Source organism: Brevundimonas sp., from assembly GCF_041919755.1.
Taxonomy (GTDB): domain Bacteria; phylum Pseudomonadota; class Alphaproteobacteria; order Caulobacterales; family Caulobacteraceae; genus Brevundimonas.
In genome coordinates, this window is the sequence record NZ_JAYRTD010000001.1 from 109,127 (window position 1) to 519,016 (window position 409,890).

Below are 409,890 nucleotides of genomic sequence, written 5' to 3' on the forward strand. Positions count from 1 at the left end.
TCGCCAATCTGGTTCAGCCGGGCCGCGGCCTGAACATCGATCCCGCCTCGCTAGATGCCGCCGCCGTCGCAGACTATGCGGCCAAGGCGCATGAATCGACCATCGTGGGTTTCCTGCTGTCGATCATTCCCGACACCGTTGTGTCTGCCTTCTCCGAGGGCAACATCCTCCAGGTGCTGTTCATTTCGGTGTTGTTCGGCATCGCTCTGGTCATGGTTGGAGAGGCAGGCAGGCCGGTGCTGCGTCTGCTGGAGGCCCTGTCCACCGCCTTCTTCAAACTGGTGGCCATATTGATGAAGGCGGCACCGATCGGGGCATTCGGAGCCTTCGCCTTCACCATCGGCAAATACGGGATTGGCTCCATCGCCAATCTCGCCGCCCTGGTTGCCACCTTCTACGTCACCGCCGCCGTTTTCGTTTTCGGTATTCTGGGTCTGGTCGCCTGGGCCAACGGCTTTTCGATCTTCAAGCTGGTCCGCTACCTGAAGGAAGAGCTGCTGCTGGTGCTCGGCACATCCTCGTCAGAGGCCGCCCTGCCCAGCCTTCTGCAAAAGATGGAGCGCGCTGGAGCGTCCAAGTCGGTCGTCGGCCTGGTCGTGCCCACGGGCTATTCCTTCAATCTGGACGGCACCAACATCTACATGACCATGGCGGCCCTGTTCATCGCCCAGGCGCTGAACATCGAGTTGACCCTGACGCAACAGATCACCCTGCTGCTTGTCGCCATGCTCAGCTCCAAGGGCGCGGCCGGCATCACGGGCGCGGGCTTCATCACCCTGGCCGCGACCCTGTCGGTGGTACCGGACGTGCCGGTGGCGGGCATGGCCCTCATCTTGGGCATCGACCGGTTCATGAGCGAGTGCCGGGCCCTGACCAACTTCATCGGCAATGCCGTGGCCACCCTGGTGGTCGCCCGCTGGGAGGGGGAACTGGACCGCGACGCGCTGGCCACGGCCCTGTCGAAACAGCCGACCGCGCTCGCTGCCCCGGCCGATCCGACCGCCGGGCCGGGAGACAAGTCAGTGCTGGCCGACGATTGAGGGGCCATCCGCGAACCCTTTGCCCTCAGGCCGCATTTAGAGGGCTCACGGGAGAGACGACATGGCCGCGCGACCGACCTGGCAGGGACATCTGAAGCTGTCGCTGGTCACCTGTCCGGTGGCGCTGTTCACGGCGACGACCAGCACGAACGACGTGCGGTTTCACCTCATCAATCCGGACACCAACAATCGCATCCGCATGGTGCCGACCGACCCGGACGCCGGGCCGGTCGAGCGCAGCGATCTGGTGCGCGGCTATGAGGTGTCCAAGGACGAATACGTCCTGTTCGAAGACGCCGACTTCGACAAGGTCAAGCTGGAGAGCACCAAGACCATTTCCATCGACAAGTTCGTCGACGAGGCCGACATCGACCGCCTGTTCTGGGATTCGCCCTTCTTCGTCGTTCCGGAGAAGGGCGCAGGCGTCGAAGCCTTCGCCGTCATCCGTGACGCGATGAAGAAACAGGGGAAGGTCGCCCTGGGCTGTCTGGTCCTGCGCGGCAAGGAGCGCCAGCTGGCGCTGGAGGTCCGGGGCAAGGGGCTGATCGCCTACACCCTGCGCGCCCATGACGAGGTGCGCGATTCCGACGAATATTTCGACGACATTCCGACGGTGAAGGCCGATCCCGACATGGTCGAGATCGCTGCGCGCATAATCGGTCAGAAGGAGGCGGACTTCGATCCGACCGACTTCAAGGACCGCTATGACGACGCCCTGCGCGCGATGATCAAGGCCAAGTCCAAGGGCGGCAAGGGCGTGGTCGATGTCGCCGAACCCGATGACACCAATGTCATCGACCTGATGGCCGCATTGCGGAACAGCCTGAAAGGATCGGCGACGGGGACGAAGACGCCTGCCGCCAAGAAGACCCCGGCAAAAAAGCCGGCGCCCAAGAAGGCGGCGCCCAGGAAGGCTGCGGCAAAGAAGAAGACAGCGGCCTAGACGCCCATCTTTTTCAGCGCCGATTTCAAACTGACCGCCGAAGCGCGGAAATCGGCCCAGGGGTCGGGCTTCTTCAGCAAGGCCGCATAGGTCCAAAGGTTGAATGCGGCGGGATCCAGCCCGGCCTTCACCTGCCCCCACGACAGCGGAAAAGCGATCCCCGCTCCCGGCCGGGCGCGCGGCGACCAGGGCGCGACCGCCGTCGCCATCCGCCCGTTGCGCAGATAGTCGATGAAGATCTTTCCGCCCCGCGCCTTCTTGGCCAGGGTGGTGGTGAAGCGGTCGGGGGCGTCGGCTCGAACCGCCTCGGACATCGCCTTAGCGAAGGCCTTGTTCTGATCCCAGGTGACACGGCTCCGAGCATCCGTCTTGATCGGCACCACCACGTGCAGCCCCTTGCCACCCGTGGTCTTGACGAACGGCTTGAGCCCCAGCGCCTCCAGCTTCGCCTTCACGACCTTCGACGCGGCGATCACGTCGCCGAAGGCCAGCCCCTCGTCGGGATCCAGATCGAAGGTGATCTGGTCCGGCACTTCGGGAAGGCCCGGCGCACAGCCCCACGGATGCAGTTCCAGTCCGCCCGACTGACCGATGGCCACCAGCCCCCCGACATCGACGGCGGCGACGTAAGGTGTGCGCGCCTTGACGTCGATCAGCTTAAGCCGGGGGTTGGACCCGGCGATGGCGTGACGCTGAAAGAAGGTCTCGCCGGTGATGCCGTCTGGCGCGCGGATGATCGAGGTCGGCCGGTCGCCGACGTGGGGCAGGATGCGCTCGGCGGCGGCTTCGTAGTATCGCGCTAGGTCCGCCTTGGTGATCGCCGGACGGTCGCCGACCGCGGGCCACAGCACCTTGTCCGGGCTGGAGATCGTCACGCCCGCCACGATGACCTTGCCCTTGCCTGCCTTGGGCGCGGCCTTGACCGTAGTGGTCGCCTTCTCCGTCTTCGGTGCCGACGTCTTGGCCAATGTGCTAGCCGGAGCCTGCGGGGCCTCCGTCACCTCGGCGGCGGTCTTGTCCTCACGCAGCCCCTTGAACGCCGCCTGGCGCAGCGAGCCGCTTTCGGTGTAGCCGCCGTGCTCGACCTCGGCGACCAGCACCGGCTTGACCCAGTGAATGTCCCTGGCCGCCTTGGGCGCGCCTGCGCCGGTGAAGGGGCTCTTGTCCGCCGACACCGCCTTCAAGGCGGGCACCAGCGCCTTCGTCACCGCATCGCCATAGCCCGTGCCGACCCGCCCCAGATAACGCAGCCCGCCCTTGTCCCTCACCCCGACCAGCAGCGAGCGGAACCGCGTCCCGCCTTCCGACGACCAGCCGCCGATGACAACCTCGTCACGGCCCCTGCATTTGGATTTCACCCAGCTGCTCGACGGTCCGGCATGATAGGGGGCGTCCAGCTTCTTGGAGATCACCCCCTCCAGATCCATCCGGCAGGCGCTTTCCAGCACCGCCTGACCGGTCGAGGCGAAATGCTCGACATAGCGTAGCCGCGTCCCGGCCTTCTGGCCCACCCGATCCACATAGGCCTGCAGCCGCGCCTTGCGATGCGACAGCGGCAGCTTGCGAAGGTCCTCCGCCCCCTCGAACAGCAGGTCAAAGGCGAAATAGACCAGGTCGCCCGTCTTCTGGTCCGAAATGGCCGCCTGCAAGGCCGAGAAGTCCGGCATGTGGTCATCGTCCAGGGCGCAGAGCTCCCCATCGATCACTGCATCGGGCCAGGCCGCCGCATCGGCCGCCAGGTCCGGAAACCGGTCGCTCCAGTCCAGCCCCTTGCGGGTCCGCAGCACCGCCTTGCCGCCGCCGATGCCGACCTGCAGCCGATAGCCGTCAAACTTGATCTCATGCGCCCACCCCGCCGCGCCGGGTGGGTGGTCCACGACCTTGCATAGCTGGATTGGCACAAAAGCAGGCGGCTTGGTCGCGCGGCTCGTCGCGGCCTTCGAGGGCTTGGGTTTCGCAGGGCCCTTGCGCCCCGTCGGCTTGGACGAGGTCCACTGCGCCTTGCCCTCGGCGATCTCCGCCAGCGACCGCCCGGTCGTCACCGAGGCGTCGATCTCGGCCAGGGCATCGCCCTCGCCCGCCACCGCATGCTCGTCCTTTTCCTTCAGCAGCAGCCAGTTGTTCCGTTTGGACGGCTTGCCCCGATCGCTCTTCAGTCGGATCAGCGCCCATTTCCCCTTCAGCCGCTCGCCGTGCAGGACCATCTTGATCTGGCCCTTGGCCCAGGCGGCCTCCAGATCCGGCTCCTGCGGTTCCCAGGTGCCGGTGTCCCACATCTGCACTGTACCGGCCCCATAGTTGCCGTCGGGGATCGTGCCCTCAAACCCGCCATAATCCAGCGGATGATCCTCCACCTCGACCGCCAGCCGCTTGACCGAGGTGTCCCGCGAAGGGGCCTTGGTCACAGCCCAGGACTTCAGCACCCCGTCCGCCTCGATGCGGAAATCATAGTGCAGCCGCGTCGCCGCATGCCGCTGGATCAGATAGGTTCCCCCCGCCTTGGCGCGCGCGGCCTTCTTGCCCTTCGGCTCCGGCGTCTCGCCGAACTTCCGCTTGGCCTGATAGGTCTTCAGTTCACCGCGCATCCTGCCGCCTCCGTCCGGTCCCAACCGTCTCAACGCGGTGGAGTAGCGAAGGCGCCACCGATCCAGAGAGGCAGTCTATGATACCGCCTGTGCCTGTTGATCGGCATCGATCAGCCGCTGCCTGACCGCGTCAGGTGCCGCCTCGGCCCAGTTCAACAGCTTATCCAGCACAGGACACAGGGTCTGTCCCCACTCGGTCAGGTGATACTCGACCTTGGGCGGCACCTGGGGGTGGACGATACGCGCGACGACGCCGTCCAGCTCCAGTTGTCGAAGTTGCTGGATCAGCATCTTCTGCGACACACCGGGAATGGCGCGTTCCAGTTCCGAGAAGCGCCGGACGTTCGCCCCGAACAGCTGGAACAGGATGACCAGCTTCCACCGTCCCTCCAGAATCCGGATCACATTCTGGGCACTCGAGGCGGCCGTCTGCGGGGTGTAGTCCACCCGCTTACCGTCGGGTGCGTACCTTACCTTTTCGTCTGTACTTGCCATCTCAACAGCTTATTTCCAGTTTGGTCGGGACACAACAGCCATGCCGGAGCGCCCGATGATCCCCGACCTGCCCAGACCCATCGCCGACTATGTCGCGGCCAATGCCCGCCTCGACCTCGAAGGCATGGTCCAGCCCTTCGCCCCTGATGCCGTCGTGGAAGACGACCGGCATCGTCATGTCGGCCATGCCGAGATCCGGTCGTGGATCCAGCAGGAAACTGTCGCCAGCAGGGCCATCTTCACCCCTGACACCCTGCATCACGAGGGCGACCACGTTGTGGTCGAGGGACCTACCGTGGGTGACTTCAAAGGCAGCCCGCTGCGGTTCACCTTTCGCTTCACCCTGGATGGCGATGTCATCCGCGCGCTGAGGATCACGCTGTGACCGCGCGTCCTGATCCCAGTGAGTTCGAGGGACAGAGAGTGCTCGTCACGGCTGGCACCAAGGGCGCAGGCCGGGCAACTGTGGAGCGCTTCCTGGCCGGCGGGGCCCGCGTCATCACCGCCGCGCGGGAGCCTTCCCCGACGTCGAACGCGGCCGAATTCGTCAAGGCCGACCTCCTGACGCTGGACGGGTGCGAGGCCCTGGCCGAGGCGGCGATGACTCGTCTGGGCGGGATCGACATCATGGCCCATGTCGTCGGCGGCTCGTCGTCGCCCGCAGGCGGTTTCGCGGCCCTGAGCGAGGATCATTGGCGCACGGAGCTGGATCTGAACCTGATGCCCGCCGTCCGTCTGGATCGGCTGCTGGCATCCCAGATGATCGCGCGAGGACAGGGGGCCATCGTCCATGTCGCCTCCATCCAGCGCGCCCTCCCGCTGCCGGAGTCCACGATCGCCTATGCGGCGGCGAAGTCGGCCCTGACCACCTACAGCAAGGCTTTGTCCAAGGAGCTTGGGCCGAAGGGCGTTCGGGTCAATGTCGTATCGCCCGGTTGGATCGCGACCGAGGCGGCCGATGCCTTGCTCCAACGCATCGCGGCCGAGACCGGAGGATCGGTGGAAGAGGCCCGGCAAACCGTCCTCGACGGGCTGGGCGGCATACCGCTGGGTCGCGCCGCCAGGCCTGACGAGGTCGCCGAACTGATCGTCTTCCTCGCCTCGACACGGGCCTCCGCCATTCACGGTGCGGAGTATGTGATCGACGGAGGCACCATCCCGACCATCTGAACCGGGCGGCAGGAGGGGTCGGTTCATGGTGCCTTCCCGACCCCAATCCTCGCGCCCCTCCCGACCCCGCAGTGGAGACTCTCGTCCCTCAGCGACCGCGAATTTCCAGCTTTAGCCCCCTTGCAACCGCCCCGCACCCTCCCCTTGTCAGTCCACGCGATATCGGCGGCGATACAGGCCGTGCAGGGGTCTTTCACATCGTCATCATCATCGGAACTGGGCCTCAATGGGGCCTTGGCCCCGCCTCACAGCCGGCCGACACTCCGCGTTTCAAAACTGAAAAAGGGCACCCCTTCTTTGGGGGGAGGCACCAACCCCTTCTGGACCCTGTCTCAGCCGGATCATCGTGGCGGGTGCCGCCTTCCGGGAACCGGTTGGTCCCAGCCCTGTTGGCTCTGGACCACTCATTCAGGGATCAGGACCATGGCCGATAAACAGACTCAGGGACGCCAAGACAACGCCGCCTCGCCGGGCGGCAAGCCGGATCCCGCCACCTCGGATGAGGCGGTGCGCCGGACCGGACTGAAGTCGCGTAAGGCCGCTGGCCCAGACGGGCCGGATGCCACGGTCGTCGGCGACACCTTCAAGACCGCGCCGGGCCAGTCCGCCGACAAGGCCGACTGACCGTCGAAGGCCTCACTCGGCAGGATCAGCGCTCCGGCCCGTCCCCATCACCTCGCCGATATGGGCCACGCCCCTCGCCTCGGCGATCTGCATCTGGCGCTTGCGTTCCGCATAGCGGGCCTTCTGAGTCTCGGTGCGCTCGTCGTGGCAGCGGGGGCAGCAGACGCCCTCGACATAGTGGGTCGAGGCGCGGTCGGCCTCGCTGACCGGCATGCGGCAACCTCGGCACAGGCTGTGGGTACCGGGGGTCAGGCCATGACCCACCGCGACCCGCTCGTCGAACACGAAGCATTCGCCCGACCACAGGCTCTGCTCCTCGGGCACCGCCTCCAGATAGCGCAGGATGCCGCCTTCCAGATGGTGAACGTCCTGCACGCCCTGGGCCTTCAGATAGGCCGTCGACTTCTCGCAGCGGATGCCGCCGGTGCAGTACATGGCCACGCGCGGCGGGGTCGGTCGATCCAGCAAGGCGCGGCCCTCGCGCTCGAACCAGTCGGCGAACTCTCGAAAGCTGCGGGTATTGGGCTGCACGGCCCCGGCAAAAGCCCCGATGGCGCCCTCATAGTCATTGCGGGTGTCGATCACGACCGTGTCCGGATCGGCGATCAGGGCGTTCCAGTCCTCAGGCGACACATAGGTCCCGGCCTGGCGCACGGGGTCCAGACCGACCTGGCCCATGGTCACGATCTCGGCCTTGATCTTCACCTTCAGCCGCAGAAACGGCGGCGTGGCGGCGGTCGAGTATTTCACGTCCAGTTCGCTGAATCCCGGCATCGCTTTGATGCCGTCGATCACCATTTGAACCGCTGCGTCCGGCCCTGCGATCGTCCCGTTGATCCCTTCAGTCGCCACCAGCAGGATGCCGCGCACCTCGCTCCCGCACAGCGCCTTCAGCCGGTCGCGCACGGCGGCACAGTCCCCAATCGGCGCAAAGCGATACAGGGCGGCGACCTGCCACGGCGTGCCGGTCTGGAGCGTCATCGAGTTGCTCAGACCAGCCGGCTCTGCACCACCGCCGCTTCGATAAAGCCGGCGAACAGCGGGTGCGGCGCGAAGGGGCGGCTCTTCAGTTCAGGATGATACTGCACGCCGACGAACCACGGATGGTCCTCGCGCTCTACCGTCTCTGGCAGAACGCCATCCGGCGACAGGCCGGCAAAGATCAGCCCCGCCTTGGCCTCGATGGCCTCGCGGTAGTTGATGTTGACCTCATAGCGGTGGCGGTGCCGCTCGCTGATTGTGGTGGTGCCATACATCTGCGCGATCTTGGAGCCGGGCTTGAGCGTCGAGTCATAGGCTCCCAGCCGCATGGTGCCGCCCAGGTCGCCGCCCTGCTGACGCAGAACCCGCTGATTGCCCTGCGTCCATTCGGTCATCAGGCCGACCACCGGCTCGGTCGTCGGGCCAAACTCTGTGGAAGACGCCTTCGGATAGCCCGCCAGATTCCGCGCCGCCTCGATGACCGCCATCTGCATGCCGAAACAGATGCCGAAATAGGGGATGTTGCGCTCGCGGGCGAACCGCGCGGCCTCGATCTTGCCCTCCGACCCCCGCTCGCCGAAGCCGCCGGGCACCAACACTGCGTGGGCTCCCTGCAAGCGCGCCTCGCAGGCGTCGCGGTCGCCCTCGAAGGTGTCGGCCTCGACCCAGTCGATGTTGACCTTGACGTTGTTGGCCACGCCGCCGTGGTGCAGGGCCTCGATCAGCGATTTATAGGCGTCCTTCAGGACCGTGTATTTGCCGACGACCGCTACGGTGACCTCACCGTCCGGGTGCAGGCGGCGTTGGGCGATGGTTTCCCAGCGCGACAGGTCCGGCGCGGGCGCATCGGTCATGCCGAAATGCGCCAGAACCTCGGCGTCCAGCCCCTCGCGGTGATAGTCGAGGGGCACGGCGTAAATGTCCGCGCTGTCCATGGCCTGGATCACGCCAGACGGCCGGACGTTGCAGAACAGGCCGATCTTGCGTTTCTCGTCCTCGGGGATCGGGAACTCGCAGCGGCACAGCAGGATGTCCGGCTGGATGCCGATGGAGCGCAGTTCCTTGACCGAATGCTGCGTCGGCTTGGTCTTCATCTCCCCGGCGGTCTTGATGTAGGGCAGCAGTGTCAGGTGGACAAAGCAGCTCTGACCGCGCGGCAGGTCCTGGCCGAGCTGGCGAATGGCCTCGAAGAACGGCAGCCCTTCGATGTCGCCGACAGTGCCGCCGATCTCGACCAGGACGAAATCGACCTCCTCACCCTCATCGGTCAGGGCGGGCGTCAGGCAGAAGGATTTGATCTGGTCGGTGACGTGCGGAATCACCTGCACGGTCGCGCCGAGGTAATCCCCGCGCCGCTCCTTCTCCAGGATGGTCGAATAGATCCGGCCCGTTGTGATGTTGTCGGACTTGGCCGCCGACACGCCCGTGAACCGCTCGTAGTGGCCGAGGTCCAAGTCGGTCTCGGCTCCATCGTCGGTCACGAAGACCTCGCCGTGCTGATAGGGGCTCATCGTGCCCGGATCGACGTTCAGATAAGGGTCGAGCTTACGCAGGCGAACTTTGAAGCCGCGCGCCTGCAGAAGCGCGCCGAGAGCGGCTGAGGCGAGGCCTTTTCCCAATGAGGAAACCACGCCGCCGGTGATGAACACGTAACGGGCCATGGGAGATCACCTTACCGCTGATTCGGCGGCGTTGCTGGACAGACTGTTCGGGCGAGAGCGGAAGGCGGGGATAACCTCCCCGCCCATCCTTATTGAGCCGGAGTGGGCTGGGCCGGAGCCGCGGCCGCTGGAGCCGAAGGCTGCGACAGGCTGTTTTCCAGGTCCTGCAAAGACGGCGCGGCCGGCGCGGCGGGGGTCGGGGCCGCAGGCTGATCGGCAGGTGTCGTCTGGCCGGAAGGTGGCGTGGCCAGTTCACCGATCGCGTCAGGATCGACGATCGACTGACCGGCACGCTCGACGTTGCCCAGGATGGTCAGCGCGATGGCCAGCAGAAAGAACAGGCTGGACAGAACCCAGGTCGTCTTGGTCAGCAGATTGCCCGCACCGCGCGCCGTCATCATGCCCGACGGGCCGCCGCCCATGCCGAGCGCGCCCCCTTCGGAGCGCTGAATCAGGATCACGCCGGCAAGCGCGATCGAGACGAGGATCATGGCGACGAGGAGAATGGTCTGGAGCATGGCAGCCGATATGTGTGGCGCGCCTGCGCCGATCAAGCGGCGGCGTCTATCATCGATGATGCGAGGGAGCAAACGGACTCGGGCGATCAGGCGGCCCGGATGATGCCCAGAAAATCCGCCGCCTTCAGAGATGCCCCCCCGACCAGCGCGCCACCGACTTCGGGCACGGCCAGGATGTCGGCGGCATTATCCGGCTTGACCGAGCCGCCGTACAGGATCGGCACAGACGCGACACCCAGACCCAACCGCTCGATCATGGCGCTGCGCACCGCGCGATGTACTTCCTCGATCTGCTGTAGCGTGGGCGTCAGCCCGGTACCGATCGCCCAGACAGGTTCGTAGGCGACGGCAAACGGCTGACCCGCCAAGGCCGCAGGCAGTGATTGCATTACCTGGCGACGTACAACCTCGACCGCCCGGCCTGCCTCTCGCTGCTCGAGGGTTTCGCCCACGCAGATGATGGGGGCCAGGCCGGCTTCGAAGGCCGCTTGTGCCTTGGCTGCGATCACCAGATCGCTCTCTCCATGACCCTGACGCCGCTCGGAATGGCCGACGATGACCAGGGTCGCCCCGGCATCGGCCAGCATGGCCGCGGAGATGTCGCCGGTGAAGGCCCCTTTGGCTTCGGGACTGCAGTCCTGACCCCCGATGTCGACGAGCGTGTCTCTCGCGCGGTCCGCCATGCGCTGAACCAGCGTGGCGGGCGGACACAAGGCGACCCTGCAGGCTGCGGCCTCCTTCGCCAGTTCTGAGACCAAGGCATCAACCTCGGCCAGATCGGCGGCAAGGCCGTTCATCTTCCAGTTTCCGGCGATCAACTTCACGGATTGTTTCATGCGCGACTGTCTAGGTCGCGACGGGGGGCCAAGGCAAGATGCGAGACCCGCACCTGGCTTTGGCCATCATCCCGTGACGTCGTCTTGCCGTCGGGGGGTTCGAAGCCCTATAGCCCGAGCCATACCCATGAGACGCGCCCCCAGGACCGATACATGCTGACCCTGTTCCGCAACTTCGCCAAATCCAAATGGGCCGTCGGGCTATTGGTCGTGCTGGGCCTGGCCCTGGTCGTCACGGGCGGGACCCAGATGGACGTGCTGGGCAACCTGGGACCCAAGCACATCATCAAGGCCGGCGACCGCAGCGTCGATGCACTGGAATTTCGATCTCAAATGGACATCGCTTTGCGACAGCAAAGAGAGCAGACTGGCAGCGAAGTTTCCTTCGAGGATTTGTCACCCCCTGGCATTCTCGCCCAGATTCTGGGGCAACGCTCGCAAAGCCTGGGGTTTCTAGCGTGGGCCTACAAAGCGGGTGTGCGACCCAGTCCGGAACTGATCACCAAATTTATCCGGCAACAGCCGCTGTTCTTCGACCCACTTACAAGCCAGTTCAGCGAAGAACGTTTCGTCTCCGAACTGCAGCAGAGGGGTCTGACACCGGAGATGTTTAACGAAGGTCAGCGCGACGGCATCATGGAGCGCCACATCGGCGCTGCGATCGGCGGCGGTGCGCGTCTGCCTCGCGTCTACTCCGCCGTCCTGGCCAATCAGTCGCTGGCGACCCGCGATGCGCGCTGGTTCACGGTAACCCAGGCCATGGCCGGAACCGCCGGCACGCCCACGGATGCCCAACTGACGGCCTTCATGGCCGAGAACGCTGACCAGATCCGCAATCCCGAGTTCCGCAGCGCCACCGTCATCCTGTTCGACAATGCGGCCGACGTCTCGACCGCCGTGACGGAAGAGCGCGTCGCCGAGCGTTTCCGCCTGCGTCAGGACAGCTTGGCCCAGCCCGAACGTCGCACCTTTGCTACCTTGACTGCACCGGATCGCGCCACGGCCGACCGCATCGCCGCAGCGCTGAAGGCGGGTCAGACGCCCCAGGCCGTGGGCCAGGCCAACAATCTGCAACCCGCCACCTATACGGACACGCCTCGCACCGCAGTGGCGGATCCGGCCATCGCCGCCGCCGTGTTCGGCCTGACCGCCAATCAGGTCTCCGATCCGATCCAGGCCCGCGTCGGATTCGTCGTGGCACAGGTGACGGGCATCACCGCCGGTCGGCCTGTCACCCTGGCTGATGTCCGTCCTCAGATCGTCGAGGAACTGCAGGCCGAGGCCGTGCGCGCCGGTGTTTACCGCCGGGTCCAGGCCTATGAGGCGGCCCGCGGCGAAGGCAAGTCCGTCGATGACGCCGTCGCCCAGGTCGGAGCCCGTGCCCTGCCCGTGCAGCCGGTAACCCGAGAAGGCCGCTTCCAGAACGGGTCACAGTTCAATGGCCCGCCGCGCATCCTCGAGTCCATGTGGACGCTCAATAAGGGTGCCGCCAGCGAGGTCATCGACGCCGGCAACAGCCAGTACTTTGTTGTTCGGCTGGACAATATTGTGCCCGCGGCCCTGCCGCCTCTGGCCGAAATCCGAGGCCCGCTGGCCCAGCAATGGGTGCTGCGTGAGAATGCGCGACTGCTGACCGACAAGTCCAATGCCCTGGCGGCACGCGTCCGGGGAGGTGAAGACATCGCCGCCGTTGCCGCCTCGGTCGGGGCTCAGGTCCAGACGCGCACGGCCATGTCCCGCGAAAGCCAGGCCGAGGTCGGACCGGGCGTGTTCCGTGGGGCCTTCACGACGGCCAAAGGCGAGGTCTTTTCGGCCCAGCAGAGCAACGACAGCTTCGTCATCGGGCGCACCGAGGCGATCACCGCGCCCGCCCCTGCTCTGGCAGCTCCGCTGGCACAGCAGATCAACCCGCAGCTCAGCCAGGAGAACATGAACGGCGTACTGCAGACCGTGCTGAAGGCGGCGGCTGCCCGTATCGAGGTCGGCTATGACGAACCGGCGGCGCGCGTGGCCTTGGGCCTGCCCGAGACGGCACAGGAGACGCCTGCAGGTGCGGCGACCGCGCCCCGCACACCTGCCCCGGCGCAATGACGGCAGTCTTCGCCGAGGCACGGTTCGTCGACTTCGCGCAGGCCTGGGCCGAAGGACGGCCGCAGGTCGTTACGCGTCGGCTGGTGGACGACCTCGAGACGCCCGTCTCTGCCTTTCTGAAGGTCGGGCACGGTCGTCCCCATGCCTTCCTGCTGGAATCCGTCGAGGGCGGGGCCGTCAACGGCCGCTACTCGATTATCACGCGCGAGCCGGATGTCGTGTGGCGGTGCCGCGATGGACAGGCCGAGGTCGCCCGCGGCGCGGCCATCGCTGCCGAAACCTTCGCACCCGATGCGGTCGACGCCCTGACCTCGCTGCGCGGTCTGATGGCGGCGTCGCGTTTCATCCTGCCCGAAGGCCTGCCGCCTATGGCCGCCGGTCTGTTCGGGGTCTTCGGCTATGACATGGTCCGGCTGCTGGAGCCGCTGGGCAAGGCTAATCCCGATCCGCTGAACCTGCCCGACGCTGTCCTGACCCGGCCGACCTTGGTCGCGGTCTTCGATTCGGTCAGTCACGAGATCGTCCTGGTCGCCGCCGCCTATCCCGATGGCGGAGACGATGCCGAAACGGCCTGGCGACGCGCCGTCGAGCGGCTGGATGCCTTCGAGCGGGACCTGCGTACGCCACTGCCCGCCATTCCCGCCGCCGTCCCGAGCGACATCGCCCCCTTCGCCTCGCCTGTCGATGGGGTCGGCTTCGGCGAACTGGTCGCCAAGGCCAAGGACTACATCGCCGCCGGTGACATCTTTCAGGTGGTGCTCAGCCACCGCTTCTCGGCCCCGTGGGACGGCGATCCGTTTGCCTTCTATCGCTCCCTGCGTCGGCGGAACCCGTCGCCCTATCTGTTCTATCTGAACTTCGTTGACTTCCAGCTGGCCGGGTCCAGCCCGGAAATCCTCGTCCGGCTTAAGGATGGCCGCGTCACCATCCGCCCCTTGGCCGGTACCCGCCCGCGCGGCGAAACTCCAGAGATCGACCGCGCGTTGGAAGCCGAACTGCTGGCTGATCCCAAGGAGCGGGCAGAGCACCTGATGCTGTTGGACCTGGGCCGCAATGACGTGGGCCGCGTCTCGGCTCCAGGTACGGTCGAGGTCATCGAGAGCTTCCGCATCGAACGCTACAGCTCGGTCATGCACATCGTGTCGGAGGTTCAAGGGGCCGCCGATCCGTCCCTAGACGCGGTCGACACCCTGCTGGCCGCCCTGCCCGCCGGCACACTGTCTGGCGCGCCAAAGGTCCGCGCCATGGAAATCATCGACGAGTTGGAGACGACCAAGCGTGGCGTCGGCTATGGCGGGGGCGTCGGCTACATCTCGGCGGGCGGCGAGGCGGACATCTGCATCGTCCTGCGCACCGCCTTGTTTACCGATGGTCAGATTTTCGTGCAGGCCGGGGCGGGCGTCGTCGCCGACAGCGATCCAGCCGCCGAATATGCCGAGACGCGCGCCAAGGCCAATGCCCCGATGCGGGCCGCCGAGGACGCTTGGCGCTATCCGTTCGGCAATCGCTAGCGCGGCTGGCTGAGCTCGCCGGGGTCGGGAAAGCTGACACCGGCGCCCAGCACCATTACCCCGGCCATGGCGACGGCAGACAGGGCGGCAAGCGCGGCCGCGGCCAGGGCGGCATAGGCACTGCCTGCCGGCGCAGGCTTGACCGTCAGCAACAGACGCACCTTGTCGAAATCGATCGTTGTCACGGGCCCCTCCGTCTCGCTGTCCCGAAATCGGACGGAAACGGTTAACGGGCGCTTACTGTCGCGGCACCTTGGCGGAAGCGCCCTCACCCCCTAGAACCGCCCGCATGATCCTGGTCGTCGATAACTACGACAGCTTTACCTACAACCTCGTCCACTACCTCGCGGAGCTGGGCGCGGAGACGCGCGTCGTGCGCAACGACGATCTGACGGCGGCCGAGGCCTGGGCGCTGAAGCCCGAAGCCGTCCTGCTTTCGCCTGGTCCCTGCACGCCTAATGAGGCCGGCGTCTGCCTGGCCCTGCTGGACACCGCTCCTCTGGACATGCCGATCTTTGGCGTCTGCCTGGGCCATCAGGCCATGGGCCAGGCGTTCGGCGGCGACGTGATCCGCGCCAAGGCCCTGATGCACGGCAAGACTTCGCCCATCCTGCATGAGGGCAAGAGCGTGTTCGCAGGCCTGCCCTCTCCGTTCACCGCAACGCGTTATCACTCGCTGGCGGTGAAGCGCGAGACCCTGCCGGACGTGCTGGAGGTGACCGCTTGGACCGCCGACGGCGAGATCATGGGCCTGGCCCACCGGACGCGCCCGATCCACGGCGTTCAGTTCCACCCCGAATCCATCGCGACGGAACACGGCCACGACCTGCTGGCCAATTTCCTGGACCTGGCCAACGTCAAACGCCGGGCGACAGTCTGAGCATGGCCGACGATGTGAAGGGCTTGCTGGCGCGGCTGGTCGAAGGCCGCGTGCTGTCCGGTGAGGAGGCCCATGCCTTCTTCGCTGCCTGTCTGCGCGGCGAGCCGACCCCGGCCCAGGTCGCCGCCGCCGTCACAGCCCTGCGCATCCGTGGCGAGACGGTGGACGAGATCGCCGCTTTTGCCGGTGCCATGCGCGAAGCGGCCCTGACGCTGGATCATCCCTATGACGTGATCGATACGTGCGGCACGGGCGGTGACGGCCAGCACACCTTCAACATCTCGACCGCCGCGGCCCTGGTGCTGGCGGGCGCGGGCCTGAAGGTCGCCAAGCACGGCAACCGGGCGCTCAGCTCGAAGTCCGGTTCGTCGGATGTGCTGTCGATGCTGGGCGTCAACCTGGCCGCGACACCCACCCAGCAGCTGCGCGCGCTGGAGACGGCCGGGATCGCCTTCCTGTTCGCCCCGACCTATCACGGGGCCATGCGCCACGTCGGGCCGGTGCGGGCCGAGATCGGGTTTCGCACGGTCTTCAACCTGCTGGGACCACTGTCCAATCCAGCGGGGGCCAAGCGCCAGGTCATGGGCGTTTATGATCCGCGCCTGCTGGAGCCTTTGGCCGAGGTTCTCGGCCGACTGGGGGCCACCCGCGCGTGGACTGTCCACGGCCAGGGTCTCGACGAATTGACCACCACGGGCCCCACCGAGGTGGCCGAATGGAAAGATGGTACCGTGCGCCGCTTCACGGTCACGCCTGAGGATGCAGGCCTACCACTGGCGTCCATTGACGACATTCGCGGCGGCGATGCCGAGGTCAATGCCGCCGCATTGACTGCTTTGCTGGAAGGAGAGCGAGGGGCCTATCGCGATATTGTCCTGCTGAACGCCGCCGCTGCCCTGATGGTGGGCGAACGCGCCACCGACCTTGTCAACGGCGTGGAACAGGCCGCCCGCGTCATCGACGACGGCCATGCGGCACAGGCTCTCGCGGCGCTGGTCGCCGCCACAAACACCCCGATTGAGGACGACCCGGCATGACCGACATTCTCAGCCAGATCGCCGCCTACAAGCGCGAGGAGGTTGCCGCCCGCAAGGCCCGCACGTCCCAGTCCGCCATCGAAGCGCAAGCCGCGACGGCCTCGGCCCCGCGTGGCTTTCGCGCTGCGCTGGAGCGGCATGTCGAGGACACGGGTCGCCCCGCCCTGATCGCCGAAATCAAGAAAGCCAGCCCGTCCAAGGGACTGATTCGCGCCGATTTCGACCCGCCCGCCGTGGCGCGCGCCTATGAGCGCGGCGGGGCCAGCTGCCTGTCAGTCCTGACCGACGGCCCCAGTTTTCAGGGCGACGACGCCTTCCTAGTCCAGGCGCGCGACGCCACCGCCCTGCCCTGTTTGCGCAAGGACTTCCTGGTCGACCCGTGGCAGGTAGCCGAGAGCCGGGCCCTGGGGGCCGACTGCATCCTGATCATCCTGGCCATGATCGATGACGCCCTGGCCGCCGAGTTGCTGGCAGAGGCCGAGCAGTTCGGCATGGACGCCCTTATCGAAACCCACGACGAGGCCGAAATGGCCCGCGCTTGCACGCTGGGCGGCGATCTGGTCGGCATCAACAACCGGTCACTTCGTACCTTTGAGGTCGATCTGCAGACGACCGCCCGCCTGGCCATGCTCAGCCCGGTCCGCGCCCTGCTGGTGGCCGAAAGCGGCATCTTCACCCCCGACGACATGACGACGATTTCAGAGGCGCATGCACAGGCCGCGCTGGTGGGCGAGAGCCTGATGCGTCAGGCGGATGTCGAGGCGGCGACGCGAGCGTTGCTTGCTGCCTAAAACTCGCCCTCTGCCGTTAAGTTGACATTAGGCAGGAACACTTACAGAACATCGGCAACGGTTCACGCCTTGTTCTGGACGATTCGACGCCATGCTCACGCGCAAACAGCACGAACTTCTGATGTTCATCCATGAGCGGATTCAGGAGACCGGCGTCTCGCCCTCCTTCGACGAGATGAAGGAGGCGCTGGATCTGGCGTCAAAGTCAGGCATCCATCGCCTGATCACGGCGCTGGAGGAGCGGGGCTTCATCCGCCGCCTGGCCCACCGGGCGCGGGCTTTGGAAGTGACCAAGCTGCCGGATCAGGCGGCAACGGGGGGGCGGACCGCCCGCGCGCCTTTCCGCCCTGGCGTGATCGAGGGTGGCCGCACCTCCGCCGCAGAACCGGCCAACGACACCCGCGAACTGTCCCTGATGGGCAAGATTGCGGCCGGTACGCCCATCGCCGCCATCGAGCACGAAACCGCCCGCTATCCGGTGCCAGAGTCCATGCTGGGGGCCGGCGAACACTACATTCTGGAGATCGAGGGCGATTCCATGATCGAGGCCGGAATCCTGAACGGCGACATGGTCATCATCAAGAAGTCCGACAGCGCCAACTCCGGCGAGATCGTCGTCGCCCTAGTCGAGGGCGAGGAAGCCACGCTGAAACGGCTGCGCAAGAAGGGAGCCTCCATCGCCCTGGAGCCCGCCAACCGCAACTATGAAACCCGCATCTTCGGCCCGGATCAGGTCGAGGTTCAGGGCAAGCTTGTCGGTCTGCTGCGCCAGTACCACTAGCCCGCGTCTGCGGTATCAGCATCTCCGAACCGGCTCCACGGCCGGTCGCCCCTGACGTCGGCAGTCCAGACTCCACGCCAGTTGCTGGCTGAGAGCGGATCACGCCACAGCTCGACGGCCCCGCCCCGCGCATAGTCGGTGCCGTCCAGAACGAGGCGGTTGGCGCACCCTTGAGGTAAGGCCGACACGGACGCCCGGATCGATACAACCTCGGCTGTGGCACACAAGCTCGACAACTGCTCGGCTGTCGGCGCTTTCTTGCCCCACCACACGGCGACCAGCCCGGCTTCGGGTTTTTCCGGCGCACAGGAAAAACGGGTGCAGGTCCAGCTCTGCGCAGGCCGATCTATTGGCTTGACTCCGCGCCTGCGGCTCCAGACATCCACTGCGAACTGGCGCACACCGGGGCGGGTGACGACAGCCTTGCCGCCCTGCACGAAGGCCGCCTGGGTGCCGCCATCTCCGATCCAGAGGTCCGGCGTCGGCGCTCTTGGCCAGACCATGACGGCCATGGCCAGCGGCAGGCCCAGCCATCGAAGAGGTCCGCGCCAGAGACAACAGAACAGTACACCGAGGAACGCGATAGGCAGGACATAGTCGGGCGCACTAGCCACTGTCCGCACCGCGCCCGGCAGATCCGCCGTCCATTGCCCGATCGCCAGCATCAGCCCGATCCCCTGCCCGGCCAGCCAAAGGAAGGGTGCGCCCAGACCCACTGGCTCCAGCAAGGCTCCCAGCGCCAAGGCTGGCATGATCAGGAAGTCCGACAGCGGGGCCGTCGCCAGATTGGCCACCAGCCCGTACATAGCCGTGCGGTTGAAATGCTGCATGGCGAATGGGCCTGTCGCCGCCCCGGCTACAAGACTGGCCATGACCGCCGCCGCCAGCCAGACACCGGCCTGTTGAACGATCCGGATGGGCCAGGGCACGGAGATTTCCCGTGGCCGCCGTGGCCAGGCCTCGACCAGAGCGACCAGAGCCGCCGTGGCCGCTAACGACATCTGGAACCCCGGCGTGACGATGGCTTCGGGCTGCAGCAGCAACACCACGAACGCCGCCACCGCCAGCGCATGCATGGTGATCGCCTGTCGATCCAGCAGAATGGCGATGAACGCTATCGAGGCTGTGATCGCGGCACGCTCGGCCGGCGGCGGATGACCCGAAATGACCAGGTAGGTCCCGACTGCGATCAGCCCACCCCAGGCCGCGACCTTCTTGCCGGAAACTCTCAGCGCCAGCCATGGCCAGCAGGCCACCAGAAACCGCATCAGAAAGAAAGCGAACCCGCCGACCACGGCCATATGGAGGCCCGAGATCGACAGGATATGTGCCAAGCCCGAATCCCGCATGATCTCGACCTCGGCGGGATCCAGCCACGCCTCCTGCCCTGTCGTCATGGCCGCGGCCACACCACCGGTGCGCGGACCGAGCCGCTCCACGATCCGCCGGGCCAGATCGAACCGCATGGCGTTTACTGCCATAGCAGCGCGCAGGCTCCAGGGCGGTGGGGCCAGATCAATCGCCCTCGGCTCGCCTAGGCCGAACGCCACGCCTCCCAGGCTCTGAAAATAGGCGTTGCGGCCGAAGTCGTAGGCTCCCGGACTGGCCGGGGCCGGTGGGGGATTGATGATGGCGAACAGGCGGATCGCCGTGCCCGGCTCCGGGATCGGCCCTCGCACCGTCGCGCGCAGCCGCTCGGGCGTCGCCTCCGGTGCCAGCCCGCGCACCCGCACAGGGGCGATGACGACGCGAGGCCCGGCCGATCCCGGACTGTCGACATCCATGACCCAGCCCTCGACCACCGTCGGCTCGGCCATGGCGGGGGCGATGGGGGCCGCCACCGCGTCGGTCCGCAGCTTGGACACCGCCATCCCCAAGGCGAAGCAGGCCACCAGCATCAGCGGCAGGGTCCATAGCCGCGCCGCGCCTTTCCATCGCGCCGCCAGCCAGAAGGCCATAGCCACCGCCGCGATCAGGAGAAGTGGCCAAAGCGGGGGCTCGACCTTCAGGCCGAAATAGACCGCGCATCCGCCGCCGAAGCCGACCGGAGCCCACATGCGCCAGCGCAGCGTCTGGGCCGCGACCTGCGCCGACAGGAAGGCAAGAATCCGCGACGCAGCCGTGGGCTTTGCCGCAGCGGGCGTTATAACACCCCCCATGACTCCTGCGCCCGCCCCCGTCACATCCGACGTCGTCACCCGTTTCGCCCCCTCGCCGACCGGATACCTGCACATAGGAGGGGCAAGGACCGCGCTTTTCAACTACCTTTACGCGAAGGGCCGCGGGGGCAAGTTTCTGGTCCGGGTCGAGGACACCGATCGCGAGCGATCGACCGACGATGCGGTCAAGGCCATCTTCGACGGCCTGAGCTGGCTGGAACTGTTTGCTGACGAGGAGCCCGTCTTCCAATTCAGCCGTGCCGATCGCCACCGCGAGGTCGCCAACCAGTTGCTGGAGAGCGGCCATGCCTACCGCGACTTCCTGACAGCCGAGGAGACGGGGGCCCTGCGCGATCAGGCCAAGGCCGAGGGGCGCGCGTTCGAATCGCCGTGGCGCGACCGCACGCCGACCGTCGACGACCTGATGCAGCCGCACACCGTCCGTTTTCGCCGTCCTGCCGACACCGCCGTCGTGGTCGAAGATGCGGTGCAGGGCATTGTGCGGTGGGACTCGGCCTCGCTGGATGATCTGGTCATCCTGCGGTCGGACGGCGCGCCGACCTATAATCTGGCCGTGGTGGTGGACGACCACGACATGGGCGTGACCCACGTCATTCGAGGTGACGATCACCTGAACAATGCCGCGCGTCAGAGCCTGATCTATGACGCCTTGGGCTGGGCCCGCCCGACCTTTGCTCACATCCCCCTGATCCACGGCCCGGATGGGGCCAAGCTCTCAAAACGCCACGGGGCCCAGGCGGTGCATGAGTACGCCGAGATGGGCTATCTGCCCGAGGCCATGCGCAACTATCTGGCGCGGCTGGGCTGGGCCCACGGCGACGACGAACTGTTCAGCGACGAACAGGCTCAGGCGTGGTTCGACCTGGATGCCATCGGCAAGGCACCGGCCCGCCTGGACTTCTACAAGCTGGCCCATGTCAATGCGCACTGGATCCGGCTGGCCGATGACGACCGCCTGGCCAAGCTGACGCTGGATACGCATCTGGCGCGGGGCCACAGCCTGTCTCCTGACGACGAGGCGCGACTGGTTCGGGCCATGCCGTTTTTGAAGGATCGCGCCAAGACGACACTGGAGCTCGCGGACCAGTCAGCCTTCGTCCTGCGTCAGCGGCCGCTGAAGATCTTCGAAAAGGCCCTGCCTTTGCTGAGTGGCGAGTCCGGCCAGCGCATCGCCCGGCTGCGCGATCGTCTGAAGCTTTTCGCCAGTTGGGATGTCTTCGCACTTGAGGCCGAGCTGAAGGCCTTTACCGAGGAAGAAGCCGTAGGTTTCGGCAAAATCGGTCCGGCCGTGCGCGCCGCCCTGACCGGCGACGGCGTTTCGCCCGATATCGCCAAGACACTGGCCGCCCTGGGGCGAGAAGAAAGCCTCGGGCGCTTGGATGATGCGTTGCAACAGACTATCTAACTTTCAGACAGAAACGCGACGGCGCCTCCCCGCGTCTATCGCAAGGGTGCAAGGGGCCTAGATGACCGAAACTGCCAAATCCGCGACGCTGACCTATGGCGACAAGTCCATCGAACTGCCGGTCCTGACCGGTTCGACCGGCCCGGATGTGATTGATATCCGCAAGCTGTATGGCGCGACCGACGCCTTCACCTTCGACCCCGGTTTCACCTCGACCGCCGCGTGCGAAAGCGCCATTACTTATATCGACGGTGACGCGGGCATCCTGCTGCATCGCGGCTATCCGATCGGCCAGCTGGCGTCCAAGTCCAACTTCGTCGAGGTCTGCCACCTGCTGCTGCACGGCGAGCTTCCGACGGCCGCGGAATACGAGAAGTTCGAAAACAGCATCACCATGCACACGATGCTGCATTCGCAGTTCGATCGCTTCTTTGAAGGTTTCCGTCGCGACGCCCACCCGATGTCGATCATGGTCGGCACGGTCGGGGCTCTGTCGGCCTTCTATCACGACAGTCTCGACATCCACGACGCCCGCCAGCGCGAGATTTCGGCCATCCGCCTGATCGCCAAGATGCCGACCATCGCCGCCCGGGCTTATAAATATCACATCGGCCAACCGTTCGTGTCGCCACGCAACGACCTGACCTATGCCGAGAATTTCCTTCGCATGTGCTTCGCCGTCCCGGCCGAGGACTATGAGGTCAATCCGGTTCTGGCCCGAGCCATGGACCGCATCTTCACCCTGCACGCCGATCACGAGCAGAACGCCTCGACCTCGACCGTGCGTCTGGCTGGGTCGTCGGGTGCCAACCCCTTCGCCTGTATCGCTGCCGGCATCGCCTGCCTGTGGGGCCCGTCGCACGGCGGTGCCAACGAAGAGGCACTGAACATGCTGAAGGAGATCGGCACCCCGGACAAGATTCCCGCCTTCATCGAGGGCGTGAAGGCCAAGAAATACAAGCTGATGGGCTTTGGCCACCGGGTGTACAAGAACTACGACCCTCGCGCGACGGTGATGAAGGAAAGCGCCGACGAGGTGCTGGCCGCCGTCGGCGACCCCAACGACCCGCTGTTCCAGGTCGCCAAGGAACTGGAGCGGATCGCGCTGAACGACGAATATTTCATCGAGCGCAAGCTGTTCCCGAACGTCGACTTCTATTCGGGCATCACCCTGTCGGCGATGGGCTTCCCGACCTCGATGTTCACCGTCTTGTTCGCCCTGGCCCGCACCGTGGGCTGGATCGCCCAGTGGCAGGAGATGATCGCCGACTCCTCGCAGAAGATCGGTCGCCCGCGCCAGCTCTACACCGGCCCAACCGAGCGCGATTACGTGCCGATCCAGCAGCGGGGCTGATCGCTCAGCCGAAACATGAAGATCAAGCGCCGGGGTTCAGGCCCCGGCGTTTTTTGTGGCGATGACCATCAGCACCGCCTCTGCGGCCAGTGTGGAAGGATCGGCGGCGTCGCGGCCCATCAGGTCCAAGGCAGCGGTCTGTCGACGCACCTGTTCGGCTTGAGCAACCGGATCGGCCAGCAGCCGCCCTACCTCCGCCGCGACCTTCTCTGGCGTCGCGTTGTTCTGGATCAGCTCGCGTGCAATCTCGGCATCGGCCGCGTGGTTGAACAGGGTCGCATACTTGCCTGTAAAGAAAGGCTTCATTAGCGCGTAGCTGAGCGGCTGGAATCGATAGGCGATAATCATGGGCACGCCCGCCAGGGCCAGCTCGGTCGAGACCGTTCCGCTGGTGGCCAGGGCGACGGTCGCGGCGCGCATCGCGTCGTATTTCTCCGCCTCAGCCACCAGATGCGCCCGGAACGGCCATGTGGCGACGCGGGCAGCGACGTCGTCTGCGACAGTGCTTGCCGCGGCTACGGCGACCTCCAGGGAAGGATCGGCCGCCTTCAACCGCGCGACCGCAGCCTCGTAGATCGGCGTCATCAGGCGGATCTCAGACGGGCGACTGCCCGGCAACACCAGCAGCAGCTTGGCGTCAGCCCCTATCCCCCGTGACTGGCGGAAACCGGCGGGATCAACCCCGGACATATCCACATGCAGGGCCTGCGACCCGACGACCGTGGTCGCCAGCCCCTCACGCTCGAACCAGGGCGCGTCGAAGGCATAGAGTGCCAGCAGATGATCGACGGCCCCCGCCAGTGTCTTTGCCCGGCCCGGCCGTGAAGCCCAGACCTGGGGCCCGACGTACTTTATCAGGGGCACGCCGGGCAGTTGCACGCGCAAAGCCTTGGCGACACGGATCGTGAATCCCCAACTGTCGATCAGGACCACGGCATCTGGGCGTTCCGCCACGGCGAGGGCCACGGTCTCCGCCACGCGCTGCTTGACCAGTCCGTAGGCCTTCAAGCCTTCGATCCAGCCGAGGATCGATAGAGAGGCGATGTCGAACGGACTTTCGACGCCCTGTTCCGCCATGCGCGGGCCACCCACGCCGACAAAGCTCACATCGGGTCTTCGCGCCTTCAATGCCTTGGCGAGGCCCGCGCCGAGCGCGTCGCCGGACGCTTCGGCCGCGACCAGCATGATCTTGAGCGGCGGGGTCATGGCCGGGCTTCGCCCGTCTCGCCCCAGACGAAAAGCCCAAGACGGTCCGCCGTCGCGATAATGGCGGGCCGGTCGATCAGGATCAGCTTGCCGCTGATGCCGCCGACGCCGGCCAACCCGGCAGCGGCCGCCATGTTCAGCGTACGCGTCCCGATCACCGGCATGTCCACGCGCAGGTCCTGGATCGGCTTTGGAGCCTTGCCCAGGGCCCCCTTGCGGGCCTCGGGCGAGCCGCGCAGATCGGCGGGCAGGCTGGCGACGCGGGCCAGCATGGCGTCAGTGCCTTCCTGCGCCTCGACCGCCAGCACCAGCCCGTCACAGACGACGGCACCCTGCCCTATATCCAGTTCACCGGCCTTTGCCGCGACATGCAGTGCCTTTTTCAGGTCAGACAGCTGCTCCGGTGTCGGCTGAATGGCCCCCAGCGCACCCGCAGGCAGCGTCTCGCCGCCCAGGATATCGTCGGCCCCTTCGATCACGTAGCCCTCACCCTCGAAGATCGACAGAATCTTCCTCAGCAAGGCATCGTCCCCCTTGCTGGCCGCAGCGACGATACCGGGCAACAGGGTCGCGCCCTTGAAGTCGGGTTTCAGGGTCTTAAAATCCGGGCGGCTGACCGTTCCCGCGAAACAGACAGCCTCGCATCCGGCCTTCTTGAGCGCCGACAGGGTTCGTCCGATCTCGGCCATGCCCGCCTCGATACCCGGATATCGTGCCAGATGGGGATCGGCGAACCCGGCCATGCGCACGACGAAGACGGAGCGGCCCTCGGCTTCGCAGCGCGCGGCCACGGACACTGGCAGCGCCCCTCCCCCCGCGATCAGGCCCAGCTTGCCGGTCACGCCGATGCCCTCACCGGTCAGGCAGGGCGACGGGGCGCCGTGTGTCTTCGCGGATGAAGGCGATGATCTCCTGAATTTCTGGCAGATCTGAATAGGTCACCGCCGCCGCATCCAGCCGCTCGGAAAACAGGCCTTCACCTTCAAACATGTCGCGATAGGCGGCCAGCAGCCGCCGCACGGCATCCTTGCCATAGCCCTTACGCTTCAGGCCGATCAGGTTCAGCCCGTGCAGCCGCACATGATTGCCCCAGGCCGAGCCGTAGGGGATCACGTCGCGCGTGACCGCCGACAGCCCACCGACGATGGCACCGGTGCCCACGCGTCCAAACTGGTGCACGGCAGCCAGGCCACCCAGAAACACCCGGTCCCCGACCCGCGCGTGGCCGCCTAGGGTGGCATTGTTGGCGAAGGTGACATTGTCGCCCACCACGCAGTCGTGGCCGACATGGGCTCCGGTCATATACAAGCCATTCGACCCGATGGTCGTCAGCTTGCGGTCGCCCGGTGTGCCCCGGTTAAACGTCGAATGCTCTCGGATGGTGTTGTTCCGGCCGATTTCCAGCGCCACAGGCTCGCCCTTGTAGCCCCCGTGCTGGGGATCCCCGCCCATGACGCAGAAGGGATGGATGGTCGTGCCCGCGCCCACAGTCGTGTCCTGCTGGATGACGACATGACTGGCGATGCGGACGCCCTCGGCCAGGACGACGTTGGGCCCAACGATGGTCCAGGCACCAATCTCGACACCATCCGCCAGCCGCGCACTGGCATCGACCTGGGCTGTCGGATGGATCGCCATCAGGTGGCCGGCTGATCGACGGTGACGACCATGGCCATGAACTCGGCCTCGGCCGCGAGCTTGCCGTCGATGAAGGTCTCGCCCCGGAACTTGTAGGCATCGCCGCGCGCGCGGGTCACCTTGACCTCCATGCGCAGCTGGTCGCCGGGCCGCGCGGGCTTCCTGAAGCGGACGCCGTCGATCGACATGAACATGATCACCTTGTCCGCCACCGCCACGTCCATGGTCTTGGACATCAGCAGCGCGCCCGTCTGGGCCATGGCCTCCACGATCAGGACGCCCGGCATGACTGGGTCGATGGGAAAATGGCCGGGAAAGAAGGGTTCGTTGTGGGTGACGTTCTTGATGCCGGTGATCGAGGTCGCCGGCATGAAATCCTCAGCCTTATCGACGAGCAGGAAGGGATAGCGATGCGGCAGGCGGCGCATCACCTCGGCATAGTCGATACTGGTGCTGGTGGTCGTGTCGGTCATTCCAGGGCTTTCTGAACGTCGGCGCCTAGGAACGCGCCTTTCCCGCTGCCTGTTTGGCGAGCCAGATCGCTTCGCGCAAGGATTGACGCAAGGGTTTGGCCGGATATCCGGACCAGGTCTCGCCCGGCGGAATGTCGGCCAGCACCCCCGCCCCGGCCGCGACACGAGCGCCGGTTCCGATGGAGATATGGTCGCCGACGCCCGCACGTCCGCCGAACATGACGTTGTCGCCGACCGTGACCGAGCCGGAAATCCCCGTATGGGCCGCCATCAGGACGTTCCGCCCGATCACGCAGTTGTGGCCGATCATGACCAGATTATCGATCTTGGTGTTCTCACCGATGACCGTGTCGTCATAGGCCCCGCGGTCGATGCAGCTATTGGCCCCCACGGTGACGCCGTCCTGGATGATGACGCGACCCAGCTGGGGTATGTCGACAGGACCGGTGCTGGAGCCCGCAGCGCCAAATCCCGCCTCGCCGATGCGCGCCCCGCCGTAGAGCCGCACCCGGTCGCCGATCAGGGCGAAACCGATGCTGACGTTCGAGGCTATTTGGCAGTCGCGCCCGATCTGAACGCCGGGGCCGATGACCGTGTTCGCGCCGATCCGGGTGCCGCGGCCGATGCGGACCCCCTTCCCCAAGACAACGCCAGGCTCCAGCACCACGGTGTCATCTTCGGTAGCCAATGCAGGGTCGGCGGCCCCATCCAACGTCATCGGGCGATGGAAAAGTCCGGCGGCGTGAGCCCAAGCCGCCTGCGCCTCTCGCGAGACAATGAGCGCGGTCTCAGCCGGTGCTCGCTCGATAGAAAACTCAGGCAAGATGACACACCCGGCCCTAGTCTCGGCCAGCGACACAAGAAAGCGCTTGTCCCCCAGAAAGGCAACATCCGCAGCCCCTGCTACCGCCAAAGGCGCTACCGCGGAGACATACCTGTCTCCGCCGCGCAAGACCTCTCCACCGATCCGCGCCGCCAGATCATCGACGCTCAGAGCATCGACGGCCTGCTGGAAGAAGCGCGGATCGGGCACCTTGAACCGCTTACTGCTGCGGTTGGGCCGGAGGCGTCAGTCGGTTGAACGACAGCGACGGCAAGGCGGCATTCAGGCGCTCGATCGCGGTCGGCGTGATGTCCATGGCCGGATTTGCGCTGTAGATGGCGCTGCGGTTCAGCAGGATGCTGCAGCCGCGCTCCTGATACAGGGCGATGACGATGGGTTCGACGGCCGTGCCGATGGCCTGAAGCTGCACACCCTGAGTGTATTGCAACTCGTTGCTGCGGGTTTGCTGCAACTGCTGCGCTTCCTGGGCGCGAGCTTGCAGGGCCTGGCGACGGGTACCGCCAGGGTCGGCAGCCTCACCACCCTGCTGCAGGGCGGTCACCTCGGCCTGGATCGTAGAGCTGTAGGGTGCCAGTTCGCCCTGAACCTCGGTCAGCAGGCGCTGCATGCCGGCTTGCACCGATTGGCCAGCCGTCGAGCGTGCGAGGACTTCCTCGTTGTCATAGATGCAGACGCCCGTGATCGGAGCACCGTGATTGATAGGGGTTGCATTCTGAGCCGAGGCCGTGCCGGCGGCCAGAGAGGCGAGCGCGAAAGCGCCAAGAGCGATCAGTTTCATGGTCTACCTTTAAGCGACGGTGTTCAGCCGCGGTTTAGAACTGCGTTGATGTGGAGAAGCGGAAGGTTTCGGTGCGGTCATAGTCTTCCGCGCCTATGATTTGGCTGAGGTCAAAGCGGATCGGACCCATAGGCGAACGCCAATGAATGCTGACACCCGCAGACGCTCGCAGATTAAGCTCGTCAACGATGTTGGGGTCGGGCAAGCCTTGGTCAGTGACAGTGTAACGGTCGTCGAGAGCTCCCAAGGTTCCGACATCGACGAACAGTTCCGTCCGAATGCCATATTGCTCCGGCAGGAAGTTGGGCACAGTCAACTGAACCGTGCCGATTGCGTAGAAATTACCACCCAACGCATCTTGGGTTGTTAGGTCGCGAGGCCCCAATCCAGCGGTCTCAAACCCACGGAAACTATTACCGCCCTTGAAAAAGCGATCATTGATGCGAATCGGATCGCCGCCCCACCCGCTGATATATCCGGCAGATGCAGTAGTGGTGACTATCCAGGAAGGCGCGATGCCCCAATAGGCGGACACGTCAGCCTCAGTCTTCAGATAGTTGACGTCACCTCCGATACCAGCGAGGTCCTGCCGCAGGGTTCCTGTCCAGCCTCGTGTCGGACGGATCGGATCGTTCCGGCGATCAACCAACAACGTGTAGCCTGCGGACGAGTTGAGAAATGAGCCGATCTGGTCGCATAGGGCATTAGAGCCTGCACCGTTGGTTCCACAGAAACCGTTGGGGACTATAACTTCGTCACTCTTGAGGAAGTATCGAGCACTCAGCAGAGTGTAGCCATTTAGAGGATACGAAAGCCTCACCCCACCTCCAGTGGAGCGGTAGTCATACGAAGAAAACTCGCTGAGGTCATAACGCGAGTGGAAGGCATCAAACCCAGCCCGCAGATCTCGGCCGAGAAACTTAGGTTCTGTAAACCGGAAGTCGATTTGTTGACGCAACGCACCCCACTCAACGCGCGCAACGACATTCTGACCTCGACCGCGGAAATTGCGTTCTGTGATACCCAGATTTACGACGAAACTGTCAACTGAGCTAAACCCAGCCCCTACAGACAACTCGCCGGTCGGCTGCTCTTCGACCGTGACATTGACGACTGAACGATCGGGTGCCGACCCTCTGGCTTCTTCAACCTTAACGTCCTTGAAGAAACCGAGTGCGCGCAGGTTATTGCGCGATCGCTCCAGAAGCGTTCGATTAAAGGCATCGCCCTCGCTCAATGTAAGTTCACGGCGAATGACGTTGTCTAATGTTCGTGTATTACCTACGATGTTAATGCGATCAATGTAGACTCGCTGACCTTCTTTGACGTTGAAGGTGACATCCACCGTGTCGGTGTCGGGGTTGGCCCGGAAGGTTGGTTCGATCTCTACGAATGCGTACCCCGCCGATCCTGCTGCAAATGTCAGAGCATCGACAGCGGTTTCGATCTTGTCGCTTTCATATAGCTGACCGGACTGGATAGGCAGCAGCAACTTCAGGAAATCAGGGTTCAACCGATCGTTCTCAGTGACGATATCGATCTCGCCAAAGTTATAACGATCACCTTCATTCACAGTGATTGTGATGCCAAAGGCGCTGTCGTCAGGAGCCAGTTCGCTGATCGCGGACAACACGCGGAAATCATAATAGCCGCGGTTGGTGTAGAACTTCCGCAGCTGTTCGCGATCATAATCCAGACGGTTGGGATCGTAGTTGTCGTTGGACGTGAACAGCTTGTACCAGGCCGATTGCTCGGTCACCATGGTTTCGCGCAGCTCGTTGTCAGAAAAGGCGCTGTTGCCCAGGAAGGTGATGGACCGGACACCCGTCTCCGGGCCTTCGTTAATCTCGAAAACTACATCGACGCGGTTCTGATCCAGCTGAACCAGCTTGGGCGTGACGGTGGCCGAGATACGCCCTGACAGGCGATACAGTTCGACGATCTTGCCGACGTCTTCCTGGACACGTGCCCGAGTATAGATGCCGCGTGGCTTGATCGTGACCTCTTCCGTCAGCTTGGTCGTGCCGATCGCGCTGTTACCTTCGAACGTCACCTGATTGATGATAGGGTTCTCGACGATCTCGACGATCAGATCGCCGTTCTGGATGCCCAGCTGCACATCGGCAAACAGCTGTGTCCGGGTCAGCGTCCGGACGGCGACGTCCAGAACCGCAGCATCAACCGTGTCGCCGGGCTGAATTGGCAGATAAGATAGGATCGTCGTCTGATCGATCCGCTGTGCGCCGCGCACCAGAATGCGGTTGATGACCAGGCGCTGATCTTGCGGCTGCGGCGCGGCCTGCACGGCCGGCGCATTCTCGACCGTGATTGGGCCGGTCGTGGGCGGGCTTTGCGCCAAGGCCGGGCTGGCGAGACCGGCCGCCATGGCCAGCGCCATCAGGCTGGGGCTCAGGCGGCGAGCGAAACGGAGGGCGGACGCATCTTGTCGGATCATACGGGAAACCATCGGGGGCTGGCGTCGGCTCATGCGAGCCCGCCGAGGAATTTGAACAGGCTCAGCTTCTGCAGGTCGTTCCAAGTGGCGAACAACATCAATCCCGCCAGCAAAGCAAGACCGACCCGGTAGCCGACCTCCTGAACGCGCGCGGGGACTGGCCTGCGTGCCACAGCTTCATAGCCGTAAAACAACAGATGACCCCCGTCGAGAACCGGAATCGGCATCAGGTTTAGAAAGCCCATTCCGATCGAAACTATGGCGCCGAAATAAATCAGCGTCAGGACGACCGACTTCACCTGGGTGCCCAGATCGTCCGAGACCGAGGCCGCCTGCTGAGTGATGCCGCCCGCCGCCTTGGCGATACCGACCGGGCCGTTCAGCAGATCGCCCGATTCCTTGCCCGCGAAGATGCGGCCCAGATAGGTGACGGTGCTGTTCAGGGTCGAGCCGAACATGTCCGCGCCCTTGGCGGCGGCTTCGATCGGGTTGAGGCGACGCAAGGTGACGTCCTGGACAGACATGGGGCGGAGATCAAGACCGATACGTGCAACACGAATGCGGCCAGCCACGGCATTGTTTTCCATTTGACGGAGCGGCGTGGCGACAAGCGTGACGATCTGCCCCGCGCGTTCGACCGTAAAGGTCAGAGGATCGTTGGCGCTCAGGATCACAGCCTGAGTTACCTCATCCCCCTCGCGCACAGCGCGGCCATTCACGGTCAGAATGAGATCGCGAGGCTGAAAACCTCCAGCAGCAGCAGGTGAGTTGGGCTGAACCGCATAGACCCTGGGTGCGGCGATTTGTTCACCGACCACACTGAACAGCAGAGTCAGCAGCACCATGGCCAGTACGAAGTTCGCGGCAGGTCCGGCCGCCGTGATCAAGGCGCGCTGCAAGACCGGCTTGAAATGGAAATAATCGCGCTCGGCTCCCGCCCCTCCTTCTGCCACCAAACGCTGGCGCAGTACGGCCAGGCCGGCGGCATCAGGTACGCTGGCCGCATCCAAATCGCCGGAGAATTTGACGTAGCCACCGAGCGGCAGCCAGGCGAGGCGCCATTCAGTGCCGTGCTTGTCCGTGCGGCTGAAGATGCCCTTGCCAAAACCGATTGAGAAACGATCGATCTTCACGCCGAACGCTCGCGCCACCCAGAAGTGGCCGAGCTCGTGGATCGTGACGATCGTGGTCAGCACGACCAGAAAGGCCGCGATCGAGATCAGTACCTGGCCGATGAAGGCGATCATCCAGTCGTCATCTCCCCGTCTCGGCTCACGCCGTCTTGCTCAGCCTGAGAACGACCGCTTCAGCCACCCGCCGGGCCATCGTGTCGATGGCCAGCGCAGAATCGCAGGCATCCCCTTCGTTCGGGAGCGTAACCGATCCCGTCATCTGTTCCACGGTGTCGGCGACGACTGCGGCAATATTGAGAAAGGTCAGCCGTCGGTCGAGAAACGCCAGGGCCGCGACCTCATTGGCCGCGTTGAACACGATGGGCGCGATCCCGCCCGCCTCCAGAGCCTGACGAGCCAGAGCCAGGGCCGGAAAACGGTCCTCGTCCGGCGCCTCGAACGTCATCTTGCCCAAGGCAGCGAGATCAAGCCTGGGCGCAGGCCAAGTCAGACGGTCGGGCCAGGCCAAGGCACAGGCGATCGGCGTCTTCATATCCGGCGGCCCCATCTGGGCCAACGTCGAGCCGTCGACATACTCGACCAGGCTGTGGATGATCGATTCGGGATGTACGACGACATCGATGCGGTCGGCGGGCATGTCGAACAGATAGGCCGCCTCGATCATTTCCAAACCCTTGTTGGCCATGGTGGCGCTGTCGACCGATATCTTGGCCCCCATGCTCCAGTTGGGATGGGCCACAGCCTGTTCGGGCGTGATGGCGGTCAGGGCGTCGCGTGGCGTGGTGCGAAACGGTCCGCCCGATGCGGTCAGGATCAAGCATTCGACCTGCTCCGGTGCCTCGTGCGGGAAGACCTGGAAGATGGCGGAGTGCTCGGAATCGACGGGGATCAGGCGTCCACCGCTGGCTTTAACTCGCTGAATCAAGGCTGGACCGCAGCACACCAGGCTTTCCTTGTTGGCCAGGGCCAGCGTTGCCCCGGTCGAAGCAGCCGCCCAAGCCGAGCGCAGACCCGCAGCCCCGACGATGGAGGCCATGATCCAGTCTGCGGGGCGGGTGGCGGCCTCCACAACGGCCTGATCGCCTGCGGCAGTCTCGATGCCGGTATCTGACAGAGCGGCGCGCAGGTCGTTCAACCGCGCCGGGTCGGCCGTCACGGCGATGCGTGGCTTCCAGCGCCTCGCCTGCTCCGCCAGCCGCGCGATATTGGCTCCGCCCGTCAGGGCCTCGACCTCGAAGAAGCCCGTTCCGGCCCGCTCAGCCTGATCCATCAGCTCAAGCGTCGAACAGCCCACCGAACCGGTGGAGCCCAGCACCGTGACACGACGCCGAATCATGCACCGCCTCCCCAATGAATGGCGAAAAGGCGACCACAGGCGACCACGACGACAGCGAACATCAGCCCGTCGACCCGGTCCAGCAGACCGCCATGCCCCGGGATCAGAGTGCCAGCATCCTTGACGCCGAACCGGCGCTTCAGGGCCGATTCCCACAGATCGCCGGCCATGGTCGCCACAGCCGCCGCGAAACCCAGCATGGCTCCCCAAAGGACGTTCAGACCCATGTCAGGCCAAAAGGAGAACCACGCGGGAAATACGCCTGCCATAATCGCCCCGGTCGCGGTCCCGGCGACCAAGCCCCCGATGAAGCCTGACCAGGTCTTGTTGGGCGAAAAGCGCGGCCACAGCTTGGGCCCGCCGACCAAACTACCGACAAGATAGGCCATAACGTCCGACGACCAGGCCACGGCGAAGGCAAAGACCGTCCAGGACAGGCCGATGGCTGTGTCGCCATCTCTCAGCCAGATCAGCAGGACGGCAGGCCAGCCGAGATAGAGCACCCCATAGGCGGCATCCAGAGCTTCCTGCCCGCGGCTGCGGGCATAGATCCCGGCGGCAGCGGCCCCGAACACCAGCAAGACCAGCGCCAGCGACAGCTGATTGGCATAGGCGGCGATGACGCCTGCGATCAGGCCGAATCCGACGGCCCCGGCCATGACTCGCCAGGCCCGCGCGGCACTCATCGTCGACCATTCGACCGCCAGCAATCCGCAGGCGAGCAGCATCAGCGCCAGAAACCACAGACCACCCAGCCAGATTGCCAGCACAGCGGCCGGAGCCAGCACGATCGCGGAGGCGGCTCTCAGCCCGATGTCGCCGGCGCGGACCGCCATCAGCCGCTGACGAGCGCCGGTGCGGTGGTCGGTGTTACCCCGCCGAACCGCCGATCGCGGTTCAGATACTGCTGCACGACATCGGCCAGGGCCGTCGCCCCGTAATCCGGCCACAACACATTCTGATAGACCAGTTCGGCATACGCGGCCTCCCACAGGAGAAAGTTCGACAGCCTCTGCTCACCCGAAGTCCGGACGATCACATCCACCGGCGGAGCGCCCGCCGTTGACAGGCCGAGACCCAGCGCTTCCTCATCCAGCGGGCCAGTCGCCAGGCCCGCCATCACCCGTTCCACATGTTTCTGTGCCGCATCTACGATGTCGGCCCGACCGCCGTAGTTGAAGGCGACCTGCAGCAGGAATTTGTCGTTGTGGGCCGTCGTCGCCTCGGCTCGCTCCACGATGGCGGCGATGTCGGCCGGAAGACCCGTGCGACGCCCGAGGACCCGCACCCGCACGCCCTCCTTCTCCAACCGCTTCAGGTCGCTGGCCACATAGGATCGCACCAGCCCCATCAGGTCGATCACCTCTTCCGCCGGGCGCCGCCAGTTCTCGGTCGAGAACCCGAACACCGTCAGGCAGCGAATGCCCAGATCGGGCGCGGCCTGCACCGTCCGCTTCAGTGCCTGCACGCCCTCACGGTGGCCCATTGCGCGTGGCAGCCCACGCGCCTCGGCCCAGCGCCCGTTGCCGTCCATGATCAGGGCGACGTGGTGGGGGCCGGGTTTGCCGGACGGGACGGAATAGGCGGGGCTGTCCATGGGCACAGACAGGTCGAACGGGGTCGTCAGACCTGCATGATCTCCTGTTCCTTGATCTTCAGGGCCTCATCGACGCGCTTGATGGCAGCGTCGGTGTCCTTCTGAACCTCGGCCTCCATCTTCTTCTGCTCGTCCTGGCTGATCTCGCCGGCCTTTTCGGCCTTCTTCAGGTCATCGTTGGCGTCGCGGCGCACATTGCGGACCGAAATCTTCTGCTGTTCCGCATACCGCCCGGCCAGCTTGGCCAGCTCCTTGCGACGCTCCTCGGTCAGGGGCGGCACGGGGATACGCAGGGTCTGACCGTCGACGATGGGGTTCAGGCCCAGGCCTGCCGCGCGGATGGCCTTCTCCACAGGGCCAACCATACTCTTGTCCCAGACGCTGACCGAGATCATGCGCGGTTCCGGCACGCTGATGGCCGCCACGGCGTTCAGGGGCGAGTTGGAGCCGTAAGCCTGAACCTGCACCGGATCCAGCAGACCGGCGTTGGCGCGGCCGGTGCGCAGACCGTTGAACTCTTCCTTCAGGGCGGCGACGGCCTTGTCCATGCGGTCGCGGTAGGTCTTCAGATCGGGCTTGGCCATGGTCGTTTCTCTCGTCGTTTCTTGTCGTGCGCCAGATTCTTGTCGTGCGTAGGCGGCCGATCAGGCGGCCTTGTCGGAGGACGATATCACGGTGAACGTGCCTTCGCCCGTCAGAGTGCGACGGAGCGAATTATCTTCCCGGATCGAGAAGACCACGATCGGGATGCCGCTGTCACGCATCAGGGCGATGGCCGAGGCGTCCATGACCCTGAGGTCGCGCGCCAAGACATCATGATAGGTCAGGGTCTCATACCGGGTCGCGGACTTGTCCTTCTTGGGATCGGCCGTATAGACGCCGTCCACGCTGGTGCCCTTCAGCAGGGCATCGCACCCCATTTCGGCGGCACGCAGGGCGGCCCCGGAATCGGTCGTGAAGAACGGTGCGCCGACGCCGGCGGCAAAGATCACAACGCGACCCTTCTCGAGGTGGCGGAGAGCGCGGCGGCGGACGTAGGGCTCGGCCACGGCATTCATGGTCAGGGCGCTCTGGACGCGGGTCTGGACACCGATCTTCTCCAGCGCCGCCTGCATGGCGAGCGCGTTCATGACCGTGGCCAGCATGCCCATATAGTCGGCGGTGGCCCGCTCCATGTCTCCGGCAGCCTTGGACAGTCCACGGAAGATGTTGCCGCCGCCGATGACCAGGCAGATCTCGATGCCGTCCCGCGCCACATCGGCCACGGCCTGGGCCACGGTCGCCACCGTCTTCTGGTCGATGCCATAGGCCTGATCGCCCATCAGTACCTCGCCCGAGACCTTCAGCAGGACGCGTTTGTATCGGAACTCTGAGGGGGCGTCGGGCATGCTGGGAACCTTGGGGCGGCGGGATTCGGCTCCTTATAGGTAGGCCCGCGCCGGGATTCAAAGCCTACCAGCAGTCGGCACCGATTCCCGGTGCCCGGACCGCCAGCAGGATGCGGCTGCGCTGTTCGGCCGTCATCGCCCCCGACCGTTCCAGAATGCAGCCGACGACGGTGTTCGAGTTCGGCGCCAGTAGACCGTAACGTAGGCCACTGGCATCCAGCTGGCCCCTCGCCCGCGCCAGATCGGCAGGCGCGGCGGCGACCTCGGCCGGATCTCGGGTGATCAGGGTCATCTCGTGCAGCGCCTGCCCCGAACTGGGAAAGTCATAAGCGTCAGGATCATAGAGCGCGATACGCGCCCCCAGACGGTCCCCGTCGGGCAGGTCGGGATCGAACTTGGCATTCTGGCTGGCGGAGAAGGCGATCGCCGGGCCCTCCTCCGGTACCACCAGAATATAGGCGTGACGGGGGAACATCAGATAATGCGCCGGCCACTTGGTGATGCGCACCCATGGGTCGCCGTCCGGCCCCAAGGCATGCGCCCCGACATAGACGCCCGACGGCAGGGTCCGGCTGTCGATCCGCCCGAACCGCTTCAGGATACGATCGGCCATGACGTGGTCCAGCAGGAACACGCCCTGCTCGGCTTCACGTTCGAAATAGGCGCGAATGGCACCCGCCGAAGGATCGGGTCCAAGCTCCTCGCCATGCACCGCGACAAAGGCCTCAGCCGAGATGGCACGTCCATCCGCCGGGCTGAACCAAAGGCCCCTCACCTCGTCGACCATGCGATCGGCGGGATTACTCCCGCGGAATGTCGTCAGGCTGAGCGTCAGGTTCACGACGGCGAATAGAACGACCAGACCCACGAGAGCCTGAAACAGGATCAGCGCCCATTTGCGCCAGCCATGCAGCGGGTGGCGGGCCTGCCGGACGCGCTCAAGCGCCTTAAGTCCGCCTGCCCTGATCCGTTCGCGCCCGCCCATCGCCTTGGCCTCTAGAGCCGCAGGATCACCGTCTCCACGATGGGGCGACGATCCCAGATCTGCTGACTGGCCTTCTTCAGCGCGCGCGACACCGCCTGCTCGATGACCAGTTCGTCCTCCAGCGCCTCGCCCTTCAGCTTGCCGACCGCGACCTCGACCCGTTCGGCAAGATCGTCCAGGGCGTCGCCCAGCGGACGCTCGGCGTCTCCCGGCAGGCCGATGGACCGCACGTCGATGTCGCTGACGATCTTGCCGCGCTTGTCCATCGCGAAGCTGACGATCAGCACGCCGTTGTTTGAGGCGTGACGACGCTCGTGCATGGCCTCGCCCTGTTCGGTAACCAGACGACCGCCATCGACATACAGACGACCGCTAGGCACCTCGTCGATGATGGCGGCCGGTCCGGGAGCCAGGCGCACCATGTCCCCGTTGCGAGGCTGCACCGTCTCGGCCACGCCCAGATCCTTGGCCAGGTTGGCATGTTCGGCCAGGTGGCGGCGCATACCGTGGGTCGGGACGGCGATCTTCGGCCGCGCCCAGGCGTACATCTGCTTCATTTCGTCCCGGCACGGATGGCCGGACACGTGGACATGCGGATGATCCTTTTCGGTATAGAGCCGTACCCCGCGATCTGCGAGCCGGTCCTGCAAGGCCGCAATGGCCAGTTCGTTGCCCGGAATGACCCGCGACGAGAAGATGCAGTGGTCGCCCAGACCCAGTTTGATGACCGGGTGCGTGCCGTGCGAGGCGCGGGACAGTGCGGCGCGATCCTCGCCCTGGCTGCCCGTGCAGAGGTACAGGATTTCATCGGCGGGCCAGACGCGAGCCTCTTCCTCCGATAGGATGCGCTGGCTCTCGTCGAACAGACCGACGTGTTTCGCCGCCGCCGTGATCTTGTGCATCGACCGGCCGGCCAGAGCCACGCGACGTCCGGCCAGTTGCGCGGCCTTCATCACGCTGACCATGCGTGCGACGTTGGAGGCAAAGCAGCCGACCGCGATCCGTCCCTTCTTCAGACTGCCGATCAGTTCGATCAGACCGGCCTGGGCATCCAGTTCCGACCCCGCCTGCCCCTCAACGAAGACATTGGTGGAATCGCAGACCATGGCCAGCAGGCCTTCGTCGCCCAGTTTGGTGATGGCCGCGATGTCGGTCGGCTGACCGATGACCGGCGTGGGGTCCAGCTTCCAGTCGCCGGTGTGCAGCACCGTGCCCAGCGGAGTCTTGATGGCCAGGGCATTCGGCTCGGCGATCGAATGGGTCATGGTGATCATCGTCACCTGGAACGGCCCCAGTTCGACCGTGCCCGACAGCGGCACCTCGACGATCTTGACCTGATCCAGCACCCCCGCCTCGCGCAGCTTTTCGCGGATCAGAAAGGCGGTGAAGGGCGTGGCATAGATCGGAGCCTTCATGCGCGTCCACAGCCAGCCCAGCGCGCCGATGTGATCCTCATGCGCATGGGTCAGGACGATGCCGCGGATCGTCTCGCCATCCAGAAACTCCGGATCGGGGACGATCACATCGACGCCGGGCGTCGACAGGTCACCGAAGGTCACGCCGACATCGACGATCAGATATTCGCGGTTCGCCTCCGGCCCATAGCCGTAGACATTCAGGTTCATGCCGATTTCGCCCGAACCGCCCAGCGGCACGAAGACGAGTTCGTCTTTTGTGTTGTTTTTCATGTGTCCTTGAGGTGGGTGTTCCGCCGCCAGATTTCCAGCAGGCCGCGGATGGTCAGGTCCGGATCGAACCGGTCGATTGAATTGGTTGCGCCTTCGAACAGGCTTGCCACGCCGCCGGTCCCGATGACGGTCATGGGCGCGCCCCATTCGGCCTTCATGCGCGCCACCAGGCCTTCGATCAGGGCGATATAGCCCCAGAAGACGCCGGACTGCATGTTGGAGACGGTGTCCTTGCCGATCACCTTGGCGGGCTTTTGAATGGCGATGCGGGGCAACATGGCGGCGGCCTCGTGCAGCGCCTGTAGCGACAGGTTGACGCCGGGCGCGATGATGCCGCCCTCGAACGCCCCGTCGGCGGCCACGACATCGAAGGTGGTGGCCGTGCCGCTGTCGATCACGATCAGGTCGCCGGGATAGACCAGATGCGCCCCGATGGCGTTGACCAGCCGGTCGGCCCCCGCCTCGCTGGGCTTGTCGATCCGTGCGGCGATGCCCAGATCGACGTTCTCGCCGATCACCATCGGCTCGACGCCCAGATAGCGCCGCGCCAGGTTGCGCAGGTTGAAGATCGACTGCGGCACCACGCTGGAGATGATACAGCCATCCAGCTGGCTGATCGACAGGTCCCGCATGGTCAGCAACTGATGCAGCCAGACCGCATATTCATCCGCCGTGCGGTTGGCATAGGTGGAGGTCCGCCACTGGGCGATCCAGTCGGACCCGTCGTGGATCGCGAACAGGGTGTTGGTATTGCCTTGCTCGATCGCCAGCAGCATCAGGCAGCCTCTCCGAAGAAGACATCGCCGGCGGAGATCAACCGCAGCGATCCGTCGGCCAGTCGCAGCTTCAGGGCCCCGTCTGCGGCGACACCTTCGGCCCGGCCCTCGACCGTCTCATGGCCCAATCGTGCAGTGGCAGGACCTTCCAGCCCCGGCGTGCGGGTGGCCCAGGCGTCGAGGATCGGCTGGAAGCCTAGCATCTCCCAGCGGTGAAGCCAGACGGCAAAGGCCTTGGCGAGCTGACGCACGGCCACCTCCACCGTCGGCGGCGCGGAAGCACCGGCAGCCAGATGATCGATCAGGGCCGTCGCGGGCCTTTCAGTGCCTTGCGGCGCATGGGCCAGGTTGACGCCGATCCCGATTGCCAGCCACAGGCCACCGGACGAATGCGCCCCGGACTCGACCAGAATGCCGGAAGCCTTCACGCCTGCCAGCATCACATCATTGGGCCATTTGATCGTGACCAGAGACGGCGGCGCATAGCGGTCCAGCAGGTCTGCGACGGCCAGGGCCGCGATGAAGGTGATCTGCGCCGCCTCGGCGGGCGACCTGTGCACGACATGCAGAAGTGTGGCGAACAGATTGCCGTCCTGGCTGGCCCATTCGCGGCCTCGACGCCCCCGGCCCTGTGTCTGACGACGGGCGGTGATCCACAGCGGCCCCGCCTCCCCTGCCTCGGCCCGACGCCGCGCCTCGGCATTGGTCGAGTCGAGCTGGTCGAACAGCAGGACGGGGGCCGCGTCCACCCTAGCCGGCGTTGAAGCTGGTCGCGGCGACGCGGCTCAGCGGCTCGATCCATGTCAGACCGACGATGACCAGCGGAAAGGCGAAGGCGGCACCGGCGACGGCGATGGTCCTGGCCTCGACGGGGGCGGCGTCGAAAGGTACCTCGTCAACCGGCGGGTCGAACCACATCAGCTTGATGATCCGCAGATAGTAGAAGGCGGCCACGACCGAGGCGACCAGACCGGCCGTCGCCACCATCCAGTAGCCCGCATCCACGGCGGCACCGAAGACATAGTACTTGCCCCAGAAACCCGAGAAGGGCGGCATGCCCAGCACCGACAGCGACAGCACCGTCAGGGCGATGGCGGTCACCGGTCGCGTCCGCTTCAGACCCGCCAGATCGGCGATGGTCCGCACCGGCTTGCCGCCCTTGGACAACGACAGCAGGATGGCGAAGAAGCCCAGCTGATCCACCACATACAAGGTCATGAACATCAGCATGGCCTGCAGCCCCGCCTCCGTCCCCGCCGTGATACCCAGCAGGGCGTAGCCGATATTGGCGATCGAGGAGTAGGCCAGCAGGCGCTGGATGTTCTTCTGCGCAAGGCCACCGAAGGCCCCGACCGCGAACGAGATCAGCGAGATCAAGACCAGAACCTGGGCCCACTGGTCGTGCGAGCCGGCAAAGCCGTCAATCAGCACCCGCGCGACCAGAACCATGGCCGCCATCTTGGGAGCAGTGGCAAACAGGGCCACGACCGGGGTCGGGGCACCCTCATAGACGTCGGGCGTCCACATGTGGAACGGCGCGGCCGAGATTTTGAACGCCAGACCGCAGATCACAAAGACTAGGCCGAAGACCAGGCCCACCGACGGGTTCTGCGCCGCATAGGCCGCGATCTCCTGAAAGTTCATCGAGCCTGTGAAGCCGTAGACCAGGCTGGCCCCGTACAGCAGAAGTCCGGACGACAGGGCGCCCAGCACGAAATACTTCAGGCCCGCCTCCGACGCCTTCAGGTCGTCACGGTGGAAGGCGGCCAGCACGTACAGCGCCAGCGAATGCAGCTCGATCCCGACATACATGGAGATCAGGTCGCCCGAGGACGCCATCATGCCCATGCCCGCCGAAGCCAGGACGATCAGGATGGGATATTCGAAGCGCGCGATCTTCGCCCGCTGCATCCATCCGCCACCCAATACGATGCAGACCGCGCTGGACAGGAAGATGATCGCTTTGCCGTAAACGGCGAGCGGATCGGCCACATAGGCCCCGTTGAACGCCTGACCCAACGGGCCGGTCACGGTCACGGCGGTGGCGGCAACCAGCAGGGCCACCGACAGGATGGAGACCAGTCGGGCGCTCTTCTCGCCCATGAAGGCCCCGAGCATCAGCAGCACCAGCCCGCCGACGGCGAGCGTGCCTTCGGGCGCGGACAGATGAAGGGCGGGAATCAGATCTTGCATGATGGTCTCACCCGCCGATCACAGCGCGATAGGTGGCGGTCAGCGCCTCGACCGAGGCGGCGGTATAATTCAGCACCAGACCCGGCTGGACGCCCAGCCAGATGGTACCGACGATCAGCGGCACGAACAGCGCCAGCTCGCGCTTGTCGATATCCGCGATGGTCTTCAGCGCCGGATTGACGATCTCGCCGAACATGACGTTGCGATACAGCGTCAGGGCATAGATGGCCGACAGGATGACGCCCGAGGCCGCCACAAAGGCCGCCCAGGTCGAGACCTGATAGACGCCGGTCATCGTCAGGATTTCCCCGATGAAGCCGGATGTGCCCGGCAGGCCGACGTTGGCCATGGTGAACATCAGGAAGATGGCCGCGAACCAGGGCATGCGATTGGTCAGGCCGCCGTAGAAGGCGATTTCTCGCGTGTGCATCCGGTCATAGACGACGCCGACGCACAGGAAGAGCGCGCCCGAGATCAGGCCGTGGCTCAGCATCTGGAACACTGCACCCTGCACACCCGTGTCGTTCCCCGCGAAGATGCCCATCGTTACGAAGCCCATGTGGGCCACCGACGAATAGGCGATCAGCTTCTTGATGTCGGTCTGACGGAAGGCGACCAGCGAAGTGTAGACGATGGCGATCACCGACAGAGCGAACACCAGCGGCGCGAACATCTGGGACGCCAGCGGGAACATCGGGATGTTGAACAGGATAAAGCCATAGCCGCCCAGCTTCAGCAGGATACCGGCCAGGATGACCGAGCCCGCCGTCGGAGCCTGAACGTGAGCATCGGGCAGCCAGGTGTGCACCGGCCACATCGGCATCTTGACCGCAAACGAAGCGAAGAAGGCCAGCCACAGCAGCGGCTGATAGCGGGCGTCAAAGACGTGTTCCTTCAGCGCCGGAATGCTGGTCGTGCCCGCATCCTGGGCCATCCACAGCATGGCCAGCAGCATCAGCACCGAGCCCAGCAGGGTGTAGAGGAAGAATTTGTACGAGGCATAGATGCGGTTCGCCCCGCCCCAGATGCCGATGATCAGGAACATCGGCACCAGAGTGCCCTCGAAGAAGATGTAGAACAGGAACAGGTCCAGCGAGGTGAACACCCCGATGACCAGCGTCTCCAGCACCAGGAAGGCGATCATGTATTCGACCACGCGGTCGGTGATGGTCTTCCAACTGGCCAGAATGCAGATCGGCATCAGGAAGGCCGTCAGCAGCACGAACAGGATCGAAATCCCGTCCACGCCCATGTGATACTGCGCACCCGCGAACCAGACGTAGCGTTCCACGAACTGATAGGCCGCGCTGGATTGATCGAACGCACCGACCAGCACGACCGACAGCGCCAGGGTGACCAGGGTCGTGCCCATGGCGATCCAGCGCGCGGCATTGTCGGCACCGGCCCTGTTGAACAGGCGCGACAGCAGGATCAAGCCCGCGCCGATCAGGGGCAGGAAGGTGATGATGCTGAGGATGAAGGGGATCTGGGGCAAGATCAGGCTCCCCACGAAGTGATGGCATAGGCCAGGAAACCGACCAGGCCGATCAGCATGACAAAGGCGTAGAAATACACCTGACCGGACTGGAAGCGGGCCAGACCGCCGGCGAACCGGCGCGACAGCCAGGCGACGCCATTGGGCCCGCCGCCGTCGATGACCTTCACGTCGCCGACCTTCCAGAACAGGTCACCCAGCCCCTTGGCCCCGCGCACGAAGACGAAGGCGTACAGCTCGTCGAAATACCACTTGTTGTACAGGAAGCCGTGGATGACCCCACCCCGATCGGCCATCCGCTTGGCCATGCCTTCCTTCAGGACATAGATCCAGAAGGCGAAAGCTGTGCCGATCAGCGTCAGGATCAGCGGCGACCACTTCACCCAGGTCGGCACATAGTGGCTTTCATGCAGGACATGGTTGGCCTCGGACACGAAGATCGCGCCCCGCCAGAAATGATGCTCGTGATCGCCGATGAAGCTGGGCGCGAAGACCAGACCGGCGGCCACGGCTCCGACCGACAGCACGATCAGCGGCACCAGCATGACCCACGGGCTCTCGTGCGGGCTCAGCGGGCCGTGATGGGCGTGGTCGTCATGCGCGTGATCGTCATGGGCATGGCCGTCGTCGGCCAGGGGCTCCGAATGGGTTTCCAGCTGGGCATCGTTGGCATGATCGTCGTGATGATGCGCGCCGTCGTCCTTCCAGACCGGCTTGTTGTGGAAGGTCATGAAGACCAGACGCCAGGAATAGTAGGCCGTCAGACCCGCCGCCACGATGCCGATGAAGAAGGCGAACAGGCCGAACGGGCTGTGCCCCGTCATCGCCGCCGCATAGGCGCTCTCGATGATCGAATCCTTGGAATAGAAGCCCGCGAAACCGCCGACGCCAGGAATGCCCAGGCCGGTGATGGCGATGGTGCCAATTGTCATGACCGCATAGGTGACGGGCAGCAGCTTCCACAGCCCACCCATCTTCCGCATGTCCTGCTCGTGGTGCATGCCGTGGATCACCGAGCCTGCGCCCAGGAACAGCAGGGCCTTGAAGAAGGCGTGGGTGAACAGGTGGAACATGGCGGCCTGATAGGCCCCGACGCCCGCCGCGAAGAACATGTAGCCCAGCTGCGAACAGGTCGAATAGGCGATGACCCGCTTGATGTCGTTCTGCATCAGGCCGACGGTCGCGGCGAACATGGCCGTTATGGCCCCGATGACGGCGATAATGCCGGCTGCGACGGGCGCATATTCGTAGATGGGGCTCAGCAGGCAGACCATATAGACGCCGGCCGTGACCATGGTCGCGGCATGGATCAGGGCCGACACCGGCGTCGGGCCTTCCATGGCGTCAGGCAGCCAGGTGTGCAGGAAGAACTGCGCCGACTTGCCCATCGCCCCGATGAACAGCAGGAAGCCCGCCAGATCCAGCGCCGACCAGCGATGGCCCAGGAAGTCCCAGCCGGTCCCGACCTTGGAGGCGATCATCGGGAACAGTTCGGCGAACTGGATCGTGCCGAACATCCAGAAGACGGTGATGATGCCCAGGGCAAAGCCGAAGTCGCCGACGCGGTTGACCACGAAGGCCTTGATGGCCGCGGCGCTGGCCGTCGGCTTCTTGAACCAGAAGCCGATCAGCAGATAGGACGCCAGCCCTACCCCTTCCCAGCCGAAGAACAGTTGCATGAAGTCGGCGGCGGTGACCAACGCCAGCATGGCGAAGGTGAACAGCGACAGATAGGCGAAGAACCGCGGCTTGTCCGGGTCCTCGGCCATGTAGCCCCAGCTGTACAGGTGGACGAGCGAGGACACGGTGGTGACCACCACCAGCATGGTCGCCGAAAGGGCGTCGATGCGGATGGCCCAGTCCGACTGGAAGTCGCCGACGTTGATGAAGGGAGCCAGGGTGACCGTGAACGGCTCCAGCTCGCCCCAGGTCCAGTTGCCGAAGACGATCCAGGCGACGACGCAGGACACGAACAACAGGCCGGTCGTGACGGCCTGCGACGCCGTATTGCCGATGCGGCGGCCGAAGAAGCCGGCGATGGCGGCACCGATCAGGGGGGCGAAGACGCCCAGGATGACGAGGGTCTGATAGTCCACGATCAGCCCTTCATCACGCTGGCATCGTCAACCGCGATGTCGCCGCGGTTGCGGAAGAAGGTCACCAGAATGGCCAGGCCGACGGCGGCCTCGGCCGCGGCGACGGTCAGGACGAACATGGCCATGATCTGCCCCTGGACGTCGTTCAGATAGGCGGAGAAGGCGACGAAATTGATGTTCACGGCCAGCAGGATCAGCTCGATCGACATCAGGATGATGATGACGTTCTTGCGGTTCACGAAGATGCCGAAGACACCGATGGTGAACAGGATGGCGGCAACCGCCAGATAATGTGCGAGCGAGACGACCATCAGATCAGATCCTCCGGGGTGACGCCGGCCCCGGTGGTCACGGACTTGACCTCCATGGCGGTCTTGGCATCGCGGCCGACCTGGCGGGCGATGTTCTGGCGCTTGATGTTGGGCTTGTGGCGCAGGGTCAGGACGATGGCCCCGATCATGGCGATCAGCAGCACGATCCCCGCCGCCTGGAAGAAGTAGACGTAGTCGGTATAGAGCACCCGCCCGATCGCCTCGATATTGCTCTGGTCCGCCGTGGCCGCGACCGGGCCGACCGCATCGGCCGCCGCGCCGCCGCTGGCGACCGTCAGCGAGATCACGATCATCTCGGCCAGCAGCACCGCCGCTATGATCGCCGCCAGCGGCAGGTAGCGCGCATAGCCTTCGCGCAGCTTCACGAAGTCGACGTCCAGCATCATGACGACGAACAGGAACAGCACCGCCACTGCGCCGACGTAGACGACGACCAGCAGCATGGCCAGGAACTCCGCGCCCAGCAGGACGAACAGTCCGGCAGACGAGAAGAAGGCCAGGATCAGCCACAGAACGCTGTGCACGGGGTTCTTCGCGGTGACGACCAGAAGGGCGCTCACCACGGCCACCGCCGCCAGCAGATAGAAGGCAATGCCTTGCAACATCGGAGGCCTGCGCCCCTTTCGACTATGGCGACGACACCTTCGCAGGAATCGCGGCCCGTTTCAGCGATTGCGCCTTAGCGGTAAGGCGCGTCGAGTTCCAGATTCTTGGCGATCAAACGCTCCCAACGGTCGCCGTTGGCCAGCAGTCGATCCTTGTCATACAGCAGTTCTTCGCGAGTCTCGGTCGTGAACTCCGAGTTCGGACCCTCCACGATCGCATCCACCGGGCAGGCCTCCTGGCACAGGCCGCAGTAGATGCATTTGACCATATCGATGTCATAACGGGTCGTGCGGCGGCTGCCGTCCGCGCGCGGCTCGGCCTCGATGGTGATGGCCTGGGCCGGACAGATCGCCTCGCACAGCTTGCAGGCGATGCAGCGTTCCTCGCCATTGGCATAGCGGCGCAGCGCGTGTTCTCCGCGGAAGCGCGGAGACTGCGGATTGCGCTCGAACGGATAGTTCACCGTCATCTTGGGACGGGCCATGTATTTCAGCGACAGGCCGACGGCACCGATCACATCGATCAGCAGCGCACCCTTCGCGGCCTGGACGATACGGTTCAACATCAGCGATCTCTCCTGACGCCGCGGCAAAGCTCTTCCTTGCGCGGATCGTCATCCTTGGTGATCTGGCACAGGCGGGCCTTCTCGGCCTGCTGGCGCTCTATAGCGTCCTGCCGCCGCTCCCACTGGGTGGCCGAGACCGGATCGGGTTCATAGGTCGGGATGGTGCAGGCCGTCAGCCCCAGCGCCATCGTCAGGATCAGAATGCGGGTCATATCAGACCCGCTTCGACAGCGACCCGCCAACCCGACACCACCACCACGGCCACCAGAGACGTCGGCAGGAAGATCTTCCAGCCCAGACGCATCAACTGATCGTAGCGGTAGCGCGGGACGAAGGCCTTCACGAGTGCGATCATGAAGAAGGCGACCACGATCTTGAACAGGAAGGTGACCAGATAGATGCCCTGCTCCAGCCAGCCCGGCAGGCTGTCCAGCCAGGCCTGCGGCACGCCGGGGTTCCAGCCACCGAAGAACAGCAGACTGATCATGGCGCACATGAAGACGATGTTGGCGTACTCGCCGATCATGAACAGCAGATACGGCGTCGAGGAATATTCGACCTGATAGCCGGCCACCAGTTCGGACTCGGCCTCGGGCAGGTCGAACGGCGGACGGTTGGTCTCGGCCAGGGCCGACACGAAGAAAACGACCGCCATAGGCAGAAGGACGATGATCGTTGGCCAGGTCCCGGCCCCGCCGCCGAAGACGAACCAGTTCCAGAACATGCCTTCCTGACGGGTCACGATCTCCGTCAGGTTCATCGTCCCGGCCAGCAGGATGACGTTGATGATCACCAGTCCGATAGAGACTTCATACGACACCATCTGGGCCGCGGACCGCAGCGAGCCCAAGAACGGATACTTCGAGTTCGAAGCCCAGCCGCCCATGATGATGCCGTAGACGCCCAGCGAGCTGATGGCGAAGATGTACAGGATGCCGACGTTCAGGTCCGAGATGACCCAGCCCGGCGCGAACGGAATGGCCGCCCAGGCGATGAAGGCCAGGATGAAGGTCAGCAACGGGGCCAAGAGGAAAACCACCTTGTCCGCGCCCGCCGGCACGACGATTTCCTTCAGCACGAATTTGAAGAAGTCGGCAAACGATTGAAGCAGGCCGAACGGCCCCACGACATTGGGCCCTTTGCGCATCTGCACGGCCGCCCAGATCTTGCGGTCGGCCAGCAGCAGGAAGGCCAGCGAGATCAGGATGCCGACGACAACGAGCAGGATGCCGCCTGCCGTCGCCAGCGTCCAGCCGAGAGGAGAAGTCCAGAAATCCATCGGGCCTTACTCCGCCGCCATCGCGACCGGGGCGATCCGCAGGGCGGACAGCTCGGCCATGGTCACGCTGGCGCGCGTGATCGGGTTGTTGAGGTAGGGGTCGCGGACCGACGAGACGAAGGCCGCGTCGCCCAGATCGCCTTTCGCACCCAGCCCGGCCACGTCGAACGACGCGGGTGCCGGCAGGTAATCGATCCGGCCGAACGTCGGATGGTCCGCCATCAGCTTGCTGCGCAAAGCCTCCAGCGTGTCGTACGGCAGGGTGTGGCCCACTGCCGCCGACAGGGCGCGCAGGATAGCCCAGTCTTCCTTGGCCTGCCCCTTGGGGAAGACGACCCGTTCGGCCATCTGCACCCGGCCCTCGATATTCACATACAGGCCCGACTTTTCGGTATAGGCCGCGCCGGGCAGGATGACGTCCGCCCCATGCGCTCCGCGGTCGCCGTGGCTGCCCAGATAGACGCGGAAGGCGTCCGAACCCGTCGGGTCGACCTCGTCGGCGCCCAGCAGGAACAGCACGTCCAGCGCACCCGGCTTGACCATATCGGCCACGCTCAGCCCGCCTTCACCCGGCACGAAGCCCATGTCCAGGCCTCCGACGCGCGCGGCGGCGGTGTGCAGGACGTTGAAGCCGTTCCAGCCTTCGGTGACCACCCCAACCTTCGTCGCCAGTGCGCCCAGGGCGTTCAGCACGGCCGAGCCCTTGTCGCCCGACAAGGCCCCTGCCCCCACGATGATGGCGGGACGCTCGGCCTTGGTCAGCATGTCCATCGCCGCCTTGGGCAGCTTGGCCAGGGTCTTCGATCCCGCGCCCAGATAGGCATAGTCGAATGTCAGATTGGCCTGCTCGCCGATCAGGGCGATCTCGGTCTTGCCACCCAGCCAGGCCTTGCGCAGGCGGGCGTTCAGCAGCGGGGCCTCTGTGCGCGGATTGGCTCCGACGATCAGGACGGCGTCCGCATTCTCGATACCGGCCAGGCCGCTGTTGAACAGCCAGCTCTCACGCGGGCCATAGCCCAAAGCCGAACCCTCCTGACGGCAGTCGGTGTTGGCCGATCCCAGGGCACGGAAGAGGTCCAGCGCCGCCTTCATCGATTCCGCGTCCTGCAGGTCGCCGGCCACGACGCCGATCCGGTTGGCCGGAGCGGCCTTCAGCCTGTCAGCCACCACGGCCAGCGCCTCGTCCCACGAGGCGGCGCGCAGGCGGCCGTTCTCACGCACATAGGGCTTGTCCAAGCGCTGACGTTGCAGGCCGTCGACGGCATAGCGGCTGATATCCGACAGCCACTCCTCGTTGATGCCCTCGTTGACGCGCGGCAGGATCCGCATGACCTCCGCCCCCTTGGCGTCGGCGCGGATATTGGAGCCCAGAGCGTCCATCACATCGATGGTCTCGGTCTTCTTCAGTTCCCACGGACGATAGTGGAACTGCCACGGACGGTGGGTCAGGGCCCCGACGGGGCACAGGTCGTTGACGTTGCCCGACAGCTCGCTGTCGACCGACTTTTCCAGATAGGTGGTGATCTCGGCGTCTTCACCACGCGAGATCATGCCGATGTCCGGCACGCCCGCCACTTCGGTGACGAAGCGGACGCAACGCGTGCACTGGATGCAGCGGGTCATGTAGGTCTTGATCGTCGGACCCATATTCTTTTCTTCGACCGCGCGCTTGTTCTCGGCATAGCGGGAACCGTCGCGGCCGTAGCCCATGGCCTGGTCCTGCAGGTCGCACTCGCCGCCCTGGTCGCAGATCGGGCAGTCCAACGGGTGGTTGATGAGCAGGAACTCCATCACCCCTTCGCGCGCCTTCTTGACCATCGGCGTGTCGGTGAAGATCTCCTGCCCTTCGGCAGCCGGCAGGGCGCACGACGCCTGCGGCTTGGGCGGTCCGGGCTTCACCTCGACGAGGCACATGCGGCAGTTGCCGGCGATCGACAGCCGCTCGTGATAGCAGAAACGCGGAATCTCGTGGCCGGCCTTCTCGGCGACCTGAAGCACGGTCATCCCGGGCTCGAACTCGGTTTCAACGCCGTTGACCTTGGCGATCGGCATCAGCGGGCCTCTTCTTGAGCAGCCGGAGCCGCTGGTACTATGGATGCGTCGACGGACATCTGTCCGACGTCGGTAGCAAGCTCGACACCGTTCGCGCCGACGGTGCAGGTCATGGTCTGGCGGCCGCCGTCGACGGGCGCCCGCCAGGACATGGTGGCGGTGTTCGACCCCGTGGCGCGAAATTGGACGGTGTCGCCCTCCTGTCCGGCCAGACGGCGCACCGCCTCGCGGCAGGCGGCCTGCAGATCGGCGGGGGTCGAAACGGTTGGCGCAGCGGTCACGGTCGGGGCCGCAGGCACCACGGGTGCCTCAGCTTTCGGCGCAGCCTTGTCATCGCCCTCACCGCAGGCGGCAAGGGCGATGACAGCCAGTGCGGATGCCACGACCATCCGCATCGGTCTATTCCGCCGCGATCGCATGGCCGGCGAAGTTCGCGCGGCGACTGCGGTATGAAGAGATGCGGTCCTCGATCTCGTGACGGAAATGGCGGATCAAACCCTGGACCGGCCAGGCGGCGGCGTCGCCCAAGGCGCAGATGGTATGGCCTTCGATCTGGGTCGAGACCTCAAGCAGCATGTCGATTTCCGACGGGTCGGCCTCGCCGATCGCCATCCGCTCCAGCACGCGCCACATCCAGCCGGTGCCCTCGCGGCAAGGCGTGCACTGGCCACAACTCTCGTGCTTGTAGAAATAGCTGATGCGGGCGATGGCCTTCACCAGATCGGTCGATTGATCCATCACGATCACCGCCGCCGTGCCCAGGCCGGATTTCATCTCACGCAGGCTGTCGAAGTCCATCAGAGCGACCTCGGACATCTCGCGCGTGATCAGCGGCACGGACGAGCCGCCCGGAATAATGGCCTTCAGATTGTCCCAGCCGCCGCGCACGCCACCACAGTGATCCTCAAGCAGCTGCCGCAGAGGGATCGACATCACCTCCTCGACATTGCACGGGCGGTTCACGTGGCCCGAGATACTCATGATCTTGGTGCCGGTGTTGTTCGGACGGCCGAAACCCGCGAACCACTCGGCCCCGCGACGCAGGATCGTGCCCACCACCGCGATCGATTCGACGTTGTTCACCGAGGTCGGGCAACCGTACAGACCCGCGCCGGCCGGGAACGGCGGCTTCAGGCGAGGTTGGCCCTTCTTGCCTTCAAGGCTTTCCAGCAACGCCGTCTCTTCACCGCAGATATAGGCCCCTGCCCCGTGGTGGATGTAGACGTCGAAGTCCCAGCCATGGACATTGTCCTTACCGATCAGCTTCGCCTCATAGGCCTGCTTGACCGCCGCTTCCATGCGCTCGCGTTCCAGCACATATTCGCCGCGCAGATAGATGTAGCAGGCGTGGGCCTGCATGGCGAAGCTGGCGATCAGGCAGCCTTCGATCAGCAGCTGCGGATCATGGCGCATGATCTCCCGGTCCTTGCAGGTCCCGGGCTCGGATTCGTCGGCGTTGACGACCAGATAGTGCGGTCGGTCCTTGACCTCCTTGGGCATGAAGGACCACTTCAGCCCGGTCGAGAAACCCGCCCCGCCGCGTCCGCGCAGGCCCGAGTTCTTGACGTTGGTGATGATCCAGTCACGCCCAAGGTCGAGCATGTCCTTGGTCGCATTCCATGCGCCGCGTTTCTTCGCCCCCTCCAGCGTCCAGTCCTGGAAGCCGTAAAGGTTGGTGAAGATGCGATCCTTGTCTTCGAGGATTCCGACCATGGTTCAGTTCATCTCGCGCATGCGGCGGCGGTGATAGCGGGTGCGAAGAAAAATGGCAGCGATCATCAGCGCCCAGCCGGCCGCCAGGGCCGCATAGCCACCCATCTGAACGGCCTGGCCCATGTCGCCTGCACGGCTGGAGGCGAAGACGGCGATGGCCCCGACAATGACCAGGCCAAAGCCGGCCAGACGCTGGCTGCGCCCCACGGCTCGCAGCTCTGCGCGGTAGCGGGCGACGGCTTCGTCGGTGGACAGATCGGGTCCGCTCATGCGGACACCGGCTTACTGTTGGGCAGCGACTTGATCGGCTTGGCGGCCGAACCGTCGTAGAGTTTCGGATCCAGCAGGGTCTGGGCTCCGCCCTCGGGCTCGGAACTGTGACGGCCGACGCGCGAGCCGGGCTTGGGTTTCTTGCCGGCGGCAAAGTCGTCGATGACCTGGGCCATGGTCTCGGCGGTCAGGTCTTCGAAATAATAGTCGTTGATCTGGGCCATCGGCGCATTGGCGCAGGCTCCCAGGCATTCCACTTCCTGCCAGGTGAAGCGACCGTCGGCGCTCAGCGTATCCTTGGGGCCGATCTTCGACTTGCAGACGGCCATCAGCTCGCCCGCCCCGCGCAGCATGCAAGGCGTGGTGCCGCAGACCTGGATCAGGGCTGCCGAACCCACCGGCTCCAGCATGAACATCGTGTAGAAGGTCGCGACCTCCAGCACCCGGATGTACGGCATGCCCAGCAGCTCGCCGATGGCGCGGATGGCGGGCTCCGACACCCAGCCCTCCTGCTTCTGGACCAGCCACAGGATCGGGATCACCGCCGACTGACGACGGTCGGCCGGATATTTGGCGATCCACCAGTCGCACTTGGCCTTCGTCGCCTGTGAGAAGGCGAAGCTGTCAGGCTGAACTTTGGCGAGACGGCGAACGCTCATCGGTCCACTTCTCCGAAAACGATGTCGAGCGAGCCCAGGATGGCGCTGACGTCGGCCAGCATGTGGCCGCGATTCATCCAGTCCATGGCCTGAAGCGAGCGGAAACCCGGGGCCGAGATCTTGACGCGGTAGGGCTTGTTGGTGCCGTCGGACACCAGATAGATGCCGAACTCGCCCTTGGGCGCTTCGACCGAGGCATAGACCTCGCCCTCGGGCGCCTTGAAGCCTTCGGTGTACAGTTTGAAATGGTGGATCAGGGCTTCCATCGACCGCTTCATCTCACCGCGACGCGGCGGCACGACCTTGTTGTCCTCGGTCATGACGGGTTCGCCGGGGCAGTTGCGCAGACGGTGGATGCACTGCTCCATGATGTGGACCGACTGCTTCATCTCCTCGATGCGGCACAGGTAGCGGTCCCAACAGTCGCCGTTCTTGCCGACGGCGATGTCGAACTCCAGGTCGGCATAGCATTCGTAGGGCTGCGACTTGCGCAGGTCCCACGGAATGTCCGAGCCACGCAGCATCACCCCGGTAAAGCCCCAGTCCAGGGCCTCCTGCTTGGACACCACGCCGATGTCGACGTTGCGTTGCTTGAAGATGCGGTTCTCGGTGACGAGCGACTCAATGTCCTTCAGCGCTGCCGGGAACTCCTGGCACCAGCGCCCGATGTCGTCAATCAGCGCAGGCGGCAGGTCCTGGTGGACGCCGCCGGGCCGGAAATAGTTGGCGTGCAGGCGCGCCCCACAGGCCCGCTCGTAGAAGACCATCAGCTTCTCGCGCTCCTCGAAGCCCCAGAGCGGCGGCGTCAGGGCACCCACGTCCATGGCCTGGGTCGTCACGTTCAGCAGGTGCGAGAGGATGCGCCCGATTTCGGAATACAACACCCGGATCAGCTGGGCCCGATACGGCACGTCGATGCCCATCAGCTTTTCGATGGCCAGGCAGAAGGCGTGCTCCTGGTTCATCGGCGACACATAGTCGAGACGGTCCAGGTACGGGATGTTCTGAAGGTAGGTCCGGGCCTCCATCAGCTTTTCGGTGCCACGATGCAGCAGGCCGATATGTGGATCGACACGGGTGACCAGCTCGCCGTCCAGCTCCAGCACCAGACGCAGCACGCCGTGCGCGGCCGGATGCTGCGGGCCGAAGTTGATCGTGAACTTGCGGTCGTCCAGGGCGCGCGCGTGATCAGTACGCCCGTCATGGGTGTCGTCAAAGATGTCGGTCGCGCCGATCGGCGGGGTCAGGGCGGTGTCGGTCATGCCTTGCTTCCGGACGGAGCCTCGCCCGCAACCGCCGCGGCCTGTGCCGCCTTCTCGTCGCCGGGCACGACGTCGGTCGGGTATTCCGCTCCCTCCCACGGCGACAGGAAGTCGAAGTTGCGGAACTCCTGGGTCAGCTTGACGGGCTCATAGACCACCCGCTTCTGCTCCTCGTCGTAGCGGACCTCGACATAGCCGGTCATGGGGAAGTCCTTGCGCAGCGGATGCCCCTGAAAGCCATAGTCGGTCAGCAGGCGACGCAGGTCGGGGTGGCCCGAGAACAGCATGCCGTACATGTCGAACGCCTCGCGCTCGAACCAGTCGGCGCAAGGGAAGACGGAGATGACGCTGGGCACCGGCTGAACCTCGTCGGTCGTCACCTTGACCCGCACCCGCGCATTCCGCGTCATCGACAGCAGGTGATAGACGACCTCGAACCGCTCCGCGCGATCCGGAAAATCCACGCCGCAGATATCAAGCAGCTGGTGAAAGCCGAACCGGTCCTTCAGCACGGTCAGCACATTCACGATCGCATCCCGCTCGGCGATCAGCGTCAGCTCACCGAACGCCACCTGGGCCTGAACGCCCAGCTCGCCGACCATCTCCGCACCCAGCGGCGTCAGGGCGGTCTCGATCTCCTGCAGTTTCGCCAGCGCGCTCATCGCTCGATCGTCCCCGTTCGCCGGATCTTCTTCTGCAGTTGCAGCAGGCCGTACAGCAGCGCCTCTGCCGTCGGCGGGCACCCGGGCACATAGACGTCGACCGGCACAACCCGGTCGCAACCGCGAACGACGCTGTAGCTGTAGTGATAATATCCGCCACCGTTGGCGCAGCTGCCCATCGACAGGACATAGCGCGGGTCCGGCATCTGGTCGTAGACCTTGCGCAGGGCCGGAGCCATTTTGTTGGTCAGGGTGCCAGCCACTATCATCAGGTCCGACTGGCGCGGGCTGGCGCGTGGAGCCATGCCAAATCGCTCCATGTCGAAACGCGGCATCGAAGCCTGCATCATCTCGACGGCGCAGCAGGCGAGGCCAAACGTCATCCACATCAACGAGCCGGTGCGGGCCCAGTTGATCACGTCATCCAGCGAGGTCGTCAGAAACCCCTGCTCGCCCAGTTCGGTGTTCACGGCCTCGAAGAATTTGTCGTGGATGGCCGGGTCATAGCCCTCGACCGAAGAGCGTGCGCCGGTGCCGTACAGATTGGTCGGCAACAGGCTGGTGGGGCCAGACGGCGGAGCGATCACTCCCATTCGAGAGCTCCCTTCTTCCATTCGTAGATGAAGCCCACGGTCAGCACGCCCAGGAAGACCATCATCGACCAGAAGGCAAAGATCATCTCGCCGCGCGCCAGATCGAACATCGACACGGCCCACGGGAACAGGAAGGCGACTTCCAGGTCGAAGATGATGAACAGGATCGACACCAGATAGAAGCGCACGTCGAACTTCATTCGCGCATCGTCGAAAGCGTTGAAGCCGCACTCATAGGCCGACAGCTTTTCGGAGTCGGGGTTCTTGGGGGCCAGCACCCAGGCCGCGACCATGAAACCGAGACCGAGCACCGCCGCGATCCCGAGAAAGACCACGATCGGCAGATATTCGAGAAGATATGCATTCATCCGGAAGGGACCTCGTCCGCCACAGTGGGAGGGGCGGATTCGGCGCTTTCTAGACCCGGATGCGCCGAGGTTCAAACCCATGCGGCAAAAGGATTTTCTTGCGAATGGTTCGCAGGCCGGTTGGCGCATTTGTCAAGCTGATGATGCTTGCCATTCGCAGCGCCGTGCTCCCCTATGGCGGATCGATCAGGACACCCCATCGGAGCAGTTGATGGCCATTGGCACCCGAATTCTGAACGGCGTCGAGCGGATCGGCAACAAGCTGCCTGATCCCGTCTTTCTCTTCCTCTGGCTGATCTTGGGCTTGATCGCGCTCAGCCTGGTGGGCGCAGGCCTTGGCTGGTCGGCGGTCAATCCGGTGACGGGCGATACGCTTGAGGCCCAGAGCCTGCTGTCGCCGGAGAACCTGGAGCGGCTGTTCATCGGCATGCCGTCGACCTTGGCGGACTTTCCGCCGCTGGGGATCGTGATCACCATCATCTATGGCGCATCGGTCGCCGAGCGGACCGGCCTGTTCGGCACGGCCATCCGTGGGGCCCTGCTGAATGCGCCCAAATCCATCCTGACGCCGGTCGTGGTGATCACCGGCATGGTGTCCCACCACGCGTCCGATGCCTCCTATGTTGTGGTCATCCCTCTGGCCGCCGTCATCTTCGCCGCCGCCGGGCGCCATCCCCTGGCCGGCCTGGCCGCCGGGTTTGCCGCGGTCTCTGGCGGCTATGCCGGAAATCTGTTCCCGGGAGCCTCCGACGCCCTGATCCTCGGCATCACCGAGCCCGCAGCCCGCCTCATCGACCCGTCCTATTCGGTAAACATCGCGGGCAACTGGTTCTTTATCGTCGGCGTCGTGGTCGTCTTTACGCCCATCATCTGGTTCTTGACCGACCGCATCATCGAACCGCGCCTCGGTGCGTGGACGCCGTCGAAGACCGCGCCGGTATCCGACGCCGAGGAGCGGAAGGGTCTGACGCGCGAAGAGAAGCGCGGCCTGGCCTGGGCCGGCCTGGCCATCCTGGGCATGATCGCCCTGTGGACGCTGGTGACCTTCCTGCCCGGCTCGCCCTTCGTCGATCCCGAGGCCGAGCCGGCCCAGCGGTTCAATCCGCTCTACAAGTCCCTGGTCGCCTTCTTCGCCACGACCTTCTTCGTCGCGGGCGGTGCCTATGGCGCGGGCTCCGGCACGGTGAAAAGCCATCGCGACATGGTACGGATGATGGTCGAGGGCATCGCCCAACTGGCCCCCTATATCGTGTTGGCCTTCTTCGCCGCCCATTTCGTGGCCATGTTCAACTGGTCAGGTCTGGGCCCCATCCTCGCGGTCAATGCAGCAGCAGGGCTGAAGGCCATCGACCTGCCTGCGCCCATCCTGCTGATCGCCGTCCTGCTGGTGTCGTGCTTCTTCGACCTGTTCATCGGCTCGGCCTCGGCCAAGTGGTCGGCGCTGGCACCCATCGTGGTGCCGATGTTCATGCTTTTGGGCATCAGCCCTGAAATGACGACCGCCGCCTATCGCATGGGCGATTCGGTAACCAACATCGCCACGCCCCTGATGAGCTATTTCCCGCTCATCCTGACCTTCGCCCAGCGCTGGGACCCCAAGTTCGGCCTGGGCTCGCTGATGTCGACCATGCTGCCCTATGCGGGCTCATTCCTGATCGCGGGCCTGCTGATGATCGCGGCCTGGGTCACATTTGACCTGCCGTTGGGGCCGGGCGTTGGCGTCCACTACGATGTGCCGCCGCCCGCAGCGGCCCTGCAGCCTCCGGCCGACGGTGGTATTTCCGGCCCGGTCGCTCCTCCCGAGGCAGCCGCCGTGGCGGGTCCGGGGGTGGCGTCACGCTGATCGTTCGATTTCGTCGGAAGTGGCGCTTGACAGTGCGCCGCCCCCCCGCCTAAACGACGCCCCTCGCCGCGACGCAGACCAGCGCCGCGGCCGGGATACGCGGGTGTAGCTCAGTTGGTTAGAGTGCCGGCCTGTCACGCCGGAGGTCGCGGGTTCGAGCCCCGTCACTCGCGCCATTCCCTCTGAAGTCTCTCAGGGAATGGCGCGTCTCCCCCTTATCGAAAGGCTGGATTTACTGGTCGCGTCCTGCGACCAGAACGTTCTGTACGCGTCGGCCCAGCGGGTCGCGCGACTGCCAGGTGTGACCAACATCGGCATTGACCATGGTCGTACAGAAGCGCGGGATCAGCATGTTTGGCCGGATATTTGTCAGACAGACCCGTTCGCCATTCACGGACCATCGCGCTGAAATCCTGCGCCCGTCCGAGAACTGCGCGGAATAGGTACCGTCCCGATTGAACCAGTGCTTGACCCAGCCGCCGTCCGGATAGCGCGACACCACTGTATTACTGAACACCGCATCCATGTCGGCCTGTGCCGGCATCGCGATCAGACAGGCAGCGGCTGCCGCCACTCCAGCAAGTACGCGCTGCATGTTATCCCCTCGTTGTATGCCTTCCCTCTAGCGAACATTACCGATCATTAATCGATTGCCAAGCGTGACCGCAGCGCAGCAGGAATAGTTGACTATTCCGCATGGACTTCTATATGCGGCGCACGTTCGGGACAGGACTGGCGAATCCGCGCCGCCCGCTCGCCCAGAGACAGGGCGGTTCCGAGACATCGCACGACGACCCCGATGCGCGGGGCGTCCTTCTCTCAGTCCCAAGGACCTATGACCGAATTTTCCCAACTGGGCCTATCGCCCATGACCCTGCAAGCGGTCGCCGATACCGGCTACACGACCGCTACCCCGATTCAGTCGCAAGCCATCCCTGTGGCTCTGGCCGGTCGTGACGTACTCGGTATCGCCCAGACCGGCACTGGCAAGACCGCCGCCTTCACCCTGCCCCTCGTCGAACGTCTATCCAGTGGCCGGGCTCGCGCCCGCATGCCGCGCGCCCTGGTCTTGGCCCCGACCCGCGAACTGGCCGACCAGGTTGCCGAGAGCTTTGCGAAGTATGCCAAGGGCACGAAGCTGACCTGGGTCCTGCTGATCGGCGGTGTGTCGATGGGCGATCAGGTCGCGGCCCTGAACAAGGGCGTCGATGTGCTGATCGCCACGCCGGGCCGTCTGATCGACCTGTTCGAGCGCGGTAAGATGATGCTGAACGGCGTCGAGCTCATGGTCGTCGACGAGGCCGACCGCATGCTGGATATGGGCTTCATCCCCGACATCGAAAAGATCTTCAAACTGACGCCGCCCAAGCGCCAGACCCTGTTCTTTTCGGCCACCATGCCGCCCGAGATCACGCGGCTTACCACCCAGTTTCTGAAAGACCCCACCCGCATCGAGGCCTCGCGCCCCGCTGCGACCGCCGACACCATCACCCAGTATCTGGTCCGCCTGCCCTCCAGCGATCCGAAGATGAAGCGCGCCGCCCTGCGGGCCTTGGTCGGGCGCGAGGATGTTCGCAACGGCATCGTCTTCTGCAATCGCAAGTCAGAGGTCGACGTCGTCGCCAAGTCGTTGAAGTCTCACGGCTTCGATGCGGCTCCCATCCACGGCGACCTCGACCAGACCCTGCGAATGAAGACGCTGGCAGACTTCCGTTCCGGTGCGCTGAAGCTGCTGGTGGCGTCCGACGTCGCCGCACGCGGGCTGGACATTCCCGACGTAAGTCACGTCTTCAACTATGATGTCAGCCACCATGCCGACGACTATGTGCACCGCATCGGTCGTACGGGTCGCGCCGGCAAGCTGGGCCAGGCCTACATGATCGTAACCCCGGCCGACGACAAGTCGCTGGATAAGGTGCTGAAGCTGATCAAGAAGGATCCGCAGGAACTGGTGCTGGACCCCGCCGATCTGGGTGTTCCGGCGCGATCATCCACGCGCGCGGAGAAGTCTGCGCCTGCGACCGAGACTGAAGCACCCAAGGCCGGGCGCAGCCGCCGCAAGACGACCGCAAGGGCAACCGCTGCCGAAGGCGCAATGGAAGTCGTGTCTACCGATGACGCAGCTGTCCCGACAGAAGCCCAGACCGTCACGTCGCCTGCCGACGGCACCGAGAAGCCCGCCGATCGGTCGCGCAGCCGCCGCGGTCGCCGTGGCTCCAAACCGACCGAAGCCGCGCCGGTCGAGGATGTCGTCGAGTCCGCCCCTGTCGAGATCGTCGCTCCCGCCGTCTCGGAGCGCCCGGCCCAGAAGGCCCATCTGCGCCAGTCCGATCGTCGCGGACAGCAGGACGACAGCGAACCCCGCGCCTCGAACGGCCGCCCGTTCGGCGACAGCGAAATCCCCGCCTTCCTGCGTCGCCCCGTACTGTTGAAGGGCTGAATGTCTTCGCATTCCCGTAACGCCGTTTAACTCGGCGTTACGGAAAAGCCCGTAGCGTCTTCGACCAGATCGCAAAAGGCGACGTGTCGGGGACTGTTGAATGACGGCCAAGGTCGAAACCGCCCTCAGGGGTCCGCAAGCCTATGATCTGGCGCGGCGGGTGATCGATGGCATGGAGGCCGCTTCCGTCTGGCCCAGCCCTCTCAATTTCGAGATCTGGACCCATTATCTGGCCGAACCCGACGGCCCCTTGGGCACGGAAATCGCGCGGCTACTGGCTGCTGGTGAGCGTTTCACCGAGGCCACCGCCGACATGCTGGCCGCTGAATATCTGCCGCGCGGTCGCCTGACCGAGGAAATCCGCGATGCGGGACGGGTGCTGGACCGCGAACTCTCCAGCGTCGCCGCCGCTATTTCCCAAGCCCACCAGACCCAGTCCGCCTATGGCAAGACGCTGGAGGGTGCCGCGACCAGCATGGAGGGGGCCGACGGCACGCCTGCCCTGCAGACCATCGTCAGCAGCCTGACCACCGCTACGCGCCGCGTTCAGCGTGAGAACGTGACCCTCGAGAAGAAGCTCGAAACCTCGACAAAGGAAGTCGCCAAGCTGCGCGAGCATCTGGAACAGGTGCGGCGCGACGCCATGACGGACGCCTTGACCAATCTGGCCAACCGCAAGGCCTTCGACGACCATCTGGAGGCAGCGTGCCGCCAGTCCGAGGACATGGGCACGGCCCTGACACTAGCGGTGCTCGACATCGACCACTTCAAGGCCTTCAACGACACCTGGGGCCACCAGACCGGCGATCAGGTCCTTCGCTACGTCGCCAGCGTCCTGGGCCGGGTGGCAAGGACGCCCCGCGTCGCGGCGCGCTATGGCGGCGAGGAGTTCGCCATGATCTTCCCGATGGAAAGCATGCCCCAGGTCGAAAGAGCGTTGGAGAGCATCCGCAAGGAGATCGGCTCTCGCGCCCTGCGCCGCCGCTCTACGAATGACGAGTTGGGCACCGTCACGCTCTCCGCCGGCTTTGCGCACCGCCACATGGGTGAAACCGCCGTCGGTTTGCTGGAGCGTGCCGATGCCGCTCTCTATGTTTCCAAGCGCGAAGGCCGCGACCGCGTTACCTCCGCAGAACGTCTCGAAACAGCGGCCTAGCCGACGCGCCGGGTTTCGGCTCTAGTCTCCCCATGCGCAGCTTCGCCTTTGCCCTCGCTTACTGGACCCTGTCGATCGGCTACGGCCTGACGGCCGCCTTTGCAGCGCTCGCACCCGGACGTGGCGCGACCAGCTGGATCATCCGCCGCTATGTGAAGCGTATGGTGCAGGCCATGCGGCTGCTAGCGGGGATCAAACTGCAGGTGCGCGGGCGCGAGCGCCTGCCCGACGGGGCCTTCATCATCGCGTCCAAGCATCAGAGCTGGGGCGATGGCTTTGCCGTCTATGACCAGTTCGACGATCTGGCCTTCGTGACCGGCGATCATCTGGAGAAGTTTCCCCTGCTCGGCACCGTCCTGCGCAAGCTGGGAGCCATCGTGGTCAACAACTGCGGGGGGCGCGAAGCGCGTGACGTCCTGAAACACCGCAGCGCCGACGCCCATGCGGCGGGCCGCAAGATCCTGATCTATCCCGAGGGCAATCTGGCCAAGGTGGGCGAGAAGTTTCGCTACCGCTCCGGCGTCTGGCATATGTACCGCGACTTCGACATGCCGGTCGTACCGCTGGCCTCCAACCTCGGCCTGTTCTGGTCGCAGGAGGACTTCACGAAGACACCAGGCTTGGCCACGATCGAATTTCTGGACCCGATCCCGACGGGCCTCGGCAAGGAAGCGTTCCTGGCGCGACTGGAAGCGGCCGTCGAGGACCGCACAGCAGAGCTCATCGCCGAGGCGACCGGTCGTCCGGTCACGCCTGCGGTGCGGGTGCAGGCCCCCGATGAAGTCCGCGAGGCGAAGGCGGCGGCGGAAGTCGCGGCTTAGGCGGCCGGGATTACCGCGCCGTCATACTTGCTGGTGATGTAGTCCTTCACCGCCTGGCTACGCAGCATGGCCGCTAAGGCCGCGATGCGCGGGTCGTTCCGGTTGTCGGACCGCGTCACCAGATAGTTGATGTAGGGGCTGTCCCCGCCCTCCAGCGACAGGGCATCCGTGCGGGGCTTCAAGCCCGCGTCCAGCGCATAGTTGGTGTTGATCACCGCCAGATCGGCCTGGTCCAGAATACGCGGGATGGTGGCGGCCTCGACCTCGCGGAACGTGAACCGGCGCGGGTTGCCGGAGATGTCGCGCACCGTCTGCAACGGATTGGCGGGGTCGCGCAGCGTGATCAGACCGGCGCTCTGCAGCAGCAGCAACGAGCGGCCCGTGTTCGAAGCGTCGTTGGGCAGGATGATCAGCGCACCGGCTGGCACAGCCGCCAGGTCGCGATGCTTGCGCGAATAGACGCCCAGTGGCTCCACATGCACGCCCGCCACCGTCACCAGATCGGAGCCGCGCGCGGCGTTGAACTCGTCCAGATAGGGTTTGGTCTGGAAATAGTTGGCGTCCAGGCGGCGCTCGGCCAGCTGGGTGTTGGGCTGGACGTAGTCGTTGAAGACCTTGATCTCGATGTTCGTCCCTTGGGCGGCCAGCAGCGGCTTGATGTGCTCCAGGATCTCCGCATGCGGCACGGCGGTAGCCCCGACAACCAGCGGCGCATCAGGCCCCACAGCCTTGTCCGCCCCCTGCCCGCAGGCGCTGAGCGTCACGGCGGCGAGGGCGAGAGTCAGGAGGGAGCGACGCAGCATGGGTTCGGCCTTCTAAGCGGGATCAGCGGTGGGAAACGGCGGCGACCAGTCGGTCGCCCAGCATCTGCAAGCCCTGCACGAGGACAAGTAGCAGCAGGACGGTGACGACCATGACATCGGTCTGGAAGCGTTGGTAGCCGAAACGGATGGCCAGGTCGCCCAGTCCCCCGGCGCCGACCACACCGGCCATGGCGGTGTAGCTGACCAAGGCGATGGCGGTGACGGTCGCACCGGCGATCACGCCGGGCATGGCCTCGGGCAACAGGGCGCGGGTAACAATCTGCCATGTGGAGCCGCCCATAGCCTGGGTCGCCTCGACCACGCCCTTGTCGACCTCGCGCAGAGCCGTCTCGACCAGCCGCGCATAGAAGGGCGCGGCACCCACCACCAGTGGCGGAATGGCACCCGCTACGCCCAAGGACGTCCCGACCAGCAGAACCGTCACCGGCAACATGACGATCAGCAGGATGATGAAGGGCACCGACCGCAGCACATTGACCACGAAGGACAACAGGCCATTCAGCACCGGATTGGCCGCCAGTCGCCCCTTGCCGGACAGATACAGCAAAACCCCCAGCGGGATGCCGAACACCACGGTCAGGGCCATCGCCCCGCCGAGCATCAACAGAGTGTCGACCGCAGCGCGTGCAATCTCGGACCAGTCGATGTTGACGAAGAAGCTGTCCATCAGGCTACCTCCCCCATCTGCTCGACCGTCACGCCGCGCGCCGTCAGCTGAGCCACCGCCGCCTCCGCATCGCCGCCGGTGAAGGCCACGACCAGCTGGCCGTAGGGCTCGCCGCGGATACGGCTGATCCGCCCCGACAGGATGGAGTAATCCACGCCGACCGACCGTGCGACGCGGCTCAGCTCCGGCTCATAGGTCGAGCCACCCCGGAAGGTCAGCTTGGCCAGACGCCCACCCGGCGGTACGGTCGTGGCGTCGAATGCCTCCTCGCCCTCGGCCAGCATGGCGCGGGTCGCAGCGTGGCGCGGATGCAGGAAGACGTCGGCGGTTGCCCCCTCCTCGACCACACGACCGTCCTTAAGCACAGCCACACGGTCGCAGACCCGGCGCACCACTTCCATCTGGTGGGTGATCAAAACGATGGTCAGGTTCAGGTCGCGGTTCAGCTGATCCAGCAGGGTCAGGATTTCGTCCGTCGTCTCGGGGTCCAGCGCACTGGTCGCCTCGTCGCACAGCAGGACGCCGGGTTCGCAGGCCAGTGCACGGGCGATGCCGACGCGCTGCTTCTGGCCGCCGGAGAGTTGCGCGGGATGCTTCTTGGCGTGTTCGGCGAGACCGAGCTGATCCAGCAGGCTTGCGACCCGACGATCCACGTCTGCAGACGGCCGCCCCTCCAGCCGCAGCGGAAAGGCCACATTCTCGGCGATCGTCTTGGCGTTCAGCAGGTTGAAATGCTGGAAGATCATGCCGATCCGGCGGCGCGCGGCCCTTAGGTCGGCGGGCGACAGCGCCGTCATGTCCTGGCCGTCAACGACGACGCGTCCGGCATCCGGGCGTTCCAGCAGATTGATCGTGCGGATCAGGGTCGACTTGCCCGCGCCCGACCGTCCGACCACGCCGAACACCTGACCGGCCTCGACCGTCACGTCGACGGCATCCAGCGCCACACGCTCGCCAGCCGCGCTCTGGAAGCGCCGCGTTACCCCCTCGAGCTGGATCATCAGTCGGCTTGCTCTTCGGCTTCGAGGGCCTTGACCGGAACGATGGTAACGCTCTCGCCGCAGCCGCAGGCATCGGTCTGGTTCGGGTTCCGGAACACGAACTTAGACGCCAGTTTGGTGGTCTCGTAGTCAATCTCCGACCCGATCAGGAAAAGGATCGCCTTGGTGTCGACCACAACAGTGGCACCCTTGTCGGTCACAACCTCATCCAGCGGCCCGATCTCGTCCGCGAAGGCGAAGGTATATTCCTGCCCCGCGCAACCCGCATTCTTCAGCCCGACGCGCAACGCCTTGTGTCCGCCGGCCTCGGTCAAGACGCGCACCCGCTCGGCCGCGGCCTCGGTCAGGGTGAGGACGGCGGGACGCGGACGGCGCGGACGGGGCGTGGTCTGAAGTTCGGTCATCGGTGGTCTCAGAACATGTTCAAGGCCATCTTGGCCTCGTCGCTCATCTTCGACGCATCCCATGGCGGGTCGAAAGTCAGGTCGGCGGTGGCGGACTTGATGCCCTCGACCTTCATCACCGCCTGCTCGACCCAGAGAGGCATTTCTCCAGCGACCGGACAGCCGGGCGCGGTCAGGGTCATCTCGATCCGCGCGTCGAACTCGTCGGACAGATCGACCTTGTAGATCAGGCCCAGCTCATAGATGTCGACCGGGATTTCCGGGTCGAACACCGTCTTCAGCGCCGCGATGATGTCGTCGGTCAGCCGGTCCAGTTCGGCAGGCGTGATGGCTCCGCTGGCCACGGCCGCGCCGCGTCCACCGTCGTCATCCTTGCCCAGCAGGGTCGTGTCGTCACTCATGCAAAGAACTCGCGGGCCTTGATCAGGGCGTCGGCGAAGGCGTCGGCGTCCTCGGTGGTATTATATAGGGCGAAGCTGGCGCGCGCGCTCGAGGTCAGGCCAAATCGGCGCGACAAGGGTTCGGCACAGTGCAGTCCGGCGCGGACCGCCACGCCATAGCGGTCCATGATCTGGGCAATGTCGTGGGCATGCGCCCCCTCGACCGTGAAGGTGAAGATCGCGCCCTTCCCTTCCGCCGTGCCGATCTCCGTCAGCCAGTCGCGGCCCTCCAGACGAGTACGGACATGGGCCAGCAAGGCCTGCTCGTGCGCCGCGATCGCTGCCGCATCAAAGCCGGACAGCCACTCCAGCGCCGCGCCCAGGCCGATGGCCTCCAGGATCGGCGGCGTGCCCGCCTCGAACCGGTGCGGAATGCCGGCATAGGTCACCGCATCCTCGGTGACGGTCGCGATCATCTCGCCGCCCCCCTGATAGGGCGGCAGGGCCTCAAGCGCCGCGGGCTTGCCATACAGGCCGCCGATCCCGGTCGGCCCGAACAGCTTGTGGCCAGTGAAAACGTAAAAATCGGCGTTCAGGGCCTGAACGTCGGGGCTGCAATGCACCGCCCCCTGGCACCCGTCCACCAGCACCAGCGCACCCGCCGCATGCGCCAGATCGGCGATGGTCCGCACATCGTTCACCGTGCCCAGCACGTTCGACATGTGCGTGACGGCCACCAGCTTCGTTCGCGGCCCGATCAGCTCGGCCAGCGCCGCCATGTCCAGCGACCCGTCGTCCAGCACCGGGGCCCATTTCAGGACCACGCCTCTTGCCGCGCGCAGCATGTGCCAGGGCACGATATTGGCGTGATGCTCCATCTGCGTGACGACGATCTCGTCACCGGCCTGCAGGGATTGCCCCAGCCCCGCCGCGACCAGATTGATCGCCTCGGTGCCGCCCTTGGTCCAGACGATCTGTTCGGCGCTCTCGGCGTTCAGGAAGCGCGCGACCGTCTCGCGCGCCGCCTCGAAAGCCTCGGTCGTCTCATTGGCCAGGGTGTGCAGGCCGCGGTGGACGTTGGCATATGAGCCCTCCATCGCGGCCGTCATGGTATCGATCACCGCCTTCGGCTTCTGCGCCGAGGCAGCGGAGTCCAGATAGACCAGCGGCCTGCCGTTCACCGTCCGCGCCAGGATCGGGAACTGGGAGCGGGCGGCGTTGGGGTCAAAGCGGGCTATAGTCGTGCCGTCAGCCATGACCGGACCACCTCCCTCGCCGCCTCATGATCGATGCGATCCACGACCTCGAACAGGAAGGCCTGGGTCAGCAAGGCGCGCGCCTCGTTCGCCGGGATCCCGCGCTGCTGCATGTAGAACAGCGCCGCCTCGTCCAGATTGCCGACCGTATTGCCGTGCGCGCACTGCACGTCGTCGGCATAGATTTCCAGCTCGGGCTTGGCGTCCACCTCAGCGCGCTCGCCCAGGATCAGGGCGTGATGGCCCATCCGCGCGTCCGTGCCGTCCGCGCCGCGCTCGACGACGATCTTGCCCTGGAACACACCCCGCGCGGTGTCGCGCACGACGCCCTTGGTCAGTTGCGAGGTGACGCCGTTCAGCCCTTTGTGGCTAACCACGCTGGTCAGGTCGGCATGGCGCTCGCCGGACAGGGCATAAAGGCCATCAAGCAGGACATCGGCCCCCTCGCCGCCGTGGATTAGCTGTGTCTCCTGACGCTGCAGCCGTGCCCCACTCGTGATCGTCGTCTGGCGATAGCGGCCACCCGGGGCCACGCGGACATCGACGTCGGTCAGGGAGATGGCGTCGTGCGGCTCATCGACCAGAACGATCCGGGTCACCTCGGCACCGCTGGCCACATCGATGTCCAGCCGATTGTGGGCCACATAGGCCGAGCCGGTGCCCTCATGCGTTTCCAGCAGCAGCAGTTTGGCCCCCGGCCGCGCCACGACGCGGGCCGAAGCGGTATGTCCGGTCTCGGTGGCATTGGAAATGAAGCGCAGCCGCAGCGTCTGTTCGCCCGAAGCCAGGAAGTCCGTCACCCCGATCGCGCGCCCGTTGCCGAACACGATCGCATCCCCGCCCAGCTCATGGAAGGGTCCGGGCGGTCCGACCGTGGTGGTCGGCGACGGCGGCGGTGTCTCGCGCAGCACGCGGGCCAGGTCGGTGTATTTCCACGCCTCGACCCGCCGCGACGGGAAGGTCGACGGGTCTCTCAAATCGACGGCGGTGCTCACGCCGCCTGCGGCAGATACTTGTCGTACCCTTCCGCCTCCAGCTGGTGCGCCAGCTCCGGTCCGCCCGAGGCCACGATTCGCCCCCCGGCCAGCACATGCACCCGGTCGGGTTTGATGTAGTCCAGCAGCCGCTGATAATGGGTGATCACCAGCATGGCGCGGTCGGGACTGCGCAGGGCATTCACCCCCTCCGACACGATCCGCAGGGCGTCGATATCCAGGCCGGAGTCCGTCTCATCCAAGATGAGCAAAGACGGCTCCAGCAGGGCCATCTGCAGAATCTCCATCCGCTTCTTCTCGCCGCCGGAGAAGCCGACATTCAGCGGCCGCTTCAGCATGTCGAAGTCCATCTTCAGCGCCGCCGACGCCGCCTTGACCTGCTTCAGGAAGGCCGGTGCCGACACCTCGTCCTCGCCCCGCGCCCGCTTCTGCGCATTCAGCGCCGTGCGCACGAAGGTCAGGGCCGGCACGCCCGGGATCTCGATCGGATACTGGAACGACAGGAAGACGCCCTTGGCCGCCCGCTCGGCCGGGTCCAGCGCCAGCAGGTCCTCTCCCGACCATTCGACATATCCTTCGGTCGCCTCATAGCCCGGCCGTCCCGACAGGGCGTAGCCCAGCGTCGACTTGCCCGCCCCATTCGGCCCCATGATGGCGTGCACCTCGCCAGCCGGAACGTCGAGCGTCAGCCCCTTGAGAATTGGCTTTTCGCCGACAGAGACGTGGAGGTTTTGGATGGAGAGCATCACTGCAACTGTGACCAGATATAAAAGCCGCCAAGCGCGGCAAAGATGAGAACGGGAACGATCACCTGCTTCAGCAGGTCTTTCGTCCTAGCGTGCGGGTCCGGCGTAAACGGCGGATAATGCTGGGCGACATAGGAATCGACATCGGCCGCCAGCTTCGCCGGTGTTCCCCGCCGATCGACATGGATATCGTCCAGCGATGCACCGGGACCCCAGTCGTCCTCGGGAGACAGTAGTTCATCCTCGATTAGCAACCAGGCGCGATAACGACGCCCCATGACGGCATGGATCAGGGTCACCGTCTCGGCAGACAATGAGCCCTGCGCCCCAAAGGCCAGGAGGGTGTCCCCAGCCTCGGCAGCACCGTCCGGCAGTTCGGCAGGGTCGATCCCGGCCAGCGACTGGACGCCATAGTTGAAGCCGCTCGCCTCGCCATCGACGGTCACCGGCACCCAGCCCCCGACGTTCTGGTCCAGTTCGAAGTCCGCCGGAAAGACAACGGTCACCCCGGTTTCCGTCATATCGGCAACCAGCTGCGCCGTCTTGGGAAGGGCGGTCCTCTCAACGATCAGGGCACTGTCGATGCTCACCCCACGCTCCCTTCCAGACTGATCGCCACCAGCTTCTGCGCCTCGACTGCGAACTCCATCGGGAGTTTCTGCATCACGTCGCGAACGAAGCCGTTGACCAGCAAAGCCACCGCCTCCTCCTGCGAGAGCCCCCGCTGCTGGGCGTAGAACAGCTGGTCGTCCGACAGGCGCGTCGTCGTCGCCTCGTGCTCCAGCTGGGCCGAACCGTTGCGGGCCTCGATATAGGGCACGGTGTGCGAGCCGCAGTCGCCGCCGATAAGCAGGCTGTCGCACTGGGTGAAATTGCGCACCCCGGTCGCCCTCGGATGCACCGACACCAGACCGCGATAAGTCGAGTCCGACTTCCCCGCCGAGACTGCCTTGGCGATGATCCGCGACTTCGAATTCTTGCCCAAGTGGATCATCTTGGTGCCGGTGTCGGCCTGCTGATGCCCGTTGGTGATGGCGATGGAATAGAATTCGCCCGAGCTCTCTTCGCCCTTCAGGATGCAGGACGGGTATTTCCAGGTCACCGCCGACCCCGTCTCCACCTGCGTCCACGACACCTTTGACCGGTCGCCCCGGCAGTCGGCGCGCTTGGTGACGAAGTTGTAGATGCCGCCCTTGCCCTCGGCGTCGCCCGGGTACCAGTTCTGCACCGTCGAATATTTGATCTCGGCGTCGTCCAGCGCGACCAGCTCGACTACCGCCGCATGCAACTGGTTCTCGTCGCGCATCGGGGCGGTGCAGCCCTCCAGATAGGAACAGTAGCTGCCCTTGTCGGCGATGATCAGGGTGCGTTCGAACTGGCCTGTCTGGCTGGCATTGATGCGGAAATAGGTCGACAGCTCCATCGGACAGCGCACGCCCGGCGGGATGTAGACGAAAGATCCATCCGAAAAGACCGCACTGTTCAGGGCCGCGAAATAGTTGTCCGAGACCGGCACCACCGACCCCAGATATTGGCGCACCAGTTCAGGATGTTCGCGCAAGGCCTCGGAAATCGGCATGAAAATCACACCGACCTTGGCCAGTTCTTCCTTGAAGGTGGTGACCACGCTGACGCTGTCAAACACCGCGTCCACGGCATAACGCGGCGCGCCTTCGACGCCCGCCAGCACCTCCTGCTCCTTCAGCGGGATGCCCAGCTTGGCATAGATGGCCAGCAGTTCCGGATCGACCTCGTCCAGAGACTTGGGCCCGTCCTTCTTCTTGGGCGCGGCGTAGTAGAACAGGTCCTGATAATCGACCGGGGTGTATTTCACCGACGACCAGGTCGGCTCCTCCATCGCCAGCCAGCGCTCATAGGCGGCCAGACGCCATTCCAGCATCCACTCCGGCTCGCCCTTCTTTTCGGAGATGAACCGGATGATGTCGGCATTCAGCCCACGCGGGGCATATTCCGTGTCGATGTCCGATGTGAATCCGTGCTCGTACTTCTCCAGTGCGGCGACGGCGTCGATGGTTTCCTGAACGGCGGCCATGATCTTACGCGACTTCCTTCACGCGCTGGCTCAGGCGGTCGGCCTGACGGGCGCTGTGCTTTTCATATGCGGTCACCCAGGCGTCGGCGAAGCGTGACCAATCGTCCTGCGTCGTACCCCAGCCGCCGGAGACGCGGACGCCGCCGGTCGCCAGCGCATGCAGCCCCATGGCCGATATCGCCTTGGAAGGCTTGACCTTGCCCGACGAACAGGCGCTGCCCGCCGAGACCATGATGCCCGCCAGATCCAGGGTGATCAGCTGCTGCGGGCTGTCCCAGCCTTCGACCGCCATGAACAGGGTGTTGGGCAGGCGCTCGACCGCGCCGCCGATGATGGTGGCCCCCGCCGCCACGACCCGCGCCTCGGCCGCATCGCGCCAGACGACATGCGCCATGGCCTGATCCAGATCCCGCGCAGCACAGTCAGCCGCCACGCCGAAGCCTGCGATGCCTGGGACATTCTCGGTGCCCGCCCGCAAACCGCGCTCCTGCCCTGCCCCATGCAGCATGCGCACGGCGGCAATCCCGTCCTTGAGCACCAGCGCGCCTACGCCCTGCGGCCCGCCCAGCTTGTGCGCCGACAGGGTCAGGGTGTCGGCATCCAGCGCCCGCATGTCGACCGGCACCTTGCCCGCCGACTGGATCGCATCGACGTGCAGCCAGCCGCCCGCCGCCCGCACCAGCGCGGCCGCCTCGGCGATCGGCTGGATGACGCCGCTCTCGTTGTTGGCATGGTGGATGGCCACGACGGCTCGGCCCGGCCTCGCCAGCGCATCGGCCAGCCAGGCCAGATCGACCACACCATTCGCATCGACCGGCAGCACCTCGACCGGCGCACCGGACACGGCGGCTGCCTCGGCCACGCATGGATGTTCCGTCGCCCCGACGATCAGCCGCTCGCAGCCCGCGGCCAAGGCGCTCAGGATCGCCTGTGCGTTCGATTCGGTCCCGCCGGAGGAGAAAACCACCGCCGTCGGATCGGCCCCAACCAGCTCGGCCACCTCGGCCCGGGCCGTCTCGACCCGCGCCCGCGCACGGCGTCCTGCCGCATGCACGGCTGACGGATTACCGTTGTCGGCCAGTGCCTTGGCCATGACCTCCTGAACTTCAGGACGAACCAGGCCGGAGGCGTTGTAGTCCAGATAGACGGGGTTCATGCGGCCACCCCGATCTCGTCGGCCGTTGCCCGCCGGCGCGCCCCGGTGCGGTTCATCACCACGTCTTCCAGCGACACCCCGGCCAGATAGCGATGGATCTCGTCGCCCAGATCCTCCCACAGATTGTGGGTAATGCAGCGCTCGCCCGCCATCATGCAGCCCTTGGGCGAGGAATGGCCGACGCAACGTGTGGCACGGATGGGCTCGTCGACCGCCAGCACAATTTCGGCCACCACCGTCTCGTGCGGACCCTTGGCCAGGCGATAGCCGCCCCCCGGGCCGCGCACGCTGCGCACCAGCCCGCCTTTTCTCAGACGCGCGAACAGCTGTTCCAGATAACTCAATGAAATCTCTTGGCGCATGGCGATTTCGGCCAGGGATACGGCCCGGTCGCGGCCGTCGGCAGTCCGGCCATTTTTGGCCAGATCCGCCATCGCCATGACGGCATATCGTCCCTTGGTCGACAGTCGCATTGGACACCCGCTAAAAATCGCACGCATTCTTGGGGTCCTGTGCTAGAACCCGCGCCTTCACGAAAGCGGCTGCGTGCCATGGGGACTTAGAAAGTCCTACCGCATCGGTCAAGTATTACGCATCTGCGAAACGACAGTTGAATACGGGAATCCGCTCCGCCCATGCCTGAAGTCATCCTGCCCGGCGCCTCTGGCCGCATCGAAGGCCGCTATTCCCCGGGCAAACGCCCCAATGCCCCGATCGCCCTGATCCTGCATCCCCACCCCAAGGCGGGCGGGCATATGAACAACCCCGTGGCGGTGACGCTGTACCAGCTGTTCGTGAAGCGCGGATTCGCCACCCTGCGCTACAACTCTCGCGGCGTCGGCAAGTCGCAGGGTGAGTTCGACAGCGGCATCGGCGAACTGGCCGATGCGGCCACGGCGCTGGACTGGCTCCAGGCCAACAATCCCGCCGCCACCCAGACCTGGGTCGCCGGCTATCAGTTCGGGGCCTATATCGGCATGCAACTCTTGATGCGCCGGCCCGAGACGGACGGCTTCATCTCGGTGTCGCCGCCCTCGAACATGTACGATTTCAGCTTCCTGGCCCCCTGCCCGGCTTCGGGCCTGTTCCTGCACGGCACCAATGACACCGTCGTCCCGCCGATCGAGGTGGAGCGCGTCGTCAACAAGCTGCGCACCCAGAAGGGCATCGTCATCGACTATGAGCTGGAAGAAGGCGCCAGCCACTTCTGGCAGGACCATGTCGACGCCGTCGATCGCCGCGTCGGGGCCTATCTGGACAAGCGGCTGGAAGAGAAGCCTGCCTGACGCCTAGCGGTCGCCGTCCACGATGACCTCGGTCGTCTGGCGGTGCGCCCGCAGGCACCAGACGACGCTGATGACCATCATCGTCATGGCCACGATCTCGACGACGGTCGGCCCGCGGCCTTCCCACAGGTATCCGTACAGGAAGGCGAACAGCGTCTCGAACACGATCAACTGGCCCAGCAGCGACAGCGGCAGCAGGCGGCTGGCCTGGTTCCAGAAGGCGTTTCCGACGATGGAGGCTAGGATGGCGACGCCTACGCTGACCCCGGCCAGTCGCGCCCACTGATCCGGTGGCGCACCGGCCGATCCTATCAAGGCCGGGACCGCCAGCAGCAGGGCAACGCCGCCGGTGACCACCCCCGTCAGCAAAGACCAGTCGTGCGCTCCCACTTGCGGCAGACGCGCCATCCAGCGGCTATTCCCGATCGCATAGGCCGACCAGCTGATCAAAGCCGCGAAGCCGCAGGCCAGGCCAATCAAAACCGAGGCCGTATCGCGCTGGCCCGCCTCGCGCGACACGCTCTCCCAGCCGATCAGGCCCACGGCCAGTGCCGCTAGCAGGATGGGCGGCACCACACGCCGTAACGGCGGCGCATCCGCATCACGCAGCCCCCAGACCGCCACCGCAACCGGCACCATGCCGACCAGCAGGGCCGAGGCCGCGATCCCGGCGAATTGGACGCTGACCACGAGAAACAGATAGTAGATGATGTTGCCGGCCAGGCTCAGCCAGGCGAGCGCAAGCCAGGCCTTCCGATCCAGCAGCGCCGTCACCCGCGACCAGCGCGGAGCCAGCAAGGCCACGGCGATCACTCCATAGGCCAGATACCGCCCCGCACTCATCAGCAAGGGCGAGGCGTCGGGGGCGATCTTGGGTGCCAGAAACACAAGACCCCAAAGGGCCCCCGCCCCCATGCCGCTGAGCACGCCGATCAGGCGGTCGCGTTGCATCGTCAGTACAGCAGATGCGGGCGGCGTATCTCCTGCCAGGCCTGCTCGTCCGGCCGGGCCGCCGCATCCAGATCGTCCGGCACCGACGCTGGATCGTCGACCCATTCGCGCAGACCAGGCCCGCCGTTGATCACATCGATCGGCAGCTTGCCGAACGCATACTCATACGGAAAATCCCGCCAAAGGTCATAGTCCGGATACAGCCGCCGAATGGCCTTGAAGCCCAGGGCCTGAAGCCGCCACGGCCTAAAGGCCTCATGATCATAAGCAGGATCGTCGACGTGGATCTGAACCCCTGAGCACAGCTTTCCGACGTGCTTATGGAAGGTCGGCTCGAACCACATGTCTCTTAGCACGCAGCCCTGCAGCCATTGCGGCGCAAAGACCCGCATCTCGGCGATGACGGCACGGGCGTCGATGTCCGGCGCGCCGAACAGCTCCAGCGGACGGGTCGTGCCGCGCCCCTCCGACAGGGTTGTCCCCTCGAGCATGACGGTCCCAGCATAGGCGCGGGCCATCGAAACATTGGGCGCATTGGGGCTGGGGTTGATCCAGCTTCGCTGATGCAGAGGCCACCCATAGCCAGGGGCCTCGTCGGGTTTCCAGCCCTGCATCTCGATGACGCGATAGGCCACATCCAGCTTGAAATGGTCGATGAACCAGTGGCCCATTTCGCCCAGGGTCATCCCATGCCGCATCGGCATGGGCCCGGCCCCGACGAAGCTCTCCCAACCGGGCTGCAACAGCGTGCCCTCGACGGGTCGCCCCGCCGGGTTGGGCCGGTCTAGCACCCAGACCTCCTTGCCGTGCTGGGCCGCCGCCTCCAGCATATAGAGCAGGGTCGTCACAAAGGTGTAGATGCGGCAGCCCACGTCCTGCAGGTCAATCAGGACGACATCGAAGGTGCTCATCATCTGGCCCGTCGGCCGACGCACCTCGCCATACAGGCTGAAGACGGGGATGCCGTGCACCGGATCGGTCTCGTCCGGCGTCTCCATCATATTGTCCTGCAGGTCGCCCTTCATCCCGTGCTGGGGGCCGAAGGCCGCGGTCAGATCGATGTCTGGACAGGCCATCATGGCATCCACCGAATGGATCAAGTCTGCCGTCACGGAAGCCGGATGCGCTACCAGCGCCACGCGGCGGCCCTTCAGCGCGGCCAGCAACTCCGGCTCGGACAGCAGGCGATCGATGCCGAACTTCATGCGGGCTCCGTCAGGTCGAGAATAAATGACGCGGGATGGTGGAAGTCGGGCGTTTCGCCCGGGTGGGTCAAGGCCCAGTACGACTTCGACCCGTCATGCGCCACGATCACGGTCGATAACGCCAGTTTGCCGGCGTTCGGTGGAAGGTCGATATGGGCTTCCATTGCGAACATGTCGGACGCCAGATCGGGGGCCAGGTCTCTCACGCCCTCCGGCGCGTCAGTCATGCCCATACGATAGCCGTTGAAACGATAGCTCGCCCACTGGTGGGATGGCGAAAGGTTGAACTCTCGGTAGCCGTCGGACGTCGTGACGAAGACCTCGAAACAGGTGTGTTCCCACAGACGGTCTTCACGCCCGCCTGGCTTCGGCGCAGGCCATCGGATGGCATCGACATCGCCCTCGACCACGAACCGAACCCACAGCCGATCTCCCTGCCGTTCGTGATGCACGCAAACGACGACGTCTGGCCCCTCAGAGACAGGGTGTCGAATAAGGGTGGCTGGCATTTGGGGGCTCGGTTTGGACTGTCCAAACCTGCTAGCCCGTCACAACTCGCCGTACCAGTCCGGGCCGTTGGCGAAAGAAGCGGCCGAGGCATAGATCAAGGCGATTAGGCCGACGAGCACCGCCAGCCCTGCCCCCACCACGATAGGCCATGCCAGACCGTAACGACCTCGCCGCCAGAGCTGCATCGCCGCCCAGCCGGTGATCGCGCTGAACACTACCAGAATCAGCATCGGCTGGCTGAAGACCTGAACGCCGCCGACGCCGACACCCAATACCAGGGCCAGACCGAAAAACAGGCTACCGGTCGCCAGCAGCTGCCAGCCGATGGCCTTATGGCGAGGTTTTGGGGTCATTCGCATTCGCTCCATTCGAACCCCATGCTAGAGCCAGAGCCCCTGCCAACATAACTGACCCTTTCTGATGACCGACACCGCCTTCCAGTCCGACTTCCTCAAGACCATGCAGGCGCGGGGCTATATTCATCAGATCACTCATCCGGCGGAGCTGGATGTGGCGGCAAAGGCGGGCGTGATCACCGGCTACATCGGGTTCGACGCCACGGCCCCATCGCTGCACGTCGGCCACCTTATCCAGATCATGCTGCTGCGCCGTCTTCAGCAGGCCGGCCACAAGCCGATCGTCCTGATGGGCGGCGGCACGACCAAGGTCGGTGATCCCTCCTTCAAGGACACCCAGCGCCCCCTGCTGACGCAGGAGCGGATTGCCGAGAACATTGCCGGCATCAAGGGCGTGTTTGAGAAATTCCTGACCTTCGGCGACGGCCCCACCGACGCCGTCATGCTCGACAACGACGAGTGGTTGTCCAAGCTGGGCTACCTCGAATTCCTGCGCGACTACGGCACCCATTTCACCGTCAACCGTATGCTCAGCTTCGACTCGGTCAAGCTGCGGCTGGAACGCGAACAGCCCCTGACCTTCCTCGAGTTCAACTACATGCTGATGCAGGCCACGGACTTTCTGGAGCTGAACCGCCGCTATGGCTGCACGCTTCAGATGGGCGGATCGGACCAGTGGGGCAATATCATCAACGGCGTCGAACTGACCCGAAAAGTCGATCAGAAAGCCGCCTTCGGCCTGACCACGCCGCTACTCGCCACCGCCTCGGGCCAAAAGATGGGCAAGACCGTCGGCGGGGCCGTCTGGCTGAATGCCGACGCCCTTTCGCCGTATGATTACTGGCAATACTGGCGCAACACCGAAGACGGCGACGTGGGCCGCTTCATGCGCCTGTTCACCGACCTGTCGGACGCCGAGATCGCGGCCTACGAGGCGCTGGAAGGCGCGGCGATTAACGATGCCAAGAAAGCTCTGGCCGATGCGACGACGACCATGCTCCACGGAGCCGACGAAGCCGCCAAGGCCCGCGCAGCCGCAGAGGGTGCGTTCGAGCGCGGCACCCTGTCCGCCGACCTGCCCACCGTCGAGATTCCCTCAGCCGAGGTCGTCGGCGCCATGATCGCTGCCGTCGCCACCCGCGCCGGCCTGACCGCTTCCAATGGCGAGGCGCGGCGCCTGGCCCAAGGGGGCGGACTGCGACTGAATGACGAGGCGATTTCCGACGGTGCCCGGCTTATCGAGTCGTCGGACATCAACACTGATGGCGTCCTGAAACTGGCCGCCGGCAAGAAGAAGATCGTCCTCGTCCGTCCCGTCTGAAGTGAGAAATCCATGACCGAGATCACCGAAGGCACTCCGGCCCCCGCATTCGACCTGCCCACCGACGGCGACGCCAATATTTCTCTGGGCGGGCTGAAGGGGCGAACGGCCGTGCTGTATTTCTACCCCAAGGCCGATACGCCCGGCTGCACCAACGAGGGCAAGGACTTCACCGCCCTGGCGGCGGATTTCGCCAGCGCCGGGGCCGTCGTGACCGGTGTGTCGAAGGACCCGGTGAAGAAGCTTCAAAAGTTCAAGGCCAAACACGATCTGGACGTCGTGCTGGCCTCCGACGAGACGGCGGGTGTCACCGAAGCCTACGGGGTTTGGGTCGAGAAGAGCATGTACGGCAAGACCTATATGGGCATCGAACGCGCGACCTTTCTGATCGATGGCCAGGGCATCGTGCGCCGCATCTGGCGCAGGGTGTCGGTTAAGGGTCATGCCGAAGAGGTTCTGGCTGCCGTTCGCGCGCTGTAAGGTTCGACGAGCGCTGATCGGAACCAGCGCTTGCCACCCGGCAAGGCCTGGGCCTAACTGCCGCCGGGGCTTTTACACGACAGGCGGAGACAGCCATGTTCAACAAGAGCAAGTCGGACGACAGTTTGAACATCCCGTCGATGACGGAACGACCCCCCGAGCCCGCGCGCGCGCCGGACACCCCGCGCCCAAGCACGACCGCCGTGACGACGTCGGCCTCGGCTCCGCGCTCGACCAATCTGTCGACCCTGTCCGCCGGTGTCCGCTATGAGGGCAATATCTCCGGCGGCGGCGATGTGCAGGTCGACGGCGCACTGAAGGGTGATGTGCGTCTGGCCCGCGTGCTGATCGGCGAGAGCGGCTCGGTCGAGGGCGCAATCACCGCCGACATGATCGAGGTGCGCGGCAAGGTGAACGGCTCGATCACGGCCAAGTCCGTGCGCCTTTTGGCCACCGCCCGCGTCGAGGGCGACATCACCCAGGAACAGCTGGCGATCGAGCCCGGCGCCTGGTTCCAGGGCCGCTCCATCCAGGCCAAGCGCGAACTGCCCACCGCTGCCGCCATCGCCGAGGCCGAAGCGGCCAAGCCCGAACGCTATCAGCCGGAAACGCCGGTCGCCCCGGCCATGCCGAATGTGACGGTCGCCTCCAGCAAGGCATCAGTCGCGCAGGCGAAGTCGGCCTAAAACATGATTTCTCCCTCCCCCTCGGGGGAGGGTGGTCGCGCAGCGACCGTGTGGGGAGGGCTAAGGCAGGGCAGCCCGGTGTCTGTGTTGCCAAGCCTCTCCCACCCTGTCGTCGCCTAGCGCCGACATCCCTCCATCAAGCGGGAGGGAGCCACCGCCTCAATCGACCGTCGAACCCCTGGTCTCGCCCACACGCGCGGCCAGAGCGGCCCCCATGAAGGCATCCAGATCGCCGTCCAGCACCCCTTGGGTGTCCGAAGTCTCGACGTTCGTGCGCAAATCCTTGACCATCTGATACGGCTGCAGGACATAGGACCGGATCTGGTGACCCCAGCCGATATCGGTCTTGGCATCCGCCATGGCCTGGGCCGCCGCTTCCCGTTTTTGCAGTTCCAGCTCATACAGCCGGGCCCGCAGCATCTTCCACGCCATCTCCCGGTTCTGGTGCTGTGAACGTCCGGCCTGACAGGCGACCACGGTGTTGGTCGGCGTGTGGGTCAGGCGCACGGCCGAGTCGGTCTTGTTGATGTGCTGACCGCCCGAGCCCGAGGCGCGATAGGTGTCGGTGCGAACATCCGCGGGATTGATGTCGATCTCGATCGTGTCGTCGACCACGGGCGAGACGCCGACGGAGGCGAAGCTGGTGTGGCGCTTGGCGGCGGCGTCATAGGGGCTGATGCGCACCAGGCGATGCACGCCCGATTCCGACTTCAGCCAGCCATAGGCATTGGGTCCGCTGATCAGGATCGTGGACGACTTGATGCCGGCCTGCTCGCCCTCTTCCTGAGCCTCGATCTGGACCTCATAGCCATGCGCCTTGGCCCAGCGGCTGTACATGCGCAGCAGCATACCGGCCCAGTCATTTGACTCGGTCCCGCCCGCGCCGGAGTTCACTTCCAGATAGGCGTCATTGCCGTCGGCCTCGCCGGACAGCAGGGCCTCCAGCTCAGCCCGCGTCGCGCGATCCTTGATCGCCTTCAGGCTGGCGCGCGCCTCTTCCAGCGTCGCCTCGTCGCCTTCCTCATCGGCCATTTCGGACAGCATGACGCCGTCTTCCAGACCCTGTTCCATCTCGCGGACGGCGTCGATCTGCGCGGCAAGGCGGGCACGGTCACGCGACACGGCCTGGGCCTGTTCGGCGTCATTCCACAGCGTCGGGTCCTCGACCCGCGCGTTCAGCTCATCCAGTTTTCGAAGCGCGACATCCCAGTCAAAGACGCCTCCTGAGCAGAGCGAGGCTCTGCTCGATGTCGGCCTTCATGGCCTCGACATCCGGTCTCATCGCAATCTCCAAGCGACAGGTAAGGGACGCGGGACATAGAGGGTGTCGCCGCGAGTGGCTAGGGCCGACGGATCAGTAAAGCCCGCTCAGGTCTTCCGCCGGCGGCTTCACCGGCGGTGGTGCTGTAGGTGGCGGCACAGCGGGGCCGGCACTCGGCCTTTCCGCCTCTTCCTGTTCGCGGCGGATCACGTCGTTATAGTTTTGCGGCCCGGTCGGGACGGTCGGACCCGTCGGCGCGCGCTCCTCGATCCGGCGGGTCGTTCCCGGGCGGAACGCTTCCTCGATGCCATTCACGCTGCGGAAAATCGCATTCTTCGGCCGCACGAAGGGTCGCGCCGGACGCTCGCGCAGGGCGGTCTGCATGAAGTCGGCGAACACCGGCACCGCGGCCGTCGTGCCCGTCTCGCCATAGCCCAGCGGGCGGTTGTCGTCGAAGCCGATGAAGACGCCGACCACGATGTCTGAAGAAAAGCCGACGAACCAGGCCGAGCGGTATTCATTGGTCGTGCCGGTCTTGCCGCCGACCCAGCGACCCAGGCCGCGCGCACTGGCGGCCGTACCGCGCTGAACCACGCCCTCCAGCATGGAGCTGATCTGATAGGCCGTGATCGGATCGATCACCTGCTGGCCGCGTGGGTCCAGCCGTGGCGATTCCTGGCCCGTGAACGGTCGCCCGCAGTCGCGGCAGCGGCGATCGTCGGCGCGATACAGGGTCTCGCCATCTCGGTCCTGGACCATTTCGATCAGATAGGGATCGACCTTGCGTCCCCCGTTGACGAAGGCGGCATAGGCGGCGGTCAGGCGATAGGGTGTCGTCTCCCCTGCCCCCAGCGATACCGACAGGTTCGGTGTCAGATTATCGGCCACCCCCATCTTCTCGGACAGGGCCACGATATTGTTCATGCCCACTGACTGGGCCAGCCGCACCGTCATGACGTTGCGCGACAGTTCCAGCCCGCGCCGCAGGGTCTGCGGCCCATAATACTGACGGCTGTAGTTCTCTGGCGTCCAGCGCCCGCCATTGGCCCCACCCGCAAAGCTGATCGGTGCATCGAGTACGATGGAGGCTGGCGTGAAGTCGCCTTCCAATGCCGCCGCATAGACGAAGGGCTTGTAGGCCGAGCCCGGCTGGCGCTCAGCTTGGGTCGCTCGGTTAAAGCTGGACAGGGCATAGGAATAGCCGCCGACCATCGCCAGCACACGACCCGACTGCGGCTCGATGGCGACCAGGGCCCCATTGACGCGTGGCACCTGCTTGAGAGCGAACTGCCCCCCGGTCGGCTCCACGAAGATCAGATCGCCACGCTTCAGCGGGCGGTTGGCATTGGCCCAGGCGGCATCGGCAGCCAGCAGGCTGCCGGTGTCACCGTCGCGAGCAGTGACGATGCGGACGTTGTTGCCGGACACGCTCTCGACCGCCGCTGCCTGCCAGGCCCGGCGTTCGGGTGGCCGCGTCTCTGCCAGAGCGACCTGTTGCCAGCCGTCGGCAAAGTCGGTGGTGCCCCACGCCCCGCGCCAGCCGTGGCGACGATCGTAGTTTTCCAGCCCGCGCATCAGGGCGTCGCGCGCCGCCGACTGCAGGGACGGGTCCAGCGTCGTGCGCATATAATAGCCGCCTCGGTTGACCTCCTCGCGGCCGAAGCGGGCGATGGCCTGCCGCCGGGCTTCCTCCACGAAGAAGTCGGCGTCGGCATACTGCGCCCGGCGCGGGGCGTCCTGGGTGACCAGCGGCTTGGCGCGCGCCTCGATCAGCTGCGCATCCGTCAGCCAGCCGTTCTGGTTCATCTCGCCCAGCACCCAGTCACGGCGGCCGGTGGCGCGACCCGGAAAGCGTTTGGGATGATAATTGGCCGGTCCCTTGGGCAGGGCCGCCAGGAACGCCGCCTCGTCCGGCGTCAGCTCGCTCAGCGACTTGCCGAAATAGTTGTAGGCCGCGGCCGCCACGCCGAACGAGCGATAACCCAGGTAGATTTCGTTCAGATACAGCTCGAGAATCTGGTCCTTGGTCAGGGTTGCCTCGAGGCGGTTGGACAGGATCGCTTCCTTGACCTTGCGGTTGATGCCGGTCTGGCCCTCCAGCAGCACGTTCTTGGCGACCTGCTGGGTGATGGTCGAGCCGCCTTCCAGACGCCGCCCCGAGGCGGCGTTGAAGACGTTCTTGAACATGGCCCGGCCCAGGCCCGACACGTCGATACCGCCGTGGTTGAAGAAGTCGTTGTCTTCGGCCGACAGAAAGGCCTGCACCACCGTGTCCGGGATTTGCGAATAGGGCACATAGATCCGGCGCTCGTCCGAGAACTCGCCGATCAGGGTCCCGTCACCGGCATAGACCCGCGTGGCCGTCGCTGGGCGATAGTCCGCCAGATCCGAGGCGTCCGGTAGGTCGTGAAACAGCCAGGCCGCATAGATGGCCACGGCCAGCCCCGCCAGCGCGATGCCACCCAGCAGGACGATCCCCGCCCTTACGAACCAGCGTTCGGCAATTCTCACCTGAAACTCCGGGGCGCGTGCATCGGCATGGGTTTAGCTTGCGTCGCCGGGGTTCGCTAGGGTGACGATGACATGCGTCCGAATGTTGGGGCTCAGGGTCGTCCCGTTCCGCCGGTCGCGGCCATCTGCACGTCACCGTCGGCCTGCCGGAAATAGGCGTCGATGCCTGCCGCGACGGCGCGAATGAGGCGACGCCGGGCGCGGCTGTCGGTCAGCAGCCGCTCGTCCTCGGGATTGGTCATATAGCCCATCTCCAGCAACACGGCGGGGACGTCGGGAGCCAGCAGGACGGCCAGGCCCGCATCGCGGTGGCTACGGCGCAGCAGCGGATGATCCGCCTGTTCGATCTCGCCCAGCAGGGTCCGCGCCAGGCGGGCCGAGCGGTTCTGGGTCGCGCGCTGGGTCATGTCCAGCAGGATGCGATCGACCGAGGCGTCGCGGCCCGGCAGGTTCAGGTTCTGCTGCCAGTTTTCGTCGCGCGTAAACTCGCGCACCGCCCGCCCGGCCCCCTGTTCGGACAGGGTATAGACGCTGGCCCCGCGCGTGGCCGGATCGGCGATGGCGTCGGCGTGCAGGGATATGAACAGGTCGGCCCCGGCCCGGCGCGCGATCTCGACGCGGCGGTTCAGACCGACATAGACATCCGTGTCGCGGGTTAACTGGACCCGATACCGGCCCGTGCGCTCCAGTTCCTGCTTAAGCAACTGGGCGGCCGCCAAGGTGACCGCGCTTTCACTGGTCGTGGTTCCGGATGCGCCCGGATCGCGCCCGCCATGCCCCGGGTCGATAACCACCAGCGGGCGCTCGGTCCGGCGCGTCGGCAAACGCACGCCGCGTTCCGGACGTGGCGTCGGTGCACGACCTGTCGCCTTCAGATCAATGACATAACGATAGTGATCGATGCCGTCGCCGGGCGGCAGCAGAAAGCGGCGCTCGATCTCGGCTGTGCTGCTCAGGTCCAGTTCGACCCGCGAAGCCCCGCCCGCCCCGGCGATCCGCCAGTTGCGCACCAGACCACTGCCCTGTCCTGTTCGGGTCTGCCCCGGCGCAATACCCGCGAGCGCGACCACCACGTGACCGTCGTCTCCGGATTGGACAACCTCGCCGCGCGAGGTGCGATCCAGATCGACCACGACGCGCGTCCGCTCCGCATCGCCGCCAAACCGGACGCGCAGGACCTCGCCCATGGCGCCGGTCGCCAGACCACGCCCTGCGGCGAAGACTGCCACCCCGAACGCCAGCATCACGACAGCCGCCATCGCCCACTGGCGCGGGGTCCAACGCGTCGGATTGCTACGCCACAGCCCTCTCATTCTGACGGAGGCCTCGTTCATCACTCTGCAACCATGATGACGGGCGGGCGTCGCCAAGGGGTTAAGACAGCTGTGCCTTTTAATTCATGATTTTCATGACTATGATCTGTCTGCCTGCGAACCGATCGCGTTCCCTGACCTGTTCAGGAGCGGACGCGCCCTCCTCGTCAGGTTGGACTTCCACTGATCCTAGGATCGACAGGGCGACAAGGCCCGACGATTCGAAGACCGGGTCCGCACCGCCCCTGACCGGGCGCGACCGCGACCAGGACCGACTGAACTCATGGGCTTTATCGCCAGCGCTTCCCTCCGGTCTGAGTTGACCGACTTCGCCTGCATCGACGGCACCATGCCGCGCTGTGGCCGAGGAACGACGCCTGCGCCCGCCCGCCTCACCCCCATTCGGCGAGCCGCCACACTGACCGGTCATGTACCGGCGGTCCTGGCCCGAGCGCGCCAGAGAGAGACCCTCCATGTCAAAGACCATGCTTATCGATGCGGCACATGCGGAAGAAACCCGCGTCGCGATCGTCGAAGGGCGTCAAATCGAGGAATTCGACTTTGAATCCCGTACGAAGCGCCAGCTTCGTGGAAACATCTACCTCGCCAAGGTCACCCGCGTAGAGCCCAGCCTGCAGGCCGCCTTCATCGAATACGGCGGCAATCGCCACGGCTTTCTGGCCTTCAACGAAATCCACCCCGACTACTATCAGATCCCGGTCGCCGACCGCGAAGCCATCATGGCCGAGGCACATTCGGACGACGACGATCACGATGATTTGGGCCGCGAAAGCGATGACGGCGAAGCGGAAGGCGGTCTGGCCGAGGAAGAGCGGTTGAAACGTCGCCTGATGCGCCGCTACAAGATCCAGGACGTCATCAAGCGTCGTCAGGTCATGCTGGTCCAGGTCGTCAAGGACGAGCGTGGCGGCAAGGGCGCGGCCCTGACCACTTGGCTGTCGCTGGCCGGCCGATACTGCGTGCTGATGCCCAACACCGGCAAGGGCGGCGGCATTTCGCGCAAGATCACCCAGGCCACAGACCGCAAGCGCCTGAAGGCCGCAGCCGCCGCTCTCGACGTGCCGCGCGGCATGGGGCTGATCATCCGTACGGCGGGGGCCAAGCGCACCAAGGCCGAGATCAGGCGCGACTATGAATATCTGCTGCGGTTGTGGGAGACGATCCGCGAGACGACGCTGAAGTCCAACGCCCCCTCGATCATCTACGAGGAGGAAAACCTGGTCCGCCGCGCCGTGCGCGACATGTTCGACAAGGATTTCGACGGCATCCAGGTCGAGGGCATAGAAGGCTTCAAGGAGGCGCGCGACTTCATGCGGGTGCTGATGCCCTCGCAAGCCAAGAAGGTGCATCTGTATCAGGGCGCGCGGCCCCTGTTCGCAACCAATGGCATCGAGGAGATGCTGACCCAGATTCATCAGCCGGTCGTGCCCCTGCCTTCCGGCGGCTATCTGGTGATCAACCAGACCGAGGCCCTGGTCGCCATCGACGTGAACTCCGGTCGCTCGACCAAGGAGCGCAATGTCGAGGCCACGGCCACCAAGACCAATATCGAGGCCGCCATCGAGGCCGCGCGCCAGTTGCGCCTGCGCGACCTGGCCGGCCTGATCGTCATCGACTTCATCGACATGGATGAAGGCAAGAACAACCGCACCGTCGAAAAGGTGTTGAAGGATGCCCTGGCCAAGGACCGCGCCCGCATCCAGATGGGTCGGATTTCAAGCTTCGGCCTGATGGAAATCAGTCGCCAGCGTCGGCGCCTGGGCGTGATCGAGGGAGCCACCGAGGTCTGTCCACACTGCCAGGGCGCGGGTCGCATCCGCTCGGCGGAAAGCGCCGCCCTGATGACTCTGCGAGCCGTCGATATCGAGGCGGGCAAGAACGGCGCGGGCGTTGTCAATCTGCGCCTCTCGACCGCTGTGGCCCTGTATATCCTGAACCACAAGCGCGAATATCTGAACAGCCTGCTGGTCAAGCGGGGCCTGAACGTCGTGATCCTGATTGACGACAGCCTGGGTCAGGGCGAACACGCCATTGAGCGCATCGAGACCAACGAGGACTTCGTGCCCGAACAGGCACCGGCCTTCATCGACCTGGACGACGACTTCGACGACAGCGCCTATGACGACGAAGATGAAGCCGACGACGATGACATCATCGCCGACGATGACGACGCCGACGACGGCGAGGATCGCGAAGACACCGACGATGACGAGCCGCGCGAACGGGCTGAGCGCCGCGACCGCGAACACGGCGGACGCGGGCGTCGTCGCCGTCGTGGCGGCCGTCGTGACGAAGGCGACGGCGCTCCGCGTGATGACGACGCCGCCCCTGCCCTGACCGCAGGTGAAGACGACGACGACAGCGACGCCGGTCGCCGCCGCCGCCGCGGTCGCCGCGGGGGTCGTCGCACGCGCGAGGAAGGCTCCGAGCGCGATGCCTTCTTCTGGGTGCGCGGTCGCACGCCGTCCCTTGACGACCCTTACGTCTGGTTCGACCCGATCAATCCGGAACGTCCGCAACCTCAGGACAGCCGCCAGACCACAGCATCGACGCCGATCGAAGGCGAGTCCGAGGAGCGGATCGGCGAGCGTCCCGAGGGCGAGCGTGAAGGCCGCGAGGGCGGTCGCTCGCGCCGGCGTCGCGGACGGGGCCGCGGTCGTGACCGTGGCGGCGAACTGACTCACGAGGTCAAGGTCGAGGCCCGCGCCACCAACGAAGGCATGCCGGCCGACGGCTCGCCCGACACGCCGATGGCCGTTCAGATCGAGGCTGAAGCCGACACACCGCCGGTGGCCGTGATCGAAGAGCCGAAACGCCGCCGCGTTCGTCGTAAGATGTCCGCCAGCGCGACCGAGGCCTCCGAGCCAGAAGCGGTCACTGAACCGTCTGAGCCCAACGAGGCCGAGCCTGTCCCGGCCGAGCTCGCCGAGCTCGACGTCACGCCGGCCGAGGCTGTCGAGGAACGGGCCGAATCCGTGACGGAGCCGATGGCGGCGACCGTCGTCGAACATGTGGCTCCTCAGCCCGAGGTCGACGTCGCGGCCCTGATCGCGGAAGACCCGAACCAGATCGTCGCACCGCCCGAAAAGCCCAAACGCGGGTGGTGGCGCCGTTGAAAGGACGCGATTAGTCTGTGAGATCGTACCGAACGGGGGCGTTCGAGGCTTGAGGAGTTTGCCATGACCTGGCTGTCTCGACCTGTCCGCCGCCTGTTCGGGGCCGCGACCGCTGCCGGCATGCTGCTGGCGGCTGCCTCGCCAGCCTCGGCCCAGAGCGCCATCCGCGACACCGAGATCGAGGAGATCATTCACGAATGGTCTTCGCCGGTTTTCGTCGCCATGGGGCTGGAGCCCGAGGAAGTCGAAATCCTGCTGGTCAATGACGACAGCCTGAACGCCTTCGCCACGCGCGGCCGGATCATGGGGCTGAACACCGGTTTGATCATGCGCACCCGCAACGCCAACGAACTGCTGGGCGTGGTCGCTCACGAGGCCGGCCACATCAAGAACCGACACACGCTGCGTGACGGTGCGCAGAATGCGGGCATGCAGCCCCTGCTGATGACCATGGCGCTGGGCGCTCTGGCCATCGCGGCCGGTGCGCCAGATGCCGGGGCAGTCCTGATCGGCAACAGCCAGTATTTCGGCACGCTGAGCGCCCTGCGCTATATCAGCCACCAAGAAGGCGAGGCCGACAACACCGCTGCGCGTGCGCTGGATCGCGCGGGTGAGTCGGGTCGCGGACTGGTGACCTTCTTCGAGCGTAACTTTCGCACCGAGGAAGTCTTCTCCGACGCCCGCCGCTATCCCTATTTCCGTAGTCACCCGCTGTCGTCCGAGCGGATAGAGAACCTGCGTCGCATCGTGGCCGAAGGCACTCACAACGATGCCGTCGATACGCCCGAGCGCGCCGCCCAGCACGCCTTGGTCCTGGCCAAGATGCATGCCTTCATGGATCATCCGACCGATACGCTGCGCGCCTATCCTGAAACCGACGTCAGCCTGCCCGGACGCTATGCCCGCGCGATCGCCTGGTATCGTCAGGGCGAGATCGACAAGGCGATCGCCGCCATTGATGTGCTGCTGGCCGAGCAGCCCGAGAATCCGTATTTCTGGGAACTGCGCGGTCAGGTGCTGATGGAAGAGGGTCGCCCCGCCGATGCCCTCGCCTCGCACCAGCGGTCGGTCGAGCTGAAGCCGGACGCGCCGCTGCTGAGGGTTAATCTGGGCCATGCCCTGATCGCCTCGCAAGACCCGGCCAAGCTGGACCCCGCCATTCTGGAACTGAAACGCGCCGTGGCGTTGGAGCCGGAGAACACCCTGGCCTGGCGTCTGCTGTCGCAGGCCTATTCCAGCCAGGGCAAGGAGGGCTTGGCCCGACTGGCGACGGCGGAGATGTATTTCGCCATGGGCTCGGAGCGGGAATCGACCCAGTTCGCCCTGCGGGCCCGCGACATGCTGGATCGCGGCACGCCGGAGTGGACGCGCGCCATGGACATCGTCTTCGCCTCGGGCGCGACCCAGGCGGATGTCGATGACGTCGACCGCCGCAATGCCCGCCGCCAGCCGGTCATCGTGCCCGCCGGCGGCTGATCAATACTAGGATACGCATGACCGACACGCCCGAACCCAAGCCCGATGCCGCGCCGACGCCTGCCAAAGGGCCATGGTTGTCCGATGCCAGGGTGGGTCTGGCCGGACTGGTCGTAGGCGTGGTCGCTTTGGCCATCGCAGTCGTGCCCTATGCGACCGGCGGCGGCTTCGATGCGCGGGTTCGCAGCTACCTGCTAGCCAATCCTGAAGTGCTTCAGGAAGTCAGCGACGCCCTGAACGCCAAGGCCGATGTCGCGCGTCAGGCAGCGGACCGCGAGCTCGCCGGGCAGATCACGGCCCGCGCCGCCGCCAATCCGGCCCTGCTGGCCCCCGATCCGCGCGATCCGTCCTTCGGTCCCGCCGATGCCAAGGTGACGGTGGTGGAATTCTTCGACTTCCGCTGTCCCGGCTGCAAGGCGACGGCTCCGGAAGTTCTGGCTCTGATGCAGGCGCATCCGGACGTGCGGTTCGTGTTCAAGGACTGGCCGATCCTGGATCGCGGCAGCGACGGCGTTTCGCACCTGTCGGCCCGGGCGGCCCAGGCCGCGCATCGTCAGGGCAAGTACCTGCCCGTTTTCCGCGATCTGATGGCCGAGCCAGACCTGACGCCCGACAGCATCGCCCGCATCCTGAACGACAATGGCGTGTCCCTGCCCCAAGCCGAGGCGGCCATGGCCGGTGGCGAAATCGCCTCGCACCTGGCAGACGTTCAGACGACGGCGACGACGCTGGGTCTGCAAGGTACGCCGACCTTCCTGATCAACGGCAAGGCCAGCGCGACCATCCAGCCGTCCGATATCGACGCCGCCATCCGGGCCGCCAAGGCGGGCTGATCAGGGGATCGCCCCGACGCAGCCTTCGTCGCCACCGACCGGCAGCGCGGCATCGGTGAGGGATAGGGTCCAGCCGTGGTGGGTATCGAGTCCGCGACGGCGGATACCGCCACCGTCCCCGGCATCGCCGCCCGCGTCCACCACGACGCGACGACCCGTGGGCAGAGCCGCTGGGTCGATCCGGCCAACGGCCAGGGCGCTGGGTGTTTCACCGCCGAAGCCGTCGAAGACGCTGAGCCCTGCCCATTCGCGGCGCAGACCGGTCCACCAGGGGTCGCCCCCATTGACGGCCAGGACGGCGACGCCGTGGCCTTCCGACGCCCATTTCAGCGCCGCCTGCGGATCGCGCACGGCCCGCATGTCGGCGGCGGCCCCGAAGCGCAGGCGGGCCCCGTCGAAGGCGCGGGTCGGCTCGATCGGCGACCAGACCTGGACCTTCATCCGACCCTGACGCGCGAGACCCCAGCCGACGATCTGACGCCAGAGGGATTCGACGGCCTCGTGATTGTGTGGTTCCGCCTGGGCCAGGACGCGATCCAGCACGCGCTGTTCGCGGTCGGGACGCAGTTTGACATGGGGCCCGGCAGGCGCGTCCTTGGCCTGGCCGACGCGGGCGGCGATGGCGAGGCGGCGCTGGAACAGGGCCAGCAGTTCGTCGTCCAGCAGGTCGATCTCGTGGCGCAAGGCCGCGAGCGCCATGTGTTCGGGACTGATGTCGGTCAATGCAGATGTGTCGGGGGCGGGCCAGACTTGCTGGAGTGCGGTTCTAGTGTGGGGCACGATATTGGGCTTTCGGTATTCGACAGGGCTGCGATGAGGTCTTTTGCGAGCCGCCGCTCCGTCGCGGAGCGGTCGCCGGCGAGGCCGTCAGGAGCGAGTGCCCGACGCCTCAGCCGGCGTATCGAAAGCCGTAGGCATAGAGGCCCGACACCGCGAAAACGCGGGCGGTAAAGGTCGCAGCGATTGCTTGCGGACGGGCCATGCGCCTCAGTGAACGCAAGGAACGTGCGGCGTCAAGCCGGTTTGGCGCTCAGCAGGACGAAACGCGTCCGATTATCGGCTTCGTCCTGAATATCGTTGCGCAAAATCGACAGATCATACACCTCGGCTGCACGCGCGGGCGCGACGGCGGCGCGGCTCTTGTCGTTGGCCTCGGCGACGGCGCGTGCGGCCCCCGCGGTATCGAAGACGATCACCGGCTCGATGTTCAGACCCGTCAGGGTGCCAGTGCATTGGCGCAGGGCGATGGGGTGACTTTCAGCCGTTTTGATGTCCGACAGGCGCGCGCCGTGCGGAGCCATCAGGGCCAGGCGGATGGGTCGCCAGACCTCGGAGACGATATGGAGGCCGCTGTTCTCCACCAGGGTCGCGGCGGGCTCGACACGGCCGATGGTCGAGTTTTCGACCGGAATCAGGGCACAGCCGATGTCACCAACGGCAAGCGCCTCCAGCACGTGCTCAAAGGTCTCATAGGCCACGGCTTCGTCCCAAGGGCGCAGATCCGTACACGCCTCGTGGCTGAACGCCCCGGCCGCACCCTGATAGCCACAGCGTCCGGCGACGTCGTCCCCCTCGGGCCTGCCGACGCCCTCCAACATGCTCATGCCGCCTTGGATCGCGACTGACGCCCGGTCTTCAGGCGCTCGGCGACCAGGAAGGCCAGCTCCAGCGCCTGATCGGCGTTCAGACGGGGGTCGCAGTGGGTGTGGTAGCGGCTGGACAGATCGTCCTCGGTCACGGCCTGAGCCCCGCCCAGACATTCGGTGACATTCTGACCGGTCATTTCCAGATGGACACCGCCGGGGTGGACACCCTCGGCCTCGGCCACGTCGATGAAGGTCTTCACCTCACCCAGGATCCGGTCGAAGGGCCGGGTCTTGTAGCCGTTCGACGCCTTCAGCGTATTGCCGTGCATCGGGTCGATGGACCAGATTACGCGTTTACCCTCGGCCTTCACCTCCTTCATCAGGCGCGGCAGGCGATCACCGACCTTGTCGTGACCGAAGCGGCCGATCAGCGTCAGGCGGCCCGGCGTATTGTCCGGGTTCAGGGCGTCGATCAGCGGCAGGATATCGTCCGGCTCCATCGTCGGCCCACACTTGACCCCGATGGGGTTTCGGATGCCGCGCATGAACTCGACATGGGCCCCGTCCAGCTGGCGCGTACGCTCGCCGATCCACAGCATGTGGGCCGAGGTATCGAACCATTCGCCGGACCCGCCGTCCAGCCGCGTCAGGGCGCTCTCGACGTTCAGCAGCAGGGCTTCATGGCTGGTGAAGACCTCGACGCGGCTCAGGTCCGGATGGGTCTCGGGCGTGACGCCGACCGCCTCCATGAAGGCCAGGGCCTCAGTGATCTTCTCGGCCAGTTCGCGATACTGGGCCCCGACGGCATGGTCGGCGAAGCCCAGCGTCCAGCGATGGATATTGTAAAGGTCCGCATAGCCGCCGCCCGCAAAGGCCCGCAGCAGGTTCAGGGTCGAGGCCGACTGGTTATAGGCCCGCAGCAGACGCTGGGGATCGGGGATCCGCTCTTCCGGCGTGAAGCTCATGCCGTTGATGATGTCGCCGCGATAGGACGGCAGCTCGACATCGCCGATCTGTTCCACGCCCGACGACCGCGGCTTGGCGAACTGTCCGGCGATACGGCCGACCTTCACCACCGGCTTGCGGCCCGCGAAGGTCAGGACGACCGCCATCTGCAGGATCAGACGGAAGGTGTCGCGGATGTTGTCAGTGGAAAATTCCTTGAAGCTCTCCGCACAGTCGCCGCCCTGCAGCAGGAAGGCCTCGCCCGCCTCGACCTGGGCCAGTTTGGAGGTCAGGAGTCGCGCCTCGCCCGCGAAGACCAGTGGCGGCATGGCGCGCAGTTCATCCTCGACCCGCGCCAGTTCGGCCATGTCCGGATAGTCCGTCGGCATCTGCACGACGGGTTTCTGTCTCCAGCTTTCAGGGGTCCAGCGCGTTGTCATGAGTACAGAATAGGCTTTCGACGGGGCCGCGACAACGGACGGCGTTGCAGTGCGGCAAAAGGAGTGTGCGAAGGCAGGATCAGAGGAACGGCCCCACCTTCTTCAGCAACGCCACCAACTGAGGCTGCATGAAGGTGCAGTCGTCGGGGATGTCGAGGCAGATGACGCGGGCGCGCTTCCGGTGGGCCTTGAAGCGGCGCTGGAGTTTGGCGCGGTGGGCGCGCTCCATGACGAAGATGATGTCGGCCCATTCCACCAATTCGGCAGAGCATTCCTCCTCCGCATCGGGGGCCAGGCCGGCGGAGGCGGTCTCGACGCCGGGCCATGTGGCGAACACCTGCTCGGCCGTGGGGGAGCGGAGGCGGTTGCGGGAACAGAGGAAGAGGAGGTTGGTCAGATGGTTTTCTTCATCGGGCGGCTGCGCGCGTGGCCAATGCCTCGCGCAGGCTCACTAGGAAGGGATCATTTGGACCGCTAATCGGAATGAGGGACTGCATCCTCAGCGACAAACGTTCTCGTCGCCCATTTTCCAAAAGGAACTGCGTGTCGATTTCGAGGGGGAAGGCTCCGTCCATTGGATAGAGCCTGCCAAGCGAATCCCGCAGGGCGACCAAAGTTTGCCCCACCTCCAGAAAGTAGGGCGCATTACACTCGCCGCCACCCAATCCACTACTCGCTGACGCACCGTGGAAAGCGTAGCCTCCATTGCCAGGCCGCTCTAGCAGCCAGTCGGGCAGGCCGTTGGGGTGACTGATCTGTCTCTCGCTAGGCGAACTTGTTCCGAAAACACCGGGGTCATACCCGGCGATGCGGAGCTCGTTCTCGTAAACAAAATTAGATGGATCCCCGCCCATCTTTAGCGTCTCGACCGGCTCAAGTTCGAAGGCGAACACGTCGGTGAAATCAGGGTGGCCTTCCGGGACCTCCGTGCTTCCTTCCGAGAGATACCATTCACCTTGAGTGAAGGTTCTATGGACCAAATATCTCGCTTTCACAGATACGATCTGAATCGTGTTGGACTTACTTGCGATTTGAGTAGCAAGGCCACCGCCGATATATCGACCGTTGTCACTGAAGCTTGCTAACGAGCAGGCTTCGGCGTTGCTGCTTACGGCGATCGCTCCAGCCATACAGCTAGCGGCGAAAAAGCTGCTGCAGGCCTTCTTCAGAAGTAGCATGGCTGTCTCCGTCGCCTTAGTCAGGACTCCCTCAGCGCAGCCCAGGGTGTACGTTCGGTAATGGTAGCTAAAGCGGAATATTATCGTGCTTCTTCCACGGGTTCTCCTGCACCTTGCCCTTCAGCGTGCGTAGCGCCTTGATCAGCCGCCGCCGCGTCCCGTGCGGCATGATCACGTCGTCGATATAGCCCAGGCCCGCCGCCACGAAGGGGTTGGCGAAGCGTTCCTTGTATTCGGCCTCGCGGGCGGCGAGGGCTTCGGGGTCGCCGGCTTCTTTTCGGAAGATGATCTCGACCGCGCCCTTGGCACCCATGACGGCGATTTCTGCGCTGGGCCAGGCGTAGTTGACGTCGCCGCGCAGGTGTTTGGAGCTCATCACGTCATAGGCGCCGCCATAGGCCTTGCGCGTGATCAGGGTCAGTTTGGGGACGGTGGCCTCGGCATAGGCGAACAGCAGCTTGGCTCCGTGCTTGATCAGGCCGCCGTATTCCTGGCGCGTGCCGGGCATGAAGCCGGGCACGTCGACGAAGGTCACCAGCGGCAGGCCGAAGGCGTCGCAGAAGCGGACGAAGCGGGCGGCCTTGCGTGATGAATCGATGTCCAGCACGCCGGCCAGCACCTGGGGCTGGTTGGCGACGATGCCGACGGGCTGGCCGTCCAGACGGCCGAAGCCGCAGACGATGTTCTTGGCGAAGTCGGCGCCGATCTCGAAGAAGTCGGCCTCATCCACCGTCTTGAGGATCAGCTCCTTGATGTCATAGGGCTGGTTCGGATTGGCGGGGACCAGGGTGTCGAGGCTGGCCTCGTCCCGCTCCGGGTCGTCATAGCTGTCGCGCACCGGGGGCTTTTCGCGGTTCGACAGGGGCAGAAAGCCGATCAGGCGGCGGACCTCGCTGAGGGCCTCCAGATCGTTCTCGAAGGCGCCGTCAGCGACGCCGGACTTGCCCGCATGGACGCGGGCGCCGCCCAGGTCTTCGTGGGTCACGACCTCGTTGGTGACGGTCTTCACCACGTCGGGGCCCGTGACGTACATGTAGGAGGTGTCCTTCACCATAAAGATGAAGTCGGTGATGGCGGGCGAATAGACGTCGCCGCCCGCGCAGGGGCCCATGATCACACTGATCTGGGGGATGACGCCACAGGCCAGGGTATTCTGCAGGAAAATGTCGGCATAGCCGGCGAGGGATTCGACGCCTTCCTGGATGCGCGCGCCGCCGGCGTCGAACAGGCCGATGATGGGGGCGCCATTGGTGAGGGCCATCTTCTGGATCTTGACGATCTTGGCCGCATGCGCGCCGCTGAGAGAGCCGCCGAAGACGGTGAAATCCTTGGAGAAGACATAGACCAGACGCCCGCCGATGGTACCGCGGCCCGTGACCACGCCGTCGCCGGGGATGCGCTGTTTGTCCATGCCGAACTCGTGGGAGCGATGCTCCACGAACATGTCGGTTTCCTCGAACGAGCCCTCGTCCAGCAGGACCTCGATCCGCTCGCGCGCGGTCAGCTTGCCCTTCTTGTGCTGGGCCGCGATCCGGGCCTCACCTCCCCCCAGTTTGGCGGCGGCGCGGCGGGCTTCGAGCTGGTCGAGGATGTCTTGCATGAGGCGTCTCCTTGAGGGGCGAGGCTTAAGGAGACGCAGGGCCGGTGGCAAGGTGTGGCCAGTCCGATCAACCCGTCAGGGCGGCCAGTCGGGTCAGTTCGGCGACGTGGGCGGAGAAGGCCTTGCGCCCCTTGCCAGTCAGGCTGGCCCAGGTGCGCTGGCGTCCGTCCTGGGTCATCTTGCTGAGCGCGATATAGCCGGCCTCCTCCAGCAGCTTCAGATGCTTGGACAGGACCGAGTCCGACACCTTGATGGCGTCGCGCAGCATGGCGAACTCGGCATCGGAGACGGACGACAGGATGGCGCAGATCTGCAACCGGCCCGGCGCATGGATCAGGGTGTCGAGGGCGGGGGCGGTGCTCATCCCTGCCCCGCCAGCAGATCGCGGCGATAGGCCCGCATCCACAGCCGCCCGCCGATGATGCCGGTGACACCGGCCAGGGCTCCGGCCACGATGGGGGCCCAGAACGGTCCGTCGAACAGGCGGGTCCAGAAGGACAGACCCATCAGCCCCATCATAACGGCGACCATGAGCCAAGCCACCCAGCGGGCGCGGGGCGGGGCATAGCCGCTGACCCACCAGCCCGTCCGTTTGCGCCACCACTGCACCATGAAGACCAGGGCGACGATGGAGAGCACCAGCGTCAGGGTGCTCCATGGCTGGGGTAGCCCTGCCCCGCCGACCATCAGGGCCAGCATGCCGCCATAGGCCAGATCCCAGCCGAAGGGATAGTCCAGCGTCTCTCCCACCCTGGCGCGGGCAGCCTGGATGGAGGCCAGTGCTTCCTGGGGGGTGGGGTCTTGGGTCATGGACATTCCTCACTTTCCGATATGGAAAGCGTATCATGACTTTCCATAACGGCAAGCGATGATTTTTCAAATTGGAAAGTCAGCTTTCGAGCGCCTTGAACCACCGCTCCAGCAGCACGGCCTCAGCGCGGCGCAGGGCCGTGCGTTCGGCGTTGTCGGCGTCGATGCCCCACTGTTCTTCCTGGAAGACCTCCTCCAGCCGGGACAGGTCGAAGGCGGCCCCTCCGGACAGGGCTCCGCGCTGAAGGGCTAGCCCAAGGATCGCGCTGCCCAGCAGGGGCACGGCAGTGGCGAGACCCGTCAGGGCGAAGTCGTCCAGCGACAGGGCCAGATCGCGCACACGGGCGATGGCGGCCGGGTCCTGGGCCCTGTGGACGATGCCCTCGGCGGGTTCCAGCGCGACGCCCAGTTCGTTCGCCGCCCAGTCGCGCCAGGGGGCCCACTCCCGCGCCTGTCGCGTGACAAGCGGGGTCGGGTGTTCGGCCAGGTAGCAGAGGGCGTCAGAGCCGGCATAGGCGGCGATCTCGTCGGCGACGGGCTCCCGCGTCTGGCTGACGCGGTCGATGGCGGTGGACGCCAGGCGGGTGGCGGGCATGGTGCCGGGTTCGATGAACTCGCCCTGCGCGGACCATTCCTCGGCGACCAGACGGGCGGAGCCTTCCGTCGGCAGCGTCAGTTTCGCATGGGCGGGGGTTTTGGGTGTGCGACCGTCCAGGGTGACGGACCAGCCGTCGTCACCGAGGGCGACATCGACGGCGGTCCAGAACCGCTTCAGCCGCTCTTCGGATTCGCGAAAGCCCTTGCGGGCGGCGACCATGGGATCGAGGGGCGGGATATGGCTCATGGCGAGGTCTCAGGCAGCGAGGCGGTCGGAGGCGAAACGCGCCAGCGCCGCCTCCAGATCGGGAAAGTCGGTGGCGACGTGGTGGGCGCCGGCGGCGAACTGCTCCTCGGGCGTATGAAAGCCCCAGGCGACGCCCAGCGGATGGGCCCCGGCGGCCAGGGCCATGCCGATGTCGTGGGCCGTGTCGCCGATCATGGTGGTGGTGGCGGCGTCGGCTCCGCAGGCAGTCATGGCGGCATGCAGCATGGCCGGATCGGGCTTGCCGGGGCCGTCCTCCGCACAGTGGCTGGAGATGAACAGATCGGCCCAGCCCTCGCGCGCCAGATTGCGGGCCACCCCGCGCCGGTTCTGCCCCGTCGCCAGGGCCAGACGCCAGCCGTCGCGATGCAGGCGGCGCAGGGTTTCCATGGTGCCGGGATAGAGCGGCTCTTCGTGACCGGCGTCGTACATGCGGCCGAAGCTGGCGCGGAATTCGGCGGTGAAGCGCTCCAGCTCCGGCGGCGTCAGCCCCGGCTCCAGCACGGCCAGGGCATGAGGCAGGGACAGGCCGACAATCTGGCGGACACGATCGTAGTCGGGATCGGGCAGGCCGAGGGCACGCGCGGCCTCTGTGGCGGCCTGATGGATCGAGGCGCGGCTGTCGACCAGCGTGCCGTCGATGTCGAAGACGGCCAAAGGACGCGCAGAGCTCGGTCGGGTCATGCGGGCACCACATCGAAGGCGATGGTCAGGCGGGTCTGATCGCCCTCGAACGGCGCGGTGCCGTGCCACATGTAGGACGGGAACAGCACCAGCTTGCCGGGCTCGGGCTTTTTGAAATGCTGATGCGGCAGATCGGGCGTGAAGGGCGCGCCCCCAAAGCCGATCCAGCCCTGCCGCCCTTCGGCCTGAACCGCATCGGGCAGATCGATGTAGCAGGCCGAGGACAGCCAGCCCTCGGGGTGGATGTGGGCGGCATGATAGCCGCCGGGCTTCAGCTGAACGGACCAGGCTCCGGACAGGCGGTAGGCTCCGGTGCTGCGGCGGCGCAAAGGGTCGGCACCGGTGCCGAGCCCGGCGATATGTCGGCGGATTGGGCCGTCGATGGCGGTGAAAAAGGCGCGGATGGCCGGGTCGGTGCTGGTCAGCAGGCTGGCGGTCGTCTGGGTGCCGTGACGCAGGCTCTGGCCCAGCGGATGGGTGGTCAGGCCGTGCAGGCGGCGCAGGGCGGCGGCCAGGTCGGCCAGATAGGCCGGCAGGCTGGTCCAGGGCGCGGGCGTATCGATGGTCCAGGCCCCGACCATGGTGTCGTAGTCATAGAGTTCGGTAGCCCGCGGATCGCCCGCCAGACGCCAGGCGACGGCCTGCAGGCTGAGTGCGTTCTGGTCCTCGGGCAGGGCCCTGAGCACCGCCTCGATCAATGGCATCGCCGCGTCGGGTTCTGTGCGCGCCAGATGGACCTCGGCCAGTTTCAGCGCCGTGCGTATGTGGGGGCGCAGGGCATGGGCGGCGCGGGCATGGGCCAGGGCGCGGTCGTGATCCACGCCCAGCGCGGCGTGAGTGGCGGCCAGCTCAATTTCGGGATGGGTGCCGTCCGCGTTCAGGGCCGCCAGCACGGCATCGGGCGTCGCGCCTGCGTATTCCATCATGGTGGCTCGGGCGATGCGAAGATCGATGGCGTTTGGGGCTGCCGTCAGCGCCGCCTCGAACGGGTGCAGTGCGGCCTGGGCGTCGCCGCTGCGCATCCAGATCAGCTGGGCCAGATCGCGCACGGCCTCGGCATAGACGGGGCGGCGCGTCAGGGCCTGGCGATAGGCGGCGTCGGCCTCGTCGAACCGGTCCTGAGCCAGCAAGGCACGGGCCAGGACCAGCCAGGTTTCGGGGGCATCCCCGCCCTTGGCGAAGGCGCGGCGGACGGCGGCCTCGGCCTCTGCGGCCTGGCCCATGTCGCCCAGCAGCGCTGCCAGATTGTGTTCAGCCACAGCACTGGTCGAGCGCTGCGCGACCTCGGCCCGGCGCAGGTCCAGCGCCACATCCAGCCGCCCGATCCGCTTCAGCAAAGCCACAGCCTCGGGCAGACGGCCGGCCCCGGCCAGCGCCTGAGCCTGTAGCAGAACGGCGGCCGTCGTCGTCAACGCTGACGCCTCACGCCCTCGAACGGATCGCTCTCGTCGCCCTCGTGAGGATCGAAGCCGAAGTGGGCGAAGCCGGCCTTCATTTCGGGCGACAAAGGCGCGGTGACCTTGAGCACGCCACCGCGCGGGTGGTCCAGTTCGATGCTGCGGGCATGAAGCTGGAGCTTCAGCGGGCCTGACAGCTCCCTCGATTTGTCGTCGCCGTATTTGGGATCGCCGAGGATGGGATGGCCGATGCCGGACATGTGGGCCCGCAGCTGATGCGTCCGCCCGGTGAATGGGCGGAGCGCCATCCAGGATGCGCGGTGGGCGGCTCTGGAAATGGTGGCGAAGGCGGTCTCGGCGGGTTCGGCGCGCGGGTCCTTGCGGTCGGCCGGGCGCATCATCTCGAAATCGTTGATGCCGGTCTTCTTCAGCGGCATGTCGATCTGGCCGGCGGCGGGCTTGGGGTTGCCGATGACGATGGCCCAATAGGTCTTCTTGGCCTGACGCCGCGCGAAGGCCCCCGCCAGTCGCTTGGCCGCCTCGGGTCCCTTGCCCAGCAGCAGGACGCCGGAGGTGTCGCGATCAAGCCGGTGGACGAGGCGCGGGCGGTCCATCCCCTCGCCCCAGGCCCCCAGCAGGCGGTCCACGTGGCGGCTGGTCTTGGTGCCGCCCTGCACGGCCAGGCCGTGCGGCTTGTTGATGGCGATGACCATGTCGTCCTCGTACAGGACCAGCGACTTGGCGAAGGCGATGTCCTTCTCGGACAGGGTGTGGGCGTCGCCCGCCTGGCGCGAGGTATCGTCAGGGATCGGCGGCACGCGCACGGCAGCCCCGGCGGTCAGGCGACCCTCAGGCTTGATCCGAGCGCCGTCGACGCGGATCTGGCCACTGCGGGCCATCTTCTGCACCTGGATGTTGGACAGGTGCGGCCAGCGGCGACGGAACCAGCGATCCAGGCGGATGCCGTCCTCGTCCTCGGCGACGTAGATCGTCAGGACTTCGCGCTTGGGCGGCGCTTCGGCCTCGCGGATGGGTTCATCAGTCAAAGGGCGGCTCCGAAGGCGCGGCGGGCGACCGTCAGGCCGATAAAGAGGGCGATGATCGACAGCACCACCGAGGCGGCGACATAGCCCCCGGCCAGGGCCAGCTGGCGTTTCTCGATCATCAGGGCCGTCTCCAACGAGAAGGCCGAAAAGGTGGTGAAGCCGCCCAGGACGCCGACGGCGGCGAACAGGCGGATGCTTTCTGCATGCAGACCGCCGCGAAAGGCCAGCCAGCCGGTCAGAGCGCCCATCAGCAGGCCGCCGACGACATTGACCGTCAGCGTGGCCCAGGGCCAGGCCATGCCGCCAAACATCCGTCCGACCACCACGCCGGTGCCATAGCGGGCCACGGCCCCCAGGGCTCCGCCTGCTGCAACGATCAGAAAACGTGTCATGATGCGGGCTTATACGCCGGATTGCGGCAATGCGAAGGGAGGCGTGCATGCTTGGTCTGACCCTGGCGGTCCTGCACCACATTCTGGTGTTCGGGCTGGTGGCCATGCTGGCCATCGAACGGACGCTGCTGAAGGCCCCGGTGATTGAGGCGCGGCGTCTGGCGGGGCTGGACGGCGGCTATGGCGTGACGGCGGTGCTGGTGCTGGCAGTCGGGGTTGCGCGCGTGATCTGGGGCGGCAAGGGCTGGGCTTTCTACGAGGCCAACCCCTTCTTCTGGGCCAAGCTGGCGATCTTCACCGTGATCGGCCTGATCTCCGTCCTTCCGACCATCGCTTTCGTCAAATGGGCGCGGGCCAGCAAGACCGATGCGGGATGGCAGCCGGATACCGCGGCCGTCGCCAGCGCGCGCCGTTGGGTCGGGATCGAGTTGCTGCTGATCTTTCCGCTGGTGGCGTGCGCCGCCGCCATGGCGCGCTGGCCGTTCTAGCGGCCGAGGCTGTCGCGCACCTCGCGGGCGTCATAGGCCGTCGGCCGCTCCGGCTTGCGGCCCTCGCCCATGATGATTTCCAGCACGGTCGAGGTCGGCTGAGGCCCGCTGAAGTTCAGGCCGACACCGACGCCTACGCCCGACGCGCGCCAGCCGCCATAGCTGCTGGACCCCGCGCCGATGGAGACGCTGGGGCGGACGCCGCCGGCGCTGTCGGGACGACCGTCGATCCAGCGCTGGGTGACCTCGAACCAGTCGTTGCCGGTCTCGATCGTCAGGTCCGCCGCGCGCAGCAGAGCAAAGTCGGCCACGGGACGGGGATCGCCGACGCCGCGGTAGGTGATCTGATATCGGTTGGACTCGATCCGCTGCTCCGAATAGCCCTGCCCGCCCGGCGACGACTGCGGGCCATAGGGCGACAGGCTGGCACAGGCTGTGAGCGACAGCGCAGTCAGGGCAACGGCGGCAAGTGAAAAGCGGTTCATGACGGAACTCCGGATATATGGTCTTTAGCGTATCACGACCCGCGTTCGTTCCCACTGCCTAGCCGGCTGTCGCCAGCCCTGCGGCGACCTTCAGCGCCTCGAAGTCGGCAGGCACCGGGGCCTCAAGCGTGCGATAGCCACCCTCCGGGTGCGGAAACACCAGCTTCGACGCATGCAGCATCAGCCGAGACGCCGGTTTGCCTGCGAAGGTCAGCGCCCCGCCGTAACGGGCATCGCCTGCGAGGGGCCGACCGATGGAGGCCATGTGCACCCGCAACTGATGCATGCGGCCCGTCGCGGGGTCCAGCTCGACCAGGGCACCATCCTCGGAGGCGGCCAGGGTGCGGTAGCGGCTGAGCGCGGCCTGGGCCCCGGCCGTCTCGGGGGCGACGACGCGCATATAGCTTTCACGCCCGATCTCCTGGCGCAACAGGGGCGCATCGATGGTGCCGGATGCGGGCTCGGGCGCGGCGGACAGCAGGGCCAGATAGGTCTTTTTGAACCGGCGCGCCTGCATGGCCTTGCCCAGGAATCCCGCCGCCGGCTTGGTCTTCGCCGCCAGGATGACGCCCGAGGTGTCGCGGTCCAGCCGATGCACCAGCTCCGGCCGCTTGCCGTTCGAGCGCGCAAAGGCCCACAGCAGGTCGTCCAGCGTATGCGCCTGAATGCGCCCGCCCTGGCTGGACAGGCCACTGGGCTTGTTGAAGGCGATGACGTGCGCATCCTCGTGGATCACCCACGACCGGACGGCGGCCATGTCTTCAGGCGAAAGGTCGGCGGGGGTGCGGGTCACGGCGCGTGCATACGCGACCCGAGCCTTCCCGTCAGCCCGTCAGCGCAGCACGCCCTTCTTGCGCATGTTGAAGGCATAGACGAACAGCAGCACCGTGATGACCATGATGACGTAGGGCATCCACTTCATCATCGCCATGTCGGGTGCCAGCGGTGGCGGGTCAATGAACTGGCCGTAGATCAGGCTGACCACCGCACCGATCAGCGAAAGGGCAAAGGCCCAGACCGCGAAACGATTGCGCAGCAGCAGCAGGATCGAGCCGATCACCGCGCCCCAGACGCCCAGGGTCCAAGGCACATACATCCAGTCCGGCATCGCGAGGAAATAGTCGATCATCGCCTGATCGAACTTCATCTCACGCAGATAGGCCTCGCCGCGCGTGACGGTGCTGACGAAGTCGAAGGCTCCGAAGGCATTCCACATCAGCGACACCACCCCGACCACCCACAGGTGCCACGGCGTCCGTACAGTCATCTGGTTCATCCACCCCTCCCAAGGTTTAAGAGAAGACGCTACGCCCTGCGAGCCAAGCTTGGCAATGAACGGTGATCAGTCAGCGGCATCCCTCTCCGCCCGCATGGCCGCCCAGCGCTCCAGCCGGGCCTTGACCTTCTCCTCGTGCCCCTCCCCTTTCGGCGCATAGAAGACGTGGCGATCCATGCCGTCGGGGAAGAAGTTGGCGCCGGAAAAGCCCTCGGGCGTCGAGGGGTCGTACTGGTAGCCTTTACCGTAGCCCAGCGACTTCATCAGCTTGGTCGGGGCGTTGCGGATGTGGGCGGGCGGCATCAGCGAGCCGGTTTCGTGCGCGGCGCGTTTGGCGGCCTTGAAGGCCTCATAGACCGCGACCGACTTGGGCGCGGTGGCCAGGTGCACCACGGCCTGTGCCAGGGCCAGTTCGCCCTCCGGGCTGCCGAGAAAGTCGTAGGTGTCCTTGGCCGCAATGGCGACCAGCAGCGACAGGGGGTCGGCCTCACCTATATCCTCGACCGCCATGCGCACGATGCGCCGCGCCAGATACAGCGGGTCCTCGCCCCCGTTCAGCATCCGCGCCAGCCAGTAGAGGGCGGCATCCGGGTCCGAGCCGCGCACGGATTTGTGCAGGGCGGAAATCAGATTGTAGTGCTCCTCGCGGCTCTTGTCGTAGGCGGGCGCGCGTTTCTGCAGGATGCCGGCCAGGGCCTGGACGTCCAGCGGTTCGGCGTCCTGAAGATCGAACAGAACCTCCGACATGGTCAGCAGATAGCGGCCGTCCCCATCGGCCAGGGCCAGCAGGGCCTGACGCGCCTCGGGTGTCAGGGGCAGGGTCTTCGCTTCTTGCGCCTCCGCCCGCACCAGCAGCTGATCCAGGGCCACATCGTCCAGTCGCTTCAGGACATAGACCTGACTGCGGGACAGCAGCGCGCCGTTCAGTTCGAACGACGGGTTTTCGGTCGTGGCCCCGACCAGTGTGACGATCCCCTCCTCCACGAACGGCAGGAAGCCATCCTGCTGGGCGCGGTTGAAGCGGTGGATCTCGTCGACGAACAGGAGCGTCGACTGCCCCGCCGCCCGGCGCATCCGGGCCGTCTCGAAGGCCTTCTTCAGGTCCGCGACGCCGGAGAAGACGGCGCTGATCTGCTGGAACTGATACCCCGCCGCCTGGGCCAGCAGGCGGGCGATGGTAGTCTTGCCGGTGCCCGGCGGGCCCCACAGGATCATGGAGCCCAGCCGCCCGGCCTCGATCATCCGCCGGATCGGCCCGCCCTCGCCCAGCAGATGGTCCTGACCCACCACCTCCTCCAGCGTGCGCGGCCGCAGCCGGTCGGCGAGCGGCGCGTCGGGGGGATGGATGCCGGAGGCTTCGAAGAGGTCGGTCATGCGAACTCATACTGCTCCCTTCCCCCTCGATGGGGGAAGGGCCGGGGTTGGGGGTGACGGTGTTTCCGATTGGCCCGTGTCGGCAGGTTCGGCAGATTTCTGGAACGCAGCAAACCTCCGAACAGCTTCACCCCCATCCCAACCCTTCCCCCATCAAGGGGGAAGGGCTTTAATGCAGGCAAGGAGCTCTTCATGACCGAGGCGACCCAGCAAGGCCCGACCAACGGCGTCACGCCCCATTTGACCATTCCGTCGCGCGGGGGACAGGCCGCGCTGGAGTTCTATGCCCGCGCTTTTGGAGCCCAGGTGCTGGACCAGAAATTGGCCGAGGACGGCGAGCGGCTGATTCACGCCCATCTGCTGATCAACGGGACCAGCGTCATGCTGCATGACGAGTTCCCCGAATATGGCCACGAGCCCGACATGGTGCCGCGTGGCGTAACCCTTCATCTCCAGGTCGACGACGCCGACGAATGGTGGACGCGCGCCTTGCTGAACGCCGCCATTCCGGTCCTGCCCATCGCCGATCAGTTCTGGGGCGACCGCTACGGACAATTGCGCGATCCGTTCGGCCATAGCTGGTCGATCGGGTTGCCGATAAAGGCTTAGAAGGCAGGATCTAACCTGCCGACATATTCCCCGGCTGCTGCTTCTCCTTAAGCGTGACCAGTTCCTCGGCCATGGTGGGGTGGACGGCGCAGGTGGCGTCCCACTGGGCCTTGGTCAGGCCGGCCTTTACGGCAATGGCGGCCAGCTGGATCATTTCGGGAGCTTCGGGGCCGACGATGTGGACTCCGACAACCTTCTGGCTCTGGGCATCCACGACCAGCTTCATCAGCACCCGCTCGTCCGAGCCGGTGAAGGCATATTTCATGGGCCGGAAGCGGGTCAGATAGACGTCGACCTCGCCAGGGCACGAATGGCGCGCCTCGCTTTCGGTCAGGCCCACCGTGCCGACCGGCGGCTGGCTGAAGACGGCGGTGGCGACGGCCTCGTAGTCGAAATGCCGGGGGTTGTCCTTGTAGACCGTCTCATGAAAGGCCACGGCCTCGCGGATGGCGACGGGGGTCAGGTTCATCCGGTCGGTGACGTCGCCGATGGCCCAGATGTTGTCGGCCGTGGTCTTCGAATACTCATCGACGCAGATCGCCCCGTTGTCGTCGATCTTCACCCCGGCCTTGTCGAGGCCCAGGCCCTTGACGTGCGGCACCCGCCCGGTGGCGAACATGACGACGTCGGTTTCGATCGTCATGCCGTTTTCGAGGTGGTTGACGATGCCGGTGTCGGTCTTTTCCAGCGACTTGTGCTGACAGCCCAGAATGACCTTGATGCCGCGCTTCTCGATCTCACCCGCCAGATGGGCGCGCACGTCGTCGTCGAAGCCGCGCAGGATATTGGGGCCGCGATAGATGAGGGTCGTTTCGACCCCAAGTCCGGCGAAGATGCCCGCGAACTCCACTGCGATATAGCCCCCACCCGCAATCAGGATGCGTTTGGGCAGTTCCGGCAGATGGAAGGCCTCTTCCGAGGTGATGGCGTGCTCGATGCCCTCCAGCTCTTCGGGCATCCACGGGCGACCGCCGGTTGCGATCAGGACGCGCTCGGCAGTGATGGAGCGGTCGGTGGTGCCGTCCTTCTTCAGGATCTGGACCGTGTGGGCGTCGGTCAGGACCGCGCGGCCATGGACCAGATCGACGCCCGCCTTGCCCAGGTTGGCGGCATAGATGCCGGATAAACGCGCGATCTCGACATCCTTGGCCTGAAGGAAGGTCGGCCAGTCGAACTTCGCATTGTCGAAGGACCAGCCGTAGCCCTCGGCGATCTTCAGCGCGTGGCTGACCTCGGAGGCCATGACCATGAACTTCTTGGGCACGCAGCCGCGAATGACGCAGGTGCCGCCGACGCGGAACTCCTCGGCGATGGCCACGCGCTTGCCGCCGAGCGCGGTCAGGCGGGCGGCGCGCACCCCGCCAGAGCCGGCGCCGATGACGAAGAGGTCATAGTCGTAAGCGGTCATGAGGACCTGATCCGTTGCTGTGGACGCGTATGTGGCAACCGTGGGTCGCGACGTCCAGACCAAGGCCATTGTGTTTTCGCAAACCTGAGTTACGGTATCAACCTTAGCGTTTGCCCGGTGGAGATCGACTATGTTTGAGGCTCTTGTCGCGACAGCAGTTCTACTGGGCTCAACACCAAATCCTACACCCACACTGGAGGCCCCACCCGCCGAAACACGGCAGGTACAGGATCCGGAAGCCGTTGAGCTGGAAGACGTTACGGTTGTGGGCCGTTCGCTTACGGATCTCATCCGCGGCTTTACAACTGAAGTGGCCGAACCAAACCGCTTTCGCGGGCTCGCGCGCTGGGACAGCCGCATTTGTGTCAGCGCCGTCAATCTGCGGGTCGATACAGCCCAATATATCGTAGATCGAGTCTCCACTATTGCCGAAGACGTGGGTTTGGAAGCCGGTGAACCGGGGTGCACGCCTAATTTGGTGATCGTTGCGACGGATGACGGCGGTGCTCTTGCCAGGCAACTTGTTTCCGAGCGCCGCAGAGCCTTTCGCATGGGCGGCAGTGGTATGGATCGGGGCAAGGTTGCACTCGAAGATTTTCAAGCCACGGATCGCCCTGTGCGATGGTGGCAGATGAGCCTGCCGATCGATTCCCAGACCGGCCAACGAGCGTTCCGTATCCCGGGTGAATGTCGTAATGCATGCAGCACGGTCAACGATTACGCGCCTGTGATCGCCATAGCCGGCGCGTCCAGACTACGCACTCAGATTGTAGATAACATCATAAGATCGATCGTTATCGTCGATATCAACGACGTCGCAGGCCTATCGACACAGCAACTGGCCGACTATATCGCGTTGGTCTCCTTGGCGCAGATCGACCCCGATGCCGACACGCGGGCCTATTCCTCCATTCTCAACGTCTTCCAGGACAGAGAAGCGGTGAGTGAACTGACAAGTTGGGATCGGGCCTATCTCAGTGGGCTGTATGAAGCCGAAAGAAATCGGTTGAATGGTCGTTCAAACCTGACGGAGGTTGTAGGCTCGATCCAGCGTGAGCACGCGCGTTTGCGAGCAGTCGATGATGACGAAGCGACTGACTGAACTTGAATGCCAGTTAAGACTTGATGCCGAGTAGCTTTGACGGACATCTGCGAGCGACCGGCTGCTTGCATGTTCGTCGCCAAAGAGGGGTAAAGCTATGATCTCTGCGCTTGTTCTCGCAGCTATGCTGGCGGCTGCTCCCCCGCAGCCCGCACTTCCCGCCCCGCAAGATCCGCCGCCGGCTAATGCGGCAGCGATCGCAGATACGCCGACGGATTTGGATGACGTCCAGGTTGTCGGGCGTCCTCTGGACACCATGATCCGGTCTTTCGTGTCCGAAGTTGCAGCCCCGAATCGTTATCGGGGGATTGCGCGTTGGGAGTCGAACATCTGTATAGGTGTCGCCAATCTCAGGGCCGAACCCGCACAATATCTCGTAGATCGCATCTCGACAGTAGCCGAGAATGTGGGCCTCAATCCGGGCGCGCCCGGATGCAGCCCGAATGTAATCATTGTGGCGAGCGATAAGCCTGACGAAATCACCCAGGCAATGGTGGAAGAGCGTCATCGGGCTTTCCGCATGGGTGGCACCGGCATGGATCGTGGCGGTGACGCCTTCGAGGATTTCATCCAATCCGACCGGCCCGTGCGCTGGTGGCAGGTCAGCATGCCGGTGGACAGCGAAACCGGCAAACGCGCAGCCCGCATCGACGGAGATTGTCAGGCGCCGTGCAATCTGCCGATCGATTATGCGCCGATCATAAACGTGGCCGCCGCATCGCGCCTGAACCAGCAGGTGGTCGATACCATCATCCGAACCGTGATCGTTCTGGACATGAATAAGATCGAGGGCCTCAGTACGCTTCAACTGGCCGACTACATCGCAATGATCACTCTGGCCCAGATCAATCCGGATGCGGAAACAAACCGCTACGCTTCAATTTTGAACGTATTCGACGATCCCGAAACTGTTGATACCCTAACGAACTGGGACCTTGCTTATCTGGATGGACTGTATAGCGCTGAGCGCAATCGGATCGATCTGAGAGCGAACCGAAGCGAGATCGTTTCATCAATTCAGGACGCTCACACTCGCCTGCAATCCCAAGACCCCGGTTGAACGGCCGGAGTCTACGGAAGATATGATCGCACGCCTGCATCCGTGCCGATCAGCGCCTCGTCGGCCAGGTCCAGGAACAGGCCGTGCTCGACCACGCCGGTGATCAGCTTCAGGTCATCGGCCAGGCGTACGGGGTCGTGGATGACGCCGCACTTCGCGTCATAGATCAGATTGCCCCCGTCAGTCCGGACCAGACCCCGGTCGGCCATGCGGACGCGGGCGGGCATGGCGATGTCATGATCGGCCAGGACATCGGCGATGCGGTTGGCGGTCGTCTTGTGCCCGAAGGCGACGACCTCGATCGGCAGGGCAAAGGCCCCCATGGTCTTCACCACCTTGGCGCTGTCGGCGATGCAGAGACAGCGGGCCGAAGCCTCCCACACCAGCTTTTCGCGCAGCAAGGCCGCGCCGCCGCCTTTGATGAGGGCGAGGCCCGGCCCGATCTCGTCCGCGCCATCGACGGTCAGGTCGATGCGGGGTGTGTCCTCCAGAGTGGAGAGCGTCAGGCCCAGGTCGCGGGCCAGCTCGGCGGTGGCTTCGGACGTGGGGACGCAGCGCAGGCCGGTCAGGCTGCGGGCGGCCAAAGCCTTGACGAACCATGCGGCGGTCGAGCCGGTGCCCAGGCCCACGACCATGCCCGGCTCGACGCGCAGGGCGGCGGCTTCGCCGGCGTGGCGTTTTTGCAGATCGCTCATTTCAGCTTCGCCTTCTTGGCCCGCATCGTGTCCATGAAGCGTGCAGCCCAGCCGGGCTTGGCCAGCTGATCGCCTCGGCCCAGGGCCAGGTCACCCGGCCCGACGTCGCGGGTGATGACCGAGCCCGAGCCGACCATGGCTCCGTCGCCGATGGTCACCGGCGCGACCAGGGCGCTGTTGGAGCCGATGAAGGCCCCCTCGCCTATCGTCGTCCGGTGTTTGAAGAAGCCGTCATAGTTGCAGAAGATGGTGCCCGCGCCGATGTTGGCCTTTGCCCCCACCGTCCCGTCGCCCAGATAGGCCAGATGGTTGGCCTTGGACCCGACGTCCATGCGGACGTTCTTGACCTCGACGAAATTGCCGACCTTGACCCCCTCGCCCAGGTCTGCGCCGGGGCGCAGGCGGGCATAGGGTCCGACCTCGGCTCCCGTGGCGACGGTGGCCCCTTCGACATGGCTGAAACTGCGGATGCGCGCGCCGGGGGCGACCTTTGCACCGGGGCCGAAGACGACGAAGGGCTCGATGACGGTGCCTGCGCCTACCTCGGTGTCGAAAGAGAAATGGACCGTCTCGGGCGCGGCCATGGTCACCCCGGCAGCCAGGAAGGTTTCGCGCTGGACCTTCTGGAACAGGGCCTCGGCGACGGCCAGTTCGGACTGGGCGTTGACGCCCATGACGGCGTCTTCACCGGCCATGACAGCGCGGGTCGGTAACCCTTGCGCGCGGGCCAGGGCCACCACGTCGGTCAGATAGTATTCGCCCTTGGCATTGTCGTTGGTGACGCGCGCAAGCAGACCGAACAGCAGGGCCGACGGCGCGGCCATGACGCCGGAGTTGCAAGTCGTCAGGGCCAGAACCTCGGCCGACGCCTCCTTGGCCTCGGTGATGGCGGCCAGGGTGTCGCCCTCCATGACCAGTCGGCCATAAGCGCCCGGGTCGCGCGCCTCGAAGCCGATGACGGTGACGCCGTCTGCACTGCCAAAGACCGGTTCGATGTCATGGGCCTTCAGCAGTGGCACGTCGCCATAGGTGATGACCACCTGGCCCTCGAACCCCGCCAGCGCAGCCTCGGCGGCGCGAACGGCGTGGCCGGTACCAATGGGCGGATCCTGGACCGCGATGGCCCCCTCCCCCAGACGCTTGACCACATGGGCGCGGACTTCCGGCGAATGATTGCCGACCACGACCACGATCCGCTCGCAGCCAAGGGCCTGGGCCGCGTCGATGGCGTGGTCCAGCATGGCCCGGCCGCCGACGGGGTGCAGCACCTTGGGCAGCGGCGACTTCATGCGAGTGCCCTGGCCGGCGGCGAGGATGATGGCAGCGCGTCTGGTCATGAATCGGTCCGGCGGTTAGTCACGGCGGGTGGTCTAGCCTATCGCGGCGACCCTTGGGAGATGCCGCCGTGACGGAACGCGACCTGGAAGGCTGGACCATCGCCTTCGACCTGGACGGGACGCTGGTGGAAACGCACCGCGATCTGGTCGGCACGCTGAACCGCATGCTGGTCCGCGAGGGCCTGCCGACTGTGCCGATGGAGGGCGCGGCGGACCTGATCGGCGGCGGGGCGCGGGCCTTGCTGGAGCATGGGTTCGCGGCGGCGGGGGCCAGCGCCGAGGATGCGCGGCGGCCCGAACTGTTCGAGGCCTTCATCGCCGACTACATAGCGCACATCGCCGACCACTCGCGGCCCTATGACGGCGTGGTCGAGACGCTGAAGCGGCTGGCGGCGCGGGGGGCCATCCTGTGCGTGGCGACCAACAAGCGCAGCGACCTGTCGGAACGGCTGCTGGCCGCGCTGGACATGACCCGGCATTTCGCCGCCATCGTGGGGCCGGACCGGGTCAGTGCCCGCAAGCCGGACGGCGCGCATCTGAAAGAGGCCGTGCGACTGGCCGGCGGCGATCCGGCGAGAGCCGTCATGGTCGGCGACGCGGCCCCAGACACGGGCGCGGCGCGGGACGCGGGCATGCCGTGCATCGTCTGCACCTACGGCTATACGCCCATACCGGCAACGGAACTGGGCGGCGACGCGATGGTGGACAGGTTTGCGGACATCGAAACCGCCATCGACGGCTTTCTGTCGGCGCGACGGTTGCGGATTGCTGCGACTGCGAACACATAATGCGGCCGACAGCCCAAGAGGCCCTGCCATGCTCCGTCGCTTCTTCGCCATCCCCCTGTGGCAGCGCACAGCCGCCGGTTTCGTGCTGGGGATCGTCGCTGGCCTGGTCCTGCGCGAGAATGCCGAAACCTGGTTACAACCGATCGGCGACGTCTATCTGAACCTGATCCGCATGGTGGTGGCCCCTTTGGTGCTGTTCACCATCGCCAGCTCTATCGCCAAGCTGGGCGAAGGCGTGGGCGCGGTCCGGCTGGGTGTGCGGACCATCGTCTGGTTCGCGGTCACCTCGCTCCTGGCCGTTCTGGTAGGGTTTGCGTTCGGCCACATCATCAATCCCGGAATGGGGCTGTCCAACCTGCCGCTGGGCGAGGTGCGGGCACGGGAGATACCTACGCCCCTGGAAGTCCTGATCGGCATCGTCCCGACAAACCCCTTCGCGGCACTGAGCGAAGGCAAGGTGCTGCAGATCATCTTCTTCTCGGCCCTGGTCGGGATGGCGCTGGTGGCGCTGGGTGACCGGGCGCAGGGCGTGCGGCGGCTGGTGGACGAAGGGGCCTCCATTATATTCCGCATCACACGCTGGGTGATCCAGCTGACGCCGTTCGGGGTGTTCGGCCTGATCGGCTCGGTGGTCGGCGGCTATGGCTGGGAGGCGCTGCTGCCCTTGGGCAAGTTCATCTTCGCCATCTACGCGGCCTGCCTGTTCCACATCCTGATCGTCTATTCCGGCCTGCTAAAGGCGCACGGGCTGAAGGTGCGCAGCTTCTTCCGCGGAGCCTTCGCAGCACAACAGACGGCGTTCGCCACCTCGTCTTCGCTGGGCACCCTGCCGATTACCCTGCGCCAGACGGTCGAGCGTCTGGGCGTGCCCCAGGCCTATGCCGCCTTTGCCGTGCCGCTGGGGGCCAATGTGAAGATGGACGGCTGCGGAGCCATCTACCCGGCCATCGCGGCCATCTTTATCGCCCAGTACTTCAAGATCGATCTGACGATGACGCAGTATGTCCTGATCGGGCTGACGGCGGTGCTGGGATCGCTGGGCACGGCGGGCGTACCGGGAACCAGTATCGTCATGCTGACCCTGACCCTGTCGACCGCAGGCCTGCCGCTGGAGGGCATCGGCTATATCGTGGCCATCGACCGGATCATCGACATGATGCGCACCGCGACCAATGTGACCGGCCAGATGCTGGTCCCCGTACTGGTGGCAAGGGAAGAAGGCATACTGGATCAGGGCATCTATGACGGCCATGTGGCCTGGCTGCCCGGCGACCCGGAGGCAGAGACGTCGGACACCGTACGCGCCGCCGGGATCTGAGCCTGCGTTTGCCTGTTGCAAGGCCCCGCCGTGCGGGCTATGTCCCCGCCCTCCCCGATCCTTAGCGATCGGCGGGCCGACATGACCGGCCAGATGGATGCGTAGCTCAGCGGGAGAGCACCTCGTTCACACCGAGGGGGTCACAGGTTCAATCCCTGTCGCATCCACCATCTTCCAACATTCAACGACCGGTCAATAAAGCGTCCGTTCAGACGACAGGGTTAAGGCGGATTAAGATTACCCGATGTAAACCGTGGTTGTTGGCACGTCTCTAACCCTGCTTGTTACCGTCAAGTTCAAGCCTGTCCTCTTATATCGCAGTGTCGATTGCGACGTGATGAGGACAAAATGTCTACTACACAAAAAGCGACACTGTCGGTTGGTATGCTTGCTGCGGTGGCCGCGATTGCTCTGGCTCCGACGTCCGCATCTGCCCAGCAGAAGTCTGGCACCTATCGCCTGACGGCCCGTGTCCCTGTCGCCTGCTGGGTTCGTCCGGAACAGGCGATGAGTTCGGAAACCGTGACCGGCCGCGTGGTCGAAGCGTGCAACAGCCCCGGCGGGTTCGTGGTCAATGCAAGCTACCGTCAGCTTCAGGCCGGCGAGTCGGCGCGTCTGCGTTACGCCGATACCCTGCTGGACCTGCCGAAAACCGGGAATTTGACATTGCGCCGGTCGCGGATCGCGCAGATCCGCACCGTCAACTACGCGTTTGAGGAAGCCCGGCTGGACACGCCTGTCGTGCTGGTCCTGTCGATCCAGCCGATCTAACGTCAGAACGGGGCGAGCGTCAGTGTCAGCAGGTCGGAATAGCGCCCTGCCCTCGCCCCTTCGACATTGCCGACCTGCAATACCAGCGGATAGTTGTCGTCTCGCAGCCCACCACCGGGCGAAGAACGCAGAGCCGACGGATCACCCAGATCGATCCGCTCTCCGCCCAGACTGAGCGAATAGGGCACGGACCAGCCGCGCGAGCCGCTGACCAAGCGACCTTGGTTTTCGGAACTGACATCGACGCGGTAGCCGCGCGTGCTGCGAACCCACAGCGAGACCGGCAGGCTGACGGCCCCTTCGGACAGCTCACCCAGATCGATGCGGGCAACCCCGCCACGACGATTGAACGTCCCCGCCAGACCCATGACCGCAGACGGACGAACGTCCAACGCCAGGTTCACCTGACGCTCGGCCTCGACCATCATATTGGGACGCACGACGGCGAATGACACTGTCTGCTGGAACAGACCGTCGGCTCCCAGATTTCGGTCGTCGACAGAGAGGCTGTAGCGTTTGATGACCCGCTGCCCGGCCTCGACGACCAATTGCTGACGCGGCGTCTGGCCTAGGGCGACACCGCCATAGGGGGTCAGATCGCGCCCGTCGAACTCATCGACCAGGACATAGGGCAGCCGACTGGCCGACGACACCGTCGTACTTTCCAGTCCATAGGGTTCACCATTCAGCCGCACGCTGACATCGCCGCGGCAGGTGCGGTCGCCGTCGTTGACATAGGTGATCTGGAACGACCCGGTGGCGCGCTCTCCACTGAAGGGGTCGTAGGCTGCGATGACCCACTGGGTCGACTGAGGGTCGATGCGCAGCTGACAATCGCGTGCGGGTGCAGCCGTCTGAGCACTAGCGGCGCCGCCTATGCCAACCAAGGCCAGGGCGAGAGCGAACATGGTCTTCATTGCGACCTCCCTTGATTGACTGGCACGGCGACCTGAACCCTTTGCAGGTTCAGCAGGCCGTCGCTGTCCGCAGGCACTTCGAACTCGAAGGTCTGACGTGGATCCGTGAGCAGTTCGACGCGGTAACGCACGCCGGGACGAAGCCCCTGCATGGCGAACCGGCCGACCGTATTGGTGAAGAACGGCACCGGTGTTGCATCCGGCTCGTTTGCGGGCCGCAGGCGGCCGGAAACCAGGGCCAGCGGCACCTCGCCATCGCCGACCAGCGTCCCAAGCGCGCTGACATAGGCGTCAGTGCCGATCTCATAGGCATAGCCGGACTTGTAGGTCGGACGCAGGCGCAGGATGCCTTCGCCGATGTCATAGCCCGCGGGCGCATCGACGACGTCGTATCGCAGCGACTGGTTCACATAAGACCCCAGCGCATTGTCCAGCGCCGGCCCCAGCACGCCGCTGGAAGCGTTATAGCGGCCGCCGTCCAGATCGTCCCCGGTGATGACACGGCGATTGCCGAGGGTTTCATGCGGATACAGAATGGCGAAGCTGTCCCCGATCCGGCGACCCAGGGCGACCTTGCCGCCCGCATAGGCGACGCTGCTGGTCAGGGCCAGCGACGTGACCTGCTGATCCGTCAGGGAGTTGAAGCTGCGTCCAAACGCGGCGTGCGCCAGATTGGCGTCGAACCGGTTGCCGACATAGCCGACCGAGCCGCTCAGGCTACCCGCGCCGCGATCATAGGATGCCAGGGCGCTGGCATTGGTCGATCCGACGCGGCCGTCTCCTGTCTGGAAGAAGGACGCTGAACCGGAATCCCCAGCGCTTTCGTAACGTGCGTCCAGACGAGTGTCGTAGCGGGGCGTCCAGACGAGACCGATGTTGATGCCGACGTTATCACGCGCGATCGTGGATTGTTCGAACTCGGTGTAGCTGATCCCGCCTTGTAGGGTGAACTGATCAGTTACGCGGTAAGACAGGTCCGCCGACGCCTGGTAGGAATCGCCAAAGCCGTCGCGGCCCTTTTGATAGGAGCCGTTGATCGAACCGAACAGGCGGTCGTTGAAGACCCGCGAATAGACCGCAGTAAAGGTAAACTCGATCGGATTCTGTCCCCCGAGATTGCCGAGGGTGGCGAACTTGCGTGAGACGTGATCGAGTTGCAGCGAAACGCGATCAACCTGTTCTCCGCGATCTACAAACATGTCGTAGATGACGGCGGCAGCATAGCCGCCGCCCAGATTGTCGGCATTGCTCAGCGCCGCATTGAATTGAAGTCGGCTGCCACCCGGCAGGATGAACTGGGTTTGGCCGTCCACCATCTGGACCGCCTCGCTGACTTGCAAGCCGACACCGATGGCGGGCCGGTTCTCGAAAGCCTTGCGGAAGTAACCGGTAAAGGCCGGATCGCCGTCGCTATAGTCGGGCGAACCAATAGCCAGCGGCGCAACGACGCCGAGGTAGGCCCCGTATTCATAGTCACCCGGATCGAGGTCAATGGCGTCCAGATAGGCGCGATAGGACACCACCGAAGATTGCCCGCTATCGTCGACGATCTGGAGCTGGACGTCGTTGCTGCCGACCTCCAGCGGAAGATTGGAGAAGTCGTACTGACCCGCATCCAGTCGAAACTCTCGCACCAGAACGCCATTTCGCAAGACGCGAACGGTCGAGTCCGATTGAAGCAGAACCTGCCTTTCGCCCGACAGCAGTCCGGGACGGAAACTGTTGAAGCGGCGTGTCTGACGCACGACCCCCACACCGCCCATGTTGACGAAACCCTGCCGCCCACGCGTTTCGGTGTCCAGATCGCCTAGCGAGAAGCGCCGGTAATATTCAGGCTGGTCGTACACCAGACGGGCGTATCGACGAATGAACTCGTACTCTTCGGTGAACTGATCCTCGCGGCCCTGAAAATCGAATTCGAAGACGGTTGTGTTGTAGCGGACGGCCCCGTTCAGAAAGACGCTGGGTGTGGGCGTCGCGGATTGGCTCGGCCCCGTGTTGGATCGATAGAAGGCGACGGCGGTGGAGTTCAGATAGGCCGTGAATTTCTCTGGCGGCAGGCCTGGCTCCTCGGCTTCGCCGGCGTCGAACAGGGATTCGAGGGTGCGTTTGGAAGGCTCGATTCGCAAAACCAGAATGGACAAGGCATTGGGATCGTAATCCAGAACGATGCCTGTTGATGACAGATCGCCAGCTTCAAATGAATCCCTCCCCGAAAGTGCCGTCGTCAGTTCCGTGACGCCCTGCTCGTTCAGAAGCGGGCGCAACAACTCGATGAAGGGCTGAGATTGGACCACGAACCGGTCGTCGCGGGTCAGCAGGACCGGGATTTCACCCAGAGTGCGCCGGTTGAATGTGAGGGGGACGGTCAGTTCGATGTCCCGATCGAACGGGTTGATATCGCGAACCTGCGCGACCTGTCCCGTGGCGACCGGCACCGGCGTCGCCGGATCCTGGGCGAGCTGAGCGGCGGTCTCCGGCACTGGCTCGACCGGCAGCGCTGGCGGCGAGGTCACCACAGGCGCGCGGTCTTGCGGCACGTCCTGGAGTACGGGCGGAGCCGTGCGCACGAACTCGGCGGTCTCCGGGGCGTCAGCGTGCACGGCGGCGACGTCGATCGCCAACATGGAAACACCGCCCAGCAGGGCAACTGCCAGCCGCGCCGAAGCCAGACAGGATCGCTGCATTACAATTTTTGCGGCACCGTTGCGACGCATCTTCCCCCCGGATGATGTCACTGGCTAAAGCTCAGCTTGATCGGCTGGCCTTCAGCGAACGCTTGACCCGTGGGCACCCGGAAGACGCGGCGGCCACCGGCAGGAGCCAGATAGCCCACGCCAACGGCTTCGTTGATCTGATTGGCCGTCAGCCGGACACGGACATCCTGGCCTTGCGGATCCTTGCCCTCAAAGGTCCAGTCTGCACCGCTCATCAGCGCATAGCGCGTGCCGGTGTTGCGCAGCTCGACCTCGACGCCGGGAACTTCGCCAGCCGCGGCGGCGGGTGCCGCGGCAGCCTCGGAGGTGGCGGACGTCAGCTCCAACGGCCCAGCGGCGGTCGTCACCATGGCGGGCACAGCGGACAGCACACGCACATCAGGCTCGGCACCGGGAGGCGCGACCGTCAGCAAAGATTTCATATGATAGACAAGCTGGACCTGGGCACCGACGGCCGCGTCGGAGGCCGTTCCCTCCACGTCGACCGGCAGCTGGTGAATGCCCACATAGTAGGCGCGCGACACGGCCAGTTCGGGGTCGCCGACCCACTGGACGCGCACGACCTGGCGACCATTGACGGGAATCACCCCTTGCGGCGGGAAGACCAGAAATTCATCGTCCGACGGCGTCTCGATCATCTGACCGTTTTCGTCAAACTCGATGCGGGTGATCCGCGTTTCGAAGGCCAGAGAGGTCGAACCGACGTTCTGAACCTCGATCCGGGCCGATGAACCGGCACCGCGTGTAGTGATTTCAGAGACCATCGGCGAGACCCGCATGGCCTCGGCGTCGGTGATCAGGACCAGTCCCAAAGCGAGAACCGCCGCGAGGGAATGCACGATGGCTTTCCGCATGCGTTTCATGGTTTGGATCAGCATGGGTCAACTCCGGATAACAGCGATCAGCTTGTGCGCCGCATCGGTAAACAACTTGCAAACTATATGCCGGAGTCAGGGAGGCGATTGTCGTCGCCTCCCTGATCCCTGCCGACCCGTTTGGGTCGGACTTTCAGGCCCTTAGATCACGTCCAGCGTGACGGTGATCGTGTCAGAGTAGTTGCCGGCCAGCAGCGAGCGGGTCGGAACCGGCACGTTGATGTTCATGTTAAACACCGACTTCCAGGCACCTTGCTGCTTGTTGTTGTTCAGCGTGTTCAAACCAACGTTCAGAGTCTCTGCAACCGGAGCCGCTGCGCCACCCGACGGAGCCGAACCCTGCCAGCTGGCATTGACGATGTAGTCAAGTTCGTTGGTGAACTGCGTCTGGTCGAAGCCAGCGGTGTTGTCAGACACCATGCCGGTAGCGCGACCCTTGGCAATGGTGACGCGGTTGCGGGTGTTGCAGCCAGCGACGTTGGTCTGGACCGAGGCCGTGGCCGGAGCGGTCATGTCGAAGGCCGAGGCCGGGCCGACGTTGTCGTTGGCTTCGATGCCGATGACGCCGAAGTTGATCGAGCGATCGACGTTGCCGACGAAGAACGAGCAGTCAGGCGTCACGTTGCCGCTGATCGTGAAGCTGTTGCTGACCGTCGTCACAGCTTGACCGTTGTTGGCCGCCGACGAACCTTCGATGACGATCAGCGAGACGTTTGCGTTCATGCCTAGCCCGAAAATGACGCTGTCAGCAGCGATCAGATATTCACGTCCGATCGCACCAAGGCTGGTTTCGTTGAATTGGGTCGGAGCTTGGTCGTTGGCGTAGACGTTGCCGAAAGAGGGCGTAGACACGGTCGGACCCGCATACCCTGGGCGGACATCAATCGATGCATGATATACATCGCCAGCATGAGCGGCAGTAGAAACCAGTGCGATGGCGGCGACGCCAGCAAGAAGGCGGAAGGCTTTCATAGGTAGTTCCAGTCGAAGAAGAGAAATTGTGATTTAGCTGAATCAGGGGGGCAACAGATGTCGCCCCGCTGATCCTTGCCGACCCGTTTGGGTAGGACTTTCAGGCCCTTAGATCACGTCCAGCGTGACGGTGATCGTGTCAGAGTAGTTGCCGGCCAGCAGCGAGCGGGTCGGAACCGGCACGTTGATGTTCATGTTAAACACCGACTTCCAGGCACCTTGCTGCTTGTTGTTGTTCAGCGTGTTCAAACCAACGTTCAGAGTCTCTGCAACCGGAGCCGCTGCGCCACCCGACGGAGCCGAACCCTGCCAGCTGGCATTGACGATGTAGTCAAGTTCGTTGGTGAACTGCGTCTGGTCGAAGCCAGCGGTGTTGTCAGACACCATGCCGGTAGCGCGACCCTTGGCAATGGTGACGCGGTTGCGGGTGTTGCAGCCAGCGACGTTGGTCTGGACCGAGGCCGTGGCCGGAGCGGTCATGTCGAAGGCCGAGGCCGGGCCGACGTTGTCGTTGGCTTCGATGCCGATGACGCCGAAGTTGATCGAGCGATCGACGTTGCCGACGAAGAACGAGCAGTCAGGCGTCACGTTGCCGCTGATCGTGAAGCTGTTGCTGACCGTCGTCACAGCTTGACCGTTGTTGGCCGCCGACGAACCAATGATCTCAATCATCGAAACGTTGGCGCTGGTGTTCATCACCTGAGCCGATGCGCCTTGCAGGTAACCCTTCGCAGCTGGGTTGTTAAAGCCCTCGTTGAAGGTGAAGTTGGTCGGATAGCCCGGAGGCGTTGCAGTGTAGGTGCCAAAGCCCGGAACGTTGACCGAAGGGCCTGTTTGACCAACCGGAACCGACATCGAGGCGTGATAGACGTCACCGGCCTGAGCGGCGGTGGAGATCAGGGCGAGGGCGGCGACGCCCGCAAGCAAACGGAAGGCTTTCATGTCATTCTCTCCGACTTAAATGCCTTCGACCATTGGGATCAGAAGGCGCATTGGGCACGATTGCCCAAAGGGTTGAGCGCCGGGCGATCACCGCCCGCCGCGAAAGGGTTCAGGTCCTGGGGGCCAGGACCACGGTGATGGTCTCCGAATATCGCCCGGCCAGAAGCCCAGCGCCGGTGGGAGGGGCGACATCGAAGCGCAGTCGGGCCGCGCCATTCGAGATGCCGTCCTGGCTGGATACCGTCGCGCCCGAGCGCATCTGGTCCGATGTGAAGTTGGCCTCGATGACGCGAGCCTCAGGCGAGCGGACCGGCAGATCGACGCGCATCTGATAGGTCAGGCGACCGGCATAGGGCCCCTGCCCGTTCGGCATTTCGTCATGGGCGATACCGCCGTTCGAGGACTGGAACGACAGGGTGAAGGGCACATTGCAGTCCAGCGCCATATTGGCCCGGATGCGAAAGCCGGTGTTGCCCATCACGCCCAGGTTGGCATCAGGGATGTCACCCATGCTACAGCGCTGGGAAATGCGGCCTGAAAATTCGATCTGAAGCCGCTTTGCACCATCGGCGACGTCGCGGTCACCTTCGGCAGCAAGTGACGGTCCTGCGATGGCGGCTGCCGAGACGGACAGCGCCACCGCGAGCGGTGCGAGTATGCGTTTCATCTATTCCACCCAACCCCAGCGAACCCCGTTATCCCCGGGTTCGTTCGCGGCGGAATATGTTCGTTAGCATTTTGTTAATCGTCCCCAAGATTGGGGACATATCAATGTTTTATCAACCTTATGCCTGAGCTTAGTCCGTGTTTACCAACATGTTTCCCGTCGCCGCTGGCTTTTCGCGTCTAGGGGGAATCGACCATTGGTATGCAAAAAAAAATCGCGGACCCGAGACGTTAATGGTTAAGCTATGCGAAACCCCGCCATCCGGCGGAACATTTCCTCTTTGCTGGACACGTCCATTTTCAAATACAGGCGCTTGACGTGGGTTCTGACGGTAGCCGCGCCCAGTCCCAGAAGTGACGCCGTCCGCTCGACACTGTTGCCATCGAGTAGCAGCAAGGCCACCCGATATTCTGCCGGCGTCAGAGAGAATGCAGGGGCGAAGTTGGCCCACTGCGGCTGGAAGCCGATGCTCGTATCCTGGATACGCAACCCAACGAGCTCTGAGCCAGCGCTGATCCTGCGTGCCACGAAGAGCAGTTGCTCCTGACTTCCCGTCCGCGAAAGATACCAGGTGCTGAACGTGTCATCTGCCCTGTCGACCAGATCTGTCAGTTCAGACTGCAGGGCATGATCGGTCAGCCGTATCGCCGACCCGGCGCGATGCAGGATCGTGGCGTCGTCCAGAAAGCGCTGCGCGCTTTCGCTGGCCCAGACCACGCAAAGGTCCTTGGTCACGATCAGCCGCCGCGCGGGATCGGCACCGGCCCATTCCGCGACGGCCTCGCTCGCATCCTTAACGGCGCTGCGATGGGTTGATGTAAGCAGAGCGTCCAAGTCTGACATGTTTCACAGTTCGATGAACGGCAGCCGTTAATGGTGAACGCCATGGTTATCAATAAGAAAGACGCCTTTGCACGCGCTGGGCGAACCGCTATCGATATCGGCGGTTGGCGTGCTAACCGCCGATCAATCATGGATTGGACAACGTGGCTGGAGGAGTGTGCGCCGTGAAGATCCTGCTGCTTTCGATGACTGCGTCGCTCGTGTTTGCCGGCGGGGCAGCACACTCTCAGGACGCGGCGAATTCACCGCAAGCGCCAACGGCTGCTGAGGTGCTCACCGGCGTCAGCCCCCAGACCCGTGAAGAACAGATCGGCGAAACTCGCAGCTATGTCAGTGAAACCGTGCAAAGCGGTCCGGGTGGCGTTGCTTCGCAGAACCGCCAGACATTTGCGCTGGAAACCATGGCGCTCACCCGCACAAAGATTCTGATGCGCTACAGACTCAAATCCGCTGAGGCACAGGATGCGGCGCGCCCCTATCTCGCTGGCCTTCTGCAGTCATACGTTGATGTGCCGATCGAGTTCGAGGCCAATCTGAACGGGATGCCACAGCGGATCATCAACTGGACCCGCGTGAGCCAGGCCCTGGAAGCCAACATGGCCCGGGCATTGCCTGACGAAGAAGCTCTGCGAAACGGCACTCTGGCCGGCCTGAATGCCATGCCGGAGAATGTCCGGGCTCTCGCCATCCTGTCGGATGTCGCCACCTTGGCCCAGATGCAGCCTCGCGGCCCGGTACGGCTGGGTCGCGTGACCGCACCTGAAACGCGTACACCAGTCGCTGACAATCGCTTTGTCGTATCGACCCGATTTGCCGAACTGGACATGATCGAGCCGGCCCGCTGCACGGCCCGGTTCCAGAGCGGATCGTCGGCCCAGGTCGAGGGTGCACAAGACCGGACGACCACGACACTGGTGGGCGAACTGTCGACGCTGGATGGGTGGGCCAACACCCTGGAGCGCCGAACAGAGGCCGTGTCTGCGCAAGGCACAGCCGTTCAAACATTGACGATCCGACGCGAGGCGACGCCGGGTTGCGGCTAATATTGATTCTTTAAGGGTCAGCTGGCGGTCTCGACCACCATTCGGCCTTGATCGTGGCGCATGTGCGCGCCCCTTTCGCCAACCGTGACGGCTGGCGTGCACCGCCCTGGTGCCCTACGGAACGATCATGCCTTTTCCTGCCAGCCATCCCGCGCTCGACCGCGCTCTTTCCGACCGTGGTTATGCCGAGCCGACGCCCGTCCAGGCTGCCGTTCTGGAGGCGTCGCTGAATGACGATGGGTCCGGTCGGGATCTGCTGGTCAGTGCCCAGACCGGGTCCGGCAAGACCGTCGCCTTCGGCTTGGCGCTGGCCCCTACCCTGCTGGGCGAGGCGGAGAAGTTTGCAGAGTTCGGTGCTCCCGTCGCCCTGGTCATCGCCCCGACCCGCGAGCTGGCCCTGCAGGTCTCCAACGAGCTGCAATGGCTGTATACCCAGACCGGCGCGCGCATCGTCTCCTGCGTCGGCGGCATGGACCCTCGGACGGAACGCCGAGCGCTGGAACGCGGCTGTCACATCGTGGTCGGCACGCCCGGCCGACTGCGTGACCATGTCGAGCGGGGCGCGCTGGATCTGTCGACGCTTCAGGCCGTGGTGCTGGATGAAGCCGACGAGATGCTGGACATGGGCTTCTCCGAAGACCTGACCTTCATTCTGGACGCCGCACCCGCCGAGCGTCGGACCCTGTTGTTCTCGGCCACCCTGGCGCGTGACATCGTGCAGCTTGCCAAGACCTATCAGAAGGATGCCCTGCGCATCGATACGGTCGCCGGTGCCGGATCGCACGCCGACATCGAGTACAAGGCCATCCGCGTGGCGCCGAACGAGGTCGAACTGGCCGTCGTCAATGTGCTGCGTTATTTCGAGGCCCCCGGGGCCCTCGTGTTCGCCAATACGCGCGAGCGGGTGAAGCATCTGACCGCCAGCCTTCGCGAGCGCGGCTTCTCCGTCGTCGGCCTGTCCGGCGAACTGACCCAGAGCCAGCGATCCGAGGCCCTGCAGGCGCTGCGCGACGGCCATGCGCGGGTGTGCGTCGCCACCGACGTCGCCGCGCGCGGTCTGGACCTGCCCGATCTGGGGCTGGTCATCCATGCGGAGATTCCGGTCAACAAGGCCGGGCTGCTGCACCGTTCGGGCCGGACCGGTCGCGCGGGCAAGAAGGGCGTGTCTGTCCTGCTGGTCAGCTATACGCGCCGCCGCAAGGTCGAGATCATGCTGTCCTCGGCGGGGATCACCGCCGAATGGTCGGGCCCGCCCAGCGCCGACGAAATCCGCGCCAAGGACCAGCAGCGCATGCTGGCCGATCCCGTCCTGACGACCGTCATCGAGGACGAGGACACCCTGGCCATGGGTCGCCAGCTGCTGGAGAAATCCAGCGCGGAACAGATCGCCGCGGCCCTCATCCAGCTGTATCGCCATAAGCTTCCGCCGCCCGAAGACGTCTATGACGACGAGCGGATGAAGCGCCAGCAGGCCAGCGGCAAGAACGACAAGGGTCAGCCTGATGTTCCGTACACGGACTTTGCCCGTGGCGGCGACATGGCCTGGTACCGGATCAACATCGGCCGCGACAAGAACGCCGATCCCAAATGGCTGATGCCGACCCTGTGCAGGCTGGGCCATGTGACCAAGCGCGATATCGGCTCCATCAAGATCTTCGACCGCGAGACCAAGTTCGAGATCACGATGGAGATGAAGGCCAAGTTTGAGGCCGCCATCGCGCAGGGGCTGGAAGACGGCGTCAAGATCGAGCCTGCGGTCAAGCCCGGCCCGTCGGAGAAGCCCGTCGGTCGCTGGGACAAGAAGCCATCCGGCGACCGTCCGCAGTCCAACCGTCCTGACAAGAAGCCCTGGGCCAGGCGTGAAGAGGGTGCCGACAAGCCCGCCTGGAAACCGCGCGAGGACCGTGCTGAGGGTCCGAAGAAGCCCTGGGTCAAGCGCGACGACAGCACGGCATCTTCTGAAAGGAAGCCGTGGAAGGCCCGCGAGGACGCCCCGCCTGCCCCCGCCGTCGAAGGCAAGAAGTGGGTGAAGCGCACGCCCGACACCCCGACACCCGAAGGCAAGAAGCCCTGGATCAAGAAGCCGCCAGTCGAGGGCAAGACGCCCTGGGCCCCGCGCTCGGACGCCACGCCCGGCGCGGCCGGCCACAAGCCGTGGAAGGGCAAGCCCAGGAGCAAACCGCAGGGCGGCGACCGCCCATGGGCCGCCAAGGACGCCCGCGGCAAGCCCGCGACCAGCAAACCCTACAAGGGTAAGACCCCGCGCGGCTGAGTACTCCTCCCCCATCGGGGGAGGGAAACCGCGCGTAGCGTGGTGGAGGGGGCCAGCCCCAGACACCGGCGTTTGCGTCTTTCCCCCTCCACCATCCTTCGGATGGTCCCCCTCCCCCGATGGGGGAGGAATGGATTGCGCCACCTCTGTAACCGTTTACGGTAGCCCGCAAATCAAGAGACTGCGGGTCGAGGAAACATGGCGGACGTCCGGCTGGCCGGTGTGAAGAAGCGCTTCGGCACGACCGAAGTCCTGAAGGGCATCGATCTGGAGATCGCCGACGGCGAGTTCGTGGTCTTCGTCGGCCCCTCCGGTTGCGGCAAGTCCACCCTGCTGCGCACCATCGCCGGACTGGAAGAGGCCGACGCGGGCCAGATCGCCATCGGTGGCCGCATCGTCAACGACCTGTCGCCGTCCGACCGGGGCATCGCCATGGTGTTCCAGTCCTATGCGCTTTACCCGCACATGAGCGTGTACGAGAACATGGCGTTCGGCCTGAAGCTGGCCAAGGCCGACAAGGCCGAGATCGACCGGCGCGTACGCGGCGCGGCCGAGACGCTGAACATCACCGAATACCTGGACCGCAAGCCCAAGGCCCTGTCGGGTGGCCAGCGCCAGCGTGTCGCCATCGGCCGCGCCATCGTGCGCGAGCCGCAGGTCTTCCTGTTCGACGAGCCGCTGTCCAACCTGGACGCCAGTCTGCGCGTCCGCATGCGCTACGAGTTCGCGGCCCTGCACCAACGGCTGAAGACGACCATGATCTATGTCACCCACGATCAGGTCGAAGCGATGACCCTGGCCGACCGGATCGTGGTCCTGAACGGCGGCGTGATCGAACAGGTCGGCCGGCCGATGGATCTGTACGAAAACCCCCGCAACCTCTTCGTCGCCGAGTTTATCGGCAGCCCGAAGATGAACCTGCTGCCCGGCGAACTGGTCACGGCGACAGCGAGCGGTGCGACGGTGCGACTGGTGGGTGGCGAAACCCTGTCGGTCGCGGTCGATGCCTCGGCAGCCAAGGCGGGCGACAAGGTCACCGTCGGCATCCGGCCCGAGCACATCGGCGGGGCGACCGAGGGTGACACCCTCCCGGCCACTCTGACCTTCGTCGAAACGCTCGGCCACGCCACCTATGCCTATCTGACCTATGGCGAGATCGCCCTGACCGCCCTGCTCCCCGGCGAGGCGCGGCCGACAGCGGGTGAGGTCATGACGTTGAAGGTTCCAGCCTCGCAAGCGCACCTGTTTGATGCGCACGGGATGGCGTTTCAGAGACTCTGACCCTTCTCCCCTTGCGGGAGAAGGTGGGCCGGAGGGCCGGATGAGGGGGCTGTCAGCCTCTCGCTCATCGTCAGACGGCGTTCGAACTTGTAGAGCACCCTCATCCGAGCGGCTCCGCCGCCCACCTTCTCCCGCGAGGGGAGAAGGAGACTCTGTTGCATCGCACAACGTCTGGCTTCTACAGTCCCGCATGCCCTCCCCGACCCGCCTGACCGTCGACCTGAACGCCCTGGCCGCCAACTTCCATGCGCTGGAAGCGGCCACCGGCGTACCGGTCCATCCGGTGGTCAAGGCCGACAGCTATGGGTTGGGGGCCGTCGCCTGTGCCACCCGTCTGATGGCAGAGGGGGCCCGGACCTTCTTCGTGGCGCGGGCATCGGAAGGCGTCGCCTTGCGGGAGGCGCTAGGGCCCGCGCCGACGATCTACGTCCTAGACGGCTGCGTCGGCGATGCGGCTTCCGTTCTAAAGGCCGCCAATCTGCGTCCGGTGCTGAACCATGGAGCCCAGCTTGCCGCCTGGCGCGCTGCCGGGGCCGGGCCCTGCGCCATCCAGATCGACACCGGCATGAACCGTCTGGGATTTCGCCAGGAGGAGGCTCCTGCACCGTTCGAGGGCCTGACGATGGTTCTGAGCCATCTGGCCTGCGCCGACGATTCCTCGGCCGAGATGAACGCCCGCCAGCGTGACGTGTTCGCCGCCGTCGCCGCCCGCTATCCCGGCGCGATCCGGTCCTTCGCCAACTCCGGCGGCGATTTCCTGGGCCGGGATTATGCCTTCGACGCCGCGCGCCCCGGCATCTGCCTGTATGGCGGCGGTCCCGAGGGGCGGCCCGACCCGCGCATCCGCCCTGTCGCTACCTTTTCCGCCGACATACTTCAGGTCCGTGACGTGCCTGCAGGCGAGAGCGTCGGCTATTCGCGCGGCTTCGTCGCGGACACACCGCGCCGGGTCGCGACGGTCGCGGCGGGATACGCCGACGGTGTCCTGAGGTCGTACAGCCCGAAAGGCCAGGTCTGGATCGGCGGGACGCTGCGGCCGCTGGTCGGAAGGATTTCCATGGACGTCTGCGCCGCCGATGCGACCGATCTTGACGTAGCCGTGGGCGATAGCGTCGAACTGTTCGGTGCGCACAGGCCGATCGACGATGCGGCACAGGCCGCCGGGACCATCGCCTATGAACTGCTCACCTCGATCACTTCACGCGTGCCAAGGCACTATATCGGGTGACCCTCTAGCGCAGGCCACATGTTCCCCCTATGTTCCCGCCGGGTTCGAGGGGCAGACGATGACAATCCGATCAGCATGTCGTCTGCCTGACATGAAGCCCACAGCGAAGTTGCACTTTTTGCACCCCGTTTTTTTCGAGTGCATTTTCTGATGGCCCGCGACAGTGCGATCTATGTCTGCCAGTCCTGCGGAGCCGTCCACGGCAAATGGTCCGGCCAGTGCGGGGCCTGTGGCCAGTGGAACTCCATCGTCGAGGAGAGCCGCTCTGCTCCGCCCGGTGCCCTGAAGCCGGTCAGTGCGGCCAGGACCCGCGGTCTGCAGTTCGAGACGCTGCAGTCGGACACGCCTGAGCCGCCTCGTCTCGTCACCGGTGTGACCGAGTTCGACCGCGTCTGCGGCGGTGGCGTGGTGCCGGGCTCGGCCATCCTGCTGAGCGGCGATCCGGGCGTGGGCAAGTCTACCTTGCTGCTGGACGTCGCTGGCCGTGCGGCGATGGCGGGACGCCGCGTGGCCTATATCTCGGGCGAGGAGGCGGTCGAGCAGATCCGCTCTCGCGCCAAGCGGATGGGGCTGGAGAAGGCTCCGGTCGAACTTGCCAGTGCCACGGCGCTCCGCGACATCCTGGGCACGCTGAAGCGCGAAAAGTTCGACATCGTCATCGTCGATTCGATCCAGACCCTATGGTCCGACGCCCATGAGGCGGGGCCCGGTTCGGTGACGCAGGTTCGCGCCTGTGCCGGGGAGATGGTGCGGCTGGCCAAGTCGCAGGGCGTGGCCGTGGTTCTGGTCGGCCATGTCACCAAGGACGGCCAGGTGGCCGGGCCGCGCGTGGTCGAACACATGGTCGATGCGGTGCTGAGCTTCGAGGGCGAGCGCGGCTATCCCTTCCGCATCCTGCGTGCGGGCAAGAACCGCTTCGGCGCGACCGACGAGATCGGCGTGTTCGAGATGGGCGATGCGGGCCTGCGCGAAGTCTCAAACCCATCCGCCCTGTTTCTGGGCGAGGGCAAGGATCGTGCACCGGGAGCCGCCGTCTTCGCCGGGATCGAGGGTTCCCGCCCCGTGCTGGTCGAGATGCAGGCCCTGGTGTCCAAGTCCGCCTATGGCACGCCCCGCCGCGCCGTCGTCGGCTGGGATACCGGTCGGCTGAACATGGTGCTGGCCGTACTGGAGGCACGCTGCGGCTTCGGCTTCGGAGACCAGGATGTCTATCTGAACGTGGCGGGTGGCCTGCGCATCAACGAACCGGCGGCGGATCTGGCGGCGGCGGCGGCCCTGATCAGTTCGGCCACCGACATGCCCCTGCCCCAGGGCTGCGTCGTTTTTGGCGAGATCAGCCTGTCGGGCGAGGTCCGCAGTGTGGGCCGGGCCGAGGCGCGGCTGCGGGAAGCCAACAAGCTGGGCTTCGACAATGCCCTGACCCCCCCGCTCACGGTCAAGGACAAGGGCGTGAAACTGACCTCGGTCACCCGCCTGACCGAAGTGGTCGAACGAATCTCGCAGAACCGCTATTGAGGTGGGGTGACCGGTTTCGACATCTTCGCCCTCATTGTCATCCTGATCTCCGCCGGGGCGGGGTGGGTGCGCGGGGCGTTACGCGAGGTCATCACCCTGTTCAGCTTTGTGCTGGCGGCCTTCGTGGCCATGCTGGCCTTGCCGGTAACCGCGCCGATCGGGCGCGGCCTGATCGATCCGGACTGGCTGGGGTCGATCATGGCCGTGATCGTGTCCTTTGTCCTGATCTATTTCCTGATCCGTCTGGGAGGGTCCGCCCTATCCAAGGGAGCCAAGGATCATCCGCAGCTGGGCGGGATCGACCGGTTCCTGGGTGTTTTCATCGGGGCGGTGCGGGCGCTGGTCCTGCTGGGAGCCATCCATCTGGTCGTGGTCGCCGCCATGCCGGGCGAGCGGACTCCGCGCTGGCTGACGGATGCGGCCGTCCGGCCGTTGTCGGCAGGGTCTGCGCGAGTGATCCAGATTATCCTGCCGGGCCTGGGGCGTGGGGCCGACGCCCTGACGCCGCTGGTGTCTTCGTCTGTCAGCAGAGGGTTTTCGGATGAAGAAGCCTTGCCCCCGACGCAAAGCCCGCCTAACTCCCCGGCCACAGCCCCCTGATATAGTTTCAGCAGGTCATCGGAGCCCCACGATGCGCCACCTGATCGCCGATCCGGTCATCCACCGCGAACATTGGCGCGACGCCGATGACGACACCCTGCGTCTGGAATGCGGGGTCTGCGGCGTCTGGGGGGCCGACGAAGACGCCGCCTCCGCCATCGTGGCCCTGGGTCTGCACGCACTCCAGCATCGCGGACAGGAAGCCTGCGGCATCGCCAGCGTCAAGGACAGCCGCTTTCATACCGAACGCCACATGGGTCTGGTCGGCGAAGCGTTCGGCGGTGCCGATCTGGCCACCCGCATGCCCGGTCGCGCCGCCGTGGGCCACACCCGCTATTCGACCGCAGGCGGCAGTTTCCTGCGCAACATCCAGCCCATGTTCGCCGATCTGGATTCGGGCGGCATCGCCGTGGCGCACAACGGCAATCTCACCAACTTCCACTATCTGCGCAAACAACTGGTCGGCGAGGGCTCGATCTTCCAGTCGACCTCGGACAGCGAGGTCATCCTCCACCTGATCGCCCGCAGCCGTAAGGCCAAGATCGTCGACCGCTTCATCGACGCCATCGGCCGGATCGAGGGCGGCTATGCCCTGGTCTGCCAGACGCGGTTCAAGATGATCGGCGCTCGCGACCCGCTGGGCATCCGCCCGCTGGTGCTGGGCAAGATCGGCGAGGCCTGGGTGCTGGCGTCCGAAACCTGTGCGCTGGACACCATCGGGGCCACGTTTGTGCGCGATGTCGAGCATGGCGAGGTCGTGATCATCGACGAAAAGGGTTTGCGCTCGCTCAAGCCCTTCCCGAGCCGCGCGGCACGGCCCTGCCTGTTCGAATACGTCTACTTCTCGCGCCCCGACAGCGTGGTGAACGGGCGCTCGGTCTATGGCGTGCGCAAGCGCATGGGCCAGGGCCTGGCCCGCGAGCATGGCGTCGAGGCCGACGTTGTGGTGCCGGTGCCAGACTCCGGTGTGCCCGCCGCCCTCGGCTATGCCCAGGAAAGCGGCATTCCCTATGAGATGGGGATCATCCGCAGCCACTATCTGGGCCGCACCTTCATCCAGCCCAGCCAGGCCACCCGCCAGAAGGGCGTGCGCATGAAGCACAGCCCCAACCGCTCGGTGCTGGAGGGCAAGCGCGTCGTCCTGATCGACGATTCGATCGTGCGCGGCACGACTTCAGTCAAGCTGGTGCGAGCCGTGCGCGCGGCAGGGGCCAAAGAGGTTCACCTGCGCTCGGCCAGCCCGCCGATCCTGTATCCCGACTTCTACGGCATCGACATGCCCGAGCGGGACCAGCTGATCGCCGCCAACAAGTCGCTGGACGAGATGCGCGAATATCTAGAGGTCGATTCGCTGGGCTTCCTGTCCATCGATGGCCTGTATGCCGCCATGGAGGCCGGGCCCCGCGATCCCAAGACGCCGCAGTTCACCGACCACTACTTCACTGGCGAATACCCCACCCGCCTGCTGGATCGCGAGATCGAGGAAGGTGGCCGCGAGGAGCCCCAGCGTCAGCTGTCCCTGCTGGTGAGTGCCTGATCCCTCTATGACTGACCTGCCTCTTCAAGACCGTATCGCCCTCGTAGTGGGGGCCTCGCGTGGTATCGGCTACGAGACTGCCCTGGCGCTAGCGAAGGCCGGGGCCCGTGTCGTGGCGACGGCGCGGACCCAGGGCGGGCTGGAAGAGCTGGACGACGCCATCTTCGCCGCCACCGGCAAGCACGCGACGCTGATCCCGTTCGATCTGGTAGACGGCGGCGCGATCGACCGGCTGGGCGGGGCGCTGTTCGATCGGTTCGGCAAGCTGGACATCTGGGTGCAGTCGGCGGCCATCATGGGGGCCGAGGGGCTGACCCCCGTCGCCCACGCCGACGTGCGCGGCTTCGCCAAGATCGAGAAGACCAACTTTACCGCCGTCTATCGCCTGATCCGCTCGCTGGAGCCGCTGCTGCGGGCTTCGGACGCCGGACGCGCCATCTATCTGACTTCGAGCGTCGCCTCCGCCCCTAAGGCCTTCTGGGGGGCCTATGCCGCGACCAAGGCGGGGGCCGAGGCCCTGATGAAATGCTGGGCCGACGAGATCGAAAGCACCAACATTCGCGCCAGCATCGTGGATCCGGGCCGCATGCGCACCCAGCTGCGCGCCCAGGCCTATCCGGGCGAGGAGCCGGAGACCGTGATCCACCCCTCTGCCATCGGCCCGCTGATGGTCGAGCTGGCGCGCGGCGACCGTGAACCGGCGCTGGAGGTGAAGTTCAGGGACTGGAGCGCCGGCTAGGAGACTGAGACGGTGGTCCGGGACCGACTCAACCGTTGATCAGAGTCGAAGGCAGAACGACATCTCGTTCGCATTCGGCATAGGCAACAGCTTCCCGCGTGTAAGTCTGCAGCTTCTGAATGTAGCTGTTTACCTGAGCCACATAGGCCGTGAATGAAGCCTGGTACTCGCGATTGGCGGTCTCATACGCATTCAGTACGCGGTTGTTGCAGTTATGGGTGCCGCGCGCCTCGTTGACGCAAGATGGCAGCGCCGGGCGCTCTGGCTTGGTCGGTCGTTCAACAACGGGAATTGCTGGAACGGGGCAGGCTGAAGCGACCGAGCCGGCGTCCTGCGCCATCGCCGATCCAGCGAGCAGCATGCCGGTCGCCAGAGCCAAAAATAGTTTCATCACTGAACTCCCCCTTAATCCGGCGCAATGTGCCAGTCCAGGGTCCCCCGTCAACCGGAAGTCACTTCTTCGGCGCGTGCTTCTGACCGGTACGGATGCGGCCCGAGCGTGAGACCTGACGGGCCCCGCCGCGCGCACCCTTCTGGACGGCGATGAAGGAGCCGGCCTTCTTTGAGGCGCTGGCTTTCAGGCCGGACAAGGGCTTGGGCTTGGCACCGGACTTCTTCTGCTCCAGCGCCTTGCCTGGCAGGTTGGACAGGGCGGCCTCGCGCTCGGCCTTCTTGATGACCCGGCGCGGCGCGATCTTGGCGTCGCCCTTGTAGCGTTCGGGACCCGACTTGGCCCCGCCCGGCGCATAGGGGTTGTCGCTGCCGGACTTGACGATCAGGCGGATCGGCGTGCCGGGCAGGTCGAAGCTCTCACGCAGATTGTTGACCAGATAGCGCTTGTACTGTTCCGGCATGGCCTCGGCACGGCTGGCCATTAGCACAAAGGTCGGCGGCCGGGCCTTGGTCTGGGCCATGTATTTGGGCTTGATGCGCTTTCCATCCACGGCGGGGGGCGGGTGGCGTTGGGTCGCCATCGACAGCCAGGTGTTCAGGTCCTTAGTCTTGACCTTGACCGACCATGTCGCATGCGCCTGCAGGATGGCGGGCATCAGCCGCTCGACGCCGCGCCCGTTGTGCGCCGACAGGGCGATGAAGGGCGAGCCCTTCAGCTGGGGCAGCTTGTCCTCAGCCAGGCGCGACAGCTCGGCCAGCTTGGACTGGGGGTTCTCTTCCAGGTCCCATTTCGACGCGACATAGACCAGCGCCCGGCCCTCGCGCTCGACCAGATCGGCCAGCTGCAGGTCCTGGGTGTCGAAGGCGTTGTCCTTGTCCATGACCAGGACAACCACCTCGGCGAAGGTGATGGCGCGGATGGTGTCGGCGACCGACAGCTTTTCCAGCTTCTCCTGCACCCGCGCCTTGCGACGCATGCCGGCGGTGTCGACCAGGCGGATGTTCTGGCCTTCGTATTCCCAGTCGACCGAGATGCTGTCGCGTGTGATCCCGGCCTCGGGACCGGTCAGCATGCGATCTTCGCCGATCAGGTGGTTGATCAGGGTGGACTTGCCGGCATTGGGCCGACCGACGATGGCGATGCGGATCGGCTTGTCCGGCTCATCGATCTCCTCGACGAAGATGTCCGCACTGGCGGTGACGACGGCGGCATAGAGGTCCGCCATGCCCTCGCCGTGTTCGGCACTGATGGCGACGGGTTCGCCGAAGCCCAGGGCATAGGCCTCGCCGATGCCGCCGCCGCTTTCACGACTTTCGGACTTGTTGGCCAAGAGGATGACCGGCTTGTGCACCTTGCGCAGGCGGTCGGCGAAGATGCGGTCCAGAGAGGTCACGCCCTCGCGGGCGTCCATCATGAACAGGATCAGGTCGCCGTCTTCCAGCGCGGCCTCGGTCTGCTCGCGCATGCGGCTTTCGAGGCTGTCATCGCTGACGTCTTCGTACCCAGCCGTATCGATCAGCGTCAGGTCCATGTCGCCGATGTGACCGTCGGCATAGCGGCGGTCGCGGGTCACACCGGGGCGATCGTCGACGAGCGCGAGGCGCTTGCCGACGAGGCGGTTGAACAGTGTCGACTTGCCCACATTCGGGCGGCCGACGATGGCGACTTTGAGAGCCATGTCGGCCTTCTAACGCAGTTTGGGCTGAGGCGTGAGCGTGATCAGCGAATGCTGACCAGGTCACCCTTGTCGGTCAGGACATAGAGCGCCCCGTTGTAGGCGGCGGGGGCCAGATAGGCCGGACCACCCAGTTTCAGGCTGGCGGTCTGGGCCCCCGTCTTGGGATCGAAGGCGACCAGTTCACCGTCGGAGTTGGTCAGGACAAGACGGTTGGAGGCCAGCAGCGGGCCGGACCAGACCGGGCGCACGGTGCGATCCCAGAAGCCCAGGAAGCCCCCCTCCTGACGCACGCGGCCTTCGTTCAGGTCGCGGGTCCAGTAGACCTGGCCCGTATCGCGGTTGATGACGGTCAGCTCGCCTTCCTTGGACACGACGTAGACCACGTCGCCGACCGGCAAGGGCGCATTGACGCCGCCGATAGGCAGTTCGGCCCACTTCGGCTCGCCCGAGCGGATGTCCAGCGCCGAAAGAACGCCTGAGTGGCTGATCGCATAGACGGTGCCGCGGCTGATGACCGGACGACCGGCGATGTCGCGGATCTCGGACAGGGCGCTGGTGCGGCTGGTGCGCGACAGGACGTGCTGCCATACGGCCTGGCCGGTCGAGGCGCGGAAGGCGGTCAGTTCGCCGGACGAGAACGGCGCGACGACGGTGTCGCCCGTGACGGCCGGGCTGGAGGCGCGCATCAGACGCGCGGGCTCAGGGATACCGCGGAAGCTCCAGGATTGCTGGCCCGTGGCGGCGTCGAAGGTCAGAAGCTGGTTCTCGACATCGACGACGAAGACGCGGCCGCCGGAGAAGGTCGGTGCGCCATGGATCGGCACATCGACCGGGGTCGTCCAGACGACGGCACCCGTAGCCTGGTCCAGCGCTGTGACGGCGCGATAGCCCGAGGCCACGAAGACGCGCCCGGCCCCTGCGGCGATCCCGCCGCCGAAGCCACCGCCGTCGGAGCGTCCGCCCATGCCGAACCAGCCGGTGCGGCGAGTGTCCTCGGCCGGCTTGATGTTGGTCTTCCAGGCGATCTCGCCCGTGCCGGCGTCAACGGCGGCGACCGAAGCTTCGCCGTCCAGGACGAAGATGCGATTCCCGTCGGCGATGACGGGTGCCATGACCTGGCGCGTGCGGCTGGAGCCGACGCCGATACTGCGACGCCAGGCGACCGTGAAGTCAGGGGCGGCGATGGCGTGTTCGACCAGGTTCTCAGCCGTGCCCCCGGGCTGGGTCCAGGCCGTTGCGGCTTGGGGTCCGGGCAGGAAGAAGTCGCGACCCGACAGGGCGGCTGACGGGGCCAGTTGCTGTTCGAACTCCAGGATGGAAATCCGCGCACCCTCGCTGGCGACGGCCTCGGGCTGCTCCGCACCGCCAAGCCCGAACGGCAGGGCACGGCGCACGGTGCCGCAGGAGGCGACGGTGACGGCCAGACCGCATAGCAGGGCGACTTTAATCACGCGATTCATGGGCGACGTCCTGGAAACGGGGATCACTGACTGGCCGGGGCGGCTTGAGGAGCCTGGGCAGGGGCTGGCGCGGGTGCGGGTGCGGCAGCCGGGGCCGAACCTGGAGCGCCGGCGGGCGGCGTCGCGACGGGCGCGGGCAGGTTGCGCATGGTTTGCAACAGCGCCGAAAGATTGGCGGCGACGCCCCCGTCGATCGCCTCGACGACCGCACCGGCGCGCTGGATGACCGGCTGCGGCGCATCCAGGTCATTCTTCAGAAGGACGAGGGCCTGACGCGCCTCCGCGGTCTGACCGGCCTGAAGTCGGGCCATGGCCAAGGCTTCGCGCGCGTCATAGCGGTAGGGACGCTTGTCGCCGGTCAGCGGCTCGAGGCGACCTTCGACGTCGGCCAGGGAGGCGTTGGTGTCCATCACCAGCCAGGCGGCCTTCAGGGCCGCGATGTCAGACAGGATCGGATCGCGCGTGGCCTTGGCCGCGTCGTCCAGATGCCGGATGGCGTCAGGGATGCGGTTGGCGTCGACGGCAATCTGCGCGCGCATCTGCAGCGCCAGGGCCTTGTAGGCTCCGTTGCCTTCCTTGGCGGCCTGAACGAAGGCGGCGTCGGCTCCGATGGGGTTGCCGGCCTCTAGGGAATCCAGCCCGCGGTCGTAGGCGACGGAAGCCTTATCCGCCTTGGACGTCTGCCAGCTGTCCCAGCCCCACCAGCTCAGCGCCGCGATCAGGGCGATCAGCAGCACGCCGCCGACGACGGGCAGCCAGGTGCGGGCCAGCCGCTTGTATCGATCGGAGCGAAGCTCCTCCTCGACCTGTTCGAAGACATCAACCACGAAAAACCGCCCCAAAACCGCTGAAATTCAATCCGGCGCGACCCTAGTGCGTCGCATCATCCACCGCAACGCGGCGGTTCAGGTGGAAACCGGCTTTTTGGAGAAGTAGGTCTCGACTTCGGCAGGAAAACGGCGGGCACGGACATCATCGGCATAGGTCGCCACCGCCTGATCGATCACCCCGCGCAGATCGGCATATTTGCGCACGAATTTCGGCGTCCAGTCGAAAACGCCCAGCATGTCGGACGAGACCAGCACCTGACCGTCGCAGGCGACCGAGGCCCCGATGCCGATCGTCGGCTTGTCGATCGCCTCGGTGATCTCTCGCGCCAGCCCTTCGGCGACGCCCTCGATGACGACGGCGAAGGCTCCGGCATCGGCGGTGTCGCGGGCCGATTGCAGGATGCGGGCGCGCTCGCCCTCCTCCCTGCCCTTGGCCTTGAAACTGCCGTCGATGTTGATCGACTGGGGCAACAGGCCGACATGACCCATAACCGGCACCCCGCGTTTGACCAGATAGTCGATGGTGGCCGGGGCGGTCGGACCGCTCTCGACCTTGATCGCCTGGGCGCCGGTTTCCTTCAGGACGCGCACGGCATTGGCATAGGCCGTCTCGAGGCCGGCTTCATAGCTGCCGAACGGCATGTCGATGACGACCAGGGCCCGTTTCGCGCCGCGCATCACGGCCTGGCCGTGCAAGATCATCATCTCGAGCGTCACGCCGACCGTGGACGTCAGGCCATGGACCGCCATCCCCACGCTGTCCCCGACCAGCAGGATGTCGCAATGCGCGTCCATCAGGGCCGCCGTCGGCGCATCATAGGCGGTCAGGACGACAATCGGCTCGCCGCCCTTTCTGGCCCGGATGTCGGGCACGGTGATCCGCTTGATCGGGCTCTGGATCTGGCTGGACATGAAGTATCCCTGACTGTTCGCGGCCTAGATAGGCCGTGCATCCCGTCAGGTCGAGCGAATGAGCCGGTTCAGACTTCCTGCGACAGGCGCACGGCGCTGATCGTGGCCAGGGCGATGATGCCTGCGGCGGCCAGCCAGAAGACCTGCATGCCACCGACCGAGCCCAGCTCCAGCTGGTTCAGGCCCAGACCGGACAGGGCCGAATCGATCGCGGTCTGAATGCCTATGGAGGCGGACTGCACCCCCTGGTTTAAGGCCTGGCCGGCGACGACGCCCTCGGGCTGACCTTCCAGATTGACGTTGACCGTGATGGTCTCGCGCACCGCGACCACCCCGCCAACCAGGCCAGCAAGGACGATGGCCAGGTTGCGGAAGCGCGAGCCCTTCTGCAACCGCGCCTCGACGCCGGCGGTGAACAGGGCGGCATCGGCCATGGGCGGAGTGCGCGAGAACAGCCGCTCGACGAAGGGATCGAACTCGTCAGCCGACATGTTGTGCTCTCCCCAGGGTTTGAGCGGATTGGGCTTGAGCGGGTTCCGGCTGGAGCCGCGCGCGGAGTTTATCCAGACCACGTTTGACATGAGACTTCACCGTGCCGAGTGGCAAATTCAGGGCGGAGGCGATCTCCGGATGGGCCATGCCTGCGCCGTGACACAGGGAGACGCACAGCCGCTCCGGCTCGCTGAGGGTTTTCAGGGCCTCGTCGAGGTCCATTCGATCGCCGGGATGGGGCTGGTGGACCACCTCATCATCCGAGACTTCATCGACATAGCGGGCCTCCTTGACGCAACGCTTGATATAAAGCCGGGCCGCGATCCGTTTGATCCATGCGGCGAAGGTGCCGTCGCCCCGAAACTCGGAACACCGCTGGAAGGCCTGAATGAAGGCGTCCTGGGCGATATCGTCGGCGACGGAGGGTTGCGCCCCCATGCGCCGCAGTAGCGCCCGCACAGGCGTACCGTGGCGGCGGACCAGTTCACCGAACTCGCGCCGTCCGCCCGCCGCCGCGAGGGCGGCGAGCTCGACGTCGTGCCGGTCGATCAGGGGCTTGTCGCGCGCCTGCATCATGATGGCATTCCCCGGAGGCCTGGGCTTAGTCCTTGTTCTTGTTGAAGAAGCTCAGGATAACGAAAGCCAGACCAATGGCACCGGGGATGGCGGCAAAACCGGCGACATAGCCCGCTTCTTTTTCCACGCCCTGGCCCAGCAACAGGAAGGCAGCCGCGACACCGCCCGATAGAGCCAGCAGAATGACGCCCATCCGCAGATCACGCGAGGCCGAGGGCAGCTTGCGAACCTGTTCCTTGGTCAGGGCATCGATCAGTTCAGGCGGCAGGGGCTGGCCGCGTTCGACGGCGGCCCTGAGGGTATTCTGCATCTCGCGCCGCTCGCGGCTTTTCAGCCACGCCGGGCCGACGACGATGGCGATGATCATGAAGATGCCCGCCAGAGGGATCAGGATTTCGACACCCATGGAATAGTCTCTCTTTCAATGACGGAGGCAGCGTGGCGCCGCGTCCTTCTGTCAACAAGAGGCCGGCAGTCGGAGAAACGGATGCAGACGATTGCAGATTCTTTTTGACCCTGCCTCCGCGCGGGAGAAAAGGTCCGCTGAAAGGGAGTCTGCCATGATCGATCGCCGCCTTCTGCTCACCGGACTGGCCACGACGCCGCTGATGGCGTGTGCGCCACTGCCCGGTCCGACCGTGTCATCGGCCGCTGGGCTCGGCAGTAGCCAGTTCAAACTGATCACCTTCAACATCTGGCACAATCAGGGCGACTGGGCCGCCCGACTGCCCTTGCTGATCGCGGCGTTGAGGGCAGAGGACGCCGACGTCATCGCCCTGCAGGAGGTACTGGAGGACGCCGCTGTGGGCCTGCCGAATCAAGCGCAGACCCTGGCCGACGCCCTGGGCGGCTATCAGATGCATTTCGTCTCCACCGATGCCGAGGGCGCACCCCGCCGTTATGGCAATGCCATCCTGTCGCGCTTGCCGCTTCTTCAGCACGAATGGAAAAAACTGGAGCCATTGGACGACTATCGTACCGCTGTCCGGGTGAGGGTCGCGGTCGACGGGCGATCCGTGGATGTCGTCAACACTCACCTGGCTTGGCAGCAGGACGCTGCGGCCGTGCGGGCCCGTCAGATCGCCGACCTGATGGGCTGGCTGCCGCAGGACGAAACGCCACTGATCGTCACAGGCGACTTCAATGCCCAGCAGACCGATCCGGGCCTGGCGACCCTGACGGGGCCGCGCTTTACCACCGCCCTGCCCCACGGCGCGGTGGTGACCACGCTGAATCCGGCGAAGAACCATCCCGAACGCCAGATCGACCACATCTTCGCCGAGCGAGACCGGCTGAAGATCGGTCAGGCCAGCCTGATCGGCGATCAGCCGACAAACGGCGAATATCCGTCGGACCATTTCGGGGTCGTCGCGACGATCGGCCTGCGTTGACTCACGCCGGGGCTGTTTCGGCGGCGTCCGGTCCTGTATCCAGTCCGTCACACAGCCCTTCCGAACCGGAGCCTGCCATGAGCCACGTCACCTATCGCATCGTCGAACACGACGGCGGCTGGGCCTATACGTCCAACGGCACGTTTTCCGAAACCTTTGCCAGCCACGACGCCGCCCGCGCGGCCGCCGTTGCGGTCGCCCGCGAACAGCGCGTGCCGGATCAGACGGCCTTCATCGAGTATGAGAATACTTCCGGCGAATGGGTGACCGAACGCGCCGACGGCCATGATCGGCCGGACACCGACGTCCAGGGTTGACCGCAATCGCTTGTGATCGACGCCTGCGCCCCGTGGGGGTAGTCGAGCACCCGTCCTGCCGCTAGTTGTGCGATCTGTCATTGTGAAACCGGTTACATTATGCGTCCATTGTCTCAATCCGTATCGACGCGGAGATCCCTCCTGGCCGGTGGAGCCATAATGGCTGGATTGATGATGGCACCGCGCATGTCGCTGGCGAAACAGGCCGAGGCGAAGGATCGCATCGATGACCTGATGGCGCGCATGACCATCGAGGAGAAGGCCGGCCAGCTGAACCTGATGAATGACCCGTTCCGCTGGCGACCCGAGGGGGTCAACCCCGGCGACCGGCTGGACAGCGATCAGGCCCAGACGGCAGAGGACATCAAGGCCGGGCGCATCGGGGCCCTGTTCAACGGCGTGGGTGCCGCAACGACACGGCTGGTTCAGGACATGGCGGTGCGCGAAAGCCGCTTGGGCATTCCCCTGCTGTTCGCGGCGGACATCGTGCACGGCCTGCGCACCACCTTCCCTGTCCCGCTGGGCGAGAGTGCCAGCTGGGACCTGGACCTGGCCGAGCGGACCGCTCGCGCCGCTGCCGTCGAGGGTGGCGCATCGGGTGTGCACCAGACCTATGCCCCCATGGTCGATGTGGCGCGGGACCAGCGCTGGGGCCGTGTCGTCGAGGGGGCCGGCGAGGACGTGCTGCTGAACAATCTGTTCGCGGCGGCCCGCACCAAGGGCTTCCAGGGCGACGACCTGGCCCACTGGTCCAGCTTGCTGGCCTGTCCCAAGCATTTCGCTGCCTATGGCGCAGCGGAATCGGGCATGGACTACAACTCCACCGACATGAGCGAGGTCATGCTTCGCTCGGTCTATCTGCCGCCGTTCAAGGCCGCGCTGGACGCTGGGGCCCTGTCAGTCATGAGCGCCTTCAATGACCTGAACGGCGTGCCGACCAGCGGCAACAAGTGGCTGCTGACCGACATCCTGCACGGCGAATGGGGCTTCGCGGGCTTCGTGGTGTCCGATTATACGTCCGAGGCCGAGCTGGTCGCCCACGGCTTTGCGGCCGACGGACGTGATGCGGCGCGGATCGCCCTGATGGCCGGCGTCGACATGTCGATGAAGAGTGGCCTGTACCTGCGTCACATCCCCAGCCTGATCCAGACCGGAGAGGTGCCGATCGCGCGCGTCGATCAGGCGGTGCGGCGGGTCCTGATGACCAAGGCGGCGCTGGGCCTGTTCGACAACCCCTATCGCGGCTCGGATGTGGCCGTGGAGCGCCGCGTCGTCGGCAGCCGCGATCACCTGGCCCTGGCCCGCGAGGCCGGGCGCAAATCGATCGTCATGCTGAAGAACGAGGGCGGCCTGCTGCCCCTGCCCAAGTCGGGCCAGCGGTTGGCGCTGATCGGGCCGTTCGGGGCGGACGCCGCCGATGTGTTCGGCCCGTGGTCGATCTTCAAGGACACCGATCTGGCGGTCTCGCTGGAACAAGGCCTGCGTCAGGCGCTTCGAGATCCGAACGCCCTGACCGTGGTCAGGGGCTCCGACGTGGAGGCCCCCCTGTCGGGCGGTATCGAGGCGGCGGTGGCGGCGGCCAATGAGGCGGATGTCGTCCTGCTGGCCATCGGCGAATCGTCGGTCATGTCGGCGGAGTCCAAGTCCCGCGTCAGCATCGACATCCCTGCCCCCCAGCTGGCCCTGGCGGAGGCCGTGGCGGCGACGGGCAAGCCGGTCGTCGTCCTGCTGCGCAACGGGCGCGGCATGGAGCTGTCGGGCGCGGTCGCCGGGGCGAACAGCATTCTGGTCACGTGGTTCCTGGGATCGGAGACGGGACATGCCGTCGCCGATGTCCTGTTCGGCGATCACGAGCCGACGGGCCGGCTGCCGGTCAGCTTCCCGTTCCGCTCGGGCCAGTCGCCCTTCTACTACGCGCACAAGGCGACGGGACGTCCGTCGAAGCCGACGGATCAGGAGTTCACGGCCAAGTTCCGCGAGGTGCCGCATGCGGCGCTCTATCCATTCGGCCACGGCCTGACCTATGCGCCCATCGACTGGTCCGAGACGCGGCTGTCGTCGCAGACCATGGCCTGGAACGGCCAGATCGAGGCCAGCGTCACCCTGACCAACGGCGGCGACCGTGACGTGACCGAGGTGGTTCAGCTCTATATCCGCGACCGCGTCGCCTCCCTGACCCAGCCCGTGCGGCTGTTGAAGGCGTTCCGGCGCGTGAACGTGCCTGCCGGCCAGTCGGTCGAGGTAACCATGCCCCTGACGTTCGCCGATGTGCAGTTCATGGGCCCAGATCACACGATGATCGCAGAGCCCGGCCTGTTCGACGTCTGGCTGAGCGCCAGCGCCCAGACGGGTCAGGCGGCGCAGTTCACCCTGGTTCGCTAGGAATCAGCCCAGCGCCGCCGAATAAAGCTCCGGCTTGAAGCCGACCAGCGTCCGGTCGCCCAAGTCCAGCACCGGGCGTTTGATCATCGATGGCTGAGCCAGCATCAGGGCGGTGGCCTTGTCCGCATCCAGCCCCGCCTTGTCCGCATCCGGCAGGGCCCGGAACGTCGTCCCGGCTCGGTTTAAAACCGTCTCCCACCCATGCTCGGCCACCCAGGCCTCCAGACGGGGCCGGTCGATGCCGGCCTTCTTGTAGTCATGGAAGGTGAAGGCGGTGCCGTTCTGGTCCAGCCAGACGCGGGCCTTCTTGACGGTGTCGCAGTTTGGGATGCCGTAAAGTGTCGGGGTCATGCGACTTCTGTCGCCCACTTTGGCTCTTCCACCCTCACAACATGATTGCGCCAGTCACTGCCCGCCCAGCTCGCAGATTTTTCGATAAGAAGGCCGACGTCCACGGGCTTCTCAATCCAGTCGTTCATGCCAGCTGTCTTGTAGGTTTCCAGTTGGGCGACCAGCGTATTGGCGGTGACGGCGATGATGGGCACGCTGCGCCTGAAGTTGCCAAGTGCGCGAATGGCGCGACTCGCCTCAACGCCGTCCATAACGGGCATCTGAATATCCATGAGGATCACGTCCCAATCACCGCTGATTACGGCCTCCAGACCCCGCTTTCCATCGTCGGCGGTCTCACATTCGAAGCCTTGGCTCCGGAGGACTGTCACGACCAGTCTCCGGTTTGGCTCACTGTCGTCAACGTAGAGAACACGTGGCGCGCGATCCGACGGGGCCGAGGTGACAACGGCAGGCAGCGGCAGAGTTGCCGGAGCAGAGACCGCACCTTCGGAGACCCGGATCATCTCGTTGACGACGCTTAGGAGACTCTCACCGCCCTGACGTATGCGCTCGGCCTGCTGCAGCTGTTCGGGGTCGAGGCTCGATTTGGACAACAGTTCGGAGAACCCGAGCACGGCATTGAGGGGCGTCCTGAGCTCATGCGACATTCTTGTGAGAAACGCTTGGCGAGCCTCAGCTTCTGCAGCCTTGTGTTCGGCTGCAGCACGGGCGGCCTGTGCTTCCACGGTGTCCGTGACGTCTCGCTCATTCAGCAGCACGGTCGTCTTGCCCGTGACCGGATCCAGACCGGGACGAGCATCCAGATGGTGCCATCGCCGCCCCCTCACAGTGTCCACTTCACTGAGAAGGGCGTTCGCTTCGCCATCCAGAGCGCATGCAAGCAAGGCCTTACCGTGATCGACGGCAGCGAACCGCGACACAAAGGGCAGATCTGACCGACCGTAGGTGGCAAAAGCCGCTGGATTGGCGAAAAGAGGCAGTCCGTCATCGCCAAAGAGGCTGATCAGGGATGAAGTATGACGTAGAGCCTCGAGCGCACGCCGCTCTTCCGGCTCAGCGTCAAGGGACGAAGCCTCAAACAACAGGACCGGCGTACCATCGCCCAGATGGACAGTCGAGATCGTCGCCTGAACCGTGATCGGCTGCCCATTCGGATAAAACGTCCAGCGTTCACTGACTTCCCCGCCACTGGCCGTAGACATAGCCAGATTGTCGGTGCGTGCCCTCACGCTCTCAGAAATCGAAGAAAAGTCGCGGGACAGCAACTCTTCGAGAGACGTCGCCCCCCAGAGCGCCAGTGCCGCCGGGTTGGCGTAAACACCCTTCAGGGCTACTGCGTCGAACATCCAGATGGGGCGACGCAACCTGTCCCATGCTGTAAAGTTCTGGCGTGAGAAGCTGGCTGAGTGATCCACCCACGCAAGCTACGCCGACGACGCTTAAAGACGCTCTAATCGATATCGACATCGTCCAACTTTGACGCCTTGCGAACAGCAGTGCGCCCTGGAACGGCGCATTGGCAGTTTTGGCGACCTCGATGACGCGTCAGTTCGTTGGGCACCGTCAGGCGATACAACCGACATGCAGGCCATCGTCATGATCAAGCGGCCTTGACGTGCCAGTACGTTATTTCATAACAGACGCGCTTATTCCCCGAGAGAGTTCCGTCATGCGTCATCACCCCTCCACCCGTACCCTCCTGCTGGCCGCAACGGGCTGGGCCGCATTGGCGGGTACCGCAGCCGCGCAGTCGGTGCCGGCAGAGACCGAGCCGACGCAACTGGATGATGTCATCGTCACCGGTCAGCCCTTCGGGATCAGCCAGAATGCCACCACCATCGCCACAAGCGTGGTGGATGAAGAGGCCCTCGCCATCGCGCCTGCTTCGTCGCTGGGCGATCTGCTGAACGGCCTGCCGGGCGTACGCTCCACGGCGTTTGCGCCAGGATCGAGCCGTCCGGTGATCCGAGGTCTAACCGGGCCGCGTGTGCAGGTGCTGACCAACGGCGTGGGCCTGATCGACGCCTCGTCCGTTTCGCCCGACCACCAGGTGGCGACCGATCCGGCGGAATCGAACCGGATCGAGATCATTCGGGGACCAGCCACCCTGGCCTATGGCGGCTCGGCCATCGGCGGTGTGGTGAACATCCTGGACGGTCGCATTCCGGAAGAACTGCCCGAGGGCGGTATCGACGGCTCCCTCTCGGCCCAGACCTCGACCGTCGACGACGGCACTGCCTTCAACGGTCGCGCCACCGTCGCGCTCGGCCAGTTCGCTCTGACGGTCGATGCGGTGACCAAGGACGCCAACAGCTACGACATCCCCTCCTCGCCCATTTCCGCCCGTCGCGCCGCCGCCGACGGGATCGAGCGGCCAGATACGGGCGGCGTCCTGCCCAACAGCTTTTCGCAACTGGACGCCTGGGGCGTCGGCGGCTCCTACATCGGCGACAAGGGCTTCTTCGGCGTCTCCTACAAGGAAACCGACAGCACCTATGGCGTGGTGGCCGAAGAGGGTGTCTTCATCGACCTGCAGCAGCAGCGGTTCGACGCGCGCGGCGAATACCGCTTTGACGCCGGCCCCTTCCGCTCGATCCGCGGCACATACGGTCAGGCCGACTACACCCACACCGAGTTCGAGGGGCCCGGCGAGCCCGGCACAATCTTCAACTCTGATGGTCAGGAAGCCCGGCTGGACCTGGTGCAGCGCGAGCGTGACGGCTGGAACGGCGCGATCGGCATCCAGGCTCTGGAACGCACCTTCGAGGCCATCGGCGAAGAGGCCTTCGTGCCCACAACCGACATCGAGGAACAGGGGATCTATACGGTCCAGCGGCTGGACCGCGACGGCTATGGCTTCGAGGGCGGCCTTCGTTACGACCGCCGCAGCCTGACGGCCACGCCACTGTCGGGCGGAGCCGAGATAGAGCGGGAGTTCGACAACTGGTCGGCCTCGGCCGCCGCCTTCCTGCGCCCTGCTTCCGGTCTGTTCCTCGGTCTAAGCCTGTCACGCACCGAGCGCGCGCCGTCGGAGGTCGAACTGTTCTCGGACGGCGTCCACATCGCCACTGCCGCCTATGAGCTGGGCGACGTGACGCTGGATACGGAGAAGGTCACCACGCTGGAGGGGACGGTCCACTACGATCGCGGAGCCTTCCGTAGCGATCTGCACGTCTACGCCTCCAAATATGACGGCTTCATCGACCAGCGCGACACCGGCCTGGTGTTCGAGTTCGACGAGGACGGCGAGATCGAGGAGTTCCCCATCTTCGCCTATCTGCAGACCGACGCCGAGTTCAAAGGCTTCGAAGCCCAGGCGGCGTACGATGTCTGGACGTCGGGCAGCCAGGTCGTGACGCTGGAGGCCGCCGCCGACTATGTCGATGCCGACACTGATCTGGGCCCCGCAGCGCGCATCCCGCCCTATTCACTAACCGGCCGCGTGAAGTACGCCTCCACGCCATTCGACGTGGCACTGGAGATCCGGCACGTGGGCGAGCAGGACGAGGTGGCCGAGTTCGAACTTCCGACCGACAGCTACACGCTGGTCAACCTGTCCGGTGCCTGGCGTCCGTTCGCCGACAAGAACGTCACCGTCTTCGCCGAGGCCCGCAATCTGACCGACGAAGAGGCGCGAGAACATGTGTCCTTCCTGAAGGACATCGCACCCCAGCCGGGCCGGAACCTGCGGGTCGGCATCAACTACCGCTTCTAGAACCAGAAACGCCCCTGACAGCAGATGTCAGGGGCGTTTTTCTATTGGGCCTATTCCCACTCGATTGCTCTAAGCTGGGTAAAATCATGAATCAGTTGGTTTTTTCGCGGCCCACCTACTTTAACACCGGCTCGTCGCCCGACCGTTCGGCTTGGTTCTGAAAACATTAGATAAATAGACCGATGTAAAAACCGCGTGATCGCGCAATCTTTCGAGACGTATTGACAATCTCAAACTCGAATTAACAATCGATTCTTGCGCGTTCACTTGCCTCCGCTAGACTAGCATGAACAGAACCTACATCGCCATCGCTGACGCCGGCAGAGCGTAGTGCATAACCAGCATCCAGATCGCCATGGCGATCATCATCAGGTTCTCGGTCAGGGATAGGAAGCCAAGCGGCACATTGCTGTCTCCACCGACGCAGGCGCATTTCAGTTCGCGCTTGTCGATGTAGACAGCCTTGAAGACCGAGGCCGCGCCAATGCCGCCGATGAACAGGGCCACCGGGACCGACAACCAGGTCAGGACGCCCGCGACCATCAACGCGCCTGCCCCGAACTCGGCGAACGGATAGACCTTGCCGTATGGCACCCACCGCTTGGCCAGCAGGTCGTAGTTCAGGAACATGGATGAGAAGCTCTCGATGTTCTGGAGCTTCAGCATGGCGAGGGCCATCATAGACAGGGCGATAAACCACTCCCCTGCCCGCACGGTGAACGGCGTGCCAAAAATCGTCAGGCTGAGCATCGTCGCCATCACGGCGGTGGTCAGGAAGACGACGAGGACCGGCGTGTAGGTGGTCGCCTTGGGATCGCGGACCTTGAGACCGAGATAGCGGCGCAGATCGTCGTGGCCGCCGACGCGCTGGCCGTCGATGAAGACCTGAGGCGTCGTCTTGACGCCGTGCTCGGCCTTGAAGGCGTCGGTCTGCTCGCGGGTCGTGAGCCAGTGGTCCTCGACCTTGTAGCCCCGGCTCTTGAGAAGATGCCGGGCCTTGAGCCCCCACGGACAGGTGTGGTCGGGCATCACCATCCGATAGATGACAGCGGTCTTGGTCATTGCAGGCTCCTTGATCTTCAAATCCGAGCTACAGCTCTTAGGTTCCGTACCTAGATACGGAGTCAAGCATGAACGTTCGGACGATCGCGGGGTTGGCGCGAGACGGCGGCGTCGGGGTGGAGACTGTCCGCTTCTATCAGCGTCGCGGATTGCTTTCGACGCCTGACAAATGGTCGCGTGATGGCGCTGGCGCGGGCGTTCGACGCTATGGCGAGGAGGACGTGCGCCGGCTGAGGTTCATTCGCTCCGCACAGACGGCGGGCTTCACCCTCGAGCAGATCAAAGAGCTGTTGTCGCTCGACGCTGGCGAGGATCGCACGCGCGCCCGTGCGTTGGCCGCGGAGAGGCTGGAGGCGCTGGATCGAACCATCTCCGATCTTGAGGGTGCGAGAGCGGCGTTGCGCCGACTGGCGAGCGCTTGCGCGGCGAACGACAGCGGACCGTGTCCGATCATTTCGGCCTTTCAGGGTGAAAAGGTTTGAAATCGTGCCCTGTCTTGGCGAACGGGGTGCGAGGGCCGGCAGCCGTCCCGCCTGGGAAAAACCCGACTGCGTGGCCACGCAATCGCGAGGACCGGAACGTCCCGCAGTCAGAACTGTTCGTTGATCATCACTTTCGGAGAACGAAGATGTCGATCAAACTGAACGTCGGTCTGGCGGCCGCCGCCCTGTCCGTGCTCCTCACGGCGTGCAATCCAGCGGAACAGGCCGATAAAACCGCGACGGCCGACGCGGGATCGGCGGCCGAACACAGCGCTCCGGCGGTTCAGCCGATGGCGGGGCCCGAGACGCCCTATTCCGCCTCCGAACAGCAGATGCATCAGGCCATGATGCAGGCGCACGGCGCGGACCCGCAGGAGACCTACGCCCTGAAGATGATCGAGCACCACCGGGGTGCCATCGCCATGTCGGAGGTCCTGATGCGCGAAAACCCTGACGCCGCGCTCCGCGAGATGGCCGAAAAGACGATTACGATGCAGCGCCAGGAGATCACGGCGCTGGAGCAGTGGGTCGCGCAACATCGGTCCGCCGCGGCAACCCCCGCTTCGGGTTCGGTCCAGCCCGGAGCCTGACGCGGGAAGAATACGCGCGGGGACTGGTCTGCCCGTGCGTATTTGCTTTTGAACGGCGTCGATCGTCGGCGTCTGTCCGCCGGCGGGAGGCCACTCATGCACGAAAAGAGCTATCGCAACCTCGCGATTGAACTCATCGTCCACTTCATCATCATGTATTTGGTGATGTTCACGATGATCGCGACGCTCGATCACTTCAACTTCAATCTGAACAATCTCTATATGACGCTGATGATGGTCGCGCCAATGGCTGTCCTCATGCTGGTTCTGATGCGCGAGATGTATCCGAACAATCGGCTCAACCTGGCCATTGGGCTGGCCTCGGTGATCATCTTCGCGGGCAGCTTCTACGCCATGCGCACCCAGGCGGCGATCGGCGACAAGGAACTCATTCGAGGAATGATCCCCCACCACTCCGGCGCGATCCTGATGTGCGGCAAGGCCAAGCTGAGCGACCCGGAACTGGTCGCGCTGTGCGCAGAGATCGTCGAGGCCCAGAAGCGCGAGATCCGACAGATGCAGGCGATTCAGGATCGGCTTTGACGGCTCTCCCGGCGGGACACGTCCGCCGGTCCCGCCAACTCGCCATTCCCGTTCGAGGTGGCCTCGCTCGCCGCCCCGAGTGTTGTCGTCGTTTTCACGGCGTGAGGTCGGCCAGCGTCGGCCGCCGTTGGCGAGGGGAAAGTCGATGCGACGCGTAGACTAGTCGAAGGCCGGACCGGCCAATCGCCAGGAGACACAGTATGCGTGCATTCAACCCCGTTCCCTATGTCGCCCTGGCGACTGCGGTCGTCCTCGCCGCTGGACCTGCGGCAGCTCACGCTCGTCTTGTCAGCGCCACGCCCGCGCCGAACGCCACAGTCGGTGCGACCCGCACGCTGACCTTGACCTTCAGCGAGCGCTCTGTGCCTGCGTTCTCCGGCTTCGACGTGGTCAACTCGGCCGGCGAGAAGCTCGCGGTCCGCACTTCGGTCGCTGAAGACGGCAAGACCCTGACCGGGACTCTGAGGCGACCGCTGACTGCTGGCGACTATCGCGTCGACTGGCGCATCGCCTCGAGCGACGGTCACCGCATGACCGGCTCGTACACCTTCACGGTGCGCTGACGCCGTGCTCGAGATCGCGGTCGTCGCGCTCCGGTGGCTCCAGTACGCCGGAGCCGTCGTCCTTCTCGGGACGCCGTTGTTCCTGTTGTACACCTTCAGGCGCGGCGACGGCGTGGAGCTCACCTGGTCGCGCGCGATCCTGATAGGGTCAGGTTTGGTCGTCGTCGCGAGCGCGCTCCTGGCGCTACTCGGACAGACAGCGGTCATGGCGGGCTCGCTGGCGGAAGCCATCAAGCCTGTGTCTCTGTCTTTCATGATCACCGGCACGGCCTTGGGGAAAGCCATGGTCGCGCGGGCCGCCCTCGCCCTCGCAGCCGTCGTCGCGGTCCTGGCCTTGAGACCGGGCAAGACGGCCTGGAGCATCTCGCTAGGCCTCGGGCTCTTCGTGGTCGCGAGCTTCGCTTGGACTGGACACGGCGCGGCGACAGAAGGCCCCGAGGGCCTGGTCCACCTCGCCTCCGACATCGTCCATTCCGTCGGGGCGGCCCTTTGGCTTGGTGCGCTTGTAGCGCTGACGATCCTGCTGCTTCGCCGCCCCGGGGTCGACGATGGGGCCCTCTACCGCGCCTTGCATGGGTTCTCGGGCCTGGGCACGCTCGCCGTAGCCCTTCTTGTGGCCACGGGTCTCGCGAACAGCTGGTTCCTCGTCGGATCGGAGCGTTTCGTGAACCTTGGCGAAAGCCTCTATGGACAGCTTCTGATCGCCAAGCTGGCGCTCTTCGTGCTGATGCTGGGCCTGGCGGCGGACAACCGTTTCCGCCTGACACCCGCCCTGCGTCTGGAACTGGAGCACACAGGACAGTCAATCTCGGCGGTTCGACGGCTGCGGCGCAGTATCGTCACGGAGACGGCCCTCGGGCTCGTCGTCCTCGCCGTCGTCGCGCTTATGGGCACCCTCCCTCCGCCGGTCGCGACGTGATCCGACGATCTAGTGGCCCGCGGCGTGGAGCGCCGCTGCGGTCGTGGCGCCATTCTCCGAGGTCGAGATGTTGTCACGTCCTCCCATCGGGCTTCCCGGATCCCGGCTTAAGCGGACAAATACGGTCTGAACGCCGCGCGCTTTCGCACTGAGGCGTTCAAACCGGAGAGGCGGATTACCGCGGAGCGCGCGACGACCAGTGAATGTGATGGATGCGCCAGCCGTCGGCGTGGCGCTTTAGCACCATGGTTTCCGTTGTCAGACGGTCCACGGCGCGTGCGTTGAACTGACCGGTGGTGCGGCCTTCGCTCGTGATCCACGCCACATCGCCGTCCGCCCAGCCCGATCTGCGGCTTACGACATTGTCCGACGCGGCCGCGAAGGCGGCGTCCGACGCAAGATGGTGAGAGGCGTATTCGTCGCGCGAGCGCTCCGCTCCGCCCTCTTCAAAGATCATGACGTCGGGGGCCAGAAGCAACAGGGCGGCAGATGTGTCACCGGCCTTGAGCGCGGCATGGAAGGCATCGACGGTCGTGGCCGCCTCCGTCGCTTCCGCGCTGATCGACCCCGCGGTCTGGGCATGGCCGTGAGAATGGTCCTGCGCGACAGCGGGCGTCACCGACAGGACGGCGAGAGAGAGGGCGAGAACGAGAGGTTTGGGGGACATGATGGGCTCCGGCTTATGAATCAGGTGAGACAAGGTCAGGTCAGGTGGGCGGGTTGTGACGGGCGAACACCTGCGTCGCGCCGGAGCGAAGCACCAGCAGCGTGTCGTAAGGGTCCTTGTGTCCCTGCGGCGTCTCCATGCCGGGCGAACCGAGGGGCATGGCCGGAACCGCGAGACCGAGCGCTGCCGGCCGCTCGGCAAGCAACCGTATGACGTCCCGTGCCGGAACATGGCCCTCTACGACATAGCCATCAATCAACCCGGTGTGGCAGGAGGCCAGGCTGTCCGGAAGCCCCCGGCTGCTGCGGACGGATTGGAGGCTCGGCAGAACGGTGATAGTCGTGTTGAAGCCAGCCTCCCGCATATGCGAGATCCAGGCGTCGCAGCACGCACAGGTTGGCGTCTTGAAGACCGTGAGGGTTCTCGACGCCTGGGTCTGGGCGCATGCTGTTCCGGTCAGGGCGACGCTGACGGCGGCGCCTAAGAAAAGCCTTCGGTGGAGGTAGGCGGTCGTCAAAAGGGCTCTCCCTGATCGCTGTGAACGGTGCGTCTGGCGTCGGCATCCGGCATCCGACCGAAGGTGCGCCGCCTCAGCCACTGGCGGCTCGGTCGCTCGACCAGACCATAGATGGCGGCCGCCGCGGCGAGGGTCACCGCCAGCATCGCCGCCAGTTCCAGAAGCCCCATTCGATAGTCGCCCGGCCAGCCCCCGATGGCCTGGGCGGCATTGCGCCAGACCATCAGGATCGGAATATGGACGAGGTAGAGGGCGAACGAGGCCTCACCGGCGAAGATTGCGACCGGGTGCGACAGGAAGGTTCTGACACCCGCCTTGGCGAGCAGCGCCAAGGCGAGAACGAAGGGTCCCGACGCGGCGACGATAAGGCGATCATCGGCCCCGATCTGCATAGCGAGCAAGAGGAGCGCGGTGGCTCCGACGGCGCCGACGATCGCGACGCGCGGGGACGGCGCCCAGCGCGCTCCGAGATAGTAGAGGCCAATCCCGAGCAGGAACTCCGGAATGATGCGCAAGACGCCCATATTGTCTTCCGCCCGGGGCAGAACCGAGCCGAACCAATGCCGGTAGATCGCATCCAGCAGGATGAACAGGCTCGTCGCCGCGGCTACGAGCATCCATGGCCTGTGTCGAAACCGCAGGGCGACCGCAGCATAGGCTGGAAAAGCGAGATAGACGAACCATTCGGCTGACAGCGACCAGGCGGGCCCGTTCCACAGGACCATCCCGTCTCGCGGCAACCAGGCCTGAACCAAAAAGAGGGTGGCCAGAAAATCCGCAGGATTGAACCGCCCGGGCTCCAGGCCGATGCCCAACACCGGCGCGGCGAGCACCAGCAACAGCATCGCCAACAGGATGAACAAATGCGCCGGGTATATGCGCGCGAACCGCGCCGCGATGAACCGCCTGTAGTTCACTGGCTGATCACCCTGCAGGTAAACGTGGGTGAGGATGAACCCAGACAGGATGAAGAAGATATCGACCCCGAGACGGGCCCGGTTTAACAGTCCGGCCGCACCTTCGGGCAGCGTCCATTGCAGCTGGTAGTGAAACAGCACCACGCCGAGCGCGAGGAAGAACCTCACCCCCGTCAGCGGATCGAGCCGATCCGGAAACGGACCCGCGGCCGGATCTGTCCTCTCGCTCACATCGCCTCCCCCGACACGAGCGGGTCCTCCCGGTCGTTCTCTGGTATCTACGCGGCGGACATCTCGTCCCCTCGTAAGGGGCCGGACGGTTTGGCGCGTATGGCAAAGGGGGCGTGATGCAGGTGCGCAATGACTGATGAGATCGAACGACTGATTGCGGCGGAAGGGCCAGACGATGCGGGGCGGCTGGACGGCCTGGAAGACGCTGTCTGGACACGGATCGCCGTGCGCCGGGAGGCGGCGTCAATGGGCCAGGTTCGGGTCGCCGCCGTAGGGCTGGCGCTCGTGCTCGGCGTGGCCAACGGTGGATTGCTCCTCGTGGCGTCGCCGCGGCCTGAGCCCTCTGAGTTGCGCATCTTCACCGTCTCGGCGGGCCTGTCGCCGCTCGGTCCACTGGATGCCCGGGGATGAGAGCGCGCTGGAAATCGATCGTCCTGACAGCCGTGCTGGCGGCGCTCGCCAGCGGCGCGGCGACCTGGGCGAGCGCAACCTGGGTCATGCGCGAGCGTCAGCCGCCGAGCCTGCATAGCGTCGTCCATGAGCAGTTGAACCTGAGCGCTGAACAGGATGGTCGTCTAGACGCGATCGAAGCGCGCTTCGCCGCGCGCCGCCCCGGGCTGGAGGCAGAAGTGCGAGCCGCCAACCGCGAGCTCGCCGCCGCCATCGCTGCAAGCGATGGGAACACGCCCCAGGTGCAGGCGGCGGTGGATCACTTCCACGTGGCCATGGGCGATCTGCAGAAGGCGACCATCGCCCACGTCTTCGAGATGCGGTCGGTGCTCACCCCGGCGCAGGCCGAGGTCTTCGACGCCGCCGTGGTGGACGCCCTGCGTGCCGACGCCGGCTAGGCGCGGCGCGTGAAGGACGGCGACAGCATTGAAGCCCGCGCGGCTGGCGGCGACGCCGGCGCGTTCGGCGCCTTGATGGCGGCGACCAAGGGCGATCTCTACAGGTTCGTGCGCCGCTATGTCGGCGACGAAGCGGAAGCGCACGACCTGCTCCAGGAAACCTACACCGCCGCATGGCTCGCCCTGCGAAGGTACGATCCGGCTCGCCCCTTCGAGGTCTGGCTCCGCTCGATCGCCCTGAACAAATGCAGGGACTGGAGCCGTCGGCGTGCGGTGCGTCGGGTGGTGCGCGGCGTCATGGGCCTCGACGCCCCCGAAGCGTCGGCGGTTCGGATCGAGACGCCGTCTCCAGAAACCCAACTGGACGATCGCCGCCGGGCCGAGGCGCTTCATCGCGCACTGACCCGCCTGCCTGACGGCCTCAAGGCCCCTCTTCTGCTGGCCACGCTCGAAGGTCGCTCGCACGGCGAGATCGCGGCGATCATGGGCGTCACGACCAAGGCCGTTGAGACGCGGATCGCCCGCGCCCGCAAGCGGCTTGCCGAGAACATGGCCGTTCCCGGGGGCGCTTGACCTCATCGTGTCGCCGGACGGCGAAGGGCGGTTTATTTCGAGGTGTGGCGACCTGCCGCAAGGGCGTTGTCGCCGACGTGCGTATGTCTACCAGAAGCCGACACGCGTCCGAGGAACCCCCCGCCTATGCCCATGCCAAGTCTCGATCGCCGAATGCTTCTCAGGGGCGCCGCCGTAAGCGGCGGGCTGTTTGGCCTGCAGGGCCTTCTGCCGGCCTGGGCGCAGACCGGATCGGCGGGGCTGAGAGCGGACCTGCCGACGCTGAGCGGGCCCAACATCGACCTGATGGTCGGCCACTCGCCTTTCACGGTCGGAGGCCGGACTGGCCATGCCGTGACGATCAACGGGGTGCTTCCGGCGCCCTTGCTGCGCCTGCGCGAGGGACAGAACGTGCGACTGTCCGTGACCAACGGCCTGGATGAGGACACCTCGATCCACTGGCACGGCCTGTTGCTGCCATTCCAGATGGACGGCGTCCCGGGCATCAGCTTCCCGGGCATCAAGCCGCGGGAAACCTTCGTCTATGAGTTCCCGATCAAGCAGTCAGGCACCTTCTGGTACCACAGCCACTCCAATCTCCAGGAGGCGATGGGCCACTACGGTCCGATCGTCATCGATCCGGCGGGCGCCGATCCGGTCGGCTACGACCGCGAGCATGTGCTGGTCCTGTCGGACTGGAGCTTCATGCACCCGCACGAGATCCTGGAGAAGCTGAAGAAGAGCCCCGGCTATTTCAACCAGCAGCGCACCACCCTGGCCGGCCTCATGGACGGCAGCGACCGCATGAGCCTGGAGGAGCGGCGCATGTGGGGTGAGATGCGGATGGACCCGCGCGACATCCTGGACGTCAACGGCTCGACCTACACCTATCTGATCAACGGCCACGGCCCGCAGGAGAATTGGACCGGCCTGTTCCGACCCGGCGAGCGGGTGCGGCTGCGCATCATCAACGCCTCCGCCATGTCGATCTTCAACGTCCGCATCCCTGGCTTGCCGATGACCGTGGTGCAGGCCGACGGCGAGAACGTCCGCCCGGTCGAGACCGACGAGTTCCAGATTTCGGTCGCCGAAACCTACGACGTTATCGTCCGGCCGACCGAAGACCGGGCCTACACCATCGTGTCCGAAGCGATCGACCGGTCAGGCATGGGCCGGGCGACCCTGGCCCCGCGCCTTGGAATGACGGCCGAAGTCCCGCCGCTGCGGGAGGTGCCGAACCTTACCATGCGCGACATGGGCATGGGCGGAATGGACCATGGCGCCATGGGCGGCATGGACCACGGTAGCATGGCCGGGATGGATCATGGTGCGATGGCAGGCATGGACCATGGCGCCCCGGCGCAAGGCGCGACACCGGCGCATGACATGGGCGAAATGTCCATGTCGGGCATGAACATGCGCGATCCCGAGAACGCGCCTCCGGACATGGCGGTCGGCGTCGGCGTCGATGCGATCGCCATGGATCCGGCCAATCGCCTGGGCGAGCGGCCGATCGGTCTCAACAACGTCGACCACCGCGTTCTAGTCTACACCGACCTGGTGTCGCTGCAGCCGAACAAGGACCAGCGCCCGCCGTCGCGGACAATGGAAATACACCTGACCGGCAATATGGAGCGGTTCATGTGGGGCTTCGACGGTCGCAAGTTCAGCGAGCTGGTCGAGCCGATCCGCTTCGAGCGCGACGAGCGGGTGCGCGTGACCTTGGTCAACGACACCATGATGGCCCACCCCATTCACCTGCACGGCCACTTCTTCGAGCTGGTCACCGGTGGCCCCGCCGGACATCAACCCCTGAAGCACACGGTGAACGTCGCGCCCGGCGGCAAGGTGACGTTCGACCTGACCGCCGACGCGCCCGGCGACTGGGCCTTCCACTGCCATATGCTGATGCACATGCACGCTGGCATGTTCAACGTCGTCACGGTCCGCCCCCTGGACGGAGTCGCGTCATGAACCGTTTCGCCGTCGCCCTCGCGCCGCTGATCCTCGCCGCCAGCGCCTTTAGCGCCCAGGCGCAGGACCCACACGCGGGCCATGTCATGCCGGCGACCCCGGCGCCGCGACCCGCGCCTGAACCGGTCGTCCGGCCTCAGACGCCCCCTCCCTCGCCCGCTCAGGACCCGCATGCCGGTCATGTCATGCAGCCCGCGCCAACGCCGCCGGCGCCGGACCCTCATGCCGGTCATCCGATGCCGGCTGATCCCCAGAGCGTCGATCCGCACGCGGGTCACGACATGTCGACCATGGCGCCAACGACGCAGCCCGATCCGCACGCGGGCCACGACATGTCCGCCATGCCCTCCGCTCAAGCCGATCCCCATGCCGGTCACGACATGTCGACCATGAGCAAGGGGCCGCCGGACGTGCCGACCAGCGCCGACAATCCCGGCCGGCCTCCGGAGGATCCGCTCCCCGCCGCCGCCCTCAGCGGTCCCGCGCACGCCGCCGATCTGGTTTTCGGCGCCGAGGCGATGGCCGCCGCCCGTGAGACCTTGGTTCGCGAAAACGGGGACGTCCGCACCACGGCCGTCATCATCGACCGTCTGGAAGCCGGCTTCGGCGATGACGGCGAGTCGTATCTCTGGGACGTCCAGGGCTGGAGCGGCGGAGACATCAATCGCTTCTGGTGGAAGTCCGAAGGCGAAGGCGACTTTGGCGGCGAGCTGGGGCAGGCCGAGGTCCAGGCGCTGTACAGCCGCGCGATCTCGCCGTTCTGGGATATGCAGGCCGGCGTGCGCCAGGATTTCCGGCCCGACGGCGAGGATACGACGCACCTTGTTCTCGGCCTGCAGGGCCTCGCGCCCTACTGGTGGGAGATCGACGCGGCCGCCTTCCTCTCCACCGAAGGCGACCTGACCGCCCGCGTCGAGGCCGAATACGACCAGCGCATCACCCAGCGCCTGATCCTCCAGCCGCGCCTCGAAATCGACGCTTCGGCGAGCGACATTCCGGAGCTGGAGATCGGCTCCGGCTTGTCGTCGATCGAGGCGGGCCTGCGTCTGCGCTACGAGTTCCGCAAGGAGTTCGCCCCCTATGTCGGCGTTGAGTGGAGCCGAGCGCTCGGCGACACCGCCGACTACATCGAAGCCCGAGGCGGCGAGGCTGACGACACCCGTCTCGTCGTCGGCCTCAAGGCCTGGTTCTGACCGAAGGAGACCCCCCATGATCCGCACTCTCGTCCTCACGGCCGCCCTGGCCTTCGCCGGCGCCGCCGCCGCTCAGGATCCTCACGCCGGGCACACGATGCCGGCGCAGGCCGCTGCGCCGCAATCGGGCGTCACCACGGTTCCGGCGAACGGGGCGATGACCCATGGGTCGCCCGAACGCTTCAGCGTCACCTTCCCGCACGCGATGGTCCTGAAGACAGTGACCCTGACCGCCGAGGGACAGGCCCCGGTGGTCGTGAACGCCCCCGCCGCGCCGGCCGCCGCGACCGTCAGCGTGGCTCTTCCCCGGCTCGCCGCGGGAACCTACACGGCCGCCTGGACCGCTGAAGGTCCGGACGGCCACAAGATGTCCGGCTCTGTCAGCTTCATGGTTCACTAGGAGAACGACGATGCGAGTTTCCAACCTGCTGGCCGCCGCCGGCGCGATCCTGGCCCTGAGCGCTGGAGCGGCCCTGGCCGCCGAAGGCTGCGACTGTTGCGAGGACATGGCCGCTGACGCCGCCATGAGCTGCTGCGACAAGATGAAGTCTGACGCTTCGCCGCCCGCCGAACCCGCGCCGCCCGCGCCGGCGCCCTCGGATGCTCCGGCTCCCCAAGGTCACGCCGACCATAACTGACCGGCCGATCTGAACCGCTCCGGCAGGCGCTCCGACTGATCGGAGGTCTGCCCGGAGCGGACAGGCGTCAACTCTCGGTCTTCGCCGCGCTGAGCCGCGCCTCGCTCCCTGGGGCGCCGCCTGCCGCAATCCGGATGAAACGGACGGTCTCGGCCCGCGTCCGCGGTTCAGCGACGAAACCCGCCTCGGCGAAGGCGAGATGCTGGGGCATCGGCGCCCTCGCCGTATCCACGCGCCACCAAACCTCCAGCGACGCCGCCTTGGGCAAAATGCCCCCGGCGATCCGCTCGATGTCCCGAAAGGACAGGTCCACCTCGGCGCTCTTCTGACGTCGGAGAAAGGCTGCGAGCGGCGCGTATTTAGCCATCTGGGTGTCTTGCTCCACTGCTGCCGGGGGTCAAGCCCGGCTGGCGCGCTTGGGCTGGCCGATCTAGACTCGCCGGCGGCGGGTTCCGGGAACGATAGGCGCCGATCAAGAGCCAGGGGACGTGCAAACGTCGGCGGCGATCGGCGGCGAAACGCCGGGCTTCATCACAGAAGTTCCTGGCCCGCCCCCTCCCCTCATCCCGGGTCGATCAGACCTTGCCGGACCGCCGAGGCGACCGCTTCGATCCGGGTCCGGACCCGGAGTTTGGAGCAGGCCTTCTCAAGATAGCTGTCCACGGTGCGGGGCGACAGCGACAGAATGATTCCGATGTCGGAAGAGCTTTTCCCGCGACAGACCCATTGCAGACATTCCTGTTCGCGCGGGCTCAGGGTGACCGCGTGCGATCCACGGCCCGGATCTTCGGATACAGCTTCCATATTACACCACCGGTTGTCCGACTCCCTCCGTACACGGCGGGTTCGCGCCCGGGCAACGTCGATGAATTGCGGGTCGCCCGCAGGTTTCTTGCGGGACGGAAGCCTCCCCACCGGTTGAACCGCAGACAGGTCGCGACTACAGCGGGGCCGTCGGGCGCCGCGAGATAGGCGCACAGCCGGAGCCGGGGTTCGTCGCTGACGGAGGCGGCGCTGCGCGCTGAAGTAACGGGCCTCGTTCGCAGAGGATTCCAACGCCCGACCCCTCCCGCTTGCGTCGGGATTCCGTTTGATTCATGCTCGCCAGGCCGACCTACGCGTCGGCAGGGGCTTGGAATCCCCTGTGCGATATCTTCTTCGACGACCCACGCGCGGCGTGGCTGTCGCTGACCGGATCACCGTGTCAGGCGTGTGAGCGCCTGCGCCCGGCTGTCCGTTCGCGCCCCGGATTCCAGCCGTCTGAATTGCGGTCGGAGAGGCAGGGTGAGCGAAGCGAAGCCATTGCAAGCGGAGGTCGGCGGCGGCCTGGACGGCCTGTACCGCCGCTACGCTGCGTGGTTGAACCGTCGCCTCCGGGCTCGGATCGGTCCGGACGATGCGGCCGACGTCGTGCAGGAAACCTATATCCGCATCGCGCCCTTCGCCGACGGCGGGATCGCCCATCCCCGCGCCTTCCTGCTCCGGGTCGCCCTCAATCTGGTGCGCGATGACGCCAAACATAGGCGCCGTCGGCCAAGCGACGCCGACCTCCAATCCCCCGAATCCGAAGGCGCGCCCCAGTTCGATCAGGTTCTGCTCGCCCAGATCATACGATCCATGCCGCAACTCTACCGCGACGTCTTCGTCTTGAGCCGCTTTGACGGTATGACGTATCCCGAGATCGCCAAGGAGCTCGAGATCAGCGTCAAGACGGTGGAGTGGCGGATGTCCAAGGCGCTCGACTACTGCGCGCTGCGGCTGGACCTTTAGGCGAAGACTGATGACGACCGAGGCTGACGCCGACATCAGACGCAAGGAGACCGCCGACTGGTTCGCGCGGCTCAACCAGCGCAAGGTCACCACGGCGGACGTGAAGGCGTTCAGCGCCTGGCGACGGGACTCCAGGAACGCCGAGAGCTTCGACCGCATGCAGGCGATGTGGGACGCGAGTCGCACCCTGGCCGACCAACCCGAGATGGCCGCGCTTTCGGCGGACGCCCGGACCCGCGCCGCCTCCCGCCGCAGGGCCCGCCCCCGCCTGCTCGGTGTTCTCGCCCCCGTCGGCGCCGTCGGCGCCGCGATCGCGGCCCTGTCCGTGGGCTGGTGGTTGTGGTCAGCGCAGCAGCCGACCCCCTATCTCACCCAGGTCGGCGAACGCCGCGTCGTTCAACTGGCCGACGGCTCGACGATCACGCTCGACACGGACTCCAGGATCGACGTTCGCCTGACCGGGGGCCGCCGGCTGGTCACCCTCGTCACGGGCCAGGCCCGGTTCGACGTTGAGGGCGACCCGGACCGGCCGTTCGTCGTCAAGGCCGGCGACACCGAGGTTACGGCCTTGGGCACGAGCTTCGACGTCCGGCGCTTCGGGACGGGCGCACGCGTGGTGCTTGTCGAGGGCCGGGTCGATGTGCGCGAGGGCGAACAGGCGGACCGGCGCTGGTCGATGCAGCCGGGACAGCAGCTGGTGACGTCCGTCCCCCGACCCCGGGTGGTCACGACCGATCTACCCGCGGCGACCAGCTGGGCGGCGGGCCGACTGACCTTCCACGAAACGCCGATCGGCGTCGCCGTGGCTGAGGTCAACCGCTACACCCGTCATCCGATCGAACTGCGCGCCGGGGACATTTCCTCCATCCGGGTGAGCGGGGTGTTCGACGCCGGCGACGTCGAGGGTTTCGTGGCGGCGCTGCGCGACCTCTATCCGCTCACCGCCGAACGGGCCGAGGACGGTCATGTGGTGCTTTCGGGCGCATCGAAAAATAATCTGACCCCGGACTTAGGGTAAGGCCCGCGACCGGTCGTCTCCTCCCGGTCCCGCATCAATGCGGATAAGAAACCGGGGGAGACACATGAGACAGGGCTTCACTTCAACGGCGCTCGCGGCGCTTCTGATGGCGTCGGCGACGCCGGTCTGCGCCCAGCAGGCCGAGTCCGCGCGTCGCTTCGACATCCCGGCAGGGCCGCTGGCGCGCACCCTCCCCGCCTTCGCTCGCCAGAGCGGTCAGCAGATCCTCTATCCGAGCGCCCTGGTGGCGGACCGGGCCTCGGCGTCACTTTCGGGCGACTATTCCGTCGAGACGGCGCTGGCGCTGCTCCTGCGCGACACCGGCCTGACCTATCGACGGAGCCGGCCCAATGTGTTCGTCCTCATCGACCCGTCGCAACGCGCCGAGGCCGAACAGCTGGAAGCCGTCCAGCTGGACGAGGTCGTCGTCACGGGCAGCCTGCTGCGCGGGGTGCTCGACGGCCCCTCGCCGGTGGTGGTCGTCAGCCGCGACCAGATTGATCGCGACGGCCACGCGACCGTCGCTCAAGCCTTGGCGGCGCTGCCGCAGAATTTCGCAGGCACCGCCAATGACGCCACCCTCAGCAACGGCGGCGACCGCAGCGGCACCAACGCCAACTACTCCAATGGGGTGAACCTGCGCGGCCTCGGCAGCGACGCGACCCTGGTGTTGGTCAACGGCCGGCGGATCGCCGGGACCGGCTCCAAGGGCGATTTCGCCGACGTCTCGTCGATTCCGACGGCCGCCGTTGAGCGGATCGACGTCCTGCTCGACGGAGCCTCGGCTCTCTACGGCGCCGACGCCGTGGGCGGGGTCATCAATGTGGTCCTGCGTGACGACTACGACGGCGCCGAGACCAGAGCGCGCTACGGCACGGCCGCCGACGGCGCCTTCTCCGATGTCCTGTTCGCCCAGACGATCGGGCGGCGATGGGGCAGCGGCAGTCTTATGGGCGTCTACGAATACCAGGACCGCGAAGCCCTGCCCGCGGCCGAACGCGATCGCGCGGGTGACGCCGATCTGCGCCGCTTCGGCGGATCGGATCGCCGACTGAACTACAGCAACCCCGGCAACATCATGGTGATCGACCCGGCGTCGGGCGCCTATGTCTCCGCCTTCGCCATCCCGGGCGGTCAGGACGGGACCAACCTGGCTCCGGGCGATTTCCTCCCGGGGCAGGAGAACCGCACCAATCAGCGGTTCGGCATGAACGTCTTTCCGCGGCAGACCCGCCATATCGCCTATCTGGCGGGACGGCAGGATCTCGGCGGCCGGCTGACCCTGTCCGGCGACGCGCGCTGGGCCCGGCGCGACTATGAGACCCGATCGTCGCCGATCGCCACGCTGCTGACCGTCAACCGCAATAACCCCTTCTTCGAATCCCCGACGGGCGCGAATTCGCACCTGATCGCCTATTCCTTCGCCGGTCAGACGCCCAACCCGGTGCAATCCGGGGAGGTCGAGACCCTGTCCGCGACGATCGGCGCCGATCTCGACCTGGGCGGCTCGTGGCGGTTGTCGAGCTATCTCGCCTACGGCGCGGAAGAAGCCGGCTTCGGGTCGTCGGGCACGCTGCAATCGACCTATCTGCGCGAGGCGCTGGGCGCCTTGGCGGACAATCCGGCCACGGGCTACAGCGCCGCCAGGGACGGCTTTCTCAATCCGTTCGGGGCGGGGAACGTCAATCCGCAGGCCGCGCTGGACTTCATCACGGGCGGCTGGACCCATCTGTGGAGCGAGAGCCGCATCACCACGGCGAACGTGATGCTGGACGGCGACCTGTTGGAGCTGCCCGGCGGCCCGTTGAAACTCGCGGTCGGGGCGGCGCTCCGGCGCGAGAATTTCGACCGCAAGGTGGACAGTTTCACCTCCGGCATCGCGCCCGTCCTGGGCGCGCTGAACGCCAGCGAGCGCGACGTGGCGGCGGTCTATGCGGAGGCGCGGATTCCCCTGTTCGGGGCCGGCAACAGCCGTCCGGGACTGGAACGGCTCGAACTGTCGCTGGCGGCCCGGTTCGAGGACTATAGCGATGTCGGTCAGACGACGAGCCCCAAGGTCGGTCTGGTCTGGGAACCCATGGCGGGCGCGCGCCTGCGGGCCAACTACGGCCGGTCCTTCCGGGCGCCGGCCCTGCGCGAGGTGAATGACGCGGCGACGGCCAGTCCCTCGATCCTGCCCCGCGGACCCAACCAGATCCTGACCATGATCCTGTATGGCGGCAATCCGGATCTGGAGCCCGAAACCGCCGACACCTGGACGGTTGGGGGCGATTTCGAGCCCGCCTCGGTTCAGGGTCTCCGGATCAGCGTCAACGCCTTCCGCACGGATTTCGAGAACCGGATCGGCCAACCGGCTCTGGAGAACATCCTCACCGCGCTGAGCGACACCACCCTGAGCCCGTTCGTTCGGATCATCGATCCGGCCAACAACGCCCAGGATCGCGCCGACATGCAGGCGATCCTCGATTTGCCGACCACCAACCTGCGTGACCTGTTCCCGGCCACCGATTACGGCGCCATCGTCGACGCCCGCTACGTCAACACCGCCAGCGTCCAGGTCCAGGGCGCCGACCTCACGGTCGCCTACGCCTTCGCGGTCGGCCCTGACGCCTTCGATCTGACCAGCAGCCTGACCTGGCTGGAGCGCTTCGACGCCCGGGCCACGCCCACCTCCCCCGTGGTCTCCCAGCTGGATCGACCGAACTATCCCGTGGGCCTGCGGGGTCGCACCCATCTCAGCTGGACGAGGGGCCCGCTCACCCTCGGCGGAGCGGTGGATCATGTCTCCGACTACGCCGACACCTCCGGGCGTCGCATCGGCTCCTGGACCACGGCCGATCTTCAGGTGCGCTCTCCTCAGCGCGAGTCCGCGGCACCGGGTCTTCGGGCGCATTGGCCAGATCGGGAAGCAGGCGACGGATGTCCCAGGTCAGATCGATGTCTTCCGAGAACCGCTGGATGACATCGTAGGCCTTGGACAGGGACGTCCCGCCCTTGAAGACCAGCCCCTCGCCCAAGGGCGCCTCGAACAGCGCGCTCAGGGCCCAGACGACCCAGACATCCTTCTCGAGCAGATGGGAGGGCCGGCCGGACGCCGACGCCGCCGCCGCGAGGGCTTCGGCCCGGTCCTCGGCCGAAAGCTGCAGGAAGGTCTCAGACATGCGCCGCCTGGCTGACCGACCGCGCCAGCCAGGTGGGCAGACGCGGTCCGACGGACACCAGTTCGCCGAAGGCGGCGGGTCCCAGCTTTCGCTTCAGGGTCTCCAGCGCCGTCGGGGCCTTCTCCGGCCCCAGCCAGGCCAGGGCGCGAACCGCTTCGCCGGCCGGACGATCAGCCAGGAGCAGCTGCCATGCCGGCGCATGTTTGAACTCCACCGTCTGCTTGCCAACGTTGAGGAGCCGGCTCTTGCCGTTGGTCAGATAGACCATGCGGATCGGCACCTGGGTGGTCAGGCCCAGGGCGTTGGCCGCCGCCGCCCCGTTGGAGGCGACGACCTCGCCGCGCTGCTCGCTCACCGCGCGCACGACCGTTTCCACCGAAGGCGTCCGCGATCCGAAGCGGCTTTCCAGCGGACGCATGTAGACGCCGCGCCCGGCGCGCACGAGCCGCCCCCGTCGCACGAGGCGCGACAGGGCCTGATCCACCGCCGCGCGGCTGCCCAGATGGAGCAGCCCCTTGGCGGCGACCGGCGCGCCCTCCGGCAGGGCCCGGACGCGCTCCATGATCTGTTCAGCAAGGACTTGCATGATCGTCTCCGTGTCAGAAATATAGTTCTGTTTCTGACACTCCGCAACCGGGCCCGTGGAGTCGCGCCGCTTCATCGGCTTCGCTCTCGCCCGGTCGAGCGATCGACGCCTGCGTCCCTCAAGGCCTGGTCGCGCGTCTTCGGCCCGGGCCGGTCCCGCACGAACCGCTCCACCACCAGGGCCAGGGTGCGATCCGCCAGCCGATCGGACCGACCCAGTCGAACCGCTTCCGCGACCAGAGCGCGCCGCATCGCCAGTTCACGCGCCTGAATTGCCTCCAGCCACGGTCCCTCCCCGCCGTCGCCCCGGAGCGCGTCGCGGTAGGCGGCGGCGAGCGTCTCGGGCAGATCGCCCTTCCCCGCCACGAACCGCTCCCGCATCTTGCGGATCGGCGTCCGCTCCGCCTTTCGGGTCACGCCGCGCGTCCGCCGCGGGGTGGCCTCCGCCTCGATGGACCGGTCGCGCAGCGCCCGGGCGAAGCCCTCGCGCCAGATCTGCAGGTCGGCCTTGCGCGGATTCAGCCGCTCGCCCTCGCGTCCCAGCCGGCGCACCGTCAGATGCACGTGCGGGTGCCGTCCCTCGTCGTGCAGGGCGAAGACATAGGGGAAGCGCTCGCCGAAGGTCTCGGCCGCGAACGCCCGGGCGGCGTCATGCAGACGCGCCGCGTCGGTGCCGGCCGGCATGCTGAGCACGATCGACAGGGAGATCGAGGCGTCGCGCCTGCGTCCCGGCTCCATCGCGAATTCCTCGGCCCAGGCGCGGGCGAGCGCATGCACCTCGGCGCGCCCGTCCAGCCGCTCCCCGTCCGGCCCGTCCAGAGCCAGGGCGCCGTTGCGGCTGATGTAGTCGAGATGCGCTTTCAGATGGCCGCCGTCCCGGGTTCGGCCCGTCACCTTGACCATCACCTCCGGCGCCCGGCGCGCGACGCGGACGAAACGCGCGGCTGGATCCTGATCCCTGTTCCGAGGCGACTGAAGCACCGCCGGCGTGATCCGCGCGCGGCGCGGATCGACCGGCGGCCGCAAGGCTTCCTCGAACCCGCGCGGCGAGCGGAAGTCGCTCACGGCCGCCCGGCCCAATAGGACAGGTTGCCGTCAAAGGCCTCGCCGAGCGCTTCCACCCAGGCCGCGATCTCAGCCTGAAAGGCGCCGAGCTGGGCCATCTCCAGATCGAGCACCTGCCCCTCCATCACCGCCGTGTTCAGGGCGCGGGCGATCTGGTTGATGTTCACGCCGATGCGCCGCAGCTCGCGCCGCACCTCGATCAGCGCCAAGGCCTCGGGACGGCTGAACTGCGGACGATCCCGCAACCGCCGCCGGATGAGCGCGACACTCCATTGGGTTCGCGACAGCCCGACGGCGGCGGCCTCGGCCTCCAGGAGACGCAGGTCGGTCTCGCCGAGGCGCAGGGTCAGCTTGCCCGACCTGGGCGCGCTGACCGCCTCCGGCGGCGCCGGAAAGGACGCCTGCGCAGCCCCCTCCATGAGCCGGCGAAGCAAGCGCGAGCGCCCGCCCTGCCCCGCCGCCGCGGCGTCGAACCGGCGGATCAGATCGGGCGAGACGCGAAGGGTGAGGCGGTCCATCGGGAGGTGGGTCTGTCAGACGTTGCCGGCGCAAAGCCTATCCTGCCCTTGACCGTCACCCCCCTCGCCCCGTAGGCCTCCGGTGCTGCACGTCCTCCCCTCGGCGACCGCTGCACGGCCGCTCGCCCGCCGTCCTGTCGGACGCCCCAGCCGGACGGATCATGAGGAGGGAAGCGGCCTAGGAGGCAGACGCCCGCGCTTTCGCGCGGGCGTCCTCCGTCAGCGGATCAGCAGCAGGGTCCGCCGTTACAGCAGGCCGCGAGAAGCTCGCAGCAGGAGGCGGCGGCCTTGACCACCGAGTCGGGCGCGGCCGCGAAGGCAGCCGAGGCCGAGGTCAGCAGCACGAGGGCCGCGAGCGAAAAAGCACGTTTCATTGTTGATCTCCATGGATCGGTTTTCTGAGAAAAGGATCGTCGGTGGAGATCAGGTTCGAGGGGGCGGGTCCTCCGCTTCCGGCTCCACCCCCGCGAGGGCGTCGGCCGGTAAACGATCGTGCACATCGGCGGAGGCCGCTACCGGGACGGCCGCGGCGGGCGTCGGAACCAGGCCATGGCAGAGCACGGCGCACAGCCGAGCGCAGCTCATCTTCACGGGATCGCAGGGGGCATCCGGACTGGAGCCGTCGGCGGGCGCCATCGGCATCGACATGGCCGCGGCCGGAGTCTCCCAGGCCGTGACCGGGCTCGACGCGAACAGCAGGGCGAACACGGCCAGAATGGCCGGCGCCCAGGCCGCAGTTGTTCGACGTCCGATCATCAAGCTCAATACGTCCAGCAAGACCCCAAGGTTACAGCGCAGGTGACGCGCGCGCCAGCCATGACCGGCGCGCGCCCCTGCATCTTTTACGTCCCCGGCGTCAGCCGCCCTCGCCGGCCGCATGAAGAAAGTCCACGGCGCGCTGGGCGTGGGCGGCGGCTGAGAAGATGAATCGCTTGTCGTCGCGCAGCACCTCGAGCCATGAGGCGACATAGGCGGCGTGATCCTCGCGCGGCTCGAGAGCCAGCCCCAGGTCGGCGCAGAGGAAGGCGGCGCCGATTTCGGCCACCAGTTCTTCCCGGGCGTAGCCGGCGTCTCCATGCCGGCGGCGTCCGAAGTCGCGGTCGAGCCGAGCGGGGTGCCTGGTCCAGTGCGTCAGCTCGTGGCCCAGCGTCGCGTAGTAGGCTTCCGGCTCGCGGAAGCTTTCGAACACCGGCATCTGCACGAAGTCCGGTCCCGGCGCATAGAAGGCGCAGCCGCCGCCATGACGGACGTCGGCGCCCGTCGCGGCGAAGAACGTCTCGGCCCGGGCGATCCGTTGACCGAGGTTCAGGACCGGCGCGGGCGCCGGGGCGGACGAGGCCGGGAGACCCTCGATCTGTTCGACGTTGAAGACCGTGTAGGCCTTCAGGAACGGAATGCGTCGGGTCGTCTCCTCCCCGGCGTCGTCATCGTCGATGCGGACCAGCTGGTCGGCGTAGACGACGGTGGAACCCTTTTCGCCCTTGCGGACATGAGCGCCCAGGGCCAGCGCCTGCCGGAAGGTCATCCAGGTGGAGGACTGAAAGCCTCGGGCGGCGGCCTCGCCCCACAGCAGGACGACGTTGACGCCGCGGTAAGGCGTGCCGTCGTGCCGGAGGGGTCGGCTGACGCTTTCGGATGCGGCCCAGGGCTGGCTCCAGGGCCGGACGCCGGCTTCGAGCTGGGCGACGATCTGGTGGGTGATGCGGGTGTAGAGGTCGGGACGTGAGGGTTCGTTGGGGCGCGACATGGCGGCCTCCTCAAGACGGGATTTGAAGAAGGGGCGGCGGCGCTGTCGTCAGCGCCGCCGCGGCTCGCTCAGCGGGACCAGATCAGGCTGTGTCCGCCATCGATCTCGACCAGCGAGGCGTAGATCGGGGCCGGGAAGCTGGGATCGTCGAGCTTGACCGACAGGTAGTCGCGGTTCTGCTGGCTCGTTTTCTTCCAGGCCGCGCCGAACTCGGTCTGGCCGGAGAAGATGCGGAAATCAGGAGCCTTGTCGTCGGTCTTGTCATTGGCCCGGAGTCGGGCCGCCTTGACGTTGAGGGTCAGGGTCTTGATCGAACCGCTGTAGCTGCCGTCCGCTTGCTGGGTGAAGGAACCGATGGTGGCCATGGAAGTCTCTCCTTGCTGATCTCGGGCCACGCCTGCCGCGGCCTCGATGGCGATCGGCGGACCGGAGGCCGGGCGGCCCGCAGGCGAGCACAGGGAGCCCCGCAGCGCAGCGGAGGACCGGGAGCGCGACTTTCTTGCCTCGCGAGGAAGGCCGTCCGGCCGGGGAAGAAAGTCGCGCGAACGGTTGCGGAAGCCGGACGGGCTTCGGTCAGATCAGGCCATTGAGAGGCCGCGCAAGGCTTGGCGCGTCGCAGGAGAGACGGCTGGTCACCGCCGCTTAAACCATGCGGCCAATCGCGGCGCTCGTAGGGATCGTGCCGCCAATGCCGGTGCATCCGCTCCGCCACCAAAGACGTGCCCAGGATTCACCGCTTCCGCGTCGTCGCAGCTGACGCGCGGCATGGCGACGGGCGCGGCACGCCTGGCATGAATCTGAGGTGTCTCCTGCTATGAAGGGAACCTGAAGCAACTCCAGCTTCGTTCCCCTTCCGAGCGTTCCGTTCGAGGGACAGTCGCGGTGTCGTAAGCCAGCCGGATGAGGCGGCCGGAGCGTGCTCATCGGGAGTCAGAACAATGCGCAACTCCATCAAAATCGCTGGCTGCGGAGACAGCCCTCGGCGTCATCGCCGGTCTCGTGGCCACGAGGGTAACCGAGAGGGCGCAGACGGCGCTCTACCAGATCAAGCCGCCGAAAGTACGGGAAGAGGAAGTGCTGGAGCGACCATGCTCTTGATGATCGACGAAGGTCTGACGCCTGTGTTCGGCTACAGTGCTCCCAATCGAGACAACCCCCTGCTCACCCAGGCTAGAGGGGTCGCCGGGCACCTTCTCTTTGGCGCCGTCAACGCGGTGGTGACCGAGGCACTGTACCGCCTCGTCCGTCCCAAGGTAGCCGCTACAGAGCGAGCGCGGAGCATACATCGATGACCAAACATTATGATCTTGTGGTGATCGGGACCGGGACCGCCGCCATGGTCGGAGCCATGCGGGTTCGCGCTGCTGGTCGCAGCGTCGCGGTTGTCGATTTTCGTCCCTTTGGAGGCACGTGCGCGCTCCGGGGCTGCGATCCAAAAAAAATGCTGATCAGCGGGGCCAACGCCGTCGATCATACATGGCGGATGCGAGGCAGGGGTGTCGCCGGCGACGCCCGAATTGCTTGGGCCGACCTCATGGCCTTCAAGCGGGGTTTCACCGATCCCGTTCCCCAAAAGCACCAAGAGCGGTACTCTGAAAGAGGCATCGACACTTTTCATGGACGGGCGCGCCTCACCGGCCGCAACAGCCTTGAGGTGGGCGAGGAAACGCTGGAGTTTTCGAACCTGCTCATCGCCGCCGGAGCCGAACCCAGGAAACTCGGCATCCCGGGGGAAGAGCATCTGGTCACCAACGAGGGCTTCCTCGAGCTGGGTGACATGCCAAAGCGCATTGTGCTGGTCGGCGGAGGCTATATCGCGGCCGAGTTCTCCCACATCGCCGCGCGGGCTGGCGCCGAAGTCGTAATCCTCCAGCGTGGCGAGCGATTGCTTCCCCAGTTCGACCCGGACGTGGTCGGTTGGCTCATGGAAAGCTTTCGCCAACTCGGCGTTGACGTGCGCCTCGAAACGACAGTCCAGGCGGTCGAGCAGACGCGCGCAGGCTTTCGGGTTCACGCCCAGACGAAGGGGAAAGCCGTCGATGTCCATGCTGATCTGGTCATTCACGCCGCCGGACGAGGACCTGCGATCGACGATCTCGGCCTTGACGCCGCCGGGGTCGAGCATGAAGGAGGCCGCCTGAAGCTCAACGAATTTCTGCAGAGCGTTTCCAATCCAGCCGTCTATGCCGCGGGCGACGCAGCCCAGGTCGGTCCGCCGCTGACCCCCGTGTCCAGCCACGACGCCAAGGTCGTGGCGGCCAACATTTTGAACGGTAACTCCGAAAGGCCGAACTATCGCGGCGTCCCGAGCGTGGCCTTCACAATCCCGCCTATCGCGGCGGTCGGGCTGACGGAGAGGGAGGCTAAGGATCAGGGTCTGCTCTACCGAGTCAAAAATCAGAAGGCCTCCGACTGGTTCACAGCACGCGCAGCGGCCGAACCCACCTTCGGCCTCAAGGTCTTGGTCGAGGAAGGGACGGAACGGGTGTTGGGCGCCCACCTCGTGGGCCCGAACGTGGACGAGGTCATCAATATTTTCGCTTTGGCGATCCGCCATGGACTGACTGCGGATGACCTCAAGACCACGATGTTCGCCTATCCGACGGGCGCATCGGATGTGGGCTACATGCTATGACGCTCAAGCGGTGTCGCGGTCGGTTCATGGCGCCATCCGCATCGCGGATTGGAGCGAAGGAGGGATCCCTTGGAGAGGCAGTCCGACACCATCCAGTTCACGGTGATCCGGGGCGACAGCGACTGGCGGGTGCTTCGCGATGGCCGACCCTCAGGGCATTTCGACTTCAGCGTCGACGCCATAGAGTCCGCGCTCGTGAAGGCGACGACGCTGATCGACAAGGGCGAGCAAGTGGAAGTCTTTGTCCAGGACGCGGCCGGCCAGTTGCGTCAGGTCGATCCGGTCGGCGGGGAAGTGCTCCACTAAGAGGACGGCGATTCCGACCTCGTCGCCTTTTAACCCGTCCACTCGAGTGCGAAATCCGGAGTGAGCGCGATCAAGCCTGTTTCGATCTGGTTCCAGGTCAGGCGGAGCGCCTTCAGATCTTCGGGCGTGAACAGGTGCGCATGGTGCGACGCCGCGCGCAGCTTCCCGGCCTGCTTCAGAAGATCGAACACCGCCTCTGGGTCGTCGAAACCAGCCTCGAAGATCGCCTGGAAATGCTCCGGATGGCTCATGATCCGCGCGTAGTGGGTGTAGTCGGCATGGTCGAAAACCTCGCCTCCCCGCTTCTTCCACTTCCCCAGCAAATCCTTGCAGTCGCACAGCGGCAGGCGCTCGTCCGCCCAGTCCTCACCGTAGGTCTCGGCCATCACGGCATCTAGAATTTCCCTCAAGGTCAGTTCGTAGCGGTGAACCAGAGTCTTGGCGCGCTTCACATGCGGCGGGGCCGAGTTGGCCTGAAGGCGGGCCTTCAGGCGACGGCGCTTCTCCGCCATCGTCAGGAGACGCCGTCTCGGCCAGTGCGCAAGCCGCAGTCCCGCCGCGTCGAGGAAACTGCGATAACCGGCCAGATTGGCGAACTGCGGCATCTCCGTGATGGAGAAGGCGCCGACCGCCTCTCGCACTCCCCGCGTCAGCCGGTCGCTCTCGGCGAACATGTCGGCCATCGCCGAGGCCCGCGCGAAGGCCTCGATCTGGGCGGGTCGCCCGATCGCCAGGGCGCTCGCGCCAAGACCACTGTCCGACAGTCGGAGGATGCGATCGACGAAACTGTCCGTCGGCGTCCTGAAGCGCTCGAGACCATCCGGCAAGGCGAAGCCGGCGGACAGTTGCGCGATCCGCTCGGCCTGCTCGATCAGGCCATTCGGAAACGCGGCGCGATAGACGCGGTCCGCGTCGGTCTGAGCCCTCATCAGGGCGCCGACGCCCTGCATCCGGTCCATGAACGGGTTACGACCCATCGCGGCCAAGGCCAGCGGGGTCTCCAGCTTCATGCGCTCGGCGATGCCGAGCACGCCGCTGGCCCGCAGCATATCGTGCTGTCGGCGGACGTCCTCAAAGGGATCGGCCATCCGTCTTGCGGCGTCCAGCGTCGCGCGCATGCTGGGCGGGATCAAATCACGCGGAAGGGTCATCGCTCGCCGCTTCGCGCAGATGGGCCAGCCGTTCCTCGCACACAGTCGTCGCCAGCGCGCGCAGCACCTCAACCCGCTGGGTCAACCAGGTCAGTTCCTCGACGCTGATCTTGTAGTGCTTGGAGTAACGAGCCTTCACATAGGCCTCGCGCAGCAGCTCGAAGCAGCGGCGCTCGAACTTGGTCTCGCGCGGCCAGGCCTCGGCCAGGCGGGCGTCGATCGCCTCGCACTTCTTGCGCAGGAAGGCGAGGTTGTGCGCCTTGCCGCTGTAGAGCGTCACAACCAGCAAAACGCAGTGGTAGAGGTGTTCAGCCGATTGATGAAGGTTGAACGCGGCGAGCTTAGGATCAGCGCCCTCGCCCATATAGAATTTCGCGCCACGAGCAAAGCTGGCCGAACTCTGCGTCCAATCTCCGAAGAACTCCTCCGCTTCCTTAAGGGCAACCTGAGCTTTCAGGTCAGCCGGCTTGCGCAGCTTGGCGCCGGGCGTGTCGAAGAGAACGATGCCCTCACGCACGATGTCGGCCCAGAAGTATCGCCCGCGGTCCAACTGCTCGTTCACGTCTTCCAGACTGTGCACGATAAGGCTCACCGGCGTGCGGATCAGGGTCTCGCCCGGCATCAGCTTGTTCTCGGCGTCATGCCAGAACTCGCCGTCGGTCAGATCCTCATGATCGACAACGATCAACAGATCGAAATCCGAGAAGTAGCGTCCGACCGGATCATGGACCCAATCGCCGCGCGCATACGATCCGTAGAGGATGATCTTGAGGATCTTGCCGTTCTTCAGCCGCTCGGCCCGACGGGTCGAGACGGTTTCGGCGAACGACTCGCGGATCACCTCGACCACCCGGCGCAGTTCCACCTGCTTGCGCGGCGGCAGATGATCGATCGAAGTCTTCATGACGCGAGTCTCGCGCAACGCGTGCATCGGGGCAAGGCGCGAAGCCTCAGTTCTGGATCAGGCGGATCAGGGTTCCGTCCGGGTCGATGAGCGCGCCGATCCGCATGCCCGACTCCTCGATCTTGGGCGCGTGCAATCGGGGTTGGCCCCAGCACGTCTCCGGCAGTCCGGTGCCAAGGCACACGGCGTAGAACGCGTCGAGATCGTCAAGCCGCAGGCAACAGCTGAGGTTGCTGGTCAGCGGATCAAGTTCCGGGTGCGGGAAGAACTCAAGCGTCAGCCCGCCCCGTTTCAGGATCATCCACCCTTCGTCGCGCCAGCCCTGCTGGAAGCCCAGTCGAGTGTAGAACTGGGACGTAGCTTCGAAATCCCGCGACGGCAGGTTGGGCGTGGCGTGATCGGTCACGGCGAACTCCGGAATGCAGCAGTGCCGCCTAAGCCTAGCCGCAACAGCCCTTTCCATCCACCTGGATCGGCGGACACGGCACGTCGGCATAGGAGCAGAACACGCAGCAATCGCCGGGTTGAGGCTTCAGCTTCACGCCGCAACCGAGGCAATCGTAAAACCAGATGCAGGCGTCGGTGGGCATGGTCTCGGTCGCGACGTGACCGCAGTGCGGGCAGGTCAGCGTCGATTCCAGAACGATGGCGGGGCTCATCGCATGGCCGCCAGTCGCGGCATGGCCCATGGTTCGATGTAGGGCTGCCAGGCCAGGGACAGGACGATCAGCAGGCTGGCGATCACCAGCAGCCAGAACGCCAGACGCGAGGGCCGGCGGCAGGATGCGTCCTTCCGACACATCCGCAGGCGACGCCAATGCAGCAGCCAGCCGGCGGCCAAGATGACGGCGGCCAGAAGCGTCAGCCAGGTTCGCGCGCCCGCGATGACCGCGGCGCCGGCGAAGGACACGCCCGCCACCGAGAGAGCCAGAGGCAGTACACAGCACGCGGCCCAGGCGAACACCGAGGCCACACCGCCGATGGCGGCCGAGGCGCTGACGGCGACCTCAGGAATGTTGGGCCGGTCTTGATCGATGGCCATGGGGCCTCCCGTTCGATTTCTGCTACAGGCTACAACCCGTAGCCGCTACGGGATCAAGAGCCATGTCCGCACGAAGTTTGACGATCGGGCGCCTCGCAGAGAGCGCCGGGGTGAACTTGGAAACGGTGCGCTACTACGAGCGGATCGGCCTGATGCCCGCCCCGGCCCGCACCGAGGGCGGACACAGGAGCTATGAGCCGGAACACGCCCAACGCCTGCGCTTCATCCGCCGGTCCCGCGAACTGGGATTCGGCATCGACGCCATTCGGCGGCTGATCGCGTTGAGTGAGCCGGGCGTCCAGGCCTGCTGCGAAGTCCGCGACATGGCCCAGGACCACATCGCCAGCGTGGACGCCAAAATCGCGGATCTGGAGCGGCTCCGGACGGTGCTTAAGCAGGCCGTCGCGGACTGCAGCGAAGGCGGGCGGGTTCGGTGTCCGGTGATCGCAGAACTCGGATCGATCGCATAGGTGATGACCTGCGCACCCTGTCGAGCCGGTAGGGTCCTGGCAATCACGCGCCGATGACGCCGAGGTGCTCAAGCAGGATCATCAGACCGAGCGCGACAAGCGCGAGCCCTCCCAGAAGCTCGGCGATCTTGCCAAAACGCTGGCCGACGGCCCGGCCAATCAGCATGGCGATCGTGGTCAGCAGGAAGGTCGTGACGCCGATTGAGGCCGCGATAACCCAGATATTGGCTCCGATGAAGGCCAGGCCGACGCCAACAGCCGCCGCGTCGATGCTGGTCCCGACCGCCATGGCGATCAGCGCCCAAGGTCCGGACCGGCGTGGGGCATCCTCAGCCAGGGGACGGGTCGCTTCCCAGATCATCTTGCCGCCAACAGCGGCGAGGAGGCCGAAGGCGATCCAATGATCCACGCGTTCGACGAGGCCTGCAGCGACCATGCCGAGCCCCCAGCCAATCACCGGGGTGATGGCCTCGATACACCCGAATACCAGGCCTGCCTTCACGGCGCCGGCCAGGTTCGGTCGATGCAAAGCACCACGCCCAACGGCGGCGGCGAAGGCGTCGGTAGACATGCTGAGAGACAGAACGGCGATGGCGACAGGAGTCATGACGAGCATCCACCCGGCAACGAACAGCGCTTCCCTCCCCGGCCGGTGCGGCGGTGGGACGCGCTGGTCTCGCTAGGCGGCGGTTCCGCTGGTCGGACCGCGCGCCGAAACGCGAGTGTGTTGATCCGACCCCGGCGATCAGACGCCGGAAGCTACTCCCCAACAGGAAGCGGCCTCATAGGAGGTGTCGCGCGCCGGTGCAAGATACTATAGGGGAGTATCCATGGCGCATACCTCCACGAACAAGAAGAAGCTCGTCGCGCGGGTCCGGAGGATCTCGGGTCAGCTCAGCGCAATAGAGCGCGCCATCGAGTCTGAAGCCGGGTGTTCGCAAATCCTGCAGCAGGTCGCGGCCGCGCGGGGCGCCATGGGCGGGCTTCTGGAAGAGTTGATTGAAGACCATCTGCGCCACCACGTCGCTCATCCCGATCTGAGCGAGGACGCCCGGCAGGGCGGCGCCGACGAGTTGATCGCCATCATTCGCCGCTATTCAAAGTAAGGCCCGCGCCATGTCCGCGTCCGAGACCGACTATCTGACCCACGACCACTATTTCCTCAGCCGTTCGCACGACGACAGCGCGCGGCGAACGCTGTGGGTGGTCGGCCTGACGGCCGTCATGATGGTCGGGGAGATCATCGCCGGCCTGGTCTACGGCTCGATGGCCCTGCTGGCCGACGGCTTTCACATGGCGACCCACGCCGGCGCCCTGGCCGTTGCGGCCGGCGCCTACGCCTACGCCAAGCGGCATGCCGCCAACCGGCGCTTCAGCTTCGGGACCGGCAAGGTCGGGGACCTGGCGGGGTTCGCCTCGGCGCTGGTTCTGGGCATCGTGGCGCTCGGGATCGCGGGAGAGTCCATCGGCCGCCTGATCGATCCGCGCTCGGTCGCCTTCGGCCAGGCGACGCTGGTCGCCATCCTGGGTCTCGTGGTCAATCTGGTCAGCGCCGTCCTTCTGTCCGGCGGGGGGCACCACCACGGTCGTCATGGCCACGGGCATGGCCATCACCACGACCACGATCATCACGACGACCATGATCACCAGCACGGTCATGGCGGCCATCGCGACAACAACCTGCGCGCCGCCTACATCCATGTGCTGGCCGACGCCCTGACCTCGGTGCTGGCGATCATCGCCCTGCTTGCGGGCCGCTATATGGGATGGGTCTGGCTAGACCCGCTGATGGGCATCGTCGGCGCGATCGTCATCGCCCGGTGGTCGTGGTCCCTGATGCGCGACACCGCCGCGGTGCTGCTCGACACAACGGACACCGCCATCGAGGCCGAGGTCCGCGAATTCGTCGAGGGGCCGGGCGACGCCCGGATCACCGATCTGCACGTCTGGCGCATCGGGCCGGACGCGCACTCGGCTATCGTCAGCGTGACCGGGGCTGTGGATGTCGCGACCGTTCGCGACCGGCTGAGGCCGGTCCACGAGCTCGGGCATCTGACGGTCGAGTGCCGTTGACGGCGATCGGCCTCAATGGCGTGACGGTGTGATCGAGGAGGCAGCCTCGCGGCAAGCGTTTTCGCAGCGGCGGCATTCCTCGGCGCAGATGCGGCAATGCTCGTGCATCTCGGCGTGTTTCTCACATTCGACAGCGCAATCCGCGCAGGCCTCGGCGCAAGTCTCGAGCATGCGCTGGATCAGTGTCTCGTGGCTGCCGGCGCGACGCGCGGCGAGGCCGGCCGTGGCCAGGCAGACGTCGGCGCAATCAAGATTGAGGCGGATGCACTGGGTGAGATCCTTCACCATATCCTCGGCCAGGCAGGCATCGGCGCAGATGTGGCACACCGCGGCGCAGCCGTAAGCCGCTTCGATCGCGCGAACGAGACTGTCGTTGACGCTTCCGCGCACGTCGGGATGGGTGCTGATCATTGGTTGGATTTGCATCGGAGGGCTCCTTGGTTGATCGGAGTCCAACCCAAGCGCCGCGACGGGGTTCCGAATGGCGACGCCTCCGGATATCCCGCGGATGACCATCGCCTCCTCCCTGGGGCTACGGACAGATAAGACTGCGGTGAAGCGCCAAAGAGCGGACATCAGTCCGCCGCCGAGAACTAGATGTTTCGACAAAATCGAAGTTGTCCGCACGCGGCGGCGGACCAACATACATCGTATGGCTGGCTGTCCGATCGCGAACCCGTAGTGGCGGGAATATCCGACAACCGTAGCCGTTGACTCGGAGGACCGCCGAGCGCAACCCAAGCGTTAGCAAGGGGCGATTCAGACCCGTGGAGGGAAACATGGCACGTCGGGTGTTCTTCAGTTTTCACTATCAACGCGACATCTGGCGTGTGAATCAGATTCGCAACATCGGCGAGATCGTGGGCACCGCGGCGGTCGGGTTCCATGACGCCTCGCTCTGGGAAGAAGCCAAAAAGAAGGGCGATACGGCGATCAAGAAGATGATCGACGACGCGCTGCTCAACACGTCGGTTACGGTTGTTTGCATCGGCGCGGCCTCAGCGGGCCGCAAGTACATCGACTACGAAATCAGCCAATCGATCGCGCGGGGCAACGGGATAGTGGGCATCCAGATTCACGAGCTCAAGGATAGGCTCGGAAATACGGATCTTGCCGGCGCTACCCCGGCTCTTCTTACGAGGGCCGGGGTGCCCGTCTACAAGTATGCCGATCACGCCCGGTTGGCGGCTCGGATTGAAGAGGCGGCCAAGCGGGCCGGACGGTAGGATGCCTACGTCAAGCCGAAATCGCTTTCTCAAGGATTTTCCAGCTGCCCTCCACGAAGGCGTTGGCGCAGTGTTCGTCGGCGCCGGTGTTTCGAAGGCCGCGGGATATCCGACTTGGGCGGAGCTTCTTAAGGACATCGGCGAGGAACTCGGTGTCCGCTCCAGCGACATCCAGGACCTCGCCGCACTGGCCCAGTGGCACATCAGCGAGAGCGGTGCCGCGACCGGCGTCCGCAACGTGATCCGGCAAGAGATCGGCAAAGATCGACCGGTTCCGCCGACCTTGGAGGTGCTGGCGCGCCTCCCCGTTCGGCAGATCTGGACGACGAACTACGACCGTCTGGTTGAGCGCGCCTTCGCCGTGATCAATCGGCCTGTCGATGTTGTCTCCGGGGCGGCCGACCTTTCGCTCCGCGCCCGGCCCGGCGCGGCACGGCTCTACAAGATGCATGGGTCCGTCGACCGAATGGACGACATCGTCATCTCGACCGACGACTACGAACTCTATCGGTCCAAGCGTGGGGCCTTCCTCCCCCTGCTGCAGGCGCATCTCAGCAGCATGTCCGTTCTTTTCATCGGGCTCAGCCTGACCGATCCCAATGTCCGGCACGTGCTATCCCTCATTCGTGAGAGCTTCACTGAAGCGCCGCCGGAGCACTTCGCAATCGTGAAGCCGCCCAGCCTGGCGGACTGTTCTTCCGAGGACGAGTTCAGGGCCCGCACGGCGCAGCATAAGCACTGGGCCAAGGACCTTCGCCGCTACGGACTGAGGACAATCGAGGTAGAGCATTACGACGAAATTCCCGAACTGATGCGCCAGGTAGAGCGCCGCGTCGCCGCGATGCGGGTATTCGGCCGCGAACGCATAGGCGTCGTCGTTCGGCGCGGTGCGGGTTTCGTCGTCAGCACCCTCGCCTGCCTCCTGCGCCTCCGCAGGCACACCAGCCTGCGTCCGCAACACCGACGGCAGCCAGCCCCGACCCTCCACTAGCCGTTCCGCCGCCTCGGCCATGTCGCCCTTTCTGAACCCGGCGATCCGGCCCGCTTCCTCCGGATTGACGGCCTCGGTCACCGCCTCCAGCACCCGCGCCTTGGCCACCCGCGAGAAGTAACTGGCCGCCGTCGCCGTCCACGTCCCGGCCATGTCGAGCCCTACAGCCGTCGCCAGCGTCTCGGCCTGCGCCAAGGCGCCGGGCCGCCGGTCGTGCGGATCGCGCACCGCGTAGAGACCGACCCCGGCGCAGCAGGCCATCAGGTCCAACTGTTCCGAAGGCGGCAGCGCGGCCACCACGCCCCAGAGGTCTTCCGGGCGCTCGGGCAGGCGCGCGCCCCACGCCTCGCACCGGTCGCTGACCCGGCGTCCGGCGGGGCCGTCCTCCACCCCCGGCGCCAGCCGCTCCAGCCCGGTCGTCGTCAACCGAAGCTGCAACGGCGTCCAGACGCCGTAGCCCGGATAGAAGACCTGCAGGGCGAACGCGTGAACCACCGTCGCCAGCGCCGCATTCACATCGGCCTGCACCGCGTCGCGCAGACCCATGGTCTTGTGGGCGGTCAGGTCGATCAGCAGACGATCCGACAAGGCCGAGGGCGCCTCGTCCTCGGCGGCCTCCGCCTCCGAGCCCGGCGAATTGTCCGCACTCTCGTCCGCCGCCTCTTCCTCCTGCCACGGCGACGGCGGATCGGCGGGCACGTCCTCGGCGCGGACCAGTCCGCGCTCGAAGCGGGCGAGGCCGTCGTGACCCAGCGTCACCACGACCCCGGCCCGCGCCCTGGCCTCGTCGGCATAGGCGAAGTCCGGGCCGAAGGCCTGCAAGGCCTTGTCGATCTCCTCCAGCCGGGCGTCCACCTCGGGGGGGAACATTTCCGCCGCGTCGGTTTCAGAGACGAGGCGGTCGTATTCCTCGGACAGGGCCGCGATTTCGGCGACGTCCGCGTCCGACCGTTCGACCGCCACCGGATAGACCCGCCCGAACGCCGAAACGTCGGGGTAGTCCAGACAGGCCTCGGCCCATTTCCAGCCCTCGCGCTCGCGGGCCTCGTCGGCCAGTCCGGTCAGCTTGTCGCCGACCAGCCGGTCCAGCAGGACCACATCCTCCAGCCAGCCGCCGCCGTCCTCGGTGAACAGGTCGCGCAGCACCCCGCCCCCCTCGGCCTCGTAGGCCTCCACGCCGACGAAGCGGACGCGCCGGTCATCGACGCGGACCTTGGCCTCGGTCATGGCGCGGCGGATGGCGTAGGCCGGGGTGTGCGGCCCGATCTGCTCCAGCACCTGCCGTTGCCGCTCGCGGTCCTCGCTGACGCAGAAGGCGGTCAGTTGGTCGAGCGCCAGCGTCCCCTCCCGATAGGCCGTCATCAACTCCGGCGCCGCCGACCCGAGCCGCAGCCGCTGGCGCACCACATGGGCCGACACTCCGAACCGGGCACCGATCTCTTCGGGTCCGTAGCCCTTCTCGGCGGCGAGCCGCTGGAAGGCCTCGAACTGGTCGGCGGGGTGCATGGCCTCACGGGTCATGTTTTCGTCGAGGCTGATCTCGTGGGCGTCGTTCTCGGCGTCCACGATGACCCGCACCGGATGGGTCCGCTTGATGGCCTTGCGCTTGGCCAGCAGCCGCAGCCCCTGACGGCGCCCTTCGCCGATGGTGACGAGGTAGTTTCCGGTGGGCGCGCCCTCCCCGTCCCGCTCGATCTCGACCACGGGCGGCTGCAACACCCCCTTGGCCTTGATGGAGGCCGCGAAGGCCTCGATGGTCGCCGGGCTGTGCGGGGTCTTCCTCGCATTCTTCGGCGAGGCCTTGAGCCGGTTGAGCGGCACGGTGATCTCCGAGCCGTGCTGCGGCGCGGTCGCTTCGGTCGCGGCGGTTTCGATGGATTGAGCAGTCATGTCTGCCTCCTTGGGCAAGGGTTGCAGGCACGCGAACTGCGCGCCTGAAACCCTGCCCGTCGGCGAGACCGGGGTAGCAAGGGCCAGGGCGGACCGGCCGGAGGGGGATCGCCCGACCTGCACAAGCCTGCCCGTTATTCCGAGGATCGCGCCTTCGCCGGCGCGGAAGGTCGGGGAGACCGGCCGGTCCGGCGGCGTAGCCGCTTCACCCTGGCCCGCGCGGGGGCGGAGCCCCTAGCGCTTCCGACCGATGACGATCCGATCGCCCTTGCGCGGAATCACGCAGTGAACATACTGGGAACACGGAGAGGACATGGTCGCAACGGTCAGGAAGCCGCAAAGGACGTTGGAACGGGTCACCGACCTGTCGACCGGCGCGACCATCACCAGCGACCAGCTTCTCGCCATTGATCCCGACCGCTACCAGAAGATCCGCCGCAACGCTGCGGCCGCCCGCCGCGAAGGGGCGGCCGCCTATGTCTGCGAGCAATGCGGCCACGGCGTCTATGCGCCAAAGGAAGCGCGCACCCGCCTGCCCTACTGGCGTCACCACAAGGGTGCGCCGACGACCTGCCCCTGGTGGACAGGGGACCCCGCCACGGTCGATCAGCGCAGCGCCGCGCAGTTTCAGGGCGCGCAGGAGAGCCCTCTCCACAGCTGGCTCAAACATCAGGTCGGGGAGATTCTCGCCATCGATCCGGCGACGGAGGCCGGCTCAATCCATATCGACGAGTATCTGAGAGGCGAGACCGGCCACCGACGGCCCGACGTACGGGCGATCAACAACGGCCGAAGCCTGGCGCTGGAGATCCAGCTCTCAAGCACGCAACTGCCGATCATCGACAGTCGAGAGCATTTCTACGGGCGAGAGGGTTACCACTTGGTCTGGCTGACGTGGAAGTTCCAGCCCGTTCCTCGCCGGCTGCTTTTGACGGCGTTCCTCGACATTTTCTATTCGCACAACAAGAACCTGTTCTCACTCGATGAACAGGTCCTGGCCCAATCGCGCGAGGAAGGCCGCTTCCTCGTGCGCTGCCATTGGGAGGACGGGCGCGACTGGCGGTCCGCGATCTTCGCCCTGTCTGATCTGCAATGGCCCGCCTCAGGCTTGCCCTACGCCGTCGCGCCCTGGAACGTCGACCATCTGCGTCGATGGCGAGAGGCCGTCGTGGAAGGGCACCTTCCGTGGCAGGCCCGGCAGGACCTGCTGCAGGAGCTGGTGGAACGCGTCGCCCTCACGGGGGTGGAGCCCCGCGACCTCGACACCCTGCAGATCCCGGTGCTCGTCAGCCTGATCCTGTCGCTGGAGCTGCGGCAGCCTGTGGCGACCAAGCAGAGCAACCTGGTCGAGATGCTCAACACCTTCTTCAGCAACAGCGAGGAGCGCCACAAGTTCGCGGGGCTGATCCGGCGTGTGGCCGGAGCGACCGATCAGTTGGCGGCTCTGCAGAAGCCGAGCGTCGCGCGCAAGCTCCGGGCCTCCCTCACCTCTCCCCAGATCACCCAAGGCTCCGTGGAGGGCCGCATCGTCCACGCACTGTTCCCTGATATTCTCATGCGCTCGGCGGCCTGACGACCGGTTCCGGCGCGCGCGGCGGCGCCAACCGCGCTCTTGCGCTACGGGGCGGCCGGGCGAAGGAAGTCCTCAAGGCGCGGGGCAGGCTGGTCCAGGTCCGTGATATGGGTCTCCGACCAGAGGATGGAGGTCTCGTAGAAGGACGTGCACACCCGCTCGCCGTCCTGTTCGAACCAGTGGGTCGCTTCGGGCAGAAGGGCGTGCGGGACTGGGTGTCGGGCGTAGGGATTGTGGAACACCTCCATCTCCGCCGACCAAGGTTCATAGCCCTGGGGCCAGAGCCCGCGGTACTCCGGACTCGCGACGTCAAGACAGAAGGGCTCGCCCTCCAGAGCCCCCGGCCGCCGATCGAAGAAGCGCCCGATGCGGCTGTAACGCAGCCCCTTGGCCTCGGCTCCAGCGGACACCATCACCCGGTTGAGCTTCGAGATGGCGCAGGCGTTGGAGAAGATGACGGCGGACAGCTCGGCGTGGTCGGCGTTGGCGAACAGTCCGGCGGGAAAGGCCGACGGCCCCTGCAGGTGCGCCGCCCTGGTGGTCCGCGCCACCTTGCGCCCGCCGTCGTCGGCAACCTCCGCCCCTTCGCCGTAGAGGTAGCCGATCAGGCCTTCGCGGCTCCAGAGCATCGACGCGGGCGCATGGAAGTCCGCGACCGCCAGCATGAACGGCTTGCCGGTGACGTGCGGCATCCGATCGTAGCCGCGCTGCAGCTTGCTGCCGAGGGTCTTGGCGAACCGAACAGCCGCCGGTCCGAAGAACAGCGCGTCTCGCTCAGTTGGCGGCGCGCTTCTCGGCGCGTTGACGTGCTCGAACGGCACCTCGGGGTTGGCGGTCACCGCTTCGACCCAGGCCTCTCCGCCCAATGGGTTCTGGATATGGAAGTCCGGGGAGTCCACAGGCTGACTGACGAGAAGCCCCTGCTCGCGGAAGGCTGCGAGCAGCTGAGCCTCCCACATCCGCGTGTGGAAGTTCCGGGTCTGGCAGTCGCCCGCCCAGTTCCGGTCCGGATTGGGCAAGGCGAGATAGAGCTGGTTCAGGACCCATGCGGCGAGATGGTGCGTGGGTCGCAGGAGAACCGAGAACTGATCGCCGGGCGTCCGACCCTTGAGATCGTGTAGCGGAGGCCGTGGCGCGGTGTTGGGCGGGAGAGGCTCTGGGGGCGCGCCGATGCGCAAAAGGAGCTCGAGGCGGGCCTTGGCGTCCTCAAGGCTTGCAAAGCCGAGCTCCTCCCCGGTCACCGTCCAGACGTGATCGACGCGGCGTCGCATGGCATGATCCCGAGCGAACCGTCCTCCGTCTTCTGGGTGACGATGCCGCACACCATCCCCGCTGCGTCGCCCCACGCGCCAATGGGCGGGCGGTCGCCAAAACCGTGGCCCCGCGGCAGGGCGAGCGCGAAGACGTCGAACATCGTCTGTGGGATCAACTTCATGACCCTATATGGACGCGGTGATCCGGAGAGCGAACCCATGAGCTTTGATGACCTGATGCAACGCCCCTTCCGATGGCCGAAGGCGGACGACAGACTTTTTCAGGTCTCGGCCCGGTGGGACGGGAACGCCGTGTTGGCTGAGCATCCGCATAGCCGAATGGTGCTGATGCTGACCGGCTACAAGCGGGCGGCGGACAGTCTGGTCAAGCAGGCCGTCGAGGATACGGCCGATCGTGACACCCTCGTCTTCCCGATCATCTTCAACTACCGCCAATTCCTCGAACTCTCCCTGAAGTATCTGATCTCGACCTACGGCCGGACCGTCGGAGTTGATCCCATCTGGAAGTCTCACGACCTCACCAAACTGTGGACGCAGTTCGAGGCGGTGCTCCAGGCGTTCGGGAGCGACGACGAGGACGGCGCGACCGCTGCGGTCGGCAGGCTCGTCGCGGAGTTCGCGACCGTCGATCCCGGCTCTTTCTCGTTCCGATATCCGGTCGACACCCAGGGGCGGCCGATCGAGCTGGCCCACGGCTATATGGACCTCTCCGTCCTTGCCGATGTCATCGAGGGCGTAGACGGCTATTTCACCGGCTGCGACGGCTATCTGGACGCCTTGGCGAGCGCGGGACCCTGACCCTAGGCCACCGGCCGATCCGCGCTGACCCCCGGCGCAGGCGTCGCAGGCCTCGGCGGGTTCAACCAGGCCTGAACCGGCCGGTCGAACCCATACCGGAACGCCGCCGCCCCCATGAACGCCGCCGCCAGACCGGCGGCCCAGACGCCCCAGCGCATCCCGATGGACCAGTCCGACTGTCCGACGGCGTCGAAGACGCCGAACCAGACGATGCGGGCGACTTCATTGGTGAGAAACATCGCGAACGACATCAAGCCGAGGTGTTCGATCAGGCGCGACGAGCGCACCACGGGCAAGGCTCCAGCCGCCCAGATGATGATCGTCATCAGCAGCAGGGAGGCCAGGCCGAAGGGGCCAACGGCCTGACCGAGCGCGAGCGCACCGAAAGCGCCGAGTCCCAAGGCGCCCGCCACGGACGGACGCACGTAGACGCGCGCACCGACCACGGCGGCGGCCACGCCCAGCAGGAAGAGCGGAAGGGCGCGGAGGAATCCGAACCGCAGGGGGAGGCGATAGACCGGATCGCCCAGCCAGACGCGGCTGGCGACGTCGGCGGCGAGAAGCAGGGTGATCGCGATCGCGGCCGTGGCCCGGGGTCGGCTCCAGAGCGCCCGGCAGATCCAGGGCAGGAGCAGATAGCAGCCGATCAGAGCCGACAGCGTCCAGGTCGGCGCGTTCCAGCCGACGCCGCCCGGCACGCCATAGGCCTGCACGAGCAAGACCTGGGCGGGCAGCTGGCTCCAGTCGAACCATTGGGGATTGCTCGGTCGGACCCCGGCCAGAGCGGCGGCCGCGACCAAGGCCGCGAGACCGGCGATCACGGCCAGATGGGCCGGGAACACGCGCAGCAGCCGCTGGCGCGCGTAGGCCCCGACGTCGATCCCGCCCGAGGCCAGGCACTCGCCGTAGATCCGGGCCAGCACATAGCCGGAGTCGATGATGAAGAAATTGGTCAGCAGGAACCCCCGGTCGAACACCGGATGGATCTGTCCGAGCGGCAGCGGGGCCGCTTCCCGGAAGTGGTAGAGGATGATCAGCGATCCCGCGGCGAACCGCAGCACGTCCAGCCACCCTCCGCGGGCGATGCGCGCGGGGCGGCGGGCCTGACCTTCCCCGTCGGAGCTTCTCGTCATTCGCGCTTCCCTGTGGCGGCGGGGCGTTCGTTGGCGTGAGGATGGTAGTGCACGTCCGCCCGCACCCCGTACAGGATGAGCGTTCCGGCGACGCAAAGCACGCCGAGCCCGCCGGCGATCATCAATCCGGCCCGGTCGCGGGGACCGAACACCAGACAGCCGCCCGTCACCAGGCTCATCATCACGCCGTAGCCGATGTAGAGCGGCGTTCCGTAGGCGCCGAGCAGGGAGAAGGCCATGCACAGGACGACGAAGGCCGCGATCAGGCTGGCGCCGACGGCGATTACGACATCAAGTACTGGCCGGGGCTTCGGCGGCCGGCGCGGGCTCGAGCCGCGGCGGCCCTTGTAGCGCCCTTGGCGCCAGCGGATGCTGCGGCTGCGGACCGTGAAGCGCTTGCCGGCCATGGGGTCAGGGCCGTTCTGAGACTGCCGGCGCGTCCTCGTGCCGCGCCAGCATGATCCGCATCCGCAAAATTTCGGCTTCCTGGGCGCGGATGATCTCCTGCGCCAGGCCGCGCACGTCATCCGCCTCGCCCTCCTCCACGGCGATCCTGGCCATGGCGATCGCGCCTTCGTGGTGGGCGATCATGCCGCGCAGGAAGTCGATGTCGGCGTCGCCGGAGTAGTCGATGTTCATTGCCTGGTGCATGCGGTCGGCGGCCTCCCGATAGGCGCGGGTCGACGGCGTATCCGAGGGCGCGCCCTCGTGGCCGGCGTGCCCATCAATCGCTCGCGCCTCGACCGGCGGCGGGGCGGAGGCGTCGGGGGCGCCTCGACGGGACAGAATGCCGAAGGCGAAGGCGGCGACGGCGAGGAAGACCGCGATCACCGAGATCCAACCGGTGCGCTTCATGGCGTTTTCCTTTGAGTTTGAAAAAGGGTTTGGATCTCGTCGCCCCTCATGGCGGCGGACCGGGCTGGGTCGTCGCTTCGGGTCATACGTGCAGACCTCCGGCGTCACCGCAGGGCTCGAGCTCGGTCTGGACGGTCGTGTGATGCAGGTCGAAGCGCTCTTCGAGCATGTCGCCGACGGCCTGTCGGACAGCATCGGCGTCGGCGCCCTCCGACAGCACGACGTGAACCGTGCAGCTCGCCTGATCCGCGCCCGAAACCCAGACGTGGAGGTCGTGAAGGCTGGCGACCCCGGGGGTGGCGAGGATGGCGACCCGCACGTCCGACAGGGCCACGCCGCGCGGGGCGCCCTCCAGCAGAATGTGGGTGGTGTCGCGCAGCAGGATCCAGGTGCGGGGCAGGACCCACAGGCCGATGGCGATCGCGACGATCGGATCGACCCAGCGCCAGTCCGTCACGGTGATGACGACGGCGGCGACGAGGACGCCGAGCGAGCCGAGCATGTCCGCCCAGACCTCGAGATAGGCGCCCTTGACGTTGAGGCTGCGATCCTTGCCGCTCGACAGGATGCGCATGGAGATCAGATTGATCACCAGGCCGGCGGCGGCGACGATCAGCATGCCGATCGAGCCGACGGGCTCGGGATCCAGAATGCGCTTGATCCCCTCGTAGAGGACGTAACCGGCGACGACGAAGAGCAGCACGGCGTTGAACGCCGCCGCCAGGATCTCGAACCGCCTGTAGCCGAAGGTGCGTTTCTCATCCGCCGGCCGCTGGCCGATCTTGATCGCCAACAGCGCGATGGCGAGGGCCGCCGCGTCGGTGAACATATGCGCGGCGTCCGACAGCAGGGCGAGGCTGTTGAACACCAGGCCGCCGATGACCTCAACTATCAGGAAGGTCCCGGTCAGCGCCAGGGCGATGGTGAGCTGCCGGGCGTTGGCCCCGGCGGTGTGGTCGTGAGCGTGCCCGTTGGAATGGTCGTGGATGGTCATGAAGCGCGTTCCTGTGGGTGGTCGGAGGCGGCGTTGGCGTCGCGGAGAATCTCGACGCCGCCCTTGATCGCGATCGCCGCGACGAGAACGCCGACGACGAGGTCGGGCCAGGCCTGGTCGAGCCAGAGGACCAGACCGCCGGCGACGAGGATGCCGCCGTTGGACGCGAAGTCGTTGAAGCTGAAGGTCTCGGCCGCCTTCATGTTGACGTCGCCGCTGTGCTGGCGGCGGATGAGCTGCAGGCAGATCAGGTTGACGACGGCGGCGACCAGGGCGAGCGCCATCATGGTCGGACCGATCGGCTCGGTTCCGGTGATCACCCGGCGCACGGCGTCGACGAGGACGCCGACGGCGAAGACCAGCAACATGATCCCCGACGCCCTTGCGGCGCCCCGTTTCCAGGTCCCTGCCCGACCGATGGCCAAAAAGCTGATCAGATAGACCGCCGCGTCCGAGGCGTTATCCAGCGCATTGGCCAGCAAGGCGCTGGAATCGGCGGACACGCCGCCGATCCCGAGCGCCGCCGCCAGGCCGGCGTTGAGGCCGAGAACCGTCAGCAGCGTCCGGCGCTGCTGACGGTCATCCTGGGGCCGGGCCATCAGTCTTCGATCCCCTCGTCCTTGCGATGACGCACCGCCTTGGCCGCGAAGGTCGGGAGGACCAGCAGGGTCAGGGCGGTGGCGGTGATCAGGCCGCCGATGACGACGGTCGCCAGCGGCTTCTGAACCTCGGCCCCCGCGCCGTGAGCGATGGCCATCGGAATGAAGCCGACGATCGCCACCATGGCGGTAGTGAGCACCGCCCGCAGGCGGCTGGACGCACCCTCGATGGCCGCGTCACGGGGCGGCAATCCCGCCTGAAGCCGCTCGCGGATCGCCTGCATGAGCACCAGGCCGTTGAGCGTCGCCACGCCGGAGACGGCGATGAAACCGACAGCCGCCGAGACGGAGAACGGCATGCCGCGCAGGAGCAGCGCCAGCGCCCCGCCCACCAGGGCGAGCGGCACGCAGGCGAACACCAGACCCGCCTCGGCGAAGGAGCCCAGCGCCATGAACAGCAATACGCCGATCAGGACGAAGACGATCGGAATGACCAGGCCCAGCCGCTGCTCGGCGCGCTTGAGGTTCTCGAACTGGCCGCCCCAGTCCAGGCGAACGCCCGGGGGGAGCTGAACCTGATCCACCGACTTCTGGGCGTCGGTGACGAAGCCGCCCAGATCGCGACCGCGCACATTGGCCTGGACGACCATGCGGCGGCTGCCGTCGTTGCGGCTGATCTGGTTCGGTCCCTCGGCGCTCTGGATGCGCGCGACCGAGGACAGGGGCACGGTCACGCCGGTCGATGAAACGATCGGCAAGGCCGCCAGCGCCGCCGGATCGTTGCGCGCGTCGTCAGGGAGACGGACCACGACGTCGAAACGCCGGTCGCCCTCGAAGATGCGGCCGGCCTCGGCGCCGCCGATCGCGGCCGAAACCGCTTCGGAGACGTCGGCCGCCGACAGGCCGTAGTTGGCCGCGGCGAACCGGTCCACGCTGATCGTCAGGGTAGGCAGGCCGGACGCCTGCTCCACCCTCACGTCGGCCGCCCCGTTCGTCTGGCGCAGGGCGTTGGCCACCTGGTCGGCGACCCGCTGCATGGTGGCGAAGTCGTCGCCATAGACCATGACCGCCAGATCGGTCCGCACCCCCGAGATCAGCTCGTTGAAGCGGAGCTCGATCGGCTGGCTGAATTCGAAGTTGTTGCCGATCTGCCGCGACGCGACTTCCTCGAAGCGGGCGATCAGCTCCTCCTTCTCCAGACCCGGGTTGGGCCAGTCCTTGCGGTCCTTCAGAACGATGACGCTGTCGGAGATGTTGGGCGGCATGGGGTCCACAGCCGCTTCGGCGGTGCCGGTCCGCGAGAACATGGTCTCCACTTCCGGCTGGGCCTTGATCGCCCGCTCGATCGCCATCTGCATGGCGAGCGACTGCTCGAGCGAGGCTGACGGAACCCGCAGCGCCTGCATGGCGATGTCGCCTTCGTCCAGGGTCGGGATGAACTCCCGGCCGAGGGTGGTGAAGGTGACGCCGCCGATGACCAGGGCGCCGAGCGCGGAGAGCAGGACGATCTTCGGACGATCGACGGCCGTGCGAATGGCCGGAGCGATCCAGCGGCGCGCGTGGCGCAGCAGGAAGGTCTCGTGCTCGTGGGCATGGCCGTGTTCGTCGACCTCGACCTTCTTGGGATCCCGCACCAAGAGCGCCGTCATCGCCGGCACGAAGGTGAAGGAGAAGATGAAGGCGCCGACCAAGGCCAGCATAACCGTCGCGCCCATCGGGATGAAGGTCTTGCCTTCGACCCCTTCCAGCATCAGCAGGGGGGTGAAGACGAGCAGGATGATCAGCTGACCGAAGGCGGCCGGCTTGACCATCTGGCGCGCCGCCGCGGCGGCGACGCCGAGACGCTCGCGCCGCGTCAGCATGCGCCCGGCCTCCGCGCGCTTCTGACTGAGCATCAGCAGGGTGTTCTCGACAACGACCACGGCGCCGTCGACAAGCAGGCCGAAGTCCAGCGCGCCGAGGCTCATCAGATTGCCGCTGATGCCGAACCGGTTCATGCCGATGACGGCGAACAGGAAGCTGATCGGGATCATCAACGCCGTGATGCTCGCCGCCCGGATGTTGCCGAGCAGCAGGAAGAGCACGACGATGACCAGGAGCGCGCCTTCGGTCAGATTGCGCGCCACCGTGGCGATGGTCGAGTTCACCAGGGCGCTTCGGTCCAGCACCGTCACGGCCTCGATGCCGGGCGGCAGGGTCTTCTGCACCTCCTCGAGCCGATCGCCGGCGGCCTGGGCCACGGTGCGGCTGTTGCCGCCCGCGATCATCAGGGCGGTGCCGAGGACCGCTTCGTGTCCGTCGCGGCTGGCGCCGCCCAGACGCGGGGCCTGGCCGACCTCGACGGTGGCGACGTCGGCGACGCGGACCACAAGGCCGCTTCGATTGACGACAGGCGCCTGGGCGAGGTCCTCGACGGTCGAGGCCAGCGCGTCCGTGCGAACGGTCAGGGCCTCGCCCGCACGCTGCACATAGCCGGCCCCGGCCTGGGTGTTGGCCCGGTCGAGCGCCTGGATGAGGTCGCCCATGCCGAGCCCGTAGGCCGACAGACGCGCCGTATCCGGACGAACCGCGTATTCCTTCACATAACCGCCGACCGTATCCACGCCGGCCAGGCCGGGCGCCGTCCGCATCTGCGGAGCGATGATCCAGTCCTGCACGGTGCGCAGATAGGTGGCGCGCTGTTGCGGGGTGGTGAGGAGATCGCCTTCAGGCGTCAGATAGGCGCCGCCGGCCTGCCAGCCGGTCTGGCCCGGCCTGGCCAGGTTGGCGCTGTTGAACGGCTTGTAGTCCACCGTCCACATCAGCACCTCGCCCAGGCCGGTGGTGATGGGCGCCAGCGCCGGTTCGACACCTTCGGGCATCGTCTCGCGCGCCTGCGCCAGTCGTTCGGCGACCTGCTGACGGGCGAAATAGATGTCCGTCTGGTCGGTGAAGATGACGGTCACCTGGCTGAAGCCGTTGCGGCTCAGCGACCGGGTCGAGGTCAGGCCGGGGATGCCGGCCATGGCGGTCTCGATCGGATAGGTGACCTGACGTTCGATCTGTTCGGGGGCCAGGGCCGGGGCGACGGTGGTCACCTGCACCTGGCGGTTGGTGATGTCCGGCACTGCGTCGATCGGCAACCGTGTCAGTTCGAGGAGGCCGTAGGCCGCGACGAGCGCCGTGGCCAGGACGATGAACCATCGGAATTTGACCGACAGCTCGATGATGAATTTGAACATTCGCGCGCCCCCTTAGTGGCCGTGCTCGGCCTCGCCCTTGGCGAGTTCGGCTTTGAGGAGGAAGGCGTTGGTTCCGGCGACCCGCTCGGACCCGTCGAGGCCGCGCAGGATCTCCGTGCGTCCCCCGGCCTGGCGACCGACGAGCACGGGACGGAGCTGGAAGCCGTTCGGGACCTGTATGAAGACGACGCTGGCGCCGTCGACGGTCTGGATGGCTTCCGTCGGCACGGTCAGGCCGCCGGCGGCTTCACCCGTCACGATCGCGCCGGTGACGGCGGAGCCGGCCGGCGGCAGGGTCGCTCCCGTCGGGCGCGCCCGGATCACGGTGGCGCCGCTTTCCGCGCCCGCCCCGGCGGCGACGCCGGTGACGACGGCGTCGAAATCGCCCGCGGGGCTGGAGACCCGCAAGTTCGATCCCGCGCGGACGAGCGCCGCAAGGTGCGGCGGCGCATTGAACACGAGTTCGACGCGGGCGGGGTTGGTCACCTCGGCGATCACGCCGCCCTGCGGGACGAAGCCGCCCGGGCCGACCTGAACGCTGGTGACCACGCCGGCGATCGGGCTGTTCACGCTCAGCCGTCCGGCGGCGTTGGGCGATCCGGCCGCGCTCGACCGCGCGCGGGCCGCTCGGGCCGCCGCCTCGGCGCTGAGCAGCTGCGCCCGGGACGCCTCGACCTCTTGCCGGGCGACGACGCCCTGGTCGGCGAGGTTGCTGTTGCGCTGATAGGCCTGGCGCGCGACTTCGGACTGGGCCGCGGCCGCGTCCGCGTCGGCGCGGAAGGTGGCCGCGTCGCCGCTCACGAGGCTGGCCAGGGGCTGGCCGATCCGAACGGACTGGCCGGGCGCCACCAGCACCCGTTCCACCCGTCCGCCGACAGACGCGGCGACGGCGGCGCGGGCGTCGATCATGGGTTCGACGCGACCGGAGAGCCGGGTCTCGGCGCCCCCGCCCCGACCGACGCCGACGACGACCAGATTGGCGGCTTGGGCCTGGGCGGCGCTGAGAGCGACGAAGCCCTCGGGCGCTTCGGCCTCGCCTTCGGCGTGACCGCCCTCCTCTTCGGCGTGACTGGCTTCGCCTTCAGCCGCCGCGCCTTCGGCGGCGGGCGGATCCGACCGTCCCATGGCGAGGTAAAGACCCCCGGCCCCGAGGATGACGAGGGCGGCGACCCCGCCGATCAGCAAGGTCTTATTGGAAGTGCGCTTGCGCATCATTGGGCTCCTTGGAAGGGGGCGCGGCCGTCCTGGCGCGCGAGATCGATTTCCGCGCGGACCCGGGCGAGGCGGGCGTCCACGGCGGCGGTTCTGGCGTTGACCAGGGCGGTACGGGTCGCGCGAAGCTCAAGCTGCGAGATCCGGCCCGCCTCGAAGCCGATCCGCGAGAGGCGGTAGGCTTCTTCGGCGGAGGTCACCCCGGCGTCGGCGGCGTTGACGCGGCTCACCGAGGCGCGGAGGCGCGCCTGTGCTGCGGCCCGGTCCGCCTGGGCTTCCTGACGGGCGGTCATCAGCCGGGCGTCGGCCGCCCTGAAGTCCGCCTGGGCGGCTTCGATGTTGCCGCGGTTCCGATCGAACAGCGGCAGGGGCAGGCTGAGGCCGAAGGTCAGCGCCGTCGCGTCTTCCGCCTCGTAGCGGCGAAGTCCGACGCTGGCGCTGACGTCCGGTCGCGACCGCGTGCGTTCGACCGCGATGCGGCTTTCTGCGGCCGAGCGCTCAGCCTCGGCCACGCGCACGGTCGGCGTCTGGCCCGTCGGCGAAAGGGCGGTCGCCGGCGCGAGGTCCAGCAAGCTGACGTCGATGGTCGTCACCGGCTCGGCGAGCATGGCCACCGCCGTGAGCCGGGCGAAGGCCGCGTCCCGTTCGGCGATGGCTTCGTCGAGACCGGCGCGCGCGGCGGCGGCTTCGCTCTCGCCCTGGATGCCGCGCAGAAGCGGCTCGCGCCCCTCCTCCACCAGCACCAAGGCCGCGCGGGCGTCGGCGAGGGTGAGGCTCAGGTTCTCCTCGGCCAAGGTCGCGCGCCGCTCGGCCGCCTCGGCGTCGGCGTAGACCAGCGCCAACCGTCCGGCGGCGTCGACCACGGCCAGATCTCGTCGGAGCGAGGCGGTCCCGGCATCGGCGCGGGCCGCGTTGATGCGAGCCGTGCGTCGACCCCAGAGCTCAAGATCCTGAGTGATCGAGAGCGTGGTCTCGGCATTGCCGTAGCCAGAGAAGGGCCCGCTCCCGAACGCGTTCTCGGCATCGAGCGCGAGGGTCGGGTTGGGGCGGACACGCGCCTGGCGCGCCCGGGCTTCAGCGGCGTCCAGAAGCGCGCCGGCTTCCAGGGTGGCCGGGGTCTGGTCTAGCCGGGCGAGGAGCTCGGCGAACGAAGGCGCAGGGTCAGCCCACGCGGGGCTGGCCAGCACAGCCGCGAGAGCGGCGAGCGCGCAGCCGACCGCGAAACGCGGCGGCCGGCGATATGAGGCAGGCATGATTCATCTTCCAGAGGGAGTGACACGAGAGAGGCCGCGCCGAAGCGCGGTCGTCGTGTCAGGCTCTGGGAGGGCGTTTCAGTCCGTCGGGCGCGATGGAGCCGAAGAGATCGCTCAGGGGCAAGGCGTGGAGCGGCCGGTCGGAGACTTGCAGAGGCAGGTCCTCGCCGACCGTCGTGCGAGCGGCGGCGTTGTGATGGCAATGGCCGTGAGAGCAGATGCCGTGGTCCTTGCCGCCGGTGTGGTCGCCTTCGGCCGGATCGTGATCGACCAGGGCGTGGGCGGCGGGCGGTTCGGGCTGGCAGGTCGCTGCGTCAGCGATGGGCGCGACGAAGAAGGCGGCGGCGACGAAGGTCACCGCCAGAATCAACTTCGCCCATGTCACCATCGACCAGGTCATCGGCGGCTGCATACTTTCGTTCGCCCGTATCGGCAATCTGTTACACAGTACGCTGCTCCGGCGGCCCCGGCCTTGCGCGACGGGCAGGCGCTCCGACCCGCCCTGCTGCGACGACCGGTCACGCCGGATCGGGCCCGGCGGATCAAGCGCCCGCTCCAGGCAGGGCGGCGGACGAGCGAGCGTTCACGCGGGTCTCGACGAGCGCCTGACGGGTGATCGACCATGCGGATTGAAGGAAGATGAAGGCCAGCAGGGCGCCGGCGGCGAGATCCGGCCAGCGCGATCCCGTCAGCCAGACCAGACCGCCCGCCGCGGCGACGCCGAGGTTGTGGGCCAGGTCGTTGCGCGTACAGAGCCAGACCGATCGAACATTGGCGTCTCCGTCCCTGAAGCGCAGCAGCAGGGTGGCGGCGACCAGGTTTGCGGCGAAGCCGAACAGACCCAGGCCCGTGATCACGAAGCCCTCCGGCGCGGCCCCGGTCATGGCCCGCCAGACCGCGAAGCCGAGGACCGACAGCCCCAGCACGACCAGGCTGGCGCTCTTGGCGAGGGCTGCGCCGGCGCGGAGGCGCACCGAGCGGCCGATAACCCAAAGGCTCACGGCGTAGGTCACGCTGTCGGCGAGGAAGTCGAGGGCGTTGGCGGCGAGCGCGGCCGACCCCTGCGCGAGACTGCCGGCCAAGACCGCGACGAAGCCGACGAGGTTGATGACGATCACGGCCACCAGCACGCGGCGATAGGCCGGCGTGGAGCCGTCAAACTTCACATCGTGTCCGCAGCAGCCGGCGGCCGGGCGGCAGGCGGTCTCGCTCGTGTCCATGAAGACTGGTCTACATCCTCTAGTCACTAGAGGATCAAGCGCCTATTTTCAGCCGATGACGCTCACTCCCGCTCCGCATCTGACCATCGGCAAGCTCTCCGCCGCGACCGGCGTGAAGGTGCCGACCATCCGCTTCTATGAGCAGGCCGGGCTCCTGCCCGAGCCGCCGCGCACCGCCAGCGACCGTCGGCTCTACGACGAACCCGCACTACGCCGGCTCGGCTTTATCCGGCACGCCCGCCAGTTGGGCTTCGACCTCGACGCTATCCGCTCGCTCCTCGACCTTGCCGATCACCCCGACCGCACCTGCAGTGACGCGAACGCCATCGCGGAACGGCATCTGGCCGATGTCACGGAGAAGATTCGGCAGTTACAGGCGCTCCAGACTGAACTTTCACGGATGACGGCCGACTGCGCCGGCGGCCGGGTTTCAGCCTGCAAGGTCATCGAAGTCCTTCAGGACCGAGACTGCCGACATTAAGCAGACCGACATTCAGGCGTTTGGTCGGGATTGGGGCGCAACCGCTATCGACGAGAGATCGGTCGCTGCGTCGATCGGAATTCCGACCGCCTTGCGCTCGGAATAGCGATCGACCAGCTGCGCGGCGTGAGGCCGGGACAGGATGGTGAAACGGACCAGCTCCTCCATCACATCGACGATGCGCTCATAGTAGGCGGACGGCTTCATTCGCCCGGCGTCGTCGAATTCCTGGAAGGCCTTGGCCACGCTCGACTGGTTGGGAATGGTGATCATCCGCATCCAGCGGCCGAGCAGCCGCAGGGTGTTGACGGCGTTGAAGCTCTGCGACCCGCCGGAGACCTGCATGACGGCCAGGGTCCGCCCTTGGGTCGGGCGCACGCCGCCCATGCTCAGGGGCAGATGATCGATCTGCAGCTTCATCAGGCCCGAGACCTGACCGTGCCGCTCCGGGCTGCACCAGACCATGCCTTCGGACCACAGGGCATGGTCGCGCAGTTCGCGCACCGCCGGGTGGTCATCGTCGCCCGGCGCCCCCGGAAGAGGCAGGTCCGACGGGTCGAAGATGCGGGTCTCGCATCCCATCCATTGCAGCAGGCGAGCCGCCTCCTCGACGCAGAACCTCGAGTAGGACCGTTCGCGCAGCGATCCGTAGAGGAGCAGGATCCGGGGTGGTTGGTCGTGCGGCCCCAGACCGCGGGCCGGATCGGCCGAGAGATAGGCCTTGTCCAAGGCCGGCAGGTGATCCGGATCGGGAAGCGGGCGCAGGCGGGCGAAGGCCATCAGAGGTCCTTGGTCAGATAGGCTGCCGACGCCGGGCAGAGTCCAGCGAACTCGCGGGTCCGTCGGATCGCCTCCGGCGCCGTCTGGCGGTTCGCCGCCCGGTAGCCGTGTCGGGCGAAGAAGGGCTCGGCCGCCGTGGTGAGCAGATGCAGGCGTGCGCCGCCCATGTCGCCGGCGATGATCTCGGCGGCGGCCAGCACCCGGGCTCCCAGGCCCCGCGCTTTCCGGTCGGCGAGGACGACCAGCGAGCGGACCAGCAGGTCGCGCCCCTCCCCTTCCAGTCCGACATAGCCGACGACGGCGCCGTGGTGATCGGCGCTGAAGTAGCGGCCGGCGTCGGGCGCGGGCAGGCCTTCGGCCCGCAGCGCGGCGATCAGGCCGGCGTCGGTCGGTTCGATCAGATAGAGGACCACCATCACCCGGCGTCCGCCGGCGGGACCGTTTCCGGGAACCACCGCCGGCCCATCCAGAGGGCGACCGACACCAGCAGGATCAGCACCGGCACCTCCACCAGCGGGCCGATGACAGCGGCGAAGGCGACCGGCGAGGCCAGGCCGAACGCCGCGATGGCGACCGCGATGGCCAGCTCGAAATTGTTGGAGGCCGCCGTGAAGGCCAGCGCCGTGGTGCGCGGGTAGTCGGCCTCGATCAGCTTGCCCATCAGGAAGCTGACGACGAACATGACGAGGAAGTAGATCGTCAGCGGAATGGCGATGCGCAGGGCATCCAGCGGCAGGGCCACGACCTCTCCACCCTTCAGGCTGAACATGGCCACGATGGTGAAGAGCAGCGCGATCAACGTAATCGGTCCGATGCGCGGCAGGAAACGACGCTCGTACCAACCGGCGCCCTTGCGGGCGATCAGGCAGCGGCGCGTCAAAAAGCCCGCCACGAACGGAACGCCGAGATAGACGAGCACGGCTCCGGCGATGGTCCAGACGCTGACGTCCACCACACTGCCCCGCAGGCCGAACAGCGGCGGCAGAACGGTGAGGAAGAGCCAAGCATAGAGGCTGAAGAACAGGATCTGGAAGATCGAGTTGAAGGCCACGAGACCGGCCACATACTGGTTGTCGCCTCGGGCCAACTGGTTCCAGACCAGCACCATGGCGATACAGCGCGCCAAGCCGATCAGGATCACGCCGGTCATATATTCCGGCTGATCGCGCAGGAAGATCGCCGCTAGAGCGAACATCAGCACCGGACCCAGAATCCAGTTCTGGACCAGCGACAGCGCGAGGACCCGCTTGTCGGCGAACACGCGCGGCAAGGCCTCATAGCGGACCTTGGCCAGCGGCGGGTACATCATCAGGATCAGGCCGATGGCGATCGGGATGTTGGTGGTACCGACCGAGAGGCTGTCGACCCAGGCGGGCAGGCCCGGCACCATGGTTCCGAGCAGAACGCCGACGGCCATGGCGGCGAAAATCCACACCGTCAGCCAGCGATCAAGGAACGACAGGCGGCGTGGCGACCTGGCGGGCGCTTCGGTCATCGTCCCACCCGCCGGCCGTCGGCGTCGATGACGACCTCTCCGTCTTCCTTGGTGAAGGGCTTCAGGTTCTCGACCGGCAGCAGGTCCAGCACGGCCTCCGACGGGCGGCAGAGACGAACCCCCAGGGGACCGACGACGATCGGACGGTTGAGCAGGATCGGATGGGCCTCGATCGCATCGAGCAGTTGCTCATCCGTCCGGTCGGGGTTCTCGAGACCCAGCTCGGCGAAGGGCGTGCCCTTCTCCCGCAGCAGGTCACGCAGCGGCGCGCCGGTCCGCCCGGCCAGCCAAGCGACCATGGCGCGCGACGGCGGCGTCTTCAGATACTCGATTACGTGAGGCTCGATCCCGACGTGCCGGATCAGCTCCAAGGCGTTGCGAGACGTCCCGCACGCGGGGTTGTGATAGATTACGATGTCCATGGCGTCCTCACGAGCAACAGGGCGCGAGGTCTGCCAACAGCGGCTCGCACAGGTCCGCCCTGCCCCCACAGCAGTCCTTGAGCAGGAACAGGACCAGGTCGCGAAGCCGGTCCAGGTCGGCCCGATAGATGATCGACCGGCTGCGACGTTCCGACTGGATCAGCCCCGCCCGGCTTAGGACGGCCAGATGGGACGAAAGCGTGTTGGCCGGGATGGCGAGGTGATTGGAGATGTCACCGGCCGGCAGGCCCTCCGGTTCGTGACGGACCAGGAGACGAAACGCCTCCAACCGGGTCGACTGCGCCAGGGCAGCGAGAGCGAGAATCGAGGCTTCGGCTTCCATAGTTCCGCATTAGTCGAAATATGGAAGTATTCAAGCCGCTGACGCCAGGGGATGCGCAAGCCTACGGTGGAGAGGATACGGCTAGGCCTGTCGCAATCTTTCGGGTTCGATTCTCCCAGCAAAGCGGAGATTTCGATGGCCCAGGCCAGCCCACCCCTACGCCGCACGATCAAGAAACCTGAACTGCACCAGATGGTGCCGCTCGCCGACAGCACCATCTGGGAGATGGAGCGCCGGGGCGAGTTTCCGAAGCGGTTCCTTCTGACGCCCCGCTGCGTGGTCTGGGACCTGGCCGAGGTCGAGGCGTGGCTCGAGCGGCGCCGCAACCAGCCGATCCGCCGCGCCCCGCCGCCCGATGTCCGCCGACGCGTCAGCCGACCCGTCAGAACTTTGGATCGAAGCGAGGTCCCTCTCCCTCCGGCACACTGAGCACCGGCGTGAACGTCCGCCCGGCCTCCCAGGCCTCGACCGCGTCCGACCACTGCTGCGCCATATGCCGTCGCTGCATCTCGAACTCCGCCTTGTTGTAGACCCCGCGCGACGACCGCTCCTCGTGAGCCAAGCCCTTTTCGATCCAGTCCGAGTTGAACCCCATCTCGTGCAACAGGGTCGAAGCCGTCCGTCGCAGGTCGTGCACGGTGAACGGCTCCAAAGGCAGTCCCCGCTTCTTCGCCAGCGCGGCGATGGCGGAGGTCACGCGATTGAAGGTCGCCCGCGACATCGGCGCGTCCGCGTCGTAGCGCGACGGCAGGATGTATTTGGAGTTCCCCGCGCAGGTCTTCAGGGCGATCAGGATGTCGAGCATCTGGGTCGACAGATAGACGTTGTGGGGCCGGGAGCGCTTCATCCGCGCCGCCGGGATCGACCAGACGGCGTTCTCGAAATCCACTTCTGGCCAGACGCCATCCTGCAGTTCGCTCTTTCGCACCATGCTGAGCAGGATGAACTTCAGCCCGAGCCGGATGGTCGGCAGGGTCGCCACCTCTCCGAGAAGCCCCAGCATGATGCGGATCTCGCTCGGCGACAGGCTGCGGTCTCGCGGCCGGAAGGTCGCGATCGACGCCGGCCCGACGCCGTCGGCCGGATTGTCGATCTTCTCGCCGTGCAGAATCGCCCAGGCGTAGATCTGTTTGACGATGTCGCGCACATGGATCGCCGTCGCCGGCGCGCCGCGGTCCACGATGGTCTTGCAGTGCGCCCGGATGTCGTCGGGAGTGATCTCGCTAAGCAGGCGGTTTCGCCACTGCGGCAGCACCTCGCGATTGAAGATCGACCGGCGCATGTTCCGTGTGCTGTCCGCCATCGGTGCGGTGTCCATCCAACGCTGGGCGACATGCTCGAAGCTGCGCGCCTCTTTCAGACGACGCTTGGCGCGCTGCTTCTCCAGGGCGGGCGACACGCCGTCCGCGATGGTCCGCTTGATCTCGAACAGACGTTCCCGCGCCTGCGAGAGGCTCAGACCGCCCCGTCCGTAGCGCCCCAGGGTGAGCGTCTCTCGCCGACCGTTGAAGCGATAGTCGTAGCGGAACGAGATCGCTCCCCCGGGCGAGATGTAGGCGTACAAGCCGTCCCTGTCGGTACTCTTGTAAGGCTTTGATTTAGGCTTCAAATTCTTCAGAGCGGCATCGGTAAGCACGGTAAAACCTCCTCGCACCGGACAGGCCCGGAAATCGGCGGTTCGAGGTCGATATTTTCTCGCCTTTTCAGCGTCTTGCTTGAAAAGAATACCGTCAACGGCTCGCCGTGGCCCAGACGGTATGAGCCGGAATCCATGGGAGCAACGGAGCGCGATACCGTCAGACAGGTCGGCATCACGAAAAAAAGACCCTCCGAAAGGCTCCGAACGGTCTCGACAGAATTCACTTTCGCGTCAGCAACTTACAGCCCATTTCGGAAGCGTTCTCGAAAGCTCCCGAAAGGCCCGAATTATTCCCACTCGATCGTGCCGGGTGGTTTTGAGGTGACGTCGTAGACGACGCGGTTCACGCCCCTGACTTCATTGACGATGCGCGTCGCGGTGCGACCCAGAACGTCCCAGGGAAATTCAAAGAAGTCCGCCGTCATGCCGTCGGTGGAAGTGACGGCTCGCAGCGCCAGAACTTTTTCATAGGTCCGGGCGTCGCCCATGACGCCAACCGTCTTGACAGGCAGCAAGACGGCAAAGGCCTGCCAGATCTTGTCGTAGAGGCCGGCCTTGCGGATTTCGTCCAGATAGATGGCGTCGGCCTGTTGCAGGGTTTCGACGGCATCGGGCGTGATCTCGCCGGGGATGCGGATGGCCAGGCCTGGCCCGGGGAATGGATGGCGGCCCACGAAGGCATCGGTCAAGCCCAGCTCGCGGCCCAGCGCCCGGACTTCGTCCTTGAAGAGCTCGCGCAGCGGCTCCACGAGCTTCAGCTTCATATAGTCGGGCAGGCCGCCGACGTTGTGGTGACTCTTGATGACGTGGGCCTTGCCGCTGGACGAGGACACGCTTTCGATCACGTCGGGATAGAGGGTGCCCTGGGCCAGGAATTCGGCGCCGTCGATCTTGGACGCCTCGCGGTCGAACACCTCGATGAAGACCCGGCCGATGGTCTTGCGCTTGGTCTCGGGGTCCGACTGCCCGGCCAGCGCGCCGAGAAATTCTTTCGACGCATCAACGTGTATGAGCGGGATGTTGTAGTGCTCGCGGAACAGGGTCGTGACCTGTTTGGCCTCGTCCTTGCGCAGCAGGCCGGTGTCCACAAACACGCAGGTCAGTTGGTCGCCGATCGCTTCGTGGATCAGCACGGCCGCGACGGATGAATCGACGCCGCCCGACAGGCCGCAGATCACCTTGGCGTCGCCGACCTGTTCGCGGATCTGGGCGATCTTCTCGTCGCGGTAGGCGGCCATGGTCCAGTCGCCCTTCAGCCCGGCGATGCCGTGGGTGAAGTTCTTCAACATCTGGTGGCCGCGCGGGGTGTGCATGACCTCGGGGTGGAATTGCACGCCGTAGAAACGGCGCGCCTCGTCGGCGATCACGGCATAGGGCGAGCCTTCAGACGTGGCGACCACGTCAAAGCCCTGAGGGATGGCGACGATCTTGTCGCCGTGGCTCATCCAGACCGTCTCCTCCTCACCAACGGGAGCCAGGTCGGCCAGCAGAAGCGATGATTTCTGGACGGTGATCTCGGCGCGACCGAACTCACGGGTGTGGCCGCCCTCGACCTTGCCGCCCAGTTGCTCGCACATGGTCATCTCGCCGTAGCAGATGCCCAAGACCGGCACGCCGGCTTCAAAGACGCCTTGCGGTGCGCGGGGGCTGCCCTCTTCGTGCACGCTCTCGGGACCGCCCGAGAGAATGATGGCCGCGGGCTTCATGGCAGCCAGCGCGGCTTCGGCCTTCTGGAAGGGATGGATTTCGCAATAGACACTGGCCTCTCGCAGGCGGCGCGCGATCAGCTGGGTCACCTGGCTGCCGAAATCGACGATCAGGACTTTCTGGTGGTCGGTCATCAGGTCCTCTCGTAGAGCGCGATGAAGAAGCCGTCGGTGCCGGTGGAGGCGGGCGACAGGCGCAGGGTGTGGCCATTCGCAGCCTTTGCCAGCGTGGCGCGGGCGGCATCGGTCAGGGTGTGGGTGGCGACCAGATCGGCGACGGCCACCGGCCGGAAGCCGGGGTTTGCGGCCTCGAAAGCCTCCGCCGTCGCCTCATTCTCGGCGCGCAGGACCGAACAGGTGACATAGGCCAGGCGGCCGCGCGGCTTCACCAGCTGTGCTGCCTGAGTCAGGATGCGCCGTTGCAGGGCATGCAGCCGCTCGACCTCGTCCGCCTTGAGCCGCCATGCGTCCTCCGGGTGGCGACGCCACGCGCCCGAGCCGGTGCAGGGCGCATCGACGAAGACCATATCCGCCTTGCCGTTGAACTCCTCCACCCCGCCGCCATTCTGGCCGATCAGGCGCAGGTCGGCAGCGACGCCGGCTCGGGCCAGGCGTGGCTGGATGTTGTCGAGCCGCTTCTGCACGACGTCGCAGGCGATCAGACGGACCCCGGATACTGGCGGCTTGGGTGCGGTGGCCGGATCAGCATCGCCTACGGGCGACCAGCCTGCGGCCCGGGGTGGCGCGGTCGGACCGGACGAGGCGACGGGCAGCGCCAGCATGGCCAGGGCCAAAGTCTTGCCCCCACCGCCCGCGCAATAGTCGATCACGACACTATCTGGCGTCAGGGAGAGGCCCGCTCCGGCCAGCCAGGTTACCAGCTGGCTGCCCTCGTCCTGAATCTCGACGCGGCCGCCGTTGAAGGCGTCCAGAGCCTGGACATTCGGGGCTGGCTCGGACGGCAGGCGCAGGCCCACAGCCGACCACGGCATGGGTTCCGGCGTCAGACCGGCCGCCATCAGCTCTGCTTTCGCCGCCTGCGGCGTCGTGCGGGCGGTGTTGACGCGCAGATCGACGGGGGCTCGCGCCATCAACCCTTGCGCCTGCGTGGCCCAGTCGTCGCCGAACGTCGCCTTGAAGTCCTCGATCACGAAGGTAGGCAGACCGGCGACGGCACCGTCGGCGTCATCGCCCTCCCCGGCCTCGATGCGGGCACGTTCCTGTTTGGACAGCGGGCGTGGGCCATAGCCGTCGCCACTGTGCAGGGTCTCGATCTCTTCGAGCGACAGCCTGTCCAAAAACGCCAGCGAACCGATCACCAGGGCCCGCCCATCCTCGCGTCCACCCATGGCGCGGACCAGACGACCGCGCGAACGCAGCACCAGATAGACCCGCTCGGCGATGGCGCGACGGTCCTTGGACCCGGCATAGCGGTTGGCCGTGCCCCAGGCCTTGATGACGACATCGGCGGCCGCGCGGCCTTGGGCGATGCTGTCCAGAATGGAGGCGGCGGCGACGAGGCGGGCGGCTGGGGTCAAGACGTTCCGATCAGGGTCAACAGGGGAGCCGCGATCACCATCAACAGCCCGACCAGCGAGACCAGGAAGACGACCGTGCGAAGATAGGGCACGCCGAAGGCGTAGAGGGGCACATAGACGACGCGGGCCCAGAAATAGAGGGCTGCGCCCCACAGGGTCAGACCGTCCTGAACCCCCATGACATGGGCGATCAGGACCGCACCGATAAACAGCGGCAGGGTCTCGTAGAGATTGGTCTGGGCGCGTTCGAGGCGGGCCGTGACAGGCTTAACCGGCGGCATGTCGCCGTCGCGGGCACCGGCATTCCATTTGGCCCCATACTGGGCCGTGCGACCGGCGGCGGGCAGGAAGATCTGCACCACCGCCAGGATCAGGGTCGCCGACAGATAGATCAGTTCGGTCGTCATGAACCCGTCCCTCAGCCCTGCCGGTAGTTCGGCGCTTCGCGGGTGATCATCACGTCGTGGACGTGGCTCTCACGCAGGCCAGCCCCGGTGATGCGTACGAAGCGGGCGCGTTCCTGAAGCTCAGGGATCGTCCCGGCACCGACGTAACCCATGGCGGCGCGCAGGCCGCCGACCATCTGATGCAGCACGGGTGCGATCGGGCCCTTGTAGGGCGTCTGACCCTCGATGCCTTCGGGCACCAGCTTCTGGGTGTCCTCGACTTCTTTCTGGAAATAGCGGTCGGCCGAGCCGGCCCCCATAGCCCCGACCGAGCCCATGCCGCGGTACGACTTGTAGGAGCGTCCCTGGTACAGGAAGACCTCGCCGGGGCTCTCGTCGGTGCCGGCGAACATCGAGCCCATCATGGCCACGCTGGCCCCGGCCGCGATGGCCTTGGCCAGGTCGCCGGAATATTTGATGCCGCCGTCGGCGATGACCGGCGCGCCCGAGCCCTTGGCGGCGCGAACCGCCTCCATGATCGCCGTCAGTTGCGGAACGCCCACGCCCGCGACGATGCGGGTTGTGCAGATGCTGCCCGGGCCGATGCCGACCTTCACGGCGTCGGCACCCGCGTCGATCAGGGCGCGCGCGGCGTCATAGGTGGCGACGTTGCCGGCGATCAGCTGGATGCGGTTCGACTCGCGCTTGATGCGTTCGACCACGCGGCTGACCTGGGCAGAGTGTCCATGGGCGGTGTCGATAACCACCACATCCGCGCCCGCCTCGGCCAGGGCCATGGCCCGCTCATAGCCTGCGTCGCCGACGGTCGAGGCCGCCCCGACCAGCAGGCGACCCTGATCGTCCTTGGCGGCATGGGGATGGGCCTGGGCCTTTTCGATGTCCTTCATCGTGATCAGGCCGGTGGCACGATAGTCCTCGTCGACCACGATGACCCGCTCGATCTTGCGATCCCGCAGCAGGGCTCGCGCCTCGTCGCGCCCGGCCCCCTCGCGCACGGTGACGAGGTCGCCCGTGGTCATCAGCTCGATGGCCTTGCGGTTCGGGTCGGTGTCGAACCGCATGTCGCGATTGGTCAGGATGCCGACCAGACGACCGGTCTCGGGATCGACGACTGGAAAGCCGCTGATCTTCTTTCGGGCCACGATCTCGCGGATTTCACCCAGGGTCGTGCCGGGGTTGATGGTCACCGGATTGATGACCATGCCGCTCTCGAACCGCTTCACCTCGCGGACCTGATCGGCCTGCTCCTGGACGGTCATGTTGCGGTGAATCACACCCAGACCACCAGCCTGGGCCATGGCGATGGCCAGCCGACTTTCGGTGACCGTGTCCATGGCGGACGAGGTCAGCGGGATATTCAGACTGATGTCGCGGGTCAGCTTCGTAGAGACGTCCGCATCTGCGGGCATGATCTCTGAGGCGCCGGGTTCCAGCAAAACATCGTCGAAGGTGAGCCCTTCGCGTATCTCCATGAGGAGTCTCCGTTTTGCGGGCCGCGTATAACGCCCGTCGGGCCGGAACCGCAAGGGCCACGGCGCCCTATAGTGACGATAAAGACTTTTGGCTTGCGCCGCGTGGCCCCGCCCCCACATCTAGAGCACCCATGGTCCGCGCCATCCTGTCCACTGCCCGTCGCCTTGCGCTGAAGATCGCCAGCTATGGTGTGATGCACCTGCTGGTGGCCATTCTGGTGGCCTTCGCCATCACGCGCGACTGGCGACTGGCCCTGGCCGTCGGGTTCGTGGAGCCCTTCTTCCAGACCATCGCCTATTCGATCCACGACCGTGTCTGGCACCGGGTCGAGCGTCGCGGCATGCTGACCGGCGTCGAGGAGGCGTCCGAGGCCTTCACCGCCCGCCTGGGCATGATGACGCCGGAGGAACAGACCCGCGCCCACGGGCATGGTCTCGGCTTCGGCTCCCATGCTGGCCACAGCCACGCCCTGCCCCGCTCGTTCAAGCAGATCGCGGCCAAGACGGTGACCTACGGCATCATGCATTTTGCCGTGGCTGTGCTGGTCTCCTTTGCCCTGACCCGCGACTGGCGGGTGGCCTTGGCCATCGGGACGATCGAGCCGCTGGTCCAGACCTTGTTCTTTACCGTGCATGACCGCGTCTGGACCCGGATCGAAGCGAGAAAGGCCCGGCGCGCTGCAGAGCTGGCCGAGGTCTGAGGCCTACTTCCGGTTCATGGCCACCAGAAAGACTTCGGCGCTGTCTTTCCGACTCGACGAAGGCTTGACGTATTTCACAGTCTCGAACTCAGCCCGCAGTCGCGCCAACACGCCGCCCGCATCCCCGCCCTGGAAATTCTTGGAAACGAAATGCCCGCCGGGCTTCAGGGTTCGGATGGCGAAGTCGGCGGCGATTTCGATCAGAGCGATGATCTTCAGGTGGTCGGTCTGGCGGTGGCCGACGGTGTTGTGCGCCATGTCGGACAGGACGACATCGGGCGGCCCGCCCAGCAGGTCCATCATCTGCTGATCCACGCCCGGATGGGTGAAATCGGCCTGGACCAGTTCGGCCCCCGGGATCGGCTCGATCATCAGGAGGTCGACTCCGACCACCGACCTGGCCCCCTTCTTCAAGGCGACCTGCACCCAGCCGCCCGGCGCGGCCCCCAGGTCAATGACCCGGCTGCCCGGCTTGATCAGGCGGAAGCGGTCGTCGATTTCCAGCAGTTTGAAGGCCGCGCGGCTGCGCCAGCCCTCGGCCCGCGCGCGCTCGGACCATTTGTCGGACAGCTGGCGCTTGATCCACTGCTGGCTGGACATCGACTTGGTGTCCGCCGTCTTCATCTTGGTGCCCATGCCGCGTCCGGCGGCCGTGCCGCCCGACGGAGGGCGGACCATGCGGCGGCGCTCTGGGGCGGGAGGGGTCTTTTCGTCGTCACTCATCCTTCCCACATAGCCGGGACGGCCTTCACGGGCTATGACCCCCGCCAGATTCAACACATGGAGCGCGCCGATGGCCGACGAAACCCTGACTTTCAAACTCGACACCGGCGACGGCGAAGACCGCAATGTCGTGATCAAGCTGCGTCCCGACCTGGCGCCGAACCACGTCGCCCGCATCACCGAGCTGGCGCGTGAAGGCTTCTATGACGGCGTGGTCTTCCACCGCGTCATCGCCGGCTTCATGGCCCAGGGTGGCGATCCGACCGGCACCGGCACATCGGGCTCCAAGAAGCCGAACCTGAAGCAGGAGTTCTCGCGCGAGCGTCACGCCCGCGGCGTCTGCTCCATGGCCCGCACCAGCGATCCGAACAGCGCCAACAGCCAGTTCTTCATCTGCCTGGACGACGCGTCTTTCCTGGACGGTCAGTACACCGTCTGGGGCGAAGTGACCGAGGGCATGGAACACGTCGACGCCCTGCCCAAGGGCGAACCGCCCCGCAACCCGGGCAAGATCGTCACCGCCACGGTGGCCTGATATCGAAAGGGCCGCTCGAACGAGCGGCCCTTTTTTCTATTCTATCTCCACGACTTCGACCCTCGGCCCATTGAGGACCAGCGCGATCTCGCCCCGTTTAAGCTTCAGCGCATCCTCGCCGAACAGCTGACGACGCCAGCCCTTGAGCGCATCCACGTCCGCCTGATCGTCGAGCGCGATCTTCTCCAGATCAGCGACATTGGCCAACAGCTTGGTCGCGACCCCGGCATTGTCGCTCTTGGCTTTGAGCAGCACCTTCAAGAGCTCGACAACAGAGGGCGGCGCGGGCTGGTTGTGGCCAGGGCGTTCCAGCTTGGGCGCATGGGCCTCCGGATCGGCCAGCACCCGCTTCAGCTCGGCACAGAGTTCCAGACCGAGGCGCGACGCACCGAAACCCTTGGGCACGGAGCGCAGGCGGTTGAAGGCTTCGGGGTCTGTAGGGCCCTGCGCCGCGATCTCGTCGATGGCTTCGTCCTTCAGGATGCGGCCGCGCGGTTGGTCTCGCTCCTGCGCCGCCCGCTCGCGCCAGACGGCGGTGGCGACGAAGGCGGCCAGGTATTTGGCGGAGAACTTCTTGGGCTTGAGCCGCTTCCAGGCCTTTTCCGGCGTGGTGTCATAGAGGTCCGGATCGGTCAGATCCTCCATCTCGGCCATGACCCAGTCCAGCCGACCCTCCTTGACCAGCCGGTCACGCAGCTTGGGATACAGCGCCGCGAGGTGGGTCACGTCGCCCAGGGCATAGGTCAGCTGGGCGTCCGATAGCGGGCGCCGGGCCCAGTCGGTGAAGCGGCTGCCCTTGTCCACGTCCTGACGCAGCATCTGACGGACAAGCGCCTCATAGGAAACCTGATCGCCGAAGCCTGCGGCCATACCGGCCACCTGAGTGTCGAACATCGGCTTGGGCATGGCCCCCAGTTTAACGAAGATTTCAGTGTCCTGACGGGCGGCGTGGAAGACCTTCAGGATGTTCGGATCACGCAGCAGATCGAGGAACGGCTCCAGATCGATGCCCTCAGCCAGGGGATCGATAATGCCGGCGTCGGTGCTGGAAGCGGCCTGGATCAGGCACAGCTTGGGCCAATAGGTCGTCTCCCGCATGAACTCGGTATCGACCGTGATGAAGGGGGCTGTGGCCAGCTTCGCACAGAAGTCGCGCAAAGCCTCGGTGGTGGTGATTGGCGTCATTCCGATGCTATAGCCCCGCGCGATACGGTTGTGGCAAGAGCCGCGACACATTTCCGCCTCTCTGATTCAGGCCCGTGACCCATGAGCGACACCCCCGACCCGCTGAAGAACGGCCTGACCTATGCCGATGCCGGCGTGGACATCGATGCGGGCGAGCGGCTGGTGGACGCCATCAAGCCCCTGGCCAAATCGACCCGTCGGCCCGGCGCGGAGGCCTCGCTGGGCGGTTTCGGGGCGCTGTTCGATCTGAAGGCGGCGGGGTTCGAGGACCCGCTGATCGTCGCCACCACCGACGGTGTCGGCACCAAACTGAAGATCGCCATCGAGACCGGACGTCATGACGGCGTCGGCATCGACCTGGTCGCCATGTGCGTCAACGACCTGCTGGCGCAGGGGGCCGAGCCCCTTCTGTTCCTCGACTATTATGCGACGGGCCAGCTCGACATCGACGCCGCCCGCCGCGTGGTGACCGGGATCGCCGAAGGCTGTCGTCAGGCCGGATGCGCCCTCGTCGGCGGCGAGACGGCCGAAATGCCGGGCATGTACTCGGGCGGCGACTATGACCTGGCCGGTTTCTCGCTCGGCGCCGTCGAGCGCGGGCATGCCCTGCCTTATCTGGATCGCCAGGCTGCCGGCGACATCATCATCGGCCTGGCTTCCTCGGGTCCGCACTCCAATGGCTATTCCCTGATCCGCAAGGTGGTCGAAAAGTCCGGCCTGTCGTGGGGTGACGACGCCCCCTTCGCCAAGGACCGCACCCTGGCCCAGGCGCTGATGGAGCCGACCCGCATCTATGTGAAGCCGGTCCTGCCGCTGATGAAGGCCGGTCTGATCAAGGGCGCGGCGCACATCACCGGCGGGGGCCTGATCGAAAACCCGCCCCGGTGCATCGCCGAGGGTCTGGAGGCCTCATTCGACTGGGACGCCTGGCCCATGCCTCAGGTCTTCCAGTGGATGGGCGAGGTCGGCGGCATCTCCGATCACGAACTGCGCCGGACCTTTAACTGCGGCGTCGGCTTCATGCTGGTCGTCGCGCCCGAGAATGCCGAGCCGGTCCTGGAGGCCCTGCTGAACGCCGGCGAAGTCGCTTTCGTCTGCGGTCAGCTCCAGGCTGCCTGACCGGCCGTGACCAACGTCGCTCGCAAGGTCCGCGTCGCCATCCTGATTTCAGGCACCGGCTCCAACATGGCCGCGCTGATCGACGAGGGGCAGAAACCGGGCGCGTCTTTCGAGGTGGTCCTAGTCGTCGCCAATCGCCCCCATGCCGGCGGCCTAGCGATCGCCGAGGCCAAGGGTGTGAAGGGCGTCGCCATCGACCACCAGCCATTCGGAGCGGATCGTGCCGCGCATGAGGCCGAAATCCAGCGCCTGCTGATCCAGCACGATGTACAGCTTGTCGCCCTGGCCGGTTATATGCGCGTCCTGACACCCGGCTTCGTCCAGGGCTGGCGGGGGCGGATGATCAACATCCACCCCAGCCTGCTGCCGCTCTATCCCGGCCTGGACACCCACGCCCGCGCCATCGCAGCGGGAGACACCCAGGGCGGTTGCACCGTGCATCAGGTGACCGAAGGCGTCGATGAAGGCGAAATTCTGGGCCAGTCCGCCGTGCCGATCCTGCCCGACGACACCCCCGACAGCCTGGCCCAACGCGTGCTTGAGGCCGAGCATCGGCTGTACCCACAGGTGCTGTCCGAGCTGTGCCGGACGCTGGATTAGATTTTCGTAATCTGGTGCTTTTGCGGGCGACAACCGTCCGCAGCAGGCGCAGTTTCCGGCCCGATCTGTCAAACGGAACGCTGCCCATGCTGAAACTTCGTCTTCTGGCCTGCACCGCCGGTGCCGCCATCCTGCTGTCCGCCGGCCTGGCCTCGGCCCAGACCCGCCCGGTGGTCGAGATTCCATCGACCGACGCCCCGGCCATCGGCACCTTCGGCTTCGATGTCGAAGGCATGGATACCTCGGTCCGCCCCGGAGACGATTTCAACCGCTTCGCCAACGGCACCTATCTGCGCAACACGCCGATTCCGGCGGACAAGTCGTCCTATGGGGCCTTCCACAAGCTGGACGATCAGGCCCAGCTGGACCTGCGTGCGCTGGTGGACGAGAGCGCGGCCAATCCGGGGTCCAGCCCCGACGCCGCCCGCATCGGCACCTTTTACGGCAGCTTCATGGACGAGGCCGCGATCGAACGGCTGGGGGCCTCCCCGCTTCAGGCCGATCTGGCCGAGGTGCGCGCCGCCGACACCCGCGAGAAGATGGCCGAGCTGATGGGCCGCACCCAAGGCGGCTTTGGCGTCAATCTGTTCGGCGTCAGCGTCTTTGAAGACCTTCGCGAGCCCAACAAGAACAGCGCCTACGTCAGCCAGGGTGGTCTGGGCCTGCCGGATCGCGACTACTATCTGGAGGCCTCCTTTGCCGAGCAGAAGGCGGCCTATCAGGCCTATGTCGCCGAGGCGCTGGAACTGGCCGGCTGGGCGAACCCCGAACAGGAGGCCGCAGACGTGGTCGCGTTCGAGACCCGCCTCGCCGAACAGCACTGGACCCAGGTCCAGTCGCGCCAGCTGGACAAGATCTACAACCCCACCACTCTGACCGACCTGGCCGCCTCGGCCCCCGGCTTCGACTGGGCCGGCTGGGCACGCGGCGCGGGCATTTCCAATGTCCCGACTCTGATCGCGACGACCAATACCGCCCTGCCCGGCATGGCCCGTGTCTATTCCGAAACGCCCGTCGAGACGCTGCAATCCTGGCAGGCTTTCCACGTCATCAACCAGGCCGCACCCTATCTGTCCAAGGCCTTCGTCGACGCCAACTTCGACTTCTTCGGCAAAACGCTGAGCGGCAGTCAGGAGAACCAGCCCCGCTGGAAGCGCGGTGTGTCCCTGGTCGATGGAGCCTTGGGCGAGGTGCTCGGCAAGGAATATGTCGCCCGCCACTTCCCCGCCGAGTCCAAGGCACAGATGGAGGAGCTGGTCGCCAACCTGCGGCTCGCCATGACGGCCCGCCTGCAACGTCTGGACTGGATGAGCGAGGAAACCCGCCAGCAGGCGCTCTACAAGATGAGCAAGTTCAATGTGAAGATCGGCTATCCCGAGCAATGGCGCGTCTATGATGGGCTGGAGCTGGTGCCCGGCGATCTTTACGGCAATGTCGAGCGGTCCAGCGCATTTGAATGGGCCTACAACCTGGGCAAGCTGAACAAGCCGGTCGATCCGCTGGAATGGGGCATGACGCCCCAGACTGTGAATGCCTATTACAACCCGCCACGCAACGAGATCGTGTTTCCTGCGGCCATCCTCCAAGCCCCGTTCTTCGATCCCAATGCCGATCCAGCGGTCAACTATGGCGGCATCGGTGCCGTGATCGGCCACGAGATCACCCACGGATTCGACGATCAGGGCCGCAAGGTCGACGGCGACGGCGTCCTGCGCGACTGGTGGACGGCCGAAGACGGGGCCAAGTTCGAACAGCGTGCGGCGGTGCTGGGAGCCCAGTATTCAGCCCTGTCTCCGATCGAGGGCGCGACCGTCAACGGCGACTTGACGATGGGCGAGAACATCGCCGACCTGGGTGGTCTGCTGATGGCGCTGGATGCATATCACCTGTCGCTGAACGGCCAGCCCGCGCCGATTATCAATGGCCTGACGGGCGATCAGCGGGTCTTCCTGGGCTGGGCCCGGGTGTGGCGCAACAACTCGCGCGATGAATATCTGCGCAATCAGGTGACCACCGACCCGCACGCCCCGGCTCAGTACCGGGCGGCGGTGCCGCCGCGCAACATCGACGCCTGGTACGCTGCTTTCAGTGTTGAGCCCGGCGACGAGCAGTATCTGGCCCCGGAAGCCCGCGCGCGCATCTGGTGAGCAGGTTGCAACCGAACGAAAAAGGCCCCGGCGATCGCTCGCCGGGGCCTTTGTCAGTGCTGGCTGCACGCCTTAGCCGACAATCTGGTCGTCCGTGAAGAACTGGGCGATCTCGATCTTGGCGTTTTCGGCCGAGTCCGAACCGTGGACCGAGTTCTCGCCGATCGACAGAGCGAACTGCTTGCGGATGGTGCCTTCGGCGGCCTGCTCCGGGTTGGTCGCGCCCATAACTTCGCGATATTTGGCGATGGCGTTGTCAGCTTCCAGCACCTGGACCACGACCGGCTCGGCCGTCATCTGCTCGACCAATTCGCCGTAGAACGGGCGCTCGGCGTGGACTTCGTAGAATTTCTTGGCCTGGGCTTCGGTCAGGTGCACGCGGCGCTGGGCGACGATGCGCAGGCCGGCGTCCTCGATCACGGCGTTGATCTTGCCGGTCAGGTTGCGGCGCGTGGCGTCGGGCTTGATGATCGAGAAGGTGCGTTCGGTCATGAGAAGTGACTTCTTGTTTGGGAGATTGAAGGTGGGGGCTTATAGACGCGCCCTCAGTCATTTCCAAGGCATCCCTAACGCTCTCGGCCCCCTCCCGGATTGGGCCGCTCGCTGCACGAGGGACGGACCCAATTCAAGCGCTCCCCATCCATGCTCCAGATCACCAACCTGACCTTCAATGCCTGGGGCCGCCAGTTTCTGGATGACGCCTCGGTCAGCCTGCCGCCGGGATCTAAGGTCGGCCTGGTGGGTCGCAACGGCATCGGCAAGTCGACCCTGTTCAAGATCATTCTGGGCGAGCTGGCCGGCAACGGCGACGAGGTCAGCCTGCCCAAGACCGCCCGTATCGGCTCGGTGGATCAGGAACACCCCGCCACCCCTGTCAGCGTGGTCGACACCATTCTGGAGGCGGACACAGAGCGCCACGACCTGATGACCCGGCTGGAGACGGCCGAACCCGAGGAGATGGGCGAGATCTGGTCGCGACTGATCGAGATCGACGCCGACAGCGCGCCGGCCCGCGCGGCCGAAATCCTGGTCGGTCTGGGCTTCAGCCAGGCCGATCAGCAGCGACCTATGTCCGAATTCTCCGGCGGCTGGCGCATGCGCGTGGCCCTGGCGGCAGCCCTGTTCGCCGAGCCGGACATGCTGCTGCTGGATGAGCCGACCAACTACCTCGATCTCGAAGGGGCGCTCTGGCTCGAGGCGCGCCTCAAGAAATATCCGCACACGGCCCTGATCATCTCCCACGACCGCGAGATGCTGAACGAGGTCTGCACCCACATCCTGCATCTGTCGAACCGCAAGCTGACGCTCTACACCGGCAACTACGACCAGTTCGAAAAGGCCCGCGCCGAGAAGCTGCGCCTGATGGCGGCGACCCAGGCCAAGCAGGAGGCCGAACGCGCGCACCTTCAGAAATTCATCGACCGCTTCAAGGCCAAGGCATCCAAGGCCACCCAGGCCCAGTCGCGCGTCAAGAAGCTGGAGAAGATGGAGCGGATCGAACTGCCGCCCGACGAGCGGGTCGCGCCCTTCACCCTGCCCTCTCCGCCCCGCCCGCTCGCCCCGCCGCTGATCCGGCTGGAGAAGGCCAACGTCGGCTATGAGCCCTCCAAACCGATCCTACGGAACCTGAACCTGCGCATGGATCTGGACGACCGCATCGGTCTTCTGGGCGTCAACGGAGCGGGCAAATCGACCTTCGCCAAGATGATCGCCGGCGCGCTCGACATCGAAACGGGCGAACTGCACCGCGACAGGAAAATGCGCGTCGGCTGGTTCCACCAGCATCAGATCGAGGCGATGGACCCCACCGACACGCCGCTGGAAATCATCCGTCGCGCCATGCCGGATGCCTCCGAATCCAGCCGCCGTAGTCGCCTGGCCCAGTTCGGCCTGGCCTTCGAGAAGCAGGAGACCAAGGTCGAGGCCCTGTCCGGCGGCGAGCGCGCGCGCCTGCTGCTCAACATGGTAGCGATGGACGCACCCCACGTCCTGATCCTGGACGAACCGACCAACCACCTGGATATCGACAGCCGCCGCGCCCTGCTGGACGCGCTGAACGAATACTCCGGGGCCGTCATCCTGATCACCCACGACCGCTCGCTGATGGAACTGGTGGCCGACCGGCTGTGGCTGGCGGCCGACGGCATGGTGAAGCCCTTCGACGGCGACATGGACGACTATGCCAAATTCGTCCTCGACCGCGCCAAGGCCGCGATCTCCAAGCCCAGCCAGGTCAAGGAGGAGACCGCTGCCGCAGCCGCGCCTGCGTCGGCCAACAAGGGCAGGAAGAACGACAAAAAATCAGGCCCGTCGCCGTCAACTTTGCGTCATGGCGTCAAGAAGGCCGAGGAGCGGATGGCGCAACTGACCGCCGAGATCGCCCGGATCGACGACGACATGGCCAATGCTTCGGTCAGCAATCCCAAGGCGCTGGAAGGCCTCAGCCGCGCGCGCGCCACGACCCAGGCCGACCTCGACGCCGCCGAACAGGCCTGGATCGCCGCAGAAGAAGCCCTGGCCGAGGTGTCCTGAGATGAAGCCCATCGCCTTCAGCCGTGAGGAAACCGCCGCCATCACCGCCAAGCTGCGGGCCTATTTCCGCGATGAGCTGGAGTTCGATCTGGCCGCCCTGCCCGCCGAGATGCTGGTGGACTTCCTGGGCCGGGAAATCGGGCCGTTCTTCTACAATCGTGGCCTCTATGACGCCCAGGCCGTCGTCGCCGCCAAGGCCGAAGACATCGGAGAGGCCATCGCCGGCCTGGAGCGCAGCTAGGGCGGAGCGGTAACGCCCCGCCCGCTTAGTCAGCCGTTGGTCGAGGCCTGCATATAGGTTTCCTCATAAGGCTGGACCACGACCCAGCCCTCGCCGGCGAACTTCATCTGGATACTCTCGCCCGAGCCCCGACCCATCAGGGTCTTGAACGAGATGTCCGTGGCGATTTCGGGCGTCAGATTGCCCGACCAGGCGACCGTCGCATTCGGGTCGGTGAAGATCGGCCCGGTCGCCGCGCTGACCTTCAGGATCAGCGGCTCATAGTGGGAGGTGATGGCCACGATCCCATGGCCGCTCAGACGCACATTGAACAGGCCGCCCGACAGCATGCCGGCCACCCGCTTCATCATGGTGATCTGGTTGTCGATGCCCGCTTCCAGGGCCAGCACATCGTTGCCGTTGACGAAGATCGTGTCCCCAGCCAACCGCAGCAGGGTGATCTTCTTGCCCTCGTCGGCCAGATAGACCCGCCCCTGGCCCTCCATCTTCATCAGAACCATGCCCTCGCCGCTAACGGCCTTCTTTAGTAGATTGCCAAGGCCCTGCTCCAGAATGCCCTGGCGGGTGAACTTCACCTGACCGGTACGCGCGACCATGGCCCCGGCCTTGGCCCAGACCAGACCGTTGACCCGCACCTCCAGCAGGTGGTCGTTCTCCAGCTCGAAGGCCTCGGCGCTGACGTCCTTCTCCTTGTAGGCGTCGATGAATTCGGAGACGGTCTTGACGGGCATTAGGGCTCCAGACGTGGATTGTGGATGCTCCCGAGCCTGATCGGATATCCGGCATTTCACAAGAGCAGCGGTAGTGTTCCTGTAACAGGAATCACTGGACAGCTTCACCTCGCCAAGGAGCCTTTCATGATCCGCCTCGCTGTTATCGCCGCCGCCCTTTCGATCGCCATGCCTGCCCTCGCTCAGGAACCGGGTGCCCAGCGCTACCTGCTGGAATTGTCGGTCGTTCAGGACGGCGTCCAGATCGTCTCCGCTCGCACCCAGATTCTGGAGGATGCGCCGGCCAGCGCCTCTGCCAGCGTCGGAGGCCAGACCTATGAATTCGAGGCCGAGCTGTTCACGGTCCAGGGCGACGGCGACGATGCCCAGCTGCAGCTGGAGGCCAATCTGTCTCGCGGCGAGCAGCACATCGCCTCACCCCGCCTGACCTTCCTGCGCGGCGACAAGGCGGCCGTTCAGGTGGGCGATCAGAGCGGCGACCTGCTGACCATGACGATCACGCCGATCGAATAGGGGTTTCAATCGGCGAACTGGGGCATACTTCCCGACTCAATGCCCATCCGTCGCCTCCCCCCCGAAACCGTCAACCGCATCGCCGCCGGCGAGGTGGTCGAACGCCCGGCCAGCGCCATCAAGGAGCTGGTCGAGAATGCCCTCGACGCGGGCGCGACGCGGGTGGAGATTCAGGCCGACGGCGGGGGCTTGAGCCGCATCCTGATCGCCGACGACGGCCACGGCATGGCCCCGGACCAGCTGGCCCTGGCCATCGAACGGCACGCGACCTCCAAGCTGGAGCCCGACGATGCGGGCGACGTCGACCTGCTGCGCATCTCGACCCTGGGCTTTCGCGGCGAGGCCCTGCCCTCCATCGGCTCGGTCGCGCGCCTGACGATCACAAGCCGCCCGAAAGCAGGCGGCGACGCCCACAGCATCACCGTCGACGGCGGCGATCAGAAACCCGTCAGCCCCGCCGCCTTCCCTGGCCCGCACGGAGCACGGGTCGAGGTCCGCGACCTGTTCTATGCCACTCCCGCCCGGCTGAAGTTCATGAAGTCCGAGCGGTCGGAGGCCATGGCCATTTCGGAAGAGATCAAGCGCCAGGCCATGGCCCATGAAGCCGTCGCCTTCACGCTCGATCTGGACGGTCGCACCACCCTGCGCCTGCCCGCCGAACACCCGGGCGATCAAGGGCGGCTGAAACGCCTCGCCGCCCTGCTGGGCCGCGACTTCGAGGCCAATGCCCTGCTGATCGATCAGGAGCGGGACGGCGTGCGCCTGTCCGGCTATGCGGGCCTGCCGACCTATTCGCGGGGCAATGCGGCGCATCAGTATCTGTTCGTCAATGGCCGCCCCGTGCGCGACCGCCTTCTCCAAGGCGCTTTGCGAGGGGCCTATGCCGACTTCCTGGCGCGGGACAGACACCCGGCCGCCGTCCTGTTTCTCGACATCGACCCGCTGTATGTCGATGTGAACGTCCACCCGGCCAAGGCCGAGGTCCGGTTCCGCGACCCGGCCCTGGTGCGCGGCCTTATCGTCGGCGGCCTGCGCCACGCCCTCGCCGCCGCCGGCCACCGCGCCTCCACCACCGTCGCCGACAATGTGCTGGCGGGGTTTCAGGCCCATGCGGGAGCTCCTCAGGGACTAGGGACTAGGGGTCAGGGACTAGGGTCGTCCGCGGGCGCGTCCGGCTACAGCGGATGGCAGGGCTGGGCCGCCCCGGCCACGCAAACGGCCCAGCTGATCCCCGGCCTGAACGAACGCAGCGCCCGTGTCGAGCCGGGCACCGACACTCCCTACTCCCTAACCCCTAATCCCTATTCCCTCGACCGCGAGGTCGATCACCCCCTCGGCGCCGCCCGCGCCCAGTTGCACGGCACCTATATCGTGGCCCAGACCCGCGACGGCCTGGTCGTGGTGGACCAGCACGCGGCGCACGAGCGGCTGGTCTATGAGCGGATGAAGGTCCAGATGGCCAGGGGCTCCGTCACCCGCCAGGCCCTGCTGACGCCCGAGGTGGTCGAACTGGACCCGTCAGAGGCCATGCGCGTGGTCGCCCGCGCCGAGGAACTGGCCGAGCTGGGCCTGATCGTGGAGGCGTTCGGCGGCGGGGCCGTTTTGGTGCGTGAAACCCCCGCCCTGCTGGGCGACACGGACGTCCAGGGCCTGATCCGCGACATCGCCGACGACCTCAGCGAACACGGCGCCGCCCTCGCTTTGACCGAGCGCCTGGGCGAGGTCTGCGGCACCATGGCCTGCCACGGCTCCGTCCGCGCCGGCCGCGTACTGAGTGCCCCCGAAATGAACGCCCTCCTCCGCGAAATGGAAGCCACTCCGCATAGTGGGCAGTGCAACCATGGGCGGCCGACCTATGTGGAGCTCAAGCTGGCGGATCTGGAGCGGCTGTTTGGGCGGAGATGAAGCGCATGCCCTCCATACTCTTCGTCTGCCTCGGCAACATCTGTCGCTCGCCCCTCGCGGAGGCGGCGCTGCGCGAGGAGGCGCGGCGGCGCGGGGTGGATCTGGTCGTCGATTCCGCAGGCACGGGCGACTGGCATGCGGGCGAGCCGCCGGATGAGCGGGCCATAGCGGTAGCGGCGCGGCACGGGGTGGACATCGGGGCCCTGCGGGCGCGGCAGGTGACGCGGGCCGACTTCACCCGCTTCGACCGCATCGTCGCTCTGGACCACGAGAACCTGAAGAACCTGCGCAAGCTTGCGCCCGCGAACGCCACGGCCCGGCTCAGCCTTCTGCTGGACCACGTGCCCGGCCGGGAGGGTCAGGGCGTGACCGACCCCTGGTTCGGCGACGCCTCCGGCTTCGACACCACCTGGGCCGAGGTCACCGCGGCGGCGCGGGGGCTGGTGGAGCGGCTGCGATCACAAGATTGATCTCATCTCAGTAGAACGCCGTCAGGCTGAGGCTTTCCACCGTCCCCACGGCCCCACCGCCTGACACGACGGCCCCACCCGCGATGGCATAGACGGTGCCGTCGATGGCCGCGGCCGCCAGGCCGTGGCGGGGCGTCAGCATGTCGGGCCCGGGCGTCCAGACGTCGCCGTCCGCGCTGTAAATCCAGGTCTCTGCAAACACACCGCCACCGCCACCCGCAGCACGTGGTGCAAACCACTCGCCTCCGAACGCGACCAGTCGTCCGGCGATGGCGACCATCGCCAGGCCACCCCCGACCTGACTGTTCGACGCAAAGGATCGCGGGATCGGGGCCAGGGTGTCCCAGCGGTCGGCGACGGGGTCATAGCGGTCCAGTCGCCCGGTCCCCCCGCCCGACACCGTCCGCCCGCCGGCGACCCAGATGGCCCCGTCCAGCTCCGCCGCGGCCGCGCTGTTGCGGGCCGCCGGGGCGGGTCGCGCCGTCTCCCACCGTCCGTCGATCCGGACCAGATGGCGGTCGGTGTCGGCCTGATCGTTCCACTGGCCATTGGCTCCATCCGCCGGGCTGCGCCCCGTGACCAGATGCAGCCGGCCGTCGATGCCGACGCCCACGGCCTCTGCCTGCGGCGACGGCAGCGGGGAAGTCGGGGCCCAGCGGTCGTCCTCCAGCACCCAGGCCGTGGTCGTATTGGTCCATTCGCCCGCATCGCTGCGGCCATAGCCGCCGACGACGTTCAGCCGCCCGTCGGCCACCATTACCATCGGATGGTGCCGGGGTTCAGGCAGGCGGGGCAGCTCGCTCCAGCGATTGCCGCGGGGATCATACAGGCCGACGCGATGCTCGATCTGCGTCTCCTGTCCGCGCCGCCTCAGGCCGCCCGCTGTCACGATCCGCCCGTCCCAGACCGCCGCGTAGATCTCCTGCACCGCCCAGGGCAGCGGACTCAGCGTCGTCCATTGGGGACCCGTCGCCGCCTGGGCGCGAGCGACGTTAGGGGCCAGGCTCAGGGCCGTGACGGAGGCGATGAGGGCGCGGCGGTCGATCTGGGTCATGCGCGACGCCAACTCTACTCCGCCCGCAGGAACAACACCCGCGCCGCGCCGTAGTCCCGCGTGTCCAGCCGCCGGTAGCCGGGCGTGTCGATCTCCGGCTCGTCAGACCCGCGCTCATAGACCACCAGCGCCCCCGGCTTCAGCCAGCCGTCGGCCACCAGCCGGGCCAGCGCCTGCTCGCCCAGCCCCTTCCCGTACGGCGGATCCAGGAAGGCCAGATCGAAGGCATCGCCCACCGACCCCGGCCGCGGCCCCAGATCGATGGCGCTGCGTCGATGCACGCGGGTGGAGCCGAACAGGCCGAAGGCTTCCGCATTCTCGCGGATCGCGCCGCGCGCGCCCTCGTCCGTCTCCACAAACAGACAGAAGCCCGCGCCCCGGCTCATGGCCTCGAACCCCAGTGCGCCCGAACCGGCGAACAGGTCGATGACCCGCATCCCCTCCAGCGGCTCGGCCCAGGCGGCGTGTTCCAGCACATTGAACAGGGCCTGACGCGCCCGGTCCGACGTCGGCCGCGTGGCCTGCCCCTGGGGCGCGACCAGGCTGCGCCCGCGAAACTGTCCCGATACGATTCTCATGGCCTCAGCCTCTGGACCGGAAAGCGGGCGCGATGCAACGGTGCGCGATGTCGTCACCTAGATTCGCCCTGCCCAACCTGCGCCACAGCTGGGCCGCGGCGCAGCACAGCCCGTATCTGACGCGGGGCGCCACAGACCATCCGTGGCTGCGGCTGGCGGCGCTGATCGCCCTGTCGATCGTCTTCATGATCGTGGGCGTGCTGGGCCTGGGGGCCGTGCTATCGTTCAGCGGCTATCAGGTGCCAGATCTGAGCGGTGCCCTGCCCGACAGCCCGTTTCGCCTGAACGGCGAGATCACCTTCATGGCCTTTCTGGCCGCCTCCCTGATGCTGTTGGCCGTGGCCATCCTGTTCGCGGCCATGATCGTCTATCACCGTGCGGGGCCGGAGTTTCTGTGGCCGGGGCGGAGCTTCTCGCCGCGCCTGCTGCTGGCGGGCTTCGGCATCATGGCGGCGGTGTCGGTCGTGCTGCTGGGGGTGTCGCTGCTGTTCGAGCCGGCGACCGCACCCGCGCCGATCCTGAACCCGGCCTATTTGCTGGAGACCCGCCTCGCCTATGCGGGCTGGGCGATCCTTCTGCTGCTCATTGCAGCCCTCGCCGAAGAGATCTTGTTCCGGGCCGTGCTGCTGAAGGTCACCGCCGGGCTGACGCGCAGGCTCTGGCTGATCTGCGTGCTGAATGCTGTGCTGTTCTCCGCCATCCACTTGGACCCGGACCCGACCGCCTTTGTGGCCCGGGCCCTTTCCGGCTTCGTCTGGACCTGGGCTGCGCTGCGCCTGGGCGGCATCGAGTTCGCGGTCGGGGCCCACCTGGCCAACAATCTGCTGATCGCCTGGCTGATCGAGCCGATGTCGTCGGCGGCCCTGCCCGGTCAGGCCATTCCGCCGATCTATCTGGTCTTCGAGGTGGTGACGGCCGTGGTCATGCTGGCGGCGGTGGAGGGGATGGCGCGGCGGCGCAGGCCGGAAGCGATCTAGGTTTCGGCCTCGAACATCGCCTCGACCTCGGCGCCCGTCAGGCGCGGATGATTGCCCGCCAGATCATAGTTGCCCGGCTTGCAGTCGATGTAGATCTCGTCGGCCATGTCGAAGACCGAGGGGTCCTCAAACGCCTGAACCGACACCGTCGTCATGCCCCCGGCCTTCAGCCGCCAGAACAGGTTCGACCCACACGACGAACAGAACTGCCGTACCGCCCAGTCGGAGGAGTCATAGGTCGATACGGGACCCTGCACCTCCAGACTGTCGCCGCAGTGGACGCTCAAGGACACGCCGCCCGACTGACGGCGGCAGGAGGGGCAATGGCAAGCGTGCATGCCGCCCTGGGGTATGGCGCTGAAGGTCACGGCACCACACAGGCACTGGCCCTTCAAACGCTCACTCGCCGCATCGGCCATGTCAGCCTCCTGTCAAGGATCAGCCGCCCGAGCGCGGCCCTCTGGGTCCACCCTTGCCGCCGCCGGGGCCGCTTCTGGAGCCACCGCCCGAGAAACCGCCCGGACGTGATCCGCCGGGCTTGCCGAAGCCACTACCTGCCGGGCGGCCGCCTGGCCGATCCCCGCCCTTGCCCGCATAGCCGCCCTTGGCCGGTGCAGAACGCGCGCCTGCACGGGCATCGCCACGGGGGCGGTCGATGAACTGGTCCTCGCGCGGCTTGAAGACGCGCTTGGGTCGCTCTCCGTCCGCCGAAGCGGCGTCAGGGCGCGCACGCGGGGTGAAGCTCTTCTTCGGATGTTCGAACTTCGGCGCGGCCTTGGCCCAGCCGGCCTTCTTCTGCGGGCGGGAGGCTCGGTCGGTGCCCTCCTCGGCGGCGGCCCCGGCGGCACGGACGCGGCTGGGCTTGCGCGAGGGGTCCGACAGGGCCGAGCCGGAGCTGCCCTTGACGATCGGGGCCGAGGTTCGGCGACCCGGAATGGGCGCGGGCGTCGAGACGCTGTTGCCGGTCGGCAGGTTCTCGGGCCGGATATGCTGGGCCAGCAGTTCGCGGATCACGCGCGGCCCTACTTCCTCGACCGAGCCGATGGGCAGGGTGCCCAGCTGAAACGGACCATAGGCCAGGCGGATCAGACGGTTCACCGTCAGACCCAGATGCTCCAGCACCTTGCGGACCTCGCGGTTCTTGCCCTCGGTGATGGAAACGCTGAGCCACAGATTCGCGGATTGCTTCTCCGCGTCGCCGCCCGTTGCCTTATCCAGCGTCGCCTCGATCGGCCCATAGCGGATGCCGTCGACGGTGATGCCATCCTTCAGCGTGTCGAGTTGAGCCTGAGAAACGCGACCTCGTGCCCGGGCTCTGTACTGACGGACCAGTTCGGTCTGGGGCAGTTCCAGTGCGCGGCTCAGCTCACCATCATTGGTCAGCAGCAGCAGGCCCTCGGTATTCAGGTCCAGTCGCCCGACGGAGATCACCCGCGGCAGGCCGCTGGGCAAGGCGTCGAACACGGTGGGGCGACCGCCGGGGTCATTGTGCGACGTCACCAGGCCGGCGGGCTTGTGATAGCGCCAGACGCGGGTCTTCTCGGCCGAGCCGATAGGCTTGCCGTCCACGGTGATGACGTCGTCGCGGGTCACCAGGGTGGCGGGCGTATCCAGGATCTTGCCGTTGACCGCCACCTTGCCCAGACCGATCAGCCGCTCGACCTCGCGGCGCGAGGCGATACCGGCGCGAGCCATGGCCTTGGCGATCCGCTCGCTGCGCTTGGGCGCGTCGGGCTCGGCACCGGGCTTGCCGCCCTTGGCGAAAGGCTTTCCAGATTTGCCGGAGCCGCCGGACTTCGGCGGACCGCCGAAACCGGGTTTTCCGCCCGGCTTGGCGAAGGATTTGCGGGGGCCGTCGCGGTCGGCGTCTTGACGCGGGCGCGGCTTCTTGTCGTTGTCTTTGGAATGGCTGACCATGATGAGCGGTTCATGCACATGGCCTTGGCCTTGGCGCAAGCGGCGGCAGACGTCGGAGAGACGCCTGTCGGCTGCGTGATCGTCGATGAGGCAACCGGCGAAGTCGTCGGGCAGGGCCGAAACGGCCCCATCGTCGCGCACGATCCGACCGCCCATGCGGAGATCGTGGCTCTGCGGCACGCGGCACAAAAGATGCAGAATTACAGGCTCACCGGCCTGACACTTTATGTGACGCTCGAACCCTGCGCCATGTGCGCGGGGGCCATCAGCCACGCCCGGATCGGTCGCGTGGTCTGGGGCGCGGACGATCCCAAGGGCGGCGCGGTGGCCCACGGCCCGCGGTTTTTCGATCAGCCCACCTGTCACTGGAAACCGATTGTGACCGGCGGCGTCCTGGCCGATCAGGGCGGCGAAATGCTTCGCGCCTTCTTCCGCGCACGGCGCAAAGGAACGAGGACCGACCCGGCACGTTAGGGCACAACGCCACGGTGGCGCTTGGGGAAGTCGTGCATGAAACTTCTGGTCGTCAGCGCCGCCCTCGCCTGCGCCACCATTCTGGCCGCCTGCGGAGCCCAGCCGTCGGAAGCGCCGAATGACGGCGACGCGGTCCGCGAAAGGGCACAGACCGCCCAGACGGCCCGGCGGCGAACCGGTGCCGAAATCCAGGAACGCGCCGCCACACGCGTGATCCGCACTGTCTACCTTTGTCAGGACAGCGAACGCCTGACCGTCGATTTCGACAATCCGCGCCAGATGGCGACCGTCCGCACCTCGGGCGGCATGGCCTATGACCTGTTCCGCGAACAGGCGGATGACGGCCTGTGGTACAAGGCCTCGGGCTACGAACTGCGCGGCAAGGGCATCACGGCCACCTGGACCGCCAGCGACAAGCCCACCACCGAATGCCGCGCGGTCGACTGAGCAAATAATTTTCGCGCGACCCGTTCGACCTGCGGCCAAAATGGTCTAAGCGTCCCGGGCGTATGGACGGGCGGCTAGCTCAGCTGGTCAGAGCATCTCGTTTACACCGAGAGGGTCGGCGGTTCGAACCCGTCGCCGCCTACCATTCGCCGTCAGACGCCGTTCACCCCTGCTCTGTCAGGACGGTCTATCGGAGATCGACCATGCGAACGCCCGCCACTCGCACCGCCATCGTCATCGCCGCCCTGGGCAGCGCTGCGATGCTGCAGGGCTGTGTCGTCGGGGCCGTCGTGGGCGCAGGCGCAGCCGTCGTCGGCGGAACGGCCAAGGCGACCGGCGCGGTCGTCGGTGCCGGCTTCGACGCCGTCACCACCTCGGACGAAGAAACCCGCGCCAAGCGCGAGCGGGAACAGCGCGACTACGAGCGCGAGCAGCGCCGCTGCCAACAGCGCCAGCAGCGCGGTCAGGACTGCTGATCTAGAGCGTCAGCACGCACCGCTCATGGATGGTCGGGCGCGAAACCGCGATCCGGCTCAGCCGCGGCCATTCGGGCTTCAGACGCTGCGCGAACCATAGGCACAGGTTTTCCAGCGTCGGTAGCTCCAGCCCCTCGTGGTCGTTCAGCAGGCCGTGATCCAGCTCCTCGGCCGCCGCCTTCAGCGCGCGGTCCAGGGCCCCCAGGTCCGCGACCCAGCCATGCGCATCCAGAGCCTCGCCTCGGACGGTCGCCTCGACAGCGAAGGAATGGCCGTGCATGCGGCGATAGGGGCTACCGTCCGGCTCATTGGGGAAATGGTGGGCCGCATCGAAGGTGGCCGCCTTGGTGATTTCGAAAACGCTCATCTTACGCCGATGTATTTATGGGTCTGGACGCTGAGCCGCCATTTGGGATGGCTCAGGCAATAGTCGAGGGCGGCGGCGGTATTGGCCGCCTGATCCGGGCCGTCCATGGGCTGCAGCCAGAACCGCTCGAAATCCAGATGCTCGAACCGGTCCGGCATGGCGGCGGCCTGGGGGAAGACCAGCTTCAGCTCATGGCCGCTCGTCTGCACCACGGGCGCATCGGCCTTGGGACTGACGCAGATCCAGTCGATGCCCGCAGGGGCCCGGAGCGTGCCGTTGGTCTCGACCGCAATGTCGAAGCCGCGCGCATGCAGGGCCTCGATCAGGGGCGCATCCAGCTGCAACAGCGGCTCGCCCCCTGTGCAGACCACCAGTTTCGGATCACCCGCCCTGCCCCGCCACATCGCGGCGACATGGTCGGCCAGCAGGTCGGCCGTCGCGAACTTGCCCCCGCCATCACCGTCAGTGCCCACGAAATCGGTGTCGCAGAAGGTGCAGACGGCGCTGGTCCGGTCCCGCTCCAGCCCATTCCAGAGATTGCAGCCCGCGAAGCGCAGGAAAACGGCGGGCCGTCCCGCCTGGCCACCCTCGCCCTGCACGGTCAGGAACACTTCCTTGGCCGAATAGGTCACGCGGCCACCCACTGCCGATAGCCCGCCGCTCGCAGTTCGCAGGCCGGGCAAAGGCCACAACCATAACCCCAAGCGTGGCGGTGCGATCGGTCGCCGACGTAGCAGGTGTGCGAGGCCTCGACGATCAGTTCGACCAAGGCAGAGCCCCCAATCCGGTCGGCCAACGCCCATGTCTGGGCCTTCGTCAGGGTCATCAGCGGCGTCTCGATCGGCACCGGCTTGTCCAGGCCCAGGCCGAGCGCAGACTGCATCGCGTCAATCGTGACGCGCCGACAGTCAGGATAGCCGGAGAAGTCCGTCTCGCACATGCCGCCGACCAACACCTCCAGTCCCCGCCGATCCGCCAGCGCTGCGGCCACCGTCAGAAAGACCAGATTGCGCCCCGGCACAAAGGTCGATGGCAGGCCGCGCGCCCCGACCTCGATGGCCCGGTCGGTCGTCATGGCCGTCTCGCCGATCGCACCGAAACCGGTCAGGTCGATGACATGGTCCGGCCCCAGCCGCGTCGCCCACTGCGGCAGGATCTGCGCCATACCGTCCCGCACGGCCAGCCGGGCCTGCATCTCCACCGCATGACGCTGGCCATAGTCAAAGCCGACCGTCTCCACCCGCCCATATCGCTCCAGCCCCCAGGCCAGGCAGGTGGCGCTGTCCTGCCCGCCCGAAAACAGGACCAGAGCGGAGGTTGCGGCGGTGTCGATCTGGATGGCGCTCATGACAAACCTGCGGTCGGCCGAAAATGGCCGCGCGCATGCAAAAGGGGTTCAAGGTGGGACGTCTGACTTGCCGCCGCCTTACACCACCGCCCGCTCTCGAGCAAAAAAGGCGAGAAAGTGGCGCATACTGTCAGGCTTAACCGTTCCGCAACCGGTTCCGGCTACCTGTCCACAGGCTTTCTGTGGAGTACCGGCCAGTATGCCGACGATCGAAGCCCTGACCGAGCGCATCGCGCCGGTATCGCCCGACACCCTGGGCCGCGAAATCTTCGCGCGCTTCGAGAGCGAACCTGAAACCTTCGCCATACCTGTCGTCGACGGCGATCATCCTGTCGGCCTGATCGAGCGCGACGGTTTTCTGGTCAAGTTTGGGGCCCCCTTCGGCCATGCCGGTTACGCCCATCGCACCGCCGCCCATGTCATGGATGCCGAGCCTGCGGTGATCGAGGCCGGCGTCGCGTTCGACACCTTCAGCGACGTCTTTCTGTCAAGTCGCACGCGCGATCTGATGCGCGGTTTCATCGTCACACGTGAGGGGCGCTACCACGGCGTCGGCACGGCCCTGTCCCTTCTCCAGGCCGTCAACGAACGCCAGCGCCGCCAGAACACAGACCTGAAAATCCAGCTTGAGACCGCTACGAGCGACCGCGCCATGGTTCAGGCGGCGGGCCGAACCCGCACGCGCCTGCTCAACGTGCTCAGCCGCCAGATGAGCGTGCCGCTGAGCGGGCTCAAAGCCATTGGCGATCTGCTACAGCGCCAGCCGCTGAACGCCCAAGTCCGCGCGCACGTCGCCACCATGGTCGAAGCCTCTGACGAGGTGACACGGGCGCTGGACAAGGCGCTCGATTTTTCGCGGGCCCACGCGGGCGAGCTTGTGCTCGCTCCCGTGGCCACTCCGCTCCGCACCCTGATGGACGATGTTCAGAACCGCTGGTCGCACCGCGCCTCTGACAGCGCTGTTACCCTGATGGTCAGCTACGAGGGCGACACGGATCTGGCCGCCGATCTTGATGCCCTGCGTCTTGGGGCGGTGTTCGATACCCTGATCGGCAATGCACTTCCCTATGCCCGCGACGGGCTGGTGGAGGCCCGCCTGAAGGCGACCGCTCGCAATGGCCAGGTCGGCCTGGAAGCCTGGGTCCGCGACGACGGACCCGGCATCGCACCCGAGCGACTGGACACCCTGTTCGACCCGCTGATGCAACAGGACGACACCGGCGGCTTCGACCTGGCTCTGGCGCGGCTGGTCGTGACCCAGATGGGTGGAACCCTGACAGCGGCGAACAACCCCGGGCGGGGTGCCGTCTTCACCATCATGCTGACCGCCCGGCAGAGCGAGATCGAAATACCCGCCGAACCGGTTCAGCCCGCCGAAACGACCGGTCAGACCGCACCCCACATCTTGATCGTCGATGACAATGCAACCAACCGCGTAGTGGCCCAGGCCCTGTGCGAAATGTTCGGCTGCACCTCCGAAACGGTCGAGGATGGCATCGAGGCGGTGGCTGCGGTGCAGGAGCGCCCCTTCGACCTGATCCTGATGGACATCAAGATGCCGCGCATGGACGGCGTCCAGGCAACCCAGGCCATCCGGGCTCTGGATGGTCCGGCCAGCGCCATTCCGATCGTCGCCCTGACCGCCAATGCCGATCCCGAAGACGCCAAACGCTATGTCGCCAGCGGCATGGCCTGCGTAGTCGAGAAACCCATCAAGCCCGAACGCCTGCGCTTTGCTATCAATACGGCGCTGGAACAGAAGACCGCGTCGGTCACGGACCTCAGCCCGGCGCGCTCGGCGGCGTGACCGCGTCGTCGGACGCAGGCACCGTCGGGTCCTGCTCAAAATCGTCCTCATCATAGCCGACCAGCCGCAGCGCGCGCGCCTTCTGGTCGTTCAGGGCGGCCCAGCGCAGCAGACCCTCCTCGCGCCCGTGGGTGATCCAGACTTCCTCCGGCTTCAGCTCCGTGAAGGTGGCGATCAACTCCGGCCAATCAGCGTGGTCGGACAGCACCAGTGGCAGCTCGACACCGCGTTGACGCGCCCGCGCCCTCACCCCCATCCAGCCGGATGCAAAGGCCAGCACCGGATCGGCGAAGCGACGGGCCCAGCGATCCTGCGTCGCCGACGGCGGGGCGACGACCACCTCCCCGCCCAGCGCATTCCCCTTAAGGCCGGTCGCGGGCAGAATCGGCCCCAGTGCGACCCCCTCGGATTCATACAGACGGTTCAACCGCTCCAACGCCCCGTGCACATAGATGGGCCGCTCCCACCCCGCCTCGCGCAGCAGGCGGATCACGCGCTGCGCCTTGCCCAGGGCATAGGCCCCGACCAGATGCGCCCGCTCGGGAAACTGCTCCAGGCTGTGGACCAGACGCCCGATCTCCTCAGCATCCGGCGGATGCACGAAGACAGGCAGGCCGAACGTCGCCTCGGAGATGAACACATCGCACGGCACGGGTTCGAAGGCGGCGCAGGTCGGGTCGCGGCGGCGCTTGTAGTCTCCCGACACCACCATCCGCAGACCCTTCCATTCAATCAGGGCTTGGGCCGAACCCAACACGTGACCTGCCGGATAAAGGGTGATCGACACGCCGCGATGGCTGACGGTTTCACCATAGACCAGCGATTGCCGCTGTCCGGTGAAGTCCACACCGTATCGCTCGCCCATGATGGCCAGGGTTTGGGGCGTGGCCAGAACAGTGCCATGGCCTGAGCGCGCATGGTCGGCATGGCCGTGGGTGACGACGGCGCGATCCACCGGCACGACCGGGTCGATATAGAAGTCCCCCGGCGGGCAATACAGCCCTGACGGCGTGGGATGCAGCAGGTCCTCGAAACGGATCATGAGCGGACTATGGCAGTGGTCATGGCGGACACAACGCGCCAAGCCGCCATGCGTCGCCTCTTGCCTCGTCCGGCGGGTCGCGCCACACCCAACCCATGGCGTTGATCGACATCCTTCCCCAACTGGCCAGCGGATCGGCCCATACCCATGCCCTCGGCTTTCGGCTGGAGGGGCTTGAGGGCGACACCGTCAGACTTCGCGTACCGTGGCGCGACGACCTGATCGGCGATCCGCAGACGGGCGTCATCGCCGGCGGTTTGGTGACGACCCTGCTGGACCATGTCGGAGGACTGGCCGTCTGGGTGAAGTCGGGTCAATTTGTGCCTATCGCGACCCTGGATCTGCGCGTGGATTATATGCGCCCTGCCGCCACCGGGCGCGATGTGATCGCCGAGGCGGTCTGCTATCGCCTGACCCACTCCATCGCCTTCGTGCGGGCCTGGGCGTTCGAGGACGATCCTGCCGATCCCATCGCCGCCGCCCAGAGCGCCTACGTCGTCGATTCCCGGGCGGGTCGGGGCATAGGGGCCAATCTGGGTCCTTCGCGTGGAGAGGGCGCATGAGCGATATCTTGGCTACCCTGCCCTATGCGCGCTTCCTCGGCCTGACCTCGGCCATGCAGGACGACGAACTGATCGTGACCATGCCGTTCGCGGACCGGTTGGTCGGCGACCCCATCCTGCCGGCCTTGCACGGCGGTTCGACGGCTGCCATGCTGGAGTTCACAGCCATCGCCGAGATCGCGCGGCTGCATCCGGCGCTCCGCCTGCCGCGCCCGATCAATGTGTCGATCGCCTATCTGAGGTCAGGCAAGCCGCTGGCTGTATCGGCCACGGCGCGTGTCGTTCGCGCGGGCCGCCGCGTCGCGCATGTGCACGCCAAGGCCTGGCAGGCAGAACGCGACCAGCCGATCGCAACCCTGACGGCGCATTTTCTGATGAACGCCGACAATCAGTAGCGTCGTCGATCGCCTGCTGCTTTTGCTCGGCGTGTGTGACGCGCCGGCCCCTACCTGAACCACGCGATGAACAAACACCCTATCGGGGTGTGGGTCGCGATCCCACCGATCGTGACGGGGCGGACATCCAGCCTGTCAGCCATTTTGCCCACGGCTCGCTAAAAAGTCAGGTTACGGTCACCGCGTGGCCGGAGCCATTCGACAGCGTGGCCGGCCTGAACAGCGACCGGCGCCCCCCGTCAGATTAAGCTTCAGGCTCGCGTCTTCCTAGACTGGAGCGCGTTACCGCTGAGCTTCCACCCCAGAGACGGCTCAGCCCAGACGCTCATCGCCCCGACGCTGGACCACCTAGCCAGCGCAACGTCCATAGAAGGTTAAAATTCGACTTATAGACGTGGTGAAGAAATCCCTACCCGGCGAACGCAGTTCATGTTAAAGCTTCGCTTACCATAGTTGGTTTTGGAGGGTTGAAGATGGATAAGGCTGCTGTTGTCGCCGGTATCGCCGGTGAACTGAATGAAACCGAGCGGGCTGTCGATGCCGCCCTCGTCCACGCCACAGGTATGGTCCAGGCGATGATCGCCGGTCGCACGGCCCTCGGCATCTCGCCCATCGCGGCGGCCGATTCACAAGCCAAGGTCATGGCCGCCATCGCCGCCCTGTCGACCGCACGCGACGCCGTGGTTGCCTGCCATGAGGAAATGGCCAAGGACCACCGCCGCATGGGTTGGGGCACCTATGCTCTGGGTACCCTCGACAAGCCTGCCGAGTCCGAGAGCCGCCCGCCGGTTCGCAACGTGCTTCGCGCGGTTTAATTCGGCGTAATGTCGGCTCCGGGTCATTCCGGAACCGCTACGATATGTGCAATATCACCCCTGTGCCCTCGGGCATGGGGGTTTTTGCATGTTTGAAACGCTTCCATCCCAGATCGGGGCCGCTGTCGCGGTCTGCGTCACGGCGTTTGCTTTTCTGAAAGGCGATGAGCCTGAACGGATAGGCGCGGGTGCCTACATCCTGGCATTCCTGGCTTCATTACTGGTTCAGGATACAGGCCAGCTTGACGGCACCAACTGGCGCTTGCTCTGTATCGATTCCGTCATGCTGGGTGTTTATGCCGCCCTTGTCTGGAAGACCGATCGTGCTTGGCCGATCTGGGTCTGCGCATTGCAGTCCGTCATCGTGCTCAGCCATGTCCTGACAATTGTGGACGTCAGGCCACCCCTGTCCGCCTTTTATGCGGTGATCAATCTGGCAAGCTATGGCGTGTTGGTCGCTATCGCTGTGGGGACTTTCTGGGCATGGCAGGATCGGGTGGCGCAGGGCCTGGAGTAGGCTTTGGCCTAGGTTGATATTCCTATAGTGTGTTAAGGCGAATCACTCGCCGGCCCATCCCGATGCCCCTGTCCCATAGTCAGCTCTGGAGCGCGATCGACGGCCTGGCCCGGCGCGAGGGCCTGACGGCGTCCGGCCTGGCCAGACGGGCGGGTCTGGACGCCACCAGTTTCAATCCGTCGAAGCGATTCGGTCCCGGCGACCCGCCGCGCCCCCGCTGGCCCTCGACGGAGAGCCTGACCCGCATCCTGCAGGCGACCGGGGTGTCCCTGAGCGACTTCGCCACCCTGGCCCGCGACGCGACCGAGCGGCCCATGACCGTCCCGCTGCTGGGCATGGCCCAAGCGGGGTCCGACGGCTTCTTCGATGATGCAGGCCTGCCCACAGGCGAAGGTTGGGACGAGACGGAACTGCCACGCCCGACCGACACCATGCTCAGCCTTAGAATCACGGGCGACTCCATGGCCCCGCTGTATCGCGAAGGCGATCGAATCGTCGTCGATCGGGCCGCCACCGATGTGCGCAGGGGCGACCGCGTCGTGGTGCGAACCACAGGCGGAGAGACGATGGCCAAGGAAATCGCCGCCTTGACGACGCGCAACGTGACGCTGGCCTCGATCAACCCTACCTATCCGCCCCGCACCCTGCCCCGCCGCGAGATCTTATGGATGGGTCGCATCCTGTGGGTCAGCCAGTAGCCAGCGAAAAGGCCGCCCCCTTTCGGAGACGGCCCTTCATTTGCCAAGACGCTGAGGCTCAGTTCGGCACGACGTAGCGGGCGTTCACCCAACCACCACCAGCGATCTGGACCCATTCACCTTCCGAGCCGATCACGCTGAACGGCTGACCGGCTTGCAGCATGCCGGCCTGGCGATAGCCGGTGCCGGGGCCCGAGCGAATGCGCAGGTTAGCGGTGGTGCGATAGGCCCCGCCCGTCTGCACCGAGGCGGCACGGGCGCGCTGCTGGTTGCAGCCGATATAGGAACCGGCGGCGGCACCCGCACCGGCACCGACAACGGCCCCGAGGGTGCGTTCATTATCCGACACCTGGCTGCCGACCAGACCGCCAGCAATGGCCCCGATGAGGGCACCGGCACGCTGACGGCCACCGGGAGCGTCACAGTTGGTGATGCCGTTCGCCTGCTGGGCCATTGAGACCGAAGGGGCGGCGGTGACCAGCGCGGCCAGGGCGGCGGCGGTGGCCAGGGTAGTGTTCATGATCTTCGACATGGCTCTCTCCATTCATCGAGGTTGGTCGATGGGTGCAGAATGCGCCCGGCCACATGAAGGCTCCCGGAGCTTCGCCGTTATTTTCGGTTCATGTTTGTTAGGGCGCTAACGCTCGCCGCGCGGCGGCTCGCTGCTTGAGCGCCATTTTTGCTAAGGTAAGCGCTAACGTTCGCGACGCGGTCGCTCTCTGCTTGAGCGCCATTTTTGCCAAGGGAAGCGCTAACGTTCGCGACGCGGTCGCTCACTGCTTGAGCGCAGGCGCATGTTATTTGGCCAGCTCACCGTTGGCGCCGGCCTCGATCAGCTTGATCGTTTGCGGCAGGCCATAAATGGCCGCGAACGAGCCAAAGCGCGGCCCCTGCGTTGCCCCCAGCAGAACCTCGTACAGCGCCCCGAACCAGGCCCGAAGCGGCTCGAAGGCATGCGCCTTGCCGACGGCATAGACCTCGCCCTGGATCAGTTCTCCGTCGGTCGTGTCGGCGGACAGAGCCTTGAGCCGTTCGGCCAGATCCAGCAGCGCCGCCTTCTCCTTGTCGTCAGGCAGGCGATAGGCCTTCGTCGGCTTCACGAAGTCCTCGTAATAGTTCAGCGCCCGCTCCATCAGCTGATCCAGCAGTGGCTGGTTTTCCGGCGTCGCCTCGGGCAGGTATCTGGCGAAATAGGCCCACAGCTGGCCCTTGTCCGAAGCATTGGCCACGCCAACCAGGTTCAGAAGCAGGCTGAACGATACGGGCGACGTATGCGTCGGCGGATCGCCCGCATGGATCGACCAGACGGCATTGTCGATCCGCTTGGCCGGTTCCTGGGTCTTGTAGGCCTCGATCGCCGCCAGATAGTCGTCGATGGCGCGCGGGATGACGTTGAAATGCAGGCTCTTGGCCGACTTGGGCGACTGGAACATATACCAGCTCAGGCTCTCGGGCGTGCCGTAGCGCAGCCACTGCTCCATCGTCAGGCCGTTGCCCTTGGACTTGGAGATCTTCTTGCCCTCGACGTCCAGGAAAAGCTCGTAGTTGAACCCTTCCGGCGGCGTCCCGCCCAGGGCGCGGCAGACCTTGGAGCTTTCGCGCACGCTCTCGATCAGGTCCTTGCCCGACATCTCGTAATCGACGTCCAGCGCCGTCCAGCGCATGGCCCAGTCGGGCTTCCATTGAAGCTTCACATGACCGCCCGTGACAGGCACCGTGGTCCGGCCTGCCGCGGGGTCGTCGAAGGTGATGGTGCCGGCCTCGACATCCCGCTCCAGCGTCGGCACCTGCAGCACGTGTCCCGTGACGGGGCTGATCGGCAGGAACGGCGAATAGGTCGCGCGCCGCTCCTCGCCCAGGGTCGGCAGCATGATGGCCTGAACCGCGTCGAACCGTTCCAGAAGCGTCAGCAACGTCGCGTCGAACCGGCCCGACTTGTAGGTCTCGGTCGAGGACATGAACTCGTAGTCGAAGCCGAAACTGTCGAGGAAGGCCCGCAGGCGGGCGTTGTTATGGGCCCCGAAACTATCATGCGTCCCGAACGGATCGCGCACACGGGTCAGCGACAGATGCAGATCCTCGCGCAGCATCTCCGGGTTCGGCACGCCCTCCGGCACCTTGCGCAGCCCGTCCATGTCATCACTGAACGCGATGAGCCGCGTGGGCCAGTGGTCGCCGGTCAGTGCCCGGAACGCATTGCGCACCATGGTCGTGCGCGCCACCTCGCCGAAGGTGCCCATGTGCGGCAGGCCGGAAGGGCCATAGCCGGTTTCCAGAATGACCGGCCGCTGCAGCGCCTCGAAACGGGCCAGAGCCTCGTCCGCCTTGCCCGCATCGATCAGGGCCCTGGCCTCAGCGAGATCTGCTTCATGCAGCCGCTTTTTCAGCACATGCGCCAACAGATTGCGGGCCTGTTCGAAGGGCCAGGACTTGGCTTCGGCAGCGAGGGTTTCGAGATTCTGGAGCATGGCAGGCGGTTTCGCCTGCCAAGGCCACCGGGTCAACGCATCCGGAGGCGATCAACCTTCAGATTGCGCCTCGGCATTTGGCCCACGAACAGCAATACAGCGCTGCCGCGTCCCGCCAGCTGCCGTCGCCTCGACGCGCGGCGCGATGGAGCTGACGGTCGTCCCGTCGTCGCCGTACGTCGCCAGAAACTGACAGCCTGTCTGCAGATCGGTCAGCAGATAGATGCCGGGCTGATCGGTCGGCGTCTTCGCCAAATTGGCCGAAACCAGACCCCGCAGGGCTCCCGCCGGGTCTTCGACGGCCTGCTGAATCTGGTTTGTGCGCGCATCGATTTCGGTCGCCGTAGCGCGCGCCTGAGCCGCGGTATCCTCGATTTCCTGGAGGGTTGACGTCGCCTCCTCGCAGCCAGCGAGCGCGAGAGCGAGAGCTGATGCGGTGATTACGGTCATAGTTTTCATGCCGCTGTTATCGCGTGTCGCCCCGCACGTGTCAGCGTGACGACTTGACCCCCTTTCCCGCGCATGGCCTTTGCGCCTGCTCATGAAGACTGCCGATTTCGATTTCGATCTGCCCGAGGACCGCATCGCCCTGCGTCCCGCCGACCCGCGCGACTCTGCCCGGCTGCTGGTGGTGCAGGATAGGGTACTCGCCGACCGGATCATCCGCGACCTGCCCGATTTCCTGCGCCCAGGCGATGCCCTGGTTTTCAACGACACGCGAGTGATCCCGGCGCGGCTGTCAGGCATGCGCCAACGCATCGGGGCGGAGGGCGAGACTCTGACCGTCCCGGTCGAGGCCACCCTGCACCACCGCGACGCGCCCGACGTCTGGTCCGCCTTCATGAAGCCGGGCAAGCGGATCAAGGCGGGAGATCGGATCCATTTTCAGACCCTGTCCGCCACCGTCGCCGACAAATCCGACGACGGCCTGATCACCCTGAAATTCGACCTTTCCGGCCCGACGCTGGACGACGCCATCCGCGACGTCGGGGTCATGCCCCTGCCGCCCTATATCGCGGCCAAACGGCCCGAGGACGACCGCGACCGGTCGGACTATCAGACCGTCTTTGCCGAGCATGACGGCTCCGTCGCTGCGCCGACCGCGGGACTGCACTTCACGCCTGCTTTACTTGAGACCATCCGCGCAAAGGGTGTCTCGACGCACGCCGTGACCCTGCACGTGGGTGCAGGCACCTTTCTGCCGGTCAAGGCCGACGACCTGGCCGATCACAGGATGCACAGCGAGTGGGGCGAGGTTTCCGCCGAAACCGCCGCCGCCCTGAACGCCGTTCATGCCAACGGTGGCCGCATCGTCTGCATCGGCACGACGTCCCTGCGCCTTCTGGAATCCGCCACGACCGAGGAAGGCGTGGTCCAGCCCTTCCACGGCGACACCGCCATTTTCATCACCCCCGGCTACCGGTTCCGCGCGGTCGATGTGCTGGTGACCAACTTCCACCTGCCGAAGTCGACGCTGTTCATGCTGGTCAGCGCCTTTGCCGGGACCAACACCATGAAGGCGGCCTATGCCCATGCCGTCGCTACGGGCTATCGGTTCTACTCCTACGGCGACGGATCGCTGCTGTTCCGCAGCCGGACGTGACGCGGCGACCCAAACGCGCTAACGCCTCCGGTCCATGCTGGACCTGCCCACGCCCCTGACCACTTCGCTGGAGACCGTCGCCTCCGCCGCCCCTGCCCTGCGCGATCCCTGGTGGGTGTTCGGCGGCACGGCCATGGCCCTGGCCGGACTGGAGGGGCTGCATGTGCCCGACATCGACATACTGACCAGTCCGCGCGACGCCCGCATTCTGCTGGAGACGCTGGGCGGCGAGGCCGTGCCCGATCTGGGCGAAGGCGTGTTCCGCTCGCGCGTGTTTGGCCGCATCCTGACCACGCCCGTGCCGCTGGAGATCATGGCGGATATGGACATCCGCGACGGGGGCGACTGGGTGCCGGTGCAGTTCCACACCCGCCTGCCCGTCACTGTCGGCGAGGCGACCGTCTACATCCCGACCGTCGAAGAACAGATCGCCATGGCCCGTCTGTTCGGCCGTCCCAAAGACCTGCAGCGCGCCGAGGCGCTGGAAAGACTGATCCGCTAGATGCCCTTCCCCTTCGAGATCGCCGCCACCGAGGGCCGCGCCCGTACCGGCGTGCTCAAGACCGCGCGCGGAGACATCCGCACCCCCGCCTTCATGCCCGTCGGCACCGCCGCTACGGTCAAGGCCATGACCGTAGATCAGGTCAGACAGACCGGGGCCGACATCCTGCTGGGGAACACCTATCACCTGATGCTGCGTCCCGGGCCGGAGCGGATGGAGCGCCTCGGCGGGCTTCACAAATTCATGGGCTGGAACAAGCCAATCCTGACCGACAGCGGTGGCTTTCAAGTCATGTCCCTGGCTGGCATCTCCAAGGTCAAGGAGGAGGCCGTGACCTTCTCCAGCCACATCGACGGCTCCAAACACGTCCTGACGCCCGAGCGGTCGATCGAAATCCAGGCCGACCGGATCGGTGCCGACATCTCGATGCAGTTGGACCAGTGCGTCGCCTATCCGGCCGAGAAGGACGCGGCCCGCAAGGCCATGGAGTTGTCGATCCGCTGGGGCGCGCGGTCCAAGGCCCGCTTTGGAACGCGCGAAACCCAAGGCTTGTTCGGCATCCAGCAGGGCTCCACCTTCGAGGACCTGCGTCGCCAGTCATCCGAACAGCTGCAGGAGATCGGCTTCGACGGCTATGCGATCGGCGGCCTGGCCGTGGGCGAGGGCCATCAGGCCATGTGCGAGGTGCTGGACTATGCGCCCGAAATGCTGCCCGCCGACCGCCCCCGCTATCTGATGGGCGTGGGCAAGCCCATCGATCTGGTCGAGGCCGTGTATCGCGGGGTGGACATGTTCGACTGCGTCCTGCCGACCCGCGCCGGTCGTCACGGCCAGGCCTGGACCTGGGATGGCCCGCTGAACCTCAAGAACGCGCGCTTTGCCGAAGATCAGGATCCGCTGGATGCCGACATCCCCTGCCCGGCGTCCAGCCAATACTCAAAGGCCTATCTGCACCATCTGATCCGGGCGGACGAGATTCTCGGCAAGGTCCTGCTGAGCTGGCACAACATCGCCTTCTATCAGGCCCTGACGGCGGCGATGCGCGAGGCCATCCTGCACGGCCGGTTCGAGGCCTTCCGCCGCGACTTCCACGCGCGCCACGTCAGCAACTGACGCGGTCTTCAGCGATCGTGGGAAATGGTGATGGTACGTCCTCTCGGGCTCGAACCGAGGACCCTCTGATTAAAAGTCAGATGCTCTAACCAACTGAGCTAAGGACGCACATCGCCGCCGGACGCGCTTGCGTCACCAGCGACGCGCCTTCTGGTGCATCGGCCGCGCCGGGTCAAGGGCTGGCTCGACGTTCAGGGGCCGGACGGCTACTCAAAGATCATGAAACCTCTGTCCGGTGTGCGCATCCTCGAGTTCGACGGCCTGGGGCCCGTCACCTTCGCCGGCATGGTCCTGGCCGATTTGGGGGCGGAGATCCTGCGCCTGACCCGCAGCGCATCTGCGGGCTCGGCCGTATTCGCCGAGGTAGGAGGCGAGGTGCTGCATCGCGGTCGGGCGGCAGTGGAAGTCAATCTGAAGAACCCAGAAGACCATGCCCGCATCCTTGACCTGATCGCGGGTGCCGACGCTTTGATCGAAGGCTTCCGGCCCGGCGTGATGGAGCGATTGGGTCTGGGACCGGATATCTGTGCCGCGCGCAATCCCCGCATCGTCTTCGGGCGCGTGACCGGCTGGGGCCAGACCGGGCCGATGGCCGATCAGGTCGGCCACGACATCAACTACATCGCCCTGTCCGGAGCTTTGCATGCCATGGGCGAGCCGGATCGCCCGCCCCGTGCGCCGCTGAACCTGGTGGGCGACTATGGGGGCGGAGCCATGATGCTGGTCACCGGCGTTCTGGCCGGACTGTTGGACGCGCAGCGCACCGGCAAAGGCCGCGTCGTAGATGCCGCCATGACCGACGGCTCGGCCTTGCTGATGAGCCTGTTCTCGGCCCTGTCTTCACGGGGACTGTGGAGCGAGACGCGGGCCAGAAATCTGCTGGATGGCGGTGCCCCCTTTTATCGCTGCTACGCCTGCCGCGACGGCGGTCATGTGGCGGTGGGGGCGCTGGAACCACGCTTTTACGCGGCCCTAATCGCGGGTCTGGGCCTGGCGGCGGAGGACGCGCCCCAGTTCGACATGGTCAGTTGGCCTGTCCTGCACCAGCGCTTTGAAGCGCTGTTTGCGACGCGCGACCGCGACGACTGGGCCGCGCATTTTGCCGGGACGGAGGCCTGCGTGACGCCGGTACTGTCCCTGGCCGAGGCTGCTGAACATCCGCACAACGTCGCACGCGGCACGTTTGCGGGCGCTCCGCCTCAGCCCGCGCCGGCCCCCCGGTTTGGTTCGAATAGTCTCGACATTGTCACCCAGCCCCCAACTGTGTCGCTTGACGACGCCATCAGCGACTGGTCCGGAATTTAAGCCGCCTCGACCACCTCGTCGGCCCGCGCCTGACGGCAGGCTTCGGCCAGGGTCACGGCCAGAAGGGCCGGGTTGATCGGCTTTGTCAGGAAGGCGTGGACCCCCACCGCGTGCCAGGCTGCGCGATGCGTATCCATGGCATTGGCGGTCAGGGCAATGACCGGTGTCTCGAGGTTGGGGCCATCTCGACGAATGTGGCGGCTGGCCTCCAGTCCATCCATCACCGGCATCTGCATGTCCATCAGAATGGCGTCGAAGGGTTCCTTCGTTGCCCGCTCCACCGCCTGGGCACCATCTTCGACCAGCGTCAGGCGACAGCCGTAGGGCTCCAGCAGCAAGGCCAGGATGCGTCGGTTCACCGGGTGGTCGTCTGCGGCCAGAATCGAGCGGTTGGCGAGGACGGATGGGTCGACTGTGTCTTGCTGGGCCTGGTCGCAAACCACTGCCACGACAGTCATCGGCAGGTTGAGGGTGAAGGTCGAGCCTTCGCCTTCGACACTGGCCACGATCAGCGACCCGCCCATGACCTCGGCCAGCTTGCGGCTGATCGAAAGGCCCAAGCCCGTGCCGCCATAGCGCCGGGTCGTCCCCGCGTCGGCCTGTTCGAAGCTGTTGAACACATGCTCCAGCCGGTCCGCCGGTATCCCGCAACCGCTGTCGGTCACGGCCACGGTCATGACGCCGTCGATCCAGTCGACCTTGACCAAAATGTCGCCATCACGCGTGAACTTCACCGCATTGGACATCAGGTTGAACAATATCTGCTGGAAGCGCAGCGGATCGGTCCGCACCGCCTGCGGCACCTCGGGCGCGATTCTCCAGGCCAGACGCACATTGTTGGCCTCGGCTCGCGGCTCCCACAGACGGCCCAGCGCCGTCAGGCGATCCCGCACAACCATGTCGGCCGTCTCCAACTCCATCTTGCCGGCCTCGATCTTGGACACGTCCAGGACGTCGTTCAGCAAGCCCATCAGGACGTCGCCGGCGTCGATCAACATGTCGACATGCTCGGCTTGACGGGTATCGAGCGGAGTCTGTTTCAGCAGATTGGCTGCAGAAATGACGGCGTTCATCGGGGTGCGGATTTCGTGGCTGACGACCGCCAGAAAGTCCGACTTGGCCGCATTAGCGACCTCGGCCTTGCCGCGGGCATCGAGGGCGGCGTCGCGCGCTTCCTGCATCTCGCGGGTGGTGCTGGAGCTCTGGCGTACGGCGACAACCAGATGGCTCATATAGAGCAGGCCGCCGATCGGAACGAGCAGATCCTGCCAGCGACCGCTCTGTGCCGCCTGATAGAGTGGCAAGCCCAGGAAATACAGACTGTGGGGCACGACGGCCGAGATCAGAATGGCGCGCGCGTGATGCATATGGAGGCTGACATGCAGCAGGCCGCCCGCACACTGGATCATGGCGAAGATCCGCCCCGTCTCGCCGCCGTAGAACCACATATAGGCGGTCAGGCCCGCGTAGACGGTCACGCCCAGGAAGGTCGTCAGGCAGGAGATGACCAGATAGCCGCGATCCGGCGCCCAGTCCGGGTTGCGGCGATATCGCGTGAAGACCACCCAATCCAGCGCTTGGGTCACCAGCATGGCCGCAAACCAGATGATCGGCCAGATCGTCGGCGTCACGGTCCAGGCCGTCAGGCCGATGAAGGCGGCCAGGGCGATCCGGGTCTTGAGCTCCCGGTACCGCACCTGCGCGACCTTGGCATAGGCTGTGGTCGTCATCGTTCCCTCCGAGCGAACGTTGTCACACCAAACGTGAAAGGATTGGTTTCCGTCAGTGGTGACCAAGACGATAATCGCGGCTATGGAACTGTAACGACATCAGCACGTTCGCTGGATGAGTTCGGGGAGAAGATATTCGTGAAACGCCTGTTCCTAACATTTGCGCTGATCGGCGCCGGAACGCTGGCCGCCTGCGATGAGCCCGAGCCGGTCAGGGAAGCCCCTGCCGTCGTCGTCGAGGAGGCACCGGAAGCGCCGGCCGCCGAAGACACTGCTGTGCCCGCTACCGATCCGGTCGCCCTGCCCTCAGCGCCGCCCGTCGACACCTTGCCGCCCGAGCAACGTTCGTCGGAAGAATCCGTACAGCCCGAGAGCGAAACGCTTTTCTACTGATCTGCCCCATCCCGGCCACGAAACGGCTGGATAGGAGGCACCACTCACGACCAGCCCGAGTTTCCGTTTGAGCCACAAAGCCCTGTTCCTGATGAGTACGGCGGGCTTTCTGGCGCTGGCGACAGCTGCACAAGCTGAGCCGCGCGCCCAGATCCGCGGCGAGCTGGATGGAGAGTTGCGGGCGCAGCTGATGCGGGCCGTGGGCGACGTGGACGAGCCGCCGTCCAACCGTTTCGAGGCCCGCCGCCGCGCCCGTGCGGCGATGGAATCGGCCGAGGCCCTGCTGCGATCCGAGGGGTATTACCAGCCGACGCTGGTCGATCAGGTCGAGGGTGAGGACACACCCGTCGCCATCATCGAGGTCACGCCGGGCCCACGTTTCCTGCTGGCGGACTATGGTCTGAACTGGACCCTGCCGCCGCCCGATCAGGCGACGGACACCGCCGTCCGCGGCGAAGTGGGGCTTACGACCGGCGATCCCGGTCGTGCGGTCGACGTGCTGGCCGCCGAGGGGCGTATCGTCGCCGGTCTGACCCGCCGGGGCTATGCCGACGCCGAGGCAGGGCGTCGCCGGGTGGTGGTCAACCACGCGAACTATACCGTCACACCCAATTTCAACATCGACAGTGGGCCGCTGGTCCGGCTGGACGGCATTCAGCTTCGGACGCGCGGGCCGACCAACCCGGACTGGGTCGCGGGGCTCGCCCCCTGGACCGCAGGCGACGTCTATGATCCCGAACAGGTCGCCGAGCTGGAGCGACGGCTGACGGAAACCGGCGTCTATGACGGCGTCGGGGTGGCCCTGTCGCCTGCGGATCAGACGCTGGCCGACGGCACCCGGCCTGTCGTTGTCACCCTGCGGGACAGACCGGCCAGGACTTTGGAAGCCGCCATCACACTGTCGACCGCCGAGGCGATCGTCACGGCGGGCCGGGCGGGTGCCGCCCCTTCCAACACCGGCGGCTCGGCGATCGAGGGCACCTGGACCTGGTACAATCGCTTCGGTCGGGCCGACACCCTAATCTGGCAGGCCCGCCTGGCCGAAATCGACAGCCGGATCGGAGCCACGCTTAGCCTTCCCCATTGGCGCAGGCCCAGCCAGACGCTGCGTCTGGAAACGGCGGCGGTGTACGAAAATACCGAGGCCTACCGCCGGACCGCGTTAGTTCTGGCGGCCGACATCCGCCAGCGGGTCGGAAAGACCTCCTACTACAGCTATGGCATCGGGCTCGACGGCGGTCAGTATGATGAGAACCGCTTCGACCCCGTGACCCAGGCCCCGATCCGCCTGACCCGTGATCTGGTGATTCTGACCGGACGTGGCAGCTTCTACTGGGATCGGTCGAACGACCCGCTCAACCCCACCAGCGGCTGGCGTGTCACCGCCTCGGCTCAACCCACGGCAGTGGCGGGCGAGGATACGGTTCTGTTCCTTCGAACCGAGGGCGAGGTGTCGGGATACCTGCCGTTTCAGGAGGCCAAAACCGTGCTGGCCGGGCGCGTCAAGCTGGGCTCCATCATCGGCGGCGAAGAGCTGACCGTACCGGCCGACCGGCTGTTCTACTCCGGCGGCGGCGGTTCGGTGCGGGGCTATGAGTACCAGGGTGTGGGCCCTCGCCTGCCCGACAATACGCCGCGCGGCGGTCTGAGCCTGTTCGAGACCTCACTTGAGGTCCGCCGCAAGGTCTTCGGCAGCTTCCAAGGCGTGGCCTTTGTCGATGCGGGCGCGGTCGGCTTTGACGAAACCCCGGATTTCAGCGCCATGCGCTATGCCGCCGGCGTCGGCGTTCGTTATCTGCTGCCTTTCGGCCCCATTCGCGCCGACGTCGCCATTCCGCTGGACAAGCGCGAAGGCGACCCCAGCTTCCAGGTCTATGTCAGTCTGGGTCAGGCGTTTTGACCGACGCCCCGCCCCCCACAGACGCGCCCGAAGACAAGCCTGAGACGCCTGCCGTCAAGGCGAAGCACAAACGCACGCGCCTGCAGGCCCTCGCTTTCTTCGGCGGCATCGGTTTCGCCGTCCTGCTGGGCCTGCTGGTGGTCGGTCTGGTCGGCGGGCGGATGTATCTGCTGTCCGGGCCCGGCCGAGAACTGGTCACCAGCTTCGTCGAGGGCAAGCGTATCGGCAACTACGGCGAGATCCGGGTCGAGGGCGTCGAGGGCGATCTGTTTGACGACTTCACCATCCGCCGCGTTACCATTACCGACGCCAAGGGTGTCTGGCTGGAGGCCCGCAAGGTCCGAGTGGACTGGAGCTTCTGGCCCCTGGTCGCGCGGCGTTTCCACGCGACCAACATCGAGGCCGAGGTCGTCCGCCTGATTCGCCGACCCGAGGTCGAGGCCTCCACCAATCCGCCGGGCCAGCAGCCCATCTCCGTCGACATCGACCGGTTCGCGGCCAATATCGAACTGCTAGAGGGCTTCAGCCAGGAGTATGGCCGTTGGAAGCTGGACGGGGCGCTGGGCCTGCCCCGCGTCGGCGACAAGACCGCCACTATCAACGCCTTCAGCAACACCCGCCCCGGCGACTTCCTGCGCCTGAGCGGCAAGATGGGCGACGAACTGGCCGACATCCGCCTGAACGTTCAGGCTAATGAGTCCGAGGGTGGCCCGCTGGCCGGAGCTCTGGGCTATTCGCCGGACCAGCCGTTCAACGCCGTCGGCATCGTCAATGGCGAAGTCGTCAATGTGGTGGTGCGCACCGGCACCTTCACGCCCCTGACTATCCGCGGCACCTATGGCAAGGACCAGACGCGAATCGCCGGCTACGCCGACTTCTCCGGCTCGGACCTGCTGCAGCCCTTCGTGGATCGGGTGGGCCGGACGGCGCGGTTCGGTCTGGTCGTGCGCCCGGACCACGACAACGATGGCCTGCAAGGCGTAGGCTGGCGTCTGGTGTCCGAGAACCTGAACTCCACCGCATCGGGCATGATGCGCAAGGCGGACCGCAGCACGCCCGACGGCATCCGCATCGAGGTGGCGACCCCGTCCCTCACCCGACTGGCCGGAACACCTGTTGCTGGACCCGCCGCCTATACCGCTGTGTTCAAGGGCGATGGCGCGGCCTGGACTCTGGATGGGTCGGTCGATCTGCTGAATGCCAATCTCTCCAGCTATCAGGTCCGGCGCATCGCCGGCCCGCTCAATATCCGCTCCAGCAAAGGCCGGTTCGATGCGGACGGCGAAATCCGCGCCGCCGGGGGCTCGACCGCAGGTATCGTCGGTGGCCTGCTGGGACCGCAGCCTCGCGTGCGGTTCCAGGCCGCGCGCCTGCCCGATGGCGCGATCCTGCTGCAGCGGATCGAGGCCGACGGTCAGGGCCTGAAGGTCTCGGGCTCGGGCGGACGCAACCTGCTGGGCGGACTCAGCTTCCGCGGCAATGCGACGATCACCGACGCCTCGCGCATCCAGCCCGGCGCGCGCGGCGCGTTCGGTGGGCCGATCACCGCCGCCATGCGCCGCACCGGTGCCCCCTGGAGCCTGACCTTCGACGGACGCGGGCGCGGACTGTTCACCGGCCAGGACGAGCTGGATCGTCTGCTGGGCCGCACCCCGCGCCTACAACTGACCGGCGGCCTGGACGGCGGGCGCATTTCCATTCAGCGTGCGGCCCTGACGGGGGCCCAGGCCAATGCCAATGCGCGCGGCCTGATCGAGGGCAACGGCCAGCTGCGGCTCGCCCTCGACTGGAATGCGCGCGGCCCGTTCGGTGTCGGCCCGGTCGCGATCGATGGAGCCATGACCGGCGACGGGGCCCTGACCGGCACACTGGCCCAACCGCGGGCGGACTTGAAGGCGCGGTTCGACCGCATCGCCGCCGGGCCTCTGGACCTGACCCAGGCCAATCTGGCGCTGACCTTCCGCAAGGGCGCCGATGCGTCCGACGGCAGCATCGCCATCACCGCCCAGTCGAACTATGGCCCCGCCCGCGCCAGTGGAAACTTCTATCTGGGCGGCCCGCAGATCCGGCTGACCAATGTCGATCTGGATGCCGGCGGAGTGACGGCGCAGGGGGCGATCGCCCTGTCCAACAACCTGCCCTCCAGCGCGGATCTGGCCTTCACGGCCCGGCCCGGAGCCTTCCTCGCGTCCGGCACGGCCGAGGGTCGCGTTCGCCTGACCGAGGGCGCGGGCGATGATACCGCCATCGTCGATGTCACCGGGGCCAACATCCGGCTGGCGGGCCAGTCCTGGGTCCTGCGCCGCATCGACCTGAACGGACGCGGCACGCTGGAGCGCCTACCCTTCACCGTCGTGGCCGATGTCGGGGGCGGCACGCCCGCCGCCTTCAACGGCACGGGGGTCTATTCCCGCCAGGGTGTGGCCCAGACCATCGTGCTGAACGGCTCGGGCAGTGCGCGCGAGATCGACTTCACCACACGCAACCCCGCCGTCTTCGCCCTGTCCGGCGATGGACAGGTGGCGCGCGTGGATTTGAATGTCGGCGGCGGCGTCCTGACCGGCGAAATGCGTCGGGATTCCCGCGCGGCCGTGATCGAGGCCAATCTGACCAGTGTGGAGTTGGGCTCCCTGTCACCGGACCTTCGGGGCCGCGTCACGGGCCGTCTGTCCCTGCGCGGCGCGGGCGACGACCTGTCCGGCTCGGCCAATGTGGCGCTGGAGAATATCCGCAGCATCGACGCTCCGCGAGGCCTGGCCGTCGACGGCACGGTCAATGCCATGCTGGTCAACAACACCCTGCGCATCCAGGCGGACGCCCGCGACAACGGGGCTGTGTCCGCCACCGCCGACGTCACCCTGCCAGTCGAAGCCTCGGCCGCCCCGCTGCGCCTCGCCATCGCCCGCACCCGTCCGATGAGCGGCACGGTGGCGATCCAGGGTCAGATTCAGCCGATCTGGGATCTGTTCCTTGGCGGAGAGCGCTCGCTGTCCGGCCAGGTGAACGCCAACGCCACCCTGGCCGGCACCCTGAATGCACCGCGCATCAACGGTCGGCTCGATGTGCAGCAGGGCGCGTTCCGCGACAATGGCACGGGCCTGCGTCTGGCCGGTCTGACACTGGCTACGCGCTTCGACGACACCACCGCCCTGGTCGAGACTTTCACGGCCAATGACGGATCGGGCGGTACGGTGTCGGGCAGTGGCCGTGTCGGCCTGCGTCAGGGTTCTGGCTCCAACTTCGAACTGGCCCTGACCCGCTTCCGCATCATCGACAACGACATCGCCGAGGCGCGCGCCTCAGGGCCGCTGACGGTCGTGCGCGGTGCCGACGGCAACATCCAGCTGACCGGCCAGATCGATATCGACGAGGCCCGGATCGAGGCCAATCCGCCAGGCTCCAACGGCATCGTCCGCATGGATGTGGTCGAGATCAACAAGCCCGGCGGCAATGCCGAAGAGATCGATACAGCCGATCGTCCTCGAGGTCCCCAGATCGGGCTGGACATCGCCATACGATCGCCCGGCGGCGATGTCCGCGTGGTTGGTCGCGGCCTCAACGTCGAAATGAACGTCAACGCCCGCGTGCGCGGCACGATCGCCCAGCCCCAGTTGACCGGTACGGCCCGCGTCGTGCGCGGCGACTACGACTTCGCCGGCAAGCGCTTCATCTTCGATCCGCGCGGCACGGTCAGCCTGTCGACCAATCCGGAACAGATTCGCCTGAACCTGTCGGCGACGCGCGAGGACCCGGCCATCACCGCCACCATCCGTGTCACGGGCACGGCGGCGCGGCCGGAGATCAGCCTGACCTCCAACCCCGCCCTGCCCCAGGACGAAATCCTCTCCCAGGTGCTGTTCGGGCGTTCGGCGTCGCAGTTGTCGGGGTTCGAGGCGGCGCAACTGGCGGCCGGCGTGGCATCGCTGGCGGGCGGCGGCGGATTTGATGTGATCGGAAATCTGCGCGAACTGGCCGGTTTGGATCGGCTGTCGTTCGGCGGCGAAGCGTCCGGCCTGACCATCGCGGGCGGGCGCTATCTGACGGACGATCTGTATCTGGAAGTGATCGGCGGCGGCGACAATGGCGCGGCGGTCAATCTGGAATGGCAGGTGCGCCGCAATCTGACGGTCAGCACCAAGTTCGGCGGTGAAGGTGCCAGCCTGTCGATCCGCTGGCGTCGCCAGACCCGGCAGCCCGGCACCGATCCAGAGGACCGGCGCCAGAACCGTCAGGGTCGTTAGGTCAGATCAATAAGCGGCTTGTTCGGCCTTGTTCATCTTGTTCAGCGCATTCGCGCCGCGGATGCCCGCGATGTGCAGAACCAGTTCCACAACCAGAACGACGAGGCCCAGCACCGTGAACCACATCGGGTTCGCGCCCGCGACTTGGTCATTGACCATCGTCAGACCCAGCAGGGTGGAGCCGATGCCATAGACCACCAGCACCGTGAACAGGATCGGGATCACGATGTTGGGCTTGAACCACTGGACCAGACCCAGCACCAGCTGAACGATGACGATGACGATGCCGGTGCCGATGGCCGCTCCGGTCATCAGTCCTGCCATGCCGGACATCCCGGCTGCATCAGGGTTCTGAGCCGCAGCGTCGGCCAGGGCCGCTTCCATGACGGCGGAACCGGCCGTCGCCAGATAGATCACACCGACGATGCCCCAGGCTACGCCGATGAAGATGGCAATGGCGCTGGCACGGGCCGCGGCGATGGCTTCCGGTCGGGTATTGATCGGGGCCGTCGGATTCATTGATGCGATAAGACTCATTCTTTCCTCCCAGGTAATGAGGCCCCGACCCTAGCCCGGCTTTGATTACAGACGAAAGCGGCGTTTGCGGCTCAGCCCGCCCCCAGCTTGCGCAGCTCGGCCAGGCGACCGGCTCCGCGGATCGCCGTCGCGTGCAGGATGGCCGCAACCGTCATGAGGATCAGCGTCAGCAGGATCAACCCTGTCGGCTGGCCGCTCGTCTGCTGCCCGCCCGCTGCATAGATCAGAGCGAGAGCGGCCGTGCCCAGCGCCCAGACCACCAGCATCAGGAAGACCAGGGGCAGCAGACTGGTCGGCTTGCGCCAGTGGACCACCGCCAGAATCAGCTGCAAAACCACCAGCGCCCCGGTGACCGCCAGTCCGATCTGCGTCGCCGCCTGCATCTGTTCGACGCTTTCGGGACGTCGGGTCATCTGATCAACGGCCAGTCGCGTGGCCTCGGCCCCCGCGGTGGCCGTGTACCAAGCCAGCACCGCATCCCGAGCGGCACCCAGCACCATGCCTATGGAGCTGGCCCGCGCGGCCGACAGGGCTTGCGCCTCGGTCTTCAGCCCGGCCGTCGGGCCAAGAGTCCGGATCCAGTCATTCATGCGGCACGCTCCCCTGACCGTCAGCCTAGCCCGTGACGCCGCCAATAGAAACCGCCGCCAGCCTTCACCTTTGGACATCGCGCGTCTAGGGTCCGCGCCATGCGGATTCTGCCGACAGATCAGGCCGTGCTCGACCATGTCGCGGCGCGAGGCCAGGCCATCGTCCAGCGGGCCATCGACTGGTCCAACCTGAACTCCGGCAGCCGAAACGCTGTCGGGCTGGAGGCCGTCCTCGTGCGGCTGGAGGCAGAGGCGCGCTCGCTCAACGCGACCTGCGAACGCATCGCCACCACGCCCTCGACCAGCATCGGCGACGACGGCACGGTGCGGCAGGAGGCCCATGCCGACGCTCTGAAGATCACCCAACGCCCCACCGCCCCGATCCAGGTCGTCCTGACCGGTCACTATGACACCGTCTTTCCGGCCGAGAGCACGTTCCAGACCGTGACTACCCGTCCCGACGGCACCCTGAACGGCCCCGGCATCGCAGACATGAAGGGCGGCATTTCCGTCATGCTGGCGGCGCTGGAGGCGTTCGAAACCCATCCGGACAAGGCCAATGTCGGCTGGACCGTGCTGTTGTCCCCGGACGAGGAGATCGGCTCGCCCGCCTCCGCCCCACTGTTGGCCGAGTTGGGCGCGCGCGGGCATGTCGGCATGACGTATGAGCCGGCGCTCGCCGACGGCACACTGGCCGGGGCGCGCAAGGGCAGCGGCAACTATCACCTGATCGTCACCGGCAAGGCCGCCCATGCGGGCCGCGCCTTCCACGAAGGGGCCAATGCCGTGGCCGGGGCCGCCATCATCGCCGCCCGCCTGCATGAGCTGAACAGCCAGCGCGAGGGCGTCACGGTCAATGTCGCGAAGATCAGCGGCGGCGGCGCGCTGAATGTCGTGGCAGACAATGCCGTCGTGCGCTTCAACGTCCGTGTCCCCGATGCTCAATCCTCCGCCTGGATATCCGAGACGGTGCAGCAGATCGCGACCGAGCCGCCCTTCCCCGGCCTGACTCTGGACCTGCATGGCGGCATGACACGCGCGCCCAAGCCGATGGATGCCAGCCAGACCGCCCTGTTCGAGGCCGTGCGCGATACCGGCTCCCTGCTGGGCCAGACTATCGCCTGGAAGCCGTCAGGCGGCGTCTGCGAAGGCAACAACCTGCATGCTGCAGGCCTACCCAACATCGATACCCTCGGTGTCCGTGGCGGTGATATCCATTCGGATCAGGAGTTCGCCTGGCCCGCGAGCTTCGTCGAACGCGCCCAGTTGTCCGCCCTGATCCTGTGCAAGATCGCGTCGGGCGAGATCGATGCGCTGAAACTGAAATCCTTGCGTCTGGAGACGATGTAACCATGCTCGTCGTTCGCCCCGCCGGGCCTGCCGATCTCGATCACCTGCTGGAACTGGCCATCTTGTCCGGCCCCGGCTTCACCAGCCTGCCCGAGGATCCGGACCAGCTGGTCGAACGTCTGGACCTCAGCCGCGACAGCTTCGCAGGCCGCATCGATGCTCAGCAACGCTGGTACACCCTGATGCTGGAGGAATCCGAGACGGGTGACGTCGACGGCATCGGGTCGGTAAAGGCTGCGGTCGGACTGAACCGACCCTTCTTCAGCTTTCGCGTCGTCAACAACGCCCAGTCCTCGCCCTCACTGGGTATCAAGCTGGAACAAAAGACCCTGGTCCTGGTCAACGAATGTACCGGCTGGACCGAGGTCGGCTCCCTGTTCCTGAAGGCCGACCGGCGCAAGGGCGGCGCGGGCCGCCTGCTCAGCCAGTCGCGCTACATGCTGATCGGTGCCGAGCCGGAGCTCTTCAGCGAGAACGTCCTGGCCGAGCTGCGCGGCGTCTTCACGCCCGATGGGGCCTGCCCCTTCTGGGACCATGTGGCGCACAAATTCTTCCCGATGGAGTTCGATGAAGCCGATCGCATGACCGGCTCGACCGACAAGCAATTCATCCTGGACCTGGCCCCGCGCCACCCGATCTACATCGAACTGCTGCCCGAACCCGCACGCGCCGTGATCGGCAAGGTGCATCCGCAAGGGGTGCCCGCCATGGCTCTGCTCGAAAGCGAAGGGTTTCGCCCCAATGGACTGGTCGACATCTTCGATGCCGGCCCAACCGTGGCCTGCGGACGCGACAATATCCGGACCGTGCGCGACGCCCGCCGTCTTACCGTCGATATCGCGGAAGAGGTCGAGGCCGAACTCCCCGCCCTCATCTCGACCGACAGCGTCGCCGACTTCCGGGCCGTGCGCCAGCGGGCGAATATCGAAGGCGAGACCGCCACCCTGAACCGCGAGACCGCCGACGCCCTGAAGGTCCGGGCTGGCGATGTGGTTCGCGTGAAATCCTGAGTGATCCAATGACCCGCTTCCAGTCCATCGACCCCGCCACCGGCGACACCATCTGGGAAGGCGCTGCGGCCTCCGCGTCCGAGGTTCAGGCCGCAACCGACCGCGCCCGCGCCGCCTTCCCGGACTGGGCGGACCGTCCGCGTCAGGATCGCATCGACGCCGTCAAACGCTATCAGGCCGTGTTGACGGACCGCGCGCCCCAGATCGCAGAGGCCATCAGTCGCGAGACCGGCAAGGCCTTGTGGGAAACCCAGACCGAAGTCACGGCCATGCAGGGCAAGGTCGACATCTCCATCCGCGCCTATGACGAGCGGACAGGTGAACGCACCGCCGACACCGCCTTCGGTCACGCCACCCTGCGCCACCGCCCGCACGGGGTGGCGGCGGTGCTCGGTCCGTTCAACTTCCCCGGCCATCTGCCCAACGGCCATATCGTCCCGGCCCTGCTGGCCGGCGACACGGTCGTGTTCAAGCCATCGGAGGAAACCCCCCTGACCGGCCAGTTGATGGCCGAGGCGTTCGAGGCCGCCGACCTGCCGACCGGCGTGGTCAATGTGGTCCAGGGCGGACGCGATACGGGTGCCGCCCTGCTGGACAGCGGCATCGACGCCCTGATGTTCACCGGCTCCGGTTCGGCCGGTGCGCACTTCCGGCGCAAGTTCGCGGACGATCCACACGTCATCCTGGCGCTGGAGCTGGGCGGCAACAATCCGCTGGTGGTCTGGGACGCCGCGGATGCGCAAGCTGTCGCCGGCATCGTCGTCCAGTCCGCCTTCATCACCACGGGCCAGCGCTGCTCCTGCGCGCGCCGCCTGATCGTGCCGCAGGGCGCAGCTGGCGACGCCATCGTCGAGGCCGTCGCCGCCCTCAGCGACCGTCTGCTGTTCGCGCCGTGGAACAGCGCGCCTGAGCCCTATGCCGGACCGCTGATCTCCGAAAAGGCCGCGGCCGCTGCGCTGGCCGCCCTGCAAGAGCGGATCGATGCAGGGGCCAGGGTCATTCGCGCCTCCGGCCCCGTCGGCAATCTGCCCGGTGCCTTCGTCAAACCCGCCATCATCGACGTCACCGGTGTCGACGTGCCCGATGAGGAGATGTTTGCGCCCTTCCTGTCGGTGACCCGCGTCGCCAGCTTCGACGAAGCGGTGCAACAGGCTAACGCCACCCGCTATGGCCTCAGCGCCGGTCTGGTCAGCGACGATCCGGCCAACTGGCAGACCTTCATCCGCCGCATCCGCGCGGGCGTCGTCAACTTCAACCGCCCGACCACCGGTGCCGCCGGCGACATGCCCTTCGGCGGTCTGGGAGCCAGTGGCAACCACCGCCCCAGCGCCTATTACGCCGCCGACTACTGTGCCTATCCCGTCGCCAGCTTCGAGGCCGAGGCGGTCAGGAACATCGAGAGTGAGATCAAGGGCTTGCAGGCATGAAAGCTCACGCCGTCGAAGCCAATGCCGACGGCCTGATCGGCCCGACCCATTCCTATGCGGGCCTGTCGCCGGGCAACCTGGCCTCCAGCCTGAACAAGGGCGAGGCGTCCAACCCGCGTGCCGCCGTTTTGCAGGGCCTCGACAAGATGAAGCGGCTGGCGGACCTGGGCCTGCCGCAATACGTCCTGCCGCCGCACGAGCGACCCGACATCGCCTTCCTGCGCAGCCTGGGCTTTACCGGCATCGACGCCCGCGTGCTGGAACAGGCCTGGAAGGACGCGCCCAGCTTCGCCGCGGCCGCCTGTTCGGCCAGTCCCATGTGGGCCGCCAATGCCGCGACGGTGACGCCGAGCGCCGACAGCGCTGATGGCCGGGTGCATTTCACCCCCGCCAATCTGGTTACCAATCTGCACCGCTCGCTGGAGCATCGGCAGACGCAAGCGGCTCTCAACGCCCTCTTCCCGGATCCGACGCGCTTTGCCATCCACGACGCCCTGCCCCCCGTCGCCCATCTGGCGGACGAGGGGGCCGCCAACCACGTGCGCCTGTGCGCCGAGCACGGCCAGCCGGGCGTCAACCTGCTGGTCTGGGGCCGCGAGGCCTATGAGCCCTGGTCCGGCCCCTACCCTGCGCGCCAGACGCGCGAGGCGTCCGAAGCCATCGCCCGCCGCCACGGCGCGTCCGGTGCCGTCCTGGCCCGTCAATCCCGAGCCGCCATCGCGGGCGGCACCTTCCACAACGACGTCGTCTGCGTCGGTGCCCTCGACACCCTGTTCCACCATGACCTGGCCTTCGAGGACACGGCGGGCACCCACGCCGCCATCCGCGCGGCGGCCACCGGGTTCGACCCCATATTTGTGGAAGTCTCGTCCGCCGACCTCTCCCTCGCCGACGCCATCTCAAGCTATCTGTTCAACTCCATGCTGGTGTCGCTGCCGGGCGAAGACCGCCTGACGCTGATCTGCCCTACCGAGACTCGCGACAACGCCCGCAGTCATGCGGTGGCCCAGGGCCTGACCGCGTCCAACGGCCCCATCGGCCGGGTGGAATACGTCGACGTGCGCCAGTCGATGCGCAACGGCGGCGGCCCGGCCTGCCTGCGTCTGCGCGTCGTGCTCACCGAGGCGGAACAGGCTGCGACCAATCCGTCCATGCGCCTGACCGACACCCTGCATGCGCGGCTCAGCCAGTGGGGCAACACCCACTACCGCGACACCCTGACCCCCGCCGACCTGGCCGATCCCGCCTTGCTGGATGAAAGCCGCCGGGCGCTGGACGAACTGACCGGCATTCTGTCTCTCGGTAGCGGCTTCTACCCGTTCCAGCGGACCTGAGCAGTTGGCCTTGGGCCTCGCGGTCGTCTAGCGTGACGGCGACGGAGGGGCCCATATGCTGCGTAAACTGACGATCCTGTGCGGCACGGCCAGCCTGCTGACCCTGGCCGTCGTCATCATCGCAGCCCCCTTCGGCTATCCGGGCTATGATCCTCTCAGCCAGTACGTCAGCGAAATGGGGGCACGCGGCACAGCCACCGGGGCCTGGGTCAGCACGGCCTTCATCGTGTCGGGCCTGCTGCTCGCGGCCTTCTGGCTGTTGTGCGCCGCCGTCTTCCTGCGCAGCCCGCTGGCCCTGATCGGCTTCATCCTGTGCGCCCTCAATGGTGCCGGCCTGGTCTTCGGCGGTGTGTTTCCCTGCGATTTCGAGTGCGCCGTCGAGGGGGCCAGTGCGTCTGGCATGCTGCACGAACTGCTCGGGGGTCTGGGCTATCTGCTCGGCATCGCCGGCGTTTTCGTCCTTGCGATCGCATCCAGGGGCTGGCCCGGCAGTCGCGGGCTGTTTCCGCTCGGCCTGGCCTGCGGCACGGTCGCCGCCCTGATGATCCCGATCATCGGACCGGAGTTTCCATGGCACGGTGCCGCCCAGCGCCTGCTCGAAGCGGCCTTCGCCACATGGACCATCGCCATCATGATCGCCATTGCACGCCTCCGGAAGCCACTGTCGTAACCGCAAAAACGGCTTGCCAAATCATATAAGGATATCCTTATATGATTATATGACGCTGACCGCCGACCAGACCATCGAGGCCCTGCGCGCTGCGGGCGAGCCGACCCGCCTGCGGGTGCTGTCGCTGCTCTCGGGCGAAGAGCTTTCTGTTATGGAGCTGTCCGGCATTCTGGATCAGAGCCAGCCTCGCGTGTCTCGCCACCTCAAGCTCATGACCGACGCCGGCCTGATCGAGCGCTTTCCGGACGGAGCCCGCGTCTTCTACCGCCTGTCGTCCGACCCCCTCGCCCGCCGCCTGATCGACACCATTCTCGACCTTCTGGACGACGAGGCGGGGGCCGCAGACGACCGCCGTCTGGAAGACGTCCGCCGCGAGCGCGAGGTGGCCGCCGGTGCCTATTTCGAGCGTATCGCCCCACAGTGGGACCGCATCCGCTCGCTCTATGTCTGTGAGTCCGCCGTAGAGGCCGCGATTCTGAAGGCGGCGGGCGACGGGCCGTTCGAGCGTGTCGTCGATCTGGGCACCGGCTCGGGCCGGATGCTCACCCTGCTTGGCAAACAGGCCCGGATGTCGGTCGGGCTGGACCTCAGCCACAACATGCTCAACATCGCCCGTGCCAATGTGACCCGCGCGGGTCTGGACAAGGTTGAACTGCGCCACGGCGATATTTTCGCTACCCGCCTGCCCGCCCAGAGTGCCGACCGCGTGCTGGTCCATCAGGTGCTGCATTACCTTGCCGATCCCGCCGCCGCGGTGGCCGAGGCGGCGCGCCTGGTGGCACCCGGCGGTCGTCTGCTGATCGTCGATTTCGCCCTCCATCAGATCGAGCAGTTGCGCGAAGAGCATCAGCACCGCCGCTTGGGCTTTGCCGACGAGGAGATGCGGCGCTGGCTGGCCGAGGCCGGCCTGACCCCCGCCGCCCCGATCGTCCTGCCACCCGACACCGACGGCCTGACCGTCTGCATCTGGACCGCAGAGCGCGAGCCGCAGACCGATGCGAGGGCCGCATGACCGCCGCCGGCCTCAATCTGGCCGAGGCCCGCGCCCTGCTGCTGTCGCCGCTGGGGCCGGTGGCCCGCGCCGGTCAGGACCGGTCACGCCCCCGCGTCTCGTTTGAATTCTTCCCGCCCAAATCCGACGAGGCTGAGGCCACCCTGTGGAAGGCGGTGACCCGGCTGGCCCCGCTGAAGCCGGACTTCGTTTCCGTGACCTATGGCGCGGGCGGCTCGACACGCGAGCGGACGCACCGCACGGTCCAGCGCATCCTGGCCGAGACCGATCTGACGCCTGCCGCTCACCTGACCTGCGTCGAGGCTAGCCGGGCGGAGGTCGACGCCGTCATCGACGGCTACAAGGCCTCGGGCGTACGCCACATCGTGGCCCTGCGCGGCGATCCGCCGGGCACCGACGGCATCGGCGGAGCCTATGTTCCGTATACGGACGGTTACGCCAATGCTACCGAGCTCACCGCCGCCCTCGCGGCCAAGGGCGGGTTCGAGATCACCGTCGGCTGCTATCCCGAGGGCCATCCGGAGAGCGGATCCATCGACCATGACATCACGGTTCTGAAAGCCAAGGTTGATGCCGGCGCGACCCGCGCCATCAGCCAGTTCTTCTTCGACATCGACGCCTTCCTGCGCTTCCGCGACCGGGTGCAGGCTGCGGGCGTCGCCATTCCCATCATCCCCGGCATCATGCCCGTGACCAATTTCAATGGCCTGAAACGGATGAGCGCGGCCTGTGGCGCCGCCGTGCCCGACTGGCTGGCCGCCCATTTCGAGGGCCTGGACGACGACCCGGAGACCCGCAAGCTGATCGCCGCCTCCGTCGCGGCCGAGACCTGCGCGCGGCTGCAGGAAGAGGGCTTTTCCGACTTCCACTTCTACACCCTGAACCGCGCCGACCTGGTCTATGCCATCTGCCGGGTCCTGGGCGTCAAGGAACAGGCGTTGACGGCATGACCCGCGCCGACCGCATCTCCGCCCTCCACGCCGCCGCCCGCGAGCGCATCCTCGTGCTCGATGGCTCTTGGGGCGTGATGATCCAGCGTCAAGACCTGACAGAGGCCGACTTCCGCGGCGAGCGCTTCGCGGGCCACACGGGGCAGATGAAGGGCAATAACGACATCCTGTGCCTCACCCGCCCGGACATTGTCAGCGACCTGCACGATCAGTATTTCGCCGCCGGGGCCGACATCTCGGAGACCAATACCTTCTCCGGCACCACCATCGCGCAAGAGGACTATGCGCTGGATGCCGACGCCGTCTGGGCCATCAATCTGGAGGGGGCACGGCTGGCCCGCGCCGCCGCCGATCGCTGGACGGAAAAGGAGCCACACAAGCCCCGCTTCGCCGCCGGGGCTATCGGGCCGCTGAACAAGATGCTGTCGATGTCTTCGGACGTGAACGATCCGGGCGCGCGCAGCGTCACCTTCGATCAGGTCTATGAGGCCTATCGCCATCAGGTGCAGGCCCTGAATGAGGGCGGCGTGCACCTGTATCTGATCGAGACCATCACCGACACGCTGAACTGCAAGGCCTGTCTGAAGGCGATCAAGGATCTGGAGGACGAGGGTCAGGAGCCCCTGCCCATCTGGATCTCGGGCACCATCACCGACCGTTCGGGGCGGACCCTGTCGGGTCAGACGGCCGAGGCCTTCTGGAACAGCGTGCGCCACGCCAAACCCTTCGCCGTGGGCTTCAACTGCGCGCTCGGTGCCGATCTGATGCGACCCTTCATCGCCGAGCTCGCCCGCGTCGCCGACACCCTGGTCGCCGCCTATCCCAACGCCGGCCTGCCCAACGCCATGGGCCAGTACGACGAGCAGCCGCATGAGACGGCCCACTTCATCGAGGAGTGGGCGCGCGCGGGCCTCGTCAACATTGTCGGCGGCTGCTGCGGCACCACGCCGGAGCACATCCGGCATGTGGCCGAAGAGGTGGCGGGGGTGGCGACGCGCGTCATCCCGGAGCGGCCGGTGGCGCTGCGGCTGTCGGGGCTCGAACCGTTCGAGATGCTGGCGTGAGCAAAGCCGTTGATGAGTTCTGGGCGGCGGTTGAGTCTTTGGCCAACGACCACGCATCTGTGCGACTTGAGCCAGACGGGTATGCAGAAATTTTCATGCCGGCTCCGGCTGGAACCCTCGAAATCTCCGGTCGTAGAGAGTTCGTGTCGGTGGCCTGCGGATATCTCTGCATCGAAGACCGCTCCGTCTGCTCGACCGCAGACGCCGATTTCTTATTGGCCGTATGCGACGCGGTTCTTGCCGGGCGAGCCCAAGTGGCGTCTCCGGAAGTTCACATAGAGCTTATGACCCGCGGCTATTCCGGAGTCTGGACCGCCTGATGCGTCCCACCTTCATCAACGTCGGCGAGCGGACCAACGTCACCGGCTCGGCCAAGTTCAAAAAGCTCATCGTCGAGGGCGACTATACCGCCGCCCTGGCCATCGCCCGGCAACAGGTCGAGGCCGGGGCGCAGATCATTGACATCAATATGGACGAAGGCCTGCTGGATTCGCAGGCCGCCATGGTCACCTTCCTGAACCTGATCGCGGCCGAGCCCGACATCGCCCGCGTGCCGGTGATGATCGACTCTTCCAAATGGGAGGTGATCGAGGCGGGGCTGAAGTGCGTCCAGGGCAAGCCGATCGTCAACTCGATCTCGATGAAGGCGGGCGAGGCCGAGTTCCGCGAACAGGCGGTCAAATGCCTGCGCTATGGCGCCGCCGTCGTGGTCATGGCCTTCGACGAGGTGGGTCAGGCCGACACTGCCGCGCGCAAGATCGAGATCTGCACCCGCGCCTATCGCATCCTTGTGGACGAGGTCGGCTTCCCGCCCGAGGACATCATCTTCGACCCCAACATCTTCGCTGTGGCGACGGGGATCGAGGAGCACGACAACTACGCGGTCGATTTCATCGAGGCGACCCGCGAGATCAAGCGCACCCTGCCCTACGCGCGCGTCTCGGGCGGCGTGTCGAACGTGTCGTTCAGCTTCCGCGGCAACGAGCCGGTGCGCCGCGCGATCCACAGTGTGTTCCTGTATCACGCCATCCAGGCGGGCATGGACATGGGCATCGTCAACGCTGGCGACCTGCCCGTCTATGACGACATCGACCCGACCCTGAGGGAAGCCGTCGAGGACGTGATCCTGAACCGCCCGCAGCGGACCAATGTGTCCAATACCGAGCGGCTGGTCGACATCGCCCCCAACTACAAGGGCGACAAGGGCGCGGGTCGGGTCGTCGATCTGACCTGGCGCCAGGCCCCCGTCGGCAAGCGGATCGAGCACGCCTTGGTCCACGGCATCACCGAATTCATCGAGGCGGACACCGAAGAGGCGCGCGCCCGGGCCGAACGCCCCCTGCACGTCATCGAAGGTCCGCTGATGGACGGGATGAACGTGGTCGGCGACCTGTTCGGCGCGGGCAAGATGTTCCTGCCGCAGGTCGTGAAATCCGCCCGCGTGATGAAGCAGGCCGTCGCCTGGCTAGAACCCTTCATGGAAGCCGAAAAGGCCGGAAAGCCGCGCGAGCAGGCGGGCCGCATCCTGATGGCCACCGTCAAGGGCGACGTCCACGACATCGGCAAGAACATCGTCGGCGTCGTCCTGCAATGTAACAACTACGAAGTCATCGACCTGGGCGTCATGGTCCCGGCTGACCGAATCCTGGACGAGGCCAAGGCCCACAACGTCGACATCATCGGCCTGTCGGGCCTGATCACGCCCAGCCTGGACGAGATGGTGTTCGTGGCGCGCGAGATGGAGCGGCGGGGTTTCGACATCCCCCTGCTGATCGGCGGGGCGACGACCAGCCGGACCCACACGGCGGTGAAGATCGAACCGGCCTACGCCCGCGGCTCGACCACCTATGTCGTGGACGCCAGCCGCGCCGTGGGCGTGGTCTCGGGCCTCCTGTCCAGGACCGAGAAGACGAAGAACGAGGCCGCCACGCGCGACGAATACATCCGCATCCGCGAGCAGTACGCGCGCGGCCAGGAGGTCAAGGCGCGGACGACCATCGCCGATGCCCGGAAGAACCCCGTTGCCATCGACTGGACTGCGCCGCGCCCGGCCGCGCCGAGCTTCACGGGGGTACGCGCGTTCGAGGCGTGGGACCTGGCCGATCTGGCCGCGCATATTGACTGGACGCCCTTCTTCGCCAGCTGGGAGCTGATCGGCCGCTATCCCTACATTCTGGACGACGAGATCGTCGGCGAGGCGGCCAAGGACCTGTTCAAGGACGCCCAGGCGATGCTGAAGCGCATCATCGACGAACGGTGGTTCACGGCCAAGGGTGTCGTCGGCTTCTGGCCCGCCAATGCGATGGGCGACGACATCGTGGTGTTTGAGGACGAGGCCCGGACCACGGAGATCGCCCGGTTGAACACCCTGCGACAGCAGATCGCCAAGTCGAATGGCAAGCCCAACGCCGCCTTGTCGGACTTCGTCTCACCCACCGGCGACGACTGGATCGGAGCCTTCGCCGTCACCGCCGGCCACGGCGAACTGGAAAAGGCGGCCGAGTTCAAGGCGGCGGGCGACGACTATTCCGCAATCATGTGCACCGCACTCGCCGACCGCCTGGCCGAAGCCTTCGCCGAGCGGCTGCACAAGGAGGTGCGGACCACGCTATGGGGCTATGCGCCCGACGAGGCGGCCACGATCCAGGACCTGATCGAGGAGAAATACCAGGGCATCCGCCCCGCTCCCGGCTATCCCGCCCAACCCGACCATACGGAAAAGGCGACCCTGTTCCGCCTGCTGGACGCGGGGAACAACGCCGGCATGGCCCTAACCGAGAGCTTTGCCATGACGCCTCCAGCTTCCGTGTCCGGCCTCTACTTCGGGCACCCGCAAAGCCACTATTTCGGCGTCGGCAAGATCGACCGCGATCAGGTCGAAGACTATGCGGCGCGCAAGGGCTGGGATCTGGAGACAGCCGAACGTTGGCTGGCCCCGATCCTGAACTATGATCCGGATGCGGCGCGGCGGAACGCGGCCGCCTGAGCCCTACTCCAGTCCGACTTCGGCCGGGGTGACGGGCGGCGTGGTGATGTTCTCGCGGATGCGGCGCGCCGCGTGTTCGCACCGACCCGGCAGGCCGAAGAACAGGCCGAACGCCTGGCTGCGCACGGCTTCGGACTGACCGGCTAGCGGCGTCCACTTGGCGGTCGCCTCGGCGGCCGCTGCCCGTGCCGCCTCGCGCGATGCCGCCGTCTGGCGCGGCTCGGCAGCATTGAGAGCTGAGCGGAAGTCGGCCGCTTCCAGACGACCAAGGCGGATGATGTCCAGATCCAGCGGATCAGTGGTGTTCAGGCTTTCGCCCAGGGCCACATGCCCGTTCACCAGCGCCTCGCACCAGGCGACCAGCGGATAATCCCCCTGCGGTGCGCCACGCGGCAGTTCGTTGCCATAGGCCACCGCCTCGCGGAACCGCAGGGAGTCCGTCGTCTCTCCACCTGCGGGAGCGGCGGTTGCGACCGGCCCGTCGCCGGCGACATCGGCGCGCGGCGCGGTCGCGACGGGACCGTCCTGCGGCGCAGACGGTGTCTGAATCAGAAGAAGGGCGGCAAGAACGCTGGCGATCATGGAAACAGGCACTCGAGAAAGGGCGACCACACGGGTCGGGATGTGTGGCAACGCCTGAAGCGCCGCGATGGTTTTTCTACGGCATGTCGCACGCAAAGAAAAAGGCGGCGAGGCCGAAGCCCCGCCGCCCATTCCAACAGTCGTTCGTCAGGCCCTAGTACTTCAGGCGTGCACCGACGAAGAAGTAGCGGCCGACCACATCATAGGCGTTGGGGTCGGTGTTACCGTCGTTGGCGTTGTCGAACACCGGGGGCTCTTCGTCCAACAGGTTACGAACGCCGGCGAACAGTTCCATGTTTTCGGTGGCTTGGAACGTGCCGCTGAGGTCGTGGTACCAGTAGGAGTCTACGCCCGAATAACCCGACGGGTCGGCGAAGTCAGGGATGTTGCCCTGGTTGTCCAACTCGTCGATGATCGTGCCCGAGTAAGCCAGACGCACCGGACCGATGTCGTAGCCCAGCGAGATGTTGGCCTTCCACTCCGGCAGGGTGGCGCTGATATTATAGGCGCCGGCGGTGCCCTTGTACTCGATGCCGTCCAGCTCGTAGCTGTCCAGATAGGTCACGTTGACAGCGATATCGAGCGTGTCGCCCCACATGCCGCCAGCCCACGGCACAGACCAGCCATAACGGGTCGAGAAGTCGACGCCGCTGGTGGACAGCTGCGAGACGTTGCCCAGAGGGGCGCGCGCCTTCAGGTTGCCCGCCGGATCGCGGAAGATCAGCGGCAGGCCGATGCCCGCGTCATTACAGGCAGCGACGGCCGACACTGGTGTCGGGGTCGTGGCCGAGGCGGCTGCACCTGCGGCGAAGCACTGGCCGACGATGCCGGAGGCACCGCCGAAGATGGTGCCGATGTAGTCCTCGACTTCAATCTTGTAGTAGTCGAGCGAGAACGACAGGCCCTGTGCGAAGGTCGGCTGCCACACGGCACCGACGGTGACCGTGTCAGACTTTTCTTCCGACAGGTTCGGGTTACCGAAGAAGAAGGTTTCCGTCTGGGTATTCTGGGCGATGAAGCCGGTGGTGACCGGGTTGAAGCCAAGTTGTGCCGTACAGAAGTTGATCACGCCCGGGGTCAGGGTGCGCGGTGCACCTGTGGTCGGGTTGACAGTGGTGCAGGGGTCTAGAACGGCCGGGAAGCCCTGGTCGTTGGCCTGGAACAGTTCGAACACGTTCGGCGCACGGCTGGCACGCTGATACAGGGCACGCAGGCGCAGGCTGTCGACCGGTTCCCACGAACCGCCGAACTTGTAGGACCAGACGTCGCCGACGGTGCTGTATTTCGAGTAGCGCACACCGAGTTCCAGTTCCAGCGACTGGGCGAACGGCATGTCACGCAGGATCGGCACAGCCGCTTCGAAATAGGCTTCCTTCGACGAGCTGCGACCGGAAACGGCACGTTCGGCATTGAAGCCGAAGATGTCGCCGGCATTCTTGGCGTCATCCGGCGTGTAGGCCAGGCTGTCCTCGCGGTATTCGATACCGGCGGCAATACCCAGAGGGCCAGCCGGCAGTTCGGCCAGCGTACCCGTCAGGTTCAGCTGGGCGTTGTTACGCTCGAAGATGCTGCGGTCGGTGAAGTTCAAGCGAACGAAGGCAGCAGCCTGAGGCGTGATGGTGCCGCGTCCGAACAGGTTGATCGGCACGCAAGTCGGGAACAGGGCCAGCGCTGAGGGGGCGCAGGTCGTGGCCGTCCCGCCACCGGCCAGAGCGGCGTTCAGGCGCGAGCGCGAGACGTCGTTCTGAATGGAGGTGGTCAGTTCGGTGCGACCGTAGCTGTAGTAGCCTTCAAGCTCCCAGTCGTTGCCCAGATCGGCGCGCAGGCCGGTGTTGATCTGATAGACGTCGGTGTTGTTGCCTTGAACACGGGCACCGACTTCCGACATGCGGCGGTCGAAGTTCAGCGGAAGCAGCGGGTTCGGACGGGTGTTGGCATAGGCCAACAGGGCCGGCGAGTTCTGCACGAAGAAGTTGGAGACCGGGATTTGGATGCCGGTCGCAGGGGTCGGAGCCAGCTGCGAGGTGTTGCGGCTGTCCGTGTAGAAGACTTCGGCGAAGGCTTCGATGTTGCTGGTGACGTCGTAGTGACCCATCAGGGCGACGTTGAAACGCTCCGACGGCGACTGCAGCAGGTTGACCGGTGCGAAATCATAGCGATCGCTGGTCGGGCCGAGGCCGAAGTCGTTGTTGAACGGGCCAGGAACGCCTGTGGTGCGGAATGAACGGCGGCAGGGGTTGGCCGTTGGGCAACCGGCGGCAGTGTAGGGATTGGTACCGAGGTTGTTCAGACCACCATATTCGCCCGTACCGGAACCACCGGCAGCGCTGGACACGGACCACGGACGATCTTCGTTCGGGAAGAAGCCGTCACGGTCGGAATAGCCGACAAAGCCCGTCACGTTACCGCGGTCGTCGGCGAAGTTCGAACCGAAGGTCAGCGAGGCGTTGAACTGCTCGCCATCACCAAAACCCGAGATGCCGTACTGGGTGTCGAAGCCGAAGCCTTCGTAGTCGCGCTTGAAGATGAAGTTGACGACGCCGGCCAGAGCATCGGAGCCGTACACGGCCGAGGCACCGCCGGTCACCACTTCCACGCGCTCGATCAGCGAGGCGGGAATGCTGTTCAGGTCGACGGCGTTGCTCTTGTCATAAGGAATGAAGCGGTGGCCGTTAACCAGCACCAGGGTACGGCTGGCACCGAGGCCGCGCAGGTCGACCGTGGCCGAACCGTTCGAGGGGTTGTTGGAGTTGGCGGACAGGCCGGGCACGACCTGCGGCAACTGGTTCAGGATCTGCTCGACATTGACGTCGCCGCGCGCCTGGATCTGCTCGGAGGTGACGGTCGAAATCGGGCTGTTGGCCACATAGTCCTGACGGACGATGCGCGACCCGGTCACCACGACATCGTCAATGGAGGTGGGCTCGCCGTCCTGCGCCATGGCCGGCGCGGCAAATGCGAGCGCCGAAGCCCCTGCGATGATGGTCGTCGCCAACAGGCGGCGGCGATTTTGTTGAACCTTCAAGTGTAGTCTCCCCTCATGGTGCCCGGGAGCAGTGACGCTCTGTTTGCGGGACACCGCGGTTGCGTAGATATTCCCCTGCAACAGGCCGAAGCCTCGCAATCCTGTCGAGTTAGGCACCGACTCGCCTGTTACGCTAGAAAATTACATCGCTGTAAGACTACCGTCGGAAAGGTGTCGCATTCTTGACACGTATTGTTACGCCTCGAAACGACAGCTTGAGATATCCGTCCGGAAGCACTCCTGCCTTCCAAAATGCCGCCCCATCGAGATCGCCATGGTTATCAAACCCTTAACAGCCGGAATCACCTGCGTTCTGCTGACAATCGCAACTGGCGCGGCCGCGCAGGACCGGTCGACAGCAACCGCTTCTTCAGTGATCGGTGAACTGATCGTTTGTCGTACCGTCGCTTCCAGCGAGGACAGGCTGGCCTGCTTCGAGCGCGCGACTCAAGGACTTGAGACTGCCCTCGCCAGCGGTGAGCTTCTGGTGGTTGATCGCGCACAGGCGACGGCGGCCCGGCGTCAGGCCTTCGGCTCCACCACGGCCCCTGCCGACATCCTGCAACCGCCCCGCCCTGAGGACCGGATCGACGCCATCGAGACCACTCTGGTCCGCGCCAGTCAGGCCGACGACAACCGCTGGACCTTCGTTCTGGCCGACGGCAGCACCTGGCGCCAGACCGACACCGACCGCGTGCGTATCGTCAATCGCGAAGGCGAGGCTGTACGAGTTCGTCGAGGCGCGCTGGGAAGCTATCTTCTCACCGTCGGTCGTAGCGGCGTAGTCCGCGTCAGGAGACAGTAATCATGGCTCAACTCAAATCCCTGTCGTCCTCTGTGAGTATCGGTCCCCAGTTGCAGCCCACGGACATGGCCGCGTTGGCGGCTGAGGGCTATGCCAGCGTGATCAACAATCGCCCCGATGATGAGGAACCGGGTCAACCGTCTTCCGCCGAACTAGAGGCTGCGGCGACGGCGGCGGGCCTGGCCTATCTGCACGCGCCTATCCGCGGCATGCCTGATGATCAGGCGGTCAATCTGGTGAGACATCAGTTGAAAGCCGACGCAGACGCAAGCGCCCGCACCGCGATGTTCTGCCGGTCTGGTATGCGCTCGTCCGCCGCCTGGGCCATGGCGCAGCGGCTCGGCGGTGCCGATCCTGACGATTTGCGCGACGCCGCTGCGGCGGCCGGTTATGACCTCAGCCGGCTGCCCCTCTGATCAGCGGATGAGAGCACCGCGCGCCGCATAGGATGCAGGCTCGGGTGTGCAGGATGCCACCACCAGCTGGCTCGCCATGATACACAGCACCGTCACGGCGACGATCTGGAGCCGTTTTGAGACAGTCAGGGCAATGGACAGGGCCACGATCAGCGCTCCGCAAAGGGTTTACGAAACCCTAACGCAAGCCCGATGCCGCTCGCGGTCGCCAGACACGGCCGCCAAATGATCCCCTTCGTACGCGATTTCGACTTCGCCTATGGCCGGTGCGATCGGCTCTCGCCGATGATCCGGCGCGTGATCGCCAACAACCCCGGCCCCTTCACCTTCACGGGCACCGGCACCTACATCATCGGACGGGACGATCCCGGTGCAGGCGTCGCTGTCATCGATCCCGGCCCGCTTGATGACCATCATCTGGCCGCCTTGGTCGGGGCCGTCCGAGGTCAGACGGTCAGCCACATCCTGGTCACCCACACCCACAGGGATCACGCCCCGCTTGCGCGTCCGTTCGCCGAAGCGGTCGGTGCACCCATTCTGGCGGCCCGGCCTCCGCTGAAAACCATCCACGCCTCGGGCTCGCTGGATGAGGACGACGACGACGGCTTCCAGCCCGATGTGATCCTGACCGGCGGCGAGAAACTGAATGGGGACGGCTGGACCATCGAGGCCCTGTTCACGCCCGGCCATGCCTCTAATCACATGGCCTTCGTGCTGGAGAACGAGAACGCCCTGTTCTGCGGCGACCACGTCATGGGCTGGTCCACCACCGTGGTGGCCCCGCCCGATGGTGACATGGCGGATTACATGGCCAGTCTGGACACTGTCATCGCGCGTGAGTTCGCCACTCTGTGGCCTACGCACGGCGCGCCGATCACGGAACCCGCGCCATTTCTTGAAGCCTATCGGGCCCACCGGCTGGACCGCGAAGCCCAGGTCCTGGCGCAGGTTCAGGCCGGCCACGCCCGCATCGCCGACATGGTGCCGATACTCTACGCCGCCGTCGATCCGCGCCTGTGGCCCGCCGCCAGCCTGTCGGTCTGGGCGCATCTGATCGCGCTGGAAAAGACTGGGCGCGTTCGCGCCGACCCCGCCCCGGCCATGGATGCCGTCTGGACCCTGGCTTGAGCCCTATTCGGCGGTCTGCAAGGCCCGGCTGATCTCGCCCGCCAGACGACAGGCCTCCCCACCGTGAGAGCGCCCGTCCCGCGCCGCGACCCGAACGTCGGTCCGACCCGGTCGAATCCGCACCACCGCATCGTGGGTGAAGCCGAACCAGAAGCCGGTCTTGTCGCCATCGGCCCGCGCCGCAAACGCTCCTCGCGCCGTGAAGCCCGCTGCCTGCAGCGCTTCATAGGCCCGCTGGGGTGCCACCTGACGCATCACGGGCTGAGCCGCCGGACACGCCTCGGGGCCGATCGACGTCGCGGGTCCACCCTCCCCGCGCATTCCCGCAACCGCCTCCGAGAACCCCGGCCGGTCGTCCGGATTGGTGCTGACATCCTCGGGCAGGCCCTCGGCCAGCCGCGCCTTCTGCCAGGCGAAGGCACCCAGGGTTCCCAACGACACGATAAGCGCCACGACCACGTAAAGCCCCAAGCGCTTCAGATCGCGCCGCGCCAGGACCGATACCGCCAGGGCCGCCGCGACGCCCACGAACGCCAGCGCCCAGGCGACTTGAAGCGCCAGCAGGTCGTAACCCACCGATGCATCCCAGAGACCCAGCGACGTCCCGAAGGCGGCGATCAACAGCAGGAACGGCGTGGCCAGGCTGACCAGTGTCAGACCCTGAACCAGTCCCTCATTCTTCGGTCTGACACGGGCCACGGGATCAGCCCGCCGTCGGGATGCGATAGTCCTTCATCCGCTCGCGGATCAGCTTCTTGTCGACCTTGCCGGTCGCCCCCAGCGGGATGTCGTCCACGAAGACAACATCGTCCGGCATCCACCATTTGGCGATCTTGCCGACCAGGAAGTCCAGGTGCTCCCGCTTGTCCTCGGTCTCGCCCGGCTTCAGCTTGATGATCAGCACCGGCCGCTCGTCCCATTTCGGATGCGCCGCGCCGATGACGGCGGCCAGTTCGACCTTGGGATGGCCCACGGCGATGTTCTCGATCTCGATCGAGCTGATCCACTCGCCGCCAGACTTGATCACATCCTTGGCGCGGTCGGTGATCTGCATGAAGCCATGCTCATCGATGGTCGAGACATCGCCCGTATCGAAGAAGCCTTCGGTGTCCAGGATCGGCGTCTCGTCGTTGAAATAGGCACCCGCGATGGTCGGCCCCTTGATCATCAGCCGCCCGTAGGTGTGCCCGTCGTGGGGCATCTCCTGACCGGCATAGTTCTTCAGCTTCAGCTCGACGCCCAGCGGCGGCGTGCCCTGCTTGATCCGCCACTTCATCTGCTCGTCGTACGGCAGCGCGCGCAGCTCGGGCGTCATGTTGGACAGGGTGCCGATGGGCGAGGTCTCGGTCATGCCCCAGCCCTGCAACACCTCGATGCCGAACTCGTCGTGGAAGGCCCGGATCAGGCTCTCTGGCACAGCCGATCCACCGATCAGCACACGCTTGACGGTCGGGATCTTCAGCCTGTGCTCGCGCAGGTGCGCCAGCAGCCCTTGCCAGACCGTAGGCACGGCGGCCGAGAAGGTCACGCCCTCGCTCTCGATCAGTTCATAGATGGCCGCCCCATCCATGCGCGCGCCCGGCATGACCAGCTTGGACCCCGCGCCTGGCGCGCCGAAGGCGATGCCCCAGGCATTGGCGTGGAACATCGGCACCACCGGCAGGATCACCTCGCTGGGCGTCGCACCCAGAACCGTGCTCTGCAGACCTAGCAGCGTATGAATGAAGTTGGACCGGTGCGAATACAGCACCCCCTTGGGATTGCCGGTCGTGCCCGAGGTATAGCAAAGGCCGCAGGCCGTCTGCTCATCGAAGTCGCCCCAGACCACATCTTCGGACGCGCCTTCCAGCAGGTCCTCGTAGCACTCCAGACCGGGCAGTTCGACCGCCGGCATATGCGCGCGGTCGGTCATGACCACGACCCGCTCGACCTTCGGACAGTGCGGCAGCACCGCCTGCAACAGCGGCACGAAGGTCAGGTCGACGAAGATGACCCGGTCGCCGCCGTGATTGATGATGTAGACCAGTTGCTCGGGGAACAGGCGCGGGTTCAGGGTGTGGCACACAGCGCCGATCCCCATGATGCCGTACCAGGTCTCGATGTGGTTGCCTGTGTTCCAGGCCAGGGTGCCGATCCGGTCCCCGACGCCGATCCCCCAGCCCTGCAGCACGCTGGACACCCGCTTGGCGCGGGCGTGGATGTCGGCATAGGAGGTGCGGACGATGGGGCCCTCGACCGACCGGGTCACGACCTCGCGTGCGCCGTGCCAATTCTTGGCGTGGTCCAGTATCTTGTCGACCGTCAGCGGCCAGTCCTGCATCAATCCAAGCATCTGCGTCCCTCGCTCTGCGCCTACGACCTGAGGCACTTGAGGCCACGCTAATCAGGTGATCGGCGTTAAGCAACGTGACGCTAGGGCAAGTCTGTCGCAGATGACCGGCTCGTGATCTGACGGCGGCTGGATGGCTTTGCAGGATGAACCGCCCGGTCTAGGACACAGCCATGGCAATCCTCATCGCAATCACCGGCGGCTCCGGTTCGGGCAAGAGCACCCTGGCTGAAGCCCTGGTCGCCTCCCTGCCCCCGGGCGCGGCGGTCCTGATGCGCGAGGACAGCTATTATCGCGACGCCGCCAGCCTGCCCGGCTTTGATGCGGCCACCTTCGACTTCGACGACGTCACCGCCCGCGACCACGATCTGATGATCCGCGACCTGCGCGCGCTCAAGTCCGGCCAGGACATCGTCGCTCCGATCTATTCCTTCATCCATCACGGCCGCGAGCCCGGTGGCGAGCCCGTCCGCGCCGCCGAGGTCGTGATCGTCGAAGGGACCCACGTCCTTTGCACGCCCGAACTGGTCGACCTGTTCGACATCCGCGTCTTCGTCGATACCCCCGCCGACATCCGCTTCATCCGTCGCCTGTTACGCGATCAGAGCGAGCGGGGACGCACCGCCGATTCCGTCGTCGCCCAGTATCTGGCGACGGTTCGCCCCGGTCATGAGCGCCTGACCGAGCCGTCTCGCGTCCGGGCCGACTTCATCATCGCCGATGCGACCGCCGCCGTGCGTCTGGAAGACACCCAGGCCGTGGTGCGTCTGGCTGCGCCGGTCCTGGCCCATCCCCTGCTGGCAGGGCTCAAACCCTCCTAGAATTCAGGGCCAGAGCCGGGTCTTCGTCCACCCCTGCCCGTCCCGGTCGAACCGCAGACGGTCATGCAGCCGGAACGGCCGGTCCCGCCAGAACTCCACGCTGTCGGGAATGACGCGCCAGCCTGTCCAGTGCTCGGGTCGCGGCACATCCTGTCCCTCGAACCGTGCCGTCTGTTCAGCCACCGCCGCCTCCAGCGCCGCGCGGCTGTCCAGCGGTCGCGACTGGTCCGAGGCCCAGGCGCCGATCCGGCTCTCGCGCGCCCGACTGGCGAAATAGGCGTCGGCCTCGGCGGCACTGACCGGCTCCAGCCGCCCGCGCACCCGCACCTGCCGCCGCAGGCTCTTCCAGTGGAACAACAGGGCCGCAGCGGGTTTCGCTGTGACCTGCATCCCCTTGGCGCTCTCGCGGTTGGAATAGAAGGTCAGGCCACGATCATCGACATCTTTCAGCAGCACCATCCGGCTGTCCGGCAGACCCTCGCCGTCCACGGTCGACAGACACATGGCGTTGGAATCATTGATCTCGTGCGCCCTTGCCTGCGCCAGCCATTCGACGATCAGGCTGATCGGCTCATCCCGGTCAAAGATCGTCTCGTCACCATTGGCGGCCAGGGCGGCGGCATAGTCCCGGTCATACTCTTCACGGGTCGGGCTGGGTGGGATCACGGGTGCGGTCATGGTTCCCAGATAGACCCGGACCGATGGTTTTGGGAGGGGCATGCTGTCACGGTTAACCGCGCGTTGACCCTGTTCTGCGCCCACTGGGGCCATGTCGTCGCGCGCCACCTCCGAAATCGCCTCAATCGCAGAGGCCCACGCCCTGCTCGGCCTCGACGGTCCGGCCGACGGCGAAGTGCTGAAGGCCGCCTTCCGCCGCGCGATCAAGGCGGCTCGACCCGATCTGACCGGTGGCAATGAAGATCATTTCAGGCGCGTCATCGCGGCCTGGGGTCTGATCCGCATGCAAGGCGCGGGGCATCTCGCCCTGCCCGCCCCCAAGGCCCGACCAGCAGGTCTGACTGTCGTCGCCCTTTCACCGACCCAGGCGCTGGAAGGCGGTGCCGTCGAGGTCAGGATCGGCCAGCGCACCCTTCGGGTGCGGGTCCCCGCCGGCCTTCGCACCGGCGACCACGTCCGTCTGACCGGGGCAGCCTCTGACGGCAACGACCTTTATCTGCCCGTCCTGATCCGCCCGACGGCCAGCCTGCGGATCATGGGCGACGACGTCTACATGCGCTGGCCCGTCTCCCAGCGCCTGCTGGACGACGGCGGCCGGATCGAGATCGAGACCCATGCCGGGCTGCGCTCCGCCTGGGTCGTGGCCGGCCTGGGCACCACCATGACCCAACTCCGTCTCAAGGGCCTGGGCCTGCCCGCTCGCGGCCGACGCCCCCAGGGCCATCTCTTCGTGATGCTGGAGCCCTGCGTCGACGCCCCCTCGTCCGCCGACGACCTTCTGGCCCGGTTCACGCGGGTCTGGACGCCGGACCGGCTGGCGGCTTAAGCGTCGGGGACCATGTCCCACAACACCTTCGGCCATCTGTTTCGCGTGACCACCTGGGGCGAGAGCCACGGGCCGGCCATCGGCTGCGTCATCGACGGCTGTCCGCCCCTGATCCCGCTGACCGAGGCCGACCTCCAGCCCTGGCTGGACCGACGCAAGCCCGGCGGCAGTCGTTTCGTCACCCAGCGCAGCGAGAGCGACACCGCCCGCATCCTGTCCGGTGTCTTCGATGACGGAGACGGACCCGTCACCACCGGCACCCCCATCGCCATCGAGATCCAGAACGAGGACGCCCGCTCCAAGGACTATGGCGAGATCGCCCGGGCCTATCGCCCCGGACATGCCGACCTGACCTATCAGACCAAATACGGCGTGCGCGACCATCGTGGCGGCGGCCGTTCCTCGGCACGCGAAACGGCCATGCGCGTGGCCGCCGGTGCCGTGGCGCGCAAGGTCCTGGGGCCAGACATCCGCATCCGCGCAGGCGTGGTCCAGCTGGGGTCACATCGCCTGTCGGCCGACCAGATCGACTTCGACGCCGTCTACGACAACCCCCTGTTCGCCGCCTCCGCTACGGTGGGCATAGAGTGGGAGGCCTATCTGGACGGCGTGCGCAAGGCCGGGTCGTCCATCGGCGCGGTCGTGGCGCTGGAGGTTACGGGCGTCCCCGCCGGCTGGGGCAGCCCGCTCTATGGCAAACTGGATGCCGAACTGGCCGCCGCCCTGATGTCGATCAACGCCGTCAAGGGTGTGGAGATCGGTGCGGGCTTCGCCTCCGCCGAGCTGTCGGGCGAGGACAACGCCGACCAGATGCGCATCGGCGACGATGGCCAGCCCGTCTTCCTGTCCAACCATGCGGGCGGCGTCCTGGGCGGCATATCGACGGGCCAGCCTCTGACGGCCCGCGTCGCCTTCAAGCCCACATCCTCCATCCTGACCCCGCGCCAGACCGTCACCCGCGACGGCACCGAGACCGACCTGCGCACCAAGGGCCGCCACGACCCCTGCGTCGCCCTGCGCGGCGTGCCGGTGGTGGAGGCCATGGCGGCCTGTGTGCTAGCTGACGCCATGCTGAGGCACCGCGCGCAGGTAAGTTAGATAATCTGACCGCCCGCATCGAAGAAGGACTACCGCCTGTGGATTGGAAGCGAGAACTGGTGATCGCTCATCTGGTGAAACAGGAGATTGCCAAGATCGATTTTGACGGTCTCTGGGAAAACACACTGCCTGAAGTTCGGGCCTCTGAAGAGCAGGTGCAGTTTCTTGAATCCAAACTCGGATATTCGGTGGATCCCCAGTACCGCGCCTTCCTGCTCCACGCGAACGGATGGCGGTCGTTCAGCCAGTTCATCGACATCTTCGGCGTGGACGATCTTGTAGGGAGCGCTCGATCAGCACGAGCGATTGAGCTTACAGAAACACTAGAGCCACTCGAGCCATTATGTGGTTTTGGAAAGAACGACCTGATCCCGATCGCGGCCTCGTCGAATGATATCGATCTCATGCTGATGACGCGCCCGCATACATCAGACCCAGGAAAAGTCTTTTGGGTCGCCGGGGGTCTGATCGACACATTTACCGGGTTCGACGAGTGGTTCCTATCAATGGTCGATTACCTCCGCCTCGACCATCAACAGTTGGTAGAACGCAATACGTAGCCGTCGCCCCGCCCCCTTTTCGCCACTGACACTGTTACCTATATAGGCCTCAGCGAGGTTTCTAACCCTCGGATTCCCGGGAGCATCCCCATGATCGACGTCAGACCTTTCAACAGCCTGGGTGGAGCCAACCACGGTTGGCTGGACGCCAAGCATCACTTCTCCTTCGCCAACTACTACGACCCCAACCGCATGAGCTGGGGCCGGTTGCGCGTGTGGAACGACGACACCATCGCCGCCAAATCCGGCTTCCCGCCTCACCCCCACTCGGACATGGAAATCATCACCTATGTCCGCACCGGGGCCATCACCCATGAGGATTCCATGGGCAACCGGGGCCGAACCGGCGCAGGCGACGTCCAGGTCATGAGCGCAGGCACGGGCGTGCGCCACTCCGAGTTCAACCTCGAGAACGAGCCCACCACCCTGTTCCAGATCTGGATCGAGGCCGACAAGCGTGGGGCCCAGCCCAGCTGGGGGGCGAAGGTCTTTCCGAAAAGCGACCGCAGCGGCCAATTTTCGGTCCTCGCCTCCGGCGACACCACCGATGACGCCCTGACGATCAATGCCGATGCCAAGGTCCTGGGGGCCACGCTGAATGCGGGCGAAAGCCTGACCTACAATCTGGCCGAGGGTCGCCGCGCCTATCTGGTGCCTGCGGTCGGCGAGGTCGAGGTCAACGGGGTGAAGCTGAACGCCCGTGACGGCGCTGCCATCGCGGACGAGCCGACGATCACAATCACCGCCAAGGCGGATGCTGAACTGGTGATGGTCGACAGCCTCTGAGGCTTGTGCACACGGTCAGGGATTATCCATCCTGTCCTGCCGGATTATCCAACCCTATCCATCACTAAGAACCCCGCCCGGATGGCTCCGGGCGGGGTTCTTTTCGATCAGTGTGTGGCGACTACGGTTCCCGTGTCCTGCACCGGCTGAGGCGCCGGCAGGGGCTCGGCCGCCTCGTCCCATTCCACCGGGGTCAGCGAGCCGGTCAGAGCCCACTTCAATGCTTCGTCCGCCGTCTTGATCGGGACGATCTCCAGCGCCGACTTCACGTTCTCGGGCACGTCGGCCAGGTCCTTCTCGTTCTCCTCGGGGATCAGCACCGTCTTGATGCCGGAGCGAAGGGCGGCCAGCAGCTTCTCCTTCAAGCCACCGATGGCGGTCACCCGCCCGCGAAGGGTAATCTCGCCGGTCATGGCGATATCCTTGCGGATCGGAATGCCGGTCAGGACCGAGACCATGGCGACCGTCATGGCCACGCCCGCCGAGGGACCGTCCTTGGGCGTCGCGCCGTCCGGCACGTGCACGTGGATGTCGGTCTTCTCGAACACCGGCGGCTTGACGCCGAAGCTCAGAGCCCGCGCCCGCGTATAGGACGCGGCGGCACTGACGCTCTCCTTCATCACCTCTTTCAGGTTGCCGGTGACGGTCATGCGCCCGCGCCCCGGCATCTTGATCGCCTCGATCGTCAGGATGTCGCCGCCAAACTCGGTCCAGGCCAGGCCCGTAACGATGCCGACCTGATCCTCCTCGTCCGTCTCGCCATAGCGGAACTTCTTGACGCCCGCGTAGTCGGCCAGCTTGGCCGCATCGACCGTGATCGACGACAGCTTCTCCTTGGACATCTCGCGCACGGCCTTGCGGGCCAGACCGCCCAGCGCCCGCTCCAGCGACCTCACCCCGGCCTCCCGCGTATAGTAGCGGATCAGGTCGCGGATGGTCTCGTCCGGCACCACGAACTCGGCCGGCGTCAGGCCATTGTCCTTGGTCACCTTGGGCAGCACGTGCCGCTTGGCGATCTCGACCTTCTCGTCCTCGGTGTAGCCACTGACCCTAATGATCTCCATCCGGTCCATCAGCGGCTGGGGCATATTCAGGCTGTTGGCCGTGGTCACGAACATGATGTTCGACAGGTCGTAATCGACCTCCAGATAGTGGTCGCCAAACGCATTGTTTTGCGCCGGGTCCAGTACCTCGAGCAGGGCCGAGGACGGATCGCCCCGCCAATCCGCGCCCAGCTTGTCGATCTCGTCCAGCAGGATGAAGGCGTTGGTCGTCTTCACCTTCTTCATCGACTGGATGATCTTGCCGGGCATGGAGCCGATGTAGGTCCGGCGGTGACCGCGAATTTCCGCCTCGTCACGCATCCCGCCCAGCGACATGCGGACGTATTCACGCCCCGTCGCCTTGGCGATCGACTTGGCCAGAGAGGTCTTGCCGACGCCGGGAGGGCCGACCAGGCACAGGATCGGGCCCTTCAGGCTGTTGGTGCGCGCCTGCACCGCCAGATATTCGATGATCCGTTCCTTGACCTTCTCCAGGCCGTAGTGATCCTCCTCGAGGATGTCCTCGGCCTTGGCCAGGTCGATAGGCTTCTGCTTGGTCTTGCCCCACGGGATCGACAGCAGCCAGTCTAGATAGTTGCGCACCACCGTGGATTCGGCCGACATCGGGCTCATGTTGCGCAGCTTCTTGACCTCGGCCTCGGCCTTGGCCCGCGCCTCCTTGGACAGCTTGGTCTTACGGATGCGCTTCTCCAGCTCCATGATCTCGTCACGGCTGTCGTCGGTCTCGCCCAGCTCGCGCTGGATCGCCTTCATCTGCTCGTTCAGATAATATTCGCGCTGGGTCTTCTCCATCTGGCGCTTCACGCGCGAGCGGATCTTCTTCTCGACCTGCAGGACCGAAATCTCGCCTTCCATCAGGCCATAGACCTTCTCCAGCCGCTCGGGCACGGCGAAGGTTTCGAGCAGGCCCTGCTTGTCGGTGATCTTGACCGACAGATGGGCGGCCACGCTGTCGGCCAGCTTGGAGGGATCGGTGATCTGGGGAATGGAGCTCAGGGCCTCGGGCGGCACCTTCTTGTTCAGCTTCACATAGTTTTCGAACTGCTCGATCACCGCGCGAAGCAGGGCCTCGGACTGGGCCGGTTCGCCCATGTCCTCCTCGATCTCGACGGCTTCAGCCTCGAAATAGTCGGCGCGGTCGGTAAACCGCGTCAGGCGCGCACGGCTCTTGCCTTCGACCAGCACCTTAACCGTGCCGTCGGGCAGTTTCAGCAGTTGCAGAACGGTCGCCAGAACGCCGATCGGATAGATGGCATCGGCGGCGGGATCGTCGTCGGTCGAATTCTTCTGGGTGGCCAGCAGGATCTGCTTTTCACCATTCATGATCTCGTCCAGCGCCTTGACGGACTTCTCGCGGCCGACGAACAGCGGCACGACCATGTGCGGAAACACGACGATGTCGCGCAACGGCAGGACGGGCAGGATCTTGGTCTCGGTCATTCTCGTACTTTCCGGGGTCTTCGTTGATCTCTGACCCGCCGAGGGGGCGTCCGGGGCAAGGGCCCCGGCGTTTCGACTCGGCCCACATTCCGTGGCCTTCGGATCAGTATGTGGTTCGCGTGCGTCCGGGTTCAAGCGTCGCCGCGCGATAGCCGTGGACGGATGCCGCGCAACCACAGACCAGCTTGACCGTTAGCGGTGCCATAGACAGGGAGAAGACCACCATGCGTACGCTGATCCTGACCACCACCGCCGTGGCCACACTGGCTTTGGCCGCCTGCAATCAACCGGCGGAAAGTCCCTCCGCGCCGGCGGCCGCCGACAACGCAATAGACGCCGTGGCCATCGACAAGAACGCGCCTCCACCCGCTCCAGTGGTCCAGGCTCCTCGCCCCGCTCCGCGATCAGCCCCCGCTCCCGCCAACGCAGCCTCAGCCGACACGGAAGAGGCAGCAGCCGCTGCGGGCACCGCAGCTGAAGCGCCCTCTACAGGCATGATGGATGGGCCCAGCCCCGAGGTCCGTGACACGGCGAAGGAAAAGGCCGAGGCGACCAACCTGCGACCCAACTGATCCAGAACTGAAAAGGGCGGGCCCGTCGCCGGACCCGCCCCTTGTCGTCTCATCTGAGCCCGAAGGTCAGGCGGCGCTGTCAGGCGTCGCAGACTTCTTGGACTTGGTCTCTGCATAGATCAGCAGAGGCTGGGCCTTGCCCTCGATCACCTCGGCATTGACCACGACCTCTTCGACGCCCTCGAAGGTCGGCAGTTCGAACATGGTCTCCAGCAGGATGCCTTCCAGGATCGACCGCAGGCCGCGCGCCCCGGTCTTGCGCGTGATCGCCTTCTTGGCCACGGCAGTCAGGGCGTCGTCGGTGAAGGTCAGATCGACATTCTCCATTTCGAACAGACGCTTGTACTGTTTGACCAGGGCGTTCTTCGGCTCGGTCAGGATGGTGACCAGCGCCGCCTCGTCCAGGTCTTCCAGCGTCGCCAGGACGGGCAGACGGCCGATGAACTCGGGGATCAGGCCGAAGCGCATCAGGTCGTCAGGCTCGACCTGCTTCAGCACGTCGCCCATGCGACGCTCGTCGACTTCCTTGACCTTGGCGCCGAAGCCGATGGAAGCGCCCTCGCCGCGCGCGGAGATGACCTTTTCCAGGCCCGCGAACGCGCCGCCGACGATGAACAGGATGTTGGCGGTGTCGACCTGCAGGAACTCCTGCTGCGGATGCTTGCGGCCACCCTGCGGGGGCACCGACGCGACCGTGCCTTCCATGATCTTCAGCAGGGCCTGTTGAACACCTTCACCCGATACGTCTCGGGTGATGGAGGGATTGTCCGACTTGCGCGAAATCTTGTCGATCTCGTCGATGTAGACGATGCCGCGCTGGGCCCGCTCGACGTTGTAGTCACTCGCCTGAAGCAGCTTCAGAATGATGTTTTCGACATCCTCGCCCACATAACCGGCTTCGGTCAGGGTCGTGGCGTCGGCCATGGTGAAGGGCACGTCGATGATGCGCGCCAGGGTCTGGGCCAGCAGCGTCTTGCCCGAGCCGGTGGGCCCGATCAACATGATGTTGGACTTGGCCAGCTCGACGTCGTTGTTCTTCGTCGCGTGGTTCAGGCGTTTGTAGTGGTTATGGACCGCGACGCTCAGCACCTTCTTGGCGTGGGTCTGACCGATCACGTAATCGTCCAGGACGTCGCGGATTTCCTTGGGCGTGGGCACGCCGTCCTTGGTCTTGGAGAAGGAAATCTTGTGCTCTTCACGGATGATATCCATGCACAGTTCGACGCATTCATCGCAGATGAACACGGTCGGCCCGGCGATGAGCTTGCGCACCTCGTGCTGGCTCTTCCCGCAGAAGGAGCAGTAGAGGGTGCTTTTGGCATCTGTGCCGGCGGCTTTGGTCATCGGGCCTTCTCACTCCCGCGGTTCACCCCGATATGAGGCGAAACGCGCATACCTCGCGTTGATTCCCCGACAATGGGCGCGAAGGTCTTCAAAAAATGACAATCACTCATACGGACGCTCGCCACAAGCCCGCCAAGGCGCGGCAGATGCGGATAGCGGACGGAACACTGTTCATGAGGATCGCGGCGAATGTCTGACATGGGGATAGCGGACGGCTTTCGCCAGCAGCCCAGCAAGGGTCAGGCCATCGTCGCCTTCGACTTCGACGGCACCCTGACCGTGCGCGACAGCTTCACCGCCTTCCTGCGCTGGCGCGCAGGCCGTCGCGGCTGGGCCCTGGGCCTTGTGAAGCTCGCTCCCGCGGTCGCTGTCTATGCCAAGGACCGCGACAGGGGGCGCATCAAAGCCGCCTCGGTGAAGCAGTTTCTGAAAGGCGTGTCCCGCGCTGAACTGGAGGCGGATGCGGAAGAGTTCGCCACCGATGTCTGGGCCAAATTCATGCGTCCGGACGCCCTGGCCTGCTGGAAAGACTGGGGCGAACGCGGCGCTCATCGCGTAATCGTGACCGCCTCCCCCGGCCTGACGGTCGCCCCCTTTGCTCGCCGCCTCGGCGCCGAGGGCCTTCTGGGCACCCATCTGGATTTCGATGCCCGCGACCGGCTGACCGGAAAGTTCACCAGCCCCAACTGCCGGGGCGAGGAAAAGGTCCTGCGCCTACGCACTGCCTATGGGGACGCCATGGCCCTTACCGCCGCCTATGGCGACACCTCGGGTGACACGGAAATGCTGGCCATCGCCGAGCAGCCCGGTTTTCGCGTGTTCACGGAACGGCCCTAGTTCCCGTCGGCATCCACGTCGAAGACCACGGGTTTGCCGCGTGACGTAGGATCCCAGCCTGCGGCCATGGCCGACTTCACGGCGTTGCGAACGCTTTCGACGTTGATGCGCTGGCTCTCGAAAATCGGCCGTCCGTTGGGCCGCAGCGGCATCGGAAACTGCACCACCGCCTCGCGCTTGAAGCCTTGCAGGCGCAGAGAAAGTGCGATCCCCTCCCAGCCCCCGCCCGCGACGGGCTGGGGCTGACGCCGGACCTCCCAGTCATAAATTTCGCCATCGACCTCGACGGTGCCGTGGGTATCGCGTGTATGCTGCATGGCGGCCTGATAGCACGATCGGATAAGGCGTCACCGCCGCCGCTTTCAAAAAAATGCAGCCTAGATCTGACGGCTATAGCCAGGCGCGCTCAAGGGTTGGGAAGATTTTCTTGCAGAGCCCTGGCTGCCGCTTGATGCTGGGTGTGACGATTGATGCGCTTGTCTTCACGGACACTGTACAGCCCTTGGAGATAGGCCTCGTCCCAAGCGGTCAGGCCACCACCGGCGAACTCCGGTCTGAACATGTTCAGGACCGTGTCGAACTGGCTCATGTCGGCCTGCATGTCCATTTGAGCGAACGTAACCATCGCGAGGTAGCCCGTTAGGTCGTCCACGCTTCGACCCTGCGTTTGTTCAACGTCTACGACTACCACAAGACGCTGCAGATCATCTCTGGTGCGCCCGCGTTTCAGTGATGGCGAGTGGATGTAAATCGTGGGCGTGCCGTTGAAATCATCGGTCGGTATCGCGCGATCAGTCAGAACGTCATAGTAACTCGGGCGACTGATAGCCCACCAACGCACGGGCGCATCCGTCGTGGCAAAGTGGTTCAACTGCTCTCGGGACAGCGCTACGTCGGAGAGGTTGGGCCGAAACTCACGGGGACGACGCGCGACCCAGCCTTGGGCCACCGCCTGGGCATCGACCGCACCGACAATGATGATGTTCGGCTCACATGTCTCGTCATTGATAGGGACGCCCAGTCTCCCCCCCAACTGCGCCAGCCCATCCGCCAGTTGCAGAGCTATCGCAGGGCGGAAGTTTACGACACCGATGCAGACAGGGCCCTGCCACCGCGCCAAGCCCCGCCCCGGCACTGGGCGCGCGGCCTCCTCCGTAAAGCGCCTGAGCTGTTCTTCAAGCGGTTCAACGTTGACCACGATGTCATCCAGAACCGTCACCGGTTCGTCGGCTTGATCTGGTGGGGGCGGGGTCTGCGCAATGCTCGCCGGTGCACATATTGCCGCTAACAGAACGGCTGCGAGACCAACCAGCACACGCATTCGGGCCTCCAGAACGAGGTTTCACCTCCGCCACCAACCAGAGCTTGCGCCGATAGCGTCGATCCAGCAAGACCGCCGCTATCTGAATAAAACCTAAACCGTCTTCACACCGTCGCTGTCAGCCTGTTCGCGGCGGTCGTAGACGTGGTCGACGATGCCCCAGGCCTTGGCTTCCTCGGCGCTCATGAAATGGTCGCGGTCCAAGGTGCGCTCGACCTCCTCGTAGGTCCGGCCCGTGTGGTGGACATAGATCTCGTTCAGACGACGCTTGGTGTAGCGGATGTCGGCGGCGTGCAGTTCGATGTCCGAGGCCTGCCCCCGGAACCCGCCCGATGGCTGGTGCACCATGATGCGGGCGTTCGGAAGGGCCACCCGCTGACCGGCCGCACCGGCCGTCAGGATCAGAGAGCCGGCGGACGCCGCCATGCCCATGACCACGGTCGAGACAGGGCTCTTGATGTATTGCATGGTGTCATAGATCGCGAGCGCCGAGGACACCTGTCCGCCGGGGCTGTTGATATACATGCTGATTTCCTTTTTCGGGTTCTCCGATTCCAGGAACAGCAACTGGGCGCAGATCAGCGACGCCATCGTGTCTTCGAACGGCCCCGTCAGGAAGATGATCCGCTCGCGCAGCAGGCGCGAGAAGATATCGAATGACCGCTCTCCCCGGCTGGACTGCTCCACCACCATCGGGACCAGGTTCATGTTTATCAGTTCGATCGGATCGCGCATTTCGGGCTTTCTGGATGGATATGGAGCCGACTCGCCGTCGGCGTCCCTCTGGATCAGGATATCGCGTCGCTCACCGCGTGATGCAAGTCACCCCTGAAAAGCAAATCCCCGCTCCGGCGACCGGAACGGGGATCAAGCAGTTATAGGCGCGAAGACGATCAGATGTCGTCGTCTTCCTTCAGCAGTTCTTCCTTGGTGATCGGCGTGTCGGTCACCTCGGCCTGGTCGAAGATCAGGTCGCAGACCTTCTCCTCATAGATGGGCGCGCGCATCTGGGCGGCGGCATTGGGGTTCTGGCGATAGAAGTCCAGCACCTGACGCTCCTGGCCCGGATAGTTGCGGGCCTCGTTCATGATGGCGTTGTTCAGTTCCTGATCCGAGACTTGGACGTTGTTGGCGCGGCCGATCTCGGCCAGAACCAGACCCAGGCGCACGCGGCGCTCGGCGATCTTCTGGTACTCTTCCTTCAGCTTCTTCTCGGACTTCTTGGCGTCGTCCTCGGGCAGGCGGCCGGCCTCCTTGTCGGCCTGCACCTGCTGCCAGATGCCCTCGAACTCGGCCTCGACCATCTTGGGTGGCAGCGGGAAGTTGTGGGCCTTGTCCAGCTCGTCCAGCAGGGCGCGCTTCAGCTTGAAGCGGGCGGCCCCGACGTACTGCTGGTCCAGATTGGTCTTCAGCAGCTCTTTCAGTTTGTCCAGCGATTCAATGCCGATGCGCTTGGCGAAGTCGTCGTCGATCTTGGCCTCGGCCTCAGCCTTGATGGCCTTGACCTTGACGTCGAAGGTCACGGCCTTACCGGCCAGGTGCTTGGCCTGATAGTCTTCGGGGAAGGTCACGTTCAGGACCTTCTCCTCGCCGGCCTTGGTGCCCTTCAGCTGCTCTTCGAAGCCGGGGATGAAGCGGTTGGAGCCGATCACCAGCTGGGTGTCCTCGGCGGCGCCGCCTTCGAAGGGTTCGCCATCCAGCTTGCCCAGGAAGTCGATGGTGACCTCGTCGCCCTCGGCGGCCTTCACGGCCTTGCCCTTCTTGTCTTCGTACGACTTGGCCTGGCCGGCCAGTTCGGTCAGCGCCTCGTCCAGATCGGCATCGGTTGCCTCATAGGTCGGGCGGTTCAGCTTCAGCGTCTTGGGATCCACCGGCGTGAAGTCGGGCATGACTTCCAGCGCCATCTCGTAGGACAGGTCCTCCTGACCGGCGACGACCTTGTCCATGTCGCTGATCAGCTTCATCTCGGCGGGCGCGGCGGGACGCAGCTTGGCGTCGTCCAGGGCCTGCTGGCTGGTCTGGTTAAGGGTGTCGTTGATGATCTCGCCCATGAAGTCGCGGCCAAAGGTCTTCTTGACGTGCGCGACCGGCACCTTGCCCGGACGAAAGCCCTTCAGCTTCATCTGCGGCGCGACTTCCTTCAGCTTGGCATCCAGCTTGCTGTTCAGCTCGGCGGCGGGAACGGTCACCGCGATGACGCGGCTCAGGCCTTCATTGGACTTTTCGACGACTTGCATGGTCGGACTTCTGACGCTCTGTGGCGGCACCACTGTGGCGGTGCCCGCGATGGGGATGAAGCAATAAGGGCCGCCCCTTGCAGAGCGGCACCTCGAAGCCCGCCCTTATGTCGATGCCCGGCCCAAAGGTCAACGCGCGAGCGCTCCGGTCTGGTCACCATCGTCCAGCACCGCTATCTGCGGAGTATGACCCAGCGCCCTGCCCCTATCGGCGTCTTTGTGACACCCGTGACGCCGCTGCAGCAGAACTGCACCACCGTCTGGTGCACGACCACGAAAAAGGCCGCTGTGATCGATCCGGGCGGGTCGGTGGACGCGATCATCGCCGAGGTCGCGCGGCGCGGACTGAGCCTGGACCAGATCTGGATCACCCACGGCCATCTCGACCACGCGGGCGGGGCGGCCGAGATGGCAGGAAAGGCCGGTGTCGATATCATCGGTCCTCACCCGGAGGATCAGTTCTGGATAGACGGCATCCCGGCCCAAGGCCAGGCTTACGGCCTGCCGGAGGCTCGCAGCTTTACCCCGACCCGCTGGCTCGCCGACGGTGATACGGTCACGCTCGGTGAGACGATGTGGGAGGTCTATCACTGCCCCGGCCATACCCCTGGTCATGTGATCTTCTTCAATAGACAGGCCCGGTTTGCCCAGGTCGGAGACGTGCTGTTTTCGGGGTCAGTCGGGCGGACCGACTTTCCGCGCAGCGATCCCGGTGCCCTGCTGCAATCCATCGTGACCAAGCTCTGGCCGCTCGGCGACGACGTTCAGTTCGTTCCTGGCCATGGCCCGGCCTCGACCTTCGGGGCCGAACGCCGGAGCAATCCATTCGTGTCAGACGCGGCGATGCAGCGCGCGCCGATCGCGCGCCCTGCATCCGGTCCCTCCTGAAGGCGTCGCCTAGCGCGACAGCAACAGGCCGATGATCACGCCGACACCCAGCGCTATGACGCTGGATTTGACCGGCTCGTCCTCGATGGCGCTGCGGACCCGCACAGCGCGCGTACGGCTCCAGTCCGCAGCTGCCTTGGCATCCTCGCGGACCGCGCGACGCAGCGGCTGGGGCGAGCCGAATGTCTTGTCCTCTTCCGATCGCAGCAGGGCGTCGGCCTGACGCTCCAGCCGGGCGGACGGGGTCTCCTGATCGTCATCGGCAATCTCGGTGCCATAGGGATTGGCGGTCGTGTCGGTCATCGGATCGTCCTCGATCAAGGTGAAATGGGGACTGGTTCAATCCGCCCGCCGCCCGCCAGTTCCGACCTCCGCAGTAGATCGGGATGAACAACGAGCGTTCCGACCCGTTCTTCTCCTGCAAGGAGAGACGATCATGACCTTCATCGAACCCACTCCCCCCGGAACGCCCCAGCCCGACATCCTTCCGCCGGACACGCCCGGCCCCGACATTGACCCCTCCAGCACGCCCGACGAGGTGCCGCCGCTGGAGCCCGGCGGCGGCGGCGAGGGCGACTCGCGGCCTCACGACGCGGTCTGACCTTGCGAGGCGTTACGACCCGTAACGCTCTCAAATCCGTGAGGTCTGACCCGGAACCGGACAGTGGACAGAGGGTTCTTTCACCGACCATTACCGTTTCTCGAAAGGATCAACCGATGGCTCAAGGCCAGCCGACAAAAGCCTCCGGGGTTTCCAAGCGAGGATTCGCTTCCATGGATCCCGAACGTCAGCGCGAGATCGCCCGCAAAGGCGGTGCCAGCGTGCCCAGCGAAAAACGCAGCTTTTCCCAGGATCGCAGCCTGGCTGCCCAAGCGGGCCGCAAGGGAGGAGAAGCCTCTCACGGTACGCGCAATCCCAAGGATGCCCCACCCGCAGAATAAGCTTCGGAACGCGACAAGAAACCAGGCGGCACCCGATCCGGGGCCGCCTTTTTCATGCCTGCAGTCATGTGCCCAGCAGGGCCAGGGCCACAGACGGGGCTTCGCCGGTTTCGAACGCCGTGACCACCCAGCCGGCCGCCGTGGCCAGTTCGCGGACCGTGTCCTCGGTGAACTTGCGTGAACTTTCGGTATGGATCGTCTCGCCCTCCACGAAGGACACGCGCGTGCCGCAGATGGTCACCTCCATGTCGCGGGTGGCGACGAGATGCATTTCCATCCGCTGCGCCTCGGCATTCCAGCGCGCCTCGTGGGCGAAGGAGTCCACATCGAAATCGGCTTCGAGTTCGGCATTCGCCCGCACCAGCAGATTGCGGTTGAACGCCGCCGTCACGCCCGCTGAGTCGTCATAGGCGGCGATCAGGATCTCCGGTTCTTTCACCAGATCGACCCCCAGAATGAACAGCGCATCGGATCCCAGCAGGCTGCGGGCCGACTTCAGAAAGGCGATCGCCTCGTCCCGCTCCAGATTGCCGATCGTCGAGCCGGGGAAAAAGCCGATCCGTCGGCCTGACCCGATGCCCTCTGGTAGCGGCGGCATGTGCAGGAAGTCGCCGACCAGCGGCACGACCTTCAGGTCGGGATAGCCCTCGCTGATGCGTGCGACCGCGCCATTCAACGCATCGGCGCTGATGTCGATGGGCACATAGGCGGCCAGTCCAGGTGCGGCATCCAGAACGATCCGCGTCTTTTCGCTGGCCCCCGAGCCGAACTCGACCAGCACCGCATCAGGCCCGAACAGGTCGGCCCATTTCGGGGCCACCGTGCGCAGCAGCGCCGCCTCCTGCCGGGTCGGATAGTATTCAGGCAGACGGGTGATGTCTTCGAACAGGTCCGAGCCACGCGCATCATAGAACCATTTGGGCGAGGCGACCTTCGGCGACTGCGACAGCACCGCGATCAGGTCGCGCCGAAACCGGGCCACCTCGCCGTCCCGCGTCTTCGCCTCACCACGTTTGGGCGCGTCTTCGGCCAGTCGAAGTCCCATGAATGCCCACCTTTGATGCGGATAGAAGAAGTTGCGATAGCTGACCCGGTCGTGGCCCGACGGCGTTGCAAAGCTGGAGCCCCGCAAGACCATCTGATTGGCCATGAACTTGCCGTTGTACTCCGAGGCCGTGCCCTCGGTCGGTGCGAAGCCGGGATATGGGCCGTAAGCGCTGGAAGTCCACTGCCAGACCTCGCCGAACGCATTGGCGAAGCCATCGGCACGACATCGCACCGCATGCTCCCATTCCGCCTCGGTCGGCAGGCGCTTGCCCGCCCAGCGCGCGAAGGCGTCGGCCTCGTAGAAGCTGATGTGTCGGACCGGAGCCTCCGGATCCAGCGTGACCCGCCCCGTCAGGGACATCACCGACCAGCTATCGCCATCGCGGTGCCAGTACAGCGGGGCCTGCCAGCCCTCGGCCTTCACCGTCGCCCAGCCGTCCGACAGCCACAGCTCGGCACGGCGGTAACCGCCATCCTCGATGAACCGCAGCCAGTCGCCATTGGTCACCAGATCGACGGCCAGGCCAAACGGCTCCAGCCAGACCCGGTGCGACGGCCCTTCGTTGTCGAACGCAAAGCCTGACCCGTCGTGCCCGACCTGGGTCAGCCCACCCTCCAGCCGAACGACCCCGCCCAGCCTCGGCTCCAGCGGCCGCACGCGCGGCTCGACGGCATAGGCCGCCGGCTCCAGCGGCGAGCGCGACATCAGGTTCAGCACATCCATCAGGAAAAGCTCTTTATGCTGCTGATCGTGATGCAGGCCCAGGGTCAGCAAATAGGTCTGGCGCTCGTCCAGTTCGGTACGCTCCAGCCAGTCGATCATCCGCCGGTCGATCTCGGCGCGATAGACCATGACCTCGTCCAGCGACGGGCGGGTCATCAGGCCGCGCTCGAACCGGTTCACCCGCTGGCCCAGCGCTTCGTAATAGCTGTTGAACAGCGCCTGCAGACGCGCATCGACGGGCTCATATCCCGCCTGGCCCGCCAGCAGCATGGCCTCGAAGAACCAGCTGGTATGCGCCAGATGCCACTTGCCAGGGCTGCAGTCCGGCATCGACTGGGCGGCCAGATCCTCTGCTGACAGACCTTTCGCCAAAGCGGGCATGGCGGCGCGGACCGATCTATAGCGCTCGACCCACTCGGATGCGGGGGCGTTTACATTGGCGGCTGCTGTCATGCGTTTAGTCCCCTGGTCCATCGGATAGGGCGACGGTCTGTCGCTCAACGGACGTGGCCACCTTTTGTTCCTGCCCGACAAGGCTTACCGTCTGACAAACGACGCGATCAGAGCGTGGCGATCGCTTCGATCAGCTCGTCCACGACACCCTCCTCACTGGCCCAGGAACAGACGAACCGTACCGAGCCATCGTCGAACATATAGCAGGCCCAACCCAGGGCGTTCAGCCGGGCGTGCGCCTCGGGCGGCATCCGCACGAAGACTGCATTGGCCTCGACTGGATGGGCCAGCACGAATGACGACCGGCTCTCGATCCCGTCGGCCAATCTCTGTGCCATGCGATTGGCATGGGCGGCGCCCGTCTCCCACTCCCCGCTCTCCAGCAGACCCAGGAAGGGCGCCGCCAGGAACCGCGCCTTGGACGCCGTCTGTCCCGCCTGTTTCAGCCGGTTGTCGATCCTTCGGGCCAGTGACTTGTCGAACATGACGATGGCTTCGGTGCAGTTCGCCCCTGCTTTCGCCCCGCCAAATACCAGGATATCGACCCCCAGGCGCGCGATCTGGGTCAGGTCGAATCCACCCGCCGCCGCATTGGCCAGTCGCGCCCCATCCATATGCACGCCGAACCCGCGCAGCTTCGCGGGCTCGATCAGATGCCTCAGCTCCTCCTCGGAATAGACAGCGCCATATTCCGTGCACTGGGTCAGGCTCAGCGCCGCCGCCGGCTGGCGATGCCCGACCACCGGCTCGTCCAGCGCCGCTGTCAGGGCCAACGGATCGATCTTGCCCGAAAATCCCGGCAGGCCGATCAGGCCCACACCATGCCCGAAAAACCCCGGTGCTCCGGTCTCGTCGGTACAGATATGCGCCGCGTGGTGCGCCAGCACCGCTTCGTGTGGCTGGGCCAGCATCGACAGGGCAATGGCGTTGGCTGCCGTGCCTGAGAACACGAACCGCACCTCAGCATCGGCATCCAGCCGCTGGCGAATCTGGTCCGCCGCCCGTTGGGTTATCTCGTCCAATCCATAGGCCTTCGCATAGCCCGCATTGGCGTCTCCGAGCACCTTCAGCGCCGAGGGGGCCATGCCCGCCGTATTGTCCGAGCCGAAGTCATAGCGCATGGCTCAGGCCTCTCCGCTGTCCTGATGGGCGTCGCCGGGGCTGGCATGGCCGTCGGGCCGGTCCGTCGTCGCATCACGCACGGCCAGGATGGGCATGGCCGCCTCCGCATCTCCATAGGGAACGGCGACCTGATGCGGGAACGGGATTTCAATGCTGGCCGCGTCCAGCGCCTCCTTGGCCGCCTGGAACACATCAGCCTTGGTCTGCCAGTAGTCCTCGGACTTGGTCCAGGCATGCAGGCTGACCTCGACCGAACTGTCCAGCAGATTGGTCACCCCGGCCCAGGGTTCGGGATCCTTCAGCACCTTGTCGTGGGCCGCCGCCGCCGCTGTCAGCACATTGCGGGCGTGGTTCAGGTTTGCTCCATAGCCAACCCCGATCTTCAGCTCGATCCGTCGCGTCTGTTGGCCCGACAAGTTCAGCATGGTGTCGGCAAATACCTTGCTGTTGGGCACCACGATCTTGACGTTGTTGGCATCCGACATCTGGGTGAAGAACAGGTCCAGCCGGGTGACCTTGCCGACATTGCCGTTGATGTCGATCAGATCGCCGACGCGATACGGCCTCAGCACCAGCAGCATCACGCCCGCCGCCACATTGGACAGCGTCCCTTGCAGGGCCAGGCCCACCGCCAGCGACGCTGCGCCCAGCACCGCGATGATCGAGGTCGTCTGCACGCCCAGCCGCTGCAGCACGGCGATGAAACCGATGACATAGACCAGAACCCGCACCACCTGCACGGCAAAGCTGAGCACCGTCGGGTCGTGCCGGAACCCGCGCAGACGCCCCAGGGCCTTACGCGTGGCTCTGGCTGCCCATTTTGCGGCGACCACCGTCGCGGCCAGGATCAGCACAGCAACCGACAAATTGATCGCAAAGTCGCCCGCCATGTCGGTCAGCTTGGCGATCATGGCGGTATCGACGGCCACGGCCTGCTCGCCGGCGGCCACGGCCTGGGTCACGGTTTCGGTCAGGGATGTAGAGAGCATGCGGGGGGTTTAACGCCTGTCTCGCGGATTAGAACCCCGAACCTGCCCGGCGTGGCGCGCTTTCCATCTCGACCATCGCCGCATTGATGGCCGCGACCAGCACCGACAGTTCGATCGGCTTGGGCACGACCGACGTCATGCCCGCCGCCAAACATTCGGCCACCTGATGGTCCATGGCATTGCCGGTCAGGCCGATGATCGGCACCTCGACCCCCGCCCGCCCCGCTTCGCCCCGGCGGATCGCGCGCGTCGCCTCCAGCCCGTCCATCTCGGGCATCTGGACGTCCATCAGGATCAGCTGGAACGGGCGCAGGGCCAAAGCCTCGATGGCCTGGCGACCGTTCTCGACCAGATGCGGCTGGGCACCCAGATGCTCCAGAAGGCTGCGGATCACCGTCCGGTTGGTCTCATTGTCCTCGGCCACCAGCACTGAAAAACTACCCAGCGCATCGTTGACAGGTTGCGCGGTCTGAGCCGCGGTCGCCTCAGCCTCTTCGGCCGGCACGGTCAGCCGAAAGACGCTGCCCCGTCCCATCACGCTCTCGGCCTCGAGCCGCCCCTTCATCAACTCCGCCAGTTGGCGACAGATGGCCAGACCCAGACCCGACCCCTCGTGCGCCCTCCGGTGCGAGCCGTCGGCCTGTTCGAAGGGGCTGAAGATCCGCGATAGGTCCTCGGGCGCGATGCCCAGTCCGGTGTCTCGCACCTCGAACACCAGTTGGTCGTCCCGCAAAGCGATTGACAGATGCACGCTGCCGCCTGCCGTGAACTTGATGGCATTGCCCACAAGATTGTCGATGATCTGACGCAGCCGCACCGGATCACCGCGAAAGCCACCCGCCACCTCAGGCCCGGCCGAGGACGTGAGCGACAGCCCCTTCAACCCGGCCGAGGCGGCAAAGGTGCTGACGCTGTCCGCCGCGATCTGGGCGGGATGGACGACGCCGTCCGTCAACTCCAACCGCCCGGCCTCGATCCGGGACAGGTCCAGCACGGCATTCAGCGTGCCCAGCAGCGTCTCCCCCGACCGGCGGATCACCTCGACCCGCTCGCGCTGCGTCTTGTCCAGCGGGTTCATGGCCATCAACTGCGTCATGCCGAGGATGCCGTTCAGCGGCGTGCGCACCTCATGGCTCATGGTCGCCAGGAAGGTCGACTTGGCCTGCGACGCTGCGTCGGCGGCGACACGTGCAGCCCTCAATTCATCGATCAATCGCCTATTCTCAGCGCAGGACTCGCTCCACGCGGTCCACACCTCCCCGGCCTGTTGTCCGATCACCACCAGTATGCCGACCAGCAGCAGCATCGATCCCACCAGCGCGGGCCCCGCCGCAGTCAGGACATAGGGCCAGAAGGCCACGCCTACGGCGACCAGCGGCGGCATCACCGCGGTGATGTACAGGCGCGGCACGGCATTGAACTGGGCCATGGCCACACAGATCGACCAAGCCTGCAGCATCATGACGACCGCCATCAGCGCCGGGCTGTGAGCGGTCAGCAGGGCTGCGATAGACCCGGCCACACCCAGGCTGAATCTCAGGGCGACGATCGGCATCAGGCCCTGAATGCCTCGACGCGGGTCGATAGGTTCCGCGTGCCACAGACGGCGCAGTCTCCGCTGGATCACCATGTCCACGGAGGCACCCATCCCGCTCGTCACAAGCGCGATCTGCCAGAAGCCCAGCAAGGCCAGCACCAGCCCGCCGGCCGCCCAGGCCCCGAACAGCAGCCACGGCTCGGTGATCATAGTTGCCAGGGTGATGCGATAGCGATCCGGCATGTCGACGCCCAGCCGAAGCGGCGGCGGTTTGGCCAGAAAGGACAGATCGGGCACTCTCAACACCTGCAGTCAACGCTCCAACCCTGGGTCAGGTTAGACCACCCCGCGTTGCAGGCCCACTAAGCAAGGTGGTTACCGGACCAGTCGTCCACCGCTGCGTTCAAGCGAGTCGAGCAGGTCCATCACATCGGCCTGGGTATTGGCCTCACGCGCCGGCTTGTCCCAGCGGATGCGACTGACGCGCGGAAACCGCATGGCCACGCCCGACTTGTGCCGCGTCGATCGGTTCAACCCCTCGAAGGCGATTTCCAGCACCAGGCCGAAATCCGGCTCGGCCTTCACCGACCGCGCCGGCCCAAACCGATCGACCGTGTTGTCACGCACGAACTTGTCGATCTGCTTCAGCTCCTCGTCGGTGAAGCCGAAATAGGCCTTGCCGACCGGGGTTAGCGTCCCCTCGTCGGTCCAGACGCCAAAGGTATAGTCGGAATAGAAGCTGGAACGTTTGCCATGCCCGCGCTGGGCGTACATCAGCACCGCATCGATCACATGTGGGTCGCGCTTCCACTTGAACCATGGCCCCTTGGGTCGTCCGCCGACATAGACGCTGTCCTTGTGCTTCAGCATCAGCCCCTCGGCCGCGGCCCCGACCGGCGGATCGAGCCTCAGCGGCACCAGCGCCTCCCACTCGTCAAACGGGACAAGCGGCGACAGATGCAGCGTCCCCTCGCCGTTTCGCGCCACCAGCGCCTCCAGCCGGGGTCGTCGCTCGGCCAGGGTCAGACCGCGCACATCCTCCCCGTCCTCGGCCAGCAGGTCATAGGCCACGATGGCGGCCGGAAACTTTTCCAGCATGGCCGCATCCGCCGTCTTGCGGTTCAACCGTTGCTGCAGGTCACCGAACGGCGCGACCTGCCCCCCGCATTGAGGATTGGCTCGCCAGACTACCAGCTCCCCGTCGATGGCTCCCTCGAAGAACAGCCCGGCCATGACATCGGGAAAGGCTGCGGATATCTCGTCGCCCGTCCGGGAATAAAGCTTCTGCACACCCTGCTCGCGCACCGCCTGCACGCGGATGCCGTCCCATTTCCATTCCGCGACATAGTCCGCCGGGTCCAGCCTCTCGAAATCCACGGCCTCGTCGATGGCGACCGACAGCATGACCGGCCGGAACCGCCCGGGTGCATCGCCGCTGGGTCGCTCGCTGCGCCCCTCCAGCCAGGCGAACAGATCATCATAGGGTGGGCTCAGTGCATGCCAGATTTCCTCGATGTCGGATGCCGTGACGGGCTCCAGCACCACACTTCCCCGTTCGCTGTCCGGCGAAGGGGGAGCATCAACCTCCGTAGGTCGCATCATCGCCACCGCCGTCTTGGCCAGCCGCGCCGACAGCCCGACCCGCAGCGCGCCAGTCATCAGCTTCAGCAGGGCCCAACGCCCCTTGGGCTCCAGCGCGTCCAGCCAGCCCTCCAGTAAGGGCCGGACTTCCGCCCGCGACGCCTGATGCAAGGCATCCACCACCTCCGACAATTCCGGTTCGCGATTGGGCCGGTAGGCCGGATCGACGGGCCAGATCAGCGCCACTGTCTCCGCCAGATCGCCGACATAGTCATAGGACCAGCCGAACAGCACGGAATCGACCCGGGCCTCCGTCGCCTTGCGGATCATCGCCGGCTTGGCCGCATCGAACGTCAGATCGCCGGTCAGGGCTGCCAGGGCCCAGCCTCGGTCCGGGTCCGGCGTCGCCTTCAGATAGTCGCGCACCAAGACCAGCTTGGCGTTGCGCGACGCCGTCAGCGACAGGCGGTCCAGAAGTTCGGCAAAGGCGCGCATGCGGTCCCGTTCGGCGGCAGATCAGCACCAAACGCGAAAACGCCCCGGAAGTCTCCTTCCGGGGCGCAGTCTCGGTCGTCGGTCGGCTTTAGTTGAACAGGCCGGCGATCACGGCTGTGATCAAACCCGTCGCCACGGCGGTCAGGACGACATCATTGCCGCTGCGGACATAGTGGTAGCCTTGCGGAGGCTGACGCAAGCCATAGCGGCCGTAGTCGCGCACCACATAGGCATTGGTGCGATAGTAGGACGGCATGCGCTGGCCATAGGACCACTGGCGAACCGCGTAGCCGCGCGGGGCGACGTAGCGGGGCGCGTTGTAGCGTCGCTGGGCCTGCTGCCAGCGGGCATACTGACGCTGTTCCTGACGGAACTCCTGGCGGTCCTGACGTTGTTCCTGACGGAACTCACGGCGGTCCTGACGCAGTTCGCGACGGTCCTGACGGTCGTGGCGCGACTGGGCCTCTGCGGCCGTAGCAACGCCCACGGTCGAGCCGGCGATCACGGCAGCCAGCGTAGCGGTGAGGATCTTGTTCATGATGGGCTCCTTGAGCGGTCGTCGAACCATTTCGACTTGAGCCCACAGTGCTCCGCCGCCCCTGAGGCCCGCCTGAACGACCGGGCTCAGGCCCCGTTCAGGCCGCGACCGAAATCTCGCCGCTATCTTCCAGGCGGCGCACGCTCGCCCTGCCCCCGCCCACCTGGTTCATCACGCGTGCCAGGGCCGCGAAATCGATAGGCTTGTTCAGATAGGCGTCTGCGCCGGCATCCAGACCGGCCTGATGATCCTCTCGCCGTGCCGATGCGGACAGCACCACGATTGGCGTTTCGGTGTTGGGACCGACCGCACCGCGTATGGCCCGCGTCGCCGACAGCCCGTCCATGACCGGCATATTGACGTCCATTACGATCAGGTCGAACCGCTCGCGACCGGCCACCTCGACGGCGATCTGTCCGTTTTCGGCTGTGGATGACACATGTCCGGCCGATCCCATCCAGGCCTCCAAGATCATGCGATTGACCGGATGGTCCTCCACGATCAGGACACTAAGGGCACCACCGCCCTCGACATCGGCGTGAATCGGCTCCGCCTCCTTCTGCGTGGTCCAGGCGACGACCTGGGCCTCGACGGTGAAGGTGAAGGTCGAACCCTTGCCCGGGGTCGATTCCACATGGATGTCGCCGTGCATGATGTTGGCCATACGCTTGGCAATGGTCAGGCCCAGGCCCGTGCCACCGAACCGGCGTGTCGACGACGCATCGACCTGGGTGAAGGGCTGAAACAGGCGCTCCAAATCGGCCGGCGCGATACCGGCCCCCGAATCAGTCACAGAGAAGTCGAACTTCACCCGGTCGTCCGACAGCCGCGTGCACTTGGCCAAGAACACGACCTCGCCCGCATCGGTGAACTTCACGGCATTGGACAGCAGATTGTGCAGAACCTGGCAAACGCGCAGCGGATCGCCGCGCACGATGGCGGGGACGTCACCCTCAAAGCGCGAGACGAAGGTCAGCCCCTTGGCCTCGGCCTGGGCCTGAAACGGACCGGCAGCCCGGCGGTGCATGTCGTCACTGTGGATGTCCACGACCTCGAAGGTCATGCGACCCGCCTCAATCTTGGTCATGTCCAGAATGTCGTTCAGCAAGCTGAGAAGATTGTCGCCCGAGTTTCGGATGATCGACAGATACTCCCGCTGGCTGGTTTCCAGCCGGGTCGAGGCCAGCAGCTGGGCCGCGCCCAGCACACCGTTCATCGGCGTCCGCAGTTCGTGCGAGATCACGCCCAGGAAGTTGGATTTGGCGTCGCTGGCTGCCTTGGCCTTGTCACGCGCGGCCTCCAGCTCCTCGATCAGATGCGCCTGATGCTCCTGGAATGCCGTGATGCGATCCTCGCGCAGCATTGTCATGGTCACCAGCACGAACAGGCCGGCCACCGTAAATGGCACCACAGCCAGGAAGGCCCAGAACAGCGACGATCCCCACAGCGACGCAAGGATGATCAGGGCCGCGACACCATAAGGCGAAGAAATGACCAAGGCCTGCCGCGGCGAACTGCGCAACTGCGCGAACACCAGCACATAGCCGGAAATCAGCAGCGCCATCGCCAGCGCATGGCCGAACGGATGGCCCGAGAACCACGCCATCAATGGTGCGACGGCCCAAGCCGCCGTCGTAGCTGTCGCCACAAGCGGGAAGACCATGCCCCAGCCAGATCCGACGCGCGAACTGACGCCCTTTTCGACCTGACCGCGCAAGGCACCCGCCACCACGGTCCCGAAGAACCAGATCAGGGCGTTGATGCCGCCTACAACCGGCAGCAGACCGACCGCCCAGCTGGCAATGATCAGATAGCGCAGATACTGGGTCTGCAGGATGGCGCGCAGGGCCTGTGCGGCTTCGCCGGGGCGCTGCTCGCCCGTCAGCGCCTTGCCGATCCCGTCCGATTCGACCATTGCCCGTCCCACAGTCACACAACCCCAAATGTCAGGCTACGAACAACCTTCTAAGACGGGGTGAACGATGTAATCCGGCCCGCTGCGGCTGAGGCAGCGAGGATTAGCTCGCCGTCGCGGCGTCCTCGCCGGGCGTGAGAGCCGTGATCGACAGGGCGTGCACCGGCCCAGCCAGTTCGTCGCGCAAAAGGGTGTTGATCGTCCGCTGACGCTGCACCCTCGCCTGACCTTCGAAGGCCTGCGACACCACGGTCAGATTGAAATGGCTCTCTCCGCCGGGCGTTGCATCCACGCCGCCTTCGTGATGGTGCCCGGCGTGGCGCGCGCTGTCGTCATCCAACTCCAGACGGCTTGGCGAAAGGGCCGCGGTCAGTTTTTCGCGGATAATCGTCGCAATCGGGCCGTCCGGCATGGTCTTGTCCTTGTTGAAGTCCAAATCGGCCCTACACTTTGTGCGATGCCGAACGACTTTCAATACAAGCCCCGCTTCACCGACATGCGGATCAAGCCGCCCCGCCCCGAGGAAGAGGCGGCCAAGGCCGATGTCCTGCATCTGAAGCCTGGCCAGAAGCCTTGCGAATGGCCCGACTGCCGTCAGGCCGCGACGGCCCGCGCGCCCAAGTCGCGCGAGCGGCTGAACGACTTCTATGACTTCTGTCAGAAGCACGCGGGCGAATATAACAAGGGCTGGAACTTCTACGCCGGCATGAGCGAGGACGAAATCCGCGCCGCCAAGGAGAACGAGGCCATGACCGGCGGTCGCCCGACCTGGGAGATGAAGGCCGGGGCCAACTCGCGTGAGGCCGCCGCCGATGCCGTGCGTCGCGGCAAGCTGAAGGCCGATCCCGGTAACTGGCGCGACAGCTTCGGCCTGTTCGGCCGCCGCACCCAGGAACAGGCCTCGCCTGCCGGTGAGGACAGCTTGCGCCTCGGCAAGCTGGAGCGTGCGGCCCTCGCCGACCTCGATCTTGATGCCCGCACCGACAAGGCCGGCGTCAAGGCGCGCTATCACGAGCTGCTGAAACGCTTCCACCCGGACCTGAACCAGGGCGACCGCGGGGCCGAGATGAAGCTGCAGCGCGTCATCAAGGCCTACAAGACGCTCAAGAAGGCCGGCCTCGCGGCCTAGCATTGGGCCGGGTCGTGCCTAGCTAAGGAGCCCCTTCACTCAGGAGCTCTCTCATGGACGTCCTCTACACAGCCCACGCTTCCGCCACCGGCGGTGGCCGCGACGGTCGCAGCCGCACGGACGACGGCAAGATCCACGTCAGCCTGTCGGTGCCCAAGGCCATGGGCGGCGACGACGGCCCCGGCACCAATCCCGAACAGCTGTTCGCCACCGGCTATGCCGCGTGCTTCCTGGGCGCATTGCGTCTGGTCTCAAAGGAGGCCGGCACGCCCGTCGGTCCCGACACCCAGGTCCACGCCTCGGTCGGTTTCGGCAAGAACACCAGGGGCGAAGGCTTCAACCTCGACGTGGCCCTGAAGGTCACCGACACCGGCCTGGATCAGGCGACGGCCCAGTCGCTTGTGGAGCGTGCCCATCAGGTCTGCCCCTATTCCAACGCCACCCGCGGCGGCGTCGACGTTCGCGTCAGCGCGGAATAAATCCCTGCGGCACCGCGCGCATGTTGAGCCTCGCGCGCGGTGCCTCTAGGAGGGGGCATGACCTCCCTGCTCGACGCCACCCCCGATCCCCTGCTGACGCTTGAACCCGCGCGCCACGCCAGCGTGCGCGAACTGTTCGGCGTCGACAGCGACATGACCGTGCCGGTCTTCGCCGAGCGCGATCCCCATGTGCCCGAGATCGATGACAGCTATCGCTTCGACCCCCAGACGACGCTCGCCATCTGCGCGGGCTTCAGCTTCGACCGCCGCGTCATGGTCCAGGGCTATCACGGCACCGGCAAGTCGACCCATATCGAACAGATCGCCGCTCGCCTGAACTGGCCCCTGGTGCGCGTCAATCTAGACAGCCACGTCAGCCGCATCGACTTGGTTGGCAAGGACGCCATCGTCCTGAAGGACGGCAAACAAGTCACCGAGTTCCGCGAGGGCATGCTGCCCTGGGCCATCCAGCGCCCGATCGCCCTGGTCTTCGACGAATACGACGCCGGCCGTCCCGATGTGATGTTCGTGATCCAGCGCGTGCTGGAGGCGCAGGGCCGTCTGACCCTGCTGGACCAGAACCGGGTGATCCGCCCGCATCCCCTGTTCCGCCTGTTCGCCACGACCAATACCATCGGCTTGGGCGACACCTCGGGCCTTTATCACGGCACCCAGCAGATCAATCAGGGCCAGATGGACCGCTGGAACATCGTCACCACCCTGAACTACCTCGACCACGACGTGGAGGCCGAGATCGTCGCCGCCAAGGTTCCCGAATGGGCTGACGCCGAGGGCAAGCGCAAGATCGCCGCCATGGTCCGTGTCGCCGACATGACCCGCAACGCCTTCATGAACGGCGACATCTCCACCGTCATGAGCCCCCGCACCGTCATCACCTGGGCCCAGAACGCCATCATCTTCGGCGGCGACGTGGGGCTGGCCTTCCGCCTGACCTTCCTGAACAAGTGCGACGAACTGGAACGCCCGACGATTGCCGAGTTCTATCAGCGGGCGTTCGGGGAGGATCTGCCGGAGGCAGCGACGCGGGTGAAGGTGGGCTAATCTGAGGCGAGGTATTGCCAAGGTTTCATGTCTGCAAACGGAACCCCCCGCTCCTCTCTGCGCTATGACGGCACGCCTTCCCGGCACCCATTCATTCGAGAGGATTTCTCCATGACCGACCAACGTATCGAAGGCGCCGCCAACACTGTCGGTGGCCGCATCAAGGACGGCATCGGCGGCCTGACCGGCAATGACCGCCTGCAGGCCGAAGGCAAGTTCGATCAGGTCAAGGGCAAGGCGCTGGACGCCTATGGTCGCGTCATCGACGGCCTAGACGGCCTCGTTGAAAAGGCCCCGGTCCAGTATCAGGAAAAGGCCCGCCAGGGTCTGGACTTCGCCCGCCGCAAGCCCCTGCTGACCACCGGCATCGTGGCCGGCGTGGCCGTGCTGCTGAGCGGCTTGGGTCGCCGCCGGTAAGGCGAGGCGTTCGCCGCACAGACAAAAGGCCCGGGCAGCGATGCCCGGGCCTTTTTCTTTGGATCATTCCTCCCCCATCGGGGGAGGGGGACCGCCGGCACGGCGGTGGAGGGGGCCAGCCCCAAACATCGGCGCATGCTGCCAGCCCCCTCCACCACTTCGTGGTTCCCCTCCCCCGACGGGGGAGGATTAGGCGTCAGTCCGCGACGACGTCCGCGTCCTCGGCCACCTTCTCCGGCGCACCCTTGGTCGGGGTGATGTCGAAGGCGATCTTGCCGTCCTTCAGCTCCACCTTCACATGGCCGCCACGCGTCAGGCGTCCGAACAGGATGTCGTCGGCCAGCGGCTTCTTGATGTGCTCCTGAATGACCCGCGCCAGGGGACGCGCGCCATACAGTTCGTCGAAGCCGTTCTTGGCCAGCCAGTCGTTGGCCTCGTCCGACAGTTCGATGGTGATGTTGCGGTCGCCCAGCTGGCCTTCCAGCTGGATCATGAACTTGGTCACCACGCTGCGGATCGTCTCGGCGTCCAGCGCCTTGAAGGCCACGATGGCGTCCAGACGGTTGCGGAACTCCGGCGCGAACAGCCGCTGGATGGCCTTGTCGTCCTCGCCCTCGACCTTGCCCCGGCCAAACCCGATGGAGGCGCGGGCGTTGTCGGCCGCCCCGGCATTGGTGGTCATGATCAGGATGGTGTTCCTGAAATCCACCTTCTTGCCGACCGCATCGGTCAGCATGCCGTTGTCCATCACCTGCAACAGGATGTTGTAGACATCCGGGTGCGCCTTCTCGATCTCGTCCAGCAGGACCACCGAATGCGGATGCTGATCCACGGCATCGGTCAGCAGGCCGCCCTGGTCATGCCCAACATAGCCCGGAGGGGCCCCAATCAAACGGCTGACGGTGTGGCGCTCCATGTATTCCGACATGTCAAAGCGCTGCATCTCGATGCCCAGGGTGGAGGCCAGCTGCTTGGCGACCTCGGTCTTGCCGACGCCCGTGGGCCCGCTGAACAGGAAGGCCCCGATCGGTTTCTGCGGATCGCGCAGGCCCGCCCGGGCCAGCTTCATGGCCGCAGAGACCTGTTCGATCGCCGCCGACTGGCCGAAGACCACGCGGTTCAGATCGTCCTGAAGCTGACGCAGGCTTTCGGTGTCGGACTTGGAGACCGACTTGGCGGGGATGCGGGCCATCTTGGCGATGACGGCCTCGACCTCCTTCTGGCCGATGACCTTCTTGCGCTTCGATTCCGGCAGCAGCATCTGCGACGCCCCCGCCTCGTCGATCACGTCGATCGCCTTGTCCGGCAGTTTCCGGTCGGTCATGTAGCGGGCCGACAGTTCCACCGCCGTGCGAATGGCGGCGTCGGTGTAGCGCAGCTTGTGGTGTCCCTCGTAGGAGCTCTTCAACCCTCTCAGGATCTTCACCGTATCCTCGACCGTCGGCTCGTTGACGTCGATCTTCTGGAAGCGCCGCACCAGGGCGCGGTCCTTCTCGAAATGCTGGCGATACTCTTTGTACGTCGTCGACCCCATGCAGCGCAGGGTGCCTGACGCCAGCGCGGGCTTGAGCAGGTTGGACGCATCCATCGCCCCGCCGCTGGTCGCGCCCGCGCCGATCACCGTGTGGATCTCGTCGATGAACAGGATGGCGTTCTCGTGGTTTTCCAGCTCCTTGACGACCTGTTTCAGTCGCTCCTCGAAGTCGCCGCGATAGCGGGTGCCGGCCAGCAGCGCACCCATGTCCAGGCTGTAGATGGTCGCGCCTTCCAGTACGTCCGGAACCTCGTGGTTGACGATCTTGCGGGCCAGCCCCTCCGCGATCGCGGTCTTGCCCACGCCCGGTTCGCCGACCAGCAGCGGGTTGTTCTTGGTCCGGCGGCACAGGATCTGGATCGCCCGCTCGACCTCGCCGTGACGGCCGATCAGGGGATCGATCTTGCCGTTCTTGGACTTCTGGTTCAGGTCGACGCAATAGGCTTCCAGCGCCTCTCCGCCCGTCTTGGCGGCGGCGGCGTCCTCGGCGTCCTCGGGGCTGGCGGCACCGGCCTTGGCCGGACGCGTCTCGCCCCCGCCCTTCTTGGCGATGCCGTGCGCGATATAGTTGACCGCATCATAGCGCGTCATGTCCTGCTCCTGCAGGAAGTAGGCGGCATGGCTCTCGCGCTCGCTGAAGATGGCGACCAGCACGTTTGCGCCCGTCACCTCCTCGCGGCCTGAGCTCTGGACGTGGATCACCGCGCGCTGGATCACGCGCTGAAACCCGGCGGTCGGCTTGGCATCCTCACCGTCGCTGGTGGCCAGGGCCGCCAGATCGGTATCGACATACAGCGTCAGCGCCGTCTTCAGATTGACCAGCTCGACATTGCAGGCGGTCATGACGCCCGCCGCATCCGGATCGTCGATCAGCGCCAGCAGCAGGTGCTCAAGCGTGGCGTATTCGTGCTTGCGCTCGTTTGCATAATGCACCGCGCGGTGCAGGGTCTCTTCGAGAGGACGTGAAAATGAGGGCATGGGCGCTATCCTCTCAGTCTTTTTCCATCGTGCATTGCAGCGGATGCTGGTGACGCCGGGCGGTTTCGATCACCTGGGCGACCTTGGTTTCGGCCACTTCATAGGTGAAGACGCCGCAGACCCCGACGCCATGCTGGTGCACATGCAGCATGATGCGGGTCGCGTCCTCGCGGCTCTTCTGAAAGAACCGCTCCAGCACATAGATCACGAATTCCATCGGAGTGTAGTCGTCGTTCAGGATCAGCACCCGGTACAGCGAGGGCTTCTGAAGTTTCGGCCTTGTCTCGGTGATGGTGGCAGAGCCTGCGCCCTGGTCCCGATCACCGCTCCTGCGTGACGGCGGCATTCGTAATCCAATTGGGAAGTTCGATGGATCAGATAGGAGATGATGCCCTGAATTGAAGATGCGACAAGTCACCTCTTTGTTTGCGAAGGCGCAAAAGCCTGTCCCTCCCGCTCGAGGGTGGGTGGCCAAACGAAGTGAGGTCGGGTGGTAGGGCCCAAGGCAACGGGGCACCTGCTCATTAGCGCCGCGCCCTCCCCGCCCGGCTTTGCTGCGCTCAGCGACCCTCCCCCAAGGTGGGAGGGCAAACTCCGCGTACGCCTTCAACAACAAAAAGGCCCCCGGATCGCTCCGGGGGCCTTCTCGTTACGCTACTGAAGTCGTCAGGCGCTTAGCGGGCGGCCTGGAACTTTTCGACCGAGGCGGTGACGCGCTCGTTGATCGGCTTGAAGCTGTCCTTGACCGAGGCGGTCATGACGTCCGTGGCCTTGGTCACTTCGGCCAGATAGGCTTCGGTTGCCGACTTGGCCCAGCTGGTTTGCAGTTCCAGCAGTTCCTGGATCGAGCGGGCCTGGGCCATCGACTGGGCGGCGGCGACGCCGTCTTCCCACGACTTCTTGGTGAAGGCGACCGATTGGGCCGACAGGGTCTCGACGCCCTTCTGGGCGGCGGTGGCCGAGGCGACCATGGCTTCCAGGTTCTGCTTGCTGTGGGCGTTCAGCTCGGCCAGGCCGGCGGCCGACTTGTCGGCGACGTCGCGGAACACCTTGGCACCGGCGGCCTGGGCCTGCTCGGCATTGGCCTGGAACGTGGCCTGGGCCTTTTCAGCGCCGGCCTGGAAGTTGGCCTGGGCCTTTTCGGTGGTGGTCTTCACGGTGTCGGCGGTCTTCTTCACGGTTTCAACGGCGTCAGTCACGATACAGTCTCCTGAACTGAGGTGTCGCAGTGATCCCGCGACTGATTTTTCTCGCAGCAGGCGATTCCGCCGCGACGAGGCTCATATGGTGCAAGTGCGAACAGTCGTCAAGGGTTATTGTGCGCTGCACAAAATCGTCAGCCAGACTTCACAATCCTGTTGACGCCTTGTTTACCCTCTCGAAACGGACGGGGCGCATGGTAGCCTTTCTGTTCGCGTCGCGTGGTGGGGCCGCCGTCGCGCCAGTCTATAAGAGTGAGGCCTGTCGTGCTGACCATCGCCCTGATCCGTCGCGGATTTCTGTCGCTGGCCCTCATCGCGGGCCTGGCCTTCACGCCGGCCGCCACGCCACCTGTCGCCCAGTCTGGTGACAACACTCGCTACGCCGCCATCGTCGTGGATGCCGAAACGGGTGAGGTCCTGTTCGCGCGCAACGCCGACGCCCGTCGCTATCCCGCCTCGATCACCAAGCTGATGACGCTGTATCTGACGTTCGAGTCGCTCTCGAAGGGCGACGTGAAGTTGACGGATACGCTCACCATCTCGATCCGCGCGGCCAGCGAACCCCCCTCCAAACTCGGCCTCGCCGCGGGCCAGACCATCAGCCTCGACAACGCCATGCGCGCAACGGCGGTCCGCAGTGCCAACGACATGGCCATGGCCATCGCCGAGCATGTCGGCGGCTCCAACGACCGTTTCGCCGCCCGCATGACGCAGAAGGCGCGCGAGCTGGGCATGACCCAGACTGTCTACGTCAATCCCAACGGCCTGCCCGACAGCCGCCAGATCACCTCAGCGCGCGACCTGTCGATCCTGGCGCGCGCCATCATGCGTGACTACCCGCAATACTATGCCTATCTGGGCCAGCACGACTGGGCCTACAACGGCCGTGACTACCGCAACACCAACGGCCTGCTGCATACCGGCAACGGCTATGACGGACTGAAGACCGGCTACATCAACGCCTCGGGCTTCAACCTGGCCGCCTCGGCGGTGCGCGGCGACAAGCGGCTGATCACCATCGTGCTGGGCGGGCGCTCGACCGCCAGCCGCAACGCCCATGTCGCCGCCCTGATGGATACCGGTTTCGAACTGGAACGCGCCCGCGACCGCGGCCAGTCCATCCCGATCACCCAGGCCTTCTTCGAACAGCGCGGCTTCGGCCTCAGTTCCAGCCCGGCCGGCGAGGTCCAGTTCGCCTCGATCACCTCCACCGGGGCCGCCGTACCGAACAACGAAGCCAACCGCGATGAAGGCACCGCCTATGCCGCCCTCGCCCGCACGCCTGCGCCCCGCCCTGAGCCGCGCGCGCCGGCCCGCCCCGCCACACGTTCGGGACAGCTGCCCGCCGACCTGCCCGCCGACGTCACCGCCATCCTGAATGGTGGGCGCTCGCCCGCCGCGACCATGACCCGCACGACGGCACCTCGTGCCGCACCGGCCCGCGCCTCCGGCGGCTGGGCCGTTCAGGTCGGCGCCTTCCGCGACGAGACCGTGGCCCGCAACTGGCTGACCGAGGTCCAGCGCCGCTTCCGCACCCAGTTCTCTTCTGCCGAGCGCACCGTCGTCGATGCTGAGGGCTGGTTCCGCTCGCGCTTCACCGGCATGACCGAACAGTCCGCCCAGGCCGCCTGCGAAGCCCTCGCCGCCCGCAGTGTCACCTGCATGGTCGTTCGTCCGCAGGGATAATTCAGACGCGGCTTTACCCCCCGCCCCTTTTCCACTATACGCGCCGCCTTTCCAGGGCTTCGGTCCTGGCGTGGAGTTCCAAAGGGTTTGGGAAGTCATCCCGGCCGCCGCGCCCGGATCCATCGTGGGAGAGGACTTTACCCGGTCCCCTCGCGCCGACGCCCTACAAGGGAGAATACCGCATGGCTCTTTACGAGCACACGGTCATGACGCGCCAGGACATCAGCGCGCAACAGGCCGAAGCGCTGAACGACACCATCAAGGATCTGATCGTCGCCGGTGGTGGCTCGGTCGCCAAGATCGAATACTGGGGTCTGCGCAACCTGACCTACCGGGTCAAGAAGAACCGCAAGGCGCACTATTCGCTGCTCGCCGTCGACGCCCCCCCGGCCGCCATGGCCGAGGTCGAGCGCCAGCTGTCGATCAACGAGGACGTGCTGCGTTGGCTGACCGTCCGCGTCGAGGAACTCGATCTGGAACTGTCGCCCCTCCTGGCCCGCCGCGAGCGTGAGCGTGAACGTGAGCGCGAGCGCACGCCGCGTGAAGACGCCCCCGCCGCTGAAGCCGCAGAATAAGGACCCGGATCATGACCGATACGACTGCCCCCAAGCCGGGTACGCCGGCCGGCTCCGGCCCCGCCCGTCGTCCCTTCTCGCGTCGCCGCAAGGTTTGCCCGTTCACGGGCGAAGGCGCACCAAAGATCGACTACAAGGATGTGAAGCTGCTGCAGCGTTACATCTCCGAACGCGGCAAGATCGTGCCTTCGCGCATCACCGCCGTTTCCCAGATCAAGCAGCGCGAACTGGCCAAGGCCATCAAGCGCGCCCGCTATCTGGCCCTCCTGCCGTATGTGGTGAAGTGATATGAAGGTCGTTCTGCTAGAGCGCGTCGAGAACCTCGGCGCCATCGGCGACGTCGTGTCCGTCAAGGACGGCTTCGCCCGTAACTTCCTTCTGCCGCGCGACAAGGCCCGTCGGGCCACCTCGGCGAACCTGAAAGCCTTCGAACTCGACCGCGCCGCCATCGAGGCCCGCAACGAGAAGAACAAGGCCGAGTCGCAGAAGATCGCCGACAAGATCGACGGTCAGACCTACGTCATGATCCGCCAGGCCGGTGAAACCGGTCAGCTGTACGGATCGGTCGCCGGTCGCGACGTCGCCGAAGCCGTTCAGGCCGAGGGCGGCAAGGTCGAGCGCTCGCAGGTCGTCCTGAACGTGCCGATCAAGAGCCTGGGCGTCCACGAAGTGCTGGTTCGCCTGCACGCCGAGGTCACCGCCACGGTCAAGATCAACGTCGCACGCTCGGCCGAAGAAGCCGAACGTCAGGCCAAGGGCGAGGACGTCATCAAGTCCGCCTATGATGAAGACCGCGAAGCGGCCGCCGAACAGGCCCGCGACATGGTCGAAGGTGGCGCAGGCCAGCAGGACGGTCTCGGCTCCGAAGCCTGATCGTCTCACTGAGACCGAAAAGACGCGGCGGCGCAGGGGCAACCCTGCGCCGCCGAACTTTTATCTAGACCTCGGGCCCGTTCGCCGTCTTAACTGGCCCGAACACGGCCTCGAATGCGCTCCGCAGGGCCGCGTCCGCCTCGTCCATAGTGGCCAGGACGCCCAGGTCGACCAGGCTGGTCACCCCGTGCTCGGCGATGCCGCACGGCACGATGCCGCCGAAATGGTCCAGGTCCGGCTCGACGTTCAGGCTGATGCCGTGAAAGCTGACCCATCTGCGCACCTTCACGCCGATGGCGGCGATCTTGTCCTCACGGCTCCAGCCGGCGCCCTTACGCTCGACCCACACCCCGACCCGCCCGTCGCGCACCCCCGCCTCGACCCCCAACCGGTCCAGCGCTCGGATGATCCATTGCTCCAGCCCCCGCACGAAGGCCCGCACGTCGCGCCCCCGCCGGTTCAGGTCCAGCATGACATAGGCCACTCGCTGTCCCGGCCCGTGATAGGTCAACTGCCCGCCCCGCCCCGTTCGGTGCACCGGAAACCGCCCCGCATCCAGCAGGTCGTCATCCTTCGACGACACCCCGGCGGTGTAGAGCGGCGGATGTTCCAGCAGCCAGACCATCTCGGCGGCCTCGCCCGCCGCGATCGCCGCCACCCGAGCCTCCATGAAGGCCACCGCCGCGTCATAGGGGACCAACCCGACCGACATGGCCCACTCCACGGGCACCTCATCGCTCGGTATCAGGCGATTTTCCGCAAGGCTTAACGGGTCAGCAAGCATGAAGACTCAATGTGTCCCCCGAAGGCATCGCGCAAGGGCTGTCGCTTGCACACCTTCGTCTGAACCGGATGCGCCTTGAGCCAGATTGACGCCGTCAATGTCGAGATTTCCGTCGTGTTGGGCCGTTCGGTCCTGCCGATGTCGCAACTGCTCAAGATGGGCCGTGGCGCGGTGATCCCGCTCGACGCCTCCGAAAGCGACGAAGTCTGGATCCTGGCCAACAACCACCCCGTCGCCCGCGGCGAGATCGAAATCCGCGACGACCGCATCGCGATCACGGTGACGCGCCCGGCGGACGTTTACGACTTCATGGCGGGAGCGGCTTAGCCCCTTCCCTTTCCCTACATCCTCCGCTATCAGCCCCGCTCCGATGTGAGCGGCCGTGGCGGAATTGGTAGACGCGCAGCGTTGAGGTCGCTGTTCCTTAACCGGAGTGGAAGTTCGAGTCTTCTCGACCGCACCATCGGATTTCGAAACCTGTGAGGCGGCTGGACTTCGGTCCACCGTCCGGGCAGGCTTCCACCATTCAGGCGAACCGCTGACGGTTCATGGGGCGACGCATCGGCGCATAGCTGATTCATTTTTCGAGGGAGGCCAGAAGCGTGATTACCACCGCAAACGCCCCCCTGTCGCTAGAGCCCGAAGCCGAAGATCACGTCGCCCTGGACGAGGACTATGTCCTCACCCCCGCCTTCGTGGAAAAGGTCGTCGATGCCGCTGACGACGGCGACGGCGCGCGCCTGACGGCCCTGCTGGAAGACCTTCACCCCGCCGACGTCGCCGACCTGATGGGCTTCCTGACGGAACAGCATCGCGGCGTGGTCGTGATCTGGCTGCCGCCGGAACTGCTGGCCGAAACCCTGCCTGAGCTGGACGACGGCATCCGCGAGGAGGTGCTGGAGCGCGTCCCCCACCTGATCCTGGCCGAGGCCCTTCAGGAGCTGGATTCCGACGACGCCGCCGCCGTGGTCGAGGATCTGGAAGACGACCAGCGCGAAAAGGTCCTGGCCGCCATGCCGGACGAGGATCGCGCCGCGATCGAAAGCTCGCTGGGCTATGCCGAGGATACGGCAGGACGCCTGATGCAGCGCGAGGTGATGGCCGCGCCCCAGTTCTGGAACGTCGGCGACACCATCGACCATATCCGCAAACAGGGCGAGGACCTGCCCGAGCTGTTCTTCGACATCTACATCGTCGATCCGGCCAACAAGCCCATCGGCGGCGTGCCGGTCAGCGGCCTGCTGCGGGCGCCACGATCCGTCGCCCTGACCGACATCATGGAGCCGGTCAACGCCATTGCCGTCGATCAGGACCAGGAAGAGGTCGCCTATATCTTCGAGAAATACCACCTGATCTCGGCCCCGGTGGTCGATGTGGCGGGGCGTCTGGTCGGTCAGATCACCGTCGATGACATCGTCAACATCATTCAGGAAGAGAACCGCGAGGATATCCTGCGCCTGGCCGGTGTTCAGGACGAGGACCGCGGTTCGACCATCCCCGAGATCGTGCGCAGCCGGGTGCCCTGGCTGACGATCAACCTGGCCACCGCCACCCTGGGGGCCAGCGTCATCGGCTGGTTCGAGGGCACGATCCAGCAGATCGTGGCATTGGCCGTGCTGATGCCCATCGTTTCGGCCATAGGCGGCAATGCAGGCACCCAGGCCCTGACCGTGACGGTCCGCGCCCTGGCCACGCGCGAACTGAACAGCTCCAATGCGCCCCGAACCTTCTGGCGCGAGCTGGTGGTGGGTCTGTCCAACGGCCTGCTTCTGGCACCTCTGATCGGTCTGGCCACCGCCTTCTGGTTCCGCGACGAGGACTGGCGGATCGGTCTGGTGATCGCCGGAGCCATGGTGCTGAACCTGCTGGTCGCGGCCAGCGTGGGCGTGCTGACGCCCCTGACCCTGTCCAAGCTGAAGTTCGACCCCGCCGTTTCCTCTGCCGTCTTCGTGACCGCGACCACCGACTTCTTCGGGTTTTTGATCTTCCTCGGCCTGGCCACAATGGTGCTGCTGTAACGGCGCAGGGCTTGCTGCTTCCCCGACAGGGCGAGTAAGCCTGTATCGTTCTGGGTCAATCCGTGTCCGACGCCGCCAAGCCACGTCTGAAAATCTCCCGTCCGGGCCTGATGCTCATCAAGAGCTTCGAGGGCTTCCGCCCGCGCGCGGTCCAGGCGGAAGAGGGTCGCTGGGTCATCGGCTATGGCCACACCGCTTCGGCCCGCGAAGGAGCAACGGTCGATGAGGCGGATGCCGAACTGCTGCTGCAGTATGACCTGCTGCCCATCACCGCCGCGCTAAACGAGCGCATCGACGGGCCCATCAACCAGCATCAGTTCGACGCCCTGGCCAGCTTCGCCATCTCGGTCGGGCTCAAGGCCTTCCTCGCCTCCGACGTCCTGCGCCGCTTCAATGCCGGTCAAGCGAAAGAAGCCGCTGACGCACTGATCGGCTGGCCGGAACCAGAGTCTCCCGACGCCGCTCCGCGCCGCCGCTCGGCCGAACGCGCCCTGTTCAATGCCTCGCCCGAGGCTTCCGTCACGGTCGCCGACCTGATGATCGCGCCCCTGCCGGTCGCAGGCGATCTGTCGCAAGAGCCCGCGCCCCTGCCCGCCGCCCAGCCGACGACAAAGCCGAGGGCCGAGCCGACGGCAAACCCGGCCGCACAGGCCCGTGCCGCGGCCGTGGCCAGCCTGCTGGGCGAAAGCGCGCCCGTCATCTCGACCCCTGCGACATCGGATCCCGCCCCCTCCACTGACGACGTTGCCGCTGACCCTGCGCCACAGTGGGACGCCGCCTCGTCCCCTGCCGCCGTCGGCGAGGACGCGACCGTTCAGACCCCTCCCGTCGCCGGCGACGAGACCCCGGCCGCGCCGGTCATGCGACACGAGGCCACGCCTGCGAAGGCCAAGGGCTTCGACTGGGTCTATACCGGGGCCTTCCTGATCATGGGGGCCATCGGTTTCACCGCCTGCGGGGCGGCCGCCGCCGCCTTCCGCCTGGCCGCCAGCCGCCCCTCGCCCTCGAATGAGACGCTCGTCATCGCCGGGGTGCTGGGCCTGATCGGCGCCGTCTGCGTCGCCGCCGCCGCCTGGAACCTCTACGCCCGCTGGAGCAAGGCGGACTGATCTTTGCGGCGACGACCGGGAATGCTAACCCCGCGTCATGAGCATTCCCTTCGCCCCCCAATCCATGGAATTCGGCCTCGGCGAGACGGCTGACGCCATCCGCGACACCACCGCCCGCTGGGCCGCCGACCGTCTGGCCCCGCTGGCCGCCGAGATCGACGAGACCAACGCCTTCAAGCGCGAGCTCTGGCCGGAAATGGGCGAGCTGGGCCTGCACGGCATCACGGTGGAGGAAGAATACGGCGGCCTGGGCCTCGGCTACCTCGACCACGTCGTGGCCATGGAAGAAGTCTCGCGCGCCTCGGCCTCCATCGGCCTGGCCTACGGGGCCCACTCCAACCTTTGCGTCAACCAGATCCGCCGCTGGGGCACCGAGGAGCAGAAGCGCAGATATCTGCCCAAGCTGATCTCCGGCGAACACGTCGGCTCGCTGGCCATGTCCGAGGCCGGCTCCGGCTCCGACGTCATGTCCATGCGCACCCAGGCCCGCAAGGAAGGCGACCGCTACATCCTGAACGGCACCAAATTCTGGATCACCAACGCCCCACACGCCGATACACTGGTGGTCTATGCCCGCACGGGCGAAGGCAACGGCGGCGTCACCGCCTTCCTGATCGAAAGGGGCATGAAGGGCTTCAGCGTCTCGAAGAAGCTCGACAAGATGGGCATGCGCGGCTCCGACACCGCCGAACTGGTGTTCGAGGATTGCGAAGTCCCGGCCGAGAACATCATGGGCGGCGAAGGGCGCGGCGCGGCCGTTCTGATGAGCGGGCTCGACTACGAGCGCGCCGTCCTGGCCGCCGGTCCGCTGGGCATCATGCAGGCCGCGCTGGACGTCGTCCTGCCCTACGTCCGTGACCGCAAGCAGTTCGGCAAGGCCATCGGCAGCTTCCAGCTGATGCAGGCCAAGGTCGCCGACATGTACGTCGCCCTGAACAGCGCCCGCGCCTACGTCTATGCCGTCGCCCGCGCCTGCGACGCGGGCAAGACCACCCGCTACGACGCCGCCGGGGCCATCCTTCTGGCCTCCGAAAACGCGGTGAAGGTCAGCCTGGAGGCCGTCCAGGCCTTGGGCGGTGCCGGCTACACCAAGGAATGGCCGGTCGAACGCCTGGTCCGCGACGCCAAACTCTACGACATCGGCGCCGGCACCAACGAAATCCGCCGCTTCCTGATCGGTAGGGAACTGCTGGGAGGATAGGGGAACCGGTCGGGGCGTCGCGCCTTCCCTTGTCAAAAGGAACCCCCGACATGCCCGCCAAATCCGCCGCTCAGCAGAAAGCCGCTGGTGCCGCCCTCAGCGCCAAACGCGGGGATACGCCCAAATCCGAACTGAAGGGGGCGTCCAAGTCCATGGCCGCGTCCATGTCCGAAAAGCAACTCGAAGAGCTCGCCCATACCAAGCGCAAGGGCAAGCCGGACCACGTCGACAGCTGATACGCCGAAGCTCGAATCGTCATGGACGTTTGTTAAGTGGCGTGACGGCAAAGTGATGCCTAGATCGTGATACCTTCGTTTCCCGGACGCGCCTTGGCAGTAGTTCCCCTCGATCCCGAAACCGACACCCGCACCTTCTCCCAGGTGATCGAGGATATCGGCGCGCGCGATGAACCGAAGCTGTATCTCAGCGAACTGATCAATGGCTTTGGCGAGCGCGGCTTCGGGGCCATGCTGCTGTTCTTTGGCCTGGTCAGCGTCGTGATCGGCGCGGTGCCCGGCACCACGACCGTGCTGGGTGCCCCCATCCTGCTGATCGCCATACAGCTGGTATTTCGCCGCGATCAGCTTTGGATGCCCAGCTGGATCCTGAAGCGCAGCATCGATCGCGCCACCTATCGCAACGCCATCGGCAAGATCATGAAGCCGCTGCGCAAGGTCGAACGCCTGTCGCGCCCGCGCCTGTCGATCATGAGCAGCGATGCATCGGAAATGCTGATCGGCTTGGCCTGCGTCGTCCTGTGCCTGATCTTGATGCTGCCGATCACGGGCGGCAACCTCTTCCCATCCTTGATCGTCGCCGCCTTCGGTTTCGGCCTGATGCAGCGCGACGGAGCCATCATCATCGCCGGCTGGATCGGCACGGCGGGCTTTGGCGTCTTCGTCTGGCTGGCCTGGGAGCTGATCAGCCGGGTCGTCCTCGCCACCTGGGAATGGGCCACGACCCTGTTTTAGTACAGGCCTCAGGCCGCCTGAACCGTGCCTGGCCCCGGTCCGGCCAAGCCCTGCATGATCATCTTGTTAATATCGACCAGGGCCTCGAAATCGTCCTCGCCCCGCATCACCACCGACGAATGCCGGTTCACGAACAGGCTGATCGAGATGATCTGGGCCCGCAGAGCCTTGTCCATCTGATTGCCCGGGTCGGAACAGTCAGTGGCCAGCGCCGACCACAGCCGCCGGTTCCAGTCCAAGGCATCGATGCGCGTGGCGATGTCCGACTTGTCGACGGTCGCGGCATGCATCAGCGCGCGCGTTACCTGGCCGAACAGCCGGTATTCCATTTCCCGCGGGTTTTCAGCGCGCGTCGATGCGGTCTTGTACGCCTGTAGCGACATGAGCCAGACTTTCCTCGTAATCCACCAGTTTGCGGGCCGACATCAGGGCCTTGTAGTATTCCTTGGCCATCACGTGACGCGAGGCGGCGACGCATTCAGCCTGGATTTCGGGGTTGCGGATCGCGCCCATGAACTCCGTCAGACGCAAGACGAACTCGTCATAGACCTTGGGGGCCGAAGTCTCGTCCAGATACATCATCATGACCGGGAAATAGACGCGGCGGGCCGGCGTATTGACTTCCTCGACCTGCATGATGTCCTTTTCGCGCAGGACGCTGGCCTTGTTCTGCAGGATCAGGACGCCTCGGCGATCCCCGTTCTGGACCACGGCCCCGTTCAGCACGAACTTCTCGCCGGGCTTGAGCGACAGCTTCAGCGGCATGGGATGGCGAACTCCGTCTGGCCCGATAACCCAGAATGGAATCAGGCGAGCAAACACAGGCTAAACAGTCGTGGTTAACCATCTCTTGTAAGCTGCACGGCAGGATGACGACACGCCCGCCACGAGACCGCGCATGACCGCTCCCTCCCCTCTGGACACCGCCCCTCAGGAGGATGCCCACGCCCCGCGACTGGCGGTTCAGTCGACGGTCGGAAATGCCGCCTCGCCCGCCGCGATCCGTCGCCTGTCGCACGCCCTCGTCGGCACCAAGCCTACATCCGCCAAAACGCAGAAGGTCGTCGTCGAAAAACTGCGCGCCGCCCTCGCCGCCATTCGGAACGGCAACTATGCCCTGGGTGCCGCCCAGGCCCAGGCCGCCATCAAGGCCGATCCCGACAGCGGCCTGGCCTGGCATGTCCTGGCCATCTGCCATGAAAAGTCAGGCGAGGTGATCGCGGCCCTCGACGCCTATCAGGCCGCCCTGCAACGCCTGCCCGAAGACACGGACATCGCCCACGACCTGGGTCGGCTGGCGCATCAGCTGGGCTATCTGCCGATCGCCGAAAAACTGCTCCTTCGCTATCTGGCCGCCCATCCCGGCCACGCCGAGGCCACCAACAACCTGGCCTGCGTCCTGCGCGACCAGAACCGCTACCCCGACGCCATCGACCTTCTGACGCCGTTGCTGGAGATCGAGCCGGGCAATGCTGTCCTGTGGAACACCCTCGGCTCGGTGATGAACGATCGAGGCCAGGTCGATCAGGCGCTGATCTTTTTCGAGGAGGCGCTGCGCCTTGACCCGGCCCTGGCCAAGGCCCGCTACAACCGCGCCAATGCCCGGTCGCCGCTGGGCGACACCCTGGGCGCGCTCGAAGACATCGAGGCCGCCCTACCCGGGGCCGAGACCGCCTATGAACAGGCCATGATGCGCATGGCCCGCGCCATCATGCTGATGGGTCTGGCCCGGATCCCCGAAGGCTTCGACGCCTATGAGGTCCGCCTGGATCCCGCCCTGCCCGACGCCATGCGTGTCGCCGTCGATGCGCCGCGCTGGAACCCGAAGACTGAGGACATCCGCGGCAAGCGTCTGCTGGTCGTCGGCGAGCAGGGCATCGCCGACGAGCTGGTCTTCGCCAATACCCTGCCGGACGTGATCGACGCCGTCGGACCCGAGGGTCAGGTCTATCTGGCGGTCGAACAGCGGATGGTCGGCCTGTTCCAGCGGGCCCACCCCCGCGCCATCGTCGGCGGGCACCGCGCGGTCAGGCTTGAGGGACGACTGACCCGCTACATGCCCTTCGTCCAGGAGCTGTCGGACGCCGGCGTGCGCATGGACGCCTGGACGCCCATCGCCTCTTTGATGGCCCCCTATCGCCCCTCGGTCGCGTCCTTCCCGCCGGCGCAACAGGTCATCGTGCCGGACCCCGACCGTGTCGCGCGCTGGACGGCGGAGCTAGCCGCCCTTGGCCCCGGCCTCAAGGTCGGCCTGCACTGGAAGAGCCTGGTCATGACGGGCGCGCGCGCTGCCTTCTTCGCCACCGGCTTCCAGCTATGGCAGCCGATCCTGACGGCCCCCGGCTGCGTCATGATCAACCTGCAGTGCGGCGACGTCTCCGCCGATCTGGCGGCCGCCGAGGCCGCGGGCGTTCGCATCTGGACCCCGCCCATCGACCTGAAGGACGATCTGGAGGATGTCGCCGCCCTGTCCATCGCCTGCGACCTGGTCGTCGGCCCCGGCATCGCGGGCACCAATATCGCCGCGGCCGCCGGGGCCCGCACCTGGATGGTCGCCGCGCCCGACGACTGGCACCTGATGCAGACAGACCGCTACGTCTTCTACCCGGAGGTCCGCATCTTCAAGCGCGCGGCCGTCGACGGCTGGCCCCAGGTCATTCAGGATATCCGCACCGCCCTCGACGCCGCCGTGTCCGGAGACTGGAACACGGTCTGACCCGTGGCGTTCTGTCCCCACACAGGGAGACACGTCATGACCGACACGAAAGACGATCAGGACCAGGCCGAAACCTTCGACGAAACCCATCTCGACGACGAAGGCGACGGCGACTACCTGCCCGACGAGGCCGACCCCGTTCTGGATATCACCCAGGCCGAAGGCGATGCCGACGAAGAGGACTTCGACGAAGACCAGCCCGACGATCTGGATGAAGTCCAGGGAGCTTCCGGCATAGAGGCCCAGGCCGACGCCCTGCTGGGTGTCGATGGCGAGCGCATCAACGAGATAGACGGTGAAAGCGCCGGCCAGCGAGGCGATGACGAGGTCGAACTCGTCTATTCCGGCCTGATGGAAAACGCCCGCGGAGCCCAGGCCAGCGCCGCCCATTGGGAAGCCAAACGCCTGTCCGACGACGATATCGCCGACCTGGGCTACGGCCCCGATGGCGACGACCACCCTGTCCGCTGAGGAGGCACCGATGACCCAACCCACCACAAAGACGCCCGTTCAGCAGGACTGCGATCCGGACACGCCCCATGCCCGCAAGGCCAACCGCGAACACGGTAAGCCCGATCAACTCGATCCAGACGCCCGCAAGGCCGAAGACCGTCAGCAGGCGCTCATCGACGAAGGCGTGGAGGAGACCTTCCCCGCCAGCGACCCCGTCTCGGTGAAGCGGATCACCTGAGACAAGAGCTAGCCTTTTACCCGCCAGCTGGCTCCGTCGGGCCCGTCCATGACCACCACATTCAGCGCATTCAACCGGTCGCGGATGCGGTCGGCTTCGGGCCAGTCCTTGGCGGCACGGGCGGCGGCCCGCTGCGCTAGAAGGGACTCGACCTCGGCCTTCAGGGTCGCATCGCCGCCCTCGAACCATTCTCCAGACGATAGGGTCAATACCCCCAGCAGCCTGGCGGCTTCGCTCAGGCTCCAGCGTGCCATGGCTACATCATTAATGTCGGCCTCGGCGTCGTTCAGCAGCTCGCGCAGAGCATTGCCGAGGCCGAACAGCTGAGCTACGGCCGCAGGCGTGTTCAAATCGTCCTCCAGTGCGTCGAGCACAGGATCCAGCGCATTCTCGGCCAGCTCCATCTCGGCCTCTTCCAGAGTGGCCATATCGAACCCGACCAGGGCCGCGTCCGCATCCCGCAACACGCCGTACAGTCGGTCCAGGTTCTTGCGCGACTGGTCCAGCAGAGTCTGGTTCCAGTCCAGCGGCTGGCGATAGTGCGCGCTCAGCAGGGCCCAACGCACCACCTCGCCTGGCATCGTCTGCACCAGATCGTGCAGCAGCAGCACATTGCCTACTGACTTGGACATCTTCTCCGCATCGACGGTCAGAAAGCCGTTGTGCATCCAGTAGCGTGCGTATTCCTGGTGCGCGTCCGCCGAATGGGCATGGCCGTGGGCGCACACGCCCTGTGCGATCTCGTTCTCGTGATGCGGAAAGACCAGGTCGATGCCGCCGCCGTGGATGTCGATCGGCAGGCCCAGGGTCTGTTCGATCATGGCCGAACATTCGATGTGCCAGCCGGGACGCCCCGCACCCCAAGGGCTCGGCCACGACGGCTCGTCGGGCTTGGACGGCTTCCACAGGACGAAGTCGTGCGCATTCTTCTTGTAGGGCGCGACCTCGACCCGGGCTCCGGCGATCATGTCGTCCAGATTGCGCCCCGACAGCCGCCCATAGGTCTCATAGGATGACACGTCGAACAGGACATGGCCTTCCGCCGCATAGGCGCAGCCGTGGTCGATGATCGCCTGGATCTGGGCCACGATGGCGTCCATGTGGTCGGTCACATGCGGCGCGATGTCCGGCGGCGACACATTCAGCTGGGCCATGTCGGCCAGATAGGCGGCCTCATACCGAGCAGTCACCTCGCCGATCGGCACGCCTTCTCTCGCGGCCTTCTGATTGATCTTGTCATCCACATCGGTGACGTTGCGGGCATAGACGACCTTGTCCGCTCCATAGGTCCGGCGCAGCAGCCGCACCAGCACGTCGAACACTACCGGCGGCCGCGCATTGCCGATATGCGCGTAATCGTAGACGGTCGGCCCGCAGACATAGAGGGTCACCCGGTTCGGATCGCGCGGCGTGAACACGCGCTTTTCGCGGTGCAGGGTGTCGTGAAGCGTCAGCGTCATAATGCTGCGGTGCCTTGGAAGTGCTTGCGGCCAAGCCGGGGTCGCCCATATAGCCGTTTCGTCCGTTCCGCGAACAGCGGCGCGGACTTTTTCAAGGGAGCGCGGCGCGCGTCCATCCGGGGCCATCGCCCCGGCGCTACTTCGCCGCGGACACAAAACCGATGACCAACCCTTCCTCCGCCGCCCTGGTGACCGTCAACGATGCCCGCGACACCGTCGTGGTCCGCCCCAGCCGCGACGAGGCCCTGAAGGCTGTCCGCACCCTGCTGGCCTGGGCCGGCGACAATCCCGATCGTGAAGGCCTGAAGGATACGCCCAAGCGCGTGGTCGACGCCTATGCCGAATGGTTTGACGGCTATGACGCCGATCCGGCCAAGGAGCTGAGCCGCACGTTCGAGGACGTCCAGGGCTATGACGACATGGTCCTGCTGCGCGACATCGAGGTCGAAAGCCACTGCGAGCACCACATGGCTCCATTCCTGGGCAAGGCCTATGTCGCCTACATCCCCACGGAAAAGGTCGTCGGCATCTCCAAGCTGGCCCGCGTGGTCGAAATCTTCTCGCGCCGTCTCCAGACCCAGGAAACCCTGACCCAGCTGATCGCCGAGGCCATCGAGACGAATCTGCAGCCCGCCGGCGTGGCTATCCTGATCGACGCCGAGCACCAGTGCATGACGACGCGCGGCGTGCACCACCGCCACGTCTCGACCATCACCACCCGCTTCACTGGCGTGTTCAAGTCCGACGAGGCCCTGAAGGATCGCTTCCTGAAACTGGCGAAGGGCTGATCACGGCCATTTTTGCGCCCGCAAGGCGTGAATAACTGCGCTGGAAGCGGCGCGGGAACGCAATGGGTGCCGAACGTGCTTTACAAGCGCGAACGGGGACGCCAAGAAACGACCCGAGTTAATGTTGTCGCCTGCCGCACACCGCGACGGGCTTGAGGGAGAACCAGCGTATGGGCGCTAAACTTTCCGGTCCCGGCGGCGGTCGCAAGAAGACGATCGAGCAGAATTCGGACATCAACGTCACGCCGTTCGTCGACATCATGCTGGTGCTGCTGATCATCTTCATGGTGGCCGCACCGCTGGCGACCGTGTCGATCAAGCTGGACCTGCCCCCGGCGATCCCGAACCCGAACGACCCGAACCCGAAGGAGCCCGTCTATATCTCGATCCAGGAGGGCGGAAAGCTGTTCCTGGCCGAGAACGAGACCTCCATTGACCGACTGGCCGCCGATGTGTGCGCTGCCCAGGAAGTCACCACCACCTGCCAGGACGAGCGCGTCTTCGTCCGCGCCCAGGCCGAGGTGAAGTACAATCAGTTCATGGAAGTCATGAACGAACTGCAGGACAAGGGCTTCTTCAAGGTCGGCCTGCTGAACGAAGACATCGAATAGGCCTTCACGCCTGTTCCATACGAAAGAAGCCGCGCCCCTCGGGACGCGGCTTTTTCGTTGGCGGCGATCCGGTGACGGGCCCGATAATCGGACCGTAGGGCCTATTCCACGGACTGGCGCGGCGTCGCCGGGGCCGAGGCAGCTGGCTGATATGGCTGCGGTCCCGACGGAGTTTCGGCAGCAGGAGTACGCGGGCTGGGTGCCGGCTGCGGTGCCCTGGTCGCCGGCCTCGCCGCCGGACGCGAAGGCGTGCGTCGGGCCGCAGGCCGTGGGGTCGGTGCCGGCGTGGCTGTCGAGGCCGCCGGAGTCGGCGCAGGTGCAGGCGTTGTGGCGGCATTGGCCGTTGGCACGGCGGTCGGGACCGGTACCGGTGCGTCGGCCGCCGCAGCGGTCGCGGCCCGGGCGGCCAGTTGCTGACGCGCGGCAAAGCGACGGGCCAGCTTCTCGGTCAGTTCACGTGCGGCCGCCGGCTCCATCTGGGCCATCACTGCCGCCAAGGACCGGGGCCGCATGGCTGCCGCGACCGGCAGGCGTACATCATCGCTCAAAGTCGTGAATACCCGCGCCGCCTCTTTCGGACGCATGGCGGAATAGACGGCGACCAGCCGATCGGTCTCGGCCTTCTCCTGTTCGCTGACCTGACCCAGTAGCTGCTGGACCTCAGCTTTCACCGCTTCCAACGCCTGAACACGCGCATCCAGCTTCTGCTCGGCCGTCGCCATCAGCGGCAGCATGGACGCCAGATCGGTATCGCGCGCATCCAGCTGGGTCCGGCGCGACTGCAGCGACTGCAGGATCCGCAGTTCAGCGGGCGAAATCCCCGCCTGCTGCGCCAGTTGCTCCGGCGTCAGGGCACAGACGGCGGCGGCCGGTTTCACCGCCGCAGCAGCGGCGACCGGCACCGCTTCCTCGGCCCAGGCCTGGGCCCCCTCGAAAAGGCCTGGCGCAATTCCGACGGCGCGCACGACCACCACCCCGCCTATGGCGACGGCGATCAGGGGCAACAGGCGTGGGATCTTGCTCATGGTCGGCTACTCCAGCCCTCAAGTCGGCAGACGCCGCGCGTCTGCCATAGGGCCACAAGGTGAATCAGGCGGCGAACAGGTCTTCGTCCAGATTACGACGCGCCTGGTTGAGGCTTTGCTTCGCGGCTTGGTTAGCGGTCATCGCACCCAGGATGGCCGAGACGTTCGATCCGCCGGGGGCCTGGGCGCGGGCCACCGCCGGTGCGGCCATACCCTGAATGCGCTCCGCCAGAGCCGCCATGCGCAGGGCGCGCTCGTCGTCTGCCGTCGTGACGACCGGCTTGGTGACCGATGCGGGCGCAGGACGTGGCGCGGCCACACGCAGTTCCAGCGGCGCTTCCTCGGCAACGGCACGGGTCGGAGCCGCGGGGGCCCGCGCGATGAGCGCTTCCAGCTGCGCCTTGACCTCGCGGGCCTTGACGATGCGGTCGTGCAGCAGATCGGTCTCATGACCCGACGCCCGCAGGGTCGCCAGCGCCGTCTCAGCCCGGCCCGCCGCCGTATTAAGTTCCGTCACCGCAGAGGCGAACGCCTGCTGCCCCGCCCGCAAGGCCGACAACTTGCGTTCCAAACGAACACCGTATCCGAGCGCCGCGACGAGCAGCACCATAAGGACACCATCCAGGATCAGACCGGTCATCAGCGTTTTCCTCCAGTCAGGCGGGCAGCGGCATCGATATTGATCGGTGCCTCCACACGCACGGCGATATGCTGGCCCTTGCGGCCCATCTTGCCGGTGGTCAGCGGTATGGTTCCGGCCCGGATTGAAATGTCCGAGTCCGGCGTGACATTGAACATCATGGTGTCGCCGACCTTCAAATTCAGAACCTGCGACAGCGGGGCTTGTTGCTCGTCCAGCACGCAGCGGACCTCGGTTTCCGTGGTCCAGAGCTCGGTGGCCAGGTGGCCTTCCCAGATGTTGTCGCGTCCAAACTTCTCGCCCATGAACTGCTGCAGCAACATCTTGCGGATGGGCTCCAGCGTCGAATAGGGCAGCAGCAGCTCGACCCGACCGCCGCGGTCTTCCATGTCGATCCGCAGCTTGACCAGGATGGCGGCATTGGCCGGACGCGCGATGGCGGCGAAGCGCGGATTGGTCTCCAGACGATCCAGATTGAAATGCACCGGCGTCAACGGCTCGAAGGCGGCGCGGGCGTCGTTCAGGATGACCTCGACCATCCGCTGGACCAGCACCCGCTCGATCGTCGTATAGGGCCGCCCCTCGATCCGCAGCGCCGCCGTACCCCGACGCCCGCCCAGCAGCACGTCCACGATCGAATAGATCAGGTTGGAATCGACCGTTAGCAGGCCGTAGTTGTCCAGCTCCTCGGCCCGGAACACGGCAAGGATTGCCGGCAGCGGGATCGAGTTCAGATAGTCGCCAAAGCGGATCGAGCTGATGTTGTCCAGCGACACCTCGACGTTGTCGGAGGTGAAATTGCGCAAGCTGGTCGTCATCAACCGCACCAGGCGGTCGAACACGATCTCCAGCATCGGCAGGCGTTCGTAGGACACCAATGCCGAGTTGATGATGGCCCGGATGCCCGACCTTTCGGACCCGTCGTCGTCGCCCAGATCGAAGCCCAGCAGGCTGTCGATCTCATCCTGGTTCAGGACGCGTTCGGACAGACCGGACGCGCGATCCTCGTCCTCTTCGCCCAGCGGGTCGATCGGTTCGGCGAAGGCGGCGTCCGTCATGCCTACTGCACCAGCATTTCTTCGATCAGGACGGCGTCCACCTTGCCCGGGGCCGCCACCAGATTGACCCGGCGCAGGATTTCGGCCCGCAGCTGGAAACTGCCCGCCGACCCGGCCAGATCCTCGGGCCGCAACTCGCGTAGGAAGCCTTGGAACATGTCCTGCAGGCGCGGCATCTCGGCCTGCAGCTGCTCGGCGACGTGCGCATCCTTGGTTTCCAGGGTCAGCTTCAGCTTCATGACCATGGGCCGACCTTCCGGCCCCTGGATGTTCATGACCATGTCCGGCAGGGTGAAGAAGGTGACGCCGTCAGGCCCCTCGGCGATCACGCCCATGGACGGATCGGCCTCGCCCTCGGCACCGCCGCCGTGACCGCCCCCACTGTCCTTATTCTTTTTCTCTTCGCCATGGGCGGCATCGGCCTTGGCTTCGCCGTGTTCGCCGCCCTCGGCCTCGGCCGCAGCGGGCTTGGGCTGAAGCATGAAGAAGGCCGCCGCTCCGCCCCCGCCCAGAACCAGCACGGCCGCCGGAATGGCGATGAACAATAGCGGAATTTTCTTCTTCTTGGGCGCAGCATCTGCACCCACCCCGCCTTCGCCTTCGGCGGCGGGCGCATCTGACACGGCCGGCAGCTCGGCGTCACCGCCGCCCTTCTTGTCCTTCTTCTTGCCGAACTTCAGCATGCACAGCGCCCCGGAGAATCTCAGCCTCCATTCGACCGTTTTTTGGTTAACGAGCCGCTAAGAACCGGCAAATCCTGCCGGGTGCAGTCTGGCTTCATCCACTCCAAAGGCCCGCCACCACTGGATTAACCCTGTTGGCACGACCGTTGCGAAGCCGTTCTGCGAAAGGAGCCGCTCATGGAAAATGCCGCCTACGTCGGACTGTCGCGCCAGATGACGCTCCGCCGCGAGCTCGACATCGTGGCCAACAACATCGCCAATGCCGACACCACCGGCTTCAAGGTCGAGCAGCTTCTGGTCGGCACGGAAGTCGGCGAGCGCGCGCGCAACGCCTTCATCCGCCCCAGCGCCAGCTTTGTCCTGGACAAGGGCGTCGGCCGCGACTTTGGCCAGGGCGCGCTGGAACAGACCGGCCGCAGCCTGGACTTCGCCATCGAAGGCGAAGGGGCCTTCTTCAAGCTGCAGGGCGGGGCCGGCGAGGCCTATACCCGCGACGGGGCCTTTACCCTGAACGCCGAGGGTCAGCTGACGACCGAGGGCGGCTTTGCCGTTCTGGGCGACGGTGGCCCCATCATCCTGGATCGCGCCCTGGGCGAGCCCGCCGTCGGCCCGGACGGCACCATCAGCCAGAACGGTCAGCTGACCGGCCGTATCTCCGTCGTCCGTTTCGACACCCTGTCCGTGCTCGAAAAGGGCGGCGACGGCCTGTACCGCAACGCCTCTAATACGACGCCCGTCGAGGCGACCGACGCTCGCGTGCGTCAGGGCATGCTGGAAGGCTCCAACGTCAATCCGATCCTCGAGATCACCAATCTGATCGAGATCCAGCGAGCCTACGAGAGCATCTCGCGGATGATCGAAAACACCAACGACCTGTCCCGTCGCTCGGTCGAGCGGCTGGGCCGGGTGTCGTAAGGAGAGACTGAACCATGCGCGCACTTCGCACCGCCGCCTCCGGCATGGCCGCCCAGCAGCTAAACGTGGAGGTCATCTCCAACAACATCGCGAACATGAACACGGTCGGCTACAAGCGCCAGCGGGCCGAGTTCCAGGACCTTCTATATCAGAACGTCGAGCGGATGGGCGCGCAGTCGTCCAGCCAGGGCACGGTGGTCCCGACGGGCATCCAGATCGGTGCAGGCGTCAAGGCGGGCGCGGTATATCGCGTCACCGAACAGGGCACGCCCACCAATACCGGCGGACTGTACGATGTCGCCATCGACGGGCGCGGCTACTTCCAGATCCTGCTGCCCTCGGGCGAGACGGCCTATACCCGTGCCGGCAACTTCGCCCTGAACGGCGAGGGCCAGCTGGTTACCGATGACGGCTATGCGGTCCAGCCCAACATCTCCATTCCGCAGGATGCGGTCGACGTCTCCATCTCCAAGTCCGGCCAGGTCCAGGTGATCACGGCGGGCGAGACCGAGCCCTCCATCGTCGGCCAGCTGGAGATCGCCACCTTCTTCAACGAAGCCGGGCTGGAAGCCGTCGGCGACAACCTGTTGCTGGAAACCACGGCCTCGGGCCCCGCCAATGTCGGCACCCCCGGAGAGGTCGGCTTCGGTCAGCTGCTGCACAAGTTCACCGAGGCCTCCAACGTCGATGCCGTGGCCGAGATCAGCTCGCTGATCGTGGCTCAGCGCGCCTATGAGATGAACTCCAAGGTCATCACCACCGCCGACCAGATGCTGTCCATCGCCTCGCAGGTGAAGTCATGAGGGCGCTGATCCTAGGAGCCGCGCTGGCCCTGACCGCTGCGGGTTCTGCCTTCGCAGGCCCTGTGACGCTGAAGAGCAATCCCGTCGACAGCGACGGCCAGGTCACCTTTGGCGATCTGTTCGACGGGGCCGGAGCCGCATCCGGCGTCGTCGTGGGCCGCCGGGTCGGGCCCTCCATCGTATTCGAAGCCGGTCAGCTTCAGAGCCTGGCCCGACAATCCGGTCTGGACTGGGCAAATCCGACCGGGTTGCGCCGCGTCGTTGTCCGTCACGCTGCAGAGGCCCCCGCTGAACCGGCCACTGTCCTGCCCATAGCCTCGCCGACGACAGCTGCCGCGCCCACCTATGCCCCGGCCCGCGCGGCGTATGCCGACCGTATCATCAACCGCAACGATCTGGTCGAGGTCGCCTTCGAGTCTGGCGGCATCCGTCTGACCGTCACCGGCCGCGCCCAGCGCCATGCGGCAGTCGGCGAGCCCGTCGCCGTGCTGAACCTGCAGTCCGGCCGCACCATCGACGCCGTCGCCACCGGTCCGGGCCGCGCCATCGCGGGCCCTGCCGCCCAGTCCGCCCGTACCAACCAGTTCGCCGCTCGCTAAGAGGGATCACAGTTCATGCGTACCGCCCTGATCACCACCGCTGCCCTCGCCTCCACCCTGGCGCTCGGTGCCTGTTCGACGGCCGTCGAAGCCATTCGCGGGCCGGAACTGGCCCCCATCGGCTATCCGGCGGCCCTGGTCCCGACAAGCCAGGTCTATCTGCCGACCCCGGAGCAGCAGCGGGCGGATCGCGCGGCCAGCGCCAACAGCCTGTGGCGGGTCGGCTCGCGTACCTTCTTCGGCGACCAGCGCGCGCGCCGCGTCGGCGACATCCTGACCGTCAACATCGACATCGACGACCGCGCCCAGACCCAGAACTCCACCCAGCGCAGCCGGACCAATGACGCCTCGGGCGGGGTCACCAACTTCTTCGGCCTGGAGAACAGCCTGGGCCGCATCTTCCCCGGCGGTTTTGACCCCGCCAACATGGTCGGAATCGAGGGCGAGTCCAACGCCAGCGGCTCGGGCTCGGTTAACCGGTCGGAGCGTGTCTCCTTGACCATTGCGGCGGTCGTCACCGACGTCATGGCCAACGGCAATCTGATGATCCAGGGCCGTCAGGAAGTTCGCACCAACCGCGAGGTGCGCGAACTGACCGTCGCCGGCATCGTACGGCCCGAAGACATCAGCTCGGCCAACACCATCGCCCACACCCAGATCGCCGAGGCCCGCATCAGCTATGGCGGTCGCGGCGACATCAGCCGGGTTCAGGCGACACCGGCGGCCCAGTCCCTGGTCGAGCGGTTCAGCCCGTTCTAGGGCCGAAAGGCATGCAGTCTTGGACGGGCCGACGCCGCCTCATCCTTGACGGCGGCGGAACATCCCGGGCTTGATGATCGTTCATCGCTTCGAACGACAGCGGGGTCGCGACAGTGTCCGTACTTTCAATCCTGGCGACCCTGATCGGTGTCACCAACCTCCATGCCGCACAGGACCCCGCCTGGACCTGGACGCTTTATGCCGACAGCGCCCCCGTCGTGCTGGCCAATGAGATTCCCGACACGCCCAACCTGCGCACCACCCTGGAGTGCGACCCGGGGTCCAGCGTGGCGCGGGTCACCCTGTATCAGGCCGCAGGCATGACCGGCATAACCCGTTTGGCGGCCGGCTCATCGACCGCCATGACCGAAAGCGAGGCCGGGCGCGGCGGGTCGGCAAAACTGGCCCTGCGGACCGACCACCCGGTTTTCGCCGCCTTTGCCGCGGACGGCAGCCTGTCGATGACGGCGGGCGAGACGCGACGCTCCATCGAAATCCCCCAGGTCCACCTTGCCAAGCTGCGCCGGTTCGCCGAGCTTTGTTCCGGCTAACGGTCGGAGTATCCCATGCGTCTTGCGTCCCTGCTGATCCTCTCGGCCACGACCGCGCTGGTCGGTGCCTGTTCGACGACGACGCCGGAAAACCCAGCCGCAACCGTCCCAAACTCCGGCGCGCCGCAACCTGTCGAGGGCTACGACTGGTTTCTGTCGGAAGACGGCTCCAACGCCAAGCTAGCCTACGGAACGGCTGACAGCGACGACCTGAAGTTGGGCTTGGAATGCTCGCGAGGAACCGGCAAGCTGGACCTCACCGCCAGCGCGGACAAGGGCGCGTCTGCGGAAATCTATATTGAATCCGGCGGCGACACCGAGCGCTATGCCGCTGCCGCCGAGCCCGCCGAAGTCCACGACGGCCTGATCATGACGGCCGAGGCCCAAGCCAATGCCCCGGTCTTCCAGCGTTTCCGTCGGATCGGCTGGCTGGCTGTGTGGCAGGGCGGCACGCGCCAGACCTACGTGCCCCAGCCCGGCTCTCGCGACCGCATCGAACGGTTCTTCGCTTTCTGCGCCTAGAGTTGGCGATCATCGCTTGACGGGAGGCCACGCCTCCGATGCATTCGCCCGGAGCCCGTCGGGGCTTTTGGGGGTTTGCATGAAATCCGTCATCGCCATCAGTGTTCTGGCCCTGCTGTCAGCAATGCCCGCAGCCGCGCTGGCCCAGAACGCCGGCCAGGCTTCTGGCAATCCGGCGCAGGCCCAAGCATTGGATGCCGACCTGGCCGCAGTGCTTGCTGATTACGAGGCCTATCTGAAGGCCAATGATCCGATCACCGCCGGCATGGACGGCGACCGTGCCGCCCTGTCGCGCCTGCCCGACATTTCGCGCGAGGCCGAACTGGCGCGTCGCGCACCGCTGCAGGCCTTCAAGGCGCGGCTCGAAGCGGTTCCTGGCGCTGGCTTGTCGGACAACGAGGCCCAGAACCGCGCCTTCCTGCTGTTCCTGATCGACCGGGATTTGGAAGGCATCGACCTGGACACCAGCCGCCTGGCCCTGAACTCCGAAGGGGCGATCGGCCAGTCCCTGGCCTATATCGCTTCGGTTACCCGCATCGCGAACAAGGCCGATGCCGAGGCCTGGCTGTCTCGCCTCTCCGGCATGCCCGCCATGTATGACGCGACCCTGGCCCATGCCCGGCGCGGCGTGGACACCGGCCTGATCCAGCCCCGTTCCGTCGTCGAAAGCGCGCTGACTCTCGCTCGGGGCGATGTCGGCCGGACACCTGATAACGACCCCCTTCTGGCCCCCTTAAAGGCGTTACCCGACACCATCCCGGTCGCCGATCAGGCCGCCCTACGCGCGACGGCCGTAGCTATCGTTGCCGAAGAGATTGAGCCCCGCCGAGCAGAATGGCTGCGCTTCCTGACCGATGACTATCTGCCCGCGACCCGTACCGAACCCGGCATCGGGCAACGGCCCGGCGGGCGCGATCTCTATGCCTATTTCGTTCGCGGCTACACCACCACCGACCTGACGCCCGATCAGGTTCACGCCATCGGTCTGGAAGAAGTCGCGCGCATCCGCGCCCGCATGGACGAGGAATTGCAAGCGGCGGGCTGGACGGGCGACTTCGCGGGCTTCCTCGCCTTCCTGCGTTCCGATCCACAGTTCTATGCCACGACCCGCGAAGACCTGCTGGAAAAGGCGTCCGAGATGGCCAAGCGAGCCGACGACGGCCTGCCCGCCCTGTTCGGCACCCTGCCCCGCCTGCCCTATGGCGTTCGGCCCGTCCCGCGCGAGATCGAGGCCAACTACACCACCGGCCGCTACTCCCCCGGCTCGCTCAAGACCGGCGTGGCGGGCGGCTATCTGGTCAACACCTCCAGCCTCGACCAGCGGCCGCTCTACGAACTGCCCGCCCTGACCCTGCATGAAGCCGTGCCCGGCCACCACCTCCAGATCGCCCTGCAGCAGGAGGCCGAGGATCAGCCCTATTTCCGGCGCGGGGCCGACGTCACCGCCTTCGTCGAGGGCTGGGGCCTGTATGCCGAGTTCCTGGGCGAGGAGATGGATTTCTACCGTACGCCCTACGAACGCTTCGGGCGGCTATCGTACGAGATGTGGCGCGCCTGTCGACTGGTCGCAGACACTGGCCTGCACTGGCTGGGCTGGGACATCGAACAGGCCAGAGCCTGTTTCCGCGATAACTCGGCCCTGGCCCCGCTGAATATCGAGACCGAGCTTCAACGCTACATCGGCTGGCCCGGCCAGGCGACGGGCTACAAGATCGGCGAGATCCGGCTGCGGGCCATCCGCACCCGAGCTGAGGCCGCCTTGGGCGACCGGTTCGACATCCGCCGCTTTCATGACGCCTTGCTGGTCGACGGTCCTCTCCCGCTGGAGCTTCTGGACGCCCGCATTGACCGCTGGATCAGCGAGGAGGCGGCGCGCCCGCAGGCATCTTGATGTTCAGGTCCTCATAAGGCGTGGTCGGCATTTGACCGGGGGGCAGACCGTCCGGCACCGCCTCGCCCGGCTCGCCGGGTAGCGACCGGATGTAGCGATAGATGGCCCGCTTGTCGGCGTCGTCCATGGCCCTAACGCTGGCCCAGGGCATGATCGGTCGCGCATCTCGCGTCGACAGCATATCGACCCAGGCGTCTTCCGTCAGGTTGGCCGCCGTCAGCCTCAGATTGGCGGCATAGGTTGTGCCCCACGGACCATAGAAGCCCACCCCAGTGCCTCGCAGCGAGTCCGCCTCTGGCACCGGAGGCGACCCCGGCGCACCGCGCGGTGAATGGCAGTCGTTGCAACCAGTGATCTGGACCAGATACCGCCCGGCCTCGATGTCCGTCGCCGCCACCACCCGCGTGCTTTGCGGTGTCGTTACTTTGACCTGAGCATTTTCGCAGGCCCCGAGCAGGGCGATAGCACCCAGACCCACCGCACAGATCACAAGCCGCATCCCGCCCTCCCCCGAAAAGCGGGCGCAGAGAACGCCGGTTTGCAGGATTTGGCAAGGCGCTAGGCGTTGAGCCCGAACGCCGCCCGTGCCTTCTTCGTCAGCTTGGCCGCGATAATCCCGTGCGCGATCGCCAGATGCTCAGCCAGTTCATCGTCTGGCCAAGCGTCGATATCGTCCAGATGCACCCATTTCGCTCGCGCCAGATAGGGGGCCGGGCGAGCGCGGCCATCCTCGGTCAGAACCTCATAGGCGATGTCCGACACCTTGAACGACAGCCCGCCCTGCCCGCCGACCATGGCGAACATCTTGCCTCCGACCTTGTAGCAGTCATGGTCGTCACCAAAGGGATGATCCAGCGTAACCCCGGGCAGGGCCAGGCAGACCTTGCCTACGCCCTGCCTATCCATGATCAGGCCTCTACGCCGACGCCGATCGGGCAGACCACGCCCGTCCCACCAATCCCACAATAACCGGCCGGGTTCTTGGCCAGATAGCCCTGGTGATAATCCTCGGCGAAGTAATAGGGCCCAGCGGGCGCGATTTCGGTCGTGATCTGACCCCGTCCCGCCTTGGACAGCGCCGCCTGATAGGCCTCGCGCGACTTCTCCGCCTCGGCCTTCTGTTCGTCGTTCAGATAATAGATGGCCGAGCGATAGGTGCTTCCGATGTCATTGCCCTGACGCATGCCCTGTGTCGGATCGTGGTTCTCCCAGAAGGCCTTCAGCAGTTCGGCATAGGTGATCTCCGCCGGGTTGAAGACCACCTGCACCACCTCCGTGTGGCCCGTACGCCCGGTGCAGGTCTCTTCATAGGTCGGATTGGGCGTGATCCCGCCGGAATAGCCGACGGACGTCACCCAAACCCCCGGCAACTGCCAGAAGATGCGCTCCACGCCCCAGAAGCAGCCCATGCCGAAAATCGCCGTCTGAAACCCCTCCGGATGCGGCCCCTTCAGCGGGCGACCCGAGACGAAATGCACCTCGTCCGTCCGCAGCGGCGTCTCGCGCCCCGGCAGCGCAGTCTCGGCGGTGGGCAGTTCGGTTTTCTGAAACAGCATGGCGATAATCCTCACGAAATCGGCGTTCCATCCATATGGGGGCAACAAGGCCGCTTGCCGAGGGGGTCCGCTTGTTCTATCAGCCTGCCCTCCGCTGGATCGACCGTCCGGCGGCTTCACGCGCGTCGTGGAAATGGACAGGTGGCGGAGTGGTCGATCGCGCACGCTTGGAAAGCGTGTGTAGGTGAAAGCCTACCGAGGGTTCGAATCCCTCTCTGTCCGCCACGCCCAACCCCAATATCCAGCTAGGTTGAAGCGCAAAGCCAACGGCTGCGCATGAACGAATGCGGTCTAGAGAATCTCCGTCGCCATCTATCGCCTTTAAGGGCGGCTGGGACCTATTGGCGGAGAAACCGAAAAATCGTTCGGATAAGTCGGGTGAGCGTCACGAAAGCACTGGACCGCGATCACCGAGCTGGCGAAATCGCTGCGGCTGATCGTACAGCCGCGCGAAATCATCGGATCGACGCCCAAATAATTTCCCAATGATTTCGCGGTTTCAACACTGATTTCGGAGCTTGCCAATGATTTCGTCGCTAAGGCCGGGGAATTTCATCGAGGGCCGTTCCATCCGAGTGCGGTGTGAAGCCGTGCCCTGCTTCGATCTCGATCAGGCTTTGCGCCGATTGAAAACCAACAAAACCGGCGGTGTGCGCTGGATGTCCAGCGACGGCCGCGGCCTGATCGGCCAGGGGGGCTTCAGAAACCACCACGATCATATCGATTTGATCTACCGGTTTGGCGGCCAAAGCGAACAATCCGAGCTCCCCCTAGAAATCCTTGAAACATCTACCGGCGTAACAAACAGACGCCGTCGCACGACTTGCCCCAGATGTGACAGCATCGCATCCCGTCTTTACTATGTCAATACTTATTGGGCTTGCCGCTCTTGCCACAAACTTGCCTATGGCTCGCAGCTAAAGACCCAACAGGAAGACCTGACCGAGAAGTGGTACAGGGCCAACCTGCAACTCAATCTGCCCCGTAAAGCCGGCGAGCACCGCAAGACCTATGAGACGCGCATAGCAAAGGCGCGCGCGACCCTGGACAGCATGAAGCACTACCCACGCGTCGGTGAAGACGGGCCGCCGGCTACGCCCACGATCAACGCCGAGTATTGGGCCGGTACCGAAGAACCCTATTGAAAGCCGAGGAAATGACGATGGATCAGTTCACCCGCCCTACCGCCGACCTGCGCAGCATCCAGCTTGCATTGAGCGGCGAGTTCTATGACCGCGCAGACGTCAAGCGTCGCATGATTGGCGAGGTTTATCGACCTTGGGAGCTCAAACTGGCTGACGAGCGCTGGGTCGCGGACCTCACGCGTAAGCTCTGCAAAGAACGCTGCTTGAGCCACGTGCGCAAGGGACGGATCTGTACGCGCCCGTTGCCTGATCTGCCGTTTGAGGAAGCCGAGGCGCTGTTCAAGGCTGGCAAGGCCCGCCACGCGAGCCGCAATGTCCAGCCTTATGACCCGCTCGACCGTATCCGCCTGGCCTAGTGGGATGTGGCCAGAAGGTCCTGCTGCTGGTCCCAACATAATGGCAGCGGCCGCATAGCCTTCAACGTCATGGTGGTGAGGCCTGGGGCCTGCCTTCCCTGCAGGATCGATTGCTTGATGGTTGGAGCCAGAAACGCCAGGTCGATCACCTGGGCGACATAGGCCGGCGTGACACCTTCGCGCTCAGCTAGCGCGGTCAGTGTCGCCACCCTGCCCTGCGCGACCTCGTCAAACCAGGTCGACGCCAGGGCGATCAGGTTGATCAGTTTCTGGTCCGGCCCCTGGCTTTGACCTTCGACGACCAGCTTCAGATCGCGGCCGCGTCGGGCGATCGAGATCGGGGCAGTCAAATCGGTCTGGACGAGCGTCAAGCCCGCTAGCGCATCCGGACGCAACGTCAGCGCAATCTGATCAGGGCCCAAGACCACTGCGTCGACCATGGCCCGCAGTCGCTGGCGCAAACCCTTCGGGTTTTGATCCTCCAGACCGACCGATGCAGCGCGTGATGCCTTGATGGCAGCATCAGCGTCGTGACTGGTCTTTGCTCCGGTTGCAGACAGGACCCGTTCCTCCGCCTTCAGGAACTCGCGCAAGGTGTCGAGCACTGCTTGGTCCATGGGTTCAGCCGGCAGCCGCAGGGCGTCGTCAGCTCCTTCGGCGGCGCGCGCGTAATAGCGGTACTTGCGGCCCCGCCGGTTGGTGTGAGTGGGCGTGAACCGCCGCCCCTGCCCGTCGACCAGCAGGCCAGCCAGCAGGCTGGGCTCCGTCGCATTACCGCCCATAGCGCGCTTGTGCCGGTTGGATGCGATGATCGCTTGGACCATCTCAAAGGTTTCAGGGTCGACGATTGGCTGGTGCTGGCCTGGGAAGTGTTTGCCCTTGTGCTTGACCTCACCGACGTAAATGCGGTTCGCCAGCAGGTGATAGACAGTCCCACGGCTGTAGGGCTTGCCGCCGGTCTGCCCTGCAGCGCTCTTGCGGGCCTTGGTCCGCAAGCCCTCAGCCTCGGCCAGGGGTAGCAGCTTGTCGACACTACAGGTCTGCAGGAACAGGGCGAACAGCCGGTTGACCTGGCTGGCTTCGGCCGGGTTGACGTTCAGCTTGCCGTCACCGGCGTCGTAACCAAGCGGAGGCAGTCCGCCCATCCACATGCCCTTGGCCTTGGAGGCGGCGATCTTGTCGCGGATACGCTCGCCAGTAACCTCGCGCTCGAACTGGGCGAATGACAGCAGCACGTTCAGCGTCAGCCGTCCCATTGAGGTGGTGGTGTTGAAGGCTTGAGTGACCGAGACGAACGAGGCCTTTGCGGCGTCCAGAACATCAACGATGCGGGCGAAGTCTGGAAGCGACCGGGTCAGCCGATCAACCTTGTAGACGACGATCACGTCGACCTTGCCTGCCTTGACGTCCTCGAGCAGCGCCAGCAGCGCAGGTCGTTGCATATTTCCGCCGGAGTAGGCCCCGTCGTCGTAGGCGGTCTCGACCAGCGTCCAGCCTTCGTGCTGCTGGCTCTTGATATAGGCCTCGCAGGCCTCGCGTTGGGAATGCAGAGAGTTGAAGGCCTGCTCCAGACCTTCTTCGCAGGATTTGCGGGTATAGACGGCGCACCGCAACACGGCTGTCATGCTGCCCTCCCCCGCGCCAGATCAGTCCGACCCTTGACGCCGAAGAAGACCAGACCATTCCATTGGGTGCCGGTGATTTTGCGCGCCACGGCCGATAGCGATCGGTAGGTCTCGCCATCATACAGGAAGACACCCTCTACGGCCTCGACCGTGTGCAGTTCGCCTTTCCAGCTCCGGATAAGCTTGATGCCCTGGGGCTTGGCATCAGCATGATCATTGGCTGCTTTGTTTGTGCGGACAGCCCGATGCGCTGTGCCCATGGTGACGTCGCCATGCCTCTGAGCCTGAAGCTTGTAAGCAATCGCCCGGGCCAACAGCCCGCATCGGAAGGACGGCGGCGCAGGCGTGCCATAAAGGACTTGCCAGCGCTGGCGCAGCTCCTCGAGCCCGGTATGCTCGAGGCCAGCCAGTGCCTCCTGCAACGGTTCTGCATTCACAGTGTGCCATCCGGTTCATCGCCGGTAAGGACAACAGCGGCTGCGATCAGCGTCCGTGCCTGGGTGACCGTGGCGAGCAACCGGCGGTGCATCGCGCCTTCCCCCCCTTGGCCTTCCAGTATTGCCAGGCCAGCCGCATCTTCGAGCATGCTGCCCGCAATCGCGGCCAGCGCCTGGCTGGTCTCAAGTCTGAACGTCTTATCCATCGCGCATCCGGTCTCCCATTCCCAAGGGAGGCGGACAGACGCTCCGTTCTCTGTGGATGTCCAGTCTGCGGATTAGACTTTTACTCCGGTTGAGCATATCTCGGCGTTTATGACCCGAACATCGATATCTCATCCGCTGCAGATCGCTGCCGTCGACACCCTGCCGGGCCATGGCCGCGTCGGCATCACCTTCTGCCCTGGCAAGTTACAGCCATCTGCTGCCACCGGAGCCTGGGACCGGGACCTTTCGACGGACATCAGGGCCATCGCGGATTGGCGCGCAGCCGCGGTGCTGACTCTCGTTGAAGATCACGAACTGGTCGGCCTGAAGGTTGAGGGTCTCGGGACGGCGGTAGCCCGAGCGCATATGGATTGGCTGCATGCGCCGATCCCAGACGCGGGTGTCCCGAGCGCGGCTTTTGAAGCCGCGTGGGTCGACATTGGTGAAGGTCTGCGGGATCGGTTGCGTGCAGGGTTTGATATACTGGTCCACTGCAAGGGCGGCCTAGGGCGCGCCGGCATGGTCGCGGCACGCCTGCTGGTCGAGCTTGGGGTTGACCTCGAGACGGCCATCACTCGCGTTCGACAGGCTCGGCCGGGTGCGATCGAGACGTCGGCCCAGGAGGCCCTCGTCCGCAGGACGCCGATGGTTCCTGAGCGCCAGCCAGGAACCTCTGCAGACCATATCCGTGACCGCGCCCGTGGCGCGCTGCTTGGATTGGCGGTTGGCGATGCCCTGGGCACCACGCTCGAGTTCAAGGTGCGCGATGCCTATGAGCCGCTGACCGATCTGGTGGGCGGCGGGCCGTTCCGGCTGAAGCCTGGCCAGTGGACCGACGACACAGCCATGGCCTTGGCACTGGCCGACAGTCTGGCTGAGCAAGGCGGGCTTAATGAACAGGACCTGCTGGCCCGCTTCCATGACTGGTGGCAGAACGGCACCTATTCCTGCACCGGACGCTGCTTCGACATCGGGGTGACGACTGCTCACGCCCTGTCGCGCTGGAAGGCGACAGGCAAGGACCATTGCGGTTCGATCGACCCGCAGACCGCAGGCAATGGTTCGCTGATGCGGCTGGCGCCCGTCGCCATTCGCTTTCGAGATGATCGAAGTGCTCTTCGCGATGCCGCCGCCCGGCAATCAAAGACAACCCATGCCGCGCTTGAGGCGATAGATGCCTGCGTCCTCTATGCGGAGATGATGGCGGATGCCATCAACGGAGCTCGGCGCAGTGAGGTGCTGAAAGGCCGTGCGGGGCCATGGGCAGGCAAGATCGACACGATCAATCAAGGCTCCTGGCGAGGGCTTGGCCGCACGTCGGTCAACGCCAGTGGCTATGTCGCCCATAGTTTGGAAGCGGCACTCTGGGCGACGGGTCGAACGTCGCGGTTCGATCGAGCCGTCCTGCATGCCGCCAACCTCGGCCAGGATGCAGACACAACGGCGGCCATAGCAGGTCAGCTTGCCGGAGCTTTGTCTGGCGCGTCCGGCATTCCTGCTGGCTGGCTGGCAAAGCTGGCATGGCGCGATCGGCTGACTGCCGCCGCCGACCTGCTCTTTTAGCCGTTATTCGTTCTGGCCACGGGCAGCCTGCCAGGCCCGCCACAGCACCAGGGCGAAGTCTTCGTCGGGCTCGGAGATGACAAAGGTGATTGGCTTGCCCTGTGTCTTCTGAATGGTGACGCCATCATTATAGGCCGTGATGTCGATGATGCCGGTCAGCTTGGCGGTAATGGCGCGCTCCGGCGAGCGGAAAATTAGCCGTTCGCTGGTTACGGTCAGGTCGCCGCCGCCTAGGCGATGCTGGTAAGGCAGGCTCTGGCGATTGACGCCGAATTGGCCGACACGAAAGCGAACGCCCGCGATGATCGGCAGACTCAGCGTCAGACCCGCATAGGACACCCCGACGGTCTTGGTGCGGTCTTCGAACGCTTCACAGAAGACGACAGTGTGAGCCACTTCCTTGCCGACCAATCCGAGGTCTGTCGGTACCACCGGCAATGGCCCGTGTGCCAACTCCCAGGTGCGGCGCGCGTCGAACAGCGCCAGCTCGGTTTCTTCGGTCCACATCGGACCCAGCCCCACCGATCGGACGAGATCATCGAGCACCGCGTCTTCGCTCGGAGACAAGCTGCCGTCCTCCAGGAACATCAGGAGCCGCCGACGGATGTAGGCACGGGCCTCTTCCTTGAAGAGGGCATCAGCACGCTCACGGTCGAGGCCGAGATAGGTCCTGAACCCCTCCAGAACCCCGGCATCTTCGGCGCAGAAGACCCCGTCACACAGCAAAGCCGTGATGGCCGAGCGATACCGCCCGTCCTGTTCGCCAAAGATCTGTTCGTTCTGCTGTTCGATTACCGGGCGGTTGTCGATGTCTGTCAAAGCTATGCATCCCATGAGTCTCAGTCACACTCACGGACACATCCAACAGCCCAAGCCGTCAAGTCCTATTGTGACTCATAGGCTGTAGCCTGATCGGATGCATTGACCGCCTGTCGCCCCATGGATGTGCGCAGCCGGCTCGGCGCAAATGTAAAGCGACTGAGAGAACAGCTTGGCCTGTCGCAGGAGCAGCTTGCCTTCGACGCGGAGATGCACCGGACCTACATCTCAGGCATCGAACGTGGGGTGCGCAATCCGACAGTGACCGTGCTTGAACGGCTAGCAATAGCGTTGAAGACGAAGAGTTCGGACCTGCTGACCTAGCTCGCTGGCAACTGGTAGAGCTTCAATATGAATCGCATCGCTAACCTCAAGCCTGATCTGCGCCAGCATCTGACATTTGCTCGGCAACCCAAAGCGGACATCGAAAGCCGCCGCGTTGCTTCGTTCTACCTGGCAACACCGAGCCAGCGCCAACTAGACAACCAAGCTTCTCGCTTCTCGGATATCTATCCGCGCTTTGTAGCCGTGCTTCTCCATGAGATGGAGCAGATTGGCACCGTTCAACAGAGTTAGCGGTTTGCCAGTCGCGAACTGATAGGCGTCCGGTCCGTAATCCGCGGTAGTGACCAAGATGCCCTTCGAGGCACCCTCGTTCATCACAGTTCCAAACAAGTCCCGCACCGCGGAGACAGTGACGGTTCGCGTGTAGCGCTTGGCTTGGATCACGATCTTGCCGCCGCTAATCGGGTCCGGGTCGAAAGCGATGGCGTCGACCCCGCCGTCACTACTTGAGCGCGTGACCTTCACCTCGCCGCCTCGCAACCGGAACTCCTGCTCGAATACCTCCCGTACGAGATGCTCGAAATCTTCCCAAGGCATGGCAGCTAGATTGGCACCCGCCTCCATCCGCTCTCCCACGGCCTGGGCGTCGATGAAGCGCAAATCTTCCCGTGCCATCTCCATGATTGGGGGGATGGGGGTCAGCGCAGCGAGACTGGCAGCGGACACACCCTTGAGGCTTTTGAAGCAAGATTTTGGGTCCACCCGCGAGAGGTCGATCGCTTCGAACGCCGGGCGGTCCACCAACACCGAAACTAAGCAGGACCGGGCCGGCTGGCCCGTACGGCGGTCGATGAAATCGACATAACCGTTGAACAGGATCTTCTCGATGTTGCGGTCCACATCGGCCTCGAAAAGCTCGTGGATCGTGCGAAGGCAAATTTGATAGGCGACAGCCTCGAAGTTCGCCTTCTGCTCACGGTCGCTGATTTGCGTCTCCTTCAGCTCTCCGGTCGCCTTAATGAATTTGACGCTTTTCGTGGCGGGCAAATCATCGATGGAGGGCAGGCTATAGCTCAGCAACAGCAGTTTGTCCGACGGCTGGTATTGGACGGCGTAGGCCTTTTCGAACAGGCCGTCGTAATCCGAAGCTTCGAGTACCAACGTTGCGTGCTCGACAACAGCTTCAGGGTCACCGGTCGCCAGCGAGGCGATGAGACCATCGACCTTGGCGTTAGAGGCCGACTGTCCGGCCAAGAAGGCGATCTTTGCCGCCTCATGCTCGGTCCAGAAAGCGTCGTGCGCCTTCTGCCAGTTTGCCACCTCCTTCTCATGTACAACACGCCGTAGGGCTTCCTGACCGTCCCAACTGGTGACGCGCTCCCGATAATGGCCGACAGCCTTGGCCTCAATCTCAGCCGCCTTTCCGGTCAGCTTGCTCCACCAAGATATGGCGGGAGCCTCATAGGTCGGCGGCTTCCCTTCCTCGAACTGAGGCTTGGACCGCTCGTAATGCTTAGGCATTGGGTAGTCGCGGCGATCCTTGAGCGCATCCCAATCCACCGCATCGTTCACCGAGAGCGTATAGGCCAGGAGTCGGTGCAGCCCGTCGAGCTTCTGAATAGCCGCGGCGGACAGATCTTCTGCGGATGATTTGCCTGACTGCAATGTCGCGCGCAGCCGGTGTTGAACGTACTTTTCGTCCCAAGCAGCAATAAGCGCGTCGGCCTTGCTCTGGAGAATGAAAATCTCCGGTGCGCTCAGTTCGCGGTGGAGGTTCATGGCCGTGTGGCGGACGTCTAAGTAATAGCGGAGGATCCGCGTTCCGGACGCGTTCCAGCGCGCCGTCAAACGGCCCAAGACGATGTTTTCGATGTTGTTTGAGTGGATAACAATCTCGGCCATGTCGCTACGCCCCCTCCGCCGACAGAAATTCCAGTGCTTCCGAAGTGGTCGGGCCGAGCGTCATGATGATCGTCGGCCGACATAGAACCGGCAAATCCCAAACTGCTGCCAAGCCGGACCCCCGAGACCAGTCTCACTATCTTGAGTTCAGCTCCGCCGCAACGAAACTCAGCGATGTAGAGGGGGTGCGAGGGTGGGCCCACCGCGGCCGTAGCAGGCGCGCCAACCTAGTGCGTCCCAATACCGGCAAGACCCCTGTCCAAGCCAAGTCAGGTATTTTCGTCCCTCATGTTGCTAGGGCTCGCACCGTCGCATGATCTTGCCCTAACTGGCGCATCCCTGATCTGAAGTTGCGCCATGTGTGGACGGCTCTCCGTTGGCAAGGGTTGATCTGACGTTCCGCTGAGCCTGGTCGGTGCGGCCATGTGTTCGACCTGTTGGTGCGGTACGCATGACCGCTGGCCATAATGCCTTCCGCGAAGCCGGGTCCCGACCAAAAGCACGCGCTCGAGGCGCTCTGGCGCAAGTGGGTTTTCCCGCCTTCCGGTATCGACCGGCTGTCGCATTACATCCTGTCCGCCCTTCCCAAGTCCGTCGGTCTCCGCTGAGCCTCGACCTGTCTCTATGCCGCGAGCGGCTCCCTGTAGCGCTCACCCGAAGTCATGATCGCCCAGACCATTCGCGCGGTCTTGTTGGCGAGAGCGACGGCTGCGACCTTCGGCGTTCGTCGAGCTAGCAGCTGGACTAGCCACGGCCGGCGCGTGCCGTTCCTCACGGCGTAACGCACGACCGCCAAGGCGCCGACGACCAGCATCTGTCGCAAATAGCGGTCACCCTGTTTGGTGATCCCGCCCAGCCGCTCCTTGCCGCCGCTGGAGTTCTGCTTCGGAACGAGGCCGATCCAGGCCGCGAGGTTGCGACCGGTCTTGAAGGCCCGTGGATCAGCGATCGTGCCAACCAAAGCGCTGGCCAGAAGCGGGCCCACGCCGGGAATCTCCATCAGTCGGCGCCCGACCTCGGTCGATCGGGCGTTGGTCCGGATCAGTCGGTCGGTCTCCAGGACTTGCTCGTTCACCAACTGAAGCTGCGTAGCCAGCATGGCGAGGCACCCTCGAGCCTCGACCGGAACACGCTCGTCAGCCGCGTCGTGAACCACCTCGATCAGCGAATGCAATCCCTGCCTCCCGACGGCGGCGGCCATGCCGAACTCCGCCATGTGGCTGCGGATCGCGTTGGAGATCTGGATGCGCTGGCGGATCAGGATCGACCGGGTCCGGTGTAGCACCATCACGCTCTGCTGTTCCGGCGACTTCAGGCTGCCGCCTTGCGGGACGCGCTCAGGGGGCTAGGGAACCGAACGCGGGGGTCCGTCAACCTGCAGGCTCGCTTCGTTCTGATATGGTGCCAGCCAACGAAGCGGCCAGCGCCCGACTCCAAACTGCGGGCGGCACGGCCTCGCAAGGGCCACTGGGCCTTGTCACCTTCGGGCAGGCGGTCTGCTCATGATCTCGACCGTCTGGAAAAACCGATTGGCAGCGGCTGCCGTGGTGGGCTTGATTGGACTGTCCCTACCGCCCTTAGTCAAAGCCATCGGTGCCGTCTTGGCGGTCAGGGAGGCAGAGGCCAGCGCCACTGAGGCGGCACAAACCGTACCTGCCGCCGCTCCGATCCCCGCGACCCTGCGTCCGTTGCTCAAGCGTGGCGCGGCCACACCCGAGATCGCTATTGGCGAGTATTTGAATCTCCGCCTGTCGGACCTGGGCTATTCGGCAACGGCCGTTCAGGTCGTCTCTGCGCGCCCCTTAGGGCGCGGATTGCAACTCGCCGAGGTCAGGCTCGAGGGCGCGGGTGATGTTGCCGCGCTCGCTGCTGTCGCCAATTGGGTCGGGGTCAATCGGGACGCGGTGCGCCTGAAATCCCTCTCGACGACCCAAGGGCCCGATGGATCGGCACGCAGCACCCTGGTCCTGCTGATGGTGATCGCATGAGCTGGCTGCGGCTTTACTGGGCCCAAGGCTTGCTCGGTGTCTGCGCAGCGGTGTCAGGCGTCATTTTCGCATGGCCGTCAGGCGGAAACGCCCCAGTCATTGCTGCGCAGCCCGAGCGATATAGCGGGCCCGTATTCGCGGATCGCAAGGGCGGTGTTCTTCCCGCCTTTCCAGTGCTTCTGACAGCTCCGGACGCAGCGGAGGCACCACCTCCTGTCGCCGAGGCATTGCCCATTCTCGTGGGCATAGCGAACGGCCAAGCCTATCTGCGCAGTGCTGCTGCGGGCGAAGTCGAACGGATTGCGCGTGGCCAGAGCGTCGACGGCTGGCGGCTTGTATATATTGGCGGTCGGAGCGTGACATTGACCAATGGAGAGACTGAACAAGAGGTCGCGATGTTCACGACGCCCCCAGCGACGCAAGTGCCGACTATGGTAAGACCTGAGCCGACGAATGAGCGTTCGAATGAACTGGCCGTCTCTCAACAGTCGGTGCCAGGACCCTAAGGCTTCCATCTGGCCGCGAGGCGTTGATCACCGAGCTTTCATGTTCGGTGTACATAGTCAGCACGCCGTTCACCCAAGATAGATAAATCGCAGCGTAAATAGAACAAATTTAGGACTTTACTTAGCATCTGCGTTACCTGCCGAACTTATATGCGAAATAATACCTTCAATATACAATTCAAGATTATGAGCAGCCGCTCGAGAGCGTATAGATCCAGAAATATTATCCCAGTTCGCGTCACTATCAACAAGAGCAGTTGGTAAATTGTGAACTATATTAGCTAAATCTCTGGCGCGGAAAAGTTTTTCGTCATCAAGGCTCCTAATTTCTAATATTATGTAACGAAGAAATTCTGCATATAATTCTTTTTTATCATTGTTCATCTCGGAAACTCTTCATCTGGCGGCAGAACATCAACTGGAATTCGGGTGTCAGACGGGAATCTGCGTTGTGCCTCCCTAACACGAGTATTGCCATCGCGGACTCGTGGGCTATCCCCTCGCACGACGACACGATCGCCGGTGGTGGGGTTTACAATGGTATCCATAACCTCGTCATCAGTCATATTCCCAAGTTCTTCTTCAAAGTCTGGATTTGACCCCGGTGGGTGAATGGACTCCAACTCGCCAAGTTCTCTCTCACCGGGCTGACGCTCTTCTGGAGTATCGGCGTCATTTCCCGCCACTTCGTTCCGTACAGCTTGCGCCAATGCCGCACCAAAGGCCATGACTCTCCCAATGGTCTGAACCTCCGCGGGAACAGGAAATCTCGCACGCCCTTGGACGCGCCCGGTAGCGGCATCACGCGCGGTAACTTCCACTTCTCTTGGACGTCCTAACCCACACAGAAACAGGATGCATGCCCGCTCCCCCGTTGGATCGGTCGCGTTCACCGGATCCGCTCCTACGTACAGATACAGGTTGGGATCGTCCTTGGTGCCGATGGGGTCCTGGGTGAGGAACTGGCCGAGCCTGGGCGAGTAGTAGCGCGCTCGGTATTGATAGAGCCCGGTCTCTTCGTCGTACTGCCGCCCGGTGTAGCCGAACGGTGAGCCGATGGGCGGGACGGACTGGTTGTTCCCGAACTCCCCGTGAGGCGAGTAGGTGGCCACCCCGGCTGTGGTGCCGTCGGGGCGGGAGGTGGCGATCACCGAGCCCTGATGGTCGGTATGATGCCAGTAGAGGTCGCCGTTGCCTTCGACCGTAGCCAAGCGGGCGTCCATGGCCCCTGTGCCGTCGGGGACGAAGCGGCGGATCAGGTCGCCGTTGACATCGAGCTGGGCCAGCTCGTCTGCCCCCGACCACATGGTGCGCGTCATCACCCCGTTGACGATCTTGCGCGTACGCCGGTCGTCTGAGTCATAGTCGTATGTGGCAGTCATGCCGGTGCGGGTCGCCTGGTCGTCCGAACCGGACCCAGGATCCGACCGGCATCGAGGCAACCCAGACCTGGGGCGGCGGCGGCCTGCCAGAGTTCTGCCTGCGGCTCAGCACGGTCTCGTCCCAGTCGGGCGGCATCAATGCGACCTCCACCATGGGCTGCGATGCGGTCGGCAACGTCACCAGCGTCACCGACGCGCGGGGAAATACCACCACCAGCACCTATGACGCTTTGCGGCGCAAGCGGACGGAGACCGGCCCGGTCAGCACCGGCATCCAGACCCAGTGGACCTATGACCTAACCGGCGACCTGACCGAGGTGCGTCAGTGGGACTCCAGCTCAGCGACCTGGCGTACGACCACCACCACCTATTCGGCGACCCGCAAGCCCCTGACGGTGACCGACCCGTCGGGTGACGTGACCCGCACCTGTTATGACGCAGTGGATCGACCGAAGCTCGTGATCGACGGTGAGCGCCGTGCGACCAACACCATCTACAATGCAGCCGGTCAGCCGGTAGAGATCCAGCGCTGGCTCAGGGCTCAGCCCAACTCGTGTCTGACCGCTCTGGAGCTGCCCCAGGGCCAGACGGAATCCGCCTGGCGCCGGTTCCAGTACAATGCCGGCGGGCTGCAGAGCGCCGAGATCGACGCGCGGGGCAACGTCACCCAGCAGCAGTATGATGGCCTGGGCCGACCCATCAAGACGATCTACGCCGATGGGGTCCAGGACTGGGTGGCTCACGACGAACGCGGCCAGGTGGTGTTCAAGCGCATCCGCTCCAACCATCAGGTGACGATCTTCTACGATGCCATGGGCCGGGACTTCCATGTGCGCGAGCATGCCCAGGCCCAGGCCGGGGAGAGGTGGTCGGGCCGGAACAGCCGGGCCTCTTACGACCTGGCAGGCCGTCCGGTCTGGCGCGACGTGTCTAGTCAGACCACCACGACGACGACCTTCGACGAAGGGCTGCTGCGCGACGTGCGGACCTATGGCTATGACACTGCCGGTCGACTGATCAGCGATCGCTGGCGGCCAGAAGGTCCGTCGGGGATGAGCTTTACGGTCGGCTACGGCTATGATCAGAACGGCAACAAGACCTCGATCGCCTGGCCGGCGGTGGGCGGTGTGCCGTTCACGGCCACCTATGCGTTCGATGCGGCCAACCGGGTGCAGTCGGCCAGCTTCCCGGGCGCAGGCGGCACCCAGACAGTGGCGATCACCCACGACAGCCTCAGCCGCCGGACCGGCATCAACCGGCCGGGCCTGGCCGCGGACACGACCTATACCTATGAGCCGGACAGCGACCTGGGCAGCCTGAGCCATGCCTTCGTGGCGGGCACCGGACCCGGAGCGGTCGGCTTCAGCTACGGCCACGATGCGGCCGGCAAGACCACTTCGATCGCGATCAGTCAGCCCGCGTTCGAATGGATGCCGACCCTGGCCTATGCCCGCACCTATGGCGTGGCCAACAGCATGAACCAGATGACGTCCGAGAACGGCACGCCGATCACCTGGTACGGCTCCGGCGACATGAGCTCGGATGGGGTCAACACCTACGTCTACACCTATGGCCACCGGCTGGTGCAGGCGACCCGCACCGGCATGACTGCCACATACGACTATGACTCAGACGACCGGCGTACGCGCAAGATCGTCAATGGGGTGATGACCCGCACGATGTGGTCGGGCGCGGATGAGCTGGCTCAGCTCGACGTCAACGGCGACCTGATACGCCGCTTCGTGCCTGACGGGACCGGGGCCATGGACGCCCGCCTGGCCACGGTCGAAGGCAACGGCGACCTATACTGGCACCATACAGACCACCAGGGCTCGGTGATCGCCACCTCGCGCCCCGACGGCACCACGGCTGGGGTCGCGACCTACTCGCCGCACGGGGAGTTCGGGAACGGCCAGTCCGCGCCGCCCCTTAGCTCACCGTTCGGCTACACCGGGCGGCAGTACGACGAAGAGACCGGACTCTATCAATACCGGGCGCGGTACTACTCGCCCCGCCTCGGCCAGTTCCTCACCCAGGATCCTATCGGCACCAAGGACGATCCCAACCTCTATCTGTACGTCGCAAACGATCCGGTGAACTTCACTGACCCTGACGGTGAAAGTCGACGGGCGGCGCGGGCCGCTCCCCCACCCAACACGCCACGCACTATTGCGGGGCAAATCTACGGGCGCGAAATTGCGAACTGGAATGCCAGAGGTCGAGAGCTAGATCGAAGGTATGGTGGTTATTCCTATGTTGGAGAACCAAACGCGTCTTCGGCAAGCGCCGCCAGAGACCGTTTCGCTAGATTTCAGGCGCAATGGGCCAATGCCAATGGCCTTAGTCTTGCTTCTACGCAACCAGGAGCCCAATATCAGGCCAATGGTGCCATTCCAGGCTCAAATCAAACTGGAACATTGACGAACCGAAGTTCTTTTCGACGAGGGACATTGGCTAGCAGTTGGGAAAACGCAGCACCAGGTCCGACCGGCGGACGCCTATGTCCGACTTGTAACGTAGAAGTTCAAGCTGCACCCGGTTCCGGACAGCGGCGCGATTGGGATGTCAGCCACAATCCTTCATGGACCCGCCGGTGGTTTCCGCCAACCACGACACGTCAGCAAGTGATCGAGAACTATCAGTTGGGAACAAGGTTGGAATGTGCCGGCTGCAACAGATCTCGAGGTAATAATGACAACTATTAATAAGCATCTCTTGCCGTTGGCGCTTGAAAGTTTTCTGGGCACCATCCGTAGCGGCTGGGATGCACCGCCTCCCGACATTCCAAATCACGGGATCCAGGTCGCTCGATTTAGCGGGACGGCATCTAACCCGGCCGTTGTATCGACTGTTGGGCTTGGAGACATCGATCTTGCCTCTCGACAGAGTGGTCGCCAAATAAATTTGGAAATATTGATGCCTGAAGGGTCTTCCTTCAATATTCTAGCTGCGATGCTGTTCGACATTTCTTCTCAGATTATTGAAAAAAAGGAGGCTATTTTACGAGGAGACTATTTGAAGCTGAAAACGCTTGGCTATTTTGGGGATTGGTTTGGACTATATTTTACAAATCCTATATTTATAGACGGCGAAACCGAAATCAACTGTGACTCAAAAAAAATAGTGCTGGCGTGGGCAATCCCAATAAAGCAACCAGAAGCAAGATTTATTGATGCTAAAGGCTGGGAAGCTTGGGAAGAATTGCTTGAAGAGAACTTCGGTACATTAGCGGATCTGGATCGTTCAGCTTTTGTTGTTGACAAATTCGGTGGTGGAGCGGTGTCAGCCAAAACTTAGCCAGTCGGTAACCCGGTCGGATTAGCGTCCTCGCCGTTGCCAAGAGCGCTCCACGCCGCCTCCCACAACCACTTCGACCAGGATCGCCACCTCATCAGCACAGATGGCTCTGTCAGCCCAAACTTAGCCAGCCGGTAATCCGGTCGGGTTAGCGTTGCCGCTATGGCCAAGAGCACCAACCCGTTTCGCTACTTCGACAGCTCGCCAGAGGTGATCCGCCTCGTGGTGATGATGTATGTGAAGTACCCGCTGTCACTGCGGAACGTGGAAGACCTGCTGGCCGAGCGGGGTATCGACATCTGCCACGAGACGGTACGGCTATGGTGGAACCGGTTCGGTCCGATGTTCGCCGCCGAGATCCGCAGGAAGCTGGTCCAGAAGATGCGCGCCTTCACTCACTGGCGATGGCACCTCGACGAGGTCTATGTGAAGATAAACGGCGAGATGCACTACCTCTGACGGGCCGTCGATCACGAAGGCGAGGTGCTGGAATCCTTTGCCAGCAAGACCGGAGACAAGCCGGCCGCTCTCAAGTTCATGAAGAAGCTGATGAAGAGGCACGGACGGGCCAAGGTCATCACGACGGACGGTCTGCGCTCCTACAAGGCTGCGATGAAAGAGCTCGGCAACACCGAGAAGCAGGAGGTTGGCAGGTGGGCTAACAACAGGGCCGAGAACTCACACCTGCCCTTCCGACGACGCGAACGGGCCATGCTGAGGTTCCGGGAGATGAAGACGCCGCAGAAGTTCAGCTCCGTCCATGCCGCCTTCCACAACCACTTCAATCAGGACCGCCACCTCATTAGCAGAGAGACATACAAGGCCCAACGCTCAGCCGCCCTGGCAGAGTGGGAGACACTCGCCGGGTAGGCGTCGTCTCCCCTGCCCTACCTGCGCTTACTGGAGACAAGTTCGCGTTGGACTGACAGCACCGCCACTTTCTGCCCTTAGCTCGCAATCTGGTAACGACACGCTGCCGACGTAGCGGGCATCTCAGCGGAACAAACGTCGTCGCAGAGAATCTCTGGCTCTCAATCGCAGCATTTTTGGCGGCGTCACATCGGGCCAGAGAACCCGAAACCATACCCCAATGCTCAGCCAGCTTTCGAAAATATCAGGCTCTTTTGAGCACGTCGTCGAAATGATTGAGATGCACTGACGGTGGTTTCGAAATCATGCCCCCGCGCTGCAACATCGTTTCATGCTTGGGGTATGATTTATCGAATCAGGCATGATTTCGATCTAGGGCCAGAAATGCGACCAATCCGCTTCTTCGGCGAAATGCCCGAGCTGAACATCGACCGAGTGATGCAAACCGGCACGCCCGACTACGTGCTGGTCAACTGGAATGATCGCTCCAAAGCCAGCTTCGACATCGACGGCAAAGGCGCTGTCATGGTTGTCGCTTACGAGGGTATTTTCGAGATCGAAATCGATAAGTGCCCCCTCGGGGGCAAACCCAAACAAACCCGCCTCAAACTGGTCAAGACACGGAACGGCGATACTGCCATTCGGACCCGCGTTGTCTGCCCGGAATGTCAACGAAATACATCCAAGATTTACTACTGTGATTTTAGATGGTCCTGCAGCAAGTGTCACAAGATTAAGTACAAGAGTCAATATCCGTCCGAAGGACCTCGCGATTACACAGTTTATGATCGGTTGGCCATCGAGGCTCATCGGCCGAGGCGCAAGAACGAACATTGGCTTAGCTACAAAAACCGCCAGCAGGTGGCGAAAGCCAAGCTAGACGCGCTGCCACCGCTCGATGACTGGGACCGAAATCGTCAGTTCGAAAAGCCACATTTCACGACGACCTATCTCAGGGATGGGGAGTAGTAGCGCAAGGCCAAGCTATTCATTTCTATAGACTACTGTCGGCACGTCATGTGAACTGCGAATCGGACAGGGGCAGACAATGGCGAAGGTATTGACGGGGTACTCGACTGAAAAGATCCGGATGGCCCGCACGATATTGAGTGGGTCCGGCTTGAAGGCGGCCGCAGAACACTTCGAGCTCAGCGAAGCGGAATTCAGAAAGGCGTTCGAGGATGTCGTTGAAGAAAGGGAATACCTCGACGCCGGCCTGAAAGCTTACGACATCCCCAGAATGGCCGACGAAGAACTGCTGGCTGAAGATAGCGACTTCTGGGAAGCCCCCGCAGTGCCTGCCGTCAAGCCGGTCCGAACGACAGCGCCGGCCGCACCGGAGGCCCAGTCGGCCCTTTCGAGCCAAGACGAGGCCCTGGCAATCTTCCTGATGCTGGCGAAATGGCCGCTGGAAAACATCTCTTCCGCCCACGATATCCCGCTGAGCGCATTGGAAGGGGCTGAGCCTATTTTGCGCAAGAAAGTGTTGCTTCAGCAGTCGCGTCTCGACCTCGATCTGGTCCAAGAAGGACTCAAGGGCGACAAGGCAGCTCGACGCACCTTGCGGTCCATGAAAGCGAGGGAAGATGTGAGCCCACCCCCCCCTGTCATCCCAGAGGAAGACGCTGATCGCTTCTTCACCATGGCCGGACCAGGCGGAAAGCCGAGGGCCTATCGCAAAGACAACCGCGATCCCGCCAAGGGCCCTACGTTTTCACGGGATGGTGTGCCCAAGCTGACAATGAAGCTGGGTCAGGATGGCCAACGTCGACGAATGGTCGAAGCGCGCATTAAGTCAGAACTCGAACAGCGACTTCTGGCTGAGCGCGGGGTGCCTAACCCCCGGCCTTGATGATCAAGTCCTGCTGTTGCTCCCAGCACAGCGGCAGCGGCCGCATGGCTTTCAGCGTCATAGTTGTCAGCCCCGCGGCCTGCGTTCCCTGTAGGATCGACTGCTTGATTGCCGGTGCCAGAAACGCCAGGTCGATCACTTGGGCCACATAGGCCGGCGTGACCCCTTCGCGCTCAGCTAGCGCGGTCAGGGTCGCCACCTTGCCCTGCGCCACCTCGTCAAACCAGGTCGACGCCAAGGCGATCAAATTGATCAGTTTCTGATCCGGCCCCTGGCTTTGACCTTCGACGACCAGCTTCAGAACGCGGCCGCGTCGGGCGATCGAGATCGGGGCAGTCAGATCGGTCTGGACGAGTGTCACGCCCGGCAGCGCATTCGGGCGCAACGTCAGCGCAATATGATCAGGGCTCAAGACTACGGTTTCGACCATCGCCCGCAATCGCTGGCGCAAGACCTTCGGCTTCTGATCCTCCAGACCGCTCATTGCAGCGAGTGATGCCTTGATGGCAGCATCAGCGTCGTGGCTGGTCTTTGCTCCGCTTGCAGACAGGACCCCTTCGTCAGCTTTCAGGAACTCTCGCAAGGTGTCGAGTACAGCACGGTCCATTGGTTCTGCTGGCATCCGCAGGGCTTCGTCAGACCCTTCGGCGGCGCGCGCGTAATAGCGGTACTTGCGGCCCCGCCGGTTGGTGTGGGTGGGCGTGAACCGCCGCCCCTGCCCATCAACGAGCAGGCCAGCCAGCAGGCTTGGCTCCGTCGCGTTACCGCCCGTAGCGCGCTTGTGCCGATTGGACGCGATGATCGCCTGGACCTTCTCAAACGTTTCAGAGTCGACGATCGGCTGGTGCTGTCCGGGGAAGTGTTTGGCCTTATGCCTGACCTCTCCGACGTACAGCCGGTTCGCCAGCAGGTGATAGACAGTGCCGCGGCTGTAGGGTTTGCCGCCGGTCTGTCCTGCAGAGCTCTTGCGGGCCTTGGTTCTCAGACCCTCAGCCTCGGCCAGGGGGAGCAGCTTGTCGACGCTGCGGGTCCGCAAGAACAGGGCGAACAGCCGGTTGACCTGGCTGGCTTCGGCAGTGTTGACAACCAGTTTGCCGTCACCGGCATCGTAGCCGAGCGGCGGCAATCCACCCATCCACATGCCCTTGGCCTTTGAGGCTGCGATCTTGTCGCGGATACGCTCCCCAGTCACTTCGCGCTCGAACTGGGCGAATGACAGCAGCACGTTCAGCGTCAGCCGTCCCATAGAGGTGGTCGTGTTGAAGGCCTGGGTGACCGAGACGAACGAGGCCTTTGCGGCATCCAGGACGTCAACAATGCGGGCAAAGTCCGGAAGCGACCGGGTCAGCCTGTCCACCTTATAGACGACGATCACGTCGACCTTGCCGGCCTTCACGTCCTCGAGCAGCGCCAGAAGCGCGGGTCGTTGCATATTGCCGCCGGAGTAGGCTCCGTCGTCGTAAGCAGCCTCGACCAGCGCCCAGCCTTCGTGCTGCTGGCTCTTGATATAGGCCTCGCAGGCCTCTCGCTGGGCATGCAGCGAGTTGAAGGCCTGCTCCAGACCTTCCTCGCTGGATTTGCGGGTGTAGACCGCGCAGCGCAGCACAGCGGTCATGCCGCCCTCCCCCGCGCCAGGTCCATGCGGCCTTTGACGCCGAAGAAGACCAGACCATTCCACTGGGTGCCCGTGATCTTGCGCGCGACAGCCGACAGCGATCGATAGGTCTCGCCCTCATACAGAAAGGCACCATCTACAGCTTCGACCGTGTGCAACTCACCTTTCCAGCTCCGGATCAGCTTGATGCCTTGGGGCTTGGTATCCGCTTGGTCGTTGGCCGCTTTGGTAGTGCGGACAGCCCGATGCGCTGTGCCCATGGTGACGTCACCCAGCCGCTGAGCCTGAAGCTTGTAGGCAATCGCTCGGGCCAACAGTCCGGACCGAAAGGACGACGGCGCAGGCGTGCCATAAAGGACGTGCCAGCGCGCGCGCAGGTCGTCGAGCTCAGCATGCTCGAGATCCGCCAGCGCCTCCTGCAATGGCACAGCACTCACCGTGTGCCATCCGGTTCATCGCCGCTAAGGACGACAGCGGCCGCGATCAGCGTCCGTGCCTGGGTCACCGTGTCGAGCAACCGGCGGTGCACCGCGCCTTTGCCCGCCTGGCCTTCCAGGATCGCCAGGCCGGCTGCATCTTCAAGCATGCTGCCCGCAATCGCGGCCAGCGCCTGGCTGGTCTCAAATCTGAACGTCTTATCCATCACGCATCCGGTCTCCCATTCCCAAGGCAGGCGGACAGACGCTCCGTTTTCGACGGATGTCCAGTCTGAGGATTAGACTTTTACTCTGATTGAGCATATCCCGGCTTTCATGACCCGAACATCGATATCTCATCCACTGCAGATCGCCGTCGTCCAGACCCTGCCCGGCCACGGTCGCATCGGCATCACCTTCTGTCCCGGGAAGATCCAGCCGTCCGCCGCCACCGGAGCGTGGAGCCGGGACCTTTCGACGGACATCAGGGCCATCGCGGATTGGGGCGCAGCCGCGGTGCTGACTCTCGTTGAAGACCACGAACTGGTCAGTTTGAAGGTTGAGGGCCTCGGGGCGGCTGTGGCGCGAGCGCATATGGACTGGCTGCATGCGCCGATCCCGGACGTGGGTGTACCAAGCACGGCCTTTGAAGCGTCCTGGGTTGAAACTGGTGAAGGCCTGCGGGACCGGCTGCGTGCCGGGTTTGATATCTTGGTCCACTGCAAGGGCGGGCTCGGACGTGCCGGCATGATCGCGGCGCGCCTGCTGGTCGAGCTCCGCGTTGATGACGAGACGGCCATCACTCGCGTTCGAAAGGCTCGGCCGGGTGCGATCGAGACCTCGGCCCAGGAGGCCGTCGTCCGCAGGACCAAGGTGGTGCCGGAGGGCCAGCCTGGTACCGCGGCAGATGATATTCGTGACCGCGCCCGTGGAGCATTGCTTGGATTGGCGGTAGGCGATGCCCTGGGCACCACACTCGAGTTCAAGGCACGTGACACCTATGAGCCGTTGACGGATCTGGTCGGTGGCGGGCCGTTCCGGCTGAAGCCCGGCCAGTGGACCGACGACACTGCCATGGCTCTGGCGTTGGCCGACAGCCTGGCTGGGAAAGGTGGGCTCGATGAACAGGACCTGCTGACCCGTTTTCATGGCTGGTGGCAGAACGGCACCTACTCCTGCACGGGGCGCTGCTTCGACATCGGGATCACAACTGCTCACGCTCTGTCGCGCTGGAAAGCGACTGGCAAGGATCACAGCGGTTCGATCGACCCGCAGACCGCAGGCAATGGCTCGCTGATGCGGCTAGCTCCCGTCGCCATTCGGTTTCGAGACGATCGATCTGCTCTTCGCGATGCAGCTGCCCAGCAATCCAAGACCACCCATGCTGCGCCCGAGGCCGTCGATGCCTGCGTCCTCTTTGCTGAGATGATCGGGGATGCGATCAACGGAGCACGGCGCAGTGAGGTGCTGAAAGGCCGTGCGGGGCCATGGGCCGGCAAAATCGACACGATCAATCAAGGCTCCTGGCGAGGGCTCGGGCGCGCATCGGTCAACACCAGTGGCTATGTCGCCCATAGTCTGGAAGCGGCACTCTGGGCGACGGGTCGAACGGCGCGGTTCGATCGGGCCGTCTTGCATGCCGCCAACCTCGGGCAGGATGCAGACACGACGGCCGCGATCGCGGGCCAGCTTGCCGGAGCCCTGGCAGGCGCGTCCGGTATTCCAGCACACTGGCTAGCTAAGCTAGCATGGCGCGATCGGCTGACTGCAACCGCCGATGCGCTCGCCTAGCCGCTACTCGCTCTGACCACGGGCGGCTTGCCAGGCGCGCCAGAGCACCAGGGCGAAGTCTTCATCGGGCTCAGAGATGACGAAGGTGATTGGCTTGCCCTGTGTCCTCTGGATGGTGACGCCATCATTATAGGCCGTGATATCGATGATGCCGGTCAGCTTGGCGGTGATGGCGCGCTCCGGCGAGCGGAAGATCAGCCGCTCGCTGGTGATGGTCAGGTCGCCCCCGCCCAGCCGATGCTGATACGGCAGGCTCTGGCGATTGACGCCGAACTGCCCGACCCGAAAGCGGACGCCCGCAATGATCGGCAGGCTGAGTGTCAGACCGGCATAGGACACGCCGACCGTCTTGGTGCGATCCTCGAACGCCTCGCAGAAGACGACGGTGTGAGCCACCTCCTTGCCAACCAATCCAAGGTCTGTAGGCACCACCGGCAATGGCCCGTGTGCGAGGGCCCAAGTGCGGCGGGCGTCGAACAAAGCGAGCTCGGTTTCTTCGGTCCACATCGGACCCAGCCCCACCGACCGGACAAGGTCATCCAGCACCGCGTCTTCGCTCGGCGAAAGGCTGCCGTCCTCCAGGAACATCAGGAGACGTCGGCGAATGTAGGCGCGTGCCTCTTCCCGGAACAGCGCGTCCGCCCGCTCACGGTTTAGGCCGAGATACGTTCTGAACCCTTCCAGAACCCCGGCATCCTCGGCGCAAAAGACCCCGTCGCACAGCAGAGCCGTGATTGCGGAGCGGTACCGCCCGTCCTGTTCGCCAAAGATCTGTTCGTTCTGCTGTTCAATCGCCGGGCGGTTGTCGGTGTCGGTCAACGCTGTGCATCCTATGAGTCTCCGTCGAACTCACGGACACATCCAACACCCGCGGTCGTCAAGTCCTATTGTGACTCATAGGCTGTAGCCTGATCGGATGCATTGACTGCCTGTCGGCCCATGGATGTGCGCAGCCGGCTCGGCGCAAATGTAAAGCGACTGAGAGAACAGCTTGGCCTGTCGCAGGAGCAGCTTGCCTTCGATGCGGACATGCACCGGACCTACATTTCCGGCATCGAACGTGGCGTGCGCAATCCAACGGTGACGGTGCTCGAGCGGCTAGCGATAGCGTTAAAGACGAAGAGTGCGAACTTGCTCATCTAGCTAGCAAGTGCTGGCAGTGGTTCAGAGCAGAACGTTGGCTATCCACGGACAGGACCGTTATGCGCTCGGAGCGGTCACTCTATCGCTCTCTGACTTAGTGCACTTTTCGCAATCCACACTGAGCGACGGCTTTGCGCCAGGAGCGGTCATTCACTCAACGCCGGAAACCGGACCTCGGCAACACACCTTGTTGAGCGTCCGCTCTCGACCCGTTGCGGACATAGTTAGATCAGTTCCGCTATAGATGGCTTATGACCACCACCACTCCAACGCGGGATGCCGAAGCTACCCGACACGCGATCCTTCGGGCTGCGCTGGATCTCTTCGCTGAGGAGGGTTTCGAGGCAGTCGGAGTCCGCTCGATTGGAGCGCGCGCGGGCGTCGATTCTTCGCTGATCAGCCGATACTTCGGTGGAAAGGACGAGCTTTTCGTCGAAGTGATCAAATCTGGGAGCGTGAACTGGCAGCGTCGCTGGGGAGATCGTGAGAGCTTCGCTGAGCGCGTGACGGATGATATTCTGGCGGTTCCAAATGGCGGAAGGGTGCTGCGCGACTTGCTCGTTCTGATGCGCTCCGCTGGATCAGATAAGGCCAAACGCCTCATCGATGAAGCGTTGGGTCACCAAGGCTTTCGCGACCTTGAAGCATGGATCGGGGGCGAGGACGCAGATATCCGTGCGCGCCTGCTTATGGGCTTTCTCGCCGGTATGGCCATCACCCGCGATCTGAACAGTAAGTTTGACCTCAGTCACGAACGCGCCGTCGTAATGCGCGAGCAACTCCGTTCAGCGGTTGCTGCCTTCCTCATGCCAGCGACTTGAGAACGCCAGTCCGCTTTCCACTCTTAGCGGACGAACGCCGGGTCCGCTGAGCGGACCCGGTCGGTGTCAGAGATCGATCTGCTCAGAGAGCTCCAAGGCGTCGTCAACTTCGATGCCAAGGTAGCGTACGGTGCTCTCCAGCTTGCGGTGACCGAGAAGCAGCTGGCATGCGCGCAGGTTGCCGGTCTTCTTGTAGACGAGTGAGACCGTCGTGCGCCTGAGGCTATGGGTGCCGTAAGCCGCGGGCTCCAGATCTATCAAACGGATCCATTGATCGACCAGTCTCGCGTACTGTCGCGTGCCGATATGGCAGCCGGCATGGTTTCGGCTCGGAAACAGCCAGTCGTCGTCACGCTGTCCTCGAAGTTCCAACCAGGCTCCAATCGCGTCGCGGGCTGGCTCTGTGATCTCGAAGGGAACCGGTCGTCCGGTCTTCTGCTGGATGACGGTGTATCGAAGCCTAAGTGAGCCGCCAGGCGCGACGTCACTGACGCGGAGCTTTACCAGATCACAGGCACTGAGCTTTGGATCCAGTGCACAGTTAAACATCGAAAGGTCGCGTAAGCGGATGCGGTCCTTACCGATCACGATCGACAAAATCCTGGACTGATTAGCCGAAGTCAGCGTCCACCGTGCCGGGTCAATACCCAGCCTCAGCCATTCTCCGGTTCCTGGTCTGGCTTGTAGGTGGGCTTTGCTGGCGGAACGATGTAGCTCAACGTCACGATCCCCGCGGCGATCAGTCCAGCACGCCAATTCCAGAATGCCAAGCCGAATGCCGCCCAATAGGCAGCGGCAGTTAGGCCATATTTGATGGTAAGGCGGCGAAGATAAGCCTCGGTCAGCCTTCGATCGGGAAGACCTCTCGCGGTGGCGTATACCCAACGAAGAAACCACCAGGTCGCCGGTGTCGCTGCTACGCCCAGATACCAAAGGGCGGCGGTGGTGCTCTCCGCATCTCCGCCGAGGTGTTCGACCAACGGCCGCGCAGGAAATGGCGTGATGCTGACAGCGGCAAGAAAGCCGATGCTGAGCAGATTGTAGCCAAAATCGGTTTTTTGCAGAAGCTTGCCGGTGAAGTGGCTGGAAGCCCAGTAAAGACCGATCATTATCACGCTAAGGGCGTAGGCCGCATATTCCGGTGCCAGCTTTAAGTATGCCGCTGCCAGGTCGCCGTCAGTCGGCTCTGGTGCGTGTAGTTCGGTCACCGGGAGGGTGATGGCAATTGCCAGCACCGCGTCCACGAATGCCTCAAGGCGGTCCGATTTGCGTTCGGTTGCTTTGAGAGAGGATGTCGCCATCTGACGCTACAGCATTTCGAGTGGGCGACGGCTCGCTGGCCGGGGAAATGCCGCATCGAGTGTCGCAAGGTCGGCGTCGGAGAGGACGATATCTGCGGCAGCGCGGTTCTCCCGCACATGTGCAATCGAACTCGCTTTCGGGATGGCGATAAGGCCATCGTGGCGCAGCGTCCAGACAAGTGCGACCTGCGCAGGGGTTGCGCCAACCTGGGCCGCTACTTTGTCGAGCGCGGGATGGCTTGTGAGGCGTCCCTGCTCGACGGGACTATACGCCATCACTGGCACTTTGTGCTGGGCGAGCCACGGCAACAGGTCCAACTCAGGGCCTCGACGGACGAGATTGTAGAGGATTTGATCGGTTACGCAGCCATCCCCGCCGGCAGCGACAAGCTGGTCCATATCGTTGGTATCGAGGTTGCTGACACCCCAATGCCGAATCTTCCCTGCCGATTTAAGCGCCTTCATTGCCTCCACGGTCTCAGCGAGCGGCACCGATCCCCGCCAGTGGAGCAGGTAGAGGTCGAGCCGATCGGTGCCGAGCCACTTCAGGCTCGCCTCGCACGCAGCGGTAACGCGGGAGCGCGATGCGTTCTGTGGATACGCCTTGCTGACGAGGAACAACTCGTCGCGACGGTCGCCGAGCGCTTCGCAGATCAGCACTTCCGCCGCACCGTCGCCGTACATTTCCGCTGTATCGACGAGCGTCATACCCAGCTCGACACCGGCGCGCAGCGAGGCGATTTCATCGGATCGCCTCTCGGCACGCTCACCCATCTTCCAGGTGCCTTGACCCATTGAAGGAACCACTCCCCCGCCGGGCAATGTCACGTGTTTCAGATGCATCCGTCCTATTAGATCAGTTCGACTGCTCGGTCGCGGGAGGCGGATTGGCAGATGACCACCATGTAACGGTCATATCGCGGCCGGCCATCGATCGAGTGCCATTTTGGCGATGGAGAGCAGTTCGTTGATCGTAGCGCCGTCGCGCGCCTGAACGGACATGCCTTCCATGACCGTATTGATGAATTTGCCTAGCACGGCCGGATCGGTGTTGGCCGCAAGCTCGCCCTGCGCGGCGCCGCGTTGCAGACGCTCGATCAGGAGGGCCTCCGCCGCGATACGCTTGTCGCGCAGCAGGCATTCGATGGCGGCGGACGCCGGCGAAACGGCTGCCGCTGCCGAATACATGAAGCAGCCGGCCGGCGTTCCAGGTTCCGAGAATGATGACGCCGCTCGTTCCAGCAGGCCTTTGATGGCCTCGTAGGTGGACAACGCCGGATCGTTGATGGGTGCATAGAGGTGGACGCTGAACGTCGCGGCGTAGCGCTCGATCACCGCCGCAAACAGCCCCGCTTTGTTGTCAAACGCTGCATAGAGACTGGCGGCGGCGACGCCAGTCTCCGCCACCAGATCGGCCATCGATGTCGCCTCGTAGCCGCGCTGCCAGAACAGCCGCACCGCCTTGTCGAGCGCAGCGTCAGTGTCGAACACACGTGGGCGACCTGCGCGGCGACGGGCTTTCGTCTCTGTCATCTCTGATGCACGATATAGAACGATCGATAAATAATATCTTGAAACTGGCGATCCGTTACCTTACAGAACGATCATTCAATAATCAAGGAGTCTCCAATGAGCCGCATCGTCCGTATCCACGAATATGGCGACGCCAGCGTCCTCAGGATTGAAGATGTGGCAGTCCCCGCGCCCGCGGCCGACGAAGTGCAGATCGCGGTGAAGGCGATAGGCATAAACCGCGCCGAGGTGATGTTCCGCAACCATGCCTACCTTCAGGAAGCCAAGTTCCCGAGCCGCCTGGGCTATGAGGCTGCCGGCACTGTCGTTACGGTCGGCGCGGACGTGACCGGGTTTGCGAAAGGCGAAGCCGTCAGCGTCATCCCCCCGCTCGATATCGCGCGCTGGGGCACTTATGGCGAGGTCGCCAACGTGCCCGCCCGCCTCGTCGTCAAGCATCCGGCGGCGCTGTCGTTCGAGGAAGCCGCGGCCGTGTGGATGCAGTATGTCACCGCCTGGGGTGCGCTGGTGGAGCAGGCGAAACTCGGCGAGGGCGATTTTGTCATCGTCACTGCTGCCTCCAGCAGCGTCGGCCTTGCTGCCTTCCAGATTGCGCGGATGGTCGGCGCGACGGTAATCGCGACGACGCGTACCGGCGCCAAGCGCCAGGCCCTGATCGATGCCGGTGCACATCATGTCGTCGCGACCGGGGAAGAGGATCTGGTAGCCAGGGTGATGGAGATAACCGATGGTCAGGGTGCGCGCGTGGTGCTCGATCCGGTCGGAGGCCCGTCGTTCGAGCCGTTGACCGAGAGCATGGCACGCGGCGGCATCCTGCTCGAATATGGCGCGCTCAGCGGCGAACCGACGCCGTTCCCGTTGTTCTCCGTGCTGGGCAAGAGCCTCACGCTCAAGGGGTATCTCTACAGCGAGATCGTCTCGGACGATGCCGCCCTCGATCGCGCCAGGGCGTTCATCGTGGCGGGTCTGGAATCGGGCGAACTCAAGCCGCGGATCGCGCGCACTTTCCCGTTCGACGCCATCCAGGACGCTCACCGCTTCCTCGAATCGAACGACCAGATCGGCAAGGTCGTCGTTACGGTCTGACCGGCATACCGGGGGAGTGAGCGATCGCTCCCCCCTTCCCCGACAGAGAATCGGACCCTCGGAGCCCACGCCAACGCTGCTCGTGGCGCAGGCTTGAGAGCATGACCGCAACCTCGCCCGATCTGAAAAACGCCCGGCTCTGTGCAGGATTGAAACTCCCCCCCTGTATAGTATGCTGGAGCGATTTCTCGGGAAAACGCGATGCCACATTCATCAGAGGACAAGAAGCGAGCCATCACACGCTTGCGGCGCATCAAGGGTCAGGCGGACGCTCTGGAACGCGCGATCGAAGCGGGGGCCGATTGCGCTCCCCTGCTGCAGCAAATTGTCGCCATGCGTGGTGCGACAAATGGACTGATGGCCGAAGTGATTCAGAGTCATCTCAGGGAAACATTCGGTGCGGACGCGGATCGGGCCGTCGGAGGCGCAGGTGGCGAGCACGATGACGGCGTGGAGGGCGTAATGAAGATTCTGCGTACTTATCTCAAATGACGATTTCAGGCTCATTTTCCTGCCCGTGTCCTCCCGCACTCAGAAGCCAGCCCCTGCTGCCTTCTCTGGTTTGAGATCCTCGTCAGGACACTTCTTGTATACTGCTGGGGAGTATGATAAACATACTCCCTGCCAGTATGACAATGTCGACGAATTTGCGCTGACGCACCGGCCTCGCGCCAGTAATCAGTTTAGTCCAACGAGGGTATCCCAACATGAAATCTCGCGCCGCTGTAGCCTTCGAGGCGGGCAAGCCACTCGAAATCGTCGAGATCGATGTCGCCCCACCCCGGAAAGGCGAAGTCCTCATACGGGTGACGCACACCGGTGTGTGCCACACCGACGCCTACACGCTGGCGGGGAGTGATCCGGAGGGTGTTTTCCCGGTGGTTCTGGGCCACGAGGGCGCGGGCATCGTTGTCGAGGTCGGTGAAGGCGTCACCAGCGTCGAGCCGGGCGATCACGTGATTCCGCTCTACACCGCTGAGTGCGGCAAGTGCGACTTCTGCCTGTCGGGAAAGACGAACCTGTGCGTCGCTGTCCGCGAGACGCAGGGCAAGGGCTTGATGCCCGATGGGACCACCCGCTTTTCGTACAATGGTCAGCCTCTCTATCATTACATGGGCTGTTCAACCTTCAGTGAATATACTGTCGTCGCCGAAGTCTCGCTCGCCAAGATCAATCCCGAGGCAAACCCCGAACATGTCTGCCTCCTCGGCTGCGGCGTCACGACCGGCATCGGCGCAGTCCACAATACCGCCAAGGTCCAGCCCGGAGACTCGGTCGCCGTGTTCGGCCTCGGCGGCATCGGGCTCGCGGCGATTCAGGGTGCGCGCCAGGCGAAGGCGGGTCGCATCATCGCCATCGACACCAATCCGTCCAAGTTCGAGCTGGCACGCCAGTTCGGTGCGACCGAGTGCATCAACCCCAAGGATCATGACAAGCCCATCCAGCAAGTGCTGATCGAGATGACGGGCTGGGGCATCGATCATACCTTCGAGTGCATCGGCAACGTCCACGTCATGCGCGCCGCGCTTGAATCAGCGCACCGAGGCTGGGGTCAGTCGATCGTGATTGGCGTTGCCGGCGCGGGCGAGGAAATCTCCACCCGCCCGTTCCAGCTCGTCACGGGCCGCGTATGGAAGGGGTCCGCTTTCGGTGGCGTCAAGGGACGGACACAGCTCCCCGGCATGGTCGAGGACGCGATGAGAGGCGATATCGATCTGGCCCCATTCGTAACCCACACGATGGGTTTGGAGGAGATTAACGAGGCCTTCGAACTGATGCACGAAGGCAAGTCGATCCGCACGGTCATTCACTACTGACCCGCCGATCCGAAGCGGCGCGAGGCGCTCGGATCGACAACTCGGCCGTCATCATGGCTCGACCCCGGCCATGATGACGCGCGCTCTGGCAAATGGGCAACGCGTCGCGATGCGGTAACAAGCGCCGAAGTGCGGTCGTTGCATGCCGATAGCGGCACGGACCAGGGCCGCCTAGCCCAGGCGCTTACCACCGGAGTGTGTGTGGCCTTGTCGCGCGACCCGACGGGAAAATGGTTTTGTCGTAACCTTTGTCTAGTGCTGGAAAAATACTTCAAAGGTGCCGAACATCGGGCCAGCCTGAACGTTGGATGTATTGAGTCGGAAATGCATTCATCTGTACCCGACTGTGATGAACCACGGGCCGCACAGGCGTATAGGGCAGGAAGACTGAATTGAAGAGCAAGGATATTCACGCGACGACGCCGTACACCGATCATGGGCACACGGGGCCGCCCGCTTGCGTGCAGGTTCGCGGCGCGCGCCAGAATAACCTCAAAAATATTGACGTCGATGTACCGCGCGACGCCTTCGTGGTGTTCACCGGCATATCGGGCTCGGGCAAGTCATCGCTCGCGTTCGGCACCCTTTATGCCGAAGCCCAGCGGCGTTATCTGGAATCGGTTGCGCCCTATGCCCGTCGCCTGATCGACCAGGCCGGCGTGCCGGAGGTCGACGCGATCGACGGTTTGCCGCCTGCGGTCGCGTTGCAGCAGCAGCGCGGCTCGACCAACGCGCGATCCTCGGTCGGCAGCGTGACGACGCTCTCCAGCCTGGTGCGGATGCTCTATTCGCGCGTGGGCGAATATCCGCGCCATCAGCCGATGCTCTATGCGGAGGATTTCTCCCCCAACACGGTCGCGGGGGCCTGCCCGACCTGTCACGGCATCGGGCGCGTCTATGACGCGACCGAAGAAACGATGGTGCCCGACGACACGCTGACGATCCGGGAACGCGCAATCGCCGCCTGGCCGGCGGCATGGCATGGCCAGAACCTGCGCGATATCCTCGTGTCACTCGGCTATGACGTCGATACGCCGTGGCGCGACCTGCCGAAAAAGGATCGCGACTGGATCCTCTTCACTGAAGAGGCGCCGACGGTGCCGGTCTATGCGGGTCTGACGCCCGAACAGACCCGCGTGGCGCTGAAGCGCCGCATGGAACCGACCTATCAGGGCACCTTCACCGGCGCCCGCCGCTATCTGCTGGAGACCTTCGCCAACACGAAAAGCGCGCTGATGAAGAAGCGCGTCTCGCACTATATCATCGGCCGCGATTGCCCGACCTGCGACGGCAAGCGCCTGAAGCGCGAAGCCCTGTCGGTCAAATTCGCCGGCCTCGACATTGCCGAGTTCGGCGACCTGACGGTGCTCAAGCTGAAGGATTTGCTGATGCCCGTCGCGCATGGCGCGTATGGGGCGGTCTCAGCCCAGTCAAAGGGCCATGTTCTGGAAAAAGCTGCCCGCGATGCAGCGGTCGAACAACGGGTTGCGGCGGGCGGCTCTGCGCACAAGAGCGCGCCCGACGTACGCCGCACGCCCAATCTCTCCGACGAGAAGCGGATCGCCGCCCAACGCCTTGCCTTCGAATTGATCGAGCGGCTAGAGCCGCTGATCGATCTTGGCCTTGGCTACATTTCGCTCGACCGCAGCACGCCGACGCTCTCCTCCGGAGAGCTGCAGCGCTTGCGGCTTGCCACGCAATTGTCGTCACAGCTTTTCGGCGTGGTCTATGTGCTTGACGAGCCTTCGGCAGGGTTGCACCCGGCAGATGGGGAAGCCTTGCTCACCATCCTCGAGCGTCTCAAGGCGGCGGGCAACTCCCTGTTCGTCGTCGAACATGATCTCGACGTGATCCGCCGCGCGGAATGGCTCGTCGATGTCGGGCCAGGAGCCGGGGAAAAGGGCGGTGAAGTCCTCTACAGCGGGCCGATAGAGGGGCTTGCCGACGTCGAGAATTCGATCACCCGCCGCTACCTGTTCGCAGAGCCGTTCCGCAGTGAGCGCACACCGCGCGATCCCAAGGCATGGCTACGCCTGGAAGGGGTCAGGCGGAACAATCTCCATGGTCTCGACGTCGAGTTTCCCATCGGCTGCTTCACCGCTGTCACCGGCGTTTCGGGATCGGGTAAATCCAGTCTTGTCAGTCAGGCGCTGCCCGAGCTCGTCACGGAACAACTCGGCGGCTCCCCCGTGGCCGAGGAGGAGGATATCGATCCGCTGCTCGATGTTGCGCAGAACGACACTGAAGGACGCATTGTCGCAGGCATGGAGCATGTTCGCAGGCTGGTGCGGGTCGATCAGAAACCGATCGGCCGCACGCCGCGCTCGAACCTATCCACCTACAGCGGCATGTTCGACCATGTGCGACGGATCTTCGCTGATACGCCGCTCGCCCGCCGGCGGCACTACAGCCCGGGAAGGTTCTCGTTCAACGTACCGGAAGGCCGCTGTCCTGTGTGTGAGGGCGAGGGATACGTCATGGTGGAGCTGCTGTTCCTGCCGAGCGTTTTTGCCCCGTGCTCGACCTGTCATGGCTCGCGCTACAACCCGCAAACGCTCGAAGTCGAATGGAACGGGCGCAATATCGCACAGGTGCTCGAACTGACGGTCGACGATGCGTGCGATTTCTTCGCTGGCGAGGCATCTGTGATGCGCTCCCTCGACGTGTTGCGGGAGATCGGTCTTGGCTATCTGAGGCTCGGTCAGCCGGCGACCGAGCTGTCTGGCGGGGAGGCGCAGCGCATCAAGCTGGCGACTGAACTGCAACGTGCTCAACGCGGCAACACGATCTATATCCTCGACGAGCCAACTTCGGGGCTTCACCCCTCCGATGGCGACCGGCTGATGCAACACCTGCAGGGCCTCGTAGACGCCGGCAATACCGTCGTAGTCGTCGAACATGACATGCGCGCCGTCACGCAGGCGGACTGGATCATCGACCTGGGACCGGGGGCTGGAGAAGATGGGGGCCGTATCGTTGCCAGCGGCGTCCCTAGCACCGTTGCGGAAGCGAAAGGCAGTTTCACCGCCCGCTATCTCAAGGCGGCGCTGTAGGTTGTAAATCTGGCCGAACGCACGTTAGACCAGGTGCATCTCAACCACACGGCGGAATGGGTCGGATCTGGAAGCGGGAGCCGGCGATGTGTCACCGCGGTTGACGCGGCTTAGGGTTTGAATGCCCGCCAGGTGCGCCGTGTCCGTGTGCTACGCAGCGTGGCGGACGGCCAATCGCTGGCCACCCGCCACGGTTGTTTTGTGCGGACCTTCTCCAGGGAGAGGGTCCTCACATGGTTCGTCGAAACGCCTCGTCCTAACTCCCTGCTGGGAGCGCTGCGCCCCCACCTTCTGCGATTTCTTCAACGAGTTTGGTACAGAAGGCGGGCAGATCATCGGGATCGCGGCTGGTAACAAGGCCTTTGTCGACCACGACTTCCTCATTGGTCCATGCACCGCCGGCGTTCTCGATATCGACCTTCAGCGTCGGGTAGGACGTCAAGGTGCGACCCTTGAGTACGCCCGCCTCGATCAATGTCCAGGGTGCATGGCATATAGCCGCGACAGGTTTCTTCTGATCGAAGAAAGCCCGGATGAAACCAATCGCCTCGTCGCTGCCGCGCAGCTTGTCGGCGCCGACAGTCCCTCCGGGCACAACAAGCCCGTCGAAATCGTCGGCTTTGACCTCGGAAAACGTATTGTCGATAGTATAGCTGCCGCCCTCGTCAAGATCGCTATTGACTGTGCGAGCCTTGCCCGTTTCAAAACTGACCACCGTCACTTTGCCACCCGCGTCCTCGACAGCTTGCTTGGGCTTCGAGAATTCTGGTTCTTCCGTCCCGCGCGGTGCGATCAGAATGGCAACTGATTTGCCTTCCAAAGTCATAATTAATCCCTATTGCGTCGAAGACTGAGGTCAGGCACCCGGCTTGAGCACGACCTTGGTCCAACCAGCATCGCGCTCGTCGAAGTGCTTGTAGGCGTCTGGTGCCTGATCAAGCGGCAGTCGGTGCGAGATGATTTGGGCAGGATTGGCCCGGTCTTGCTCGATAAGCTTCATCAGTCGCCGGTTGTAGTGCTTTACATTGCACTGGCCGGTGCCGATCTTCTGGCCCTTGAACCAGAAGTTGCCGAAGTCGAACGCCATCTTGCCTTCCTTCTGGAGATCGTCGGGCGCGTTCGGGTCTTCCGGAATGAACACGCCGACGACGCCGATTCCGCCGGTGGCCTTCGTGCTTTTGACGAGACAGTTCATCGTGTAATTGCTGCGCTCCTTGCCGTGGCGATCGCAACACTGATACCCAACCGCCTCGACCCCCCGGTCGGTCCCGAGGCCGCCGGTCGCGTCAAGGATCTGCTGGGCGGGATCGCCCTTGCGCATGTCGATCGGAATGGCACCCATCGCCTCTGCCAGTTTGAGGCGGTCGTCGTGAGAATCGACCACGAAGATCTGAGAGGCGCCGCGGATTTCGGCCGAGTGCGCGGCCATCAAACCGACCGGACCGGCGCCGTAAATCGCGATGCTTTCGCCAGGCAGGAAACCTGACAGTTCGACGCCATGCCAACCTGTAGGGAAGATGTCGGAGAGCATGACATAGTCATCCTCCTTCTCTTCAGCGTCCTCGGGCAGCTTCAGGCAATTGAAGTCCGCATAAGGAACGCGCATCAATTCGGCCTGACCGCCTTGCCACGGACCCATCTCGGCAAAGCCATACGCTGCGCCGGCGGTTCCAGGGTTGGTCGTGAGGCAAAAACCCGTCAAACCGCGTTCGCAATTTTCGCAGAAACCGCAACCGACGTTGAACGGCATGCACACGCGATCGCCCTTCTTGATGCGATCTACGGCAGAGCCGACTTCGATGACCTCGCCAAGGTTTTCGTGTCCGAAGACCTTGCCCTTCTCGAAGCTGGTACGGCCTTCATACATGTGAAGGTCCGACCCGCAGATATTGGTCGTGGTCAGCCGAATGATAACATCGGTCTGCTTTTCGATCTTTGGATCGTCGATGGTATTGACAGAAACATCTTTGGGCCCGTTGTACACGACTGCTTTCACGGATCTTTTCCTTTCGAAGCTCTTCTCAACGCGTCATCAAATCGAGAGCTTGGTGATGATCCGGTCCGTTTCAACGGCGGAGGACATCGAACCCTTCGAAGTGATCTCAGTTTACTGAACCTTCTGCTACCTGGGAGGTTCCGTCCCCTAGGGCCGTTCTGGGATTGATTCACCGCAGCTTTCTGAATGACCGAGCCAGAACCGCCGAATAAAGCGCCAAGCGGAGACGACCAGCGCCGCGCGGGAGGCGCGCCTGGCGCACAAGCCCGTCGCCGTCGACTGAACGGCGTCGACTGAACCGCCGTAGACTGAGCAGGCAGCGCCGCACCCGGCACCGCGCTCCAAGGCTCAGCCGCGCGCCAACGCCTGCGCCGCCGCCTCGACCACCCTCTGGTCCTGCTTGCCGGTGCCGCCCGACACGCCCACCGCGCCGATCACCGTCTCGCCCTCTTTGATCGGGACGCCCCCGGCGAAGATCATCACCTTGCCCTCATTGGAGGCATGGATGCCGTAGAAGTCGGCACCCGGCTGGGCGAGCTTCGCCAGCGCCATAGTCTCGACGTCGAACGCGCGCGCCGTCCACGCCTTACCGATCGCGATGTCGACGCTGCCGCGCCACGCATCGTCCATCCGCGCGAACGCTAGAAGGCAGCCACCCGCGTCCACCACCGCGATGTTCATCGGGTTGCCCATCCGCTCGGCCTCCGCGATCCCTGCATCGATGATCGTTCGCGCGTCGTTCAGGTCGAGCGTTTGGGTAGTGCGCATGGTGTGTATCTCCGTGGTCAGTTCGTGGAACACCGCTCAACGCACGCCGCCGCGCCCGGGATTCCCCCCAACCCGGGCGGTGAGAGCGACGCGCTAGGGTGCCGATCGCTCCGCTATTTCGCGGCCAGAAGGGTGAATTTGTGAATCTGCGGCGGTTCAGAGAACAGTTCTTCTGCCTTCTCCATCAGTGCGGCGGCAACCTTGCCGTCAAGATGGGCCTGCCGATCCTCCTCTGTGTCGAACGTATCGAAGATCGCGTACGCACCGGGACCTTCCTCGATCGCATACCAGGTCAGAGTTCCCGCCTCGGCTTGAACGAGCGGCAATGCCGAGGTCAGGAAATCGGCGACATCACGCTCTTTTCCGGGCTTGGCCTTCAGCGGTACATACAGGGCAATTTTGGGCATAAGTGACTCCTCAAGTGAAACGGACAATTATTCTGCAAAGTAACGGACAAGCGGGCCGATACGTTCCCCATTAGGCGGAGCACACGCGGCCCCGCCTCCTCGTCGAAATCAGAACTGCTGTGCGGTCGGACGGATGACAATCGCGTTGGCGTCGACGTCATCAGGTTGTTCGACAGCGAACGCGATAGCACGCGACACCGATGCCGTCGGGATGGCCTGCTTGTAGAAGTCCAGCACCGTCTCGGCAGCCGTGCCAGAGGTCGTGAACTTCAAATCGCTTTCGACAGCTCCTGGCTCGATTGACGTGACCCGGACCTTTTCCCCCACCTCGTGGCGCAAGCCCTCGCTGATCGCGCTGACGGCGAACTTGGTGCCGGAGTAGACCGTGCCGCCTGGTGCGAAGACCTTGATGCCCGCAACCGAGCTCAGGTTGATGATGTGGCCGCTGCCCTGCTCGAGAAAGCCGGGAAGGGCAGCCGCGATGCCGTAGAGCGTACCCTTCAGATTGACGTCGATCATCTGGTCCCACTCGTCGGTGTTGACCTCGGCCATCGGACGGATCGGCATCAGCCCGGCGTTGTTGATAAGCACGTCGAGGCGGCCGAAGTCGGCAATGATTGCGGCGACGACGGACTGGACCGCCGACTTGTCGGTCACGTCCAGCGCGTAGCTACGTGCCGTGCCGCCGTTTGCAGCGATGTCCGCGACGACCTCATCGAGCCTGTCCTTGCGCCGTGCGGCGATGGCCACCTTCGCGCCGCGTTCCGCGAGAAGACGCGCGGTTTCTGCGCCGATGCCGGTGCTGCCGCCGGTGATGAGAACGACCTTGCCTTCGATACCCTTGGTCATGACTGTATTCCTTCAAGTCAATTGTTGATTTTCGCCGGATCGCGGCTCCGCGGGAGCCCGCCCGGCCTGATGGGGTCACCGCGAGCGCAACAGTACGGGAGCGGCGCCCACCTTGATGCGGAGCAGCTCGTAGGGCTTGCGGCGCAGGTCTCGGCCGCCGTGGAAGCCGGGCTGGCGGTGGAGCTGGTTGGCGGTGAAGTAGAGATATCCGTCGGTGCCGATCGACAGCGTGTCGGGCCAGCTGATGCGCGGGTTGCTGACAACCGTCGTCCAGCGGCCCTGGTCGAGCACGCGGATTGCGTTGTTCTCGTAATCGCCGGCGAACACGCGGCCCTTGTCGTCCTCGGCTATCCCGTCCGAGGCGCCTTTGCGCCCCAGGCTGCGGACCGCGCGGCCCAGCTCCTCCTCGGACACCGCGGGATCGCGCAACAACGCCGTGGGCACCGCGTGAAGCGTGCGGCCCGACAGCGGACCATAATACAGCAGGCTGCCGTCGGCGCTGAGCGCAATCGCGTCGCTTGCGATCGTGACCGGCGTTGCGGGGCCGTCAGCCGGGCGGTTCATGAGCACCGCGCCATCGACAACCGGGGTGAAGCCGGGCTCGGGGTTGGTCGTCGCATGGTTCGACAGGCGCCGGATCGCCCGCCCGCTTGCGATATCGACGACGATGATGCCGCCGATCCCTTCGTTGCTGCTGTCGGTGATGTAGGCGACGCCCTCGGCGCCCTGACGCAGATCGAAGCGCACGTCGTTGAGGTAGGTCGTGGGCAGCACCACGCTGGGCGGCAGGACAATCGTCTTCACCACCCGGTCGGTCGCAAGGTCGATTGCCACCAGCTTTGCACCGCTGGCCTGTGGTTGAGAGAATTTGGGCGCCGCCGTGTCGAGCACCCAGAGGCGATTGGCGCCGTCGGCCACCACGCTCTGCACCGAGATGAAATGCCCAGCCGGGTCGGCCGGATCGGGCTGGTTGGTCGCGGCGTCGGGATAAGGCACCGCCTTGCCGTCGACCAGCTCGGCAACCGTGAACGGCGCGTTGTCGCCCCATTGCGGGAAGTTGACGAAGATGCGCCCGTTGGGGGCGACGGTCACGCCAGTCGGCATCGCGCCATCGAAGGTCGCGACCTGTTCGATCTGGGGCGCAGATGCACCCTCGCGGGTCGTCGAGCAGGCGGCAAGCGAGAGGGCAGCGCCAGCGGCAAGAAGCAGTTTGACGGAGGTTTTCATGGGGTCATTTCCTCGAGGATGCGGCCCGCTTCGTGGGGCTCGGACCGGAGATATTGCGGGGGCGCATTGACCGATGCACCAAGCGCGGCGGCGGCGTGCCAGGGCCAACGCGGATCCCACAGCGCAGCGCGGGCTATCGCTATGGCGTCGGCATGCCTGTCTTCGAGGATGCGCTCCGCCTGGTGCGGATCGGTGATCATTCCGACCGCCACGACAGGCATGGCGACCGCGTCCTTGACCGTCCGCGCCAGCGGCACCTGATAGCCGGGACTGACAGGGATCTGCTGGCGCGGGTCGAGGCCGCCGCCGGAGACGTGGATTGCCGAACAACCGCGCCGCTCCAGCTCCTGTGCAAACAATGCGGTTTCCTCCGCTGTCCAGCCGCCTTCAACCCAGTCGGTCCCTGAAACGCGGACGGTCACCGGGCGGTCGGCCGGAAACGCTTCGCGCACGTCATCGAACACTTCGAGCGGGAACCGCATCCGGTTGTCGAGGCTGCCGCCGTATTCGTCGCCGCGCCGGTTGGAGATCGGCGAAAGAAACTCGTGGAGCAGATAGCCATGCGCGACGTGGATCTGGATGGCTTCGATGCCGAGGCTGCCGGCGCGCCGGGCGGCATCCGCGAACGCCTCCCGGATGCGGGCAAGCCCTGACTTGTCCAGTTCGACAGGGGGATTGTCGTCCGGAGCAAAGGGAATGGCACCGGGTGCCACGGTCTGCCAGCCATTCTCCGCATCGGGGGCGATCTGCGTTCCGCCTTGCCACGGCTTGGTGCAGCTCGCCTTGCGGCCGGCATGGGCCAGCTGGATGATCAGCGGCATGTCAGACCAACGGCGCACACTTTCGAGCACGCTTCGCATCGCCGCTTCGGTACGGTCATCGTACAGGCCGACGTCACCGTAGGTGATGCGCCCTTCCGGGCTGACCGCGGTCGCCTCTACCGTCAGCGCGCCCGCGCCCGAGAGCGCCAACTGGCCGAGATGCATCTGGTGCCAGTCGGTCATCGCGCCGTCGACTGCCGAATACTGGCACATCGGCGCGATGACGATGCGGTTGGCGAGCCGCAGCCCGCCAACCTCAATCGGTTCGAACAATTTCGCCATCACCATTCGCCCGTGTTGGGCATGGAGGCCCAGGGTTCGGCCGGAGCCCTATGTTCGCCCTTCTGCAGCAGTTCGATCGAGATCCCGTTCGGCGAGCGGACAACGCCATGTATCCGTCACGCGGGGGGCGATTGATCGTCACGCCGCCCGCCTGCAGCCGCGCGCACGTTTCGTAGATGTCGTCGACCCCGTAGGCGAGATGGCCGAAGTTTCGGCCGCCCGTGTATCTTTCGGAAACGCTGCCATCCTCGGGCGGCCAGTTGTACGTCAGCTCGACCTCGGCATCTCCCTGCTCGCCGTCGCCGCGGAAATCCTCGTCGGCGGCAAGGTAGATCAGCGTGTAACGCCCGGCCTGGTTCTCCATGCGCCGGGTCTCCCTGAGTCTCTGTCAGCCCAAACTTAGCCAGCCGGTAATCCGGTCCGCCTAGCTTCGCCGCCATGGCCAAGAGCACCAACCCGTTTCGCTACTTCGACAGCTCGCCGGAAGTGATCCGGCTCGTGGTGATGATGTATGTGAAGTACCCGCTGTCTCTCCGGAACGTGGAAGACCTGCTGGCCGAGCGAGGCATCGACATCTGCCACGAAACTGTTCGGCTCTGGTGGAACCGCTTCGGTCCGATGTTCGCCGCCGAGATTCGCAGGAAGCGGGTCCAGAAGATGCGCGCCTTCACTCACTGGCGGTGGCACCTCGACGAGGTCTACGTGAAGATCAACGGCGAGATGCACTACCTCTGGAGAGCCGTGGATCACGAAGGCGAGGTGCTGGAATCCTTTGCCAGCAAGACCAGGGACAAGCCGGCCGCCCTGAAGTTCATGAAGAAGCTGATGAAGCGGCAAGGGCGGGCCAAGGTCATCACGACGGACGGTCTGCGCTCCTACAAGGCTGCGATGAAAGAGCTCGGCAACACCGAGAAGCAGGAGGTTGGCAGGTGGGCCAACAACAGGGTGGAGAACTCACACCTGCCCTTCCGACAACGAGAACGGGCCATGCTGAGGTTCCGGCAGATGAAGACGCTGCAGAAGTTCAGCTCCGTCCACGCCGCCTTCCACAACCACTTCAACCAGGACCGCCACCTCATCAGCAGAGAGACATACAAGGCCCAACGCTCAGCCGCCCTGGCTGAGAGGAAGACGCTCGCCGGATAGGCGTCATCTCCCCTGCCCTACCTGCGTATAGCGGAGACAAGTTGTCGTTGGACTGACAGCACCGCCACGCACTTCTTCGATAACCGCCGGGTCCCTGTAACGCGGGAAATAACCCCGACTTTACCGCGCCTTCGTCGAACCCGGAGACCGACAGCCTGTCTCTGATCGCGCAATCTTGCCTGCAACACCCCCTTTTTGCCGCCCCCGTCTCCGTTCGCTCGGCGACGGGTCATTTTCGCCCGCCTGGGCTCGCCCTGAAAACAGGGAAGTACAGGGGAAATCGCTCGAATTTTCGATCCGAAGGCTCATCGTCGCAACCCGACAAGCCCCGCTACGACTGGGATCCCAAGCGAGATGCTCTTTTTTCTCCCCTTAACGGCAACAGGGAATTTCTCCCGGGCTAACAGGGAATACTTCTAGCGGAACAGGGAGGGATATCCCCCGATCAGGGATGCCGCGTCTGAACTTCAGCCCGCGGCGTAGAGACGGCTGCGCTTCCCAGTCGAGCGGCATCTCGTGGCGGGTGACCGCCTCCAGCGTCAGGCCGGCCGGCAGGCAGCCATCGAGGATCGCAGCTTTCAAGTCCGGGGCCAGGAAGGCGGTGCGGATGGTGCGGGCGGCGTAGGCTGCGGTCATACCTTCAGCCTCGGCGATCTGGTTCAGGGTCGTTGCCTGGCCCGTCAGCAACTGGCGCTTCCAGGCCTCGGCACGGATCAGGGCCACGCTGAGCGTAGGGTCAGCAGCGCGGTGATGGATCGCGGACTGACCATCGGGCCCGATGGCCACCTTGGCCCCGCCTCGTTTCACAACCCGGACCGGGATGGTCAGAATCCGGTCGGGTCCCCGGCACTAGAGCCGGTCGATCGAGATCCGGTCCTGCGGTCCCAGATTGCGACTTGCCTGCTCAAGCATCGCCTCGTCGAACTGGAGGGTGACGGCGTCGCTCGTGACCTCGACACGGTCGATCAGGTTACGGATCGCCGACCAGTCCGGCGACGCCTCGGTCTGGATGCAGAGGTTAAGCTCGTGCAGGCGACTGACCACGATCTCCTCGACGATATGGACCGAGATGCGTGTCACGGTGCCCAGGTTCTGGGGCCGCTCGGCCTGGATCAGGCTTGAGACATAGTATCTGTAGGTGGTCTTGCCGAGCTGCGCCGCCTTGAGCGGCGTCATGCGATTGCCGGCGGGTTGGTGTTTGGGAACGTCGTACCCGCCGCAGCATTCAGGGCGTCATCGCTCATATTCAAGTAGGAGACTGCTCTCGTGGCCAACACATCACTTTCCGGGAAGACTATTGCCGTTCTGGCCACCGACGGGTTCGAACAAGTCGAACTGACAGCCCCGGTTAAAGCCCTCAAAGAAGCTGGTGCGTCGATCGTGATCGTCGCTCCTGAGGCCGGCTCCATCCAGGGGTTCAACCACCACGATAAGGGTGACACCACATCGGTCGATCAGTCGCTCGCCGATGCTGATGCCTCCTCATTCGACGGACTACTCTTGCCAGGCGGCGTGATCAGCCCGGATGCCCTCAGAATCGATGAAAAGGCCGTCGCGTTCGTGCGCAGCTTCGGCGAAGCCGGCAAACCGATCGCCGCCATCTGCCATGGACCGTGGACACTGATTGATGCAGGGCTGGTTGACGGTAAGAAGCTGACATCTTGGCCCTCGCTTAAGACTGATCTTACCAATGCTGGAGCCAGTTGGGTGGATGAGCCGGTCGTTACCGATGGTGGCTTAGTCACCTCGCGGAATCCGGACGATCTGCCCGTCTTTTGTGACGCTGCAATCGAGGCGTTCGCTTAAGGCTAAAGAGTCTGAAGCTCTCACTATGCTCTTTGTCGAGTGCTCCGCGACGACCTCGAGACGGTCGCGCGGAGCTCTTCGAGATAGGCCGAATGCGGTTTGACGTCATCTTCGGCGGTAGCCACGGCAGCGAGCGATTGGGCTTCATCGAGCAGCTGCGACACGCCATCAGCGTCAAGCGAGGCGGACATCTGAACTAAGGTGGCTGCTCTGGCTCTTAGCAAATGCATCGCCGCGACTGGGTATCGCGCAGCTAAGCGCGACGCCCAAAGTGCACTCGCATCGGCACGCCCGTTCAGCTCTCCAAAGCGGGCCAGTATGGTCTCGGCCGCGTCATGCAGGGCACCCTGCTCAAACATAAATGCGAGGCCTCGATTAAGGTCGAAGTAGCTGGCAGCAAACGCGAGCGCGCGGTCGGTCGCGACAACGTCTCCAAAATCATTCAGGCGCGAGACAATGTCGTTCAGACTCGCCACGCTCAATGTTCGCTCGAACTTCAACCACCGCGCCGTCATTGCGTCTTCGCTACGCCCCTCGCTATCGAGCACAGCGATCTCTGCATCGAACTACCGCTCGTCGCGAACAGGAGTTGGCTCGGGTGCGTGCCAGCCTAAGCGCTTGCGAGATGGCTGCACCAGAGCGGCTTCTAGTGCCGCCCGAGCTTCAACAACTCGTCCACCTCGGTGCCTTCGAGGCTTGATTTAGCTGGCGTACTTCTGACGATCTTCAGCGAGTGACGATCTTCAGCGAGTGACGATCTTCAGCGAGGTTCACACCATGTCCACTGACATGCAATCGGCTGGTGAATATGGAGTGCGAGAAGTTAGACAAGCGAGCAGAGACAGACCGCTCTTATCGACCGCGCACTGCCAACGAAACGATCGCCAGGGCGCTACAGACGACAATCGCATCCTCGACTAGACCACTTCGAGTCTGACCCGCCCGCTTCATCGCCAGTTTGCGCGCACCCAAAGTGAGGTATGCCATGGGTACCGCTGTCGCCACAGCGATCCCACCACCGATGCGCTCGCGGCCTTTCGGAGCCAAGGCTGCTCCCGCGATCCCCGCACTCATGATGCGCGCGATCAAGCCGAGCGCCACCGTGCGGTCCGGGGCGGTCCTCATCTTGTCACCGAACAGTTCACCCGCACCCATAAGCAAGGCTCCCGCCGTGAACAGGGGCCTCTTCAAAAGGACCAGCCTTCCAGGCGTGGATCGTCCGGCAAGGTGCGCGGCTGCCAGGGCGGCCATGGGTGTCATCGAGCGCGCACTGGCCACGGCACCGATCAGCAGGGAGGGAAACAGCTCGGAGGATTTCATGCCTCTCAAATACACGGCGCGCCATCCGGTTCATCGGGTCGGCCGACGGCTCAGGTTCGTCACCCGGCGACCCATGGAAACCAATGCCAAGCTGAGGTGTTGCCAATCCGGTTGAAGGGACCGGCAAACGACACCGGGCCACAGCCTCAGGAGATACCGATGACGGCCGATGCCCCATATGCCCGGTCCGGGCCCCACCCCCTTCACGCCATCCTGCTGGGCTTCCCGATAACCCTGTTCAGCGCCAATCTTGTCACCGATGTCACCTATCTACGCACCGAGGAAATACAGTGGACTAACTTCTCGGCCTGGCTCAACGCCGGCGGTATGGTGTTCGCCGGCCTCGTGCTGCTCTGGGCCTTGGTCTCGCTTTTCCTCGGCTTGGCCAGCGCCGATCGTCTCCGCCGTCTGATCTATGCCGGGGTCGTGGCCCTCATGTGCATCGTGGGCCTGATCAACGCCTTTCAGCACAGTCGCGACGGCTGGAGCTCCGTCGGAACTGTTGGACTGCTTCTTTCGATCGTTACCGTCATCCTCGCCTTTGCAGCCGGCGTGATCGTCCATACCCGTATCTTCAGCCGCGAGGTCGTCCGATGATCCGTTCTCTGATGGGCGCGACCGCGCTGTTGCTCGTTGTGTCGGCCTGCGGCCGCAGCGACCCGAACCTGAACCAGACCGGCCCACAGCCTGACATTCCGCCCATTTCGGAAACCCTGGTCCCGCCGATGAAAATCGCCCAGCCAACCGGCTGGGGCGATCAGGTACCGACCGTGCCCGCCGGTTTCACCATCACCGCCCTGGCCACTGACCTTCAGATCCCTCGCCAGATGCTGGTTCTCCCCAATGGCGACATTCTCGTCGCGGAGGGCCGCGGCGGAAATGCTCCACCTCTTCGGCCGAAGGATGTGATCGCCGGGGTGATCAAGAAGCAGGGCAATACCAAGGTCGAGAGCGGCAACCGCATCACCCTACTGCGCGATGCCGACGGGGATGGTCGTGCCGAAGTCCGTAGCGTCTTCATCGACAACCTCAATGCGCCCTATGGCCTCGCCTTCGTCCAAGGCACGCTGTACGTGGCCAATCAGGATGCGCTCGTCAGCTTCCCTTACCAGGACGGACAGACCCGGATCACAGCCGCGCCGACCGAGGTGACCAAGCTGCCCTCCGCCATCAACCACCATTGGACCAAGTCCCTGACGGCCAGCGCGGATGGTCAGACGCTCTACGTCGGCATCGGCTCCAACTCAAATGTCGGCGAGCGCGGCATGGCCGTGGAAGAAGAGCGGGCCGTGGTCTGGGCGATCGACCGCACTACCGGCGCGCGTCGCACGGTGGCACGCGGTATTCGCAATCCTACCGCCCTCGCTATCGAGCCGACGACAGCGGCGCTTTGGGCCGTGGTCAATGAACGCGACGAGATCGGGCCGCAGGCCTCACCCGACTACCTGACCTCCGTTCGGGAAGGTGCCTTCTACGGCTGGCCCTATACATACTGGGGCAAGGTCGATCCGCGCGTCCGCCCCGCCAACCCCGAACTGGCGGCCACCGCCATCCTGCCAGACTATGCGCTCGGGTCCCATGTCGCCGCCCTGGGGCTGTCCTTCGCGATCGACGGCGGATTCGGTGGCTCCTTTTCGCAGGGGGCATTTATCGGCGAGCATGGCAGCTGGAACCGTCAGGACCTCAGCGGCTACAAGGTGACCTGGGTCCCGTTCGCCAATGGGCGTCCCTCCGGCCAGCCGGTGGATTTCGTGACCGGCTTCCTTACCGACGATGGCAAGGCGCGGGGGCGGCCTGTCGGCGTGACCTTTGATGCCGGGCGTCGGATCCTGCTGGTGGCCGATGACCTGTCCAACACCGTGTGGCGTGTCGCTCCACGGGTTAGACCGACAGCGGCGGCTGCTGCAACTACGCCGGTCGCTTCCTCCCGTTAGGTCAGGGCAGTCGAACAGGGGGCGTAAGGATGGCTGAGGCCTTGGCAGAGAGCGGGTATGCCCAGGGCCTCGGGCGCGCTTTCGGCGGTGCCCTAATCTTCAGCTTCCCTCTTCTGATGACGATGGAGATGTGGGAGCTGGGTCTCAACATGTCGCGGCTGCGCCTTGCCCTCTTTCTGGCCCTTGGATGTCCGCTGGTTTTGGGCTTGGTCTTTTACGCAGGCTTTCGAAAAGTCGATGGACGTACCGACGACCTTCTCGATGGACTGGCGGCCCTGACGGTCGGATTTGTCGTCTCGGCGAGCATGCTCTGTCTTCTAGGCGTGATCGATATCCAGGACCCTTTCCACCTCAACGTGGGCAAGGTGGCGCTGCAGGCCATCCCTGCAGCTATGGGAGCCGTTCTCGCACGAAAGCAACTTGCCGGCACGGGTTCGGGTAAGGGCGAAGACGACCATCCGGCCAGCTATCGCGGCGAACTCTTTCTCATGGTGGCGGGGGCCCTGTTCCTCGCCTTCAATGTCGCGCCAACCGAAGAGATGGTCTTGATTGCCTATCTGATGGAGCCGCTGCACTCCGTGGCGCTTGTCGTAATCAGCCTGCTGCTGCTTCACCTTCTGGTCTTTCGACTGGGCTTCGCCGGCGAGGAGGCGCATGAGGGGCACCTCAGGGCGTTCTGGGATTTCACCCTTCCCGGATTTGGCATCGCTCTTTTGATAAGCCTGTATGTATTGTGGACTTTCGGCAGGCTGGATGGTCTGGCCCCCGCCGAGATCGTGTCGACGATGATCGTCCTGGGGTTGCCGGCCAGCTTCGGCGCGGCCCTTGCAAGGTTGGTGGTGTGATGGTGCAGAGGAAGACGGCATCGGCCGGCATGTCGAAGACCGATCGCTTCCTGCAGATCACCATGGCGGCTATGGGTGCGGTTCTGCTGCTCGTGTCGCTGGCGGTGATCGCTGGGGGAGCCCTGGCAGGCTCGCGCGACGCCTTCATTGAGGTCACCGAGGTCAAGCGCGAATTTGTTGGAGGTCGGAGCAGGATCAGGCTTGAGGCCGTCAATCGCGGCGATGTCGCCGCCGCCTCAATCATCGTGACCGGTTCGGCACCGTCGGGGCAGATTGCGACCACGACCCTGGACTATGTTCCTGGGAAAAGCCGCCGGGCAGCGACCCTGAGCTTTGCCGGTGATCTCGCGGACACGCCCGTGAAGCTCGAAGCCACCGGCTGGATCGATCCATGATGATCTGGCAACCCTATTGCGGCCCCGGTGCCTTGCCTTCCGACTTCTGGACACAATGGAACCTGGACCCCCTTCTCCTGATCGGGCTGGCCATCCTGACCGCCGGCCTTCTCCATCTCACACGCTCCGACGGTCGCGCCCGCACCTTGGCCCTGGGAGCCATCCTCACTCTCGCCGTCGGGTTCGTCTCGCCCCTGTGTGCTCTCAGTTCGGCCCTGTTTACGGCCCGCACGCTTCATCACGTGCTTCTGGTGGCCGTCGCCGCTCCGCTGATGGCCTGCGCTTTGCCTGCCCTCAGACGCCATATCGGACTGGCCCGAGCCATCGGTGTCTTCGGCTTCGCCATCCTGTTCTGGGCATGGCACACCCCTGCCGGCTATGCGCTCGCCCTATCGAATGACGCGGCCTACTGGGCGATGCAGTTGAGCCTCACCGGCACCGCCATCCTCTTCTGGATGGCCGTCCGCGTGTCATCGGGACCGGCCGCCGTCGTGGCCCTGCTCATCACCATGGTACAGACTGGATTGTTGGGAGCCCTGTTGGTCTTCATGCCGGCCGCCATCTATGCGCCGCACCGGCTGACCACCTCTGCTTGGGGTCTCAGCCCCCTGGAGGATCAGCAGTTGGCCGGGCTGATCATGTGGGCGCCCGCCGCCGCCGTCTATCTGGTGGCGGCTCTCACCATCCTCGGCCGCTGGATTGGGCCGGACCGGGTCAGGATGCCCGCCGCATGATCGTCAGGCCGATCCAGCGGCTTCTGGAGTGGGCGGCCGGCCACGCCGACGAGGGTCGCTATTCGCCCGTAGGTATCGTGTTTCACTGGACGATGGCTGCACTGGTACTGTTTCAGCTCGGCTGGGGATGGTGGATGAACCGGGTCCAGGTCGGCGGGGACATGGTCGCGGCCTATGACCTGCACTATGCCGTAGGCGTGCTTATGCTCGTGCTGGCCGTGGCGCGGCTGGGATGGCGTCTGCTTGCCCCTGGCCCGATCAACGACGCCGACAAGCCCGGCTGGCAGAGCGTCGTGGCGCATGTGACCGCCTGGGTCTTCTACATCTGCCTGCTGGGCCTGCCGCTGAGTGGTTGGGCCATGATCTCCGCGACGGCTCGAGAGCAGCAGCCTGAGTTTCTCGGCCTGTTCAAGTTTCCGCTAATGCCGATGCAGGAGCTTGCCAACACCCAGAAATGGGCCATCGAGGCGGCTGCTGAATGGGCGCACTGGGGTCTTATCGTCACCCTCCTGCTGCTCATCCCGATGCACGTCGGGGCGGCACTCAAGCATCATTTCATCGATCGGGACGACGTGGTCCACGGGATGCTGCCGATCCTGCCGCAGTTGCCGCCGCGCCGGACGCGCTGGCAACGTCGCTTTCGGGTGCTTGAGCAGCGGGCTGGCGCTCAAGCCAGAGGGCTATGGCAGAAATTTCGCGGTCGGTAAGACCCGCCACCGCCTCGGCCATCACATTTCGAGGATCGTTCCGGCGCTCGGCCCGCTGCCAGCGTCGCAGCTGGTCGATGGTATAGGCTGCCGGCTGGCCGGAAACCGCGGGATTGCCGGGTCCAACCCCTTCACCGGCCATGCCATGACAGCTCGCGCACGTGGCTGCGCCGCGCACCGAATGACCCTGCGTCCAGATCGCGGGAGTCATCAAGGGCGGGTCACCTCTGACCGGCGCCGGCAACGACGCATAATAGAAGGCCACGTCGCGACGACTGTCCGCATCCATCCGCCGCGCAATGGCGCTCATGACGTCATGGTGACGGGTGTCAGCGGCATAGTCCTCCATCTGCTTCTGCAGATAGCCCGCATCCAGCCCTGCCAGCCTGGGCACACTCACACCGTCCCCCTGCCCCTGCAGACCATGGCAACTGAAACAGGCATTGGCCGCTCCGCTCGTCCCGCCGCTCAGCGCCACGAGTTCGCCGGTCTCGGTCAAGGCGGCATCGGTTTCGCTGACTGGCAGCTCACAGCCGCCGAGCACGGCCAGCACACCGAGCAGCAAAATCCTGGAGCCGAAAACCGTCTGCATGGCAACGGAACACGGGCTAACGGCTCAGGTTCCTTTTGTCTGGAACCGCGACGCTTGTTGCGGATTGGTCCGGATGGAGGGGCCATGCATCATGACGATCAGCAGCGGAGAGGACGGGGCGTCCGGCTGGCAGCAGTCACGACCGCACTGCTCGGGCTGCCGCTCGTCGTCGGCTGTGCGGACAAGCGCGAACAGCCCCGCGCCCTCACGGGTGCTGAAGCCATTGCGGGCAAGGCTGTGATCGAGCGGGTTGGCTGTGCCGCCTGTCACCGGATCCCCGGGGTGGCCTGGCCCCAGGGCACGGTCGGTGGTTCGCTCGACGGGTTTGCTGACCGATCGATGATCGCCGGCCGGTTCCCCAACCAGCCCGAGACCTTGGCGGTCTGGGTGAGGAGCGCGCCGTCGATGAACCCCTCTACCGGAATGCCGGCCATGCCCATCACGTCCGAAGAAGCTCGAGACGTGGCGGCTTATCTGTATACGTTGGACCATGACTGAACCGATAGAAGGCCTCCAGGGCTGGCCTCCACCCGCGCTCGACCCGGCCGGACCCTTCGCCGGCCCTGTCAACACCCTGTCCTGGGTCCTGATCGTCATGGCCGCCAGCGTGTTCCTGATCGTCATGCTTGCCCTTGGCGTCGCCCTGTTCGGGCCGCGCTCTTGGCGCCGGAGGATCGGGGGCCAGAAGGTCCTCTGGACGCTAGGCCTCGCCTTCCCGACCGTCGTGCTGTCGGTCCTGCTGGTCTGGGGCCTGAGCCTGACCCGCGAGCTCAGCGCGGACCCCAGGCCCGGCGAGATGCGCGTACGGGTGACGGGCGAGATGTGGTGGTGGCGGGTCGCCTATCTGGACGGCCAGGGACGGGAAGCATTTCAGGACGCCAACGAGGTCCACATCCCTATTGGGCAGCCTGTGGTCTTCGAGTTGGAAGCGGCGGACGTCATCCATTCCTTCTGGGTGCCGCGTCTGGGCGGCAAGATGGACATGATCCCCGGACGCCGGAACATCCTTCGTCTCCAGGCGGATGAGCCCGGCTCCTACGGCGGTCAGTGCGCTGAATACTGCGGCGGGCCCCATGCCCTGATGGGCCTGATCGTGGTTGCCCACACGCCCGAGGACTTCGCCGCATGGCGCGCGAAGCAGGCGGCTCCCAGCCGCGGTCTTCAAGTGACCGCCCTGCCCTCTTCGGCGGGTCGACAGGTCTTTTCGCAAGCGGGGTGCGGTGCCTGCCATTCCGTCGCTGGCACCGAGGCCAACGGCCAGGCCGGACCCGACCTCAGCCATGTGGGATCGCGCCGCACGCTGGGCGCGGGCATCCTGCCCAATAACCAGGGCACAATGGCCGGCTGGATTTCCAACAGCCAGGCCATCAAGCCCGGCAACCGGATGCCCGCCTATCCGGTGCTGACCGGCCAGCAACTGCGTGACGTCTCCGCCTACCTCGAGAGCTTGGAATGACCGAAGCCAAGAGCGAGACCGGCTTCGACCCCGAGCTCTACAAGCGATTTCCGACCAGTGGTGAGCGGCCGGAAGACGAGCTCGAAAAGCTCGAAAAGATCTGGTGCGGTCCCAAGGGCTGGGAGTGGATCACCGTCATCAACAACAACTACGTCGGCGTTTATTACATCGGCGCGGCGATGCTCTTCTTCGTGCTGGCGGGCATCCTGTCGCTGTTGATGCGGACCCAGCTGGCCCTGCCGCTGAACGGTTTCCTGGAGCAGGAGACCTACAACCAGCTGTTCACCATGCACGGGACCATCATGATGTTCCTGTTCGCGGTGCCGGCGGTGGAGGCACTGGGCGTGCTGCTGCTGCCCCAGATGCTGGGCGCGCGCGACCTGCCGTTTCCCCGGCTCAGCGCCTATGCCTTCTGGGCCTACCTGATCGGCGGCCTGGCCTTTTTCTGTTCGATCTTCTTCGGCCTGGCGCCGAATGGCGGCTGGTTCATGTATCCGCCCCTGACCTCGATGACCTATTCGCCGGGGATCAACGCCGACTTCTGGCTGTTGGGCATCGGCTTCATCGAGATCTCGGCCATCGCGGGGGCCATCGAGATCATCGTGGGGGTGCTGAAGAACCGCGCGCCGGGCATGACGCTGGACAAGATGCCGATCTTTGCCTGGGGCATGCTGATTTTTGCGTGCATGATCATCATCGCCTTCCCGTCGGTGATCCTGGCCACGACCCTGATGGAGCTGGAACGGGCGTTCGGCTGGCCCTTCTTCGATGCGCTGAAGGGCGGCGATCCTCTGCTGTGGCAGCACCTGTTCTGGTTCTTCGGCCACCCTGAGGTCTACATCATCTTCCTGCCCGCCGCGGCCGCCATGTCGACCATGGTTGCGGCGGTCGCGCGCACGCCCCTGGTCGGATACCGGCTGGTGGTGCTCGCCATGATCGCGACGGGTTTCATCAGCTTCGGCGTCTGGTCGCACCACATGTTCACGACCGGCATGCCGTCGATCTCGATCGGCTTCTTCTCCTCGGCCTCCATGGCCGTCAGCCTGCCGGCCGGCATCCAGGTCTTCGCCTGGATCGCGACCATCGCCGCCGGCCGCATGCAGTTCTCGACCCCCGGCCTGTTCGTGCTGGGCTCGCTGACGGTCTTCGTGATGGGCGGCCTGACCGGGGTGATGGTGGCCATGGTGCCCTTCGACTGGCAGGCGCACGACAGCTATTTCATCGTGGCCCACCTGCACTATGTCCTCATCGGCGGCATGGTCTTTCCCTTCTTTGCGGCGATCTACTTCTGGACCCCGATGTCCTCCCGGCGGCCGCTCAGCGAGCGGCTGGGCAGATGGGTCTTCTGGCTGATGTTTGCGGGCATCCACGTCACCTTCCTGCCCATGCACCTCACCGGCCTCATGGGCATGCCGCGCCGGGTCTATACCTATCTGCCGGACCGGGGCTGGGATATCCCCAACATGATCTCGACGGTCGGCGCCTTCCTGTTCGCGGCGGGCGTCTTGATCTGGATCGTCGACATGATCCGCAACTTCCGTCCCTTCGGCCCTAGAGATGCCGGCAATGTCTTCGAGTCCGGCGGTCTGGAATGGCTGCCGACGGGCCTCTACTCCACCCGCAGCATTCCGATCGTGACCACCCGCTATCCCCTCTGGGACCAGCCCGATCTCGCCCGCGACGTGGAAGCCGGCCGCTACTTCCTGCCTGATGCCCCGACCGGCGACCGAGAGACCCTGGTCACCAGCCCCCTGACCGCCGAACCCCAGTATCTGCAGCGGATGCCCCGGCCGTCGGGCTGGCACGTCTGGGCGGCCGTCTTCACGGCGGCCTTCTTCCTGCTGCTGGTGATACAGGCCTACTGGGTCTCGGCTATCTGCGGCGTCCTGGCCATCTACTGCATCTTCCAGTGGTGCTGGTTCCTGGACCGGCCCCGTGTCCAGCCCGAGGTCGATATCGGCGCGGGCATCCGGGTGCCCACCTATATGAGCGGGCCTCGCAGCCACGGCTGGTGGGCCATGGTCATCACCCTGGTGGTCGCCGGGATGATCCTTGTGATGACGGCCTTCTCCTACGTCTTCCTGTGGAGCCGCAATCCGCTGGCGTGGGTCGCGCCGCCCTCCACAGGGCTGATCACCACCGCGATCCTCTACGTCCTCGCAATCATCGGGGTCCGCGCGTCCAACGCCGCCTTGGCTCTGGACCGGCCGCGCAGCCCGGTCATCGCCACCGGCCTGATGCTGACCTCCCTCGCCCTGATCGGCGGCGGCTGGACGATCGATCTGGCCGGATGGATGGCCACGGATCTCAGGCCCCAGGTGTCCGGTCAGGGCGCGACGGTTTTCTTTTTCCTGTCCTGGCAAGGCTTCTTTGTCTTTACCTCGGCAATCATGGGGCTCTATGCCCTGCTGCGCTGGATCAGTGGTCATGTGGAAGCGGGGCGGCCGTCGACCTTCCAGCTCATTGGCCTCTTCCTCGGCTATACGGCGGTCCAGGGACTGATCTCTGTTCTGCTCACTCGCCTGTTTCCGGGCTGACGAATGCAGCGCTGGCTCTACATGCTGGGAGGCCTTCTCGTGTGGGCCGTCCATTTCGTCGGGGTCTATACGATCGCCAGCATTGGGGACGTGGTCTCCGATGCGGACGCCCCCACCTGGCGTCTGATTGGTCTGACGTTTAGTGCCTTTTGCGCCATGATCGCCCTCGGACTGCTTATCCACGCGCTACGACGCGCTGATGGCGGCACCGACACCATCGATCTGGCCAATACCCTCGCCCGGCTCGGAGCCTTTCTCGCCCTGATCTCGATCATCTGGCAGTCGCTGCCGACCGTCGTGGGATACTGACGCTCCCCCCTCCCCACCAGCCTTGCACGGGCGATCGTCCCCTTCAGCCAGGCTTGGCGGCACAGACCTGCCGAGATAACGCTCGCTATGGTCTCGTCTGCCCCAACTTAGCCAGCCGCAAATGCGGTACGCATAGCGTTTCCGGCATAGGCAAGGGCACCAACCCGTTTCGCTACTTCGAGAGCTCAGCCAAGGTCATTCGGCTTGTGGTGATGATGTACGTTAGATGCCCACTGTCGCCGCAGAACCTGGAAGACCTATTGGCCGACAGTGGCATCGACATCTGGGACGAGACGGTGCTGCTGTGGTGAAACCGCTACGGTCCCATATTCGCCGCCGAGATCCTCAGCAAGCGGGTCCCGAAGATGCTCGCCAGATAGGCTCTGCGCCCTCCGCCCTCACTCCGCGCAGTGGAGACAAGTTCGCGCCAGACTGAACGCACCGCCACCCAGTCCTTTGTCGTTAAACAATGCACCAGGGCTGACGCGGAGACGCGCGACCTGACTGCTGTGACGCGCCGATCGTCTTCAACAGTTCAGTGCGCCAAGGTTCGGCGAAAAAAGTCCTGTGTTCCAGTTCCAGGCGAGGTCGCCGCTCGCGCGGCGTCGGCACATGGCCCGCTCATGCAGCTCGAACATGCCGGGGAGAAGGTCGTTTGCCGGGATTGGCGTGCTGCGAAACGTCACATAGGCCTCAGTGGAGCCATAGGCGGGCCAGTCCGCCTGAGCGGCCAAGGGGCGACCTGAGCGTGCGAAGCTGATCCAGTAGTCGATCATGGTGTCAGACAAGGCGCGCTCGGACGCGGTGTCCGGGATCTTCGGCCAGAGCGGCGGCGTGTTGTTCAGCGTGCCGAACACATAGGGAAGCTCGCTGGCGTGAAAGGCGTGAAGACCGGCCTGGTCCATCGCCGGATAGCCGTGGTCGAACAGATACAGGAACGAGGGGTGGCCCCTTTCCGTCTGCGACCGGACCAGACGTTCGGACGTCCAGCCGTAGAGGGCGTCGCGCGTCGTCGCCAGAATGCTCTCGCCCATGTTGGACGATGGATAGAGCGCCAGGAAATCGTCGGCCAGATCGCCGTATTTCTCGCGGATGATCCGCTCGTACTCGGCGGCGCTGCCGGGAACAGGCGGGGCCAGCATGCGCAGGGAGCGGATTTCGCCACTGTTGAACCCGGCCAGAACGGGAACGGTAGCCTGCTCCCCCCGATCGAATGTGTCCACCAGCTGCCGCGGCAGGACCACGCCATCCACCACGCCGAACGGCGCGAACCCCGCCATCACCGATGCATCGGTCAGGGTCTGGGCATTCATGCTGCGCAGCACGCGAAGGCTGGGGGCCTGGAGGTTGCGCGCCAGGGTGGCTCCGGCCGTCTCGGCGGCGGGCATGCCGTGCGCGGCCGTCTTCAGCTCGGGCGCGGAGATCATATAGGCGCTCTGTGCGATCGCCTTGTGGAACAGACCCTTCGCGAGGGGCGAGGTCATCAGATAGAGGACGCTGAGCCCGCCAGCCGACTCGCCCGCGATCGTCACATTCGACGGATCACCCCCGAAGGCGGCGATGTTCTGCTGGACCCAGCGCAGGGCCTGGATCTGATCCATCAGACCGTAGTTGCCGGAGATGCCGACCGGCGATTCCGCGCTGAGGTCCGGATGGGCCAGATAGCCCAGCACGCCGAGGCGATAGTTTATCGTCACGACGACGGCCCCTTCTTGAGCCCACGCCGCGCCGTCGTAATAGACCTCCTTGCTGGAACCGGCGACCAGGGAGCCGCCGTGGATCCAGACGATCACCGGCGCTTCGCGGGCCGCATGTGGCGACCAGATGTTCAGCGACAGGCAGTCCTCGCTCGTCGCCCCCAGGCTGTTGGAATAGATGTGCGGCGCGCCCGGCGTCGGCTGGATGCAGGCCGGACCGAAGTCGGCGGCGTCCTTGACCCCCGACCAGACCGGAGCGGGCATGGGGGGCCGCCAGCGATAGGCACCGGTCGGCGGAGCCGCATAGGGCAAACCCTTGAAAACGCGGATGTCGCCCTGAAGCCGTCCTCGAACCACTCCGGCCGGCGCGGTGATGGTCGGGCGATCCTGAGCGGCGGCCGCCGTCGCCGAGAAAAGGCCGGAGCCCGCTAGGATCGAAAGCCCCCCGATGGCGGCCGCCAATCTGCACCGCCCGGTCATTGCACACCTCCCACACGCGAGATGTCCCGGCGCAGAAGCCGGGCGAGCCCCAGAAACAATCCGATGGCGACGAGATAGACCGGCGTCAGGGCATAGAGCGCCAGTTGCAGCGAGTTGGTCGGATGGGCCGTGCTGAAATAGTCGCTGGCGAAACCCACGAAGGTCGGGCCGACCCCCATGCCGATGAAGTTCATGATCAGCAGCAGCAGCGCGCCGGACATCACCCGCTGATCAGGCCGCACCTCGGACTGGACGAAGGCGACGGAAGACGAGAGGTAGAAATAGTTCAGGAAGGTCGGGAAGCTGAGAAACGCCAGCGCCAGTGGCCAGCTGGGGGCCCATAGAAAGGCCAGATAGAAGGGTATGGCCAAAGTCAGGGAGATGGCCGGCAGGAAGGCATAGGCCTGTTTCGAACGGCGTGTGAACCGGTCGATCAGCCAGCCCGAGGCGAAGATGCCCGCGCTCATGCCGACGCCGACGACGATGGCGTACCACAGGGCGACATCGGCCAGGGTCATGCCCTTCTCGCGCATCAGGAACAGGGTGGCGAAGTTGCCCAGCCCATAGGTGATGATCTGGGTGATGCCGCTGCCCAGCGAGGCCAGAACAAGCGTCGGGCGCGAGAAGAACATTCGGAACGTGCCCCAGAAACTGGCCTTGGGCGCTTCCGGTGCCAGGGCCGGATCAAGTCCGCCCCGCTTCGGTTCCTTGACGATGAGCATCAGCGCCGCAGCCGCCACCAGCCCCACCACCCCGATCACCACGAAGGCGGCTCGCCAGCTGAAGGCAGCCGCGACCGATGCCCCGAAGGCGATGCCGATCGCCGCGCCGATGGGCGGCCCCAGGTTGTAGAGGCCCAGAGCCATGCCTCGGCGACCGGGCGGGAAATAGTCGGTGATGATGGCATAGGAGGGTGGCACGCCCCCGGCCTCGCCAAACCCGACCGTCATGCGCGAGACCGCCAGCTGGCCAAAGTTGCGCGACAGTCCGCAGGCGATGGTCGCCGCGCTCCAGATCCCGCAGGCGATGGCCAGCACCGCCACGCGATTGGTCTTGTCCGCCAGCCAGCCCACCGGGATGGCGATGAAACAGTAGAAGAAGGCGAAGTACAGCCCACCCAGCAGGCCCAGCTGTCCATCGCTGATCTGTAGCGTGTCCTGAATGGGCTTGGCCAGGATCGACAGCAGCTGGCGATCCAGAAAGTTCAGCACATAGATGAACCACAGCGCCCCCAGAGCCACCCAGGCGCGGGTCCCGACGGAGGGTCTGGCGATGACCGGCTCCGAGCCGATGGCCGTATCGTGGGTCATGAACGTTTCCTCGGTGAAGCGGACCTTGGGGCCCGTCTATTTTTCAGGATGGGTAAGAGCGGCGTAGACAAGGGTGCGGGCGCGACCGCGAAAGATCTGGCTGACCGGATCGGCGACGCGCTGGATCAGGCCGACGAAGACGACGTCGTTTTCGGGATCGACCCAAAACCAGGTCCCCCCGCCCCCACCCCAGGCCAGGGTGCCGCGGCCCTCCGACACGCCCAGAGCCTGCGGATCGCGCACGATGGAAAAGCCCAGGCCGAAGCCGAATGCGGGATTGAAAGTCAGCAGCCGTAGCGGATTGGTTGTCTGCAGCACCGCGTCCGGAATGGCATTGGTCGCCATCAGCGTGACCGTTTCGGGTGCCAGAAGCCGCACGCCGTCCAGCACGCCGCCGTTCAGGATCATCTGGCCGAAACGCGCGTAGTCCATCGCCGTCGAGACCAGCCCCCCTCCCCCGCTCTCCATGGCGATCGGGGCGATCACATCGTGCACGGGAATGTCGAAGGCATGGGTCGCCGGCTTCAACGCCCCGGTGCCGTCGTCGGCATACAGGGTGACCAGCCGCTCGGCCTTCTTTGGCGAAATCCGGAACGCCGTGTCGACCATGCCCAGTGGGCCGAAGACGCGCGACTGAAGAAAGTCGCCCAGGCTCTGGCCCGTGAGCCGCTCAATGATCAGGCCCTGAAGATCCGAGCCGACGGAATAGAACCATTCGCTGCCCGGCTGGAACATCAGCGGGATTCTTGCCGCCCGCCGTGCCAGATCGTCCAGGCTGTCAGCTGTCAGCACGCCGGCATCGCGATAGGCCCGTTCGATGGGGTGGACGTCGAACAGGCCGTAGCCGAGGCCCGAAGTGTGGCTCATCAGTTCGCGCATTGTGGGCGCACGCAGGGCGGGCTCTGTTGCCAGCGATCCGTCCGCCTGGACGCCCGCATAGACGGGCTGACCCTCGAACTCTGGCAGGAAGCGGGTGATGGGATCTTCGAGGCTCCACCGACCCTCTTCGAACAGCATCATCATGGCGACCGACACGATGGGCTTGGTCATGGAGTAGATGCGGAACAGGGCGTCAGGCGACAGGGGCTGTGCGTCGTCCAGCCGGGCCGATCCAAAGCTTCTGAAGTCCGCAATCCGGCCATGCCGCATCAGCAGGGTCGTGGCCCCCGCGATCTGGCCCGTAGCCACCAGGTCCGCCATCCAGTCGGCCATCTGGCCCAGACGCCCGGAATCGAATCCGACGTCTTCGGGCCGAGCCGTGACCGGAAGGCGGAGGGGCTCAGCCATCGGGGGCCGCAAGTCGCCGCTGGGCCGCGCGGCTTTGGCACATGCCGATAAAGCCGTGCGCCATGAAGGTGGCCATCCGGGCCTTGATGGCCTCGAAGTCGTCGGACTGGCACAGACCGCCCGACAGGTGATCGATCCGTCCGGTCCGGGCCAGGCTGAGCGTCAGGGCGCCGGTCACGAAGTGATAGCCCCAGAAGATGTCCTCCTCGGCACAGTCCGGCAGGGCCTGCTTCAGCAGGCTGATCAGCCGCAGGACGACAGGGTCGAACAGCCGGTCCATGACCTCGGCCCCCCAGGCCGGGGTGTTGTTCAGCTGCGCGCTCAAGGCCCCGAAATAGCGCCAACCTTCTCCGCCGGTGGAATAGGTGTCCAGGTCGGTGTCCAGGAACGCCCGCAGCGCGCCCTCCACCGTCGGCTTGCCCCCGGCCGCCTGTTCATAGGCATCTAGGGCGTCCATCCGGCGGCCGCTGGTGACCGGGGCGCGGCGCGCCATCACCTTGTCGAAGACGTCCTGCTTGTCTTCGAAATAGTAGTGGATCAGCGACTTGTGGACCCCGACCTTGTCGGCGATATCCTTGATCGTCACCCCGTGCAGACCGTGCTGAGAGAAAAGCTCCTCGGCGGCGTCGAGCAGTTGTTCCAGGCTTTCGGCACGCTGTTCGGCCTTGCGGCGTGGCTTGCGGACGGGCTGGGTCATGACGGGAACCTCAAGACGGTTCGGCACGCCCTGAAACTGGCGCACCGACTCATGGACGGCGATGCCGATCATCCTATGCGCCCCCGTATGTGGCGCGAAGCTGCGTCTTGTTGATCTTGCCCGTCGCGGCCAGGGGCATGGCCTCGACCCGCACGATCCGCTCGGGAATCCACCAGTCGGCGACCCGCCCCTTCAGGCTGGCCTTGAGCTCGGCATCCTCTACCACCTCGCCCTGGGCGGCTTCGATGACCATCAGGGGGCGTTCGCCCCATTTGGCATCCGTCTGGCCAATGACGGCGACCAGGCCGATCGACGGCAAGGCCCCGACGATCTCCTCGATCTCGACCGGGTTGATCCACTCGCCTCCGGACTTGATCAGGTCCTTCGACCGGCCCGCCAGATGCAGGTTTCCGTCATGGTCGATCATCGCCAGATCGCCCGTGTCGAACCAGCCGTCGGCATCCAGCGCGGGCTGGGACGCGCCGTAATAGCTCTGCACGACACTGGCCCCGCGGATCTTCAGATGCCCCTCGGTGTTGCGCTGTTCCGGCAAAGGCTCGCCGGCTGCGTCCGTCAGCAGCAGATCCAGTCCCATGGGCGGACGACCCGCGCCCCGCGCCGAACCGCCCGCCTGGTTACGTGGCGAAATGGTGCCTAGGGGCGACAGTTCCGTCATGCCCCAGCTGGTCTGGACCGTGACGCCCAGCCGGCTTTCCATCCGCTTCAGCAGGGCATCGGGACAGCTGGAGCCCCCGATGATCACCCGCTCCAGACTGGGTGTCTCGGCACCTGTGGCATCCAGATGATCCAGCAGACCCAGCCAGATTGTGGGCACACCCACCGCCACCGTCACGGCGTGACGCGCGATCAGCCCGCCCAGACTGGCCCCATCCATCGCCCGTCCCGGCAGGACCAGACTGGCTCCGACCGCTGGCGCGGCAAACGGCAGGCCCCAGGCATTGGCGTGGAACATCGGCACGGCCACCAGCACCATATCCTCGGCCGTCAGGGCCATGGCGTCGGCCTGAAGCGCGCGCAGGGTGTGCAGATAGTTGGACCGGTGGGTGTAGCCGACCCCCTTGGGCGCGCCGGTTGTTCCGGAGGTGAAGCACAGCCCGGCCAGCGCTCGCTCGTCGATCTGTCCCCACGGCACCGGACGTCCGGCCGACGCCAGGAGGTTTTCGAGCCCCATCGTGGGAAGGGCAGACTGTGACGCCCAATCGTCGTCGTCGAGCACGATAAGGCGCTCCAGATGCGGACACCGGGCGACCAGCTGATCCGTCAGTTCGCCAAGCCCTGCCCCGACCACCAGCAGGCGATCCTCGGCCTGAACGATCATGGCCGCCAGCTGATCGACCGTCAGACGCGGGTTCAGAGTGTGACAGACCAGGCCCACGCCCATGGCCGCGTACCAGACCTCCACATGATGCCGGGTGTTCCAGGCCAGGGTGGCTATACGGTCGCCGGGCTGCAAACCCAGAGAGAGTAGAGCCCCGGACAGCCGGTTCGCCCGCTCGCGCACATCGGCATAGCCGGTTGTCGTGTCGTTGCCGCCCTCTCCGGCCGTGACCACCCGCGCCCGGCCATGCCATTTCGCCCCGTGGTCGAGAAACCGATCCACGGTCAGGCCATAGTCCTGCATCAGGGCCGGGTACCGGTCCATCAGACGACGCCGCCTGTGATTTCAGAAGCCTGCAAGCGGGCGAAAGCCATATCAGCGGGGGTCCAGGGTCAGGGAAAGCAACGCGATCAGATCGAGGGAGGGAGCAACGCAGGGCCGCCCCCTCACCTGCCGATCAGAACGTCCTCATCAGGTTGATGCCGAACTGGCGCGGCGGTCCGGCATAGCGCAGGCCCGCATTGATCGCGGCGATATAGGTCTGGTCCGTCGCGTTCACGGCATAGGCCGCCAGGATCCAGTCCTTGTGCGCATAGGTCAGCTTCAGATTGACGATGTTGCGCGCCTCCAGCCGGTCACCCAGCGCCTCATTGTTGAAGATGGAGGTGAAGGCCTCGCCGATGTGGGCATAGTCGATGCGCGGCGACAGGGTGGCCCCGTTGCCGAAGGTGAAGTCGTACTGGACCCCGGCACTGAACGTCAGTTCCGGCGCATAGCTCTGGTTGTTGCCATCCAGGTTCTGACAGTTGGCCGTCGCCGGTCCGGTCAGGGGATCGCACAGCCCCGTGCGGCTCACGCGCGGATCGGCGGCGAAGAATTCGCCCAGTTCGGAGTTGGAAACCGAGATCGCCGCATCCAGCGCCCAAGGCCCGAAGCGGGCTTGAGCCGACCCCTCGATCCCCATCAGGATTGTGTCGTCCGTCACATTGGCGATGGAGTTGAACAGCGGCACCTCGGGGTCGCCGATGATGACCTGGAAGTTCTGATAGACCATGTAATAGGCCCCCAGCTGCGTGCGCAGCTGGCCGTTCATCAGGGTCGACTTCCAGCCCAGCTCGTAATCGGTGACCTCTTCCGCCTCGAAACTGCTGGCCGGTACGTAGAAGTTGGGCGCGTTCAGGCCGCCCATCTTGTTGCCCGTGGCGACGAAGCCGTAGAAGAAGTTGTTCTCGTCCAGCTTGTAGTTGACGGTCAGCTTGCCCGTGACCTTCTCGTCCTGCACCTCGTCGTTCTGCAACAGCACCAGTCCGAAGGCGGGATAGGTCGTGTAGACATTATCGTTGGTCGAGGTGGATTCAGCATATCGGGCCCCCACCTGGACCTGCAGGCGGTCGCTGAAGTCATAGCTGATCTGGCCGAAGACCGCCTTGGTCTCCTTGGGCGTCTCGCCGAAGATGTAATAGTCGACGACACCCTCGGGGAAGCCGACGTGATAGGCCCCTTCCGGGAAGGTCGTGACGGGGAAGACCACGTCGTCGTATTGGTAATAGGCTCCCAGCAGCCATTTGAAGCGCCGGTCGTCGGGCGAGATCAGATTGATCTCCTGCGAGAAGACCTCTTCCTCGACCCGGTCGTAGAAGGTGTTGTTCAGCGCCGAGGTGCCGTCCAGATCGGTCGAAAACTCGCTGATGCCGTCCTGATAGCCGGTGATCGACCGCAGGGTGATGCCATTGTCGAAGACGTAGCTGGCGTTCAGCGAGACCCGGGCGAACTCGTCGCGGCCCGAATGCGGGCCATTGGCCGTGATCTTGAAGGGGTCGTTGGTCGAAAGCGCCGGATCGGCCGGATATCCACCGAAGTCCAGATCGTTGTAGTCGCCCTTCAGCAGGATCCGCAGGGCCGGCGTGGGCGTCCACAACACGCTGGCGCGGAAGCTGCGCGTATCGACCTGGCCGGGCGTGCCGGTATAGGGGCCGGTGATGTCGTGGAAGCTGTCGCGAGTCTCGGTGTTGAAGGCGAAGCGGGTGGCCAGGGTGTCGGTGATCGGCACATTGACGGCCCCCTGGAACTTGACGTTCTCATAGTTGCCCAGCTGGCCCATCAGATAGCCGTTCACATCCGTGAAGTTCGGATTGCGGGCGGTGATGAAGACCGCACCGCCCGTGGCATTGGCCCCGGCGAAGGTGCCCTGCGGGCCGCGCAGGACCTCGACGCTGGCGATGTCGTAATAGGGCTCGGTCTGGAAATAGCCCGGGAAGGCGGCCACGCCGTCGCGATAGGTGATGACGCCGACGCCGACCGCCGTGGTCGGCTCGGACTTGCCGATGCCGCGCACGTTGAAGAAGTTGCCCTGGCCGTAGTTCTGGACCGTGGTGGACGGGGCCACGAACTGCAGCTGGTCCAGCGAGGTAACGCCCCGATTTTCCAGGTCCTGGCCGCTCAGCACTGTGGCGGCCACGGCCGTTTCCTGAAGGTTGGACGTCCGACGCTCGGCCGTCACGACGACGTCCTCGATCGTCGAGATCTGCTCGGTCGCCTCAGGATCCTGAGGCGTGGTCGGTGCCTGTTGCGCATGCGCCGCGCCGGTCCACAGCAGGACGGCAGCAGATGTCGTGGTCCAAAGCCTGCGGCTCATGTCGATCCTCCCTCGATGTTCCCTCGGCGTTCTGACGACGCCATGGGGTGACCGTTTCACCAAACACCATCTGTGTCAATCTTCACTAGCCGCCTGGTGAATATTGACCTTTGCGACAGGATGAGGTCTGCCTGCCCTTTTCGACACATCGTCCGGAAGCGGGACAAGGGAAGACATCCATGAGCATTGACCTGACGGGACGCGTCGCCATCGTCACAGGGGCTGGCGGAGGGCTGGGACGCAGCCACGCCCTGGCTCTGGCCGCCCATGGCGCGCGCGTCGTCGTCAATGACATGGCCGCCGACGGTGCCAATGCCGTCGTGAAGGAAATCGTGACCGCCGGCGGTCAGGCGTCCGCTGTCGTCTGCAGCGTGACCGACCGGCAGGCGGTGGACGAGATGGTGGCAGACACCGTCGCGCGCTGGGGTTCGATCGACATCGTGGTCAACAATGCCGGCATCCTGCGCGACCGCACCTTTGCCAAAATGGACCTGGACGATTTCCAGCTGGTGGTCGACGTGCACCTGATGGGCTCGGTCAATCTGACTAAGGCTGCCTGGGCGCATATGCGCGATCAAGGCTATGGCCGGATCGTCTTCACAACTTCATCGTCGGGTCTCTACGGCAACTTTGGACAGGCTAACTATTCCGCCGCAAAGATGGCTCTTGTCGGCCTGATGCAGACCTTGGCTCTGGAGGGCGAACGCCATGGCATTCGCGTCAACTGCCTGGCCCCGAGCGCCGCAACGCAGATGACGCAGGGCCTTTATTCCGAGCATGACCTAAAAAATCTATCTTCCGATCTAGTCAGTCCGGGCGTCGTCGCCCTAGTCGCTGACGACGCTCCCAGCCGCGTAATATTGCTCGCTGGATCGGGAGCGTTCGAACAAGCCCACATTACAATGACCTGTGGCACGTTTATTGGACGCGCGGCCGACGCCGCCGCGAAGGTCCAGGCCCAGTGGGCAGCGATTGCAGATCGAACCAATGAGTACGTGCCGACCTCAGGAGCGGCCCAGTATCATCATGAAGTCAATCACCCGGCTAGGCCAATGGAGCGCATTGGCGAACTCCATCAGCCGGCTTCCCGCTGAAGCCTGCTCGCAGGCTCTGCTTTGCACAGAGCCGAGCAGAGACCTGTTGGCGTTGGACTGACAGCGCCGCCACCGGCCCGAACAAAACAAGGCCTCCAAGCGACGGCTGCCTATGGGTCAGTTTTCTTGCAGAAAGGTCAGATCAATCCGGACTGCTCAAGCGGCCAGGCGCTGCCCTATCCGGTCATATACGGGCTAGTAACGCCATCGGTCGCCGGCGTCGTGGAGGGTCTGGAGTTCGGTGTTGATCCTATCCGCGTCAAAAAAAAGAGCCGTTCGCGTTTACCACCCGCTATGTCCCAGTAGACGAAGACTTGGCTATCCAAACATGGTCGCTGGGGTCGCACGGCTACCCCCCTACGCTGTCGGGGCCTTGAGCTCGATTACGTCCAAATCCAAGTGGTTGCGGCCGTGTAGAGCGCGATTCCCGCAATCAAGTTGAACGGGAAGGTTATGGCTAAGGCGGCCGTGACGAAGACCCCCGGATCGGCTTCTGGCGCGGCCAGGCGCATGGCCGCAGGAACGGCGATGTAGGACGCTGAACCCGCCAGAATGGTCAGGAGAGCTGCATCCCCCACCTCAAGGCCTGCCAAGCGCGATAGACCCAGGGCGAGTGCGGCGGAGACCAAGGGAAAGACCACCGCAAAGCCAATGATGCCGGGGCTGAGTTTGCGCCCCCCTTCCATCAACCGTCGTGCTGCCGTCAGGCCGATGTCCAGCAGGAAGAAACAGAGCGCGCCGTGGAACAGGGGTCCGACAAACACGTCCAGCCGCGACAGACCCTCCTGTCCGGAAATCAGCCCGACGATGAAGCTGCCCAGCAGCATGACGGTGGCGGCACCGACAAATACCTCCCGCAGGATGGCCCTTCGCCGCCCCGGCTCGCGCCAGCCTGCACCATTCAGCACGATCAGCGCCGTCAGGATGGCCGGGGTCTCCATCAGAGCGAGGACGGCCGCCATGTAACCCCCAGCGGTCAGCCCGATCGCGGCAAGGTGCTGCTGCCCGGCTGCAAAGGTCACGACCGAGACCGAGCCATAGGTCGCTGCCAGGGCGCACAGGGTGGGCCTATCCAAGCGGATCATCCTGCGCAGAACCAAGATCGCGAGCAGCGGCATGGTGGCGCTCAGCCCCAGACCCAGGGCCGCCGCGGTGAGGAAATCGCCGTCCAGGCCCGCCGCCCTGGCCTCCACCCCGCCCTTGAACCCGATGCAAAGCATCAGATACAGCGAAAGCGCCTTAGCCACCGGCTCCGGGACAGCCAGATCAGACCGCGCCAGCGCGGCCAGCGCGCCTATGAAGAAGAATAATATGGCGGGTGAAGTCAGCAGCGACAGGCTGGCGGAGAGATCAAGCATTCAGGGCCCCTTGTAAAAAACACCCGGCCTATGGCTTCGTCTCCGGAGGCTACCCAGTTTATTAGATTGATGGACGCTATAACGGAATCAAATGGCACGCTGCTTCCAACGCGCGCCGGCCTCGCGGCTCTAGTTGATGCTTCCGGCGCGGCGTCACCGGGTCTGAAACCGTCGCCGCGTATCCAACAAAACCCAGCTGCGCATCAGCAGTTCGCCGACGTCATAGGGTTTGAGAAGGACGTCGTTAGCACCGAGTGACAAGGCCCGAAGGCGGGCGTTCATGGTCGAATCGGCAGTCAGGACGAGGATGGGCAGGTAGTCGGTGTCGGACGTCAGACGCCGGAAACTCTCCAGGAACTCGTAACCGTCGAAGCCTGGCATCATGAGGTCCAGCAGCACCAGATCAGGCGGTGTCGCGGCGAAGTCGGCCAGGGCCTCGCGGGCATTCAGAAAGGTCACGATGTTGGTGAAGCCCTCGCGCCGGAACGCCCGATCGACCAGGCTGAGGTTGGCGGCCTCGTCGTCCACGGCCAGGATTCGGGCGGCTTTTACGAGGGGATCATGGGGAACGATCTTCACGAGGTCACTTCCGTCGGCTGCTCGCTGCGAGGCAGGGTCACGGTGAAGACCGCGCCCGATCGGCCCTCGCGGGCGCGATAGTTGATGTCCCCGCCCTGAGCGCGGGCAAGGCCCTGCGAGAGGGTCAGGCCAAGACCGGATCCGTCGACGCCGCTCCAGCGCTCGGCATCCAGACGATCGAAGGGCGTGAACAGGCGGTCGACCATGTCCGGGGATATGCCGGGTCCCTCGTCGGACACCGTGATGCAGACGTTCGCCCCGCACGGCGCGACCTCGATCTCCACCACACCGCCACGGGCCCCGTATTTGATCGCGTTGGACACCAGATTGAGGATGATCTGCAGGGTAGCGCGCCGGTCGGCCATCACCGACAGTTCGCCGTCTGAGGCCGTGCGGATTTCAACACCGGCGGCGGCTGCCTGAGGGCCTGTCAGGCTACGGACGTCCTCGATGAGGGGCCGGATTGCCACCGCCGTCGGGCTGAGCGCATGGCCGCCCGCCTCGATCTGGGCGATGTCCAGCACCTCCTCAATCATCGCCCGCAGGTGGGCGCCCGCCTTGCCGATCTGATCCACGGCATGGACCTGATCGTCGGTCAGGGTTTCGCAATCCATATCGAGCAACTGATTGAACCCAAGCATAGCTGTCAGGGGTGTACGCAGTTCGTGGCTCATGCGCGACAGAAAGTCGGTCTTGGCCCGACTGGCGCGTTCGGCCTCTGCACGGGCCTGGCTCAGGGCTTCGTCCGCCCGGCGGCGTTCGGTCACGTCGCGCGTCACCTTCGAAAAACCGGTCAGGACGCCGTCATCGTCGTAAAGCGCCGTGATGACGACATTGGCCCAGAAGCGACGGCCGTCGCGGCGCAGTCGCCAGCCTTCGTCCTCCACGCGACCCTCGCGGCGCGCGACCTCCAGAAGCCGCGCCGGCGTCTCGGCGCGGGTGTCCGCCGGATAGAAGGTCGAGAAATGCTGGCCCAGAATTTCGTCGGCGGACCAGCCCTTGATCCGTTCGGCACCGGTGTTCCAGCTCACGACCCGCCCATCGACGTCCAGGGCGAAAATACCGTAGTCCCTCACGCCCTCGATAACGCGGCGATAACGTTCCTCCCCCTCCTTCAACGCCGCCTCACGCGACCGCAGCAGGGCGCTGGCCTGCGAGAGCCGACGCGCCAGGCCGCCGATCTCGTCGCGGGCCGCGTCGGGGGTGTCGAGCGGTTCGCCGCGTTCCAGACGCTCTGCCTCCCGTTCCAGCCCGCGCACGCGCCGCACGATGCCGGTGAACAGCAGCTGGGCCGCGGCCAGACCACCCAGAAGGCCGACGCCTGCAAGGACGGCACTGAGGCTCCAGGTCCGCCTGCGCTCGTCATCGGCCTTGGCCTGGCGCTGTGCCAGAAGCTCGGCCTCGCGGGCCTGCATGGCCTCGATCTCGGCCCGCAGCTGGTCCAGCACGGCCTTGTTGGCTATCAGGGCCCGGGTGACTTCCGGAGCCTGAAGCCCGATCGAGGTGCCGGCACCGGGCATGGCCGCCAGCTGGGCCAAGCCCTCGCGCTTCTGGATGACCAGCTGATCGACGCGCTGAAGCCGCTGCCGAATCTCACCGTCCCGTGCCGTGCGGCGAAGGCGGTCGAGCGTATCGGGCAGCAGCGCCTCGGCTTTAACATAAGGCTCCAGGAATGCTTGCCGCCCGGTGAGCCGGTATCCACGGACACCGCTGGCGGCCTCGGCCAGCAGGGCATGCACTTCGTGGATATCCCGCTGGATCGCAAAGGTCAGGCGGACCTGTGCCTCGGCCTCGGCCTGGGCTCTCCCTGACAGGTGAAGGCCCCCGATACTGGCCAGCAGAATGGCGAGCGGCAGGGCGACCACGATCAGACCCTTCGCGCCCAGACCCAGGTCCGCCCAGGCCGCTGCCAGGCCGGTTCGACGTCTCAGGCGCGTCACGATTGCGCTCGCGTCGCCAGAACAGCGGCCTGGGTGCGATCGGTCACATTCAACTTGGCGATCAGCTTTTCGACATGGACCTTGACCGTGCCCGGACCGATCCCCAGCGCCCGGCCGATCGCCTTGTTGGTCAGCCCCTGCGCCACCAGTTCCAGCACCTGATGCTCGCGCGGGGTCAGTCGGGAAAGATCACTGGGCGACGGCCCGGCGGAGGGCGCGATGGCGAGACGCAGGAGGTCTCCGGGCAGGGCCGTGCCGCCGGAGCCGACCGTCCGAATGGCATGCAACAGGTCCTCGCGCCCCGCATCCTTTAAAACATAGCCTGTCACGCCTGCGGCCAAGGCACTACGAACATACTCCGCCGTATCGTGCAGGGTCAGCATCAGAACCCGCGTCGAGCCTGCCGCCAGGATGAGACGCGCCGCTTCCAGACCCGTCATGCCCGCCCCGAAACGAATGTCCAGAATGGCCAGATCGAGGCCGCCTTCCGCGCAGGCGGCGACTGCTGCCTCGCCTGACGCGACTTCCGATACGACCTCAAGGTCGGGTTCCCGGTCGATGACGGCCCTCAGGCCGGCGCGGGTCAACTCATGATCGTCCGCGATCAGTATGCGCATGTCACAGACCCGCCACAGGAACGGACGCGCGGATGCTGAATCCACCGGCGACGGGCCCCGCCTCCAGCCGTCCGGCGACCTCTGCAAGCCGCTCGCGCATGATCTCCAGGCCGAAACGGGCGGCGGACGGATCGCCTGTACTCGGAGAAGCCGTGCCCCCCGATGTCAGCACGGAAAGCACTATGGAACTTCGATCCGCCGACACCGCAAGATCGAGGGTGACCGCCGCACCGGGTGCATGTTTGGAGGCGTTGTTGAACGCTTCTTGGCCAACCCTGAACAACAGGGTCTCCAGCCAGCCGGGCAGACGTCTGCCGAGGCTATCCGCGACCGTAACTTGATGTCCGGCGCTCTCAAGCTTGCTCGCCTCCTCCCTCAGGGCCGCGACGACCCCGAGGTCGTCAAGGCTGGGCGGGCGCAGTCCCGCTATGACGCCGCGCAGATCGGAAACCGCCGTGCGGGCGATACGGACCAGGTCCTGCAGCCTTGCGGCCGCCGCCTCATTGCCGGGCGGCAAATCCAGATGGACCAGTTCAAGATGGCGGTGCAGACCGGACATGGTCTGGGCCACGCCGTCGTGCAGATCGGCGGAGATCGCCGCGCGTTCCCGCTCCTGAGCGCTGACCACGCGCGACAGCACCTGTTCGAGCTCCTTTTCCCGCGCCGCGAGGCGATGGATCAGTTCGGCCTCCTTGCGGCGCTGCAGTTCTACCGTCAGCCGGGCCTCGATCATCTCGACCAGCAGACTCAGCGCTGCCGCATCCTCCTCGTTCGCAAGTGTCTGTGGATTGGACGGGGCGGAAAACAGCAGGCTGACGCCGACCCGGCCCCGCTCGGCCAGCGCTTGCAGGGGTATGGCCAGGTCCCCGTCGGCGACCGTGAGCCCACCCTCGACCAGCGAGCCCGTTCTGAAGCCGGCGAACCGCGCCGCCTTCAAGGCGGCCCTGTCGATCGCCGCATCAAGACCATCCCGGTCGGCGGCCGCCAGATCGCGGCTGACCTCGATCAGCAATTTCAGCCGGGCAGCGCGCGCCTGGGAGTCGCGGAACAGGGTCCGGACATCCAGTCCCGATAGCGTACTGTCTGCCTGCACACGTCGCTCCTCCTTGACCGGTTCTGTTCTACCAAACCGGCGAGCCGCTGTCGTATGCCATATGGCATAGGTCGTGCGGCCAGCCGTCAGGCTGATGTGCGTCCGACCGTGAAGCCGCACCTTGTCGTCATCGCCGCACGAGCGGTTCACGAAAGGACGTCACGATGCGCAAGATGCTGACCCTCACCACTGTCGCCACACTGCTGTTCGCTGGCCCCGCATTGGCCCTGCCGGATCGGGCCACGACGTCGGGCGCAAGCTATCCGGTCGCGAACCTGAGACCTGCCGCTGCCGCCGCGCCGATTACCGTTGCCGAGGTCGAGGCCGCGCAGCGCGCCTGGGGTGCGGCCCTTGTTTCCATCTCTCAGGAGTACAAGGCCAACGGTCAGGCCGCCGCCACGCGTCTGGCCGGGCAGGTTCTGGACGCCGCCTATGGCTATAATCTGGGGCCTGTCGCCTTCAAGCCGACCCTGGCGCATGGCGACACGACATTTCGCACCACCCGCGAGGCGGCACTGGCCTACTTCGTCGGAGGCAACTCAAACTTTGCAGAGGACACCGGCTTTGCCTTGAAGGGCTGGCAGTCTTACGAGATCGACAACGCCACTGTGGTGATCAACGGTACAACCGCCATCTCGACAGGCAATGTCATGCTGACGAATGACAAGGGCGATGTGACCACGGTCAACAAGACCTGGGGCTGGGTGCGTGATGCAGACGGGGCCCTGCGCATCGTCCTGCATCATTCTTCGCTGCCCTACGACCCGGACTAACGACCCAGGACCGGCCGCGCCGGAGTTGTGCGCGGCCGGATTCCTTGTTGCCTTTCAGAGAGAGGGATTTCGCCACCGTCGATGCGGTCGCGCCCTCTTCTGTCTTTTCAGGATTCTGTCATGCGTTGCTTCGGGACGGCCCTTGTTGCGGCCGGCGTCATGCTTGCGCTCGCCTCACCGGTCCTGGCACAGGACGAAGCGGGCGAGTTCTGGTTCAATCCCTCTTTCGCAACATCGCTGGACGACCGCACGTCTGTCGAGTTGGAAACGGCCCAGCGGCTGCGCACCGATCCACGCGACGACACCTATTTCGCCCGTCTGTGGCTGAAGCGCGAGGACAGCCGGGGCCGGGACTGGAATGTCGGTGTCGAGCACCGCTGGAACGGCCCGGACGAGCGCGAGGTGCGCCTGCTGCAGCAGGTCGGCTACGACTGGGGTCCGCTCGAATTCAGAACGCGACTGGAGCAGCGGTTCGTCAATGTCGACCCAGATACCGGCTGGCGGCTGCGGCAGAGAATGGGCACGACCGTGCCTCTCACCGAGGATGAAAACGGCTGGGCCCTGACGGGAGATGCGGAACTGTTTTTCACCCTTCGCAATACGGAGCCCGGCGGACAGACAGGTCTGACCGGTTTGCGCACCTTCGTCGGCTTCGAGCGCGGCTTTGGCCGGTATGACATCAGCCTGGGCTATCTGAGACAGCAGGATATCCGCGACGGCGCCGAGGACCGCGTCGGCCATGCGCCCTTCGTCGGTGTCACCGTCAATTTCTGACATCGCGCGTCGTGGACCGACCTCCTCGGTTCCTGCATGAGGGGTAGCGTTGCGATAACGGATCCTCATGCGATGACACAGCGTCTGGTCAATCTCGATATCGACCTTCTGCGCGCCTTCGTCACGGTCGTCGATACCGGCAGCTTCACACGCGCAGCCAGCCTTCTGGGCCGTTCACAACCCGCCGTCAGCCTGCAGCTTCGGCGTCTCGAAGACCAGCTGCGATCGCCGCTTCTGGACCGGACGGGACGCCAGATGACTGTGACGACCGAAGGCGCGACGCTGCTGCCACAAGCCCGCCGTCTGGTGCGGCTGAACGACGAAATCCTGTCCACGCTGGGTGATGGCGACCTGGAGGGCGAAGTAAGGTTTGGTGCCCCGGAAGACATCGCGACCATCCATTTGCCAGCCATTTTGGGAGCCTTTGCGCGCAACCATCCGCGCATCAAGCTCTCGGTCGTGTGCGACTACACCGCCAATCTGCTGGACCAGCTTTCACGCGGACTGATCGATCTGGCCCTGATCAAGCGCGAGCCCGTGGGACCCGAACTGGGCGTGAAGGTCTGGAGCGAGCCGTTGGTCTGGCTCGCCCTGGACCCGTCCGTGCTGGAGACCTCGCCGCTGCCCCTCATCGTGGCCCCGGCCCCGGACATCTATCGAAAGCGGGCCCTGGCGGCGTTGTCGGACGCCGGTATCGGTTTCAGACTTTCCTTCACCTCGCCCAGCCTGGCCGGTCAGATGGCGGCGTTGCGGGCCGGGCTCGGCGTCGGCGTCCTGCCGGCCGCGATGGCACCGCGCGACCTGACGGTGCTGCGGTCGGGTCTGCCTGATCTGGCCGACAGCGAAATCGCCCTGGTCTCGGCGCGCGGGGCGGGAGGGCCAACCGCTCTGCTGGCCCAGGAGGTCTTGCGTGCTCTCGAGCGCGGTCCGAGCGGACCATGACAGTCGATTATGGGCCGCATCACACTTTCTGATTGGTCCCAGCAGACCTGCGCGGGCATTGTTCTCAAGCAGTCCGGGCCCCTCTGACGATCATCGTGATCGTGATGTCGGTTTGCATCGGGTGCGCCCGATCCTGGGTCCGATCGCTGGCAACAGGCCTGTACGAGCTCCGGATCGCCGCCCCGTTCATAAACGGAGAGGCATGATGTCCAATGTTTTCGAGCGCCGCCTGCGCGGCATGCACGCCCTTCTGGAGAAGGCGTTGAAAGAGGAGCGGTCCCGTCCTCGACCGAGCGATCACGTGATCGCGACCCTCAAGAAGAAAAAGCTGTCGATCAAGGATCGACTTCTGTCGCTGGACCGGCGCATCGCGTCCGCACAGCGATGACGTCAATGGGCGGCGGCTATTCCCCTCAGCCGCCGCCCAGCCTGCGTCCTGAAACACGACGCACGGACTGGGCCGGCACATCCTGATCTCGGCTGGTGTCCGACCCGCTACAACATCCTCATTTCCCGCGTCCTTTCGCGGTCACCTTGGTAAGCGCAGCCCTTCATGGAATTTCTTGCTCAAGACGTCCTGACCAAGCCGGTCTGGATGTGGGCCTCCTTTCTGGCCCTCGTCGTCATTCTGCTCGTCCTCGACCTTGGCGTGCTCCACAAGAAGCACCGCGAGATCGGGGTGCGCGAAAGCCTTATGATGTCGCTGGGTTATCTGACCCTGGGCCTCGGGTTCGGCGGCTGGGTCTGGCACAGTCTGGGGGCTCAGTCGGGTATCGAATACCTGACCGGCTTTGTGGTCGAGAAATCGCTGGCGATGGACAATGTCTTCGTCATCGCCATGATCTTCGGCTACTTCGCCATCCCCCAGAAGTACCAGCACCGCGTGTTGTTCTGGGGGATTCTGGGCGTCATCGTGCTTCGCGCCGTCATGATCGCGGGCGGCGCAGCCCTCGTCTCCGAGTTCGGCTGGATCCTCTACATCTTCGCCGCCTTCCTGATCCTGACCGGGATCAAGATGATCGCCATGGCCGACAAGTCCCACGACCTGGCCGACAATCCTCTGCTGCGCCTGCTCAAGCGGCGGCTGCGGGTAACGGACGAGCTTCACGGCGAGCGCTTCTTCGTCAAACTGCCGGACCCGAAGACCGGCAAACTGGCCACCTTCGTGACGCCGGTCTTTCTGGCACTCGTCATGATCGAGATTGCCGACGTGATCTTCGCGGTCGATTCCGTCCCGGCCATCTTCGCCATCACGACCGACCCCTACATCATCTACACCTCCAACATCTTCGCCATCCTGGGCTTGCGCGCCCTGTACTTCGCGCTGGCGGCCATCATTCACCGCTTCGCCTATCTGAAGCAGGCTCTGGCCGTGCTGCTCATCTTCATCGGCTCCAAGATCTTCGTGGCCGACCTGATGGGGTGGGAAAAGTTTCCGGCCGCCATTTCGCTGAGTGTGACTTTCGCCATCCTGCTCGCCGGCGTTCTCTGGTCGCTGTGGAGAACGCGTCACCCAGTCAATCCGGAGAAACTCCCTTGACCCTCCTCTGACCTAACGACCCCCGTTGCTCGAACGGTCCCGGCGCTTTCGAAAAGAGGTCTACATATGCTCAGCGTCCTTAGACGCACGAGGTGGTGACCTCCCCATCTGGCATAGGCTGAAAAGCGAGCCAGGCGGCGCATATGAACTCCCGTCATTTTTGTCAGGGTGTCGGCATGTCCACACACACTCGAACGCCCTCAGAACTGATCAGACGCCGCGGCGTGCGTCATGCTCAGTTGATATTGGCTAGCCTAAGCATGGTAGCCTCTCCGGCAGCTGCCGATGGGCGGGCCGGACCAAACCCGCCCAGTCTCCGGGTTGATCCGACAGTGAGCGCCTCGCCCACGCTGCAAGACCACCCGACGAACACGACTCAGCGGCCCAGCTCTGCGACCTGCTTCCCCGACACCCAAATGCTTGCCTTGTTTGACCGGCTGGACCGCGACAGCGACGGTCGATTGACACGGACCGACATTCGCCGTCGTGAGGCTGGACGCGATCGGATCAGGGTGGTCGCGCCAGACCGGCACACGCGCCTTGACCTAGATGGCAATGGTATCGCGACCCGACAGGAGGTCGTCGCCGCGTCATCGTGCGCCAGTCTGATGCGGCAAGATCACATGCAGCCTGCAGATGAGGCACTTAGTAGCGCCCAAGCCCGTGTGAGGCCCGCAGATTAACGTCTGTAGCAGCACGGCTACCGTCGACGTGTCCTTGGGATCGCCATCTAGAAAAACGGGAGCTTTCTGATCGCGGCTACGGCCTTGGGCTGAAGACCCGCACGTAATCGACCTCCATCCGCTGCGGGAATGCCCGGTCGTCGATGCCTTCGGCCCCGCCCCAGTCGCCGCCGACGGCGATGTTCAGGATCATGTAGAAGGGGCTGTCGAACGGCCAGGTGGCGCGGTCGCCGCGGCCGTCGTTGGAAAAGCGATAATAGCCGACGTCGTCGATACCGAAGTTGATGCCCTCGGGCGTCCACAGCACCTGATAGCGGTGAAAGGCGTCGCAGGCGTCGCGCACGCGCTTGCGGCCACCGCGCTCGGTGCCCTGGGTATGGTTGTAGCGAGTCGTGTGGACCGTTCCGTGGACCTCGCCACGCTCATGGCCGACATGTTCCATGATGTCGATCTCGCCGCCTGCGGGCCATTCGGCCTCGGCGACCGGCAGCATCCAGATGGCAGGCCAGCTGCCGCGACCGCAGGGTATCTTGGCCTTCACCTCATAGAAGCCATATGTCCATTCGGCCTTGCCGCGCGTGATCAGCCGGGCGGAGGTATAGGCCTGACCCCCAGCATCGGCGACCTGTTCGGGAGTCAGGGTCTCGCGCCGGGCCTCGATGATCAGGTGGCCGTTCTCTACGCGGGCATTCTCGGGCCGATCGGCGGAATAGTACTGGCGCTCATTGTTGTACCAGCCCTCGCGGTTGCGATGGGTGTCATAGGACCAGCGGGTCGGATCGGGCGGGCCGTCGGTGTTGAACTCATCGTTCCAGACCAGTCGATAGCCGGTCAGGCTGCCGTCCTGCGTCAGTGGAGTGGATGCCGGCGCGGGCGCTTCCGCCGCGCCGATGCAGGCCAGGGCGGACAATGCCCTGAGCGTCGGTGCCACAACTCGCATCGCGTCCTCCCATGATCATTCTGCGACGACCTGAGCTCAGGCAATCGCGGTTTGACAACGTTGTCAACTCCCGACACCTTGCGGCAAAAGACGACCATAGGGACGGAACACATGATCAACCTCTCCTACAAGCGTGGTCTCGCCGCGGTCGCGGTGTCGCTGACGGCGCTGATGATGGCCTCAGGGCCGGCGATGGCTCAGACGCCCTCTGCCGTGGTCGATCTGACCGCCTGGCCCAGCGCCAGCAGCCCGGATGCGATGACCGATGCCGCAACCCTGGCCTTCGTCGAGGATCTGCTGGGCCGCATGACGGTCGAGGAAAAAGTCGGTCAGGTGATCCAGGCCGACATCGGCTCGATCACGCCGGCCGATCTGGCGACTTATCCCTTGGGGTCGATCCTGGCGGGCGGCAACTCCGCGCCCGGTGCCGACGAGCGGGCCCCGGCACAGGCCTGGGTCGAGCTGGCGAGAGCGTTCCGAACGGCGGCGGCCGAGCGACCAGGGGCGAAGGTGCCGCTGATGTTCGGCATCGATGCGGTGCATGGCCACAACAACGTCGTCGGCGCGACCCTGTTTCCGCACAACATCGGCCTTGGGGCGACACGCAATCCGGACCTGATCGAGCGGATCGGGGTGGCCACGGCGCTGGAGGTTGCGGCGACCGGCGCGGACTGGACCTTCGGGCCGACGGTGGCTGTGCCCCGCGACGACCGCTGGGGTAGGACCTACGAAGGCTATGGCGAGGATCCGGAAATCGTCGCGGCCTATGCCGGGCGGATGACGCGGGGTCTGCAGGGCGCACTGGGCGAAGGGCATCTGGCCCCCGGCCATATCGCGGGCTCGGCCAAACACTATCTGGCCGACGGCGGCACGCTGAACGGCAAGGATCAGGGCGACGCCGTCATCTCCGAACGCGAGCTGATCGACGTCCATGCGGCGGGCTATCCGCCCTCGATCGACGCCGGCATCCTGACCATCATGGCCAGTTTCTCCAGCTGGAACGGGGTCAAGCATACGGCCAATCATGACCTACTGACGGATGTGCTGCGCGGCCCCCTGGGCTTCGACGGCTTCGTGGTCGGCGACTGGAACGCCCACGGCCAGATCGAGGGCTGCACCAACGAAAGCTGTCCCGCCGCCTTCAACGCCGGGCTGGATATGTTCATGGCTCCCGACAGCTGGAAGCCGCTGTATGAAAACACCCTGGCCCAAGTGAAATCTGGCGAGATCACCATGGCCCGACTGGACGAAGCTGTGCGGCGCATCCTGACGGTCAAGGTCAAGACCGGCGTGTTCGAGGCCGAGCGACCAGTGGAGGGTCGGGTCGAGGTGCTGGGCTCGCCCGAGCACCGGGCCCTGGCGCGCGAGGCGGTGCGACAGTCGCTGGTGCTGCTCAAGAATAACGGCTCCGTCCTGCCGATCCGACCGGGCGCGCGCGTGCTGGTCGCAGGCAGCGCCGATGACATCGGCCAGGCGGCGGGCGGCTGGACCATCAACTGGCAGGGGACCGGCAATACCCGCGCCGACTTTCCTAATGGCCAGTCGATCTGGGAGGGATTGAAGGAGGCGGTCGAAGCCTCGGGTGGCACGGCCGAACTCAATGTGGCGGGCGCATTCGAGACGAAGCCTGATGTGGCCATCGTCGTCTTCGGCGAGGAGCCTTATGCCGAGTTCCAAGGCGACCTGTCCGATCTGGACTTTCGCCCGCGCGAGCCGCTGGCCCTGCTGCGTCGCTTGAAGACCGAGGGCATACCGACCGTGGCGGTCTTCCTGTCTGGTCGGCCCCTCTATGTGAACCCGGAGATCAATGCTTCGGACGCCTTCGTGGCCGCTTGGTTGCCGGGGTCGGAGGGCGGCGGCATCGCCGATGTGCTGGTCGCAAGCGCTGACGGCGCAGCCCGTCACGACTTCAGAGGCAGACTGTCATTCAGCTGGCCGCGCAGTCCAGATCAGGCGCCGCAGAACCGGGGCGGTCCGGACTCTGATCCCCAGTTCGCCTATGGCTTCGGCCTGACCTATGCGTCGGCGGTCGAGACGCCGACGTTGGCCGAGGTCGACGAGGGCTTGGAGGCGTCGTCCATGCGGTTCTTCGCCGACGGGCGGTTCGTGACGCCCTGGTCGCTCGTCGTGCGCGACGAAGGCGGTGAGGCGCGGATCGCGGATGGGGCACGGGGCGTCAGCCCGCGTTCGGTGGTGACCGTGGCACCGGTCGATGGTCAGGGCCAGGAGTCCGCCCGACTGCTCACATTCACCGGACCGGGACAGGCGATCGTGACCGGCCCGGCAATCGATCTGTCGGGGGCGGATTATGCGAATGTGGCCCTGACGTTCCGCTACCGGATTGATGCAGGCGATGCCTCGGCGCTCAGCCTCGGCCTGGGCAATGGCGTCGTGCGGTTCGACGGCGGTCAGGGCTGGCAGCAGGCGTCGGTGCCGTTGCGCTGTTTCGCGTCCGGTCAGGGCGGTCTGGCCGGCGTGGACCGGGCCTGGATCCTTTCGGCCAGGGCACCGGCGGCGGTGGCGGTCGAGGACATCCGTCTGGATGCGGCCACGTCGGACGCCTGTCCGGCCTCTGCAGACTAGGCGATTGGGTCAGGTCCGGGGCGCGGTGGAGCCCCGGATTTCCAACCCGAACGGCAGCAGGTGATCGGACGGGACGGCCTCACCTGTTCTGCTGACGGCGATCAGCAGTTCGGCGGCCTTGGCGGCCATCTCGGAGATGGGCTGGCGCACGCTGGTCAGGCCCGGAACGCTGAGACGGACGCCGGGCGTGTCGTCGAAACTGACCAGTGACAGGTCGGGCACGCGGAGGCCGTGGCGAGAGGCGACATGCAGGGTCGCCAGCGCCATTTCGTCGTTGCTGGCCAAGATGGCGGTCGGCGGCTCGGGCCGCGACAGCAGGGTCTCGGCGGCGGCGACACCGCTCTCGAAAGTGAAATCGCCCGGGGCAATCAGGTCATCATCGATCGCGATACCCGCGTGCGTCAGGGCATTGCGATAGCCGTCGTGTCGCTGGCCGCTGGCCTCGAAGCGCGGACTGCCGGCGATGAAGCCAATCCGACGATGTCCCAGGTCGATCAGGTGCCGCGTCGCCTCGGCTGCCGCCGCGCGGTCGTCCATGAAGACGCCGAAGCCGACACCCTCCCCCGGCACGCCCATCCGCACCACCGGCACATTGCGTCGCGTCAGCATCTCGACCAGGGCCAGGTTCTGGGAATGGGGCGGGGTCAGGATGACCCCGTCCGGCTGCAAGGCCGACAGGATGGCCACGACCTTGCGATCCAGATCCGGCGATCCCGCCTCGACCAGTTCGAACAGCATGCGATAGCCGTGCGCCTCGCACGTCAGCATCGCCCCGTGCAGCATCTGGTCGATCCAGTCGTTGCCGCGCCCGCTGCGCCAATTGTTGATCGTGTTCTGGCGGTCGTTCAACGCAACCAGCAGATAAGAGCGGCTGCCGCCCATGCGTCGCGCCGCCATGCTGGGGACATAGCCCAGATCATCGACCGCCTTCATCACTCGGTCCTGAAGATCCTTGGTGACGTTGGGCTCGCCATTCATTACGCGCGACACGGTCTTGACCGCGACGCCTGCGGCCGCCGCGACATGTCGGATGGTGACCTTCGTCATTGCACCTCCCCTTGAGCGACCCTGCTCCCGGAGCGAACGAGGTGCGTCATGCCCGTGTTGCACCAATCCCACCCTCAAACGCCAGTCGAAAAACGACCGTTGACAACGTTGTCAAACAATGGCGCATTAATGGCAAGCGGAATGACCAACAATCCGCATCGGGAGGATTATCGAATGCGCAACCGCAAGACGGCGCTGCTCTGTGGCGCGACCCTAGCCTTCATCCTCCCCGGCGTGGCGCTGGCGCAGACGCCGCCTGCGGACGCGCCGCCGCAGGACCCGGCCAACCAGGAGGCGGGCAGCCCCCAAGCTGACGACCCCGCGACGACGCTGGACGACGTCGTCGTGACCGTCGAACGGCGCGAGCAGAACCTGCAAGACTATGCCGGTACGGCCGTGGCGTTGAGCGGCGCGGACCTGAAGGCCGTCGGCGTTCAGGACATCACCGATCTGGAGGGGCGCGTGCCCGGCCTGTCGGTCGCCAACAATGGCGGCAATATCGAAATCTACATCCGCGGCGTGGGCTCCTCGAACAATACCGAGCTGGGCGATCCGGCCGCGGCCACCCACTATGACGGCGTCTACCTGCCCCGCCCGGCGGGCATTGGTTCGGCCTTCTTCGACATCCAGCGGGTCGAGGTGAACATCGGGCCTCAGGGCACGCTACGCGGTCGCAATGCGACGGCGGGCTCCGTCAACATCGTGACCTGGAAGCCAGGTCTGAACATCCTGGACGCCAGCGCCGAGTTCGAGCTCGGCAACTATCAGCAGCGCGTCTTCCAAGGCATGCTTAACCTGCCGGTCGGCGAGACGGCCGCCCTGCGCATTGCTGGCTATCACCTGGAGCACGACAGCTATTACACCGACGTCGGCCCGGCTCAGGTCGGTGTGGCCGAGGCCGAAAACAACAGCGCGGGTCGCATCCAGTTCCTGTGGGAGCCCGACAGCCGTTGGAGCATCCTGCTGGGGGCCGATTACATCCGCGAGACAGGCAGCGGCTACACCGGCACCAACTATGCCAACCCCCTGGGCGAGGGCATCGACCCGGACGATATCGAGGATCCGCGCCGGGTCGTCGCACGCGCCTTTACGCCGGAACTCGACACTCGCCACTGGGGGGCGCGCGCCCACGTCAACTATGACGGCGACCTGTTCGACATCGAATACACCGCCAGCTATCGCGACCTGGTCTATGACTACAAGGCGGTCACACCACTCTCGCCCTTCTATCCCGGCGTGCTGGAGAACCTGACGGGTCCGGGGGGACTGGAAGAGACGCTGGATAACTTCTCACAGTTCCAGTCGATCACCGACAGCCAGTCCAAGACGCATGAGCTGCGCTTCTACGACAACGAGGGGCCTTGGATCTGGAGCGTCGGGGCCTTCTATCTGGAGGAGGATCAGTATTCCTTCCTGGGCTCGACGGGTGACCGCGGGCTGTTCTTCCAGGGCGTCGAGTTCAACATGCCGGACGTCGATACCTCGTCCTATGCCCTCTATGCCGATACGACCTACAGCGTCACCGACCGGTTCCGCCTGACGGGTGGCCTTCGCTACACCGAGGACGAAAAGAGCCGTCGCGGCGTGGCGGCGCGGTATGGCTTCGCCATCGGTGGCGACAACTTCTCATGCTGCGGTGGCGTGCGTGTCGGTACCGAAGGCTTCGAATTCGCGGGGCGTGGGCGCAGCATCTTCAATCCAGACACCGACGGCAACGGCACCATCAGCGATCAGGAAATCCTGAACTTCTACTTCAACGGCGTCGCCCGCTTCGGCGCGCGCGACAACGTCCAGACCATCTTTGGCAACGGGCCCGTCCCTGGTGGGGCCCCCAATCGTCCGCCATGTCTTGATACCGTCACCGGCGACTTTTTCGTCTGCCCGCCCGACGGCACGGTCAGCTTCGCCGTGCCCTTCGCTGGCCAGATCTTCCAGCAGGTCGGCGAAAGCAAGATCGACTTCGTCGACTGGCGCCTGCGTGCCGAATACGATCTGTCGGACGACAACCTGCTGTACGGCTTGATCACGACCGGCAACAAGTCTGGCGGGTTCAACGACAACATCGGCAACGCCGGCCTGGCCCCGACCTATGGCCCTGAGACCGTCACCCTTTACGAGGTCGGGTCCAAGAACGAGTTCTACATCGGTGACTACAAGGCCCGTCTGAACGGCTCGCTGTTCTACAACGACTACAGCGATCAGGTTCTGACGTCGCTGCTGTCGGTGGCCCAGATCGTCGACTTCCTGGGCGGACCTCAGGAGGTGCCGGTGCCCGAGGACTCCTCGCTGGCCCTGGTCGTCTCCTATTCGTATAACGCTGCCAAATCCCGCATCTACGGCGCACAGTTCGAGGGCGGCATCGATCTGCCCTGGAACCTGGGCATCGATTTCAACCTGCTGTACCTCAAGGCTGAAGTCACCGAGGCCGAGGAAATTCAGGACTTCCGCTTCCAGGCCGACGTCGCACCCAACGAGGCGGTGTTCCGCTCGATCGAAGGCAAGACCCTGCCGCGCACGCCGGAATGGCAGTTCAACATCAACCTGACCCAGGCCTTCCCGACCGAGCGTATGGGCCAGTTCGACTATGTGATCTCCAGCGGCTACCGCTCGTCGATGTTCACGACCATCTTCAATGGTCAGGACTATCTGCAGCCGGACAATCCGCGCCGACGTCTGGACGACAAAGTCGACGGCTACTGGACCTTCGATGTCGGCTTCGGCTGGACCCCGCCCGGCGACGGACGGGTCAGGCTGGAAGGCTTCGTCAACAATCTGACGGATGAGCAGAACGAGGCCGCCATCATCATCACCCAGTTCGACAACACGCGCTTCTTCACGCGCCCCCGGACCTTTGGCGCACGCCTCCGCGTCCAGTACTGATCCGCTGCCTTCCTGAGCGGCCCTCTGGCGGCGTCTCCCGAGCGGGAGGCGCCGCTTCTTTTGTGCGGTGACATCGGCAGGGGGAACAGCCAAGGTCGCGGCGCATGCCCCGCGATACGCCTCAAACCACTACGCCGCTGCCTGCGGTGCGACCGGGCTTCGTCGCGGCCTATATGGCGGCACAGGTCGGTGCCTATATCGCCTTCATTCCCCTGCTGACGATCCTTCTGCCGCTGAAGGCCGCGGCGATCGATCCCGCCGGCCGGGCGGAGGTGCTCAGCCAGGCGGCACTCTGGGGGGCCATGACGGCCGGTCTGGCTGGCGTCGTGGCCGGCATCATCGGCGACCGCACCCGCCACTGGCCCGGCGGCCGGTCGCTGTGGCTGATCGGCGGCCTGATCGGGACCGTCTTCAGCTACGCCCTGTTTCACCAGGCGACGACTGCGCCATCCCTGATCGCGGCGATCATCGTCTTGCAGATCAGCCTGAACTTCATGCTCAACCCCTTGGCTGCGACCTTGCCCGAGCGTGTGCCCGCGCACCAGCGCGGCATGGTCGCCGGCTTCACCGGCCTGGCCTATCCGCTGTCCAATCTTTTCGGTGCCGTGGTGATCGGACTTTGGCTGATCGCCGAGACAGACAGGTTTATCGCCGTCGTGGCGGTGACGGTTGCGATGGTTCTGCCCTTCATCACAGCGACAATTCGCACGACCTCTCACAACGCAGGGCGCATCGATCGGAGTCTATCCCTTTCGGCCCTGGCCGATCGGGACTTCCTGCTGGCTTTCGCCTCGCGTCTGCTCGTCCAGACGGCCGTGGCCATGAATGTGCTGTATCTGCTGTTCTTCGTGGACCAGGAGACGAATGTCGCGCGCGTCCTGCCGTCGGTTCGCATCGAAGTGGTAGCCGGGGGCCTGCTCATCGTTTCCACCGCTCTCGCCGTCGTTGCGGGCCTGGTTGGCGGACGACTATCCGACAGGATCGGAAAACGGCGACGCATCGTGTTTGCCGGCGCTGCGCTTCTGGCGGCGGGCGCGCTTCTGATGGCCATAGTCCCGCAATGGCCGGGGCCGTTTGTCGCCCAGGCTGCCTTCGGGATCGGCGTCGGTCTGTATGGGATCACCGAAGCGGTTCTGGCCGCTGAGGTATTACCCAGCACAAAGGACGCCGGGCGCGACCTGGGCCTGCTGAACGTGGCCTCCACTGGCGCACAGATGCTGGCACCGTCGCTGGCGCTGGCGACCTTAAGCTGGGTTGGCGAGGATTTGCAGCTTGTCTATCTGGCGGGGTCGGCGCTTGCTATTATGGGTGGTTCGCTTGTCCTGGCACTGAGGCGCGTGCCTTGAACGGCAGTGTTCTACTCAATCAAATAGTCTGCCACGCCCCCGCCCAAACTCTGCTCAGCGTAGAAAGACTGTCGTAGAACTGCACGCCCGCCACCCGCTTTCCTCTGTAATCCTAGATACTTACATTGCCGTCACAAGGCCCACGAGAAAGGCCGAACCCGGTCATTGCCCACCACCCGCCAGTTCGGCCTCTGCCCCACGTGACAGCTCCGCCGGCAACCCGTCCAGATACCGCGTCAGCCCCTCACCTTACTGGCGCAGCCTCGCGGCCAGCATGGTCAGGCTCAGCACCGGCTCGGCGGCCCAGCCTTGGCGGCGGACGGTGTCGGCCTGGGCGCGGCCCTGTGCACCTCAGTCGCGTGCGGGAGTGACCAGAGCCACGGGTTCAGACGGTGTCAGCGCCTCCAGTGTCGGCTAGGCGACCAGCGTTTGACGCCAGCAACCTACGCGCCTGCCAGCTTGTACTCGGCCACGGAAAGCTGGAGCGCACGGTCATATATCGCGGCATCGCAGTGGACGACGTGCTGGAGATCTCGGAGCAGATCGACCTTTGACCGGGCTCGGGCCGGCCCACCGCAAGGCGGACCGCTCCGATGTCTTGGAGGGGTGGAAGGCGGACACTCGCGAGGCTGCGGTTCCGCTCGTTAAAGCGCTCGGGCAATGGGTGGAAAAGGACACTGGCCTATGGCTGGTTGCCTTAGGAGGACACCGTTATCGGCCTTGTCCAACTAATGGGGAACAGGTCGGATCAACCACGTTTTGATCCAAAACTCGATATCCACCGAAATCATCCCGGACAATGCGAAGGGCTTGCTGAGCAGCATAACGGCCGCCGTTCTGCGCTCGATCGTAAAAACAGGCGATTACGCCATCCTTAGTCGTCCGCAGTATCTTGAGGCCGATTTTCCAGTCTCCAGGCCGCTCCAAATAGGCGGTTTCTTCGGAGACCGTCAGTGCGGAGAAGGACCAGTCAGCAGGGCGTCGCCAACCCTCCACCCGAAGTGGGCCGGTCGAGTTTCTGAAGGACGTCATGTCGAGGCCCTGAAGTATGTCAGCGGCTGAGGGATTGGCTTGCAGCGATGCGATGACCGTCAGTGTGGCGAGAAGGGACAAATCCTGGTCTCCGGACCGCGTTCAATGCGGCATTCGATTATCGGCAAACGAACCAAGGCAAACAAGGTCCGCTTCGGGGCAGGAGCTGCCCTCTGGCTTGCGGGCGCGAGCCGGACATTGATCCGAAGCGTGTCCTTCTAGTGGGCGTAATCATGCTACCCACAGCATATAGGATGGCTCCCGCTAACCGAGGGCCAGCGACGATGGCAGTCACGATAGCCAAAATCCAGAGCCACCACGCTGAAGCTATGTCACGGCATCCAGACCAGCAAAAAGCCCCGCTGGTGGTCCATGCGGGGCTTTGAGGATGTTTGGGTGCGGGAGCAGGATTTGAACCTGCGACCTTCAGGTTATGAGCCTGACGAGCTACCGGGCTGCTCCATCCCGCGGCAAACGGT

General features: G+C 65.3%; 417 protein-coding genes, 7 tRNA genes and 6 pseudogenes (1 of these 430 running past the window's edge). 189 read left to right on the top strand and 241 right to left on the bottom strand.

Annotated features, from left to right (window positions below):
- Positions 1–1,040: the 3' portion of a dicarboxylate/amino acid:cation symporter gene (locus tag ACE3TH_RS00595; protein ID WP_374596384.1), read on the top strand. It extends 358 nt beyond the left edge of the window; 1,040 of the gene's 1,398 nt are visible here — the last part of the coding sequence; its start codon lies beyond the left edge, outside the window; its stop codon occupies positions 1,038–1,040.
- A gap of 61 nt (positions 1,041–1,101) precedes the next feature.
- Positions 1,102–1,983, top strand: a complete 882-nt coding sequence (locus ACE3TH_RS00600) for a Ku protein (RefSeq protein WP_374596386.1) — start codon at positions 1,102–1,104, stop codon at positions 1,981–1,983.
- Here ACE3TH_RS00600 and ligD read toward each other — a convergent pair.
- Complete coding sequence (gene ligD, locus ACE3TH_RS00605) at positions 1,980–4,568, bottom strand: DNA ligase D (protein WP_374596388.1); 2,589 nt, start codon at positions 4,566–4,568, stop codon at positions 1,980–1,982. The two genes, ACE3TH_RS00600 and ligD, sit on opposite strands and share 4 nt — an antisense overlap.
- Positions 4,569–4,643: 75 nt before the next feature.
- A complete protein-coding gene (locus ACE3TH_RS00610) occupies positions 4,644–5,015 on the bottom strand; it encodes a winged helix-turn-helix transcriptional regulator (RefSeq protein WP_374596390.1) in 372 nt (123 codons plus the stop codon).
- A gap of 103 nt (positions 5,016–5,118) precedes the next feature.
- Here ACE3TH_RS00610 and ACE3TH_RS00615 point away from each other — a divergent pair, with 103 nt between their 5' ends.
- The 3 genes from ACE3TH_RS00615 (at position 5,119) to ACE3TH_RS00625 (ending at position 6,857) form a co-directional block, all read left to right on the top strand.
- Positions 5,119–5,448, top strand: a complete 330-nt coding sequence (locus ACE3TH_RS00615; protein WP_374596392.1) for a nuclear transport factor 2 family protein — start codon at positions 5,119–5,121, stop codon at positions 5,446–5,448.
- Positions 5,445–6,233 (top strand): SDR family oxidoreductase, encoded by a 789-nt coding sequence (locus ACE3TH_RS00620; RefSeq protein WP_374596394.1) that lies wholly within the window; start codon positions 5,445–5,447, stop codon positions 6,231–6,233. The genes ACE3TH_RS00615 and ACE3TH_RS00620 overlap by 4 nt, the downstream gene beginning before the upstream one ends.
- A 423-nt stretch (positions 6,234–6,656) precedes the next feature.
- A complete protein-coding gene (locus ACE3TH_RS00625) occupies positions 6,657–6,857 on the top strand; it encodes a hypothetical protein (protein ID WP_374596396.1) in 201 nt (66 codons plus the stop codon).
- A 12-nt stretch (positions 6,858–6,869) separates the two neighbouring features.
- On the opposite strand, the gene ACE3TH_RS00630 is transcribed toward ACE3TH_RS00625, so the two are convergent.
- The 4 genes from ACE3TH_RS00630 to tpiA all read right to left on the bottom strand — a co-directional run bounded on the left by ACE3TH_RS00630 (position 6,870) and on the right by tpiA (position 10,853).
- Complete coding sequence (locus ACE3TH_RS00630) at positions 6,870–7,838, bottom strand: rhodanese-related sulfurtransferase (RefSeq protein ID WP_374596398.1); 969 nt, start codon at positions 7,836–7,838, stop codon at positions 6,870–6,872.
- Between the two features lie 8 nt (positions 7,839–7,846).
- Positions 7,847–9,499 (bottom strand): CTP synthase, encoded by a 1,653-nt coding sequence (locus tag ACE3TH_RS00635; protein WP_374596400.1) that lies wholly within the window; start codon positions 9,497–9,499, stop codon positions 7,847–7,849.
- Positions 9,500–9,588: 89 nt separating this feature from the next.
- Complete coding sequence (secG, locus tag ACE3TH_RS00640) at positions 9,589–10,017, bottom strand: preprotein translocase subunit SecG (RefSeq protein WP_374596402.1); 429 nt, start codon at positions 10,015–10,017, stop codon at positions 9,589–9,591.
- Positions 10,018–10,103: 86 nt separating this feature from the next.
- Complete coding sequence (tpiA, locus tag ACE3TH_RS00645) at positions 10,104–10,853, bottom strand: triose-phosphate isomerase (protein WP_374596404.1); 750 nt, start codon at positions 10,851–10,853, stop codon at positions 10,104–10,106.
- 153 nt (positions 10,854–11,006) lie between these two features.
- On the opposite strand from tpiA, the gene ACE3TH_RS00650 reads away from it, so the two are divergent.
- A complete protein-coding gene (locus tag ACE3TH_RS00650; RefSeq protein ID WP_374596406.1) occupies positions 11,007–12,944 on the top strand; it encodes a peptidyl-prolyl cis-trans isomerase in 1,938 nt (645 codons plus the stop codon).
- A complete protein-coding gene (trpE, locus tag ACE3TH_RS00655) occupies positions 12,941–14,455 on the top strand; it encodes an anthranilate synthase component I (RefSeq protein ID WP_374596408.1) in 1,515 nt (504 codons plus the stop codon). Before ACE3TH_RS00650 ends, trpE begins: the two co-directional genes overlap by 4 nt.
- On the opposite strand, the gene ACE3TH_RS00660 is transcribed toward trpE, so the two are convergent.
- Positions 14,452–14,640: a hypothetical protein gene (locus tag ACE3TH_RS00660; RefSeq protein ID WP_374596410.1), complete on the bottom strand. Its 189-nt coding sequence runs from the start codon at positions 14,638–14,640 to the stop codon at positions 14,452–14,454. The two genes, trpE and ACE3TH_RS00660, sit on opposite strands and share 4 nt — an antisense overlap.
- A 104-nt stretch (positions 14,641–14,744) precedes the next feature.
- Between ACE3TH_RS00660 and ACE3TH_RS00665 the strand changes: the two genes are divergently transcribed.
- The 4 genes from ACE3TH_RS00665 (at position 14,745) to lexA (ending at position 17,944) form a co-directional block, all read left to right on the top strand.
- Entirely contained in the window at positions 14,745–15,335 is a 591-nt protein-coding gene (locus ACE3TH_RS00665) for an aminodeoxychorismate/anthranilate synthase component II (protein ID WP_374596412.1), read from the top strand.
- 2 nt (positions 15,336–15,337) lie between these two features.
- Positions 15,338–16,372, top strand: a complete 1,035-nt coding sequence (trpD, locus tag ACE3TH_RS00670) for an anthranilate phosphoribosyltransferase (protein WP_374596414.1) — start codon at positions 15,338–15,340, stop codon at positions 16,370–16,372.
- Positions 16,369–17,163, top strand: a complete 795-nt coding sequence (gene trpC / locus ACE3TH_RS00675) for an indole-3-glycerol phosphate synthase TrpC (RefSeq protein ID WP_374596416.1) — start codon at positions 16,369–16,371, stop codon at positions 17,161–17,163. Before trpD ends, trpC begins: the two co-directional genes overlap by 4 nt.
- 91 nt (positions 17,164–17,254) lie before the next feature.
- Complete coding sequence (gene lexA / locus ACE3TH_RS00680) at positions 17,255–17,944, top strand: transcriptional repressor LexA (RefSeq protein WP_374596418.1); 690 nt, start codon at positions 17,255–17,257, stop codon at positions 17,942–17,944.
- Here lexA and ACE3TH_RS00685 read toward each other — a convergent pair.
- Complete coding sequence (locus ACE3TH_RS00685; protein WP_374596420.1) at positions 17,941–20,103, bottom strand: ComEC/Rec2 family competence protein; 2,163 nt, start codon at positions 20,101–20,103, stop codon at positions 17,941–17,943. The two genes, lexA and ACE3TH_RS00685, sit on opposite strands and share 4 nt — an antisense overlap.
- Between ACE3TH_RS00685 and gltX the strand changes: the two genes are divergently transcribed.
- Complete coding sequence (gene gltX, locus ACE3TH_RS00690; protein WP_374596422.1) at positions 20,102–21,529, top strand: glutamate--tRNA ligase; 1,428 nt, start codon at positions 20,102–20,104, stop codon at positions 21,527–21,529. The genes ACE3TH_RS00685 and gltX overlap by 2 nt on opposite strands.
- 61 nt (positions 21,530–21,590) lie before the next feature.
- Positions 21,591–22,883 (top strand): citrate synthase, encoded by a 1,293-nt coding sequence (gltA, locus tag ACE3TH_RS00695; RefSeq protein WP_374596424.1) that lies wholly within the window; start codon positions 21,591–21,593, stop codon positions 22,881–22,883.
- Between the two features lie 36 nt (positions 22,884–22,919).
- On the opposite strand, the gene lpxB is transcribed toward gltA, so the two are convergent.
- The 34 genes from lpxB to ACE3TH_RS00865 all read right to left on the bottom strand — a co-directional run bounded on the left by lpxB (position 22,920) and on the right by ACE3TH_RS00865 (position 55,325).
- Positions 22,920–24,089 (bottom strand): lipid-A-disaccharide synthase, encoded by a 1,170-nt coding sequence (gene lpxB, locus ACE3TH_RS00700; protein WP_374596426.1) that lies wholly within the window; start codon positions 24,087–24,089, stop codon positions 22,920–22,922.
- Complete coding sequence (locus ACE3TH_RS00705) at positions 24,086–24,937, bottom strand: LpxI family protein (protein WP_374597087.1); 852 nt, start codon at positions 24,935–24,937, stop codon at positions 24,086–24,088. The genes lpxB and ACE3TH_RS00705 overlap by 4 nt, the downstream gene beginning before the upstream one ends.
- Before the next feature lie 4 nt (positions 24,938–24,941).
- Positions 24,942–25,727, bottom strand: coding sequence for an acyl-ACP--UDP-N-acetylglucosamine O-acyltransferase (gene lpxA, locus ACE3TH_RS00710; protein WP_374596428.1), 786 nt, complete (start codon positions 25,725–25,727; stop codon positions 24,942–24,944).
- The gene (gene fabZ / locus ACE3TH_RS00715; protein ID WP_374596430.1) at positions 25,727–26,200 is read right to left on the bottom strand and encodes a 3-hydroxyacyl-ACP dehydratase FabZ; all 474 of its coding nucleotides are present in this window, start codon (positions 26,198–26,200) and stop codon (positions 25,727–25,729) included. Before fabZ ends, lpxA begins: the two co-directional genes overlap by 1 nt.
- Positions 26,201–26,225: 25 nt before the next feature.
- Positions 26,226–27,233 carry a UDP-3-O-(3-hydroxymyristoyl)glucosamine N-acyltransferase gene (lpxD, locus tag ACE3TH_RS00720; protein WP_374596432.1) on the bottom strand — a complete coding sequence of 336 codons (1,008 nt, stop codon included), beginning with the start codon at positions 27,231–27,233 and terminating at the stop codon, positions 26,226–26,228.
- Between the two features lie 10 nt (positions 27,234–27,243).
- On the bottom strand, positions 27,244–27,822 hold the full coding sequence (locus ACE3TH_RS00725; protein ID WP_374596434.1) for an OmpH family outer membrane protein: 579 nt from the start codon (positions 27,820–27,822) through the stop codon (positions 27,244–27,246).
- A 34-nt stretch (positions 27,823–27,856) separates the two neighbouring features.
- Positions 27,857–30,220 (bottom strand): outer membrane protein assembly factor BamA, encoded by a 2,364-nt coding sequence (bamA, locus tag ACE3TH_RS00730; protein ID WP_374596436.1) that lies wholly within the window; start codon positions 30,218–30,220, stop codon positions 27,857–27,859.
- An 86-nt stretch (positions 30,221–30,306) separates the two neighbouring features.
- On the bottom strand, positions 30,307–31,524 hold the full coding sequence (locus tag ACE3TH_RS00735) for an RIP metalloprotease (protein WP_374596438.1): 1,218 nt from the start codon (positions 31,522–31,524) through the stop codon (positions 30,307–30,309).
- Between the two features lie 25 nt (positions 31,525–31,549).
- Entirely contained in the window at positions 31,550–32,746 is a 1,197-nt protein-coding gene (gene dxr, locus ACE3TH_RS00740; protein WP_374596440.1) for a 1-deoxy-D-xylulose-5-phosphate reductoisomerase, read from the bottom strand.
- Complete coding sequence (locus ACE3TH_RS00745; RefSeq protein ID WP_374596442.1) at positions 32,743–33,582, bottom strand: phosphatidate cytidylyltransferase; 840 nt, start codon at positions 33,580–33,582, stop codon at positions 32,743–32,745. The genes dxr and ACE3TH_RS00745 overlap by 4 nt, the downstream gene beginning before the upstream one ends.
- Positions 33,582–34,343: a polyprenyl diphosphate synthase gene (gene uppS, locus ACE3TH_RS00750; protein WP_374596444.1), complete on the bottom strand. Its 762-nt coding sequence runs from the start codon at positions 34,341–34,343 to the stop codon at positions 33,582–33,584. Before uppS ends, ACE3TH_RS00745 begins: the two co-directional genes overlap by 1 nt.
- 26 nt (positions 34,344–34,369) lie before the next feature.
- Positions 34,370–34,927, bottom strand: a complete 558-nt coding sequence (gene frr, locus ACE3TH_RS00755) for a ribosome recycling factor (RefSeq protein ID WP_374596446.1) — start codon at positions 34,925–34,927, stop codon at positions 34,370–34,372.
- Between the two features lie 60 nt (positions 34,928–34,987).
- The gene (pyrH, locus tag ACE3TH_RS00760; RefSeq protein WP_374596448.1) at positions 34,988–35,731 is read right to left on the bottom strand and encodes a UMP kinase; all 744 of its coding nucleotides are present in this window, start codon (positions 35,729–35,731) and stop codon (positions 34,988–34,990) included.
- A gap of 64 nt (positions 35,732–35,795) precedes the next feature.
- Positions 35,796–36,716: a hypothetical protein gene (locus tag ACE3TH_RS00765; RefSeq protein ID WP_374596450.1), complete on the bottom strand. Its 921-nt coding sequence runs from the start codon at positions 36,714–36,716 to the stop codon at positions 35,796–35,798.
- 11 nt (positions 36,717–36,727) lie between these two features.
- Entirely contained in the window at positions 36,728–38,404 is a 1,677-nt protein-coding gene (locus ACE3TH_RS00770; RefSeq protein WP_374596452.1) for a ribonuclease J, read from the bottom strand.
- Positions 38,401–39,183 carry a type III pantothenate kinase gene (locus tag ACE3TH_RS00775; protein WP_374597089.1) on the bottom strand — a complete coding sequence of 261 codons (783 nt, stop codon included), beginning with the start codon at positions 39,181–39,183 and terminating at the stop codon, positions 38,401–38,403. Before ACE3TH_RS00775 ends, ACE3TH_RS00770 begins: the two co-directional genes overlap by 4 nt.
- A complete protein-coding gene (locus ACE3TH_RS00780; RefSeq protein WP_374596454.1) occupies positions 39,180–39,929 on the bottom strand; it encodes a biotin--[acetyl-CoA-carboxylase] ligase in 750 nt (249 codons plus the stop codon). The genes ACE3TH_RS00775 and ACE3TH_RS00780 overlap by 4 nt, the downstream gene beginning before the upstream one ends.
- A gap of 1 nt (position 39,930) precedes the next feature.
- Positions 39,931–41,373, bottom strand: coding sequence for an NADH-quinone oxidoreductase subunit NuoN (nuoN, locus tag ACE3TH_RS00785; protein ID WP_374596456.1), 1,443 nt, complete (start codon positions 41,371–41,373; stop codon positions 39,931–39,933).
- A gap of 7 nt (positions 41,374–41,380) precedes the next feature.
- On the bottom strand, positions 41,381–42,859 hold the full coding sequence (locus ACE3TH_RS00790; RefSeq protein WP_374597091.1) for an NADH-quinone oxidoreductase subunit M: 1,479 nt from the start codon (positions 42,857–42,859) through the stop codon (positions 41,381–41,383).
- Between the two features lie 11 nt (positions 42,860–42,870).
- Positions 42,871–44,964, bottom strand: coding sequence for an NADH-quinone oxidoreductase subunit L (nuoL, locus tag ACE3TH_RS00795; RefSeq protein ID WP_374596458.1), 2,094 nt, complete (start codon positions 44,962–44,964; stop codon positions 42,871–42,873).
- Positions 44,965–44,966: 2 nt separating this feature from the next.
- Positions 44,967–45,275 (bottom strand): NADH-quinone oxidoreductase subunit NuoK, encoded by a 309-nt coding sequence (gene nuoK, locus ACE3TH_RS00800; protein WP_292172133.1) that lies wholly within the window; start codon positions 45,273–45,275, stop codon positions 44,967–44,969.
- A complete protein-coding gene (locus ACE3TH_RS00805; RefSeq protein ID WP_374596460.1) occupies positions 45,275–45,901 on the bottom strand; it encodes an NADH-quinone oxidoreductase subunit J in 627 nt (208 codons plus the stop codon). The genes nuoK and ACE3TH_RS00805 overlap by 1 nt, the downstream gene beginning before the upstream one ends.
- Positions 45,902–45,975: 74 nt before the next feature.
- On the bottom strand, positions 45,976–46,467 hold the full coding sequence (gene nuoI / locus ACE3TH_RS00810; RefSeq protein ID WP_296170376.1) for an NADH-quinone oxidoreductase subunit NuoI: 492 nt from the start codon (positions 46,465–46,467) through the stop codon (positions 45,976–45,978).
- Positions 46,467–46,679 carry a hypothetical protein gene (locus ACE3TH_RS00815; RefSeq protein ID WP_374596463.1) on the bottom strand — a complete coding sequence of 71 codons (213 nt, stop codon included), beginning with the start codon at positions 46,677–46,679 and terminating at the stop codon, positions 46,467–46,469. The genes nuoI and ACE3TH_RS00815 overlap by 1 nt, the downstream gene beginning before the upstream one ends.
- Positions 46,676–47,746, bottom strand: coding sequence for an NADH-quinone oxidoreductase subunit NuoH (gene nuoH, locus ACE3TH_RS00820; RefSeq protein ID WP_374596465.1), 1,071 nt, complete (start codon positions 47,744–47,746; stop codon positions 46,676–46,678). The genes ACE3TH_RS00815 and nuoH overlap by 4 nt, the downstream gene beginning before the upstream one ends.
- A gap of 6 nt (positions 47,747–47,752) precedes the next feature.
- Positions 47,753–49,798, bottom strand: a complete 2,046-nt coding sequence (nuoG, locus tag ACE3TH_RS00825) for an NADH-quinone oxidoreductase subunit NuoG (RefSeq protein WP_374596467.1) — start codon at positions 49,796–49,798, stop codon at positions 47,753–47,755.
- Positions 49,798–50,187, bottom strand: coding sequence for a hypothetical protein (locus ACE3TH_RS00830; RefSeq protein ID WP_374596469.1), 390 nt, complete (start codon positions 50,185–50,187; stop codon positions 49,798–49,800). Before ACE3TH_RS00830 ends, nuoG begins: the two co-directional genes overlap by 1 nt.
- Positions 50,188–50,197: 10 nt before the next feature.
- Positions 50,198–51,511: an NADH-quinone oxidoreductase subunit NuoF gene (gene nuoF, locus ACE3TH_RS00835; protein WP_374596471.1), complete on the bottom strand. Its 1,314-nt coding sequence runs from the start codon at positions 51,509–51,511 to the stop codon at positions 50,198–50,200.
- Positions 51,512–51,514: 3 nt separating this feature from the next.
- Positions 51,515–51,781 carry a hypothetical protein gene (locus ACE3TH_RS00840; RefSeq protein ID WP_296168368.1) on the bottom strand — a complete coding sequence of 89 codons (267 nt, stop codon included), beginning with the start codon at positions 51,779–51,781 and terminating at the stop codon, positions 51,515–51,517.
- Positions 51,778–52,440, bottom strand: coding sequence for an NADH-quinone oxidoreductase subunit NuoE (gene nuoE / locus ACE3TH_RS00845; protein WP_374596473.1), 663 nt, complete (start codon positions 52,438–52,440; stop codon positions 51,778–51,780). The genes ACE3TH_RS00840 and nuoE overlap by 4 nt, the downstream gene beginning before the upstream one ends.
- Complete coding sequence (locus ACE3TH_RS00850) at positions 52,437–53,702, bottom strand: NADH-quinone oxidoreductase subunit D (protein WP_374596475.1); 1,266 nt, start codon at positions 53,700–53,702, stop codon at positions 52,437–52,439. Before ACE3TH_RS00850 ends, nuoE begins: the two co-directional genes overlap by 4 nt.
- Complete coding sequence (locus ACE3TH_RS00855) at positions 53,699–54,337, bottom strand: NADH-quinone oxidoreductase subunit C (protein ID WP_374597093.1); 639 nt, start codon at positions 54,335–54,337, stop codon at positions 53,699–53,701. Before ACE3TH_RS00855 ends, ACE3TH_RS00850 begins: the two co-directional genes overlap by 4 nt.
- A 23-nt stretch (positions 54,338–54,360) precedes the next feature.
- Positions 54,361–54,978 carry an NADH-quinone oxidoreductase subunit B family protein gene (locus ACE3TH_RS00860; protein ID WP_374596477.1) on the bottom strand — a complete coding sequence of 206 codons (618 nt, stop codon included), beginning with the start codon at positions 54,976–54,978 and terminating at the stop codon, positions 54,361–54,363.
- Positions 54,948–55,325 carry an NADH-quinone oxidoreductase subunit A gene (locus tag ACE3TH_RS00865; protein WP_374596479.1) on the bottom strand — a complete coding sequence of 126 codons (378 nt, stop codon included), beginning with the start codon at positions 55,323–55,325 and terminating at the stop codon, positions 54,948–54,950. Before ACE3TH_RS00865 ends, ACE3TH_RS00860 begins: the two co-directional genes overlap by 31 nt.
- Before the next feature lie 211 nt (positions 55,326–55,536).
- Here ACE3TH_RS00865 and ACE3TH_RS00870 point away from each other — a divergent pair, with 211 nt between their 5' ends.
- Together ACE3TH_RS00870 and ACE3TH_RS00875 are read left to right on the top strand one after the other, a co-directional pair.
- Positions 55,537–57,168, top strand: coding sequence for an AbgT family transporter (locus tag ACE3TH_RS00870; RefSeq protein ID WP_374596481.1), 1,632 nt, complete (start codon positions 55,537–55,539; stop codon positions 57,166–57,168).
- Between the two features lie 99 nt (positions 57,169–57,267).
- A tRNA-Asp gene (locus ACE3TH_RS00875) sits at positions 57,268–57,344 on the top strand.
- Between the two features lie 56 nt (positions 57,345–57,400).
- On the opposite strand, the gene ACE3TH_RS00880 is transcribed toward ACE3TH_RS00875, so the two are convergent.
- Complete coding sequence (locus ACE3TH_RS00880; protein ID WP_374596483.1) at positions 57,401–57,763, bottom strand: hypothetical protein; 363 nt, start codon at positions 57,761–57,763, stop codon at positions 57,401–57,403.
- Between the two features lie 240 nt (positions 57,764–58,003).
- On the opposite strand from ACE3TH_RS00880, the gene ACE3TH_RS00885 reads away from it, so the two are divergent.
- The 3 genes from ACE3TH_RS00885 to ACE3TH_RS00895 all read left to right on the top strand — a co-directional run bounded on the left by ACE3TH_RS00885 (position 58,004) and on the right by ACE3TH_RS00895 (position 61,585).
- Complete coding sequence (locus ACE3TH_RS00885; protein ID WP_374596485.1) at positions 58,004–59,608, top strand: DEAD/DEAH box helicase; 1,605 nt, start codon at positions 58,004–58,006, stop codon at positions 59,606–59,608.
- A 100-nt stretch (positions 59,609–59,708) separates the two neighbouring features.
- The gene (locus ACE3TH_RS00890) at positions 59,709–60,764 is read left to right on the top strand and encodes a GGDEF domain-containing protein (RefSeq protein WP_374596487.1); all 1,056 of its coding nucleotides are present in this window, start codon (positions 59,709–59,711) and stop codon (positions 60,762–60,764) included.
- A 32-nt stretch (positions 60,765–60,796) separates the two neighbouring features.
- Entirely contained in the window at positions 60,797–61,585 is a 789-nt protein-coding gene (locus ACE3TH_RS00895; RefSeq protein WP_374596489.1) for a lysophospholipid acyltransferase family protein, read from the top strand.
- Here the strand turns inward: ACE3TH_RS00895 and ACE3TH_RS00900 are convergent.
- The 12 genes from ACE3TH_RS00900 to ACE3TH_RS00955 are packed head-to-tail and all read right to left on the bottom strand — an operon-like array spanning position 61,582 to position 71,540.
- A complete protein-coding gene (locus ACE3TH_RS00900) occupies positions 61,582–62,388 on the bottom strand; it encodes a MetQ/NlpA family ABC transporter substrate-binding protein (RefSeq protein WP_374596491.1) in 807 nt (268 codons plus the stop codon). The genes ACE3TH_RS00895 and ACE3TH_RS00900 overlap by 4 nt on opposite strands.
- Before the next feature lie 22 nt (positions 62,389–62,410).
- Positions 62,411–63,076, bottom strand: a complete 666-nt coding sequence (locus tag ACE3TH_RS00905) for a methionine ABC transporter permease (RefSeq protein ID WP_374596493.1) — start codon at positions 63,074–63,076, stop codon at positions 62,411–62,413.
- A complete protein-coding gene (locus ACE3TH_RS00910; protein ID WP_374596495.1) occupies positions 63,076–64,077 on the bottom strand; it encodes a methionine ABC transporter ATP-binding protein in 1,002 nt (333 codons plus the stop codon). The genes ACE3TH_RS00905 and ACE3TH_RS00910 overlap by 1 nt, the downstream gene beginning before the upstream one ends.
- On the bottom strand, positions 64,077–64,481 hold the full coding sequence (locus ACE3TH_RS00915) for a HesB/IscA family protein (protein WP_374596497.1): 405 nt from the start codon (positions 64,479–64,481) through the stop codon (positions 64,077–64,079). The genes ACE3TH_RS00910 and ACE3TH_RS00915 overlap by 1 nt, the downstream gene beginning before the upstream one ends.
- A gap of 8 nt (positions 64,482–64,489) precedes the next feature.
- The gene (locus ACE3TH_RS00920) at positions 64,490–64,882 is read right to left on the bottom strand and encodes an SUF system Fe-S cluster assembly protein (RefSeq protein ID WP_374596499.1); all 393 of its coding nucleotides are present in this window, start codon (positions 64,880–64,882) and stop codon (positions 64,490–64,492) included.
- Positions 64,879–66,117: an aminotransferase class V-fold PLP-dependent enzyme gene (locus ACE3TH_RS00925; protein ID WP_374596501.1), complete on the bottom strand. Its 1,239-nt coding sequence runs from the start codon at positions 66,115–66,117 to the stop codon at positions 64,879–64,881. The genes ACE3TH_RS00920 and ACE3TH_RS00925 overlap by 4 nt, the downstream gene beginning before the upstream one ends.
- Complete coding sequence (gene sufD / locus ACE3TH_RS00930) at positions 66,096–67,112, bottom strand: Fe-S cluster assembly protein SufD (protein WP_374596503.1); 1,017 nt, start codon at positions 67,110–67,112, stop codon at positions 66,096–66,098. Before sufD ends, ACE3TH_RS00925 begins: the two co-directional genes overlap by 22 nt.
- Positions 67,109–67,858, bottom strand: a complete 750-nt coding sequence (gene sufC, locus ACE3TH_RS00935) for a Fe-S cluster assembly ATPase SufC (RefSeq protein ID WP_374596505.1) — start codon at positions 67,856–67,858, stop codon at positions 67,109–67,111. The genes sufD and sufC overlap by 4 nt, the downstream gene beginning before the upstream one ends.
- Positions 67,858–68,448, bottom strand: a complete 591-nt coding sequence (locus ACE3TH_RS00940) for a hypothetical protein (protein WP_374596507.1) — start codon at positions 68,446–68,448, stop codon at positions 67,858–67,860. Before ACE3TH_RS00940 ends, sufC begins: the two co-directional genes overlap by 1 nt.
- Entirely contained in the window at positions 68,445–69,911 is a 1,467-nt protein-coding gene (sufB, locus tag ACE3TH_RS00945; protein WP_374596509.1) for a Fe-S cluster assembly protein SufB, read from the bottom strand. The genes ACE3TH_RS00940 and sufB overlap by 4 nt, the downstream gene beginning before the upstream one ends.
- A 4-nt stretch (positions 69,912–69,915) precedes the next feature.
- A complete protein-coding gene (locus ACE3TH_RS00950; RefSeq protein ID WP_374596511.1) occupies positions 69,916–71,067 on the bottom strand; it encodes a cysteine desulfurase family protein in 1,152 nt (383 codons plus the stop codon).
- Positions 71,064–71,540, bottom strand: coding sequence for an Rrf2 family transcriptional regulator (locus ACE3TH_RS00955; RefSeq protein WP_374596513.1), 477 nt, complete (start codon positions 71,538–71,540; stop codon positions 71,064–71,066). The genes ACE3TH_RS00950 and ACE3TH_RS00955 overlap by 4 nt, the downstream gene beginning before the upstream one ends.
- Positions 71,541–71,702: 162 nt before the next feature.
- Here ACE3TH_RS00955 and ACE3TH_RS00960 point away from each other — a divergent pair, with 162 nt between their 5' ends.
- Entirely contained in the window at positions 71,703–72,353 is a 651-nt protein-coding gene (locus ACE3TH_RS00960; RefSeq protein WP_374596515.1) for an alpha/beta hydrolase, read from the top strand.
- A gap of 3 nt (positions 72,354–72,356) precedes the next feature.
- Here the strand turns inward: ACE3TH_RS00960 and ACE3TH_RS00965 are convergent, their stop codons facing one another.
- The 4 genes from ACE3TH_RS00965 to ACE3TH_RS00980 are packed head-to-tail and all read right to left on the bottom strand — an operon-like array spanning position 72,357 to position 75,372.
- Positions 72,357–73,304: a DMT family transporter gene (locus ACE3TH_RS00965; protein WP_374596517.1), complete on the bottom strand. Its 948-nt coding sequence runs from the start codon at positions 73,302–73,304 to the stop codon at positions 72,357–72,359.
- A gap of 2 nt (positions 73,305–73,306) precedes the next feature.
- Positions 73,307–74,509: an exo-beta-N-acetylmuramidase NamZ domain-containing protein gene (locus tag ACE3TH_RS00970; RefSeq protein WP_374596519.1), complete on the bottom strand. Its 1,203-nt coding sequence runs from the start codon at positions 74,507–74,509 to the stop codon at positions 73,307–73,309.
- Positions 74,506–75,018, bottom strand: a complete 513-nt coding sequence (locus ACE3TH_RS00975) for a DOMON-like domain-containing protein (RefSeq protein WP_374596521.1) — start codon at positions 75,016–75,018, stop codon at positions 74,506–74,508. The genes ACE3TH_RS00970 and ACE3TH_RS00975 overlap by 4 nt, the downstream gene beginning before the upstream one ends.
- Before the next feature lie 39 nt (positions 75,019–75,057).
- Positions 75,058–75,372 (bottom strand): hypothetical protein, encoded by a 315-nt coding sequence (locus ACE3TH_RS00980; RefSeq protein ID WP_374596522.1) that lies wholly within the window; start codon positions 75,370–75,372, stop codon positions 75,058–75,060.
- Positions 75,373–75,439: 67 nt separating this feature from the next.
- Between ACE3TH_RS00980 and tyrS the strand changes: the two genes are divergently transcribed.
- The 3 genes from tyrS (at position 75,440) to ACE3TH_RS00995 (ending at position 77,862) form a co-directional block, all read left to right on the top strand.
- The gene (gene tyrS / locus ACE3TH_RS00985; RefSeq protein ID WP_374596524.1) at positions 75,440–76,696 is read left to right on the top strand and encodes a tyrosine--tRNA ligase; all 1,257 of its coding nucleotides are present in this window, start codon (positions 75,440–75,442) and stop codon (positions 76,694–76,696) included.
- A 12-nt stretch (positions 76,697–76,708) separates the two neighbouring features.
- Positions 76,709–77,176 (top strand): peroxiredoxin, encoded by a 468-nt coding sequence (locus ACE3TH_RS00990; protein WP_374596526.1) that lies wholly within the window; start codon positions 76,709–76,711, stop codon positions 77,174–77,176.
- 95 nt (positions 77,177–77,271) lie between these two features.
- The gene (locus ACE3TH_RS00995; RefSeq protein ID WP_374596528.1) at positions 77,272–77,862 is read left to right on the top strand and encodes a polymer-forming cytoskeletal protein; all 591 of its coding nucleotides are present in this window, start codon (positions 77,272–77,274) and stop codon (positions 77,860–77,862) included.
- Positions 77,863–78,021: 159 nt separating this feature from the next.
- On the opposite strand, the gene prfB is transcribed toward ACE3TH_RS00995, so the two are convergent.
- The 3 genes from prfB to ACE3TH_RS01010 all read right to left on the bottom strand — a co-directional run bounded on the left by prfB (position 78,022) and on the right by ACE3TH_RS01010 (position 82,893).
- Positions 78,022–79,144 (bottom strand): peptide chain release factor 2 gene (gene prfB, locus ACE3TH_RS01000; protein WP_374596530.1). Its coding sequence is split into 2 segments (ribosomal slippage): positions 78,022–79,074 and positions 79,076–79,144, totalling 1,122 coding nucleotides; the frame shifts between segments, so codons are not numbered across the junction.
- 72 nt (positions 79,145–79,216) lie between these two features.
- On the bottom strand, positions 79,217–81,634 hold the full coding sequence (locus ACE3TH_RS01005) for a penicillin-binding protein 1A (RefSeq protein WP_374596532.1): 2,418 nt from the start codon (positions 81,632–81,634) through the stop codon (positions 79,217–79,219).
- Between the two features lie 92 nt (positions 81,635–81,726).
- Positions 81,727–82,893 carry an N-acetylmuramoyl-L-alanine amidase gene (locus ACE3TH_RS01010; protein ID WP_374597095.1) on the bottom strand — a complete coding sequence of 389 codons (1,167 nt, stop codon included), beginning with the start codon at positions 82,891–82,893 and terminating at the stop codon, positions 81,727–81,729.
- 527 nt (positions 82,894–83,420) lie between these two features.
- Between ACE3TH_RS01010 and ACE3TH_RS01015 the strand changes: the two genes are divergently transcribed.
- The 4 genes and pseudogenes from ACE3TH_RS01015 (at position 83,421) to ACE3TH_RS01030 (ending at position 88,393) form a co-directional block, all read left to right on the top strand.
- On the top strand, positions 83,421–86,084 hold the full coding sequence (locus ACE3TH_RS01015; RefSeq protein ID WP_374596534.1) for an Rne/Rng family ribonuclease: 2,664 nt from the start codon (positions 83,421–83,423) through the stop codon (positions 86,082–86,084).
- Between the two features lie 120 nt (positions 86,085–86,204).
- Positions 86,205–86,819: pseudogene (locus tag ACE3TH_RS01020) on the top strand (M48 family metallopeptidase); the annotation flags it as partial.
- Between the two features lie 99 nt (positions 86,820–86,918).
- Entirely contained in the window at positions 86,919–87,560 is a 642-nt protein-coding gene (locus tag ACE3TH_RS01025; RefSeq protein WP_374597097.1) for a tetratricopeptide repeat protein, read from the top strand.
- 17 nt (positions 87,561–87,577) lie between these two features.
- Positions 87,578–88,393 carry a thioredoxin domain-containing protein gene (locus ACE3TH_RS01030; RefSeq protein ID WP_374596536.1) on the top strand — a complete coding sequence of 272 codons (816 nt, stop codon included), beginning with the start codon at positions 87,578–87,580 and terminating at the stop codon, positions 88,391–88,393.
- Here ACE3TH_RS01030 and ACE3TH_RS01035 read toward each other — a convergent pair whose 3' ends face one another.
- The 13 genes from ACE3TH_RS01035 to crcB all read right to left on the bottom strand — a co-directional run bounded on the left by ACE3TH_RS01035 (position 88,394) and on the right by crcB (position 99,333).
- Positions 88,394–89,116 carry a chorismate mutase gene (locus ACE3TH_RS01035; protein WP_374596538.1) on the bottom strand — a complete coding sequence of 241 codons (723 nt, stop codon included), beginning with the start codon at positions 89,114–89,116 and terminating at the stop codon, positions 88,394–88,396. It lies immediately after the preceding gene.
- Between the two features lie 290 nt (positions 89,117–89,406).
- On the bottom strand, positions 89,407–89,997 hold the full coding sequence (locus tag ACE3TH_RS01040; RefSeq protein WP_374596540.1) for a prephenate dehydratase domain-containing protein: 591 nt from the start codon (positions 89,995–89,997) through the stop codon (positions 89,407–89,409).
- A complete protein-coding gene (locus tag ACE3TH_RS01045; protein ID WP_374596542.1) occupies positions 89,994–91,364 on the bottom strand; it encodes a class II 3-deoxy-7-phosphoheptulonate synthase in 1,371 nt (456 codons plus the stop codon). Before ACE3TH_RS01045 ends, ACE3TH_RS01040 begins: the two co-directional genes overlap by 4 nt.
- Before the next feature lie 79 nt (positions 91,365–91,443).
- Positions 91,444–91,701, bottom strand: coding sequence for a phosphotyrosine protein phosphatase (locus tag ACE3TH_RS01050; protein ID WP_374596544.1), 258 nt, complete (start codon positions 91,699–91,701; stop codon positions 91,444–91,446).
- Between the two features lie 70 nt (positions 91,702–91,771).
- Positions 91,772–92,542: a hypothetical protein gene (locus ACE3TH_RS01055; protein ID WP_374596546.1), complete on the bottom strand. Its 771-nt coding sequence runs from the start codon at positions 92,540–92,542 to the stop codon at positions 91,772–91,774.
- Between the two features lie 67 nt (positions 92,543–92,609).
- The gene (locus tag ACE3TH_RS01060; protein WP_374596548.1) at positions 92,610–94,142 is read right to left on the bottom strand and encodes an acyl-CoA carboxylase subunit beta; all 1,533 of its coding nucleotides are present in this window, start codon (positions 94,140–94,142) and stop codon (positions 92,610–92,612) included.
- 67 nt (positions 94,143–94,209) lie between these two features.
- Positions 94,210–94,506 carry a transcriptional regulator gene (locus ACE3TH_RS01065; protein WP_374596550.1) on the bottom strand — a complete coding sequence of 99 codons (297 nt, stop codon included), beginning with the start codon at positions 94,504–94,506 and terminating at the stop codon, positions 94,210–94,212.
- The gene (locus ACE3TH_RS01070) at positions 94,503–94,952 is read right to left on the bottom strand and encodes a hypothetical protein (protein WP_374596552.1); all 450 of its coding nucleotides are present in this window, start codon (positions 94,950–94,952) and stop codon (positions 94,503–94,505) included. Before ACE3TH_RS01070 ends, ACE3TH_RS01065 begins: the two co-directional genes overlap by 4 nt.
- Positions 94,953–95,031: 79 nt before the next feature.
- The gene (locus ACE3TH_RS01075) at positions 95,032–95,796 is read right to left on the bottom strand and encodes an ATP12 family chaperone protein (RefSeq protein WP_374596554.1); all 765 of its coding nucleotides are present in this window, start codon (positions 95,794–95,796) and stop codon (positions 95,032–95,034) included.
- Between the two features lie 9 nt (positions 95,797–95,805).
- Positions 95,806–96,498 carry an HAD-IA family hydrolase gene (locus ACE3TH_RS01080; protein ID WP_374596556.1) on the bottom strand — a complete coding sequence of 231 codons (693 nt, stop codon included), beginning with the start codon at positions 96,496–96,498 and terminating at the stop codon, positions 95,806–95,808.
- Entirely contained in the window at positions 96,495–97,910 is a 1,416-nt protein-coding gene (locus ACE3TH_RS01085) for a putative 2OG-Fe(II) oxygenase (protein ID WP_374596558.1), read from the bottom strand. The genes ACE3TH_RS01080 and ACE3TH_RS01085 overlap by 4 nt, the downstream gene beginning before the upstream one ends.
- Complete coding sequence (locus ACE3TH_RS01090; RefSeq protein ID WP_374596560.1) at positions 97,907–98,941, bottom strand: RluA family pseudouridine synthase; 1,035 nt, start codon at positions 98,939–98,941, stop codon at positions 97,907–97,909. The genes ACE3TH_RS01085 and ACE3TH_RS01090 overlap by 4 nt, the downstream gene beginning before the upstream one ends.
- Positions 98,938–99,333: a fluoride efflux transporter CrcB gene (crcB, locus tag ACE3TH_RS01095; RefSeq protein ID WP_374596562.1), complete on the bottom strand. Its 396-nt coding sequence runs from the start codon at positions 99,331–99,333 to the stop codon at positions 98,938–98,940. The genes ACE3TH_RS01090 and crcB overlap by 4 nt, the downstream gene beginning before the upstream one ends.
- Positions 99,334–99,380: 47 nt before the next feature.
- On the opposite strand from crcB, the gene ACE3TH_RS01100 reads away from it, so the two are divergent.
- Positions 99,381–99,821 (top strand): DUF2214 family protein, encoded by a 441-nt coding sequence (locus ACE3TH_RS01100; RefSeq protein WP_374596564.1) that lies wholly within the window; start codon positions 99,381–99,383, stop codon positions 99,819–99,821.
- Here the strand turns inward: ACE3TH_RS01100 and ACE3TH_RS01105 are convergent.
- The 4 genes from ACE3TH_RS01105 to ACE3TH_RS01120 form a co-directional block, all read right to left on the bottom strand.
- Positions 99,818–100,306, bottom strand: coding sequence for a hypothetical protein (locus ACE3TH_RS01105; protein WP_374596566.1), 489 nt, complete (start codon positions 100,304–100,306; stop codon positions 99,818–99,820). The genes ACE3TH_RS01100 and ACE3TH_RS01105 overlap by 4 nt on opposite strands.
- 58 nt (positions 100,307–100,364) lie before the next feature.
- Positions 100,365–101,063: an RluA family pseudouridine synthase gene (locus ACE3TH_RS01110; RefSeq protein ID WP_374597099.1), complete on the bottom strand. Its 699-nt coding sequence runs from the start codon at positions 101,061–101,063 to the stop codon at positions 100,365–100,367.
- Positions 101,064–101,138: 75 nt separating this feature from the next.
- Positions 101,139–101,582: a hypothetical protein gene (locus tag ACE3TH_RS01115; protein ID WP_374596568.1), complete on the bottom strand. Its 444-nt coding sequence runs from the start codon at positions 101,580–101,582 to the stop codon at positions 101,139–101,141.
- Between the two features lie 66 nt (positions 101,583–101,648).
- Entirely contained in the window at positions 101,649–102,956 is a 1,308-nt protein-coding gene (locus ACE3TH_RS01120; RefSeq protein ID WP_374596570.1) for a replication-associated recombination protein A, read from the bottom strand.
- A 192-nt stretch (positions 102,957–103,148) separates the two neighbouring features.
- On the opposite strand from ACE3TH_RS01120, the gene ACE3TH_RS01125 reads away from it, so the two are divergent.
- Positions 103,149–103,565, top strand: coding sequence for a VOC family protein (locus ACE3TH_RS01125; RefSeq protein WP_374596572.1), 417 nt, complete (start codon positions 103,149–103,151; stop codon positions 103,563–103,565).
- Between the two features lie 10 nt (positions 103,566–103,575).
- Here the strand turns inward: ACE3TH_RS01125 and gor are convergent, their stop codons facing one another.
- Positions 103,576–104,973 carry a glutathione-disulfide reductase gene (gene gor, locus ACE3TH_RS01130; protein WP_374596574.1) on the bottom strand — a complete coding sequence of 466 codons (1,398 nt, stop codon included), beginning with the start codon at positions 104,971–104,973 and terminating at the stop codon, positions 103,576–103,578.
- 130 nt (positions 104,974–105,103) lie between these two features.
- Between gor and ACE3TH_RS01135 the strand changes: the two genes are divergently transcribed.
- A complete protein-coding gene (locus ACE3TH_RS01135; RefSeq protein ID WP_374596576.1) occupies positions 105,104–106,075 on the top strand; it encodes a hypothetical protein in 972 nt (323 codons plus the stop codon).
- A gap of 97 nt (positions 106,076–106,172) precedes the next feature.
- Entirely contained in the window at positions 106,173–107,135 is a 963-nt protein-coding gene (locus ACE3TH_RS01140) for a hypothetical protein (RefSeq protein ID WP_374596578.1), read from the top strand.
- 11 nt (positions 107,136–107,146) lie between these two features.
- Here ACE3TH_RS01140 and rpiA read toward each other — a convergent pair whose 3' ends face one another.
- Both rpiA and glmU read right to left on the bottom strand, forming a co-directional pair.
- Positions 107,147–107,830, bottom strand: a complete 684-nt coding sequence (gene rpiA, locus ACE3TH_RS01145) for a ribose-5-phosphate isomerase RpiA (protein WP_374596580.1) — start codon at positions 107,828–107,830, stop codon at positions 107,147–107,149.
- Positions 107,827–109,167: a bifunctional UDP-N-acetylglucosamine diphosphorylase/glucosamine-1-phosphate N-acetyltransferase GlmU gene (gene glmU, locus ACE3TH_RS01150; protein ID WP_374596582.1), complete on the bottom strand. Its 1,341-nt coding sequence runs from the start codon at positions 109,165–109,167 to the stop codon at positions 107,827–107,829. Before glmU ends, rpiA begins: the two co-directional genes overlap by 4 nt.
- Positions 109,168–109,235: 68 nt before the next feature.
- Between glmU and ACE3TH_RS01155 the strand changes: the two genes are divergently transcribed.
- From ACE3TH_RS01155 to ACE3TH_RS01170, 4 genes are all read left to right on the top strand, one after another.
- The gene (locus ACE3TH_RS01155; RefSeq protein ID WP_374596584.1) at positions 109,236–109,955 is read left to right on the top strand and encodes an HAD-IA family hydrolase; all 720 of its coding nucleotides are present in this window, start codon (positions 109,236–109,238) and stop codon (positions 109,953–109,955) included.
- Positions 109,956–109,983: 28 nt separating this feature from the next.
- Positions 109,984–111,273 (top strand): dicarboxylate/amino acid:cation symporter, encoded by a 1,290-nt coding sequence (locus ACE3TH_RS01160; protein WP_374596586.1) that lies wholly within the window; start codon positions 109,984–109,986, stop codon positions 111,271–111,273.
- Positions 111,274–111,368: 95 nt separating this feature from the next.
- Positions 111,369–111,443 (top strand) — tRNA-Val (locus ACE3TH_RS01165).
- Positions 111,444–111,621: 178 nt separating this feature from the next.
- Positions 111,622–112,044, top strand: a complete 423-nt coding sequence (locus ACE3TH_RS01170; RefSeq protein WP_374596588.1) for a hypothetical protein — start codon at positions 111,622–111,624, stop codon at positions 112,042–112,044.
- A 2-nt stretch (positions 112,045–112,046) separates the two neighbouring features.
- On the opposite strand, the gene ACE3TH_RS01175 is transcribed toward ACE3TH_RS01170, so the two are convergent.
- The 7 genes from ACE3TH_RS01175 to ACE3TH_RS01205 all read right to left on the bottom strand — a co-directional run bounded on the left by ACE3TH_RS01175 (position 112,047) and on the right by ACE3TH_RS01205 (position 119,977).
- Positions 112,047–112,961 carry a hypothetical protein gene (locus ACE3TH_RS01175; protein WP_374596590.1) on the bottom strand — a complete coding sequence of 305 codons (915 nt, stop codon included), beginning with the start codon at positions 112,959–112,961 and terminating at the stop codon, positions 112,047–112,049.
- Positions 112,958–115,648 (bottom strand): hypothetical protein, encoded by a 2,691-nt coding sequence (locus tag ACE3TH_RS01180; RefSeq protein WP_374596592.1) that lies wholly within the window; start codon positions 115,646–115,648, stop codon positions 112,958–112,960. Before ACE3TH_RS01180 ends, ACE3TH_RS01175 begins: the two co-directional genes overlap by 4 nt.
- Before the next feature lie 47 nt (positions 115,649–115,695).
- Positions 115,696–116,556 carry a hypothetical protein gene (locus ACE3TH_RS01185; RefSeq protein ID WP_374596594.1) on the bottom strand — a complete coding sequence of 287 codons (861 nt, stop codon included), beginning with the start codon at positions 116,554–116,556 and terminating at the stop codon, positions 115,696–115,698.
- 138 nt (positions 116,557–116,694) lie between these two features.
- A complete protein-coding gene (locus ACE3TH_RS01190; RefSeq protein ID WP_374596596.1) occupies positions 116,695–117,525 on the bottom strand; it encodes a hypothetical protein in 831 nt (276 codons plus the stop codon).
- A 108-nt stretch (positions 117,526–117,633) separates the two neighbouring features.
- Complete coding sequence (locus tag ACE3TH_RS01195) at positions 117,634–118,467, bottom strand: hypothetical protein (RefSeq protein ID WP_374596598.1); 834 nt, start codon at positions 118,465–118,467, stop codon at positions 117,634–117,636.
- Between the two features lie 109 nt (positions 118,468–118,576).
- Complete coding sequence (locus ACE3TH_RS01200; RefSeq protein ID WP_374596600.1) at positions 118,577–119,134, bottom strand: hypothetical protein; 558 nt, start codon at positions 119,132–119,134, stop codon at positions 118,577–118,579.
- 237 nt (positions 119,135–119,371) lie between these two features.
- Entirely contained in the window at positions 119,372–119,977 is a 606-nt protein-coding gene (locus ACE3TH_RS01205) for a LuxR C-terminal-related transcriptional regulator (protein WP_374596602.1), read from the bottom strand.
- Positions 119,978–120,141: 164 nt separating this feature from the next.
- On the opposite strand from ACE3TH_RS01205, the gene ACE3TH_RS01210 reads away from it, so the two are divergent.
- From ACE3TH_RS01210 to ACE3TH_RS01245, 8 genes are all read left to right on the top strand, one after another.
- Positions 120,142–121,020, top strand: coding sequence for a hypothetical protein (locus ACE3TH_RS01210; RefSeq protein WP_374596604.1), 879 nt, complete (start codon positions 120,142–120,144; stop codon positions 121,018–121,020).
- 127 nt (positions 121,021–121,147) lie between these two features.
- Positions 121,148–123,292 carry a DEAD/DEAH box helicase gene (locus tag ACE3TH_RS01215; RefSeq protein WP_374596606.1) on the top strand — a complete coding sequence of 715 codons (2,145 nt, stop codon included), beginning with the start codon at positions 121,148–121,150 and terminating at the stop codon, positions 123,290–123,292.
- 198 nt (positions 123,293–123,490) lie between these two features.
- The gene (locus ACE3TH_RS01220; protein WP_374596608.1) at positions 123,491–124,573 is read left to right on the top strand and encodes an ABC transporter ATP-binding protein; all 1,083 of its coding nucleotides are present in this window, start codon (positions 123,491–123,493) and stop codon (positions 124,571–124,573) included.
- Between the two features lie 190 nt (positions 124,574–124,763).
- A complete protein-coding gene (alr, locus tag ACE3TH_RS01225) occupies positions 124,764–125,801 on the top strand; it encodes an alanine racemase (protein WP_374596610.1) in 1,038 nt (345 codons plus the stop codon).
- A gap of 150 nt (positions 125,802–125,951) precedes the next feature.
- On the top strand, positions 125,952–127,316 hold the full coding sequence (radA, locus tag ACE3TH_RS01230) for a DNA repair protein RadA (protein WP_374596612.1): 1,365 nt from the start codon (positions 125,952–125,954) through the stop codon (positions 127,314–127,316).
- Positions 127,317–127,322: 6 nt separating this feature from the next.
- Positions 127,323–127,916 (top strand): CvpA family protein, encoded by a 594-nt coding sequence (locus tag ACE3TH_RS01235; protein ID WP_374596614.1) that lies wholly within the window; start codon positions 127,323–127,325, stop codon positions 127,914–127,916.
- A 31-nt stretch (positions 127,917–127,947) separates the two neighbouring features.
- Positions 127,948–129,453, top strand: a complete 1,506-nt coding sequence (gene purF, locus ACE3TH_RS01240) for an amidophosphoribosyltransferase (RefSeq protein WP_374596616.1) — start codon at positions 127,948–127,950, stop codon at positions 129,451–129,453.
- 7 nt (positions 129,454–129,460) lie between these two features.
- Positions 129,461–130,192, top strand: coding sequence for an SDR family NAD(P)-dependent oxidoreductase (locus ACE3TH_RS01245; RefSeq protein ID WP_374596618.1), 732 nt, complete (start codon positions 129,461–129,463; stop codon positions 130,190–130,192).
- A gap of 28 nt (positions 130,193–130,220) precedes the next feature.
- Here ACE3TH_RS01245 and ACE3TH_RS01250 read toward each other — a convergent pair whose 3' ends face one another.
- From ACE3TH_RS01250 to ACE3TH_RS01285, 8 genes are all read right to left on the bottom strand, one after another.
- Entirely contained in the window at positions 130,221–130,583 is a 363-nt protein-coding gene (locus tag ACE3TH_RS01250; RefSeq protein ID WP_374596620.1) for a hypothetical protein, read from the bottom strand.
- Positions 130,584–130,644: 61 nt separating this feature from the next.
- Positions 130,645–132,264 (bottom strand): ribosome biogenesis GTPase Der, encoded by a 1,620-nt coding sequence (der, locus tag ACE3TH_RS01255; RefSeq protein ID WP_374596622.1) that lies wholly within the window; start codon positions 132,262–132,264, stop codon positions 130,645–130,647.
- 41 nt (positions 132,265–132,305) lie between these two features.
- Positions 132,306–133,724, bottom strand: a complete 1,419-nt coding sequence (locus tag ACE3TH_RS01260; RefSeq protein WP_374596624.1) for a PQQ-binding-like beta-propeller repeat protein — start codon at positions 133,722–133,724, stop codon at positions 132,306–132,308.
- Positions 133,725–133,747: 23 nt separating this feature from the next.
- Positions 133,748–134,551 (bottom strand): tetratricopeptide repeat protein, encoded by an 804-nt coding sequence (locus tag ACE3TH_RS01265; protein ID WP_374596626.1) that lies wholly within the window; start codon positions 134,549–134,551, stop codon positions 133,748–133,750.
- 78 nt (positions 134,552–134,629) lie between these two features.
- Positions 134,630–135,466 carry a 3-methyl-2-oxobutanoate hydroxymethyltransferase gene (panB, locus tag ACE3TH_RS01270; protein ID WP_374596628.1) on the bottom strand — a complete coding sequence of 279 codons (837 nt, stop codon included), beginning with the start codon at positions 135,464–135,466 and terminating at the stop codon, positions 134,630–134,632.
- Between the two features lie 68 nt (positions 135,467–135,534).
- Positions 135,535–135,957: a hypothetical protein gene (locus ACE3TH_RS01275; RefSeq protein WP_374596630.1), complete on the bottom strand. Its 423-nt coding sequence runs from the start codon at positions 135,955–135,957 to the stop codon at positions 135,535–135,537.
- Positions 135,947–136,534, bottom strand: a complete 588-nt coding sequence (locus ACE3TH_RS01280; RefSeq protein WP_374596632.1) for an RNA polymerase sigma factor — start codon at positions 136,532–136,534, stop codon at positions 135,947–135,949. The genes ACE3TH_RS01275 and ACE3TH_RS01280 overlap by 11 nt, the downstream gene beginning before the upstream one ends.
- Before the next feature lie 25 nt (positions 136,535–136,559).
- Positions 136,560–136,940 carry a DUF6249 domain-containing protein gene (locus ACE3TH_RS01285; RefSeq protein WP_374596634.1) on the bottom strand — a complete coding sequence of 127 codons (381 nt, stop codon included), beginning with the start codon at positions 136,938–136,940 and terminating at the stop codon, positions 136,560–136,562.
- A gap of 154 nt (positions 136,941–137,094) precedes the next feature.
- Here ACE3TH_RS01285 and ACE3TH_RS01290 point away from each other — a divergent pair, with 154 nt between their 5' ends.
- The 3 genes from ACE3TH_RS01290 (at position 137,095) to bglX (ending at position 140,624) form a co-directional block, all read left to right on the top strand.
- Positions 137,095–137,925 carry an endonuclease/exonuclease/phosphatase family protein gene (locus ACE3TH_RS01290; RefSeq protein WP_374596636.1) on the top strand — a complete coding sequence of 277 codons (831 nt, stop codon included), beginning with the start codon at positions 137,095–137,097 and terminating at the stop codon, positions 137,923–137,925.
- Positions 137,926–138,002: 77 nt separating this feature from the next.
- Positions 138,003–138,242 (top strand): DUF2188 domain-containing protein, encoded by a 240-nt coding sequence (locus ACE3TH_RS01295; RefSeq protein ID WP_374596638.1) that lies wholly within the window; start codon positions 138,003–138,005, stop codon positions 138,240–138,242.
- 159 nt (positions 138,243–138,401) lie between these two features.
- On the top strand, positions 138,402–140,624 hold the full coding sequence (bglX, locus tag ACE3TH_RS01300; RefSeq protein WP_374596640.1) for a beta-glucosidase BglX: 2,223 nt from the start codon (positions 138,402–138,404) through the stop codon (positions 140,622–140,624).
- 3 nt (positions 140,625–140,627) lie between these two features.
- Here the strand turns inward: bglX and ACE3TH_RS01305 are convergent, their stop codons facing one another.
- Positions 140,628–140,975 (bottom strand): arsenate reductase, encoded by a 348-nt coding sequence (locus ACE3TH_RS01305; RefSeq protein WP_374596642.1) that lies wholly within the window; start codon positions 140,973–140,975, stop codon positions 140,628–140,630.
- Positions 140,972–142,342: a response regulator gene (locus ACE3TH_RS01310; protein ID WP_374596644.1), complete on the bottom strand. Its 1,371-nt coding sequence runs from the start codon at positions 142,340–142,342 to the stop codon at positions 140,972–140,974. Before ACE3TH_RS01310 ends, ACE3TH_RS01305 begins: the two co-directional genes overlap by 4 nt.
- 305 nt (positions 142,343–142,647) lie before the next feature.
- On the opposite strand from ACE3TH_RS01310, the gene ACE3TH_RS01315 reads away from it, so the two are divergent.
- Positions 142,648–144,693 (top strand): TonB-dependent receptor, encoded by a 2,046-nt coding sequence (locus ACE3TH_RS01315; RefSeq protein WP_374596646.1) that lies wholly within the window; start codon positions 142,648–142,650, stop codon positions 144,691–144,693.
- Between the two features lie 297 nt (positions 144,694–144,990).
- Here ACE3TH_RS01315 and ACE3TH_RS01320 read toward each other — a convergent pair whose 3' ends face one another.
- A complete protein-coding gene (locus ACE3TH_RS01320) occupies positions 144,991–145,755 on the bottom strand; it encodes a glutaredoxin family protein (RefSeq protein ID WP_055808283.1) in 765 nt (254 codons plus the stop codon).
- A 68-nt stretch (positions 145,756–145,823) separates the two neighbouring features.
- On the opposite strand from ACE3TH_RS01320, the gene ACE3TH_RS01325 reads away from it, so the two are divergent.
- From ACE3TH_RS01325 to copD, 5 genes are all read left to right on the top strand, one after another.
- Positions 145,824–146,237 (top strand): MerR family transcriptional regulator, encoded by a 414-nt coding sequence (locus tag ACE3TH_RS01325; protein WP_374596649.1) that lies wholly within the window; start codon positions 145,824–145,826, stop codon positions 146,235–146,237.
- A gap of 146 nt (positions 146,238–146,383) precedes the next feature.
- Positions 146,384–146,827, top strand: coding sequence for a DUF305 domain-containing protein (locus tag ACE3TH_RS01330; protein ID WP_374596651.1), 444 nt, complete (start codon positions 146,384–146,386; stop codon positions 146,825–146,827).
- 96 nt (positions 146,828–146,923) lie between these two features.
- Positions 146,924–147,370, top strand: coding sequence for a DUF305 domain-containing protein (locus ACE3TH_RS01335; RefSeq protein ID WP_066629159.1), 447 nt, complete (start codon positions 146,924–146,926; stop codon positions 147,368–147,370).
- Positions 147,371–147,570: 200 nt separating this feature from the next.
- Positions 147,571–147,933: a copper homeostasis periplasmic binding protein CopC gene (gene copC, locus ACE3TH_RS01340; protein WP_374596653.1), complete on the top strand. Its 363-nt coding sequence runs from the start codon at positions 147,571–147,573 to the stop codon at positions 147,931–147,933.
- 4 nt (positions 147,934–147,937) lie between these two features.
- Positions 147,938–148,852: a copper homeostasis membrane protein CopD gene (gene copD, locus ACE3TH_RS01345; protein WP_374596655.1), complete on the top strand. Its 915-nt coding sequence runs from the start codon at positions 147,938–147,940 to the stop codon at positions 148,850–148,852.
- Positions 148,853–149,027: 175 nt separating this feature from the next.
- Here the strand turns inward: copD and ACE3TH_RS01350 are convergent, their stop codons facing one another.
- From ACE3TH_RS01350 to ACE3TH_RS01360, 3 genes are read right to left on the bottom strand one after another with little or no spacing between them, the layout of a single operon-like run.
- Positions 149,028–149,519, bottom strand: a complete 492-nt coding sequence (locus tag ACE3TH_RS01350) for a nuclear transport factor 2 family protein (protein WP_374596657.1) — start codon at positions 149,517–149,519, stop codon at positions 149,028–149,030.
- A 40-nt stretch (positions 149,520–149,559) separates the two neighbouring features.
- Complete coding sequence (locus tag ACE3TH_RS01355; protein ID WP_066629153.1) at positions 149,560–150,036, bottom strand: DUF411 domain-containing protein; 477 nt, start codon at positions 150,034–150,036, stop codon at positions 149,560–149,562.
- Positions 150,033–151,121: an acyltransferase gene (locus tag ACE3TH_RS01360; protein ID WP_017505547.1), complete on the bottom strand. Its 1,089-nt coding sequence runs from the start codon at positions 151,119–151,121 to the stop codon at positions 150,033–150,035. The genes ACE3TH_RS01355 and ACE3TH_RS01360 overlap by 4 nt, the downstream gene beginning before the upstream one ends.
- Positions 151,122–151,313: 192 nt before the next feature.
- Between ACE3TH_RS01360 and ACE3TH_RS01365 the strand changes: the two genes are divergently transcribed.
- The 7 genes from ACE3TH_RS01365 (at position 151,314) to ACE3TH_RS01395 (ending at position 156,389) form a co-directional block, all read left to right on the top strand.
- Positions 151,314–151,595, top strand: a complete 282-nt coding sequence (locus tag ACE3TH_RS01365) for a hypothetical protein (protein WP_017505548.1) — start codon at positions 151,314–151,316, stop codon at positions 151,593–151,595.
- Positions 151,592–152,032 carry a Spy/CpxP family protein refolding chaperone gene (locus ACE3TH_RS01370; RefSeq protein WP_017505549.1) on the top strand — a complete coding sequence of 147 codons (441 nt, stop codon included), beginning with the start codon at positions 151,592–151,594 and terminating at the stop codon, positions 152,030–152,032. Before ACE3TH_RS01365 ends, ACE3TH_RS01370 begins: the two co-directional genes overlap by 4 nt.
- Before the next feature lie 9 nt (positions 152,033–152,041).
- Positions 152,042–152,605 carry an RNA polymerase sigma factor gene (locus ACE3TH_RS01375; RefSeq protein WP_374596660.1) on the top strand — a complete coding sequence of 188 codons (564 nt, stop codon included), beginning with the start codon at positions 152,042–152,044 and terminating at the stop codon, positions 152,603–152,605.
- 126 nt (positions 152,606–152,731) lie between these two features.
- Positions 152,732–154,558, top strand: coding sequence for a copper resistance system multicopper oxidase (locus ACE3TH_RS01380; protein WP_374596662.1), 1,827 nt, complete (start codon positions 152,732–152,734; stop codon positions 154,556–154,558).
- Entirely contained in the window at positions 154,555–155,751 is a 1,197-nt protein-coding gene (locus ACE3TH_RS01385) for a copper resistance protein B (protein ID WP_055808258.1), read from the top strand. Before ACE3TH_RS01380 ends, ACE3TH_RS01385 begins: the two co-directional genes overlap by 4 nt.
- A 16-nt stretch (positions 155,752–155,767) precedes the next feature.
- Positions 155,768–156,151 carry a copper resistance CopC family protein gene (locus tag ACE3TH_RS01390; protein WP_055808256.1) on the top strand — a complete coding sequence of 128 codons (384 nt, stop codon included), beginning with the start codon at positions 155,768–155,770 and terminating at the stop codon, positions 156,149–156,151.
- A gap of 10 nt (positions 156,152–156,161) precedes the next feature.
- Entirely contained in the window at positions 156,162–156,389 is a 228-nt protein-coding gene (locus ACE3TH_RS01395) for a hypothetical protein (RefSeq protein ID WP_055808254.1), read from the top strand.
- Between the two features lie 67 nt (positions 156,390–156,456).
- On the opposite strand, the gene ACE3TH_RS01400 is transcribed toward ACE3TH_RS01395, so the two are convergent.
- Positions 156,457–156,756, bottom strand: a complete 300-nt coding sequence (locus tag ACE3TH_RS01400) for a hypothetical protein (protein ID WP_055808488.1) — start codon at positions 156,754–156,756, stop codon at positions 156,457–156,459.
- Positions 156,757–156,950: 194 nt separating this feature from the next.
- A complete protein-coding gene (locus tag ACE3TH_RS01405; RefSeq protein ID WP_082503529.1) occupies positions 156,951–157,193 on the bottom strand; it encodes a response regulator transcription factor in 243 nt (80 codons plus the stop codon).
- Positions 157,194–157,673: 480 nt separating this feature from the next.
- On the opposite strand from ACE3TH_RS01405, the gene ACE3TH_RS01410 reads away from it, so the two are divergent.
- From ACE3TH_RS01410 to ACE3TH_RS01420, 3 genes are all read left to right on the top strand, one after another.
- The gene (locus ACE3TH_RS01410) at positions 157,674–158,159 is read left to right on the top strand and encodes an RNA polymerase sigma factor (protein ID WP_055808252.1); all 486 of its coding nucleotides are present in this window, start codon (positions 157,674–157,676) and stop codon (positions 158,157–158,159) included.
- 10 nt (positions 158,160–158,169) lie between these two features.
- Complete coding sequence (locus ACE3TH_RS01415; RefSeq protein WP_055808249.1) at positions 158,170–159,177, top strand: FecR domain-containing protein; 1,008 nt, start codon at positions 158,170–158,172, stop codon at positions 159,175–159,177.
- Between the two features lie 64 nt (positions 159,178–159,241).
- Complete coding sequence (locus tag ACE3TH_RS01420) at positions 159,242–162,139, top strand: TonB-dependent receptor domain-containing protein (protein WP_374596666.1); 2,898 nt, start codon at positions 159,242–159,244, stop codon at positions 162,137–162,139.
- 1 nt (position 162,140) lies between these two features.
- Here ACE3TH_RS01420 and ACE3TH_RS01425 read toward each other — a convergent pair.
- The 8 genes and pseudogenes from ACE3TH_RS01425 to ACE3TH_RS01460 form a co-directional block, all read right to left on the bottom strand.
- Positions 162,141–162,338 (bottom strand): annotated as a pseudogene (locus ACE3TH_RS01425) (nucleotidyl transferase AbiEii/AbiGii toxin family protein); the annotation flags it as partial.
- Entirely contained in the window at positions 162,331–162,924 is a 594-nt protein-coding gene (locus ACE3TH_RS01430; RefSeq protein WP_055808472.1) for a DUF6088 family protein, read from the bottom strand. The gene ACE3TH_RS01430 and the pseudogene ACE3TH_RS01425, both read right to left, overlap by 8 nt.
- Before the next feature lie 71 nt (positions 162,925–162,995).
- On the bottom strand, positions 162,996–163,988 hold the full coding sequence (locus tag ACE3TH_RS01435) for a relaxase/mobilization nuclease domain-containing protein (protein ID WP_219895933.1): 993 nt from the start codon (positions 163,986–163,988) through the stop codon (positions 162,996–162,998).
- On the bottom strand, positions 163,985–164,506 hold the full coding sequence (locus ACE3TH_RS01440; protein WP_055808206.1) for a MobC family plasmid mobilization relaxosome protein: 522 nt from the start codon (positions 164,504–164,506) through the stop codon (positions 163,985–163,987). The genes ACE3TH_RS01435 and ACE3TH_RS01440 overlap by 4 nt, the downstream gene beginning before the upstream one ends.
- A gap of 227 nt (positions 164,507–164,733) precedes the next feature.
- Positions 164,734–164,880: a hypothetical protein gene (locus ACE3TH_RS01445; RefSeq protein ID WP_169802110.1), complete on the bottom strand. Its 147-nt coding sequence runs from the start codon at positions 164,878–164,880 to the stop codon at positions 164,734–164,736.
- A 49-nt stretch (positions 164,881–164,929) separates the two neighbouring features.
- A complete protein-coding gene (locus ACE3TH_RS01450; RefSeq protein ID WP_169802109.1) occupies positions 164,930–165,283 on the bottom strand; it encodes a hypothetical protein in 354 nt (117 codons plus the stop codon).
- Between the two features lie 79 nt (positions 165,284–165,362).
- Entirely contained in the window at positions 165,363–166,253 is an 891-nt protein-coding gene (locus ACE3TH_RS01455) for an ArdC family protein (RefSeq protein ID WP_374596669.1), read from the bottom strand.
- A 68-nt stretch (positions 166,254–166,321) separates the two neighbouring features.
- Positions 166,322–166,618: a DUF736 domain-containing protein gene (locus tag ACE3TH_RS01460; protein WP_374596671.1), complete on the bottom strand. Its 297-nt coding sequence runs from the start codon at positions 166,616–166,618 to the stop codon at positions 166,322–166,324.
- Between the two features lie 923 nt (positions 166,619–167,541).
- Between ACE3TH_RS01460 and ACE3TH_RS01465 the strand changes: the two genes are divergently transcribed.
- Entirely contained in the window at positions 167,542–168,888 is a 1,347-nt protein-coding gene (locus ACE3TH_RS01465; protein ID WP_374596673.1) for an NAD(P)/FAD-dependent oxidoreductase, read from the top strand.
- 69 nt (positions 168,889–168,957) lie between these two features.
- Positions 168,958–169,194 (top strand): hypothetical protein, encoded by a 237-nt coding sequence (locus ACE3TH_RS01470; RefSeq protein ID WP_374596675.1) that lies wholly within the window; start codon positions 168,958–168,960, stop codon positions 169,192–169,194.
- Between the two features lie 29 nt (positions 169,195–169,223).
- Here ACE3TH_RS01470 and ACE3TH_RS01475 read toward each other — a convergent pair whose 3' ends face one another.
- The 5 genes from ACE3TH_RS01475 to ACE3TH_RS01495 are packed head-to-tail and all read right to left on the bottom strand — an operon-like array spanning position 169,224 to position 172,291.
- The gene (locus ACE3TH_RS01475; protein ID WP_219895935.1) at positions 169,224–170,345 is read right to left on the bottom strand and encodes a hypothetical protein; all 1,122 of its coding nucleotides are present in this window, start codon (positions 170,343–170,345) and stop codon (positions 169,224–169,226) included.
- Complete coding sequence (locus tag ACE3TH_RS01480; RefSeq protein ID WP_242076827.1) at positions 170,329–171,276, bottom strand: HEPN domain-containing protein; 948 nt, start codon at positions 171,274–171,276, stop codon at positions 170,329–170,331. Before ACE3TH_RS01480 ends, ACE3TH_RS01475 begins: the two co-directional genes overlap by 17 nt.
- 19 nt (positions 171,277–171,295) lie before the next feature.
- Positions 171,296–171,655 carry a bleomycin resistance protein gene (locus ACE3TH_RS01485; protein ID WP_219895936.1) on the bottom strand — a complete coding sequence of 120 codons (360 nt, stop codon included), beginning with the start codon at positions 171,653–171,655 and terminating at the stop codon, positions 171,296–171,298.
- Between the two features lie 34 nt (positions 171,656–171,689).
- Positions 171,690–171,908: a GDCCVxC domain-containing (seleno)protein gene (locus ACE3TH_RS01490; RefSeq protein ID WP_054765688.1), complete on the bottom strand. Its 219-nt coding sequence runs from the start codon at positions 171,906–171,908 to the stop codon at positions 171,690–171,692.
- Positions 171,905–172,291, bottom strand: a complete 387-nt coding sequence (locus ACE3TH_RS01495; protein ID WP_066624881.1) for an MFS transporter permease — start codon at positions 172,289–172,291, stop codon at positions 171,905–171,907. The genes ACE3TH_RS01490 and ACE3TH_RS01495 overlap by 4 nt, the downstream gene beginning before the upstream one ends.
- A 62-nt stretch (positions 172,292–172,353) precedes the next feature.
- On the opposite strand from ACE3TH_RS01495, the gene ACE3TH_RS01500 reads away from it, so the two are divergent.
- On the top strand, positions 172,354–172,761 hold the full coding sequence (locus ACE3TH_RS01500) for a helix-turn-helix domain-containing protein (RefSeq protein ID WP_054765686.1): 408 nt from the start codon (positions 172,354–172,356) through the stop codon (positions 172,759–172,761).
- Positions 172,762–172,804: 43 nt separating this feature from the next.
- Here the strand turns inward: ACE3TH_RS01500 and ACE3TH_RS01505 are convergent, their stop codons facing one another.
- Positions 172,805–173,332, bottom strand: coding sequence for a manganese efflux pump MntP family protein (locus ACE3TH_RS01505; protein WP_374596679.1), 528 nt, complete (start codon positions 173,330–173,332; stop codon positions 172,805–172,807).
- 259 nt (positions 173,333–173,591) lie between these two features.
- On the opposite strand from ACE3TH_RS01505, the gene ACE3TH_RS01510 reads away from it, so the two are divergent.
- Together ACE3TH_RS01510 and dmeF are read left to right on the top strand one after the other, a co-directional pair.
- Positions 173,592–173,867 carry a metal/formaldehyde-sensitive transcriptional repressor gene (locus ACE3TH_RS01510; protein ID WP_054765685.1) on the top strand — a complete coding sequence of 92 codons (276 nt, stop codon included), beginning with the start codon at positions 173,592–173,594 and terminating at the stop codon, positions 173,865–173,867.
- Positions 173,868–173,877: 10 nt separating this feature from the next.
- Positions 173,878–174,834, top strand: coding sequence for a CDF family Co(II)/Ni(II) efflux transporter DmeF (dmeF, locus tag ACE3TH_RS01515; protein ID WP_054765684.1), 957 nt, complete (start codon positions 173,878–173,880; stop codon positions 174,832–174,834).
- Between the two features lie 12 nt (positions 174,835–174,846).
- Here dmeF and ACE3TH_RS01520 read toward each other — a convergent pair whose 3' ends face one another.
- Positions 174,847–175,260: a four-helix bundle copper-binding protein gene (locus ACE3TH_RS01520; protein WP_054765683.1), complete on the bottom strand. Its 414-nt coding sequence runs from the start codon at positions 175,258–175,260 to the stop codon at positions 174,847–174,849.
- Positions 175,261–175,613: 353 nt separating this feature from the next.
- On the opposite strand from ACE3TH_RS01520, the gene ACE3TH_RS01525 reads away from it, so the two are divergent.
- Both ACE3TH_RS01525 and ACE3TH_RS01530 read left to right on the top strand, forming a co-directional pair.
- On the top strand, positions 175,614–176,060 hold the full coding sequence (locus ACE3TH_RS01525) for a TIR domain-containing protein (RefSeq protein WP_219895937.1): 447 nt from the start codon (positions 175,614–175,616) through the stop codon (positions 176,058–176,060).
- A gap of 1 nt (position 176,061) precedes the next feature.
- Complete coding sequence (locus ACE3TH_RS01530) at positions 176,062–177,051, top strand: SIR2 family protein (protein ID WP_374596682.1); 990 nt, start codon at positions 176,062–176,064, stop codon at positions 177,049–177,051.
- 1,533 nt (positions 177,052–178,584) lie between these two features.
- Here ACE3TH_RS01530 and ACE3TH_RS01535 read toward each other — a convergent pair.
- Positions 178,585–178,941 (bottom strand): annotated as a pseudogene (locus ACE3TH_RS01535) (ParB/Srx family N-terminal domain-containing protein); the annotation flags it as partial.
- A 313-nt stretch (positions 178,942–179,254) separates the two neighbouring features.
- Between ACE3TH_RS01535 and ACE3TH_RS01540 the strand changes: the two are divergent.
- Positions 179,255–180,514, top strand: a complete 1,260-nt coding sequence (locus ACE3TH_RS01540) for a DUF6035 family protein (protein ID WP_374596684.1) — start codon at positions 179,255–179,257, stop codon at positions 180,512–180,514.
- Positions 180,515–180,558: 44 nt separating this feature from the next.
- Here the strand turns inward: ACE3TH_RS01540 and ACE3TH_RS01545 are convergent, their stop codons facing one another.
- Both ACE3TH_RS01545 and ACE3TH_RS01550 read right to left on the bottom strand, forming a co-directional pair.
- Positions 180,559–181,785: a hypothetical protein gene (locus ACE3TH_RS01545; protein ID WP_374596686.1), complete on the bottom strand. Its 1,227-nt coding sequence runs from the start codon at positions 181,783–181,785 to the stop codon at positions 180,559–180,561.
- Positions 181,752–181,928, bottom strand: coding sequence for a hypothetical protein (locus tag ACE3TH_RS01550; RefSeq protein ID WP_374596688.1), 177 nt, complete (start codon positions 181,926–181,928; stop codon positions 181,752–181,754). The genes ACE3TH_RS01545 and ACE3TH_RS01550 overlap by 34 nt, the downstream gene beginning before the upstream one ends.
- Positions 181,929–181,986: 58 nt before the next feature.
- Between ACE3TH_RS01550 and ACE3TH_RS01555 the strand changes: the two genes are divergently transcribed.
- Positions 181,987–182,586, top strand: a complete 600-nt coding sequence (locus tag ACE3TH_RS01555; RefSeq protein ID WP_219895942.1) for a hypothetical protein — start codon at positions 181,987–181,989, stop codon at positions 182,584–182,586.
- A gap of 2 nt (positions 182,587–182,588) precedes the next feature.
- Here ACE3TH_RS01555 and ACE3TH_RS01560 read toward each other — a convergent pair whose 3' ends face one another.
- The 10 genes from ACE3TH_RS01560 to ACE3TH_RS01605 all read right to left on the bottom strand — a co-directional run bounded on the left by ACE3TH_RS01560 (position 182,589) and on the right by ACE3TH_RS01605 (position 193,073).
- On the bottom strand, positions 182,589–183,719 hold the full coding sequence (locus ACE3TH_RS01560; protein WP_374596690.1) for an acyltransferase family protein: 1,131 nt from the start codon (positions 183,717–183,719) through the stop codon (positions 182,589–182,591).
- On the bottom strand, positions 183,716–184,126 hold the full coding sequence (locus tag ACE3TH_RS01565) for a hypothetical protein (RefSeq protein WP_219895944.1): 411 nt from the start codon (positions 184,124–184,126) through the stop codon (positions 183,716–183,718). Before ACE3TH_RS01565 ends, ACE3TH_RS01560 begins: the two co-directional genes overlap by 4 nt.
- A 4-nt stretch (positions 184,127–184,130) precedes the next feature.
- Complete coding sequence (locus ACE3TH_RS01570) at positions 184,131–184,574, bottom strand: DUF305 domain-containing protein (protein WP_219895945.1); 444 nt, start codon at positions 184,572–184,574, stop codon at positions 184,131–184,133.
- Positions 184,575–184,656: 82 nt separating this feature from the next.
- Complete coding sequence (locus ACE3TH_RS01575; protein WP_271164070.1) at positions 184,657–185,568, bottom strand: cation diffusion facilitator family transporter; 912 nt, start codon at positions 185,566–185,568, stop codon at positions 184,657–184,659.
- Entirely contained in the window at positions 185,565–186,167 is a 603-nt protein-coding gene (locus ACE3TH_RS01580) for a cation transporter (RefSeq protein WP_017505580.1), read from the bottom strand. Before ACE3TH_RS01580 ends, ACE3TH_RS01575 begins: the two co-directional genes overlap by 4 nt.
- Positions 186,167–189,388 (bottom strand): efflux RND transporter permease subunit, encoded by a 3,222-nt coding sequence (locus ACE3TH_RS01585; RefSeq protein WP_017505581.1) that lies wholly within the window; start codon positions 189,386–189,388, stop codon positions 186,167–186,169. The genes ACE3TH_RS01580 and ACE3TH_RS01585 overlap by 1 nt, the downstream gene beginning before the upstream one ends.
- 12 nt (positions 189,389–189,400) lie before the next feature.
- Positions 189,401–190,600 (bottom strand): efflux RND transporter periplasmic adaptor subunit, encoded by a 1,200-nt coding sequence (locus ACE3TH_RS01590; protein WP_374596694.1) that lies wholly within the window; start codon positions 190,598–190,600, stop codon positions 189,401–189,403.
- Positions 190,600–191,853: a TolC family protein gene (locus tag ACE3TH_RS01595; RefSeq protein WP_374596696.1), complete on the bottom strand. Its 1,254-nt coding sequence runs from the start codon at positions 191,851–191,853 to the stop codon at positions 190,600–190,602. Before ACE3TH_RS01595 ends, ACE3TH_RS01590 begins: the two co-directional genes overlap by 1 nt.
- A 58-nt stretch (positions 191,854–191,911) precedes the next feature.
- Positions 191,912–192,253, bottom strand: coding sequence for a hypothetical protein (locus tag ACE3TH_RS01600; RefSeq protein ID WP_374596698.1), 342 nt, complete (start codon positions 192,251–192,253; stop codon positions 191,912–191,914).
- A 142-nt stretch (positions 192,254–192,395) separates the two neighbouring features.
- A complete protein-coding gene (locus tag ACE3TH_RS01605; protein ID WP_219895949.1) occupies positions 192,396–193,073 on the bottom strand; it encodes a cation transporter in 678 nt (225 codons plus the stop codon).
- A gap of 55 nt (positions 193,074–193,128) precedes the next feature.
- On the opposite strand from ACE3TH_RS01605, the gene ACE3TH_RS01610 reads away from it, so the two are divergent.
- Positions 193,129–193,554, top strand: a complete 426-nt coding sequence (locus ACE3TH_RS01610; protein ID WP_017505586.1) for a helix-turn-helix domain-containing protein — start codon at positions 193,129–193,131, stop codon at positions 193,552–193,554.
- 12 nt (positions 193,555–193,566) lie between these two features.
- Here the strand turns inward: ACE3TH_RS01610 and arsH are convergent, their stop codons facing one another.
- Genes arsH through ACE3TH_RS01635 form a run of 5 tightly spaced genes read right to left on the bottom strand, consistent with a single transcriptional unit; the run spans position 193,567 to position 196,594 of the window.
- A complete protein-coding gene (gene arsH, locus ACE3TH_RS01615) occupies positions 193,567–194,334 on the bottom strand; it encodes an arsenical resistance protein ArsH (RefSeq protein WP_055808170.1) in 768 nt (255 codons plus the stop codon).
- Positions 194,334–194,750 (bottom strand): GNAT family N-acetyltransferase, encoded by a 417-nt coding sequence (locus ACE3TH_RS01620; RefSeq protein WP_219895951.1) that lies wholly within the window; start codon positions 194,748–194,750, stop codon positions 194,334–194,336. Before ACE3TH_RS01620 ends, arsH begins: the two co-directional genes overlap by 1 nt.
- Positions 194,750–195,829, bottom strand: a complete 1,080-nt coding sequence (gene arsB, locus ACE3TH_RS01625) for an ACR3 family arsenite efflux transporter (protein WP_055808168.1) — start codon at positions 195,827–195,829, stop codon at positions 194,750–194,752. The genes ACE3TH_RS01620 and arsB overlap by 1 nt, the downstream gene beginning before the upstream one ends.
- Positions 195,826–196,251 carry an arsenate reductase (glutaredoxin) gene (gene arsC, locus ACE3TH_RS01630; RefSeq protein ID WP_017505589.1) on the bottom strand — a complete coding sequence of 142 codons (426 nt, stop codon included), beginning with the start codon at positions 196,249–196,251 and terminating at the stop codon, positions 195,826–195,828. The genes arsB and arsC overlap by 4 nt, the downstream gene beginning before the upstream one ends.
- Before the next feature lie 7 nt (positions 196,252–196,258).
- Complete coding sequence (locus ACE3TH_RS01635; RefSeq protein WP_017505590.1) at positions 196,259–196,594, bottom strand: helix-turn-helix transcriptional regulator; 336 nt, start codon at positions 196,592–196,594, stop codon at positions 196,259–196,261.
- Between the two features lie 135 nt (positions 196,595–196,729).
- On the opposite strand from ACE3TH_RS01635, the gene ACE3TH_RS01640 reads away from it, so the two are divergent.
- Positions 196,730–197,023 carry an AlpA family transcriptional regulator gene (locus ACE3TH_RS01640; protein WP_081600486.1) on the top strand — a complete coding sequence of 98 codons (294 nt, stop codon included), beginning with the start codon at positions 196,730–196,732 and terminating at the stop codon, positions 197,021–197,023.
- Here ACE3TH_RS01640 and ACE3TH_RS01645 read toward each other — a convergent pair.
- From ACE3TH_RS01645 to guaB, 5 genes are all read right to left on the bottom strand, one after another.
- Positions 196,977–198,230 (bottom strand): integrase arm-type DNA-binding domain-containing protein, encoded by a 1,254-nt coding sequence (locus ACE3TH_RS01645; RefSeq protein ID WP_055808164.1) that lies wholly within the window; start codon positions 198,228–198,230, stop codon positions 196,977–196,979. The genes ACE3TH_RS01640 and ACE3TH_RS01645 overlap by 47 nt on opposite strands.
- A gap of 290 nt (positions 198,231–198,520) precedes the next feature.
- Positions 198,521–200,074 carry a glutamine-hydrolyzing GMP synthase gene (gene guaA / locus ACE3TH_RS01650; protein WP_374596703.1) on the bottom strand — a complete coding sequence of 518 codons (1,554 nt, stop codon included), beginning with the start codon at positions 200,072–200,074 and terminating at the stop codon, positions 198,521–198,523.
- Positions 200,074–201,477 (bottom strand): RsmB/NOP family class I SAM-dependent RNA methyltransferase, encoded by a 1,404-nt coding sequence (locus tag ACE3TH_RS01655; RefSeq protein ID WP_374596705.1) that lies wholly within the window; start codon positions 201,475–201,477, stop codon positions 200,074–200,076. The genes guaA and ACE3TH_RS01655 overlap by 1 nt, the downstream gene beginning before the upstream one ends.
- Positions 201,474–201,884, bottom strand: a complete 411-nt coding sequence (locus ACE3TH_RS01660) for an MAPEG family protein (protein ID WP_374596707.1) — start codon at positions 201,882–201,884, stop codon at positions 201,474–201,476. Before ACE3TH_RS01660 ends, ACE3TH_RS01655 begins: the two co-directional genes overlap by 4 nt.
- An 11-nt stretch (positions 201,885–201,895) precedes the next feature.
- On the bottom strand, positions 201,896–203,356 hold the full coding sequence (gene guaB / locus ACE3TH_RS01665; protein ID WP_374596709.1) for an IMP dehydrogenase: 1,461 nt from the start codon (positions 203,354–203,356) through the stop codon (positions 201,896–201,898).
- Positions 203,357–203,487: 131 nt separating this feature from the next.
- Between guaB and ACE3TH_RS01670 the strand changes: the two genes are divergently transcribed.
- Positions 203,488–204,057, top strand: a complete 570-nt coding sequence (locus tag ACE3TH_RS01670) for a DUF2061 domain-containing protein (protein WP_374596711.1) — start codon at positions 203,488–203,490, stop codon at positions 204,055–204,057.
- 3 nt (positions 204,058–204,060) lie between these two features.
- Here the strand turns inward: ACE3TH_RS01670 and ACE3TH_RS01675 are convergent, their stop codons facing one another.
- Positions 204,061–204,780 carry an RlmE family RNA methyltransferase gene (locus ACE3TH_RS01675; RefSeq protein ID WP_374596713.1) on the bottom strand — a complete coding sequence of 240 codons (720 nt, stop codon included), beginning with the start codon at positions 204,778–204,780 and terminating at the stop codon, positions 204,061–204,063.
- Positions 204,781–204,850: 70 nt separating this feature from the next.
- Between ACE3TH_RS01675 and ACE3TH_RS01680 the strand changes: the two genes are divergently transcribed.
- Positions 204,851–205,315 carry a peptidylprolyl isomerase gene (locus ACE3TH_RS01680; RefSeq protein ID WP_374596715.1) on the top strand — a complete coding sequence of 155 codons (465 nt, stop codon included), beginning with the start codon at positions 204,851–204,853 and terminating at the stop codon, positions 205,313–205,315.
- A gap of 36 nt (positions 205,316–205,351) precedes the next feature.
- On the opposite strand, the gene rnd is transcribed toward ACE3TH_RS01680, so the two are convergent.
- Positions 205,352–206,500 (bottom strand): ribonuclease D, encoded by a 1,149-nt coding sequence (rnd, locus tag ACE3TH_RS01685; RefSeq protein WP_374596717.1) that lies wholly within the window; start codon positions 206,498–206,500, stop codon positions 205,352–205,354.
- 81 nt (positions 206,501–206,581) lie between these two features.
- Between rnd and purM the strand changes: the two genes are divergently transcribed.
- From purM to ACE3TH_RS01700, 3 genes are all read left to right on the top strand, one after another.
- Entirely contained in the window at positions 206,582–207,619 is a 1,038-nt protein-coding gene (purM, locus tag ACE3TH_RS01690; RefSeq protein WP_374596719.1) for a phosphoribosylformylglycinamidine cyclo-ligase, read from the top strand.
- A gap of 6 nt (positions 207,620–207,625) precedes the next feature.
- Positions 207,626–208,219, top strand: a complete 594-nt coding sequence (gene purN, locus ACE3TH_RS01695; RefSeq protein ID WP_374596721.1) for a phosphoribosylglycinamide formyltransferase — start codon at positions 207,626–207,628, stop codon at positions 208,217–208,219.
- Between the two features lie 86 nt (positions 208,220–208,305).
- Complete coding sequence (locus tag ACE3TH_RS01700; RefSeq protein ID WP_374596723.1) at positions 208,306–210,366, top strand: M13 family metallopeptidase; 2,061 nt, start codon at positions 208,306–208,308, stop codon at positions 210,364–210,366.
- A 72-nt stretch (positions 210,367–210,438) separates the two neighbouring features.
- On the opposite strand, the gene ndk is transcribed toward ACE3TH_RS01700, so the two are convergent.
- A complete protein-coding gene (ndk, locus tag ACE3TH_RS01705) occupies positions 210,439–210,858 on the bottom strand; it encodes a nucleoside-diphosphate kinase (protein ID WP_374596725.1) in 420 nt (139 codons plus the stop codon).
- A gap of 150 nt (positions 210,859–211,008) precedes the next feature.
- On the opposite strand from ndk, the gene ACE3TH_RS01710 reads away from it, so the two are divergent.
- Both ACE3TH_RS01710 and ACE3TH_RS01715 read left to right on the top strand, forming a co-directional pair.
- A complete protein-coding gene (locus tag ACE3TH_RS01710) occupies positions 211,009–212,898 on the top strand; it encodes an ABC-F family ATP-binding cassette domain-containing protein (RefSeq protein ID WP_374596727.1) in 1,890 nt (629 codons plus the stop codon).
- A gap of 1 nt (position 212,899) precedes the next feature.
- Complete coding sequence (locus ACE3TH_RS01715; RefSeq protein WP_374596729.1) at positions 212,900–213,139, top strand: DUF2164 domain-containing protein; 240 nt, start codon at positions 212,900–212,902, stop codon at positions 213,137–213,139.
- A gap of 29 nt (positions 213,140–213,168) precedes the next feature.
- On the opposite strand, the gene ACE3TH_RS01720 is transcribed toward ACE3TH_RS01715, so the two are convergent.
- Positions 213,169–213,870, bottom strand: a complete 702-nt coding sequence (locus ACE3TH_RS01720) for an AIM24 family protein (protein WP_374596731.1) — start codon at positions 213,868–213,870, stop codon at positions 213,169–213,171.
- 126 nt (positions 213,871–213,996) lie between these two features.
- Between ACE3TH_RS01720 and ACE3TH_RS01725 the strand changes: the two genes are divergently transcribed.
- Genes ACE3TH_RS01725 through ACE3TH_RS01735 form a run of 3 tightly spaced genes read left to right on the top strand, consistent with a single transcriptional unit; the run spans position 213,997 to position 216,758 of the window.
- Positions 213,997–214,383: a hypothetical protein gene (locus ACE3TH_RS01725; protein WP_374596733.1), complete on the top strand. Its 387-nt coding sequence runs from the start codon at positions 213,997–213,999 to the stop codon at positions 214,381–214,383.
- Between the two features lie 39 nt (positions 214,384–214,422).
- Complete coding sequence (gene mutL, locus ACE3TH_RS01730; RefSeq protein ID WP_374596735.1) at positions 214,423–216,288, top strand: DNA mismatch repair endonuclease MutL; 1,866 nt, start codon at positions 214,423–214,425, stop codon at positions 216,286–216,288.
- Positions 216,289–216,293: 5 nt separating this feature from the next.
- The gene (locus tag ACE3TH_RS01735; RefSeq protein ID WP_374596737.1) at positions 216,294–216,758 is read left to right on the top strand and encodes a low molecular weight protein-tyrosine-phosphatase; all 465 of its coding nucleotides are present in this window, start codon (positions 216,294–216,296) and stop codon (positions 216,756–216,758) included.
- 7 nt (positions 216,759–216,765) lie between these two features.
- Here ACE3TH_RS01735 and ACE3TH_RS01740 read toward each other — a convergent pair whose 3' ends face one another.
- Both ACE3TH_RS01740 and rsmD read right to left on the bottom strand, forming a co-directional pair.
- On the bottom strand, positions 216,766–217,812 hold the full coding sequence (locus ACE3TH_RS01740; RefSeq protein WP_374596739.1) for a Kelch repeat-containing protein: 1,047 nt from the start codon (positions 217,810–217,812) through the stop codon (positions 216,766–216,768).
- Positions 217,813–217,826: 14 nt separating this feature from the next.
- A complete protein-coding gene (gene rsmD, locus ACE3TH_RS01745; RefSeq protein WP_374596741.1) occupies positions 217,827–218,390 on the bottom strand; it encodes a 16S rRNA (guanine(966)-N(2))-methyltransferase RsmD in 564 nt (187 codons plus the stop codon).
- Positions 218,391–218,437: 47 nt separating this feature from the next.
- Here rsmD and ACE3TH_RS01750 point away from each other — a divergent pair, with 47 nt between their 5' ends.
- Positions 218,438–219,367: a CPBP family intramembrane glutamic endopeptidase gene (locus ACE3TH_RS01750; protein WP_374596743.1), complete on the top strand. Its 930-nt coding sequence runs from the start codon at positions 218,438–218,440 to the stop codon at positions 219,365–219,367.
- On the opposite strand, the gene ACE3TH_RS01755 is transcribed toward ACE3TH_RS01750, so the two are convergent.
- Both ACE3TH_RS01755 and ACE3TH_RS01760 read right to left on the bottom strand, forming a co-directional pair.
- Positions 219,364–219,786, bottom strand: coding sequence for a GFA family protein (locus tag ACE3TH_RS01755; RefSeq protein WP_374596744.1), 423 nt, complete (start codon positions 219,784–219,786; stop codon positions 219,364–219,366). The genes ACE3TH_RS01750 and ACE3TH_RS01755 overlap by 4 nt on opposite strands.
- Positions 219,787–219,805: 19 nt before the next feature.
- Positions 219,806–221,284, bottom strand: coding sequence for a pseudouridine synthase (locus tag ACE3TH_RS01760; protein WP_374596746.1), 1,479 nt, complete (start codon positions 221,282–221,284; stop codon positions 219,806–219,808).
- A gap of 12 nt (positions 221,285–221,296) precedes the next feature.
- On the opposite strand from ACE3TH_RS01760, the gene tadA reads away from it, so the two are divergent.
- The 4 genes from tadA to ACE3TH_RS01780 all read left to right on the top strand — a co-directional run bounded on the left by tadA (position 221,297) and on the right by ACE3TH_RS01780 (position 222,681).
- Positions 221,297–221,758 carry a tRNA adenosine(34) deaminase TadA gene (gene tadA / locus ACE3TH_RS01765; RefSeq protein WP_374597101.1) on the top strand — a complete coding sequence of 154 codons (462 nt, stop codon included), beginning with the start codon at positions 221,297–221,299 and terminating at the stop codon, positions 221,756–221,758.
- Between the two features lie 36 nt (positions 221,759–221,794).
- The gene (locus ACE3TH_RS01770) at positions 221,795–222,205 is read left to right on the top strand and encodes an MliC family protein (protein WP_374596748.1); all 411 of its coding nucleotides are present in this window, start codon (positions 221,795–221,797) and stop codon (positions 222,203–222,205) included.
- A 68-nt stretch (positions 222,206–222,273) separates the two neighbouring features.
- Positions 222,274–222,350: transfer RNA gene (locus ACE3TH_RS01775), tRNA-Val, on the top strand.
- A gap of 58 nt (positions 222,351–222,408) precedes the next feature.
- A complete protein-coding gene (locus tag ACE3TH_RS01780) occupies positions 222,409–222,681 on the top strand; it encodes a hypothetical protein (RefSeq protein ID WP_374596750.1) in 273 nt (90 codons plus the stop codon).
- A gap of 1 nt (position 222,682) precedes the next feature.
- Here the strand turns inward: ACE3TH_RS01780 and ACE3TH_RS01785 are convergent, their stop codons facing one another.
- From ACE3TH_RS01785 to queC, 3 genes are read right to left on the bottom strand one after another with little or no spacing between them, the layout of a single operon-like run.
- Positions 222,683–223,048: a 6-pyruvoyl tetrahydropterin synthase family protein gene (locus ACE3TH_RS01785; RefSeq protein ID WP_374596752.1), complete on the bottom strand. Its 366-nt coding sequence runs from the start codon at positions 223,046–223,048 to the stop codon at positions 222,683–222,685.
- Complete coding sequence (gene queE / locus ACE3TH_RS01790; RefSeq protein WP_374596754.1) at positions 223,045–223,680, bottom strand: 7-carboxy-7-deazaguanine synthase; 636 nt, start codon at positions 223,678–223,680, stop codon at positions 223,045–223,047. Before queE ends, ACE3TH_RS01785 begins: the two co-directional genes overlap by 4 nt.
- A complete protein-coding gene (gene queC / locus ACE3TH_RS01795; protein ID WP_374596756.1) occupies positions 223,677–224,396 on the bottom strand; it encodes a 7-cyano-7-deazaguanine synthase QueC in 720 nt (239 codons plus the stop codon). Before queC ends, queE begins: the two co-directional genes overlap by 4 nt.
- 199 nt (positions 224,397–224,595) lie before the next feature.
- Here queC and ACE3TH_RS01800 point away from each other — a divergent pair, with 199 nt between their 5' ends.
- Positions 224,596–226,203, top strand: coding sequence for a response regulator (locus tag ACE3TH_RS01800; protein WP_374596758.1), 1,608 nt, complete (start codon positions 224,596–224,598; stop codon positions 226,201–226,203).
- On the opposite strand, the gene ACE3TH_RS01805 is transcribed toward ACE3TH_RS01800, so the two are convergent.
- Positions 226,178–227,245 carry a ligase-associated DNA damage response exonuclease gene (locus ACE3TH_RS01805; RefSeq protein WP_374596760.1) on the bottom strand — a complete coding sequence of 356 codons (1,068 nt, stop codon included), beginning with the start codon at positions 227,243–227,245 and terminating at the stop codon, positions 226,178–226,180. The genes ACE3TH_RS01800 and ACE3TH_RS01805 overlap by 26 nt on opposite strands.
- A gap of 95 nt (positions 227,246–227,340) precedes the next feature.
- Here ACE3TH_RS01805 and ACE3TH_RS01810 point away from each other — a divergent pair, with 95 nt between their 5' ends.
- The 5 genes from ACE3TH_RS01810 to ACE3TH_RS01830 all read left to right on the top strand — a co-directional run bounded on the left by ACE3TH_RS01810 (position 227,341) and on the right by ACE3TH_RS01830 (position 230,233).
- A complete protein-coding gene (locus ACE3TH_RS01810; RefSeq protein WP_374596762.1) occupies positions 227,341–227,808 on the top strand; it encodes a PaaI family thioesterase in 468 nt (155 codons plus the stop codon).
- A complete protein-coding gene (locus ACE3TH_RS01815) occupies positions 227,805–228,203 on the top strand; it encodes a PaaI family thioesterase (protein WP_374596764.1) in 399 nt (132 codons plus the stop codon). The genes ACE3TH_RS01810 and ACE3TH_RS01815 overlap by 4 nt, the downstream gene beginning before the upstream one ends.
- Before the next feature lie 473 nt (positions 228,204–228,676).
- The gene (locus ACE3TH_RS01820; protein ID WP_374596766.1) at positions 228,677–229,018 is read left to right on the top strand and encodes a hypothetical protein; all 342 of its coding nucleotides are present in this window, start codon (positions 228,677–228,679) and stop codon (positions 229,016–229,018) included.
- Positions 229,019–229,106: 88 nt separating this feature from the next.
- The gene (locus ACE3TH_RS01825; RefSeq protein WP_374596768.1) at positions 229,107–229,535 is read left to right on the top strand and encodes a hypothetical protein; all 429 of its coding nucleotides are present in this window, start codon (positions 229,107–229,109) and stop codon (positions 229,533–229,535) included.
- Between the two features lie 62 nt (positions 229,536–229,597).
- Positions 229,598–230,233, top strand: a complete 636-nt coding sequence (locus tag ACE3TH_RS01830; protein ID WP_374596770.1) for a helix-turn-helix transcriptional regulator — start codon at positions 229,598–229,600, stop codon at positions 230,231–230,233.
- 58 nt (positions 230,234–230,291) lie between these two features.
- Here the strand turns inward: ACE3TH_RS01830 and ACE3TH_RS01835 are convergent, their stop codons facing one another.
- The 3 genes from ACE3TH_RS01835 to ACE3TH_RS01845 form a co-directional block, all read right to left on the bottom strand.
- Complete coding sequence (locus tag ACE3TH_RS01835) at positions 230,292–230,765, bottom strand: SH3 domain-containing protein (RefSeq protein ID WP_374596772.1); 474 nt, start codon at positions 230,763–230,765, stop codon at positions 230,292–230,294.
- Between the two features lie 265 nt (positions 230,766–231,030).
- Positions 231,031–232,701: a lysine--tRNA ligase gene (locus ACE3TH_RS01840; protein WP_374596774.1), complete on the bottom strand. Its 1,671-nt coding sequence runs from the start codon at positions 232,699–232,701 to the stop codon at positions 231,031–231,033.
- 51 nt (positions 232,702–232,752) lie between these two features.
- Positions 232,753–233,151 (bottom strand): hypothetical protein, encoded by a 399-nt coding sequence (locus tag ACE3TH_RS01845; RefSeq protein ID WP_374596776.1) that lies wholly within the window; start codon positions 233,149–233,151, stop codon positions 232,753–232,755.
- A gap of 91 nt (positions 233,152–233,242) precedes the next feature.
- Between ACE3TH_RS01845 and queA the strand changes: the two genes are divergently transcribed.
- From queA to tgt, 3 genes are read left to right on the top strand one after another with little or no spacing between them, the layout of a single operon-like run.
- Positions 233,243–234,304 (top strand): tRNA preQ1(34) S-adenosylmethionine ribosyltransferase-isomerase QueA, encoded by a 1,062-nt coding sequence (gene queA / locus ACE3TH_RS01850; RefSeq protein ID WP_374596778.1) that lies wholly within the window; start codon positions 233,243–233,245, stop codon positions 234,302–234,304.
- 34 nt (positions 234,305–234,338) lie between these two features.
- Entirely contained in the window at positions 234,339–234,806 is a 468-nt protein-coding gene (locus ACE3TH_RS01855; protein ID WP_374596780.1) for a hypothetical protein, read from the top strand.
- Complete coding sequence (gene tgt / locus ACE3TH_RS01860) at positions 234,807–235,919, top strand: tRNA guanosine(34) transglycosylase Tgt (protein WP_374596782.1); 1,113 nt, start codon at positions 234,807–234,809, stop codon at positions 235,917–235,919.
- A gap of 31 nt (positions 235,920–235,950) precedes the next feature.
- Here the strand turns inward: tgt and ACE3TH_RS01865 are convergent.
- Positions 235,951–236,027 (bottom strand) — tRNA-Lys (locus ACE3TH_RS01865).
- Positions 236,028–236,138: 111 nt separating this feature from the next.
- Here ACE3TH_RS01865 and ACE3TH_RS01870 point away from each other — a divergent pair.
- Positions 236,139–237,224 carry a CaiB/BaiF CoA transferase family protein gene (locus ACE3TH_RS01870; RefSeq protein ID WP_374597102.1) on the top strand — a complete coding sequence of 362 codons (1,086 nt, stop codon included), beginning with the start codon at positions 236,139–236,141 and terminating at the stop codon, positions 237,222–237,224.
- Here ACE3TH_RS01870 and ACE3TH_RS01875 read toward each other — a convergent pair.
- Positions 237,221–238,954, bottom strand: coding sequence for an ATP-binding protein (locus ACE3TH_RS01875; RefSeq protein ID WP_374596784.1), 1,734 nt, complete (start codon positions 238,952–238,954; stop codon positions 237,221–237,223). The genes ACE3TH_RS01870 and ACE3TH_RS01875 overlap by 4 nt on opposite strands.
- 138 nt (positions 238,955–239,092) lie before the next feature.
- Between ACE3TH_RS01875 and ACE3TH_RS01880 the strand changes: the two genes are divergently transcribed.
- The 3 genes from ACE3TH_RS01880 to ACE3TH_RS01890 all read left to right on the top strand — a co-directional run bounded on the left by ACE3TH_RS01880 (position 239,093) and on the right by ACE3TH_RS01890 (position 245,488).
- On the top strand, positions 239,093–239,347 hold the full coding sequence (locus ACE3TH_RS01880) for a hypothetical protein (protein ID WP_374596786.1): 255 nt from the start codon (positions 239,093–239,095) through the stop codon (positions 239,345–239,347).
- Positions 239,348–239,414: 67 nt separating this feature from the next.
- On the top strand, positions 239,415–241,247 hold the full coding sequence (locus ACE3TH_RS01885) for an autotransporter assembly complex family protein (RefSeq protein ID WP_374596788.1): 1,833 nt from the start codon (positions 239,415–239,417) through the stop codon (positions 241,245–241,247).
- Complete coding sequence (locus tag ACE3TH_RS01890; protein WP_374596790.1) at positions 241,244–245,488, top strand: translocation/assembly module TamB domain-containing protein; 4,245 nt, start codon at positions 241,244–241,246, stop codon at positions 245,486–245,488. Before ACE3TH_RS01885 ends, ACE3TH_RS01890 begins: the two co-directional genes overlap by 4 nt.
- A gap of 6 nt (positions 245,489–245,494) precedes the next feature.
- Here ACE3TH_RS01890 and ACE3TH_RS01895 read toward each other — a convergent pair whose 3' ends face one another.
- Both ACE3TH_RS01895 and ACE3TH_RS01900 read right to left on the bottom strand, forming a co-directional pair.
- Positions 245,495–246,025, bottom strand: a complete 531-nt coding sequence (locus tag ACE3TH_RS01895; RefSeq protein ID WP_374596792.1) for a hypothetical protein — start codon at positions 246,023–246,025, stop codon at positions 245,495–245,497.
- A 71-nt stretch (positions 246,026–246,096) separates the two neighbouring features.
- Positions 246,097–246,615 carry a hypothetical protein gene (locus tag ACE3TH_RS01900; RefSeq protein ID WP_374596794.1) on the bottom strand — a complete coding sequence of 173 codons (519 nt, stop codon included), beginning with the start codon at positions 246,613–246,615 and terminating at the stop codon, positions 246,097–246,099.
- Positions 246,616–246,714: 99 nt separating this feature from the next.
- Here ACE3TH_RS01900 and ACE3TH_RS01905 point away from each other — a divergent pair, with 99 nt between their 5' ends.
- From ACE3TH_RS01905 to metH, 10 genes are read left to right on the top strand one after another with little or no spacing between them, the layout of a single operon-like run.
- A complete protein-coding gene (locus ACE3TH_RS01905) occupies positions 246,715–247,965 on the top strand; it encodes a hydrolase (RefSeq protein WP_374596796.1) in 1,251 nt (416 codons plus the stop codon).
- Positions 247,966–247,967: 2 nt separating this feature from the next.
- The gene (locus tag ACE3TH_RS01910; protein WP_374596798.1) at positions 247,968–248,975 is read left to right on the top strand and encodes an arginine N-succinyltransferase; all 1,008 of its coding nucleotides are present in this window, start codon (positions 247,968–247,970) and stop codon (positions 248,973–248,975) included.
- Between the two features lie 8 nt (positions 248,976–248,983).
- The gene (astD, locus tag ACE3TH_RS01915; RefSeq protein ID WP_374596800.1) at positions 248,984–250,402 is read left to right on the top strand and encodes a succinylglutamate-semialdehyde dehydrogenase; all 1,419 of its coding nucleotides are present in this window, start codon (positions 248,984–248,986) and stop codon (positions 250,400–250,402) included.
- Entirely contained in the window at positions 250,399–251,736 is a 1,338-nt protein-coding gene (gene astB, locus ACE3TH_RS01920) for an N-succinylarginine dihydrolase (RefSeq protein ID WP_374596802.1), read from the top strand. The genes astD and astB overlap by 4 nt, the downstream gene beginning before the upstream one ends.
- Before the next feature lie 55 nt (positions 251,737–251,791).
- Entirely contained in the window at positions 251,792–252,406 is a 615-nt protein-coding gene (locus ACE3TH_RS01925) for a DUF998 domain-containing protein (RefSeq protein ID WP_374596804.1), read from the top strand.
- 49 nt (positions 252,407–252,455) lie between these two features.
- Positions 252,456–253,418: an ArsR/SmtB family transcription factor gene (locus ACE3TH_RS01930; protein WP_374596806.1), complete on the top strand. Its 963-nt coding sequence runs from the start codon at positions 252,456–252,458 to the stop codon at positions 253,416–253,418.
- Positions 253,415–254,368, top strand: a complete 954-nt coding sequence (gene metF, locus ACE3TH_RS01935; RefSeq protein ID WP_374596808.1) for a methylenetetrahydrofolate reductase [NAD(P)H] — start codon at positions 253,415–253,417, stop codon at positions 254,366–254,368. The genes ACE3TH_RS01930 and metF overlap by 4 nt, the downstream gene beginning before the upstream one ends.
- Positions 254,365–255,432, top strand: coding sequence for a homocysteine S-methyltransferase family protein (locus ACE3TH_RS01940; RefSeq protein ID WP_374596810.1), 1,068 nt, complete (start codon positions 254,365–254,367; stop codon positions 255,430–255,432). The genes metF and ACE3TH_RS01940 overlap by 4 nt, the downstream gene beginning before the upstream one ends.
- Complete coding sequence (locus ACE3TH_RS01945; RefSeq protein ID WP_374597113.1) at positions 255,429–255,752, top strand: hypothetical protein; 324 nt, start codon at positions 255,429–255,431, stop codon at positions 255,750–255,752. Before ACE3TH_RS01940 ends, ACE3TH_RS01945 begins: the two co-directional genes overlap by 4 nt.
- Positions 255,740–258,418, top strand: a complete 2,679-nt coding sequence (gene metH, locus ACE3TH_RS01950; RefSeq protein ID WP_374597104.1) for a methionine synthase — start codon at positions 255,740–255,742, stop codon at positions 258,416–258,418. The genes ACE3TH_RS01945 and metH overlap by 13 nt, the downstream gene beginning before the upstream one ends.
- 3 nt (positions 258,419–258,421) lie before the next feature.
- On the opposite strand, the gene ACE3TH_RS01955 is transcribed toward metH, so the two are convergent.
- Entirely contained in the window at positions 258,422–259,000 is a 579-nt protein-coding gene (locus tag ACE3TH_RS01955; protein WP_374596812.1) for a hypothetical protein, read from the bottom strand.
- 154 nt (positions 259,001–259,154) lie between these two features.
- Positions 259,155–262,025, bottom strand: coding sequence for a TonB-dependent receptor plug domain-containing protein (locus ACE3TH_RS01960; protein WP_374596813.1), 2,871 nt, complete (start codon positions 262,023–262,025; stop codon positions 259,155–259,157).
- Positions 262,026–262,512: 487 nt separating this feature from the next.
- On the opposite strand from ACE3TH_RS01960, the gene ACE3TH_RS01965 reads away from it, so the two are divergent.
- Together ACE3TH_RS01965 and ACE3TH_RS01970 are read left to right on the top strand one after the other, a co-directional pair.
- The gene (locus ACE3TH_RS01965) at positions 262,513–262,830 is read left to right on the top strand and encodes a hypothetical protein (protein ID WP_374596815.1); all 318 of its coding nucleotides are present in this window, start codon (positions 262,513–262,515) and stop codon (positions 262,828–262,830) included.
- Positions 262,831–262,832: 2 nt separating this feature from the next.
- Positions 262,833–263,246 carry a TIGR01244 family sulfur transferase gene (locus ACE3TH_RS01970; RefSeq protein WP_374596817.1) on the top strand — a complete coding sequence of 138 codons (414 nt, stop codon included), beginning with the start codon at positions 262,833–262,835 and terminating at the stop codon, positions 263,244–263,246.
- Here ACE3TH_RS01970 and ACE3TH_RS01975 read toward each other — a convergent pair whose 3' ends face one another.
- On the bottom strand, positions 263,247–263,393 hold the full coding sequence (locus ACE3TH_RS01975) for a hypothetical protein (RefSeq protein WP_292173776.1): 147 nt from the start codon (positions 263,391–263,393) through the stop codon (positions 263,247–263,249). It abuts the gene before it with no gap.
- A 78-nt stretch (positions 263,394–263,471) separates the two neighbouring features.
- Here ACE3TH_RS01975 and ACE3TH_RS01980 point away from each other — a divergent pair, with 78 nt between their 5' ends.
- Positions 263,472–264,374 carry an MBL fold metallo-hydrolase gene (locus tag ACE3TH_RS01980; protein WP_374596819.1) on the top strand — a complete coding sequence of 301 codons (903 nt, stop codon included), beginning with the start codon at positions 263,472–263,474 and terminating at the stop codon, positions 264,372–264,374.
- A gap of 3 nt (positions 264,375–264,377) precedes the next feature.
- Here ACE3TH_RS01980 and ACE3TH_RS01985 read toward each other — a convergent pair whose 3' ends face one another.
- Entirely contained in the window at positions 264,378–265,073 is a 696-nt protein-coding gene (locus tag ACE3TH_RS01985; RefSeq protein WP_374596821.1) for a DUF1499 domain-containing protein, read from the bottom strand.
- Between the two features lie 4 nt (positions 265,074–265,077).
- Entirely contained in the window at positions 265,078–266,706 is a 1,629-nt protein-coding gene (locus ACE3TH_RS01990) for a long-chain-fatty-acid--CoA ligase (protein ID WP_374596823.1), read from the bottom strand.
- 170 nt (positions 266,707–266,876) lie between these two features.
- Between ACE3TH_RS01990 and udk the strand changes: the two genes are divergently transcribed.
- Positions 266,877–267,524: a uridine kinase gene (gene udk, locus ACE3TH_RS01995; protein WP_374596825.1), complete on the top strand. Its 648-nt coding sequence runs from the start codon at positions 266,877–266,879 to the stop codon at positions 267,522–267,524.
- A gap of 3 nt (positions 267,525–267,527) precedes the next feature.
- On the opposite strand, the gene pdxH is transcribed toward udk, so the two are convergent.
- On the bottom strand, positions 267,528–268,202 hold the full coding sequence (pdxH, locus tag ACE3TH_RS02000) for a pyridoxamine 5'-phosphate oxidase (RefSeq protein WP_374596826.1): 675 nt from the start codon (positions 268,200–268,202) through the stop codon (positions 267,528–267,530).
- 91 nt (positions 268,203–268,293) lie between these two features.
- Here pdxH and ACE3TH_RS02005 point away from each other — a divergent pair, with 91 nt between their 5' ends.
- From ACE3TH_RS02005 to ACE3TH_RS02020, 4 genes are all read left to right on the top strand, one after another.
- On the top strand, positions 268,294–269,028 hold the full coding sequence (locus ACE3TH_RS02005; protein ID WP_374596828.1) for a DnaJ C-terminal domain-containing protein: 735 nt from the start codon (positions 268,294–268,296) through the stop codon (positions 269,026–269,028).
- 12 nt (positions 269,029–269,040) lie between these two features.
- Positions 269,041–270,126 (top strand): chorismate synthase, encoded by a 1,086-nt coding sequence (gene aroC / locus ACE3TH_RS02010; RefSeq protein ID WP_374596830.1) that lies wholly within the window; start codon positions 269,041–269,043, stop codon positions 270,124–270,126.
- A gap of 59 nt (positions 270,127–270,185) precedes the next feature.
- On the top strand, positions 270,186–270,686 hold the full coding sequence (locus ACE3TH_RS02015) for an SMI1/KNR4 family protein (protein WP_374596832.1): 501 nt from the start codon (positions 270,186–270,188) through the stop codon (positions 270,684–270,686).
- Between the two features lie 90 nt (positions 270,687–270,776).
- Complete coding sequence (locus tag ACE3TH_RS02020) at positions 270,777–271,472, top strand: pirin family protein (RefSeq protein WP_374596834.1); 696 nt, start codon at positions 270,777–270,779, stop codon at positions 271,470–271,472.
- 107 nt (positions 271,473–271,579) lie between these two features.
- On the opposite strand, the gene lon is transcribed toward ACE3TH_RS02020, so the two are convergent.
- Complete coding sequence (lon, locus tag ACE3TH_RS02025; RefSeq protein WP_374596836.1) at positions 271,580–273,976, bottom strand: endopeptidase La; 2,397 nt, start codon at positions 273,974–273,976, stop codon at positions 271,580–271,582.
- Positions 273,977–274,200: 224 nt separating this feature from the next.
- On the opposite strand from lon, the gene ACE3TH_RS02030 reads away from it, so the two are divergent.
- Positions 274,201–274,548 carry a hypothetical protein gene (locus ACE3TH_RS02030; RefSeq protein WP_374596838.1) on the top strand — a complete coding sequence of 116 codons (348 nt, stop codon included), beginning with the start codon at positions 274,201–274,203 and terminating at the stop codon, positions 274,546–274,548.
- A gap of 66 nt (positions 274,549–274,614) precedes the next feature.
- Here ACE3TH_RS02030 and clpX read toward each other — a convergent pair whose 3' ends face one another.
- Positions 274,615–275,892: an ATP-dependent Clp protease ATP-binding subunit ClpX gene (clpX, locus tag ACE3TH_RS02035; protein ID WP_296168999.1), complete on the bottom strand. Its 1,278-nt coding sequence runs from the start codon at positions 275,890–275,892 to the stop codon at positions 274,615–274,617.
- Between the two features lie 189 nt (positions 275,893–276,081).
- On the opposite strand from clpX, the gene ACE3TH_RS02040 reads away from it, so the two are divergent.
- Complete coding sequence (locus ACE3TH_RS02040) at positions 276,082–276,729, top strand: HAD-IB family hydrolase (protein WP_374596840.1); 648 nt, start codon at positions 276,082–276,084, stop codon at positions 276,727–276,729.
- Here ACE3TH_RS02040 and ACE3TH_RS02045 read toward each other — a convergent pair.
- The 4 genes from ACE3TH_RS02045 to tig all read right to left on the bottom strand — a co-directional run bounded on the left by ACE3TH_RS02045 (position 276,726) and on the right by tig (position 280,287).
- Positions 276,726–277,046 (bottom strand): hypothetical protein, encoded by a 321-nt coding sequence (locus tag ACE3TH_RS02045; protein ID WP_374596842.1) that lies wholly within the window; start codon positions 277,044–277,046, stop codon positions 276,726–276,728. The two genes, ACE3TH_RS02040 and ACE3TH_RS02045, sit on opposite strands and share 4 nt — an antisense overlap.
- An 89-nt stretch (positions 277,047–277,135) precedes the next feature.
- Entirely contained in the window at positions 277,136–278,050 is a 915-nt protein-coding gene (locus tag ACE3TH_RS02050) for a hypothetical protein (RefSeq protein ID WP_374596844.1), read from the bottom strand.
- A 93-nt stretch (positions 278,051–278,143) separates the two neighbouring features.
- On the bottom strand, positions 278,144–278,785 hold the full coding sequence (locus ACE3TH_RS02055) for an ATP-dependent Clp protease proteolytic subunit (protein WP_374596846.1): 642 nt from the start codon (positions 278,783–278,785) through the stop codon (positions 278,144–278,146).
- A gap of 158 nt (positions 278,786–278,943) precedes the next feature.
- Positions 278,944–280,287, bottom strand: coding sequence for a trigger factor (gene tig / locus ACE3TH_RS02060; RefSeq protein ID WP_374596848.1), 1,344 nt, complete (start codon positions 280,285–280,287; stop codon positions 278,944–278,946).
- A gap of 186 nt (positions 280,288–280,473) precedes the next feature.
- Here tig and ACE3TH_RS02065 point away from each other — a divergent pair, with 186 nt between their 5' ends.
- Positions 280,474–281,175: an MBL fold metallo-hydrolase gene (locus tag ACE3TH_RS02065; RefSeq protein ID WP_374596850.1), complete on the top strand. Its 702-nt coding sequence runs from the start codon at positions 280,474–280,476 to the stop codon at positions 281,173–281,175.
- A 9-nt stretch (positions 281,176–281,184) separates the two neighbouring features.
- Here the strand turns inward: ACE3TH_RS02065 and ACE3TH_RS02070 are convergent, their stop codons facing one another.
- Complete coding sequence (locus tag ACE3TH_RS02070) at positions 281,185–281,478, bottom strand: hypothetical protein (RefSeq protein ID WP_374596852.1); 294 nt, start codon at positions 281,476–281,478, stop codon at positions 281,185–281,187.
- Between the two features lie 133 nt (positions 281,479–281,611).
- Between ACE3TH_RS02070 and ACE3TH_RS02075 the strand changes: the two genes are divergently transcribed.
- The gene (locus ACE3TH_RS02075) at positions 281,612–281,776 is read left to right on the top strand and encodes a hypothetical protein (protein WP_374596854.1); all 165 of its coding nucleotides are present in this window, start codon (positions 281,612–281,614) and stop codon (positions 281,774–281,776) included.
- 116 nt (positions 281,777–281,892) lie between these two features.
- A complete protein-coding gene (locus tag ACE3TH_RS02080) occupies positions 281,893–282,117 on the top strand; it encodes a general stress protein (protein WP_292171786.1) in 225 nt (74 codons plus the stop codon).
- A 64-nt stretch (positions 282,118–282,181) separates the two neighbouring features.
- On the opposite strand, the gene egtB is transcribed toward ACE3TH_RS02080, so the two are convergent.
- From egtB to ACE3TH_RS02120, 8 genes are all read right to left on the bottom strand, one after another.
- Positions 282,182–284,341, bottom strand: coding sequence for an ergothioneine biosynthesis protein EgtB (gene egtB / locus ACE3TH_RS02085; RefSeq protein ID WP_374596856.1), 2,160 nt, complete (start codon positions 284,339–284,341; stop codon positions 282,182–282,184).
- 107 nt (positions 284,342–284,448) lie between these two features.
- Positions 284,449–285,462 (bottom strand): low specificity L-threonine aldolase, encoded by a 1,014-nt coding sequence (locus ACE3TH_RS02090; protein WP_374596858.1) that lies wholly within the window; start codon positions 285,460–285,462, stop codon positions 284,449–284,451.
- Positions 285,463–285,465: 3 nt separating this feature from the next.
- Positions 285,466–286,452: a mechanosensitive ion channel family protein gene (locus ACE3TH_RS02095; protein WP_374596859.1), complete on the bottom strand. Its 987-nt coding sequence runs from the start codon at positions 286,450–286,452 to the stop codon at positions 285,466–285,468.
- Between the two features lie 28 nt (positions 286,453–286,480).
- Positions 286,481–288,286 (bottom strand): ATP-binding protein, encoded by a 1,806-nt coding sequence (locus ACE3TH_RS02100; protein WP_374596860.1) that lies wholly within the window; start codon positions 288,284–288,286, stop codon positions 286,481–286,483.
- Positions 288,287–288,364: 78 nt separating this feature from the next.
- Positions 288,365–290,065 (bottom strand): cisplatin damage response ATP-dependent DNA ligase, encoded by a 1,701-nt coding sequence (locus ACE3TH_RS02105; protein WP_374596862.1) that lies wholly within the window; start codon positions 290,063–290,065, stop codon positions 288,365–288,367.
- 88 nt (positions 290,066–290,153) lie between these two features.
- Positions 290,154–290,603, bottom strand: coding sequence for an RcnB family protein (locus ACE3TH_RS02110; protein ID WP_374596864.1), 450 nt, complete (start codon positions 290,601–290,603; stop codon positions 290,154–290,156).
- Positions 290,604–290,700: 97 nt separating this feature from the next.
- Positions 290,701–292,518 carry an ATP-binding protein gene (locus ACE3TH_RS02115; RefSeq protein WP_374596866.1) on the bottom strand — a complete coding sequence of 606 codons (1,818 nt, stop codon included), beginning with the start codon at positions 292,516–292,518 and terminating at the stop codon, positions 290,701–290,703.
- Between the two features lie 103 nt (positions 292,519–292,621).
- Entirely contained in the window at positions 292,622–292,930 is a 309-nt protein-coding gene (locus ACE3TH_RS02120; RefSeq protein ID WP_374596868.1) for a BolA family protein, read from the bottom strand.
- A 45-nt stretch (positions 292,931–292,975) separates the two neighbouring features.
- Between ACE3TH_RS02120 and ACE3TH_RS02125 the strand changes: the two genes are divergently transcribed.
- The 4 genes from ACE3TH_RS02125 (at position 292,976) to ACE3TH_RS02140 (ending at position 295,605) form a co-directional block, all read left to right on the top strand.
- Complete coding sequence (locus tag ACE3TH_RS02125; RefSeq protein ID WP_374596870.1) at positions 292,976–293,647, top strand: J domain-containing protein; 672 nt, start codon at positions 292,976–292,978, stop codon at positions 293,645–293,647.
- A gap of 53 nt (positions 293,648–293,700) precedes the next feature.
- Positions 293,701–294,126: an organic hydroperoxide resistance protein gene (locus ACE3TH_RS02130; RefSeq protein WP_374596872.1), complete on the top strand. Its 426-nt coding sequence runs from the start codon at positions 293,701–293,703 to the stop codon at positions 294,124–294,126.
- A 57-nt stretch (positions 294,127–294,183) separates the two neighbouring features.
- The gene (cobS, locus tag ACE3TH_RS02135; RefSeq protein WP_374596874.1) at positions 294,184–295,188 is read left to right on the top strand and encodes a cobaltochelatase subunit CobS; all 1,005 of its coding nucleotides are present in this window, start codon (positions 294,184–294,186) and stop codon (positions 295,186–295,188) included.
- 111 nt (positions 295,189–295,299) lie between these two features.
- A complete protein-coding gene (locus ACE3TH_RS02140) occupies positions 295,300–295,605 on the top strand; it encodes a CsbD family protein (RefSeq protein ID WP_374596876.1) in 306 nt (101 codons plus the stop codon).
- Between the two features lie 196 nt (positions 295,606–295,801).
- Here ACE3TH_RS02140 and clpA read toward each other — a convergent pair whose 3' ends face one another.
- The 3 genes from clpA to ACE3TH_RS02155 all read right to left on the bottom strand — a co-directional run bounded on the left by clpA (position 295,802) and on the right by ACE3TH_RS02155 (position 299,316).
- Positions 295,802–298,117, bottom strand: coding sequence for an ATP-dependent Clp protease ATP-binding subunit ClpA (gene clpA / locus ACE3TH_RS02145; protein ID WP_374596878.1), 2,316 nt, complete (start codon positions 298,115–298,117; stop codon positions 295,802–295,804).
- A 13-nt stretch (positions 298,118–298,130) separates the two neighbouring features.
- Positions 298,131–298,463, bottom strand: coding sequence for an ATP-dependent Clp protease adapter ClpS (gene clpS, locus ACE3TH_RS02150; protein ID WP_374596880.1), 333 nt, complete (start codon positions 298,461–298,463; stop codon positions 298,131–298,133).
- A gap of 328 nt (positions 298,464–298,791) precedes the next feature.
- Positions 298,792–299,316, bottom strand: coding sequence for a phasin family protein (locus ACE3TH_RS02155; protein ID WP_374596882.1), 525 nt, complete (start codon positions 299,314–299,316; stop codon positions 298,792–298,794).
- 267 nt (positions 299,317–299,583) lie between these two features.
- Here ACE3TH_RS02155 and ACE3TH_RS02160 point away from each other — a divergent pair, with 267 nt between their 5' ends.
- The 4 genes from ACE3TH_RS02160 (at position 299,584) to rplI (ending at position 302,453) form a co-directional block, all read left to right on the top strand.
- On the top strand, positions 299,584–301,005 hold the full coding sequence (locus ACE3TH_RS02160; protein WP_374596884.1) for a serine hydrolase: 1,422 nt from the start codon (positions 299,584–299,586) through the stop codon (positions 301,003–301,005).
- A 182-nt stretch (positions 301,006–301,187) separates the two neighbouring features.
- On the top strand, positions 301,188–301,580 hold the full coding sequence (gene rpsF / locus ACE3TH_RS02165; RefSeq protein WP_296170631.1) for a 30S ribosomal protein S6: 393 nt from the start codon (positions 301,188–301,190) through the stop codon (positions 301,578–301,580).
- A gap of 11 nt (positions 301,581–301,591) precedes the next feature.
- Positions 301,592–301,867 (top strand): 30S ribosomal protein S18, encoded by a 276-nt coding sequence (rpsR, locus tag ACE3TH_RS02170; RefSeq protein ID WP_292171729.1) that lies wholly within the window; start codon positions 301,592–301,594, stop codon positions 301,865–301,867.
- A gap of 1 nt (position 301,868) precedes the next feature.
- Positions 301,869–302,453 (top strand): 50S ribosomal protein L9, encoded by a 585-nt coding sequence (gene rplI, locus ACE3TH_RS02175; protein ID WP_374596886.1) that lies wholly within the window; start codon positions 301,869–301,871, stop codon positions 302,451–302,453.
- 64 nt (positions 302,454–302,517) lie between these two features.
- Here the strand turns inward: rplI and lipB are convergent, their stop codons facing one another.
- Positions 302,518–303,237: a lipoyl(octanoyl) transferase LipB gene (gene lipB / locus ACE3TH_RS02180; RefSeq protein WP_374596888.1), complete on the bottom strand. Its 720-nt coding sequence runs from the start codon at positions 303,235–303,237 to the stop codon at positions 302,518–302,520.
- Between the two features lie 75 nt (positions 303,238–303,312).
- Between lipB and ACE3TH_RS02185 the strand changes: the two genes are divergently transcribed.
- From ACE3TH_RS02185 to ACE3TH_RS02215, 7 genes are all read left to right on the top strand, one after another.
- Positions 303,313–303,564, top strand: coding sequence for a FliM/FliN family flagellar motor switch protein (locus tag ACE3TH_RS02185; protein WP_292171721.1), 252 nt, complete (start codon positions 303,313–303,315; stop codon positions 303,562–303,564).
- 49 nt (positions 303,565–303,613) lie between these two features.
- Positions 303,614–303,700, top strand: a tRNA-Leu gene (locus ACE3TH_RS02190).
- 139 nt (positions 303,701–303,839) lie between these two features.
- Complete coding sequence (gene mgtE / locus ACE3TH_RS02195; RefSeq protein ID WP_374596890.1) at positions 303,840–305,255, top strand: magnesium transporter; 1,416 nt, start codon at positions 303,840–303,842, stop codon at positions 305,253–305,255.
- Positions 305,256–305,317: 62 nt separating this feature from the next.
- A complete protein-coding gene (locus tag ACE3TH_RS02200) occupies positions 305,318–306,364 on the top strand; it encodes a glycoside hydrolase family protein (protein WP_374596892.1) in 1,047 nt (348 codons plus the stop codon).
- Positions 306,365–306,401: 37 nt separating this feature from the next.
- A complete protein-coding gene (locus ACE3TH_RS02205) occupies positions 306,402–307,565 on the top strand; it encodes an isovaleryl-CoA dehydrogenase (RefSeq protein ID WP_374596894.1) in 1,164 nt (387 codons plus the stop codon).
- Positions 307,566–307,615: 50 nt separating this feature from the next.
- Positions 307,616–307,801, top strand: a complete 186-nt coding sequence (locus tag ACE3TH_RS02210) for a DUF3008 family protein (RefSeq protein ID WP_374596896.1) — start codon at positions 307,616–307,618, stop codon at positions 307,799–307,801.
- 93 nt (positions 307,802–307,894) lie between these two features.
- On the top strand, positions 307,895–308,536 hold the full coding sequence (locus tag ACE3TH_RS02215; protein WP_374596898.1) for an exopolysaccharide biosynthesis protein: 642 nt from the start codon (positions 307,895–307,897) through the stop codon (positions 308,534–308,536).
- A gap of 8 nt (positions 308,537–308,544) precedes the next feature.
- On the opposite strand, the gene flaF is transcribed toward ACE3TH_RS02215, so the two are convergent.
- Both flaF and flbT read right to left on the bottom strand, forming a co-directional pair.
- Positions 308,545–308,919: a flagellar biosynthesis regulator FlaF gene (gene flaF / locus ACE3TH_RS02220; RefSeq protein ID WP_374596900.1), complete on the bottom strand. Its 375-nt coding sequence runs from the start codon at positions 308,917–308,919 to the stop codon at positions 308,545–308,547.
- Positions 308,879–309,301 (bottom strand): flagellar biosynthesis repressor FlbT, encoded by a 423-nt coding sequence (gene flbT / locus ACE3TH_RS02225; protein ID WP_374596902.1) that lies wholly within the window; start codon positions 309,299–309,301, stop codon positions 308,879–308,881. Before flbT ends, flaF begins: the two co-directional genes overlap by 41 nt.
- A 133-nt stretch (positions 309,302–309,434) precedes the next feature.
- Between flbT and ACE3TH_RS02230 the strand changes: the two genes are divergently transcribed.
- From ACE3TH_RS02230 to ACE3TH_RS02240, 3 genes are read left to right on the top strand one after another with little or no spacing between them, the layout of a single operon-like run.
- Positions 309,435–311,252, top strand: a complete 1,818-nt coding sequence (locus ACE3TH_RS02230; RefSeq protein ID WP_374596904.1) for a tetratricopeptide repeat protein — start codon at positions 309,435–309,437, stop codon at positions 311,250–311,252.
- Positions 311,253–311,288: 36 nt separating this feature from the next.
- Positions 311,289–311,723: a hypothetical protein gene (locus ACE3TH_RS02235; protein ID WP_374596906.1), complete on the top strand. Its 435-nt coding sequence runs from the start codon at positions 311,289–311,291 to the stop codon at positions 311,721–311,723.
- A gap of 10 nt (positions 311,724–311,733) precedes the next feature.
- On the top strand, positions 311,734–311,943 hold the full coding sequence (locus tag ACE3TH_RS02240; protein ID WP_374596908.1) for a hypothetical protein: 210 nt from the start codon (positions 311,734–311,736) through the stop codon (positions 311,941–311,943).
- A gap of 8 nt (positions 311,944–311,951) precedes the next feature.
- Here the strand turns inward: ACE3TH_RS02240 and cysS are convergent, their stop codons facing one another.
- Positions 311,952–313,403 (bottom strand): cysteine--tRNA ligase, encoded by a 1,452-nt coding sequence (gene cysS, locus ACE3TH_RS02245; RefSeq protein ID WP_374596910.1) that lies wholly within the window; start codon positions 313,401–313,403, stop codon positions 311,952–311,954.
- Between the two features lie 161 nt (positions 313,404–313,564).
- Here cysS and folE point away from each other — a divergent pair, with 161 nt between their 5' ends.
- Together folE and ACE3TH_RS02255 are read left to right on the top strand one after the other, a co-directional pair.
- On the top strand, positions 313,565–314,191 hold the full coding sequence (folE, locus tag ACE3TH_RS02250) for a GTP cyclohydrolase I FolE (RefSeq protein ID WP_374596912.1): 627 nt from the start codon (positions 313,565–313,567) through the stop codon (positions 314,189–314,191).
- A 170-nt stretch (positions 314,192–314,361) separates the two neighbouring features.
- Positions 314,362–314,802, top strand: a complete 441-nt coding sequence (locus ACE3TH_RS02255) for an ExbD/TolR family protein (RefSeq protein ID WP_374596914.1) — start codon at positions 314,362–314,364, stop codon at positions 314,800–314,802.
- A gap of 101 nt (positions 314,803–314,903) precedes the next feature.
- Here ACE3TH_RS02255 and ACE3TH_RS02260 read toward each other — a convergent pair whose 3' ends face one another.
- The 4 genes from ACE3TH_RS02260 to ACE3TH_RS02275 form a co-directional block, all read right to left on the bottom strand.
- On the bottom strand, positions 314,904–315,827 hold the full coding sequence (locus ACE3TH_RS02260; RefSeq protein WP_374596916.1) for a magnesium transporter MgtE N-terminal domain-containing protein: 924 nt from the start codon (positions 315,825–315,827) through the stop codon (positions 314,904–314,906).
- Between the two features lie 64 nt (positions 315,828–315,891).
- Positions 315,892–316,467, bottom strand: a complete 576-nt coding sequence (locus tag ACE3TH_RS02265) for a DUF6468 domain-containing protein (RefSeq protein ID WP_374596918.1) — start codon at positions 316,465–316,467, stop codon at positions 315,892–315,894.
- Positions 316,467–317,525 (bottom strand): flagellar motor switch protein FliM, encoded by a 1,059-nt coding sequence (gene fliM, locus ACE3TH_RS02270; protein ID WP_292169918.1) that lies wholly within the window; start codon positions 317,523–317,525, stop codon positions 316,467–316,469. The genes ACE3TH_RS02265 and fliM overlap by 1 nt, the downstream gene beginning before the upstream one ends.
- 2 nt (positions 317,526–317,527) lie before the next feature.
- On the bottom strand, positions 317,528–318,208 hold the full coding sequence (locus ACE3TH_RS02275; protein ID WP_374596921.1) for a flagellar basal body-associated FliL family protein: 681 nt from the start codon (positions 318,206–318,208) through the stop codon (positions 317,528–317,530).
- 177 nt (positions 318,209–318,385) lie between these two features.
- Here ACE3TH_RS02275 and flgF point away from each other — a divergent pair, with 177 nt between their 5' ends.
- The 7 genes from flgF to ACE3TH_RS02310 all read left to right on the top strand — a co-directional run bounded on the left by flgF (position 318,386) and on the right by ACE3TH_RS02310 (position 324,248).
- Positions 318,386–319,123 carry a flagellar basal-body rod protein FlgF gene (gene flgF / locus ACE3TH_RS02280; RefSeq protein ID WP_374596923.1) on the top strand — a complete coding sequence of 246 codons (738 nt, stop codon included), beginning with the start codon at positions 318,386–318,388 and terminating at the stop codon, positions 319,121–319,123.
- Between the two features lie 14 nt (positions 319,124–319,137).
- On the top strand, positions 319,138–319,926 hold the full coding sequence (gene flgG, locus ACE3TH_RS02285; protein WP_374596925.1) for a flagellar basal-body rod protein FlgG: 789 nt from the start codon (positions 319,138–319,140) through the stop codon (positions 319,924–319,926).
- Entirely contained in the window at positions 319,923–320,525 is a 603-nt protein-coding gene (locus ACE3TH_RS02290) for a flagella basal body P-ring formation protein FlgA (RefSeq protein ID WP_374596927.1), read from the top strand. The genes flgG and ACE3TH_RS02290 overlap by 4 nt, the downstream gene beginning before the upstream one ends.
- A gap of 15 nt (positions 320,526–320,540) precedes the next feature.
- Positions 320,541–321,284, top strand: a complete 744-nt coding sequence (gene flgH, locus ACE3TH_RS02295; RefSeq protein ID WP_296169449.1) for a flagellar basal body L-ring protein FlgH — start codon at positions 320,541–320,543, stop codon at positions 321,282–321,284.
- 113 nt (positions 321,285–321,397) lie between these two features.
- Complete coding sequence (locus ACE3TH_RS02300) at positions 321,398–321,835, top strand: hypothetical protein (protein WP_374596929.1); 438 nt, start codon at positions 321,398–321,400, stop codon at positions 321,833–321,835.
- 15 nt (positions 321,836–321,850) lie between these two features.
- Positions 321,851–322,357: a hypothetical protein gene (locus ACE3TH_RS02305; protein WP_374596931.1), complete on the top strand. Its 507-nt coding sequence runs from the start codon at positions 321,851–321,853 to the stop codon at positions 322,355–322,357.
- A gap of 79 nt (positions 322,358–322,436) precedes the next feature.
- Positions 322,437–324,248, top strand: coding sequence for a DUF885 family protein (locus ACE3TH_RS02310; RefSeq protein WP_374596933.1), 1,812 nt, complete (start codon positions 322,437–322,439; stop codon positions 324,246–324,248).
- Here the strand turns inward: ACE3TH_RS02310 and ACE3TH_RS02315 are convergent.
- From ACE3TH_RS02315 to msrA, 3 genes are read right to left on the bottom strand one after another with little or no spacing between them, the layout of a single operon-like run.
- Positions 324,214–324,747: a cytochrome c gene (locus ACE3TH_RS02315; protein WP_374596935.1), complete on the bottom strand. Its 534-nt coding sequence runs from the start codon at positions 324,745–324,747 to the stop codon at positions 324,214–324,216. The two genes, ACE3TH_RS02310 and ACE3TH_RS02315, sit on opposite strands and share 35 nt — an antisense overlap.
- Before the next feature lie 59 nt (positions 324,748–324,806).
- Entirely contained in the window at positions 324,807–325,154 is a 348-nt protein-coding gene (locus ACE3TH_RS02320; RefSeq protein WP_374596937.1) for an MmcQ/YjbR family DNA-binding protein, read from the bottom strand.
- 2 nt (positions 325,155–325,156) lie between these two features.
- Positions 325,157–325,804, bottom strand: coding sequence for a peptide-methionine (S)-S-oxide reductase MsrA (msrA, locus tag ACE3TH_RS02325; protein ID WP_374596939.1), 648 nt, complete (start codon positions 325,802–325,804; stop codon positions 325,157–325,159).
- 135 nt (positions 325,805–325,939) lie between these two features.
- Here msrA and ACE3TH_RS02330 point away from each other — a divergent pair.
- The 3 genes from ACE3TH_RS02330 (at position 325,940) to ACE3TH_RS02340 (ending at position 327,305) form a co-directional block, all read left to right on the top strand.
- A tRNA-Ser gene (locus ACE3TH_RS02330) sits at positions 325,940–326,029 on the top strand.
- A gap of 401 nt (positions 326,030–326,430) precedes the next feature.
- Positions 326,431–326,949 carry a hypothetical protein gene (locus ACE3TH_RS02335; protein WP_374596941.1) on the top strand — a complete coding sequence of 173 codons (519 nt, stop codon included), beginning with the start codon at positions 326,431–326,433 and terminating at the stop codon, positions 326,947–326,949.
- 17 nt (positions 326,950–326,966) lie between these two features.
- Positions 326,967–327,305 (top strand): hypothetical protein, encoded by a 339-nt coding sequence (locus ACE3TH_RS02340; RefSeq protein ID WP_374596943.1) that lies wholly within the window; start codon positions 326,967–326,969, stop codon positions 327,303–327,305.
- On the opposite strand, the gene ACE3TH_RS02345 is transcribed toward ACE3TH_RS02340, so the two are convergent.
- The 3 genes from ACE3TH_RS02345 to ACE3TH_RS02355 are packed head-to-tail and all read right to left on the bottom strand — an operon-like array spanning position 327,302 to position 329,573.
- Positions 327,302–328,930 carry a recombinase family protein gene (locus ACE3TH_RS02345; protein ID WP_374596945.1) on the bottom strand — a complete coding sequence of 543 codons (1,629 nt, stop codon included), beginning with the start codon at positions 328,928–328,930 and terminating at the stop codon, positions 327,302–327,304. The genes ACE3TH_RS02340 and ACE3TH_RS02345 overlap by 4 nt on opposite strands.
- Positions 328,927–329,367 carry a DUF2924 domain-containing protein gene (locus ACE3TH_RS02350; RefSeq protein WP_374596947.1) on the bottom strand — a complete coding sequence of 147 codons (441 nt, stop codon included), beginning with the start codon at positions 329,365–329,367 and terminating at the stop codon, positions 328,927–328,929. The genes ACE3TH_RS02345 and ACE3TH_RS02350 overlap by 4 nt, the downstream gene beginning before the upstream one ends.
- Entirely contained in the window at positions 329,364–329,573 is a 210-nt protein-coding gene (locus tag ACE3TH_RS02355) for a hypothetical protein (RefSeq protein WP_374596949.1), read from the bottom strand. Before ACE3TH_RS02355 ends, ACE3TH_RS02350 begins: the two co-directional genes overlap by 4 nt.
- 109 nt (positions 329,574–329,682) lie before the next feature.
- On the opposite strand from ACE3TH_RS02355, the gene ACE3TH_RS02360 reads away from it, so the two are divergent.
- The gene (locus ACE3TH_RS02360; protein WP_374596951.1) at positions 329,683–331,137 is read left to right on the top strand and encodes an ADP-ribosylglycohydrolase family protein; all 1,455 of its coding nucleotides are present in this window, start codon (positions 329,683–329,685) and stop codon (positions 331,135–331,137) included.
- A gap of 3 nt (positions 331,138–331,140) precedes the next feature.
- On the opposite strand, the gene ACE3TH_RS02365 is transcribed toward ACE3TH_RS02360, so the two are convergent.
- Positions 331,141–331,956 carry a hypothetical protein gene (locus ACE3TH_RS02365; RefSeq protein ID WP_374596953.1) on the bottom strand — a complete coding sequence of 272 codons (816 nt, stop codon included), beginning with the start codon at positions 331,954–331,956 and terminating at the stop codon, positions 331,141–331,143.
- A 120-nt stretch (positions 331,957–332,076) separates the two neighbouring features.
- Here ACE3TH_RS02365 and ACE3TH_RS02370 point away from each other — a divergent pair, with 120 nt between their 5' ends.
- Complete coding sequence (locus tag ACE3TH_RS02370; RefSeq protein ID WP_374596955.1) at positions 332,077–332,280, top strand: helix-turn-helix domain-containing protein; 204 nt, start codon at positions 332,077–332,079, stop codon at positions 332,278–332,280.
- 153 nt (positions 332,281–332,433) lie between these two features.
- Here the strand turns inward: ACE3TH_RS02370 and ACE3TH_RS02375 are convergent, their stop codons facing one another.
- A complete protein-coding gene (locus ACE3TH_RS02375) occupies positions 332,434–334,143 on the bottom strand; it encodes a restriction endonuclease (RefSeq protein WP_374596956.1) in 1,710 nt (569 codons plus the stop codon).
- A 622-nt stretch (positions 334,144–334,765) separates the two neighbouring features.
- Positions 334,766–335,458, bottom strand: a complete 693-nt coding sequence (locus tag ACE3TH_RS02380) for an IS110 family transposase (protein ID WP_374597106.1) — start codon at positions 335,456–335,458, stop codon at positions 334,766–334,768.
- Positions 335,459–335,645: 187 nt separating this feature from the next.
- Here ACE3TH_RS02380 and ACE3TH_RS02385 point away from each other — a divergent pair, with 187 nt between their 5' ends.
- Positions 335,646–336,131 carry a hypothetical protein gene (locus tag ACE3TH_RS02385; protein ID WP_374596958.1) on the top strand — a complete coding sequence of 162 codons (486 nt, stop codon included), beginning with the start codon at positions 335,646–335,648 and terminating at the stop codon, positions 336,129–336,131.
- Between the two features lie 623 nt (positions 336,132–336,754).
- Here the strand turns inward: ACE3TH_RS02385 and ACE3TH_RS02390 are convergent.
- Together ACE3TH_RS02390 and ACE3TH_RS02395 are read right to left on the bottom strand one after the other, a co-directional pair.
- Positions 336,755–337,021 carry a hypothetical protein gene (locus ACE3TH_RS02390; protein ID WP_374596960.1) on the bottom strand — a complete coding sequence of 89 codons (267 nt, stop codon included), beginning with the start codon at positions 337,019–337,021 and terminating at the stop codon, positions 336,755–336,757.
- A complete protein-coding gene (locus ACE3TH_RS02395; RefSeq protein WP_374596962.1) occupies positions 337,018–338,019 on the bottom strand; it encodes an RHS repeat-associated core domain-containing protein in 1,002 nt (333 codons plus the stop codon). The genes ACE3TH_RS02390 and ACE3TH_RS02395 overlap by 4 nt, the downstream gene beginning before the upstream one ends.
- Between ACE3TH_RS02395 and ACE3TH_RS02400 the strand changes: the two genes are divergently transcribed.
- From ACE3TH_RS02400 to ACE3TH_RS02420, 5 genes and pseudogenes are all read left to right on the top strand, one after another.
- Complete coding sequence (locus ACE3TH_RS02400) at positions 338,007–340,724, top strand: RHS repeat-associated core domain-containing protein (RefSeq protein WP_374596964.1); 2,718 nt, start codon at positions 338,007–338,009, stop codon at positions 340,722–340,724. The two genes, ACE3TH_RS02395 and ACE3TH_RS02400, sit on opposite strands and share 13 nt — an antisense overlap.
- The gene (locus tag ACE3TH_RS02405; RefSeq protein WP_374596966.1) at positions 340,711–341,316 is read left to right on the top strand and encodes a suppressor of fused domain protein; all 606 of its coding nucleotides are present in this window, start codon (positions 340,711–340,713) and stop codon (positions 341,314–341,316) included. Before ACE3TH_RS02400 ends, ACE3TH_RS02405 begins: the two co-directional genes overlap by 14 nt.
- Before the next feature lie 162 nt (positions 341,317–341,478).
- A pseudogene (locus ACE3TH_RS02410) lies at positions 341,479–342,186 on the top strand (IS6 family transposase).
- 384 nt (positions 342,187–342,570) lie between these two features.
- A complete protein-coding gene (locus ACE3TH_RS02415) occupies positions 342,571–343,155 on the top strand; it encodes a hypothetical protein (protein ID WP_374596968.1) in 585 nt (194 codons plus the stop codon).
- Between the two features lie 79 nt (positions 343,156–343,234).
- Positions 343,235–344,038 (top strand): hypothetical protein, encoded by an 804-nt coding sequence (locus ACE3TH_RS02420; RefSeq protein WP_374596969.1) that lies wholly within the window; start codon positions 343,235–343,237, stop codon positions 344,036–344,038.
- Here ACE3TH_RS02420 and ACE3TH_RS02425 read toward each other — a convergent pair.
- Genes ACE3TH_RS02425 through ACE3TH_RS02435 form a run of 3 tightly spaced genes read right to left on the bottom strand, consistent with a single transcriptional unit; the run spans position 344,022 to position 346,296 of the window.
- Complete coding sequence (locus tag ACE3TH_RS02425; protein WP_374596971.1) at positions 344,022–345,653, bottom strand: recombinase family protein; 1,632 nt, start codon at positions 345,651–345,653, stop codon at positions 344,022–344,024. The two genes, ACE3TH_RS02420 and ACE3TH_RS02425, sit on opposite strands and share 17 nt — an antisense overlap.
- Positions 345,650–346,090, bottom strand: a complete 441-nt coding sequence (locus ACE3TH_RS02430) for a DUF2924 domain-containing protein (protein WP_374596972.1) — start codon at positions 346,088–346,090, stop codon at positions 345,650–345,652. Before ACE3TH_RS02430 ends, ACE3TH_RS02425 begins: the two co-directional genes overlap by 4 nt.
- A complete protein-coding gene (locus ACE3TH_RS02435; RefSeq protein WP_374596974.1) occupies positions 346,087–346,296 on the bottom strand; it encodes a hypothetical protein in 210 nt (69 codons plus the stop codon). The genes ACE3TH_RS02430 and ACE3TH_RS02435 overlap by 4 nt, the downstream gene beginning before the upstream one ends.
- 109 nt (positions 346,297–346,405) lie before the next feature.
- Here ACE3TH_RS02435 and ACE3TH_RS02440 point away from each other — a divergent pair, with 109 nt between their 5' ends.
- Positions 346,406–347,860, top strand: a complete 1,455-nt coding sequence (locus ACE3TH_RS02440; RefSeq protein WP_374596975.1) for an ADP-ribosylglycohydrolase family protein — start codon at positions 346,406–346,408, stop codon at positions 347,858–347,860.
- Between the two features lie 3 nt (positions 347,861–347,863).
- On the opposite strand, the gene ACE3TH_RS02445 is transcribed toward ACE3TH_RS02440, so the two are convergent.
- Positions 347,864–348,679 carry a hypothetical protein gene (locus ACE3TH_RS02445; protein ID WP_374596977.1) on the bottom strand — a complete coding sequence of 272 codons (816 nt, stop codon included), beginning with the start codon at positions 348,677–348,679 and terminating at the stop codon, positions 347,864–347,866.
- 120 nt (positions 348,680–348,799) lie between these two features.
- On the opposite strand from ACE3TH_RS02445, the gene ACE3TH_RS02450 reads away from it, so the two are divergent.
- Both ACE3TH_RS02450 and ACE3TH_RS02455 read left to right on the top strand, forming a co-directional pair.
- Positions 348,800–349,003: a helix-turn-helix domain-containing protein gene (locus ACE3TH_RS02450; protein WP_374596979.1), complete on the top strand. Its 204-nt coding sequence runs from the start codon at positions 348,800–348,802 to the stop codon at positions 349,001–349,003.
- A 251-nt stretch (positions 349,004–349,254) separates the two neighbouring features.
- Entirely contained in the window at positions 349,255–349,824 is a 570-nt protein-coding gene (locus tag ACE3TH_RS02455; RefSeq protein WP_374596980.1) for a TetR/AcrR family transcriptional regulator, read from the top strand.
- A 66-nt stretch (positions 349,825–349,890) separates the two neighbouring features.
- On the opposite strand, the gene ACE3TH_RS02460 is transcribed toward ACE3TH_RS02455, so the two are convergent.
- The 4 genes from ACE3TH_RS02460 to ACE3TH_RS02475 form a co-directional block, all read right to left on the bottom strand.
- Positions 349,891–350,580 (bottom strand): tyrosine-type recombinase/integrase, encoded by a 690-nt coding sequence (locus tag ACE3TH_RS02460; protein WP_374596982.1) that lies wholly within the window; start codon positions 350,578–350,580, stop codon positions 349,891–349,893.
- Positions 350,478–351,125 (bottom strand): TMEM175 family protein, encoded by a 648-nt coding sequence (locus tag ACE3TH_RS02465; RefSeq protein ID WP_374596984.1) that lies wholly within the window; start codon positions 351,123–351,125, stop codon positions 350,478–350,480. The genes ACE3TH_RS02460 and ACE3TH_RS02465 overlap by 103 nt, the downstream gene beginning before the upstream one ends.
- 6 nt (positions 351,126–351,131) lie before the next feature.
- Entirely contained in the window at positions 351,132–351,968 is an 837-nt protein-coding gene (locus ACE3TH_RS02470) for an aldo/keto reductase (RefSeq protein WP_374596986.1), read from the bottom strand.
- A gap of 69 nt (positions 351,969–352,037) precedes the next feature.
- On the bottom strand, positions 352,038–352,616 hold the full coding sequence (locus ACE3TH_RS02475; RefSeq protein WP_374596987.1) for a TetR/AcrR family transcriptional regulator: 579 nt from the start codon (positions 352,614–352,616) through the stop codon (positions 352,038–352,040).
- A gap of 138 nt (positions 352,617–352,754) precedes the next feature.
- On the opposite strand from ACE3TH_RS02475, the gene ACE3TH_RS02480 reads away from it, so the two are divergent.
- The 4 genes from ACE3TH_RS02480 (at position 352,755) to ACE3TH_RS02495 (ending at position 358,614) form a co-directional block, all read left to right on the top strand.
- Positions 352,755–353,744, top strand: coding sequence for a zinc-dependent alcohol dehydrogenase family protein (locus ACE3TH_RS02480; RefSeq protein ID WP_374596988.1), 990 nt, complete (start codon positions 352,755–352,757; stop codon positions 353,742–353,744).
- Positions 353,745–353,945: 201 nt separating this feature from the next.
- Positions 353,946–354,236, top strand: a complete 291-nt coding sequence (locus ACE3TH_RS02485; RefSeq protein ID WP_374596990.1) for a metal-sensing transcriptional repressor — start codon at positions 353,946–353,948, stop codon at positions 354,234–354,236.
- Positions 354,237–354,451: 215 nt separating this feature from the next.
- Positions 354,452–355,561: an S-(hydroxymethyl)glutathione dehydrogenase/class III alcohol dehydrogenase gene (locus ACE3TH_RS02490; RefSeq protein WP_374596991.1), complete on the top strand. Its 1,110-nt coding sequence runs from the start codon at positions 354,452–354,454 to the stop codon at positions 355,559–355,561.
- A gap of 461 nt (positions 355,562–356,022) precedes the next feature.
- Entirely contained in the window at positions 356,023–358,614 is a 2,592-nt protein-coding gene (locus tag ACE3TH_RS02495) for an excinuclease ABC subunit A (protein ID WP_374597108.1), read from the top strand.
- A gap of 256 nt (positions 358,615–358,870) precedes the next feature.
- Here ACE3TH_RS02495 and ACE3TH_RS02500 read toward each other — a convergent pair whose 3' ends face one another.
- The 8 genes and pseudogenes from ACE3TH_RS02500 to ACE3TH_RS02535 form a co-directional block, all read right to left on the bottom strand.
- Positions 358,871–359,440 carry a type 1 glutamine amidotransferase domain-containing protein gene (locus ACE3TH_RS02500; RefSeq protein ID WP_374596993.1) on the bottom strand — a complete coding sequence of 190 codons (570 nt, stop codon included), beginning with the start codon at positions 359,438–359,440 and terminating at the stop codon, positions 358,871–358,873.
- 30 nt (positions 359,441–359,470) lie between these two features.
- Positions 359,471–360,610, bottom strand: a complete 1,140-nt coding sequence (locus ACE3TH_RS02505) for a glutathione-independent formaldehyde dehydrogenase (protein WP_374596995.1) — start codon at positions 360,608–360,610, stop codon at positions 359,471–359,473.
- A gap of 348 nt (positions 360,611–360,958) precedes the next feature.
- A complete protein-coding gene (locus tag ACE3TH_RS02510) occupies positions 360,959–361,378 on the bottom strand; it encodes a heme-binding protein (protein WP_374596996.1) in 420 nt (139 codons plus the stop codon).
- Positions 361,379–361,491: 113 nt separating this feature from the next.
- Positions 361,492–361,785 (bottom strand): putative quinol monooxygenase, encoded by a 294-nt coding sequence (locus tag ACE3TH_RS02515; RefSeq protein WP_184279030.1) that lies wholly within the window; start codon positions 361,783–361,785, stop codon positions 361,492–361,494.
- Positions 361,786–361,893: 108 nt separating this feature from the next.
- Positions 361,894–362,634: an SDR family oxidoreductase gene (locus ACE3TH_RS02520; protein WP_374596998.1), complete on the bottom strand. Its 741-nt coding sequence runs from the start codon at positions 362,632–362,634 to the stop codon at positions 361,894–361,896.
- A gap of 75 nt (positions 362,635–362,709) precedes the next feature.
- Entirely contained in the window at positions 362,710–363,861 is a 1,152-nt protein-coding gene (locus tag ACE3TH_RS02525; RefSeq protein ID WP_374597000.1) for an L-dopachrome tautomerase-related protein, read from the bottom strand.
- The gene (locus ACE3TH_RS02530; RefSeq protein WP_374597002.1) at positions 363,858–364,964 is read right to left on the bottom strand and encodes an NADH:flavin oxidoreductase/NADH oxidase; all 1,107 of its coding nucleotides are present in this window, start codon (positions 364,962–364,964) and stop codon (positions 363,858–363,860) included. Before ACE3TH_RS02530 ends, ACE3TH_RS02525 begins: the two co-directional genes overlap by 4 nt.
- Positions 364,964–365,346, bottom strand: a pseudogene (locus ACE3TH_RS02535) (VOC family protein); the annotation flags it as partial. The gene ACE3TH_RS02530 and the pseudogene ACE3TH_RS02535, both read right to left, overlap by 1 nt.
- A 56-nt stretch (positions 365,347–365,402) precedes the next feature.
- On the opposite strand from ACE3TH_RS02535, the gene ACE3TH_RS02540 reads away from it, so the two are divergent.
- Complete coding sequence (locus ACE3TH_RS02540) at positions 365,403–366,110, top strand: IS6 family transposase (RefSeq protein ID WP_374597003.1); 708 nt, start codon at positions 365,403–365,405, stop codon at positions 366,108–366,110.
- A 372-nt stretch (positions 366,111–366,482) separates the two neighbouring features.
- Here the strand turns inward: ACE3TH_RS02540 and ACE3TH_RS02545 are convergent, their stop codons facing one another.
- Both ACE3TH_RS02545 and ACE3TH_RS02550 read right to left on the bottom strand, forming a co-directional pair.
- Positions 366,483–366,896, bottom strand: a complete 414-nt coding sequence (locus ACE3TH_RS02545) for a hypothetical protein (protein ID WP_374597005.1) — start codon at positions 366,894–366,896, stop codon at positions 366,483–366,485.
- 63 nt (positions 366,897–366,959) lie between these two features.
- On the bottom strand, positions 366,960–367,286 hold the full coding sequence (locus tag ACE3TH_RS02550) for a hypothetical protein (protein ID WP_374597007.1): 327 nt from the start codon (positions 367,284–367,286) through the stop codon (positions 366,960–366,962).
- Positions 367,287–367,376: 90 nt separating this feature from the next.
- Here ACE3TH_RS02550 and ACE3TH_RS02555 point away from each other — a divergent pair, with 90 nt between their 5' ends.
- Positions 367,377–367,916 carry a type 1 glutamine amidotransferase domain-containing protein gene (locus ACE3TH_RS02555; RefSeq protein WP_374597009.1) on the top strand — a complete coding sequence of 180 codons (540 nt, stop codon included), beginning with the start codon at positions 367,377–367,379 and terminating at the stop codon, positions 367,914–367,916.
- Positions 367,917–367,939: 23 nt separating this feature from the next.
- Here ACE3TH_RS02555 and ACE3TH_RS02560 read toward each other — a convergent pair whose 3' ends face one another.
- Both ACE3TH_RS02560 and ACE3TH_RS02565 read right to left on the bottom strand, forming a co-directional pair.
- On the bottom strand, positions 367,940–368,470 hold the full coding sequence (locus ACE3TH_RS02560) for a DUF6880 family protein (protein WP_374597110.1): 531 nt from the start codon (positions 368,468–368,470) through the stop codon (positions 367,940–367,942).
- A 298-nt stretch (positions 368,471–368,768) separates the two neighbouring features.
- Positions 368,769–369,236: a hypothetical protein gene (locus tag ACE3TH_RS02565; protein WP_374597011.1), complete on the bottom strand. Its 468-nt coding sequence runs from the start codon at positions 369,234–369,236 to the stop codon at positions 368,769–368,771.
- Positions 369,237–369,395: 159 nt separating this feature from the next.
- On the opposite strand from ACE3TH_RS02565, the gene ACE3TH_RS02570 reads away from it, so the two are divergent.
- Genes ACE3TH_RS02570 through ACE3TH_RS02595 form a run of 6 tightly spaced genes read left to right on the top strand, consistent with a single transcriptional unit; the run spans position 369,396 to position 373,851 of the window.
- A complete protein-coding gene (locus ACE3TH_RS02570) occupies positions 369,396–369,833 on the top strand; it encodes a DUF2231 domain-containing protein (protein WP_374597013.1) in 438 nt (145 codons plus the stop codon).
- A complete protein-coding gene (locus tag ACE3TH_RS02575; protein ID WP_374597015.1) occupies positions 369,830–371,170 on the top strand; it encodes a sorbosone dehydrogenase family protein in 1,341 nt (446 codons plus the stop codon). Before ACE3TH_RS02570 ends, ACE3TH_RS02575 begins: the two co-directional genes overlap by 4 nt.
- Before the next feature lie 29 nt (positions 371,171–371,199).
- A complete protein-coding gene (locus ACE3TH_RS02580; protein WP_374597017.1) occupies positions 371,200–372,015 on the top strand; it encodes a TIGR02587 family membrane protein in 816 nt (271 codons plus the stop codon).
- Between the two features lie 29 nt (positions 372,016–372,044).
- On the top strand, positions 372,045–372,410 hold the full coding sequence (locus ACE3TH_RS02585; protein WP_374597019.1) for a hypothetical protein: 366 nt from the start codon (positions 372,045–372,047) through the stop codon (positions 372,408–372,410).
- Positions 372,407–373,144: a cytochrome c oxidase assembly protein gene (locus ACE3TH_RS02590; protein WP_374597021.1), complete on the top strand. Its 738-nt coding sequence runs from the start codon at positions 372,407–372,409 to the stop codon at positions 373,142–373,144. Before ACE3TH_RS02585 ends, ACE3TH_RS02590 begins: the two co-directional genes overlap by 4 nt.
- On the top strand, positions 373,141–373,851 hold the full coding sequence (locus ACE3TH_RS02595) for a cytochrome b (protein ID WP_374597022.1): 711 nt from the start codon (positions 373,141–373,143) through the stop codon (positions 373,849–373,851). The genes ACE3TH_RS02590 and ACE3TH_RS02595 overlap by 4 nt, the downstream gene beginning before the upstream one ends.
- Positions 373,852–373,870: 19 nt before the next feature.
- Here ACE3TH_RS02595 and ACE3TH_RS02600 read toward each other — a convergent pair.
- A pseudogene (locus tag ACE3TH_RS02600) lies at positions 373,871–374,443 on the bottom strand (cytochrome c); the annotation flags it as partial.
- Positions 374,444–374,527: 84 nt separating this feature from the next.
- Here ACE3TH_RS02600 and ACE3TH_RS02605 point away from each other — a divergent pair.
- From ACE3TH_RS02605 to ACE3TH_RS02620, 4 genes are read left to right on the top strand one after another with little or no spacing between them, the layout of a single operon-like run.
- Positions 374,528–374,941: a c-type cytochrome gene (locus tag ACE3TH_RS02605; protein WP_374597024.1), complete on the top strand. Its 414-nt coding sequence runs from the start codon at positions 374,528–374,530 to the stop codon at positions 374,939–374,941.
- Positions 374,934–375,899: a cytochrome c oxidase subunit II gene (gene coxB, locus ACE3TH_RS02610; protein WP_374597026.1), complete on the top strand. Its 966-nt coding sequence runs from the start codon at positions 374,934–374,936 to the stop codon at positions 375,897–375,899. The genes ACE3TH_RS02605 and coxB overlap by 8 nt, the downstream gene beginning before the upstream one ends.
- Positions 375,896–378,436, top strand: a complete 2,541-nt coding sequence (locus ACE3TH_RS02615; RefSeq protein WP_374597028.1) for a cbb3-type cytochrome c oxidase subunit I — start codon at positions 375,896–375,898, stop codon at positions 378,434–378,436. The genes coxB and ACE3TH_RS02615 overlap by 4 nt, the downstream gene beginning before the upstream one ends.
- Before the next feature lie 3 nt (positions 378,437–378,439).
- A complete protein-coding gene (locus ACE3TH_RS02620) occupies positions 378,440–378,745 on the top strand; it encodes a hypothetical protein (RefSeq protein WP_374597030.1) in 306 nt (101 codons plus the stop codon).
- Between the two features lie 527 nt (positions 378,746–379,272).
- Here ACE3TH_RS02620 and ACE3TH_RS02625 read toward each other — a convergent pair.
- The 6 genes from ACE3TH_RS02625 to ACE3TH_RS02650 form a co-directional block, all read right to left on the bottom strand.
- Positions 379,273–380,922, bottom strand: a complete 1,650-nt coding sequence (locus ACE3TH_RS02625) for a carboxylesterase/lipase family protein (RefSeq protein WP_374597032.1) — start codon at positions 380,920–380,922, stop codon at positions 379,273–379,275.
- On the bottom strand, positions 380,919–382,232 hold the full coding sequence (locus ACE3TH_RS02630) for a spinster family MFS transporter (RefSeq protein ID WP_374597034.1): 1,314 nt from the start codon (positions 382,230–382,232) through the stop codon (positions 380,919–380,921). Before ACE3TH_RS02630 ends, ACE3TH_RS02625 begins: the two co-directional genes overlap by 4 nt.
- 36 nt (positions 382,233–382,268) lie before the next feature.
- Entirely contained in the window at positions 382,269–383,519 is a 1,251-nt protein-coding gene (locus ACE3TH_RS02635; protein ID WP_374597035.1) for a serine hydrolase domain-containing protein, read from the bottom strand.
- Entirely contained in the window at positions 383,512–384,216 is a 705-nt protein-coding gene (locus ACE3TH_RS02640; protein WP_374597111.1) for a TetR/AcrR family transcriptional regulator, read from the bottom strand. Before ACE3TH_RS02640 ends, ACE3TH_RS02635 begins: the two co-directional genes overlap by 8 nt.
- A 73-nt stretch (positions 384,217–384,289) precedes the next feature.
- Positions 384,290–385,879, bottom strand: coding sequence for an AMP-binding protein (locus ACE3TH_RS02645; RefSeq protein ID WP_374597037.1), 1,590 nt, complete (start codon positions 385,877–385,879; stop codon positions 384,290–384,292).
- 133 nt (positions 385,880–386,012) lie between these two features.
- Complete coding sequence (locus ACE3TH_RS02650; protein WP_374597039.1) at positions 386,013–388,190, bottom strand: TonB-dependent receptor; 2,178 nt, start codon at positions 388,188–388,190, stop codon at positions 386,013–386,015.
- Positions 388,191–388,369: 179 nt separating this feature from the next.
- Here ACE3TH_RS02650 and ACE3TH_RS02655 point away from each other — a divergent pair, with 179 nt between their 5' ends.
- Complete coding sequence (locus tag ACE3TH_RS02655; RefSeq protein WP_374597041.1) at positions 388,370–389,284, top strand: SDR family NAD(P)-dependent oxidoreductase; 915 nt, start codon at positions 388,370–388,372, stop codon at positions 389,282–389,284.
- Positions 389,285–389,667: 383 nt separating this feature from the next.
- Here the strand turns inward: ACE3TH_RS02655 and ACE3TH_RS02660 are convergent, their stop codons facing one another.
- The 5 genes from ACE3TH_RS02660 to ACE3TH_RS02680 form a co-directional block, all read right to left on the bottom strand.
- Complete coding sequence (locus ACE3TH_RS02660; RefSeq protein ID WP_374597043.1) at positions 389,668–390,642, bottom strand: sodium-dependent bicarbonate transport family permease; 975 nt, start codon at positions 390,640–390,642, stop codon at positions 389,668–389,670.
- A 153-nt stretch (positions 390,643–390,795) separates the two neighbouring features.
- Positions 390,796–391,221, bottom strand: coding sequence for a response regulator (locus tag ACE3TH_RS02665; protein ID WP_374597045.1), 426 nt, complete (start codon positions 391,219–391,221; stop codon positions 390,796–390,798).
- A complete protein-coding gene (locus ACE3TH_RS02670; RefSeq protein WP_374597047.1) occupies positions 391,218–393,161 on the bottom strand; it encodes an ATP-binding protein in 1,944 nt (647 codons plus the stop codon). Before ACE3TH_RS02670 ends, ACE3TH_RS02665 begins: the two co-directional genes overlap by 4 nt.
- Positions 393,158–393,778, bottom strand: a complete 621-nt coding sequence (locus tag ACE3TH_RS02675) for a response regulator (RefSeq protein WP_374597049.1) — start codon at positions 393,776–393,778, stop codon at positions 393,158–393,160. The genes ACE3TH_RS02670 and ACE3TH_RS02675 overlap by 4 nt, the downstream gene beginning before the upstream one ends.
- Position 393,779: 1 nt before the next feature.
- Positions 393,780–394,871, bottom strand: a complete 1,092-nt coding sequence (locus tag ACE3TH_RS02680) for a sensor histidine kinase (RefSeq protein ID WP_374597051.1) — start codon at positions 394,869–394,871, stop codon at positions 393,780–393,782.
- 164 nt (positions 394,872–395,035) lie between these two features.
- Here ACE3TH_RS02680 and ACE3TH_RS02685 point away from each other — a divergent pair, with 164 nt between their 5' ends.
- The 5 genes from ACE3TH_RS02685 (at position 395,036) to ACE3TH_RS02705 (ending at position 398,900) form a co-directional block, all read left to right on the top strand.
- Positions 395,036–395,644 (top strand): phosphoribosyl-AMP cyclohydrolase, encoded by a 609-nt coding sequence (locus tag ACE3TH_RS02685; RefSeq protein ID WP_374597053.1) that lies wholly within the window; start codon positions 395,036–395,038, stop codon positions 395,642–395,644.
- A gap of 120 nt (positions 395,645–395,764) precedes the next feature.
- The gene (locus tag ACE3TH_RS02690; protein ID WP_374597055.1) at positions 395,765–396,418 is read left to right on the top strand and encodes a DUF2490 domain-containing protein; all 654 of its coding nucleotides are present in this window, start codon (positions 395,765–395,767) and stop codon (positions 396,416–396,418) included.
- 72 nt (positions 396,419–396,490) lie between these two features.
- Complete coding sequence (locus tag ACE3TH_RS02695; RefSeq protein ID WP_374597057.1) at positions 396,491–397,360, top strand: LysR substrate-binding domain-containing protein; 870 nt, start codon at positions 396,491–396,493, stop codon at positions 397,358–397,360.
- 202 nt (positions 397,361–397,562) lie between these two features.
- Entirely contained in the window at positions 397,563–397,748 is a 186-nt protein-coding gene (locus ACE3TH_RS02700; RefSeq protein ID WP_374597059.1) for a DUF465 domain-containing protein, read from the top strand.
- A 165-nt stretch (positions 397,749–397,913) separates the two neighbouring features.
- Positions 397,914–398,900 (top strand): TerC family protein, encoded by a 987-nt coding sequence (locus ACE3TH_RS02705; protein ID WP_374597061.1) that lies wholly within the window; start codon positions 397,914–397,916, stop codon positions 398,898–398,900.
- A 759-nt stretch (positions 398,901–399,659) separates the two neighbouring features.
- On the opposite strand, the gene ACE3TH_RS02710 is transcribed toward ACE3TH_RS02705, so the two are convergent.
- Positions 399,660–400,523 (bottom strand): family 16 glycosylhydrolase, encoded by an 864-nt coding sequence (locus tag ACE3TH_RS02710; protein ID WP_374597063.1) that lies wholly within the window; start codon positions 400,521–400,523, stop codon positions 399,660–399,662.
- A 111-nt stretch (positions 400,524–400,634) separates the two neighbouring features.
- Between ACE3TH_RS02710 and ACE3TH_RS02715 the strand changes: the two genes are divergently transcribed.
- Complete coding sequence (locus ACE3TH_RS02715) at positions 400,635–403,106, top strand: glycoside hydrolase family 3 N-terminal domain-containing protein (RefSeq protein WP_374597065.1); 2,472 nt, start codon at positions 400,635–400,637, stop codon at positions 403,104–403,106.
- Positions 403,107–403,115: 9 nt separating this feature from the next.
- Here the strand turns inward: ACE3TH_RS02715 and ACE3TH_RS02720 are convergent, their stop codons facing one another.
- Positions 403,116–404,153 carry a LacI family DNA-binding transcriptional regulator gene (locus tag ACE3TH_RS02720; protein WP_374597067.1) on the bottom strand — a complete coding sequence of 346 codons (1,038 nt, stop codon included), beginning with the start codon at positions 404,151–404,153 and terminating at the stop codon, positions 403,116–403,118.
- Between the two features lie 174 nt (positions 404,154–404,327).
- Here ACE3TH_RS02720 and ACE3TH_RS02725 point away from each other — a divergent pair, with 174 nt between their 5' ends.
- Together ACE3TH_RS02725 and ACE3TH_RS02730 are read left to right on the top strand one after the other, a co-directional pair.
- Complete coding sequence (locus ACE3TH_RS02725) at positions 404,328–407,033, top strand: TonB-dependent receptor (protein ID WP_374597069.1); 2,706 nt, start codon at positions 404,328–404,330, stop codon at positions 407,031–407,033.
- Between the two features lie 104 nt (positions 407,034–407,137).
- On the top strand, positions 407,138–408,379 hold the full coding sequence (locus ACE3TH_RS02730; RefSeq protein ID WP_374597071.1) for an MFS transporter: 1,242 nt from the start codon (positions 407,138–407,140) through the stop codon (positions 408,377–408,379).
- A gap of 711 nt (positions 408,380–409,090) precedes the next feature.
- Here ACE3TH_RS02730 and ACE3TH_RS02735 read toward each other — a convergent pair.
- The gene (locus tag ACE3TH_RS02735; protein ID WP_374597073.1) at positions 409,091–409,492 is read right to left on the bottom strand and encodes a hypothetical protein; all 402 of its coding nucleotides are present in this window, start codon (positions 409,490–409,492) and stop codon (positions 409,091–409,093) included.
- Between the two features lie 312 nt (positions 409,493–409,804).
- A tRNA-Met gene (locus ACE3TH_RS02740) sits at positions 409,805–409,881 on the bottom strand.
- Between the last annotated feature and the right edge of the window lie 9 nt (positions 409,882–409,890).

Bases quoted from the DNA above. Each gene is read 5' to 3' on its own strand.
- ACE3TH_RS00600 (WP_374596386.1), top strand. From the start codon at position 1,102: ATGGCCGCGCGACCGACCTGGCAGGGACATCTGAAGCTGTCGCTGGTC.
- ligD (WP_374596388.1), bottom strand. From the start codon at position 4,568: ATGCGCGGTGAACTGAAGACCTATCAGGCCAAGCGGAAGTTCGGCGAG.
- ACE3TH_RS00615 (WP_374596392.1), top strand. From the start codon at position 5,119: ATGATCCCCGACCTGCCCAGACCCATCGCCGACTATGTCGCGGCCAAT.
- ACE3TH_RS00625 (WP_374596396.1), top strand. From the start codon at position 6,657: ATGGCCGATAAACAGACTCAGGGACGCCAAGACAACGCCGCCTCGCCG.
- ACE3TH_RS00630 (WP_374596398.1), bottom strand. From the start codon at position 7,838: ATGACGCTCCAGACCGGCACGCCGTGGCAGGTCGCCGCCCTGTATCGC.
- ACE3TH_RS00635 (WP_374596400.1), bottom strand. From the start codon at position 9,499: ATGGCCCGTTACGTGTTCATCACCGGCGGCGTGGTTTCCTCATTGGGA.
- secG (WP_374596402.1), bottom strand. From the start codon at position 10,017: ATGCTCCAGACCATTCTCCTCGTCGCCATGATCCTCGTCTCGATCGCG.
- tpiA (WP_374596404.1), bottom strand. From the start codon at position 10,853: ATGAAACAATCCGTGAAGTTGATCGCCGGAAACTGGAAGATGAACGGC.
- ACE3TH_RS00650 (WP_374596406.1), top strand. From the start codon at position 11,007: ATGCTGACCCTGTTCCGCAACTTCGCCAAATCCAAATGGGCCGTCGGG.
- trpE (WP_374596408.1), top strand. From the start codon at position 12,941: ATGACGGCAGTCTTCGCCGAGGCACGGTTCGTCGACTTCGCGCAGGCC.
- ACE3TH_RS00665 (WP_374596412.1), top strand. From the start codon at position 14,745: ATGATCCTGGTCGTCGATAACTACGACAGCTTTACCTACAACCTCGTC.
- trpD (WP_374596414.1), top strand. From the start codon at position 15,338: ATGGCCGACGATGTGAAGGGCTTGCTGGCGCGGCTGGTCGAAGGCCGC.
- trpC (WP_374596416.1), top strand. From the start codon at position 16,369: ATGACCGACATTCTCAGCCAGATCGCCGCCTACAAGCGCGAGGAGGTT.
- lexA (WP_374596418.1), top strand. From the start codon at position 17,255: ATGCTCACGCGCAAACAGCACGAACTTCTGATGTTCATCCATGAGCGG.
- gltX (WP_374596422.1), top strand. From the start codon at position 20,102: ATGACTCCTGCGCCCGCCCCCGTCACATCCGACGTCGTCACCCGTTTC.
- ACE3TH_RS00685 (WP_374596420.1), bottom strand. From the start codon at position 20,103: ATGGGGGGTGTTATAACGCCCGCTGCGGCAAAGCCCACGGCTGCGTCG.
- gltA (WP_374596424.1), top strand. From the start codon at position 21,591: ATGACCGAAACTGCCAAATCCGCGACGCTGACCTATGGCGACAAGTCC.
- lpxB (WP_374596426.1), bottom strand. From the start codon at position 24,089: ATGACCCCGCCGCTCAAGATCATGCTGGTCGCGGCCGAAGCGTCCGGC.
- lpxA (WP_374596428.1), bottom strand. From the start codon at position 25,727: ATGGCGATCCATCCGACAGCCCAGGTCGATGCCAGTGCGCGGCTGGCG.
- fabZ (WP_374596430.1), bottom strand. From the start codon at position 26,200: ATGACCGACACGACCACCAGCACCAGTATCGACTATGCCGAGGTGATG.
- ACE3TH_RS00725 (WP_374596434.1), bottom strand. From the start codon at position 27,822: ATGAAACTGATCGCTCTTGGCGCTTTCGCGCTCGCCTCTCTGGCCGCC.
- bamA (WP_374596436.1), bottom strand. From the start codon at position 30,220: ATGGCGCTGGCCATGGCGGCCGGTCTCGCCAGCCCGGCCTTGGCGCAA.
- ACE3TH_RS00735 (WP_374596438.1), bottom strand. From the start codon at position 31,524: ATGATCGCCTTCATCGGCCAGGTACTGATCTCGATCGCGGCCTTTCTG.
- dxr (WP_374596440.1), bottom strand. From the start codon at position 32,746: ATGATTCGGCGTCGTGTCACGGTGCTGGGCTCCACCGGTTCGGTGGGC.
- ACE3TH_RS00745 (WP_374596442.1), bottom strand. From the start codon at position 33,582: ATGGCGGTCCGCGCCGGCGACATCGGGCTGAGAGCCGCCTCCGCGATC.
- uppS (WP_374596444.1), bottom strand. From the start codon at position 34,343: ATGGACAGCCCCGCCTATTCCGTCCCGTCCGGCAAACCCGGCCCCCAC.
- frr (WP_374596446.1), bottom strand. From the start codon at position 34,927: ATGGCCAAGCCCGATCTGAAGACCTACCGCGACCGCATGGACAAGGCC.
- pyrH (WP_374596448.1), bottom strand. From the start codon at position 35,731: ATGCCCGACGCCCCCTCAGAGTTCCGATACAAACGCGTCCTGCTGAAG.
- ACE3TH_RS00765 (WP_374596450.1), bottom strand. From the start codon at position 36,716: ATGGGCGGGCGCGAACGGATCAGGGCAGGCGGACTTAAGGCGCTTGAG.
- ACE3TH_RS00770 (WP_374596452.1), bottom strand. From the start codon at position 38,404: ATGAAAAACAACACAAAAGACGAACTCGTCTTCGTGCCGCTGGGCGGT.
- nuoN (WP_374596456.1), bottom strand. From the start codon at position 41,373: ATGCAAGATCTGATTCCCGCCCTTCATCTGTCCGCGCCCGAAGGCACG.
- nuoK (WP_292172133.1), bottom strand. From the start codon at position 45,275: ATGGTCGTCTCGCTCGCACATTATCTGGCGGTTGCCGCCATCCTGTTC.
- ACE3TH_RS00805 (WP_374596460.1), bottom strand. From the start codon at position 45,901: ATGTTGCAAGGCATTGCCTTCTATCTGCTGGCGGCGGTGGCCGTGGTG.
- nuoI (WP_296170376.1), bottom strand. From the start codon at position 46,467: ATGTTGAACCGTATCGTCCAGGCCGCGAAGGGTGCGCTGCTGATCGAT.
- ACE3TH_RS00815 (WP_374596463.1), bottom strand. From the start codon at position 46,679: ATGACCCGCATTCTGATCCTGACGATGGCGCTGGGGCTGACGGCCTGC.
- nuoH (WP_374596465.1), bottom strand. From the start codon at position 47,746: ATGGATTTCTGGACTTCTCCTCTCGGCTGGACGCTGGCGACGGCAGGC.
- nuoG (WP_374596467.1), bottom strand. From the start codon at position 49,798: ATGCCGATCGCCAAGGTCAACGGCGTTGAAACCGAGTTCGAGCCCGGG.
- ACE3TH_RS00830 (WP_374596469.1), bottom strand. From the start codon at position 50,187: ATGGTCGTGGCATCCGCACTGGCTGTCATCGCCCTTGCCGCCTGCGGT.
- nuoF (WP_374596471.1), bottom strand. From the start codon at position 51,511: ATGGTCGGAATCCTCGAAGACAAGGATCGCATCTTCACCAACCTTTAC.
- ACE3TH_RS00840 (WP_296168368.1), bottom strand. From the start codon at position 51,781: ATGAGCGGACCCGATCTGTCCACCGACGAAGCCGTCGCCCGCTACCGC.
- nuoE (WP_374596473.1), bottom strand. From the start codon at position 52,440: ATGAGCGTTCGCCGTCTCGCCAAAGTTCAGCCTGACAGCTTCGCCTTC.
- ACE3TH_RS00850 (WP_374596475.1), bottom strand. From the start codon at position 53,702: ATGACCGACACCGCCCTGACCCCGCCGATCGGCGCGACCGACATCTTT.
- ACE3TH_RS00860 (WP_374596477.1), bottom strand. From the start codon at position 54,978: ATGGAAGAAGGGAGCTCTCGAATGGGAGTGATCGCTCCGCCGTCTGGC.
- ACE3TH_RS00865 (WP_374596479.1), bottom strand. From the start codon at position 55,325: ATGAATGCATATCTTCTCGAATATCTGCCGATCGTGGTCTTTCTCGGG.
- ACE3TH_RS00870 (WP_374596481.1), top strand. From the start codon at position 55,537: ATGGCCATTGGCACCCGAATTCTGAACGGCGTCGAGCGGATCGGCAAC.
- ACE3TH_RS00880 (WP_374596483.1), bottom strand. From the start codon at position 57,763: ATGCAGCGCGTACTTGCTGGAGTGGCGGCAGCCGCTGCCTGTCTGATC.
- ACE3TH_RS00885 (WP_374596485.1), top strand. From the start codon at position 58,004: ATGACCGAATTTTCCCAACTGGGCCTATCGCCCATGACCCTGCAAGCG.
- ACE3TH_RS00890 (WP_374596487.1), top strand. From the start codon at position 59,709: ATGACGGCCAAGGTCGAAACCGCCCTCAGGGGTCCGCAAGCCTATGAT.
- ACE3TH_RS00895 (WP_374596489.1), top strand. From the start codon at position 60,797: ATGCGCAGCTTCGCCTTTGCCCTCGCTTACTGGACCCTGTCGATCGGC.
- ACE3TH_RS00900 (WP_374596491.1), bottom strand. From the start codon at position 62,388: ATGCTGCGTCGCTCCCTCCTGACTCTCGCCCTCGCCGCCGTGACGCTC.
- ACE3TH_RS00905 (WP_374596493.1), bottom strand. From the start codon at position 63,076: ATGGACAGCTTCTTCGTCAACATCGACTGGTCCGAGATTGCACGCGCT.
- ACE3TH_RS00910 (WP_374596495.1), bottom strand. From the start codon at position 64,077: ATGATCCAGCTCGAGGGGGTAACGCGGCGCTTCCAGAGCGCGGCTGGC.
- ACE3TH_RS00915 (WP_374596497.1), bottom strand. From the start codon at position 64,481: ATGACCGAACTTCAGACCACGCCCCGTCCGCGCCGTCCGCGTCCCGCC.
- ACE3TH_RS00920 (WP_374596499.1), bottom strand. From the start codon at position 64,882: ATGAGTGACGACACGACCCTGCTGGGCAAGGATGACGACGGTGGACGC.
- ACE3TH_RS00925 (WP_374596501.1), bottom strand. From the start codon at position 66,117: ATGGCTGACGGCACGACTATAGCCCGCTTTGACCCCAACGCCGCCCGC.
- sufC (WP_374596505.1), bottom strand. From the start codon at position 67,858: ATGCTCTCCATCCAAAACCTCCACGTCTCTGTCGGCGAAAAGCCAATT.
- sufB (WP_374596509.1), bottom strand. From the start codon at position 69,911: ATGGCCGCCGTTCAGGAAACCATCGACGCCGTCGCCGCACTGGAGAAG.
- ACE3TH_RS00950 (WP_374596511.1), bottom strand. From the start codon at position 71,067: ATGAACCCCGTCTATCTGGACTACAACGCCTCCGGCCTGGTTCGTCCT.
- ACE3TH_RS00955 (WP_374596513.1), bottom strand. From the start codon at position 71,540: ATGCGACTGTCGACCAAGGGACGATATGCCGTCATGGCGATGGCGGAT.
- ACE3TH_RS00960 (WP_374596515.1), top strand. From the start codon at position 71,703: ATGCCTGAAGTCATCCTGCCCGGCGCCTCTGGCCGCATCGAAGGCCGC.
- ACE3TH_RS00965 (WP_374596517.1), bottom strand. From the start codon at position 73,304: ATGCAACGCGACCGCCTGATCGGCGTGCTCAGCGGCATGGGGGCGGGG.
- ACE3TH_RS00970 (WP_374596519.1), bottom strand. From the start codon at position 74,509: ATGAAGTTCGGCATCGATCGCCTGCTGTCCGAGCCGGAGTTGCTGGCC.
- ACE3TH_RS00975 (WP_374596521.1), bottom strand. From the start codon at position 75,018: ATGCCAGCCACCCTTATTCGACACCCTGTCTCTGAGGGGCCAGACGTC.
- ACE3TH_RS00980 (WP_374596522.1), bottom strand. From the start codon at position 75,372: ATGACCCCAAAACCTCGCCATAAGGCCATCGGCTGGCAGCTGCTGGCG.
- tyrS (WP_374596524.1), top strand. From the start codon at position 75,440: ATGACCGACACCGCCTTCCAGTCCGACTTCCTCAAGACCATGCAGGCG.
- ACE3TH_RS00990 (WP_374596526.1), top strand. From the start codon at position 76,709: ATGACCGAGATCACCGAAGGCACTCCGGCCCCCGCATTCGACCTGCCC.
- ACE3TH_RS00995 (WP_374596528.1), top strand. From the start codon at position 77,272: ATGTTCAACAAGAGCAAGTCGGACGACAGTTTGAACATCCCGTCGATG.
- ACE3TH_RS01010 (WP_374597095.1), bottom strand. From the start codon at position 82,893: ATGGCGGCTGTCGTGATGCTGGCGTTCGGGGTGGCAGTCTTCGCCGCA.
- ACE3TH_RS01015 (WP_374596534.1), top strand. From the start codon at position 83,421: ATGTCAAAGACCATGCTTATCGATGCGGCACATGCGGAAGAAACCCGC.
- ACE3TH_RS01025 (WP_374597097.1), top strand. From the start codon at position 86,919: ATGGATCATCCGACCGATACGCTGCGCGCCTATCCTGAAACCGACGTC.
- ACE3TH_RS01030 (WP_374596536.1), top strand. From the start codon at position 87,578: ATGACCGACACGCCCGAACCCAAGCCCGATGCCGCGCCGACGCCTGCC.
- ACE3TH_RS01040 (WP_374596540.1), bottom strand. From the start codon at position 89,997: ATGAGCATGTTGGAGGGCGTCGGCAGGCCCGAGGGGGACGACGTCGCC.
- ACE3TH_RS01045 (WP_374596542.1), bottom strand. From the start codon at position 91,364: ATGACAACGCGCTGGACCCCTGAAAGCTGGAGACAGAAACCCGTCGTG.
- ACE3TH_RS01055 (WP_374596546.1), bottom strand. From the start codon at position 92,542: ATGCTACTTCTGAAGAAGGCCTGCAGCAGCTTTTTCGCCGCTAGCTGT.
- ACE3TH_RS01060 (WP_374596548.1), bottom strand. From the start codon at position 94,142: ATGCAAGACATCCTCGACCAGCTCGAAGCCCGCCGCGCCGCCGCCAAA.
- ACE3TH_RS01065 (WP_374596550.1), bottom strand. From the start codon at position 94,506: ATGAGCACCGCCCCCGCCCTCGACACCCTGATCCATGCGCCGGGCCGG.
- ACE3TH_RS01070 (WP_374596552.1), bottom strand. From the start codon at position 94,952: ATGACCCAAGACCCCACCCCCCAGGAAGCACTGGCCTCCATCCAGGCT.
- ACE3TH_RS01075 (WP_374596554.1), bottom strand. From the start codon at position 95,796: ATGAGCCATATCCCGCCCCTCGATCCCATGGTCGCCGCCCGCAAGGGC.
- ACE3TH_RS01080 (WP_374596556.1), bottom strand. From the start codon at position 96,498: ATGACCCGACCGAGCTCTGCGCGTCCTTTGGCCGTCTTCGACATCGAC.
- crcB (WP_374596562.1), bottom strand. From the start codon at position 99,333: ATGACACGTTTTCTGATCGTTGCAGCAGGCGGAGCCCTGGGGGCCGTG.
- ACE3TH_RS01100 (WP_374596564.1), top strand. From the start codon at position 99,381: ATGCTTGGTCTGACCCTGGCGGTCCTGCACCACATTCTGGTGTTCGGG.
- ACE3TH_RS01105 (WP_374596566.1), bottom strand. From the start codon at position 100,306: ATGAACCGCTTTTCACTTGCCGCCGTTGCCCTGACTGCGCTGTCGCTC.
- ACE3TH_RS01110 (WP_374597099.1), bottom strand. From the start codon at position 101,063: ATGGCCGCCGTCCGGTCGTGGGTGATCCACGAGGATGCGCACGTCATC.
- ACE3TH_RS01115 (WP_374596568.1), bottom strand. From the start codon at position 101,582: ATGAACCAGATGACTGTACGGACGCCGTGGCACCTGTGGGTGGTCGGG.
- ACE3TH_RS01120 (WP_374596570.1), bottom strand. From the start codon at position 102,956: ATGACCGACCTCTTCGAAGCCTCCGGCATCCATCCCCCCGACGCGCCG.
- ACE3TH_RS01125 (WP_374596572.1), top strand. From the start codon at position 103,149: ATGACCGAGGCGACCCAGCAAGGCCCGACCAACGGCGTCACGCCCCAT.
- gor (WP_374596574.1), bottom strand. From the start codon at position 104,973: ATGACCGCTTACGACTATGACCTCTTCGTCATCGGCGCCGGCTCTGGC.
- ACE3TH_RS01135 (WP_374596576.1), top strand. From the start codon at position 105,104: ATGTTTGAGGCTCTTGTCGCGACAGCAGTTCTACTGGGCTCAACACCA.
- ACE3TH_RS01140 (WP_374596578.1), top strand. From the start codon at position 106,173: ATGATCTCTGCGCTTGTTCTCGCAGCTATGCTGGCGGCTGCTCCCCCG.
- rpiA (WP_374596580.1), bottom strand. From the start codon at position 107,830: ATGAGCGATCTGCAAAAACGCCACGCCGGCGAAGCCGCCGCCCTGCGC.
- glmU (WP_374596582.1), bottom strand. From the start codon at position 109,167: ATGACCAGACGCGCTGCCATCATCCTCGCCGCCGGCCAGGGCACTCGC.
- ACE3TH_RS01160 (WP_374596586.1), top strand. From the start codon at position 109,984: ATGCTCCGTCGCTTCTTCGCCATCCCCCTGTGGCAGCGCACAGCCGCC.
- ACE3TH_RS01170 (WP_374596588.1), top strand. From the start codon at position 111,622: ATGTCTACTACACAAAAAGCGACACTGTCGGTTGGTATGCTTGCTGCG.
- ACE3TH_RS01175 (WP_374596590.1), bottom strand. From the start codon at position 112,961: ATGAAGACCATGTTCGCTCTCGCCCTGGCCTTGGTTGGCATAGGCGGC.
- ACE3TH_RS01180 (WP_374596592.1), bottom strand. From the start codon at position 115,648: ATGCAGCGATCCTGTCTGGCTTCGGCGCGGCTGGCAGTTGCCCTGCTG.
- ACE3TH_RS01185 (WP_374596594.1), bottom strand. From the start codon at position 116,556: ATGCTGATCCAAACCATGAAACGCATGCGGAAAGCCATCGTGCATTCC.
- ACE3TH_RS01190 (WP_374596596.1), bottom strand. From the start codon at position 117,525: ATGAAAGCCTTCCGCCTTCTTGCTGGCGTCGCCGCCATCGCACTGGTT.
- ACE3TH_RS01195 (WP_374596598.1), bottom strand. From the start codon at position 118,467: ATGAAAGCCTTCCGTTTGCTTGCGGGCGTCGCCGCCCTCGCCCTGATC.
- ACE3TH_RS01200 (WP_374596600.1), bottom strand. From the start codon at position 119,134: ATGAAACGCATACTCGCACCGCTCGCGGTGGCGCTGTCCGTCTCGGCA.
- ACE3TH_RS01205 (WP_374596602.1), bottom strand. From the start codon at position 119,977: ATGTCAGACTTGGACGCTCTGCTTACATCAACCCATCGCAGCGCCGTT.
- ACE3TH_RS01215 (WP_374596606.1), top strand. From the start codon at position 121,148: ATGCCTTTTCCTGCCAGCCATCCCGCGCTCGACCGCGCTCTTTCCGAC.
- ACE3TH_RS01220 (WP_374596608.1), top strand. From the start codon at position 123,491: ATGGCGGACGTCCGGCTGGCCGGTGTGAAGAAGCGCTTCGGCACGACC.
- alr (WP_374596610.1), top strand. From the start codon at position 124,764: ATGCCCTCCCCGACCCGCCTGACCGTCGACCTGAACGCCCTGGCCGCC.
- radA (WP_374596612.1), top strand. From the start codon at position 125,952: ATGGCCCGCGACAGTGCGATCTATGTCTGCCAGTCCTGCGGAGCCGTC.
- purF (WP_374596616.1), top strand. From the start codon at position 127,948: ATGCGCCACCTGATCGCCGATCCGGTCATCCACCGCGAACATTGGCGC.
- ACE3TH_RS01245 (WP_374596618.1), top strand. From the start codon at position 129,461: ATGACTGACCTGCCTCTTCAAGACCGTATCGCCCTCGTAGTGGGGGCC.
- ACE3TH_RS01250 (WP_374596620.1), bottom strand. From the start codon at position 130,583: ATGAAACTATTTTTGGCTCTGGCGACCGGCATGCTGCTCGCTGGATCG.
- der (WP_374596622.1), bottom strand. From the start codon at position 132,264: ATGGCTCTCAAAGTCGCCATCGTCGGCCGCCCGAATGTGGGCAAGTCG.
- ACE3TH_RS01260 (WP_374596624.1), bottom strand. From the start codon at position 133,724: ATGAATCGCGTGATTAAAGTCGCCCTGCTATGCGGTCTGGCCGTCACC.
- panB (WP_374596628.1), bottom strand. From the start codon at position 135,466: ATGTCCAGCCAGATCCAGAGCCCGATCAAGCGGATCACCGTGCCCGAC.
- ACE3TH_RS01275 (WP_374596630.1), bottom strand. From the start codon at position 135,957: ATGTCGGCTGACGAGTTCGATCCCTTCGTCGAGCGGCTGTTCTCGCGC.
- ACE3TH_RS01280 (WP_374596632.1), bottom strand. From the start codon at position 136,534: ATGATGCAGGCGCGCGACAAGCCCCTGATCGACCGGCACGACGTCGAG.
- ACE3TH_RS01285 (WP_374596634.1), bottom strand. From the start codon at position 136,940: ATGGGTGTCGAAATCCTGATCCCTCTGGCGGGCATCTTCATGATCATC.
- ACE3TH_RS01290 (WP_374596636.1), top strand. From the start codon at position 137,095: ATGATCGATCGCCGCCTTCTGCTCACCGGACTGGCCACGACGCCGCTG.
- ACE3TH_RS01295 (WP_374596638.1), top strand. From the start codon at position 138,003: ATGAGCCACGTCACCTATCGCATCGTCGAACACGACGGCGGCTGGGCC.
- bglX (WP_374596640.1), top strand. From the start codon at position 138,402: ATGGCTGGATTGATGATGGCACCGCGCATGTCGCTGGCGAAACAGGCC.
- ACE3TH_RS01305 (WP_374596642.1), bottom strand. From the start codon at position 140,975: ATGACCCCGACACTTTACGGCATCCCAAACTGCGACACCGTCAAGAAG.
- ACE3TH_RS01315 (WP_374596646.1), top strand. From the start codon at position 142,648: ATGCGTCATCACCCCTCCACCCGTACCCTCCTGCTGGCCGCAACGGGC.
- ACE3TH_RS01320 (WP_055808283.1), bottom strand. From the start codon at position 145,755: ATGACCAAGACCGCTGTCATCTATCGGATGGTGATGCCCGACCACACC.
- ACE3TH_RS01325 (WP_374596649.1), top strand. From the start codon at position 145,824: ATGAACGTTCGGACGATCGCGGGGTTGGCGCGAGACGGCGGCGTCGGG.
- ACE3TH_RS01330 (WP_374596651.1), top strand. From the start codon at position 146,384: ATGTCGATCAAACTGAACGTCGGTCTGGCGGCCGCCGCCCTGTCCGTG.
- ACE3TH_RS01335 (WP_066629159.1), top strand. From the start codon at position 146,924: ATGCACGAAAAGAGCTATCGCAACCTCGCGATTGAACTCATCGTCCAC.
- copC (WP_374596653.1), top strand. From the start codon at position 147,571: ATGCGTGCATTCAACCCCGTTCCCTATGTCGCCCTGGCGACTGCGGTC.
- ACE3TH_RS01350 (WP_374596657.1), bottom strand. From the start codon at position 149,519: ATGTCCCCCAAACCTCTCGTTCTCGCCCTCTCTCTCGCCGTCCTGTCG.
- ACE3TH_RS01365 (WP_017505548.1), top strand. From the start codon at position 151,314: ATGACTGATGAGATCGAACGACTGATTGCGGCGGAAGGGCCAGACGAT.
- ACE3TH_RS01370 (WP_017505549.1), top strand. From the start codon at position 151,592: ATGAGAGCGCGCTGGAAATCGATCGTCCTGACAGCCGTGCTGGCGGCG.
- ACE3TH_RS01380 (WP_374596662.1), top strand. From the start codon at position 152,732: ATGCCCATGCCAAGTCTCGATCGCCGAATGCTTCTCAGGGGCGCCGCC.
- ACE3TH_RS01385 (WP_055808258.1), top strand. From the start codon at position 154,555: ATGAACCGTTTCGCCGTCGCCCTCGCGCCGCTGATCCTCGCCGCCAGC.
- ACE3TH_RS01390 (WP_055808256.1), top strand. From the start codon at position 155,768: ATGATCCGCACTCTCGTCCTCACGGCCGCCCTGGCCTTCGCCGGCGCC.
- ACE3TH_RS01395 (WP_055808254.1), top strand. From the start codon at position 156,162: ATGCGAGTTTCCAACCTGCTGGCCGCCGCCGGCGCGATCCTGGCCCTG.
- ACE3TH_RS01400 (WP_055808488.1), bottom strand. From the start codon at position 156,756: ATGGCTAAATACGCGCCGCTCGCAGCCTTTCTCCGACGTCAGAAGAGC.
- ACE3TH_RS01405 (WP_082503529.1), bottom strand. From the start codon at position 157,193: ATGGAAGCTGTATCCGAAGATCCGGGCCGTGGATCGCACGCGGTCACC.
- ACE3TH_RS01415 (WP_055808249.1), top strand. From the start codon at position 158,170: ATGACGACCGAGGCTGACGCCGACATCAGACGCAAGGAGACCGCCGAC.
- ACE3TH_RS01420 (WP_374596666.1), top strand. From the start codon at position 159,242: ATGAGACAGGGCTTCACTTCAACGGCGCTCGCGGCGCTTCTGATGGCG.
- ACE3TH_RS01430 (WP_055808472.1), bottom strand. From the start codon at position 162,924: ATGCAAGTCCTTGCTGAACAGATCATGGAGCGCGTCCGGGCCCTGCCG.
- ACE3TH_RS01440 (WP_055808206.1), bottom strand. From the start codon at position 164,506: ATGGACCGCCTCACCCTTCGCGTCTCGCCCGATCTGATCCGCCGGTTC.
- ACE3TH_RS01445 (WP_169802110.1), bottom strand. From the start codon at position 164,880: ATGAAACGTGCTTTTTCGCTCGCGGCCCTCGTGCTGCTGACCTCGGCC.
- ACE3TH_RS01455 (WP_374596669.1), bottom strand. From the start codon at position 166,253: ATGTCGCGCCCCAACGAACCCTCACGTCCCGACCTCTACACCCGCATC.
- ACE3TH_RS01460 (WP_374596671.1), bottom strand. From the start codon at position 166,618: ATGGCCACCATCGGTTCCTTCACCCAGCAAGCGGACGGCAGCTACAGC.
- ACE3TH_RS01465 (WP_374596673.1), top strand. From the start codon at position 167,542: ATGACCAAACATTATGATCTTGTGGTGATCGGGACCGGGACCGCCGCC.
- ACE3TH_RS01475 (WP_219895935.1), bottom strand. From the start codon at position 170,345: ATGACCCTTCCGCGTGATTTGATCCCGCCCAGCATGCGCGCGACGCTG.
- ACE3TH_RS01480 (WP_242076827.1), bottom strand. From the start codon at position 171,276: ATGCACGCGTTGCGCGAGACTCGCGTCATGAAGACTTCGATCGATCAT.
- ACE3TH_RS01490 (WP_054765688.1), bottom strand. From the start codon at position 171,908: ATGAGCCCCGCCATCGTTCTGGAATCGACGCTGACCTGCCCGCACTGC.
- ACE3TH_RS01495 (WP_066624881.1), bottom strand. From the start codon at position 172,291: ATGGCCATCGATCAAGACCGGCCCAACATTCCTGAGGTCGCCGTCAGC.
- ACE3TH_RS01500 (WP_054765686.1), top strand. From the start codon at position 172,354: ATGTCCGCACGAAGTTTGACGATCGGGCGCCTCGCAGAGAGCGCCGGG.
- ACE3TH_RS01505 (WP_374596679.1), bottom strand. From the start codon at position 173,332: ATGTCTACCGACGCCTTCGCCGCCGCCGTTGGGCGTGGTGCTTTGCAT.
- ACE3TH_RS01510 (WP_054765685.1), top strand. From the start codon at position 173,592: ATGGCGCATACCTCCACGAACAAGAAGAAGCTCGTCGCGCGGGTCCGG.
- dmeF (WP_054765684.1), top strand. From the start codon at position 173,878: ATGTCCGCGTCCGAGACCGACTATCTGACCCACGACCACTATTTCCTC.
- ACE3TH_RS01520 (WP_054765683.1), bottom strand. From the start codon at position 175,260: ATGCAAATCCAACCAATGATCAGCACCCATCCCGACGTGCGCGGAAGC.
- ACE3TH_RS01525 (WP_219895937.1), top strand. From the start codon at position 175,614: ATGGCACGTCGGGTGTTCTTCAGTTTTCACTATCAACGCGACATCTGG.
- ACE3TH_RS01530 (WP_374596682.1), top strand. From the start codon at position 176,062: ATGCCTACGTCAAGCCGAAATCGCTTTCTCAAGGATTTTCCAGCTGCC.
- ACE3TH_RS01540 (WP_374596684.1), top strand. From the start codon at position 179,255: ATGGTCGCAACGGTCAGGAAGCCGCAAAGGACGTTGGAACGGGTCACC.
- ACE3TH_RS01545 (WP_374596686.1), bottom strand. From the start codon at position 181,785: ATGCGACGCCGCGTCGATCACGTCTGGACGGTGACCGGGGAGGAGCTC.
- ACE3TH_RS01550 (WP_374596688.1), bottom strand. From the start codon at position 181,928: ATGTTCGACGTCTTCGCGCTCGCCCTGCCGCGGGGCCACGGTTTTGGC.
- ACE3TH_RS01555 (WP_219895942.1), top strand. From the start codon at position 181,987: ATGAGCTTTGATGACCTGATGCAACGCCCCTTCCGATGGCCGAAGGCG.
- ACE3TH_RS01560 (WP_374596690.1), bottom strand. From the start codon at position 183,719: ATGACGAGAAGCTCCGACGGGGAAGGTCAGGCCCGCCGCCCCGCGCGC.
- ACE3TH_RS01565 (WP_219895944.1), bottom strand. From the start codon at position 184,126: ATGGCCGGCAAGCGCTTCACGGTCCGCAGCCGCAGCATCCGCTGGCGC.
- ACE3TH_RS01570 (WP_219895945.1), bottom strand. From the start codon at position 184,574: ATGAAGCGCACCGGTTGGATCTCGGTGATCGCGGTCTTCCTCGCCGTC.
- ACE3TH_RS01575 (WP_271164070.1), bottom strand. From the start codon at position 185,568: ATGACCATCCACGACCATTCCAACGGGCACGCTCACGACCACACCGCC.
- ACE3TH_RS01580 (WP_017505580.1), bottom strand. From the start codon at position 186,167: ATGGCCCGGCCCCAGGATGACCGTCAGCAGCGCCGGACGCTGCTGACG.
- ACE3TH_RS01585 (WP_017505581.1), bottom strand. From the start codon at position 189,388: ATGTTCAAATTCATCATCGAGCTGTCGGTCAAATTCCGATGGTTCATC.
- ACE3TH_RS01590 (WP_374596694.1), bottom strand. From the start codon at position 190,600: ATGCGCAAGCGCACTTCCAATAAGACCTTGCTGATCGGCGGGGTCGCC.
- ACE3TH_RS01595 (WP_374596696.1), bottom strand. From the start codon at position 191,853: ATGCCTGCCTCATATCGCCGGCCGCCGCGTTTCGCGGTCGGCTGCGCG.
- ACE3TH_RS01600 (WP_374596698.1), bottom strand. From the start codon at position 192,253: ATGACCTGGTCGATGGTGACATGGGCGAAGTTGATTCTGGCGGTGACC.
- ACE3TH_RS01605 (WP_219895949.1), bottom strand. From the start codon at position 193,073: ATGGACACGAGCGAGACCGCCTGCCGCCCGGCCGCCGGCTGCTGCGGA.
- ACE3TH_RS01610 (WP_017505586.1), top strand. From the start codon at position 193,129: ATGACGCTCACTCCCGCTCCGCATCTGACCATCGGCAAGCTCTCCGCC.
- arsH (WP_055808170.1), bottom strand. From the start codon at position 194,334: ATGGCCTTCGCCCGCCTGCGCCCGCTTCCCGATCCGGATCACCTGCCG.
- ACE3TH_RS01620 (WP_219895951.1), bottom strand. From the start codon at position 194,750: ATGGTGGTCCTCTATCTGATCGAACCGACCGACGCCGGCCTGATCGCC.
- arsB (WP_055808168.1), bottom strand. From the start codon at position 195,829: ATGACCGAAGCGCCCGCCAGGTCGCCACGCCGCCTGTCGTTCCTTGAT.
- arsC (WP_017505589.1), bottom strand. From the start codon at position 196,251: ATGGACATCGTAATCTATCACAACCCCGCGTGCGGGACGTCTCGCAAC.
- ACE3TH_RS01635 (WP_017505590.1), bottom strand. From the start codon at position 196,594: ATGGAAGCCGAAGCCTCGATTCTCGCTCTCGCTGCCCTGGCGCAGTCG.
- ACE3TH_RS01640 (WP_081600486.1), top strand. From the start codon at position 196,730: ATGGCCCAGGCCAGCCCACCCCTACGCCGCACGATCAAGAAACCTGAA.
- guaA (WP_374596703.1), bottom strand. From the start codon at position 200,074: ATGACCGACCACCAGAAAGTCCTGATCGTCGATTTCGGCAGCCAGGTG.
- ACE3TH_RS01660 (WP_374596707.1), bottom strand. From the start codon at position 201,884: ATGACGACCGAACTGATCTATCTGTCGGCGACCCTGATCCTGGCGGTG.
- guaB (WP_374596709.1), bottom strand. From the start codon at position 203,356: ATGGAGATACGCGAAGGGCTCACCTTCGACGATGTTTTGCTGGAACCC.
- ACE3TH_RS01670 (WP_374596711.1), top strand. From the start codon at position 203,488: ATGGTCCGCGCCATCCTGTCCACTGCCCGTCGCCTTGCGCTGAAGATC.
- ACE3TH_RS01675 (WP_374596713.1), bottom strand. From the start codon at position 204,780: ATGAGTGACGACGAAAAGACCCCTCCCGCCCCAGAGCGCCGCCGCATG.
- ACE3TH_RS01680 (WP_374596715.1), top strand. From the start codon at position 204,851: ATGGCCGACGAAACCCTGACTTTCAAACTCGACACCGGCGACGGCGAA.
- rnd (WP_374596717.1), bottom strand. From the start codon at position 206,500: ATGACGCCAATCACCACCACCGAGGCTTTGCGCGACTTCTGTGCGAAG.
- purM (WP_374596719.1), top strand. From the start codon at position 206,582: ATGAGCGACACCCCCGACCCGCTGAAGAACGGCCTGACCTATGCCGAT.
- ACE3TH_RS01700 (WP_374596723.1), top strand. From the start codon at position 208,306: ATGCTGAAACTTCGTCTTCTGGCCTGCACCGCCGGTGCCGCCATCCTG.
- ndk (WP_374596725.1), bottom strand. From the start codon at position 210,858: ATGACCGAACGCACCTTCTCGATCATCAAGCCCGACGCCACGCGCCGC.
- ACE3TH_RS01710 (WP_374596727.1), top strand. From the start codon at position 211,009: ATGCTCCAGATCACCAACCTGACCTTCAATGCCTGGGGCCGCCAGTTT.
- ACE3TH_RS01715 (WP_374596729.1), top strand. From the start codon at position 212,900: ATGAAGCCCATCGCCTTCAGCCGTGAGGAAACCGCCGCCATCACCGCC.
- ACE3TH_RS01720 (WP_374596731.1), bottom strand. From the start codon at position 213,870: ATGCCCGTCAAGACCGTCTCCGAATTCATCGACGCCTACAAGGAGAAG.
- ACE3TH_RS01725 (WP_374596733.1), top strand. From the start codon at position 213,997: ATGATCCGCCTCGCTGTTATCGCCGCCGCCCTTTCGATCGCCATGCCT.
- mutL (WP_374596735.1), top strand. From the start codon at position 214,423: ATGCCCATCCGTCGCCTCCCCCCCGAAACCGTCAACCGCATCGCCGCC.
- ACE3TH_RS01735 (WP_374596737.1), top strand. From the start codon at position 216,294: ATGCCCTCCATACTCTTCGTCTGCCTCGGCAACATCTGTCGCTCGCCC.
- ACE3TH_RS01740 (WP_374596739.1), bottom strand. From the start codon at position 217,812: ATGACCCAGATCGACCGCCGCGCCCTCATCGCCTCCGTCACGGCCCTG.
- rsmD (WP_374596741.1), bottom strand. From the start codon at position 218,390: ATGAGAATCGTATCGGGACAGTTTCGCGGGCGCAGCCTGGTCGCGCCC.
- ACE3TH_RS01750 (WP_374596743.1), top strand. From the start codon at position 218,438: ATGTCGTCACCTAGATTCGCCCTGCCCAACCTGCGCCACAGCTGGGCC.
- ACE3TH_RS01755 (WP_374596744.1), bottom strand. From the start codon at position 219,786: ATGGCCGATGCGGCGAGTGAGCGTTTGAAGGGCCAGTGCCTGTGTGGT.
- ACE3TH_RS01760 (WP_374596746.1), bottom strand. From the start codon at position 221,284: ATGGTCAGCCATTCCAAAGACAACGACAAGAAGCCGCGCCCGCGTCAA.
- tadA (WP_374597101.1), top strand. From the start codon at position 221,297: ATGCACATGGCCTTGGCCTTGGCGCAAGCGGCGGCAGACGTCGGAGAG.
- ACE3TH_RS01770 (WP_374596748.1), top strand. From the start codon at position 221,795: ATGAAACTTCTGGTCGTCAGCGCCGCCCTCGCCTGCGCCACCATTCTG.
- ACE3TH_RS01780 (WP_374596750.1), top strand. From the start codon at position 222,409: ATGCGAACGCCCGCCACTCGCACCGCCATCGTCATCGCCGCCCTGGGC.
- ACE3TH_RS01785 (WP_374596752.1), bottom strand. From the start codon at position 223,048: ATGAGCGTTTTCGAAATCACCAAGGCGGCCACCTTCGATGCGGCCCAC.
- queC (WP_374596756.1), bottom strand. From the start codon at position 224,396: ATGAGCGCCATCCAGATCGACACCGCCGCAACCTCCGCTCTGGTCCTG.
- ACE3TH_RS01800 (WP_374596758.1), top strand. From the start codon at position 224,596: ATGCCGACGATCGAAGCCCTGACCGAGCGCATCGCGCCGGTATCGCCC.
- ACE3TH_RS01805 (WP_374596760.1), bottom strand. From the start codon at position 227,245: ATGATCCGTTTCGAGGACCTGCTGCATCCCACGCCGTCAGGGCTGTAT.
- ACE3TH_RS01810 (WP_374596762.1), top strand. From the start codon at position 227,341: ATGGCGTTGATCGACATCCTTCCCCAACTGGCCAGCGGATCGGCCCAT.
- ACE3TH_RS01815 (WP_374596764.1), top strand. From the start codon at position 227,805: ATGAGCGATATCTTGGCTACCCTGCCCTATGCGCGCTTCCTCGGCCTG.
- ACE3TH_RS01820 (WP_374596766.1), top strand. From the start codon at position 228,677: ATGGATAAGGCTGCTGTTGTCGCCGGTATCGCCGGTGAACTGAATGAA.
- ACE3TH_RS01825 (WP_374596768.1), top strand. From the start codon at position 229,107: ATGTTTGAAACGCTTCCATCCCAGATCGGGGCCGCTGTCGCGGTCTGC.
- ACE3TH_RS01830 (WP_374596770.1), top strand. From the start codon at position 229,598: ATGCCCCTGTCCCATAGTCAGCTCTGGAGCGCGATCGACGGCCTGGCC.
- ACE3TH_RS01835 (WP_374596772.1), bottom strand. From the start codon at position 230,765: ATGTCGAAGATCATGAACACTACCCTGGCCACCGCCGCCGCCCTGGCC.
- ACE3TH_RS01840 (WP_374596774.1), bottom strand. From the start codon at position 232,701: ATGCTCCAGAATCTCGAAACCCTCGCTGCCGAAGCCAAGTCCTGGCCC.
- ACE3TH_RS01845 (WP_374596776.1), bottom strand. From the start codon at position 233,151: ATGACCGTAATCACCGCATCAGCTCTCGCTCTCGCGCTCGCTGGCTGC.
- queA (WP_374596778.1), top strand. From the start codon at position 233,243: ATGAAGACTGCCGATTTCGATTTCGATCTGCCCGAGGACCGCATCGCC.
- ACE3TH_RS01855 (WP_374596780.1), top strand. From the start codon at position 234,339: ATGCTGGACCTGCCCACGCCCCTGACCACTTCGCTGGAGACCGTCGCC.
- tgt (WP_374596782.1), top strand. From the start codon at position 234,807: ATGCCCTTCCCCTTCGAGATCGCCGCCACCGAGGGCCGCGCCCGTACC.
- ACE3TH_RS01870 (WP_374597102.1), top strand. From the start codon at position 236,139: ATGAAACCTCTGTCCGGTGTGCGCATCCTCGAGTTCGACGGCCTGGGG.
- ACE3TH_RS01875 (WP_374596784.1), bottom strand. From the start codon at position 238,954: ATGACGACCACAGCCTATGCCAAGGTCGCGCAGGTGCGGTACCGGGAG.
- ACE3TH_RS01895 (WP_374596792.1), bottom strand. From the start codon at position 246,025: ATGAGTCTTATCGCATCAATGAATCCGACGGCCCCGATCAATACCCGA.
- ACE3TH_RS01900 (WP_374596794.1), bottom strand. From the start codon at position 246,615: ATGAATGACTGGATCCGGACTCTTGGCCCGACGGCCGGGCTGAAGACC.
- ACE3TH_RS01905 (WP_374596796.1), top strand. From the start codon at position 246,715: ATGCGGATTCTGCCGACAGATCAGGCCGTGCTCGACCATGTCGCGGCG.
- ACE3TH_RS01910 (WP_374596798.1), top strand. From the start codon at position 247,968: ATGCTCGTCGTTCGCCCCGCCGGGCCTGCCGATCTCGATCACCTGCTG.
- astD (WP_374596800.1), top strand. From the start codon at position 248,984: ATGACCCGCTTCCAGTCCATCGACCCCGCCACCGGCGACACCATCTGG.
- astB (WP_374596802.1), top strand. From the start codon at position 250,399: ATGAAAGCTCACGCCGTCGAAGCCAATGCCGACGGCCTGATCGGCCCG.
- ACE3TH_RS01925 (WP_374596804.1), top strand. From the start codon at position 251,792: ATGCTGCGTAAACTGACGATCCTGTGCGGCACGGCCAGCCTGCTGACC.
- ACE3TH_RS01930 (WP_374596806.1), top strand. From the start codon at position 252,456: ATGACGCTGACCGCCGACCAGACCATCGAGGCCCTGCGCGCTGCGGGC.
- metF (WP_374596808.1), top strand. From the start codon at position 253,415: ATGACCGCCGCCGGCCTCAATCTGGCCGAGGCCCGCGCCCTGCTGCTG.
- ACE3TH_RS01940 (WP_374596810.1), top strand. From the start codon at position 254,365: ATGACCCGCGCCGACCGCATCTCCGCCCTCCACGCCGCCGCCCGCGAG.
- ACE3TH_RS01955 (WP_374596812.1), bottom strand. From the start codon at position 259,000: ATGATCGCCAGCGTTCTTGCCGCCCTTCTTCTGATTCAGACACCGTCT.
- ACE3TH_RS01970 (WP_374596817.1), top strand. From the start codon at position 262,833: ATGGCTCAACTCAAATCCCTGTCGTCCTCTGTGAGTATCGGTCCCCAG.
- ACE3TH_RS01980 (WP_374596819.1), top strand. From the start codon at position 263,472: ATGATCCCCTTCGTACGCGATTTCGACTTCGCCTATGGCCGGTGCGAT.
- ACE3TH_RS01990 (WP_374596823.1), bottom strand. From the start codon at position 266,706: ATGCTTGGATTGATGCAGGACTGGCCGCTGACGGTCGACAAGATACTG.
- udk (WP_374596825.1), top strand. From the start codon at position 266,877: ATGGCAATCCTCATCGCAATCACCGGCGGCTCCGGTTCGGGCAAGAGC.
- pdxH (WP_374596826.1), bottom strand. From the start codon at position 268,202: ATGACCGCACCCGTGATCCCACCCAGCCCGACCCGTGAAGAGTATGAC.
- ACE3TH_RS02005 (WP_374596828.1), top strand. From the start codon at position 268,294: ATGTCGTCGCGCGCCACCTCCGAAATCGCCTCAATCGCAGAGGCCCAC.
- aroC (WP_374596830.1), top strand. From the start codon at position 269,041: ATGTCCCACAACACCTTCGGCCATCTGTTTCGCGTGACCACCTGGGGC.
- ACE3TH_RS02020 (WP_374596834.1), top strand. From the start codon at position 270,777: ATGATCGACGTCAGACCTTTCAACAGCCTGGGTGGAGCCAACCACGGT.
- lon (WP_374596836.1), bottom strand. From the start codon at position 273,976: ATGACCGAGACCAAGATCCTGCCCGTCCTGCCGTTGCGCGACATCGTC.
- ACE3TH_RS02030 (WP_374596838.1), top strand. From the start codon at position 274,201: ATGCGTACGCTGATCCTGACCACCACCGCCGTGGCCACACTGGCTTTG.
- clpX (WP_296168999.1), bottom strand. From the start codon at position 275,892: ATGACCAAAGCCGCCGGCACAGATGCCAAAAGCACCCTCTACTGCTCC.
- ACE3TH_RS02040 (WP_374596840.1), top strand. From the start codon at position 276,082: ATGTCTGACATGGGGATAGCGGACGGCTTTCGCCAGCAGCCCAGCAAG.
- ACE3TH_RS02045 (WP_374596842.1), bottom strand. From the start codon at position 277,046: ATGCAGCATACACGCGATACCCACGGCACCGTCGAGGTCGATGGCGAA.
- ACE3TH_RS02050 (WP_374596844.1), bottom strand. From the start codon at position 278,050: ATGCGTGTGCTGGTTGGTCTCGCAGCCGTTCTGTTAGCGGCAATATGT.
- ACE3TH_RS02055 (WP_374596846.1), bottom strand. From the start codon at position 278,785: ATGCGCGATCCGATCGAACTGATAAACATGAACCTGGTCCCGATGGTG.
- tig (WP_374596848.1), bottom strand. From the start codon at position 280,287: ATGCAAGTCGTCGAAAAGTCCAATGAAGGCCTGAGCCGCGTCATCGCG.
- ACE3TH_RS02065 (WP_374596850.1), top strand. From the start codon at position 280,474: ATGACCCAGCGCCCTGCCCCTATCGGCGTCTTTGTGACACCCGTGACG.
- ACE3TH_RS02070 (WP_374596852.1), bottom strand. From the start codon at position 281,478: ATGACCGACACGACCGCCAATCCCTATGGCACCGAGATTGCCGATGAC.
- ACE3TH_RS02075 (WP_374596854.1), top strand. From the start codon at position 281,612: ATGACCTTCATCGAACCCACTCCCCCCGGAACGCCCCAGCCCGACATC.
- ACE3TH_RS02080 (WP_292171786.1), top strand. From the start codon at position 281,893: ATGGCTCAAGGCCAGCCGACAAAAGCCTCCGGGGTTTCCAAGCGAGGA.
- egtB (WP_374596856.1), bottom strand. From the start codon at position 284,341: ATGACAGCAGCCGCCAATGTAAACGCCCCCGCATCCGAGTGGGTCGAG.
- ACE3TH_RS02090 (WP_374596858.1), bottom strand. From the start codon at position 285,462: ATGCGCTATGACTTCGGCTCGGACAATACGGCGGGCATGGCCCCCTCG.
- ACE3TH_RS02095 (WP_374596859.1), bottom strand. From the start codon at position 286,452: ATGCTCTCTACATCCCTGACCGAAACCGTGACCCAGGCCGTGGCCGCC.
- ACE3TH_RS02105 (WP_374596862.1), bottom strand. From the start codon at position 290,065: ATGCGCGCCTTTGCCGAACTTCTGGACCGCCTGTCGCTGACGGCGTCG.
- ACE3TH_RS02110 (WP_374596864.1), bottom strand. From the start codon at position 290,603: ATGAACAAGATCCTCACCGCTACGCTGGCTGCCGTGATCGCCGGCTCG.
- ACE3TH_RS02115 (WP_374596866.1), bottom strand. From the start codon at position 292,518: ATGGTCGAATCGGACGGGATCGGCAAGGCGCTGACGGGCGAGCAGCGC.
- ACE3TH_RS02120 (WP_374596868.1), bottom strand. From the start codon at position 292,930: ATGCCGGACGGCCCGATTGCGACGATTATCCGCGAAAAACTGACCGCG.
- ACE3TH_RS02125 (WP_374596870.1), top strand. From the start codon at position 292,976: ATGCCGAACGACTTTCAATACAAGCCCCGCTTCACCGACATGCGGATC.
- ACE3TH_RS02130 (WP_374596872.1), top strand. From the start codon at position 293,701: ATGGACGTCCTCTACACAGCCCACGCTTCCGCCACCGGCGGTGGCCGC.
- cobS (WP_374596874.1), top strand. From the start codon at position 294,184: ATGACCTCCCTGCTCGACGCCACCCCCGATCCCCTGCTGACGCTTGAA.
- ACE3TH_RS02140 (WP_374596876.1), top strand. From the start codon at position 295,300: ATGACCGACCAACGTATCGAAGGCGCCGCCAACACTGTCGGTGGCCGC.
- clpA (WP_374596878.1), bottom strand. From the start codon at position 298,117: ATGCCCTCATTTTCACGTCCTCTCGAAGAGACCCTGCACCGCGCGGTG.
- clpS (WP_374596880.1), bottom strand. From the start codon at position 298,463: ATGCCGCCGTCACGCAGGAGCGGTGATCGGGACCAGGGCGCAGGCTCT.
- rpsF (WP_296170631.1), top strand. From the start codon at position 301,188: ATGGCTCTTTACGAGCACACGGTCATGACGCGCCAGGACATCAGCGCG.
- rpsR (WP_292171729.1), top strand. From the start codon at position 301,592: ATGACCGATACGACTGCCCCCAAGCCGGGTACGCCGGCCGGCTCCGGC.
- rplI (WP_374596886.1), top strand. From the start codon at position 301,869: ATGAAGGTCGTTCTGCTAGAGCGCGTCGAGAACCTCGGCGCCATCGGC.
- lipB (WP_374596888.1), bottom strand. From the start codon at position 303,237: ATGCTTGCTGACCCGTTAAGCCTTGCGGAAAATCGCCTGATACCGAGC.
- ACE3TH_RS02205 (WP_374596894.1), top strand. From the start codon at position 306,402: ATGAGCATTCCCTTCGCCCCCCAATCCATGGAATTCGGCCTCGGCGAG.
- ACE3TH_RS02210 (WP_374596896.1), top strand. From the start codon at position 307,616: ATGCCCGCCAAATCCGCCGCTCAGCAGAAAGCCGCTGGTGCCGCCCTC.
- flaF (WP_374596900.1), bottom strand. From the start codon at position 308,919: ATGTCGCTACAGGCGTACAAGACCGCATCGACGCGCGCTGAAAACCCG.
- flbT (WP_374596902.1), bottom strand. From the start codon at position 309,301: ATGCCGCTGAAGCTGTCGCTCAAGCCCGGCGAGAAGTTCGTGCTGAAC.
- ACE3TH_RS02230 (WP_374596904.1), top strand. From the start codon at position 309,435: ATGACCGCTCCCTCCCCTCTGGACACCGCCCCTCAGGAGGATGCCCAC.
- ACE3TH_RS02235 (WP_374596906.1), top strand. From the start codon at position 311,289: ATGACCGACACGAAAGACGATCAGGACCAGGCCGAAACCTTCGACGAA.
- ACE3TH_RS02240 (WP_374596908.1), top strand. From the start codon at position 311,734: ATGACCCAACCCACCACAAAGACGCCCGTTCAGCAGGACTGCGATCCG.
- cysS (WP_374596910.1), bottom strand. From the start codon at position 313,403: ATGACGCTGACGCTTCACGACACCCTGCACCGCGAAAAGCGCGTGTTC.
- folE (WP_374596912.1), top strand. From the start codon at position 313,565: ATGACCAACCCTTCCTCCGCCGCCCTGGTGACCGTCAACGATGCCCGC.
- ACE3TH_RS02255 (WP_374596914.1), top strand. From the start codon at position 314,362: ATGGGCGCTAAACTTTCCGGTCCCGGCGGCGGTCGCAAGAAGACGATC.
- ACE3TH_RS02260 (WP_374596916.1), bottom strand. From the start codon at position 315,827: ATGAGCAAGATCCCACGCCTGTTGCCCCTGATCGCCGTCGCCATAGGC.
- ACE3TH_RS02265 (WP_374596918.1), bottom strand. From the start codon at position 316,467: ATGACCGGTCTGATCCTGGATGGTGTCCTTATGGTGCTGCTCGTCGCG.
- fliM (WP_292169918.1), bottom strand. From the start codon at position 317,525: ATGACGGACGCCGCCTTCGCCGAACCGATCGACCCGCTGGGCGAAGAG.
- ACE3TH_RS02275 (WP_374596921.1), bottom strand. From the start codon at position 318,208: ATGCTGAAGTTCGGCAAGAAGAAGGACAAGAAGGGCGGCGGTGACGCC.
- flgF (WP_374596923.1), top strand. From the start codon at position 318,386: ATGGAAAATGCCGCCTACGTCGGACTGTCGCGCCAGATGACGCTCCGC.
- flgG (WP_374596925.1), top strand. From the start codon at position 319,138: ATGCGCGCACTTCGCACCGCCGCCTCCGGCATGGCCGCCCAGCAGCTA.
- ACE3TH_RS02290 (WP_374596927.1), top strand. From the start codon at position 319,923: ATGAGGGCGCTGATCCTAGGAGCCGCGCTGGCCCTGACCGCTGCGGGT.
- flgH (WP_296169449.1), top strand. From the start codon at position 320,541: ATGCGTACCGCCCTGATCACCACCGCTGCCCTCGCCTCCACCCTGGCG.
- ACE3TH_RS02305 (WP_374596931.1), top strand. From the start codon at position 321,851: ATGCGTCTTGCGTCCCTGCTGATCCTCTCGGCCACGACCGCGCTGGTC.
- ACE3TH_RS02310 (WP_374596933.1), top strand. From the start codon at position 322,437: ATGAAATCCGTCATCGCCATCAGTGTTCTGGCCCTGCTGTCAGCAATG.
- ACE3TH_RS02315 (WP_374596935.1), bottom strand. From the start codon at position 324,747: ATGCGGCTTGTGATCTGTGCGGTGGGTCTGGGTGCTATCGCCCTGCTC.
- ACE3TH_RS02320 (WP_374596937.1), bottom strand. From the start codon at position 325,154: ATGGATAGGCAGGGCGTAGGCAAGGTCTGCCTGGCCCTGCCCGGGGTT.
- msrA (WP_374596939.1), bottom strand. From the start codon at position 325,804: ATGCTGTTTCAGAAAACCGAACTGCCCACCGCCGAGACTGCGCTGCCG.
- ACE3TH_RS02340 (WP_374596943.1), top strand. From the start codon at position 326,967: ATGGATCAGTTCACCCGCCCTACCGCCGACCTGCGCAGCATCCAGCTT.
- ACE3TH_RS02345 (WP_374596945.1), bottom strand. From the start codon at position 328,930: ATGACAGCCGTGTTGCGGTGCGCCGTCTATACCCGCAAATCCTGCGAA.
- ACE3TH_RS02355 (WP_374596949.1), bottom strand. From the start codon at position 329,573: ATGGATAAGACGTTCAGACTTGAGACCAGCCAGGCGCTGGCCGCGATT.
- ACE3TH_RS02360 (WP_374596951.1), top strand. From the start codon at position 329,683: ATGACCCGAACATCGATATCTCATCCGCTGCAGATCGCTGCCGTCGAC.
- ACE3TH_RS02370 (WP_374596955.1), top strand. From the start codon at position 332,077: ATGGATGTGCGCAGCCGGCTCGGCGCAAATGTAAAGCGACTGAGAGAA.
- ACE3TH_RS02375 (WP_374596956.1), bottom strand. From the start codon at position 334,143: ATGGCCGAGATTGTTATCCACTCAAACAACATCGAAAACATCGTCTTG.
- ACE3TH_RS02385 (WP_374596958.1), top strand. From the start codon at position 335,646: ATGATCTCGACCGTCTGGAAAAACCGATTGGCAGCGGCTGCCGTGGTG.
- ACE3TH_RS02390 (WP_374596960.1), bottom strand. From the start codon at position 337,021: ATGAACAATGATAAAAAAGAATTATATGCAGAATTTCTTCGTTACATA.
- ACE3TH_RS02400 (WP_374596964.1), top strand. From the start codon at position 338,007: ATGTGGCAGTCATGCCGGTGCGGGTCGCCTGGTCGTCCGAACCGGACC.
- ACE3TH_RS02395 (WP_374596962.1), bottom strand. From the start codon at position 338,019: ATGACTGCCACATACGACTATGACTCAGACGACCGGCGTACGCGCAAG.
- ACE3TH_RS02405 (WP_374596966.1), top strand. From the start codon at position 340,711: ATGACAACTATTAATAAGCATCTCTTGCCGTTGGCGCTTGAAAGTTTT.
- ACE3TH_RS02415 (WP_374596968.1), top strand. From the start codon at position 342,571: ATGCGACCAATCCGCTTCTTCGGCGAAATGCCCGAGCTGAACATCGAC.
- ACE3TH_RS02420 (WP_374596969.1), top strand. From the start codon at position 343,235: ATGGCGAAGGTATTGACGGGGTACTCGACTGAAAAGATCCGGATGGCC.
- ACE3TH_RS02425 (WP_374596971.1), bottom strand. From the start codon at position 345,653: ATGACCGCTGTGCTGCGCTGCGCGGTCTACACCCGCAAATCCAGCGAG.
- ACE3TH_RS02435 (WP_374596974.1), bottom strand. From the start codon at position 346,296: ATGGATAAGACGTTCAGATTTGAGACCAGCCAGGCGCTGGCCGCGATT.
- ACE3TH_RS02440 (WP_374596975.1), top strand. From the start codon at position 346,406: ATGACCCGAACATCGATATCTCATCCACTGCAGATCGCCGTCGTCCAG.
- ACE3TH_RS02450 (WP_374596979.1), top strand. From the start codon at position 348,800: ATGGATGTGCGCAGCCGGCTCGGCGCAAATGTAAAGCGACTGAGAGAA.
- ACE3TH_RS02455 (WP_374596980.1), top strand. From the start codon at position 349,255: ATGACCACCACCACTCCAACGCGGGATGCCGAAGCTACCCGACACGCG.
- ACE3TH_RS02465 (WP_374596984.1), bottom strand. From the start codon at position 351,125: ATGGCGACATCCTCTCTCAAAGCAACCGAACGCAAATCGGACCGCCTT.
- ACE3TH_RS02470 (WP_374596986.1), bottom strand. From the start codon at position 351,968: ATGCATCTGAAACACGTGACATTGCCCGGCGGGGGAGTGGTTCCTTCA.
- ACE3TH_RS02480 (WP_374596988.1), top strand. From the start codon at position 352,755: ATGAGCCGCATCGTCCGTATCCACGAATATGGCGACGCCAGCGTCCTC.
- ACE3TH_RS02485 (WP_374596990.1), top strand. From the start codon at position 353,946: ATGCCACATTCATCAGAGGACAAGAAGCGAGCCATCACACGCTTGCGG.
- ACE3TH_RS02490 (WP_374596991.1), top strand. From the start codon at position 354,452: ATGAAATCTCGCGCCGCTGTAGCCTTCGAGGCGGGCAAGCCACTCGAA.
- ACE3TH_RS02500 (WP_374596993.1), bottom strand. From the start codon at position 359,440: ATGACTTTGGAAGGCAAATCAGTTGCCATTCTGATCGCACCGCGCGGG.
- ACE3TH_RS02510 (WP_374596996.1), bottom strand. From the start codon at position 361,378: ATGCGCACTACCCAAACGCTCGACCTGAACGACGCGCGAACGATCATC.
- ACE3TH_RS02515 (WP_184279030.1), bottom strand. From the start codon at position 361,785: ATGCCCAAAATTGCCCTGTATGTACCGCTGAAGGCCAAGCCCGGAAAA.
- ACE3TH_RS02520 (WP_374596998.1), bottom strand. From the start codon at position 362,634: ATGACCAAGGGTATCGAAGGCAAGGTCGTTCTCATCACCGGCGGCAGC.
- ACE3TH_RS02525 (WP_374597000.1), bottom strand. From the start codon at position 363,861: ATGAAAACCTCCGTCAAACTGCTTCTTGCCGCTGGCGCTGCCCTCTCG.
- ACE3TH_RS02530 (WP_374597002.1), bottom strand. From the start codon at position 364,964: ATGGCGAAATTGTTCGAACCGATTGAGGTTGGCGGGCTGCGGCTCGCC.
- ACE3TH_RS02540 (WP_374597003.1), top strand. From the start codon at position 365,403: ATGGCCAAGAGCACCAACCCGTTTCGCTACTTCGACAGCTCGCCGGAA.
- ACE3TH_RS02550 (WP_374597007.1), bottom strand. From the start codon at position 367,286: ATGACGCCGCTCAAGGCGGCGCAGCTCGGCAAGACCACCTACAGATAC.
- ACE3TH_RS02565 (WP_374597011.1), bottom strand. From the start codon at position 369,236: ATGAAATCCTCCGAGCTGTTTCCCTCCCTGCTGATCGGTGCCGTGGCC.
- ACE3TH_RS02570 (WP_374597013.1), top strand. From the start codon at position 369,396: ATGACGGCCGATGCCCCATATGCCCGGTCCGGGCCCCACCCCCTTCAC.
- ACE3TH_RS02575 (WP_374597015.1), top strand. From the start codon at position 369,830: ATGATCCGTTCTCTGATGGGCGCGACCGCGCTGTTGCTCGTTGTGTCG.
- ACE3TH_RS02580 (WP_374597017.1), top strand. From the start codon at position 371,200: ATGGCTGAGGCCTTGGCAGAGAGCGGGTATGCCCAGGGCCTCGGGCGC.
- ACE3TH_RS02585 (WP_374597019.1), top strand. From the start codon at position 372,045: ATGTCGAAGACCGATCGCTTCCTGCAGATCACCATGGCGGCTATGGGT.
- ACE3TH_RS02590 (WP_374597021.1), top strand. From the start codon at position 372,407: ATGATGATCTGGCAACCCTATTGCGGCCCCGGTGCCTTGCCTTCCGAC.
- ACE3TH_RS02595 (WP_374597022.1), top strand. From the start codon at position 373,141: ATGATCGTCAGGCCGATCCAGCGGCTTCTGGAGTGGGCGGCCGGCCAC.
- ACE3TH_RS02605 (WP_374597024.1), top strand. From the start codon at position 374,528: ATGCATCATGACGATCAGCAGCGGAGAGGACGGGGCGTCCGGCTGGCA.
- coxB (WP_374597026.1), top strand. From the start codon at position 374,934: ATGACTGAACCGATAGAAGGCCTCCAGGGCTGGCCTCCACCCGCGCTC.
- ACE3TH_RS02615 (WP_374597028.1), top strand. From the start codon at position 375,896: ATGACCGAAGCCAAGAGCGAGACCGGCTTCGACCCCGAGCTCTACAAG.
- ACE3TH_RS02620 (WP_374597030.1), top strand. From the start codon at position 378,440: ATGCAGCGCTGGCTCTACATGCTGGGAGGCCTTCTCGTGTGGGCCGTC.
- ACE3TH_RS02625 (WP_374597032.1), bottom strand. From the start codon at position 380,922: ATGACCGGGCGGTGCAGATTGGCGGCCGCCATCGGGGGGCTTTCGATC.
- ACE3TH_RS02630 (WP_374597034.1), bottom strand. From the start codon at position 382,232: ATGACCCACGATACGGCCATCGGCTCGGAGCCGGTCATCGCCAGACCC.
- ACE3TH_RS02635 (WP_374597035.1), bottom strand. From the start codon at position 383,519: ATGGCTGAGCCCCTCCGCCTTCCGGTCACGGCTCGGCCCGAAGACGTC.
- ACE3TH_RS02640 (WP_374597111.1), bottom strand. From the start codon at position 384,216: ATGACCCAGCCCGTCCGCAAGCCACGCCGCAAGGCCGAACAGCGTGCC.
- ACE3TH_RS02645 (WP_374597037.1), bottom strand. From the start codon at position 385,879: ATGGACCGGTACCCGGCCCTGATGCAGGACTATGGCCTGACCGTGGAT.
- ACE3TH_RS02650 (WP_374597039.1), bottom strand. From the start codon at position 388,190: ATGAGCCGCAGGCTTTGGACCACGACATCTGCTGCCGTCCTGCTGTGG.
- ACE3TH_RS02655 (WP_374597041.1), top strand. From the start codon at position 388,370: ATGAGCATTGACCTGACGGGACGCGTCGCCATCGTCACAGGGGCTGGC.
- ACE3TH_RS02660 (WP_374597043.1), bottom strand. From the start codon at position 390,642: ATGCTTGATCTCTCCGCCAGCCTGTCGCTGCTGACTTCACCCGCCATA.
- ACE3TH_RS02675 (WP_374597049.1), bottom strand. From the start codon at position 393,778: ATGCGCATACTGATCGCGGACGATCATGAGTTGACCCGCGCCGGCCTG.
- ACE3TH_RS02685 (WP_374597053.1), top strand. From the start codon at position 395,036: ATGCGCAAGATGCTGACCCTCACCACTGTCGCCACACTGCTGTTCGCT.
- ACE3TH_RS02690 (WP_374597055.1), top strand. From the start codon at position 395,765: ATGCGTTGCTTCGGGACGGCCCTTGTTGCGGCCGGCGTCATGCTTGCG.
- ACE3TH_RS02695 (WP_374597057.1), top strand. From the start codon at position 396,491: ATGACACAGCGTCTGGTCAATCTCGATATCGACCTTCTGCGCGCCTTC.
- ACE3TH_RS02700 (WP_374597059.1), top strand. From the start codon at position 397,563: ATGATGTCCAATGTTTTCGAGCGCCGCCTGCGCGGCATGCACGCCCTT.
- ACE3TH_RS02705 (WP_374597061.1), top strand. From the start codon at position 397,914: ATGGAATTTCTTGCTCAAGACGTCCTGACCAAGCCGGTCTGGATGTGG.
- ACE3TH_RS02710 (WP_374597063.1), bottom strand. From the start codon at position 400,523: ATGCGAGTTGTGGCACCGACGCTCAGGGCATTGTCCGCCCTGGCCTGC.
- ACE3TH_RS02715 (WP_374597065.1), top strand. From the start codon at position 400,635: ATGATCAACCTCTCCTACAAGCGTGGTCTCGCCGCGGTCGCGGTGTCG.
- ACE3TH_RS02720 (WP_374597067.1), bottom strand. From the start codon at position 404,153: ATGACGAAGGTCACCATCCGACATGTCGCGGCGGCCGCAGGCGTCGCG.
- ACE3TH_RS02725 (WP_374597069.1), top strand. From the start codon at position 404,328: ATGCGCAACCGCAAGACGGCGCTGCTCTGTGGCGCGACCCTAGCCTTC.
- ACE3TH_RS02730 (WP_374597071.1), top strand. From the start codon at position 407,138: ATGCCCCGCGATACGCCTCAAACCACTACGCCGCTGCCTGCGGTGCGA.